This window comes from Clostridium cellulovorans 743B (assembly GCF_000145275.1).
GTDB classification, from domain to species: Bacteria; Bacillota; Clostridia; order Clostridiales; family Clostridiaceae; genus Clostridium_K; species Clostridium_K cellulovorans.
Window position 1 is genome coordinate 3,229,604 of the sequence record NC_014393.1, and the last position, 461,373, is coordinate 3,690,976.

Below are 461,373 nucleotides of genomic sequence, written 5' to 3' on the forward strand. Positions count from 1 at the left end.
AAATTATCTAAATAGTCTCTGTAAAGCTGATAGCAGTCCTTATTTTCGTATGTGCGAATCATCTCTCGATAGGCACTTTCAGAGTCTGTCACAATAAAAACAGTTTTAATTTCCGGATATCCCGTCAACTTAGCGTCGAATTCTGAATAGTAAATTTCATCAATTAAGACTGCCAGCTCGTTTTGAGGCAGAATTAACATACCAGGTAAATCCCCAGTATCCAACACCGGACATTTCCCAACAGCGCCGCCCTTCATCCAGAGAACAGGGATGAGCTCCTTAAATTGTCTACCAAGAGCAATTGATGTTTTATCAAGAAAACTCAGTTTAAAGAATGCTGCATTTGTTAGAAAACCATCGCTCATTTTAACCCCTGTTAATTCTGGATAAACTTGTGTTTTTTTCTTTAAAAATACTGTTTTCATTTTGTTTTTGCCGTTGTCATCAAGTATACTAACTTTTTCACTATAGAACTCTTCCTTAGTTATTTCATAGCTACCTTGGAGTTTCTTGCCATTTACGTCTACACCTTTAATACTACAAACCGTTCTTGGCCATGTAACATATCGCGCTATCCCATATCTTTCCCAAGAATCTTCTCCGGGATGTTTACCTTCTTCCTCCAAGTTTTTTGCTTCTGCTTCCGACACTTCATTGTTTGTTACCATAATACATCTTCGGTGTCCATCGTCCATTTCATTGAGCAAATTTACTGCGTGCAATGTTGTTCCTGATCCTGCAAAAAAATCGACCACTAATGCTTGAGGTTTCCCAGACAAATAAATACGCAGCGCATCTAATACACTATACAAAGATTTTGGGAAAGAAAACCTTTTTTCTCCAAGCATTTTACCAATTAATTTTGTTCCATATGCGTTAGCATCATAGTGCGTTTCCTTCCAAGCTGTCGGCTTCTGATGCTCGCTTCCATTAGGAAGCGTAATTATTTTTGTTCCATCTTCGTTTACTCCTGAAACATTGTATTCGCCAGATAGAGCCTTTTTTATACTCGGCATTGTTACGTATGCGAAATTATAAGGTTGATATTTATTTTTTCCTTTTGAAACTCTAACACATCCATTCTCTATGGCGTATTTTAGACTTTCTCCAGTAAGTCCCCAGTTCATATGTTTCCCATCTTCTCTGATTGGAAATACTGCAACAGCACCATCTATTTTTTTTGCGTCAGATAAGGGTTGCTCTGGAGAAAGCGCCGAACCAATTTCCACAATTCTTTCTGTTTTTATATTTACATATATCGGATAAAACTGCTGTGTACCACCTTTTGTAGTGCCACGTGCCGATTCCACATCACTACGTCTTAAATATGGCCATCTAATTTCTTCTGCTGAATCATTATTTCTATCTGGAATTGTGGTTGCACTTCCCATATAAACAAGAATAAGATATTCATCTACTTGAGACAATCTACCTACTCTTGCTTTTCCTTTGGGGTTAATAAACATATCAACTATTTGTAAATTGCATTCAGAAAATATTGATTCAATCAGAACTCTTAGATGACATAATTCAATATCGTCGATTGTAATCATTAAAATGGAATCATCCGGATTTAATAATTTCTTTGCTAATTTTAAACGTTTTTCCATCATGGAAAGCCACTTACTATGTCGATACGCATCGGAACTATCAACATAATCATTATTGTACTTCCAATCTCTCGCCCCAGTGTTATATGGAGGGTCTATATATACAATCAACTTTCCCGGTATAAAGATATTCAAGAAGTTGAAGGGCGTGGTAATTATCTGCTTCAATCAACGTATGCCACAAGTTACTATCCGGAGCATTTTCAACATAATCCATTAGCTTCAATGTCGGATAAATAGGTTCTCCAAACTCAGCAATTACGACTAACTCATTCAATAAAATGGTTTTCTTTTCATGGGTCTCTCTATGGTCGCACAGGGCTTCTGCGCCATCAATCTTTATCACGACGTAAAAGTCGTTTACCTTGCCGTTCTTCAAAGAGACCTTTGATCCTACACGAATAGGAACATCGTATAGCGTAGTACACTCTGGCAGATGGTCTTCGAATACCAATCCAAATTTCTTCTGCTTTACTAATTTATTCGTTTCCTTCAGAATTCGATCCCTAAGTGCAGGATCTTCAATCTGCTGGATTAAGTCTTGTAATAATGCCACAGCGTTCACCTCATTCTTCAGTAATTGTCTTGTCTTTTATATGATATCGAATACCACGTTCTTCGCAGAAATGTATCACTTCTGCTGCTTGTTGGTTATAGAAAACTTTATGGCCTTTGTAGGCATTGGCTTCCTTACTGTAATTTGTACGACCAAAAATAATCTTATCCACAAAAGCGACAGCCTCCAGTAGACCGTATAAATCCTGCTCTAGCATATTTGGTGTAGGATATGGCTCCATACTTATCCAAGTGTTGCATCCGGCGTCGTGAAGTGCACGCAAAGCAGATAAACGTTCTTTGTAAGGTGCTGCACCAGGCTCCATCTTTTCTCTATACGTTTCATCCAAGGATATCAAAGTAATACCATATTCATTTTCTTTGGGTAACTGCGCTAATTCCATCGGTAGTACACCTTTTGTTAACACAGAACACTTTATGCCTGAATTGTTTAATTTTTGAATTGATGCAATTCCCATACGGCTCACTTCATCATATCCATACATGAATGGATCTGTTGTAAAACAAAGCTGAACAGATTTAATTTTATCCTTTAATCGGGGAATTTCTTTGTCTAACAATTCTAGTGTGTTTTTAACCAGCTTCGGTTTACACCATTCCCCATAGGATTTAACCACGCCAAATCTTTTTTTCATTGTGTACGCATAACAAGGATATTTACATCCATGCGAACATCCCAACACAAAATTAATTGTGTAATCTCCGTACTCTACGCCTGTTTTATAGAGCATAGTCTTTCGTTGTATATATTCCTCTATCTCAGGCATTTTATCCTCTCCTATCTGCGAAAGATACTGTATTCGTTGATACTTTCGCATCGTAGTCTTTCTTTAGTATTCTTTTAATTTCAGTTTTATACCCATATGAAGGGAACACCGGGTGTGCATCAAGAAGGGCCCAAATATCTTCTAATGGAATATCTTCTCGTCCTTTGAAATTCTCTTGAACATAAGACGCGATATTGTGCAGATTGTAGCAATATTCATCAACAATAGTACTACAACACCCTTCATTAAAAAAATCTAATACTAACTGTTCTTCGTTTCCATGCCTATTTTTTGATGATGACTTATCACCAAAAGTTTTCCAGGCTGTTGACTTAAACAGTTTAAATCCCGCCTCATGACTAGTACAATGAACAAGGTCGTAAACCATCGCATTTTTTGTATTAAAAAATGGAAATGTTGCTACGTGATATTTTCTTCTCGAAGACCCTTTCATAAGGTTTATAATTTCCAGTAGTCGTTTTTCGTAGGATGCCTTATCATTTCCATAAGGAACTAATTCTGAGATGTCACTGACCCGGTATGTATTTTCATATTTCTTTTTCTTATTATCACGTTTGACCTGCGGGATAGCACGAATAGAATCTGAAATCATATGATTAATTAACACTTCACCCCAATGTCTAAAAAATGGTAAAAGTGCATCCCAATCAATAGAGGCATCGTATGGATCATATAGCAAAAAGAAATGCATGTGGCTATTTTGATTTAATTGCGGTCCTATCCATTTAAGTAGTTCATTGCCTTCATAAACGGTCGTAACAACTTGAAAATTTCTTTCGTTGGATGGAAGGTGTTTTTTCAGCTCTTCTATTTTTGCCTCGATGTAATCATTTAAATACAATTGCACCTGTTTTTCTGGATATCTCCTAGCTACATCTAACAAAGCCTTTGCTACACGTATAGGTGTACCATAAACAATTTCTTTATTATTATTTTTATATACTCCACTGTTGCACATGCAATCAATAAATACAAGGCCGGTACAACTTTCGGTTAACATTAATTTCTGTGCCCATGATTTTATGTAGGTCTCAATCAATTCAAACTTCTTGACCGTATGTGGATGTGCATCACTGATTATCTTTGAATTATTACTACTAGCCATATCCCCACCTCATCCTTCTGTAGAATCATTCTCTCCCGGAATCAACTCAACAATGTCTCCAATGTCACATTCCAAGGCCTTACATACTTTTATTAATACTTCCATGCTCACATTTTCGCCTTTAGAAAGTTTTGTAACAGAAGCCCAGCTGATTGCTGCATCAGCCTGTAAATCTTTCTTTTTCATCTCTTTATCTATTAGGATTTTCCATAATTTTTTATAACTTACTTCCACATTTGTCACCTCTCTGTTTTATAAAAAGACACAATAATCCAAATTACCGTTACTGTTACCAGTATAGCACAAGAACTCATTAACCTTAATTGTAAAATGAAAATCCATGCTATTAGGCTTGTTTCTAGTAGGATTAATATAGTTTGTATTGATAAAGGGTGTATAGATTTTTCCTTTACAAATAGTAATGCTAGAAGACTAATCAATGTTAATGGTTGGTCTTCTTTTGTTTGATGATTGAAATAGTTTAACATGATTGCTATCCTTGTTATGCTGGTGGCGGATAAGGAGATAATCATGTCTAAATATTTAACTTACGAAGAACGCCTTGATATTCAGGCGTGTTTAAAAGAAAATCTTTCTTTTGGAGCAATTGGCAAGATAGTTAAGAAAGATCGTACTACTATCGCCAAGGAGATAAAAAAGCATGCAACTGAAATAAAAACTGGATACAGTGGGTGGCCATACAATACCTGTAAACGCCGCTCAAGCTGCAAACTAAAACGTATATGCAAAAAAGAAGAGTGTACTCATCCTTCAGCACAGTACTGTAAGATTTGTCGCAACTGCAATGATCTTTGTTCAGAGTTTGAAGAAGAAATCTGTTCAAGTAGTTTTAAACCACCTTATGTTTGTAATGGGTGTGGACAGCTTAACAGATGTACTCTTAAAAAAATGATGTATTATGCAGATGATGCCCAGACCGCCTTTGAAGAAAACATATCAGATGCAAGGAGTGGAATTCTCTCAAGTGAAGCGGAGCTTGCAAGACTGAATACTTTGATTTCACCACTGATTAAACAAGGTCAATCGATACACCAGATATATATCGATCATATAAATGAGCTCATGTGTAGTGAAAAGACACTCTATAACTACATAGATGCATGCCTCTTTGATGTACGAAACATTGACTTACCACGCAAGGTAAAATATCGACCACGCTACAAGAAATCAGAATTCAAAGTTGATAAAGGATGCCGTATAGGCCGGAATTACAAAGATTTTCAAGCCTTTATGGAAAAGAATCCAGAGCTTTCTATTGTACAAATGGATTCCGTTATAGGAAGCAAAGGTGGAAATGTCCTATTAACCATTCACTTTGTGAATACTAGTCTTATGTTGGCGTTCGTGCGTGATTCAAATACCTCACAGTCGGTTATTGATGTTTTTGAACATATTTATCAGGTAATAGGAAAAACAGAGTTTAAGAATTTGTTTCCAGTCATCCTTACGGATAATGGCAGTGAGTTCTCCAATCCGAAAGCCATTGAATTTGGACCTGATGGACTTAGAAGAACTTATGTGTTTTATTGTGATCCAAGCAGCCCTTATCAAAAGGTCTCCATAGAGGTAAATCATGAGTTAGTTCGAAGAATTCTCCCTAAAGGGACTACTTTTGAGCTTTTAGACCAAAAAGACATATGTCTTATGATGAACCATATAAATTCATACAAAAGAAAAAAGCTGAACAACAGGAGTCCATTCCAGGCGTTCAGCTTTTACTATGGAGAAGATTTACTACACAGGTTAGATTGTTTCTCAGTAGCAGCTGAGGAAATCATTCTAAAACCAGCACTTCTCAAAAAATAACATATAAATAAGTAGTGGCTACCGGCAAACCTTACCTTATATATGACTACAGCAGGGGTGGATTTTCCGATTACAAAAAATCGACCGAAGATCGACCTTCTATTTGGCATGCACTTTTTTAAATGTCAGTAAGATAATTATAGCAAAATTCCTGAAAAAACAGTATGTTAACCGGGATTTTGGATTACAAAATTGGATATTTGTTTTCAAAATGGGACTTTCGCTTACAAAAGGAGAACTTCATTTTCAAAATGGGATTCTTGGGCTACAAATGGGAAACTCGTGTTACAATTCACCAAGAACTCATTAAATATAAGAGACATTCTTCACAAATACAAGAATTCACTTTCAAAATGGTTGAAAAAACTTCACCTTCCTGATATAATATGTAATTTTAAACTCAATAGTAATACAAAATCTATTACCATAATATTAGAAACTTAAATTTATTTTTCTAACAAAAAAGATATCAACTACTTAGTCAATATCTTTTCGAGGTTTTCATGGTAGAGACGAGGGAAGTAAAATCTTTCTGTTTCCTCACCCTGTCTTCCGAAACATATACATTTTATCCCAAACTACAACCCCAGTATTCTCAATACTTCTAACTGTGTTTCCTTTGTAGCCTTACTACCGTCTCCACGTGGGGCGTATGAGGGAACATATCCTTAACCCTTACCTTATCAACCCTATAACCAGCAGCCTCAAGTTCCTTCAAGTTAACCACCAAAGACTCAGGATTACAAGAAACATAGACAATATTCTTAGCATCAAAGTCTATAACATATTTCATAGCAGCACTACTTACACCAGCTCTTGGAGGATCTAGAATAATAGTATCAGGCTTTTCTTTTATTGTTTTAATAGTTTCTGCAACATCACCTGCGATAAATTTGCAGTTTGTAAGACCATTAAGCTCAGCATTTATCTCTGCTGCCTTAACAGCTTCTTCTATAAGTTCAAGACCGATAACCTTTTTGGCCTTTGGAGCGACGATTTGGCCAATAGTTCCAGTACCACAATAAAGATCAAAAACAACCTTATCATCACTTTCGCCAATATATTCTTTAACTATTGAATAAAGTTTTTCTGCTCCCTTTGAATTAGTTTGGAAAAATGATAAAGGCGATATTTTAAAGTTTAAACCTAAAAGATTTTCTGTTATATAATCCTGTCCATATAAAACTTTCAACTCGTCTATTTTCACAGCATCAGAAAAACTATCATTTATAGTATGAAGAATTCCTTTGATTTTGTTTTCTAATGGAAGCTTTAAAAGTCTTTCCTTAAGTTCTATAAAATCTTCATTTAGCTGGGAAGTTGTTACTACATTTATCATAAGTTCTCTAGTGTTTTTCCCTTGTCTTATGATAAGATTTCTCATAAAACCTTCTCTGCTCATGACTCTATATTTAGGAAAACCTTTTTCTTTTACATATTCCAAAGTTTCCTTTAGGATCGTTCTATAATCTTCTTCTACAAGGTAACATTGATCAACTGTCAAAATTCCAAAACTCATTCCTCTTGCATGAAGTCCTAAAGTTATTTCTCCACCCTTTTCCATGTCTCCAAAGGTAAATTCCATTTTGTTTCTGTAATGAAACATCTCTGGGCTTCCTTCTATTCCTTCAAATTCAAAGCCCGTTATATTCTTTTTCTCAAATAACTTTAGCACTTGATTCTTCTTGAATTCTAGTTGCTTTTCATAGTCAAGATATTGATGTGTACAGCCTCCACAACCTTGATAAAAATGTGGACATGGTGCTTGTACTTTGTAATTAGCATCCTCGAGGGTTTCTAATATCCTTGCTTCCATGTGTCCTTTTTTTCTTCTATTCTCTATAACAAGTAACTTTTGTCCTGGCAATGCATTCTTTATGTAAACTTCTTCTTCATTTTTAAGTCCTACTCCATAGCCTGGAAAAGCTGTATCTGTTATCTCTATTTCAAATGGTTTCTTTTTTCTTCCCATAAGTATCTCCCTTATCGTTGAATAATTACAAATCTATGATTTAATAGTTTTTTGATGTTTAATAATCTATAATATTATCTTATATGTTGGTATAAATGTAAACCATAAAACGCCTTTTTTCTGATTTTGTCTTGCGGTGGTGGATTTCTAATGATGCTTCAGCAATATAGTAGTGCTATATAACCTTAGTTACAAATAAACAATAGTTTGGATATTCTGTTTATTTCAAAGAAAAATCTTAAGGACATGTTGTCTCATACGCCACATGTTGAGTGTATGAGTAGAAATGAAATATAATTAATTGAAAATTGTTTAACTGTAGTATACAATCAAAGTAAAATCCAAAATGCTCAAAAACAACTGTTGAAAGTATAAAAAATTTATAAGATTATGAACGATCATAGAATATTTCTATAAGTGAATATGCTTATTGTTTTCACAGAAAGACATCATTTATTGAATAGAATTTCTATTTAAATAAACTTGTAAATAGATAAATTCAGGCCGAACAAAAAAATGCTAAGAAGATGAGGACTAGTTATGTATACGAAGCAAGATTTAAAAAATATGATAAAAGAAATGGGTATAGATTCTACAGATACCGTGTTTATTCATTCATCCATGAAATCAATTGGTGAAGTTTTAGGTGGTGCCAATACAGTACTTGATTCATTCATGGAATATTTAGTGAACGGTTTATTAATTATTCCTACACATACTTGGAAGAGTATGTCTGAGTCTCATAATGAGTATGACCCAAGTAAAGAGCCATCTTGCGTTGGGATATTAACCAATTTATTTATGAAAAAAGAGGGCGTTATTCGTTCGTTGCATCCAACACATAGTGTAGCTGCCTATGGTAACGATAGTATAGAATATGTAAAAGGGGAAGAAGATGTAGCAACGCCTTGCGCAGTCGGTGGATGCTATGACCGTTTAAGAGAAAGAAATGCTAAAATCCTTTTATTAGGAGTAAACCATATTCGTAACACATTTATTCATTGTGTGGAAGAGATTTTACAGGTACCAAATCGTTTTACAGAAAAACCTGTACTATTTAAAATTGTAATGCCAGATGGAAGCTTAAAAGAAAGCCATGTATATCGCCATTACAATAAAACTACGGCTCATATATCAGAGGCATATACTAAATTGGAGCAGGCATTCTATGATAATAATGTAGCAAAGCAAGTTAAGTTTGGAGATGCTGTTTGCATTTTATGTGATGCAAATGGTATTTTCGAAGTTACAAAAAAGGTGTTATCTCATCAGATCAATTGCCTGATGGAATTAGATGAAATTCCAAAAGAATGGTGGCTATAGCTAAACCTTCACATAAAATCTATTCTAAAATAATAATTTATGAGGTTTATTGATATGTTTCCGAGAACGGACAAGTTCAAATGACATTCATTCTGTCCTCTCGAGCCATGTGGAAACAATTGCAAAACTAGAGTGTAAATAGCTTTATATCAAAGGCTTTAAAGTAAATATTAAAGTGTATTTCAGCCTCCCTCAAACTAAAAATTTGGGGGATTTTACTTTAATGGGAGATACTTTTACGCAGAACTAGATCTACTTGCCTTAAGATATAGGTTTTGCGTATTTACTTATAGAAAAAGTATAATGAATTTTCTATGAGTTCATTATATAAGTTGGGTTAACTGATATTTATTATCAACTAACTTGATGATATTAAATTATTAACATATAATATATATAAGTTCCAATACTGTTTCTACATTAAATCCTTATACTATTTATGAAATCAATGTAGCTTTTTAATGGGAACTTATATAAATACACTTAATTCTGTTTTTTGAAAAGAAATTATCTTGAAGGAGATGATAATATGTTTGAAAACTTAAGCGCTATACAGCTTGCTCTTTTAGGTGGATTATTCACCTGGGCAATGACTGCTTTAGGCTCAGCAATGGTTTTTTTCTTTAAAGAGATAAAACCTAAAACTTTAAATTTGATGCTTGGTATTGCCAGTGGTATTATGATTGCGGCTTCCTTTTGGTCTTTACTATTACCAGCTCTAGAACTTAGCAACCATTATCGTTTTCCTTGGTTTCCGGTTGTGTTAGGTTTTGGACTAGGCGGTGCCTTTCTGTATTTAACTGATAAAATAGTTCCACATATTCACAGACTTGAAGACAAACCTGAAGGTCCTCCAAGTAGCTTAAAACGTAGTATACTTTTAGTTGTTGCTATAACAATGCATAATATTCCTGAAGGCTTATCCTTCGGTGTAGCATTTGGTAATGCAACATATCAAAATCTTTCTATAGCAAGTGCTGCTGTTTTAGCTCTTGGTATTGGATTACAAAACTTTCCTGAAGGTGCTGCTGTATCCATCCCTTTAAGGCGTGATGGTATGTCTAGATATAAAGCTTTTATGTACGGTCAAGCTTCTGGTATTGTAGAACCTTTAGCAGCTGTTTTCGGAGCTGCTTTGGCTCTTTGGATATCACCACTTTTACCTTATGCTTTAGCTTTTGCTGCTGGTGCTATGATTTATGTAGTAGTTGAAGAATTAATTCCTGAGTCACAAACTGACTCGCATCTATATGGTCATTCTGCCACCTTTGGAGCAATGCTAGGTTTTATGATAATGACTTTCTTAGATATCGCTCTTGGATAAATAAATTAAAAAGCTTAAAGTTTAATTATCAATATGAATTTTGCATAAAAATAAAAAAACCCTAGATATCTTGGGTTTTTTTATTTTTATGTACGTACCAATATAATTATATAGTATAAAAATTTAGGTTTATCGAAACTTTATCACTATATGTAGGTTACCTATAATGAAAATTTCCACAATGCTACTTAAAACTTTATAACTACATTAAGATTCCAGTTAAAAAATCTAAAACTATAGAATAGCTTCTCCTAAAGTCTTGCCGTTTTTAACACATCTGCATATTGTATAGTAGCAAAGTGCTGAAACAACAAGTAAAATAGCAACTACACCGTATTCTTTATTTGCAACTATTTTATATCCAAGCCCTTTTAAAACAGGTTTAGATACAAGGAATATTAACATTGCAATAGCAGTAGTTATTATCGTATCGATTACAGAAACACCTAAAGCACTTATAAATGATCTTGACTTAAAAGAATCTACCTTTTTAACTTCTTCAACCTTTGGTGACTCAGCTTTAACATCTTCAATTGCTTCTGTTTCTTCAACTACTTTAGTTTCTTCAACTTCTACGTTTTCAGCCTCTGATATAATTTCTTCTTTTTCATTATTTTGTTCTAACATATAACAAAAACACCTCCATTTCTACTTACAATATAATTATGCCTTATATCTTGTAACAAGTAAATAGCCTAAAAACAAGAAATTAGCCTAAATGTTGAACTTTTAGGCTAATTTTCTATATATAATTATGTATCTTTTCAAATTTTGTAAATTATCTTCTTAATATTATAATACTGGATTTCAGAATCGTAACTTATTTACAAACTCTTAATTTTTCTAAATAATACTTTTCTAATAATATCCGTTCCTTTATATGTATATTAATTATTTATATGTCAACAATTATTATATAAAGGGGGTGTAACCTTTGATTTTTTATTTCGCAAAAAAATTATTATTAGAAATATTGTTTGGTGGTTTCATCATATTTTTACTTAGTTTTTTAAATAAAAAGCTAGATAAATATATCAATTGCCTTAATGATGATATTTCAAAAGTTAGAACAACACGGCAAATATTACTTTTATATGGAGCCTCTTCATTATATGAATCCAGGTTAGCTACTTTAGATAGGAATAATTTTATTCTCTGGTGTGAAAAATATCTTTCTGCTTTAGGTTATAAAAATATACTTCTTCTTGATGATAATCCTTTAATTGACTTATGCTGTATAAAATCTGGCATAAAATATTATGTAAAGTGCAAAAATTTCAATATAGAAGAAACAGAAAAATCTTTTTCAATAGATCTTGTTCACGAACTTATATGCGAAATGGTCAAAGATAAAATTTCTTGTGGTATTCTATTAACTCCTTATTCAATAGATCCTAAAACAAAAGAATTACTAGATAATTATAATAAAAACCTCTCCATTATTATTGAAGATAAAGAAAGGCTATTGTCTAACTGCTTAGACTATAGGATAAAGGTCTAAGAAAAATGCTTAATTTGATATTTATATCAATAGTAGTACTATTTGTGCTAGTTCTTATAACAAAATTTTATGAAATCTATAAACTATATAAAGAAAAACTCCAAGAAGAATTCAACCTCAAGAATGGCATTATATCTTTAGAAGATATTAAATCACTTAAAGATGAAGAATTTGTAGATTGGGGAAAAAGTGTACTTCTATCCCTTAATTATGAGAAAATAACCTTCATTGATGATAAATATATTTTAGGTTCCTACCTTACAGCTATAAAAGATGATATAAACTATATTGTATTTCTAAATCAAATACTTAGTGTTAATATAATAGCAAAACTTATAAGTTCTTCACTTGTTCTAAATAACAAAAACCTTATATTAATTACCAGTGACAATTTATCAGAACAAATAAGTGATTATATAAATACCATTCCTTTAAATCTTAACTTTCAAATAATTGATGGAGAAAAACTCGTTACACTCCTCTCTACTATAAGAAAAAAAGAATTGAGTCTTCTAGAAGACTTTTCCTCCTAATATTTTTGATATTTATACTAATTAGAATAGTTTTATACGTTAAAAGTAAATAAGAGTCTAATGATTTCTTACATCTATATACCCATAAATAAAAATAAATGAGCCAAACATCAATATGGCTCATTTATCTCTTAATTTGTTTTTAAGAAAGCATCTACAGCGTTTGCTATAGCTACTGCTTTTTTGTTTTGTTCTAGAGGGTTTGCACATTTTGCTGCTTCAGCAGGATTAGAAATAAATCCTAACTCTACTAATACAGAAGTCATATTTGTATTTCTTGTTACATATAAGTTACTATCTGTTATTCCTCTATTTAAATAGCCTGTAGCTGCCATAGCATCAACAATTTTTTGAGCTATAACTTTACTATTTTTTGCTGGCAATGAAGGTGTTGTATCAAAAGTATCATCTCCAATGTCTACAAGTCCAGAAGTATCAATATTCGGTCTCCATGAACTGTAGAATACGTCAACACCGGAAGCTGACGAAGCTATACTAGCATTATGGTGAAGACTTATAAATAAATCAGCATTTATGCTATTAGCTGCATTTACTCTAGCCTTCAAACTATCATATAATGAAAGGGTTGATCTCTCACTGGCTTCTCTTGTAAGAATAACTTTGTATCCTTTCGCTTCAAGGATAGCTTTAAGTTTTACAGAAAAGTCCATGTTTAATTGTGTTTCAGAATAATATATACCATTTAGAGTATACGCTGCTCCATAGTCACCACCATAATTGTGACCTGGATCAAGTACTATAGTCTTCGAGAATCCATTATATACTCTTACTGTATTCACCACACAATCCCAATCATTACCGTATGCCTTTACTTCGATAATATTGCTTCCTCGTGCTAAAGAAGTGGAAGGGATAGTCATTTGATATCCACTGCTATTACCTGCTGGGTAACCTGGATATACCGCATTTACATCTGGTCTACTAATACCAAGAGTTGCGTTTCCTAATAATGCTCCATTTAGGTATACCTCTACTTTTTGAATTCCTGAGGAATTCAACGCCCAACCACCAACTAAAATATTTTGTCCTAAAACGTTGCTATTATTAGTTGGACTGTCAATTGCTAATCTTGCTACTGGCTTTATCATTGTTATTTTTTTTGATGCACTGACGATTGCTCCATTATATGCTACAGCTCTCACAACTATATCGTTGCTTCCTTCTGATATCAAATTTTTTGATAACTTAAGGCTATATCCACTATTATCAATGTTTACTAGTTCTGAATATTCCTTAAAGGCCGCTGCTACATCTGGTCTAGCAACTGATGTTGTTGTTGTTGCAACAACTCTATCATTTACTAAAACTTCTATTTTATCTATTCCATAAGTATGGATTGCCCAACCTCTTACAGTTACATCTGAGTCATTAGAAGTTAAATTATTTATAGGATCATCGATAAATAGTTGCCCTTTACTAATAACAGTATTAGTAACTAGAATTGGAACAGACGCCTGTATGACAGTTCCATCCTTGCTTACACTTTTAACTATAATATCTTTTCTTCCGTTTTGAAGTAAATTACTATCTATAGTAAAAGTAAAACCTGATTTAGCACCATCTATATATCCAGGATATACATTATTTACATCAGTTCTCGTTTGTCCAATTTTAGCATTATAGGTTTTATTATCGATAATTACTTTAACTTCCTTCACACCAGCATTATGGAGACTCCATCCTGCTATTGTGACATTTCTCTTATCATAACTTGTCCCGTTTTTTGGCGTATCAATACATATTCTTGATTCCTTAACATTAAGAACTTTGCTTATAACATCAGTATTTCCAATAGAATCTGTTACTAAAAGAGTAAGGTTGACATTACCTTCATTTAAGTAATTACTATCAATATTATAGGAAAATCCTGAAACAGCTCCGTTACTATAACCCGGGAATGCCGCATCTACATCTGGTCTAATTATATTTGTAGTTGTTTGTCCAATCTGTTTTCCATCGATTAGAACATTTATTTGCTTAACACCAGCATTTTGTAGCGCCCACCCAGTTAACTGAACATCCGATTTTGATATTCTTGCGTCTCCTGTTGGTGTATCAATACTATATTTAAATCCAGTATTTTTTGAAATTACTGAAACGTTTTTTCTGTCAATTAAACCATCGTTACTTACAGCTTCAACAGTTATTTTTCTATTTCCTGCAACTATACTAGTATTTTTAATGGTATATGAAAAACCACTTTTCTCTGATCCAGTATATTGTGGAAAAACTGCATTAACATCTGGTCTTGGTTGCCCAATAATTGCTTGTCCAATTTTCTTGTCATCTACAAGGATATTAACTACCTTTATGCCACTTGAGCTTATAGCCCATCCCCTAACAATAACATCTCCATTTAAAGTACTATCCTGAACAGGCTCATCTACAGTAGTTTTAATACTTTTTCCAGAATAATTCACTTTAACAGATTGATCTGTAACAGTTCCATCATTGCCGACAGCTCTTACTGTTACATTTCTATTCCCTAACTGTAGGACATCAAAACCAATTGTGTAACTGTATCCTGATTTATCTCCATTAGGATATCCAGGAAATGCTTTATTAACATCTGGTCTTAAAATGTTTGTAGCTGTCTTTGCTACATAAATTCCATCAACAAATATATCTACTTCTTTTACCCCTGAGGAATTTAATGCCCAACCAGCAATAGTTATTCCTTGAGAATTAACAGTTTGCCCACTTTGGGGTATATCTATGCAGATTCTCCCAGGAAGTGAAACTAGTGCACTTGTCTTAAAGGTATAACCAAAGGTGAATAGTACCATTAATACACAAAACAATAATACTTTGTATTTTTTGTTTGTTTTCAAAGTTCCTCCTTTCTATGTGCTTACCCCTACAAAACAGATTATAGCATAATTTTATTTATAATTCACCATGAAATTTAAAATTAAATTAAAATTTTATTGGAATAAAAATTTTAATACAACTTTTATCATACTTTTACATTTTTCTTTATATCGACAAATTTCTTTTAGACAATAGGAAAAGGGCCATGATTAAATCATGGCTCCCATAATATCTAAATCTACTTTTTCTGCACATTCGCGGCCTTCTTTAATAGCCCAAACAACAAGGCTTTGGCCTCTTCTAACGTCACCACAGCTATAAACTTTTGGAACGCTAGTTGCAAAATCCATATATTCAGCTTTTACATTTCCACGGTTATCCTTTTCTACATTGAACTTTTCAATAAGGCTTTCTTCTGCCCCAACAAAGCCCATAGCAAGAAGAACTAAATCAGCTTTAATGACTTGTTCACTTCCTGGGATTTCCTTTGGAATTACAGCTCCGTTTTCATTTTTTACCCACTCTACTTTAACAATAAGAGCTTCTTTTACGTTGCCATTTTCATCACCAATAAACTTCTTAACAGATGTACAATACTCTCTTGGATCTTTTCCATAAGCATCGATGAATTCATCTTGGCCATAGTCAGTTTTTAAAACTTTTGGATATTGAGGCCAAGGATTGTTTTCAGCTCTTTTCTCTGGTGCCTTACCCATTATTTCCAGTTGAACCAATGATTTAGCTCCATGTCTTAATGACGTTGCAATACAGTCTGTTCCTGTATCACCACCACCGATAACTACTACATTAAGATCCTTTGCAGATATATAGTTATTATCAGCAAGTTCACTATCTAATAAGCTTTTAGTTGTAGCTTTTAGGAAATCCACTGCAAAATGAATACCTTTAAGATCTCTTCCTTCAACAATTAAATCTCTTGGTTTTGTAGCACCACAAGCTAAAACTACAGCATCATATTCAGACATGAATTTATCTATATCTTCAGTTTTAGTTATATCATGATTTAATGAGAATTTAACACCCTCAGCTTCTAAAAATTCAACTCTTCTTGCTACGATTTGCTTATCAAGCTTCATGTTTGGAATTCCATACATTAATAATCCGCCTGGTCTATCAGCTCTTTCAATAATTGTAACATCGTGACCTTTTCTGTTTAACATATCTCCACAAGCAAGACCTGCAGGACCTGCGCCTATAACGGCAACCCTTTTTCCAGTTCTTTCTTTTGGTGGGTTTGGTTTTATATATCCTTCAGCAAAAGCATTTTCTATTATAGATAATTCATTTTCTTTAATAGTTACTGGCTCTCCATGAAGTCCATCTGTACATGCGCCTTCACAAGGGGCAGGGCAAACCCTGCCTGTGAATTCTGGAAAATTATTTGTCTTAAGCAATCTGTCTACAGCTGTTTTCCACATACCTTTGTATATTAAATCATTCCACTCAGGAATAAGATTATTTACCGGACATCCTGAAGCAGCGTTTGCCATCATTCCCCCATATTGGCAGAATGGAACCCCGCAATCCATACATCTACTTGCTTGGATTTGTTGATCTTCTTTTGAAAGAGGAGTTGTAAATTCTTTATAATTTTTTATTCTTATACTTGGTTTTAACTTAGTACCTGTAATACGTTTGTATTCTAGAAATCCTGTTGCTTTTCCCATTCTATATTCCCCTCTCTTTCAAAGCTTTTTTGTATTCTTTTGGCATGATCTTTATAAACTTACCTTTATAGCTATCAAAGTTTAGAGATATAGCCTTTGCAATTTCAGAATTAGTATTTTCATAGTGTTCTTTTATAAGCCCTAATAATCCAGCTTCATCTTCAGCTTCAACAGTCTCGATAAAAACCATTTCTTCGTTGATTTTTTCCTTAAAGCTATTTTCTTCGTCAAGAATGTACGCGATACCACCTGACATACCAGCACCAAAGTTTCTTCCGATAGTTCCTAAAACCACGACTTTTCCGCCTGTCATGTATTCACAACCGTGGTCGCCAACACCTTCAACTACCGCTTCAACTCCTGAGTTTCTAACAGCAAATCTTTCTCCTGCAATACCCTTTATAAATACCTTACCAGCAGTTGCTCCGTATAATGCTACGTTACCGATTATGATATTTTCTCTTGGGTTAAGAGTAGATTTTTCTCCTTCTCTTATTATTATCTTACCGCCTGATAGCCCCTTACCAACATAGTCGTTTGAGTCTCCTACTAAGCTTAAAGTAACACCCCTTGGTACAAATGCTCCAAAGCTTTGTCCGCCAGTACCATTGACATTGATGGTGATTGTATCTTCTGGAAGTCCTTCTTCTCCGTATTTCTTAGAAATTTTGCTTCCAAGAAGAGTTCCAAGAGTTCTATCTGTATTAATTGTATTTACTGTAATTGTAACCTTTTCCTTGTTCTCAATAGCTTTTTCACAAGCAGGAATTATAGTCTTAGCATCTATAGTTTCATCTATTTTTCCTCTTAAAGGATTTACAGTAGTATCTTCCATATGAAGAGATGATTCTGGCTTATGAAGGATCTTTGAAAGATCTATATTCTTTGTTTTCCATCCATCAAGATTCTTCTTCTTAAGCTTATCAGTTCTTCCAACCATTTCCTCAACAGTTCTGAAGCCTAATTTAGCCATATATTCTCTTAACTCTCTAGCCATAAACATCATGTAGTTAACTACATGTTCTGGATCTCCAGTAAATCTCTTTCTTAACTCTTCATTTTGAGTTGCTATACCAACTGGACATGTATCTAAGTTACATACTCTCATCATTACGCAACCCATTACAACTAGAGGACCAGTTGCAAATCCAAACTCCTCAGCTCCAAGCATAGCTGCTATAGCTATATCTCTTCCTGTTAAAAGCTTACCGTCTGTTTCTATCTTTAATCTATTTCTTAATCCATTTAATACAAGGGTTTGATGAGTTTCTGCAAGCCCTAGTTCCCAAGGAAGTCCAGCATGCTTAATTGAGTTCTTAGGAGATGCTCCTGTACCACCATCATATCCACTTATTAATATAACTTCAGCTCCGCCTTTAGCAACACCAGCAGCGATAGTTCCAACCCCTGCTTCAGAAACTAACTTAACATTGATCTTAGCATCTGGATTAGCATTCTTAAGGTCATAAATAAGTTGAGCTAAGTCTTCGATTGAATATATATCATGGTGTGGTGGTGGTGATATTAGACCAACAAAAGGTGTTGAATTTCTAGCTTTAGCAACCCATGGGTATACTTTATTAGCAGGCAATTGACCACCTTCACCTGGTTTAGCTCCTTGTGCAATTTTGATTTGGATTTCATCTGAATTTACAAGATATTCTGACGTAACACCAAATCTACCTGAAGCAACTTGCTTAATAGCAGATCTTCTTGAATCACTAAATCTATCTCTTTCTTCTCCACCTTCACCAGTGTTTGATTTTGCACCAATTTTGTTCATAGCAATAGCTAAACATTGATGCGCTTCTCTGCTGATTGAACCAAATGACATAGCTCCAGTTTTAAATCTCTTTACTATGCTTTCAACTGATTCAACTTCATCAAGTGGAATTGGATTTTCTACGAAGTCAAAGTCTAATAAGTTTCTTAAACTCATCAATCTGTCTTCTTTATTTATTAAGCTTGAGAACTCTTTGAACTCTTCATAACTTCCATTTCTACAAGAATTTTGTAATTTATGAATTGTAAGAGGATTATATAAATGCTCTTCTTTATTGCTTCTGTATCTATATTCACCATCTGATTCTAAAGTTAAATCAGGATTTCTCTTATCAAAACCTTGAATGTGTCTTAGAACAGCTTCTTTTTCGATTTCTTTAATACCGATACCGTTGATTGGTGAAGAAGTTCCTGTGAAGTATTTATTAATAGTCTCTGATGCTATACCTATAGCTTGGAATATCTGTGCTCCATTGTAAGATTGGATTGTTGAAATACCCATCTTTGATAGAACTTTTACTATTCCTTTAACACTTGCTTTTCTATAGTTATATACTGCCTTAGCATAATCAAGCGTTATAAGTCCATCTTCACAAAGACCTTTTATGCTTTCATAAGCTAAATATGGATAAATAGCATTAACTCCATAGCCTATTAAAGTTGCAAAATGATGAACTTCTCTTGGCTCTCCAGACTCAAGAACAATACTTATTTCTGTTCTATTTCCTAATCTTATAAAGTGATGATGAACAGCTGCAACAGCTAAAAGTGATGGAATAGGAACTAATTTTTCATTAGTAACTCTATCTGATAGAACCAGTAGGCTCTTTCCATCTTTTAAAGCAGCTTCTGCCTTTTCAAACACTCTTTCAAGAGCTTCTTCTAATGTTTCTGAAGTCTTATCAAAAACTATAGAAATAACTTCTGATTTAAATCCAGCCTCTTCTAAAGAAAGAATTTTATCCATTTCCTCTTTTATAACTATTGGCGAAGAAAGCTTAATTCTTCTACAGTTAGCTTCAACATCTGATAAAAGATTACCTTCAGCTCCAAGATAAGTTCTTACTGAAGTAACTATTTCTTCTCTTATAGCATCTATTGGTGGATTTGTAACTTGGGCAAACATTTGCTTAAAGTAGTTAAATAATGGTTGTGGTTTTTCACTTAAAACTGCAAGTGGAGAATCTATACCCATTGCTGATAAAGGTTCTTGTCCACTATCACACATAGGCTTTATGGTACTCATTACATCTTCGAAAGTGAAGCCAAAAGCTTTTTGAAGTCTAGTTCTTTCTTCAACTGATAATTTAACTTCAGTATCAACAGTTGCGTCTACATTATCAAGCTTTATTAAGTTTTCCGATACCCAATCTCCATATGGATGCATATTAGAATATGTTTCCTTTAATTTTGTATCATCGATTATTGTACCTTGTTTTGTATCTACTAGAAGCATTCTACCAGGAGTTAATCTACCTTTTTTAACAACAGTTGCTTCATCTATATCAAGAACACCAACTTCAGAGGATAAAATCATAAAATCATCATTTGTAACATAAAATCTTGATGGTCTTAATCCGTTTCTATCTAAAGTTGCGCCTAAAATTTCTCCATCAGTAAAGGCTAATGCTGCTGGTCCATCCCATGGTTCCATCATTGTTGAATAATATTCGTAGAAGTCCCTCTTATTTTTAGGCATTTGCGTATTCTTGCTCCATGGTTCTGGAACAAGCATCATCATTATTTGTGGAAGTGTTCTTCCATTCATATATAGAAATTCTACTGTATTATCAAGCATAGCAGAGTCTGAATCTTGTTTTCCAACTACAGGAAGTATTTCTTGTAATTGTTCTCCAAAAACTTCAGATTTTAAAGCAGCTTCTCTTGCTTTAACCCAGTTAACATTTCCTCTTATTGTGTTAATTTCTCCATTGTGAATCATGTATCTGTTTGGATGAGCCTTTTCCCAGCTTGGGAATGTATTTGTACTAAATCTTGAATGTACCATAGCTATGGCACTTTCGCAATCCTCATCAAGTAAATCTAAATAAAAAGTTTCCATTTGAGTTGCACTAAGCATACCCTTATAAACTATTGTCTTTGAAGAAAGACTTACGATATAAGAATCTTCTGATGCTTTTTCAAACTTTCTTCTTGCTCTATATAATAGCTTTTCAAATTCCAGCTGACTTTCTATTGTCTTTGGCTTTTCAATAAATATTTGTTCCATATATGGCATAACTACTTTAGCTGCTTCACCAATATCTGAAGCATCAATAGGTACTTGTCTACAACCTATCACTTTTAGACCTTTTTCTTCTAACATTGACACAAAGTTTTTCTTTTCAACTTCTCTTTTATCTGACTCCTTAGGGAAGAAGCACATAGCTACTGCATATTCTGTAGCTTCTGGAAGAGAAAACTCACAAACTTTTTTAAATAATTTATGTGGTATTTGGATTAGTAAACCAGCACCATCTCCAACTTTTTCATCAGCACCAGCTCCACCTCTATGCTCCATTTTTGCTAACATAGAAAGTGAATTTTCTACAACATTATGGGATTTTATACCTTTTATATGCGCTATCGCTCCAATTCCACAAGCATCTTTTTCAAACCTAGGATCATACATTCCTTGAGCTTCTTGTGTATACTTCATTTCAATTGCCCCCTTTGTTAATTATTCGAAACAAATAATTATGGTGAATTAATAATATCATTTTCATTAAAAATTATCAATATTTTAATGAAATTAATTGCAAATATTCGCGAAAAATATATTTTTTTTAATAAAACTCGATATATTTTTGTTTTTAGTAAATATTCACAAATTTTATATCTTCTTTGTTGTGTAATCTTTTTCATATTGTACGATTTTTTGTAGTTTTCCTACAAATGAATTATTTCCTATTTTTCTTAAGTATATTTCTAATATATCCGAATATTTTTAAAATTTTTTCAATAAATATATGTCTCTTTCTTATTTTAATTCTATTGTTCTACAAATGAAAGAGTGTAGAGAAAATTATTTTACAAAACTTTCTCTACACCTTATAATTTTTTATCACTTCATAGTTCTTTTTCTTGTATTTTGAAATTTCCCCTCAAAAAGTTTATTACTCGATTTTAAATTGATGAATTTGCTTATTCAACCCTTCTGCTAGTTGTGCTTGTTCATGAGCAGATTTCGCAATAATTTCTATGGCTTTTGAGGTTTCTCTTATCGTACTACTTATTTCTTGAGAACTTGCTGTAGTTTCCTCAGCTACAGCTGTAACACTACCAACTGAAGAACTAATATTAGATAAAGTTACATTGATGCTGTCAGAAGTATTAGCTGTAGCTTCATAATCATCATTAATATAATTTGCATCTTTTTCATAGTTCTCTGATATATCTAAAAGTACATCATAATCTGGATTTACCTTATTCTCGATGAAGTCTAACATATCTCTAGTATTATCTGCTAAATTGTCAAAAGCATATTGAACACTGTCTATAACCGTTTTAATATTATCAACAGCTATTGAAGATTGTTCAGCAAGTTTCCTCACTTCATCTGCTACAACCGCAAAACCTTTACCAGCTTCCCCAGCCCTAGCTGCTTCTATAGATGCATTCAAAGAAAGTAGGTTCGTCTGTTCGGTTATACTTTTTATACTGTCTGTAATTAATTTTATCTCTTTAATTACTTCTGCATCTTTAAGCGCATTACTGATGCTAACGTGTTTTTGTCTATATAATTCTTTTGCTTCATTAGCTGAATTAATTCCCCTAGTGTTTATTTCTGCAGCACGTACTTTTATGTCTTTAGCAATTAATTTACCTTCATTAGATTGTTTTGCTAAAAGTTCAGACTCAGAAGATAATTCATTTACAGAGAAATTTACATTTTGAATATTTGAACTTAATTCATCTATCCCTAACGTTATTTGGTGAGTAGCTTGACTCACATTTGTAATCTGAATAGATGTGGTCTCTGAAATTTCAGATAATTTTTCACTACCAATGCTTATACTTGATGCACTTGCAATTACTTTTTGTATTAGTTCCTTCATATTTTCCGCTGCCTTACTTAATTCAGAAGCTGCTATACCAAGCTCGTCCTTTGTAGTAGCTTCGAAACTGTAAGTTAAATCACCTTTTCCTAAAGCTTGTGCAAATTTAGAAATACCTCTTACTTGTCTCCCAATTATTCTTGCTACAATATATCCAAGAATTGATGCTACAACAACTGCAATAGTTAAGATTATAGCACTTACAGTGCTTGTAAATCTGTATACCTCGTTAGAATCTTGATAATATTCTTCTGCTTCTTCCTTATCGTCAAGAATGTCGTTATCTATAGCTAAAAAAAGCTTTTGCATAGTCATTTCTAAAGCTGCATTATGTTCTTTTGCACCTTTGTAATCACCTTTTTCAACGAACTGACTCAGTATCATAGTTTTCTCATTAATTTCTTCTATTTGCTTCTTAAAATTTCCGAAATTTTCCACTTCTTCTGAATCCTCAAGAGTCTCTTTTAGTTTTTCCAAACTTTCATCATTTTCTTCAATATAAATGTCTACTGCTCTTTTTAATGTTTCACTTTGTGATTTTTTACTTTCATCAATTAAGCCACTATTGATCGTATTTATCAAAAGTAAATTCTTTTCTATATCAGATTTATATAAAATACCTGCAATTTCTTCATCATATAGACCAACTAAATTTTCTTGGATAGTTTTAGAACTAAAATAAGAGAATGATGAAGAAATAAAAATAAGGATGACCATAGCTGCAAAACATATAAAAAATTTCGTTCTTATCTTTAAATTTTTAAACCAATTCATCTTTTGCCTCCAAATGTAAGAAATATTCTTGCAATAGATATATCGTTTTTTTTACGAACTTCTTAACAATTTTCGGCTTTTTTAGAACCTTACCATCGTTTACTTGCGTATAACAAGTTACTTTATTACTATTCCAAGCAACGATGTCAACGATAAAGCTTGCATTGGAGTAACAATTAAGCCTAATAAATCTTCTATTCCTACAATGATTTTCGATATATCGCAACTGGTTAGATCTATACCCTTAAGCTTTGTTTGAGACAAATTAGCTTCTACAAGATAGCAATCTTCGATATATACCTTGGAAAATTTGCAGCTTCCTAATTCTGAGCCTTTTAGATTGCAATTATCAAATATTACCTCTTTCAAATCCGAAAAACTAAAAGAAATATACTGACAATTGCTATCATTAAAAGAAACATTTCTAAAGGTTCCCTCACTAAGATTAGAACCTACAAGCTTACAATTTTTAAAACTTACTCTATGTAATACTGCCCCACTGAAATCATTATTGGACAAGTCGCAGTTTTCAAAAATTACATCCGTAATGTCTATTCTTCTAAAATCAACATTTTCAAACACTACATTTTTAAATATAACAGCATCAAAAACAATATCTTTTAAAGAAACTTCTTCAACACTACTATCTTCTACAATAGCTTCACTAACCTTATATTCATCTTCTAATAAATCTTTGATATTATTAACTTCTGCAAGTTTCTTTGGTATTTTAGGTGAACCAATCTTTATACTATTTTTATTATTCGTCATCTTTCCATCTCCTCCAAATATATATTGATGAAAATGCTAACCTTATTTTAACCATTTATACTGAAGTATACAACTATTTTTTCCTCATAAACAAAGATATAGCCTTTTTAAATATAAATCCATCAATATCATTAATTGTTATATTAATAAATAAAAAAGATATAGTCCTTTTTAAAGACTATACCTTTTTCTTAAAACCATATATCGATTAGACTCTTCTCTATATTAGCTATTCATGACTATTTTTGATTGTAGATGTCCATTGATTATCTACATCTGTTTTATTTTTCTTACCGGTAAAATCACAAGATTCCTTATCTACCCCAGTCCATTGATTATTTGTATCGCACTTATTTTTTATATTATTCTGCTGTTTCTTTTTCATAGAATTAAAACCTCCTTAAATTTCTATAGCCTTAGTTTTCGCTAAAATAAGATTTTAATTCTAAGAATATATAAGTTTCAATTATATTCTTGTAAAATTATTTATCATTTACGAAAGCAAATTCTTCTATACTGTCAACTAAATAATCAGGATACAACTTTAGTAGTTCTGATTGATCAAGAGCAGTATATTTTACAAGTCCAGTTTTAGCACCGGCATTTTTTCCACATAAAATATCATTATGAGAATCTCCTACCATTATAGCTTCCTCTGGTTTTATTCCTAAAACTTCACAAGCTTTTAAAACTGGCTCCCCATTTGGTTTATGTTCTTTAGTAGCTTCTGGAGTGATTATAACATCGAAACACTCTGTTAATCCGAAAAGATCAAGGCCTCGTCTAGTCATACTCTCTCTTTTTGAAGTTACAATTGCAAGCTTAAAGTTCTTATCTTTTAAAACCTTAAGTCCTTCTTTAACACCTTTAAATAAAGTAACATTACTATCATGATTTTCTTCATTATAGCTTCTATATGTAGAAATTAAATTCTCTAACTTATCCTCACCATATTTTGCTAAAGAATATTGCAATGGCTCTCCAAAAAATTTTACTATTTCTTCTCTTGGCAACTCTAGGTCTAAGTGAGTCTTAAAAGAATGTTTAAAACTATTTAAAATCAGATCATTTGTATCTAAGATTGTCCCATCTAAATCGAATAATATTGCCTTAATCATAAGTACACCCCTTTCTTATCTACCCATAGTATATATGTTATCCTTCTCCTAGTAAAGTTTTTATAGCTTCTTCTATATCCTTATCATTTAATTCAATATTTATCTCTATTCTTCTATTCTGATCTTGTTCTACCATTGATTGCCCATCAACAGAGCCTACTTTAGGCTCAAACTTAGACATACCAGAGGACTTAAAATAAGCTGCATACTCTTCATATTTTGAGCCATTAGGAACCATAGCATTAACAAAACTAGCAGCTCTATTTGTTGATAAAAATCTATTATAATCAGCTAAAAATGTATTATCTGTATGTCCTTTTACCTCTACATACTTAATCTTATCTCTATATACTGGATTACTAAAAAGGGTATAAAACGCTTCTGAAACTTCTTTAGCTATCTTAACTCCTTCACCAGTAAGTTCATATTTATCTACTTGAAACAGCACTTCTGTTTTTATTTCCAATCTCCCATTTTCTTTATCAAAAATTATGTCATCGCCAAGCTTGGGCTTTAAATCATTCTCGAGTCTTTCATATAGTTCAGCCCTTTGCTTCGCAATATCATCTAATTTATCATAAGTTACTTGTACATTCCTATATTTTCCATACACAGAATAAGTAAAAATAAGCATCATAAAAAAAAATACTATTGCAACGGTTGTCATAACATCTACAAAGGAAGGCCAAAAATTTTCTTCATGACTAGTAGATAAAAATCTCCGAGATCTAAATTTCATAATTAGCCTCCCTATCTTTTCTTGTTAAAGAAACCATTGATTTTATCCTTTGTAGTTGCAAACTCCGATTCTGCTCTAGTACTTCCAATAGTTAGTTCAAACTGCTTATAAGACTTATCCATATTTTTAGCCATCTTCTCTATAAAGAGTTTTTGCTCTTCTATAGCCTCTATATTACTTCTAAACATTTGTGATAATTCTTTGTTTACTTCTACTATTGCGTCCTTATTATCCTTAAGAGCATCAGAATTAACCTTAAATTGAAGTGCTAAATTATTGACTACCTTATCTAAGGCTGCTATTTCTGTGCTAACCCCTTCATAATATCCTTCAAACTTATCTACACTATTTTTAAAACTTAAAATCGGCCTATTCAAACTATTTATGGCATTATTAAAGTTAGTAATTACACCCTCTTGCACCTTACTTGTCTTTTCAATAGCCTGAGCAGATTTAGTTAGTTCAACTGCTAGTGGTATTGCTTTTTCTGCAAAACCCTCAAAACTTTTTTCAAAAGCATTTTTAATTCCATCACAGAGATTCTTTGAATTTCTTTCAAGATTCTTTACTAGGCTAACAAGTACTCTTACATAATCAATAGAATGTTCTGCCATCACAACATTATCTAAGTAACTTTCCATTTCGTCTAAATATTGTTCTTTAACTTCTTTATAAGTATAAATGCCAACTATTTTTATGACAATAGAGCTAGCTATACCAAAAATACTTGTATAAAAAGCTGTAGCCATAGAAGAAAGTGGGGTTGATAGCTTTGACAAGAACTCTCCTATTGAAGCATCAACACCTTGAAGCTGCAATAAAACATCCTTAATACTACCTATTGCTAATGCAAGTCCAATAAATGTCCCAAAAAGACCAAGGATTATTACTAAGGATTGTACATATTCTAGAAGCCTTTCCACAGTTATATATTGTCTTGGGATATTTTCTTGTATTATAACTTGAGTATTAACATTTGTTACACCTTTTGAAACAGCACCTTTAAAAGAGTTATATGTAGACTCGAGAAGTTTTGATGAAAACTTATTTGCACTATTTTCTCTTTTATTTTTCAAATCAGTTATTAACTCTTTGTAAAACTCCTTAATCTTTAAAGCATACATTATATTTAAGACCATCAATATCACAATAACTGAGCAGATAAATATACCGGATAAGCCCTGTGAAAAAAACATAAAATCCCTCCTCTATATTCATAGTTAAATCTATTACTAGAGGAAGGACTTTATAACCATTTATTTTTATAATTTAAAATCTAATCTATCTGCATCATGGGCCTTTGGTTCTCCAAAAGCCGCACGAGCACTTTCTGCATTAGGATCGTGATTTATATGTTTTTTCTTAAAATTCTTACTTTCTTGCTTTTTTTCTTTCGCTTTATTCATCTTCGGCATATCAACAATCTCCTTTTTATGCTTGTATTCTTTATCTATAAAAGCATATATGTTTTTTATATCAGATTTATATTAACCAAAGAAAATAAATATATGTATAATAAAAAAAATTACACAAGAATATCTTGTGCTAACGTAAAATTATATTATTATTTTCTATATCTATTTTAACTCCAAACATTCTTCTCAATGTTTCAATTGGAAGCAACACTTCATCATTGCTTACTTTTGCATCCTTTATACTTTTCATATCTCTATATGCTGTATCTCGCACAGCAACAGTATTTTCATTTGTTACATAGATGATTTTACCATAATATCTTATCTTTAGCTTGTTAACATCATCTTTAGAAGTAACACGGGCTCCCACGAGCTTGGCCACAGTTTTTAATGGAAGATATATAGATTCTCCACTCTTAACCGGAGAAGCAATCATTGTAAACTCCTTTTTGCCTTTTAAACTCTTACGATATTTATTGGAGCTGATTGTAAATACCCCTCTTCCGTATTTCTGTATTCTTAAAGTTTCTACAAAATGAACATGCATTGAAAAAACAAAATAGACAAGTGACAATACTATTAATCCTACTAATAGATTCATTATAATCACCCCATGTTTTATAGTAATAATTACTCCTTTTTAAAATTAAATCAAAAGTTTATATTATTATTAAAACACTATTATGAAATTTCATTTTCGTCTTAAAAGGCATTTTAAAACCACTTTTAAAGTTTTTATTTATATTATTATAATAGCACCCCATAATGAATTTGTCAAATGTAAACGTTATATATTGGCGTTTTTTCACATTTTGTTAAAAAAAATTCTATTGACAGATGCAATAGTAAATATTTTTTATCTATATTAGTTTATTGATAATTCTTAAATTTCAATCAATTTTCTATAAAACTGTATATCACCCTTGCAAGATCTACTATTTTGAAGTTAATATTTTTGTCAAAAAAATCCTACTTAATCAGTTAAGTAGGATTTTCATTCTGAATTTGCCTTAGATTTTTCTTCATTCTTTCTTTTTTGTTCCATATCAAGTTTTTCTGCTTTAATCTTTTGAATACAGTTTGGCATAATTTTATTCCAAAGTAAATTTATCTTTACTAAGTTTGCTACATCTTGTTCATTATATATTAAAATTTTCTCCTTCTTTTCAGCCGGCATTCTAGAATAATAGAAAGGATCTTTTACTATCTTACTAAAAGTCTTAGCAAGGTTAGTACCACTTATAACCTCACCTTCTCTATGAATTCCAAAAAGATTCTCTAAATTTTTAAGTCCTATGCATGTATCTGTAGCCTTTTTAAACTCTATTTGAAGGTCTACTTCCTTAAACAATTCTCTAATATTTATATTAACTTTATATTTTAATAACAGTGCATTGATAACACTAAAATCGTTATTTCCGGAGAATGTTACAATATAGCGTTTATTATATTTATTATACATTTTTAAGAAATACTCTTTTGCCATCACTAATATCTCTTTAACATCACTCTTGCCTTCTATCATGTATTGAGTAATTACAACATCATTATTCTTTTCATCGTAGTAGCAACAACCAAATACTCCAACGCATATTGGAACTTTATATACGCAATGTTCTAAATCAAAATATAACGCATCTCTAAAAATTTTATTATTTCCTTCATAATTTAAAGCATATTTAGCATCTACATTATCAAGTTTTATTCTATTTTCTCTAATAATCAAAATATCACTCTTTTCTACTTCCTTTTTGTAGTAGCACAAGATATTATATCACACAATTCAGTATATGCATAATTATCACAGCTGTTACAGCATTCAAAGTCAATTATTCGATTTTAAAAGAAGAAGGCATCTCACCATTTGAGACACCCTCTTCTTATAAATACACTCTACTTAGAAAGCTGGCACAACAGCCCCTTTAAATTCATCATTAATATATTTCTTTATTTCTTCTGAAGTAATTGCTTTGTTAAGAGCTTTAATTTTTTCATCATTTTCATGACCTTTTTTAACTACTATAATATTAGCATATGGTGAATCAGAATTTTCTATAAATAAAGAATCCTTAACTGGGTTTAAGCCTGCTTCTAGTGCATAGTTCGAATTAATAACTGATAAAGCAACGTCAGGAAGAGTTTTTGAAAGTTGCTTAGCTTCTACTTCACTTATCTTGAAATTCTTTGTATTCTTTGTTATGTCCGCAACTGATACAGTCTCTTTATCTGGAACTTCAAATAACCCAGCTTTAGCTAGAAGTTTTAAAGCCCTAGAACCATTAGAAGAATCTAATGGAATTGTAATCTCCACACCTTCTTTTAGATCTTTTAGATCTTTTAGATTTTTCGAATATATTCCTAATGGTTCAATGTGGACCTTTTGAACTGCTACTAAATCTGTACCTTTTTTCTTATTAAAGTCATTTAAATACGGTTCGTGTTGAAAGAAGTTAGCATCTAATTCTCCACCATCTAAAGCTGTATTTGGAAGCACATAGTCATCAAATATTTGAATCTCTAAAGTATATCCTTCTTTTTCCAATATAGGTTTAACCTTTTCTAAAATTAGTGCATGTGGATTAGCTGACGCTCCTACAGTTATAGTTTTATCATTTTTATTTTCAGTAGCTTTTTCTCCCTTTGAAGTTCCTGTACCACAAGCTGTAAGTGATACTGCTAATAATCCTGCTGTTAATAAAGTTTTCCATTTTTTCATAATCAATTCCTCCTAATATCAAATCACTATTTCAATTTCTTATAAAGTAAATCTCCAATTATCTGAATACCTTGTACTAATAAAATCAATATTACGACTGTATAAAAAATTAATGCATTATCAAATCTAGAATAACCTATTTGAATAGCTACATACCCAAGACCTTTTGCGCCTATTGCTCCTGCCATTGCAGCATAACCAATAAGTGAAATTATAGAAAGAGTGATTCCTCTAACAATAGATGGAACTGCTTCCTTTATCATGACTCTAAAAATTATTTGAAAATTGCTTGCGCCAAAAGATTTTGCAGCTTCAATTATCCCCTTATCCACTTCTTTTAAAGAACTTTCAATTATTCTTGCTACAAATGGAGCAGCTCCAATGGTAAGTGGAACAATAGCCGCAGTATTACCTATTGCCTTTCCTACTATAAATCTTGTAACTGGAATAACAGCAACAATCAATATGATAAAAGGAAAAGATCTAAATACATTAATAGTAATATCCAAAAGTCTATATATTATTTTATTTGGTCTTAACCCCTCTTTATCAGTTATAACTAAAATAATAGCTAAAATAAATCCTATTAATACAGCAAAAACAGTAGACCATCCAACCATATATATAGTATCAATTATTCCTTCTAGGAGATACGTATCCCATGCTTTGATAAAATTGTTCATCTTTAAACAACCTCCCAGCCAATGTTTTTACTATCTAAATATTTAGAAACTCTTTCAAACTCAACGTCTTTTATATTGATAACAAGACTTCCTAAAACATCATCTCTAAATCTTTCAAGTCTTCCCCATACAATTGAAAAATCTATGTCAAGTTCTCTTGCCATTGAAGTAATCAAAGTTGTCTCTGAATTTTCCTTAGGGAAATATATTTTTATATTTTTCCCGGTATCAGGAATAAGCTCTTCCTCTGAAATAAGCTTTTTCAAAGCTTTAGGTTGCTTTAAGAAAATATCCTCTACATCACCAGAAACAACTACTGCACCTTTATCTAAAACAGCTACTCTATGACAAACCTCTCTAACTACCTCCATTTGATGAGTTACGATAACTATAGTAATCCCTAAATTTTCATTAATCTCTCTTAACAATGAAAGAATAGATTTTGTAGTGTTTGGGTCTAATGCGGAAGTGGCCTCATCAGATAATAAGATTTTAGGCTCTAATGCTAAAGCTCTTGCAATTGCTACCCTTTGTTTTTGTCCACCACTTAATTCTCTTGGTTTAGCATAAATTTTATCCTCTAAGTGAACTATCTTTAAAAGCTTTTCCACTCTTTTTTTAGTTTCTTTTTTATCATAGCCCCAAACCTCTAAAGGAAGTGCTATATTCTCATATACGTTTTTTCTTTCTAAAAGACTAAAGTGTTGAAAGATCATACCTAAGTCTTTTCTAAATAATCTTAGTTGTCCACTTTTTAAACTTTTAACTTCTTTCCCCATAACTTCGATACTTCCTTTGTCATAGGTTTCTAATCCATTCAGACATCTTAAAAGTGTTGATTTACCAGCACCACTATGCCCAACTAATCCAAATATTTCACCTTTTTTTATCTCAAGATCTATAGATTTTAGTATAGGTTCATTAGAAAAGCGCTTTTCTAGATTTTTAATTTTTATCAAGTGTCCTCCCCCTAACTGATGTATTTTTTACTATCGATAGAAAAAATAAACACCCGAGGATTCTCGGGTGTAAAATGCATTGAATCCTCATCTCTCAGCTTCTTCAGCTGCTGGATTTGGCACCTTATACACAATGTATTGGTTGCCGGGCATCTTTGGGCCAGTCCCTCCGCCACTCTTGATAAGTGAATGTTATTAACTTTTCTATATGTTATCAAATGGTCAAAAGTGTGTCAACAAATTTTTATAAGTTTTTTAAAAATGATAAAAATTCTCTAATGTTATTGCTAAAATATCCATGTATAATAAAAAATAATATAAACTTCATATTTTTTATTCCTCCAATTCCAATAAGAAAACTTTATAATTATATATTTTAAGCTTATTGCAATTTTTGTACTCTTCAGTTCCATTTTTCTAAAATAAGCATACTATGAATAGTAACATGAATATTTTCTAAAGTTCTTACACCTTTTAATTAAGTTTGCCAGGAGGTAATAAAAATGAGTGATGAGGTGGATAAGAGAGAAATTGCTATTCAACGATCTAAAGAATTGAAAGGTAAAATAGAAGATTACATGATAGCTAAAGAAAAGATTCCAAGAGGTTTATCAACTATTCAAGAAAAACTTATTACAGAGAAAAGAGAAAAGATTCTAGATATACTCAACGCTACAGAAGATGATTGGAATAATTGGCATTGGCAAATAAGTAATAGGATAAGTGATATAAAAATACTATCGAAAATAATAAAATTAAGTGAAGAGGAAGCAGAACATATAAAAAAAGTAGAACAAAAATATAGATGGGGTATCTCTCCATATTATGCATCTTTAATTGATGAAAGCAATTCAAACCCAGTAAAGTTGCAATGTGTACCTACACTATTTGAGTTAAACGATGAAGGTACCTTAGACCCTATGGGAGAAGAATATACTAGTCCTGCTGGCACTATAACACGAAGATATCCTGACCGTCTTATAATAAATGTTACTAACATGTGCGCCTCCTTTTGTAGACATTGCCAACGACGAAGAAATATTGGAATTGTCGATAAACATCAAAGTATATCAGATTTAGAAGAATCTATTGAATATATAAGAAACAATCGTGAAATTAGAGATGTTCTCATAACTGGTGGCGAACCCTTATTGTTATCTGATGGGATGATTGATTGGCTTCTTGGTGAATTATTTAAAATAAAAACATTAGAATATGTGAGAATTGGAACTAGAGTACTTGCCACATTGCCACAAAGGATCACTGCCAATTTATTAAGCATCTTAAAGAAATATTCTCCATTATATATTAATACTCAGTTCAATCATCCTCTTGAAATAACTAGAGAAGCAAAGGAAGCTTGCGACAAGCTGGCTAATATAGGTATACCGCTAGGCAATCAAACTGTACTTTTGAACGGAATAAATAATGATAAATATGTAATGAGACTTCTAAATCAGGAACTTTTAAAATGTAGAATCAAGCCTTACTATATATTTCATGGAAAAAAAATTATGGGTACCACACATTTTAACACTTCTATAGATGATGGTATTGAAATAATGGAATATTTAAGAGGTTATACTTCTGGTATGGCTATACCAACTTACATTATAAATGCGCCAAATGGAAATGGGAAAACTCCAATTTTGCCTCAATATATCATTTCACGGGGTAAAAACAACGTGAAAATAAGAACCTGGGAAGGAAAGATTTTTGATTATCCTAACTATCCAACTCAATCATTAGAAGATAAATTGTACAAAGATAATAAATAAAAAAAATAATCAACCTCTAAGTCTTGATAAAACTAAGAGGTTGATTGTTTTTATATATTCTAAAACTTATATATTTTTTATATTGCAATCCATGAGATTATGAGTCTTTTGCCAGCTTTCTAAGCTTAAATAATTCTTTGGAATATCTAATTATATTCGTACAAGCTTTTTCTATTAACGCTAAATCTCCTGAGTGATAAACACAAACCTTAGCAGGTTTTCCGTTTACCTCTATCAGCCACACATTACCAGCTTTATCTATTGCAATATCTATACCTAATTCCCCTAAGCTACCATACTTTTGTTCTAGCTGTCTACATACAGCAATCACCAGTTTATCTACATCATTAGTTATTAAATGTGAGTTAGAAAAAAGGCTAGGAATTACCTCGGTAAACTTCCCTACTTTTCCCCCACTACTTATATTCGTTACTACACTTCCTTGTGCTGCAATACGTAAAGATTTATCTACAACCTCCCAGGTATCAATATCTTTTTTTTGAGCAAGTACTCTTATATCAAATGGGCAATCATTTAATTGAGCAATATCTATACCTTGCTGGATTATAATATTTTTTCCAATAAATTTATTCGCCTCAAGAAAGCTATGAATTTCTTGTACACTAAGATTATCTGAAAATTTTTTTCCCTTTATCTGATAACTTAATATATATAAGTTATGACTAAATTCTTGTACCTTATATATATTTCTACCTCTACTTCCTCCAGAAGCCTTTATATATACAGAACCATACTTATGAATAAAATCTACTATCTGAAAAGGATGCTGGTATCTTGAGGTTTCTGGTAAATGATTTGTAACCTCTAAGTTCTTCGACAAAACCTGATGTGTCTCCAATTTATTAAAATAAGCTTTGCTATTAATAAACGGAATCCTATATTCCTCCTTTAGTCGTTGCCTTACAAATTTTCCGACCTCTTTTTCATTAGTTAAAAAAGTAGCACGATCATAAATTACATTTGGAAATGTACATATGATTTTTTCCCAACTTTTGTTTTCTTTATTAAAGGTTAAACCCCTAATATTCTGAGAGTGCCAATCTAAGCTTAATGGAGAAAAAACTAACAATTGAACTGCTTCTCTAAAAGCAGCTTCTGCAAGAAAGTTCATTTTCCAAGATAATATTCCTTTTGATAAGCGATTAAAGTTATAATTATTAAAATAAATACCTAAAATCATCTTAAGCCTCCCAAACATCTGTACTAGCAGATTGAAAACCTGTTAGAAATACAGCGTATTCTATAGGACGTGTATAACAACGGGACATTAAAGCATTATCCTTTAGCCATTTTAAACTTACTTTTAGTGGCTTACCATTTATCTCAATAATCCATACCTGTCTATCTATATCAATAGTCATATCAAGACCTAATTCAACACAATCACCAAATTCCGCATCTATAGTTTCAGCAGCCTCCCTACCTATAGTCACAATCTTTTCATATAGACCATTTTTTGTAGTAATATCCTCATTAAATTCTTCTTTCAGCACCTGACCAATTTCCGCCACTGCTCCACCACTTCTAGGACTGGTTATTATACTTCCAGGTGCCCCCATTCGAATAGCTATACCAGTAGGCTGCCAAATCCCCTGCCAATCTTTTTGATACAGAAGTCTGAAATCAAAAGGATATCCCCTATAAGACGCTTTTTTAATTTCTTGCTGGATTAAATATCCTCCACCTAGAACAGAATAATGATTAATCATATTATCTATATCCTGTAGATTTGATAAAAAAGCAACTTCATTTTCAGTATCTGTTCTGTGTTCTACCTTATAGATTCCATTGGGTTCTTTGCTAACACGAAAAATGCCCTTTCCCTTATAAAGTGCATCTGGTTTTAAGTAAACACGAGGACTTGTCCTTAATGCTTTTTCTATATCTTCATAAGATTTATAAAGAATTGTTTTAGGAATTGCGGCTATTAATCTAGGATTTTTCTCTAAGGCACATATAGTTTCCCACTTTGCAAGTTTAGGTATAGAATTAATAACTTTATAATCTTTGCCTAGTTTTTTTCTAAATTCCATACCAAATCTACGACCGATAATACCAAAACACCTGTCATATATAACCATAGGCAATGGAAGAATCCGTGGAATCCACTTTGACTTTTCTCTTATCATTCCTTTTACCAGTTTCTTTTCCCAATCAATATCTCCTATAGAAAAAAGACAACATACTCCATTTAACTTCTTGATAGATATAGCGATTTCTTCATAAACATGATCTGTTTTTCCTTCACTCAATGCTGCAATCTTCTTAGAATTTATATAAGTTCCAACTAAGGGACCAAATTCCAACTGATTATTATTTAAATTTAATACCTGTATAAAAGAATTATCTGGGATAAAAATTTGCGATTTTAAGTTCTCAGATAAATATAAAATATTTGAATCAAATTCTACTCTATTTTCAATTACCTTTTTAACCTTAAGACTTATAGAACCAAATTTAATAGTAATATCTTTATTCTTATCACCATTACAATACTCTTGGTTTTGAGCTTCAGTTAAGTAACAAATATCATTTTCAGATTTTTTATAAATAACTTTAATAACGCTATTATCATTTTGGCAATGATTGTTTCTAGTTAGAAACTTAGAATATTTATAAATTCCTAATACTTGAGGTTTTATTTTATTATTACTTTTATCATCTTGGAGATTTTTGAAGACTAAATTTATAAGAGAGACACCATCTATGTCAACGATATCTGGAGTAAGATTATCAACTTGGTCACAATTAGCTTTAATAATCCATATTCGACCATTTATATCGATTCCTATATCAATGTTCATTTCTCCCATAGTACCAAAACTCATTTCTGTATAACTTGCTAACATAGCTGATAAGTCATTAATTTTTTCTGTTCTTGGGATTATTATAGACTGATATTTTTTTTGTAACTGATAGTATATCTTTTCGTAAGTAGAGATTTTTTTTCCAACATCATCTGTAATATTGAAATCTTCTTTTATCATTTTAACTACTCTATATATGGCTTCCCATTTACCACATATATTTTTCATCATAAGTAGATGCAGACTTATAGTATAATCTTTATATTTTAATAGTTTTATCCCCTGCTGCACAATAAATTTACTTTTTGATAAATACTCAGTTATAAAATTTTCAAACTCCCTTAAATTATTTAAAATTATATTTTGGGTAGAGTCTCCAAAATAGTTAAGCTTATATTTGTTATTAATCTTCTCTATAGAGAAAATTACTTTTTCCTTTTTACTATAAGCAGATTTTATAAATATAAATCCATATTTATTTAACATAAGAAGCACATCATCAAAATTCTTATATACAATTGTTTCAGGAAGATATTTTTGTATTTCAGTATAATTGCTAAGTTTTTTATATAGTGTGAAGTTTTTAATCCCTGTACAATCATTTATTAGTTGTATGTTGTACTGTTCTTTAAACCTTTGTATATGTTCATTTATCTGTTTACTGTACGAAAGTTTTTTAACATATATTACTTCTGGGAAAGGGAACCAAGCATAATCACATCTATTTAGTTCAGGATTAAATGTACATCCTTTAATCCTTTCTTCCGCATAATCAATATCATCTGTACAAAAAAAATAACTAAGGCACTTTTCTTCTAAAGCAGCTTCTATATGTCCTTTTGCATAATAAAAGGACTCTTTTTCCATATTCATTATCTTATTTATATAGTTCCTCCCGGTAAATATTCCAATAACAGGACCCATATAAATATCATTATTTATATGAACTTTATTTATAATAACTTCCATGTTTTCACCTCAATATCTCAATATCTGCTAGTACATTTTCTGCTATTGTAGTACCCTATTAATATCATATTCTACTGTTTGGTGGTGGTGATAGTAATTACACTACTCCTAAAAGATTATCTATGTATAACACTGAAAACCTATTTGCATATAACTCTAAAAGCTTATACCTAAAAGCTTTTACTCTATATTAAATCAATAATTAGTAATACAAAAAATAAAAAGGGACTTTGAATGTCCCCTAAAATTTATTAACCTTTTTTAAATTTCTTGTGCAACTCACTTTTCTCTTGCTTTCGTAAGGAACTTAGCATATTTAAATACACCTGATAATTGAGGTAGTATTTTATTATCTTTAATATCACCTTTATAATATTTCAAAATTAAATCAACAAGCTTTTCACCATCTATATCCACTACATCTGAACTGAGATTTTTAACTGGGTCTGAATTAGCTTCAATAATCCATATTTGACCATCAATATCAATGCCTATATCAATCCCCATTTCTCCCATGTTTCCAAAACCTTTTTCCGTATATCTTGCCAACATTGAAACTATCTGATCAAGATTCTCTATTCTAGGTATTTCTACAGATGAATATACTTCTTGCAAATAATCGTATATCTTTTCATATACAGTAATTCTTTTGCCTATAGCCGTAGTAATATTAAAATTTTCTTTTGCCATTCTAACAACTTTATATATTGATTCCCACTTTCCATATTGATCTTTCATCATAAGCATTCGTAAATCTATAGTACGATTTTTATATTTCAACAATCTTATACCTTGCTGCACAATAAATTTAGATTTTCCTACGTATTTAGTAACGAATATTTTAAGTTCCTCTATATTGTCTAAAATATTTTCTTTCGCATTATCGTTGTAATAATTAAGCTTATATTTGTCATTAATCTTTTCTATTGACAAAACTTCTTTTCCTTTTTGTCCATAAAAAGCTTTTATAAATATAAATCCATGTTTATTTAACATAGAAAGTGCATCATCAAAATTCCTATATACAATTGTTTCAGGAACATATTTCCTAGCTTCCGGATATCTATAGAGCACTTCACATAGTTCCCATTTTCCAAGCATATTACAATTATTTATTAATTGAATGTTATAATTCTTCTTAAAACTTTTTATCAATTCTTTTATCTTATTAGTAAAAGATATATTTTTAGCATAAACTACGTCTGGAAGAGGAAACCAACAATAATCATATTTATTTAACTCTGGGATAAATGTAAAACCTTTTATTCTATTTCCTAGGAAATCAACATCATCAATACAGAAAAAATAATTGAGACAATTTTCAGCTAACCCAGCTTCTATATGGTTTTTCGTATATAAATAAGTTGATTCTTTCATCGCCACTGCGTGAGTCATAAAATTACATCCAGCCAATAACCCTACAATAGGACCTATAAAAATATCTTTGTCAGTTTTCCATATGTTAACTGTCGTATCTTGTAGAAGGTTTAATTGTTCAAATATACCATCAGTAAAATATATTCCTCTATTTTCACTATCTAAAAACCCCACTAAAGCTGTTGTAGTTGAAAATCCAAAATGAATTGTATAAGGTATTTCTGTAGAAAGCTTTAAATCTTTAAAAACATTTTTAGGAAGTATACAGATATTAGAGCTTGCACTTAAAGATATTTTTTTTATAATGACTTCCATATTTTCACCTCAATATATGCTAGGATATTTGTGGCATACTAATAGCTAAAAATTTAGCATATTTAAATATACAATGAGCTTGGGGAAGTATACCATCGATGCTATCTATATCTATCTTAAGATAATCACCTGATATTTTATTTTCCTCAAACAGTGTTTCAATCCAATTCTTTTGAAAAATATCCACAAGCGATGAATTCCAATCCTTAGATGGTTTTTCGTTGACCTCTATAAACCACATTTTACCATGCATATCAATTCCCAAATCAATTCCTAATTCCCCTTGTGGACCAAATTCTCTATCAATACAATTAGCTATTTTCATTGCAGCATCTGAAAGTTTATCCTTGTCTGGAATAGTTTCTTTACCCTCTTCATTATTTAAAGATGGATATATGTGCTGATAAAGTGCCGCTTCACCACCTAAAGCATAGTTTGTGATAGTAAAATTACCTTTTGCAACTCTCACATAATGTATGATAGCTTTCCATAATCCACTATCATCTTTCTGCATTTGCATTCGTAAATCAAAATGACGTCCATTATATTTCAAAAGCTTAATTCCCTGTTGTATTATAAACTTTCTGCCACCTTTAAAGTCGCTGATGATTTTTTCAACTTCTAAGATGTCTTTAACCACTATTTCCTTTAGACCACTATCATTAAAGTTTATCCTATAGCCTTCTGGTTCTTGCTTTATTGATAATACACTTGTACCTAAAGAACCAAAAATTGATTTCAAAAAAATAAATTTATGTCTATTTAACATATGAACCACGTCATTAAACTCTTTATAAACAATAGTTTCGGGAATCATATCTTTAATTTCACGGTATTTTGAAAGTCGTCTACATTCCTCCCACTTTCCCCCTAGAGAATTACGGCTATTTATAAACTTTATATTTTTATAATTCCTAAGTTTTGTCCTTATTTCATTCAGCATAGCCTTCCTATCTTTGTTTGGAAAATTTCCATGACGGTCATATATAACATCGGGAATAGGGAACCATCGATTGCCCCATTTCTTAGAGGATACTATATAAGAATATCCTTTAATTTTATTTTGTACCCAGTCAATGTCTTTCAAAGAAAAATAATAACAAAAACACCCTTCCTTGCTGCTTGCTTTAATATATTGTATAGCACTAGAAGGACGTTCTTTTCCTTTCACACTCCAAAAGTGATCTATACTAACAAATATCCCTACTACTGGTCCTAAATAAATATCATCATTTTCTTTCCAAATATTTAGATTTAGATTCTCATCCAATAACAAATTTTTAAATACTTCCATAGGTACATATATATTTTCTTCGGTGGATTCTTGCGGATTAATATATACCTTTTCACTCAATTGGCCAAAATGAATAGTATATAACTGACCTTTGGTAAGTTTTAGATCATCATAAATATCCTTTGATAATAAACAAATTTCTGATGAAAATTTCTTTTCATCTTCCTTAATATGGATTTTCAAAGTTAGCACCACCTGAAAATTAGATACTATATTATATTCTATATAATTTATCTGTGATAAAGACTTATTAAAACATTGACATGCCTAATATAAAGTGATATTATTTAATTGATAATAGTTATCAATTGCTTTTGAAATTGAATATCATTAATTTTACATAATATAAATTTTTATAATTAACGAGGTGATGGTTGATGAGTTTAGCAGATTTAAAAATAGGTCAAACAGCAAAAATCGATAAGATACTTGGGAATGAAAAACTTGCCAAAAGACTTCTAGCACTTGGGGCCCTTGAAGGTACAGAAATCGAACTAAAAAACAAAGCACCCTTTGGCGATCCATTAATTTTTAACATAAGAGGTTTTAACTTAGCCTTAAGAAAAAGCGACGCGAAAAATATTTTTATTAAAGACATAACTGCCATGGCTGCTGCAAAACTGAAGGAGGCTTACTAATGAAAATAGCTGCACTAGTTGGTAACCCCAACGTTGGAAAAACAACTCTTTTTAATCACTTAACTGGCTCAAAACAATATGTAGGGAACTGGGCCGGTGTAACAGTTGAAAGAAAAGAGGGTTTTTTAGATAAAGACATAAAAATTGTTGATTTACCCGGAATCTATGCTTTAGATACCTTTTCAAATGAGGAAAAAGTCTCTAAAAACTTTCTTGAAAATGATAAGGTTGACGTTATAATTAACATAATTGATGCTTCAAATCTTGACAGAAATCTTTATTTAACTACTCAATTAAAACAGTTTAATATACCAATTATACTAGTTTTAAACATGATGGATGTAGTTGAAAAAAAACATATGAAAATTGATATTGATGGTTTGTCAAAAGCGCTTAATTTGACAGTAATACCTATGGTTGCCTCAAAGGACAAAAATACAGATATCATAACTTCAATTATTAAAAATAATAATTTTCTTCAATCGCCTAATGATAATGACTATCATTTTGATTCAGAAAAAGAAGCCTATACTTATATTGAAAAATTATTAGCACCTTTAGTTACAATTGATCAAAACATTGGACTATCCCTTACTGATAAGATAGATAAAATAATTCTTAATAGATTTTTAGCTTATCCTATTTTTATAGGACTTTTGTTCTTAATATTCCAGACAACCTTCTCGTGGGTTGGTGCACCTCTACAAGATTTGTTTGACGTAGCAATTAACGAGCACTTTGCAGGATTTGTAGGAAACTTACTTTCATCTTCCTCTGAGTGGTTCCAATCTCTTGTTCTAGATGGAATCATTGGTGGTGTTGGTGCAATTATAACTTTCATGCCTTTGATCATGGTATTATTCTTTATGGTATCAATTCTTGAAGACAGTGGTTATATGGCTAGAGCAGCCTCAATTATGGACAGGTCTATGAGAAAGATAGGATTATCTGGTAAGGCCTTTATTCCAATGATTTTAGGCTTTGGTTGTTCAGTTCCAGCTATAATGTCCGCAAGAACCTTGGAAAGTGAAAAAGACAGAAAAATTGCAGCCTTAATAGTTCCTTTTATGTCCTGCAACGCTAGACTACCAGTCTATGTATTATTCGCTGGCATATTCTTTCCGGGCAAAGAAGCTTTAGCAATCTCATCTTTATATATTTTTGGAGTAGCTGTAGCTTTAATAATGGGTCTGATTTTTAAGAGTACCATATTCAAGAAGGACGAGGAACCATTTATATTAGAACTTCCGGAGTACAAATTCCCTGACCCTAAAAATCTTTTACTTCACACTTGGGACAAGGGTGCAGGCTTCTTAAAGAAAGCTGGAACATTAATTTTCGCTGTTTCAGTACTAGTATGGTTTTTATCAAACTTTAATTTCAGTGGATATATTGGTGGCGAAGATATTGAAAGCAGTATTTTTGCTTCAATTGGTAAGGTTGTAGCACCAATATTTGCACCATTAGGATTCGGAAACTGGCAAAGTTCTGTGGCATTACTAACGGGTATAATGGCAAAAGAAGTAGTAGTAAGTACTTTAGAAATTATCTTTGGAAACTTAGATTTAGTATTAAATACCTTTTTCAATTCTGTTTCTGCCTATGCATTTCTTGTATTTGTATTACTTTACACTCCATGTGTAACTGTTATAGGTACTATGAAAAAAGAATATGGCGGTAAGTTTGCACTAATTTCTGTTATCTATCAATTTGTTGTTGCTTGGATATTTGCAGCTATTGTTTATAACATCGGATCACTTATCTTTTAGTTTATTACAAAACATTTAAGTATCCTATTAGGAGGTATTGCTTATGGTAGAATTATTATTTACTGGAGTTATAGTTGCAGCTGCATCCTATATACTTTATAAAAAGACACTTTCAAAAAAAGCGAGTTCAAGTGGATGTGGATGTAGTTCTTGCTCATCAACTTGTCCTAAGTATAATGAAAATCCACGCAAATAATCGGTAATTAAATATTTTATATAAACTCACAAAAGGCTGTACTATGATGTGCTTGGCACATCATAGTACAGCCTTTCTTTTATTTATTTAAAAATTCTTCTTTCAAAATTCCCATGACAATTACATCATAGTATTTACCAAACCTATAGATTTCTTGTCTTAGGACTCCTTCTTTTTTAAAACCGACTTTTTCATAACTTTTTATAGCTCTTTCGTTAAAAGAAAATACATTTAGCTTCACCTTATTAACATTTACTTCATTGAAGATAAAGTTAACTAAAGTTTTCATAGCATCAGTTCCGTAACCTTTGCCTTTATATTCTTCATCACCTATAGATATTCCTACTGTAGCAACACTATTTTTTCTATCAATATTGTTTATTCCACAACCACCTATGTACTTAGAGTCTTCTAAGGTTTCAATTGCAAAGGTATAACATTCTCCATCTCTTACCGCGGTCTCAAGCCACTTTTCTTCTTCTCTTAAGCTTATAGGATATGGAATTCCTATATCTATGTTTTTCCTAGTCTCTGGGGTTGTAAAATATTTATGTGCTAACTCTGCATCTTCTTTTTCATATGCTCTTAATCTAATTTTTTCTCCAAAATACATTCTACCACCCACCTCTTTTATTACAGAATCTATTAGAATATATCTTCCAATATTATTTTCTGCATTTCATACGTTACTTTTTCTTTTTCATTCTTAAGAAAGTAACTATAATAACAGCAAAGCTTAATATTATTAAAGCTGAACACACCATTTGAACTGTTTGATTGCCCTGACTAGCATTTAATATAAAAGCACAAAATGCAAGAACAATACTACTAATAAATAAAAACATCTTTTGAATTTCCATAACCTGAATCTCCCCTAAAAGTATTTTAATTAATGGCTTATTGTAACATTTTCTAGGATTATATTCAATATAGAAGGCATAAAAACTCTAATGTATAGCTTTCTTTATATATTTTTTTCCTGACACTTCTACACTTCCTATAGTTACTAAAGCATTTTCATCAAAACCGTGAACTATTTCCTTTATCTTAGCAACTTCTAGACGTGATATAACTACATATAAAACATCTGTTTTAATCCCTTTATATCCACCTTTTCCATCAAGCTTAGTTACTCCTCTACCAAGTCTAGCCATTATAGCGTCTGCTATCTCCTTATGCTCTGCAGAAATAATAATTACACCCTTGGACTCATCTACCCCTTCAACTATGATATCAATAACTTTAAAAGCTATAAAATATGCTATAAGTGAATACATAGCTCTATCCCAACCAAAAACAAATCCTGCACTAGATAATATAAAAAAGTTAAAAAACATTACAATTTCACCAATAGAAAAGCTTAATCTCTTATCTAAAATTATTGCTACTATTTCTGTTCCATCTAAAGAGCCACCATTTCTAATGATTAATCCTACACCAGCTCCAACAGTTATACCACCAAAAACTGTTGCTAAAAGAGTGTCCTGTGTTAAACCTGGAATAGGGTGAAGAAAAGTTACACCTATAGATAAGCATACTACCGCAAACAAAGTCGATAGCGTAAAAGTCTTCCCTATTTGCTTATATCCAATTATAAAAAAAGGTATATTAATAACAAATGTAAATAATCCTAAAGGAAGCTTTGTTAGATGACTTGCCATAATGGAAATTCCAACAACTCCCCCATCAATAATACTGTTAGGAATTAAAAATATTTCAAGACCAACAGAAGTTAATGCTGCTCCTATAATTATAAAAATAATCCTTGTATAAAGCTTGATAAGTTTCTTTTTCATCTCCATCCCTCCGATATACTACAAATATGTATTCTTGATAATCCTTATCTATAATTATAACAGGTTATTCAAATCCTTGTAACACAACCTTAGATTTTCTGAAAACCACCAAAATTTTCGTTATTCTTTTTTATAATATTTATTATTCTGCCCAAATATAACATTTAATCTCAACGTTCTAAATCCCTTTAATTTTTACCTATTTATAAGAAGTACATTTCTTTTATAAGTTTCGTAAGTTCCAAGCTTTTAATAAAAGTTTCACCCCTTCTCTTATTTCCTCAATAGTCAAAGTTGAAAATCCAATTAACACCGTTGACTCTATCTTATTATTGCTTTCATTAATATAATAACTAGATAAATTATAGACCTTTATTCCGTAATCTTCTGCTGAACTTATAAGTTCTTGTTCAGCCATGCCATTTTTTACCTTGAGGAGTAAATGTAAACCTGCATTAGCTCCGATTATTTCAATCTTATCAGTGGTTTCTGTAATAGAAGAAACAAGTACTTCACGCTTTTTCTTATAAATATTTCTCATTCTATTTAAGTGCCTCTCAAAATACCCACCTTGAATAAAGTTATGTAGAACTTTTTGCTCAATAGTAGGCACTGGACAAACATAAAAGGATAAATTCTTTTTATAAATTTTCATCAACGGCTTTGGAAGTACCATATAACTTATTCTTATAGAAGGTGTAAGAGACTTTGAAAAGGCCCCCATATAAATAACCTTTCCACCATCATCAATTCCCTGCAATGCTGGAATAGGCTTACCACTGAACTTAAATTCACTATCATAATCATCCTCAATAATATATCGATTTTCTGCTTCTTTTGCCCAATTTAACAATTGAATTCTTCGATTAATAGGCATAATTATTCCTAAAGGGAATTGATGCGAAGGTGCAACACAAGGAATATTTGCTCCACTTTCACTAAGTTCTTTTATACTCATTCCACTTTCATCAACATTAACAGATCTGTATTTTGCCCCGTTAGTTTTAAATACCATATTTAATTTTTCATAACCGGGATTCTCCAAGGCATAAACATTATCTTTTCCTAAAAGCTGAATTAAAAGCTGAAATAAAAATTCTGTGCCTGCACTTATTATAATCTGCTCTTCATCACAATTTACTCCTCTAGATTGATGCAAATACTCTGCTATACTACTTCTAAGCTTTACATGTCCTTTAGAGTCCCCTAAAGTAAGCAATTCCAAATCTTCTTTATTTATAACTTCCTTTGTGAGCTTCTTCCACGTAGAAAAAGGAAAAAACTCCATGTCCACTCCCTGATGAGAAAAATCATATTTATATGGCGAAGTTTTTGTTTTTTCAAGTTCCTCAGAAACACCTTTTATATCTAAATTAATGATTTCTTCTAACTTAGCAACAAAAAAACCACTTCTAGCTTTAGGTGTAATATACCCTTCTGAAATCAACTGATCATAAGCATTCTGCACAGTATTTTGACTTACTTGAAGATGTGCAGAAAGAATTCTCTTTGATGGAAGCTTGGTATTATAAGGTATAGTCTTTGACTGTATTTCTTTTTTTATATAATCATATAATTGCAAATAAAGAGGCTTTCCCTCATGAGGATTCAAATTTACTGTAATTATGTTCATAATATCTACGCTCCTATTTACCCATATCTGATACCTTTAAATTAATTTAATTTGACACTTTCAATGTGTTCAGAGGTTCCATATAATTATATCATAACTAAAACTAGGAAGGTGAAGAAATGAATAAAAGATACGAATTAAATAAAAACTTAGCTCAAATGTTAAAAGGCGGAGTTATAATGGATGTTACTACTCCTGAACAAGCTAAAATTGCTGAGGAAGCTGGTGCTTGTGCTGTAATGGCATTAGAAAGAATTCCAGCAGATATAAGAAGCGTTGGTGGCGTATCAAGAATGAGCGATCCAAAAATGATAAAAGGCATCCAAGAAGCTGTTTCAATTCCTGTTATGGCTAAGGTTAGAATAGGTCACTTCGTAGAAGCACAAATTTTAGAAGCAATAGAAATCGACTATATAGATGAAAGTGAAGTATTATCTCCAGCTGATGATAAGTTCCATATAGATAAAAATGCATTCTCTGTTCCATTTGTATGTGGTGCTAAAGATTTAGGTGAAGCCTTAAGAAGAATTGAAGAAGGTGCCTCAATGATCAGAACAAAAGGCGAACCAGGCACTGGCGATATTGTACAAGCAGTTAGACACATGAGAATGATTAATAAAGATATAAGAAATATACAAAACATGAGAGACGATGAATTATTCCAAACAGCTAAGGATCTTCAAGTTTCTTATGATTTAGTAAAATTCGTTCACGATAACGGAAAACTTCCAGTAGTAAACTTTGCAGCTGGCGGAGTAGCTACACCAGCTGATGCTGCTTTAATGATGCAACTTGGCGCTGAAGGTGTTTTCGTAGGTTCTGGTATATTTAAATCTGGAGACCCAAGTAAAAGAGCAAGAGCTATTGTTCAAGCTGTTACAAACTATAAGGATGCAAAATTGATAGCAGAATTATCTGAAGATCTTGGTGAAGCAATGGTTGGAATCAACGAAGATGAAATCGCTCTTTTAATGGCAGAGAGAGGAAAATAAAATGAAGATTGGTGTTTTAGCACTTCAAGGAGCTTTCGCTGAACATATTGATTTACTAAAAAAACTTTCAGTGGATACCTTTGAGATCAGAAAAAAAGAGGATCTAATAAATTCAGAATTAGATGGATTGATTATTCCTGGTGGAGAAAGCACTGTAATTGGAAAACTTCTACGAGAACTTGATATATTAGAACCAATACAAAAACTTATAGAAGAGGGCTTACCCGTATTCGGTACCTGCGCTGGGCTAATACTATTAGCAAAGTCTATAGCAAATGATAATAAGTCCTATCTTTCTGCCATAGACATAAACGCTTTGAGAAATGCTTATGGTCGTCAACTTGGCAGTTTTGAAACCATCAGCGAATTCAAGCATATTGGTCCTGTTAAAATGACTTTTATAAGAGCTCCTTATATTGAAGCGGCTGGTGATGAAGTCGAAGTACTAGCAATTGTTAACGAAAAGATAGTTGCAGCAAGACAAGGTAATATTCTAGTTACAGCTTTTCATCCTGAGCTTACAGAAGAAACTCATATTCATAAATTTTTTATAGAAGAAATAGTTAGAAAAAGAATTATTTGATCATCGAATCTCTAATTAGCTTGTACCTGCTAATTAGAGATTTTTTATTTTTAAAAAATTTTAGCAGATATCTTACTTAAATCATAATTTTGCCTATAAACTTATGATATTTGTATACTTTTATTTCTAAAACAATAATGCTTTGATTAAAAAAATATATTATAATAATGATTATTAATTAATAATATTTAGTGTGAAGTGTTTTCCCTGACAGTTATAATTGTTATTTATCAACCTTTATTTCTAACGCAATACCACATAAATAGTTCTGTCAGAGTTAATATATAGTTGAGAAACATTAACATATTATCCAATAAAGGTTCTTCATAGATCACATTGATTTTCCAATGTTTCCCTAGATTCTTGATGTAGTCTAAATAATGTAACTAGTTAATAAAAATTCCGCAGATTTAATTTAAAAAGTTTTTTATTGGAGGTAGTTTATGAAAGGTACAGTAGTTTCTACTTGGGTTAGAACCCTTAGACGATTTTATGGAGATGAGTTAATAGATTCTGCAATGACAAAAGCAGGCTGGGAGAACGGTAAGATATTTTCACCAATCGAAACCGTTGATGATAATAAGCCAAAAATTATGATTGAATATATTGCTAAGGAAAAAAATATTCAAGTGAAGGATTTATGGCGAAAAATTGGTCAAGACAATTTATATTCTTTTGCAAAAGATTATCCAGCATTTTTTAAACATGAAAATCTTTATACTTTTTTAAAATCCTTATTTGATGTCCACGTTACTATGGTGAAAAAATTTTCAGATGCAAGGCCACCACTTTTATCACTTGAACCAATATCAGAAAGAGAAGCTATATTTTCTTATAATTCAAAACGAGGTATGTTTGATTATTTTCTAGGAATGCTTGATGGAAGCTGCACATTTTTTAATGAACAAATCAAAATAGAAGAACTTGAAAGAACATCAACATCATTAAAATTAAAGTTAACCTTTGAAAATGAAATATACTTTAAGAAAACTTATAGATTTAACAAATTCTTATCCTTTGGATTTATAAATAATATTAGTATAAAATTAGCTATAGCCACATTTATAATAAGTACACTCTCAATCATTCCACTTCTTAGTTTTTCACTTAACGGTATCCTACACAGCTTAGTTGAAGGGACAATTATCGGATTTTTAACCTTTATAGTAAGCACCCTTTTGATGAGACCTAAGAAACACCTCTTTAACGCCATAACAGAACTAAATAAAAATAGTTATGTAGAGAATGGTGCAATTATAACAGGTGACTTTTTTGAAGATATGTACGATGAAATTAAAAAATATATGTCTTTAGTTAAAGCTGATTTTGTCGGTTTTAAAGGTGTTACTGATGAGATGGGAACCTTTATAAATAACATCAACGATATATCTGACAAAATGAGTAATACCTCTAAAGAGATATCTGGAGTGGTAGAACAAGTTGCAAACTCTACTTTGAGCCAAGCAGAAAATACTGAGAATGCAGTTTCTATTTTAAATGGCAACATTGAATCATTAAAAACTATCGTTGATAGTGAAAATAAAAATAGAGATGAATTAGAGGTAGCTATAGAGAAGATAAATACTAGTTATCTAAGTGTTGAAAAATCTAGTGAAAACCTAAGCACAACTTTAACACACTTTAATGATGTTAAGGAAAAAGCTATTAATTTAGAAGAAAATGCAAGAAACATCACAAACATTGTTTCAATCGTTTCTCAAATTTCTGGGCAAACAAATCTACTAGCCCTTAATGCTTCTATTGAAGCAGCAAGAGCTGGAGAATCTGGCAAAGGCTTTGCTGTAGTTTCTGAAGAAGTTAGGAAATTAGCAGAAGAAACCAAAGGAGCAGTAGAAGAAATCAACTCAAATCTTATACAATTCGTCAATGATATCAAAGAATTGGTTGGAAATATAGAAACTCAATATACATCGCTAGAAAAAGAAACTAAAAATATTGATGTTGTAAAAGATATTAGCCATGAAGCAAATAATTCAATTGTTGTAGTCTCTCAGTCACTAATAAAAACAGTAGAAATGCTAAATGATGAATCTGCATCAATTTCGCAAGTATTTGAAAGCATAGAAGCTTTAGCTGCCCTTGCAGAAGAAAATTCAGCAGCTTCAGAAGAAGTCAGTGCAAATGTTGCAAGTTATACTAATGAAATACAAAAACTTGTAGGTAGCATTGGTGACTTCCAAAACATTACAAACACCTTTAAAGTTGATTTGGATAAATATAAAATTTAGCGTATATCTCTATACTGATTAAAAAAAACAGCTTAATCTTGTAATACACTGTTATTTTGTATCACTAAAGATTAAGCTGTTCTTTGCTTTTTAGATACTTATATTATAAGTTTAAGCTACTATTCCAATTTATCCTCTTGCTTCTTTGTGGTATTAGCACAAAGATTTTTCTATACTCTCATATCATCAAGAATTATTTTTATAGGTTCTTCTGATATAACCATAGAATATTTACCATCTTCATACTCTCTTATTTTACCAATTCCATCTTGGAATACAAATTTAATTTTTCCGCCTTTTACTTTCTTATCTGTATATAGCTTTTTAACCAATTCATCTCTATCAATGTAATCAGGGATCGATACTGGTAACCCTGCTCTTTTATACAAATCTATAACTCTACTCATCTCACTATCGGTTAAATATCCAAGACTATTAGCTAATTTTACTTGAGCGACCATTCCTATTGATAAGGCTTCTCCATGTAAAAGTTTATAGTCACTTACTACTTCAATTGCTCTTCCTACTGTATGTCCTAAATTAAGTACTTCTCTTAGACCTGTTTCTCTTTCATCTAAACTTACAACTTTGTATTTAACTTCACAGTTTTTATGTGCAATATGCTCACAGGTAGCTGGATCTAAGACAGCTTCTCCCTTTTCATTGATTACTTTATCTATATTCTTCTCAAGGAATTCGAAAAACTCTCCATCTCCAAGACAAGCATGTTTTATAGTTTCTGATAAACCACTGCTTAATTGTCTTATAGGCAGTGTCTTCCAACTTTCTATATCAAGATAAACTTTTACTGGTTGATTAATAAGTCCTATAAGGTTTGTTGCTAGTTCAGTATCTACTGCAGTTTTTCCCCCAATTGAAGCATCTGCAGCTGCTAATAATGTAGTAGCATAATTGATAAACGGAATTCCTCTTCCAAAGGTTCCAGCAATGAAGCCCGCTAAATCAGTAACTACACCGCCACCAACAGCTATAATACAGCTATCTCTACGAAAAGCTTTTTCAAGCATAGCATCTTCAATTATTTCTTTAGTCTTTCTAGTTTTGCTTTTTTCACCTGCTGGGAATACAAATTTCTCAACGTTAAATCCGTTTTCTTTCATCAAGTCAACTATCTTGTTTGCATAAAGTTTTTCTACGTGACTATCTGTTATTATTGCATATTTATGAACCCCTTGAACTAATCCATTCTTTAAATCATTTATTAGGCTCTCAAATAGATTACGTCCTATTTCTATATCATAAGAATCATCTACTACCTTTTTTAAATTAACACGAAAACTAGTCATGTTATTGCCCCCTTACTATTTTCTCAAACTCTATATCTAACTTTAAATAACCTATTGCTTATATTATAGCATATTTGGACATCTAATTTGTAACTTTAAGGCCTTTTTTATCCTTATATGCTTTAATTAGAATAGTAATTTTAGATTTTTAGATATTCTTATTATCGCTATTACAATGCTAATAACCTTTATTTTCATTATTTAAACTATATAAGGAGTCCTTTCCATTATTCAAGAATCACACTATAAGATAGACACTAAAATTAGAATATTCTAGTGCCTACCTTTTTATTCCTTTATATAGTTAACATGATCCTTAACAAATCTTTCAAGTTATATATGTTTCAACTTATTCAGTTTAACAGATCTCTGTTTTATTTTACCCCTTTACAAGAGTATATGTATTACACTCATTTTCTGGTGCAGAATTAAAATAGCTTGTATTATTTAAATCATAATGTACTGCATATGTTATACCACCGCCACCATCTTTTATACCTTTGATTTGTATATCTCCTGTAGTTGGCACTGTGAATTCCTTTGGTTTATTCTTAACCATAAATTGTTCAGAAATTGGCGAACCATTGACAAGAACTTGTACATAATCTCCATCCTCAGCAGCATAATCCCATACCCAAATTTTAGTGTCCTTGCTATCAGATTTATGATTTATAGTATAATCCTTTTGTCCAATGTTTTCATCTTTCTTCATAAGAACAGTTCCTGCTTCTAGGGATGTTGACACCATATTTTTTATGGCGTTCTTAGCCTCAACCCCATTATCAACAGGAGTAACCTTTCTGAATATTAAACAAAATATTAATGGTACAAAACATAAAAGTGCAAAGGCTCTAAGTGATTTTTTGTTTCTATCGCCAGAGTTCCCTTGATTTTTATTCCCATTAGGATAATTATTATCGTATCCTTGTCTATCTTGGTTTCTAAATGTTTCTCCAGTTTCTCCATTAAAATTTCTTTGAGCCTTCAAGTTTTCACCTGATAACTTATTAACAATTTTTCCAAAAAAATTAGCCATTTGATCCTCCTATATGCTTTACAGGTTTTTTATAAAAATAACTGCACATTAAAATACGGCAAACAACTATTTGAACTATAGTCAATATTAAGAACATTATATTTCTTACAGGACTTTTTACCTGATAACCGTAATGTAAAATCATAATAGAAACACCTAAAATTGTTACATCTACAAACAATATCTTTACAAATGGAAAAAACCAAGGCAACTTATAATATATTTTTCTAAATGCAGGAACCAGTAAAGATATACCGATAAATAATCCAAAAACAGCTGCATTTCCCATACCGTTATCTACGCCAGAAAATCCATACTCTACTATCATTTTTAAAGCTGAAAAACTATCCGCAATTGTATAAGGAAGGTAAAGTATCAACATAGGCAATGCTAATATATAGTATAAAATAGCTGCTATATTTCCAATTGTTGATTTAGCGCTCATAAAATCACATCCTTTCAATATCTTCTACTTCAATTACTGTTAATTCTTCTCTAGTTAAGTCCATATCTGTACTTAATCTTAAGGCTTGATTATTTACTGATTTTTCAATGATATTTCTTACATACCTACCATTGCCAAAAGATTCTTCTTTTAAATTTTCACCTAGCATACCAGAAAGTTTGTTTTCTGCCTCTTGGGTAAGTTCATAACCTTTACCTTTATAAAACCCCTTTGCAATCTCCATTAATTCCTGAACATTATAATCTGCGAATTCAATAATGTTAGGGAAACGAGATTTTAGACCCGCATTTGTATTTAGGAAGTCATCCATATCTTTACTATAGCCAGCTAAAATTACAACTAATCGCTCCCTATGATCATCCATAAGTTTTACCAACGTATCAATAGCTTCTCTACCAAAATCATTAGCCCCACCATTAGCTAATGAATATGCTTCATCTATGAATAGAACTCCATCCATAGCTTCCATAACCTTTTCTGTTGTTTTTATAGCAGTTTGTCCTACATATCCTGCAACCAATGAAGCTCTATCTGTTTCTACTAATTTATTAGTTCTAATAACACCTATATTGTAGAGTACATCAGCCACAGTACGAGCAACCATAGTTTTTCCAGTTCCAGGATTTCCTTTGAAAATCATATGTAATGTCTGAGAATTATCAATAATCATTCCCATTTTCTTTCTTTCGCTTTGCAATCTCAGCCTAGCATGTAAGCTTCTTATATAAGATTTCACTTCATCTAAACCAATGATTTTATTTAAAGCTTTGTCTAAATCATAAGCTTCAGTTCTATTTGAATCTACTGTATTTATCATATCTGAAAGTAGTATCTTATTTAATTCGGCAATAGTCACATCTTCTGATGCTATTCTTGCAGATTGATTTCTAATAATTTTTTCAACAAAGTTTCTTGCCATTCTTCCATTACCAGAATGTGCTGTAGATGTTTTTTGCATTTCTTGAATTTCTTCAAACAAACGCTCCTTCACAGTTTCATCTACTTGGAACCCTTTTGAATATATCATTCTTAAAGCTATTTCATATAATTCCTTTGCAGAGTAGTCTGGAAAGTCAATTAGTAAAGGAAATCTTGATTCTAATCCAGAATTAACTTTTATAAAATCAGCCATTTCTTTTTTATAACCTGCTAAGATAACTACAATTTCCCCACGATAATCTTCTATTAACTTAACCAAAGTATCTATAGCTTCTTTTCCATAACTATTTCCATCACTAGTTAGTGAATAAGCTTCATCTATAAATAGCACTCCACCTAATGCACTCTTAAACACTTCTTCTGTTTTAACTGCTGTTTGTCCTTGATATTGAGCTACAAGTCCACCTCTATCAGTTTCAACTAAATGACCTTTTTTTAATAGTCCCATCTCTTTAAACATTGAAGCAACAACTCTTGCAATAGTGGTTTTACCTGTTCCAGGATTACCTGAAAAAATCATATTTAATGATTGAGTTGTATCTAATTCAATACCTGCTTTCCTACGCTTTTCATTTGCAACAAGCAAGTTATATTGAGTCCTTACAAAATCCTTTACACTTTCAAGTCCAATAATCTCTGATAAAGCTTTATCTAAATCAAATTTCTCATAATCTTCAAATTTAAAATCTTCATAAACTAATAAGTCCATCTGTGAGTTTAGATCTTTTATAAGCCTTTTTGATTGTTCCAAAATAGCACTTTCTATATAATTACGAACTAATCGACCATTGCCACTATCATTTCTACCTTTTATCTGACTTTTATCAAATACTCTGATTAATGATTCTTTACAACCTGTTGCAATTTTATAGCCCTTTGACTTTGCAGTAATAAGCGCTATTTCATGCATTTCTTCAGCAGTATAATCTTCAAAGTCTATTATATTTGGAAATCTTGATTTTAATCCGCTATTAGTGTTTAAAAATCCTTCCATTTCATCTTTGTATCCAGCAAGAATTACAACTAAATCATCACGATTATCTTCTATTGCTTTTACCAGTGCATCAATAGCTTCTAGTCCAAAAGTATCATTTTTATCTCTACAAAGGGAATATGCTTCATCAATAAATAAAACTCCACCTATAGCTGATCTCACAACCTCATTAGTTTGCTTTGCAGTATGACCTACATATTGAGCAACTAGATCTGCCCTAGTAACTTCCCTTAGTTGACCGGTAGAAAGAACCCCTATAGCTTTTAAATATTTTGCAACGATCCTTGCAATAGTCGTTTTTCCTGTTCCAGGATTTCCTGTAAAAATCATATGCTTAGAAATTTCTGCAGCCTTATACCCTGAATCTTCACGCATTTTTTGAACTTTAAAATTATTTTCAAGATCTAATACATAATCTTTTACCTTTTTAAGTCCAATAACAGAATTTAATTCTTCTTTTACTTCTTCTAGTTTACTAGCACTATAATCCTTTGGTAATAAATCCATTAAATTTATAACCTTTTTCTCATGGCTTCCAACTATCTGAGCTACAATTTTTTCATGTGAAACAGATAATATAACTTCACTATCTTTTTCCATCGTATTTCTCAATTTGTATTCAGCTAATGCTTTGTAAACACTATCAAATATAAACCTCTCTATAGCTCTGAGTCCCTTGTCATTATTATATTTTTCTGCAAAATAAACAGCTAAAGAGTCGTCATATCTTAATTCAATAGAAAGCTTATCTTTACAAAGGATAACTAGGTCAATAAGAATCTTTCTAGTAATTTGTACTAACTCACCTTTAGTGTAAGAATCCATTTTAATTATGTCACCAACGCTAGTCATAAACTTCGAACCAAATACTTCAGCTATTTTGCTTTCACTTTGATCTGTTACAAAAACAAAAAACTTGCCATTGGCTGAAAGTGCACTAACAGAATTTTGCATCAAAGCACCAGTAGCCTCGATTAGAGTATTATTTTGAACTGCATATCTTGCATTTAACTTATACTCCCCATCAATAACTAAACTAGAAATTGCACTAATAACATTATTGGAACACTTTTCAAAATTATCAATAACAAGAATATCTGAATGTTTATATAATCCTTTATACAAATCCGAAAGAAATATTGGCTGTTCTGATGCAGTTGGATATAGTGATAAATCCAGTCTCGTAGCATTATCATAATTTAGCATTCCTTTTTTATATAGTGCTTTGACAATTTCTTTAAGACATTTGTGTCTTCCTGTACTTTTGTCTCCTATTATAAACATGGAATTCCTTGGTTTCTTTAGATTATATCCCGCTACAAAAGGACGCTTAAAAGCAATAGCTAGATTATTAAGAGAATTTGCTTGTCCAACAATTCTGTTAGCCAATTCATTACTTAAATTAGTAAAAGCTTCATTAACTTCATAGCTTGTAGGATTAACAGTATTATTTCCAGTATAAGTAACTGTATCATTAGGAGTAGCCGCATTATTACTAGGATTTGCATTTCCATAGCTGTTATTTGTAGCTCCACTAGAATAACTTTGAGTTTGGTAGTTTCCATTGGAACTAGGACTTGCATTTACATTGTAATATTGATTTGGTTGATATACTTTTCTTGGTTTCTTGCCTATAAATCCATTTTCCAAAAAACTTTCAACAATTTGATACTCTGGAAACAGGAATTTAAGCACTTTCAATATGTTCATTCTTCATGCTCCTTCAATTTAAGACTAGTAATTTTCTATGTAAATCACTAAATTATTATATATAGTATCATTATTTATCATATTATACAACTTGCATTAATTATTCGAGCTTATTATACACATTTCCAATAAATTTCCTGTTGTATGTACTGGAATTCCTTGGGCTCTTAAATTAATCTTATTGTTTCAAAATGAATAATGACTATACCTAGGGCATATTTGCGTATCCTCAAACTAACGACGATAAAATAAGTTGTATAGTTTATAATACAAAACTACACAACCTATCAATAAAAAAATCTAAATTAGTTAAAATCGAATCTATTGGTTCTGAAAGTAGGCATTGGTAAGCCTTCCTTATTATAAAGTGTTACAGGTCCATAATTAGTCCATGCATATCTAACATATTTAGGTTCTTTAACTTGCTCTGATGAAACAATTATTTTGTTACCATTTATCTGAATATCTGCTTCAAAGAATTCTTTATCTTCTCCAGCAATTTCAAAGCCTTGTGCTTTTTCACCCTTAACTACGATTCCATCTTCCGCATGCTGAAAAGTTAATTCAATTGCATTTTCAAGGTAGCTTAATCCCTTGTATATTGGTCCATATGCTTTCACATCTTTTCCATATACATGATATAAGCTTTGAAGAGCTAGTCTATAACCAACAGGGGCCTTGTCGACTGGATGGATATTATTGAATTCTCCACAATCAAGAATTACAGCTATTCCTGTATTTTTAACAGTCTGATGTACTAACATTTGTTGTTCTCTTACAATAGCCCAATGTTTCTTATCTTCATCACCTCTATTGATAAACATAGGTAATTGTACTAAGATAAATGGAAGTTCATCATCTTGCCAATCTCTTCTCCATTGTTCAATCAATTTAGTTAAAAGTTTTGCGTACATATCTGGCTTATGATCATCACTTTCCCCTTGATAGTATATGAAACCTCTTAAGGTATATGGCATTACTCTTTGAACCATTGTTTCATAAAGACCACCTGGTCTATATGGTGACTTTGGTCCAAGCGGTTCTGGCCAACGGCTTTCCCCCGCGATTTCAAGTACTTCTTCCCAAAGTATTTCTGGGTTCTCCGCATAACATTGATCAACTCTCTTCTGCCATGGGCCATACCAACTATTATAATCTTCAAGCTCTGCAAGATATTCTTCAAAGGTTCTTCCTTCATTAACTTTATCATATTCTTCTAGGTATGTATTTGTATCTTTATCTAAAGCTATACTCTCCTTACTTATCCATGCTGAAGCTGAAGTTCCTCCCCAGTTACATCCAATAATACCCACTGTTACATCAAGCTCTTTTGCTAATTTATCAGCATAATAGTATCCTACTGCAGACCAAATACCAGCTGTCTCAGGAGTACATTCTTGCCATGAAGTATTAGCTTCAGCTTCTAAAAATTCTTCATCCATATAACTTCTTTTATTTGTATAATAAAATCTTACATTTTTATTATCTATTGTTTCAAGTATCTTTTTACCATCTTTACTATTTTGAAGTTCAAGCTCCATGTTTGATTGTCCACCTGCCAACCATACCTCGCCAATCATTACATTATTGAATGTAATTGAAGTATTGCCATCAGAAACCTCTACAGTATGAGGCCCACCAGCAGACATACTTGGTAAAATAGCCATCCACTTATTATCTTTTATTTTAGCAGTTACCTTTGTATCAGCTAAAGTAACTGTTACTACATCACCATTATTACCAGTTCCCCATATATTTATATTTTTTTCTCTTTGTAGAACCATATTATTACTGAAAACTGCTGCTACCTTTAACGATTTCATCTTTACCTCCACAACTTGCCATATTTTTATCCTTATTCTATCACAAGGAAATATAAGTTCCAATTACGTTTCTTAAGAACTTTTATTTTTAGATAAAGTTACAAAAGTATATAGGAAAGAATGTAGCTTTAGTAAATGGAAATATCCTATATACTAAAAACTACATTCTTAATAAAGTAACATAAATTCATTGAGCTATCAGCATTAAAGCTATATCTTAAAGCTTGCTATTACGTCCATTAGATTGCGCGCTAATTCAGCTTGTTTTCTAGCTTCATCACTTAATTTATTGATAATTGTTGAAGATTGCTCAATTGTTTTTTCGATATCACTAGTTTTCTCAGAAGATTCTTGAGTCATTTGAGCCATATGCTGAACTGCATCAGTTACTTCATCTATTGTAGCATTTATCTCTTCTGACATAGCCGCTAACTCCATTGACATAGTGTTTACAAAGTTAGCATCTTCATGATATTGTACTCCGATCTTATTAAAGTTTTCAAAGTGAGAATTAACTCCATTTTGCATAAAATGTATAAGCTCATTACTATTAGAAGATAGATTATCAAAAGCCTTTTTAACTTTTTCAATAGTTACTTTAACACTTTCGACAGCCGATGATGACTGTTCTGCTAATTTTCTTACTTCGTCTGCTACAACCGCAAAGCCTCTTCCATGTTCACCTGCTCTAGCAGCTTCAATGGCAGCATTTAAAGCTAGTAAATTTGTCTGATCTGCTATGCTAGCTATTGTATTAGCCATAATACTTATTTCATCCACAACTTTCCCTGCCTCAATTGCTTTAACAATTTCAACTTCTTTTTCTGAATAAATTTTCTTTGTAGATACTAGCGCATCTTTACTCCTATTTTTAACTATATCTGCTCTATTCATAATTTCAATAGCATTATTAGTTCCATCAGTAGCTTTAGAAGATAACACAACTGTACTAGCATTTACTTCTTCAACTGATGCTGATATCTCCTCTGCAATAGCATTATTTTCTTGCATACTGGTATTTATTTGCTTTGTAGACTCATTAATAACTTCGAAATTTGAAGAAACTACTTTAATAGTTGAGAATACGTTTTCACTTGAATTATTAATATACTCTGAATCTTCAATAATATTTCTTACGAGCTTTCTAACATTATCTTGTGCAGTATTTAAGGTTTTAGCAGTTTGTCCATATTCATCCTTTCTCTGCAAATTTAAATCCACAGAAAAGTCATAATTAGACAATCTCTCCGCAAAATCTTTTATTTTTAACAATGCATTAGTTGAGTCCAAGGCAATCAATGTACCAAATAAAATCGTTAATAGGAACGATATTATCGCTATAGTAACATATTGCACTATAACTTTTCTAGTTTCTGCTTGTGTAAACTCTTGAACAGAACTAGCAGTACCATCAAATATTCTAACAATTCCATCAACACTATCTTGAGCAATTTTGAATGTACTTCCATATTGAATTTTATCTTTAATCCCACCATTGTTTATATCAAAGGTTTTTAACCAAAGATTAAAGTTGTTTTCAAAGTCTGCATAAAGCTCATCAATAGTCTTATTTGAGTATTCATCAGGCATCCTATCATAAATATCTTTATATAAAACTAATTTATCATTAATCATTTTACTTTCATTTTGTATTTTTTCTACACTTGCATTAAAATTTTCTATTTTAGTTTTAGTCTTTTCACTTTTGGAATTCATATCATTACGGATCTCATCTTGCAAAATATAAACTTTAAGAAATTCCTGATTAGTATTGGATATAGAAACACTTGTTTTGTAAATGTTTTCATAATAAGTATCAGTTAACATCTTTGCATTCCTATTGATATTAACTATGCCTATTATAGAAAGAATAAGTACAAATACCAAAGGAATGAAAACCATCAAATATAACTTGGTTCTAATTTTTAAATCCTTAAGCCTACTGAATTTCATTTTAAATTTTGAATTCTTAGGCATATTAAATTTCCTTCTATTCTTTAAATTCTTGAACATTATAACCCGCCTCCTCTTCTATTGTATATATACTTTTTATATTTTCCTTATTATGTTATATACCTACAAATAAATGTCATGTTCCATACTAATTTACGATGTTAAAATAAGTAAATAACCACCTTCCTAAGGTTAACTTATATATCTTTCAATAAATAGTTACGGATATTTACATTAATATACAATTTCTTTATTGTATTTTTCTTCATTAAATTCAGTCTATTTATTGAATAAACTATATCGTTAATCATTTTAAATATTTTTAAACTATAAATAACATAATAGAGGTCTCTATATTATTTTTCGAACTTATTTATGTTTTCTTTAGTTATTTTTAAGAAACTCTAAAACAGTTCATGCTTTATTATAATAAAAAATACATATAAATGCAAACTTTAACTATATGGCTATTTTCTTATTGATAATCTTAAAATAGACATGCTATTTCTTGAGTACTGTAGAATATTATTTGAATCTATATATGAGTTCCAAAGATGATACTACATCTAAGACTTTATCTAACAATGAGAGATTACTACAAGTTATGAAATAACTTTAATAGAACACATTAATCACAAAAAGTTCTATTGAAAATATAAAAACTTCATCCAGTTGTCAGCTTGCCAATATTGTTCTAGAATATAGGTGGACTACCATATAAATTAGCTATATTCATAAAAATAATTAGCATTTTATTGAGGAGATTAAGAAATGAAGATAAATAGGACGCTTTGCACTACGCTAATTTGTGTAACTTTGTCAGTCTCACTTTTAAGTGGATGTAAATCTAGCAAGAGTACTGCTGATAAAACTACTGCCACAATTAGTACAGAAACCCTAAATGAAACCAGTGAAAAAAACTTAAATGAAACGGAGAAGTATATGTTGGATCAATGGACTACCCCAGCAGATTTTGATATTTTAAAACCCAATGTAAATTACGGAGAAATGAATCTCATTCAGTATAATTCAACAACAACAGGCACAACAAGAAAATGTTATGTTATGACACCACCAAACTACTCTAAGGACAAAAAATATCCTGTTCTTTACCTTTTACATGGTATAGGTGGAACTGAAGAAGGCTGGCTAGAAGGTGAGCCTATGAATATCATTGGCAATCTTATTGCTACTGGTGAAGCTTCTGAAATGATTATAGTTATGCCAAACGTAAGGGCTATGGCAAACGATGGTCCACCAACAAATATGTTAAGCCAGGAAAATATCAATGCCTTTGACAACTTCATCAACGATTTAAAAAATGATTTAATGCCCTTTATAGAAGCAAACTATCCAATTTCGACCACACGTGAGGATACTGCAATTGCTGGTCTATCAATGGGTGGACGTGAATCATTATTTATAGGCTTTTCAATGCTTGATAAATTTGCTTATATAGGTGCTTTCTCACCAGCTCCAGGCTTACTTCCATACCCACTGCTAAACTACAAAGGACAATTAACAGAAGAACAATTTACCGTACCTGAAAATTCTCCTGAGCCAAAATTAATATTAATCTGCAATGGTGAATCTGACAGTGTTGTCGGAACAACTCCAGCTTATTACCATGATACATTAACAAAGAATGACGTTAATCATTTATGGTACACAATGCCTGGAAATCATGAATTCTCTGTATGGAAAAATGCACTTTATAATTTTGCTAAGAGAATATTTAAATAACTTTTTGTAGCAACTAACTTACCACCATAATGAAGACTGATAATTCTCTATAAAATATGTAAACTTCAATAAAGAATCTCCTATAGATATATTGATTTCTTAGTATATCTACAGAGTGTTAGTAATGAAGTTTATATAAAAGAAATAGGCAAAGAAATATTTAACATAAATTGTTACATTTCCTTGCCCCTTATTTTTGTAATCTAAATTTTTAACTCCTCTATCTTTTTTATATAGCTTTTTATAAGTGTTGCTGAATCTTTAAATCTTTTTAATTCATTATCAGTCATGTGTATCTCTAATACATCTGTTGCACCATTTCTATTTAGAATCGTTGGCACCCCTGCAAATACTTCTGTTTCACCATATTCGCCCTCTAACAAAGTCGATACAGGAATTATTTTATTTTCATCTTGAAAGATAGTCTTAATTATGCCAGCACAGGTTGAAGCTATTCCATAACAAGTTGTTCCTTTACGATTGTAAATTTCCCAACCTCCTTTTACAGTCTTCATAACAAGTTCGTCAAGACTTACATCTCCTACCAAAGCCTTATTATCCTGAATTACATCATCAAACTGTTTTCCTTCAATAGTAACCGTTGACCAAGGTATCATCTGAGAATCTCCGTGTTCACCCATTGAATAAGCGTGAACACTTCTAGGGTCAACGTTGACGATTTGTGCTATAAAATTCTTTAACCTTGCAGAATCTAGTGCCGTTCCTGTTCCTATAACCTGATTTTTGGGTAGCCCTGATAATTTATAAACGTAATATGCCATTATATCAACAGGATTAGAAATTACCACAAATATACCGTCAAAGCCACTAGACATAATAGGTTCAACAATAGACTTGCATATTTTTATACCCATCTCTAAGGTATCAAGCCTTGATTCTCCTTTTTTAGGAGGTGCTCCTGCAGTGATAACTACAATGTCCGCATCACTACAATCAGCATAAGTTCCTACCTTAACCTTAACATTATGACTTAAATACTGTATACTGTCCCTTAAATCAAGCACCTCACCCAAAGCCTTTTCCTTATTGATATCTATCATCAAAATTTCGTCACAAATCCCCTGTGTGACTAGACTAAAAGCTGTTGAGGAACCTACAAGTCCACAGCCAACAATTACAACCTTTCTTTTACTAATTTTCATCACTATCACCTCATAAATAGCTTTTCTTTAGTTTCTATTAAATATAACCTGTTGTGCTAGCAGATAAGTTTTCATTAAAAGGATATTTATACCATGATTTTAGGCAGTCCTATCCTATTGTCTCATATACTGTTTTTGGAAATTATTATCCGAATACTAATTCTTTAATCTTTGATATTTCTATACCTATATTAAAAAATTTATTTATAAAATAGCAAAGATTATGAGCTAATATTTTATTTGATATTCTTGTGGCAAATCCCCAAGTTGATTTTGTAAGAACCCTCTGCATATTTAATTGCTCGGAGAGCTGAGAAAAAGTAGTTTCTACTCTACGACGAGCCTTGAATATCAACTGCCTAAAAGGTTTTAAAAGTTTAGTTTTACTATTGTTACGATTTATTGTTAAAAGACGAATGTACCTTGTTTCTTTTAATTGCGAAGCAACTTTTTGACCTATATATCCTTTATCACCTATTAGTATATCAATCTCTGAATTAGCTGTGAGTTCCCAGACGACATCTCTGTCATCAATATTTGCTGCTGTTACAGTAAAATCTGTGATATAGCCATCGAGGGCTACTAAAGCATGTAATTTGAATCCATAATATGTTTCTTTTTTCGAAGCGCATCGCCCGTAGGCAGCCTCCGGCTTAAAAGCTTTATGGAAATGAGCTCTCCCAAACTTACACACAGGAATTGGCATACTATCTGCAATTCTCATTCGGTCATATTGATAGTTAAGAAATTTCGTTAACTCTTTACGAATTTCATCAATGACTCGAAATAATGACTTTCTAACTCTATGAAACCTCGGCCTACTACAAAAGTTGGGAAATAAGTCTCGTAGGTTTTTAGAGCAAAATCCAAACCATGCTTTTTCAGAGTCAATGGTTAAGAGTTCACCTACTAAAGAAATCGTAATTATTTCGCTATCAGTCATTACTGATTTAGCGATGTTACGACGATTTTTAATAAATGTTGGAGTTACTTTTTGGTAAAAGTCATCAATTATAACATAAGTGACAACAATAAAATCTTTTAAGTCATTTATTGTTATGGTAGAATCTTTATTAAACTCTGGCATATAGGTTAGCCTCCTATCATTAGATTAGTGGTGTTTTTTAATGATAGGTTAGCAAATATGCTGGAGTTTTTCTATTTGTAAGTATTGCCAGCGTATTTAACTAGCACAACGGGTAAATATAATATTTTTCTATAGTAAATCCTCGTCCTTTTACTTCATTTACCCTATTAATAATCATAAACGCTTTAGGATCTATGGAAAGAACAAGATTATTCAGCTTTGAAAGTTCTCTGTTTGAAATTACAGTAAGCACAACTAGATTATCCTTATGACAGTATCCTGTTTCAGCGTGGATTAAAGTAGATCCTCTATCAAGACGCTGAATAATCATCTGGTTAATCTCCTGATACTTCTCACTGACAATTTTCACTTGAGTTTTAGACTGACCAAGTAGCAACACCTTATCTAGCACTACAGTATAGATAAACACTAATAAAATTCCATATAGCACCTGCTCTTTATTTGCAAAAAGCATTTGAGATAAAAGAATGGTAAAGTCTAATCCATACATCACTACAGAAACTGAAAATCCAAACTTTTTATTTAGTATTAGCGGAGGTATATCCATGCCACCAGTAGATGCCCCTGCTTTTATTACGATTCCAATGCTAAAGCCAATCATGATTCCCGCATAAATTGTCGAAAGCAAATGATCAGAGGTCATATCCCCAAGAAAAGAAGCCTTCTGAAAAATTCCAAGAATAAATGGATAATAAAAAGTACTAATTAATGTGGTAAGTGCAAAAGATCTTCCAAGAAATATTGCACCTAAAATAAACATACTAATGTTGAAAACAGAAACAAACGCCGTAATTGGAAGGTTAGCCTGATGATAGAATAATAATGCTAAGCCAGTGGTTCCCCCTGTGATCAATCCGTTAGGAATGATAAACATAGTAACTGCCAAAGCATAAATCGTATTCCCTAATAAAATTAACAGTATATTTTTTAGTATTGATGTATTTCTTTTAAACATTTTACTTTACTCCTTAGTGCAATGTCTCATCTTATGTTTTTTCATATATAGTTATATAAAGAATTTCAACTTCGAATGTTGATTTGCCATTGTAATATAGTTAGAAAAATAAACTTATAAAACAGGCAATTCATCAGCACTATCAAAATTTATATTGATAGTACACCAACTATTTGTAACGAACTGCATATCTCAAAACTGTTTTTAATTTAGATTTTTCAGTTTTTTTCACATCTCAAAGATAAATTTCTCTATGTTTTAATGTTGTTATCTCAAGATTGTTTTCTTTTATGAAATTTTTCATTTGTTCAAAGCTCTGTGGTTCATCATCGTAAGAGCCAATATGCATCATCTGAACAGATAAACCGTCTTCCATTGGGCCAAAAGTTACATCATCCAATAAAGTGAGGTTCTTTTTCCTTCTGACATTTTCAAAGGCTTTATCAACGATTTCTTGTGTCACAAACTCTGGTTGCCTAATCATTATAGTATATATTAATTCATTCTTATCTAAGGTATCAGACAGCCTTCCACTTTCCGTTAAGTCCCATATCCCTTCCAATGGGTAAACAGTATATTCGTAATACCCATCTGGAATATATCCTTGTTTCGGCATCATTCTAACAGCATAAGCTAAAGAATATAACACAGCTACTTTTTCAGAGAATTCTGCTTCATTGGGATTACCTTTGCCACTTATCATAAAAAAATTATGTTTTGGGACTGTAATTAATTCAGGCTTTTCTTTTGGTAGATACAAATCCTTTTCCTGTTTCCTCCATTCATATTTCAAAATATCCCTTCTTTCTACTAATTCATAAGTAGACTATACCACATTAAATATGACACCATATTGTCATAATAAATTAAATTTATATGTCTGACTAAATTTTAATCTTCCCATTGTTCAGATCTTTTCACAGCCTTTTTCCATCTTTTATAAAGTTTATTTTTCTCCTCTTCATCAAATTTAGGATTATATTTTTCACTTACAGTCCAATTCTTTGCGATTTCTTCTTTAGACTTCCAAAATCCAACTGCAAGGCCTGCCAAATATGCTGCTCCTAGTGCAGTGGTTTCTGTTATAATAGGCCTTAAAACTTCTACACCTGTTATATCTGATTGAAATTGCATAAGGAAATTATTCCTACTTGCTCCACCATCAACCCTTAAATTCTTAATTTTAAAGCCAGCATCTTCTTCCATTGCTACTAATAAATCTTTTGTTTGATATGCTATAGATTCTAAGGCGGCTCGTACTATGTGATTTTTATTAGAACCTCTTGTTAACCCGAAAATACATCCCCTAGCATACATATCCCAGTATGGAGCCCCAAGACCAGTAAAAGCTGGTACTATATATACTCCTCCATTGTCTTTTACTTTACTTGCAAAATATTCTGTGTCTTCTGCACTGCTAACTAAGTTTAGTTCATCTCTAAGCCATTGAACGATTGCTCCTCCAACAAATACTGAACCTTCCAAAGCATATTCAATTTTATTATCTAACCCAATTGCAATTGTAGTGATTAAACCATGCTTACTTTGAACTATCTTATCTCCGATGTTCATAAGTAAAAAACATCCTGTACCATAAGTATTCTTAGCACAACCTTTTTCAAAACACGCTTGCCCAAAAAGTGCAGCTTGTTGATCTCCTGCTATTCCTGCTATAGGAATTCTAGTTTCACCGATTCCGCCTAAATTTATGTAACCATATATCTCTGAAGAATTCCTAACTTCTGGTAACATTGACTTTGGAATTCTGAGCTTTTCTAAAATATTATCGTCCCACTTTAAGTTCTTTATGTTATAAAGCATTGTTCTTGATGCATTTGTATAATCAGTTATATGTACTTTTCCTTTAGTAAGTTTCCATACAAGCCAAGTATCAACTGTTCCAAATAGTAACTTTCCATTGTCAGCTTTTTCTCTTGCACCTTCTACGTTATCTAAAATCCATCTAATCTTTGTTGCAGAAAAATACGCATCTAAAAGTAATCCCGTATTTTTCTTTATGTAATCTGCAAACTCTGTATCCAATTTTAACTCTTCAATTAAAGCAGCTGTTCTTCTACATTGCCATACTATGGCATTATAAACTGGCTCTCCAGTTTCCTTATCCCAAACAATAGTAGTCTCTCTTTGATTTGTTATTCCTAGAGCCGCAATTTCTTCTGGATCTATATTAGTCTTCGCAATAACTTCTTGCATTACACCATACTGACTTGCCCATATCTCTAAAGGATTATGCTCTACCCAACCTTCCTTAGGGTATATTTGAGTGAATTCCTTTTGACTTATCCCTAATATATTCTGTTCTTTATCAAAAACAATTGCTCGTGAACTTGTTGTTCCTTGATCTAGTGCTATCACATATTTTTTCACCATATCAAATCTCCCTATCAATAAAAATAATAATATACATTAGTACAGCCACATAAAACATATCACTTAGTCATATTTCTACTAAGAAACTTTTGTTTTATATGGCTTTATATTTTCATAATCGATTTTGCATATTTGATTATTTCATATTTATATTATGCTGTCAAACATATAGCTTTGATTACCTACCTTACTACCTCTTTTCCTTAAATATGCTAGAGTCTCTAATCAAAAACTTTGGATTTTCATACTGGAACTTTAATAATAATATTATTATCTTATAAAACCTTCTCTTCTATAAGTAATTTGTTTTTGATACTATACTTAGATGTAGATATGCTATAAAATATTAATAGTATATTTATGTTTTATTAACAATATATACATACATTAACGTCAATTATGAGTTACTAAATTAGATTTTAATTTTATAACCTCATTAAACTAGGGAGGGATTTAGGTATCAAAATATAGTGTTCAGTTTACAATACTTTAAACAATCAGTGAAATACATTAGGAGGTAGAAATATTTTGAGAAAAAGATTATTCGGGGTAATAGTTAGTGTTTTTTTTCTAATTAGTTTATTTAGTCTTATACATCCACAATCAGTTTTAGCAGGGGATTCTGTTGAAAAAAAGGTTAATATCGAGAATTTCAATGCTGATAAAGATACCATTATCCAAAATGAAATTGTTGTGAAATATAAAAACAATCAAAGTAATTCAAAAATATTCAGCTATTTTGGAATCTCTAGAAATACTGAGTCAAAAATTGAGAAAATAAAGGTTGATAACAAAGACCAATTAGAGCAACGTATAAATGAATTGCAAAATGACCCAAATGTAGAAAGTATTCAACCAAACTATAAATACGAGAAATTTGACATAGACAATACATCTGCAAATAATACAGTTCACGCCATGACGTCAATTACTGGGGTCAACGATAATCAATGGTATTTGGAAAGACTTCAAATTCCAGAACTATGGTCTCAAAGTACTGGAAAAGGTATCAAAATAGCAGTTCTTGATACAGGTATAGATTCAAACCACGAAGATTTAGTTGGTAAAGTAGTAGGTGGACAAGACTTCACTGGTACAGGCTCATATTTAGACAACAATGGCCACGGAACCTTTGTAGCTGGTATTATTGCTGCAGATAGAGCAAATAATATAGGTATCTCTGGAATTGCATATGATTCAAAATTATTGTCAGTTAAGGTACTTAATAAGGACGGATATGGTGATACAACTACTATATCAAAAGGTATAAAATGGGCAGCCGACAATGGTGCAAAAATTTTAAATCTAAGCTTAGGAACATCAAAAGATGATGCTATATTAAAGGAAGCTGTTAATTATGCTGTTTCAAAAGGTTGCATTATTATCGCATCATCAGGTAACTATGGTTTACAAGGCATAACTTATCCTGCTGCTTACGATAATGTTATAGCAGTTGGAGCAATAAATGAATCTACTCAATGGTGTTATTTTTCAAATTTTGGACAAGAACTCGATTTAGTAGCACCTGGTTCAAAAATATATTCAACTGTTCCACAATCTATAAATGCTTTAAAATATATGACTTATTCAGGAACCTCAGCATCAACGGCAATAGTTTCCGGAGAAGTTTCTCTATTATTGAGCAAACAACCACAATTAACTGTAAAAGATATTTTAAGTAAGATTAAAGAAACATCAATTGGTATAGGATTTTATACTGATGAAGCATTACTTTACGGGAATGGAATCTTGGATTTGAAAAAAATATTTACTGGAGAATATTCCAATTACTCCTTTAACAGAATAGAGAGTAGAGATAATAATACTATTGATAATGCAGAAAGAGTATATAACTCTACAGCATTTCCTTACGTTGAATTAAATCCTCACTCTGATGTTGATTGGTATAGGCTAGATATCCCAGAGGATACTGTAGCAAAGATTACAATCACTACTCCACAAAAGAATATATATGCTAATATATTTTCGGACAACTTCTATTATCCAGATAGGATTTTAAAAGTCGATGGTAAATCTGAATATTATATATCGAACTATTATAGCAATAGAAATTTCTATTTAGAACTATATACTCCAAATTTAGAGCCAAGTAATTGCTCTTTAAATATACAATACTTATCAATAAATGATCCTTCAATTCCAAAGGATCAAACCTTAAAATACTCAATTGATAGTATATCTCAAGGAAAAGTTATCACTGGAAACACCTTAGATATCAGCGGGTGGGCTTTAAGTAAACTTGGTATTACTAAAGTAGAAGCAATAGTAGATAATCAAGGCTTTGAACTGCAATATGGCCTTAGTAGACCAGATGTATATAATGCCTTTAAGGATTATAATGATAAAGAGTCAGGTTTTAGCAGTTCATTAAATATAAGTGATATACCTTACGGAACCCATAGTTTAAAATTAATGTTTACAGATAGTAGAGGAGTTATCTCTTTTTCAAATGCCATTACATTTACTACTATTGATACACTAAAGTACAGCTTAGATACTACAAAATCGGAAATGACTGTAAGTGGTAATTCATTGTTGATAGCAGGTTGGGCTCTAAGTAACGCTAGTATAGCTAAAATAGAAGCAATAATAGATAATGATAATCCTGTGGCACTGAAATATGGATTATCAAGACCAGACGTATATAATGCCTTCAAAGGATATAATAATAAAAATGCAGGTTTTAGTTCATATATAAACATAGCCAAATACGGTTATGGCTCCCATACGCTGCAGGTACGACTTACTTATGTAGGCGGTAGAATCGAAATTTTACAACAAATACAATTTAATATTAGTGGAACTTTAAAATCTAATCTTGATACTTTAAAATCCAATGATATAATCACAGGAAAATACATTAATATAGCCGGATGGGCTATAAGTAAAGCTGGTATCATAAAAGTTGAGGCAGTAATTTATGATAAAGCATATACTCTTAGTTATGGTTCTAACAGACCAGACGTATATAATGCCTTTAAAGATTACAACAATTCAAAAGCAGGGTTTAGTGGTACAATAGATGCTAGTAAACTTCCTATAGGAAACTATCCATTATATATTAGGATTACTGAAGTAGGTGGAAGAGTAACAATTGATAATGGCAGAAGTTTTAGAGTACAAAATGCTTTATACTGCCTAGATACTCCTAAAGCAAAACAACTTGTTTATGGAAATAAGCTTCAAGTAAGCGGATGGGCACTAAGTGATTCAGGAGTAGCAAAAGTTGAAATGTTAGTAAATGATACTGCTAAGACTTTAAATTATGGAATTAGTAGGTCTGATGTTTACAATGCATTCCCAAAATTCAACAACAAGAATGCTGGATTTAGTGCAGACATAGATATTAGCAAGTTACCATATGGTACTATAAAATTAAAATTGAGAATTACTGATAAGTTAGGACGTGTCTGGACACAAGAACAAGTAAATGAACTTGAAGTTGAAATTAAAGATACCGCTATATTTGGAATAGATACTCCAAAGGATACACAATCGGTGACAGGAAACACATTAAATATTAGTGGTTGGGCATTAAGTAAGTCTGGAATAACTAAACTTGAAGTGTTAATAGATGATATACCATATCCTCTAACTTATGGTATTAGCAGACCAGATGTATATAATGCTTATAAAAGTTATAATAATCAAAGTGCTGGTTTTAAAGGAACCGTAGATATAAGTAAGCTTGATTATGGATATCATCATTTGAAGATAAGAGCTACTAATAGAGATGGACGAGTATCAGTGTCACAAATACATGGATTTGGCATGGATAGTACACTACAATACAATCTAGAAACTCCAACCTATTTTGAAAAGATTACAAATGGATCTTTAAACATACGTGGATGGGTATTAAGTAAGTTCGGGATAACAAAAGTAGAAGCACTTATTGGAGATCAATGTTATGAGGTCCAATATAATGTAAGTAGACCTGATATCTATAATATTTATAAAGACTATAAAAACTTGAATTCAGGTTTTAATGAAAGTTTAGATGTAAGTAACATACCAAAAGGTTCTCACTTATTGCTCCTTAGGTTTACTGATGGAAGAGGAATAGTAAACTCCGGACCACTCATATCCGTAGATATTCAATAGAAATAGTATGCATACAATAAAATAAGTTATATTTAAATTAAGTAAGTGGATTTATACGGTCGTATAAATCCACTTACTTTTTTGAGTGGGGGGTGCGGACATTTTCTTGGACCAGCTAAGCTGGAAATCTAAGGCTCTGTCTGTACTCCTTAGGGCTCATATTTCCCAATAATATTTTTATCCGTCTTTCATTATACCCTACAAGATAAACATTAAGTGTATCTATGAATTCCTCAATGCTTACACCTGACCAATCTTGATTATAGAACATTTCGTTTTTCAATCGTCCAAATAAACCTTCGCAAGCAGAATTATCCGGAGAACATCCTTTCTTTGACATTGATCTCGTAAATCTTGCTTTATCCATTCTTTTAATCCAACCAGGCCATCTGTAATGGCAGCCCCTATGAGAATGAACTATTGGATACTCATTATCGTTTAATAGAGCAATGGCACTATCGAGCATAGAGTTTACCAAGTTTGAATCTGGACAAGTGCTGATTGTCCAACATGGCAATAGACCATCAAAGCAATCAACGATCGGAGACAGATATACTTTTCCGGCAGGAATAGCAAACTCTGTTATGTCAGTAAGCCATTTTTGATTGGGTTTATGTGCACGAAAATTTCTTTCTATAATATTTGAAACAGCTTGTGATATTTCTCCTTTATAAGAGTTGTATTTTCGGTTCTTTCGAATTTTTACTACCAGATTTTCTTGTTTCATTATTCGTCTGACAACTTTTTCTAAAACTGTATAACCGTCTTTGGCTAACAGCCTATAAATACGACGGTAACAATAGCGCCCTTTGGTTTCTTTGAACATTTCCTTTATGTGTTTACGTAACTGAGCATATTTATCTGGCTTGGATAAAACCTTCTCTTGATAATAATAACAACTCTTTGCAAGATCTAATTTTTCCAACAATAGTGGCAGTGAGTATTTATTTTTCAGGGCATCGACTATCACTGCCTTCTCCCGATTTTTGAGAGCTGTCTGGTCGACGCCTGGGTCTTTTTTAATACATTTATTGTTTCTTTTAAAATATCTATTTCAAGCTGCATTTGAAGCATTTGATCCTTTAATGCTTCAACCTCAACGTTGTATGCAACTGAACTTTCTTCTAAAGTATCTGGTTGGATATTTTTATCATTCATTAATGCAATCGCACTTTTCTGGAGATACTTTTTTCGCCAGGCATAAATGCTAGCCCTTGTATAACCAATATCCTCTGATACTGATTTTATACTTTCTCCCAATTCAAAGCAACGATGTAATGCATTCATTTTCACTTCAACAGGCGGATTGCGTGGATGCATTTTAGTATTAATGATCTCAAGTATCTTTCTTTGTTTTTGAGGCTTACACTCATCATAAATCCAGTTGTATAAGGCTTTTCTAGTAGATACCCTAATGTTTGAATTGTTTTCGTTACAGAGCCGCATTGATGATATAGTTTCAATGCGATATTAACTTTTTCTTTAGAATACATCTTTTAGAAGTTCCTTTCAGAGCTCTAAGGCAGTCCAAATTTTTGTCCGCACCTCCTAAATTTTATTTCTCGTAATATGAGGAGTTATCTTTTTGCACTTAGGACATATTTTAAATTCTTCATCAGGTATCTCCGAGTCTTTTGCATAATCATCAGTTCAAAACCATAAGATTTCCGATGTTTCTATCTCATTTTTCGTAAATCTATATACTCTCCCAAAAATGTTATACTCAATATTGCTTTCATTCATAAATTCTATTAAATCACTATATTCTTTCGAATCTGTAAACAAATTATATGCTCCTACTTTCCCAAGATTAATGTCTTCTGAATCATAACAGTAAAAGTTTGACCAAGGTTCTAATATGTTCTTATACTTTTCTGATATATTAATCCATACCTTTTCTTTCATTTAAATCACCTGAATTCTTTGCTAAGTTATATTTTGTAACCTTATATAATGTAGTTTCTCTAATCTTTATATCATCTCTGTTTATCTATCCTTGTTCCTAACTTTTTATATTTGTTTCATTTTAAATTCTCATGAATTTCTTCTTTTACACCCAGAAGAAGTGTCAGTTTTTTAGAATAATTTAAAGTAATTACTTTACAATATTTTAAAAGAGACTATCTCAACTTTTTCTGAAAATAGTCTCTTTTTAATGTCCATGTATGATAAATTAACCCGTTGTGCTAGTTAAATACGCTGGCAATACTTACAAATAGAAAAACTCCAGCATATTTGCTAACCTATCATTAAAAAACACCACTAATCTAATGATAGGAGGCTAACCTATATGCCAGAGTTTAATAAAGATTCTACCATAACAATAAATGACTTAAAAGATTTTATTGTTGTCACTTATGTTATAATTGATGACTTTTACCAAAAAGTAACTCCAACATTTATTAAAAATCGTCGTAACATCGCTAAATCAGTAATGACTGATAGCGAAATAATTACGATTTCTTTAGTAGGTGAACTCTTAACCATTGACTCTGAAAAAGCATGGTTTGGATTTTGCTCTAAAAACCTACGAGACTTATTTCCCAACTTTTGTAGTAGGCCGAGGTTTCATAGAGTTAGAAAGTCATTATTTCGAGTCATTGATGAAATTCGTAAAGAGTTAACGAAATTTCTTAACTATCAATATGACCGAATGAGAATTGCAGATAGTATGCCAATTCCTGTGTGTAAGTTTGGGAGAGCTCATTTCCATAAAGCTTTTAAGCCGGAGGCTGCCTACGGGCGATGCGCTTCGAAAAAAGAAACATATTATGGATTCAAATTACATGCTTTAGTAGCCCTCGATGGCTATATCACAGATTTTACTGTAACAGCAGCAAATATTGATGACAGAGATGTCGTCTGGGAACTCACAGCTAATTCAGAGATTGATATACTAATAGGTGATAAAGGATATATAGGTCAAAAAGTTGCTTCGCAATTAAAAGAAACAAGGTACATTCGTCTTTTAACAATAAATCGTAACAATAGTAAAACTAAACTTTTAAAACCTTTTAGGCAGTTGATATTCAAGGCTCGTCGTAGAGTAGAAACTACTTTTTCTCAGCTCTCCGAGCAATTAAATATGCAGAGGGTTCTTACAAAATCAACTTGGGGATTTGCCACAAGAATATCAAATAAAATATTAGCTCATAATCTTTGCTATTTTATAAATAAATTTTTTAATATAGGTATAGAAATATCAAAGATTAAAGAATTAGTATTCGGATAATAATTTCCAAAAACAGTATATGAGACAATAGGATAGGACTGCCTAAAATCATGGTATAAATATCCTTTTAATGAAAACTTATCTGCTAGCACAACAGGTTAAATTAATTCTCTGCTAAAGAATTACGAAATCTTCTTTAAGAACTCCTCTAACAGCTTATGTCTACTTTCATAAAGTTCTTGGCTTTCTTCCTTTAAATAATCTCAATATTCATTATCATTTGCAACATCATTTACTTGTTTTCATATATAATTAATTGAAATATGTATATCCTAATAGATTAATTATAAGATATCGATATTTTCCCATTTAAGATAATTTTCAATTATATACTGTTCAAAGTATTTCCATGAACATAGATGTTTTTCATTCCTCTCATTTATCGCTTTAGAATTTATTTCATCATCTTGAATGTTTCCTAAATGAGTAATATTTTTACTTGGTATTATCCTTTTAGAAGTACTCATTAAAAGGAGTTTATATAAAATTTTATCAGTTTTTAAATCTTTATATGCAACAGGTTCATAAAATTGAGGTATAATTGTAAGTTTGTTAACAATACTTATATCTGGAACCGTATCTCCTATCCACTTATAAACATGTACTATTGGCATAGTATGGCCTGGTGGATAAATATCCTCTCCTATTTTTCTAAAAAGGACGTATTTTTTATTAAACCCTTTATCACAACTATATTCACCAGTAAATTTATAAGCAAAAACATCTCCTATTTTCCATTGACATTTATATAAATTATATCTTGAGATTTTCTTTTCTTGTGGCATTGGTGAAAGTAATTTTATTTTTAATTCATTTAACACCACGATTCTTGCGTTATAGTTCTTCATACTTGATTCTTTCCATATCTCTAGGTGCCCTTCCTGATTAAGCCATTTTAATGCATTTTCCTTCACAGCAGGCAATAGTCTACCATAATTCCATTGAGTATCTGCAAGAGCAAACCAAAACTCAGGTCCTTCTTCTTCATCAGATATTATATCTATATTTTCTTCAATTAGATTATTCGTTATTTCTTCATTGGTTTTACCTCTTCTTAATTGATCTATATATTCACTTTTTACGTCTACTGCTATATCAGACGAATATAATTTTACACCCCATGCTCCCATATTACTCCTCCTTGTTTCCATTAAAAGCAATAAGTTTTTATGATAACATTTAAAACAAAACTAAAAAGATAAAACCTCTCTTAGCTCTAATCTATTTTGGGAACGTTTTTAATCTGTCTATAAAAAATATCATCTTTTTCATCTTTCACATCTCCAAAAGAATCACTTCCCAAATGTTCCTTTGCACTATTTTCTAAATTTTCGTTAAGTACTATGTCACCATATGGTTCATCAGATAAATATGTTATTATACCTACATTTGATAACTTTTCAGTACTTAACCAATTATATGAAAGAACTTTTTCTTCAGTAAAAAAATCGACATACAACTTTCCAAAATAATTGCACCAAAACACTCCTGGAATTCTAGTTTCCAGTGTTCCTACGACATGTTGCCTTGCTTGTGCTCCCTTATCTGTAATATATCCATATATACCATCAACGAGTAATATCAATTCTCTAAATAACAAGTCTATTTCTTTTTTGAATTTTTTATACAATTTTATTGAAATATAAAATTGTATAGTGCTTAATCTCTTTTTTATCCGATAATCCCACCAATCAACACTAAAAAGAAAACTCGACTTATTTATTTTTCCAATAACACTTCCGTAACAACCTTTAGCTTTATTTATTCCTTGACGTTCTTCAGTATATGTCCACATTTCTACTGCTGTATTAAAATCATAATTAATTCTTATTGGCTCATATAATCCAATTTTTTCAGGACATAAGTTGTTTTTTCTAGTAAATTAAAAAATACTTTTGCTGTTTCTTTATCATCAATGACGTTTTGTGTGTAAATTGTAACCATTATTTTATACATTCTATAATACTTCCTGTTTTAATTTTCTTTAAAATTTCTGAAAATTTTAATAACTTCTCTTAACAATAAGTTTAAAAGAGACTATCTCAACTTTTTTTGAAAATAGTCTCTTTCTAGTAGCTATTGTAGTGAATCTATTGTTTATTAAGAGGTTATGAAGTCTTCTTTAAAAACTCCGCTAACAGCTTAAGTTATTTTGCAATAGCCTATACGCTATATTCAGAAAAAAAAATTCGAACCGAAAAAGAAGAGATAAAAGAATTAAATGCTAAACTTCAGATTGCAAATATAAAACTTCAACAATATACTTTACAAGTAGAAAAATTAACTGCTTCTAAAGAGAGAACTTCTATGGCTCAAGAGCTTCATGATTCAGTAGGACACACCCTTGTAGCTCTTATTATGCATCTAGAATTTGCAAGAAAGATTTGTGATACAAACCCTGAAAAGGTAAAACAAGTATTAATCAAGTCTGAACATATTGCAAAATCTAGTATGAGTAACCTTAGAGAAGCTGTTAATATAATTAAAGAAGAAGAAATAAAATCTTTTAATGATTCTATAAAAAATATAATCGATAATTTTCATATGCTTAATAATATAGAAATTAATTATAGGACAAATAGACATCTAGATAATTTAAGTCTCATTATCAAAAACTCTATGTATAAAACTATTAAGGAATTTATCACCAATAGCATAAAGCATGGAAAATCAACGAAAATCAATATAGATATTTCACTAAAGAATAATAGTATAAATCTTATTTTAACTGACAATGGAATTGGATGTAACAAAATCATAAAATCAAATGGATTACTTGGAATTGAAAACAGAATTACTTCACTGAATGGATCAGTGAACTACTTTAGCAATGCTAACTTTGGCTTTAAACTAGATATATCCATTCCAATATCAATGGAGGAACTATGAAGATGATAAATGTTATAATAGCCGATGATCAGAAAATAGTAAGAGAAGGAATAAAGATGATCTTAAGCTTATATGATGAAATTAACGTAATTGGAGAAGCAGAGAATGGTGAAGAACTAATTAATCTTTTACAAAATTTTATGGCTGATGTGATTCTTATGGATGTTAGAATGCCTATAATCGATGGTGTGGAAGCAACTAAAATCATTAAAGAAAGATATATACATACAAAAGTAATAATACTAACAACCTTTAATGAAGATGAATATATATTTAAAGCAATTAAAAATGGAGCGGATGGTTATCTTCTAAAGGATGTTGGCTCTGAATTTATAATCAATGCAATAAGATCAGTTTACAATGGGGCAATGCTACTTGATCCAGAAGTAACGGTAAAAGTAGTTAAAGCCTTTAACTCAATTACTAATGAAAGCAAAAATTCCAATGAATTTGATAATATAAATAATAAGTTAAATTCACTTACACCAAGAGAAATAGATGTTGCAAAGCTAGTTGCTCAAGGTAAAAGTAATAAAGATATTTGTAGATCTCTCTTTTTAACAGAAGGAACTGTAAAGAATTATGTTACAAGAATTCTTGGAAAACTAGAGTTAAACAGTAGGACTGAATTAGCAGTATTCATTAATCAAGCTGGCATAGACTAGTTTTAATAGAGAACTAATGAACTTATTCTTGCAAAACAACTGTTATAGACGTGTTTAAATAATAATAATCTTACTACAAGTTCTCCTAAGATTTCAAATTTTATAATTTCATATAAAAAAGAGATGATATATATCATCTCTTTTTGGTGCAGGTGACAGGAGTTGAACCTGCACGCCGAAGGCGCTAGATCCTAAGTCTAGTGCGTCTGCCAATTCCGCCACACCTGCATACTATAAAGTTTTTTATTAAAACTTTCGCTTAATCATTATAACCTATCTGCAATTTAATTGCAAGGCTTAATAATAAAAATGGCTGGGATAGCAGGATTTGAACCTACGAATACCACAGTCAAAGTGTGGTGCCTTACCGCTTGGCGATATCCCAAGATTACCTTATGCCAAAAAGCTTGATTTTAGACATAAAATGGAGCGGGTGATGGGAATCGAACCCACGTAACTAGCTTGGAAGGCTAGGGCTCTACCATTGAGCTACACCCGCATAAAATGGAGCGGAAGACGAGATTCGAACTCGCGACGTTCACCTTGGCAAGGTGACGCTCTACCACTGAGCCACTCCCGCATATGCACCCGTTGTATATGAAACACAACAGCTATTACGATATTTATTATATCAGCATAGATTTCAAAAATCAATAGTTTTTTCTCCAATTTTATTGCTTTTTTATCATTATCTAAAATTTTTATCAAAAAAGGAAAGAGGCGTAAATATATTTGAATGATACAAAATTTACTTACGCTTCTTTTTGTTTTCTCTTTTCATTTTTAGCCTTCATCAGTTTCTCTAAAACTTTATAACTACATAAGTTTTAATAAAAAACTTCAAAAGCCCTGTCTAATTTTTTCTTCTAACTATGAAGATTGTTCCAATAAGAATATTTATTACTCCTACCATCAATAGGTTAGCAAAATCAAAATATGTTCCTGTTTTTGGTAGGCCTTCAATTGTAGCTTTATCTGTTTTTGTTGATTCTTCCGTTATAGCTTTATCCTTAACATTAGAATTAGTATTTTTACTTGGTGGTATCACTTTTTGATTTTCTACTATTAAATTTCGTGTTTCTGGACTATCAACCTTTATAGGTATTACTTGGTCACTTATTATGTATCCATCATCACCTTTTATTTGTTTAATAGTATAATCCCCATATCCAACATTATCGAACTTCACTACACCCTCATCATCACTCTCAACTTTCCCAATAGGTTTACCATTCTTATCATAAATGACAAATTCCGTATTAGGTAAACTCTTGCCATCCTTATCAACAGCTTTAACTATGATAGAAACTAAAATTTTAGCATTTCTTACCTCTTTAAAATAAGTAGCTCCATCATCCTTAACCAATATCTCTAATATATCCTCTGATATTTGATAACCAGATGGCGCTTTTATTTCTTTTGCTACATAATTTCCATACACTAAATCCTTAAATACTAACTTTCCATTAGTATCACTAACAGCTGTCATCAATGGATTTTCATACTTAGTATCTGTCGCATCATAAATAGCGAATTCTGCTCCTTCCACAGCATTTCCATCATTATCGATTTTATTTATAGCTATTGTACCTTTAATTTTTATATCAACTATCGTGTCAGGATTTGGTTTAACAGTCTTTCCATCTTCAACAATTCTTACTGATATTGTTTGTGTATATAAAGTATATCCTGTAATTGTTTTAGTTTCCTTTATTGTATAGTTTCCATATAGCACATCATTAAATGTAACAATTCCATTGTCACCACTAACTGAAACCATTAAAGGATTTAAGAAATTTAAATCTGTTGCATCATATAAAGTAAATTCTACTCCTTTTAATGGAAGTTTATCTGCTCTGACTTTCAGAAGTTCTATGTTCCCTTTGATTTTTGTATCAGCTAGTACATTTGGATTTGCTTCTATTGTTTTTCCTTCTTCATTTATTTCAGCTGTGCAAATTTGTGTTGATAAATTATATCCTACTGGAGCCTTTGTTTCTTTAATCAAATAGCTTCCAAATGAAACATTTTTAAATTCTACAAGTCCATTAGCATCACTAACTGCGGCCATTAAAGGAGTCGTATATGAAGTATCCTTAACAGAATAAAGTGTAAATTCTGCATTTTCTATACCTTTATTATCTTCTCCGACTTTAAGAAGTTTTATATTTCCTTTAATTTTGTTATTAATAACTGTATCTGGAGTTGCTTTAACTGTCTTTCCATCCTCAGTTATTGTTGCTGTAATAATTTGTGATATGGGATTATATCCTGCTAGTGGCTTAGTTTCTTTTATAACGTAGTTTCCATACTCTACGTTTTCAAATCTAACAATACCATTGCTATCACTTATTAAGCTCTTTAATGGATTTAAAAAATTGATATCCGTAGCATTATATAAAGTAAATTCAACGCCTTGAATTCCAGTTTTATCTTCTCCAGTTTTAAGAAACTCTATACTTCCTTTAATCTTAATGTTCCCTAATGTATCTGGAGTTGTTCTAACAGTTTTTCCTTCTTGAGAGATCTCTGCTGAAAGAATTTCTGAGGATAGAACATAGCCTGTTGGTGCTTTAGTTTCTTTAATTGTATATTGTCCATATGGAACATTATTAAATCTTACAATACCATTACTATCACTAACCGCAATCATTAATGGATGTAAATATGTAGTATCTAAAGCATCATAAAGAGTAAATTCCGCATTTGCTAGAGGCAACCCACTCTCTAAAGTCTTATTGAAATCTATATTACCTTTAATTTTTGTATTTATAATTGGACTAGTACTAGCTTGTACTACTTTTCCATCTTCAGTTATATTAACTGTGAGAACTTGTAATGACATATTATACCCTACTGCTGCTTTTGTTTCTTTAATCACGTATATTCCATATGGAACATTATTGAATAGTACACTGCCATTACTATCACTGATTGCTGTATTCAATGGATTTGTATAACTAGTGTCTGTAGCATCATAAAGGGTGAATTCTGCACCTGGAAGTCCTTTATTATCATCATCTACTTTAGTAAGCTGAATATTACCTTTTATCTTTTCATTTTGAAAAACATATGTTATATCTTTTTGATCTGTAACATTATGAAGTTGAAACTTATATAAATCGCTATTTACATTGTAGCCTACTGGAGCTGTTAACTCTTTAACATAGTAATCTATATCAAATTTTAGCTTATTAAATAAGACAGTTCCGTCACTTCCTGTTGGTGAAGAAGTAGCTTTTACATTACCATATTGATCTAGAAGTTGAAAAACCGCACCTGAAAGTTTCTTACTAGTATCATCCTTATCGACCTTTACTACAGTAATACTTCCAGTTGCTCCTACACCACCTCCACCACCGCTTGAGAACCAAACTCCAACAGAAGAAGATGAGGCATTTTGATTTGTAGTAAAACCATTAAACTGAACAGAATTAGAATATGAACCAACTTTTGTTACATTAGTTCTAAACTTCAATCTATACGCTCCTGTTCCAGAATCTTTAGGGAATGTAAATACAAACTTTCTTGTAGCTGGATCATAAGATACATTATCCTTTGTCAATTGAACTTTTGCCTTATCCGTAAGAGTTCCATTTGGATTGACCGTTAATGTATATAGTTCTACTGTATCTGTATCTAACGAAAGACCATCTTGCAAATTATCTGTTATAGTTGCACCTGATAAATCAATAGAATAATTATTATTTGATTCTACAATCCAATCAATATAATCATTACCGTTTGTATAACTAGATTTCTTAGAAACAACAGAATTTTGTATACTTCTACTAGCTGTACTAAATGTCACACCATCTTTTGGTATTTCATCTCCAGCAATAGTAGCCATATTATATAGATTTTTATATCCAGTAGAATTGAATATACTCAAATCTGTAATTCTAGTTTTAAGCGTTACTGTATAGGTTTTATTAATTGTACCAGTGAAATAATAAACAATCTTATTATTTGCTTTTATATCTGTTTCGCTATTAAACGTTCCTTTACTATTGTCATCTATAGTTGCCGAATTCTCAACATATTCTTGTCCGCTTGGAATTTCATCACTGACTATAGCATTAGTTATTGGCATAGCGTTTTTATTCACTACTATCTTCCAAGTAATTTCTCTTGTGGCATAGTTATAATCAACGCTTGTCTTCTTAATAATCTCACTATTTACAGACTGCGTTCCACTGGCATTTTCATTAACAGCTGTAGCTGTAATATTAGCACTGTTATTGTATATACCATTATAATTTGCTTTATAATGTTTATCATTCATTAACTGAGTTTGAAATTCTATTACATGAATATCAGAAAAACTATTAGAAAAGGTATAACTTAAAGTTCCTGTTTTGGTAACATCACCAGTAGTTGCGGCAGTATATATACTATCATCTAATAAAGTGCCATCTAATTTTACTGAATTAGCAACATAAGTTTGTCCATTAGGAATATCATCTGTAATAACTGCTCCCGCTGGTATATTAGTCTTATTTTTATTAACAGTAATTCTCCAAGTAATTCTACCGGTAGAAGCATCATAACCTATTCCATCCTTCTGAAGAATATTTGATTGAACGCCTACTCCATAGTTTGAAGATGTATTTGCCGGAATACCATCACCAACGATATATGCTATATTGTTAAAAACCTTTAGATTATTTGAATTGTATAAGTTTCCATTTACTTCAGTTGAAAAAGTAAAAGTCTTTACTCCAGATATATTTCCTAAACTATATTCAAGTCTGCTTGTACTAGTATTATCTATATAATTATAATAATATTCTCCATCAATTACAGTAGTATCAGCAGTTGAATCACCAACTTTTATAGTTCCAGGGATAACCTTTAACCCTGCTGGAATATCTTCAATAACTTTAGCATTTGCAATAGTTCTACCAGTTTCATTAACCTTAATTGTCCAATCTATTTGCTTTGTTGCTTCATCATATATACCGACTTTACTAATATATTTGACAGTGACTGGAACAGTCTTTGTATTAGAGGTTATAGCTTTAGAACTTCCATTATCCTGATAGTTTATTTTAGCAGTGTTTGTATAGTTGTAATTACCTTGCGCTTTTGTAGCCAAATCATTATGCACATTTGTTTTAAAAGTTATAACTTGCTCGGAAGTTATATTCCCTAGATCACATGATAATTTACCACTTTTATTATCATAGAAATAAGAAATAGGTATACCTTCAACTTCAACAGAATTATCAATAAATTCTTGCGAAGAGTCTATGATATCTTCAAAGTTTACGTTATCAGCCTTTACCCCTTCCTTATTGACAGTTACCTTCCAAGTGATATCATCAGTTACTGGATCATATGTTCCATTCTTCTCAACAGTTGGATCTGGTTGATCAAAATTTACATCAACAACAACAGGTGTTGCCATTCCTGTAATATTAAACACAATGGGAACAGGATTCAAATTTGATATCTCACTAGCTTTAAAATGACAATCAACAAAGAAATATCCACTAACGTTTGAGTTTTCACTTGCATACTGGGTAAAGGTAATTACTACTTTGTTGTCTGTACCTATACGCATATCTGCAATTTTATTACCCTCTGTATCATTGATTGGCTGATTAATAACAGCTACAATATGAATTTCCTTTGGTAATTGCATAGTGTATATATCACCAGCATTAACACTTTTGTCGTTTGGAATTTCCCAACTATATGTAGCATGAATTTCATCACTCTTACCAACATTATCCCCTAACTCGTTACCATTTGTATCTTTTATTGTGACACCAGTAATAAATGAGAAATCTGATATTTCAGTTGCTTTGACAAATATTAAATTAAAATTACTCATAAATATCTGCATTAGAAATACTATCACTAGTGTCGATGCTAAAAATTTCTTTTTTATCATTTGTTCACTCCTTTTTCCTTTTGTTTTTTAGCATAAAACTTAACTCAACACCACTAATTGCAAGGTTACTAATTTAGTATATTTTAAAATTTCTAACAGTGTCAAACAAAAAGTCTCATGGTATTCGTTTTCTTTTTTGTAAGCCGCAAATCTTTTTTTCTTTAACTTAAAGTTAATTTTATTTAAACTTATAAGCATACTTTCTAAACTCTAATCCCTTTTTATATCTTCTAATCCATATTATTTCATATAACTTTTTCTCATTTTTTCACTTTAGCATCAAGATTTTTTTCTAAAAAACTATATTTAAATTCTCTTTTTAGTTCATAAGTTTCATTATTGAAATTGCATAAAAACTCTATAGATATTTTTACATCATACTTCAACTCTCATTCCACATCTATTTCTTTCCTTAATCTTATCCTATCTTAGAAACATATTTCCCACCGTAGCTTCCATAAATAAAACCTCCAATTTGATCGCTTTATTAAAGTAATCAAATCGGAGGTTAATTTGGATGACAACATCGATTTCACTGCCTACAAACCTAGTGCTTTCATTTGTACAGCTAAGCCTTTAAGTTAAGTTCCATATTATGTCAACACCATAGTATTAAACATATTAATTGGACATATATAGATTATACAAGATTAATAATCAATTCATGTTTATCATCAATATGAAGTTTATCTATATATGTTTTATCAATAACCAAAGAATCTTCAATTAGATTTAATTCAATGGTTTTCCCATCTAAAGTAGCTCTACCAATTCTATAAGAGCCATATTCTAATTTTCTTTCGTTTATAAATACGATATTAATTTTCTTATCTCTAAAGGTTGTAAAAATAGATGCTAAATAATTATTATCAAATTGTTCCATAAGCAATTTAGGTTGAATCTTTAAATCCCCTAGGCTACCTTTTATTCCGTATACTTCATTAACCATTGTAAGTAAAAGCCAACTAGCTGCTCCAGTAAGGTAATTATACATGCCTCTTCCTCTTTCATTTATATACTCAGGTATGCCAGGTAAAATTCTACTTTTTTCAAAGTCGCTACAATGCTTATAAATCATACTTAGAATTTCATAACCTTCCTTTACATAACCTCTTTTGTACAATGCGTTAATGTACATAATAGTCATATGACTGAACATAGCACCATTTTCTTTATGCCCATAAGCAAACCCAAAGCATCTTCCCATGTTTAGTTTCACTTCATTAAAGTTACTATTTAGTCTTATGCCGCCAACCTTTTGATCTTTTAAATACTTATTAATAGATAGAATAACTTTTTCTATTTGTTCTTCATCAGCTATATCACCCATTATCGGGAATACTTGACCAGTTAGAGTCATCCTAATACCTGATTTAAACTGACCTTCCAAAGGCTTTCCATCATTATCGTAGTAGCCGTTAAACCATTCAAAGCCATCAGAGGTTTTTACCCATTCATTTTTTCTTATATGTTCTTTTATCCAATTTGCTTTTCGTTCTAAATCACTTGACAGCTCATCTATACTTATCATAGCCTTTTCCCCAGTGACATTATGAATACACAAATCAAAATATGAATTCAATAAGTTATTCTTTTCAGTTACAGAATCATAGTCTATTCTTCCCCTTAAGGTATCAAATAAAGTAGTCATCTCTAATGCTATTTCTATCTCTTCAATCTTTAATTTTTCTTTTATACTTTTTAACAGTTTACTTAAATCCATCAAGTTACTTCCATAGAAAGCCGTAAAAGTGACACTTTCACCTTTTTCCACTGCCATGTCAAGGCCGTCATTCCAATCAGCACCTTCAAGCCTTATATTATTATTTTCACCTACATTAAAGAAAGCAGTTATTTGTTGAAGCAACATATGTTCAATTATACTTCCCATATAAATCGAACCATCATTATTTTTTTGTTTTCTTCCATATTCATCAGTCCATTTAGTGTCCACTTCTCTTGAACGTCTGCACTGTTTATCCTTAAAATATGCTTGTTTTTCAAGTAAAAATTCTAAATCACCGCTACGGTCTATATATAATTTTGTAGTTAAATATGGCCACGCTCCATGATCCATCCATGTTCTGCTAATATTATTTCTGTCTGCAATAAATTCACCAGGTTTACTACCTATAATAGTAGCGTTACTTCCATCAAACCTAACTCCACCGTAGTTATTATATAATAATTCTCTAACTTGTTTAGGTTCCAGTAACAATAATGCTAAACAATCCTGCCAAAGGTCTCTCCAACCTCTACCACCTCTGCCATAGTCATGGTGTGGTAAAAAAGAACATCCATACATTCTTCTCATAATAGGTTGAACTTCCACCCATTTCATCCACATATCAAAATCCCTACTTGAAGATTTAAAACTTAAACTGGAAAGTTTTGTTTCCCAATACAATTTATTTTTTTCTAATTCATCTTCAAATTTCAAAAGTTCGCCATAACTTGATACATACTCTTCTATAGGAAGTCCAGAATCATTAATGCCCATTATTACTATATATGAATTAGATTCTCTAGGCTCTAAAGAGCAATCCTGAAATCTTATTGCCCCTATAGCTTCAAATCCATCAATAGTTTTATATTTTCCACAAAAACTTATCTTATTATTTACTATTGCTTCAGGCCAATCTAGACTTCCGCCCTCACCTACAAAATCTTCTTCAACTGGGCAGAATCCTATTGGACTAGTTCCGTCTCCCTGTACTGCTTGTACTGAATAAACAATATTATTTACTTTGTGACCTCTCTCATCAAAAGTTAAAGTTGGATTAATCACAACACCATACTCATTTGTAGATATTCTATGAAGCAAAGAAGTAACATGCCTGTGATCTCTAATGTTATCCGCTGACCGTCCGTAGATAGGTACTGCAGCAGTAGGAGTAAACTTTATCTTCTTGTCTCCTATATTTTTTATAGTTACTTTCATTAACTCAACCTTGTCCTGATTTACTGGTACAAAGTTAATTATTTCTGAACTTACTCCTAAAACTTTATTTTCTCTCGTTACTTTATGCCACAGATAACCTGCCTCTAATTCCACTTTTTCTTCACTCTCTGTTTTAAAACCCATAAGTTTTTGATAAGCAGAATTGCCTGTTGCTGACCATATAAATTTCTCATCAATATTCAGCCAAAAGTTTCTTGAGTCTAGTGAATTATGTAAATCACGACTAGACACAGGTTGCATTAAAAAAGTATTTTGACTTGTTTTTATATCTCCAGCTAATAAAGGTGTTATTGAACTCATCATTCCTGCTTCATTTGCTAAAGGAAAATATAATCCACTGGTCTTATGTGGATCTTCTAATATGAATTCTCCTTTATTCCCTTTAAAACTCCACGAAGGTATCTTATATTTTTCATTCATGCTACCACTCCTATCTATATTATAATTTAATTCATCGTTTCTTTCTCAACACCAAGGTCATAAACTTTTACATAATCAACTTCCATAGTTTGTGGGAAGATACTGTCATCAATTCCTTTTTGTCCTCCCCAACTTCCACCTACAGCAATATTTAAGATTAAATAGAAAGGTTTATCGTATGGCCAAGCTTTCCAACCATCTTCTTTATCCTTTATTAAATCCAACTCTGTAGTAAAGTATTTTTTACCATCTACAAAGAAATCTATTTTATGAGGTGTCCATTCCATAGAATACACATGGAATTCACTATCTACATTATCCACTTGAATTTGTGCAGCTTTTTGTGTATTAGCTTTCCAATAATACTTTTGAGAGTGGATAGTAGCATGTACTGTCCCATGATCGAATCCAACATGCTCCATTATGTCCATTTCTCCGCTTTGTGGCCATGATCCATATTCACTATCCTTAGGCATCATCCATATAGCTGGCCAAGTTCCAACACCTTTAGGAAGCTTTGCTTTAATTTCAAATCTACCATAAAGCCATGAATCCTTACTTAAAAGCCTTGCAGAAGTATAATCATTAAATTCATATCTTTCTTTTTTTGCAGTAATAATTAATTTGCCATCTTGAACCTTTGCGTTCTCTTTTGAATCAGTATAATTTTGTTTTTCTTCATTACCCCAACCTGATCCACCAAGGTCATATTTCCATCTTTCTTTATTTGGAAGGCCATCTTCATTAAATTCTTCATTATAAATAAGTTTAACGTTGCTCTCATCATATCTTGGAGCATCTTGTGATGTTAAAAAATACTTTCCATATCTAAATATATTTAAGGTTGCATTTCCATCCTCTTCAACCTTAATCCTATCTACAAAACTATATTGATTGCTCTCCTCATCATATCTGTATACATTAACTAGCTCTCCGCACCATTTACTATCCACTACTATTGTAGCTTGCATCTTATATCCAACTTCTAGTTTTTCATCGCCAATAACAAATCCATAAATTTCGTATTCTTTTTCCGAATTTTTTGATATCAAAGTACTAATTTTTTTATTTTCTGCTTCACTTAACTTTTTTGTCATTATACTCATATTACCTTTTTCCTTCCCTTTTAGATCAGAAGTATTAATTTCATACCTCAATCCCTTACCGTTTATTATTAGGATTTTTTTCTCATCTTCGATTTTATTTAGGAAGTCCTTACTAAGAACTTCCGTATGGCCAACATTAACTGTAAATTTGTTCGAACTATCATTTTTTATGGAATTTACTAAGCTTGTCTCGAGTTTTTTTGATGCTTTAGTATCTGTAAACTGTTTGTAAATCACAATACATATGATTAATATAACAAAAGAGATTACTCCAGTTATAAAATACATTCGGCTCTTTTTCTTCATAGTTAGACTCCTCTTAAGTTATCATTTTATATAAATTGAATTTCTACTGTGTGTTCTTTACCATCTTCAAAATTTTCAATTATATTATCATCAATAAAAACATCATCTACTTTTATAGAATATTTTGAATCTTTTAATCTATAAAACCCTAGATTTTTTGAAATTTTTATCTTATATTTTGCCTTCCCTGTATTAATGAATAGTTCTAGATTTTTTTGTTCTTCTTTAAGTATAGGATTGATTTCAATGCCTTTTGATGTGTATTCAATCCCAAAAGCATCAAACAATGATAATGTAAGCCATGTTGAAGTCCCACTTAATGTAGGCCCTATATTCTCACCTGTTTCACTATTATTATATTGTGTGCAAAATCTTGGGTTTCCACAGGTTTCAAATGGCTTTTCCATAGTCTTATAAGGTACAACTAAATCTATCATCCAATATGCAGTATTAGTTAATCTTTTTGCCAATTCAATATCATCAACTTTTTTAGCTGCCTTAAACATTGCACTGGTTGCCATCATTGTAGCGTGTTTAAATATACCCCCATTTTCTCTATCTCCTGGGAAATATTCTCCAGTTGCTGTATTTCTAGCTACCTTTTCCAAGTCAGCAGGACTGATAAGCTTTATGCCATAAGATGTTTTTAAGTGCAGTTCAATTGAATCAAGCATTTTTTCAATTTGTTCTTCAGTAGCACAGTCTGATAAAATTGACCAGTTAAAGGAATTTAAGAAATATGTTCCATCCTTATTAGAATCTGCGGAAAGTTTATCGCCCTTAGCACCTAGATAGGTGTATTCTCCATTTTCATATCTATTAAACAGAACTCTTGCAAAGAAATCTTCTTTCCATCCATGGTTTTGTATATTTTTATAAAGTTTTTCTGAAAGAGTTTCAAGTTTATCATAGTACTTAAAATCTTCTCTCTCTTTTGCAAATACAAGCATTTCATCCATAGCAGATTTTAATAGGAATGCATTCATTACACTCTCAGAATAATCGCTTTCAAATGGTTCTCCATCTTTTCCTGTACAAGCAATCTGTTCTTTATATCTACGTTCCTTTTCTATCCCGTTTATATAATTTGTATCTAGCTTTAAACAATCATTCCAATCTGCAAAATCAAGAAGTGGCATACCATGCTTTCCTATAGAAATTTCTCCCGAATATCTCAAAATAGCTTTCAGTGTTTCATATACACTTCTTGTCTTAGCTTCATTACATCCTGCTACTTCACATTGTTCATCTAATATTGAAGTTTCCCCTGTTATACTTATATATCTGTAAATAGCAGGTATTAACCATAAGCCATCATCTGACCATTTTCCTGGCTCTTTGCCAACCCAGAAGAAATTATGATAGGTATAACCAAATTCAAAGACTTTCTCAACCCACTCTTTAATTAAGTTTTTAACTAATTGCTGTTGACCCATTCCTATAAAATAATACATTGATGCATATATATCTTGTATTTCTCTAAAGCCTATCTCTCTATATCCCTTTTGGGTTTGATCAAATGATCTAGATACAAAAGTTTGATACAATACCTGGAATGGAAGATTTTTATTAACATAAGTATCAAATTGCTTATCCTCTGAATTAACTTGCAAATATCCTCTATATGAATTTAAAAATTCTCTATTTCTATTTATTGCTTTCTCTATTTCTGTCTCATCTTTATACTTTGAAACTAAGTTTTCAATCTGAACTTTAATTTCATCTTCTGTAAAATTATCATTAGTTTTCTCTGATACTAAACCAGTGAAATTATCAACAACTACTTTATCTTTTGGATTGATTGTTAACTGGCTGCTTACTGCGAAGAACCCTGGTCCTTTTCGATTAAGCTTATTGCTAAGTTTAAATACCCCTTCTGGCTTCTCTAATGAACCATTACCTACAAATTCACTGTAGCTTGTACAAAATTCCTTTGCTAAGAATAACTCTTCTTTAGTGTGAGAAATCATTGTATGAAATCTATAATCACCTTTTGTATACATTGGATAATAATCAGGTAATATAGCAAGTATTGATCCATCTTTATCATTTAAAACCTTTGACTGCATAATTACATTACTATATAATACGTCTTCCATTAATGCGCTAGGAACAGCACTTCCAAACATCCCTGTGTACACTATCTTAAGTTTTCTTGATTTATCTGAATTGTTTATTATTCTTATTTGTTGTACCTCTACTGCTATTGGCATATCTTCTTCCTGTTGAAGTAAAAAGATTGTTCTCTCAATAGTAAGCCCACAATGAGTCTTATATAGAATCTTTGTATGGTTTTGAGAATGTATACATTTGCCTTTCTCTATATTCTCATCAGATACATTTGCTGAATAGAATATTTGCTTTCCATCTTCTACTAAGTAAAATTGTCTATTTGCAGGAAATCCATTTTCCTCCTGAAGCATATCCCATCTAGTTGCTAAAACTTGAGTTGCAGCATGAGAACGAAAACTTCCTCTTCCTAGTTTATCTACTACACTTTTAGGTGTTGTCTGAAGCGGATGTGGAAATCCAACTCTGTTACCTAATAACAAATTGGTATAGAAATGTGGTCCAGGAGTTGGAGCCAATAAATCTATTTCATGTTCTCCTTCTTCATTTAAAAATCCCACCCCATAAGTTATCTTTTGTACTATTCTATTTATTTTAAAACTAATATCAGTAGCTAACTGTTTTTCAGTTATTTTACCATTACTACTAGCTATGATATTTACATTGTCTAAACCTTCCGTTAAGGAAATTAGGACAAATTCACTTTCTTCTAAATTATTATCTAATAACTCTGCGATTTCTCTATCTTTAAACAATGCCAATGTAACTGGAATTTTAATTGGCAGATTAGCAACTCCCACTGCGTTTTCATAGGTGCTATCATAATATATTCCATCTATAATACTTTCTTTTTGAATTTTTTCATTAAATATTTCTCTTAGCTTTTGTTCTGCAGATTGCTGAACTTTTCTTGCAACTATTTCTTTCATTCTTTTCCTCCTATATTTGTTATCCTAAATATAACAAAATCAAATTTGAATAACCTTTCTTCTATTATTTTATGTGCTTTCATCATCACGAAATAGTGTACACAATTACTATTTTGTGATAAAAACTTATCAATATACTTTATTGATTATGACTATACTAAAAGTTAAAGCTTGGTCCCCTGCATATGCACAGCTAATTGTTAACATATTATTTTTGCTATACTGAATAACTTAAGATAAAATTATGGGTATCTATAATAGATACCCATAGTAAAATATAAATTTATTCGTAAACTTTTTATTAGCACTAAAATATCATAAGCTCTCTCTGATTAATAAGTTAAAATTTAGTTATGCGAATCTATATAACTTTGCATTTAATAATAAATTGAAAACATCTGAATTATTAAAATTTATACAACAGATTCATCAATTAAGGAAATGTTATCAAAGTAAACAATATGTTCCCCAATCTCAGAGTTATTTCCTACCTTACCAAGATTGTAAACAAACTGCACCTCTGAATCAGTGTCTTTATCCATAGTGAATTCATACTCATAATGATTACCCGATGGAGAAGCTACTATTCCATTTGTTAAAAAGAACGTTTCATAACTTCCACCATTATGCTGTATCGCTAGTTCAATCTCTCTCTGAATTGAAGCTTTTACATCAAAGGATACCTTATATTTATGTCCCTTGGTCATAGTTAATGGATTTAGTTTAAACTGTACATTCCAATTTTCTGTTCCAACCTTCTTAACATTGATTTTAGCTTGACTATTTTCAACTTCAGCAGTAGCATCTGCACCAGGACCACCATTCCAGTTTGCAACTGATAGTGTCCACGGGTTTATTGTAGAATCAAAGCTATTATTGGATACAAGTTCTTTTTGCGTATTTACATTATTATTTGGGTTATCAGGCTTTGGTAACGCTTCTTCGCTTGCTCCATTTACTTCTAACTTTACATTATCAATAAATACATCATGAGCTTTTCCTGCTCCATTTAGTTTTCCCATAAATAATTTCAATGCTAACTGTTGATCAGAAGGAAGTGTAAATTTAAAGGAATAATTCTGCATTTTATCGGTTAAGTTAACTGTCTGTGCTAAGAAACTTGCGTAACTTGCATTTTCCAATGAAACCTTCATTTCTCTATTAACAGTTGCTCTAGCATCAAAAGATATTAAGTACTGAATACCAGCCTTCATATCAAAGGTTTTCCCTGCTGCAGGCTGTTGAAGAATAACATGCCATATGTCCGTACCTGGATTATTTACTGATATCTTCGCTTCGCCATTTTCTTCTATTATTGAAGCATCAGCTGCAGAATCAATATAATGATCCCATTGATTTAACCCGTCAGAAAAATCACCATTTTGTACAAAGAATAGTTGACCAACTTGTGAATAATCAACGAAATCCTTAGTTTTTATCATTGATATATCATCCATATATATAGTCTTTTTATCACCACCAAAATCAAAGACCATTTTTGAATTACTGTCACTTACAGTTGGTGTAAATTCAAAGCTATATTCTTTCATATCCTTTGAAAGTGTAAAGTCTTTAGCTGTGGAATACTTTATGCTACCATCTATATTAGCAAGATAAACTTGTAATGATTTATTATTGGTTACACTGCTCATCACATTTGCTAAGGTGCCTTGTTCCCCTTCTGCTCTTCCTTTAAAAGACACCTTATAGGTGCACTTTTCTTTTAATTCTAATCCTCTTTGATCCATTGAAATATTACTTACGCCATTATATCCTGGATATACATCTAGCTTTAGTTCCCTAGTATTTTCATTTACAGACGCATTCGCTTGTCCATTGACTGCATTAATATTCCAATAAGTCATTCTACTGGTATTGCCTAAATCAAAAGTTCCGTTATAAATCTCTTGACCATTTGCTAATGGTTTCTTGATATCATTATCGTTTCTTATAAACTCAATTTCTTCTAACTTTACATTTCCAATCCATACACCCTTTAAGTCATCACCCACGTTAAATTCCAGTCTAGCCTTTAAATCTGTTTCCGATGCCATATTAAAGGAATAGGAATATGTTTTTACTTCTGAAGTTAGCGGTACCGTATAGTTTCCTGCATATGCAGTGTAACCTCTAGTTTCATCACCGCCTATTTTTACACTTATATTTCTATCTCCAGTGGACTTCGCATCAAATGTCAACTTATATCCTCTTGCTCTTCCAACGGTTACTCTTTGTATAAGCTGTAAAGAATAATCCTGGTTTCCTTTATTTGAAATGTCTATATGAGCAAAATTTTTGTTATTTATCGGCTCTATTGAAACAGATGCTTGTCCTTCATAGCTAGGTAAATTTAGAAATGACCAATATGCTGTATCAGGTACACCTATTATATTGTCCGCTCCTGTAACATCTTTATCAAAATTGCTATTATACACAAAATTACCATCACCTAAAGGAAGTTTTGCATCACTAGAATAAGCCTCTTTGATGGTTGATCTATCTACAGGTGTATCATATGGCTTAGTTTTTTCATATACTCTTACATAATCTACTGCCATAGATTTCGGAAAAACTGTGGTACTATCTGGATCACCATCCCAAGCTCCTCCAACAGCTAGATTTAATATTAAATAAAAGTTTTTATCAAAAGGTGCAGGAAAAGCATATTTATCCGGTTGATTCACCCCTTGACTATACCAGTTAGTTATAGTCTGATAAATGTCTCCATCAATATACCATCTTATTTCATTTGGTTCCCATTCTACAGAATAAGTATGGTAATCTATTATTTTAAAATTAGGGTGCTTCTTTTTAAACTCTAAATCTTGTGAGGATTCTTTTCCGTTTTGAACGTTATTTGGATATGCTTTACCATAATGTATAGTTCCTCTTACAGAATCCATTTTGCTTCCCCAGGCTTCCATTATGTCAATTTCACCTGAAGCTGCCCATTGACCATATTTTTCGCCTTCTGGAAGCATCCATATAGCAGGCCAAAGTCCTTTACCAGCAGGAAGCTTAGCCTTAATTTCAAACTTTCCGTACTTCTTGCTAAATAAATCTTTAGTTTTTACTTTTGCAGAAGTATAGTCATATGGTCCTCCATATTTATCATAGCTTTGTTCCTTTTTTGCAGTTATAATTAGTTGTCCATCTCGTACTTCTACATTATTATCACCTGCGATATAGTTTTGCTTTTCATTGTTACCCCATCCAGCATATGGAGCACCTTCAGCATTGACACCCCAGTTTCCTTCATCAAAGTTCCACTTAGTTTTGTCTAATGCATTTCCGTTAAATTCATCACTCCATGCTAGTGCCCACAGTGGCTTATCCTGATTGGTTCCATTATTATTACTGGTTCCACCATTATTATCTCCATTATTAATGTCTCCGCTATTATTGTTCCCATTAGAGTTTGAACCATTGTTTACATCATTGTTTTTATTAGGAATTGGATTATCAATTCCAGTTGTAATATCCCCATTTATGATGGGATTATTATTATTGTTGACTACACCCTTGTTTTCACCATACTCTACTGTAATGCCATTATTATTTGCTGTAGTAGATTCAGTAATATTATTTACTAAAACTTCATGGCTCTTTTGATCATTTGATAAACTTTCTTTATTATCTGTCTTTGTCTGTTTATCCTTATTATTTATCTTTGTTTGTGAATCTTTATTATCAGTTTTTTTCTCAGTATCTTTACTATCAGTATTTGTATTTAAGCTTTCATCTCTACTAACATTGTTTTTGGTCGTTAAGTATAAAATTGAACTAATTGACAATAAGAAAGCAACTGCCAATGTAACTACAAGGCCAATCTTCTTAGTCTTCATTATTCATTACCTCCATTAATTTTGTAACAGTAACGATCTTTAACCTTATGAATTTTATTTGCAATATACTATATTGGTATTATTTTCAACATTAACCCTTAACAGCTCCTGCTGTCATACCACTTATAAATTTCTTTTGGAGTGCAAAGAATATTATTAATATAGGAATTGTTGTAACAACGCTTGCTGCCATCATTAAGTCATATCTATTTTGGTAATTACCTACATATAGTCTTATGCCAACTGGAATAGTTTGTGTAGAGATATCAGTAGTAAGTATCCAAGCGAAAAGTAATTCATCCCAAGCCATTAAGAAAATATATATTCCTGTAGCAATTATTCCTGTCACAGAAATTGGTAATATTATTTTTATAAAAGCCTCAAATTTGCTACATCCATCTATTCGAGCAGCTTCTTCCAATTCTTTTGGTATAGTAGCGAAAAAGCCTCTTAAAATCCATATACTGAAGGGAATAAAAAATGCTGCATAAGTAACTATTACCCCCGTATAGGTATTTACTATCTTAATTCCAAGATTTTCTTGTATTTTTATAAACATTATATACAGTGGTAATAAAAACATCATTCCAGGAATCATCTGTGTAGCAAGTACTGTCCCACCGAAAGCTCCTGAACCTGGAAACTTATATTTTGCAACTGCATATCCTGCAAAAACTGCTATAGTTAATGTAAGTAATGTAGTTATGCTACAAATAATAAAACTATTCTTAAAATAAGCAAAGAAATTTATGTTTTGCCACATTTCAATGTAATTTTTCCAGTTATTTGGCGTACCTAAAGTTCCTGTTGCTAAATCACCTTGTGTCATCAAAGAGCTTATAACCATCCATGCAATTGGAAATACACTTATTATAATCATAAAAATTAATATAACATTTGCTGCCCAATGCTTTATTTTCTTTTTTCTTCTAAGGCTTTTTGTATAACTCTTACTCATTATTCATCCACCACCAAACTTTCTTTAAATACTCTATACCAAATACCCACAACTATTAGAACACATACCATTACAACAATTGTTGCAGCAGCTCCAACACCAAAATTCCAAGTTTGGAATGAGTTTCTTTGTATGTTTGTCATTAATAAATCTCCCCATTTACCTGGATATCCTGCACCATGTCCAAACATCATAGAAACTATATTATAAGAGTAAACATAATTAATCATTCCAAATAGTAGTTGAATACCTATTATTGGTTTTAACAACGGCAAAGTAATATGTGAAAATTTTTGAATTCCATTTGCACCGTCAAGTTCTGCTGCTTCATAATAATCTTCAGATATATTTTGAAGTCCTGCAAGAAGCATTATCATTACAAAAGGTACATTTCTCCATATTGTTGGAATTATTATTGCAAAGAGTACATTAGATCCAGTCAACCAAAATGGTTTGCTTGGCAATATATGTAGCCAATCGACTAATATTCTGTTTATTATTCCTGTGTCTTGTTGCCACATGAATCCCCAAAGCATACCAACTACATAAGAAGGAACAACCCAAGGAGTAAGTAATAAAGTTCTTGCTAATCCCCTTAATTTAAATTCTCTATTAACTACCATTGCAGCCATTAATCCAATGGCTAAAACAAACACATTACATAGTACTGAATAAATTGCTGTATTTCTTAGTGCATCTAAGAATCCAGAACGCATATTACTTGTAGTATCAAAAAGAACTGTATAGAAATTATCAAATCCTGCAAATGGTGCATGCAAAAATTGCTTTAAAGTAAATTGATTAAGCTTAAGTAGAGAAAAATATAATCCTTCTGACATTGGAATAAGTTGAACAATTATCATGGCAATTAATGCTGGAGCTACAAGTGCATATGCAAATTTATTTTTTATAATTTTTTCTTTAAGACTATACTTGAACCCTTTCTGAGTATTCTCTTTAATTTTTGTTTTCATTAAGCACCTCTCTAAACTATCTATAAAAATTATACAGGGTTGACCCTGTATAATTTTTCATTTCTTTTTTATTGTTTTAAAACAGCATTTACATCGTTAACTGTCGCATCTAATTCCGTTTGAGTTTTAGCTGGGTCATATGCCCCATTAACTCCCATAACATTGTCCCATACATTAGATAATCCTTTTTGGAATAATCCTTCTGATGGAGCCCAACCTGGAACTGATGGATATGCTTTACCATATTGTAATTGTTGCTTAAATACTGAAAGTAGCGGATCATCAGTTATAAACTTATCATCAAATGACTTAGCATTTGCAGGCAAGTTTCCATGTTTTTTAGCATATGCAACTTGAGAATCTGCTGTAGCTAGGTAAGCTAGTAACTTAGCTGCTTCTGGCTTATTCTTTGATGACTTGTACATAGCTAAAGTACTCCCACCAAACAATGCAAATCTACCCTTAGGACCTTCTGGAACCATAGCAATTCCAACTTTACTAGGATCTAACGCCTTGGTACTATCCTTTTCAAATTCAGTCTTTATTGTTTTAGCTAAATATGCACCAGAGAATATTGTTGCATATTCACCTTGATTAAATAGTGCTTCAACTTCAGCAGAATTCTTTTCTAATGCAGCTTTTGGCATTAATCCGTCTGAAGCTAATTCAGTATAGAACTTTACACCTTCGTAAGCTTCCTTAGAGTTAATTACAGCTTTTCCATCTTGAATATATTGTCCGCCTGCTCCCCAGACCCACCATGCGAAGTTATGGACAACGTTCCAGTCATTCTTTCCAGGCATACCAAGAGCAGACATCTTCTTTCCATCAACCTCTACTCCATTTAATTTCTTTAATGCAGCTTTATAACTATCCCAAGTAGCAAAATCCTTTGTTGGATCTACTCCAGCCTTTTGACAAGCATCTTTTCTGTAGAAAATAGCTCTTGTATCAATGAACCATGGCATTGCATATTTTTCTTTTTGTCCCTCAATTTTAGTTGTATCCAATGTAGCTTTAACGAAGGCATCATCTCCCCCAAAATCATTATAGTACGGAGTAAGATCTTCTAAAGCATTCATCGCACCTACTGCTGCCACCCAAGATGTACCTAACTGAGTAATATCCGGTGCCTCACCACTAGTAGCTGCAGCCGTAATCTTAGTCCAAGCTGATCCCCAATCTAAAACTGTTGGTGTTACCTTTATATTTGGATTCTTGTCTAAGAATGGTTGAATAACTTCCATGAAATCTTGATCTGGAGTTCCACTATTTGGCATTATCCAAACATTTAGATTCACTTCCTTATCAGCGTTACTACCATCAGTTTTTGTTGTCTCATTAGTCTTTGATCCACAGCCAATTAAACTTAAAGTCAACACACTTGCCATTAGAGTTGTTAATAATCTTTTCTTCATCTCAATTCTCCCTTCAATTTCTCTTACAACCTTATAATATATCAAATCCGTTTCGACAAGAATGGTATGAAATTACGATAATGTAACAAAAAATTACTAACTTAAAACCTTTACAATATATGAATTAGTTATTAATCTAATTAAAGCTTTGCGCATAATACTTTTTCAAACTTATTTTTAAGAACTTAAACTAAAAAAGGTATATCCCCTTTTAATCAGAGGTATACCTTCTTTAAAATATATAATTATTAAACTGGATCGTAAGACGTCCAATCATAATATGCCTTTATTGGTGTCACTCCATTGTAAGCACCTAACCAAGAATCTACACCAGTTCCTGGCCATAAGTTCATCATAATCTTTCCAGGATGTGATGGAATATTATTATATGCCCTGTACACTTCTCTTCCATCAACTAACCATGCTATATAAGTTGGTTGCCAATTAAAAGCATAAGTATGGAAACTTGTTGATGCATCAAAGCCTAAATTATAAATATATTCATGACCACCTACACCATTGGTATAATAATTGAATTGTACCTTTGTAGTATCTTTTCCTAAAAATTCTATATCTATTTCATCCCATGGAGTATTCTCACTAGGACCTGTGTAAGTAAAAAATGAAGAAACTGTCCCTACATTTTTTGCAGGTTTCATATTTACTTGATAAAGACCATAACCAAATGTACTATTTGAACGATACTCTCCTGCTGCATAAGGTTTTGTTCCACCTTTTGTATCCCTAGTTATAGAAAGTTCCATTTTTCCATTATTAAAATTTACATTACTAGCTCTCCATGTGCAATTGAACATAGATCCATTTGTCCACCCATCAGCTTTTGACCAAGCACTTGTATTTAAACCATTAAAGGAATCAGCAAAGTGAGTTCTAGTCACTGCAGAAACACTTGTAGGCATTACAGTTGCTGAAAAAAAAGTACTTAATAATAATACAGAACAAGTTATAGATTTCAATTTTTTAATTTTCATATTTTTCCCCCTAATTTTAATTCATTAGAATTTTGGTAGCCGTTTACACATCGATGATTTTGTGATGTTAGTTGTTCTTACTTACAATGTAGCTATAAAAACAATTTGCGTAATAAATCTTTTTTGCTTTAACTCCTCCTCTTTATTCTTATTACACCTTTATGATACACTAATTATTTACTTGAATTAATAGTAGGATTTTACTATTATGTAGTAAAAAATTACTCAGTTAAACCTTTACATAATTTTATGAATACTATTTTAAATAACAAAAACACCCAAGTTAAATAAAAGGAGATGCCTTTTAATGACTTTTTAAATCATCTAAAGACATCTCCTTTTCTAATTACCGCACTTCTTATATTCAGCTGGAGTGTATCCCGTATGTTTTTTAAACAGTTTACTAAAATATGCTGTTTCTTTGTAGCCTAATACATCGCTTACCTCATATACTTTATAATCATGTTTTTTTAACAAGATTTTTGCTCTATCCATTTTAGCTTTAGTTAAATATTCTAAAAAGTTTTCTCCCGTCTGTTTTTTAAATATTGAACAAAAATAATTTTTACTTATATTCAAATAATTTGAGATAGATGTTAAAGTAATATCCTCCTCTAAATGATTAAGTACATACTCACAGGCCTTTTGAACTATGTTGTCTCCTTGATTTAGATTGTATTCTTTTATAGCATTAATAAGTGAAGTTATATTATTTGTAAGCCTGTTCTCAATATCATTTAAAGTTTCAACGCCCAAAAATCCCACTTTCGTAATTTCACTTAAATTATATACATCCTCTAAGGCATTATATTTTTTTAGAACATTACTATAAATATTATTTATAACTTGTGTAATTGTTATATTAATCCTAAAGACATCAAAATTCATCATTTGTGTTATCTCTTTTATTAAACCTTGAAGCATACTAATTGAATTTTCTTTTCCTTCAATTATTGAAGCTATCAACGCCTTTTCTTTTTCAAGTGGATAAATAAATTTTTCGTTTCTTAGCTCTTTTAATTGATTAAAGTGAATAAGCTTATTAGTTCCCAAAATATATTTACAATTCAATGCCTCTTTAGCATTTAAGTAGCTTTTGTGTAAAGAATATAACTGATTATATATATTGCCTATCCCTATATTAATTGCCGTTTCTAACGTCTCACCACTTGTCCTAAGAACACTTTTTAATGTTTCTGTGAATGTGTGGTCAAAAGCTGCTGCATCAATTTCTGAATCAGTCTGTACAATGATAAATTTCTTTCCTAATTCACCGTCTAATATAGAAAAATGTACTATCCCATTCTTTTTTAATTCTTCTTCTATGATACTACTAACTGTTTTTTCTAAGTGATTACGTTCATCATTTTCAATTAATTCTTCACTATTAATAACAATCTCATTTATTTCAACAATGGCTACCTGTACCTTATTTTTAATGAGCGGAAGGTCATATTGTGAAATATATTCATCCATAACCATAAGATTTTTGCCTCTTAATAAATCATATAAAACCTTTTCTCTGGATATTGTTTTATTAATATTGAATTCATGATTTTTTTTATCATTTATAGCTAATTTTTTATAAACATTAGCTAATACAATTTCTAATTTTTCACGATCAAGTGGCTTTAATATATAATCAAAAGCTCCAAGCCTAAGCCCTTCCTGAGCATATGAAAATTCATCATATCCACTTAATAGTAACACAGGAATATCTAATTCCATATCTCTTATAGTCCTTAACAATTCTATTCCGCTGACTTTATGCATTTTAATATCTGTAACTATAAAATCAATTTTTTGTTGTTCAAGTTCTTTTAATGCATCCTCACCATCTCTACATTCGCATACAACTTTAAATCCATGTTCTTCCCATTTAACAGTTTTCTTTAGTCCCATTCTAATAATTGGCTCATCATCTACAATCATTACTGAATACAAGTTTATCCACCTTTCAAATAAGTTTCTATGGTTTATCTTATTATTTTAACAGCATCTCTTTTTATAAATTTTCATCTCATTTATATAACTTAATTATAAACTTGGTATAAGAACCTTTTTCCGATTCGATCTGAACACCACTAGCCTCACCATAAAAAAGTTTAACTCTGTCATTTACATTTTTAATACCTAGTCCAAATTTTTTATTTATATTTCCATCAATGTATTCTCGCAACACTTCTATATCATTACTATCCATGCCTTTACCATCATCCATTACATTTAAATATAAATAAGTTTCATCTGATTCTATAAATATATCAATATTACCATCTTCATCTCTTAGTTTTTCGGAAAGCCCATGTTTAATGGCATTTTCTACCAATGGTTGAATTATTAACTTGAGAATCTGTAAACTTAAAAACTTATCATCAATGTTAATGTGAAGATTTATATGATATTCATACCTCAAAGTCATCAATGAAACATATTTCCTAATATGATTTAATTCTTCATGTAGTGATACAAAATCATTATCCCACCTTATGTTGTATCTCATCATATCTCCTAGTGAAACCAAAGAATCTGCAACCAGATAATTCTCTTCAATTAATGCCATTGCCCTTATGTTCTCCAGTGTATTAAATAAGAAATGTGCGTCTATTTGACTTTTCAATGCTTTTAATTCCGTTTCTTTTCCAATTAACTCCTTTTGAATACTCTCTTGGATTAATCTATCTATTGTCTTCATCATTTCTCGGAAATTATAAGCTAATATGCCGATTTCATCACTACCGTATACTGGTATATCAACAGCTAAATTTCCTGTTCTTACTTGCTTAACTGAATTCAGTATCAAATATAACCTCTTTAAGATAGCTTTTGTAAGAAAATAAATAATGATTGATAATAATATTAATAATAATAAACTCTCAAACAATAAAACTCTTCTTGAATCTTCTATTCCTTGGGTAATATTATTTAAAGGTATAACACAAAGCAAATAGTTACCTGGAATTGATGATTCTCTATAAAGCAAAGTATATTTTTCACTTCCTTGCTTATAATCTATTGCACCTTTACTGTCCTTTAATTTATCCTTAATAAATTCTTTAAACTGCTCTCTATCAAAATTAAAATTATTTAAAAAAGAATTGTTTTCATTTGTATTTAGTTCTAAATTCTCTATATTGAAAAGAAATATTTGTCCACTATTTAAATTATCAACATTAAACATATTGGGGAAAAAATCTTTAGACAACATGTTTATTCTTATTATTCCTAGGTGCTTATTACTAGGGGATTTAAGTTCTTTATAAAAAGAGACTACTAAATTTCCAAATTGTTGATTCGCTATTGAATTAATTTCAATGTCATCATCATATTTGTTTATATTCCAATATGCAGCTCCATTTTTATCAAGAGTTTTCTTATACCAATCATTTTTATAAATTCTATCTTCTCTATATATTAGTGGCCAGATCTCATTAGCTTGTACATTGTTAGTGAATATATTTATTTCTTTTATATTAGGATTACTATTTTGTAGATTTGTTACTTGTTTATATATGGTATCATTAAAATTTATAAGTTCTTTTACATCTATATCTTTTGCACTATCAATATAGTTTAAGACATCCTTATTATTTACTATTGTATTTATCATACTTCGCATAATATATATATTTTTTTCAATAGTATCATACTCAACATTAAGTTCGTAATTATGTTTGTTCAACACATCTTTTTTTGCATTAGCTTCAAGTGATTTAAAGGTATATGCAAAAAACACCATTATCGGAATTGCAATGATTGTTATATAAGAGACTAATAATTTTTTCATTAAACTTCTATTTATTAGTACTTTTCTCAATGGTTTTATAAATGATTCACTATACTTGTTCATATAAATGCTCCTAATCCTACAATCATTTATTTATATTAAGTTTTTTCTTATTTTCCTCAAACTTTTTCTGCTTATAAGCTTGTATCTTTTCATAGCCGTGATTTTTTCTATAGTTCAAAAATTCATTGAATATATCATCAAACTCATTATCATTGTTTGCTATAAGTAAACTTTTCAAAGTGTTTTGCCATTTAAAAGATATTTGAGAATAAGCCACAGCTTCTTCTGTATCTCCATATGGAGTTATCTGATCATATACAGAAAAGTTATAAGTTTTCCCTTTTGTCCAATCTTTTAATAATCGTAAAGGTTCTGGCTCAGTGGAAATCCACTTATCTATATAATTACTATCCATGAGCATCCAATAATTTTCTGTTCCTCCATACTTCTCGTAAAAAGTCTTTCTATCATTATTTAGTAAGTAGGCTATATCTTGTTTAAACTGTTCCTTACCATCAACTTCCTCCCATGAAAAACCTTTTTTTCCTAGATATAAATCCCTATTTCCCTCCTCACTTATCAAATAACTAAGAAACCTTATAGCTCGCTTTGGATCCTTACAACTCTTTGAAACAAGTGTAACAGTCCATCCAGAAATGCTATCAGAAGGTAGTCTTGGTTCATCAAATTTATTGTTTGATGGTCCATTAACCGGTATATAAATCTTATTTTTATCAGCTTCATATATTTTCAATTGCTGTGGTGACATATCACTTCTCTGATAAATCATTGCAAAATATCTTCCTTCAGCAATTTTTTCTTCCATCTGTGCTCTTTTATCAACAAAGACCTCTTTCGAAAGTAATCCAAATTCATTGGCTTTTCTTAAAGTTTTTAACCATGTTATATATTCAGGATCAGTTATGCGATCATAAATTTGACCATCTTTTTCAAAAGGTATTGCCAAAAAATTAGGCAAAATACTATCTAGGGACAAATTGCCTGTGTCATTAAACTCATGTAAACCTAAAGTTATCAATGGCTTTCCATCTACAATAGGAAACTTTTCTTTAGCTTTTTTCAGAGCATTTAAAAATCCTTCAGTAGTCCTCATATCCGGACTTCCTATTGCCTCATATATATCTTTTCTAACCAAAAATGTTTGATTAGAAGGCTTTTCTTCTTTATACTCACTAGTATCTTTTATAGATAAAGAATAATTAGGATAACAATATACGTATCCATCATTTTGTCTATACCATTCTAACTTTTGTTTATCAGTAACCTTAAAAAAATATGCATCATATTTCTCTGCCAATTGATCAAGGGGAAAAACCAACTTATCTTTTATAATAGTTTTATAGTTATCATCCCAAGCGCTTAAAGTTATAAAATCAGGTAACTTACCATTATCTATCATTGCATTTAGCGTTTCTGTCCCATCTCCGCTTGGAGCTATAAAATTTAAACTTACACCTGTTTTTTCTGTAACATACTTTGATACATAATTAGTACCCCACTTAGTTGTAAACCATGGGTAATTAACGTACCAATCAAAAGTTACTGGTGAAGTATCTGACTTCCACCCCTGTTCACTATTTACATTATCTTGTTTACTAGCCCCATCATCTTTTTTCTCAAATGTATTACATGAAATAAAAAACGAATAGACCATAAGAGTTAAAATGGTTATTTTTAAAATTTTTCTGGTTTTCCCTCGCATAAATGATACCTCCGAAGTTAAATCGATTACATTGAATTTAATTGTTATTATAAGATTATAAATTCTAAAACTAACTTATAATAACTTAAATTATTCAGGAAACCTTTTAACTTTATTTCAAGTATATAAAGGTGATCCGCTTAATGAATCCCTTAAATTTCATCTGTAGTTATCTATAATTAATCTAAATTATTAAAATTACTTATTTTGTATAACACATTACTTTATTTTTTAATAAATAATATATTTATTTCGCTACCAAAAGTATATATCTTAACCATGGATTCGGCAAGTGGGTGTAAATAATACAAAAACGTTTTACAAGCTAACTATTTTTCGCACAGTATAACCTTGCAGTAAGACGAACAGCTATAGTTTTAGTAATTATTTTACATTTATTGTTGTTTTTTACATGAGACTATATTATAATAACTTTTGTAAATTTAATTTACACTATGAAAACAAAGAGAGGTTTTTATTTATGAAGAAAAAATTATCAATTTTATTAGCATCAACATTGTTATTTGCATCAATGAATTTTATTAATGCGAGTGCTTACACAACTTCAAACTGGATGGGTTCATTAGATCAAAGCAAGAGTTTATCACAGATATCAATTCCTGGAACGCATGACTCCGCTGCACGTGTTGAAACTATTTCTGGCACTGCAAAATGTCAAAATCTTTCAATAACAGAACAACTAAATTCAGGTGTACGTTACTTAGATATAAGATGTCGCCATATTGAAAATATCTTCGCTATACACCATGGTATGGTATACCAAAAAACAAACTTTGGCGACGTATTAAATGAATGTATAAATTTTTTACATAATAATCCTTCAGAGCGTATTTTAATCAGTATTCAAGAAGAGTATAAATCATCAGATAACACTCGAGGTTTTGATGATACATTAATGATTAATTATATTACCCCAACCAAAAATATGTGGTATACAGAAGATAGAATTCCTACCTTAGAAGAATCTAAAGGAAAAATCGTTTTAATTAAAAAATTCAATAGCAATAAAATAAGTGGAATCACATGGGATAAGCTAAAAATTCAAGATGACTTCGTAGTAAAAGATAACAATGTAAAGTGGAATTCTATTTTAAATGCATATAATTCCGTAAAGAATTCTCAAAATTCAAATTTATTATATATAAACAATACAAGCGGATATAAACCTTTGTTATTTGGAATACCAAGCATCCCTAAAGTTTCTGATGATATCAATTCGAGACTTAGAAATTATTTTAATTCGAATACAAAAGGTAATTTCGGTATCACTGGAATGGATTTTGTTGATCAAGATTTGAGTTCTAAAATTATAGCAACTAATTTCTAATACTTCTATTTACTTTAAGAGAAAGGTTTGTTTTAAAAACATGCCTTTCTTTGGCCTTTTTTTGTATTGCTGATATATTTTCAGCTGCATATGCAAAGGCTTCATTAAAGGAAAGTTAGAGGAAATTAGAAAGATATACGTCACTCTTATTAGAACTTTATGCTTCATCTTACACCTCTTAGTATTTTCACATAAATACCATTATAGTTATAAAATCACAAGTTATCAAATTAAATATCAGCTCGTAGACATTTTTTATGAGGTTTAATATTTTCACTGGAATCAAAATATGTTACGCTAAACTTGTACGGTATTTCATAATAATATATCTTAAAGAAAAACTCTTTATGAGGCTGAGACCTTTCTTAATTTATGATCCTATGATAGCCTTCTAGCAGAATTGGAAAGAAATCATTGATCAGGTGCGACAGATAAAATACATATTTGTTACCACTGATACTACATTTGAAAACTATGGATTAATATTTCAGCTTATTATGAAAATAAAAGATATGTAAGAAGAGGTGCTATTAATATATGAATTATAGTGTAGAATTACTAAGGCAAGAAAATTATAAGCCAACATTTTGGTCTGGAGGCATGGCTACAGAATTGACAACTTATCCTTTAAATTCTGATTATGCCAGTAAAAATTTTTTATGGAGATTGGGAGTTGCTAAGATTGATATACCAGAATCTACTTTTAGCAGTCTACCAAAAATTTCGCGTAAATTGATGGTTATAGAAGGAAGCTTAACTCTTGAACACGAAAATAAGTACAAGAAGCTACTTAGTTCCTTTGAACAAGACGATTTTATGGGCGATTGGACAACTAAAACTTATGGTAAATCTTCTGTTTTCAATTTGATGACAAGAGAAAATTATGATGGTGAATTACTTCATCTTAACATTGGCCCTGGTAAACAACTTAAATTCCAATATAAAACCTCATTAAATAAATCTTTAGTAGCAATTTGCTTTTATACTGTAAATGGTGGATTTAATTCTACTATTGATAATAAAATTTTTGAAACTGTTAAAAATGATTTAGTATTAGTTAACTGTATAAATTCAAGCTATACTCATGAATTCATGCTTTATAACAACTCTTTAGAAACTACTGATATAATAGTAAGCATAATTTATTGTAACTAGCTTGTCTGACTGTAAATTACCTTTACATAAAGATTAACATTATGATTTTTGGGAACTAGCTTTAATCAAAGTAATGTAGCATTTGCTCTATTTAACATCTATACTTCAAGGTTAAAAATCATTTTTACAACTCCTAAATGTATATTTTCAATGGTATAAATATAGAAAAGAAAAAAATAACACACACGTTTACCCTACTTTTTAATATTTCGGCGTGTGTGTTATTTTTTTATTAAATTTTTCGTAAATGTTTAAATGTCTTTTTATTTGGTGCAGGTGACGGGACTTGAACCCGTACGTCATGTGACACACGCCCCTCAAACGTGCCTGTCTGCCGATTCCAGCACACCTGCATATATTTTTCTTACAAAAGCTATTCTATCAGATTTTACTAATAAAATAAAGTGTTTTTTTATTACAAGGGGCGACCTTATTCTACTCTACCGCCACCCCTTAACATACTATATGATTTACCTACAGAACTTTTATGTATATAAGTTTCAGTAAAGAATCTTCATAGGATATATTGGTCTTTCAATATATTCATAGAATTTCGATGATATTTAAATAATGGATCTTTTATAAAATAAAAGAAGACCATTTATTAATTCTTTATTACCCATACCTTTTAAAACAAATAATATCAAAATATAGATTTTTCTTCATAAAAATATCTATAAACCTTTTGATAATGCTTCACCTTTTCTAAATATTTGTCCGTTTCTTCAAAAGGAATATACTTAAGGCTTTTTCCATCATTTGAATATTCCTCATTGCTAAGCCATTTGTTTACATTACCTCTTCCACCATTATAAGCCGCTATAACTAAATCCCAATCTTTAAATTCTAAATACAAATTATTTAGATACCAACATCCAAAGGAAATATTTGTTTCCTCATTAAATAACTCTTCTTCTGTTATATTATTTATCCCTTTTTTCTCAGCAATCCAACTTGCCGTTGATGGAGTAATTTGCATAAGTCCTATAGCCTCTTTATTTGATCTTGCCATAGGTTCAAAATTACTTTCTGTTTTTATTATTGCCACCACTAAGTAAGGGTCTAATTTATATTCTGTTGAATATTTAATTATAACATCATCATATTTTATAGGAAATATCATTCTTCCTATGTTTTTTATATTAACAACAGCTAGTACAACGACTAAAAAAACTATTAATAGCTTATAGGACCTTTTCTTTTTCTTCATTTTTCCCCCTTTAACACCTTTAATAATTTATCAATTTGCTGATATGTCTCTTCCACACTACCAGTATTATCTATAATGTAATCTACATACTTTTTTTTCTCATCTAAAGGAAGTTGAGCATCTATCCTATCATTGACTTGATCTAATGATAACTTATCCCTAGTTGCCACTCTATTCTCTTGTGTTTCTCTATCTACCCAAACTAAGATATTTTTATCCATGGTTTTATGAAGGTTATTTTCAATTAATGTAGGAGCATCTAAAAAAACTATTTTGAGCCCATGTTTCTGATACTTTTCAAATTTTCCATCTATTTCTTTTATTATATATGGAATTATTATATCCTCTAAAAGTTGCTTTTTTTCTTGATCTTTAAAAACAACTTCACCAAGCTTTGCTCTATTTAAACTATTCCCACAAAAATATTCTTCTCCAAAAGTAGTTCTAATATTATTAAGGATCTCAGGATACTTAATCAAAACTTCTCTACTTATAATATCTGCATCAATAATTCTATAGCCTTCTTTTATAAGATATTTTGAAATAGTACTTTTTCCTGAACCTATTCCTCCTGTAATTCCAACCTTTATCATGCTTTCACCTCTACTTTTGATAAATATAAACTATATATGCTTGATCATGAAGCTACACCAAAAGCTTTTCTTTTATCAAAGTATTTGGTCAATTATTTTGACCAAATACTTGTTTTTGAATATCTAACATAAAATCAATTAATTATATCATCTTTATAGATGTTATTTCGCATCATACCAAGTAGTTCCTGTGTTTATATCTACCTCTAAAGGAACAGAAAAATCAATAACTGATTCCATCTCTTTTTTAACAAGTTCTTTTACTGTTTCAAGTTCATCCTTATAGACATTTAGAATTATTTCGTCGTGCACTTGAAGTATTAATGAAGATTTTAATTTTTCTTCTTTTAACCTTTTGGAGACATTTACCATAGCTAATTTTATTATATCTGCAGCACTTCCTTGAATTGGAGCATTCATTGCCAATCTGTCTCCTAATGCTTTAACAATCTTATTTGAGGATGTTATTTCAGGTATAAATCTTCTTCTATTAAAAATCGTATTTACATACAGCTCTTTTTCAGCTTTAGCTATTGTACTACTGATATATTCTTTAACTTTAGGATATCTACTAAAATAAGTATCTATATATTGTTTTGCTTCCTTTTTGGATATTTTTAAATCTTCGCTTAATGCAAAATCACTTATACCATAAACTATTCCAAAGTTAACTGCTTTTGCTGCACTTCTTTTTTCTTTAGTAACTTGGTCTAAAGGAAGGTTAAAAACTTCAGAAGCAGTTTTTGTATGAATATCTATATGCTCTAAATATGCAGTTTTCATATTTTCATCATCAGCCATATGCGCTAATACTCTTAATTCAATTTGAGAATAGTCTGCTGATAATATTAAACTCTCTTCATCATTAGGAACAAAAACCTTTCTAATAGCTCTACCCATCTCATATTTTATAGGTATATTCTGAAGATTCGGTTCTGTACTTGATAATCTACCAGTAGTTGTAACTGTTTGATTAAAACTAGAATGTATCCTTCCATCTTGATCAATTACATGAATAAGCCCTTCAACATAGGTAGAATTAAGTTTAGTCAACTGTCTATAGTATGTAATTTTATCTATTATAGGATGCTTATCCTTAAGCTTTTCAAGTACTTCTGCATTAGTAGAATAACCTGTCTTTGTCTTTTTGATTACAGGTAAATCTAACTTTTCAAAAAGTATCTTACCTAGTTGCTTTGGAGAACTTATGTTGAACTCTTCTCCAGCCATTTCATATATTTCCTTTTGAGATACAGTAATTTCATTGATAAACTTTTCTCTTAATTGGTCGAGTTGCTCTCTGTCAACTTTAAAGCCTACTTTCTCCATATCTGCTAGAACCTTCACTAATGGCAACTCTATTTTATATAAAAGGTCCTCCATTTGAAGTTCTTTGATTTTTTCCTTTAATCTTTGATATAAATTGCTAAGATTTGATATTTCTTGAGAAATATCTTGATATGTTTCATGCAAATAAGTTTCAAAAAGAGTTTTTAGCGTATACTCTTTATCACTGGATTCTATTAAATAAGCAGCGATTTCTGTATCAAAAACAAAATTATTTATATCTATATCCAACTTACTTAAGACTGTAAATAGGTTTTTTGCATTATGAATAATCTTCTCAGAAGTATTTTCAAATAACTTTTTTAGATATTCTTTAGATTTTTCTTCGTTCTCTTCAAAAAGTTTTTGTACTTCTATTTCATAGGATTTTGAATTATGTATATATAGCTTTTCTAATTTCATAAGCGAAAACTTTTCTTTTCCTGATATTTCATGTACTATGAAAAGCTCAGTATCTACGTTTTCTGTAAGTTTTTCAAAGTCAACTAATGTACTTATTTTTTCTATAACTACTTCCACAGCTGGCTTTTGTCCTTGATTTTCTTCTTCTGGCAACTTATTTATAAGACTTTTAAATTGATACTTAAAAAACAATTCTCTAAGTGCCTTCACATCATAGGCTTCTTGAGATTTTATATCATCTAAATCTATATCTATTGGTACATTCGTAATTATTGTCGCTAGCTTTTTACTAAATATCGCATCCTCACAATGACTTTCTAGATTTTCTTTTATCTTTCCTTTTAGTTTATCTAAATTATCTAAAACTCCTTCTATAGATCCATATTCCTTTATTAACTTATACGCTGTTTTTTCACCTATGCCAGGAACTCCCGGAATATTATCAGAAGCATCCCCCATTAATCCTTTTACATCAATAAACTGGGTTGGTGTAACACCATAATCCTCTATCATACGGTTTCTATCGTAAACTTCCCTTTCAGATACGCCTTTTTTCGTAAGTAATACTTTTATGTTATCTGAAGCAAGCTGAAGTGCGTCCCTATCTCCTGTTACTATGTATACTTCTATACCTTCACTCTCAGCCTTTACAGCTAAAGTTCCAATTAAATCATCAGCTTCAAAACCATCGATTTCAAAAATATTGATAGCCATTTTTGATAAAATATCTTTTAAAGGCTCAAATTGCTCATGAAGTTCATCAGGCATCCTTTTTCGTCCAGCTTTATAATCCTGATACTCTTCATGCCTAAATGTCGGCGCCTTTCTATCAAAAGTTGTTACTATATAATCAGGTTTTATATCTTCCCTGATCTTAAAAAGCATATTTATAAAACCAAAAATAGCATTAGTGTGAAGTCCTTCTGCAGTCGTTAGGGGTGGTATTGCATAAAATGCTCTATTCATGAGACTATGACCATCTAAAATAACTAATTTTCCCACCTTATGTCCTCCAAATTATATAAACTATTATAAGACATCTAAAAATCCGATGTCTAAATACATTATTAACATCTTTAATCATTTTATTATAACAAAGATACTCAAATGGGTAAAAGGAAAATAAACTATTTAAAATAAAATAGTTTATTGAAGATACCCTTTTAATAAATTTTCAGTGTTTTCCTTATCTTTTCTTGAAAGCTTATTTTTTGTGGAACTTTTAATATATTTAATCAATACATCTTCGCTATCAGTAACATTACATGCGTCACCACTAAGCCTTACTGTACAATCTTCATTACAAAAGTATACCATTCCATCTACATAGGCTTGTATACCTTTTTTCCTAACAGCTGTACCCAAAGCTGCCATTTGGCTTTTTAATTGTATTAATGGATTATCAATAGGCTTTGAATAATCACCACCATTTTGTCCTCTTTTATTCTGAGTAAGAGTTTTACTTGCCGCATTTCCAGTAATGACACCTTTGTGGTTTTTTACCTCAACAACAAAGATACCATTATCTCCTACCACCACTAAATCTAGCTCACGTCTTCCAGTAGCTGAAGGCACTAAAAGATTATTAAATACAGTATAATTGCTTGGCAAAGACTTTAATAGCCTTCTTACATCATTTTCACCATTAACACCTGAACTTATAATTCTATAGCGTTTTATATTATAGGAACTATATATAAAAGATACTCCTGACACAGAAAGTGCTATATACCATTTTAGATCTATTCTTATAAATAAAAATGTCATGAACCCTATAACTAAAAATCCAAGGATAGCCTTTAATAATTTTATGTTTCTATCCTTCTTAAGCTTACTTTTCCCGTTGTATACTTTACTCACGTCAACACCTTGTATGATGAACACTTAAAAAGCTTCACTATACTGCATCCTCTCTTATCTTATTGTCGTAATTTAATCATATCATAAATTTTTAATTATAGCTTCTCCATCACTGAACTTAAGACTTTTCCTATTGAATCATTAATAACTAAGTCTGCATTATTGTCATATGGTGTTTCTGACTTATTGATTAATACTAACTTATTTCCATTATAATATCTTATAAGTGATGCTGCTGGATAAACAACTAAAGAAGTACCTCCGATTATCAATACGTCAGCTTTTGAAATGGCTTCCACTGCCCCTGTAACTATATCGTCATCTAAACCTTCTTCGTAAAGAACTACATCAGGTTTTACATTACCACCACACTTAGTACAGGTTGGAATACCTTTAGCCTCTAAAATAAATTTTGCATCGTAAGAAGAATGGCACTTTAAACAGTAATTTCTATGAACCGATCCGTGAAGTTCAAAAACGTTTTTAGAGCCTGCCGCTTGATGAAGCCCATCAATATTCTGTGTTACAATAGCTTTTAACTTACCAAGGTCTTCAAGCTTAGCTAAAGCTAAATGAGCTGCATTAGGTTTTGCCTTTGGATAAATGAGTTTATCTTTGTAAAACTTAAAAAATTCCTCAGGATACTTAATATAAAATGTATGTGACACTAATTGCTCTGGAGTGAATGTAATATTTAGCTTTTCATTAAATAAACCATTGGAACTTCTAAAATCTGGAATATTAGACTCAGTACTAACCCCTGCACCACCAAAAAACACTATATTATCACTGTTTCTTATTATTTCTGTTAATCTTTCTATACTCATAAAATGCCTCCATAAAAGCCATAAGTTATATATCTAAATTTAACTAATATATCTTTACACCATATAACTTATCTTATTACTAATAACTATCATATTAAATTTTAACTGCTTAGATTCTTATAGCTTTATTAACTATAATCCACCTTTAGTTATCATACAGCTTATTAAATAACCTCTGAGTTATTTATAAGCTTATAGATATAGTATCCCAAAGTTGAAAAAAGCGCTACTATAAAAATAAGGATAAACCAAAAATTTAGATTTCTCTTTAATAGTATTGCACTTTGAATACTCTGCCAATAAAAATATGAAAGGAATGATAATATTATTGTTTTAATTATCATTAAACATTGTCTAGCTATTCTATATTGATTTTTTGCTGTTTCCTTTGTTATTGGTTTCGGATAATTATATATATGGGGGTACTTTTCTAGAATCGTTATAAAGAAATAAATAATGACCATAGCAATTGGCATCAATAAAAGACTCCCTTTTCCACCCCATTCAGAAATTTGCCCTATTAAATTAAAGTGAGTTGGAACTCTTTCCTGCAATAACCCCCAATATCTATAAGTAATTATTGTGCTAAAAACTAACATCAATATATCAATTATCTCTACGATAGCTTCAAATTCTGAGAGTGGAAGTTTAAAAATAGGTCTTTTCTTATATTTTTTCATTTCCCAACTCATCTCCTTTTCCCACATAATATTTTTTACAAATTACATCCTTATAGTAATTTATTTTCAATATCTTGAAAATAGTGTTACAATTATTATGCACTCATAATAATTATATCCATTTCTAGGATGTATATACCATTGACTACAAGGGAATTTAGATATTAAATAAAAAGTGTATATCTATACAATTTGGAGGTGTTTTTATGAATAAGAAAATAGGATTGATAGGCAGCGGTAATATGGCTCAAGCTATCATTGGTGGAATAATAAATTCAAAGCTTACTAATTCAGAAAACATAGTAGTTAGTGACAAATCTGAAGAAGCTTTAAATACTGTAAAAGAAAAATACAAAGTTGAAACTACAACTGATAATGTATATGTTGCTTCAAAGTCAGAAATATTAATTTTGGCTGTAAAACCAAACATATATCCTGTAGTTATAAAGGAAATTAAAGGAGCGGTTGATGATTCTACAATAATCGTATCTATTGCTGCTGGAAAATCTATAAGTTCAATAGAATCAGCATTTGGAAAACCTATAAAATTAATAAGAGTAATGCCTAATACTCCTGCCATGGTAGGTGAAGGAATGGCTGCCCTTTGCCCTAACACAGAAGTTCCAGAAGATGAAATATCTGATGTCCTTGCTATTTTCAATAGCTTTGGTAAAGGAGAAGTAATAGATGAAAAACTTATCGATGCAGTTACTGCCGTTAGTGGATCATCCCCTGCTTATGTTTATATGTTTATCGAAGCTCTTGCTGATGGTGCTGTACTTCAAGGTATGCCAAGAGACAAAGCATATAAATTTGCTGCTCAAGCAGTTCTTGGTTCTGCAAAAATGGTGTTAGAAACAGGTGAACATCCTGGAAAACTTAAAGACAACGTATGCTCACCAGGAGGTACAACTATTGAAGCTGTAGCAACTTTAGAAAAGCTTGGCTTTAGATCTGCTGTTATAAGTGCTGTAAATACTTGTGCAGAAAAATCACAAAAAATGAGCCAATAATTATCCTTACATAATTTATGATAAAAGTTAGGGGGCTATATATTCTTCAAATTTAATTAACCTAGAAGTTTATTCTATGTTAATGCTAGAATTAACTATGTAAAGTTATCAAATTTTAGAATGCCATTTGACATTCTCATGAATAACAGAAATTTTTAGCAATAATCCATAAGTTATTGAATAATAATAAGATAAAGTAATCTTTATTGTTCATACAAAAGATATCTTATATGAAATACCATATGGATAGTAGCTATCATAAATAATATACATTTAGGTTACAAAAACTTCTAGAAGGATATTGGAGGGGAATGAATATTATGAAGAAATTAGAAATTATAATTAATCCAGGTAGATTAGAAGAACTTAAAGAAGAATTAAATAACCTAGGAATTAAAGGCATGATGATTACAAATATCATGGGGTTTGGTAATCAAAAAGGGACTACTCAATACTATAGAGGAACCGAAATAGAAGTAAACCTTTTACCAAAAATAAAAGTTGAAATAGTAGTATCAGCTGAGGATCTTGAAGGAATAATTGATAGTATTTGTAAGGTAGTTTCTACTGGAAATATTGGTGATGGAAAAATATTTATCTATAATGTAGAAGATGCAGTTCGTATTAGAACTGGCGAAAGAGGCAACTCTGCTATATAAAAACTTTATAAAAAATTAATAGTTAAAACCTCTCTAATTCATGTAAACTATGAATTAAAGAGGTTTTAACTTTCTATGGTAAATCACTCTAATTGTTAGAAGTCAAAGTTATTAAAGAAATTTGCCCCCTAACAAAAAGTCTTATTGGAAACCTTGTAGTACCAACGCCACTGTCAATATATAGTTTAAGATTTCTTATATTAAATAACCCTTTATCATACCTAGAAGAAATCCCATCCTTATCCTTTAAAAATGGTCTTATGAATGGTAATCTTATCTGTCCGCCGTGAGTATGCCCACTTAAAATTAAATCAATTTTTGAAACCCCTTCAAACCTTGTAATCTGTGGCTTATGAGATAATAATATAGTATAAGTATTACTATCTAAATTATTTTTTGCTTCCTCAAAATCGCAATATATAGGGAAACAATCTATTCCACATAAATTAATTTTCATTCCTCTTACTTCCACTATATCCATCTTATTGTTCAAAAGTTTTATCCCTATATTCTCAAGGTGTTCTAGAAACTCAAATAACTTACCACTCTTCCATTCGTGATTTCCATTTACAAAATACACTCGTTTATTTATCTCAACTATTTTTCTTAATAAACTGTATACATTTTTATATGATTTTGTTCGTTTATCTATTATATCTCCAGTAATTACTACTATATCTGGTCTCTCTTCCCTAATCTTCGAAATAATTTGAGAGTTAACCTTTGAATTATGATAATCACTAAGTTGAAATATCTTTATGTAATCACCATTATCGATTTTATCTGTCTTTATTACTAATCTATTAGTCTTTATAAACTTTATTTCAAAAACAATATATAAAATTATTATTATCAGTAAACTAAATATATATTTGGCTTCAAACATAAACTATTCCTTGTTTTCATAAATATTTTTAGCGTCAGGGAATGGTTCTAAGGCTCTATCTAACATTCCATTCAAATAAGCTATTAGTATTCCATAGTTTACTATTGGTACCTGATATACTTTGGCATCATCAATTCGTTTAAGCATTGCCTTTCTATTTATCATGCAGGCTCCACAGTGCACTATCAAAGAATACTTCTTAACATCTTCAGTAAAAGTTCCTCCTGAGCTATGATGAAACTCCAGATTCTTGCCGGTTTTTTCTTTAATCCACTTGGGAATTTTCACCGCTCCAATATCATCTTCCTGCCTATGATGAGTGCAAGCCTCTGAAATAAGAATTTTATCTCCATCCTTTAGTTTCTCTAGTACTTTAACACCTTTGATCAGTTCTGTAAGTTCTCCCTTATATCTTGCAAAAACTATAGAGAACCCTGTTAATTTTATGTCCTTTGGGACTACTTTGGACACCTTTGAAAAAGCTTGAGAATCAGTTATTACAAGTTTTGGGGACTCCTTTAAGCTTTCCAAAGTTTCTTTTAATGTATTTTCTTTTGTAACCATAGCTATAGCATCACTATCTAAAAGTTCCCTTATTACTTGTTGCTGTGGAAGAATCATTCTTCCCTTTGGAGCACCTGTATCAATTGGAGTAACAAGAACTACTACATCTTTTGGTTCTACAAGTCCTTCTAATAATCTAAAATTCTCTTTATCTTGAGGAATTAAAAAACTTATCTTTTCTTTAACCTCATTTATTCCAACTTTCGTAACTGCTGAAACTTTAAGAACCTCACAATCAAACTCTTTTTTTAAATTCTCAATTTCATTAACTTCAAAGTTTCTTTCATCTATTTTATTCATTAGAATCATCAAAGGAATTTTCTTTTTCTTCACTTCTGCTATGATTTCTTTATCATAGCCTGTTATTCCTTTTGTACTATCTGCTACAATTAGAGCAATATCAGTTTTATTTAGAACTTCAAGGGTTTTATTTCTTCTTAAATCTCCAAGTTCCCCAACATCATCAAGTCCTGCTGTATCTATTATAACGCAAGGTCCAATGGGCAATATTTCAATAGACTTATATACAGGATCTGTTGTAGTTCCTTCAATGTCAGATACTATCGATAATTGTTGATTTGTTATGGCATTTATTACACTAGATTTTCCTGCATTTCTTTTCCCAAACAAAGCTATATGTACTCTTTCACTTCTTGGTGTTGCATTTAAACTCATCTTTTCCTCCTAAACACAATAAATTACGTGTATTTACCTATACAAATATTTTTAAAAAGATTTAAATTTATTTATTACATGTTTCTTCTTTATCAACTACTTAAGTTATAAATTTTATATAGTTAATTTATTATAGCTAATTGTATACCACATTTTTTTTTATTTCAACTAATGTCTTCAACGTTCCTAAATTGCATTTTATTTATTTATTTATTTATTTATTTATTTATTTTAAATACCAAACAAATAGGTCTAACTAATAAAAGCCTTGAATTATACATTAGCTGCAGTTTCTATATATCAAACTACATAATAATTCAATATATTATTTGTAACCAATATTCTTAATTCAAAGCTTTTATTATTAACTTTTTCTTTCTATATTTTTTATATATTCATAATAATTTTTCTCATTATATCCTTTAATCATTTCAGTTAAACTTACTTCAGCTGAATCTTGTTTAATCTTTAAGGTATTCATTAGATCCTTAAGATTAGATTTAAGTATTTTGAGATTATCAATTGTATAATTTATGTTTTCTTTTAAAAGCCACTCCACAAAATATCCTTCTGTAAAATAGTTTGCTTTCTTTTGATATTCCTCATATTCTTTGATAACTTTCATATGAATTACAGAAGTTTCAATCTCCCTTTGAAATTTGCTTAAAAGGTATATTACTTCAATAGATTTATCTTTTGTATCATTTAAATGGCTACACTTTATAGATTTAGCTATTACTCCTGAGTTTTTTTCGTTACCGCTGTTCCATCTCTCTATATAAGTCAAATACTCGAGTAATTTCTTTATACTAGAATATGCGGCTTTTCCCAGATTATTTAGTTCTCTTAATTCCTTTATGTCAGTACTAATCCTAGCCACATCCTCATAAACCTCATCAAAATCGATGCTAGTATTATTATCGAAAGGCCCATTCTTATTATTCGTTTCGCTGATTAAAAATAGCTTAGAGTCAACTTCATAGAGCTCATCTTTTAGCTTTCTTGTGAGCAACTTACATTGGTCGAGTTTTAGCTTACAAAGTACGTATTTTTGTTCGTAATTATCTTCTATTAACCTATATATCAATACTCCTAAAGCCTCTATCTGACAGTTATCCATATTTACAAGTATAGTTATTAATTCATTTACAAGACTTGAAAAGATAACCTTTTCTTTTTCCAATCTATTTTCTATGCTGCTGTAAAGCTTCTTAAGCCTCCCATTTTCTCTAAGCTTTTCTTTTGTGATGACCATTTCTAGGTAATTTTTTTCCTTCATAAAATCATCTCCTTATACAAAATCAAAGCTCTATTATCTTTTTCCATAGATACACTTTTGTTCTTAAATGTGCTACATAAGTATATAAATCTTATTTACATCAACAACTTATTATCTTTAAACTACTTCTATTTTTGACATTTGCGTTACTAATCTATTTGTATCTGCAGTTTCCCTATCTTGGAAATAATAGTATCTTATTTCTATTATGTTGATAAATTTTTAAAACTAACCTATTATAGTTAAAGTAAGTATTTATAGATATACAGTATAAAACTATGTTTCCATAGTATCCAAAGGTAAACAATTGATTTATAATCCTAAATAAAAGGTTATATTTATCAATATATGCAACAGGCAATAAAAATGTTATTAAAATTCCCTATTTACTATCCTATTGAAAGGTGGACAATAAAATGCTTGGAACCATAATAAATTTTCTCTCAATTTTATTAGGAGGAATCATTGGTTTATTACTTAAAGGTAAGTTATCTGAAAAAATTAGTACCACAATAGTCAATGGTTTGGCTTTGTGTGTTCTTTATATTGGGATTAGTGGGGTACTTAAGTCAAATAATACACTTTTAGTAGTCATATCTATAGCCTTAGGTGCTTTCATCGGAGAAGTTATAGATATAGATAAACGTATTAACTCTCTAGGTATAAAATTGGAAAAGAGCCTTAAGACTTACAATCAAGGCTCTATATCAGAAGGATTTGTAACTTCAACTCTACTTTTTTGCGTAGGTGCAATGGCTATAGTAGGTTCTCTTGAAAGTGGACTAAAAGGAAATCATTCAATAATTTATACTAAATCTATTTTAGATGGTGTTTCATCTATTATTTTCGCATCATCCTTAGGAATAGGCGTACTTATATCTTCCATATCAGTACTTGTTTATCAAGGTATAATCGTTTTGGGAGCTTCATCTCTTACTAATATACTTAGTCCTGAAGTAGTAACAGAAATCTCAGCTGTAGGAAGTCTTCTTATTTTAGGTTTAGGACTAAATATGCTCGGAATTGTTAAAATAAAGGTTGCTAATCTTTTACCAGCTATGTTAATTCCCATAATTTATTTAGCAATATTTTAGAAAATCTCTATTATAACTCTTGTAACTATTGCACTATTTTTGTCAACTTGTTATTATTTAATGTAGAAAAACTTTTATATTTAGGGGGCAAATACACATGACCAACACTATCGTCGCAAAATTTGGAGGAAGTTCTCTCGCAAGTTCGGAACAATTTAGAAAAGTAAAAGAGATTGTTGACGCAAAACCAGAAAGAAGATATATTGTACCTTCTGCACCTGGTAAACGTAATGGTAAAGACTTTAAAATTACTGACTTATTATATCTATGTCATGCTCACGTTGAAAGTGGCATTGCTTTTGATGACGTATTTAAACTAATCGCAGACAGATATATTAGCATAACGCAAGAATTAGATATTGATCTTGACATACAAGTTCATCTTGAAAAAGTTAAATCAGACCTAATGGACGGTGCTTCAAAGGACTACGCAGCAAGTAGAGGGGAATACTTAAACGGAATAGTTCTTGCTAAATTTTTAGGTTATGAATTTGTTGACGCAGCTGATTTAATAATCTTCGGTGAAAATGGTTGTTACGATCCACTAAAGACTCAAAGCAACATTCAAGAAAAATTAAAAAACATACCTAATGCAGTTATACCTGGTTTCTATGGTGCAACTGAAGAAGGTGAAATACTTACCTTTACAAGAAGCGGGTCAGATGTTACAGGTTCTATAATAGCAGCTGGAGTTAAAGCTAAGCTTTATGAAAATTGGACAGACGTTTCAGGTTTCCTTATGGCTGACCCAAGAATAGTAGAAAATGTACAAACTATAGAAAAAATTACTTATAAGGAACTTAGAGAATTATCGTATATGGGAGCTTCAGTTCTTCATGAAGAAGCTATATTCCCAGTTCGTGATCTTGGTATTCCAATAAATATTAAAAACACTAATTGCCCAGAACATCCTGGAACGCTTATAGTAGACGACAGCTACGAAAATACATCTCACGGTAAAATCACTGGAATAGCAGGAAGAAAAGATTTCTCTGTTATCTCAATAGAAAAGGCACTAATGAACTTAGAACTTGGCTTCTGTAGAAAAATTTTATCTATCCTTGAAATGTACGGAGTATCTTTTGAAAGTATGCCATCTGGAATAGATTCTATGTGTTTTGTTATAGCTGATTCTCAGTTAAAAAATAAAAAGGAAAAAATTGTTGAAGAAATCAAGCGTCAATGTAATCCTGATTCTATAGAGGTTTATCCAAATATGGCTGTTATCGCAACAGTTGGAAAAGGTATGGCTCAATCTCCTGGTATAGCATCAACTATTTTTAGAGCTTTAGCGGAAGCACATATTAATATTAGAATGATAAATCAAGGTTCTAGTGAAATGAACATATTAACTGGAGTTGAAACTGACGATTTTGAAAAAGCAGTTAATGCAATTTATAGAGCTTTTAATGAATAGACTCTAGTATTTCGAGACACTATGGATATTTTTTCATAGTGTCTTTATTAATTTACTTTAACTTACGGTTAACATAAACTTTCTTTTTTTATATTACCATCACAAATATAATTACATATAGATAACACTACTAAAGGGCTCACAAATCACTTCGTCTACTTTCATTCAGATTTGTTTCACATGTCAACTTAGTAAACTTTTCCTTAATATTTTCGATAAAATCCAGTAAACTAAAGTGAGCCCTATTTCTAATATTACTTCTCTACTTTTACCCTCCACATATATATTAAATAAAGACTTTTCATAGCATCGCCAAAGTTTTCAATATCTTTCTTATAGCTTCAGCACCAAAACTTATATATGTTTCAATATGAAGATTGAACAAATTATGTCTAAATTCAATATTTAAGGATTTAGACAAATTAGAGGTTATATTTACAATTATTTATATACATGGTATAATTATAAGTATTTAGTGACATAAAACTTTTTCTGAATACGTTTTCTTATCGTTTATATTCGTTATAAAATGGCGAATAAAATATTTATTAAGTATGGAGGGGTTATTATGAAAAAATTAGGTTCTATCTTAGCTAGCGTGGTTATGTTAGCTTCTATCACAGCACCATTAAAGGCACCAGTAAAAGTGTCAGCTACAGAAAATTACAACTACGGGGAAGCATTACAAAAGGGAATTATGTTCTATGAATTTCAAAGATCAGGAGACTTACCTGAAAACGGTAGAAATAACTGGCGTGGAGATTCTGGATTGACTGATGGTAAAGACAATGGTCTAGATCTTACTGGAGGTTGGTATGATGCTGGAGATCACGTAAAATTCAATTTGCCAATGGCTTACACTGTTTCAATGTTATCATGGAGTGTTTATGAAAGTCGTGGTGCATATGAAAAAAGTGGTCAACTTCCTTACATATTAGACAATATAAAATGGGCTACAGATTACTTGATAAAATGCCATCCAAGTCCAAATGAATACTACTATCAAGTTGGTGATGCTGCAGCGGATCATTCATGGTGGGGATCTGCGGAAGTTATGCCAATGGCAAGACCATCATTTAAAGTTGATACAGCTAATCCCGGATCAGCTGTCGTAGGACAAACTGCCGCTGCGTTAGCAGCAGCTTCAATAATTTTCAAGGATACAGATCCTTCTTATTCTGAGCTTTGCTTAAAGCACGCAAAAGAATTATTCACTTTTGCAGATACTACAAGAAGTGATGCTGGATATAAGGCAGCTCAGGGATGTTATAGTTCATGGAGTGGTTTTTATGATGAATTAACTTGGGCGGCTACATGGCTGAATATGGCAACTGGCGACTCAGCTTATCTTGATAAGGCAGAGTCTTATGTGCCAAACTGGGGAGTAGAGCTTGGAACAAGCACGCCTAAATATACTTGGGCGCATAATTGGGATAACTGTATCTTTGGTTCTTACTTACTACTTGCTAGGTTGACAAATAAACCACTTTATAAAGAATGCGCAGAAAGAAATTTAGATTGGTGGTCAACAGGCGTTGGTACACAAAGAGTACCATATAGCGCAAAAGGGCTAGCAGTTTTAGATATGTGGGGATCTCTTAGATACGCAACAACTCAAGCTTTCCTTGCAAGTGTTTATGCTGATTGGTCTGGTTGTGATGTTACAAAGGCAACTGCTTATGAAAATTTTGCAAAGAGTCAAATTGATTATGCTCTTGGAAGCACTGGAAGAAGTTTTGTAGTAGGCTTTGGGGAAAATTCTCCAACACATCCTCATCATAGAACTGCACACAGTACTTGGATGGGATATTTAACATGTAATATTCCTGATTACAGTAGGCATACGCTTTATGGAGCATTAGTTGGAGGTCCAGATACTAGCGATAAGTACACTGATGACATAAATAACTATCAAAATAATGAGGTTGCTTGTGATTATAATGCAGGCTTTGTTGGGATCCTTGCTAAAATGTACGACAAATACGGTGGTACACCAATTGAAAATTTCAAAGCTATTGAAACGCCAGTTGATGAATACCTAGCTTATGGTAGTTCAAGTGGAACTAGTGGAAATGAACTTCAATTAATGGTTTCTATTCGTAATCAAACTGGTTGGCCAGCAAGAGGTAGTGATAAACTATCTGCTAGATACTTTATGGATATTACAGAAGAAATTAAAGCTGGTATAAAACCAAGTGACTTTACAGCAAAGGCTAGTACCTCAGGAGTTAAACTTTCTGGGCTTATACCTTGGGATGTTGATAAAAACATATACTATATAAATATTGATTTTACAGGAACTAATATCTCTCCTATAAACAACAACACTTACAAAAAAGATGTTTATATGTCGATAGGTATTCCTTATGGAACAGCGATAAACTGTGCAAATGATTTCTCATTCCAAGGGCTTACAGCTACTACTGGTGGACAAGATGGAGTTAAAACAAAATATATTCCTATCTACGATAATGGAGTAAAGGTTGCTGGTGAAGAACCTACTCTAATAGTTAACCCTACTATAAAAAAGGGTGATGTTAATAATGATACAAAGATATCTGCCATGGATCTTGCACTACTGAAGAAACATATTATGGGTACCTCAACCTTAACAGGAGATGCATTTACAGCAGCAGATGTAGATTCAAATGGGAAAGTAAATTCAATAGATTTAGCTTTATTGAAAAAATACATTTTAGGTCAAATAACTAGTTTCTAGTTTTATTAACACTTACATAAGAAAACAGGTCTTTGTAATACTTACAAAGACCTGTTCCCTTATATAATTTTACATTTCTTCACAATACAGAAACTAGATAATAATTAAAGTTTCTTTATCCATCTCAACTTTAACAGCACTGGAAATTATCAATGAAATTTTAAGAAATGAATACCTCTTAAAAGTTAAAAACCTATTCAATCTCAGATATGAGTTTTTCTAACTCTTTCTTAATGAACATATCTTTATCTATCATCATTTCGTCCATAACCTCTGTTACATACCATAAATGAAATTGTTCAGTTTCTGGATGTATAAGCCCCACAAGTTCTCCCTTTCTATCCATTAGCAAATCGCAAATTTCAAGAACGGAATAACTATACTTTAACGTTTCTATTATTTCATCTACATTTTTATTTAACCCTTTAGCACTTAAAACACTTTTATTAATAAAATCTAATGCCTGTTGCCGTTCTTCTCCTTCAATCCTTTCATACATGATTGATTGTTGCAGAGATAATATCAGCCGTTCATCATAAGCTATGCATAACTCATAAGCAGCTTCCATGTGATATCTAAGATAAGGTTGCATTTCTACTAAATCTTCCTCTGTCAAATAGCCTCGATTTATTTTATTTCTTAAGATTTTCTCTTCCATATCAATTTTTTTAGATATCCATCCTATATCTCTTTCATGTACTTTCAGATAATTTCGAATCATCTGTGAAACTTCTTGTTTATTTATTATCTTACTTGAGTTTGGAAAATAAATAACGTCACCCATTTTTCTACCTCGTTGTTGTTTGATTATCTGCTATTATAGACATAAACAATAAATTATAAGCAAATTTGAAATAAAATCTTTACCCTCTAAGTTTTTCTAACAATTCACTCATATCAGCAGGAAGCTCTGCCTCGATATTTATTATCCTTCCATCTCTTGGATGCGGAAAAGAAAGACTAAATGCATGAAGTGCTTGCCTTTTAATATATTGATCTTCCAACTCACCATAAAGTGAATCTCCAAAAATAGGGCAACCTAAATGACTTAGATGTACTCTTATTTGATGTGTTCTACCTGTTTCTAAAGTAAGCTTTAATAATTGTGCATTTGAGTAAGTTTCTATAACTTTATAGTGGGTTATACTCCTTTGTCCTCTATCATCAATAATCCTTTTAATAGGCTCATCCTCTTCTTTATAAATAGGCAAATCTATAGTTCCAAAATCGGCTTCCATTTTCCCATGAACGATTGCTAAATATTGCTTCTTAAACTCCTCTTTATTCATGTCTCTTTGTAATGACATATGACTGAATTGATTTTTAGCTACAATTATAAGACCAGAAGTATTCATATCCAACCTACTGACTAAACGTACAATACAATTTTCCCCTTTTTCTTTAAAGTAGTATAAAAGACCATTCGCAAGAGTTCCATAAGGGTAATTTTTAGTAGGATGAACTACAATAAATGGAGGTTTATTTAGAACTATAATATCAGAATCTTCGTAAGCGACTTTCAGCGGTATATTTTCTGGTTCAATATCTTGACTTTCTTCCTTATTTAATTTTACTTCTATTACATCTCCAGCCTTCAATACATAATTTAATTTTATAACTTTATTATTTGCAAAAATATTTTTTGCCAAAGCTGATGCTCTACAAAACCTTGAAGAGAAATTATTTTTTAGTTTTAAGAACTCTTTTATCTTCATACCTTCATCTTCTTTTGTTATATTAAACGTAATCTTATTTTCCATGATTCACCTCTTAAGTTTTGCACAAAAATGGCTATGCCTTTTGACATAGCCATTCTCAATGTAATAAATTAATAATGCGACTATTCTACTAGTGCAATTACTTCTATTTCAATTGGAGCATTTTTAGGTAATTTTGATACCTGAACACAAGATCTTGCTGGTTGTTTAACTGCAAAATACTTAGCATATACCTCATTAACAGCATCAAAATCTTCCATATCTCTTAAAAAGATCATAGTCTTAATGACTTTATCAAAAGATGTTCCAACTTCATCTAATATCCCTTTAACATTTTCTAGGCATTGAGTTGTTGCTCGCTTGATGTCATATTTTATAAGTTCTCCTGTTGCTGGTACAATCGGTAATTGTCCTGAAGTATATAAAATATTTCCAACCTTAACCGCTTGCGAATAAGGTCCAATAGCTCCTGGTGCATTACTGGTACTTATAATTTCTTTCTCCATTTTTTGTTCCTCCTCATATTTATCAAAATTAGTTTTTATAATCTAACCCATATTTAACAACTATGTCGAACTCCTTAGTGTCACTTTTTAAATAAACAATTTTGTCTATATTTGTTTTCATAAATTCTTTTTTTATTATATCACCAAATGACTCATTTAAGCCATATACTTCTATAACAGATTCATTAATATTTTCATTGGAATTTCCAACTTGTACATTTTGATCCTGAAACCCTTGATTTTGCGTTAACTCTGATTTTAAGTTTCCTGCAAGACCACTTATACCTGTTCCATTAATAATATTTACTTTAAGATTGGCTTTATCAAAATTTTTCACTTGTTCTACTGGTATATTATTTAATCTTGCAATTGCAATTTGGTTTTTCTCATCATAAGGTTTGAATACAAATGGATAAGTTACTCCATCCTGTATTTCTGGTGTATCTCCTTCTAAAGTAGCAAATTCGATATTTGATCTTCCAACTGAAGCCACTGCCACTCCATAATCCATTATATCATCTGCTGACATATTCGTTGCAATATGTTCTATAACAGTACTTAAAATACTAGGAATCTTTGGAACCATAAATAAGCTTGCTGCTTTTTCAGCTACAGCATTTAAAAGAATTCTTTGGTTCTCAATTCTTCCTAGGTCACCACCTGCATCTTTAGTTCCTACTGGAATACCATCATTGTTTTTTCTCCATCTAAAAAAGGTTTCTGCACCTTTACCATCTAAGTGGATAGTTTCTCCTGGTTGATAATCTATATGGTAATCTTGAAGATCATCATCATATTTCATTCTATATTGTGTTGTTACTGTTACGCCTCCAATAGCATCTATAACTGCATTAAAACCCTCATAATCAAGCATCACATAATAATTGATTTTTATTCCTAAAAGATCTTCCACTGTAGGAACCGTTAGCTTAGGTCCCCCTTTTTCATTTATTGAGTTAATTTTTACACTTTCTCCTTGATAATCAACAAGTGTATCTCTAGGAATAGACACTCCAAATATTTTCTTAGTTTGAGGATTGTAATTTACTACCATCATCGTATCAGTTCTTCTTAATGAAAAATCAGTAGTCTCTCCCTCAACATAATCTGCACCAAGTACTAGTATATTCACCTTATCAATTGCTCTTTTTACAGGTTCCACAGGCTTTATATCATTTATTGCGGCTATTTTATCTGATGTACTTATAACTGTAGCTGTAGATCTTATATATCCATATCCTGAAGCACCAATTACTATTAGTACCATAAGTAAAACCAATACAGAGTTTAATATTCTTCTGCCGGTAGAAATCCCCTTAACATCATCATTATTATTTGCCATTACTCTCGTGCTCCCTTTCGACTATTAATAATCTATTTCTCATTAATATAGAATTGGGATGTAGTAGTTGCTTTCTATCAACAACAAATTTGATAGTATTATCAATAGCTGCTATTAAGGCCTTATCTAAATCTTCATAAAAGGCTATTTTTCTTAATTCTTCTACACCCTTAAAGCTTCTGCCTGGTTCTATATAATCTGCAAGGTAAATTATTTTATCTAGAACAGACATATTTTCTCTTCCTATGGTGTGATATTTTGCCGCATCTAATATTTCTCTGTCTTCTATCTTGAAGGTATTCTCAGCAATTATTGCTGAAACCTCACTATGCAATAATCCAGTATTAATTTTCATAACCTCATCTATCACACAATTATTTTCTTCTAATATTTGAAACATTGTTTCCACAGATAAATTTTTAGCACAATCGTGTATTAATGCTGCAATTCTAGTTTTTCTTATATCAACATTATATATTTTAGCAAGCTTCTCTGCAGTCTCTACAACTCCCATAGTATGTATATATCGACTTTCTTTAACGTGATTCTTTAAAAAAGCTATAATCTCATTTTCCGTATACATAATATCACCTTAATAAAACTTATTTTCAATAATATATTTACCTATACCTTCTGGAAGAAGATAATTATATTCTTTATTATTCTTAATTCTATCCCTAATATCTGTTGAAGATATTTCAATCAAAGGTATATCTAAGTATATTATTTCTTTATTATATGTTTGTTCTATATAACTTTTGTATTTCTCTATATCTTTATTTGAAAAGCCACTTCTTTTAAAGACAACAAAAGTACAATTATCAAGTATCCTTTGAACATTCTTCCACTTATCTAAATATGCTAAACAATCAGCACCAGTGATAAAATACCACTTAACATTTTTATATTTCCCATTTAAGTATTCTAAAGTTTCATATGTATAACTCATACCATTTTTATTAATTTCATAATCACTTACCTCAAAATACGGCTGATTTTTTATAGCCTCTTTTATAATAGCATATCTTTCCTTGCCTGAGGTAATTTTTTTATCAGTTTTATGAGGAGGATTTCCTGAAGGCATAAATATAATCTTTTCTAGGTTTAATTTACATATAGCCTCATAAGCTATATGTATATGACCTAAATGTATCGGATCAAAAGTTCCACCTAAAATCCCTTGTCTCTTAAAATCCATCCTTCTTCCTCCCCTACTAAGTAATTATATCATAACTCTATCTTGGTATTTCTATTTTTGGTTTTTTAATACTTTTTCTATATAAAACAAATTTCTTTCCTATTGCCTGAATACCTTCACATTTAAGCTTTTCACAAATTAAATCACTAGCTTCTCTTGCTTCGAAATCGCTGTTATTTAATATTTTAATCTTTATAAGCTCTCTAGCTTCTAAAGCTTCATCTACTTGTATTAAGAAATTCTCCTCGATACCATTTTTGCCTATTTGAAATATTGGTTCTAAGTTATGAGCTAAACTTCTTAAGTAACTTCTTTGTTTTCCTGTAAGCATAGGTTCCTCCTAGAGTAAATATTCGAATTCAAAATCATTAAGTCTTACAACATCGCCATCTTTAATACCATGTTCTTTAAGATCATCCATTACGCCCTTGTTCTTAAGAACTTTATGGAAATATCTTAAAGAATGCGGTTCATTAACATTAACACTATACAATAATCTGTCTACAAAAGAACCTTCAACTATATAAACATCACAATCTTCATCTATAGCTTCTTTTCTTATAGTGTAAGTAAATTTCTTTTCCTCTGGAACATACATGTCTTCCTCTGAAATTTCTAAATCAGTAACAGGAATAGTACTTAGTATTCTTGCAGCTTCTTTCATTAAAGGATCAATACCCATACCAGTTCCAGCACTTATTTTAAAGACTTTATCATATCCCATCTCTTTAACTGCTTTTTCAAACTCTAAATATTTCTCTTCTTCATAAAGCATATCACTCTTATTGGCAGCTACTATTTGTGGTCTATCCCATAACTTAACACTATATTTCTTTAATTCTTCATTTATCTTTTTAAAATCCTCTATCGGATCTCTTCCTTCTATACCTGAGATGTCAACTACATGTATTAGAAGTCTAGTTCTTTCTATATGTCTTAAAAACTGAAGTCCAAGACCAACACCTTCAGAAGCACCTTCAATTATCCCTGGTATATCTGCCATTACAAATGGTTGTATCCCGTTTACACTTACTACACCAAGATTAGGCTTTATAGTTGTAAAATGATAGTTTGCTATCTTTGGTTTAGCCTTTGTAACTCTTGAAAGCAAAGTCGACTTTCCAACATTAGGGAATCCAAGAAGTCCTACGTCTGCTAGAAGTTTAAGTTCTAAATTAATCCATCTTTCTTCTCCTGGCATTCCTGGTTCTGCAAAATTTGGCGCTTGTCTAGTGGAGGTTGTAAAATGAACATTACCTTTTCCACCTTTTCCACCTCTTGCTACAACAAAAAAATCATCTGGATGAGATAAATCCGCCATGATTTTATCTGTTTCAACATCCTTAACAATAGTACCCATAGGAACTTTTACGATTAAATCATCGCCTTTTTTACCAAAGCACTTTGAGGTACCACCATTAACACCATTTTCAGCAATAAACTTCTTTGTATATTTAAAATCTAATAATGTAGTGATATTTGTATCTACTTTTATGATTACATTACCACCATTTCCGCCGTCGCCACCGTCTGGACCGCCTAATGGTACGTATTTTTCTCTTCTAAAAGAAATAGCACCATCACCACCGTTACCAGACTTAATGTATACCTTCGCTGTATCTATGAACATCTATTTCACCACTTTTCTTTTTTCTTATAAGTTTATTATATCCAATTTAGCTATCTAAAAAAATAAAAAGTCAAATACGTAAGATATTTTAAAAAAATATCTATAAATACTTTTCTATTATTAAAAAAGCACCCTTAAAGGGTGCTCCTAATTATTCTGCTAATACTTTTTCCACATCTGCAGGGTAAACACTAGCTCTTTTCTTATCTCTACCAACTCTTTCGTATCTTACGATTCCGTCGATTTTAGCGAAAAGAGTATCGTCTCCGCCTTTACCTACATTTGTTCCTGGGTGGATTTTTGTACCTCTTTGTCTAACTAGTATGTTACCAGCAAGAACAAATTGTCCATCAGCACATTTAGTACCTAATCTCTTAGATTCTGAATCTCTACCATTTTTTGAGCTACCTACTCCTTTTTTGTGAGCAAATAACTGAAGGTTCATTTTAAGCATAGTTGTTACACCTCCTCTATTATAAGGTTAATATATTCTTCATAGCTTGATTTCATCTGTTCAATTCCTAATTTCAAAGTCTCAAGAAGAAGTTGAGCCTTATCTTGATCAGAAGCTTCAGCGCTATCTATGCTTACAGCTAGATAACCATCATCCTTCGTATCACAAAGATTAGGAATCTTTAATATTTCATCAATACCATTATATATGGTTATAGCTAGTGCAGACACTGCCGCACAAACTATATCAGAACCAGGCTCACTATATTCGGCATGACCGTCTATAGAATAACTGACTAATCTTTCATTTTTTCTAAGAAACCTTACTTCAACCATAGCTATATGTATTAAGCTTCGATTTTTTCGATTTGAATCTTAGTGAAAGGTTGTCTGTGACCTTGTTTCTTTCTGTAGTCCTTTTTAGGTTTGTATTTTAATACTAAAACCTTTTTAGCTTTACCTTGAGCAACAACTTTTGCAGTAACTTTAGCACCTTCAACCATTGGTTTTCCGATAACTAGGCCACTTTCCTTGCCTACAGCTAAAACTGTGTCAAATTCAACAGTTGAACCTTCTTCAACATCTAATTTTTCAACGAAAAGAACGTCGCCTTCTTGAACTTTGTATTGTTTTCCACCAGTTTGTAATACAGCGTACATTAAAAACACCTCCTCAATCCAGTCTCGCCAATTAGGGTATATCACAAAAATATGATAATTTAGGAACCCCTTCTGCGCGGCCTACAAAAGCCATTGTAACATATTACGCAATCATTGTAAAGAATAATTTATTTTATTGGACAATTAATGACAAATTCATATGGACACTTATGGCTTTTTAATATATTTTATATTCCTGAAGATTTTTCCTTTGACTATCAAAAATAACAGGCTCTACCTTATAACTATTAAAGTTGTCAAGATATAATAAATATAGTAAACAATCATGTCCTTCAATAAAAGTAATAAATTCTGTAAGTTTCTTTTGAACTTCTGACTTATACTTTGAATCAATTGTTATTACAAATTCCTTAGTGATATGTTGACCTTTTAGCTTTATCAATTGGTTCTTGATAAGAAGCTTTAGATAATCCCACTTTAATCGTGCTCCTTCACCACCACAATGTTTGCAACTTTCCTCTAAAAAGCTTCCTATATCTTTGCCTCTTTTTTTTCTTGTAATTTGAACTAAGTTTACATCAGTAAAAGGATATATAGTAGTTTTGTTATTGTCCTTTTTAAAAGCTGCTTCCAGGATTTTGATTACTTCTGTTTTTTCTTTTTTGTCCTTCATATTTATAAAATCTATAACAATTATGCCACTTAAATTTCTAAGTATAATCTGTCTTGCAATTTCTTCTGCAGCTTCTAAATTAGTTTTAAAAGCAGTTTTACTTATAGCTACTTCCCCTGTACTTTTTCCCGAATTCACATCAATAGAATATAAAGCTTCTGTTTTTTCTATAATTATGTAACCTCCAGATTTTAACACTACCTTTTTATGTCTTAAAGCCAAAATTTCCTTTTCTATAGAATAGCAATCAAAAATCCCTCTAGACTCTTCATGCATAATAAGTTCTGCACTGCTATGAAGTTTTTCTATATTCTCCTTTACTAAATCATAATTTTTTATATCATCAACAATTATCCTCTTAGTACCATCATTGATATAATCTCTTAGAATTCTTCCAAGGGCTCCACCATCATCATAAATTAATTGAGGCTTCAATGAGTATTTCCCTTTAGCTATTATTTTATCAACTACTATATTCAACGCTTGAACTTCTTCTCTTATAATGTTTATATCAACATTTTCAGCACTACTTCTTACAGTGATCCCATAAGTTGACACATCTTTTAGCTGTTCCTTCACTTCATTAATAAACTTACTGTTAGATATTTTTCTTGAAATCTTCAAAGCTTTTTCCATAGGATTGACAACTACATAGGTCCCTGGAATAGTTATTAAACTAGTTACATTGGCACTTTTTAATTCTGTTGCTTCTCTAAGGACCTCTACTAAAAAATAATCGCCCTTTTTAAGGTCTCGATTGTTATCTAAATGCATAAAGGCATCCTTTGCTTTGCCTATGTCTATAAAAGCACCCTTAATTGCAGGAACTATATTTTTTACTATCCCCAAATATATTTGACCTGGTACTGCTTCTTCTGTTTCTTCCTCAATATAGCAGGCTAATAATTTTTCATGATCCTTTATTGCAATCCTTAAGTAAGGCTTATCTTTTTCTATAAATATTTCATTCACAATTTCACTTCCTTACGTAAACAACCACCATCTTTTGATGGTGGCAGAAATTTATTTTGAAAGTGCTTCTATAAGCGGCACTAATTTCTTATTCTTATATGCAAGCATATCAATTCTTTCAATATCTACGAAAGCATCAGTTTTAACATTAGTTGTATTTGCTTTAAGATATTTTGCTAGAAGATCTGGAGAAAGATTTGCTTTTGAACCACAAGAAAGCAATGCATCTATGTAAAGAATGTTGTTATCTATCTCATAGTCAAAGGATAAAACCATAGGTCTTATATCGACCATCTTATCCCCCTTCTTACTCTCCTTTAAAATCTCCCATTGTTGTTTTTTCAAAATTTCTTTAACTTCTTTACCCAAAAATTCTACATCATCATATCTAAGCTTTATTTTATAACTTGCTGCTTCAACTGCCGCCATAGCCTGCGGAACTTTTTTAACGTTTGGTATTTCTTCTATCGCTAAGGCATCTAGAAATCTTATTCCCATTGGAGCTGCTTCATTTAAACGATCTATAAGCTCATCACATTCTAAAGTTTCAACTAAAACCAAATCCATATACTCTCCACTAGAATATACGCCTACTGATAATGGCTGTGCTATTGATAAAGATAAATGAGGATTAAAACCCTTTGAATACTCAGCTGGAAGTTCTGCCCTTCTAACCATTCTACCAATAGTTCTCATTATATCAAGATGAGATATGAACTTTATACTACTATCTTTACTGAACTTTATTAAATAACGCATTTTCAAAGCACGCTCCTTCCATGAACTCACCTTTATTTACGCCACATCCAGTACATGAAATCCTACAATCATGGGTAAGTTCGGCTCTCTTAGCTCTTTCGTTTTCATTTTTCAAGAATGCTTTTGATACTCCAACATCAATAAAGTCCCAAGGTAATACTTCATCATACTCTCTGTTTCTTAGAGCATAAAAATCTGGATCTATATTGCATTCTTTAAAAGCTTCCATCCAAAGATCATATTTAAAATACTGAGCCCAACCATCAAGTTTGGCACCTTTTTCAAAGGCTTTTATAAGTACATCACAAACTCTTCTATCGCCTCTAGCCAATACCGCTTCCATATAACTTACGATAGTTTCATGCCAATTATAAACTATTGCCTTACTCTTAAATTCGCCTCTCAAAGCTGAAATCTTTTCTCTTACATTCTCGATATTTTCCATAGCTGTCCATTGGAATGGAGTAAATGGCTTTGGAACAAAAATAGAAGTACTTACAGTAACCTTAAGCCCCTTCTTACGTTCTTCTTTAGGAACTTTGTAATATTCTCCCACTACTTTTTCTGATACATGAGCTATTCCCTTTACATCATCAATGTTTTCATATGGAAGACCTATCATAAAATATAATTTTATAGTAGACCAGCCAGATTTAAAGGCACTAGATACCGAATCCATTAGATTTTCTTCAGTTACACCTTTATTTATAACATCTCTCATCCTTTGGCTTCCCGCCTCTGGAGCAAAAGTTAAGCCAGTTTTTCTTACCTTTTGTATCTCTTTAATTAAGTCTACAGAAAAAGAATCTATTCTTAAAGAAGGTAATGATATACCTACATTCTTGCCTTTATATTTCTTTATTAAGCTTTTAACTAAATTATCTACATCAGAATAATCACAAATACTTAATGAAGTTAATGAAATCTCATCATAACCAGTAGATTTTACAAGCTTTTCTGTAGTTTCTATAAGCTTTTCTGTAGTCTTTTCTCTTACAGGTCTATATATAACCCCAGCTTGACAGAACCTACAACCTCTTGTACAACCTCTCATAGTTTCAAGCATAATTCTATCATGAACTATTTCTGTATAAGGAACTATCAATTTATCTGGATAATCAACATTATTATAATCACTTATAACTAGACGTTTTACTTTTGCAGGTACATCCTCATAAAGAGGTTTAAATTCTTTAATCGTATTATCTTTATTATAAGTAACTTCATATAAACTAGGAACATAAGTTCCTTCTATATGAGAAGCTTCTCTTAAGAACTCCTTTTTGCTCTTTCCTTCAGCTTTGTACTTTTTATATAAATCTAATATTTTATTTAGATGTTCTTCACCTTCACCTAAAGAGAAAATGTCTGCTATGTCATAAAGTGGCTCTGAATTTGTAGAACAAGGACCTCCCATAAGCACTAAAGGATGGCTGTCATCTCTCTCAGAAGCTCTTAAAGGCACCTTTGCTAAATCAAGCATATTTAAAATATTTGTATAACTCATCTCATATTGAAGAGTAAAAGCTATAAAATCAAAGTTCGTTATAGGATCTTGTGTTTCTAAAGCAAATAATGGAATATTGTGCTTTCTCATTAAAGCTTCCATGTCTACCCATGGCGCATAAACTCTCTCGCAATATGTGTCTTCTCGTTTATTTAAAACATGATAAAGGATTTTTATACCTAGATGCGACATACCTACTTCATATAAATCTGGAAAGCAGAATGCAAATCTAATATCTACTTTATTTGTATCCTTAACCACTGAATTAAATTCTCCACCTATATATCTAGCTGGTTTTTCAACCTGAAATAGTATATCGTCGGAAATTTTATTCATACGTATTCCTCCTCTTAAGCTATTCAATTAATCATTTTATCACATTGAGTATAAATCCACAAATAAAATCCTATATAAGGCTTTTGGGGACATAATATAATACTATAATCCGCTATATACTGGGTTCTTTCTAGGAGTTCATTTCCTTTCCTCCACGGTCTTCACATATGTTCTTTTAAATTATAATATTCCTCAAGGGTTATATTTCCATATTCTTTCACTGCCTCTAAGAGTTCTTCTTCACATATATAATCTATAAGCTTCATATCATCATCTAGCACCCAAAGAATCATATGTTTATTCTTATCAATGCGTCCCATTGCACTTAAAATCGTCTGCTTATGATGAACAGAAAGACTTCTGTTTTCCAAAAATCCCTTCTTTAAAAACTTAACTCTTTTTTTCATTAAATCCCCCATAACCACATAAGCAATAGTCTTGTACTCTGAATAAGCTGTAAATATAAAAAATATGCCCATCATCACAAAATTTAAATTAACCCTTACATTAATTACCTCGTATATAAAGATGATAAAAAAAACTGTCCCAATAATTGCCCCCATAATAACAGAATAATAGGTTGCTTTTCTGTAAGTAAGCTTACATGAAAGGATGTCCCTAAATAGCCTACCTCCATCTAAAGGTAAAGCAGGTAAAAGGTTGAATATTGCTAAAACAAAATTCACCTCGGTAATTCTATACAGTATATCATAGTCGTAATTCTTGAATAGTACATAAAAAAGCACTGCTAATATAATATTTAGCACTGGTCCAGCTATAGAAATGATAATGTCCTCTTCTAAAGAAGCCTCTTCTAGCTCCTTTAAGTTTAGTCTTGTACCAAGTGGCGATACTTCTATATCGTAACCTTTAAACCCTAACACAAAAGCAGTATAGTAGTGAGCTAACTCATGAAGAAATATAAATATTACTGTCAATAGTAGCTGTATTTTAAACCCTAAAAGTACCATAAGCAATATGTAGGGTATGAAATACTTATTTATCTTAAGCAAAGTATCACCCCTTAACATTACTATGTATCATAAAAGTGATCTTATTTCATTCTTAAAATAATTATAATTATTCGTAAAATAGGATTCTATCTCTTGCCAATTAATACTGTTATAACGACTAATAAGATTCTCATATTCTAACTCGTGAGAAGAACAGTATTTTTGAGTATAGCTTTTTACTACATTAAATATAGGGGGTGATATATATGCAGTTCCAACATAAAAAGCCATGACAAAAAAAGTTATTCCCAGCTGAAAAATAAACCTATCTATTTTATTCTTACTTTTCTTTTCTTTTTCTCTTTTATAAATCTTTTCCGATATAGCAAGATCATTATAAGTTTCATCTTCGAAATCCTTGTCTATACAACCTCTCTCTATATATATTTTTTCACTTTCTTCATTTATATCATGTTTTGTATTTTTGCGTTTACTATCTTTATAGTTATAGTTTTCATAATCTTCTTGATTTTTTTTCTTATCATCTTCAATTTGCTTTTGCAGAGAATAATAATATTTTTCATATTCTTTTTGATAAGTATTCATATCACTATTGTTTTCCTCCATGGAAATAACTCTTAATTATTTATATGGAGAAACCTGTGATTTTATAAGTACAAAATTTCCATTTATTCAGTAATATAAATAAAACTATTGAAACTATGTGAAATCAAACCACTCTAATTCTAGAAAAATATTTTTTATTAGAACAATTTAAGTTCATATAAAATAAAAAACTTTTGATGATATAGGAATTTATCTCTATAATCATCAAAAGTTCCTTATTAGTAATTTAAATCTACGATCTAAAAATTTAACTTTTTCCTTCTCATTCCAACATTTAGAATCAATCCTAAGGATATAAAGTTTGTCAGAGTAGAACTACCACCATAACTCATAAATGGCAGTGTGATTCCTGTAATAGGCATTATTCCAACGCACATACCTGCATTTTGGAGAATTGAAAATACCCAACCTGAGGTAAACCCTATAACCATTATATTTCCGAATATGTCTTTTGAGTTTTTGGAGACCTTGATACATCTATAAATAAGAATAGCATAAAGAGTAAATAAAAATGCATACCCTACCAAGCCCCATTCCTCTCCAACTACAGCACTTATAAAGTCTGTATGAGCTTCTGGAATAAATCCACCACTTATCTGAGTTCCCTTTAAAAACCCTTTGCCTAATATTCCCCCAGAACCTATACCTATCAAGGACTGCCAAAGCTGATAACCGGACCCTAAAAGATCTGTCGTTGGATCTAATAAAGCTGTAATTCGCTTTTGTTGATAATCCTTAATTAATCCAGAATTCCAAATAATAATTATAGCTGCAAGTATAGACCCAAGCCCACCTAAAATAACTTTAATATCTAATCCAGCAATAAATACAATTCCTAAGGCAGTAAAAAATATAACCATAGTCATACCCATATCTGGCTGAATAACAATTAATCCTGTAGGGATAATTGTCAAAAATAAAATGATAAAAAAGTTTTTAGGATTGTTTATTTCCCCTTCCATATCATTTAGCTTTCTTGCCAAAAGAATTATAATAGCAATCTTTGCAAATTCTGCTGGTTGAATTGCTCTGTTACCTATCATAATCCAAGCATTAGCACCATTAGTTTCAGCTCCTAATACTTTATTTACAATAAGCATAACTATACTCATACCATAAATAATATAAGCAAAATTTCCAATGTAATTATAATCAAAAAGAAGAATTACATAAGTTACCGCAAGCCCAACTAAGAGCCATAAAAACTGTAACTTCGCATTGTCTCCGCCTGTGGAATAAGTGGCACTATATATGTTTATACAGCTAAATAGCATTATAACTACTGCTGTAAGAATTATTATCCAATCTAAATCTTTTAATAGCTTTTTGTCGATTTTAAAATTCTGAAGCATTGGGTTTTATACCTCCCTTTTGGATTCCCTATAAAATTATAACATAAAAAAAAACCATGTACATACATATGCCATAGTTTATACTTATTTTATATTTAATAATTAAAATTTATTACTCTTTTTATCGAACAAATAGCTCGTTTCAAAATAAGGACGCCTCAATTCGAGACATCCTCTTTCTTTTCTTATTTTAAGCCAAATTGAGATTTTGCAGTTAATTTATCTCCAGTAAATGATAAAGTAGCGTTTGTTCCACCTTTATTTGACCAATTGTACGTAAGATTTTCAATATCCATTATTTTCATTTGAGAAGTAAGCTCACCTTCTCCAAGTATAGCTGAAACTTGTGCATAAGTCATTCCTTCAGTTACTTGATTATATTTGTCTAAAGTAATATCTACATTATCTTTCTTTAGACCAACTTGCATTTTACTTGTTACTACATTGTTTTGAACTGTTGCAGTAATTGAAGTTAATAATCCATCACCATCCCAAGTATAAGTAACGCTCTTTATATCACCAATTTGTGATGAAGATGCTTCTTTTCCTGGTCCAAGTAAAGCATTAACATTATCAATGCTATCTCCCATTGCTATTTTCATAAAGTTATCATATGTAACTTTACTATCAGATTTTGGAGCTTCCTCTTTCTTTTTTGAATCATCAGCAGACGCTGATGTAGATTCTGCACTTCCATTAGTAGAAGATTGTCCTCCACAGCCAGTTGTTACTCCAGCGATTAATCCAACAACAACAAGAAGTGATAACCACCATTTCTTATAAATCTTTTTAGTATTTCCCATTAAATTCTCCTCCTTGCTTTTAAATACTTTCAAAGGATACTATAACATAATAATTTCTATATGTAAACCAAGTTACTTTTTGTTTAAATATTAATGTAAACGTTATTAATTCAAATATATTCAAAAGCTTTATGTGAAATTTTTAATCTATTTTTGGGATATCTGCTTAGAATTCATTGGTCCATAAGGCTTTATTGATATCTTACACCATTATAGGTTTTCTCATAAAACAAACATTCCTAAATAAATCCATTATTTCTTTAAATGCAAAAAGTTTATACTTTCTTTATATTTCAACTTCTTAAGGATACCACTTTTAGTAATCATTGTATTGATGTACCCTAGGATTGAGTATCTATATCTCCTATTTGAATATAATTGCTCATTTTTCTATAACTTGATAAATCTTTATCAAATTTCTTATCGTTTATTGAAACACTTACACTTCCTTCTTCACAATTTTCATCATCTACATTCATACTTAATGATTTTATTGAGAAACCAACATTATTAGAATCATCAACTACCTCAAGTTTTAATATAACTCCTCTATTTTTATCTACTAGAAGGTTAAATTTAGTTCCTTTCAATTTTTGAGAGTAGCTATCAGTTAATTCTCCAGATATATTAAAACATTCTATATTTAAATATGTGTCCACACCATTTATATTCCACTTAGTACTATCTTCTAACAAACCAAATGTAATACTTTGATTAAATAAAACCTCTTCTGCCATTCCCATAAAATTAGGGTCTTGCCTATAAGAATATATTTTATTACCGTCTTCAGCAATAGAGATTTTTTCTTTTAACTTTAATTTCTTGTTCTCTTCTTCATATTCTTTAGATATAGCTGTTGTCTCTGACTCTTTATAGGTTTTATCTTTGTTTATTATATGAATACACTTTCTATCCTTGAAGATATCCTCTATACTAAAATCATTAGTCTCGTCTGCACTTCTAATGTTAGTATAACTCTTACCAGACCTGTTATCTACTACGTATTCAACAAGTAGAGCAGGCGCTCCTTTTGAATAATATTCAAAATTACCAAATGCGTATTCAAATAAATCTATGCTATTTAACATTTTGTATTGTATAGTTTCCTTTTCATCCATTCCCGCTGGTATGCTATCTTCCAATTCTGATGATACACTATCATCAGAATCATTTAAGCTGCTTGTAACTTCCAATGTATTCGTCGTTGCAACAGCTTTTCTATATATACCGATGGCTCCAGCAATTGCAACTGAACAAATCAATAAAAACACTAACTTTCTTTTCATATTTCGTCTCCCTCTTAACACTTATATATTAATCTAATAGTATAAGCCCCTGTGTAATAATTTATCTGTCTTGAAGGTTCTAAGCCTATACCACACTAATATGGAATATCTTAAAACACACCTCCATAACTCCAACCAATTGATAATTACTTGGACAGTACTTCTTTCAACCTGAACTCTAGGCGTTCATTATCAACTTCAATAGCCATCGTCGCAAATGTACTACTACTACTACTACTACTACTACTACTACTACTACTACTACTACTACTAGCTGCTAGCATAACGGCATTAATATTTTGTTCATTTGCTTCACTTTATTTTGAAAACAATATTTATTTGTTCACATTATGAACTCATTAAAAATAATACATTGACTTCACCTTTATGTCAATAATTTCATTATTTTAAATATATTTTTTTATATAGCAATATTATTTTTTAATGTATTTAATTTAAACATTTCCCTATTACATTCAATATCAAACTATTTATCATTAAGACTATAATGGATAAATTCTTTAGAATGCACAAAAAAACAAAGAACTAAGATTTCTCTTAACTCCTTGTTTTCTTTACATTTTACAAAATAATTTATTAAAAGTTACGTATATTTTTTATTGGAATACTTGCAATTAAAGCTGGCGGGAAACCATCCATTTCCTCGGGCTTTGTTAACTTCACATCAGCTTCAGAATCATCTATCTCAACATATTTTGAAATAACTGCTAAAATATCATTCTTCATCATTTCAAGCATTTGTGGAGATAAATCTTGTCTATCATGTATTAAAATTAGCTTTAGTCTTTCCTTTGCAACATCTTTTGAAGAGGTTTTATTGGAAAAAAATTTTAACCAATCCACGTGACTTCCCCCTTAATTCTTTTTGAAAAATTTTTTTATTGCTGCAATAAAGCCTTTATCAGCAATGTCCATATTCATCATTGGAACTTCTAAACCAGTTATACGTTTTGCAATATTTCTAAAGGCTTTTCCTGATATACTAGCATCATCAAGTACTATAGGCTCACCTTTATTAGTTGAAATAGTTATTGATCTATCGTCTGGTACAACTCCTATCAATTTAACTGCAAGAATTTCTACAATGTCATTGATATCAAGCATATCTCCATTCTTAGTCATCTCACTATTTAACCTATTTACTATTAATTGATGGTCTGCAATTCCTTTGGCATCGAGTTTCCCGATAACTCTATCCGCATCTCTTACAGAAGTTACCTCAGGGTTAACCACGATTAACGCTCTATCTGCTGCTACTATAGCATTTTCAAACCCTTGCTCAATACCAGCAGGGCAATCTATTAACACATAGTCAAAATCTCTTTTAAGCTCTGTAACAAGTTCTAACATTTGATTTTGAGTTATATCATCCTTGTCCCTTGTTTGTGCTGTAGGAAGTAGAAATAAATTTTCAAAACGTTTATCCTTTATAAGCGCTTGCTTTAACTTACAATTTCCCTCAATTGCATCTACCAGAGTATATACTATTCTGTTTTCAAGTCCCATTAGTACATCCAGATTTCTTAATCCTGTATCTCCATCTACTACTACTACTCTTTTACCCATAGCTGCTAGAGCAGTTCCTATATTCGCAGTAGTAGTTGTCTTTCCTACTCCACCTTTTCCAGATGTTATTACTATTGCTTCTCCCATTGTCGCTGCCTCCATTAAATGAATTTATTCGGTATATATGGCTCCACTATTATGGAGTGTTCCTTAATCGTAGCTATCTCAGGATATTGTGGCTCATAATCTCCATCTGGTGATAAAGTAGCCAAATTTGCGATTTTTAAGATTTTAGGTTCTAGTTTATAAGCAGCAATTATTGCATTAGTATTGCCACTAACCCCTGCATAAAGATCGCCTTTCACGTGTCCCAAAACTATGATATTTCCATCAGCATATATCTCAGCTCCAGGATTTACATCCCCTATAATAACCAAATTTCCATGATAATTAATCACTTGCCCACTTCTAATAGTAGTAGTAATATACTTTGTTCTTCCTTCAAAAACCCCCTCAAAGGCTTTATTTTCTTCTTGTTCAAGCTCTTGGTAACTACAATCCTTTATGAAAAATTCATCGAATAGCAAATCTTTTAGTTTTCTTCTTTGCCTTTCAGTTATGTATTTAAGTTGAGTCGTAATTATTATAGACGCATCTTTATAAAAGGACTTTGCACCAGACATTTTATCCTTTAGACTATCCAAAACATCATCAAAATCCTTAAACTTGTTCATATCTACAATAATATTTAATACATCCTTGTTACCTTTTAAAACTATCCTATTCGAATTCATCTTTTCCTCCAAAAGCTAGTGAAATACTTCTATATGTGTCATATTCAACGTATTATAAGTTATTTCCTTCTTTTTATTATAACAAATTATTTAAATTAAAGTTATAATTATAATAAATTTTCTTACTAATATTTATTCCAGTATTTATTCCCCCCAAAAACCACATATATTTTTTATAATGCAAATCCATATTAATTTTCTTTTATCATATAAGAACATAAAAATATGCTCCCTTCATAGTAACAGTTTTATTATTTAAACCATCTACCATAATGGGAGCATATCGCCTAACTGGCTAGTACTATTTGTCTTTATTTTGCTACTGGAGTTGCTGTAGCTGCTGCTTGTGCTTCCTTTGCTTCTTTTCCTTTGAAATACGCATCCATAACTGCGGCATTAACTGGTGAGCAAACTCTTCCCCAATGTCCATCAAAGATTACTGTTACTACAACTATTTCTGGATCTTCTATTGGTGCATAAGTCATAAGCCAGGCAAAGGCATTTCTGTCAATTTTTAATTGATCCTCCCTAAAGGTTGCTGATCCTGTTTTACCACCAATCATCAATTGTTGCCCTTTATAAGTTAAATCTTTAAAATAAGGCGCTACACTCTCTTGTTTGTAAATCATATCCTTAGTACCTTCTTTTATAATGTCTACATACTCTTTATTCATATCAAATTTACTAATAACTTCTGGTTCTTGCTTGAAAACAACATTTCCATCTTCATCTATTATTTCATCCAATAAATGTGCTTTGAGTCTCGTTCCATCATTCCAGAAAGTAGCAAAAGAAGATGCTAATTGTAGCGGAGTTGCTACAGTATATCCTTGTCCGATAGATGCATTATATACATTATAGATTGAATGAGCAGCATTATAACCATCAAATCTTGCTACATCATAAATTACGCTTCTTGAAATAGTGTCTAAATCACCATAATTATCTAAAGTTGACTCCTTAAAGGTTACATTTTTATATCTTTCAGGGTCATTTTTAATAACCTCTTTTAATAGCTTGTTTATTTCATCAGGTTTGTTATATTCAGAACCATGAAGGACAATTTGTCTTATATAATCCTTAACAGCTTTTTTAGCATTGTGGAGTTCTAATGAATCCGTTGCTTCTCCATCATTTCCAGTATGATAGTACAAATCTATCGGCTGAAAAGTATAACTATTAGTTATCATTTTAGTTTTAGCATTGATTCTATTAAATACTCCGTTTTTTAATGCGCTCATTATAGTATCTAAGGTACTATAATAAACGCTGTTTTCTAAATCTGTACTATTGAAAACATTACCTGTTACTTCTGGAATTTCAATTCCTGTTTCTGGGCGCCCATTAGGATTATTTGGATCAGCTCCTAAGCCTAGGTTCCAACTATACTTTGCAATAACATCTAAAGGACTTCTAATTCCCAAACTATTTCTAGCAGCCTCATCTTCGTACTTTTTAAATAACCATTGTCCTGTCTGCATAAAGAACGGGTTAGAAGATACTTGTAGAGCTTTTCTTAAATTAACAATTCCATTACTACCTTCATCTTTAAATTCAGTAGAAAAATCATCATCATCCTCAAATACACCTAGGTCATTTACTGTTGTGCTTCCTGTTATAACTCCTTCATGTAATCCAACATACCCAGTAAACACCTTAAAGGTAGAACCCGTTGGTTGCAAAGATTGTGTTGCATAATTAAGCATTTTCTTTGGAAGAAAATCATAAAAATCTTCTCTTTCTCCACTTTCATTGACAGGGAAAATCTTGTCAATCTTTTCTTGACTCCAACCATTAGCTTTTCCATAAGCCTCATAATCACTCTTATAATATTCATTATATTTCTCATTAGACAAGTTTCCTGTGGCAAAATCATTTGGATTAAAGTTTGGCAAACTAGCCATCGACACAACTGCACCGGTTTTTATATTCATGGCTACAGTAGCTCCTCTTGTAGCATTTCCTGAACCAAGCTCATTAACCTGCTTTGGTTCTCGTAAAAATTCCATAGTTTTTTGTAGACTTTCCTCTGCCTTTTTTTGGACCTCTAAATCTAAGGTTAGCTTTACAGTTTTCCCTGCTACTGGTTCTAAGGTTGCTATCGTTGAAAGTGGTACTCCACTACTATTTACTTCTACCACATTGGCTCCTTTAGTACCTCTAAGTTCTTTTTCAAAGGCACTTTCTATTCCGGATCCTCCAATTAAATCAGTACTTAGGTTATATCCTCTTTCCTCATATTTTTTATCAGTTATCTTTGACATATAACCTAGGATGCTTGATGCAGTATTGTTATTTGGATAAATTCTCTTCTGTCTTATTTCCACGGAAATACCCGGTAATTCTACAGCCTTTTGTTGTAATAAAAATTGTGTTTCTCTATCTAGATTTGAAGCTATTACCGTTACGTTATTTCCTAAGAAAGCTTGTATTTTTATTCTGTTTTTTATCATCACTAGCTTTCTTTGTGTTTCTAAATCATATACCGCAGGAACTTCATAAAAATCCACTAAGTAATTAAAAGTATCCTCAGCAGTTTTAGTCTCCAACATTGCATCTACTTCTTTTTGTTCTTCTTCTTTTAATTTGCCATAAGCCAATCCATTATAGTTCTCTTCTGCTAATCTATCATTAAACCCAAAATCCTTTTTAAATCTCATTTCTGAAGCTTTTCTTCCTTTTTCATCAACAGAATTGAATTCGAAAACAAAAGGATTTATCTTTAGAGGCATGTCCTCATCTAATTTAGCATTGTACTTATTAGGTTCTGCAGCATTTTTACTTTGCTGACTCTCTAAAAGCTTAAAAACTTTTATCATTGTATCATTAAAAGTCTTTTGGTTTTCCTTGCTATCTGTGTAAACCAAATTGTAGGTTTGTTCGCTGGTAGCTAGGGTATTTCCATTAACATCTAAGATATCTCCCCTAGCAACAGAAACTTCCGTAACTCTATGAGATTTATTGTTAGCATATTCAACATAATAATCATGAGCTATAACCTGTAAGTAGAAAGCCCTTGCAATTACTCCCAAAAGTATAAGTATACTTATAAATACTAAAACCATATGTCTTGTTATTTTATCCCTAAGACGTTTCTTTTCTTTTTCCATTACTTTATCCCAACCTTTTCTACTAAAATATCTATATAATAAACAATCTTAATTTTCTATCTATTTACTTTTTTATTTTTAAGAGAACTACTTATATTATTATATAACCATAAGCTATTTACAATAGTTTATGATATATTTGTTATTGCCAATTTTCTTATATATATCCAACCCAAAATCTCCAGTTACTGAAAAATCTAACTACAACATTTAAATCCTTAATCCCAATAATCCAACTTTAAATTTAAATCTATTTAGCAACTACACAAAGGTTTTTCTCTATAAAATAACCGTACATAAATATAAATAAATGTACGGTTAATAATTTTTCTTTTTATAAGAATCGAAATAAGCCCTCATTACAGCTGCGTTTACTGGTGAAGTCAATCTTCCCCAATGTCCATCAAAAATCACAGTTACTACTACAATTTCTGGATCATCGAAAGGAGCAAAAGTCATTAACCAAGCAAAAGCATTTCTTCCAAAGTCTGTTTGGTCATTTCTAAAGGTTGCAGAACCTGTCTTTCCACCTACAACTACAGGCAAGTTATTAAAGTAACCTGAAACCAAATACTGATTATTTATCATTTCATAGTTACCCTTTTTAATTACTTCAAGATAATCCTTATTCATCGGATATGTGCTTATAACCTCTGGTTCTTGTTTAAAGACCACTGTACCATCTTGATCTTGTATTTCATCAAGTAAATGAACCTTTAGCCTTGTACCTCCATTATAAAAGGTAGCAAAGGCTGATGCTAATTGCAGAGGAGTAACTTGAGTATAACCTTGACCTATAGATGCATTGTAAACATTATATGGTGCATTAACAGCGCTATATCCATCATGAAGAGCCACATCAATTATAACGTTGTTTACTATAGTGTCAATATCACCAAGAATCTTTCCATCTTCGGAAGTTTCACTAAAGGTTACTCCATTATATCGTGCTTTATCCTCATCTATCATTCTCTGAATCAACTCTCTAAGCTCTTTTGGATCACTGTAACCTTTTACAACTATTTCTTTAATATAATCCTTGATTGCCTTTTTATAGTTATAAAGCTGTGTTGAATCATTGTCTCTATAATATAAATCAATAGGTTTAAAGTTATAAGCAAACTTTTCCTTAGATACATAATCCTCTCTTATGTAATGTCCCTCTGCTAGTGCTTTCATAATAGTATCTAAATTGCTTAAATAGATGCTATTACTTATAGTATCGCTACTAAAGACCTTACTACTTATTTCTGGAATTTCAACTCCAGTATTAGGATACCCCTTTTTATCATTAGGATCTGCTCCCAAACCAAAATTCCAACTATACTTAGCAATAAAATCCAGAGGCTTTTCTATACCAAGACGTTCTCTATGTTCAGCCCTATGAAATTTATAATACAATAACCTAGCCGTATCCATAAAATATGGATTTGAAGAAACCTTAAGGGCTTTAGTTAAATTTACAGAACCATTTTTCATTTCGTCATGAAATTTAGTAAGGAATCCATTTCCATCATCATAAAATCCTTGATCGTTATAAGTAGTTCTAGGTGTTATAATTCCTTCATTCAAACCCATGTAACCAGTAAAAACCTTAAAGGTAGAACCCGGTGGTGCCAAAGATTGAGTTGCATAGTTTAACATAGGTTTTGGAAGATAATCATAAAAATCTTCTCTAACACCTTGAATATTCTTAGGAAAAATCTTATCGATTTTCTCTTGGCTCCATCCCATTGCTTTTCCATAAGCTTCGTAGTCTGTACCATAGTACTTATTCCATTTTTCCGCTGAAAGTCCACCTACCTCAATAAAATCATTTGGATCAAAACCTGGCAGACTTGCCATAGCAACCACTGCACCAGTTTTTATATTTAAAGCAACACAAGCTCCCCTTGTAGCATTTCCTGAGCCATGGATTTCATCTTTACTCTGAAGATCCTTCATAGTATCATTTAAGGCTTTTTCTGCTACAGCCTGAACATCCATATCAATTGTAAGCTTTATATTCTTACCTGGATACGGTTCTAAGGACGCTACTTCATTTACATTAGTTCCCGATCTAATTTCATTTATCCTAAAGCCTTTAGTACCCTTCAACTGACTCTCAAAGGCCTTTTCGATGCCATCAACGCCTATATAATCAACACTCAAATCGTATCCTTTTTCCTCATATCTTTTATCATCTACTTTAGATAGATATCCAATGATAGAAGAAGCTGATTCACCATATGGATAAATTCGCCTCTTCATGCTTTCAACAAAGATCCCTGGCATATCTCTAAGTTTTTGTTTAAAAAGAAAGGCTGTATCCTTATCCATTTCTGAAACTATCGTTATTGTTTTATTACCATTAAAAGATTGAAATTTAACTTTGTTATACACAACTATTAAATCTCTAGTGGTTTCTAAATCATAGATTTGTGGAAGTTTATAAATTGCTATTAGATATTTAAATGTGTCCTCAGCACTATAAGCTAAGGATAATTTATCGATCTTCTCTTTTTCACTAGAATTAAGATTATTATATTCCTTATTTAAAGTTTTCTTTGCAAAGAAATCTCCAAGACCGATATTGTTCTTAAAGATAAGCTCTAATTGACTTTTTCCCACGTCATCTACAGCATTAAATTCAAACCTAAAAGGATAAATCTTTAAAGGCAAGTCATCATCAATAAGCGACTTATATAGGCTTGCTTCTTGAAAATTACCCGATGAAATTTCTCGCATATTTACTTCCATATTCAAATCATTTTCTTCTGAGATTATTGAATATCTATTTTTTAAGATCTTTAAAACTTCTACAATGGTATTAGTAAAAACTTTTTTACTTTCTGCTGTTTCACTATACATTAAAGCATAGCTCCGTTCATTTCCAGCTAAAACTTTATTCTTTGCATCTACTATTTCTCCTCTTGGTGATGAAACTTCTATTACACGCCTTGCCTTACTTTTAGCACTAGCACTATAATAGTCGTGATTTACAACTTGCAAGAAGAAAGCTTTGGCAAAAATCACAAGCAAAATTAAAAAGGAAATTAGCATCAATATCCAATGCCTAGATATTCTTTTTTTTAGTTCTTCATCAGAATCCACATCTTTTTGTATAGTTATATTTTTCAACAGTCCATCTCCTAAAATTTCCATTCTTTGATCATAAAATCTTTTTTACAAAGTTTATATATCCATTTGTATATAAAGAAGGCTAAAATTAGGTTAAATATAGACGGAGCAATTATTGTATAGATATTTGCAGATGCTCCATAAATATAAAGATATCCCATAATAATTATTTGTTTTATCGCTGTAAAAAAACCTACTAATATAGTTGGTACAGCTCTTTTTTGTCTAAATAAGCTTTTGCCAACGTGCCCTGCTAAAAAACAAAGCAACACATTGATAAAACCATTTACCCCAAAAGTATGTATAAAAAACACATCTTGAAAAATTCCCGCAATAGCTCCAACCCATATGCCTTCATAACTTCCATTGATTATTGAATAACTTAATATAAAAATCATAAGTAAACTTGGGGTATATCCATAAATATTAATAAACAATGGAACCCAAGTACTATCCATTATATATAAAAGAATTATTAAAACCGCTATCGTTATTATCTTCTTCATTTTTACTTTCCTTTATACTGAATATTTCCTTCAGTAGGTATCGGATCTTTTGGAATAACCACAAGTAATTGCTGAAGATTATCAAAATCTAAGAAAGGCTTGATATAAATTGTTTTCATTGCTCTTCCTTTATCCTCTTCAACGCTTGTCACTTCGCCAATTCTAAGATCCTTAGGATATACTAAGCCTTGACCTGAGGTTAAAGCCACATCCCCTACCTCTACTGGTGATTTTAATTCAACTTGTTCAATTTTTGCTTTAACTTCTGATAGTTTATTGGTTTTATATCCTTTTAATATTCCACTATATTCAATGGATCCAGTTGCACCTGCAGTATTTTTTGTAGAAATAGTATAAGCTGCTACTGCTATGTTTTCACTACCTATAGTTTGAATTTCACTATAGCTGTCATAAACAGCTGTGATTTGTCCAACTAAATCTTCTCCTGCTATCACTGTAAGACCTTTCATCAGTCCGTCTCTAGACCCTTTATTTATTATGAAAGTTTCTACAGTTCCTGCTGTACCTTTACTTAAAACATCACAACCAATATAATCAAACTCTTGCCTTTTATCCTTATATTGAAGTTGCTGTCTTAAAGTTTCGTTTTCAGTTTTTAAAGTTTGGTATCTTCCAAGCTTTAATTGAAGTTCTAATACTTCTTTCCTTAGTTCTTCATTCTCTTTTTTAGTTTCAGCAAAATTGCTTACGGAACCTACTTTATCCTTTACAGTGGTTCCAGCATTATAAATAAATCCGTTCACATGTCCCAGCATATTACCCACAACATTTAATGCTGATATCTCTTGTTTTTGGCTGGCACTATAGCCAATTGCAGCTAAAAAGGCAACTGACAGTGCTACTGTTGCAACTGCCAGTTTATTTTTAAAGAATTTCATTATCTTGATTGTGCCAACTTATCTATATGAACAAGAGAACTACCAGTGCCAAGAGCAACACAATCTAGTGGGTTATCTGCCACATGAACAGGCATATGAGTCTCTGAAGTTATTAGTTGATCAAGACCTTTAAGCATAGCACCGCCACCTGTTAACATTATTCCTCTTTCCATTATATCGGAAGCAAGTTCTGGTGGTGTTTTTTCAAGAGTAGTCTTGATAGCATCTATAATAGATTCGATAGGCTCTTTTAAAGCTCCTCTTACTTCATTTTCATTTATTTCAAGTATTTTAGGAAGTCCAGTCAATAAATCTCTTCCTTTGATTTCCATTACTACTTCTTCATCTGAAGTTTTGAAGGCTGAACCTAAAGTCATCTTTACATTTTCAGCTGTTCTCTCACCAATCATCAGATTATATTCTTTCTTAATATAATTGATTATTGATTGGTCTAATTCGTCTCCAGCTACTCTTAAAGATTTGCTTGTAACAATTCCACCTAAAGAAATTATAGCAATTTCTGTTGTACCTCCACCAATATCTACAACCATACAACCTCTTGGTTCTTCTACTTCTAATCCTGCACCAATAGCAGCTGCCATTGGCTCTTCTAATAAATATACTTCACTTGCTCCAGCTTGTTTTGTAGCTTCTTCTATGGCTCTTTTTTCAACTTCTGTTACTCCTGATGGGAAGCAAACTACTATTCTTGGACTTGCAAATGCTCTTTTTGGACAAACTTTATTTATGAATTTTTTAAGCATCGCCTCAGTAACATCAAAGTCTGCAATAACACCATCTCTCATAGGTCTTATAGCAACAATATTTCCTGGAGTTCTTCCAATCATTTGCTTTGCTTCATTACCAACTGCGAGCACTGTTTTTGTTGTAGTATTTAAAGCAACAACTGAAGGTTCATTTAAAACAATACCTTTTCCCTTTACATATATTAATGTATTGGCAGTTCCTAAGTCTATGCCCATGTCTTTGCTCATTCCGAATAATCCCATTTTAAAATCTCCTTTCGATTATAAGACGTCCTTTTCTTTTAGACTTACATAAGTTCCATTTCCCACTATAATGTGGTCTAATAAATCAATTCCAATGATTTTCGAAGCTTCCTTAAGCCTCAATGTAATATTTATATCCTCTTTGCTTGGCGTAGGGTCGCCTGAAGGATGATTATGACAAATTATAATTGATGCACTTCCCTCTTTTATTGCGTCCACAAAGACCTCTCTTGGATGAACTATTGAAGAATTTAAACTTCCCATAGACACATCCTTGATTTTTACAACGAAGTTTTTTACATTCAACATTATAATTCTAAGCACCTCTTTACTTAAAAGGCTCATATCTTTTATCATTAAATTTGCAGCATCTTTAGGACAGGTTATTTTATATTTATCACCTGACTTAAATCCATTAAACCTTTTAGCTATCTCAGTTAATGCAATTATTTGAGCACACTTAGCCCTACCTATTCCACGAATTGCTAAAAGTTCTTCAGTTCCTTGCGTTAAAAGGCCGTTGATTCCTCCGCTTTTCTGAATAATTCTACTACTAAGCGAAATTGCATTTTCCTCTCTACTTCCATTTCCAAGTATAACCGCTAAAAGCTCACTATTTGATAAAGTTTCTGCACCGTATAAAAGCAGTCTCTCTCTTGGTCTTTCATTTTCTGGTAAATCCTTAACTTTTACAATTTGAGACATTTATAATTCTCCTTTTGAATTTACCCCCATTGCTCTTAAAGTTTTATAAAGTTTATTTATAGGCAAACCTACAACATTATAGTAGCACCCATTTATAGCTTCAACAAACAAACCACCATAGCCTTGTATTCCATAGGCTCCAGCTTTGTCGAAAGGTTCCTTAGTCTCTATGTAAGACAGTATTTCTTCATCAGTAAGCTCTGAAAATCTAACCTTAGATTCCTCATGAAATCTAACAACATTATTTGTTTTAGAATTGACAATAGCTACTGCTGAAAATACTGAATGTTCAGCGCCACTTAAGGATTTCAACATAGCAAATGCCTCATCCTCATTTTTAGGCTTTTCTAATATTTTCCCATTATTATATACTACAGTATCACAGCCTATAATAATATATTCACCACTGCAATCTTTTAATACATCTAAAGCTTTGTTTAAGGCTAATTCTTGAACATAAGCTACAACATCTCCATTATATTCGATTGAATTTTCATCAAATTTACTAGGTATTATTTCTACATTTTGAAGAACCCTATTAATGAGTTCCTTTCTTCTTGGTGAAGCTGATGCTAAAACAAACTTCATAATCTATCACACCCTATTTATTTCCTAAATAATATTATAACCAATAATATGCCTATTATAGTCATTAAATTAATATTAAAGGAAATACCAAAAGTAAAATTAACAAAGTAAAGATCAAGGTACACTGGTTTCGTAACTCCTATACTAAAATAGGTTTTAAGAAAACTTAAGAAGCTAAATTTGCTACCTAATATTTCTCCTATAATAGTTCCACTAATAGCACCCATAATAATAAGTATAGCATAAACAAGTTTATTTTTTGAATTACTAGCCATTATTTTTTACCCCACTCTACATCACATATCTATTAGTTTAACATTTAATATTTTTGCATACAAGTATTTAAAAAAAAAAGCGCTTTATATTAAGCACTTTTCATTGAGGAATTCATTAACTTATACATTTCCTTATGTATATCCGTTAATTGATCTCTCGAAATATTATCTGGAAGAGTTAATATAAAGTCTTTAAATTCTTTTAGACTTTTTATCCTTTCATCTTCTCCCTGTATTTCTTTAAGTTCTTGAACCCATTTCTTAAATTCTGCAGTATTTACCGATTTAACATCTTTCTTATATAACTTATTTACAACTGTAACCGTCGCCTTTATCACTTCCATAGTTTCGTCACTACAAACGTCTTTAGGCTCTATACTCTTTTTTATCTTAGCTATGGTTATATCATTCCCTTGAAGTGTATCAACTAATGGTTGTTCTTCTCCAGAAACATAGATTCCAGCAAATATTCTATTCTTTCCGTTTTCCTCCACAAGAAAAGGGGTGCAAAAACTTTGTAATCTTTGAAACATTTTATCTGCATTTTCCTTGCTACTAAAAACTCCAGCTTGAACTAAAATAAATTCTTTATTTTCAACGGATTCATTACTTTGGATTGCTTCTTTACCTTCAGTTGCACCACCATTGTCATTAGCTTCGGTATAAGTCGCAATGCTGTCTGCAGACGATTGATTTTGTACATTCCCTGAAGGTTTTAACCACAGATTAAAAATTACAGTCCCAAGGATAACTGCACATATCAAAACCATAAAAGTAGTACCGGTAGCAAGAAAACTATCTTTTTTTCTTTTCCCTAAATCAATCCTTGTATATTTCATAATATATCTTACCCCTCTCCTATTACTTACTTAAATAATATGAAAGAAATCAAGATAAAATTACAAATAGTATAATCTTCCTATTGGAGACTATACTATTCTTCTCATAATCATCATATCATTTTCTTCACCATTGTCTTTAAAATATCCTCTAGATATTCGAGCAACTTCAAAGCCATGGCTTTTTAAAAATTTAATACCTTTTATATTACTGCTAATAACTCCAGTTTCAATTTCCCTAACGGAATAATTTTTTCTGAAATAATCTATTATACTATCCAATATGTATCCTTTATCACTGTTCTTATCAAAAATAAAGAAAGATAGCCATGCTTTATTATATTCGTAGAACTCAATTCTTCCCCTAAAAATTCCTATAATATTATCTTGCTCTTGAATCTTAAAAAAGAATTCTCCTTCGCTTAAGTAGTACTCTAAAAATCTTTCATAAAGTTCTTTTGTATTTATTACCTCTCTTTGATCTATAAGCCAAGCCTCTATATGTTTTAAATCTTCTTCTTTTATACTTTTAATTATAAATAAATTATCTTCAATAGAAACATTCAGCATTTTTAAATCCCCTCTTCTCTATTTAAGATTATTCTACAAATTAAATATATCCCCTTTTATTTTTTATATTTTTTCATACAATATATCATTTATATTTAAAAGTTCTAAAGCATAATCATCTATTCTGTAATCATTTGAATAATATATCTTTTTTATACCAGCTTGTATTAATGCTTTGGTACAATTTAAGCAAGGAAAATGTGTAACATATATAACAGAGTTTTTCACAGGAATGCCTTCTTTTGCACAATAACAAAGACAGTTTATTTCAGCATGTTGAGTTGCTATACAATGATTTTCTCTCATTACATGACCAATATCATCACAATGTGGAGTTTTACTACCTACACTTCCATTATAGCCAGTTGCTACTATTCTATTTTCACTGTTAACTATTACAGCTCCAACATTAGCTCTATCACAAGTAGATCTTTCTGCTGCAAGCTTAGCTAAATTCATAAAATATTCATTCCAACCTTGTCTTTCCTTCTTTGGTTTATCACTTTTTACAATCGTATAGCTTTTTTCTGTCATTAGCTTTTACCTCTCTCTTTTCTCTTTACCTTATATATAATTTCTACAAACTAAAGCTCAAACCTTTATCAATTATAATTTTATCTATTGTGATAAAAGTTAGAAATCCCCTTTAATTTATAAAAACTTAAGTTTCTATAAACTAATTTATCATCACTTTAATAGTTTAGCAACATTATTCGTTATTAGCTAAATACTCTTTAAAACTTTTTGACCAAAATTCATAATCCCAAGGTGATATTTCCTTTACTACTCTTAAAAAATCGTATAAAGCTCCAATAGAGTGCAAATTTTTCATTAGATGTCTTGGATATGGCATAGACTTTGTAAGGCTGTTTTTAGGGTCTATAACTCTTATTGTTTTATCCTTTTGAAGATATAAATCCCTTAGTCTTAAATCAATTTTCTTAAAATTCATTTTTTTTAATTCTTGTAATAATACATATAGGTTTACATACACTTTTTTGTCAAAAGGATTATTTTTAATGTAGATATCTAACCTCTCACCATCAATATACTCTCTAATAATGTAGTATTTTCCTACTCCATATACCTTAGGAAAGGCTTTGTTGCCACTAGCTCTTCTTAATATCGCTAATTCTTTCTCGAAGACATCTGCCTCACAAAAAATTTTAGCAACCTTGTCCTTAGAAACCCTATATACGACTCCATGATTACCATAATCTAAATATGTGCCGTGTTTTAAAATACTCTCTATCCTTTTATCACCTTGCACAGAATAAAAATATTTTCTGCCCATATCTATTCTCCAAAACACAATTGCTTTATTTTCATTATATGTTCTTCATTTATTAGAATTGATTGTTCTTTCTTATCATTTTATCCAATTAAATAACTATGATATAATTTATATATAATGGATACTTATTTTTACATTATGCTTATAATAAAATCTTATATGTAAGTTTTATTATTGAAACTACATCTGAAAGTTTATGAATACATAAAAACCAATTTCTATTACCCTCTATTCTATTTTAAAGGATGCTGATTAACCATGAAAAATAATATTGATGTGATATTATTTGATCTATTTTTTACTCTAGTAACACCACGGTATAATGATTTCAAAAACGAAAATGATATCATAGGCATGTCCGTAGAAGAGTGGGAAGAACATTCTGAAGACTCTGAGCTATATTTAAAAAGAGCAACTGGTAAAGAGATAAATCCTCAACAAATAATCGAAAATATAGTAAGCAAAATAGGTATGCAACTAAGTGAAAATGAGAAACTTGAAATGCTAAATTTGAGAGAACATAGATTTAAGAATTCATTAACTAATATAGATAACAATATCTTAAAGGTTATCTTAGAGCTAAAGAACTCCGGAAAGAAACTTTGCTTAATTAGTAATGCTGATGTAATTGATGTTATGCATTGGGAGTCTTCCCCTTTAGGTCAGATATTTGATAAAGCTATATTTTCGTACAAAGTTGGATTCTTAAAGCCTCAAAGGGAGATATATGAAATTGCACTTAAGAAAATGAATACAACTCCAGATAGATGTATTTTCATAGGTGATGGCGGATTTAACGAATTAAAAGGCGCTAAAAGACTAGGTATAAAAACTATAATGACTTCCTATTTATTAAAAAGAACAGAAGAAGAACTGAATCTATTCAAAGATGATGTAGACTATTTTATAAACGATTTTTATGAAATTTTAGAGATAGTAAATAGGTAGTTCTCTACTATGAATTCTTTAATTCAAAGGTATTCTCCATAAAAAACTACCTATCTTCTATCATTATTTTGCTTTAAAGAAGGGGCTATATTATGCTAACACACACTGGAACTAATGAAATTGAAACTGAGAACCTACTATTAAGAAAGTTTGAGTATTCGGATAGTGATGATATGTTGAAGTATTGGATATCCTATCCTGAACTTCAAGCACTATACGGCGAACCTGCTTATACAACAAAAGATGAAGTTAATGATCTTCTTAATAAATATATAACCTCTTACGAAAAGAAGGATTACTACAGATGGGCTATTATTCTTAAAGAAACAAATGAATGTATAGGCCAGATTGCCTATTTTTTAGTGGATAACAAAAACCACTTTGCAGAAATTGAATATTGTATTGGGCTTCATTTTCAGCGAAAAGGTTTTGCTACTGAGGCTACAAAAGCCATTATTAGCTATGGCTTTGATAAGATAAACTTACATAAAATACAGATAAGTCACAAATCAATAAACATCCCTTCTAAAAAGGTTATTGAAAAGTGTGGATTTGTTTACGAAGGCTCGTTACGCCACTACTTCTATGAGAATGGTATATATGTGGACAGGTTGTATTATTCTATTCTAAGAACGGATTTTATGCCTATTTAAGCTAGTACACTTATTGTAGATTTCTTTTAAAGCCTTATAAAACATAAAAAGGAGTTGAGCACTAGCTAAACTGCTAGCGACAAAACTCCTTTTTCTAAAGTCAAATTTACCGTTTCACATTATATTACATTGGATAATATTTAGTATGCAAAAGAGATCCCTGGTACTTTTTTAAATTATCCATGTAGTAATTTGGTAAGCTTTATTCCATATCTATAGATATCTTATCTCCAGCTTTAACTTTTTTACCTGAAGTAATTGAAAGCTTTTGATCACCTGTTAAATTAGTAAATACTACAGGTGTAACTATTGAAGGAACTTTTTTCTTTATTTCTTCTAAATTAAACTTGATCAACGCTTGTCCCGCTTTTATAGAATCACCTTGAGCAACCATTGCCTCAAAGCCTTCACCATTCAAGCTTACTGTATCCGTACCAACATGGATTAAAATTTCTTGTCCATCATTAGCTGTTATTCCAAGAGCATGCATTGTTGGGAATAGAGTTGTTAGAACACCATCCACTGGTGAAACCACTACGCCATCTACTGGATCAATTGCAAAACCCTCGCCCATCATTTTTCCTGAAAATACTGGATCTTTAACAGCTGATAATTCTACTAATGTCCCATTTAATGGTGAAATAATCTCTATATTCTTCCCAACTGATACTTTTTTAGTTTCTACTGGCTTTGCTGTTGTTGTTACCGCGCCACTTGAAATATACTCTTGAATTTGAGTTTTTAGTGTATCCGATTTTGGCCCAAAAATTGCTTGAATATTATTACCAACTTCAAGAACTCCTGAGGCACCTAATCTCTTAAGCTGAGCTTTATCTACATTCTTAATATCTTTAACTTGTACTCTTAATCTTGTTATACATGCATCAAGGTTTGTTAAGTTTTCTTTTCCACCTAAAGCTGCAAGGATTTCTATAGCAAGTTCAGAACCCGCAAGATCTATTTTTCCTGTTTCTTCTTCTAATTCTCTACCAGGAGTTTTTAAATTAAACTTTCTAATAACAAATCTGAATCCGAAGTAGTAAATAACTGCTAAGAATAATCCTATAACAATTACTAACCACCAATCTGTTTTATTTGGAATTACACCAAATAACATAAAGTCGATAAGTCCTCCTGAGAAAGTCATACCTATCTTAACATTTAAAAGTTGCATTGTCATGAAAGATAAACCTGCAAATATACAGTGAACTCCGAATAATACTGGAGCTACGAATAAGAATGAGAATTCTAATGGTTCTGTAATACCTGTTAAAAATGTTGTTAATGCTGCTGAAACCATAAGACCTTTAACTAATTGTTTCTTTTCTGGCTTAGCTTCTTGATATATTGCAAGCGCTGCAGCTGGAAGACCAAACATCATGAATGGGAATTTACCAGTCATAAAGGTTCCTGCTGTAAATACATCTACATTATCCTTTAATTGAGCAAAGAATATTTTTTGATCTCCTGTAATTAATTCTCCAGCTTGATTTATATATTCTCCAAATTGATACCAGAATGGATTATAGAATATATGATGAAGACCAAAAGGTATAAGTGATCTTTCAATAACACCGAATATAAAGGCTGCTATTGTAGGATTTTTTTGTAACATAAATATTGAAAAACTATTTAATGCATTTTGGATTGGAGGCCAAATTATTGTTAATGCTAATCCTGTTACTATTGCGACTACTGCTGTAACTATTGGTACAAATCTTTTTCCTGCAAAGAAACCAAGATAAGATGGCAATTCAATTTTAAAGAATTTCTTATATAACATTGCTGATATAATACCAATTATTATTCCACCAAAAACCCCTGTTTGTAAAGTTGGAATTCCAAGAATAGAAGCGTAAGCTGGGTTTGTTCCCACCATACTAGAGGTTATACCTGAACCTAGTCCAAGTGATACATTCATAATTAAATATCCAACTATAGCTGCAAGTCCAGCAACGCCTTCACCGCCTGCCATACCTACTGCTACACCTACTGCAAATAATAATGCTAGGTTACCAAATATAATGTCTCCTGATGCTGACATAACCTTTGCTGCTGATTGTATCCATGCTACATCAAAAAATGGTAAGTACTTTAAGAAATATTCCTGTTGAAACATAGTTCCAAATGCTAAGAGCATACCTGCTGCTGGCAAAAGAGCAACTGGTAACATTAATGCTTTACCAACTTGTTGCAAAACGCCAAAAATCTTTTTTCCCATATTTTCTTCTCCTTTTTAAAAAATAAAAGGCATGAGCAAGGAGGACCTAGGTTTTTCAACCTTAGTCATCTTTTCCTTACTCATGCCTGATCGAATCAGTTACACGTGAACGTTTTCTTTTATACATCAGATTATATACTATACTTTTAACTTATGCAATAGCTTTTATTCTATTTCAACTATATTTTTTTGATTCACTTTAACTTTATCACCAATTTTAACGATAATTTTTTCATCATCTTTAAGATTAGTAAATACTATAGGAGTAATCATTGATGGCACTTTTTTCTTCATCTCCTCTAAATCAAATTCTAAGATTTTTTGCCCCTTTGTTACCCTATCACCTTGTTCCATAAAAGCTGTAAACCCTTCCCCTTTTAATGAAACTGTATCCATACCAACATGAATTAAAATCTCATGTCCTGTATCCGCAGTAATACCAATAGCATGTTTTGTATTAAATAAAGTAACTAAAGTTCCATCTACAGGTGATACAACCACATTTGATGAAGGTTCAATAGCAAAGCCATCACCCATTAACCCTTCTGAAAACACTGGATCTTTTGTATCTTGAAGACTTACAATGGTTCCACTAAGTGGGGCAACAAAGTCAATTTCTTTTGATATAACTTCGCAAGGTTCTACATCGCTCTGGTTACTTTTCATAGTAGTTGAAACACTACCACTAGATATATATTCTTGTATTTGAGTTTTTAAGGTATCAGATTTCGGTCCAAAAATTGCCTGAATATTATTTCCTACTTCCAAAACACCAGAAGCACCGAGAGCTTTAAGTCTATTTTTATCTACCTTTCCTTTATCTTTTACTTGAACCCTCAACCTAGTAATACAAGCATCTAAATCTTTTAGATTTTCTTTTCCACCTAAAGCCTCTAATATACCTACTACCAATTCTGACCCTGAAGCATTTGTTACTCTAACAGCTGTTTCTTCATCTTCTCTTCCAGGCGTCTTTAAATTAAATTTTTTTATTGCAAACTTGAAACCAAAATAATATATAACTGCAAAACATAAACCTATTGGGATAACTAACCACCATCTAGTTTTATTAGGTATAACTCCAAATAAGATAAAATCTATTACTCCACCAGAAAAAGTCATACCAATTTTTATATTAAAAAGGTGCATCAATAGAAATGATAAACCTGCAAAGCCTGCATGAATTGCAAAAAGTATTGGCGCCACAAATAAAAATGAAAATTCAAGAGGCTCAGTTATCCCCGTTAAAAATGATGTCAAGGCTGCTGATACCATAAGTCCTTTTACTAATTGCTTTTTCTCTGGCTTTGACTCTTGATATATGGCTAAGGCTGCTGCTGGAAGCCCGAACATCATAAATGGAAACTTACCCGTCATAAAGGTTCCTGCAGTAAAAACATCTACATTATCCTTTAGCTGAGCGAAAAATATTTTTTGATCCCCATTAACTATCTGACCAGCTTTGTTTGTATACTCACCAAATTGATACCAAAATGGATTATAAAATATATGATGAAGTCCAAAAGGAATTAATGATCTTTCTATTACTCCAAAAATAAAAGCTGCTAATGCTCTATTTTTATCTAACATAAAAGTGGAAAAGCTGTTTAATCCAATTTGTATTGGTGGCCAAATTATAGTCAAAATTAGTCCAACAACAATTGCTGTTACAGCAGTTATTATAGGCACAAATCTTTTTCCTGCAAAAAAACCTAAATATGAAGGAAGCTCAATTGTAAAAAATCGCTTATACAGAATAGCAGCTACAACACCTATTATTATCCCACCGAATACTCCTGTTTGTAAGGTTGGAATACCTAAAGTCAATGCATAAGCTGGATTCTTTGAAACAATATCACTAGTTATACCTGCCGCAAGTCCTAAAGTTACATTCATAATTAAAAAACCAACTATCGCTGCAAGACCAGCAACACCTTCACCGCCAGCAAGGCCTACTGCAACACCTACTGCAAATAGTAAGGGTAGGTTACCGAAGATTACGTCACCTGAAGAAGACATAACCTTTGCAATAGATTGAACCCATGTAACATCGAAAATTGGAGCATACTTCAAAAAGTACTCTTGTTGGAACATAGTACCAAAAGCAAGAAGCATACCAGCAGCAGGAAGAAGTGCTACTGGAAGCATTAAAGCTTTCCCAACTTGCTGCAAAACTCCAAATAGCTTTTTACCCATAAATTCATCTCCTTTAGAAGAAAAAAATTATAATTTATCGAATTTATTATTACCTAATATATCATTTAGTATCCTTAATCCTAATAATTTATAAACTATCCAAGGTGATTATTTCGATAATACATATTCTGATTTAACTCTACATTGCTTTTATCAATGTAATACAAATTAAATACAAAAATCTTATTAACACTTATAGAAATAGAAATTTTTTAATGTTCCATCCTCATACTTCTTTTGTTTTGTGGTATAATTTAGATACTTATTATGGAATTTAATATACTTTTTAAGCAAAAGGGGTTTCAAGTAATATGAATAAGATTTTAGTTGTAGAAGATGATGATAGAATAAGAAAACTTATCTGTAACTATCTTTCAAAAGAAGGTTTTGAAATAATTGAAGCAGTTGATGGTGTATCTGCAATTGAAAAATTTAAAAATAACAATATTGATTTGATAGTTCTAGATTTAATGTTACCGAAATTAAACGGTATTACAGTTTGTTCAAAAATAAGAGAAATTTCTGATGTTCACATCATAATGTTAACTGCAAAATCTCAAGAAGAGGATAAGCTAATAGGCTATGAAACTGGAGCTGATGACTACATAACAAAACCATTTAGTCCTAAAGTTTTAGTAGCCAAAATCAAAGCTGTTTTAAAAAGAATAAAAGAAGATGAGAAGGAAGATGGCGTTCTTCAATTCGATGACTTAATAATAAATGAATTATCTAGAGAAGTTATATTGAGTGGAGAAACCTTAGACTTAACGCCGAAGGAGATAGATCTTATTTTGTATCTTGCTAAAAATAAAGGTATCGCTCTTTCAAGAGAACACATCCTTGAAAAGGTTTGGGGCTTTGACTATGAAGGGGACATTAGGACTGTTGACACCAATGTTAAAAGATTAAGGCAAAAACTTAAGGATAAAGCAACCGTTATTTCTACAGTTCGTGGCAGTGGTTATAAATTCGAAGCATAGTAATAAATATTATGGATAAAATACTAATGTAAAAATTATATGGAGGTTTCTTTGTATGAAAAAATATGGTCTTTTATCCATGGTAGGTACTGCAGTAGTAGCTTCAACTCTCACATATTTATATATAGAGAATGAAAGCAATAAAGACAATCATATCAGCGGAGGTAATAGTAAGACCAATAATAACTCTCAAAAAACAACTTACGGTGTCACAACTATTAAAACTCCCGCAATGAATGATAAAACTACTTCTTCAACTATCAGTAATACTACTTCAACTACATCTACCAATAAAACTAGCAGTACCCCAACTTGGGACACTGACGATGATTTAGATGCATTTAAGGTTCATAGAGCTTTTGATTTTTTAACATAAATAATAACCATGCTAATAGGATGTTAGCATGGTTATTTTATTTAGAGAAATATCTTAGATTTATTCCAAAGGATATTTAAGCCCCCATATTTCTCTTATTTTATCTAAAGTTCTAAGAATAGCTAAAGTATCCTTTGGAGGCAAAAAGTCACTTTTCACTTTTCCATTTATTATAGAATCACATACCTCTTGGATCTCATATTCATAACCATTCTTTATATGTTCTTTTCTGAACAATTCTTTCTCTCCATTATTCTTAACAAGTGTGGCTTCTACAGCTCCCCAAAAGCTTGGAATATGTATTCTCCCTTTAGTTCCAAATATATTAAAGTCTGAATCAGAGTCATTATTAAAGGAACAGCTTAAGGTCGCTATAGCCCCACTAGGATATTTAAAAATCATTGCTGCTTGTTCATCTACATTTGTCTCACTGATTAAAGCAGTAGTTAATATCTCTTCTGGCTCTCTTCCAAAAATCATTGACGCAATGGATATAGGATATATCCCTATATCTAAAAGAGAACCTCCCGCTAACTCAGGATTAAATAGTCTAGCTTTCGCATCTCTTATTGTAGCATAGAAACAAAAGTTACCGTTGACCATTGTAACATCACCGATTTCACCATTATCTACCCATTCCTTTGCTTTTTTTATAACTGGTAAAAACTTGGTCCACATTGCTTCCATCAAAAACACTTGCTTCTCTTCTGCAAAGTCAATGACTGCCTTTGCTTCTTTTGCATTAATTGTAAATGGTTTTTCGCACAACACATGCTTCCCGTTATTAATACACAAAATAGCATTTTCCTTATGGAAAGAATGTGGAGTTGCTACATATACTATGTCTATATCCTCACTTTTAGCTAATTCTTCGTAACTACTAAAAGCAAGTTTCATTCCATGTTTATTTTTAAATTCTTCTGCTTTTTCTATTGTTCTAGAAGCTACTGCTACAAGTTCTGCTTCAGGAATAATTTTTATCGCCTCTGTTACAGTATTTGCAATAGCACCTGTACCCATTATTCCCCATTTAACCTTATTCATACCTTCATCTCCTAACTTAGTATGATTACATTTGTTCCACAGCATCTATCCCTAGTAAATTAAGAGCATTTTTTATAACTACGGTGGTAGCTGATACTAATTTTAATCTTGCATTTTTTACTGAATCTTCAGCAGTAGTTATTTGACAAGCATTATAGAATTTATTGAAAGCTTTCGATACTTCTATTACATATCTTGTAACAATTGAAGGTTCCAACTTCTCAATTGCTTGGAATATCGCTGCTTGAAGACCTTCCAATGACTTAGCAAGTTCAAATTCTTCTTTTGAAGATAATAAAGTATAGTCGCATTCTCCACTACCTTCCCCAATTCTTCTTAAGATACTCTTAGCTCTTGCATAAGTATATTGAACATATGGACCTGTTTCTCCTTCGAAGCTTAGCATTTCCTTCCAATCAAAGACAATATCCTTTTCTCTAGAGTTCTTTAGGTATGTAAAGATCATAGCTCCAATACCAACCTTTTTAGAAACATCTTCTTTATTTTCAAGGTTTGGATTCTTTTCATTTATAATCTCTAAAGTTTTAGCTACTGATTCAGCTAAAAGTTCATCTAAGAAGATAACGTCGCCTTTTCTTGTAGATAATTTCTTATCTGCAAATCTTACAAGTCCAAAAGGAACATGGTGACATTCCTTTGCCCAATCATTTCCCATAAGCTCAAGTACTTTAAAAATTTGCTTAAAGTGAAGGCTTTGGTCCTTTCCAACAACATAGATACACTTCTCAAAATCATATGTATTTTTTCTATAATTTGCAGCTGCTAAATCTCTTGTAGCGTAAATTGTAGCTCCATCAGATTTTAGGACTATACAAGGCGGCATATTGTATTCTTCAAGATTAACTACTTGAGCTCCATTACTTTCAACAAGGAGTTTTTTATTTTTTAATTCTTCTACAATTACATCCATCTTATCATTATAAAAACTTTCTCCAGCATAAGAATCAAAATCTACCCCAAGAAGGTCATAAACCTTTTTAAACTCCCTTAAAGATACATCCTTAAATCTTTGCCATAATTCTGTTGCTTCTTTATCTCCATCTTCTAGCTTCTTGAAATATGCTCTTCCTTCATCTTCAAGAGTTTCATCTTTCTCTGCTTCATCATGGAACTTAACATAAATTCTTAAAAGTTCCTTTATTGGGTCTTTTTCTAAATCTTCTTCATTTGACCAATGCTTATATGCATAGATTAGCTTTCCAAATTGAGTACCCCAATCTCCAAGATGATTTATTCCAATAGAATTATAACCTACAAAATTAAACATTTTGTATAGAGAATTACCTATAACAGTGGTGAATAAATGTCCAACATGGAAAGGCTTTGCTATATTAGGAGATGAGTAATCTATACATATATTCTTACCTTGACCAAAATCCGAAGATCCATATGAATCACCTTCTGATAATACTTTTTCCACGATATTCTTTGTGAAAACACCTTTATCTAAGAAAAAGTTAACATATGGTCCTAGTGATTCCACCTTTTCAAAGCCCTCTTTATTTATCTTTTCTGCTATTTCAACAGCTATAGCATTTGGAGCTTTTCTTAAAGTCTTTGCTAATTGAAAACAAGGAAAAGCATAATCCCCCATCTCTGGTTTCGGAGGTACTTCCAAAAGTCCACAGACAAAATTCACTTCTAATTCTACTGTGCTACATATTTTTTCTGATATTAGTTGTTTATAGTCCATTTTCAATCTCCTCTACATTTCATATATATAAGTTTCTTAGTTTCTTATAGGATTCCCACCGTAAATCAATGTCTTCTCAAAATTGAGTCTAATTTTTAGTTGGGTATCTATATTATTAGCATAACAAAAAATAAAAAACCGCCTCTTAAAATACAAGAGACGGATTATCCGCGGTACCACTCTAATTGACTAAGGTATCTTAATAAGCTACCTTAATTGTCCACTTAAAACCATAACGTGGTTAACGGTTATCCTCACGTACAAACGCTTAGACACTTCTTAGAGATTCTCTTCAAAAACATCTACCTATAGAGCTTGCACCAAACCTCTACTCGCTGAAGATATAACATTTTCTACTCTTCTCATCATTGAATTTACAATTATTAATTTTACCTATGTATAAAAACGAAACTAACCCTTAATAAGAATATTTAATATAAACATTAATTTACTTATCAAGTTCCGTTATACAATTATATATATATAAACAAGGTTCTGTCAACCATATTTATCAGATATACTACTTCCCTTATAATATCTGCTAATTTGGATTTATTTCTTGCTCAGCATTTATTTCCATTGCGGGTTTTGCTTCAATTTGTGCAATTTTATTTTTGGCTCTTGTATCTCCTAAGGCTGCAGCCTTTTTAAAATAACGCATAGCTCTTTCATTATTTTTTTGAATACCTTTGCCTATATAATATATTTCGCCAAGCCAGTATAATGCATCAACATTATTATTATCCGCTGCAACCTTATACCATTTTAAGGCTTCATCATAATCTCGTTCTACACCTCTTCCTTTGTAATACATGAACGCTACCTTAAAGGCACTTTTTATATCCCCTCTTTCAGCAGCAATGTAAAACCATTTGAAAGCTTCTTTAAGATTTTTTTCAACACCTATTCCACTAAAGTACATAGATGCAATTTTATATGTAGCAACGTTTTGCCTTAATTCATGTGCTTTTATTAACCATTTCATTGCTTCCTTATTGTCCTTAGAAACATTCTTACCATTTAAATAAAAAGTAGCCACTTTGAATGCTGCTTCACCATAATTCTCATCTACAGCTTTCTTAAAATACTCAAGTGCAGTTAAGGTATTTATTTCAACACCTTTTCCCCTATAATACATATCTCCAACTACATAGGAGCTCCTTCCATGTCCACTTTCTGAAGCTTTTTTATAGTATTTAAGAGCTTCTTCGTAATTACAAACAACACCTTGACCGTTGTAATACATATCTCCTAATTGTACTCTAGAGATTACATCACCAGCTTCAGCCTTAGCTTTCAATTCTACTAAAGTTTCTTTATCATCCTTATGACCTGGTTTTATATCGCCAATATATTTAGAATTTAAAAGGTCAAATTCCAAAATCCTTTTAGAGTTCTTAACTTTCATATATACTCTTGCTACTCTAACTCTATTATCCTCTATTTCAAAATTTCCATAAAGATCATGGTAGGAGCTTATATTATATATCTCTCTTGAAACAAATCTATCTAATTCAAGATATCCATTTTCAAATTTTTCTACATTGTCTAACCACTTATAATAATACAATGCTACAGGAAAAATTTCTGTGTCTATATCATATTTTGACTTGATCAATCTAGCAACACCTATATTTATATCTGGCAAATTGACTATACGTGCATGAAAATCATAAATTGTTTCATCAATATGCATTCTTAATGAAACTGCGTTGACTTTTATCAATTTACCTTCACAATCTAAGTATACTCTTTTTTCATCTATATAAGCAGCATTATCTATCACCTTAAGACGAGCTATTAAATTAGCGGTTATCTGCTGGCTATCCCTAAAAATTCTGTCTATATCTTCTTCCTTTGTATCTATATAAAAAACATCAAAATCACGATTTTTAATAGTTATCTCCTTAGAAATCATAACTTTAAAAGCAAGGAGTCCTGTGGTTTTATCTTCTTTATTTTTCTCTATTATAGCTTTTCCTAAAATAATTTTCCCTATATCCTCAATTCTTTCCTTGAACTCGAAAGAGGTCTCAAACTGATCCTTAACAAATGGATCAGTATTCCCCTTTTCTTCTATGATGTCTTGCTTTTCTAGTCCAAAAGGATCGATAAAATCATCATTTTCTCTTATATCTCCAAAATCACTCTTCTTTTTTCCGAAAAAGACTCTATTATTTATATCCTTTTCCATAAAATTCACCCCGCTTCTCATAAATAGTATATACTACTTTTCTATGAAAATGGAGTACTTCATCATAAAAACACAAGTTTTTCACCTAAAATTTTACTGTGGACAAATTTTATTAAATTTAGTGCTGCCTGTTCCTTTTCTTTTGCCTCTACCATCAAATCCACATCAATATCACCAATCAAATCTATAAAAGCAGTTATATCATCTTCAGCTATATAATCGCTATGCCTTTTGTCATAATCATCTGATTTTCCACTGCTAATGTGCATTTTAGGAATAAGCCCTGTGTCCTTCCAGCCTTCATTGATTTTTATTATATCTTGATGATTAATCTCTCTCTCCATATTACAACGATGGTGATGCACATCCAGAACAATAGGGATACCTGTTTTTTCATTTACATATAAAACATCATCTAAATTAAAGGAAATATCATCATTTTCTAGTCTTAAGGTTCTTTGTATTCCCTCTGGCAATTCTCTAAAGACATTTATAAATCTCTCCAGTGATTTGTTCTTATCACCATAAACACCACCAGTATGAATGATAATATCCACTCCACCAAGAAGAATCAACTGCTGATATTGAGCTATTAAATACTTTATACTATTATCAACTACCTTTTCATTTAAGCTATTTAGCACCATAAATTGGTCTGCATGTAGCGATAATCTTATACGATTTTTTTGTACAATATTTTTAATCTCATCAAATCTTTCTCGTATCTCTTGGTCCTCTTCCCATCGCCAATGAAAATCCCTCAATATTTCTGGATGACCTACTAAAGGCAATAGGTTACTTGTAGCTCTATACATGAATATTTCATTTTCAACATTCCACTCTAATATCTCCTTAGTCAGCTGCAAATTATTAATTATCTTGCTCCTTAAATAATCTATACCCTGCTTATATATGGAGCTTAATCTACATTCCTGAAATCCTCTTGGCTTTAAACTATTGTTTATACAAGCATATCCAACTCTATTAATCATATTTCCACCTTCGATCTATTAAAGAATATAAAGTATTACTTTCAAATTACCTAACAATATTTCTAAAAAATAAAGTAAATAATTCTATTCAAATAGCATTACAATATATTTGTGTTATTCCCCAAACAATAGTCATTATACTTGAAACCTTTTACTAAAGCCTTATAATACTTTTTTTCATCTCTATACATTTTAGCGGTAAATAAGGTATTATCTAGATTATAAAAGACTAATAAAAATGAGGTGGCAATTTTTGATTACCAATAGCTTATATAATCCTAAATTGTTAAATAAAGATTATAGACCAATTATAAATACCTACTACTTTCGTCAATGGATAAATTATAAAATGGATTATCATACCCATGATAGAGTTGAAATTATGTATGTAATAGATGGACAATGTGAAATCGATGTAGCTACCGATAACGTTAATAATCTTAAACTAAAGAAAGGCGATTTTATTTTGTTAGATGCTGGCACTGTACATAGACTTATAGTCTTAGGTGAAAAATCTTGTAGAATGCTTAATATAGAATTTTCTTTTATTGAAGATTCTGATATTCTTACCTCCATAAGGCTACTTATTGAGAAGGTTAAAAGCATTGCATTACTATTCGAAATGAGATGTCCTTTCTTATTGCTTAAAGACAATAATGATATATATCATTCCTTAAAAAATATAGTTATTCAATTGGGAATGGAAAGTGAAGAAAACCAATTTTCTATACAACTTTTATTTTACGAGCTACTGCTTAAAATATCTAAAGTTGCTATGAGCAATGAGAATACATCAACTTCAAATATTTATATCAATAAAGCTAAACATTTTATAAGTATGAATTACGACAAAGACATAACAATCAAAGATATATCCTCCTATGTCAATATAAATGAAGACTATCTAAACAGAATTTTCAAGAAACATACAGGACATACAATTACAGAATATGTAACTCTTTTTAGAATTGAAAAAGCAAAAATGTTACTTTCTAACACCGATATACCAATAATAGATATCTGTAGTTATGTGGGAATAAATAGTCGTCAATATTTTTCTCAAGTATTTAAAAAGTGTACAGGTATATCCCCTTATAAGTATAGGAAATCAATTTACATATCTTCTTGGTCATAAAAAAAGTCGGATTTTCTTACATATTGACTTTATGTAGTCTATATTTTGAAAACTAGCTACTGCTAGAAGAATTATAATAAAATTAATCAATTGATTTGTTCCTATTTAATCGATTGATTAATTCATTGATTGATTTATTAATATATCAAGGGGGTTGTTATATGTCATTTAAGGTTACATTTATAGGTGCTGGAAGTATCGGTTTCACTCGAGGTCTTTTAAGAGACATACTTTCAGTAAAAGAGTTTTCAGATATTAAAGTTTCTTTCACTGATATCAGCGAAGAAAATCTAGATATGGTTACTAAGCTGTGTCAACGAGATATTGATGAAAACGACTTAAATATTAAGATAGAAGCTACTACTAATAGAAGAGAAGCTCTAAAAGAGGCTAAATATGTATTTAATGTGGTTCGAATTGGTGGACTTGACGCATTTAAACTTGATGTAGATATACCATTAAAATATGGAATAGATCAATGTGTCGGAGATACTCTATGTGCTGGTGGAATAATGTATGGCCAAAGAGGGATTGCAGCAATACTTGATTTCTGTAAAGATATTCGTGAGGTAGCTGCACCAGATTGCATTATGCTAAATTATGCTAATCCAAATGCTATGATAACTTGGGCTTGCAACAAATACGGTAAAGTTCATACTATAGGACTTTGCCATGGTGTTCAAGGTGGCCACCATCAAATAGCCGAAGTACTTGGTTTAAAACAAGAAGAAGTAGATATAATTTGTGCTGGTATAAATCATCAAACCTGGTACATACAAGTTACGCATAAGGGCCAGGATATGAAGGCTAAATTGTTAGAAGCTTTCGAGAAGCATCCTGAATACTCTAAAACAGAAAAAGTTAGAATTGATATGTTAAGACGCTTTGGCTATTATAGTACAGAATCTAATGGTCATTTAAGTGAATATGTTCCTTGGTATCGTAAGCGTCTAGATGAAATTAAAGATTGGATAGACTTAGGCTGTTGGATTAATGGTGAAACTGGAGGTTATTTAAGAGTATGTACTGAAGGTAGAAATTGGTTTGAAACAGACTTTCCAAATTGGATGAAAGAGCCATCTTTTGTTTTTGCAGAAGAAAATAGAAGTCACGAGCATGGCTCATATATTATTGAAGGCTTGGAAACTGGAAGAATATATAGAGGCCATTTTAATGTAATAAACAATGGAACAATTACAAATTTGCCAGCTGATGCTATAGTAGAAGTACCAGGTTATGTAGACAAAAACGGAATCAATATACCAAGGGTTGGAGATTTACCATTAGGTTGTGCTGCAGTATGCAATAATAGTATATCTGTTCAAAGAATGGCTGTTGAAGCTGCAGTAAAAGGTGACGATTTATTATTGAGACAATCTATGATGTTAGATCCTTTGGTTGGAGCAGTATGCAATCCGCCTGAGATTTGGCAATTAGTTGATGAAATCCTTGTTGCACAGGAGCAGTGGCTTCCTCAATATTCTTCAGCTATAGAAAAAGCTAAAATTAGACTTGCATCTGGCAACTTAATTAAGACTAAATCCTTCGAAGGAGCTGCACGGCTCCAGGTTAAAACTGTTGAAGAAATGAAATTAGATAGAGAAGCTGCTACAAAAAACGCTTCGGCTGCAGATAAAGCGATGGAAAGACCTGCTGAAAAATAAAATTAATTATAAATAATAAACAAAAGAGGCATAGTTAAAAAGCTTGCCCCTTTTGTTTATTATTTTATATTAGATTTATTTAATCTCCAAATACTGTAGTTCAAATATAAAGCAAATAGTGTCCAAAGAAGATATGGTAGCATTAGAAAAAACGAAATTTTATCTACCATAAAAAATGATAACATAGTAAGTATAATAAAAACAATAAGTACTATAAGTTCTAAAACAGCAAGTCCCCTCTTCTTATATTTGAAAAATATTATAGACCAGATGAAATTAAGTATAATTTGTATTAAAAATAATGATAACGGAAGCCTTACGTCATAACCTTGAGTCCACAGCATCATTATTCTATAGATTGCTGTCGCCATAAGGATGAATAATATATTCCAAACTATCGGAAATATAATTGGTGGCGGAGATATCTTTGGTTTTTTTAAGACTTTATACTGCCTTTGACTACTTGCAGTAATGAACCCAGCAATACTTCCCTGTAACAGCAATATTACTACACATAAAAACCAAAGAATAAAGTCATACTCATCATTAACAATAAAGATTTTCATTTTTAACACCCCATATAAATAATATGATTTGGGGATAATCAAATATGTGCAATAAAAAAAGAAACTCTATCAAAAAAGAATTTCTTTCATACTAAAATAAATTTAAAGAAGCCACGCTCCAAAAGTAACCACAGCTAAAATAATATAAACAATATAAAGAGGAACCAATATTTTTGTTTCACTATATTCAATTCGTTCTATTGTCAATATAATATCTATAAATCCCAGCATAGACAACAGCGTAATCGCAATTGACATAACATAATCTTGCCAAAAGAAAAGAGTTAATACCATTAAAGGAAGCATTGCAACTAGAATAAAATATACAAATTTCATCCTACTTACAGTTAATAACCATAACTCACTATTTTTTAGTATTTTTGAAGCTTCATTTATAGATGTACTTAGATAAATCATGTATATGGCATAAAAAATTACTAATATTACTCCAAAAACCATATCTACACTTCCGTATAATACTTTATATATTATTATATGAAGATAAACTAAAATGGTTATAATTAATCATAACATAAATATATATATTCCAATCTAAAATATATATTGCTCCTATTAAGTGTATATAGATTTAATGTTGAAACCTATATATTAGCTAAATGCATTTATAGCTAAAAATTGTTTATATAATGATTATATGCTACAATATCTTTGTTTTTAAAAATTTTCTAGCTACAATTTTAAGTATTCAAATAAGGAGGGTTTATAATTTGTTAAACCTAGGTAAAATAAATAAAGCGAAAGTCGTTAAGGAAAAAGATTTCGGATACTACATAACCCCAATTGGTGATTCTATAGAAATACTTCTCCCTAAATCCGGTACTCTTGGTAGAACCCTAGAAATTGATGAAGAAATCGATGTTTTTATCTATAGAGATTCTAAAGATAGATTTATATCAACTCTAAAAACTCCACTTGCTCAAGTTGGTGAAGTTGCTTATTTAAAGGTTGTTGCCCAAACACCAATAGGAGCCTTTGTAAACATTGGCCTTGAACGTGATGTATTGGTTCCAATGAAAGAACAAGAAATCAAAATTTATAAGGATTCTTCTTATCTTTTTTATCTTTATGTAGATAAAACTGGTAGAATAGCAGCGACTCCTGATGTCAATGATTATATAGACATAGCCGATAATCTTTATAAAGAAGGTGACCTAGTAACTGGTGTTGTCTATGGTTTTACCTCCGTTGGTAGTGCATTAGTTGCAATTGATAACAAATATAAAGGCTTAATCCTAAAAAATGAATTCTTTAATTTCCTTAAAGTTGGAGAAAAACTTGAGTTAAGAGTAAAAAGAATATATGAAGATGGAACAGTTTCTGTTACCCCAAGAACTAAAGCAATTAAGGATCAAAGACTAGAACTGGAGGACATTATTTTGGACTATTTAAAAACTCATAATGGCTTTATGGTTTATAACGATAAAAGTTCTCCTGAAGATATAAGAAGTATATTCCACGTTTCTAAGAACTATTTTAAAAATGCCCTTGGCGGACTTATGAAAAAAAGATTGATCTCTCAAGATTCAGAGGGAACTAAACTTATATAAACACAGTTGTTAATTTCAGCTGAAGTTTTTACTCCAGCTGTGTAATAAACTCAATAATAGTCGCAATAAGAAGCAGAGGCTAAGTCAAAAATATCTATAAAATTTTGACTCAGCCTTTTCATAATTATAAAGTTATGTGATTAACCATTTTCTTTAACTAATACGATCTTGTTCTTGGTGAAAAATACGCTTAACAATAAGAACAAGATAGACAATAGAATTATTCCACCTACTATTGGTAAAATCGCTGTAACAGCTTCACCTGATTGTAGTCTTTCTACAGCCATGTATATCCATCTTGGCGGAAATGCATCTGCTATCCTCTGTAATTCTTCACTCATAATTTCATATGGCCAAAACGCTCCACTAAGCATAAATATCGGCACTGTAAAGGTTGAATTTATAAGAGTAAATACCGCTTTATTTTTTATTATTGATGCCATCATGACACTAAAGGCAACAGCCAACAAGGACATTAATAATGCGAGAACTAGAAGAAGTATAGTATTATTAAATCCAAATTCATAATCAAATATTTTGCATATAGCATAATACTCTATAGAAGGAATAGCGGTGAAAAGAAAAAATATTGCACATTGCCCAGCATAATATTGCCTTGCACTGATTTTTCCCATTAAGGTTCTTTCTTTTGTCCCTTGCCTTTCGTCTTCTAAAATAAAGCCACAACTAACGCCAGCCGTAAGGAACAATAAATAAAATATCATTCCTAAAGAAGTATTAATACTAGGTTTTATATCTTTTTTATTTATTATCTGATACTCAGGTTGTGAATCCCTAAAGGTCTTTATAACATTATCAATGCCCTCAGCTTTTACATCAATATTGTTACAAAGCTTAGCAAGAGCCGAAACCTCACTCTCTAAAACGCTTTTTACAATATATTCTGTATCATTATTTGATATTGTTTCATAGGTTATTTCACTTTTCTGACCATTTATAATGTCATTAGTAAAATCTTCATCTATAGTAACAACCATTTCAAACTGGTGATATACTAAATCTTGAATGTAATCCTCACTTTCAGTATTTTCGATAGTTATTCCATCAAGGTTTGATAGCTTATCCTTAACAGCTTTACCCAATTCTCCACTATCATTATTAATAACAGCAACTTTAAGTGTTGTAAAACTGTTATTCATAGCAGTAAATGCAAAGATTAACACAATAGGAAGAAGGAATGTAGTGATTAAAAAACTCTTCCTTTGAAATAATATTTTAGTCACATTTTTCATTATTCTAATCATTTACTATTCCTCCTTTATTTCTTAATACTCCAAAGTACATTATTAAACAAACGGTTGACAATCCTAGTGGCACTGCTAAAGCAATTATATATGCATTTGATTCAATTCCACACAATAAACTGCTAATAGCTGTATTTATCCAATATATTGGACTCAAGTACATTAACTTGTTAACTCCTGCCATTCCAACAAGAGTACTAACTGGAGTATATGCACCACCTAAAAAACAAGTTACTATTGTAATAGCATTTAATATACCAGCAGCAGTAGTATCATTCTTTGCTAAAATTCCTGCAATAGCTCCTATTACTGATGCAAATATTCCAAAAGCTAAAAACATACTTATAAACTTTAAGGTATGTTCTCCCCAGTTTACATCTAAAACGAAGGAAGAGTACACGTAGACTAAAGCAGTCTGCAATATCGCTATTATTATTCCAACTAAAACTTTTGCTCCCACAAGGGCAGTTTCTTTAGTCTTGGATAATCTAATTCTATTTATAGTGGTCAGTTGTTTTTCCTTATAAACTGATTCTGATATCATAGTAGCCACATAAAGAATTATCAATGCTAATTCTGCAAAAGTATAGTATTCTGCAGATGTGATATCCCTTACTCCTCCAACATCTTTTTTAACTACATACTCATCATATTTATTTTCAACGAACTTCTCAAAGGCCTTTGGATTATACTGACCTACAGTATCATAAACAGCATATTCATTAAGTAAAGATTCAAAAATACTTCGGAATATTTTAGTCTTCATACTTTCTCCGTTTTTTGATGAATAGATATCAAAACCATCGGATTTTACATCAATATAAACTAAAGCATCATATTGATCTACTTCATCTTTAACTTCATCTAAGGAGGAAGTTTCATCGAACTTAATGTTTACCGAGCCTTCTATAGCTTCTTTGAAGTGAAAAAACCCTTCTTTGTACTTCTCATCATCTATAGTGTAATAAACCTTTGAATACTTTTCTCCAGAACCAAATATATCACCTGATGACATCATATTTTTTAGCCCTAAACTTAAGGTAGTAATCAAAACTATAGGGAAAACAAACATCGTCACAAGGGTTTTTCTTGTTCTTAATAATTGCTTTATTTCTTTTTTTATCATTGCTAAAAACATATAGCTCCCCCTTAATCTCTAAGTTTCTTACCTGTTAATGCTAAGAACACTGTCTCAAGACTAGGTTCTTCGCTTGCTATCGTTTTAACTTCTCCACCACTTTGTGAAATTACTAATATTAAACTTGAAATTAAATTGCTACTCTTTAATGTTGATATCTTATATTCACCATCAACAAATAAAACTTTTTCAACTCCTGTAATTTCCATAAGTTTGTCTTCTAAACCTTGGATTTTTTTATTTACAGTAATATTTATAGTGTTTTTATCTCCAACTAAACTTTTAAGTTCTTCACTGGTTCCTTCTGCAATTATGTGACCTTTATCAATAATAGCAATTCTATCACAGATATCATCAACCTCTTGCATATAATGGGAAGTATATATTATTGTAGCCCCTTCGTCCCTAAGCTTTACTACTGAATCTAATATATGGTTTCTAGATTGAGGGTCTATACCAACAGTTGGTTCATCCATAATTATAAGCTTTGGTGAATGAGCAATAGCACATGCAATATTAAGCCTTCTCTTCATCCCACCAGAAAACTCTGAAGTCTTTTTATTTCTAACCTCTGTAAGCCCAACAAATTCTAAAGTTCTATTAGTTCTATCTTTAAGTTCTTGTCCTTTAAAACCGTATAAAGAACAAAAGAAGCTAATATTTTCTTCTGCTGTAAGATCCCAATAGATTGCAAAATCTTGAGGAACAATTCCTATATTTTCTTTCCACTTTTTGATTTTATTCGTTTCTTCTTCATATATTATTTCACCAGAGGTTTTTTTTAACAAGCCACATATCATAGCTATAGTAGTACTTTTACCAGCACCATTAGGCCCTAGTAGTCCAAAAATCTCACCTTTATGAACTTTTAAATCTATATTATCAACAGCTATATGATTTCCATAATCCTTATAAAGTTTTTTTATCTCTATCATTTTCATGTCTAATCCCTCCTGAATCTTTTAGACTATTCTATACTTTCAAAGCCTTTATAACTCCTTATGGTATTAGTATATAAAAAAAGATGAATTTCCAACAGTTAGAAAACTCACCTTTTCTCCATTACATTTGTCATATCATAAATTACCTTTTAAATAATTAACTGCAATTGCTGTTCTATGTTCAAGTGCAGTCTTATCTAATATAGCAGTAATATAATTTCTTATTGTTCCCTCAGAAATAAAAAGTTTCTTGCTTATTTCCTTATTACTTAATCCTTCACTTACAGCAATAATTATATCCTTTTCCCTTTCAGTAAAATCATATTTACTTATCTTTGGATTAGTTTCCTTGCCATGAAGCTTGTCTAAAATATTATCATTCATAACAATTGTATTATTATATACTGAAACTATAGAATTTACTATTTGGTCTGGTGAATTATTCTTAAGTATATATCCTTTTGCACCATAGTATAAAGCTTCATTAATATAATCTTCCTCATCAAAAGTTGTTAAAATCAAACATTTAGTATTTGTACTTTTAACAATTTCTTTCACTGCTTCTACTCCATTAACTTCTGGCATTCTAATATCAATTAAAGCTACATCAACTTCATTGAGTTTGCAAAATTCAATACATTCCCTTCCATTAGCAGCTTCCCCAATTATCTGTATATCCCCCTTAAGAGGCAATAATATTTTTAAACTTTCTCTAATTAAACTATCATCATCACATATCAGTATTTTTATACTCATGGTAATCCTCCAAATCAGGTGCAATTAAATTTTCACATAAAAATTAGTGATCTAGTTTATTGAGCACTAGTTAATTATATAATTATTATTGCAACTTATATATATATACTTGTTAAGTATTCATACTATATATTAAAAATCATATTAATTACAAAGCCATTATCATTTTCAAACGCTATTCTTCCGCCAGCTCTTATTACCCGCTCCTCTATTCCTCTTAATCCTAAACCTTTATCTAGTTTTTTATATCCGTAGCCATCATCTCTAATTTCTATTCTTGCAATTTTATTATATACAAAAATAGATACTTCTGTTTTTGTGGCCCCTGAATATTTAGCTATATTGGTTAACGCCTCTTTTAGATTATCTTGAATTACAAACCATAAATTCAATGTTAATCTATCAATATCCCCTTCAGTATGAAGAGTTGTTTTTATACCACTACTATATTGGAATTTTAATAACTGTTCTCTTATGTATTCAATTCCCATAACCTTTTCTCGTGGTTTCATATTTCTAAGAATTCCTCTTGTCTCATCCATTCCAACTCTCAAATTTTCCATAGCAGAGATTAGGTACTTATTTGCTAACTCATCATTTTTTCCTAAGGTTTCTTTAGTCACTTCTAATTGCATCAGTGAACTAGTAATTCTATGTCCTAGATGATCATGAAGTTTTTGAGTCATATAATCTCGCTCTTTCAAGGTTGTTACAATATTATTTTGTTCAATATATCTTTCGAGGTTCATAAGTTTCTGCTCCATAAGATGATTTTCATATCTTTGCCCCCTACTTTGAGCACTAACTTCTATATTTTCTTCATATTGTTTTTTTACTTCATATAAATAAAGATTAACAATTACTATGTAAACAGCCATATAAAAAAAATTTTCTCCAGCTAAACTCATAAATATTGTTATTGAAAGCAAACTAGCAGACGCTATTTTTATCCTATGATTAGTTATCTTGTACATCACTATAGGAAGTAAAAATTCCACTCCTTGAAGTCCAAAATACATAAATGCTAAAATAAACAAAAGTTGAAGACAATTGATAGCCACATCCTTGAATTTTAGTACACCACTTAGCAATTCAAGAGTGATAACCACAGAAATACAAATTACTCTGAAAACAGTATGAATATCTTTATAACCTAAAAGTATTACTTCTGCAAATCCGACAATTGACATTATTATCATCAACATTGTTATAGTTTTTTTCATCTTATCACCTGCTATTTTTTCGCTTTTACCTCAGTACTTACCTATATAATAGCCTAAAAGCTTACTCTTATCAAATACCTAATTATGAAACTTATATACCCTTCAATGCTTTGCCTTTGAAACAAAAAAACTGACTCAGAAATTTACATTCTGATATCAGTTTTTAACATTTTAAAAAAATTAATCATATTCATACTCACTACATACCATTAGTGATCCCATTAAAACATAACTAACTCACAAAAACTATATGCAAGTGTTCTTTTCTATTATTATAGGATTATTTTTAGCACCCTCAATATCCTTTGTTTTTGTAATATCACAGTACTTATCAGCTATCGCACACTGAATTCTTACACCTTCTCCTATATGACTTTTAGTCATTAAAATTGAATCTTTTACCACTGCACCCTTATCAACCTTAACCCCTCTAAATACTATACTATTTTCTACGATTCCTTCAATGATAGCTCCATTAGATATATAAGAATTCTTTACTCTTGCTTCTCTTCCATATCTTGTAGGTGGATTATCTGCTGTTCTAGTATGTATAGGCAGTTCTCTTTTAAACAACTCTGACGCTACCTTATCTTCTAAAAGTTCCAAGTTCCCTTTAAAATATGCTGACACTGAGTTTACGCATTGTACATATCCATCATAGCAGAAGCCTTTAATTTTATATGTTTCATTAAGTACAGAAATTATATTATTCAAAGAATATAGTACACCCATATCTCTAGAGTTTTTAATTAAATCAATGAAGAATTCCCTTTCCATTACATAGGCATCAAGAGATATATTTACATTATTGTCTCCACCAACATTCTTTTTCATTCCAAGTAAATTTCCATCGCCATCTAAATCTAAGATTTCGCAATTTAAAAATTCTTCTCTTCCATTAGTAATAGATTTGTATAAAATAGTTACATCATTACCTTCTTTAATATGTTTATCCACAAAACTTTGGAAGTCAAAAGAATATACCATATGACTTGACGTAATAATAACATATTTTTGAGTACTATATTCTAAGTACTGCAAATTTTTTCTAAAACTCTCCATTTGTTCATTGTGAATGATATTTCCTTGATTATGACTTGGATAAAATACAAAAAGACCATCTTTCTTTCTATTTAATCCCCATGGTTCACCAATTCCTAAATGATTCATCAATGAAGGTGTATTGTTGCTCGCAAAGACCCCAACATTTACAATCCCGCTATTAACCATGTTTGATAGTTGAAAATCTATTAATCTGTATCTTCCACCATAAGGCACAGCTCCAAGAGTTCTATTGCTTATAAGTGCCTTCATTCCTTCTTCTTCTTCATACAAATTGATTATTCCCATAGTATTATTCATATATTTCTTCCTCCACTGCAATCTCCTTAGGGCAAATGTAATCGTTTTTAGAATTCACTTCAACATAACTTGAATTTAAAGATAAAAGTTCTACTTCGTCCCCGTACCTATTTACAATTCTATATTCATCTATAATATAATCACTATCAACTATAACTTTATTAACATAAGCCCCTTCTTTAACTACTACATTAGGCATTAACACCGAATCTTTAACGTACGCACCTTTAGCAATCTTTACACCTGGAAATATTACTGAATTATCAACAGTACCATATATTCGGCAACCTTGAGTAACCATTGAATTAATAATAACTGCTTCATCTCCTATATAATGAGGTTCTCTCTCAATATTATCTGAATATATACGCCAGTTTCTTTCATAAAGATCTAATGGACACTCCTCATCTAATAAGTCCATATTTGCTTCCCATAAGCTTTGTATAGTGCCTACATCCTTCCAATATCCTTTGAAGTTATATGCAACTAGTTTCTTTTCTTCTCTTAATAACTTAGGAATTATATCCTTTCCAAAATCCCTAGTAGAAGTCACATCTAAAATATCTTCTTCTAAGGCTTTCTTTAAAACTTTCCAGTTAAAAATATATATCCCCATAGAAGCAAGATTGCTTTTCGGTTCTTTAGGTTTCTCCTCAAAATCTATAATATTTCCAAACTCATCGGCATTCATGATTCCGAACCTAGAAGCTTCTTCTATAGGTACTTCTATAACTGTTATAGTCGCATCTGCATTTTTTTGCTTATGATATTCTAATACCTTTGAATAATTCATCTTGTAAATATGATCACCAGACAATACCAGTAAATATTCTGGATCACTTTCATCAATAAAATCCCTGTTTTGATAGATTGCATCAGCTGTTCCTCGATACCAATTTCTGCCTTCTTCTGTTTCCCTTGGTGGCAATACTGTCATTCCAGACTTACTGTTATTGAATCCCCAATTACTCCCTATTCCAATGTATCTATTTAAAGTAATTGATTCATATTGAGTTAACACAGCCACAGTGTTAATTTGTGAATTTGCACAGTTGCTTAAAGGGAAATCAATTATTCTATATTTACCTCCAAAGTGCACTGCAGGCTTTGCCTGTTTTTTTGTTAAGGCTTCTAATCGCGAGCCCTTCCCGCCAGCTAATATTACAGCTACTATTTCCTTCTCACTCATACAATCCTCCCTAATTAACATATATTGTAAAATTATATTACCATATATTTCCTACCATTTCAACGCAATTACTACTAAAAATAAAATTAATTATTTTTAACACATATTGATTGATTTCTAGCTATATATATTTTATTTAGGGAGAATTTATACTTTGTTTTTGTGATTATAAATACTTATCATTATATTAATTAAAGAATACATTTCGGTGATTAATATCTTTTCTAAGAGAGTACAATACTACTTTTTATAATTAAACTTTTAAAGGTTCAAATATTTATTTAAGAAAATCCTTAGTAGTTTTTAAAGATTTTATATAGCCATTGCTAAATTAAAATATCAAAAAAGTAAAAGACCAAATCTATACGATTTGGTCTTGGTGCGCCATCAGGGGCTCGAACCCTGGGCCCTCTGATTAAGAGTCAGATGCTCTTCCAACTGAGCTAATGGCACATAATTTGCTTAAAAATATATATTATAGGTTTCAATTTATTGAGACTTTTTATAAGTCTCAATAAATATGCAATCTGGTGCGCCATCAGGGGCTCGAACCCTGGGCCCTCTGATTAAGAGTCAGATGCTCTTCCAACTGAGCTAATGGCACATAATTTGCTTAAAAAATATATCATAGATTTCAAGTTTATTGAGACTTTTTATAAGTCTCAATAAACTGTGATCTGGTGCGCCATCAGGGGCTCGAACCCTGGGCCCTCTGATTAAGAGTCAGATGCTCTTCCAACTGAGCTAATGGCACATGCTTTTGACCACGAAGTATATTATACAACCTATCTATGTAAATGTAAAGATATCATATTCTATTATATTATGTATTATTTCGTGGTTTTTGCAGTTTATTCTCTATTTTCTTCATATATTTAGCCATAACTTCTATTTTCTTTTATTTCAATGCATATTGTAGCTTTTTATCAGATTTTTGCCTCATAATCATCTCCTTATGGAAAATTTGCCCACCATTTTAATACTATTTCTCGCTAATAATTGAATTTTTTTGTCTACTATTTTTCTTTTATTAAATAACTTATATTACAAATCAGTAATAATTTACAAATTAAAATTCCCCAAAAAGCCGGCAATACGCATGTATTACCAGCCTTTCACTTTCTTATTTATAGCTTATTTCTGCAAAAGCATTGTGTGCATGTATTGATTCTTCATGTACACTCTTAACATTAAAGCTCACAACATTATCTACTTCACAAAGACCATCAGCAACAATCCTAACTATATCTTCAACAAACCTTGGATTATCATAAGATTTTTCTGTGACATATTTTTCATCTTCTCTCTTCAAAATAGGATATAAATCACAGCTTCCAGCTTGCTCAATTATATTTATAAATTCCTCTATTTCAATATTTTCTGATAACTCTGCTCTAACAGTTACATATCCTCTTTGATTATGCGCTGAACTAATGCTTATTGCTTTAGAACAAGGGCATAATGTAGTTATAGGAACCTCAACTGTTAAAAAGTAAGAATATTTATCTTCCTTTAATTCACCTTCAAAATTGCACTTATAATTCATTAATCCGCTAAATCCTGATACAGGTGCTTTTTTATAGAGAAAATAATCAAAGCATACAGAAATATAACTATCTTCACCTTCAACTTTATTCTTTATCTCATTTAAAAAATATAGTAAATCTTCTCTATAATTTTTGAAGACAAAGTTTTCTTCATATAATTCCGTAAGAACAATAGGAAGTCTGCTCATATTAACTCCTCTTAGTTCTTGGGCAAGAGATACACTAAGAGAGAAGTTTCCAACAGTGTTTTGGATTTCATTATTCTTTCCTTGAATCCTTATTGGATGAATTAAATTATTTATTCCAACTTTATCTATTTTCTTTCCGTAATTTCCTCTAGTGTTTTGTATATCGATCATTTATTCACGTCCTTATTTAAGTTGATTATTATTATTTTATCACGTTTCTCAAAAAAACTCACTTATCTTCCATAACATTAATAACATTAATAGCGATATCACGGACAAAATATATATAAAGAATTTCTGGAGGTGAAAAAATGAAAATACATGATGACACAATGAAACAAGAAGGTAGAATTGATGAAGTTATTAATATTGTTGAAAAGCATACAAGAACTGCTCGTCACCTAGAAAACTATAGTGATATAATTGCTCCTGAAGAAATGGCTCATACAAAGGAAATTCAGAAAAAAAGAGAAGATGATATAAGAGCTATTAAGAATAAAATTGTCTATGGTACTGGTGAATCTATAGATGAGATGAGTAATATCCGCGAAAACTTGAAGTTTAGTGAAGGATATCTTAACAATAACTTTGATACTATGAATCCAGAGGATAGAGAAAACTTAGAAACCCATATAAAAAATAGAAAAGAAAAACTTAATATGAGATAATAATTTCCCATATCAGTTTTAGGATAAAAATTTCTAAAACCGATATGGGATTTCTTCATTTTTAACAAAATATTGTAGGCAATTCTATATTTTGTTATACTTAATTTGACATATTCTGTAGCCCTTCTGCTACATATATGATTTATATTAAATTAAGGAGAAGGAAAAAATGAAAAAGCACAAAGTAAAATGCCTTATTACATCAACTATGGTCTTTGCAAGCTTATTTAGTAGTACTGTGATTACAAAAGCTGAAGTAACTTCAAATACATCTCAGCAAAATGCTACTACAACTACTAATCAATTAACCTTAAATGACATGCCTTCCAACTTGAAATCATCTATTGAATGGGTTTGGAATAACAGAATCCTAAAGGAAGGCTCGACAAAACGTAAAAACTTAATTTTTGATCAGATTTATGCAGGAAAAGGAACACTAAATTATATTGTACGTTGGCAATCAAATAAGAGTGTTACTCTTCAGCAGCGTAAAGATATGGCTACAATGATTAGTCGACAAATAAATAATTGGACAAAATCTCTTAAAGGTTATGATGGTTGGCCATATGGTGATATTACCGTTAAAATCGTTGGGTGGGCATGTGCTGATCCGTCACTAATACTTAATAAACAGTCTGATGAAATCGTCTACACCAGTTATATAACTGATGATTTAAGTACTACAGATTCAAGCATTCCCACAAAATTACCAATAGCACCTAGTTCTATTTCTAGGTTTGACCATTTTCAAGATTCAAATTATTCTTATCCTGGTGGCTTAGACAAACGTTTTGATATGTATTTATGGGGAACTAGTAATTTACGTGGCGGTGCTGGTGGAGATTGGGGACAACGCGTCTCTGATGAATATATACTAAGTAGCTTAGCTTCAAATGAAGCTCATATTATTGAACACGAAATAGGACATGCTTTTTCAATAACTGATTTCTATGAAGATGCCGATCGTCCACCTGGTGGTTTCCCTACTAACACAATTATGTGGGCTGGTGATTCGATGACAATAACTGAATGGGATTCATGGATGTTGCGTTATGTATGGAGCCAGATAAAAAAAGATACTTCTCGCTTTCCAGCAACTATTCCAGTAGAAACTACATATAAATTAGGTGATGTGAACAAAGATGGAAAAATCACCGCTTTAGATTTGGCATTTATGAAAAAACTCATATTAAATGGTACCAATGAAGCAGATTTGACTCTATATGATATGAACAAAGATGGCAAATTCAATGCTTTAGATTTGGCAACTCTAAAAAGATTACTTCTTAGTTAGTAAATTACACTAAAAAAATAAAGTTAGTATAAAAGGGACTACATTTAAAGCAGTCCCTTTTAGTTTCATTATTTTATTTCTTTCAATCTCCACATATAGCTTTGGAAGTCACCTTTTAACTCTGGAATAACAAGTCCAGTATTCATTAATTCATCTCCACCATAAACTTCATCAGTTCCAATTAATAAGTAATCTTTATTTGGATCTAATCCTTTAAGTTTTAGCACACTAAGTTTCTTATGACTTGAAGAAAGAACCTTAAAGAAACTTGCAGCAACATCACTCTTATCTTCTGCTACAAACATCCATGCAGTTTCATTTCCTTCGAATGGGCTAAGTAATCTATAAAAATCTCCAAACTGCACTAGAGTTCGTATTTCCTTATATGTTATTATTTGTTGTCTCACAGTTTCTTTTTCTTCATCTGACATCTTTGTAACATCCAACTCATACCCAAAGGTGCCACTCATTGCAACATTCCCTCTTGTTTCTAATGGAGTTATTCTATTCACCTGATGATTTGGTACTGCTGACACATGAGCTCCCATAGTAATACTTGGATATACTATACTTGTTCCATATTGAATCTTTAATCTTTCAACTGCATCAGTGTCGTCACTAGCCCAAGTCTGAGGCATATAGTAAAGCATTGCCGGATCAAATCTTCCACCACCACTTGCACAACTTTCGAAAAGTATTTCTGGAAACCTAGTTGTTATAGCTTCTAATACACTATAAAACCCTAACATATATCTATGAGCTGTTTCTCTTTGTCTTTCAGCTGGCAATGTCGCTGACCCTACTTCAGTCATATATCTGTTATTATCCCACTTAACATAGGAAATAGGAACTGAATCTAAAATATCTGATACCATTTTAACTATAGCATCACATACGTCTTTTCTTGATAAGTCTAAAACTAACTGTGTTCTAGCTAAAGTTTTCTCTCTATTTTCAACATGTATGCACCAATCTGGATGCTTTCTATATAAATCACTATCTGGAGAAACCATCTCAGGTTCAAACCATAGCCCGAATTTTATTCCTTGTTCATTGATATACTTTGCTAAATTATCAAGTCCATTAGGTAATTTATTTTTATCAACAAACCAATCACCAAGTGAAGTAGTATCGTCATTTCTTTTTCCAAACCATCCATCATCTAATACAAAAAGTTCAACACCAAGTTCCTTAGCTTCTGTAGCGATTTTCTTAATTATTTCTTCATTAAAATTAAAGTAAGTCCCTTCCCAATTATTAATAAGAACTGGTCTTTCTTTATCTCTATGAACTCCTCTACACATTCTATTTCTATATAACTTATGAAAAGTTCTAGACATCTTTCCTAAGCCTTCATCTGAGTAAACAAGTACTGCTTCTGGAGCTTGGAAACTTTCCCCTTCCTTAAGAAGCCAAGTAAAATCAAATGGATTTATGCCAATTTGAACTCTTGTTAAATCAAATTGTTCTAACTCAACATTTGCTAAAAAGTTTCCACTATATACTAAATTAAATCCATAAACATCACCATGATCTTCATCAGCATCACCTTTCATAAGAGCAATAAACGGATTCTGTTGATGGCTACTTACACCTCTTCTACTTTCTATAGATTGAATTCCCATTACCACAGGTCTTTTAACAACATGTCGTTCTCTACTCCAAGATCCTGACAACTGAAGCATTTGAAAGTCCTTGCATCCTAAATCTACATTAGCACTTAATGCTCTTAATATTTTTAATTCTTCTTTCCCTTCATTAATAAGCTGAGCTGACCTTGTTATAACATCATAATCCTTAAATGCAGTATATGTTAACACAACTTTAAGCCCACTAACACTATCCCTTAGTACAACTTCAAGGGAATCTGCTTCCTCATCTTTTTCTACGTAAACTGCTGGTAGTCCTTGAAGCTTTTTCTTACCAGAAAATATATTATGACTCTCATATCTTAAATCTGAAATAGTTGAACCATTTTCTAGCTGAACTTGATATGCAGGTGAACGAAAATCTTGATTACCATAAGCAGGATACTCTGCTGGCATATAGTCTAATGAAAAATTATTTATTACACCTTCTTCAAGAGCTTTACTATTCTGCTCTCCATAAAATCTTGATATGTATTTTAAATTTAAACTTCTAACCTTTTTGCCCCAATAAACATGTTGCAAATAACCCTTTTCTGTTATCTGAATGATATAGCTAGTATCTTTAGCATCTAATTTAAATATGTTGCCCTTTTCTTGAAATATAATACCCATAACTTTCTCCTTAATAATTATCACATTTTCATTATTTTTTCAAACATTTGCACCAATATAATGATATAATTATTACAGAATTGTGTCAATAATTTTACTAAACATAAATTTTTTTTACTTAATAATATAATAAGACCAATAAGATCTGTTCTGTAAAACTTATCTTATTGGTCTTAATCAATATATTATATCCTTACGTATGCAAGTATCATTATAACAAATTTCGAACAATTAATTCAATACTTTTATCGAATTTTTATAAACTTTTTTAATTGTACTCGTTTTCTCAACTTTATATCTAATAATTTACTCTATATAGCATATACACATCAATTATTCTCATCTGTAAGGCATTTACCAAAACAAACTTATAACCTTACAAATATAAAGAAAATTTATATGATTCCAGCTACAATTTGGGCTAGAGTAGATAGATAGTTTAGTTCTTCAAATCCAAATTCTTTTTCTTTCATCGGTACTGTTAGGTATAAAACACCTATAACTTGAGCTTGCCTAATCAACGGACATACAGCTATTGAGTTCCAATTTGGAATATCTGATGAGGCGTTAAGTTCGGTATAGTTTTCCCAATCCACCATTGTCAAAGCTTTGCCATTATCAATTACGCTATTTATAACTGAGTAATTAAAATTTCTTGTAGTTATAAATCCACTTTCTAATCTCTTTCTACTATATATTTCATTGCTGTTTAAGTCCTTCTTAACTATCAATGTACCTTCTTCACTATTAGTCATCCCTATAATCTTGCCAAGAATATCATATATTTTATCTCTAAGAAGCTTGTCATCCTTTATTAACTCAGAAATTTCTATCATAGTAGATACTCTTTTAAAGTTAGCTTGTGCATCGGAAGTAATTATTCCTGTAAGTTTATTAGTTACATTAGCATGTTTTGATAAAGCTGCTTCCCATAAAAAGCTCTTATTCCTTCCAGTCTCCTTTGCCATGTAAAGAGCTTGATCTGCACGCTTTACTAACTTAGATATATCACTTCCATGTATTGGATAAGATGAAATACCTAAGCTTATAGTTACATCCCTTCTATCCCCAAGTATTTTTGCTTCTTCAACCTTAATCCTAAGTCTTTCAGCAATTTCTAAAGCTTCATTTGTCGAAGTATTTGGCAAGAGCACTATAAACTCTTCTCCTCCATACCTACCACAAATATCATGTTTTCTTATACTACTAAGAATCACCTTACAGATACTAGAAAGCACTAAATCACCTGTTTGATGTCCAAAGGTATCATTAATATCTTTAAATTTATCAACATCAAAAATAATAAGTGAGAATTCTTCATCATTATTTTTAGAATGTTCAAGTTGTTGAATCATATAACTTTCTAGTGCTTTTCTAGTGTATGCCTTTGTAAGTTTATCTATAGATGCAATCATAGCTAATTGATGTTTTTCAATAATAAATGTAACTAAAGGTATAATATCTAAAGCACGTTCTAGAGATTCACTATCAAACTTATTTATAAGCTTATTAGAAACTAATAGTATATATCCGATTATCAAAGGCTCATTTTGTTTATTTCGTCTCTCTATGTCACTCTCGGTTTTATTAGCTTTTTTATCACTATATATAGGAATGCACATTACTGCCTTCGCACTATTAGGAAGAAGCCCTTCTCTGATTTTTAGATTTTCTACATCATTAACCGTAACTAATATAGGCTTTTCTTCTGCTCTTACCTTTTCTAAAATATAATTATGAAAACTATAAGATATTGACCCGTTGAAAGAAGCCATGACCTTATTATTTCCCTCGAGTTGCTCGCTTAAAATATAACCTTCAGAAGATAATGTCGTCCTAACAAGATACTTGATAATAATATCTAAACTTACTAAAGGATCACTATTAAGATTTTTTATAATTGCTTCAATATCAACAATAGTATTATGGTTTTCCTGATCAAAGTTTTTTTGAACTAAGGTGAAGAACTTTTCATTGTTAACTATTTCTCTAAAATTAGTAATTTTTATTAGTTTTTCAATATCTTCTTCACTTTTAATCTCTTTAATATCCGATAACGGTTCGATATTAGCTTCTATTTCTAATAATATAGCAATTAAATTATTAAAGGGTTTCATTAATTTATTAAAGTTTATGAAGTCGCTTCTATATGAAACTGGTAAAGCCAAAATCATATCTTTAATCTTATCACAAGCTTCTAAATAATAATTTATAGCATTTATATAATCATTATCATTTTTAAGGCAATTTCCTATATCATTGTATACTTTCCATTCAATGTTCTTTGCATTTCCATTAAACCTCAAATTAACACAATTATTTAGATATTTTATTTTTTCTTTATTATCAGAAACTAATAAACTTTTGAAATAGTTGCTAACAATTCGTATATTTATTTTTTCACTATTAAGCAATGAGTCAAGATTAATTTCCGAAGAAAAATCATCTATCAATTGCCCCTTTCCATAAATATCCAGAAAAGTTCTAGCTTCATAACATTTTACAAGCTTAAACTCATCACTAATTACCTCACTCAACATATCTCTTAATTCTTCTATGTACTTCTCAATGTTTTGTTCTGTATGGTCTTCATGTATTTCAATCCTACTTAAATAAAGCCTACAATTTATACCTCTTAAATTTTTCTTATCGAAAAAGCTTTTGTAATTTAAATTAAAATACTTTTTAGCCCTTTGGATATTACCAGTGAAAAAACTATTGTAGGCAATAGCCCAATAATAATCAAGGGTACTATTTCCCTGGTATGGGTACTTAGTCAAAAATTGTTTTATTAGTTGATAGTAATAGTATGCATTTTCAACATCTCCAGTAGATGTGTATAATTCAGTTAATGATAGGTATCCACTATAAATGTAAGTAGTATAATTACAAAATTCCGCCTTTTCTATTGCCATTTTTAAATAATATTCTGCTTCTTTATATAGATACTCATTATAATAAGTAATTCCAATGTTTAAGTAGCTTAGAATCTCTATATCTTGAAGATTATATTTTTCGCTGAGTTTTTTTATCTCCATTAAATTGTCTAGTGCTATTATATTATCTTGGAAAATATCTTGGTGAACAACAGCAATATTATTTAGAGCAAATATTTGTCCCTTTGGATTATCATCAACTTTGGCATAATCATAGCTTATCTTATAACATTCAATAGCTTTTTGTCCATCACCAGTAAGATAATGATAACTACCTATATTTAAATAGAACCTAGCCTTTAATGCAATATTTTTCTCTTGGCAAAGATTTAACCCCTTTATAGATAGTTCTAAAGAAAGTTGATATTCCTCTTTAATAATTGCAATATAAGCTTCTAAAAGAAGAGTTTTTATATTTCCTTCTTGATAACTTATTCCTTTTAATATCGATTTAGCCATATCAACATGCTCTTCTAGCTTCTCAATATCAACATTAGCGTTATATAAGTCACCAATAAATAAAATCATATCAACTTCTCTTATTTTGTCCTTAAGAGTCCGTGCAATTTTCCTAGCTTTCTCATAATTACTTAAAGATGTTTGTATCTCTCCTTTTAAATTATATAAATAAGCAATTTGAGAATATAACTCCATTTTTTTTCTAGTGGTCTTTTTCTCAAGCTTTATAGCCTTATTCATAAAATCTATAGCTGAGTCATAAAGATATATTTCTTGGAACTTATTTGCGGTTTTTATACAATACTCTATTGCCTTTTCCTTCTCATTTGCCATTTCTAGATGATATATCAATTCCTCAAGACAATTATTTTCCCCGTTGAATACTTTTTCTTCGATAATAGTTGCTGCAAGCTTATGCTTTCTCTCTCTAATCCCCAATTCCATGCGATAATATATTATCTTCTTAAACATCTTATTAGAAAAATCAAACAAATAACCAAGATCACCTATTTTTTCAACCAGAATTCCTCTTGCAATCAAGTTCTCTATATGCTTGTATATGTGCATCTTAGTAGCATTCTCAACCTTTGATAATGTATTAATATCAACAGCACTATCAAATATACATAAGTTCTCTAGAAGTCCTTCTTCCTCCAAATTTAGTGATTGTATTTGAACTTCTATAGCTTGTTTAACATTAGGTGGTATCGGAATTTCATTTACGTCACTATACTTGTTATACCACTGTCCTGTAGCCTCATTTATATATATAGTTTTGTTTAAAACTAAATTTCGTATTGCTTCCTTAATAAATAAAGGATTTCCTAATGTTTCCTTGTACATCTTTTGAGGAAATTTTATTGTATTCTCCGGTAAATACAACAGTTTCCTAACTAAATTAATAGTTTCCATCTCATTCAAAGGAGTTAATTTTATTTCATGATACTCTGGAGTTTTTTTCATCCTATCAACAAGGAATCTTAGATTTTCACACTCATTATCTTGGAGTTCACCATAAGAAAAAATACACAAGATATTTTCAGTATTTGAATTTACAACACTTAAAAATTCAATTACTTTTAGTATGAATCTGCTTAGGTACTGTATATTGTCAATAATTACTACCATAGGTTTAGTTTTTGCAAACTCACATATAAAGTTTGCTATTCTACTTATCAATTTATATTCTTCATGCTTGCTTGGCAATTTAAGTAATTCAAAATATTCTTCACTAAGAAGATTTCTGATGTCATCATAATACTTATATACCAAATTCTTCGGTGCTACACTAATCATATCCTCCATTATTCTAGGAAGCGCTTTATCATAATCACTTTTATTTGATAACTGAACAAAATAGGTTTCTGCATCCTCTAGAAGAAATTTATTATAAAGTTCTTGACACATTTTAGTTTTACCTATACCAACTTGTCCTGTTATTGTGAAAACATTGAACTTACTTTGCTTTTTTTTCATTTCCTCGAAGTGGGAGAAAATCTGTTTTAATTCATAATCTCTTCCGATAAATTCTGAATTATAAGTAAGTTTTTCTAAATCTTCTATATTAAATGCCTGTACTTTAGTATTTAAAGCTTTATTGAAATCCTTTATTATCTGAGTCACATGCTTATATCTTTTCTTCGGATTATCTTGTATCATTTTAGTAATAATTAATGAGATATCCTTATAGTTCTCAAAAGATTTTTCGTTAATCTCTTTTTTGAACATAGTAAAAAATAGCATACCAAGAGAAAAGATATCAGTACTTGCTGTATATTCCTTAGTTCTAAAAAGTTCTGGAGCGTTATATATGTCGTCCTTAACGCTTCTTTCCCAGAAATTATTCTTTTCAAGCTCTATGGTAGCTAAATCCTTTAATTTAAATTCGTTATTATCATCCTTAACGATATTTCTAGGGTGAATGCTTCCATAAATAAAACCTTTTAAATGCAATGTATTGATTACGGAACAAATTTTTAAAAACATTTCACATTTCTCAGCAGTTTTTAATTGTTGAATTTCTTTTTCAAAATCCATATCAAGATCGTAAACAGCTGTTATGTATCCAAACATTTTATTGCTTAATCGTTTACCATCAATATTATATATTACTACAGTATTTTCAAATTCTATAGTCCCATCAATATTTAGTTCAAAAATATATTGTCCTACATGATTTAAATGCTCAATATCATTTTTATAACTTTTGTTCTCCTTTAATATGTGAAGATAGGCTTGTTTTTTGCAAAGATTATTATCCATTATTCGGAACACTTCAATATCAGTATTCTCATAAAGCTTTTCTTCAAGCTTATAATTGTCATTTATAAGTTCCATTGCCATTCCCCCAGCGACTATATATCAATATTTATATTATAGCATAATTTACTTTTTTTATGTAGGATAATGATTTTTAACATCTAATATAAATTCTTGTATATAAATAAAATTACATAAAAAAGAAAAGACTTAGAAAACTCTAGTAATTCTAAGTCTAATCCAATATATTTCTATCTTTTTTTTATTACTCCTACAGCATTACCTAAAATCCTTACATCCTTACTATGAACCATCATTGGTGGATAATTTTGGTTTTCAGATATTAAAGTTACACTATTACCTTTTATTTTAATCCTTTTAAGAGTAGCTTCTTCCCCTATAGCAACAGCAGCTATCTGCATATTATCTACCTGGGCACTTCTTTCGATAATTACATAATCTTCATTATTAAGATTTGCATTTATCATACTATCACCGCTAACTTTTAACATAAAAAATTCTTTATTATTCTTTAGAAAAGCCTTAGGTAAGAAAAATCCATCACTTTCCTCTTCATTTATTAATATTGGACTACCTGCTGCTATATTATTAAACACTGGTATCCTTTTAAGCTCTGACTCTTCTACATCAACATATGAATCTTCAGATTTTATTGATAAATTCTTAGATAAAGTAATATCCTTTATAAGTTCTATTCTTTTATCTCTTGTAAAATCTAAGAAAGTATAATGTTCAAGTCCTTTATCACTATATTGTCTATCATCAATTTTAAATAACTTAGGGCTTACCTCATCTAAAAATATAGAAGGCTTTCCTGAACTAGTGATATATAGTTTCTCTTTAGTTGAAAGTATTTGATCATATAGAAATCTTCTATGTTCTTCTCTATTGTAGCTACTTTCATTTACTCCACAAATAATAGTAATTCTATTTTCTAGTCCACTATAAATATCATAAGTAGATATTCTTACAGCTTCTTTGTTTGATTCAAATTCTTTACCATCTAAAAAAACATATGGTATCTGATTACTATAAAAGAACATTTTTAACCTTTCCAAATAATGGTGTTCTTTAATTAATATAGTTATGTCCTTATACTTATTTTTTCTTGTTAATTCTTCTTTTATTAATCTAGCTATATATAGATATTCTTCCTTTTCCAAACTAAAATTCCTATGAATCGGATATTCTCCTATACCACTTACTAAGGATGACTTAAGTAAAGTATTTCTACTTTTCCCCTTTTCCATTAAGCTTTCTGCAAAATCGCATATACTTTTATTAGTTCTATAACTATCTTTTAACAGAATGGTTTTCCCTTGCAAATCAATAGCCTTAAGAGTTCTACCTTTTCCCAAATAAGAGTATGGTAGTACTGCTTTTCGATTTCGTGATGTAAGCGTTACTGTTGAATGTTGCTTTTCACTAGCTAAAACCTTTATCAATTCTAGTTCTGATCTAGTAAACTTATCTATATCATCTATTATTATATGAGTAAATTTAATATTATTTTCTATAGCAAGACTAATAGCTAAATTTGTTTTAGCTTCTTTCTTAATATAGCCTTGGCTTTTAGTAATCTCATTAAACGCTTCGTTAATTCTATATATAACCTCTCTACCTAGCGAATTCTTCCTAAGAACAAATTTTTTAATATTCTCTGGATATGGAATGTTACGATATCTTTTTACATTCTGATAAACTTCTAAGGAAGATATTCCTTCTGAATTTATAAAATTAATTTCTTCTAAAATAAAATCTATATATTGATAGTCTTTTAAAAGTTTAGATTTCTTGAACTTAAGTTTTATTTCATCTATTGCTTTTTTCAAAAATCCTATTTCTTCTTCCTTGGTTTTAATAACCTTATATCCTGAGGAAAATACCTTTTTAATAATCAGATTTTTTAACCCTTCTAGCGTTAGTATTTCCTTCTCTATATTTAAAAGAGAGAAAAGTGTCAACTGTCCATTGCCAGAAATACCTTCATATATATATCTCGCATATCCTCTCAACAATCTGTTTCTAGTTATTAAAATTGCACTATCTTTATCTTCTTGACAATAGTTGTTAAGAAGGTAGGATAATCTCAATATTGCTAATGTAGTTTTTCCTGTTCCAGATGGTCCTTTTATAATAGTCAACTTTACTGGCTTACTTGTTACAAATCTTTTCATTTTTATCCTCCTCCTTTTCATTGAAACATAACTGGAGCTATCCCATAAAAAATTATTACTAAATATATCTTGTTTTTATTACTGATTAAATAGCTATATTTGTATCTTTCATCAATTAACATTAAGCTTCATATACATTACTTATACCTTATGATAATATCGTTAGTTTTTTAAGTTTATACCTCATACTATTATAATCTAGAAATAAAATATTATAAAGAATTCTTTATAATATAAATAATCTAAAATATATCTTTATCAGAAGTTAATTTCATTATTTGTTTTTCACAACTACAATTAGAAAATAAAAAATAGAGCCCCGTTGGTATTTATAAATCACGAGACTCCATTTTTTAAATTTGGATTTCTATAATACTACAATCATTTTCTTATACTTCTTTAAACTAAACCAAGTTGTTGTTCCTTAGGGAAAGAAGTTATTATCCCCTTGATGTAATTCAATACTAATGTCTTATCTTCAGTATTTATTAATCCATCTCCATTTACATCTCCACCCCAAAGATAATCTTCAATAAGGAAGTTATAGCTTGGATCATTAATATACGTGCTTATTGCAAGTAAGTCCATAGCAGTAACTTTACCATCTGCATTTAAATCACCAATTACTGATTTAACTTTATAAAAGTTACTAGCAACAGAAGATACCTCTCCATCATTTCTTATTGCAATGGCCTTTACAATAACATTTCCAATTATATATATTGGTCCTTTATAATCATCAGAAGTTACCGTAGGGATTGAACCGTAAGTTGTATATTTTATACTTGTATAAGGTTCTAAAGAAGTCATAGTAAGTTTTTTACCTTCTCTATAGCTACCATCACTAAGTGTAAATACTGGTGCTTGTAATATTTCCCCTATCTTATAATCTACAAAATTAACATATGAATTCTCCATGCCAGGTTTTACCGCAATAGTTCTAATTTTTGTATCAGCTGATATAGTTATAGGTTCTTTGTACTCGTTTGAATTAATAGTTGGTGTAGAGCCGTCAGTTGTATATCTGATTGTAGCACCACTTGTAGAACATTTAATCTTTATAGTTTGTTCAGTATCATATTTACCACTTAACAGACTAAAATAAGGTAAACCAACTTTTTCTACATTGTTTGATGTTACTTGAACTGCAGGATCATACTGTAATATATTATTAGACTTCTCAGCGAATGCATATATTTTTCCATTACATTCTTTTATATCTTTTATTGTTTCAATTGTTTGTTCTTCATATTGTTTTGTCCAAGAATTATCTTTCATATTATACTCATAAATTACTGGATTAAAAGTAGAATTATATATTGTAAAATTACTATACATTAAGCAAATTTTTTCATTGTTTGCAGCCATTTTAGTAGTCATTCCGATTGGAACTTCTTTCGGTATATCCTTTACTATAGTAGTTGTGTTATTCATTGGATCATATTCTTCAACAGTATATATATCACCAGATCCATTATTTCCCGTTATATGATATATTTTTCCATCCCCAACTGCAGTTGACGCATTTTGTCTATACATGAGGTTACTTGTTTTGGTTATCCAAGTATTTGATATTGGATCATATTCTAAAATCTCATTTGTGAGTGAAACTCTTCTTCTAGAAGTATTCTCTATAAAAGTGCACACTTTTCCACCAGTTACGTATATCTTTCCGTTACACGCTGAAACTGCTGCTCCAAGTCTATATTGAGGCATGGCCTGTTTTGTTTCCCAAGTCTTGCTTTGTATATCATAAACATCAAGAGAATTTATAGTATCCACTGTATAAATTGAATTAGTTTTAAAAACGTATATTTTTCCATTAATGCAAACCATTTTGGAAATACTAGAAAGTTCTGGCCAAGTTTGATCATATACACTCCATGAACTTGTATCAGTATCATACTGAACTAAGTCATGATTTACCATGTCATATGTATATATTTTATTTCCATAGCTTACAGTATTGCTTGAAAAATTATAATCCTCGTTATTAATACCTTTTTTATAAGCCCACTTAGTTGCTGGATTATTAATTGGGCTTAATTGATAGTTCATACTTAATGTTATTGAATTGCCATCTACTGTAGCTCCTTGAACCGCAAAAGTTTCAGATTTCGTTACTGGATCTATCAATTTAAAAGATATATTTTTACCACTCAATCCATCAACTTTTGTGTCTGTTATCTTCACATACCATTTCTTTTCCCCATTTGTAAAATTCGATAATCTAATAAGATTTGAATAATCTATTAATATCTTACCAGCTACTTCTGTTCCACTTAATCCATTAAATGTACATGATCCATTATCAGCATTTACTGTTTTAGGTTTGTATGTTACTGTTGGTTCTGTTTCATTTATATCAGAATAACCAATCTCATACTGTAATTGATTTCTTTCTTGATGCATAATATCAATAGCCGCAATTAGATATGGTGTATTTGTCGATTTCATTGTCATCCAAGTAAAGCTTCCAAAAACACTTTTTCTTTTATATTCTGACGTAGGTACATTTGGAAGTAATGAAACTGTATTTATTGCATCATAAGACACCCATACGAAACCACTCTTGGTGCTTTCACCATCTAATGGATCAAAATCAGTTCCCCAAGCTTTTCCCCATGAATTAGCTATCTTGAAAGCTCCCATTTCTTGTACATCTCTTACATTATCCCCGTTTATATCAACCCAAATATCATCATTATAGCCAACAACTGTAATGGCATGTCTAGGTTTGTCTGCGGTATCCTCACTTATACCTACAGCTGCTTGTCCAATATATTTATCATCATTAGTTGTAGTATTGTTATCTTTTACTGGCAAATATTTTAAATCAAATATATCAATATCAGTAGTTAAAACATATCCCTTACTTAAGGCTTCTTTTACTTTTGTTAATGTACTATCATTTACACTTTTTACTGGTGTATCTGTTCCATCATTTATAGAAAGAATTCCAAACTTATCAACCTTATTTGAAAAAGCATTTTTCCAAGTATTTTCATTTACTGACCACTCCCTATAACTCTGCTCCGCTCCACTTCCATCGTATGGAAATTCCTTGTTAGTTGGTACTCCTTGCTCCATAAAGCAATCCATTCCATAAGCGCCTCTATTTTGTCCACCATTTGCAAAATTATATGTCCATTTTGTGGAAAGAATATTGGATCCATCAGTACTATTTTTTACATCTAATCCTTTTGCCATGCCATTCATATAGGTAGCTTGGTAATAAGTTTGAGAAAATGTAGAACAAGATCCTAATGCCCCCTGATCACTAATAACAGGGAAAAATGGTAATTCAGAATTATCTACACTTCTTGGTAAAACTTCACCTTCATTAAGAATAAAAGCAGAATTTTCAGCAAAAACCTTTTGTACATTTGGGAAAACCATTGTTACTACCATAGCGCAAGTCAATATAGCTTTCACCATCTTTTTTGTTCTTTTCATTTATGTACCTGCATCTTTCTAGAAATAATTGTTCTTTACAATTTTTTTAATAATTCATGATATAATATAACATTTAATATAGCTTTATGTAAATAAATATAATAAAAAGTTAATTTTTACATACAAGGGGTTACATTAAATCATTTACTATATTTCATTTACCGGTAATAACAATCTAAATTACTGCAATATAAGAAATTTCTATTTTATATAAAAATACATATTGTAATTTATAACGAATAAATATAAAAATTTTAAAAAACTAATATTTTGATATAGTTATATAAATGGTACATAATTTAAAACAAAAAATACTTAATACCTTTAAAGATATTAAGTGTTTTTATAATCTATTAACTTGTTAAATCAACACAATTTACTTAGATAAATAAAGTTATTACTTTCTAGGTTAATATATTGTTTTTAATAACATTGGTTTAATACATTTTAAAGTTAGATTTTATGATAATTTCTTATATCTAGAGCTTTGAATATAATTAATTTTCACCCATCATGTCTTTATAAAGATTCTTAACAACTATCTCACAGTATTGTGCTAGATCCTTCTTATCCTCCTGTGAGAGTTCTTCTATGTATATAGGCTTACCAACCTTCATTTTTACCTTTGTACTTCTGAAACGCTTATTTTCTTCAAAAGCCTTATAGGTTCCTTCAATTGCTACAGGTACAATTGGTATGTGTGGAGTTTTGGTTGCAATCTTAAGACTTCCTTTTTTAAATTCTCCTATTTGTCCATCCTTACTCCTTGTTCCCTCTGGAAATAAAGTCATTGAATAACCTTCTTTTAAATATTCGCTAGCTTTATTTAAAGTCTTAATCGCCTCTCGTGGATTCTCTCTATCTAAAAAAACGCACTTTATTTGTTCCATCCAATAAGGAAAAATCGGTTTACCTAGCATTTCTTTTTTAGCAATAAACCCCATCGTTTTAGGCATCACAGCTATCATTTCGATAATATCATATATACCTTGATGATTTGCTATGAACAAACAATTTCCCTCTGGCAAGTTTTCTATCCCTTCTATATCAGTTGAAACCTTAAAGCTACTATTCATTATATATGTCCATTTTTTTACCCACTTGTTTATAAAGGCTTCTATAGTATCTTTAGATGCGGTCTTCTTTAAAAATTCTAACTTTATCCTAAGCAAATATGAAAAAATGAAAAATGAAATGACTCTTAAATAATTCATAAATAATACCTATCCTTCCTTCGGAAATATCTTCAGGTTCAATTATACTAATAGCCTCTATAAAAAGCAAGTTTAGAAAATGTTATGTATATTTTCTAAACTTATGTTCAATAATATTAGGTAGCGTTTATATACTTGAAAGGAGAATACAATCATTTTTAGGAAAGTATATTATAAGTTTTTAATATTATTCATTTCTTCTATTCTTCTCTTTATATTTTTAACAGGTTGCATAAAAGCAAACCCTGATAAAAATATCGTAATATTTTCTTTTATTGATGTTGATCAAGGAGATAGTATATTAATTAACTATAATGGCACATCAACACTTATTGATTCAGGCTCTGAGGAGTATTCCTCTAATGTAATAAACTATCTAAAAAAAGAAAAAATAAAGTCCATTGATAACCTTATCCTAACTCACCCTCATGAAGATCATTATGGTGGCATGGTTCCAATACTGATGAATTTTAAAGCTAAAAATTTTTATTGTCCCAGAATGGCTTCAAATACAGAAGGATTTAGTGATATTTTATATCAACTAAAAAAAGATCACAGTTCCTTAAAATTTCTTAAGGCTGGAGATACTTTTGTAATCAATCCTGATTTAAAGTTTTTTATTGTTTCTCCTAATAGAACTTGTTATGATGATGGCAATAATTATTCTTTAGTTATAAAAGTTGTATACAAAGATACATCTTTTTTATTAACTGGTGATGCAACGAAAACAAGTGAGGAAGAAATTTTAGCTAAAGGTTTTAATATTAATTCTGACGTTTTAAAAGTAGGTCACCATGGGAGTTCAACTTCAACTTCTGAAGAATTCTTATCTAAAGTGTCTCCTTCTCTGGCAATTATAAGTGTTGGTAAAAGAAATTCCTACGGTCATCCTAGTGTTTCAACAATAAATAGATTAGGTAAATTTAAAATCCCGTATCTCTCTACTTCAAAAGAGGGGAATATAATTCTAATAAGTAATGGAAATACAATATATAGAAAAACTTAAAAACACACTACTTAAGAACTTACAGTAGATTCTGCTTAATCCTATACTTACATAAGAAAATGAATAATGAGAAAAGAGTTAATTTAAAATGATTATAAAAATCACCTTAAATTAACTCTCTACATCTAATACTTCTGAAAAAATAAAAATGGCTCCGCGAAGAGGGCTCGAACCTCCAACCCTTCGGTTAACAGCCGAATGCTCTGCCATTGAGCTATCGCGGAACATTAAACCCAGCGACAACCTACTTTCCCACAAGACCTCTCCTGCAGTATCATCGGCCCTTAGTAGCTTAACCGTCGTGTTCGGAATGGGAACGGGTGTTACCTACCAGGCATAATCACTGGATACACTTTAAAATTTCTTTTAAAGTTCAGAGTGTTCTCTGAAAATTGCATAGATATTAAAAACTTTGTTTAGGTTAAGCCCTCGATCTATTAGTATGAGTCAGCTGAACATGTTACCATGCTTACACCCCTCACCTATCAACCTTGTGTTCTTCAAGGGATCTTACTAGCTTACGCTATGGGAAATCTAATCTTGAGGTGGGCTTCACGCTTAGATGCTTTCAGCGTTTATCCCTTCCCGACATAGCTACCCAGCCATGCTCCTGGCGGAACAACTGGTACACCAGAGGTCAGTCCATCCCGGTCCTCTCGTACTAAGGACAGCTCCTCTCAAATTTCCTACGCCCGCGACGGATAGGGACCGAACTGTCTCACGACGTTCTGAACCCAGCTCGCGTGCCGCTTTAATGGGCGAACAGCCCAACCCTTGGGACCTTCTCCAGCCCCAGGATGCGACGAGCCGACATCGAGGTGCCAAACCTCCCCGTCGATGTGGACTCTTGGGGGAGATCAGCCTGTTATCCCCGAGGTAGCTTTTATCCGTTGAGCGATGGCCCTCCCACGAGGAACCACCGGATCACTAAGCCCGACTTTCGTCCCTGCTCCACTTGTAGGTGTCGCAGTCAGGCTCCCTTCTGCCTTTGCACTCTTCGAACGATTTCCGACCGTTCTGAGGGAACCTTTGGGCGCCTCCGTTACTTTTTTGGAGGCGACCGCCCCAGTCAAACTGCCCATCTAACAATGTCCGGCACCCAGATTCATGGGTTTCCGTTAGAATCCCAATACTGTCAGGGTGGTATCCCAAGGTTGACTCCATAGAACCTGACGGCCCTATTTCCCAGTCTCCCACCTATCCTGTACAGACAATATCGAAACTCAATGCTAAACTACAGTAAAGCTCTACGGGGTCTTTCCGTCCAATCGCGGGTAGCAAGCATCTTCACTTGCACTACAATTTCGCCGGATTTACAGTTGAGACAGTGCCCAAATCATTACGCCATTCGTGCGGGTCGGAACTTACCCGACAAGGAATTTCGCTACCTTAGGACCGTTATAGTTACGGCCGCCGTTTACTGGGGCTTAAGTTCATGCCTTCGCTTGCGCTAAGCAATCCCCTTAACCTTCCAGCACCGGGCAGGCGTCAGCCCCTATACATCAGCTTTCGCTTTAGCAGAGACCTGTGTTTTTGCTAAACAGTTGCTTGGGCCTATTCTCTGCGGCCTAGCTTGCGCTAGGCACCCCTTCTCCCGAAGTTACGGGGTCAATTTGCCGAGTTCCTTAACTGTAATTCTTCCGCTGGTCTTAGGATTCTCTCCTCACCTACCTGTGTCGGTTTGCGGTACGGGTACTATTTTGCTCTCTAGAGACTTTTCTTGGCAGCGTGGAATCAGGTACTTCGCTACTAAATTTCGCTCCCCATCACACCTCAGAGTATTAGCACGCGGATTTGCCTACGTACACCCCTAAATGCTTAGACCAACATCCAATAGTTGGCACACCCTATCCTCCTGCGTCATCCCATCGATAATAACGCTAATAGTAGTATCGGAATATCAACCGATTGTCCATCACCTACGCCTTTCGGCCTCAGCTTAGGTCCCGACTAACCCTGGGCGGACGAGCCTTCCCCAGGAAACCTTAGGTTTTCGACCATTAAGATTCTCACTTAATTCTCGCTACTTATGCCAACATTCTCACTTCTGTACAGTCCACAACTCCTTCCGGTACTGCTTCTGCCCATACAGAAAGCTCCTCTACCACTCCTTACGGAGTCCATAGCTTCGGTGGTAAGTTTGAGCCCCGGACATCTTCGGCGCAGGATCTCTTGACTAGTGAGCTATTACGCACTCTTTAAATGAGTGGCTGCTTCTAAGCCAACATCCTAGTTGTCTTAGAAATCCCACATCCTTTTCCACTTAACTTACACTTGGGGACCTTAGCTGATGGTCTGGGCTTTTTCCCTTTTGACTACGGACCTTATCATTCGCAGTCTGACTGCCGGGGTAAAAGTATATGGCATTCGGAGTTTGATAGAGTTCGGTAACTGTTGTCAGCCCCTAGCTCATTCAGTGCTCTACCTCCATTACTCATTTTACCCGACGCTAGCCCTAAAGCTATTTCGAGGAGAACCAGCTATCTCCGAGTTCGATTGGAATTTCTCCGCTATCCACAGCTCATCCCATGGTTTTTCAACACCAATGTGGTTCGGTCCTCCACGAGGTTTTACCCTCGCTTCAACCTGGCCATGGATAGGTCACCCGGTTTCGGGTCTACGGCATGCAACTAGTCGCGCTGTTCACACTTGGTTTCCCTTCGGCTACGTACCTTAAGTACTTAACCTTGCTGCATACCGTAACTCGTTGGCTCGTTCTACAAAAAGCACGTCGTCACACTCATATGGTGCTTCGACCGGTTGTAGGCATACGGTTTCAGGTTCTATTTCACTCCCCTTCCGGGGTTCTTTTCACCTTTCCCTCACGGTACTTCTTCACTATCGGTCACTAGGTAGTATTTAGCCTTGGGAGGTGGTCCTCCCTGCTTCCCACAAGGTTTCACGTGTCTCGTGGTACTCTGGATATACTCTCGCTATCATTCGCTTTTTCCTACGGGGCTATTACCCTCTATGGCTTAGCTTTCCAGCTATCTTCGAATAACAAACTCTAGCTTTTATGAGTATTCCGCAACCCCAGAGATAAATCTCTGGTTTGGGCTCTTTCCCTTTCGCTCGCCGCTACTTAGGAAATCGAATTTCTTTCTCTTCCTCTGGGTACTTAGATGTTTCAGTTCCCCAGGTGTGGCTTCATGTAGCTATGTATTCACTACAGGATATACATCGTTTGATGCATAGGTTTCCCCATTCGGAAATCTCCGGATCACTGGCTATTTGCGCCTACCCGAAGCTTATCGCAGCTTATCGCGTCCTTCTTCGCCTCCTAGTGCCAAGGCATTCACCATACGCCCTTTGTAGCTTAACCTAAAAATTGCTATAACCTGCGCATTGCTTCGTCACTTTCGCCTCTGCGGTGCTCATTTACATAAGTAAACTCCGCTTCCTCGAGTCTTCAGTTCCTTGCACTGCTTGGTTCTATCAATTTTTTAATTTGGTCTAATTAACACATTATCGGTTAATCTTATCAAATTAAATTAGTCTTAATTATACAAAGTTTATATAAATAACTTTACTTGGTTTTTAATATCTTATGCAATTTTCAAAGAACAAATGGTGGGCTTAAATGGACTCGAACCATCGACCTCACGCTTATCAGGCGTGCGCTCTAACCAGCTGAGCTATAAGCCCTCAATATGGTGGAGAATAAGGGATTCGAACCCTTGACCCCCTGCGTGCAAGGCAGGTGCTCTCCCAACTGAGCTAATCCCCCGGGACCAAAAGATTAAATCTATTAAGATTAATCTCTGGAAATTGAACAGAAGAAAGACCCAGTGGACACAGTGTCTTACAAGTAAAACTACTGTGTCATTTTCCTTAGAAAGGAGGTGATCCAGCCGCAGGTTCTCCTACGGCTACCTTGTTACGACTTCACCCCAATCATCGACCCCACCTTCGGCCGCTGGCTCCTTACGGTTACCTCACGGACTTCGGGTGTTGCCGACTCTCATGGTGTGACGGGCGGTGTGTACAAGGCCCGGGAACGTATTCACCGCGACATGCTGATTCGCGATTACTAGCAACTCCAACTTCATGTAGGCGAGCTTCAGCCTACAATCCGAACTGGGACGAGTTTTATAGATTTGCTCCACCTCACGGTCTTGCGTCTCGTTGTACTCGCCATTGTAGCACGTGTGTAGCCCTAGACATAAGGGGCATGATGATTTGACGTCATCCCCACCTTCCTCCTGGTTAACCCAGGCAGTCTTGCTAGAGTGCTCAACTAAATGGTAGCAACTAACAATAAGGGTTGCGCTCGTTGCGGGACTTAACCCAACATCTCACGACACGAGCTGACGACAACCATGCACCACCTGTCTTCCTGTCACCTCAAAGAGGTAACTTCCCCAGTTACGGGTAATTCAGGAGATGTCAAGTCTAGGTAAGGTTCTTCGCGTTGCTTCGAATTAAACCACATGCTCCGCTGCTTGTGCGGGCCCCCGTCAATTCCTTTGAGTTTTAATCTTGCGACCGTACTCCCCAGGCGGAATACTTAATGCGTTAGCGGCGGCACAGAGGTCATGACAACCCCTACACCTAGTATTCATCGTTTACGGCGTGGACTACCAGGGTATCTAATCCTGTTTGCTCCCCACGCTTTCATGCCTCAGCGTCAGTTACAGTCCAGAAAGTCGCCTTCGCCACTGATGTTCTTCCTAATCTCTACGCATTTCACCGCTACACTAGGAATTCCACTTTCCTCTCCTGCACTCTAGACTTCCAGTTTGAAATGCAGCACCCAAGTTGAGCTCGGGTATTTCACATCTCACTTAAAAATCCGCCTACACATCCTTTACGCCCAGTAAATCCGGACAACGCTTGCCACCTACGTATTACCGCGGCTGCTGGCACGTAGTTAGCCGTGGCTTGTTCTTTAGGTACCGTCATTATCGTCCCTAATCAAAGAGCTTTACAACCCGAAGGCCTTCATCACTCACGCGGCGTTGCTGCATCAGGGTTTCCCCCATTGTGCAATATTCCCCACTGCTGCCTCCCGTAGGAGTCTGGACCGTGTCTCAGTTCCAATGTGGCCGATCACCCTCTCAGGTCGGCTACGCATCGTCGCCTTGGTGAGCCGTTACCTCACCAACTAGCTAATGCGCCGCGGGCCCATCTTATAGCGGATTGCTCCTTTGATACATCTCTCATGCGAGAATTGCATTTTATGCGGTATTAATCTTCCTTTCGGAAGGCTATCCCCCTCTATAAGGCAGGTTGCCCACGTGTTACTCACCCGTCCGCCGCTAATCCACCCCGAAGGGCTTCATCGCTCGACTTGCATGTGTTAAGCACGCCGCCAGCGTTCGTCCTGAGCCAGGATCAAACTCTCAATTTAAATTGTTTGAGTTCTAATCTTGACTTTGGTTTTTATTTTAAAACCTCAGAATTTGTCTGGTCTTGTTCTTCTGTTCAATTTTCAAAGATCAATCATTTTTTCAACTTACTTACTGTCATCCGACAGCTTATTCAGTATATCAACTTCAGAATTACTTGTCAACAACTTTTTTGATATTTTTTAAACAATTTATATTAATAACTGTTATTAGTTGACTTGTTTTTCCTATCTCTGAAGGACAAAAACTATTTTATCACATTTTGTATAACAATCACATCCATATATTATCATTAATTAAATTTATATGTCGAATTCTATGTTTTCCTCTAATTTTCTACGTTTTTTCATTATTGACACACTAGATACAGTTTATTGCGCCTAGCAAAATTTTTACTCAATATTGAAACTAAATAACATTTATATAATCCCTATATATAACTAATTTTATTCATTAAATTCCCCACTAAGAATTTATTTTTATATAAATATATATGTCTCAACAGAACTCACCATAATGTATATTGATTTTTCAATATGTCTATAAATTCTTTATGTAATTTTAATCTTAAATAAATTTTGTAGTGGTAGTGTAAGCCCTAATAGATAGTTGCTACTATAAATAATATAGTAGCAACTCAAATTTAAAAATGATATTTACTCTACAGATTGAAGTTTGTCTAAAATAACTTTTTCGATTATCTTAATTTTTTCTTCTGATTCATTAGCAGTAACAGCTTTTGAATATATATATAACTTAATCTTAGGTTCTGTTCCTGAAGGTCTTACTGCATACCATGAACCATCTTCTAAAATAAACTTAAGAACATTCGATGTTGGAATTCCTGTTTTGTTTTTCTCTCCAGTCGTAAGATCAAATATAGTATCAAATTTATGATCAACAAATTGCTTAACCTTTATTCCATTAATTTCTTTTGGATATTCTACCCTATATACTTCCATCATCCTATTTATTCTTTTACTTCCCTCTATTCCTTCAAGAACAAGAGAAATTTGCTTTTCCCTATAATAGCCAAATTCTTTATATAATCCCTCTAGTACATCTATCAAAGATTTCCCTTGTTTTTTATAATATGCTGCAGCTTCGCAAAGCATCATAGATGATATAACACCATCCTTATCCTTAACAAAGTCACCGGTAACATAACCTATACTTTCTTCATAACCAAAAATAAATTTATGTTTTTTATCTTTCTCAAGTTCATTAGCTTTTCCACAAATATTCTTGAAGCCAGTTAAAGATTCATAGCTCTTTACAGAATATTTTTCTGCTATTACAACCCCTAAATTTCCGGTTACAATTGACTTAACTATGAAACTATCTGTTGGAAGCATACCTAACTCTTGTCTCGCTTCTAATATATAATTTACTAATATAGCTCCTGTTTGGTTTCCATTGAAGGCTATATACCGTCCTTCTTGATTTCTTACCATTATTGCAAGTCTATCACAATCAGGATCTGTGGCTATTAAAAGCTCAGCTCCTAATTTTTCTCCTAGTTTTTCCGCATATTCAAAAGCTCTAGGATCCTCTGGGTTCGGAAATGGCGCCGTAGTAAAATTAGGATCTGGCAATTCTTGTTCTTTAACTACTGATATGTTGTTAAAGCCTCTCTCTTTTAAAACTCTCCTAACCAATATATTTCCAGTACCATTTAGAGGGGTATACACAACATTTATCTTCTTATCTATATCCTCTCTTAAAGCAAGACCTTTTACTTTTTCAATATATAAATCATCTATCTCTTTTCCAATGGTAGTTAAAAGACCTGCTTTTATAGCATCGTCCTCCGCCATCATTTTTATCTCCTCAAAATTTTCTATTTTAAGGATTTTTTCTGTTATGGAATCTGCACACTCTTGACCAATTTGAGCTGCATCTTCCCAATAAACCTTATATCCATTATATTCTTTTGGATTATGACTTGCTGTAACTACAATTCCAGAAATAGTTTTTAAATGCCTAACAGTAAAAGATAAAACTGGAGTAGGTCTTAAACTTTCAAATAGAAAAACCTTAATACCATTACCAGCCAAAACTAAAGCAGCTTTTTTTGCAAATTCCTTTGAAAAATACCTACAATCATATGCAATAGCAACTCCTCTTTTCATATACTCCGATCCATATTCACATATATAGTCTGCAAGACCTTGAGTTGCCCTTGAAACTATGTACAAATTCATTCTATTAGTACCAGCCCCTAGTTTTCCCCTAAGCCCTGCTGTGCCAAATTCTAAATCTCTATAAAATCTATCCTCTATTTCTTTCTCATCATTTTCAATAGAAAGTAACTCGTTTCTAATTTCCTCATCAAAAAAAGTATTTGTCACCCATTTTTTATATGTATTCTTATATTCCATGTAAAACGCTCCTTTTAATTATATTATAACTATTTTTTCTTCATATTATCGCTAATATACATTATATCTTCTATATTAATCCTTAAGTCATGCTGCTTAATTTCTCAATTTCAATATATATTCATCAGTGATTTTTCTAGATTTAATACATATATCATTTATAAAATAAATATAACTTTTTAATCAGAGCTTATATATTTGAAAAAGCTATCTCAAATTGACTTTTGAAATAGCTTTTAGTTATACATTTTTTAGTTTATATTTTTAAAAAAACAGTTGATATATCCCCAAGCAAAGGATAATTACTGAAGATATAAGAGCGGCATACTTACCAAAAACCTTTGATAAATATCCCTCACCAAAATAATATCCTATTATCAGAGTTATTATACTTAAGAAAAAAGTTATAATAGTCGTTAAAATAATATTTAATCCCGTTATACTAGCTCCAAGCCCTAATCCAATATTATTTATTGCTAATGCTATAGCTAGTGTCATAGCTTCCTTCACATCTATATATCCTGATTTATCCTTATCAGCTATATAGGGATCATCTAACAGTTCCTTGTAATTTGTATTTCCTTTATTGTCATGTTTCTTTTTTACTTCATTACCTTTGTCTTTAAAATAAAACTCACCTATAAACCATATACCGATACCTATTAAAATCAGCGCTCCAATAGTCTTGGATATATTAATTGACATAAAGTTACTTAATGCTATTCCAACACTCATGGATAAAAAAGTACCCATGGCAGAAATCAAAGCTATGATAACGTTACTCAACAAGCCAATTCTAATCTTTTTTATTCCATAAGCCACACCTACTGCAAAACAATCTAGGCTAGCAGATATAGCTAATAGAAGAGAAGATACTACTTGCACTTGTACTCCTCCTATGCAGGGTTTCAATAATAGTATATTCTCTTGTAAAACTTGTGGTTACTGTGTCGTATCATAGAAATAGAGCAGCGGACAGAAACCTACTGCCATAGTTCCTATCCACTGCTCTAAACAAATATTTGCCTTAAATTCCTTTTGCTTTAAGAGAAAGGGGCATCTTCCCTTAAAAGCATAGAAGACCTAGGTTTTATAATAAGAACTTATTCAAGTAGCATTTTGATGGTGCTATTGTTTTGAAATCTTATTATAGAAAAAATATATCACCATTCTATTAATAAATCAATAGGTGATGTATATATTTTTTATTAATTTTTTATATTTTTATACTTTTCAGTGATACTTTTAATCTTCATTAATTATTTTGTTGTCACTTTAACATTCCGCATTCCTAAATATAATTTGTAGTTCTATAAACTTAAGCTATTGAATATTGATATTTGTTCTAACTTATCTTCTTTGAAACTAGACATTGATACACCTACCAAACGTATCTTATCTTTTATATCAAGATTCTCTAAAATATTATAAGCCTCTTTAAAAATATCCTCTTCCCCAACTATATAATGATTTAAGGTTTTGCTTTTTGTATGGCTTTTAAAATCAGCCGTCTTGATCTTTATTGTAACATTTTTTGCACTAATATTCTTAGCCTTTAATGTTTTTGAAATTGACTTTGCAAACTCATATATCAGTTCTTTTAATTCCTCTATTTGTTCTACATCCTTAGCCAATGTAGTTTCTCTTCCTATAGACTTTCTTTCCCTTTCTACCACAACTTCTCTATTATCATATCCTCTAATCCTTTCATAAACTTCAATTCCCATCTTCCCCATAAGTTCTCTTAAAAGTTCCTTTGGTAAATTATAAAGCTGTTCTATATTAAAAACGCCTATATCATTAAGTCTTTTTACAGACTTATTCCCTATACCATATACTCTACTAATTTCAAGAGGAAATAAAAGTTCAGGGATCATCTCCTCCGTAATAACTTTTAACCCATTAGGTTTATTCCAATCTGAAGCTAACTTTGCTAAAAACTTATTATATGAAATACCTATGGAAAGATTTAATCCAATTTCCTTTTGCACCTTCTGCTTTATGTACTTAGCACATTCTATAGGATCTTCATTAATATAACTTAAATCTAAATATGCTTCATCTATACTTAAAGGTTCTACATAAGGTGTTAAGCTGCAAAATATCTTAAATATCTCTTTCGAGATTTCTTTATATCTCCAGTACCTAACTGGTAGAAAAATCCCATGTGGACATTTTTTCTTTGCAATATATACTGGCATTGCGCTTTTTACACCATACTTTCTTGCCTCATATGAACAAGTAGATACAACCCCTCTATCACTTATTCCTCCAACTATTATAGGCTTTCCTTTAAGTGATTTGTCATCAAGAACTTCAACAGATGCAAAAAAAGCATCCATATCTACATGCATTATTATTCTTTTTGTCATCCCATCCTCCAAAGCCACCTAAATATATAAGCTAATTCTAACATATTTATTATCTATAATCTTTATAAAAAAGCCATATAAATGCGATAACAATTCTACATTTATATGGCTCTTAACAATTATTCAACTGATATATCTATTTCCACTATTCCAGTATCTTCTATCATCAATGGTACACATATGGTTTGGTTCTTATAATTTCTTTGAGATGCTGCATGTGGCAAGGTGACAATTATATCTGGAGGTGTAATATCAATAGTTAAGCTTTTGGCAGCAAACTGCATTCCAGTATGACCACCAATCATGTTACACAACTCGGAAATAGCGCTTGTACTTATTTCATCTAAGTCATTTACCTCGAACCCCCCCATCATTGTTGAGGCTATACTCATAGCCGTATCCCTAGACATGTTTAAATAAAAGTTTCCCTTAGCATCTCCATTTATCCCAATACAGATTGATACATCATGTAGCGGTATTAATCCTTGCTTAACAAAGGGTTGTTTCTTTGTAAATTCTCGGTTAAGAACTTGCTTGAAAATTTCTGCACAAGCAGCTAAAAATGGTGATATGTATTCTACATTCATTTCCTTACCTCCTAAATAAATTGTTTTTATATCAATTTTATTATAGTTATTACATAATAAAAATATACATACCTTTGATTAAACTTATTTTTTCTAAACTCACATGAGATTAATGATTTTTATAAAACTCCAATAAACAGATTGCAGTAATAAACTTTACTAAACAATTTATATGCTTATTCTATTTGTATTTTTTATATTTGCCATTGAAACTTCTTCAACAATAGTACCACTTATAATAACTCCAATAGTATCAGCCAAACAATGCAATGAAGTTAAAGTTTCAGCTGTAATAAAAATCGTCGTTCCATATTCATAATTTATCCACTTAAAAAGTTCTAGTATATTATCGATTTCTATAATACTAAATCCTTTAAGCGGTTCATCTAAAATTACTAACTCTGGCATAGACACTAAAGATCTCGCTATTGCTAAACGTCTCTTTTCTTTCACCTCTAAGTTCTTTACAATCGTTTTAGAGATATCAATTAGATTTACAGCCTCTAAAATGTTATTTATAATTTTTATGTTCTTGTCACCAATATATTCACAATGTATTTGTAAATTTTCCATTACAGTTAAATTATTATAAAATATTGATTTATCTATCATTATACCTACTTTTTTCAATTTGCGATACTGCAAGTTGAAAATATTTTCTCCTAAAATGTATACTTCCCCCATACTTGGCTTTATTAAATTGCTAAGTAAATTTGAAATTGTAGTTTTACCAGCATTTTGAGGACCTAAAAAACCATATATTTCTCCTTTTTTAACTCGAAGATTTATATTACTAATTATTGATTTTCCGTTAATATTCTTACATAAGTTATTAGTCATTATTGCATATTCCAAATTATCACCTCCAAGTTAATATGTTTTTTTATTCTATATATCGTCGCTCCCTATATCCATACTCGTATTTATGTAATAAACATCAGCTTCAAAATTTTGATTATGTATTTCTTTCAAAGTCATAATTATAGCAACTACTGCAACAATACCTAAGAATACTAATAGTAATAACAACATATTAAATCCTAATTTAAAATATACAATACATAAAATTGCCACTAAAATAAATTCTCTTAATACTATTTGGTTAACTTCTTTTCTTTTTACTGCAAAATAACTAGGAGTTAAAGCTGTAATACAAGAACTTATTATATATACATTTACTTTCCAATTATTTTTATATTCAAATATCTTAGAAGGTATTTTACAAAAATTAGAACATTTCAATTCTAAAAATCTAAAACTCCAATAAAGAGAAAACTTAGCTACTACAATTGATAAAACTGATATTATAATTATTAGCAGTAACTTTACTAACATAACCTTTGTCTTATTCACTGGATACATGAATATTAAATATATTGTTCTATTTTTGTATTCTTCAATAATTATTCTTGAAATCAACACTGCTGTATACATTAAGAATGGGAATGAAATAAGAACATCTACTACTGAATTCTTCATAAAAACAATATAATTCTTACTTGATATATATTGAAAAATGAAAAATAAAATTAACAACATAATATTTATTAAAAATGTTTCAAATATCACATGATAGAAGTTTATTTTTTTCAATTCTAACTTCAATAGTTTAATCATATTTCACCCTTCCTCCAGAAAAGCATATATTAATAATATCCTTTTTACCATAATTTGTAAATTGTTTTAAATAAATTTCATTTACCTTTATAATTCATTCTCTTCTTTTTATCTTATAAATCATTTGTATTTATATTTATATTAGTGTATACTTTATTTATAAAATTACATATTTTGTGCTAGGGGTGCCTTTGGGCTGAGAAGAGTTTTACTCTAACCCTGTGAACCTGATGTGGCCAATACCACCGTAGGGAAGCATGTTTTAGGACTATTTTTTGTATATTAATAATCCATTATAAGGCTTAACTCTACGTTAAGCCTTTTTTAGTGCAAAATATAATTTTTATTAGGATATAGGAAGGGAGAATTTGAGGTTATGAATTATACAACTCAAATGGATGCTGCGAAACGTAATATTATTACCAAAGAAATGGAGGCAGTTGCAAAGAAAGAAAATATAGACGTAGAATTATTACGTTCTTTAGTTGCTGAAGGTAAAATTGCTATTCCTGCTAATAAAAATCATAAAAATCTAGATGCCGAAGGAGTAGGACAAGGATTAAGAACCAAAATCAATGTTAATTTAGGAATTTCTAAAGACTGTTGCGATATGGAAAAAGAACTTGAAAAGGTTAGAGTTGCAATAGACATGAAAGCTGAAGCAATTATGGACCTTTCTAACTACGGAAAAACGGAAGGCATGAGAAAAAAAATTCTTGATATCTGTCCTGCAATGCTTGGTACAGTTCCAATTTATGACGCTGTGGGTTTCTACGATAAAGAGCTTAAAGATATAACAGTAGATGAATTCTTTAAAGTTGTAGAAAAACATGGCGAGGATGGAGTAGACTTTATTACTATCCATGCAGGCTTAAATAGAGAAGCTGTAGAACTACTTAAGCGTAATAGAAGACTTACTCATATCGTTTCAAGAGGTGGCTCTTTATTATTCGCGTGGATGGAGTTAAATAATAAAGAGAATCCATTTTTTGAGCATTTTGACAGGCTATTAGAAATCTGTGAAAAATATGATATGACAATCTCATTGGGAGATGCCTGCAGACCTGGTTCTATAAATGATGCAACGGATCCTTGCCAAATCAAAGAATTAATTACTCTTGGTGAACTTACTAAACGAGCTTGGGAAAGAAATGTACAAGTTATCATTGAAGGTCCTGGCCATATGGCTCTTGATGAAATTCAAGCAAATATGCTTTTAGAAAAAAAATTATGCCATGGAGCTCCTTTCTATGTATTAGGACCTTTAGTTACTGACATAGCTCCCGGCTATGACCATATCACTTCAGCGATAGGGGGAGCTATAGCTGCAACTTATGGAGCAGATTTCCTATGCTATGTTACCCCAGCTGAGCATTTAAAACTTCCAGATCTTGATGATATGAGAGAAGGAATAATCGCTTCAAAGATTGCGGCTCATGCAGCTGATATTGCAAAAGGAGTTAAAGGTGCTAGAGATTGGGATAACGCTATGAGCAAAGCTAGAGCTGACCTTGATTGGGAAACTATGTTCAATCTTGCCCTAGACCCTGTTAAACCAAGAAAATACAGAGAAGCATCAACACCTGAACATAGTGATAGCTGTACAATGTGCGGTAAAATGTGTTCTATGAGGACAATGAAAAAAGTTCTAAACGGAGAAGATTTAAATATACTACGTGATTAACTCCTCATAACATAAAATTTAAGCAGCTAAAGTTTCTTAACTTTAGCTGCTTTTAACATTCTTGAACTTATTTATATTACCACGGGCAATTTGTCCATTATAGCCATAAATATAGGTATGGAGATCATAGAAACAATAGTTGTTACTGTTATCATAACTGCAGCATATTCATAATCTGCATTATATGCCTTAGAAATAATTGATATATTTATCATTCCTGGCATAGCTGCTTGTATGATAAAAACTTCTTTCATAAGCATAGGTCCTTTTATAAATAATCCTAATATTATTACTATAAGTGGTGAAATAACACTCCTACCGATATTTAAGAATATCATTTCCTTATCTATCCTAATTGTTTTTAAATCAACAGCAGCCATAGTTGCTCCTATAAAAAGCATCGACAAAGGCGTTGTTAAATTTCCCAAATACTTACATGTATCCAGAATAAAAAATGGAATTTTAAGATTTATAATAACAAATATGATTCCTATAATAAATCCTAGCATTGGCGGAGAAAAGCATTTTTTTAATGATGCTATACTAAATAATTTCGTATCTTCAGCATCACCATCTTTACTTATTGAATAAACTCCTAATGTCCAAAAGAACGTAGTATTTGCAATATAGTACAAGAATACATATGGTATACTCTGCTCTCCAAATAAAGCTAAATTTACAGGTAGTCCAATAAAAATCGTGTTTGATACAAAGAATAAAGTTACAAAAGTCCCAAATCTTTTTTTGGGTACCTTTATTGCCTTAGCTATAACCACTGCAACTATATAACAAATTCCTATTGATACAAATGGTATTAATAACCCACCTGACATTTCAAAAAGCTTTTCTCTCGTGAAATTTGTTACTATGTTTTGCAGCATATATGCTGGAAGTGAAATATTTACTACAAGCTTTGATAAAAGTTTTTTAGATTCTTCATTAAACCATTTTTTCCTATCTAATATGTAGCCGACAGAAATCATCAAAAGTATAGTCATTATACTTTGGATTGATTGAATTATTACCATGTTTTCTCTCCTTAAATAATAGTTTATCTGGGAAATTCCCTTTCTTAAGCTTATATAAATATTAAAATTACCAAGTTTCGTTAATTACTTTAATATTTTATCCTTTACTAATCCTATTACTTTTTCACTGATTTGTAAACCTTGAGGCTCTAAATTAACCCGTTGTGCTAGTTAAATACGCTGGCAATACTTACAAATAGAAAAACTCCAGCATATTTGCTAACCTATCATTAAAAAACACCACTAATCTAATGATAGGAGGCTAACCTATATGCCAGAGTTTAATAAAGATTCTACCATAACAATAAATGACTTAAAAGATTTTATTGTTGTCACTTATGTTATAATTGATGACTTTTACCAAAAAGTAACTCCAACATTTATTAAAAATCGTCGTAACATCGCTAAATCAGTAATGACTGATAGCGAAATAATTACGATTTCTTTAGTAGGTGAACTCTTAACCATTGACTCTGAAAAAGCATGGTTTGGATTTTGCTCTAAAAACCTACGAGACTTATTTCCCAACTTTTGTAGTAGGCCGAGGTTTCATAGAGTTAGAAAGTCATTATTTCGAGTCATTGATGAAATTCGTAAAGAGTTAACGAAATTTCTTAACTATCAATATGACCGAATGAGAATTGCAGATAGTATGCCAATTCCTGTGTGTAAGTTTGGGAGAGCTCATTTCCATAAAGCTTTTAAGCCGGAGGCTGCCTACGGGCGATGCGCTTCGAAAAAAGAAACATATTATGGATTCAAATTACATGCTTTAGTAGCCCTCGATGGCTATATCACAGATTTTACTGTAACAGCAGCAAATATTGATGACAGAGATGTCGTCTGGGAACTCACAGCTAATTCAGAGATTGATATACTAATAGGTGATAAAGGATATATAGGTCAAAAAGTTGCTTCGCAATTAAAAGAAACAAGGTACATTCGTCTTTTAACAATAAATCGTAACAATAGTAAAACTAAACTTTTAAAACCTTTTAGGCAGTTGATATTCAAGGCTCGTCGTAGAGTAGAAACTACTTTTTCTCAGCTCTCCGAGCAATTAAATATGCAGAGGGTTCTTACAAAATCAACTTGGGGATTTGCCACAAGAATATCAAATAAAATATTAGCTCATAATCTTTGCTATTTTATAAATAAATTTTTTAATATAGGTATAGAAATATCAAAGATTAAAGAATTAGTATTCGGATAATAATTTCCAAAAACAGTATATGAGACAATAGGATAGGACTGCCTAAAATCATGGTATAAATATCCTTTTAATGAAAACTTATCTGCTAGCACAACAGGTTAAATTATGAAGATTCTATCATAAATATACCTAACCTTTATATTTTATTCTTTAATTAAAAAGGTTAGGTAAAATCGCCAAAACATCTTTTATATTAATCCACTATCTAATGCATTATTGTAAAACAGTTTATAATTTTCCATTAAAGCACAATAGAGGAGTACTGCCACATTCTATAGCAATACTCCTCTATTTTATTTTTTTCAGCTTAAACAGTCATTTGCTTCTTTAATATCAAATAGCCAACTTAATTAATTCTTACCGCATTTGCTATTTTGGTTGTATTAGTACTGTATATGGTTTAGATCTGTCAAATAAATATCATCAAATGTAAGTTTATACGGAAAAGTAGCCGCTTGACAATCACCTGCAAGATCAAATACGAATTCAGCTGACCTAGTTGTTGCATTGTTCATTTGAAAAATTTGATCAATTGTTGTTGGAACACCAGCGTTTAATTGTATCTTTTGATATGTGTTATAATTCCAATATTCATTAAAACTTCCACCTTGATCAGCTATTTTTGGATAGATATAGCAATCCTTATCAGCAGTTACTGTAAATCTAACTCTGTATTTATGACCTTGGTCTAAAACTATACCTCTGTGACGCAATTGAATATCCCATCTTCCATCTTCACCATTTTTAAGTATTGTCACATAGCATTTTCCATCCTTAACTTCAATACTAGCTTCTGCTGGAGAAATTTTTGTAAGTTGCCATGGTGTTGCAACATTATAATCAAATGTGTTATTTCTGATTAATTCCCCTAAATTGATCCTTGTGAATGCACTAACAGATTCAGTAGCCACAACAGAAGTAACAACTGTTGGAACACTTAGTAATGTTACGAACGCTGTTGCGTAAGCCATTATTTTTTTCTTGTTCATTTATACTCCCCCTTTAAATAAACCTATAATTGTTGATATATCAACTGCTTTTTCTGCGCTATTTACATTCCATGTAAATATTTCTAATTTGTAAAAATAAACACTCTTATGTAAAATAAACACTTCGCTATAGTTATTCGTTCTCATTTTTAAATTTCGGTGCATTTTTAAACTTATTCATAAATTGTTATAAAAGTTAATCTTATATACTTAAATGTAAACAGCATAAATTCTAACAAAAAATTCTTAAAGCACCTTTGATATCCTAATATATCATTTTTATATAGTATAGAACTTCTATACAAAAACAAAGAAACATCTCCATATTTTATAGAGATGCTTCTTTGTTTTTAAACTTATGCAAGCAGTTGTTTCTTTAATAGTAATAAATCAATAGCATTAATGATACCATCACCGTTGATATCACCATTAATTGCAACGATTGGTATGTCATTGTTTAGAATATATTTCTTTAGCAAAGCTAAATCTATAGCATTAATTTTTGCATCATTATTAATGTCACCTTTTATTGATTCTGGTAACGAATTTAAATTCACATATGAAGAAACCCAAGCCAGTGATGCATTGTAGCTATTTGATAAGTCGTTTGTTGACCAAGACTCTATGTTATCCATGAAGCACTTAGCTGCTGGTCTACTTCCAGGTGTCCAGCCTGAAGCTTTAACCCATGAATCTTGTAAACCTGAATTAGGACCACTGGCCATACAGCCTGCTGGTGCCTTAGGAAATGTATTGTCATATTGGTATGCCCAAAAAACGTTATGTGGATTTTCAACTGGATTTGATCCATATCCTGTAACATAGGATTGTACCATTGGATTACGCCCTAATATATAATCCATTGCACTAACTACACCATTTAAATAATTTCTATTTTTTGTAAAGTCATAAGCATAACCCATGACTATAGCTTCGTTAGTTACATAAGAATTTGATGCATATGGATAACCTTCTATTGGTTTTGTTACATATCCGTTCTGATCCACTACTTGTCCTACAATTCCTTGATCCATTGGAGTACCATAACCTTCTTTTTGTGTATTAGCCACAAAAACATCAGCTGCTGCTGCAATATTAGCTCTTGCAGTAGTCTTTGATGCAACATCTAACTTATCCCCAATAGCAAGAGAAATAGTTCCCAGCCCAGTAACATCCCCCGAGTCGAAACAACCTGATACTCCGTTGGCTTCTCCACCTACTATTTTAGTTGGTATTTTTAAGAATTTATCTTGACAATTATTCTTAAGGTAGTCAAGGTACTGTTGCTTTCCAGTTGTTTCATAAAGCTCAGCTGCTGCCCAATAAAATTCATCTGCTATATTGGTATCACCATAAGTTCCAGAAAAACTACTTTGAAGTGGTGCATATATTGCTGGATTCTTAATGGCTGCAGCCCATGCAGTTTCAGCAGAAACCAAACACTGGTTAGCAAATGTAGAATCATATTTTGCCCATAAGCGAGAAGATTGTGCAGCTGTAGCAGCAAGGTCTAGTGTCGCTGCTGTACTTGGCGGCTCTAAGTAGCGTTTCATTTGGTCCTGATCTGGCCGAGTTGCAAGTGGTATCCACCTCTCATCTTTCGCCCTATGATGAACCATACCAGAGTAAGTTTTACCAGCTGGTATTTGCATCTTCATCATCATTTCCATTTGGAAACGTACTTCATCAAGGATATCTGGATATCCATTACCACTTTCAGGAATATTCATTGTATTATCAGCAAATGGTATAACACTAACCTTATTTGCTTTTAAAGCTCTTTCATATTGATTCATAATTGTCCAAGCAGAGATACTACCATTAATAACAGACTTATTATATCTAGTATCATCATACCATCCACCTGTAACCTCTAAACTATAATTTTCTTTATACCAAGGACTTGGATCAGTTGAACTTGCATCAGTTGCTATCACATCTAATGTATGTCCTGCTACACGAGTTAAATCAGTGCGTTCAGCATAAGGCATCGTTATAGGAATTCCACTTCTATTTAAGTAGAAATATTTCATAGCATCCTTTTGCAATTTATTATACAATTCTTTGCCTATAGCAAAAGGTAAACTTGAAGCTGAATTACAAATTAATGAATCAATATTTGATTGGTCAACTGATAATGTATAGTCTGAGCCTTCGGTTGTATAATTAGAGAAATCTATAATATGCACATTATCACCTGAAGCAGCATCAGCTCCCAAAACTTTTGTTTCACCAGTAGCCACTTGAACACCAGCACTGTTTTTTAGATACCAAGTTATTGGACTAGTTGCTTTAGTAACGACAGTAGCTTTCTTTTGAAGATTTGTAAAATATCCAACTTGATTAACTCTTACCGCATTTGTTGGCTCTTCTGGTGGTGGCGGTGGTGGTATACGATTTGGGTCTGTTAAATAAATATCATCGAATGTGAATGTATAAGGAAAAGTAGCCGCTTTACAGTCACCTGCAAGATGAAATGCAAATTCAGCTGTTTTAGCTGTTGGATCCTTCATTTCAAAAGTTTGATCAACAGTTGTTGGAACACCAGCTTTCAATTGTATCCTTTGATATGAGTTATAGTTCCAGTATTCTCTATATGGTTCACCTTGGTCACCTATTTTGGGATATATGTAACAATCTTTGTCAGCAGTTACTGTGAATCTAACTCTATACTTATGCCCTTGTTCTAAAACTATACCTCTGTGACGTAATTGAACATCCCATCTTCCCTCTACTCCATCATTAAGGACTGTTACAGAGCATTTCCCATCTTTTGCTACCATTTTAGCTATTGCTGGATAATTCTGAACAAGGGTCCATGGTGTCGCATTATTGTTATCGAATGTATTGTTTGCTATTATTTCTCTGTAATCAAAATTCGTTGCTGCACTAACAGATTTGCTAGTCACAACAGAAGTAGCAACTGTCGGAATACTTAGTACTGTTACTATTGCAGTTGCGTATGCTGTTATTTTTTTTCTATTCATTTATACTCCCCCTTTAAATGCACTTATGATTATTTATATATTAATCATCCTTCTCTGTATATTTTACATTTTATTAATTAAATGTTATTATGTAAAAATAAACACTTTTATGTAAAATAAACACTCCACTATAGTTATTCGTTTTCATTTTTAAATTTAGGTGCCTATTTTAAATTTGTTTATAAATTATTTATAATTTTTGAATATATTTACTTACACGTATTTTTAGTTAACTATATTCTAAGACTATACAACAAAAACACTGCCGTATTTCTACAGCAGCGTCTTTTTTATTACTAAGCTAATAGTTTTTTCTTTAATAATGCAAAATCAATTACATTTACTACTTTATCGCCATTCATATCTGTCCAATCATTGTTGTATGTACCAACGGCTATGTATACACGATTAGTTTCAACAGGGTCAGCTGCCATACTTTCACAACCAAGAAGGTTCCAATCCTGAAAATCTACCCAGTCAGTTAATGGTGTCCAAGTTTTTGTTCTCTTTTTTACCAAATAAACTACCTTGGTGTTGTATGATACTTCTTATCTCCAGTAGGTTTATATTTATAAACCCTTTCAAACCCAATATAAAAGAGTTTAAAAATATGCAAAAAACTATACAGATATACCCTAAAGATTACAGCTACTTCATTCTTATATGGGTAAAATCAATATAGATATAAAACTTATATTTGTACTGAGAATTAGCATTAACTTTTTGAAATAGATTTAAAAAGTTGCAAAAAATATTATTTACTCCTACAAGTGTTATAAAGACTTTCCATAACACTCGTAGGAAATATACCATAAAAAAACTTATTAAATAATTTTACCTAACAATATCAGTATGTTGAGCTCCAAAATTAGTGAAATTGCTACCAATAAAGTTTCCACAACTACCATCATTCCATGCCCAAGTCATATATCCTGAATATCCATTAGCCATAATAGCATCCATAACAACTTTATGATCAACTTTCAAAGAAGAACTTAAAGTATCTGACATCATTTCACCTATAATTACTGGCTTATCAAGCTTTAAAGATGACGCTGGTGTTGTCATTGGATTAAACCATGGTGTTGCCCAATCATACCAATGGAAATCATAGAAATCTAATCCTAAACCTGTCCAAAGACTAAATTGTGCTCCACTCCACTTCATACTTGCACTACCTACACTTACAGGTTGTTTTGCATACTGATGAATTAAAGCTGTTGTTGATTGAACATAATTTCTTATATCAGAAAGAGCATATATATCATATCCACTGGCTTTTGGTTCACCATTGTCCTCTTTTTTGATGATCCATTCTGGTTCATTTATACAATCCCAACCCATAACAGCTTCATGATTTCCAAGTGCAGTAACAATTGGTTTAACAGCATTATCAAAGAAACTTTGTCTTACAGCTTCATTTGTGAATATATCTGAATGATGATCTGTTCCATCTTGTCTTGCAGCATCAAAACTAGTTAATGTCCAATAAATTTTAATGTTTTTTGTAAGTGCGTAATCACAAACCGCCTTCATATGGTTTACCCAATTATTTGGAAGACCAGTACATAAGCTTCCTTTTCCAGTACCTGACCAAGTTGGACCAAATGCAAGATCAGGGAATACCCACCATCTAAGAGACTTAACTCCTTTTAAATTCATAGCATCCATATCGCTCTTCATCTTAGCAAAGTTTGTATCCCAATTGCTATCAGAAAACTCATAGCACCAATTGTTCCAACCGTAGTTTACACCTACAGGGAATAATTTATAACCATCCATCCATGTTATTCCAGGTCCTGTAGTAGTTCTATTGTCAACTACACCTTTATCTCCTGGAAACTTAGTTATACTTCCTAATATGTACTGTTTGTACAAAGCTAAATCTATAGCGTTTACTTTGCCGTTTGCATCGACATCTGCCGCCTTCAATTCAGCATCTGAAAAAGTTTTTGTTCCTAATATGTATTGTTTTACAATCGCCATGTCTATGGAATTTACTTTTCCATCAACATTGACATCACCTAAAGTTGTTGCTGCACTGGCACTAAAAGGAATAATAGTAGCTGTTACTAACGCAGCAGTTAAAATTGATAAAATTCTCCTTTTCATTTCTTTACCCTCCACATTTTCATAAATTATTTATTTTAACACTAAATTAAAAGTGTTAAACTCTCCATCCTTATTCGTATCCACTTAATAAATATCAATTCCTTATTTTACAAAATAAGTTTACTATTCAATATATAAACACGTAATAATAAAAGTCTCTCCTCATAAATAGCTAACTTCCTCATCAGAATAACTATCCGCAGACTATAGTGTCCAAACTAAATCTTTATAAAAATTCTTTAAAAGTATTTCTTATTTTAATAAACTTACAGTTTAAAAGCATTCCTCTATAATTCTTATAATATTGAACCCTCGGATAGTTATTTCTAAAGCCTACAACATATGAACTATTCCTAAGCTTTTCTCAATTTCTAGTTCAATATCGCTATTAATACGATGGTAGTTTCTCTGCTATTGATAAGCTTTTTAGAACTCTATTCTAAGTCTCCAATTGCTTTAGTTAATTCTAAAGCAATTGGAAAACTATTGTTAGTTATAGAAATTAGACATTGGAGTCTCTCTTTATATACACCTTATTTTTATCTTCTTAATAAAATTTTAATAATAAATTTAACCAAGAAGTAACTTTTTAAGAAGTGCTAAATCTATTGCATTTACCTTGCCATCCTTATTCATATCAGAAACAGTTAAGTCTCCAGTAATACCATTTAAAAGGTTCTTTTTAAGAATAGCTAAGTCTATGGCATTTACTTTACCATCTTTATTTACATCACCTAGCGCATATGTTATTGGATCTATTATTATTGGTGCAGGATCCAAATACTTTGTAATACCTGCCATTGCACCTACAAAACCAGCACTATAATCTATAGCAACTTCTGTTTGTTGATAATTATTTATATCATCTTTGTATTGATCATTTCCGTCAGGTCCACCAACTAACGCTCCAGTAAGAATATGCTTTTCTGGCATAGTTTTCATTTCACCTGGTTCAAGTCTTCCGCTAGCTCCTCTATGATGTGGGAACTTAGGATAGTTATTTCCAAATCCAACTACATAAGAACTGCTTCTTGGATTATCTCCTAATATGTAATCTATTTGACGTGTTGCAAAGTCTAAATATTTTTGTTCCTTAGTTCTGTTGTACTGTATTAAAGCTAACATGGCTTGAGTTGATGAGTATCTTAACGAACCCCAATCTGTAGCAAACTTTAATCCACCAGCAGTAGTTTTTATATTATTCATCCAATAATTTAAATTGTTTTCAACTGAAGCTTTATAGTTTGCTTTTCCTGTAACCTCTGCCATCTTATAAATTACTCCAGTCCATACATTATCCCAACAATGTGTCCAATATGATGTATAAACTTTGTCACCATCAGCATTTATTTGACTAAGGAATGAATTTGCATCAGTCATATAGCTATTATCGTTTGTTGCTTGATATAGCCAAACAGCACCCCAAGCCAAATCATCATAATAGCTTGTAGATACATAATAGCTTTGGCCGTGACTTAATCCTTTATAATTTTTACCTAATGAATATAGATTCTTTGCAGCTGTTAAACATTTGTTTGCATAGGTAGCATCTACATCCTTATAATTTAAATACATTATTGCAAGTGCTGCAGCAGTATTACCACATACATCTGAAGCTGGATCTGATGGAGTTGCTTTAAATTTTGTAGGTCTTGCTGTTGGTTGAATTTCTGGTGGTCCCCAGTAAGCATGGTCTAAATCTCCATCTCCCACTTGATAATAGAATGTATTATTATCTGGGTAACACTTTAAGAAATAATCTGTAAAATGTTTTAAAATTTTAAGCATATATGCATCTTGTCCATTTGACTTATAAGCATCCTTAAACGCAAAATACCCCCAACCAAGAGTTGAAGCGGCATAAGCTTGTGGTAATCCAAACTTTACATGATCTCCTGCGTCAAAAAAACCTCCTGAAAGGTCAAGTCCAACATCGGCACCATCCTTTAAAAAGGCATCTCCTCTCCAATCAAATCTATTATTTTCTACCTTTCCGCTCCAATTAGCTTCATAGAACATAATTGATTTCCCAAAAGCATCAGAATAGTCAAATTTAGGTGCTGCGGCAGCTTCAGTTGCTGGTAATATTATTCCTGCTGATAAACACAACGACGTTGCCGTTGCTATAATCTTTTTCATAAAAAATCCCCCTATTTATATATTTCTAATTTTTCTCAGAATAGTTTAAATCTCAGAATTATTTTTTCTCCCCGTTATATCCTGATAAATTTCTCCTATACCGTTTACATTCTTAAACATTTCTATTTTCATCTAGATTGATAAGATAATTATTGGGCTCCTTTATACAAAGAGCCTATTATTTATATTTTTTCTAAAGTGATGAATGTCTCAGTAAAGATACTAATTAATATTTACTTTTCCATTTGTAGTTTTTACTTCATGGCTGCTAAGTGCGTTATCGGTGAAAGCTCCAATAGATTTAAACGCTACTTCTTTAGCACCTGTAGCTCCATCCTTAACCTTAAATTTTATATTAGCAAAGACACCATTTTTAGTTATTGCTTCTTTTTCAAAAGTATTATCTAAATATAAAAAACTAGCTATTCCTAAATTTTGATCTGAACTACTACTAAAATTTGCTTCAGGATTTACTAATACATCTCCAGGAGTAATCTCAATTAATTCAAGTGCTGTGGTATCATAATTAACCTTAAAATCACAACTTCCTATTCCTGATTTTGGTGTATCTGTAATAGTAACCGGAACAATAATTTCACTTCCTACAGAACCATTTACTTCACCAATTGCTACTGAAACTGATTCATTAGATGCTTTAACTTCACTTGATTGTCCTGGATTACTAACAGTCTCCCCAGATGGATTATTATTGGTAGCTGGAGTACTATTTTCAGTATTATCAGTATTATTTGTACTATTATCAGTATTTTCACTAGCCTTTGAAGAAGTGTTATTAGTATCAGTACTATTAGTGTCATCAGTCGTAGTTTTATTAGAATCTACTGTTTCTACAACTGCACTACTAGAATCTTTACTGTTTGAATTAATCATTGCAACGCCTGCAACTACTACGCCAATACTCACTACTAATGTAATTATAAGAATGTTTTTTTTCATGTCTGTATCTCCTTTATTAATTAGTCCTTACATCTTTTAATAAAAATCTTTAGAATAAAAACTGTAAAAAGGTGAACTTTCTACAGTTTTTATTTTATTATTTATCTAGTAATCTCTTAGGAAAAACTTAATTCTTAGCTATTTTTATTAAGAAAGAAGTTTCTTCTTTAATAAAGCTAAATCTATAGCATTAATTTTTCCATCATTATTCATATCAGCGTTAGCTGTTTTGATTACAGTTGAATTGTCTAGGATATATTTCTTTAACATAGCTAAATCGATAGCATTTATCTTAGTATCTCCGTTTACATCACCTGATGTAGTAGGTGGAATAGTAATATCTATTGTTTTTGCATCCTTATTTAAATCCATGTATGAAGACATCCATGCAATTGGTGCATTCCAGTTGATTGTGATTTCATTAGTTGACCATGATTCTATATTGTCCATGAAGCATTTAGCAGCTGGCTTAGTACCAACTCCCCAACCTGAGCCTTTAACCCATGGATCTTGTAATCCTGTGTTAGGACCACCTGATAAACATCCTGCTGGAGCTTTAGGGAATGTGTTGTCAGCTTGGTATGCCCAGAAACGGTGATGTGGATTTTCTAGTGGGTTAGAACCATATCCAGTAACGTATGATTGTACCATTGGGTTACGTCCTAATAAATAGTCCATAGCACTTGTTAACCCATTAAAGTACGAATTAGATTTTTTCTTATCTGCATCGCCTTTTGTAAAGTCATAAGCGTAACCCATAACGATAGCTTGGTTAGCTACGAATGAGTTTGAACCCCATGGATAGCCAGTTATTGTTCTTATAACTTTTCCACTTGCATCCTTTTCCTCAAATGCTGGTCCTTGAACCATTGGAGTACCATAACCTTCACTATTTGTATTAGCTACAAATACATCAGCAGCGGCAGCAACATTAGCTCTTACAGTTGCTTTTGATGTAGCATCTAATTTATCACCAATAGCAAGAGAAATTGTTCCTAAACCAGCAACATTACCCCAGTCGAAAGCACCTGATAATCCTTTGTCTTCTCCACCAGTTAATGTAGTTGGCATCTTTAAGAATTTATCTGAAGAATTATTCTTCATGTAGTCAAGATATTCTGATGTTCCAGTTGTTTCATAAAGTTCTGCTGCTGCCCAGTAGAATTCATCTGTTACGTTGTCATCACCGTAAGCTCCACCACCAGGACCATTTTCAAATGGTGCATATATTGCTGGATTAGCCTTAGCTGCTTTCCATGCAGTTTCAGCAGACGCTAAACACTTAGCAGAATATGCATCATCAATACCTTTCCATAAACGTGAAGCTTGTGCAGCTGTAGCAGCAAGGTTTAATGTTGCAGCTGTACTTGGTGCTTTTAAGTAACGTTTCATTGGATCTTGGTCTGGACGGATTGCAAGAGCTGTCCATCTTTCATCATGACCTTTATGGTGAGCCATACCAGCGTAAGTTTTACCAGCTGGAATTTGCATCTTCATCATTAAATCCATTTGGAAACGTGATTCATCAAGAATATCTGGATAGCCGTTTCCGCTTTCTGGGATATTCATTGTATTATCTGCAAATGGAGCTACATTAGCTTGTCCTAATTTCTTAGCTCTTTCATATTGGTTCATCATTGTCCAAACAGAGATACCACCGTTAACAACGTACTTACCGTGGTCTCCAGCGTCATACCATCCACCTGTAACATCTAGACTATAATTTTCTTTATACCAAGGACTTGGATCACTTGAACTTGCATCAGTTGGCATCAAATCCGTTGTATGTCCTGCTGCACGAGTTAAATCAGTACGTTCAGCATATGGCATTGTTATTGGAATAGCACTTCTGTTTAAGTAGAAGTATTTTATTGATTCATGTTTCATTTTAGAATATAAATCTGTTCCTATAGTAAAAGGCATACTTGAAGCAGAATCATTAATTGTTGAATCAACGTTTGTTGAATCAACTGATAATGTGTAGCCAGTTCCTGGAGTTGTGTAATTTGAGAAATCTATAATATGTACATTATCTCCTGAAGCGCTATCTAAGCCTTTAACTGTTGTTGTGCCAGTAGCAACTTGAACACCTGAACTATTCTTTAAGTACCAGTTTATTGGAGTTGTTGCTTTTGTAACAACTGTAGCTTTCTTTGCTACGCCTGGTAAGTAACCTACTTGGTTAACTCTTATTGCGTTTGTTGGTTCTGGAGTTTCAGCTACATATCCTGGGAATTGTGGATCTGATACATACATATCATCAAAAGTAAATGTATAAGGGAATGTTGCTGCCTTACAGTCACCAGCAAGGTGAATTGCAAATTCAGCTGTTCTAGCTGTTGCATCTCTCATTTCAAAAGTTTGATCAATTGTTGTTGGAACACCAGCTCTTAATTGTACTCTTTGATATGAGTTATAGTTCCAATATTCTTTATAAGGTTCACCTTGGTCACCTATTTTTGGATAAACGTAACAATCTTTATCAGCAGTTACAGTAAATTTAACTCTGTATTTATGTCCTTGTTCTATAACAAGACCTCTGTGACGGAATTGAACATCCCATCTTCCTTCTACACCGTCTTGAAGAACTGTTACATAGTATTTTCCATCTTTGATTTCAAAGCTAGATTTTGCTGGGTAAGACTCAACAACTGTCCATGGTAACCCAACACCATTGTCAAATTTATTGTTTCTGATTAATTCTCCAACACTTACCATTGTTGCTGCACTAACAGTTTTAGTAGTAGCAACTGAAGTAGCAACTGTTGAAACACTTAGTACTGTAGCTAATGCTGTTACGCAAGCTATTAATTTTTTACTACGCATTCATAGACCCTCCTAAAATTAAATTCATTGATTGATTAATTGATTGATTGATTTTATTTATATCAAGGATTTTGGATTTTAAAGGAACTTTCTACTGTGATAAAAGTAGTTTCTTTAAAAGAGCGAAATCAATGGCATTAATCTTACCATCTTTATTTAAATCTGAAGCCTCTTTATTCATTTCTACTTCGTATCCAAGTATATATTTCTTTAACATCGCTAAATCCATTGAATTCACGATACCATTATTGTTTACATCACCAGCTATAACAGGTGGCTTAGTAGTTCCTGGTTCATTTCCGAATACCTTAACTCCATTATCATAAACTGGGATGTTTGTAACCTTCACAGGTGTTTCACCTGGAGTTTTTGTAATCCCCTCATAAGAGAAGTCATCAGAATTATCCCAAATATTAACATTTTGAATTCCTGAAATTCTAAATTGAATTTCTTTTTTATAATCTGATTGTCCACCTGGATAAATCTTTACCCCTGTGAAATCAACATTTACATAATAAATATTATTTTCCTTATCCCATGGGATTAGGTTTGATACAGTTCCGCCAGTATTGTAACCAACAGTAACCTTTAAATCATCTGCACTGTAACCAGCATTAACAAATTCACTTACATTTATGAAGTATTTGAATGAAAGTTTATCTCCCATTCTTGCTGGCCATCCTGTTCTATTATTAACTAAAGCTTTAATTTCTACAAAATTTGGACCTGTACAATTTACTCCTGCTTCGACAAAGAACTCATCGTTGGTTGGCTTTTCTATCGCTTTAAAATCAGGTATTGGATCTCCGCCATATTTAGAATATTGTCTAGCTAAAAGTCCTACAAATCCTGCATTATAATCACAAGCCACCTCATTATTAGTAAAATTGTCAATAGCATCAGTATAACCATCACTGGCATCTGGTCCTCCAACTAAAGCACCATATAAAACATGTCTATGGTCTGTTGGATTTACTTGTTGATCTGACCATGAACTATGGGCAGTTCTATGATGTGGTTTCTTTGGAGCATTTTCACCAAATCCTACCACAAAACTTCTTCCAGTACTTCCTAAAGCATAATCAGCTTGACTCTTAGCAAAATTCTTATATGTATCTACCTTAGAAATAGAACAAACATCTGAGCTTGCATAAACATCGGCAAGGAATGCCGTTGTAGTTGCATATCTTAATGAGCCCCAAGAATCCATCCAAGCTAAACCTTTTGGAGTGTACTTTATTTTATTTCCATCATAACCAGTTGTCCAATAATCAAGGTTTCTTTCAACTGATTCTTTGTATATTGATTTTCCTGTTAATCTGGCAAGGAGTAATTGAGCTCCGAAATGTACATCATCCCAACAATGCGCCCATCTATATGCTATAGTGGTTGTTTGCTGTTCAACCTTCCAAAATGGAACATATGATTCCGCTTTTTCTAGATATGATGCATCATTTGTTGCCATGTAAAGCCATGCTGCAGCCCATGATAATTCATCATAGTATCCACTCCATGAATTGTAATATGTATTTGCTGCTGTATAACCAGCATCACTCTTTGTTGTATCAGCAAAGTTATAAAGTTCTTTTGCATGCTGAATACATTGTTCTGAATACGCTTTATCTATGTCTTTTAATGCAAAAGCTGTAGAAGCTAATGCTGCTGCTGTTTCAGCGACAACTGATGATCCTGGTTTTTGCAAATCTACTTTATAAGCCGGTCTTGCCATCTGCATTACTTCTGCAGGTCCCCACCATTTGTGATCAGCTCCACCATCACCAACTTGATAATAGTATTCATTTGGTGCCGTATGGCACTTCATTAGATAATCTGTAGCCCATTTTATTTCCTTAACAAGGTAATCTAATTGGCCGCTTTTTTCGTAAGCTGCTTTGTCTTCACTTAATGACCATGCAAGCATTGCCACAGTATAAGACATTGGCAGATTAAATTTAACGTGGTCTCCAGCATCATACCATCCACCAGTTAAATCAACTCCTACATCAGAGCCATCTTTTGTTCCAGAATCACCACGCCAATTACTACGAATATCCGTTGGTAACTTTCCAGAACGTTGGAATTCATAAAACATTATTGACTTTTGTAATGCTTCTCCATAATTGAATGTTGGAGTCGCTGTTGTTTCACCTTTTACCAATACAGCTGGTGTAAATGAAGTTGCACCCAAGATTCCTGATAAAAGAAGAGCTTGCGCTTTTTTCTTAGATATGTTAAACACTAGTTCCACCCCTTAATTTTTTTGATTAGGGAATTTATTTATTCGCCTTTTACTTAAATTTCATGTTTATGCTCTAATATATTTATTTTAAGTTTGCCATAGCAATGGCATTAATCTTACTATATTTCATATCCATGGTTTAAGTTTACCTTACACAGTGTTTCCCAATATTTTTTAAAGTAGCTGGACAATATACTTGATATTGTCCAGCCTTAAATAACCTTACAATTTCGATCTAAAGTTATTTAATCTTAAGCAAGAAGTGCTTTCTTTAATAAAGCTAAATCCATTGCATTAACTTTTCCATCACCGTTCATATCAGAATTAGCAGTGTTAATTTTAGTTGTTGAATCTAAGATGTATTTCTTTAATATAGCTAAATCTATAGCATTTACTTTAGCATCAGAGTTAACATCACCTTTTAATCCTGGAGTAGGGTCTGTGAATAATGTACCGTATGTTCCAAATGCTATAGCGATATCACTTTGACCCCAGAATCTGTGGTATGTCATATCAACACCAGTACCATTTGCTAAAGCAGCTTCAACTTTTGGCCATGATGGATCTTGTTTGTATTTTGAACGTATGCTTAAGAAAGTAGCTCCACTTTGGATTACATCTCCATTAGGCATTTTTCCTGTCCAACCTGATGGAATATATACAGATTGATTGAAACGTTTGAAATCATTTCTTGTTTCAGTAACTGCTATACCCTTATCATCTTGGTAGCTTGCCCATAAGTAATCAAGTATCTTTCTAGAAGTTTCTTTTGCAGTGTTATATGCTACTTTATCTGCAGCATCTGTGCTAGATTCAAGAGCTTTTGCATAATATGATAATGCATTAGAAAGTGAACCTGCTACTCCAAGATCTTCTCCATAAGCTTCAACTTTAACATGAAGATTTGAATTTCCTGTATATGATCCAGTCCAAGTATCTGGTTGTCCAGTCCATACTAATTTAGCAGGAATCTTAAATTTCTTAGCTGCATCATCGAATTGAACATTTGCACAAGCCCATTTAGCCCATTTATCAAGTAATGATTTAGCTGCTGGATCTTTTGAACTGTAGTAGTATTCAGCCACACGTTGCATTGACCATGCTTGCATACCAAACCATTCGTTACTACCTGGATCTTCGTATACTGGGTGAGGAGTATATCCCATTCCGTAGAATGTTGCAGTACCTGCTGGCCATGCTTGATAGCTTCCTCCATTTGAGTTACTAGCTCCTCCAGCGATACCACCTTCAGCAGATTGTAACCATTGATAGAATTCTATTTGTCTCTTTAAACTGTTATTCCAATCTGTAGCAGCATTTGGTGACTTTGGTTTAAAGTCAGATGTATTTGATAATATCCATGCTGCCATTGGGTTTTGGTATCCGAAATGGTTATGGCTTGATCCAATTCTCCAAGACCAGTTTGAGCTGATTCCACCACCCCAAGCATAGTACCAGTTTAATAGGTATTGAGCTGAATCATATCCAGTTCCTGCTTGTGTTGAATTTCCAACTTTTCTAAAGTATTTATCAAAGAATGAATATCTTAAGAAGTCACCCATCTTAGTAGATTTTGCTACATATGAGCTGATGTCTACTCCCCATTCTTTAGCAGCTAATTGTGCATAGTAAGTAGCTTGAACTGCACGAGCATCTGCGTCTGGAGCGTTAGTATATTTAAATTGAGTTGCGTATTGTGAATCACCAGTGAATAGATCTAAGAAACCGTTTCTTCCACCGTACTTCATTTCGTCTTTACATGGTTGTGGCACAGTTTCCCAACAAGATTCTTGAACACCTCTTTGGAAAGTGTTGATGTATACTGGGCTTGTGCTTGTTGCACCACCAAAACCATACCAGTTATCAACATCTAGTAACCAATGCATACCATATACTTGGCTAGTTCCATAAGTAGATTTTAATTCATTGTATAATGGATCCTTACCTACAGCAGCACCAAATTGTAATTGAGATGGGTACATGCTTGGATCTGGATGTTCAGCTGCATATGTAGCTGGCTTATTTGGATCATAATTGCTCATACTTGCGCTTGGTTGATCAGTCTCACCTGGAATTATGTACTTTTCAGTTACATCCCAAGCTTTTTTGAATCCTGAGAAATCTCCAGTAAGCTTAGCGTTCATAGCTTCAAGCCACATATAGTAACTGAAAGCTTCACTTGTAGTTTCATGACCATAGTCTGGTGCTTCAACCATTAATGTTTCAACTGCGTGATAAGGTATTCCTTCATCACTGAAGTATCCATTGTTTGCATTATGGATCTTAGCGTACATATCCTTAAAGTGTTGAACATACTCATTATTTGGCACTACTGGTGCAGCTGAAACTTGAGCTGTATTAACAGTAGCTGCTACTGATGATATAGTTGTTGCAGTTAAAGCAACAGCAACGATCTTATTTAATCTTTTTCTCATTGATTATCCCTCTCTTTTTTTAAATTTTCCCCGATTGATTTATTGATTTTAAATATTATTTATATATTAGCTAACTTTAACACTTCCGTTAACTGTAGCTACTTTAGTGATTTCAGTTAATGATGCATCAGCGAATGAGCTTATAGTTGCTACTTTAACTTCTGCAGTTGTTCCTGAAGTAGCTGCTGCATTAACTTTGAATTCGATTGTAGCGAATTGACCATCAGCTGTTATTAATTCATTTCCAATTGTATTGTCAAAGAATAATAATGTAATAGTGTTTCCGTTAAGTTGTGATGAGAAGTTAACTGCAGGATTTTTGATTGATGTTCCTGCTGTAGTTCCTACATATGTAAGTACACTTGAGTCAAAGCTGATTTTGTATTCAGCTACACAAACATTTCCAACCTTAGAAACATTAATTAATGATACTGGAACTTTAACTGTAGAACCTGCTGCTGCAGATACTTTGTCAATTTTAACAGCAAAATCAGTTACTACTGGATCTACTACTGCTGGTACTATAGTTAATGCTAATTTTGCACTAGCCCCTTGGTTAAATACAAATTCTAATGTTGCACTTCCATCTGCTAATGTAGCTAGGTAAGCTTTGCTGATTGTTACTGTGCTTCCTGAAATTGTGTAATCAGTTCCTTTTACTAATGTAGTTGTTCCATTCTTTATTGCTGAGAATGTGTTACCATTTAAAGACATTGTTACTACAACATCTGCTTGTTTAGCAGCAGTTTTTTCAAATGTTGCTACTACTGGAGTTATTGTTGAATTTACAATTTGAATTTCTTTTACAGCTACAACAACTTTAGCTGAATTTCCTTTGTCAAATACAAATTCTAATGTAACTGTTCCAGTTTGCTTAGCTAAGTAAGCTTTGCTGATTGTTACTACATTTTCTGAAACTGTGTAATCAGTTCCTTTTACTAATGTAGCTGTTCCATTCTTTATTGCTGAGAATGTGTTTCCGTTTAATGTCATTGTTATTGCAGCATCTGCTTGATTAGCTTTATCAAATGTTACAGCTGTTGGAGCTACTGTTGAGTCAACTATTATTACAGTTGGTAATATAGTTACGCTTCCAGCTGCTGATTCAGATTTTAACTCTGCTAATGTACCATCTGCAAATACAGGTGTTCCTGATACTGTAACTGGTGTTACTGCACTATTTGTTGCAGTTGATTTAACTTTGAAGTTTACTGTTGCGAAAACTCCATCTTTACTGATTAATTGGCTTCCTAATGTATCATCTAGGAATAATATTTTTATTGTGCTTCCATTTACTACAGAAGAGAAGTTTACTGATGGATTTAATACGATATCTCCAGCAGTTATTGATGCTACTTCTAATAATGTTGCATCAAAGCTTAATTGTAGTTCAACTGTTGCTATTCCTGAAACATTTGATAATGTTACTGGTACTGCTACTGTATCCCCAGCTTTACCTGTTGCTGTTCCAACTGTAGCTTTTACAGCTTTGATATCTGCAGCAGCTATTGTAACACTACCTGCTACTGTTTTATATTGTACTTCTGCTAATGTACCATCTGCAAATACAGGTGTTCCTGATATTGCTACTGGTGTTGTTCCTGTGCTTGGTACAGCTTTTATTTTGAAGTTTATTGTTGCGAAAACTCCATCTTTACTGATTAATTGGCTTCCTAATGTATCATCTAGGAATAATATTTTTATTGTGCTTCCATTTACTACAGAAGAGAAGTTTACTGATGGATTTAATACGATATCTCCAGCAGTTATTGATGCTACTTCTAATAATGTTGCATCAAAACCTACTTGTACTTCAGCAGTTGCTATTCCTGGAACATTTGATAATGTTACTGGTACCGCTACTGTTTCCCCAACTTTACCTGTTGCTGTGCCAACTGTAGCTGTTACAGTTTTAACAGGTTGACTTGGTTCTATTGTAACGCTACCTGCTACTGTTTCATATTTTAATTCTGCTAATGTACCATCTGCAAATACAGGTGTTCCTGATACTGCTACTGGTGTTGTTACTTTGCTTGTTACAGTTTTTGCTTTGAAGTTTATTGTTGCTAAAACTCCATCTTTGCTGATTAATTGGCTTCCTAATGTATCATCTAGGAATAATAATTTTATTGTGCTTCCGTTTACTACAGAAGAGAAGTTTACTGATGGGTTTAATACGATATCTCCAACAGTTATTGATGCTACTTCTAATAATGTTGCATCAAAGCCTACTTGTAATTCAGCAGTTGCTATTCCTGGAACATTTGATAATGTTACTGGTACTGCTACTGTTTCTCCTGATTTTACTGTTGCTGTTCCAACTGTAGCTGTTACAGTTTTAACAGGTTGACTTGGTTCTATTGTAACGCTACCTGCTACTGTTTTAGATTGTAATTCTGCTAATGTACCATCTGCAAATACAGGTGTTCCTGATACTGCTACTGGTGTTGTTACTGTGCTTGTTACAGTTTTTGCTTTGAAGTTTATTGTTGCTAAAACTCCATCTTTGCTGATTAATTGGCTTCCTAATGTATCATCTAGGAATAATAATTTTATTGTGCTTCCGTTTACTACAGAAGAGAAGTTTACTGATGGGTTTAATACGATATCTCCAACAGTTATTGATGCTACTTCTAATAATGTTGCATCAAAACTTAATTGTAATTCAGCAGTTGCTATTCCTGGAACATTTGATAATGTTACTGGTACTGCTACTGTTTCTCCTGATTTTACTGTTGCTGTTCCAACTGTAGCTGTTACAGTTTTAACAGGTCCAATTGCATTTATTGTAACGCTACCTGCTACTGTTTCATAGCTTAACTCAGCTAATGTACCATCTGCAAATACAGGTGTTCCTGATACTTTAACTGGTGTTGTTACTGTGCTTGTTACCGATTTTGCTTTGAAGTTTATTGTTGCGAAAACTCCATCTTTACTGATTAATTGGCTTCCTAATGTATCATCTAGGAATAATAATTTTATTGTGCTTCCGTTTACTACAGAAGAGAAGTTTACTGATGGGTTTAATACGATATCTCCAGCAGTTATTGATACTACTTCTAATAATGTTGCATCAAAACTTAATTGTAATTCAGCAGTTGATATTCCTGAAACATTTGATAATGTTACTGGTACTGCTACTGTTTCTCCAGCGTTTACTGTTGCTGTTCCAACTGTAGCTGTTACAGTTTTTGGTGCATCTTTGATTGATACTACTAATTTAGCTGTTGCAGTTTTATTACCATTTGAGAAGTTAAATGTTAATGTAAGATCTCCAACTGGTTGTTTAGCTAAATATGCTTGGCTAATTTTCACTACATTACCTGAAATACTGTAGTCTGATGTTGTTAATCCTGTGATTCCGTTAAATGTATAACCATTTAATGTCATTGTTGTTGCAACGTCTGCTGGTGCTTTTTTATCAAAAGTTGCAGTTACAGGGCTTATTGTTGGTTCTAGTATAGGATCTCCAATATTTATTGTAACGCTACCTGCTGCTGTTTTAGATTGTACTTCTGCTAATGTACCATCTGCAAATACAGGTGTTCCTGATACTGTAACTGGTGTTGTTACTGTGCTTGTTACAGCTTTTGCTTTGAAGTTTATTGTTACAAAAACTCCATCTTTACTAATTAATTGGCTTCCTAATGTATCATCTAGGAATAATAATTTTATTACATTTCCGTTTACTGTATAAGAGAAGTTTACTGTTGGATTTAATACGATATCTCCAGCAGTTACTGATGCTACTTCTAATAATGTTGCATCAAAACTTACTTGTGCTTCAGCAGTTGCTATTCCAGTTGATGGAACACTTGTTAATGTTACTGGCACTGCTGCTATTTCTCCAGCTTTTACTGTTGCTGTTCCAACTGAAATTTGCATTCTATTATCGATTGGATTGATAGTTACTGTTCCTGGGTTAACTGCACAAGGTTTTTCTTGTAATTGCGCATCACCAACTACTGGTGTTCCAGCTAATTTAACTGAAGTTACTTTTGCAGTTGTTCCAGTTATAGCTTTTGCTTTAAATGTTATTGTTGCAAAAACTCCATCCTTAGTGATTAATTGGCTTCCTAATGTATCATCTAAGAATAATAATTTTATTGTGCTTCCACTTACTGTAGAAGAGAAGTTTACTGATGGATTTAATACGATATCTCCAGCAGTTATTGATACTACTTCTAATGATGCAGAATCAAAAGTTAATGGTAATTCAATTGTTGCTAAACCAGCTGCTGGAACTTTTGTTAAGTTAACTGGTACTGCTACCGTTTCTCCAGCATTTACTTGTACTTTTCCAATTGTAGCTGTTACAGCTTCAACTGGTGTGTCAACTACTGTAATTACTAATTTTTGAGGATTTCCTGCACTAAAGTTAAAGTTTAATGTAGTTGTTCCTACTGATTGTTTTGCTAAATAAGCTTTGCTTATTGTTACATCATTTCCAGAAACACTATAATCAGTGCTTGCATTTAGAGCTGTACCGTTTGCATCTGTAATTGTTTTAAATGTGTTACCATTTAAAGTCATAGTAGTTTTAACATCTGCTTGTTTAGTTACATTTTTATCAAATGTTGCAGAAGTAGGATTAATTATTGAAGATGGTACATCTGGACCTGGTGCTGTACCAAGTACTTTAGCTCCACCTATATATCCTGTAACTTTTGGATTTACAACTGGTGTTGAACTACTTGCATCAAATGAATAGTCATTTGTTTGAGTGTAGTTTGACCAGTCTGATTTTGTTATTCTTCCTTGAATAGTTATAAATTGTCCTTTTTTAAGAGTAGCTGCTCCGCTTGCAAATCCAAATTCAACATATGTATCATAGGTTGATGTTGGGCTTGCTGTTTCTTTAACGAAGTTTGCTGTCACTTTGCTAGTGTTATCAACATAGCTATTTCCTAATAATGCACCAGCATGGTCACACCAGAAAGTTTGTCCTTGTGTACCATCACTTGTGTAATAATATCTAACTTTTACGTCATTTAAATTTAAATCACTGTCAGATGTGTTAGTAATTTTGATTATTGGTGTAATTGAGTTTGTTTGTGCTGATTTGTTAGAGTTGTAAAATTCAACTGACATTGATGATGTCGCTGCTAAAGCTGGTATACTTGGTAGTACTAAAGCAAATACCATCATTAATGCTAACAATAAATTCAGCGATTTCTTTTTTTGCATAATTGCTCCCCCTCATTTTTATTTTTTTGTATTCTTTAAGCATCAGTAATAATTCGGTACTTAATTATTACTTCAACCTAAATAATACTTTACAAAGAAAAACTAATAGCATCTAAAAATTTCGCCATCTCAATACAAGAAACTTCTGTACCATACTTTTTTCGAAGCTTGTCCTAAGTTTCTATGAATTAAAACATGGTTCTTTCTTTAGCTACTACTTTTTTTTCATTTGTCATTATAATAATTCGATGATAACGTTTTTTTTAGGTGGGTTTTTTAAAAAAAATTTTTAAAAAAAATATATTTTATATTTTATATTCCTCCAATGTAATATTGTGTCACCAAAAGTAAAAAAACGGATATTTTTATATCCGTTTTTATAAATTCTCTTTTTATTTTTTTCTACTATATATTGTCTTCTTCATTATTCAAATTCATATCTAAACCACTTACTATTTTACCTTTAGCATAAGATGAACCTCGACCTTGATCAATCCTTGCACTATCACCCATGATAGCTAGTACACCTTTGGTTGCCAAATTGTGTATACTTGTAGGTATAAAAAAAACTAACGCTGCTAAACAAGCTGCTATATACGAAAGTCTTAAGGTATCCTTTTTGTGCTTTATTATGTCGTTATCATCAAATTGAATTTGTTGTCCAAGTACCAGTGGTCTATTTCTATGTATATTAATAAATTCACTAGAATTAGTAAAAATTATTGCTTTATTTTTTTTGATTTTTAAAACAACACCTACATTTTCCATCTTCACTCCTCCTCAATATTTTTGACATAATCCTTAACTATAGAAAGATCACTTCTTAAAATTAAACTGACAGCTATAATAAATTTTCTATTTCGTTCTATAGTTCTCTTAGTAACATCTATCGCTTTTAGTAATTCCCCCATAGGAATTCTTTTGTTTCTACATAATTCTTGAAACAAGTTGTCCTGTTCACTCAAAATTTTAGCAACCTTTATAGCTGATTTTTTCGAATCCTTATGTTTTGGTGAACATTCAACTAATGTTTCAAGGGTTATTCCGAACTTAGCTAAATTTTCTCTTAGTGTCAAAATCTCAGCATTTGTTTCAAATTGTTCTAAGTTATTTTCATGTTTCCCACCGAGATATGTTACTTGATATCTTTCTCCTAAAAATTCCTCTTCATTGCCTTCATCGTCTATATCATTAAAATATGTAAAGGGATATACATTTCTATATTTTTTATTTTTTCTAATATAATCAATTAATCTTCTCTTAATAACCTGTTCAGAAAACCTTAAAAAGCTCTTTTGCTTTTCTATATTAAAACAATCAATAGCTTCATTAAAAGCTGATAAACCAATAGAAAATTCATCACTATTTTTTATATCTATATATTTTCCACCAGTTACTTTCGAAACTACCTTTATAATAAAAGGAATATAGTCTTCAATTAGCTGTTCTCTTTGTAATTCATCATCAAATCTTATATCATCAACTTTTTTATTTAACGTAACATCCTGAATATTCAAATCTAACCTCTCCTCCAAAGCAACACCTTCCATACAATTTATCATCATCAATGTTTACTTTAACTTCTTATAAAGCGACATATTTATTAGTCATATTATTTATTTCATAAAAACACTTTGGAGATTCATCATTTTCGTTCTCTGTATACCAGTTTAGTATCATTGTTTTTTCAGGTTCATTTTCACTATTCATCGGTTCATCATTTAATTTTACTTTTGGCTGTTGGCTAGAAACGAACTCTCCACCGAAAGTATCGTTTTGTAAATCGATTACAATTAGTACCGATTTTCTCCAATTATTATTAATAGTTGTCTCATCTCTTGTCATGAAAACCTTTTGATAAGAATCAGTAGAAATATTGTTCTTAATTTCTGTCTCTATAGGACTATTTAATCCAACATTTTTTTTGTGCCATTCAAGTTGGATCTGCCCTTTGTACCATTCTTCATAGCTTTGCTGATTTTGTTCCTTAGGAAATCTAATCTTCGCTCCGCTCCCCTGTGATTCTAATAAACTAACTGTAATTTCTGAGCCATTAAGCCTCATACTCATACCCCCTCTTGACTTCGGAAATCAAAAAACCCTCATCCCCCCTAAAAGGATGAAGGTTATTATCCGTAGTATCACCTATATTTAATCAAATAAAATCTCAAACTTTACGGATTTTCACCGATAATCCTTCTTCTTTAACGGTAAGCACCCGTTTAAAGATACCTTAGTTTAACTAACTTCATAGATTCCTAAATATTATTTTAACTTTAGGAATCTAAATTTGTTGACTTCCTTAAGTTGATATTTTGTATCCTCATCATTGTTTTTAATTTTATTCTTTTGCTCTGATTATATACTCAAAATTGAATAATGTCAATATTTTATTATTAATGTATTATTTTGATGCAATTTCAATGTATTATGTATTTTCAAGTAAATTTAGTTATAATATAATTACAATTTTATTGTTATTTTTTAAATAACATTTTAAACACGCAAAAGCTAGGTTATCTCTCACCTAGCTACTAATACCAAAACACCAATTCATAATCATTCTTTCAGTTTCTTTCAAACTCTTATATTTATCTTTCATTTCTCTTTCTATTAACACAGAATATGAATTCAAAAATTTTATCAAATCACAATTTCCTGCTCTTTCACCAATACCACCAAAGGTACAATCTACAAATTCTGCTCCAGCTTTTATTGCTGCTATAGAATTTGAAATGGCCATACCAAAATCATTATGACTATGTATTTCTATAGCCATATCAGTATTTTTCTTCAAAGAACTTATGATTTCAAAGGTTTTTCTTGGATAAAGAATTCCAACAGTATCTGCATACCTAACAGTCTTAACATCTAAGCAACTTGCATATCTAGAAAGCTCTATAAGGAAATCTATAGAAGCTCTAGAAGCATCCTCAAACCCCAAGTTTACCTCATATCCTTTTTCCTTTGCAAAGTATATAGCTCTAGACATTTGACTTAATACCCACTTTCTGTCTTTATTCAATTTTGAATTAATTTGTATATCTGATGTAGGTACAGAAATATGAATTATATCTACATTACAATCAATAGAATGTCGTATATCTTCAATAGACATTCTATTCCAAGCTGCTATTTTACATGAAAGTCCAAGCTGAGCAATCTTTTCTATACTCCTCTTTTCTTCTCCACCCATAGCCGGAACTCCAACTTCTAATTGGTAAACATCTAAATCGCTTATATATTTGGCTATTTGAACTTTTTCATTTACACCCAATGCAATTCCAGCTTTTTGTTCGCCATCCCTCAATGTAGTATCCACAATTTTAACCTTCATCATTTTGTCCACCTTTCTATATTTCTGTCACTCTTCTCAAACACTACAAAATTCAAAACAAAGCTTAATCCAAAAACTTAAGCATTTTGTAATCTTCTATATATCTTCATTAGCTCCTCATCTTTTAGTCCTCTTCTATGACGTATGCTTGCTTCTCTTACTTCTTCTAACATCCACTTCAAATTCACATCGCTTGATAAAATATTAAGCTGCATAAGCCTATATTCAATAGCCTTAGTACCTGAATGTTTACCTATAATCATACGCCTATTTGTTCCAACAAGTTCAGGTTCATACGGCTCATATGTTAATGGAGACTTTATTATTCCATCGGCATGAATTCCAGATTCAAAGTTAAATATTTCTTCTCCTATTACCGGCTTAATCCTTGATATATTTTCTGAGGTCAGCTCTTGATAATTCTGGGTAAGTTTTTTTATACCACTAATATCTCCAATGATTTTATAATCTTTTATTACCTTTAGTGCAAGTAAAACCTCTTCAATAGAAGCTACTCCATAAACTTCACCGTTAAAAGTACCAATAATCATTTCATTTCCATCTAATAACCCTTCTAAAGTTACAGCCGTAGCCATGTTTAATCTGTTACTAGCACAAAAAGAAATTTCTACATTATATACTTCTTTTATTCCATCTATATATTTTTCTCTAAGAATATAATCATAATAGTCTATGTCTTTTATTATTATGAGCTTAACTTCAAGTTTATTGATTATTTCCGAGATCCACCTTGAATCCGATGTTTCAATGTCATTTAGAGAGATTTCTAAAATAATTTCAGCTTTAGAAATCTGTTTCAAAAAGTTATGAAGATTTAACTTAGGATAATCCTCATATGAAACTATGTATTTTTGAAACTGGTAAATTTCCAATCCAGTTATATCTTCGCCATTACCTATATGATATATATAGTGACCAACCTCTTCTCCTCTTCCTATAAACCCTAATAGTGACTTATTTATTTCGAAATAATCAATGCCTATTGTCCTTGAATTAGAGATAAACTCCTTAATTATGATATTATTTAATTGTTTTTTTCTAGAAGCTTCCTTAGTCAAAGTTCTATCAAATATATACTTTATTTTATGATCAATTCTAATAGACATTGTTATTCCTCCTAATATATTTGCTAGTATTATCAAAAATCCTAGTTATATATAAATCACTTAAGCAAAATACTAACTAGCTGTAACCTTGTATTCTTACTTATTAACCACTTGTTTTTCATTTTCTTTTACAGTCTCCATAGCTTTATTTATACCATTATAAATTCCATCATACATTTGAAAAATTGTTATTCCCTTTTCAGCAAGTCTTTTAACTGGTGATTCTCCCGCTCTAATTGCTAATACACCAACACAATCACTTACAACCTTAATTATTTTAGCTATTTTATCATCATGATCCTCACAATCCTCTATACCGTTACAATATTTAGCCACAACTCTTTTTTCATCAAACTTTATATCTCCATCACAGTATGAATATATATGGAACTCTTCAGCTTGTCCAAAATGTTCATCTATATTTATTCCACTTTTTGTAGCTATAGCAAACCTATAACTTTTTTTATTTTCCTTAGCTTTTTTGTTACTGCAAGAACCTGAACAACTAAAATTTCTAAACTCAATTGATCTATCTTGATTCAAAGTTCCAATTGCATCTGCTCTACATTGTTTACAATGGTACATTTGCTTCATTAACCCTTCACATTTCTTTCTCATATCATTTAATTCTATATTGCTGACTAAAGGTCTATCTTCGAATCCACTACCCTTTACTGGAATATGTTGCATTATATTAGAAATAAACGCTCCACATTCTTTAGCTTTTGCTACAACCTTCTCTATGTGATGATCATTTATCCCTTTAATCATAACGATGTTAACCTTACAGACAACACCTTTTGAAGCAAGGTATTTCAGTCCTGAAAGCTGGTTATTTATCATTATTTCCGCTGCTGCTTCTCCTTCATATCTAGTACCTAAATAATCGATATGTTTATATATCTTAGCTGCAATCTCTTTTTCTACTGCATTTATAGTAACAGTAACATGAGATACGCCTAATTCAACAATGTCATTAGCATAAAAAGGTAACATCAAACCATTAGTAGATAAACACATAGTCATGTCTGGATATTCATTTTTTATCAACTTAATAGATTGTTTTGTTTCTTCAAAATTTGCTAAAGCATCTCCTGGTCCTGCAATTCCCAATACTTTTAAATTGTCAATTTTAGCTTTTACAGCTTTTACTTTTTCTAATGCTCCCTCTGGTGACAAGACATCACTAGTTACCCCTGGTCGACTTTCATTTGTACAATCATATTTTCTTACACAGTAGTTACACTGAATATTACACTTTGGTGCCACAGGTATATGCATCCTGCTAAATTCATGAGCTCCTTGGTTATAACATGGATGAGTTAAAGTTTTCTCCTTATTGGTAATCATAGTGATCTCCCTCCCGACATTTTCGTCTTTTCTATCATCATAGTATTTGTTATAAGCTTCTTCTCTAAAATGCTCCTCTTTGTATTTCAATATAACGTTGGCAGTTTTATCAATGAAAGAACCAGTTCCATTGTATAACGTAAATATTTCTCTCTGTGCTCCAACTCTATCGTGGACTGGAAAACCTATTCGAACTATTTCTAAATTTAATCTCTCTGCCATACGTCTTCCATCTGAATTTCCAATCATCATATTTACATGATTTTCTTTTGCTAAAGCCTCTATAGTTTCAAAATCTGTATCATCTAATACAATAATTTCTTCATCTTTAAAAGATTTTTCTAACACTAGTTCTACTAGTTTTTTATTTTTAGATCCCGTTGCTATAATTTTAGGAATTATTCCATTTTCACTGCATGTGTTCACTATTGCAAAAACTAATTCTGGTTCACCATAAACTACAGCTCTAGCTTCACCATTATATTTGTGATTATCGATCATTCCGTCTAACAATCTTTCTCTATCTTTCGTACACTCTTCTGGTATTGCTTTTCCTGATACTTCTGATAAAACCTCTAGGAAAATATCCGTATTCTTAACTCCAATAGGTATTGGACATTTATATATAGGAATATTGAATTTATCCCTTAGATATACTGCTGTTGAATCTTCTTCACTAACAGTTACCCCCATTTCTATAGTAGCTATAGAATCGCCCATGGAAACTATATCTTCAACCTTTGTACCACCATTTTTCAACCTATTATATTTGCTACTGTGTCCACCATCTAAATTCTCTGATATATCAGGTAAAAGCACATAATCAATTTTCATTTTTTCAAATAAAGCCTTTATATTTCTTATATCACCTGGATTTATATTTCCACATATGACATTAATTTTATTGTTTGAAGTGCCTGTTTTTACAGCTAAAGTTTCAACCATTGCTCTAATAGCTCTATAGTAACCTTCAGCCTGTGTCCCTCCATACCCTGGGGTTCCAAGAGAAATAATTTTAATGTCATCTAAAAGCCCAGTTTCTTTTTCTTCTTCATATAATTCTGTAACTATCCTTTTTACATCTTCTCCTATTGTTTCTGCAAGGCATGTAGTTGCAATACCTATAGTAGTAGGATGATAAAGGTTAATCATATTTCGGATTCCATTTTTTAAATTCTTTGCTCCTCCATAAACTGTTCCATCTTCTGTTAATGAAGAAGAGGCAATGTCAACTGGTTCATTGTAATGTGTAGCCATGTGCCTTCTAATATATGTACTACATCCTTGTGAGCCGTGAAGGATAGTCATATTCCCTTCAATTCCCTTAAAAGCTAACATAGCTCCAAGAGGCATGCACATTTTACAAGGATTCACATTTAAATTAGCATAATTTTTTTCCTTCATCCTCTTACCTCCTATTTAATGAACTCCCACACTGGGCTGTTCACTGTTAAATCTATCTCTTTTGCAAAGTTCACTGCACCTACAAAACCTGCCAATGCATGTTTTCTCTCATGGTTGTGATCACAAAAGGCAACACCTAACTTATAAGCAAGAGGTCTCTCCTTTACACCGCCTACTAAGATATCTGCTCCTTTTTCTAGCATAAACTTTTCAAGTTCCGTTGGATTTGCATCATCTAATATTACAGTTCCTGGATTAGTAAGATTTTTTATCATCTCATATTCTTCTTTTTTACCAGTTTGTGTGCCAACCATAACTGTATCCATACCTAATTCTCTAAATTGCTTTATTAAGGATATTGCCTTAAATCCTCCACCTACATAAATTGCAGCTTTTTTACCCTTTAACCGTTCCTTATAAAATTCAATTTCTTTTATAACTTTTGCTTCTTCAACTTTTATAAGGTCTCGTGTTTTCTTCATAATAATTTCATTGTCAAAATAATCAGCTATCTTAAGTAAGGATAATTTAGTATCTTCTATTCCACAAAAACTAACCTTCAAAAATGGGATATCATATAATTCTTCCATCTTTTTAGCAAGATAGGTCATTGACCCTGCACATTGAACAATATTAACCTTTGCCGTTGGAGCTTTTTTAAGTTCCTCGTAACTGGAATCCCCTGTAACCTTTGTAACAAGCTTTATTCCAATCTTTTCAAGATACCCTTTAACTATCCACATCTCACCAGCTAAATTAAAATCTCCAAGATAATTGAGTCCTTGTACTTTATCTTTTGGTTCCTCTTCACTCATAAGTTTTATAAGAGCATCACAAGCCGCTTTATAGCCCATCTTTTTATGCCCTGCAAAACCTGGCGACTTTACAGAAATAATTCTAATATTATGCCTTTTTTCTGCTGATTTGCAGACTGCATCAACATCGTCTCCTATAACACCAACAATACAAGTTGAATATATAAAAATAAGTTTTGGCGAATGTTTTGCTACAATTTCATCAATAGCTGCTGTTAATTTTTTCTCTCCACCAAAAATTACATCTTTCTCACTTAAGTCCGTAGAAAAGCTATTTCTATAAATCTCTTCTCCACTGGATAAACTTCCTCTAATATCCCAGGTGTAACTGGCACACCCTATAGGTCCATGAACTATATGGTAGGCATCAGTAATTGGATTTAAAACAACTCTAGCTCCGCAATAAACACAAGCTCTTTGACTAACAACTCCAGAAACACTTTCTGAATCGCATTTCATATTTAAGCCTTTCTTGTCGGAATTACGACATATAAAAGCTTCTCTAGCTTCTACAATTTCATATTTTTCATCTAAATCTTTTTGCTTTGCGCTTAATTGGTTCATAAACCCACCTCCATATATATTAAACAGATACTATATATTCAATTTAAGAGGAAGAAAACTTCCTCTTAAATTGAAAGATATATTATTTAAAGATATACTTTTTTTAAAGAAACTTTTTTGATTTTAATTTTTTTAAATAATCATTACTACCTAGTATATTTAAGTGTTTAAGCCTAGTGATAAACTAGGCCTAAACTTTGTAACTATCTAACTAATTCGAAATCTTCATCATTACATTCTCTATCCATGTGATCAAGAATTGCATCACTCATTTCCCTAATTAAATTAATAGCACCTTTGTAACCAACTGTAGTCATAAATTGATGTGCATATCTATCTAAGATTGGAAAACCATACCTAACAAATGGAATATTTTCCGCTCTTGCTATATACTTTCCATGAGTATTGCTGATTAATAAATCAACTGGGTCATTCTTCATCCATTGATGTAGTTCAAAGAAATCACTTGAAGCTTTTACTTTTCCATCTACTCCAGCTTTATCTAAAATTGTTTTTACAGCTTTTTCAAAAGCTTCACCTGGTGTACCGCTGATTACATATGTTGGGATAGCACCAAGACTTAATATCAATTCAACTAAAGGAATAACTGTATCTGGATCTCCAGCAATTGCAACCTTTTTACCATTGAAGTATTGATAGCAGTCTAGCATAAGGTCAACAAGTTGACCTCTTTCTTCTTCAAGTTCATATGGCACTTCCTTGCCAGTAAGTTTTGATAAAGCCATAATAAATTCATCAGTAGCTTCTACACCTACTGGAATTTTTAATTCTGTAAATGGAACTTCACACTTCTTTTCAAGAGCTATAGCAGCAGCTTTTGAAGTAAAGCTTCCTAAAGCTACAGTATGAGTTGAATTACCAGCATCGATTATATCAGAGATTAAAGTTCCACCCTTTGGATACATTACAAATTCTCCAGTCATAGGTGTATCTACAACCCCACTTGTATCTGGTAACATTGTGAAAGGAATTTCCATAAGGTTTAATATTCTCTTCATTTCTCTCATTTCTGCTGGTCCAACATAACCTGGGATTATATTCAACTTACCATTAGAAGTACCATTAGATACTGAAAGGTAATCAACAAAAGCTTTAGTCATACTTGAGAATCCAGTAACATGTGATCCATTGTAACTTGGAGTATTAGCATGAATCATGTACTTTCCTTCTGGAATTTGACATTGAGAAATTATTGTAGCTAAATCGTCTCCTATTGTTTCAGAAAGACAAGTTGTATGAACAGCTATTATTTCTGGATCATATATGCTGAAAATATTTTTACAAGCTGTTTTTAAGTTAGCTCCACCACCGAATACGCTGGCACCTTCTGTAAATGAGCTTGTAGAAGCCATTATTGGATCTTTAAAATGTCTTGTTAATTGCATTCTGTGGAATGAACAACACCCTTGTGAACCATGGCTGTGAGGTAAACAACCATGAACACCTAGAGCTGCATACATTGCACCGATAGGTTGACAAGTTTTTGCTGGATTTATCATTAACGCTTTTCTTTCTTTATATTCCTTTGGTGTATGATCTAACATTACTCGTCACCTCCTACTACTTTTCCTTCTATCATTGGTTCAGTCTTCCATGGAGCTAAAGAATATTTCCAAGCTGGTGTATACACCCCTGCTGATAATTCTCTAGCAAAGTTTAATGCTCCTTTAAAACCTGCATATGGACCAGTGTAATCATATGAGTGTAATTGTTTTGACAATACGCCCATCTTTTGGATTACATATTTATCTTTAATACCTGTTAAGAACATATCCGGCTTTAATAACTTGATGAATTCTTCTGTTTCATAGTGATTTAAATCGTCAACCATAATTCCGCCTTCAGTAACATCCTTGATCATGCCGCCGTAATAGCCTAGTGGAATTTGTTCTTTTAATACTTCATATTTTTCTGGTGAAACAATTATTCTGTATTTTTCTTCATCTTTTTCTACAGATATTTCTGGGATGTTTTTGCTATCTGCATCTTCTTTAATAAACGGAAGTATTTCTCTACCTTGGTAGTCATCTCTATGACCGAATTCATATCCACAAAGAAGTGTTTGAACTCCAAGATCATTTAATAGATATTGATAATGATGAGCTCTTGATCCACCAACGAAAAGACACGCAGTTTTTCCTTCTAACTTTTCTTTGTAGTATTGCATTTCTCCCATTATTGCATCTAACTCTTCTTGGATAACTGCTTCAGTTTTTGCAGTAAGCTCTGGATCATCAAAGAAAGTAGCTAAATCTCTTAAAGTACCTACCATTCCACTTAAACCGATAAAGTTAACCTTCATCCATGGAACACCATATTTAGTTTCAAGCATTTCTGCAATATAATTTATTGATCTGTGACATTGAACAAGATTTATATCAGCTATGTGAGCTGTTTTTATATCATCAAAGGCTGCATCTCCTGTTAATGTAGAAACAACATTGTATCCAATTTTCTCTAATACCCTTTCAATTTCCCAAGCATCTCCACCGATATTGTATTCACCTAGAATGTTGATAGAATATTTCTTGTGTTCTTTTTCTCCAGTACCAACTACTTTTTCTAAAAGTAAGTTGTTCGCAATATGGTGGCCTGCAGATTGACTTACACCTTTGTACCCTTCACAACTAAAAGAAAGAACTGGTACACCATATTCTGCTTCTGCTTCTTTAGCTACGGCATTGATATCATCACCTATTAATCCAACTGGACATGTAGCGTAAATACCAATAGCTCCTGGATTAAATAATTCTACAGCTTCTTTAATAGCTTGTTTTAACTTTGCAACTCCACCGAAAACTACGTCTCTTTCTTGCATGTCAGTGGAGAATACATATTCAATGAAGTTATCTCCGCCTTCATTTGCTTTTGCTTTATTTCTTCTTGTACCCCAAGTATAATAGCTACATCCTATTGGTCCGTGAACGATATGAACCATATCTTTTACTGGACCAAGAACAACACCTTTACAACCAGCGTAACAACACCCTCTATTTGTGATGATACCAGGAATTGTTCTAACGTTAGCTAAAATATCAGGATTTTCATTTTCAGCACTCTTTATAGCTATATGCTCTTTTCTAGCTTTAAAGGTTTTAGCCGGATATTTTTCCATAAACTCAAATTTATCAATGGAACTTGTCATATTCTCACTCTCCTTATGGTTTTCTTGTTATATTGCTTTTTCTGCCGTTTCACCCGTTCTTACTCTTACTGCATCAACAACATTAGTTACAAAAATTTTTCCATCTCCAGCATTCCCCTTACTATTCACTTCCATGATAGTCTTGACTGTCTTATCCAAATCTTCATCGTTAACAACTATTGTAATCATTCTCTTTGATATTAATCTATGATATTCTGAAACTTCTTCTGCTAATGGAGCATCTGCAACACCATTCTCATTTATAAATACGCTTACCATAGAAAAATCTACTTTTTTCTTTCCTCTTCCTAAAACTTCTTTACAAGTTATAGCTGGTATGCCTGCCTTTAAAAGAGCTTCTTTTGTTTTTCCAACCATGTTCATTCTAATTACTGCAACTACTTCTTTCATGGTGATTCCTCCTTTAAAGTCCTTTTGATTGAGAACTAATTGTGTACACTTCCTCTACTGGAGTAACAAATATTTTACCATCACCGAATGCTCCAGCTTCTCCAGTTTTACAACATTTCATAACAATTCTAACAACATCGTCTTTATCTTCGTCGTTTACTACAAACATTAGTACTTCCTTTGGAATCTCATCATAGTAGATATCTCCAACTTTAACGCCTCTTTGTTTACCTCTTCCTACGACACTATATTTTGTAACTGCAGGAAATCCTGCGTCACATAGTTCTGAAAGAACCTCAGTTGTTTTTTCAGGTCTTATAATAGCTTTGATCATTAACATAACATCATTTCCCCTTTTTCTTTAATTAGTTTGCATCTATCTTTTTTATTCGAATAAACCATATTCCATTAATATTTCTTCAAGTCTGTCTTGACTCATTGGAGTTGGTATTACAAACATCTTGTTATTTTCTATAGCAGCTGCTAATTGTCTGTATTCATCAGCTTGTGCTGCTTCTGGATCAAACTCTATAACTGTTTTCTTATTTATTTCTGCTCTTTGAACCATGTTATCACGTGGTACAAAATGAATTAATTGACTTCCAAGTTCCTTAGCAAATGCTGTTAAAAGATCTAACTCTCTATCAACTTTTCTTGAGTTACAGATGATACCACCTAATCTAACCCCACCAGATAAAGCATATTTTTGAATACCTTTTGAAATGTTATTAGCAGCATATAATGCCATCATTTCTCCTGATGCAACTATGTAGATTTCTTGAGCTTTTCCTTCACGGATTGGCATTGCGAAACCTCCACATACAACGTCTCCAAGAACATCGTAGAAAACATAATCTAAATCATCTGTATAAGCTCCTAATTGTTCAAGCATGTTTATTGAAGTAATGATACCTCTACCTGCACATCCAACTCCTGGTTCTGGACCGCCTGATTCAACACATTTAATACCACCAAATCCAGCCTTTAAGATTTCATCTAAATCTACATCCTCGCCTTCTTCTCTTAGGGTATCAAGAACTGACTTTTGAGCTAGTCCACCTAATAGTAATCTTGTAGAGTCTGCTTTAGGGTCACAGCCTACAACCATAATTTTCTTACCCATTGTTGCTAAACCTGCTGTAAGATTTTGTGTTGTGGTAGATTTACCGATACCACCTTTTCCATAAATAGCTACTTGTCTCATAATTTGTTCCTCCTTAAAAATATAGAATTATTTTTTAATCTTAAAGTATCTATTTGGTACTTTAGCACTTATTAGTACTTCAGAACTTATTAATACTTTGACATTATTTATCATGCATTTAGGAATTTGTTAAATTTATGCCTTTATGCTGATAAATTGTTAACTTGTATGAAGTATAACATCTATTTTTTATCAAATCAATACCTTTTTATTGATTTTGTTATTAATTTATTAAAAAACTTAAATTTTCAAAGATAATTTAATATATTTTTGTTCGTTTTACTGATAAATTATTAAAAGTCTAGTAAAGCATGTGTTTTTGCTCCACTAGACTTTTTATAATTATTCTTTTCTTGCAATGATGATCCTGAACTCTCTCTTTTGTTCTTGAAAAACCTCATAACTTCTTCCAAGTCTTTTAGTTTCACTTGAGACCCAATGAGGAATATGATCGCAAATAACTTCAAGTTTTTTTATTCTATCATCATTTAATAAAGGAACTAATACTTCCTTGGATGTTAATCCACAATTACTCTGTTGAAACTTTTTTATATCAATGCTATAAGTGCCATCCTTTTCTATAACAAGTTCTTCTTTCTTAATCTTTTTTATAGGAATTTGTTCAGTACTTTTCTCTGCTACATAATCTAAAAACTCATCAGGTCTATCACTTATTTCCCAAATCTTAAAATCGGCCTTTTCAAGAGCATTATATAAAACACCAGAAACATCACTAGCAACAAAAATTTTGCAAGTATCCAAGCTTTTTATAATCTGGCTTATATCCTGTCTAATCTCATGTATACTTTTTTTCATATCCAAGAAATATACAATCTGACTTTCTTCATTCCACTGCCAATTAATCCTAGTAAAGACTTTTATTATCCCTGATTCTTTTATAGAAGTCGGAGTTCCTTTTTCATCCACTAAAACTGCTACTTTTACCTCCATAAGCTTGACCTCCATTTTAGATTATTAATCTTTTTACAACTTCTCCATTTTCTATGTGTGATTCAACTATTTCTGCAACATCATCTTCTGTTACATTTCCATACCAAACACCTTCAGGATACACTACTACCACTGGTCCTTGAGCGCATATACCAAAGCAACCTGTATTTGTTATCATTACTTCACTACTAAGATCCCTGTCGTTTATTTCCTCTATAAAAGCTTCTACTACTCCAACAGAATCCTTAGAGAAACAAAAACCTTTCTGTTGACCATTAATTCTACAACTAGTACATACAAAAATATGATGCTTTAATGCTACCATCATTAATCCCTCCTAATTTTATAAAAAATAAAAAGGCTATCTTTTAATAGACAGCCTCTTTGCTTCCCTTACATGATTTTCTATTTTTTTATTATTATATAATACATATAGCGAGAAAACAATGAATAAATATTAATTTGTTAATATATACATGCAAATTTTGTTTTTTGATTATTTTTCATCGAATTGTGATAATAATATTATCAAATACTTATAATAACATTAATAATACTAATATTAAGGAGGTATAAAAAAATGTCACAAAATAGATCAAACGAAAAAATTACAACAGTACCTATAGAAAGACATGATACTGCTGCTTGGGCTAACATGGAAAAACAACAAGGAATAACTAATGTTAATATTCCAAGTGACTTTGAAGTTGATAATGCAAAAGATCATGTTGACACTAACGAAAAATAGAATTTTAAAAAAACTATCTATAGTAGATTGAAAATCTACTATAGATAGTTTTTTTACTTTTGTTAACTCATATTATTATAATTCATTTCTGCAAGTCTTCTATATACTTCATATCTTTCTCTTGCATCTTTCTCCGCCTTATCAAACATCGCATCCGCAACTTCTGGGAATAGCTTTCTTAAAGATGTATACCTAATTTCCCCTTCAATAAAGTCTTTATACTTCTCTGTTGGCTCCTTTGAATCTAGAACAAATGGATTCTTACCTTCAGCTTTTAACTCTGGATTATATCTATATAAGTGCCAATAGCCAGTATCTACTGCTTTCTTTTCTTCTTTTATACTGTTTCCCATTCCAGCCTTTATACCATGACTTATACAAGGCGCATAAGCAATAATTAGTGAAGGTCCCTTATATCTTTCAGCTTCTACTATAGCTTTAATAGCATGATTCATATTTGAGCCAAGGGCTATTTGAGCTACATATACATAGCCATAACTTGTCGCCATGAGACCGAGGTCTTTCTTTTTAACTTTTTTACCAGAAGCAGCAAATTTCGCTACAGCCCCTGTATTAGTAGCTTTTGAAGATTGACCTCCAGTATTTGAATATATTTCTGTATCCATAACAAATATGTTAACATCATTTCCCATAGCTAAAACTTGATCTAATCCACCAAATCCAATATCATATGCCCAACCGTCTCCCCCAATAATCCATTGTGATTTTTTCACAAGATAATCTCTTTTACTTATTATTTCTTTTATTACTGAATTATTTTGATCTTGGCTATTTCCTAATAGTTCTAGTATTTTAGCTGAAGCTGTCATTGAACCCGAACCATCGTCAATATTCTCTAACCATTGGTTGCAAGCATTCTTCAATGCTTCTTCAGTATTTTCTGCTTCACTGAGTTCTCTAATTAAAACTGCTAAACGTTCTCTCATCTGCTGAACTGCTAAAAACATTCCATAACCATATTCTGCATTATCTTCGAAAAGTGAATTTCCCCATGAAGGACCTCTACCATCATCAGTTGTTGTATATGCTATTGATGGAGAACTTGCTCCCCAAATACTAGAACAACCAGTAGCATTAGCAATCATCATTCTTTCGCCAAATAATTGAGTCAATAATCTAATATATGGAGTTTCACCGCACCCTGGACAAGCACCATTAAACTCTAATAATGGCTTCATAAGCTGACTACCTTTTAAAGTATTTCGATCTATTAGACCTTCCTTTGGTTTTAAAGTTAATGCGAAATCCCAATTATCAACTTGATCTTCTATCTCTTGTTGAGCTGGTTGCATTATTATTGCTTTACCTGGAGCTGGACATACATCTGCACAATTTCCACATCCTGTGCAATCCATTGGAGCAATTTGAATTCTATACTGATATTCTTCAAGTCCTCTACCCGTTGCTTTTTTAGTTGCAAAAGTAGCTGGTGCTTTTTCTTGCTCTCCCTTATCTAAAACAAATTGTCTAATGGTAGCATGCGGACAAACGAATGCACATTGACCGCATTGTATACATTTATCAATTTGCCATTGTGGCAACATAACTGCAATTCCTCTCTTTTCGTATGCAGTTGTTCCTAGCGGATGGGTTCCGTCCTCTATGCCGTTGAATGCACTTACTGGAAGTTCATCACCTTCATGACGAGCCATTCTTCTTTGTATATTCTTCACAAAGTCTGGTTCGTTCCTTTCAACTACCTTATCATCTTTTTCTTGTTTCCAAATTTCTGGCACATTAACTTTTATCAATGCATCAGCACCCTTGTCAACAGCATCTTTATTCATTTTTACGATATGTTCACCTTTTTTACCATATGACTTTTCAATAGACTTTTTCAAATAGCCGAGAGCCTCATCCACAGGAATCACTTCTGATAACTTAAAGAAGGCTGATTGCATTATCATATTTATCCTTGCGCCTAGTCCTAAATCATAAGCAATCTTCACAGCATCAATTATATAAAAATTAATATTATTTTCTGCAATATATCTTCTAATTGATACAGGCATTTTATCTTCTAATTCATCTTCTGTCCATGGACAATTTAGAACAAATATTCCATTTTTCTTTAAACCCTTTAATAAATCATAATTGTATATAAATGATTTATTATGGCAAGCAATATAATCAGCCTCATATATAAGATATGGTGCCTTAATTGGGTTTTTGCCAAACCTTAAATGTGATACTGTTGTTCCTCCAGATTTCTTACTGTCATAAGAAAAATATGCTTGTGCATATAAGTTGGTATTATCTCCTATTATTTTAACTGCTGATTTATTGGCACCAACAGTTCCGTCAGAGCCTAGACCCCAGAACTTACAGCTTATATTTCCTTGTGGTGTTGTATCAATGATCTCTTCTTCTGGAAGAGATGTATCTGTTACATCATCTACTATTCCAATAGTAAAGTTATCCTTAGGATTATCTTTCTTTAAGTTATTAAATACTGCTAATATTTGAGAAGGTCTTGTATCCTTAGATCCAAGTCCATATCTACCACCAATAATAACTGGTTTCTTTGTTTCACCATAAAATAAATTAGTTATATCTAAATAAAGCGGTTCTGCAAGAGATCCTGGTTCTTTAGTTCTATCAAGAACTGCTATTTTCTCTACAGTTTGAGGCAATATATTAAAGAAGTATTCTTTTGAGAAAGGTCTATATAGATGAACCTCAATTAAACCTACTTTCTCGCCTTTTCCTAATAGATAATCAATAGTTTCTTTTGTTGTGTCACAAATAGATCCAATAGCTACAATTATATATTTAGCATCATTTGCTCCATAATAATCAAATGGTTTATATTCTCTTCCTGTTATCTTTTTAATTTCCTGCATATAGTTATTCACAATATCAGGCACTGCATTAAAGAACTTGTTTGAAGCTTCTCTTCCTTGAAAATATATATCAGGATTTTGTGCTGTTCCTCTTGCAACTGGATGCTCAGGATTTAATGCTCTATCTCTAAACTCTTGTATCGCATTATAATCAACAAGCTTTGCTAAATCACCATAATCTATAACTTCTATTTTTTGATACTCGTGAGATGTTCTAAAACCATCAAAAAAATGTAAAAATGGCACTCTAGATTTAATTGCAGTAAGATGTGCTACTGCAGCCATATCCATAGCTTGCTGAACATTAGATGATGCTAAAAGAGCAAAGCCTGTTTGTCTACAAGCCATTACATCTTGATGGTCTCCAAAAATTGATAACGCATGTGTTGCTATAGCTCTTGCACTAACATGAAATACCCCTGGCAATAATTCTCCTGCTATCTTATACATATTAGGAATCATAAGTAATAATCCTTGTGATGCTGTATATGTAGTAGTAAGAGCTCCTGCCGCTAAAGAACCATGTACTGCACCAGCTGCTCCAGCTTCTGATTGCATTTCAACAACCTTAACTTCTTGCCCAAAAATATTCTTTCTTCCATGGGCAGCCCAATCATCAACGCCTTCAGCCATAGGTGTTGATGGTGTTATAGGAAATATAGCTGCAACATCAGTAAATGCATAAGAGATATATGCAGCTGCTTCGTTTCCATCCATTGTTTTCATAACCTTAGTCATTAATAGACCTCCTTAAACTCTTATAGTACAATTGTATTTTGCTTGTGGTTTAATCTACAATTATATGTTGTTCAATTATTCCGTTGATATTCATAATTTAGTAAACTTAATTCTTCTACCAATGCTCAATATGATATTTATTTTTTGAAATAATTTAATATTTTTGCTTTATTTGAAAGATAATATATTTCTTCAATATTTAAAAATGAATACGAAAACTATCATTCCCGCCTTGCTAAGTTTCCAATTTATTGATATAATTATCAAAATTACATTTTTATTTTTATAGATATATATCTTAATTATTAATGTACATATCATATTAGCTTTAAATTAAAATACAATTCTTATTAGGTTAGAAAAAGATACTTATATGATATTAACTTTCATCATTGAGACTATATATTTATGCAAATCATTTTTAGGAGGTATTTTATGGAATACAATGTTAACTACAATAAAGTCGGCGCAGGTATTATAACAATTTCTGTCCTTAGTATTATTGGGGCTATAATTTTTGCTTTAGGTTCTGTTATTTTAATCCTATCAAAGGATATCGTTAATGAAACTTATGCTTCAATGGGCATTCCTGCCATAAAACAAAGTGATATCATGATTTTGTTAATCTCAGCAATCCTTACGATAATTTTCATTGCTCTTATTTTAGCAAAAAAAAGTATAGGGGTTTTTGGATACTTTGCAACTAAAGCTTTTTACCTAGTATATACAATCATTAGTACTGGTTTTGCTATAGGAGAAATTACGTACTTAATTCTTCCACTTTTAATGCTTCTTTTTATCGTTAAGAAGAAACATATTTATGGTTTTGGAAACAAAAATGAAGATGCAAGCATTTAGTGCAAATAAAAAATTTATATAAAAATAGAGCAAGCTTACGCTTGCTCTATTTTTTCAGTTAAATATAAATATAGTAATTTTATAGTATTTTCTAATGCAGAATAATGTGTTCTTTCCATTCCATGAGACGCATGTACACCAGGTCCAATTAAAGCACCTCTTATATTATTTCCGCCTCTTAAAGCTGCAGAAACATCTGAGCCATACATTGGATAAATATCTACTACATATTTCAAGTCATTCTTCTTAGCTAATTCTACAAGTGTTGTAGTCATATTATAATCATATGGTCCTGAAGAATCCTTTGCACAAATTGAAACATCATATTCTGTGCAGTTTAAATCATCTCCAATGCATCCCATATCTACAGCTAAAAGTTCCGATATATCCTCTGGTATGTATGCTGATCCGTGTCCAACCTCTTCATAATTTGAAATCAATATCTTTGTCTTAAATCTAGGAATGATTTTCTCCCTACTTATAACATCTAACAATCCCATTAAAGCAGCAACACTTCCTTTATCGTCTATAAATCTAGATTTTATGAAACCACTTTCTGTAATAACTGTTTTAGGCTCTATAAATATAAAATCTCCTGAATTTATACCAAGGGAAAGCACATCCTCTTTATTTTTCACAACTTCATCTATTCTTATCTCCATGTTTTCTAAGGATCTCTTTTTTGTAGCACTATCTTCAAAAACATGAGCTGCAGGACTTGTGCTTAAAAAAGTTCCAGTGTATATTTTTCCGTCTCTAGTTCTTATTTTACAATATTCAGAATCTAAAGTTGGAAGAATAGGTCCTCCTAGAAGAGTAAACTTTAAATTTCCATCACTAGTTATAGACCTAACCATTGCACCTAATGTGTCCACATGAGCTGATAAACCGATTACCTTGGAATCATCTTCACCAGGTATAGTTATTATACCCATCCCTTTATTAGTGGTTTGAAAATCAAAACCAAAGTTTTTAACCTTTTCACTTATCATATCCATGATTTCAAAACAAAAACCTGTTGGACTGTTAAATTCCAATAATTCCTTTGCAGTTTGTAAAATATAGTTTTTATCTAATGTTAAATTCATATTTATCCTCCTTACAAAAACTATAAATATCGAGATAAAAATTCACTAATCTATTGATGAAAACTTCACCATTAAACTTTTCCTCTCACTCTGCAAACATTATACTAGATATTCTTTATTGAATCTACCTAAGTTCAAATAATGTTTCTATATTTAATTTATATAACGTTGATAAAAGTAATATAGATTTCTAATTAAAATATACATGTTACACTATTGAAACTTAAAACTCTATAGACATATTGAGCAATTGATATACCTTATGAAGATTATTTATCAAAGTTTATATATTTATAATTCTAATAATGGATTCAGAACTAAAATTAAGCCTCTAAATTTTTTAAAAGATTCGCCATTTCGATAGCACTAACTGCTGCATCATAACCTTTATTGCCGCCTTTAGTTCCAGCTCTTTCTATTGCTTGTTCAATAGAATCTGTTGTAAGTACTCCAAAAATAACTGGTTTCTTAGATTCTAAGGAAGCATGTGCTATACCTTTCGATACTTCTGAGCAAACATAATCATAATGAGATGTTGTACCTCTTATTACTGCTCCTAAACAAATTATCGCATCATATTTATTGGATTCTGCCATTTTACTTGCTATAAGTGGAATCTCAAAGGCTCCTGGAACCCAAGCTATTTGAATATCTTCTTCACAAGCTCCATGCCTCTTTAGTCCATCAATAGCTCCACCTAATAATTTAGCTCCAATAAACTCATTAAATCTACCTACTACAATCCCAAATTTCAATCCCTCTGCTACTAAATTTCCTTCATAAATTTTCATATTTTTTTCCTCCCTACACGGTTTTCAAAATCGTATTTATATTATAAAAAATAAAACCTATTTATTTAAAATATGACCTAACTTTGCTTTCTTTGTTTGCAGATAAAAATCATTAGTTTCATTATGTTCCATCTCTATAGGAACTCTTTCTACGATTTCTATACCAAAACCAGCAAGCCCTGAAATTTTTCTTGGGTTATTAGTCATAAGTCGAAGTTTTTTTACTCCTAAATCCTCCAAAATCTGTGCTCCTATTGAATAATCTCTTAAATCAGCTGGAAACCCAAGGGCTAAATTTGCTTCAACAGTATCCATTCCCTTGTCTTGAAGGGAATAAGCCTTTAATTTATTGATTAAGCCTATACCTCTTCCCTCCTGTCTCATATACAAAAGAACTCCAGCACCTTCTTTTTCTATTCTCTTCATAGCTGCTGCATATTGCTCTCCACAATCACAACGCATAGATCCTAAAGCATCTCCAGTTAAACATTCAGAATGAACCCTAACCAAAACTGCATCTAGATTACTAATATCTCCTTTAACCAACGCTACATGATGTTCTCCATTTATCTTGTTGACAAAACCGATAATATTGAACTCACCATATTTAGTTGGCATTTTTGTTTCTACTACTCTTTCGACTAATTTTTCTTTTTGTCTTCTATATGCGATTAAATCAGCTATAGTTATTATTTTTAAATCATGTTTCTTTGCAAACTCTATAAGTTCAGGAGTTCTTGCCATCGTTCCATCTTCATTCATTATTTCACAGATAACACCTGCTGCTTTTAATCCTGCTAATCTTGCAATATCCACAGCTGCTTCAGTATGACCGGCTCTTTTTAAAACACCACCATCCTTTGCTGCTAAAGGAAATATGTGTCCAGGTCTTCTAAAATCATTAGCCTTAGCATCTTCTTCTAATGTTTTTCTTATTGTGTGTGATCTTTCAAAAGCAGAGATTCCTGTAGTTGTATCTATATGGTCTATAGATACTGTAAAAGCTGTTTCATGATTGTCTGTATTGTTTTTAACCATCTGTTGTATATTAAGTTCTCTAAGCCTCTGTTCTTCCATAGGCATACATATAAGCCCTTTACCATAAGTAGCCATAAAATTTATGGCATTGGCATCAACTTTTTCAGCAGCCATAACAAGATCACCTTCATTTTCCCTGTCTTCATCATCAATTACTATAAGAATTTTACCTTCTTTAATATCCTGTAATGCTTCTTCTATTGTATTAAATGTATCCATACTTACCTCCTATAAAAAACCATTATTTTTTAACAAATCCATAGTTATCCCACTTTCAGTACTACTTGAATCTTCTTTACCATAGGTTAATAATCTTTCAACGTACTTTCCTAAAATATCACATTCAAGATTTACAGTATCTCCTATAACTTTCTCTAGTAAAATTGTTTCATCTTGTGTATGTGGTATTATCGATACTTCGAATCCTTCTTTATTCACCTTAGCCACTGTAAGACTAACACCATCAATGGCTATAGATCCCTTATGAATTATATACTTCATAACCTTTTCAGAAGCACCAATATTAATCCAGATAGCATTATCCTCTTTTTCAAACTTCTTTATGATTCCTACATCATCGATATGTCCAGTAACAATATGTCCACCAAACCTTCTACTTGGTGTCATAGCTCTTTCAAGATTTACTCTACTCCCAATTTTCAGATTACCTAAGTTGCTTTTCCTCAAAGTTTCTGCCATTATATCTGCTTGAAAAGAATCTAAAAATATTTTTGTAGCTGTTAAACATACTCCATTAGTACTAACACTGTCGCCTACAGCTATTCCATCTATAATATTTCCTGCTTGTATTGTAATTTTAGACGATTTCTCACCCTTTTGAATCGCTAATACTCTCCCTATTTTTTCTACTATTCCTGTAAACATAGCAAACTCCTATTCTTTAAAATACTTTATGAATCTTATATTTAAGCTACTTTTCTATATGTACGTTTGCCGTTCTATATCATTTTCTAACCTATAATTCTCATTACTACTTTCTGATATATCCCTCAATTAATATGTCTCCTCCAAAAGTTGAAACCCTTAAATCTTTTACATTTATAGCATCCTTAATTTTGTTAATTCCAACGCCTTCAACTGGAGTTTTAGAATTTTCTCCTCCAATAATCTTTGGTGCTATGTAAAACTGAACTTTGTCAATTATCCCTTCTTCTAAAGCAGAGAAACACAAAGTACCGCCCCCCTCTAAAAGAACACTATCAACTTTTAAGTTTCCCAGTTCCTCCATAAGCTTTTTAAGATTAACTTTTTGCTCTTTTTCTGGAACTATAATAACTTTTACTCCTTGTCTCTCTAAAACTTCTACTTTTGACTCATCAGCCTTTCTTGTAGTAGCTACTATAACTTCTACTTTATCCTTTGCATTTAAAACTTTTGCGTTTAAAGGTATTTTAAGTCCACTATCTACAATAATTCTTTTAGGACTTGCTCCACCTTCAAGTCTACAAGTTAATTCTGGATCATCCTTCAAAACAGTATTTATCCCAACCATTATTCCAGAAACTTTATTTCTCAATTTATGAACATTTATTCTCGATTCTTCATTGGTTATCCATTTTGAATCCCCAGTACTAGTAGCTATTTTTCCATCTAAAGTCATGGCTGCTTTCATAATTACAAAAGGTGTTTTGGTTTTTATGTATTTCATAAAACTTTCGTTGATTTTTAAACATTCCTCTTCTAACACTCCCACAATCACTTCTATACCTTCTGCTCTAAGTATTTCTACACCTTTTCCTGCCACCAAAGGATTTGGGTCTAAAGTACCAATAACTACGGTTTTTATCTTATTGTCTATTATTGCTTTTGTACATGGAGGTGTTTTTCCGTAATGACAACAAGGTTCAAGGGTTACATATATTGTGCTCCCTTCAAGCTCTCCATTATCACTTACACTTGCAATAGCATTAACCTCTGCATGTGGTCCACCATATTGCTTATGATATCCTTCTCCAATAATTTCCCCATTTTTTACAATAACAGCTCCAACCATAGGATTGGGGCTAACTCTTCCTGCTCCTAGCTTCGCTAGTTCTAATGCTCTTCTCATATAACTTTCATTCATACCTATCACTCCAAAAATAAAAGCCTTAAGTTCACGACTCAAGGCTTAAAATAAATACAGCTAGTAAAAAGATTTTATGTAATTAAAAAGCTCTGAAATATAAAATTTCAGAGCTCAAACAAACATAAACAATTTAAATACTAAACTTATCTATTTATCTTCTTTCATCCAGACTTTACTGTCGGCCTTGGAATTTCACCAAATCATGCCATTAATGGCTCGCGGGCTATACCGCCGGTAGGGAATCACACCCCGCCCCGAAGACGTGCTATATTAAATTTATAGTTATATGATATTAGACTTTCAATAATTTGTCAACATACTTTTCACTTTATCTTGAAAAAGTTTTTTCAACTGCATTGTTGAAAGGTTCTAAGAAGAAATCAATAATCCTTCGTTTTCCGCATAATAACTCTACACTTACATTCATACCTGGCATAATCTTAAACTGACTACCACCTGCTTCAATATATTGTTTGTCTAATTTTATATTAACTTTATATACTCCACCTTGTTTTTCATCTTGTATTGCATTATTAGATATATAATCTACAACACCATCTACAGCTCCGTATTTTTGGTATGAATAAGCTTCAAATTTTAAAGCAACCTTCTGACCTTCTGTTATTTCAGAAATATCTCTATTGTTTACATAAGCTTCAACAATCATTTCTGTGTCATCCGGGATTATAGTTGCAACAGATTTATCCATAATTACTGGCACTCCAAGGGTATTATAGTTTAATGTACTTATATATCCAGCAACTGGAGATACTATTTCACTCTTAGTTTTTTGATTTTTAATTTCATTTATTTTAAACTCTATATTTTGTATATCCTTTTCTTTTGTAAGAATTTGTTCTATTGTACTACTTTTCCTTGATGTCTCTTCTGCTTCAATTTGTTTTTGAAGTGAATCAAGTTGCTTTTTATAATCCTCTACACTTGATAACTTGTCATTATATTGAGTCTGAAGATACTGTTTTTGTGTCTCATTATTTGGAGTATTAGCTGCCGCATCAAGTTTATTTTTTGCCTCAGTAGCTTCCTTTTCAGCATCATTAATCTTATCTTGAGCATCATTTATTTTTCTCTGATTGCTTTCATTACGATTTCCATCTACTTGACTTTTAGTCTTCTTATATTCCTCATAAGATGCTTTTATTTTTTCACTTACATTTGTGAAATCTATTCCTTCATCATTCCATACTCCATCACGGTCATTTTCAAGAATTCTTAATTCCACTTTTAAATTAGCAAGTTGTGTTTGATAATTTGCTAACTCTAAATCATTATCACTGGAATCAAGTTGAACTAATACTTTACCTGCTTCAACTCTGTCCCCTTCTTTAACATTAATTTCTTTTATCTTTCCACTTGAGACTGCTTGGATAGTTTTTATATCTCCGTTTGGAATTACTTTTCCATGCCCCTCAATAACCTTATCTACTTTTCCTAAAAAGCAAATTCCTATTACTGCACATATCAAAAATGATATAAAGAAAATAAAGAAATTTCCCAATGGTGAGGCTGGTGTCTCAACAGCTTCTATAGTATCGGGCAAAAATTCGTAATCTATATCGTTCCTTTTAAAAATATTAATCACTTACTTTTCCCCCTTTTTGTTGCATGTATAAATTATAGTATATTTTCTTATTTTGCATTAGTTGTTCATGGGTACCAGTTTCTATTATTACCCCTTTATCAATAGAAATAATTCTTGTTGCTTCACTTAGGGTTGATAACCTGTGGGCTATAATTATCACTGTCCTTCCATGACATATAGCCTTTAAATTATTCTGTATTATCGCTTCTGATTCATAATCAAGTGCTGAAGTAGCTTCATCAAAAATAAGAATTCTTGGGTTAGTAATTAATGCTCTAGCAATGGCCAATCGTTGTTTCTGTCCACCAGATAAACCTATACCATTTTCACCTATTTCTGTATCATACCCTTCAGATAATTTCGATATAAACTCATGTGCTCCAGCGATCTTTGCAACATGAACTATCTGTTCTAAAGTAGCATTAGGCTTGTCTATTGCAATATTATCCCTAACAGTGCCTCTAAACAAGAAATTTTCTTGCAATACTACTCCTATTTGCTTTCTAAGCCAAAATTGATCTATCATATTGATATCAATACCATCTATCAATATTCTCCCTTCTTCAGCTATATACAACCTTTGAATAAGCTTTGAAATTGTACTTTTGCCGGATCCACTTCGACCAACAATTCCGATTATTTCACCTTTATTTATTTGAAATGAAGCATTTTTTATTGCAGGTGCTGATTCCATAGTATATCTAAACACAACATCTTCAAAACGTACATTTCCTTGGAAATTATTTATTCTTAATTTTTTGGATTGATTAAAATCCTCTGATGGAGTATTAAATATATCACCTATTCTATTAAGGGAAATTCCTGTTTGTTGAAAATCATTCCACATTTGAACAAGTCTTAAAATCGGCTGACTTACTCTAGAAGATAACATTCTAAAAGCAACCAGTTCTCCGATTGTCATTTTATTGTTCATGGCCAAGCTTGCGCCGACCCATAAAATTATTAAATCCAATAATTTTTGAATAAATCCAGCAAAATTTGATGCATAACTGCCAAGTATTGTCGTTTTAAAGCTTGTCTTTGCTTGTTTTGTAAGATAGCCTTCCCAACGTTTTTGGAATTCATTCTCTAAAGCAAAAGCTTTAAGTGTTTGCGATCCGTTAACTGATTCTACTAAAAAAGATTGAGCTTCTGCGCCAGCATAAAATCTTTCATCAATTCTACTTCTTAATATAGGTGTTAAAACTAAAGAAAAAATCACAAACACTGGTAATGATAGTAAAACAATGATACTTAAAGTCTTACTATAAACAAACATAATTATGAAATATACAAAAATAAAAGCTATATCTAATACAGATGTAAGAGGAGCTCCTGTTAAGAAGTGTCTTATATTATCAATTTCCCTAACTCTGGCTATTGTATCTCCTACTCTTCTTGATTCGAAGTATTTTAACGGAAGCTTATATAAGTGATTTACCAACCTAGCGCCCAAAACTATATCAATTTTACTAGTTGTATGAGTAAAAACGTATGTACGTGCTAAATTCAGCACTAAATCACAAACTATTACAAAAACAAGTATTCCACATAATATATTTAAAGTAGAATTGGTTCTGTGAACTAAAACTTTATCAATAATTACCTGCATAATCATAGGCATTACTATAGATAAAATTTGAATCATCAGTGATGCTAAAAGGGTAACTATTAGCGGTTTTTTAAACTTTTTAATAGTCGGTATAAACCATTTTATATTAAATACTCCTTCTTTCAATTCATCACTACTCTTTTTAAAAGCTATAACCTCACCATTCCATCTACTAGTTATCTCTTCGACATTTACTTTTTCCGTTTTGTTAATTTTTGTATTTATAAATACTGCTTTATCTTCAATTATTCTTAAAAGTAAATAATAGTCCCCATCCAATTTTATAACTATGGGCATAGTTGCCTTTTTTAATTTTTCTATGGAGTATTTTTTATGTTTTGCTTTAATCCCATTATCTCTTAAAACTCTAATTAGCTTATTATCATTAAAAGACTCTTCTGGTTTTAAGTATCTTTGCCTCAATTCATTTTTTTCTACTTGAATTCCTTGAATAGCAAAAACATACATAATACACTCCATGCCTGTATCGTTATTTTCTACTATTGCGTTCGGATCAATTGTCATATAACTCACCCTCTTATCCTATTTGTTATTATAAATTCCCCTTGTATATTGTTATGTTCTAAAAAACTTCTTATGGCACTTGAAAATTCATGTATATCTTAACTAATTTTCGTATTAATCAATTAGACTACTTATTTCTAGTCCATACATTAATCTTCATCAAAGGTTTTTATAACATTTAATAGATACTACATACTTTTGTAAAAATAATATCCAACATAAAAATCTTATCATTTTTTGTATTTACTTTCAATTTGTTTTTACATATTTTTCTTTATATCGATTAAATTTATAAATAAAATTAGCACTACTTTGGTTGTGTAGTGCTAATTTCATTAATATTTCTAACTATTCAAATTAAATAGTATATCTGTACCAATTTTAGGTTCTATTTGACTACTAACATTGGTCATACCAGCATCTGTCACTTCTCCAATTAATTCAATAGATTTTTCTAAAGTGGTGTCGTAATTTGTTATATGTTTTTCTGGAGGATAGCTCTCTTCTATTATCTTATCAAATACCACATTCCCCAAATTCAAATCTTCAAAAGTTAGTGTTTCTCCACCTTTGAACTGAATTTCTTCTATAGCGTAATCTCCACCATTAAAGTAACCTAGTACTGTTATTGAATCAGTTGTACCCTTAACTTCAATTAATAGATCACTATTCACTTTTGATATAGCAATGTCTGAATAATTAACATCACTAATCAATAACTTATCTGTACCAGTATCAGCACCTGTTGAGCTAGATATTACATCCACTCCACAATTTATACCAAATACGTAAGTATCATCTCCTGCGCCACCTTCTAGTACATCATCCCCTGCTTCTCCATATAATTTGTCATTACCATCTCCACCATATAAGGCGTCATTACCATCACCACCATATAAAGTGTCATTTCCTGCATTTCCTTTTAGCTCGTCTATACCTTCAAATCCATAGATTACATTATTTTGACTATCTCCTTCTATAGTGTCTTTTTCTTTCGTTCCGTTAATATCGAGACTACTTAGAATTTGATTATCTAAAATTGAGTTATCTGCAAATTGTATGACTTCTACTTTATTCGTATTAACATAATAATCAGCAATAGTTAACTTATCTGCATCATTTCCAAATGTTATTTCAAGATTTGAAAGAATCCTCTTATATGATATGTCAGCTTTATTAATACTTTCACCAAACTTGATGGTATCAGTATTACCTTCTATTTCATCGTAGTCAGTTATTGTATCCTTGCCATATCCTTTATCAAAAACATAAGTGTCACTTCCTGATGAATCACTTAAGTTGTCATCTCCGCCATCACCACTTAAAGTATCGTTGCCGTTACCTCCATCTAAACCGTCATTTCCTTCTCCACCATATAAGAAATCATTGTCATCTCCACCATATAAGAAGTCTTCATCTTCGCCACCATATAAATAGTCATTTCCTTCTTCTCCATATAGTTGGTCTACTCCACTTTCTCCGTATATATAGTCATTGCCAGTTTGTCCATTCAGGAAATCTCCATCACTTCCACCATATATTTCATCATCATTTGCTCCACCATTTACGGTATCTGCACCTTCAAGAGCTTTTATAATATTTTTATTGCTATCACCATCTAAAGTATCATCATTAATTGTTCCATAAAAAGTAACATTACTAATAAAGTCAGTTATTTCAGAACCATCTTCAAATATGATTCTTTCTATTCTATTATTTCCATTAGTTGAGTAATGTTGTGATACTGTAATACGGTCTTCAGAACCCTTGATTCTAATTTCTAGGGTAGTATTGGTTCTTACAAGTTCAATATCATCCTTTGTAATTCCATCTACAAAACTAATAGTATCAATATTTCCACGGGTAGCATCATAATCCGTTATAGTGTCTTGACCAAATCCTTTTCTGAATACATAAGTATCATTTCCAGTTCCACCATATAAAGAATCATTACCCTCTTCACCATTTAGTTCATCTTTACCGTCGCCGCCATTTATCTTATCGTCTCCTGCTCCACCATATAAGATGTCATCTCCACCATTTCCGAATAAATTATCTGCACCAATATCACCAAGTATTATATCTCCGTTGCTAGTTCCAGGCTTTCCAATTATCGTCGGTCTACTTTCTATCTGAGCAGCGATTTCTTTTTCACCCCATACAGTTCCATCTTTAAATTTCATAGCATTTATTTTATAGCTATCACTTAAATAATAATTCTTTATATTAAGTCTGTCATTTGTACCTAATATTATTATTTGGAGGTCATTTCCGATTCTCGTAAATGATAATTTATCTTTGCTTATGCGGTCACCAAATTCGATTGTATCAATATCACTAGCAGCATCACTGTAATTGTTTATTGTATCAGTACCTGAACCTATTTCAAATTGATATATATCATTTCCGTTGCCACCAGTTAAGGTATCATTGCCAACTTGGCCATTTAGAATATCATCGCCTTCTTCACCATTTAGTACATCACTTCCAGTACCGCCGTACAATGTATCCTTACCACCAGCAGCGTTAATGGTATCATCTCCTCCGAGACCATAGATAACATCTCCACCTTCAAGTGCCATTACTGTATCCTTGCAATCTCCAGCTTCTAAAACATCATCTCCACTGGTTCCATATAAAGCTAAGGTATCATATTTATCACTGCTTATTACTGTATCATTATCAAGAACAAACTTCTCAATCTTATTGTTTTCATTTTTGAAATAATCCTTAATTACTAATTTATCACTTGTTCCAAGAATAGTAACTTCTAAATTATTATCTACACGACTAAACTCCAAGTTTTGGCTTGTAATACCAGCTCCAAACTTAACCACATCTATATTACCAATAGTCTTGTCGTCTTCTATTATCGTATCTTTACCAGAACCAATTTGGAATATATATGTATCATTTCCTACTCCACCATAAAGAGTATCATTTCCTGCACCACCATCGATAATGTCATTTCCACCTTCTCCATAAACAGTGTCATCTTCAGCTAGCGCCATTATGATATCTGATACATCTCCACCTTTTACAATATCTGGTCCATCTGTTCCATATAGTATTATCGAATCAGGTTTTTCACTACCAATTACTGTTCCATCAAAAAGTTCAAATTTTTCAATCCTATAACCATCATTTTTGTAATATCCAACTATAGTAAGTTTATCATTTTGACCTTCTATCGTTATCTCTAAATCATAATCACTTCTATTGAAAATTATATCTTCTTCTTTTATACCTTCACCAAATCTTAAGGTATCTATGTTTCCTTCCTCAGTATCAAAGTCATTTATTATATCTTCACCGTAACCCAAACCAAATACATAAGTATCATTTCCAACTCCGCCGTAAAGATTGTCATCACCAGCACCACCATCTAAAGTATCAATTCCTTCATCACCATAAAGGTTATCAATTCCATCTCCACCATAGATAGAGTCATTTCCAGCATTACCATGTAAATTATCCTTGCCTTGATTACCATAAATAGAATCATTGCCACCAAGTCCTATGTATGTTTCATTAATGCTATCACCTTGGAAAGTGTCATCTCCTTCAGTTCCATATATCGATAAGTTGTCATTGATCGTTAGTATTTTATCATCAAAGAATTTAATACTTTCAATTTTATAGCCTTCTAAGAAGTAATTTTTTATAGTTAACTTATCTGTAGTTCCAGTTATAGTAATAACTAAATCCTTGTTAACTCTTGAAACTACTATATTTTCTTCAGTTATTCCTTGTCCAAGCTTGATTGTATCAGAATTGTTAGCATTTAAATCATAGTCTGTTATTATATCCTGTCCTGATCCTATTGTGAAGATATACGTATCACTTCCGATATCACCATCTAAGGTATCATTACCTTCTCCACCATCTAGTGTATCATCATCTGATTGTCCATATAATTCATCATTATCAACTCCACCATATAAAGTGTCGTTACCTTCTCCGCCATACAATTTATCTATTCCACCATTTCCATATAGCTGATCTTTTCCAGCCAAGCCAAGAATAGTCTCTGGAGATGATTCACCTTTTATAATATCGTCATTCTCAGTTCCATTAATATCTAATTTATTTATAGCTTCTGAATCAAATATAACTCCATTAGCTAATTCAATCTTTTCAATTCCATTGTTTGCTAAGAAATTATTTTTCACTGTAATTTTGTCAGTTGTTCCGTCTATGGTTATAACTAAATCATTTAAGATTCTCTTTATTATAAGTTTATCTTCAGTTATGCCTTCTAATAACTTAATAGTATCTATATTATTTGATGATGTATCATAGTTATTAATAGTATCTACTCCTGAACCTAAAGAGAATACATATGTGTCGCTACCTGCACCACCGTTTAAAGTATCATTACCTTCTTCACCATATAATACATCATTTCCGTCTCCAGCAATTATAGTATCATTACCTAAGCCAGCAAATATCGTGTCATTACCCCCGTAAGAATTTATACTATCACTTCCTGCTAGAGCTTTAATTACTTCACTTTCATCAGTAGTATTTATTTCATCTACTATCTCTGTTCCATATATATCCAATGTCTTTATTTTTTCATTGTCATATAATTCTCCGTTAGCAAATTTTATATTTTCAATTTTATAGCTATCACTAAAATAGTAATTCGTAATAATTAATTTATCTTCCGTACCTTTAATTGAAAGCTCCAGATTATTTAATACTCTCTTTAATTCTAAATTCTCAACTGATATTCCTTCAGATAAAATTATTGTATCTATGTTATCTTCAGACGCATCAATATCTAAAATAGTATCCTTACCATAACCAATACCAAATATATATGTATCATTTCCTAATCCACCATTTAACGAATCAACACCTAGTCCACCATCTAATCGATCATTTCCTTCTAAACCATTCAATGTGTCATTGCCGTCTTCTCCATATAATTCATCATTACCTTTGCCAGCATTAATAGTGTCAATGCCATTTCCACCATAAATTGTATCTTCTCCATCAAAGGAATTTATCTGATCATCTCCACCATAGCCAAAAATATCCTCTTTGTTATCAGTAGCATTTATTATATCTGCATTCTCAGTTCCATATATAGGTAACTCTCTCAATATACTATTATCTATAGTCTGTCCATTTGCAAATTCGATTTTTTCAACTTTATTTGCATCATTAACATAATAATTTTTAATTATAAACTTATCATCAGTTCCTTCTATAGATATTTGTAAATTATTATTTAGATCTCTTATATATTTTATATTTTTGTCAGTTATTCCTTCGCCTAGTTTTACTGTGTCTATATTATTAACAGTATCATCAATATCGGTAATTGTATCTATTCCAGAACCTATGTTAAATATGTAAGTATCATCCCCTACTCCACCTAAGAGAATATCATTACCTGCTCCACCATCTATAGTATCATTTCCTTGTTGTCCATAAATTGTGTCAACACCATCTTCACCATAGATAATATCAGCATCTTCACCGCCTTCGAAGGTATCATCTCCTAATCCACCTTTTAATGTATCTACTCCAGCTTCACCAAAGATATTATCATTACCGCTACCACCATCAAGTTCATCGTTGCCTGCTCCACCATAAATAAAGTCATTACCTTCATCTCCAAAAACTTGGTCTTTTCCATTGCCAGATTTTATGACGTCATCACCTTCTCGACCATTGATATAGTCGTCACCACCCATTGAATTTATTGTATCTGCACCTTCAAGGGCATCTATAACTTCACCAACATCATCTGTATTTATAACATCAATACCTTCTGTTCCAAATATCGGTAACTTATCTAATTCAGCGTTATCTAATACTGAACCATCAGCAAACTCTATACGCTCTATTTTAACATTAGGCAGGAACTGATTTACAATTTTCACTTGATCAGTGGTATTTTTAATTGTTATCACCAAATCTCTATTCACTCTTCTTAATGAGATATTTTCAGCAGTAATACCTGTTTCAAACTTCAAGATATCTATATTTCCAACTGTATTACCTTTATCATTTATTGTATCTACACCTGAACCTGATCTAAAGATATAGATATCCTCACCTTCTCCACCACTAAGAGTGTCATTGTCTTCTCCGCCATCTAGCGTATCATTTCCAATACCACCATATAAATCATCGACACCACTATTACCATAAATCAAGTCATTTCCTTCTTGACCTTTAATATTATCATTTCCTTCGTCTCCGTAAACAACATCATCACCTGCACCAGCATCAATAACATCATTTCCAGAACCACCATTGATCTTATCTGTTCCACCAAAAGAGTTTATTATATCTGCACCTTCTAATGCTTTTATTACCTCATCAACATTATCACTATTGATCTCATCACCATCAATTGTTCCATATATAATAAGTTTGCTTAGTATTTCATTATCTAGAACAGAACCATCTGCAAATTCTATCTTCTCAATTTTACTTTCTGGTAAGAAATAATTTCTTATAAATACTCTATCTTCAATACCATCTATAGTAATTATAAGATTTCTATTCTCTCTTCTAAAATCTAAACTACTTTGACTGATACCTTCTTCAAATTTTAAAGTATCAATGTTACCACTAGTTGCATCACATTCATTTATAATATCTTTTCCTGATCCTATCCTAAAGATATAGGTGTCATTACCTTCTCCTCCATCTAGATAATCATCACCTTCTTCGCCATCTATGATATCGTTATTATTTCCACCATAAATGTTATCATTACCTTTTCCACCATATATAGTGTCCTCTCCCGCTTGTCCGTATATAGTGTCGTTTCCTCCAAAGCCAAATATGCTTTCTTTGTTAGGGCTACCAATTAATGTTTCACCATCTTCAGTTCCATAAAGTGGAAGATTCCTTAAAGTTTCATTATCTAAACTAGTACCGTCAGCAAACTCTATTCTATCAACCTTATAAAAATCACTTATAAAATAATCTTTAATCGTTACTGTATCGCCACTAGCTACTATCAGTATTTCTAAATCATTATTATTTACTCTCGTTGCTTTTACGTCTTTTAACGTTATTCCATCTTTAAGTTTAATAATATCTGTATAAGCTGAAGTTTCGTCATAATTATTGATGGTATCTTTACCAGAGCCTATTCCAAATACATATACATCATTTCCAGCATTACCATCTAACGTATCATTTCCTAATCCACCGTCTAAATTATCATTACCATTTCCACCCAAAAGATTATCAACACCAGTTCCGCCTTGAATGGTATCATTTCCTTCTTCTCCATAAAGAGAGTCATTTCCATTCCCTCCATCTAAAGAGTCATTTCCATTTCCTCCAAATAGACTATCAATTCCATCTCCACCTAAAATTTCGTCATTTCCATCTTGTCCATATAAAGTATCAGTTCCCTCCTCTCCATCAACATGATCATCTCCAGCACCAGCATATATAGGTTCATCACCATTTCCACCATAAATATAATCAACTTTATCAGTTCCGACCAAAGCTGGCAGATGATTAGGACTTATCCATGAATCTCCGAAGTTGTTTTCAGTATATCCACGTCCAAAAATTCTATTTGCTGTAGCTATTTTATAAACTTCCTCATTTAGAGGTTTAAGTTCTTCTAGAACACTTCTTATCCCTTGTTGCCCTTCTGGATCTGATGCATAACAAGCAAGTAGATCACTCAATAAAAACCCTAAATTATTGTCCTTTATCTTGCTAATACATAACTGTTTAAAATTATCAAAGTTAAACTCCATTTTCATGGTTGCTTCATTAAAATTGCATTCTATAGAAGTAACATACTCTTTCAAATAACTCTGTGCAGCTAAATTTCTAAATATATAGTCTTTTATTATCACAAGACATCTTCTAAGAGGAATTGCAGCTTCTTCTACTACAATAGGATCTTTACTACCTATATACTTACGGCCAACAAACTTTTCAACAACTGCTAAATCTCTGGCATCCATATGACCTCTCCACCAATCGATATTACCAGTTCCTGTCCAACTGTATAGAATTTTATCTAGTAATTCTTGCTTATTAAACTCCTTATTGGAAGTAAATTCAACAACTAAATTTCTTAATTCTTCATTTGTCATCATGCTTTTTCTCAATCCATAGACATTTCCTGTAGTACTTATCTCTGGAAGTAAACGAACTATAGAATTTACCTTATCATCAACACCTGGTAATTCTTGATAGTCAATAGTATCAGATAAATCTACATTAAAGAAAAATTGAGACATATCCATTTTTTCGCCATCAGCATTTTCATAATTTCCGATTTTTTGTTTAATTACTCCTGGATTACTGTCATCAATTATTTCTTTATTCAAATTTAAAGCTTCAATGCCTAATTGAGCTAATGTATATAATTCACCTTTATCAGTAATACCATCAGAATTTTTATCAATCCACATTTTTAGTGTTTTAAAAGCAGCATCCTTATCATCTAGTACGTAGTCATTGTTTACATCTAAATCTCTTAAAGCTTCATATCCATTATGAGAAAACTTCCCATTTGACATAACTACTCGGTCACCAAAAACCTCAGACCCATTGTCTATTTTGCCGTTTCCATTTAAGTCTCTTGCTAATACTCCATCAGCATTATTAACCCATTGAATTTTTTCTGCAAATCCGTTGTTATCAAGGTCAAAATTAACTCCATCTTTTAATGGACTAATCTCTATACCATTACCATCTAAATCTACTATAACAGGGTCATAAGTTGATTTTACTGATATAGCCCTTGCAAATTCATCTTCCAATTCTTTTCTAAATTGTTTAATTCCTTCTATAACTGTGCCATCCCCAAATTGCAATTTTTCTATTTCATAATAATGATTTGGATTAAAGAAATGAGAAACAGTAACTGAATCATTACTTTCTTTTCCCTCAGAATTTTTTATAGTTATTTTAAGATCATCACCAACTTTACTAAAGATAAGATCTTGTCTTGCTAAACCTTTTATAAATTTTATAGTATCTACATTATTCGGAGTATCATCGTAATCTTCTATTACATCAGTTCCATAACCTACACCAAATATGTAAGTATCATTTCCCTTTCCACCATTCATTTTGTCATTTCCAGCAAGGGGATCTATAAAATTCTCACCATTTTGATTGTTTGGAACAATATTATCATCACCTGGCGTTCCAATTGCAACAGTTTTATCTCCGATATCTTCTCCTTGATCTGCATTATTAGAATAATAGGCTTCTTGAATTATTCTCCCCCTATTCCAAGTAATTCCATCAGCAAATTCAATTTTTTCTATCTCATAGCGACTCTCTAAAAAGAAATTTACTACTTTTATTTCGTCAGTACTATTTCCTAGCTTTATTACAAGATCATTACCGCTTTTGCTAACTTTAATGTTTTCTTCTGTAATCCCTGCTCCAAACTTTATAGTGTCCACATTATCAGCTGTTGGATCATTATCTGTTATACGATCTTTTCCATCGCCTAAATTATAAATATAAGTATCATTTCCTCTTCCACCATAAAGCGAGTCATTTCCCTTTTTACCATCTAAAATATCATCATTAATTGAGCCAGTTAGATTATCGTTAGAATCATTACCAACTTTGTACATATCTTTCCTCTCCTTTATTCCCTTATTTTAAACCGTATAATACAATATTTTCTCTTGGATATCTGAAAACATCATATTGTTGAAATATAAATTTAAATATACTCCGCTCTTTTATAAAAAAGCACTGTAGAATTATTACAGTGCTTTTTCAGTTTATACTTGCTTCAAAGTTCTAAAAGAACACTCTTCACTTAATCATTTAATGCAAATATATTATTGTTGTGATATTAAAATCAAATCAGAATTTACTTCTGCACTTGAACTTGTCAATGAACTGTTAGCTGCTCCTGAATCTTGAAGTTCACCTATAACTTCTATAGATTTCTCTATTGTTGCTGCATAATTATTTATATCTACTTCTGTATCTACAATGCTTCCTTTTATATAAGTTACAACATTTCCATCAGTAGTTCCATTAATATTAATTTCTCCAAGTACACCTATAGTTCCATTGGCAAATTCAATTTGTTCTACTTTATATCCTGGATCACTGTAATAACCAACTACTGTTAGTATATCTTTTGTATTTCCAATAGATATTTGTAGATTTTCCCCATCCTTAATGAATTTTAAATCGGACTGTACTATACCTTCTCCTAGCTTAACAGTATCAACAGCTTTTCCAGTGTCATCAAATTCAAAGATAAAATCTTCGCCATAACCTTTCTTGAATATGTAGGTATCACTTCCTTCTGCACCATTTAAGTTATCAGTTCCAATACCTCCATCTAAAATATCATTTCCCTCTGCAGAATATATGTTGTCAGCACCGTCTAAAGCTATAATTACGTCATTTCCACCATAACTATAGATTTCATCATCTACCGCAGATCCAGTTAGAATGTCATTTCCATTAGAACCACTTAAATATTCTTGACCTGAAACATGTATTGGTTGATTTGAAATAATAGTCTCATCCCAAACAATTCCATTAGAGAATTCTATTTTTTCTATTTTGTTATTTAAGCTTATCTCATATTCATTTTCAAAGTAATTTTTTATAATTACCTTATCACTTGAACCCTTGATTGTAACTTCAAGATTATTTTCAATTCTCACAAATTCAATATCTTCTGGAAGTATCTTTGAACCAAATCTAATAGTATCTATATTCCCATCTGTCCCATCATTATCTTCAATAGTCTTTATCCCTGAATTTAATTCAAATAGATAAACATCATTACCTTTGCCACCGCTAAAGTAATCATTTCCTAGTTGTCCATTGAAAATATCTGCTTTATCTGTTCCATTTAATGAGTCATTACCATCTGTACCAAGTATATAGATTACTTGACTTGCTATAGTAGTTGCATCCCAAATTGCACCATCTGCAAATTCTATTTTTTCTATTGTATTGCTTATGTTTACATCATAATCTGCTATAAAGTAATTTTTTATTATTACCTTATCATTTGAACCTTTTATCACAATTTCTAGGTTATTCCCAGCACGTCCAAATAAAATATTTTCCTTTGCTATTCCTTTACCAAATCTAATGGTATCTATATTTCCAACGGTCTCATCACTATCTTCAATAATCTTTACTCCTGAATTTGATTCAAATAAATAAACATCATTTCCATTATTTCCAATGAAGGTATCATTACCTAAGTATCCATTGAAGATATCTGCTTTATCTGTTCCGCTTAATGAGTCATTACCATCTGTACCAAGTATGTAAATCACTTGACTTGCTATAATTGTAGAATCCCAAACAACTCCGCCTTCGAATTCTATTTTTTCTATTGCACTACTTATGTTTATGTCATAATCTACTACAAAGTAATTTTTAACTATTACTTTATCACTTGTTCCTTTTATTACAATCTCAAGATTATTACCAGCACGTCCAAATATGATGTTTTCTTGAGTTATTCCTTCACCAAATTTAATTGTATCTATGTTTCCAACTGTAACATCGGTATCTTCGATAATTTTTATTCCTGTTCCTTTGTTAAAGATGTATGTATCATTTCCTTTGTTACCAACAAAGATATCATTTCCTAATAATCCATCAAAAATATCGTCTTTATCTGTACCTGTCAATGTATCATCTTTATCTGTACCTAATGTATAAATTAATTGTTTTGCAATAACATCAATATCCCAAGTTATTCCGCCAAAGAATTCTATTTTTTCGATTCTATTAGTTATATTAACATTGTAGTCTACATCAAAATAATTTTTGATTATAACCTTATCATTTGAACCTTTTATTATAATTTCTAGGTTGCTTCCAACATGTACAAATAAGATATTTCCTGGAAGTATCCCTTCACCAAATTTAATTGTATCTATGTTTCCAACTGTAATGTCTATATCTTCGATAATTTTTATTCCTGTTCCTTTGTTAAAGATGTATGTATCATTTCCTTTGTTACCAATAAAGATATCATTTCCTAATAATCCATCAAAAATATCGTCTTTATCTGTACCTGTTAATGTATCATCTTTATCTGTACCTAATGTATAAATTAATTGTTTTGCAATAACATCAATATCCCAAGTTATTCCACCAAAAAATTCTATTTTTTCGATTCTATTAGTTATATTTACGTCATAATCAATTACAAAGTAATTCTTAATAATGATCTTGTCAGTTGAACCTTTAATAACTATCTCTAAGTTATTGTCAACACGTACAAATATAACATTTCCAGGTAGAACCCCTTCTCCAAATCTAATTGTATCTATGTTACCTACTGTGATATCAATATCTTCGATAATTTTTATTCCTGTTCCTAAGTTAAAGATATATGTATCATTTCCTTTGTTACCAATAAAGGTATCATTTCCTAAAAGTCCATCGAAAATATCATCTTTAACTGTACCTGTTAGAGTATCATTGCCATTTGTACCTATTGTATATATTACTTGGCTTGCTATTATTGTTTCATCCCAAATTACTCCACCATGGAATATAATTTTTTCTATTTTATTAGTAATATTTATATCTAAATCTATATCAAAGTAATTTTTAATAATCACCTTGTCAGCTGAACCTTTTATTGTTATTTCTAAGTTATTGTCAACACGCACAAATATAATATTTCCTGGAAGTATCCCTTCACCAAATTTAATTGTATCTATGTTTCCAACTGTAATGTCTATATCTTCGATAATTTTTATTCCTGTTCCTTTGTTAAAGATGTATGTATCATTTCCTTTGTTACCAATAAAGATATCATTTCCTAATAATCCATCAAAAATATCGTCTTTATCTGTACCTGTTAATGTATCATCTTTATCTGTACCTAATGTATAAATTAATTGTTTTGCAATAACATCAATATCCCAAGTTATTCCACCAAAGAATTCTATTTTTTCGATTCTATTAGTTATATTTACGTCATAATCAATTACAAAGTAATTCTTAATAATGATCTTGTCAGTTGAACCTTTAATAACTATCTCTAAGTTATTATCAACACGTACAAATATAATATTTCCAGGTAGAACCCCTTCTCCAAATCTAATTGTATCTATGTTACCTACTGTGATATCAATATCTTCGATAATTTTTATTCCTGTTCCTAAATTAAAGATATATGTATCATTTCCTTTTCCACCAACAAAAATATCTTTTCCTAAATGTCCATCGAAAATATCAACACCTATTGTACCAATAAGCTTATCATCATTATCTGAACCTATTAAATGAACTATTTGACTTTGGATTATATCTATATCCCAAACAATTCCACCAACAAATTCTATTCTTTCAATTATATTTGTTATCTTCACATTAAAGTCAATGTCAAAATAATTCTTTATAATTATCTTATCACTTGAACCAATTATTGTTATCTCTAAATTATTGTCAACACGTACAAACACTATATTTTCTGGTTTTATTCCTGTTCCAAATTTAATTGTATCTATATTTCCTATTGTTACATCTATATCTTCAATAATTTTTATTCCTGTTCCTAAGTTAAAAATATATGTGTCATTACCTTTTCCACCGATTAAGATATCATTTCCTAAATGTCCATCAATAATATCATCTTTGCCTGTTCCATGTATTTCATCATTTCCGTCTGTTCCTATTGTATATACTACTTGCTTTGATATAAAATCTTGTTTCCATACAGTTCCATTTGCAAATGTTATTCTTTCTATGATATTAACTATATTTATATCAATATTGGTATCAAAGTAATTTTTAATAATAACTTTATCATCTGTACCTTTTATAATTATCTCCAAATTATTTCCAACATGCACAAAGACAATATTTTCTGGCGATATTCCTTCACCAAATTGAATTGTATCTATATTTCCTTCTGTAATATCTATATCTTCAATTATTTTTATTCCTGTATTTAAATTAATTACATAAATATCATTACCTTTATCACCTATGAAAGTATCATTACCAGTTAATCCATCGAAGCGATCAATTTTATCTGTACCTATTAAAGTGTCGTTACCATCTGTACCTGTAATAACATTGATGACGTCACCGCCACCGTTTACTATTACTTCAATTTGTCCTCCATCTAATGCAGTTCCATCATCAAATATTATTTTTTCTACCTGGCAAGCTGAATCTACAAAATAATCCATTATTATTAATATATCTTCAGTTCCTTTTACCTCTATCCCCAAATCATTGCCATATCTCTTGAGCATTACATCCTTAGCTAATATTCCATCTGTAATCTTAACTGTATCTATATCTTTACCTGAACTATCAAACTCAGAAATAAAATCCATTCCATCGCCTTTTTTAAATATATATGTATCGCTACCTTCATCTCCAGCTAACAAATCGGAACCAGTGCCACCATATAAGATGTCATTACCATCGCCTCCGATTAATTGATCATCTCCACCGTAGCCATATATAGTATCATCTCCGCCAAATCCAAATATAATATCGTCTTGGTCTGAGCCATATATAATGTTGTCTCCTTCCATTCCATGGATTTCACCTTGACCTCTGATAACTACTGGTTGTTTATTTATTCTTTCATCATTCCATATGGTTCCATCAGCAAATTTAATAATTTCAATATGATTTTCTATTCCAATATAGTAGTTTTCTACAATAACTTTCCCAGAGCTTTCCTTAATGCTTATTTCTAAGTTATCACCAACTCTAGTGAAAACAATATTCTTTGGATCTATACCTACTCCAAACTCAATTGTATCCACATTTCCTCCTGTTATATCATTGTCTTTAATTGTTTTAATTCCTGTATTTAGGTTATATATATATATATCATTTCCTTTACCGCCAATAAAGGTATCATTTCCTAATAATCCGTCAAAAATATCAACTTTATCTATACCATTTAAAATGTCATCATCACTAGTACCTATCGTATATACTCTTTGACTTACAATAATAGTACTATCCCAAACAACACCATTTGCAAACTCTATTTTTTCAAATCTAGTATTTACGTTTATATCAAAGTTTACATCAAAGTAATCTTTAATTATTATCTTATCGCTTGAACCCTTAATAGTGATTTCTAAATTCTTATCTACACGCACAAATAAAATATTTTCTGGAAGTATTCCATCACCAAATTTGATTGTATCCATATTTCCTACTGTTGTATCAAAATCATCAATAGTAAGTACTCCATATCCCTTGTTGAATATATATGTATCATTACCTGTTGATCCAGTTACGTAGTCATTTCCACCTTTTCCGTCAATAATATCATTTCCTGAATAAGCATATATGATATCATCTCCTGTTGATCCAGTTATAATATCTACACCTTCAGTTCCATCTAACTTTCCAGAACCTAATATGTATACTGGACGAGCATTGATATCATCTTTATTCCAAATAACTCCACCAAAGAAATCAATCTCTTCTATTCTAAGGCTTAGATCTTTATAATAATCTACAATTACTATTTTATCGGTAGTTCCTTTTATAGTTATTATTAGATTTAAACCTTCTTTATTAAATACTACATCATCAGGATTTATTCCCTTTCCAAACCTAATTTTATCTATATTCCCAATTGTTTCAGCAGTTTCTTCTATTATTAATTCGCCATAACCTTTATTAAATATATAAATATCGCTACCAGTTCCACCTTTTGACAAGTCTCCACCACCTCTACCATCGATGATGTCATTTCCGCCTCTTGCTTCAATATCATCTTTTCCAGTTGATCCTTCTATCCACTCATTGACATCAGTTCCTACAATTTTTCCTGCACCTGATATATACATAGGTTGAGACTCAATGGTTTTTTGATCCCATACAGTACCATCTGCAAACTTTATTTGCTCTATTTTGTACCAATCATAACTCAAATAATAGTTTTTTATTGTGATTGAGTCTGTAGTATTAGCTATTGCTATATTTAAGTCATAGCCTATTCTCGAGAAATGAAGATCAGATCCGACAATATTTTCACCAAAAGTAATGGTATCAATATTACCGTTGGTCTTATCCATATCAGTTATCCTATCTTGTCCATCCCCAAGATTAAATAGATATTCATCATTACCTGTAAATCCCAATATACTATCATTGCCCTTTCCACCTTCAAACCTATCATTTCCTGTTGTGCCAGTTAATCGATTGGTGTTATTTGTATCTTTGATATCGCTCATCTTTACCCCTCACTTTTAATTTATATTTGATTATAATTCAAGTATCTACTTACATTTTACCACCGCATGTATTGACTTACAAATAATACTTCATATTAATTAACATGTAATTTGGAACTTTTTTTTAAATAAAAAGAACTTTTTGTAAACAACATGACATATAATTGATTCATTTTTAGACATAAAAATACAAAAGCACTAATTCACTAATTGTCCAGTGCTTTTGTATTCGTTTATTATATTCTCTAACTCTATAACCTCAAATAAACTTACTTTCTCTCTAAAAAACAATTTCATTATCATCTGTATATAATTATGATCGTATAAGATTATTATTTTCATCTTCATCTTCTGATAGTTGATCAACATTTATAACAGTATTAGTATTAGATGTACTACTATTATTGCCTTGGATAAGGAAGAAAAGCAAAATTATTAATATTGGATTGCTAAAGAGCCCATCATTTGATGTAGATCCAAATCCCTCATAGACGTATACTTCTTCTCTTCGTCTACGCCTTTTAGGAACAATTATTTCATCACAGCAAGGATTGCAGTTATTCCCACAGTTATTTTTGAAACAACTGAAAAGAATAAATAAAATAATTATCGTCGACCAATCACTTCCTTTATTGTTACAGTTATCCTGGGGCTTATGACAATTATTATTTGAGGTATTTGAAAACATATTTAGAAAATTTCCAAGATCCATAATTATTCCTCTACTTTATTACTAATGCATAGTATCTTCTATATTAGAACTTCTTCCAATCTTTAAACCATTTCTACTTCATAGAAATATAACTATGCACTAGTATATTATGAAGGTTACAAATTATTTGCTACATTTTAGATTGATTCCTATGATTTTCTATATTTTTTTTATCTTTTATACAATAAGAATATCTTGGTGCCTTATCTTCTACTTCACATAAAAAATTTTTAAATAATGTTATAAGCATAAGTTTCCTATTATATACAAGAGATTTTCTACACTTTATAGCCAAAATCTATTCCCTCCTAAAATTAATCGTAATATTAATATATTTTTATTAATATTTTCTGTGAAACAATCTAAAATATTGTATATACTATTCTTAGTACTAATTGTTCTTTATTATAGTTTTTATTTTACATATACTGGAGGTGACAATTATTAGTTTTTCTCTAAAAGTATTTCTTAACTATATAATTTATTTCAATGTGCTTATTTCTATACTAATTATCATTCGTGAAAAGAAACAACCTGAAAAAACCTTATCTTGGGCTTTATTTTTAATGGCAATACCAATTGTTGGACTATTTTTTTATATATTCTTTGGTCGCAACTGGAAGATACATAAACTACGAGATGATAATAATTATGAATTAACTAGATTAATTGAACCCATAATACACAAATATAAATTTCAAGAATATGAACCATTAATCCAATTAACAGCTCAAAACAGTGATTCACCAATATTCGTAAATAATCTAGTGACCATTTTACAAAATGGCGAAAAAAAGTTTGAAACCCTAAAAAAAGAATTAAAAAAAGCTAAACACCATATTCATTTAGAATATTATATAGTTCGCTCAGATACTATAGGAACAGAAATTAAAAATATACTAGTTGCTAAGGCAAACTCCGGAGTAAAAGTAAGATTTATCATGGATAGATTTGGGGCTATAACTTGTAAAAAATCCTTTATTGAAGAAATGAAAAATAACGGTATTGAAATTGTTTATTATGACTATTTCCTTGCCCCATTATTTCGACATATAAATACACAGATAAACTACCGTAATCACAGAAAAATAGTAGTAATTGATGGTATTGTTGGCTTTATCGGTGGTATTAATATCGCTGACGAATATCTTGGCAAAGGAAAACTTGGCTTCTGGCGAGATACTCATCTAATGATAAAAGGCTCCTTTGTTTTAGGTTTGCAATCAGTTTTCTTAGACGACTATTTAACCATACAAAGAGCGAATAAATACTATGTATTTTATGACTTCGATTTTGAAAAATATTTTCCAATTCCAACATCGAAAGGTAACGTTCCTATGCAATTAATCCAAAGCGGTCCAGAATCTGAATATCCATCTATACTGCACAGCATAATAAAAATGATAACCTTAGCCAAAGACCATATATATATTACTACTCCTTATTTTGTACCAAACGAAAGCCTCATGGATGTACTAAAAATTGCAGCATTAGGTGGCATAAATATCAAAATAATGTTTCCTCACACCCCTGATCATGCTTTAGTTCATACTGCCTCAGAAACTTATTTGTATGAATTAGTAAACTGTGGTGTAGAAGTATATTATTATAATCCAAAAGGATTTCTCCATTCCAAATCCATAACAGTTGATGGTGAATTATGTACAGTTGGAACTGCTAATATGGATATCCGTAGCTTTTTTCTAAATTATGAAATAAATGCACTAATTTATGATAAAAATATTTCAACGATATTGGAAAAAGATTTTTTAGATGATTTAAGGTACTGTAAACGAATTACTTCAGACTACTATGAAAATATGTCGAACTTAAAAAAACTTAAACAAGCATTTGCAAGAATTTTTTCATCATTATTATAAAGTTAATGTAGAAAGTTTTCTGTCTCCAAGTTATCCATAACAAGTTACTCAAGTTATTTCCTAAAATAAAAAGCCATTGATAAAAAATTTATCAATGGCTTTTAAATTACTACACTTCCAACTTAGTACTATCAAATTTAATAGCATTTAAAAAATATTCTAATAACTTATCTGTAGCTTTATCGAAATCATAAGTTCTTTCGGAATCTTTATCGAGATTTATTATCTCATAAATAGAAACTGAAATAACAGCACCAAAAAATACATGAGCAAGAAAGTATGGGTCGTTATCTTCTATTATACCTCTATCTATTCCTTCTTTTAAAATTCCAGAAATATACTTCAAGTAATCATCTAAAAGTCTTCTAAGTTCATTTTGCCTTTCAGATACTCCCCATAATTGACTAATAAGAACTTTAAAGAAATCCTTGCTATTGTAGAAATGCTCCACATTTACCTTAATCAACATACGTATTTTACTGATGGTATCTTCAGCTGCGGCTAATTCTTGATCAATTCCCTCTTTAAAACTCTTCATCTCTTGCATTATCATATAGTTAAAAAGCTCTTCTTTGCTTTTAAAATGATAATATAAAGTTCCCTTCGCAACCTTTCCTTCTAGCGCTACCTCATCCATTGTAGCTCCTTCAAAGCCTTTTATAGAAAAAGTTTTTATAGCTGCTTCCAAAATTGTTTTTTTTGTTTTTCCCATATATTCCTCCTGTTCCGACCAGCCAATATAACTAATAATAACATTATACCATTTGTGATAGGTCTATTACAGGATATTAAAGTATTTTTATCTAATATTAATTTCTCTTAGCTTTTGTAGTGCTTTTTTATTATCTTCAACCATAGTAGATATAACACTTTTAGTTTTTTTATCTAGTTCCAGATTAATCTCTAGAAACTTATTTCCCATATTATAACCTGTATCAACATTTTTTATTGCCTCTTTCAAAATAGCCTCTTTATTATTAAGTAATAAATAATCTTTAATATCATCAAAAAAGCCTACTATTTCTCCAATAACTCCAGAATTCTTTACTGGCTTTCCTCCTAGCTCCTTAATTATATTCTCTAAAATTGCTTGGTGATTTTTGTACATTTCAAGTATTTCAGTTAATGTCATTGACAGTTCATCAATTCCATTATTTTCACTCTGCTTTTTCAAAGCAGCTATAGCATCTATTCCCATATGTGTACCTTTTAAAAACTTGTTAATATCCTTTATACTATCTCTAGTCATGGTAGCTGTCACAATATCATCTCCTAAATAAATTAATAATTCTAGTATTGATATTATTCCAATAAATATACAATTTTTTTATTTCGTATATTAAATTTTTAAAAATTATTACATAATCTCAACATTATTCATATCCTATTATATAGAAATCTTTCAGGAGAAAAACATGATTAACTTAGCTAACTATGAATTTCTTTCATTAATTCTATTTCCTAATAGACCTGATACTGATAGTGAACTTGCTACTACATTGAAATTTGCATTTATTTATATTAAAGAACTTTTAGATTTTGATTTAACAATCCAAGGTTTCCTCCCTTTTAAATTAATTGTAGAAAAGGAAATTCATTGTATACTTTCTAAAACTCAGAAAATTATACTTCGTGAATGCAATAGCGAAAATAGTTTATTAAGCCCAACTGATCAAATACTTTTTTTACTTATTCAATTTGATATGACTATTCTATTCTTTGTTCTTGCACAATTTGACAGTGTTCAAAATGCTTGCCTAGAAAAGCAAATTTTTTCTTTAATGTCAATGTTGCAAGCTAGACTATATAATAGCTTAGACCAATATATTTTAGATTATGGAGATGAAAGTGAATAATAGTATACGTACAAAAACCTCAACACCATGTATTGAGGTTTTTCATTACTCTATTAATTATCCCTATATAAATCCTATGCTCTTATTTTTAGCTTTAAAGAGTTTAGATAGCTAATGAATTTAAATCCTCTATGAACCCTTGTCCAACTACTTCTTTTACGTCAGCAATTGTCATAAATGCATCTTTATCTACCGCCTTTACTAATTCTCTAAGCAATACAACTTCTTTCTTTGATACAACCACAAAAAGCATTTGCTTTTCTTTTTTAGTATACATTCCTCTAGCATTAATTCCTGTAGCACCTCTTGGTATTTTAACCATTATCTCGTCAGCAATTATATCCACTTTATCAGAAATTATAAAAGCAGCCTTTGCATAATGCATACCCTCTAGTATTTGAGCTATAAACCTTGAAGTTAAGACAACGCAAATTATGGCGTACATAGCTTTCTGAGGTCCAAAAACAAAAAAACCAAATAGAATTATCGATGAATCAATAGTTAATATCAACTTAGAAATAGGAAAATTTTTATGTTTATGTTTAATTATCAACGCAAGGGTATCTGTCCCTCCAGTTGTAGCATTAGCCCTTAAAATTAAACCAACACCTGTTCCTATAAATGCTGCTGCAAACACTGACGACAAAAGTAAATCTTGATATCCTAGGAATGGGTTAGGTATAAATTCAGTTACCCATAAAAAAAACGTTATACATATAACTCCAATAATAGACTTTTTCGCCTGTCCAAATCCCTTTTGGAGAATAAGTATTGTAAATAGTGGAATATTACATACAAGAGTTGTTTGCCATACAGGAATTCTCACTCCTAAAATATTACTACTAAATGAATCAATAATAATCGCTAAACCAGATAATCCTCCAGTAACCATTGAAACTGGGACTAAAAACCAATTTATCCCTAGGGCTACAATTACTGTCCCAATAATGATATACATGTACTCACTCTTTTTCATTCTAAATCTCTCCATATTAACCTTTTCTCCTATAAATTGTTAACTTCATTTGAATATTAGCCCCAAAAATATATTATATTCTATTCTTCACAACAAGAAAAGCCATAATTATTATATTAACTACAATGAAAATTAAATCACTTCTTGATACAATTCTCACAAAACTTTTTGCTTTTTTTCTTTTGTGGCCTCTATCTTCTATTGAGCATATGTAATATAATCAGTATATTGTTTTAATATATATAACAATATACTTAATTGTAATTTGTTCAATTTTAAATACAAAAATCAACAATTATCTTTAGTTTTATATTTAATTCAAATGCCTTGTAATCAGATATAAGAAAGGAAGAAAAATGATAAACTTTAAAGATTTTAATTTAAATGAGTCAATGTTAAAATCACTAAAATTAATGAACTTTGATGTACCTACAGAAGTACAAGAAAAGGTCATTCCTTTAGCCCTGAGTGGTGATGATATAATAGTAAAAGCTCAAACAGGCAGCGGAAAAACTGCAGCTTTTGCTATTCCAATTATTGAAAACTTAATTGCTAATGAAAATGCCGTTCAAGCCTTAGTTCTTACTCCAACAAGAGAGCTAGCAGTTCAAGTTCAAGAGACTTTCTCTACTCTTGGAGTTTACAAGAAGATAAAAACTGTAGCTGTATATGGTAAACAACCTATGAGCATTCAAAAAAATCAATTATCTCAAAGAGTCCATATTGTAGTTGGAACCCCTGGCAGAACCCTAGACCATATTGAAAAAGGTAATCTAGATATTAGTTCTGTTAAGTATTTAATAATTGATGAAGCTGATGAAATGCTGAATATGGGATTTATAGATGAAGTTGAAAATATCATAAAAAAAGTGCCAAAGCTAAGACAAACATTAATGTTTTCAGCAACCTTATCTTATGAAATAAAAGAACTTATAAATAAATATATGTTTTCACCAAAACTTATTGAACTTACACCTGAGACTCTTACTGTAGCAAAGATAAATCAAAAGTATTACGAAATAGATGAAAATTTGAAATATAACCTACTAGAGGATTTAATTAAGACTGAGGATATCACAAAAGCTATTCTATTTTGCAGAACAAAAAAGAATGTTGCTTATTTAGCTTCTCGAATGAGAGTTTCTTCTTATTCGGTAACAGAAATTCACGGTGATATGCTTCAGAATGATAGACTTTCTGCGTTAAAAGCTTTTAAAGAAGATAAGTTTCAGTTTATTGTGGCGACGGATGTTGCTGCTAGGGGCATTGATGTTAATAACGTCAGTCATGTATTTAACTACGATATTCCCCTTGAACTAGAAGCCTATGTACATAGAATCGGCAGAACTGGAAGAGCTGGTTCATCTGGTGAGGCCATTACCTTTGTAACTAGGTATGAAGATAAATTTCTTAAGGCTATAGAAGAATTTATAAATATGAAAATCCCTCAAGGAATACACCCTTCAAAAGAAGAGGTTCTTAATGCTCCAAAAAAAGAATTCAAGCCTTCCGTAGCTAAAATAAATAATAAATCTTCAGATATAATAAAAATTCACATAAACGGTGGAAAAAAGAAAAAGATCCGCCGTGGTGATATTGTAGCTTCTCTTATCCATAGTGGTGGAGTACCAGCAGATGATATTGGAGTTATTGATATTTTTGATACCTACAGCTATGTAGATATATTAAACGGTTCTGGTAAAAAGCTTCTTTCTATGCATCCTGAAATCAATTTAAAAGGAAAGTCTATAAAAATACAAAGAGCTAAAAAATAACCTTAATAAATATTTTATTATGAAAAATCCCTTATATCGCAGAACTCGATATAAGGGATTTTAATTTATTTATCAAAATAATCGTTCAATATTATCTTTTCACCAATATCATAGCTTTTCAATAGGTGCTCTTTTTCTTCCTGGCTATCAGGTTCTCCAAATATCTTGTTACCCTTTGTAATTGTTGCATTCCTCTTTGTATTAACAAGTATTCTTCCCATTACTTTACCTCTGTAGCTCTCATCATTTACCCCAAGAAGATACGATATTGTAGGCATTATATCCACCTGTCCACCATATACATCAAAGGTTTGCCCAGTAATACCTTTTGAATAAATAATTAGAGGAATTCTCTGGTCATATTCCCTCCACCAATCTCCTTCTAAATTTAAATTTTGTATGCTTTCATTATAATATTTATGAACACCAGCATGATCCCCATAAATCACTACTACTGAATTATCCATCAATCCAAGGGTTTCTAATTTATCTAAGAAATTAGCTATTTGCTTATCTGTATAATGAAGACTTTGGAAATAACCACCAAGATAATTTTCATCAATTTCATTTGGAAGTGATAACTCTCTATATTCATCTGCTATATCAAAAGGTCCATGGCTAGATAAGGTTGGAAGTATTGCATAAAAAGGCTCCTGTAACTTTGAAATTTTATCTGCAAATTGACTTAAAAAACTCCTATCAGATAGACCAAACCCTACATATTCATCCATGTTATATTCATGTTTATCCCACTTCTCTTGAAATTTTAATCCTGCATTATGTGCTTCTGACCAATTCCAATCATCTGAATTTTCAGCATGTGTAGATACGGTATAATATCCTTCTTTTTGTAATACTAACGGTAATGAATTATATTTTACCTGTGGCTCATTTATAAAAGTTATCCCTTTTCCTAAAGGAAATACAGAAGTATTTACCATCATATCACAATCTATACTATTTCCACCATTGTTCTGCTGGATTATATTATCAAAGTAATAGGATTTTTTAATGAGTCTATTAAGATTAGGTGTTATCTCCTGACCATAAACTTCTTTTCCTATTACGAAATTTTCAAAAGACTCGATTTGAAGAAATATTAGATTTTTTCCTTTTAAGGTTCCTTTATATTTATTATCTGGAAGCTTTTCATCATTATCTGCTAACCACTCATCAACTTCCTCTATTTCTCCTTGACTTTTGGTCCTATTTACTTTTTTTAATGTATCCACAATTTCAAAACCATGATATCCTATTGGTGTTAAATTTCTCAAAGTAGTACTAGGACTCCAATCATTTTTAAACATATTGTGTCCATTATTAGTTAAGTCACTAACTTCAATATTATTAGCGCCTATCAAAATGATAACAATAGAAATTACTGTTATCGAAATATATTTTACAAAGCTTCTATTGTGATTCTTTTGTTTAATCTCTACGTTCTTTACTTTTCTATAAATCATAAATGCTATAATTAAAATTAAATCTATTATTAATATAAAATCAAACCATCTAGGATTTATTAAAGATCTTTGAAAAGGATTAAACAGATCTTTGAAATATAAGTACTCAATGCCCCAAAAGTTTCCACTAGCTCTATAACACCAAAGATCGCTGATTAATAATATGCTATATAATACATTGACTACAATGCAATATTTTTTTTGTTTTTTGCCCTTAAATAGAAAACTTGGGGCGATTATTAATGCTATAAAAGCTAAATGTACAGCAAACATTGCTCCAAAATTTTCTTCGTAATAAGTAAATACGAAACCAAAAAAAATATTATCCTTTAGAAAAATTGATATTATAGTAACTATAGGAAATACCTGTAGTATATTGTCAATCATAATGATTTTTCTCAATTTAAACTTTTCACTAGATTTTAGACTATTCCACAACCTCATTTTTTTCTCCCCACTTCTTTTCCTCACTTTACCACATACTAACTTTTTAAGTATATACCCTTAAAAAAATTATTTCAATTGTATATTGATATAAGTTATCCATTAATTTTTTCTTGCCAAAATAAAAGAACTATCTTAATAGATAGCTCAATTTATATATAACTATTAGTTTTTTATTATAGATTTCTTCAAAAAGCCTAGCTTTCTTTTTAAGACTCGCATAATCTTTATCTATCAGTGACGCATCCAGTATGATTACTATATTATCCTCTGTAACCTCACAATCCAAAAGTTCTAATCTTTTATTTTCACTTTTCCCTAAAGCATCTGCGATTCTAAGTATTGATACTACCTTTAAAATTGCCTCCTGTTCCTTTTTTTCTAAAGTCCACATCTCTTCTGATATCGTCTTTCTATGACTTTCAACAGCAATACCTATAAGTTTCTTTATTCTTGGCGGTATAATCATCAGCTCTGGACTAGTGAGTATCATTTCCCTAGAATACTTAGGATGCTCTTTTTTATCTAAACATTTGCCTATATCATGAAGTGCTGCACTAGAAAATAAAATAAATTCTTGTTCTTTTGTAAATTCTAAAAGTTCTTGAAGTTCTTCTATTATACGTCTTGAAAACTCCTTGACCCTCATCATATGGTTGTAATTTACTAAAGAACTATTATTTCTAGAAAAAGTCAAAATCTCATGAATATTCTCAAATCTCAACTCATCACCGCTTTTTTATAATGCTAAATATTAAGTATTTTTTATAATCCTTAAAATTCTAATTGTTATTTAATTCGATATAGCCTTGAACTACTTATCTGAAATTATTATAAGTTCCCTACTGAATAATATTTTAAATTCTTCTTTAATCTCATCCATATCGTAAAAATTTATCTCTGTTTTGCTATGACAATTTATTTTTAAATAGATATGTTCTTCATCAAAATCTGAAACAATACTTTTGATGCTTTCATTGTAGCCTCTTGATAACTTTTCTGCTATTCTTAGTACTATTGCTATTCTTTCTGCATCTTTAAGCATATCCTCACTTATTATAGCTTTTTCCTCTAAAGATAACTTTAATGCTTCTTTATGATACAAAGTAGCCGTATACGCTGATAGCAGTAATTCTATATGGCTTAAACCATGTATATCCATATTCATCATCATATAGAAAGTATGTTTATGAAAATTCGTATAAGATATTTCTTTTCCTATATCATGTAAATAAGCAGCAGCCTTCATAATTTTCTTCTTTTCATTGTCAATATAGAAAAGTTCCTTAATCCCACTAAAAATTTGTAAGGATTTTTCATATACCCAAGATCCATTATTGTATATACTCGGATAGTTAGAAATCACTTTATTTAAGGAGTAGTCCAATATATCTTCAAGAATCTTATTACTCTTAAAAATATATTCATATGTGAAACCCTCTCTGACGCCAGTACCACTTATTACAATCTCCTTAATAGAACAATAATCAATCAAATTTCTAATTACAGATAAGGCACCCATAAAAATATCCGCCCTATCTTTTGAAAGACCTTTTATTTTTCTTTTACTCTTCAAATCCATATCAGCTACTTCATTAAAGAGTTCAACTATAACTTTAGATTCTATTTTATAATTATGTATTTTATCAATAGGATATGCTTTTTTCTTTCTATCAATTTTAGCCAGTGTTCTCATGGTTCCACCAATACCAACTAAAGGTAATGATACTGCTTCTTTTAACCAAGAAATTTTATTAAATTCTCTAAAGATAAACTCCTTAAATTCCTCACTGGTTTTCTTACTAACAGTTTCTTGAAGTTGAAATTTTTCAGCTGTATTTATACTTCCAAAAGGAATACTTATAGAGTTAACTAATTCTCTATTTTTAATAAGCACAAATTCTGTACTTGCTCCCCCAATATCCATCATAAGACAATCTTCTATATCTAAAGTATTTACTGTGGCAAAATAATCATAAAAGGCTTCTTCAAGTCCATTTAAAACTCTGATTTCAATACCTGATTCTTGTCTTACATTTTCAATAAACTGTTGTCTATTCTTAGCTTTTCGCACTGCTTCAGTAGCAAAAGCATGAATTTCTTCTACACCTTCTTCATGGCATAAACTTTTAAATTCCTTCATAGCTTCTACTGCCTTTTTCATCCTCGCTGGATTTAGACTTCCGTCTGCTTCTATATCCTTACCTAATCTCGCAGTATTTTTATCTTCATCTAATACTCTAAAGTATTCTCCTTCGATTTGAAAAATAACAAGTCTAATTGTATTGGAACCTATATCAATTATCGCAACTTTTTTCATATTCTGCCCCTCCTATATTAATTATTATTAGAAAGATATCACAATTATACTACATTAATTTTGATTTTAACTACTTAACAAAAACTTAATATAAAAAGCTTATACTATTAATTAAGATTTATAAATATGCTATAATATTTGTTAACAATATATTTATACTATTATTGGTTTAGTAATTTTAAAAATATAGTATTTACAGGTGGTTATGATGAGTAATTTCAATAAACAAAAGTTTTTTAATAGGGAATTAAGTTGGTTACAATTTAATAAAAGGGTTTTCCTCGCGGCGCTAGATTACAATAATCCACTGCTTGAAAGAATTAGCTTTTTATCTATCGTAAGTTCAAACCTAGATGAATTTTTCATGGTGAGAGTTGCTGCACTTTTCGATCAAGTAAATGCTGGCTTTAATGAAAAAGATCAATCAGGCTTTACACCTAAAGAACAATTAGAAGAAATATTAAAGGAAAGTTCTGAGATGATAAAAAGCCAATATTTATGTTACAACTCTAAAATATTCAATGAACTTAAAACTGAAAATATCAATATTCTTAAAGCCGAAGATTTATCATCAAAAGAACTTTCAATTATTGATAGTTTTTTTAGAGATAATATATATCCTGTGCTCACGCCTATAGTAATCGATCAAGGTAGACCTTTTCCATTAATATCAAATAAAAGTATCAACATAGCTTTGCTTATGAAAGATAAAACTCATGGAGAAGAAGCCTTTGGAACAATCCAAGTTCCAACAGTTCTAAAAAGAGTAATTGAAGTTGATTCTAATGAACGAGTTGGAAAAAACTTCATCCTTCTTGAGGATGTAATAAAATTATACATCGGAGAAATATTTAGTGGACACGAAATTATCGACTTAAGTTTATATAGAATAACTAGAAATGGCGATTTAACCCTTGATGAAGAAGGTGCGGAAGATTTACTTGAGTCAATAGAGCAATCCTTAAAGATGAGAAAATGGGGTCGCATAATAAGACTTGAGGTTGAACAAAACTGTAACGAAAAAATTAAAAAATTATTACAGGATGAAATGGAATTATCCTCACCTTGGATATTTGAAATCAACGGTCCTTTAGACTTAACTTTTTTAAGATCTGTCTCATCCTTAAAAGGTTTTGAGCATTTAAAATATCCGCCTCTTAAACAATCTGAACCAATTGAATGTATGGATAAAGATTTATTTAAAGCCATTTCTAATAGCGATATCTTGGTTCACCATCCTTATAACAGTTTTAAACCAATAGTGGACTTGGTACGAACCGCAGCCTCCGATCCTGATGTTCTTGCTATAAAGCAAACCTTATATAGAGTTAGTGGAAACTCTCCAATTGTTGAAGCTTTAGCAGAAGCAGCTGAAAATGGAAAACAAGTTACTGTACTAATGGAACTTAAAGCTAGATTTGATGAAGAAAACAATATACATTGGGCAAAACGCCTTGAAAAATCTGGTTGTCAAGTTATCTACGGATTAGTAGGCTTAAAAACTCATTGTAAAATGCTTATGATTGTGAGAAGAGAAGATTCAGTGATAAATAGATATGTCCATTTAGGAACTGGAAACTATAATGATATAACAGCAAACTTTTATACAGACTTAGGTATATTTACTAAAGATCCAGTATTCGGAGAAGAAGTTGCCATTTTATTTAACATGCTTTCAGGCCATACTCAAATAAAATCTACAAGAAAAGTTTACCCTGCTCCACTTCATTTAAGAAATAAGCTCATCGAATTAATACGAAGAGAAAAAGAAAATGCTTTAGAAGGCAAAACTGCCGCTATAACTGCTAAAATGAATTCTCTTGTTGATGATGAAATTATAAACGAATTATATGAAGCTTCTCAAGCTGGAGTTACTATAAAACTAATAGTTAGGGGTGTTTGTTCTTTAAAACCTAAGGTTAAAGATCTCAGTGATAACATTGAAGTAAGCAGTATAATCGGAAGATTTCTTGAACACAGCCGTATCTTCTATTTTCACAATAATGGAGATGATGAATTATTCTTATCAAGTGCTGATTGGATGCGTAGAAATCTATCAAAACGTGTAGAAACCATGTTTATAATCGACAGTATCTTTATAAAAGAAAAAATAAAAGAGTTACTTAATTTTTACCTTAACGATAACGTAAATCGATGGATTTTAAATTCTGATGGTACTTATATAAAAGTCATAAATGATGAAATTGTCGTTAATTCTCAAGAAAAAACCTTATAATAAATACTTGCATTTTTAAAACATAACTTAAATCAAGAATTTAAAACAAAAAAGTGACTAAAAACATTTTTTAGTCACTTTTTATATAATATGGACTCTTAAAGAAATTAACAGCGATTGCTTAATTTCAAAGTTATTTATCTATTTTTAAGGTCATATAAAAACTATGATTTTATAGTTTAAATTCTACCTTTATACCTCTTCTCAAGTTTCTGAAATCTAAATCTCCTCTCATCAATGCATGCATTAGTAATTCTGCACTTGCCATATTAGTAGCAAGTGGTATTGAATAAACATCACAAAGTCTTAAAAGTGCACTTACATCCGGTTCATGAGGCTGTGCTGTTAATGGATCTCTTAAAAATATAATCATATCCATTTCATTATTTGCTATCATTGCACCAATTTGTTGATCTCCACCTAGAGGACCTGATTGAAACCTATTAACCTTAAGCTCTGTAGCATCCATAATCCTTTGCCCTGTTGTTCCTGTAGCATATAAAGTGTGTTCTCTTAATACATCCTCATAAGCAGTAGTGAACATAACCATATTATCCTTCTTTTTATCATGTGCGATTAAAGCTATATTCATAATTATTCCTCCTAAGTTGTTTAAAATATTTATAATATACTGTCTTTGGTCCTTTTAATTAAAACTACCCTATTGTCTAGTCTATATTAGAAAGCCCCCCTGTTTCTTATATTATACTATAAGAAACAAAGAGGCTCTAACTTATTTTTAAAGTTTCAATATTTTTTTAAAATTTTCATAATATACTGAATATTTCAAGCTATACAAACTTATACGCCAGTCTCATATGCTTCATTACCATGTAGCATTGTATCTAAACCTATATCTTCAACTTCAGTGCTTACTCTTAAGCCAATAGTTTTATCAACTATCTTAACAATTATGAAAGTAACTATACCTGCAAAAGCTATTGTTGCTATTACTGCTATAAATTGAGCACCTAACAATTTAGCTCCACCATAGAATAATCCATCTGCACCTGCTGAGTTTACTTTTGTTGTTGCGAATAATCCTGTTGCTATAGCGCCCCATATACCACCAATTCCATGGCAACCAAAAGCATCTAAGGCATCATCATAACCAAGCTTTTCTTTTACATAATATATAGCTATAAAACATATTATCGCTGCTACTGCACCAATTATAATAGCAGCCATTGGAGTAACAAATCCTGCTCCTGGAGTAATTGCAACAAGTCCAGCTACAGCACCTGTAGCTAATCCTACAGCGGAAGATTTTCCAAATCTAATTCTTTCAAGAATCATCCAAACTGCCGCACAAGCAGCTGCAGCCGTATTAGTTGTAATAAATGCATTTAACGCAACATCATTTATAGCAAGAGCACTTCCTGCATTAAAGCCAAACCAACCTACCCATAATAATCCAGCACCTAATACTGTAATAGTAACATTATGTGGTTTTGCGTGTTTAACATATTTTCTCTTTCCAAGAATTAAAGCAACCACTAACGCTGATATACCTGAACTTATGTGAACTACGTTTCCTCCAGCAAAATCTAGAGCTCCTAAAGTTCTAAGCCATCCGCCAACACCCCAAACCCAATGAGCTATTGGATCATAAACAAAGGTTGTCCAAAGTAAAGTAAATAGCATCATAGCTGAGAATTTCATTCTTTCTGCAAAAGCACCTGAAATAAGTGCTGGTGTTATTACTGCGAACATCATTTGGAATAACATAAATGCTTGATGAGGAATAGTAGCTGCATAATCAGCATTTGCTTCAAAACCAACTCCATCTAATCCTAAAAAGTTAAGTCCTCCTATAATACCACTATTATCTGTTCCAAAAACTAAAGTGTAACCTAGAATAATCCATTGTAAGGATACAAGAACTATTGCACCATAACTATGCATAGTAGTACTCAATACATTTTTTCTTCTTACTAAACCTCCATAGAATAAAGCTAATGCTGGTGTCATTAAAAACACCAATATTGTAGCTATTATTACAAATACCGTATCTGCTCCATTAATTGTCATAAAAATACCTCCCTTAATATTGTTTGATAAAATTCCTATAGTCATTAATTATTTTTTATTAATTCAAAAGGGGATAGCCTTTATATTTATATGAGTCATATAAATATAAGCTATCCCCTTTGATAACTGTCCATATTATTAAATTGCTGATACGCCTCTTTCTCTTGTTCTTATACGCACCGCATCCTCTACATCGTAAACAAAAATCTTTCCATCACCGATATTACCAGTAGAAACCACTTCACAAACTTTTTTAATTATGTCATCAACATTTTCTGCTGCTATTATCACTTCAACTTTTATCTTTGGCAGTAAATTAACCTTAATCTCAGTTCCCCTATAATATTGGGTTGTACCCTTTTGATTTCCAAAGCCCATGATGTTTGTAATCATCATACCTTGTATCCCAAATTTATTTAGCTCCTCCTTTAGTTCTTCTAACTTTTCTGCCTTAATTACAATTTCTAATTTCTTCATTGTTATCGCTCCCCTCCAATATTCTCTTAGATGTCTCTATCATTTTACGTCCATTATTCATACTATTAACTTGAAGATATCTGTGAGCTTGTTGCTCCGTAAAATTTCTTTCTTTTATGAGCAAATCCTTAGCCTTTTGTATTATCAGATTCTCTTCAGTTGAAAGTGATTTTTTAAACTTATTTTTATTTAACAACATATTTATTGTTGCTAAAAAATTACCTTTATTTATTGGTAAGGTCAAAACTGATATTCTGGAATCTATACTTTCACAAAGCGAAGGATTAGCCACTAACATCAGCATTGAATAACCTTCTGGTATCTGATTTATTAACTTTGAAGAAAACATATCTTTTAACCTATAACTACAAATAATTAACCCCTTAGTACTACCTTCTACTAATTCTAAAACTTTTATACCAGAGTCACATATCTGAATATCATTAATTCCGATCTTCTTGAAAATGCTTACAACTCCATTACAATTCTGCTCTCTTGGAAAAGCAATAATAATTCTCTTCATAACAAATCTTCACCACCTTGATAAAAATAAAAATCACACTAAAATAAGATAATTACGCAAATAATGGATATAAATAACTTAATATCCAATTGTTATTTGGATATTATTTATATACTTATAATAACCAGATGCCACATCAATGTCAACTAGTTTTTTTGCAATTTATCAATGATTTTAGTGTTTTTATTTCAATTTATCAATTTTGAAGCGTTATATCAAATAATTTTATTCATAAACAATCTTTTCATAATCAAATTAATATATAACCTATCTTTGTTTCATTGTATATATTTTACAACTAACTATTCTAATATTTCATTTTATCTATCTAAAATCAATTTTCACTTACCTAATAGTTTTATTAACTTCATATAAACGGCAAAAACTAAAGGAGTAAAAAACTACTGTCTAACTTTATCATAGAACTAAAACAAAAAAGGGTACCTAAAAAATAATTCTTTAGAACTATTCTTAGATACCCTCTTTAGCATCATTGTTTTACTTCTGACCAAATCTTATCAAACTCAGAAATTTTACTTCCAATATCTCTTAGATATTCACCATTTTTAACATCTTTCGCATCTGGATATACTGCTTTATCAGAAAGTATTTCTGAATCAATTTGATCCCATGCAGCTTCATTAGGATTTCCATATGGAAACTCCTTAGATATTTCTGCACTAATTTCAGGTCTTAATATGAAATTAATAAATAATTCTGCAGCTTTTTTGTTCTTAGCTCCAGTTGGAATTACAAAATTATCTTGTTGCAAGAATAATCCTTCCTCTGGAACCACATATTTTACATTTGAATTTTCTCTTCTTGCAAGGCTTCCCTCAGCTCCCCAAGCAAAAATAGCTTTAACTTCACCATTTATAAGGCTTGTTTTTGGGCTATCACTATCATAAGATTTTATGTTCTTTTGAAGACTAGTAAGTTCTTCTTTTGCCTTAGCTAAAGCTTCTTCACTAGTATCATTTAATGAATAACCTAGTTTTTTAAGAGTTATTCCAATAATTGCTCTTTCATCATCTAAAACACATAAAGAATTCTCTAGTTCTGGTTTCCATAAGTCAGCATAACTAGTTATAGTACCTTCTGGAACTTTGGAACTATCATAAGCTATTATACCAGCAAGCCACATATATGGAAGACTGTATTTATTATCAGGATCAAAAGGTAAATGCATAAATTGCTTTGATAAATTATCGATGTTTTCTATATTAGATTTATCAATTTCTTCAATTAGATTTTGTTTTTTAAGTATTTCAACCATAAAATCACTTGCTACAGCTAGATCATATTCATTACCTCCAGCCATCAACTTAGCAAGCATTTCTTCATTGGACGAAAAAGTACTATAATTCACCTTTATATTATACGTATTCTCAAATTCTTCTATAACTGATTGAGGTAAATATTCTGACCAGTTAAATACATTCAACACTTGTTGCTCAGTTTCAGAACCTTCTGTGAACTTTGCTACTTTAAAAATCCCATACCACGTTCCTGTTATCGTCACTGCTATAGCAGTTAATACAGCTCCGACCTTTTTCATATTTAAGTTTATATTCTTTAAAACCATAGACAGAGTCAAAATAACAACAGTAACTAGCATGATTATCGTTGATAAAGCATTTATTTCTGGTGTTACACCAAATTTAACCATTGAAAATACTTTTAATGGAAGAGTAACACTACCAGGTCCTGCGGCAAAGAAGCTAATGATTACATCATCTAACGATAATGTAAAAGCTAAAAGTCCACCAGCAATTACACCTGGCATTATTATAGGCAATGTAACTTTAAAGAAAGTGACAAGTGGTGTAGCTCCTAAATCCATAGCAGCTTCTTCCACAGAATTATCAAAACCATCTAACCTAGTTTTCACCGTAGAAATAACATAAGCTATACTAAAAGTTACATGCGCTATTATTAAAGTTATTTTCCCCCTTGGAAGATCAACAAAAGCAAAGAAGGCTAATAATGAAATACCCATTACAATCTCTGGTATCACAAGCGGGATATTTAATATACTATCAAGGATATTTTTTCCCTTAAATTTATATCTATATAATCCTATCGCTGCAAGGGTTCCAATAATTACAGATATGATAGTACTTATTATTGCTATAATAAATGAATTTTTAAAAGCTTCTAAAATCCCTACGTTATTAATCAAACTAGTGTACCACTTAAAGGTAAAACCTGTCCACGTTACATTTAACTTTGATTCATTAAAGGAAAATCCTATAAGCACTAATATTGGTACATATAAAAACATAAACACTAAAAAGGTGTAAAGAGATTTTAAAATAGAACTTTTCTTCTTCATAATCTACAAAACCTCCTTACGTTCAGTACTTCCACCCATCTTATTTGTTATAGCGATCAAAATCACCATAACTATAATTAAAATTACTGATATAGCAGAACCAAAAGGCCAGTCTCTAGCTGTTAAGAATTGATTCTTAATGAGATTACTCATTAAAACAACCTTACTACCTCCAAGTAAATCTGTTATAAAGAATAGTCCAAGGGTAGGTACAAACACCAGTAAACAGCCTGAAACTATTCCACCTTTTGTAAGAGGAAGTGTAATCTTCATAAATTTATTTATTGGAGATGCCCCAAGGTCTGATGCGGCTTCAAGAAGTCTCATATCAAGTTTCTCAATGGAAGAATAAAGTGGCAACACCATAAATGGGAACATCATATATACCATTCCAACCATAACAGCAAAATTATTACTCATCATATGAAGTGGCTCGCTTATGATATTTAAGTTCATTAGTACTGTATTTATTATTCCTTCAGTTCTTAGAAGTATTATCATCGCATAAGTTCTTACCAAGGAATTTGTCCAAAATGGAAGCATTACAAGTAAAAGTAGTATAGGTTTTAACTTTTTATTACTTTTTGCCACGATAAATGCAAAAGGATAACCAAACCCTAAACAAAATATAGTAGTAAACAAAGATACTCCTATAGATTTTATAAATATCGTTAAGTATAAGGAATCAAATAATCTTCCATAATTAAAAAAAGTAAAATCATATACTATATCACCAACTTCTCCTCTGGTAGAAAAACTGTACACAACTACTAAAATTAATGGTACTATAAAAAATGCTAACATCCATGAAACCACAGGTGCTAAAGTAGCTAGAGGACCAAGAATATTTTTTTTCTTTTTAGCCATCCCAATCCCCCCTATGCCTTAATCACAATAGAGTTATTCTTATTCCAGGTTAAATATACCTGTTCATTTTTATTATTAAAATCAAATTTATTATCTATAGGTTCATTGACAATTATCTCTCTACCACTGTTTAAAACCATAACAGTTTTTATATTAGAACCTATGTAAATTCTTTCTTTTAATGTTCCTTTAAGTGAAATTTCATCAGAAGAAGTTTCTGTCTTTAATTTAATTCTTTCTGGTCTAATTGACACTGATAGCTTGTCTCCTATGTTGTAAGAACCTTTTGGAATTATAAATATATCTTCATTACTCTTAACAGTTCCATATTCTTCTTTAACTTCTATTACCTCTCCTTCTAGAAGATTTGTCTCTCCTAAAAAGTCAGCTACAAATTTCGTCGCTGGTGTTTCATAAAGTTCTTCTGGTGTTCCTACTTGTTCTATAACACCTTTGTTCATAACCACTATTCTGTCTGACATAGTCAGTGCCTCTTCTTGGTCATGAGTTACAAAAATAAAAGTTATTCCAAGTTTTTTTTGCAAATGCTTAAGTTCAAGTTGCATTTGTTTTCTAAGTTTTAAATCAAGAGCACCTAGAGGCTCATCTAAAAGCAAAACCTTTGGACTATTTATTATTGCCCTGGCAATTGCAACACGTTGCATCTGTCCCCCACTTAATTGTGACGGCATTCTATTTTCATAGCCCTCTAATTGAACCATTTTAAGCATTTCAGAAACTTTTATTTTAATTTCTTCTTTATTTACCTTTTTCATCTTAAGTCCAAAGGCAATATTATCGAAGATATTCATGTGAGGAAATAATGCATAGTTTTGAAAAACTGTATTAACACTTCTTTCATTAGGTGCTTTAGCAGTTACATTTTCACCATCTATTATAACTTCTCCACTATTTGGAGTTTCAAAACCAGCAATCATTCTTAATGTAGTAGTTTTTCCACAACCACTAGGACCAAGTAAAGTTAAAAATTCACCTTTTTTAATCTCAAGATGCAAATCCTTAATAACTGTTTCCTCATCATCAAAACTTTTAGTGATATTTAACAGTTGAACAAAAAACTTCTCTGTCACACCTTAACAACTCCTTTTTTCTGCATAATAAAACAAAAACCCCCTAATGGTTCAAATCAACCAAAAAAGAAGGTTATTAAATAGGATTATAATTGTCACTTTTTCTGTTACCATTATAACTGAAATGAATATATCATAATTCATAGTAAATAACAATATATTTCTCGTAATATATTCCACAGTTTTTTTATTAAATTTTTATTATTTTTCTTATAAATATATTATAATTTTATTTTTAATATTCATAATTATGTGATGCCTCACACATAGTAATCTTTATAGACTTACCATCTAATACCTTTTTATAAGAAGTGAGAAATTCATTTAATTCATTGTCGTTAATTAAATCGATTTTCTTCACACTGGTGATTATCACATTTTCTCCATCAAGTATTATGTTAATGGTATTTATGTTATTATTTATATAGTATTCTGAAACATTCTTAACCTTTAGCCTATTCTTATATTTTTCTTGAAAGCTAATATTCTTTCTTAAAGTTTCATAACTATCCGCACCTACATTACCATTAACGCTACCTAAATCTATACCCATATTTTTCATTTGAGCTTCTAAATTATTTGGATCAAAACCATATCTCTCCATGATTTTTTTCTGAATATCATAAAACTTCTCTTGTGATATATTATTTTCTTCCATATATTTAAAAATATTTTTTGTGAATTCCCCCATTGTCAAGGTTCCTTCAGCCATTGAATAATATAAATCATATATATACGATTCAAATTTATCTACATCTTTATCTTTAGCTCTGTTCTTCAGCTCATTAAAGTCTATTATTCTGTCGTCCATACTTACCGTTCCTTCCTAAACTATATAAAATATCGCTTACGTTTATACTTAGTATTATACCAAATATTTTTAAAAAAATCTTTCAATATAAAAATCTGAATTTTACAAAAAAAATACTTCCTACAACCCTCCATAACACATATTGGCTTTTGCTACTTATATTCCCTGTATAGTTGTTTCAATTAAGGAATAATATACAATGACTATTCTAGAAATTTATTCTCATGTAATATTTCGTATTATAATGTCTATTTTTATATTTGACTGTCACCGACTATAGGACTAAAATGATTATGGCGGATAAAAAAAACAAGGAGGTTATTAATAAAAATGTCACCTAAACTTATACGTTTATTCAAAAGAAAAGAAATTTCTAAAGAACAGGTAGCAAAAGATATTATTGCAGGTATCATAGTTGCAGTTATAGCCTTACCACTATCTATAGCATTAGGTATATCTTCTGGAGTATCTCCAGAAAAAGGGCTTATCACTGCAATCATAGCTGGCTTTTTTATCTCTTTACTTGGCGGAAGTAGAGTACAAATTGGTGGTCCTACTGGTGCCTTTGTAGTTATTGTTTATGGTATAGTCCAAAACTTTGGAATAAGTGGATTGATTATCGCTACAATAATGGCAGGTATTCTTCTAATCATAATGGGAGTCTTAAAATTAGGTACAGTTATAAAGTATGTACCACACACAATAACTGTAGGTTTTACCAGCGGAATTGCTGTTACTCTTTTATCTACTCAAGTAAAAGATTTTTTAGGACTCAACATAGCATCTGTTCCAGCTGAATTTATAGGGAAATGGGAAAGTTATTTCGCTAATCTTCACACATTTCAATTAACTACTTTTTTAATAGGCGCTTGTTCAGTACTTATAATTGTTCTTTGGCCTAAAATTAATAGAACTATACCTGGTTCCTTAGTAGCCCTTATAGTTGCAACACTAGTAGTATGGATCTTCAAACTTCCAGTGGAAACAATAGGTACTAGATTCACCAACATTTCATCCGCATTACCAACACCAACACTACCAAGTATAAATTTTTCTACAATCCAACAACTAATTAAGCCAGCCTTTACAATAGCTATATTAGCTGCCATCGAATCTCTCCTTTCAGCTGTTGTCGCTGATGGAATGATAGGTGGTAAGCATGATTCAAATGTAGAGCTTGTAGCCCAAGGTGTCGCAAATATTGCTTCTGGAATATTTGGCGGTATCCCTGCAACTGGCGCCATTGCCAGAACTGCAGCCAACGTTAAAAATGGTGGAAGGACTCCAATCTCTGGAATTGTACATGCTGCAACATTATTACTGATCATGCTGGTTTGTATGCCACTAGCAAAATTAATACCTATGACCACTCTTGCAGCAATCTTGATAGTAGTTTCTTATAATATGGGGGAATGGAGAACATTTAAGACATTACTAAAAGCGCCTAAAAGTGATGTTATTGTTCTAATACTTACATTTACTCTAACAGTAGTCTTTGATTTAGTTGTTGCTATTGAAATAGGAATGATCCTTGCAATGTTCTTATTTATGAAAAGAACTGCAGACACTACAAACATTACAGATATCGGTAAGAGCAGAAACTTCTTTGATGATGAAATCTCTAAAGAACTAGATTCAATAGATAGTAAAGTACTCGTTTATCAAATTAATGGACCTTTATTCTTTGGAATTGTCCATAGTTTCATGGATGTTATGAGTGAAGTAAACCCTGATGCTGAAATTCTAATACTTGATATGAAGTATGCAAATGTATTAGATGCTACTGCTATGGAAGCCATTGAAAAACTTTATGAGCGTTGTAATAAAAATAATATTAAATTATTACTTGCTAATGTTAAACCTCAACCTTATAAAGTTCTTAATAATATGGGCTTTATAAAAACCATAGGTGAAAAATATATTTTTAAAGATAAAACAACTGCAATAGCAGCTTCATGTAATTATCTAAAAAACAGAAAAGTTTCTTAAAAAAGACACATTTTATAAATAAAAAGAAAACTAGTATACGCTAGTTTTCTTTTTATCTCTTATTTAATTCAACTTATAAACAAATTCTTCTACCTCTTCAGCAGTAATCGGCTTACTAAAATAATAGCCTTGAACCTCATCACAACCATTTTCCATCAAATACTTCAAATGTTCTTTTGTTTCAACACCTTCTGCAATAACTTTAAAGCTAAGATTTTTTGCCATATCGATAATTGTCTTTGTAATTATAGTACTTTCGAAATCATCACCTAACTCTGTGACAAAGGAACGATCTATTTTAAGTTTATCTATAGAAAACTTTCTTAGATAATTAAGAGAAGAATATCCTGTACCAAAGTCATCTATAGCTATTTTAATTCCCATATTATTTAATTCTCTAAAATTCTCAATAGCTAACTCTATATCCTCCATCATAGCACTCTCCGTCAGTTCAACCTCAAGAACATTGGGATCTAAAGATAATTCCTTTAAAATATCTTTTATTATCTTACATATATTCATCTTTTTTAGTTGTATCGAACTTATATTTACTGCTACTTTAAAAAAAGGCAGTTTCTTATCTCTCCATTCTTTAGCTTGAATGCAACTTGTCCGAATAACCCACTCCCCTATTGAATCAATTAAACCACTTTCCTCAACTATCGGTATAAATTCAAAAGGAGATATTAATCCAAGCTTAGGATGGCTCCACCTAATCAAAGCTTCAACACCTACCATTTTCCCAGTATTAAGGGATACTTGTGGCTGGTAAACTAAAAAAAATTGACCTTTTTCTATGGCTGTCATCAGATCATTTTCAAGTATAGTTCTTCTATTAACCTTCGCACTCAGCTCTTTAGTATAAATAACCTTTTCAAGTCCTTTATCTTTGGCTTCAATTAGTGCTTTTTCCGCATTTGTTAGCAAATCCTTCTTGTTTCCCATTACCTCTTCAAATATGCTGATTCCCATACTACAATTTATAGTTAATTCTTCACCTGCAATACTAAAGTTTTTTGTAAGTGCATCATTTATCCTATCTACAATCATTTCCACTTCTTGGCGCTTTTTAATATTCTCAAGTAACACTCCAAAATGATCTTCTCCTAAATGCGCAATAATAGCACTTTCATCTATGTAATCTTGTATTCTATTGGCAACTTGCTTTAATAATTCATCACCAAATCTAGCACCATATATATCATTAACCTTTTTAAATCTTCTTATGTCCACTATAACCAGCGCAAAAGTTTCATCTTCTGAAAAATTATCATATGATAAAATTTCTATTCTATTTTCTATATACTGTCTATTGGGAAGCCCAGTAACATTACTATATTTACTTATAGCCACTTCATCTACAGAACTTCTCATTTTTGATACAAATCTTTTAATCTGAGATAAGTCTGTAACCAAAACAACTTTATGTTGTCCTTTTTCTTTACTGTCAATAATTACTTCATTGACAATAGCATTGAAAATTCTACCATCTGATTTAACTATTTTTTCGACCTTTACATTTCCTGTCTCTGCTATTCCTAAGCGTCCTGCATAGAAGTAATCATCATTTAATATTTTTTTTCCATGTTCGAAAGTTTTTCCGATTAATTCATCAATATCTTTCTCATACATTTCGCAATAAATATCATTAACTAATTTTACATTGTCACTTTCATCTAAAACTGCTATTCCTATTTTTATATTATTTATTATTAAACATACTATTTTTTCATTAATTTCATCCACAAATTTGTCATTTTCTTGGTCATATCCTTTTTCTTTCTTGCATATTTTGTCAATGGAGTCTACCTTTTTCATCATTCCACCTGCCAAAGCATTTTATTTTGATATTATTTTATTATTTTTTTATATATTTTTGCTATTATCTTATTATTTTTTTCATATATTTATTATTATTTTGCCGATAAAGTGATATAATATAACTATAACACTTATCCGTGTTATATCATATTCATTTTACCAATATTATCTTAAAATCTCAATATTTTTAATGGATTCAATTTATGTCGAACTATTGACATAATAATATTATTGTTATAAAATATTACAAATATAATTATCATTAAATCGTTGAATGGGAAAAGTAGACCTTACCCAGTTATAAGAGAGGAAGATCCTTGGGCTGTAAGATTTTCTTAATATGAAAGGTTGAAAACCACCTATGAGTATAATTCTGAACTAACAGTAAGAATTATCGCTAGCTACGTTACAGCCTTAAGTGGATTTTTATCAATTTGGGTGGAACTGCGGGAAAATATACTCTCGTCCCTTTCTAGGGATGGGAGTTTTTATATTTTTATATTAATTAACATTAAAATTTAAATTAAGGGGGCCTATTTAGTATGGAGTACAAAAGCACTCGAACTAAAACTCAACCTATTTCTTCAAGCGAAGCAATTATTAAAGGTATTTCTCAGGATGGGGGCTTATATGTTCCTGTTGAAATTCCAAAATTAGATATTCCAGTTGCATCATTAAAAGACTTGGAATATAAGGATCTAGCATTTGATATAATGAAGAGATTTTTTACTGATCTTAATCAAGAAGATTTAAAAAATTCTATATATAATGCTTATGATGAAAAATTTGATACCCCAACAATCGTGCCTATCACATATAAAGATGGTGCGCACTTCTTAGAACTTTTTCATGGACCAACTCTTGCTTTTAAAGACATGGCTCTTTCAATACTTCCTGAGCTTATGAACTTATCTTTAAAGAAACAAGAAGTAAAAAAAGAAATTGTAATATTGACTGCAACTTCTGGTGATACTGGTAAAGCCGCATTAGAAGGTTTTGCTAATAAAGAATCCATCAAGATAGTTGTATTCTTCCCTAAGGATGGAGTAAGTGAAATCCAAAAACTTCAAATGATAACTCAAGAAGGAGATAACACTTTTGTTGTTGCTATTGAAGGTAATTTTGATGATGCACAAAGTGGTGTAAAAACTATTTTCAACGATAAAGCATTTGCAGAAAAATTAGAAAGTGAAAACTTCCTATTATCTTCAGCAAATTCAATCAACATCGGAAGACTAGTTCCCCAAATCGTGTACTACTTCTATGGCTATTTAAACCTTCTTAAGAATAACAAAATAGCTGATGGTGAAAAAATCAATGTAGTTGTACCAACTGGTAATTTTGGTAATATCCTAGCAGCATATTATGCAAAAATTATGGGATTACCTATCAATAAATTCATTTGTGCATCAAATGATAACAACGTTTTATATGATTTCTTTACTACAGGAATTTACGATAAAAATAGAGACCTTAAAATTACAACTTCTCCATCAATGGATATCTTACTTTCAAGTAATCTTGAAAGATTATTATATACAATCAGCGGTGAAGATGAAGCTTTAGTTGCTAAAATGATGTCAGATTTAAATTCTACTGGCAAATATGAAATCACTCCTGCTATGAAGGAAGCTCTTACCGACTTCTATGGAGGATTTGCAACAGAAGCTGAAGTTAATGCATCAATCTTAGATATATACAATAAAGAAAAATATGTAATTGATACTCATACTGCTGTTGCAATGCACGTATATAAAAAGTATGTAGCAGAAACAAATGATACAACACAAACTTTAATTGCTTCAACTGCTAGCCCATTCAAGTTTAGCACTAACGTTGCTTCAGCTTTAGGAATCGATGTTGCCAATATAACAGACTTCGAAGCAGTTAATAAACTATCAGAAACCTGTGGTATTGAAATTCCAGATAGAGTTTCAAAGTTATTAAACATGGAAATTAAACATAATAATTCATGTACGAAGACTGAGATGAAATCTATTATAGAAAAATTTTTAAAACTGTAGGTGATTTGATATGATAAAAATTAAAGTTCCAGCTACTAGTGCTAATATGGGTCCTGGCTTTGATACTTTAGGAATAGCCCTTGACCTATATAATGAATTTACTGTTGAAGAAATCGATAATTCTTTAGAATTCGTAGGCTTTGAAGAAGCTTTTATGAATAAAAATAATCTTGTATATACCTCTATGATGAAAACTTTTGATGTCATCGGCTACAAACCTAGAGGATTAAGAATAGGAATAAGTAACAACATTCCAGTATCAAGGGGTCTTGGTAGCAGTGCTGCATGTATACTTGGTGGAGTAATTGGTGCGAACGAATTAGCTGGACAGGTTTTAAGCAAACAACAAATATTAGAGATAGCAACAGAGCTTGATGGTCATCCAGATAATATTGCTCCTGCACTCTTTGGTGGTATGACAACTGCTGTAAAAACTAATAATCAAGTTTTTTGTGATAAAATCAATTTATCAAAAGGCGTTAAATTATGTGCTCTTATACCAAACTTTCACTTAGCAACTAAAAAAGCAAGAGCTGCACTACCAACTACTATTCCTCATGCTGATGGAGTCTTCAATGTTGGAAGAGTTGCCCTTTTAGTCACTGCCTTAGCTAACGGAAATTTCGACCTAGTTAAAGTAGCCTGCGAAGATAAACTTCATGAACCATATAGAGGAAATCTTATTGCAGACTATGAAAATATAATCACAAAAGGAAAGTCCCTTAATCCACTTGGAATATTTTTAAGTGGTGCAGGTCCTACAATCATGGTACTTTTAAAAGAAGATGATGTAAATTTTAATAAAAATATTACATCATACTTAAATACCCTTGAAAATAGTTGGGAAGTTAAAGAGCTTAATGTTGATTATAGTGGCTCTACGATTAGTATTGTTTAGTATTATAAAGGGGTGATTTTTATGGAAAAAGTTAAAATTGCACTACTTGGTTTTGGTAATGTTGGCCAAGGAGTATGGAAAATTCTGAACACAAATAAAAGAGAAATAATGATTAACTGTGGTTATGAAGTAGAAGTAGGAAAAATTCTTGTTAGAGATAAAAATAAACCTAGGGCTGTTGAAGTACCTGATTCTATAGTAACCACTGATATAAATGATATTTTAAGCGATAAAGACATTAAAATCGTTGTTGAATTAATGGGCGGCTCTGAACCTTCAAAGGAGTATATCCTAAGCTCATTAAAAGCAAAAAAACATGTTGTAACTGCAAATAAGTTACTTCTTGCAACTGTCGGAGATGAGCTCATATCAACTGCTGATGCTGAAGGTGTTCAATTTTACTACGAAGCTAGTGTTGGTGGTGGTATCCCTGTTATCCGTGAAATTAACGAAAGTCTTACAGCAAATAAAATCGAAAGCATAGTAGGAATTATTAACGGAACAACAAACTATATTTTAACTAAGATGTCTCAAGAATCTATGGGATTCGAAGAAGCTCTAAAAGAGGCTCAAGCTAAAGGTTATGCAGAAGCAGATCCAACTTCTGATGTTGAAGCATATGACTCTGTATATAAACTAGCTATAATGGCTTCATTAGCTTTCAGCACAAAGGTCGACTCTTCTTCAATTTATAGAGAAGGTATCTGCAAAATAGATTCTATAGATATCGATTATGCTAAGAAATTTGGCTATGTTATAAAGCTATTAGCTATTGGAAAGGAAATCGATAATGAACTTGAACTTAGAGTTCATCCAACAATGATATCTAAGAATCATCCTATAGCTAATATAAACGACTCTTTTAATGCAATATTCATAAAAGGAAATGCTGTTGGAGACCTATTGCTTTCTGGTAGAGGCGCTGGAGACCTTCCAACAGGTAGTGCTGTAGTTGGTGATATAATTTCTATCATAAGAAACAAAGCTGACTTACGCTCAATTGGAGAGATTAAAAGTAACTTACCACTAAAAAAAGTTAAGGATTTCAATGAAGCTACTTCAAGATATTATATAAGACTTCAAGTTGCTGATATTGCTGGAGTTTTAGGTGAAATAGCAGCAGTATTTGGTCAATATGATGTAAGCATACTTTCTGTTAATCAAGAAGTAATAGATAAAGATTCTGTTTCTTTAGTATTTATTACTCACTCTGCTAAGGAAGGAAATGTTAGCAATTCTATGAAGGTTATCGAATCTCTTGATCATGTTAATCAAATTGCTAGTATAATAAGAATAGAAGAATTTTAATATATATATGTTCCAAACATGAGAAACTACCTTTATTTTAAGTACTATATATAAATTTAGTGTAGAATTTCCAAATAGGACTTATATTATAAATGATTGATTTAAAAATTTAAGGAACATACTTTACGTGATAATGATAAAGTATGTTCCTTCTTTTATAGTTTAACTAAAAGCTTATTAATCTCTTCACTTACTACTGCTCTTTGACTTACTATCCATTCTAAATCCATCTCAATCTTAAAAACCTTAGAAAATGAATAATATAAGCTTATCTTTTGATAGAATGTTTCTAGTTCAGTTAATTCTAAGAATTTCAAACTTGGCTTTGTTAGTATTTTATTCTTTAAAACAAACAACTCATCTATATAACTTATAAAAGTTTGCATAATCTCTACATTAGACACATCAAAAGGAATTTTCAATAGCTGCCACTGATCTCTTTCACTAAGTTTATATCCCTTAACAGCATCTAAAACAATTAAATATTCGCTAACGTCCATCTTCCTGTAAAACGGTAACTCTTCCTCTTTCTCTGCCCAAATAGCCAACTTTTCGGCTAAAGGAAGACATTGTATCTTTAGTATTTCCTCACTAGGGCCTAAAACAGCACTTTCTATCTCATCATCCCTTACAGAAAGATATTCACTCAAATAGTTTTGATTCTCTTTATACGAAGCTACATAGCCAATATCATATATACCAAGACGCCCAGCTCTCCCGGCTATTTGCTTCACTTCCTGAGTAGTTAAATACCTTAATTGATTTCCATCAAACTTTCTAACATCCATAAAAATTATCCGTCTTATTGGAAGATTAACTCCCATACCTATAGCATCAGTTGTAATAAGAATTTCAGCCTCATTGCTTATAAATTGATCATATTGTTTTCTCCTCACCTCTGGTGGCAAGTCACCATATATCACACTTACCTTCTTATCAAGTTCTTTATAGTATGCAGCCAACTTCAACACCTTTTTCTTTGAAAAAACTACCAAAGCATCGCCAACTTGAACATCATTGTAATTAAAACTCTTCTCTTCCACTACTAATGGTAAATTCCGCTTATATTCTATGATTTCAAATACTTCATCGCAATCTTCTAAAATTTCCTTTAAGATCTCCTTTGAATTCAATGCACCACATATGTGTATTTCTATAGCTTTTAAACCTAACAACGCTTTTGTCCAAGCTGCACCTCTTTGATCATCATTAATCATTTGAATTTCATCTATTATGGCCACATCGTATTCATTCTTTATATCTAACTTTTCTATAGTGCAAGCTGTATGCTTAGCCCCTTCAATAATAACTTCCTCTTCACCTGTCTCTAGATTGCATAATACTCCTTCTTTATTTAGCTTTTCATAGTTTTCTAACGCTAGAATCCTCAAAGGTGAAAGATAGACTCCCGAACTAGCTGCCTTCAATTTATTCATTGCATTATAAGTTTTTCCTGTATTCGTATCACCCAGATGTAAATAAAACTTTCTTTTTATTCTTCTAGCTTCCTTATATTCATTTTTAGGGTTACTTGGAAACACTTCTTGGAATTCTTTCTTTATTAATTCTGGTATATGATAAGCAGTAAGAACACTAATGATTCCAGACTTTACATAACTATTGTAATTTCCTCTTATTACCTCATTAAAATTAAATTGTGTTTTATTTCTAAAATTATAATCCTGTAATAGCCTTAACGATATGTCATCAAATATTTCTAAGTATTGATTATATACTTTACTATAGTCCCTTATAGCTGCATTCTCATATTCTCTTAGTTCTTTCAACTTTCTTCTTACTGCTGCTTCGTGTTCCCACAAACCGTGGGGCTTACTATGCTTTACAATTGTCTCTATTTGACTTAACTGATTTTTCAATTTTCTAAAGTTTCTTTCAACCGCTGCTTTCTTCATACATTTTCTCCATGATCATTTATATTCCATAAATAACTTCAACATTTTTCATTTTACATTTAACATCTGTAGCATATCTTTATCTTATGCAATTTTACCATATTTTAATATCCCATATATATGAAACTATATAAAAAGCCTACGAATATTTTAAAAATAATATTCATCTCAAAGCTTTTTTAATGAATTATCTTTTCCTATTTAGAACATCCTAAATCTGAAACCCATGATATCCTATAAACAGCAAAAACCCTGCAGAATAAATTCTGCAGGGTTTTTTTAATTATCTTTGGAATCCGCCTCTATTGCTGTTTTGCTTTCTAGCTCTTCTGCAATCTGGGCATCTTTGTGGTTCGTTTTCGAATCCTTTTTCTTTGTAGAAAGCTTGCTCGCCTTCTGTGAATACAAATTCTTTTCCACAATCTTTACATACTATTGTTTTATCTGCCATTTTGAACATTCTCCTTTTTCTGGATAAATTAAGATTTTAACACTGACCTATTCATACCTAAAAAAGGGAATGCATTTAATCGTATTAAATCTTTACTTGTGTAGTCTTTTCTTACAACAATATAATATTAACACATATGAAAAAACCCTTCAAGCTTTTTTTAAAAAACTTTTTAATAATTTAAATAAAAATAATTTAATTTATATTTATAGCCAGGTCTTGCCTGGATTTTTTTCTATCTTATGTTAGTTGTTAATTTTTTTATACATAAGGATCATTTCTTTTACAAGATCCTTCATAACTTCTGTAGTCATTAATTGATCTTCAGCGTGCATAAGAATTAATGAAACTGTTGTAGGCTCCCCTTGTGCCTCTTTTTGAATCAATCCAAAATGCGCGTGATGCGCTTCTGTTAAATAAGTATCTGCTTCTTTCAATTTTGCTTCTGAACCCTCATAATTTGAGTTTCTAGCCTCTACTAACCCTTCCATAATTAAGGACTTTGCCATTCCTACATTACTTATAAGGTTAAAAGCAACTTGTTCTAATTCATCCATTTTCTCGTCCTCTTTTCTTCATTTTTTATAAAATAATAATCTGGGAATTTTATGAACTCCCAGATTAAATTTACTGCATAGTTTTATCGGATGTGCACTGAGTAATATATCGCCATCCCATACTGTGACTTAGATTTAAAAGTATTCTTTATATAGGCCTCTGTAGCCGCTGCATCCATGTCACTTTCGACACTAAGCATTGACTTTATTTTAGTAGTTTCAACCAATTCGCATTTTACATGCTCATCTTGGTAGTCCTTAAAAAAATCATTTAAATGTTTTATTTGTGCTGAGTTCAATTCTACATTATACTTACCCATCTGCTCATCTCCTATACTATAAAATTAATATTTTCTATTCAGTTGCACCTGATTTATTAGCTGCCATAACAAATGGTATGTAAACAACAACTGATATTGCAACAAGTACAAGTGATATTAATAATGCTAATGGCTCTTGTGTTGCAAAGAATGCAGCTAGTGGTCCTGGTGTTGTCCATGGCACGTTAAATGCTAGTGGTGGAATTATTTCAAAATGGATACATAAGTAACCTATAAATACATTTACAACTGGTAATATTACGAATGGTAATATAAATATTGGGTTTAATACTATTGGTAACCCGAATATTATTGGTTCGTTAATGTTAAATATTGCAGGTCCGATAGCTAATTTATTAAGCGATTTGAAATCTTCTCTTTTTGAAACTAATATTATAGCAATGATAAGACCGATAGTCATACCTGAACCACCCATGTTACCAAAGGCGTCAACTAATTGCCATGTAATTTCATTTGGTGCACCCCATGCTGTTCCGTTTGCTGAAGCATAAGCTAAGTTGTCATTTTTTGGTCCTTCAAACATAGCGCTTTGAATAGCGTTAACTGTGTTTGGTCCGTGGATACCGAATATCCATAATAAATTACTAAGAGTAAGTAATATTAATAATGTTCCAATGTTTTGTCCTAGACCTTCTAATGGTTTTTGGATAGCTGAATAAACTATTGGGAAAATACCGTCTGCGTTAACTTTAGTAGCTAAGAAGTTAACTACTGTAACTATAAATATCATTATAAATATTGGAATTAAAACTTTAAATGATCTTGCAACTGCTGGTGGTACTGAATCTGGCATCTTAAATTGAAGTTTTTCAACTTTAGATAATCTTGCGAAACCTTCACCAACTAAGAATCCTATGAACATAGCAACGAAGATACCTTTTGTTCCAAAATATCCGCCTGCTGTTTTAGCTAAATCTGGATAAAGGATGAAGAAAGATGAAAAACCTAATAATCCACCTATTAAATCATCTCCACCTAGTGTTTTAACTAAGTTTCTAGTAATTAAGAAACAAACTAATAAGGATAATATGTTTAATGTTCCGTTGTTAGCTGGCCATAAAACTGGAGCTACTTCTGTTAAACCTGGTATTAATTTACCTAACATTAACTTATCATATACGAAACCATCTGCTGCAAAGAATGCACAGTTAAGCATTACGATAAATGATCCTGCCATTGTTAATGGTAACACTAGGATAAATGCGTCTCTTAGCGCTGCTAAGTGTCTTTGAGCGTTTAGCTTCATAGCTATTGGAAGAAGACTTTTCTCAGCAACAGCTTCAAATCTGTCCATGAAACCTTTTTTGTTTGATTGACTCACTTTGATAACCCCCATTATATATTTTTTTCTGATAGATTTATTAATTAAGTACTTTTAAAGTATCAATTAACCGATTAACTTCATAGCCATTTCAAATACAGCTTTTCCATTCATCATTCCATAATCTTTCATATCGATTATGTCAACTGGAACTCTGCCTTTGATAACAGCATCAACTTGTGGTTTTTGGTATCTTACTTGTGGTCCAAGTAAAACTACATCAACAGAATCTGCTACGCTAGCACATTCAGCAACCGGTAATGCGAAAATTTCGATTTCAATTGATTTCTCAATTGCTGCTTGTTGCATTTTTGTAACTAATAAGCTGGTAGACATTCCAGCAGAACAAACTAATAATATTTTTTTCATAATTAAATACCCCTCCTAAATTTTAAGCTATTGTATATGAATTTTTATAGCTTTTCACCATTGCTTTGGATAACATCTCTATACCAATAAAAACTCTTTTTAGGTATACGAGCTAAATCCTTTTCACTTTCCTCATCTCTGTTTACATAAACAAAACCATAACGTTTTTGGTAACCATTTAACCAACTTAATAAATCTGTAAATGACCACGTGCAGTAACCAATAAGTTCTACTCCGTCTGTTATAGCTTCTTGACAAGCTTCAATGTGAGATCTTAAGTAATCAATTCTGTAATCATCAAATATTTGCTTGTCCTCAGTAAGTTTATCAAACTCACCTAAACCGTTTTCTGTAATTAGTACAGGCAATCCATATCTATTTGTAAGTCTTCTTAAACTGATTCTCAAACCTTCTGGATCGATTTCCCAATCCCAATTTGTTGCTTTAAGATTTGGATTTTTCTTAGTTTTGTATAGTCCTGGTACTCCTGATTCTTCAGTTGTTCCTTTTTTGCCTGAAGTGTTAACCTTTCCAGCACCAACGCCATCTAAAGGATTCATTTCATAAGTTTCTGATCTATAATAATTCATTCCTAAGAAGTCAGGTTTTCCTTGTTTCAAAAGCTCAAAGTCCCCTTCTTCTATAGTTGGGGTAAGTCCTTTTTCTTCAAGATAGTTCCAAATCGCTTTAGGATATTCACCATTACAATAAACTTCAAGCCACCAATGACTATTATACTCTTCTGCATTTTCATAAGCTAAGATATCTTCTGGTTTACATGAGAATGGATATGCTGGTGTATATGCAAAGCTTGGCCCAACTTTTCCATCAGGAACATATTGTTTAAAAGAACAGATAGCTTTAGCATTTGCTAAGTTTGCAATATGATTAGCTTCATACATTCTCTTTAAATCACTTACTCCTGGTGGGTGCATAGCTCCTCTATAACCATGACCTATAAATACGTTTTGTTCATTTAATGTAACCCAATACTTAACTCTGTCACCAAACTTTTTGAATAAGGTTACGCAATAATTATTAAAATCTTCTATAATTTCTCTTGACTCCCATGCACCATATAAATCCATAAGCTTCTGCGGAGCATCCCAGTGATAAATAGTTACAATTGGTTCAATATTATACTTGATAAGTTCATTAATAAGGTTATCATAAAACTCTAAACCTTTTTCGTTTACTTCGCCTCTACCTTCTGGAAAAATTCTTGTCCACGCTATAGAGAATCTGTATGCCTTTAATCCCATTTCTGCCATTAAGGCAACGTCTTCTTTATATCTATGGTAGTGATCTACTGCTACATCACCGTTAGTGTTTTTGTAAGTACGATTCTCTGCTCTAACATATTCATCCCATACAGAAATCCCTTTACCATCTTCGTTATAGGCACCTTCTATTTGGTATGCTGCTGTTGCAGATCCCCAAAGAAAATTTTTCGGGAATGGCTTCAAATGCTTGTGTATCACATTCATCACTCCTTTCATGTTCTTATTGTATTCTTTTCAATAAGTCATGTAAAGGTTTTGATGTTATTAAATAACATTTATTCTGTAATGTAACTATGTACGCATAAAAAACACCTTGTTACATGTAGGATATACGAAAACTGTATATTTTATGAAATTCCCTATAATTCGCGGTTATTCATAAGTTCATGAACCTTCTTAGCTATGGTCTCGACAATAAATATCGATGGTACTTGTGATGTAATATCCCTATATTCTAATCCATTATCAGCAAAACTTTCTTGTTGAATATAGTAAGATATATTGACATCTGCCATCTTTGATAATGGTGAACTCTTCCTATTAGTTACACTTATTATCTTACTTCCTCTTTCTTTAAATATATTTGTGAGTCTTAATATCGAATCACTCTCACCAGAAACTGAAATAGCAATAGTCACACTATTCTTTATAATGTCACCGGTTAATGGATAGTACGGATCATCTATGTACAAAGCAAATTTACCCAAACTTGATAGATATCTTGCTCCATAACCAGAACTATGACCTGAATTACCGATACCTATAAACAACACATTTTCTTGTTCATGAATCAATTTTGCAGCTTTGTTCATAGCATCATCTAAATCGCCATTTACAACTCTTTCTAAAAAGTCCTCAAGGATTCCTGTACTAAGCATTAGTTTAGAATCATTTCTTTTGTACTCCTTTAGGTATAACTTTAGCATTGTCTTAAAATCAGAATATCCTTCACAACCCATTGCTTTACAAAATCTTATGATAGTAGTAGTTGAAACATGAGTTTCCTGGGCTAATTCTCTTATCCTCATATAAACTACTTTCTCCATATTTTCACTTATATACCTATAAAGTTGCAATTCCAAGTCATTAAGGTTATTTACGTTTCCAACATTAAACATATATACCTCCCTATCTGTTATTTAGATGTCTCTTCAAGCTTATGATATCTTTATTAATTAATTAATAATATAGCATATAATTGCAATTAAGTTAAACATTATTATTCTATCACGAATTGTAATCATTTACAACGGTTTCACGCCGCAACACCAAAGGATTCTACTCCTTTTTTATCCCACTATTTACTTTTTTCTTTACGCTTCTCTAAAATCCATAGGGTCTCTATATAAATATTGAGTTATAATTTATTAACCTCTTAGTTTCTTTTAGTTTTTAAGGATTCATAAATCAATTTCTTCAATTAGAAACCCTATATTTTTCTAAAGTATCACACTTAACCTTGTTCTTGTCCGCCTATAAACATAGCAATTAATATTAATACAGCTCCAATTCCAGCTCTTAATGAAAGCATATCTCCTATAAATAAAGAGAAAAAAACACCAAATACTGGTTCACACAAATAAATCACTGCTGCATGAGCTGGATTTATTAATGGTTGCATTTTATTTTGCATAACCATAGCAAATCCACTTCCTAATAATCCCGTTACAAGTATACACAAAATTACACTAGTACTAGTATAGTCTATATGGTATCCCTCTTGCAGAAAAGCTACAGGTGTAGCTAGAATACTCATGGTTATAAGTTCTACCATTGCTAAAGTTATTCCATCAAAGCTACTTCCAAACTTATCTACTAAAAGCATCTGCACTGAAAACACTAAAGCACATAACAAAGTTAATATATCTCCGATATTAATTCCTGCATCACCATTATAGGTCATTAATATGAGTCCAATGATTGAAATAACTATCGACATAACCATTCTTCTTGTTGGCGGTTTTTTATAAATGATAATCATAAATATAGGCACAAAAATAACACTAAAACCTGTAATAAAACTCGATTTACTCGGAGTAGTGTATAACATACCTCCTGTTTGTAAAAAACTCCCTACCATTAGTGCGATAGCAATCAATACCCCTGCTTTTATTGTCTTCCAATTTATAATACTTATTCTCTTTCTAAAAATAATTATTAACATCAATGAAGCAAGTAAGCTTCGAACAGAAACCAGGGTATATGGACCTATTCCGCCTAATGCTAAACTAGTTAACGGAAACCCCAACCCCCATATAGCAGTTAATAGTACTAATATGATTTGAGCCTTTAATTCTTTCCTCATTATTTTCTCCTTTGCTTTTTTCCTTTAAAAGTTCGACTTTTGCATACTACAAGACGTGATATTTATACTATAATAATTCCATTAACTCTTCAGTAAATATTATAACATTTTTCGGCTTCAAAAACATGAATTGAAAATAATTCCATTGCAAAAGTGTATACATTCGAACAATTGATTTATAATAATACAGTTACTAAAAAAACTATTAAAAAAGTAATATTTTTAATAAAAATTTTTTGTTATTTTTTTTATATTGTGATATACTAATATATAAAGAACACGTTTGTGATATAAAAATTTATATATCAGCAATACTGCGTGTTAACTTAGGAGGATATTTCATGAAAACTGGTACAGTAAAATGGTTTAATCAAGAAAAAGGCTTTGGTTTTATCGAAGTAGAAGGAGAAAATGACGTTTTCGTTCACTTTAGCGCTATTCAAAGCGACAGCCCAAGAAAAAATCTTGAAGAAGGCGAAAAAGTTGAATTCGAAGTAGAGCAAGGACCAAAAGGTCTTCAAGCTGCTAACGTTGTAAAGTTAGGCTAATCTAGCTTTTCTAATAGTAAATTTAAAATTTAACTATTAAGTATAATACCACCTTATTTAAGGTGGTTTTTATATTGTTTTTTATCTCTATGAGAACTACATTTTTTGCCAGTTCATGATAACACCTTAATTTTTCACTATAAGAAAACTCATTTTTCACTTTAAAAGAATTTTTAATTTCTACCCATAATAAAAAGAAGTTGCCACAAAATATTTTTGGACAACTTCTTTTTTCTATTTTAAATAGCTTCTTCTACTAAATTTGATCCAGTAAATTGGCTATTATATAAATCAGCGTAGAATCCACCTTTTTCAAGAAGTTCATTATGAGTTCCTTGTTCTATTACAGTTCCATGATTCATAACTAAGATTAAATCCGCATTTTTTATTGTTGATAATCTATGAGCTATTACGAAACTTGTTCTTCCTTCCATCAAGTGGTTCATTGCCTTTTGTATATAAACCTCTGTTCTTGTATCTACACTACTTGTAGCTTCATCAAGGATTAATATCGATGGATTTGCTATAATAGCTCGTGCTATTGTTAACAATTGTTTTTGTCCTTGAGAAATATTTGAAGCCTCTTCGTTCAATATTGTATCGTAACCTTGAGGAAGCGTCTTTATAAAATGATGAGCATGTGCTGCTTTAGCTGCATTTATTATTTGCTCTTCTGTTGCATCCTCACAAGAATATTTAATATTATCTCTTATAGTTCCATTAAACAACCAAGTATCTTGAAGTACCATACCAAACATAGTTCTTAAATCCCCACGATTTAATGATTTTATATCTACTCCATCAATAGTTATCTTTCCATTATTTAATTCATAGAAACGCATAAGAAGGTTAACAAGAGTTGTTTTACCAGCACCAGTTGGTCCTACTATTGCAACAGTTTGACCTGGTTTTGCTGTAATATTCATGTTTTCTATAAGCTTTACATCTTCTTTATAACTAAAATCAACATTTTCAAAGTTAACTAAGCCTTTAGGCTTATCAATTGCTTTGGTAGTGTTTTCATCTGGTATTTGTTCTTCCTCATCAAGCACTTCAAAAACACGCTCTGCAGCAGCCACAGTTGATTGAAGTATATTTGCTATATTAGCTGTTTGAACTATCGGCATTGTAAATTGTCTTGAATATTGTATAAATGCTTGTATATCACCAACTGTTATCTTTCCGTTAACAGCTCTTAAACCACCAACTATACATACAAAAACATAACCTAGATTACCAACAAAGTTTAACAGTGGCATTATTATCCCTGAAATAAATTGTGATTTCCATCCTGAATCATATAGTTCATCATTTAGCTTATCAAATTGTTCTATAGACTTTTTCTCATGTCCAAAAGCTTTAACGATGTTATGACCAGTGTACATTTCTTCAACATGCCCATTGATTTGTCCTAAAGTTTTTTGTTGTGCTTTAAAATATCCTTGAGATTTTTTAGCTATCATTTGCGTTATGATAACACTTACTGGTAAAGTTACTACTGCAATCAATGTCATCACTGGGCTTATAGAAAGCATCATGATAAATATACCAATTATAGTAACTACTGAAGTTATAAGTTGAGTTAAACTTTGTTGAAGTGTACTTCCTACAGTATCTAAATCATTAGTTACACGGCTCAATACTTCCCCATGTGTACGTGCATCAAAATACTTAAGTGGTAGCTTTGTGAATTTTTCATTTACATCTTTACGCATCTCATAAACAGTTTTTTGAGATACTCCAGACATCAAATATTGTTGTATAAACCCAAATATCGCACTTATTACATATAAGCATATTAAAAATAGGATTATATCTGAAATATACTTAAAATCTATACTTGGTTTATTATCATCAAATATTGAATTTAATTTATCAATATCTGCAGAAGCCATAGAATTTTTAACAGATTCAACTTCACTTTCATCCAGATACTTATTTAATATTTCATTGGCTTTATCCACTTTTTCTTGATTTTCAGGAGTATTAGCCGTAGCTGCTGCTTCCTTCATCGCCTTTTGCGATTCTGCTTTTATTATTTCTGCTTGTTCTGGATGTTGACTAATTTTTTCTTGGATAGCTTTATTCTGCTCTTCCATAGCAGTTTTCTGCTGTTCAGTTGCTTCAATTACTCCCTTTGAGACAGCACTGTATTCAAATTTTGCAATTACACCTTCAAAAAGTTTTGTTGTAGCTCTTCCCATTACCTTTGGACTGTAAATACTAAAAATAGTACTCAATATAGCAAAAATTAGTACAACAATTAACGTTCCTTTTCTAGGAGATAAATATTTTAAAAGTCTTCTAAAAGTACCTTTAAAATCCTTTGCTTTTTCAACTGGTCTTCCAATTGTACCTCCTGGACCACCATGACCTGGTCCACCTTGTCTTTTTTCTTTGCTCATCTTTTCTTCACTCATGCCAATTCCTCCTCTGAAAGTTGAGAGGAAACAATCTCTCTATATACCTCGTTTCCTTGTAACAATTCTTTGTGAGTTCCCATTCCTACTATTTTGCCATCTTCTAATACTATTATTCTATCTGCGTCCATAACTGTAGTTACTCTTTGGGCAACTATTATTACTGTAGCGTCCTTTGTTTCACCTTTAAGAGCAGCTCGTAATTTAGCATCTGTTTTAAAATCCAAAGCTGAAAAGCTATCATCAAATACATATATTTCAGGCTTTCTTATTAATGCTCTAGCTATTGAAAGACGTTGTTTCTGTCCTCCAGAAACATTATTTCCACCTTGTGCAATGTATGAATCATAACCTTCGCCAAGTTCTGATATGAAGGACTCCGCTTGAGCAACCTTTGCTGCATGAGCTATTTCAATATCTGTAGCATCTTCTTTTCCATATCTAAGGTTTTCTTTAATAGTGCCACTAAATAGGACTGCTTTTTGTGGAACAAGCCCTATTTTCTTTCTTAATGTTTCTTGAGACATTTCTTTTACACTAACACCATCAACAAGTATATCTCCCTTTTCAACATCATAAAATCTTGGAATAAGGTTTACTAGAGTTGATTTTCCAGAGCCTGTACCACCTATAATAGCAGTAGTTTCCCCTGGCTTAGCACTAAAAGATATATTTTCAAGTACCGATTCCTCAGCACCAGGATATCTAAAGGTTACATCCTTAAATTCAATATACCCTTGCATTGAACTTCCATTCTTAGTTCTATTTATATCTTTTATCTCTAATTCTGTATCAAGAACTTCATTAATTCTTTGTGATGAAGCTTGAGCACGTGGTACTAAAACAAACATCATTGTAAGCATTAATATTGAAAACATCATTTGCATTATATATTGGATAAATGCTAGTAATGACCCTACTTGCATATCTCCAGTATCAATTCTCTTGCCGCCAAACCATAAAATACAAATAGTTGTAAGATTAAATATTAACATTAGAACTGGCATTAATATAGACATAATCTTATTAACCTTAATATTTGTATCTGTAAGATCTTCATTAGCTTTATCAAATCTAACTTTTTCATATTCAACTTTGTTAAATGCTCTTATTACTCTCATCCCTGTAAGATTTTCACGAAGTACTAAATTAAGTTTATCTACTTTTGATTGGATAATCTTAAATAGAGGAAGAGCTTTTACCATAATAAGTCCAATTACCACAGCAATAACGGGAATTACAACCAAAATAACCCAAGACAATCCTGAATCTTCTTTTATTGCCATAATCGCTGCACCTATACTCATAATTGGTGCGTAAAGCATCATTCTAAGTATCATTATTGCAACTTGCTGGATTTGAGTAATGTCATTAGTAGTTCTTGTAATAAGTGATGCTGTTCCAATTTTATCCACTTCATTTAATGAAAATTCTTCAACTTTATGAAAAACCTCTTTTCGTAAAATTGTTCCAAAACCTACGGCACTTTTTGTAGCCAGTAAAGTTGCCAAAATAGCAGCAATTCCACTTAATCCAGACACAAGAATCATTCTTATTCCTGTTTGCCAAATATAAGAATTGTCTCCATCTACAATACCCTTATTAATTATATCTGACATTAGGGTTGGCAGATATAATTCAGCTATTGCTTGTGTAAAAAGCAGTGCCAAGATAGCAACTACATGAAATTTGTACGGCTTTAAATACCTTAATAATTTTATCATCGGCAATCATCTCCTGTTCTATTTTATACTTTATTTTTTGCTTCATTTAGTAATCTTTCTAAAATACCTATGGTTTCAACTATCTTTTCTAATTCTTCTTCAGAAGCTTTATGCAATATATTATCTAAAAAATCCTCCTGAGCTTTAAAGTTGTCACAGGCACTATTTTTAAATTCAGGATGTAGCTTTACGTAAACTACCCTTCTATCTTCCTCACTTCTAATTCTTTCTAGTATATTCTGTTTTTCTAACCTATCTATTATTCCTGACACAGTACTGTTAGATAAACCCAAAGCTTCACTTAACTCACTAACCTTCATTTGATTATTTTTACCCACCATATGTATCATCATACCTTGGGTTGCTGTAATATTCATATGTCCTTTAGGTTTTATAATAGTTTGTTTAACAAGTGCAACTATCTTATACAATAGTTTCCTTACTTCAATAATGTCCTCCATTTCTTCACCTACTAAAATTATTTCGCTTACGTTTATTTCGTTCGCGTTTATTTCGCTTACGTTTATTTCGTACACAAACTAATTTTATTATCACTTTAACCTTCTGTCAATATATTTTACACAAAATACATTTAATATATATCCAAAGAAAAATTAAAAACAGCCTAACTCAAAAGGCTGTTTTACAAATAACTATTCTATTAAGTTTTTTTGAGTTCTCTAGTCTATTTTTTAAATTATGTGACTTGGTAAATATTCTAACCAAAAAACTCCTTTTCACTCCTGAAATTTTTTTGAGCTTTTTTTATACTTTCCTTATCGTTTATATTCAACTTCAAGAGGATATATTGAGCTACAAACCTTTCAAAAGGCAACCAACTACCATGAGTCATAGGTAATATATATCTTTTAGCTCCTTTCATCTCTTTAAAAAGTGTCATTCTACTTCTTAATGGAATAGTTTCATCTAATAATGCATCTATAAAGGTTACCTTCGATTTATCAAGATAATGAGCATAAGCTATGGGATCTATTTTGAATAATGTATGGATATCTTCACTAAGTAAAAGTTCTCTTAGCGGCATTTTTCTAACAAGAGGTAATTGTTGTTTATATGTTTCATATAACTTTTCCCTATCGTAAAGATAATCAGAATCTTTATACCCACTCTTAAATAATTTCCTTGTTACATTAGCAGCTGGAGATTCATGAAGTATTTTAGGCATATAGCCGCCTGTAGTCATAAATATAACTTGATTTATTCTTTTATCTACCGATGCAACTATTGATGTAAGCATTCCCCCTAAACAATAACCCATAATACAATTATTTGAAAACCATTTATTATTCACCTGAAGAAAGTCAATAGTTGATCTAATATCTACAACAGCATGCTCCCAGAATTTAATCATCTGGCGTAAATCTGGATAAACAAAACTTCTTCCACTAACTGATCCATGTTCAACTCTCGTATAATTGCCTGGGAGCACTGGTATAGCACAATGCACTCCAGCTGCTGCAAGATGACATCCCATCCACAATAGAAACTTTATATTTCGGCTTCCTAAGCCATGAAGCAATATCACTGATGCTCTTGTTTTAGTCTTAGGCTCAAAATTATATATCTCTAAAACTTCTGTACCTGGTACTGTTCTTCTATATGGTGAATTAAACCTTGTATAATTGCATCTATAATTTAATCCTTTGTATATATATCCCTCAACTGCTTTGATAGATTCTTTGTTATATCTAAAATCTACTTTCATCTACAGCTTCCTCTTTACAATTATCTCTAAATCCATATTATGTTCTTTCATCCAATAAGTTCATTTAAATAATCTTTTTCATATCAATTCTTCTTGAATTTAAATTTGTACAAGAGTTTTTTATTATATTATCAATATCATTACATCAACTTAACTTACACCTTTTATAATAATCTTCATTAATAGTTTCTTACAATTTATTACTTGTAATCAATATTTTAATAAATTTGACTATATTGTCTTACTTGTATTGTTACATTTTTAATATTGTGGTAAAATTAGGATAATATCACAAGAGGAGGAATTATATGAAACGTAAAGAGATCGTAGCAGTAATCTTAGCTGGCGGAAAAGGTACTAGATTAAATTCACTAACGAAAAAACAAGCAAAGCCAGCCGTGCACTTTGGTGGCAAATATAGAATTATCGATTTTCCATTAAGCAACTGTGCTAATTCGCAAATAAACACTGTTGCAGTTCTTACACAATATGAGTCTGTTACACTAAATAAATATATAGGAATAGGCTCAAACTGGGGATTAAATAATAGCAATTCTGGAGTAACAGTACTTCCACCAAGAGAAACAGAAGAAGGTAGAAACTGGTATCGCGGCACAGCAGATGCTATTTATCAAAATTGTGATTTTATAGATGAATGTGATCCTGAATACTTACTTGTATTGTCCGGGGACCATATATACAAAATGGATTATTCTAAAATGTTGGCACACCATAAAGAAAAATCCGCAGATGCAACAATTGCAGTTCTTGAAGTTCCTTGGGAAGAAGCAAGTCGTTTTGGAATTATGAATACTGATGAAAATGGAGACATAATAGAATTTGATGAAAAACCAGCAAATCCTAAAAGCAACTTAGCTTCAATGGGAATTTACATCTTTAATTGGAAAACATTAAAAAAAGCATTAATAGAAGATGTACAAGATCCCAACTCTAAAAGAGATTTTGGAATGAATATAATTCCAAAACTTTTGAATGAAAACAAAAAACTTGTTGCTTATTCTTTTAAAGGTTATTGGAAAGATGTAGGAACAGTTGAAAGTCTTTGGCAGGCAAATATGGACTTACTCGATGAAAACTGCACTTTAGATCTTTATGAAAGAAACTGGAGAATTTATTCAGATAACGTTGAAAAGGCACCGCAATACATTTCAAAAGATGCAGAAATACGAAATTCTCTTATAAATCAAGGTTGTAGAATCTATGGAACTGTAGAAAATTCAATAATATTTCAAGGAGTACATATTGGTAAAAATGTAGTGATTCATGATTCTGTAATAATGCCTAATGTTTATATAGCTGACGGTGCTTATATTAATAAAGCAATAATAGATTGCGATGTAAAAATTTCGGAAGGAGTTAATATAAATCCTGACGGCAAGGAAGTAGCTCTAATATCTTTAAATGGTAACGAATGCGATTCTGATGGATTTTTTCACCAAGTCGAATCAGCCTCATTTAAAGCTATGGAGGTGACAATAAATGAATGATATTATGGCCATAATTAAGCTATATGAAAATGAAGATGAAATTAAGAGCTTAACAGCAAACAGAAGTCTTGGAGCCCTGCCATATGGAGGAAGATATCGCCTTATAGACTTTCCTCTTTCTAATATGGTTAATAGCGATATTAACAACGTAGGCATTTTCGCTTACAATAACACTCGTTCTTTAGTGAAACATATTGGTTCTGGAGAAGTGTGGGATTTAAATAGAAAAAAGGACGGCTTATTCATCTTCTATCCTAGCAACAGTCGTGGAAACATCTTGAAGAATCAGGAAATGGAAAGTTTTAGAGATAACCTCGAATATCTTCTAGCAAGTTCTCAAGAATACGTTGTTATAACTACTAGTTATATGGTTTTTGCTTATGATTTTTCTAAAACTGTTGAATTCCATAAGAAAAACAATTGTGATGTAACAATTTTATATAAAAATATCGATGACGGAAAAGAAAACTTCGTTAAATGTGATACTTTAATTCTTGATAATGAAGACAATGTCATAACCTTTGGTATAAACGGTGGAGGACAGGATAACCAAACAATTTCTCTTGAAACTTATGTAATGAGAAGAGACTTCTTAATTGATTTGATCAAAGAATCTAGTGTTATAGGCTCTTTTTATTCCTTAAGAGATTTAATAATGATCTTCTGCTCTCAATATAAAGTTAAGGGCCATGAATTTAAAGGTTATGCTCAATGCATAAACTCTGTAAACTCTTATTTCAAAAATAGTTTAGATTTATTAAATGAGAATATATCTTCAAACTTATTTAACGAAGAGTTACCTATTCATACAAGAACTAAGGACAATGCTCCTACTAAATATGGTAAAAATGCTCATGTTAAAAATTCAGTTATAGCTAATGGTGCAATTATAGAAGGCACTGTAGAAAACTGCATTATTTCTCGTGGGGTTAAAGTTGAGAAAGGTGCTGTAGTTAAAAATTCTATTCTACTTACTAAATCCTATGTTGGCGAAAATATTAATGTTGAATATGTTATAGCGGACAAGCGTTCCTCTATGATGGTAACAAAGAATATTCAGGGTTCAGAAGATAGCCCTATAATCATAGAAAAAAATTCTGTAGTATAAAGGAGACCTTAATATGAAAATAGCATTTATCGCCTCTGAGGCGGCTCCATTTATAAAAACTGGTGGTCTTGGCGACGTAGTTGGCTCACTTCCAAAATATTTAAACAAAATTGGTAATGAAACGATAGTAATTCTTCCCAATTACGTTGGAATAAGACATGATCTTAAAGAATCCATGGATTACATAAAAGAATATTATGTTCCTGTTGGTTGGCGAAACATGTATTGTGGAGTTATGCATTATAAACTTGACAATGTTGATTTTTATTTTATAGATAACCAATATTATTTCTATCGTGAAGGTCTCTATGGTTATTACGATGACGGTGAAAGATTTGCATTTTTTGATAGAGCAGCTTTAATGCTTCTAGAACAAATAGATTTTAAGGCTGATGTTGTTCACTGCCATGACTGGCAAACAGGAATGATTCCAGTATTCCTAAAATCCCAGTTCTGGGATAACCCATTTTATCAAGATATGAAAAGCATATTCACTATACATAACCTTCAATTCCAAGGAGTATTCCCCAAAAATATTATATACGAATTATTAGGTCTTCCTGATCATCTATTCAATAATGGTAGCATTGAATACCATGGTAAGGTAAGTTTTTTAAAGAGTGCTTTAGTTTACAGTGATAAGATCTCTACTGTAAGTAATAGTTATGCGCAAGAAATCCAAGGCCAACAATTCGGTGAAGGTCTTCACGGTCTCCTAAGTAGCAGAAGAAATGACTTATGGGGAATAATAAATGGCATAGATTATTCTGTATACAATCCTGAAAATGATGAATGCATCTACTACAAATATGGCGGAATCTACATTAATGACAAGTATGGCAATAAAGCAAGACTTCAAGAAGATTTAAATCTTTGGAGGTCTACAGATGTTCCGATGATAGCAATGGTTACTAGACTTTCAGATCAGAAAGGTCTTGATTTAGTAGTAAGATGTGCTGAAGAAATTCTAAGAAGAAATGTCCAACTTGTTATTCTTGGAACTGGTGATAAATACTACGAAGATTATTTCAAAAATTTGCAGTATAGATATCCTGGTCAAGTTGCAGCATTGATTACTTTTAATGAAGCACTTTCTCACAAAGTTTATGCAGCTTCTGATATATTCCTTATGCCATCAGCCTTTGAACCATGTGGTCTTAGTCAATTAATCGCTCTTAAATACGGCTCACTTCCTCTTGTTAGAGAAACTGGTGGTTTAAGAGATACAGTTATTCCATATAACTATGGAAACCACATGGGGAATGGTTTCATGTTTAAAAACAATGATAATTATGCTTTACTTTCAGTTTTAGATAGAGCTTTGTCAGTTTATTATCACGATACTGAAGAATGGCAAAGAATTATGAGAAACGGAATGTTTGCTGATTATAGTTGGGAAAAATCTTCTTGGATATATAATGATTTATACAATTCAGTAGTTTGGCATTAATCAGGACCACCCGTCAAACGGGTGGTTTGCTTTAGCCCTATAAGGGCATGTTACTGGCCGTGCTACTCGCACATTGAGCGGTTTGCCAACCGCATACCTTTACTGGCTGCACCTAAAAGGTGCTTTATTTTTTGCCTTTGTTTACTGATTCACCCGTAAACGGGTCAATAAATTCTTTCAAGCTCATTTGTTCATATGCTAAATCTTCCTGTATTTGATTCTTTATGTATTCTTCTATTATCTTTTTGTTTCTTCCAACTGTATCAACGTAATAGCCTTTACACCAAAATTGCCTATTCCCATATTTATATTTCAAATTTGCATGTCTGTCAAAAATCATCAATGAACTCTTACCTTTCAAATACCCCATAAACTGAGAGACACTTAACTTCGGAGGTATACTTATAAGCATATGTATATGATCCTTACATGCATTTGCTTCAATAATTTCTACTCCTTTATGTTCACATAACTTTCTAAGTATTACCCCTATATCCGCTTTTATTTTTCCATATATGATTTGTCTCCTATACTTTGGTGCGAAGACTATGTGATATTTACAATTCCATTTACTATGTGCTAAACTACTATTATCCATTACGGATATACCTCCTTTGTACTTTTGGTTGTGGTCGGCAAACCTACTACCATTTTACATTGGAGGTATTCTTTTTTTCTACTCATCGCTAGAAGCTTTTTAGAACCACAGGTAAAACCTGTGGTATTCGTAAAACAATAATTAAGGTGGTATCCTCGTTATGGATACCACTTTTTCTTTTATATAGTATAATTGTTTGCATATTAATTAACTTTATTTATCTTTAACTTCATTTTTTCTTCTATAGTCTTAGGTATTACAAGAATTAATGCTATTGTTGTTAATGAAAGATAAAAATAACCAAAAAAGCTTGTACCAAAAGTTTTTATTGCATATCCACAAATTATATTTAATAATCCTGGTAATATTGTAGCTGCAAGAATTGCTGCTGTTAAAAAAGCAGTAGAAACTTGATGCTTTGGTATCATCTTCCCTACAAGTCCATTATGAATTGGTATAACTAGTCCTGTTGTCATTCCATGGACTAAAGTTAAAATTAAGATAACAATATAGGATTTAGTATTTGCAATAAGAATCCATCTTAAAGATAAAATTATTAAGGCTATGGTTAAAATGGTGTAGGAATTCTTAACTTTAATAAATTTATTTCCAAAGTATAAAATAAGAATTTCAAAAGATACTAAAAATAAGGGCATCATAGTTATTAATCTTTTTGAAGCACCTAAATCTATCATAATAACTTGAGATCCGTAGTTACTCGCCGCAGATAAAGTTCCCCATAAGGCACAATAAATAACTAGATATCTAATAAACTCTTTATTTTTTACTAGCTCTATTATTGTTCCTAAAGAAGGTTTTTCTTTCTCATCGGACTCCTTTTCTCCAACAGCTATTTCATCAGTATCTCTTATCTCTTCATTATCCTTACGCTTTCTTAATGAACCGGTTCCAGAAGGAGTAGTTATTTCTGGTACAAACATCATTATTGAAAAACTTAAAAATACTACAAAGATTCCTGCTAAAAACCCTTTAGATACATCTACTATGCTCAAAATAATAGGTACAAGAATTCCACTAATTCCATAACCAATAGTACTGCATACTCTAATTTTTCCATATTCAACATTTGGTCTTTTGGAAAGAACAAGTATGTACTCTTCATTTAACGCGGAATTTGGCTGCATTATTATACTTCTAATAATGCTTAAGATAAATATACCTACAAAATTATTTACGAAAAAAAATGCTAGTAAAGTAATTATATTTCCTGCACTTACCAGCCTGCTAAAAAATATTAATTTCTTTGTTTTATCAATAATTGCTCCCCAGATAAAAAAAGTTGGAAGTGCAATTATTGGTGATAGCCCCAAAATTAGGCTTATCTGTGATGCAGAAAACCCTTTGTTAGCTGTAAAGAACAAGACAAAACAAGAGTTAAGCATTGTATTTGCCATAGTATTTGCAAGATAACCTAAAGAAAAGTATCTTTTAATAAATTGTGTTTCATTTTCCATCAGTGCTTCCTCCTTAGCAAAATATTTTTTAAAGATTCCCCAAACACTAACTTACCCAGAAAACTTCAAGTTTCCCATAATATCTATGGTTAAAATGTTTAAGTAAACTAATTTTCTCCTTTGAGAAATTTTAGTCTCACTTTTAAAATCTTTAATTTCCAAAACAACTTGTATACAACCCACATTACAGTATAAATTATATATTAGCTTATTTCAATTAAATATAATATAATTATATGGTTCATAAATCACTAGAATAAATTTTTTTCTAAAGTTGTAAACTAACTAACTTGATTCTCCCTTAAGATTAGGACTAAATAAGTTATACAAGATAAGCAGAAATATTATAAGATAAAGGAGCAAAACATATGTCAGAGCACGCTTTTTCTCGCACGGAACTTTTACTTGGCGAAGAAGCTTTAAATAAACTTAAAAATTTTAAAATAGTTGTTTTCGGTATTGGTGGAGTTGGAAGCTTCGTAGTTGAATCACTAACACGAGTTGGAATCGGTAACTTAATTTTAATCGATAATGATACCGTAAGCATAAGCAATTTAAATAGGCAAATTCATGCTAATGTTACTACCGTTAACAAAAGTAAAGTTCAAGTTATGAAGGAAAGAATTCTTTTAATAAACCCAAAATGTAATGTAGCAATTCATGAAACCTTCGTATCCAATGATAATATAAAAGAAATCATACCTAAGGATGCAAACTATGTAGTAGATGCTATCGATACTGTAACCTCAAAACTGGCACTAGTTGAATGGTGTACTCTAAATAACATTAAAATAATTTCTTCTATGGGTACTGGTAATAAACTTAATCCAGCAGAGTTTAAAGTTGCAGATATTTATTCTACGAAAATCTGTCCACTAGCTAAAGTAATGAGACATGAATTAAAAAAGCGTGGAGTAAAAGAACTTAAGGTCGTATATTCTGAAGAAGTACCATTAAAACCTAAAGAACCAAAGCATCAGATTAACAAAGCAGTAACTTCAACTCTTAACGAGGATGAAAATAAATCCTTCACTGTGATCAAACGCCAAACGCCTGGAAGTATATCTTTTGTACCGCCTGTAGCAGGAATGATTATCGCCAGTGAAGTTGTTAAGGACCTCCTACATATAGGAAAATAGTTAAATATAAAAAGTCAAGGGGAATGCTATTTTTAGCCTATCCTTGACTTTTAAATTATTTTTTATACACTATTATATTATTAAACAATCTTTCAGTTTCTTCTATTTTCTTACCACTTCTTGCTGTGTAATCTTCAACCTGATCCTTTGATATTTTGTTAACATCAAAATATTTCGCTTCCTTATTTGCAAAATACAGTCCACAAACGGAAGCCCCTGGAGTCATCATATATCCATCCTCAGTTAAAGAAACCCCTGTATTTTTTTCACCTTCAAGTAGGTCGAACAACTTTGTTTTCTCACTATGATCTCTTAAACAAGGATATCCAAAAGCTGGCCTAATTCCTTGGTATTCACCTTTTAGAATTTCTTTCATAGTTAATTCTTCGTCTTTAGCATAACCCCAGTAATTCTTTCTTACTTCTATGTGTAATAATTCTGCAAAGGCTTCTGCTAACCTATCAGCGAGAACCTTAACCATGATAGCTGAGTAATCGTCTCCCATTCCCTTAAATTTTAAGGAATATTCTTCTGCTCCGATACCTGCTGTAACTATAAATCCCCCTATATAATCTTTGATATTGCTTTCCTTTGGAGCTATATAGTCTGAAAGATTTCTAGCAATATTATCAGGTCTCAACTCTTGATCACGAAGCATATTAAATATTGTTACTCTCTCTCTTTTATCTGATGTATAAACTTCAATATCTTCACCTACTGAATTTGCTTCAAAGAATCCTAAAACACCATTTGCAGTAAATAATTTTTCTTTTTCTATAACATCAAGAATAGCATTTGCATCGTCAAAAAGCTTTTTAGCTTCATCTTTATATTTTGGATGTTCCATAATTGCAGGATAAGTCATTTTCATATCCCATGCTAAGAAAAAGAAAGTCCAATCTATATATTTTCTTATATCACTTAAAGAATAATTCTTTAGAACTTTTGTACCTAAAAATGATGGCTTAACTATCTCAGCTTTGCTCCAATCTATTTTCAAAGTTCTTTCTCTTGACTCATCAAGGGTTAATAGCTTCTTTTCTCCCTCTTCATATTTTCTTCTGATTTCATTATACTCTGCTTTTATTTCATCTAGATAAACTTGCTTCTTCTCTTTATCTACAAGCTTTTTAGCTGCTTCTACTGCTTTTGATGCATCAGATGTATAAACTACTCCCTTTGAATACTCTTTTTCTATTTTTACAGCTGTATGAGTTCTTGAAGTTGTTGCCCCACCAATCATAAGTGGTATATCAAAGCCTTGTGCTTCCATTTCCCTTGCCACATTACACATTTCTTCTAAGGAAGGAGTGATAAGGCCACTTAGTGCTATAATGTCTGCTTTCTTTTCCTTTGCCACTTGCAGTATTGTTTCGCAAGGAACCATTACTCCTAGGTCGATAACTTCAAAGTTATTACACCCAAGAACTATCCCAACGATATTTTTTCCTATATCATGTACGTCCCCTTTGACTGTAGCAAACACTACAGTGCCAGCCTTAGAATTCTCTCCTGCCTCTTTTTCTGCTTCAATATATGGAAGTAAAATACTTACTGCCTTTTTCATAACTCTTGCTGTCTTTACAACTTGAGGCAAGAACATTTTCCCTTCTCCAAAAAGTTCTCCTACAGCACTCATTCCAGCCATAAGTGGGCCCTCAATTACTTGAAGTGACTTATCATAATTCTTTCTTACTTCTTCTAAATCCTCTTCAAGGTATTCTGTTATCCCCTTAACAAGAGAATACTTTAATCTTTCTTCTACTGGATTTTCTCTCCACTTCAATTTATTCTCACTAGAACTAGTTTCTGAATTATTATAACTTTGAGCGAACTCTAACAGCCTCTCTGCCGCATCATTACGCTTGTTTAAAACCACATCTTCAACTCTTTCTAATAATTCTTTATCTATTTCATCGTAGATTTGTATCATTCCTGGATTCACAATCCCCATGTCCATACCTGCTTTTATAGCATGATATAAAAATACTGAATGTATTGCTTCTCTTATAGGGTTATTTCCTCTAAAGGAGAAAGATAGGTTTGATACTCCGCCGCTTACTTTTGCATAAGGAAGATTTTCTTTAATCCATCTAACAGCATTTATGTAATCTACTCCATAGTTATCATGTTCTTCTATTCCTGTAGCAATTGCAAGTATATTAGGATCAAATATAATATTCTCTGGAGGGAAGTTAACTTTGTTCACTAAAATATCATAAGCCCGCTTGCAGATTTCAATTTTTCTCTCATATGTATCTGCTTGACCTTTTTCATCAAAAGCCATAACTACTACACCAGCATTAAATTTATTGATATATGTAGCTTCCTTAATAAATTCTTCTTCACCATTTTTTAGACTGATGGAATTAACTATAGCTTTTCCTTGAATTGCCTTAAGTCCTGTTTCTAGCACCTCCCACTTTGAAGAATCTATCATTACAGGTACCTTTGCAATTTCAGGCTCACTAGCAACTAATTTTAAGAACTTATCCATCTCTTCTTTTGCGTCTAAGAGACCATCGTCAAAGTTTATGTCAATAATCTGTGCACCATTTTCCACTTGATTTTTAGCAATATCAATAGCTTCTTCATATTGCTTTTCTCTGATTAGACGAGCAAACTTAGCAGAACCAGCAACATTTGTTCTTTCACCTATATTTACAAAATTACTTTGGCTATTTACTTTAACTTCCTCTAGACCACAGTAAATTGTTTCTCTTTCAATCTCAGGAACTATTCTTGGTTTATAATTTGCTACAGTTTTTGCTATAGCTGCAATATGAGCAGGTGTTGTACCACAACAACCACCAACAATATTTAAACAACCTTCCTTTGCAAGAATTTCAATAAATGATGCTGTTTTCTCTGGTAATTCATCATACTGTCCTAATGCATTCGGAAGTCCTGCATTTGGATAAAAACTTATATATTTATTTTGAGTTTTTGCAGCTTCCCTTATAAAAGGTATCATATCTTCTGCCCCAAAGGCACAATTTAATCCTATACTAAGAAGATTTTCATTTCTAACCGTTTCATAAAAAGCCTTTAAAGTTTGACCTGATAACAACCTTCCACTTTTATCTATAATAGTACCACTTATCATTATAGGAAGTTTTAAGTTTTTTTCTTCTAAAACTGTATTAACAGCAAATATCGCTGCTCGTGCATTTAATGCATCTATAATGGTTTCGATTAATAATAAATCACAGCCTCCGTCAATCAAACCTTCAGCTTGCTCTTTATAAGCTTCTACTAGCTTGTCAAAAGTAATATTTCTAGCTCCTGGGTTTTCTATATCCGGTGACATAGATGCTGCTCTATTTGTAGGTCCCATAGAACCAGCTACAAATCTAGGTTTATCTGGATTTTCTTTCGTATATTCTTCTGCTATTGCTTTAGCAATTTGAGCACCTTTAAAATTCAATTCATATATTTTATCCTCTAGACCATAGTCACCTTGAGATATTCTATTGGCGTTAAAAGTATTAGTTTCAATTATATCTGCTTCAGCATCTAAATACATTTGATGAACTTTCTTTACTATATCTGGATTAGTTATATTTAATATATCATTATTACCTTTTTGTTTATGGTTACATCCACAACCACAAGAGAAATCTTCTTCAACTAAACCAAAACCTTGAATCGCTGTCCCCATAGCACCATCAAGGACTAATATTTTCTCCTGTAAATATTTCTCTATGCTATACTTCACTATTAGCCACCTTCTTTCAGCATCTTTTACTAAGATTTATTTTACAACATATCTATTACTGTTGAATAGAGGGTTCCAAGAATTTTACTTTATCATCTCTACCCTTACGGTAATGGATGAAATGCTTAATATCACGAAATAATTATCATTATGGTAATTATTAAAGATTTTCTTCTGAAAAAATACAGTTTTCTCAATAAAATATATTATTTTTTGATAAATTAATATATAATATATTAAAAGGTGGTGGAATTATGAATAATTATCAAACAAAATATGGTTTATTAGAAAACATAAAAATTTTATATTCTTTTAACGATGGTTCACCAAGAGTAGTCAATGTTATGGAAGAAAACATATTAGACACAATACATGGACCCCTTGTGCCACAATATTGTGATAAGGATCAAAGACGAAAGCTTAGAAATTCAATATCCTTCTATAAAAACGGAAACATAGAAAGTCTTTCTGTTCAAGATCAAACAGAAATAAAAACCTCTATAGGAATCCTCCCTGCAGAATTTATAACTTTCTATGATAATGGCGCTATTAAAAGAATCTTTCCCCTTAACGGAAAATTATCAGCATTTTGGGAAGAAAAAGAGGAATATGCATTAGCTAAGCCTTTAATGCTTAACTTGCCTATAGGTAACTATTATACAAAGATACTATCTGCTTACTTCTATCCATCTGGTGCTATTAAAAGCATTACCCTATGGCCAGATGATACCTTAACTATTCCCAGTCCGTTAGGTGAAGTAACTACCCGCATAGGTATTTCATTTTATGAAGATGGCAAACTGAAATCCTTTGAACCTAATGAACCTATTGAAATCAATACAAAGATAGGTAAACTAATTTCCTATGATAATTTTGCTCTTACTGTAAATGGAGATATAAATTCTGTTAGTTTTTCAGAAACCTCAGAAATCACTACATTATGTACTATAGATAATACAGTAAAAGTTATAAATCAACATGGGTATGCAGAACTTTATACACCAACGCTTAGAATAAATACTTTAGATGATGAAACAATGGTTAAAGTACCCTTAAAAATAGAGTTTTCTAATGATTTGATTACCTTTAATTCACAACATCAATTCACTCCAAGTATATGCAAGTTCACAATCGATGAATTTCAACCAGATGCACGTATCAGTTCCCCTTCTTGTAGTAGTTCATGTTCCAGTTGCAATGGATGCTGCTAAAATAAATAAAAATAGAGACAAGCACTCTTTTTAAAGATGTCTACTTGTCTCTACTTATAATATGTTTTTATTCTTATATTTCAATTTCTACTTCTAATCCATAATGATCAGAAACAATGCTCTCATTCTCTCCATTGAATATAACCCTAGAATATTTAACCTCTACAGGAGTATTAGTAAGAATTAAATCAATTCTTTTTTGTTCATCATTCTTTTCCCATCCGGCTATTTTTCCACTAACGGTTATTCCCAGGTCCTTTTCCTTAGCCATGTTGTAAGTGTCATATAAGCCTTTTGACATTAAATAATCGTACCCTGTATTTCTTTTTAATGCATCACTATTAAAGTCTCCCATTAAAAATGTCAGTTCATTTTCTTTTACTTGTTCTAAAAGTCTATCTGCTTGTTGTTTAAAAGGCTCTTCAGAATCATCCCAAAATCCAAGATGACAGCAGAAAATAGCTATTTCTTTATTTTTATATTCAATAATATTCTTTACAGATTTTCTAGTTTTCCAGTTACTGTAATCCTCGCTAATAGATAAAAATGAAGTTTCAATCTTTCCAACAGGATGCTTTGTTAAAATAGCAGTTCCTTCTTCATATTTTCCTGAGGAGATGTGATTATATTCCCAAAAAAAGCTATAGTCGTACACTCCAAGCTTTCCAAGTTCTTCAACTAATAAGAAAACATAATTATCTTTCTTTATATCCTTAAACATCTGTTCACTATCTTTACTTTGTGATACTTCCTGAAGTGTAATCACATCATAAGCATTCTTTTTAATAACTCTAGCAAGATTTTTAATCTTTTCAAGTTGATTTTCTTCATGCCAAGCATGACAGTTTAATGTAAGAAATCTCATATCCCCATACTCCTAATTAAATACTTTCGATTTATAAAATTACAAACGCTCATTATGTATATCAGTAGCCCTAAACTTTCTTAATTAAAAGGTGTTCTTTATCAATTTCTATAGCAAAAGATACATTGAGATTATAGCACCGGCATTTTATAGCTTCAAGACATTTAAATTTACCATCATATGTAAATTTAATGATTTATTATTTTTCTACTTTATTTGTATTTATTATTATATTTTTTATGATAATTATTAATCATTCTCTTTATAAATGTCTTTATAAAATATTTGTTTAATGTTAAAGTTGTTTCTCTGATAAAATTACATATATTTGTATTTCTAAATCAATTTGTTATTACTTTGAATTTTAAGAAGTATAATTCCTTCGAAATAAAACTCAAATTGTCTTAAAATAATTTAAACTGTAGTTATTGAGTATATATAATGTAAAACTCTAAATAACCTTTTAAAATTTTTATAAAAAATTGTTGACAAACCCTACTTAGCTTTATATAATAATTAATGTACTTAAGATTTCATGCCGAAGTGGCGGAACTGGCAGACGCACAGGACTTAAAATCCTGCGATGCTAACACATCGTACCGGTTCAATTCCGGTCTTCGGCACCATTAATCTTAAGTATTTTTTTATGCATAATTTTATATTTATTCGATAATTCTATATATTGTTATACAAATTCTTTTACCTATCTAATATATATACATACTTTTTATAAAAATTCTACATATCAGCTTATTGATAATTTATCTTTTTTACTTTGGAGGACATGAAATGAAAACAACAAAGAGTAAAACTAATAAAAAAAGAAATACAAGAACTAGCCTCAATAAAAGCAATGAACTATTATCAAAAAATCCAAAGGCTACAAAGAAGAAGTTCACTATAAAATCATTTTATTTAAATATAGCTATAACTATAATTCTAATTCTATCAATTGCTCCTACAATGAATTTTACTCTTATTTCCGAATGGGTCGGTTTGATATTTGGTTCTTTTCTTTCTTCACTTGTTATAGGATACGTCATTAAGCTCACATATAAAGTAATTAAAACTACAGATGATGGTGGAATATTCTAACACAACTGATTGACTTTAATAGAACTTATTTGCACAATTTTTTTCATATATATAAGTTGCATAATTGAATCTACATCAAAAACTCATATAGTAGCTTGGAAATAAGTACTGTTAATAAGGAAACTTTATTACAACTTATATATTATAATTAATAAAAGGAATGAGGATAACTCTAAGTTATCCTCATTCCTTTTATTAATTATAAGTTTACTTTGTTTATAAATATCATTACCATTCTTAATATCTAAAAACTTCCCCTTCAAATATTTATGATATTATCGTTAATAATTGTTCTTAAGTTCACAAATACTCGAGTATTACAGTAAACTATTTACCCTTTGTTTACTATTAATATACCTCATTATTTGAAACTTTTTACAAATTTATTTCTTATAATGTACAATTAATCTTTGTTAATCGCTAAAAAAATGGCAATATTTCAGATTTTCATATTATTATACTTAATTTTATAGATATATTGACAAAAATTTCATTGTAATATATATTTAAATTGTATTATATTTCTATAAAAGACCATATAGAGAAAAGGGGATATTATTATGAATTTAAGTAAAAGATTATTATCTTGTGTTCTATCTGCTGGTATAGTGGCTTCAGCATTTGCAGTTGCTACACCAGTATATGCTGAAGATGCTCTATTAATAAGTAGCACCTTCGAAGGAGGTACAGATGGTTGGTCAACTATGGGTACAACTACTATTTCACCAAGTACTTTAAGCCATAGCGGTAACGGAAGCCTCTACGTTTCTGGTAGAGCTGCTTCATGGGCTGGACCATGCAATATAAGAACAGACGTATTGAAAGCAGGAAATACATATAACCTTAGTTCCTATGTAATGTACAATGATGCTAGTGCTGCAGATACTCAACCTATTAGCTTCATGTTAAAGTACACAGATTCTACAAATAAAGCTTTCTATGTACCTATCGCAACTGTAACTGTAAACAAAGGTGAATGGACAAAAATCGAAAATACCGCTTATAAAATCCCAGCAGAAGCAACTAGTGCAATGATTTATTGGGAAACTACAGGTACAATGATTAACTACTATGTCGACGACGTTACAGCATATGGTCCAAGCACATTTAATCCTAATGTAACTGCAGCTACACCACTTAAAAACGTATTTGGAAAATACTTTGATATAGGTTGCGCTGCGACACCTTCTGAAGTATCTTTACAAGTTGCTAAAGATCTTGTAAAAACTCACTACAACAACCTTACTATAGGAAATGAGCTTAAACCAGATTATGTATTAGATAAAGCTGCTTGCCAAGCATCCGGTAACAATGTAAACCCTCAAGTTAAATTAGACAGTGCACGTAGTCTTTTAAAATACTGTGCTGAGAACAATATAGAAGTAAGAGGCCACGTTTTAGTATGGCATAGTCAAACTCCTTCTTGGTTCTTTAAAGAAAACTTCAGTGACACTGGAGCTACTGTATCAAAAGACGTCATGAATCAACGTCTTGAAAACTATATAAAGAATCTTTTTGCAGCAATTAACGCAGAGTTCCCTACATTAAAGATTTATGCATGGGACGTTGTAAATGAATGTTACCTAGATGGTGGTAATCTACGTACTGCAGGATTTCCTGAAACTGCTGGGAAAGAAGCATCTGCATGGAATTTAGTCTATGGTGATGACTCATACATAGACAATGCTTTCACATATGCAAGAAAATATGCTCCAGCTGGTGTTAAGTTATTCTACAACGACTTTAACGAATATATACAATCAAAACGTAACGCAATCTACACTATGGCAATGAGATTAAAATCTAAAGGTATTATCGATGGTATCGGTATGCAATCTCACCTAGATATGGGCTTTCCTGATACAAATACTTATAAAGCAGCACTAACTAAATTCGGTTCAACTGGCTTAGAAGTTCAAGTTACAGAACTTGATATAACTACAAGTGATACAAGTGCTACAGGACTAGCAAATCAAGCTACTAAATATGCAGCTATTATGCAAAGTATTTTAGATGCAAAAAAAGCAGGTACTGCTAACATTACAAACGTTGTATTCTGGGGTATTACTGATGGAACAAGCTGGCGTGCAACAAGATTACCATTGCTATTCGATGGAAACTACTATCCAAAACCAGCTTTCGATTCAGTTGTTAAATTAGTTCCTACAAGCGACTACTATACTCCTGGTTATGCCTTAGGTGATGTAAACAATGACGGTAAAATCAATGCTCTAGATCTTGCATTAGTGAAAAAAGGTCTATTAAGTGAATTTACAGATCCAGCTGCAAAAGTAGCTGCAGATGTAAACAAAGATGGTAATACTAATGCTATCGACCTTGCATTATTAAAGAAATATCTTCTAGGACAAATTACTAGTTTCTAAATAATTCTTCTATTATACCATTGAGAAAAAGAAATAAAAAATGATGATAATTAATTTTATCATCATTTTTTATTTATATATATTTTTTAAATTGCTTTAATCACCAAAAGAAACACCTATGCTTCGCGCTGTTTGTATTAATTCACCATCTGGTTCTACAACTCTTGTATGACCAATAACTTTTTCTAAAGCTTCATAAGAAATTTTATCTTCCTTTAAAGTTACCATATTTCCAAACTTACCTTCATGGATTAGCTCAGTTGCTGCAACTCCATATCTTGTAGAAAGTATTCTATCATAAGCTGATGTTATTCCACCTCTTTGAATATGACCTAAGATTGTAGCTCTAATTTCTTGATTTTTTATTATTTTTTCAAGATCTGCAGCAAGCTTATTTGCAATACCACCAAGTCTAATAGGATCTGGACTATCATCTACTACTTTTGCTACAACTACATCGCCATCCTTTGGTTTTGCCCCTTCTGCTACAACAATAATTGTAAACTTTTTACCTTCACGCTGTCTCATTTCTATTTTTTCAGCAACCTTATGTAAATCATATGGAATTTCTGGTATGAGTATTACATCTGCAGAACCTGCTAAACCTGAATGAAGCGCAATCCATCCAGCATTTCTTCCCATAACTTCAAGAAGCATAACTCTATGATGTGATTCAGCAGTTGTATGTAATCTATCAAGTGCTTCAGTTGCAACTTCAACGGCTGTATTAAACCCAAAAGTAACCTCTGTAGCAGGTAAATCATTGTCTATTGTTTTAGGAACTCCTATTACATTTATGCCTTTTCTTGAAAAGTCCCTTGCACTTGTTAAAGTACCATCGCCCCCAATAACAACGATAGCATCAACACCTTCTTTTTTAAGATTTTCTATAGCTACATCTGAAACATCTTTTTTAACAATTTCACCATTTTCCTCTACTTGGTAATCAAATAGATTATCTTTATTTGAACTATAAAGTATTGTGCCGCCTTTATGTCCAATTCCGGATACTTTATCTAAAGTTAAAGGAATAAAGTCATTGTTATACAACCCTCTATATCCAAATATGTATCCGATTACTTCATAACCGTATTTTAAAATTGCTGTTCGTGTAACTGCTCGAATAACAGCATTTAAACCTGGACAATCTCCTCCCCCTGTTAGTAATGCTATTTTTTTTATTTTTTGCTCTTGCATCATATCCCTCCTAACCCATGATAATACCATTATATAACATTTGGTAATTTTTTTAAATATCTTATTTCATACTATTGAGAATATTTAAAAAAATCTTTAATATTTTTAACCTAACTCTAATATTATATGCACTTCTGAAGAATATACTTTCTTTGAAAATCCTATATTTAAAGAGGATATTAGTAGCTTTAATCTCTAAAAAATTTCTTGATATATATGCTCTGATTGAAAATCTACATTAAATATATAAACATAGCTTTAATGTAAAAATCTTATTGTAACTTGTGTTAATTTATAAATTATAATCAAAAAGGATTACCTCAAAATGTATTTACATTCATTCTGAGATAACCCTTTAATAAATTTAAAGATGATACATTTGTTGTATTTCGTTTGATAATTCTTCTGAATACCCTCTTCTCATAAACTCTTCCATAGATTCATGAATTTCTAAAAGGTATCCTTGACCTTCAGCTATCATACCGCGGTTTACTAGTTCATCACTAGGCTTTTTCGAAAAAACAATTTCCCATTCCTCTCTTGATAAATAGTCCTTGTATTCTCCATATTCATCTTTCCCTATACTTGTAAGAAACTGTCCATCATAAAATAGAATAAGCTGATTATTAGCAACCAAAACCTCCTCTATATAAGCTGCAACTGGCTCTTTTAACTCATTAGACGTTATTATAGCCAAAAGTTCTGGCTCGCCATTAGTTCTTACAACCTTAGAACATTGTATTCTTCCCATTGCAATATCGTTCTTTACCCATCTATTGCTTTGTATTATTTTATCAAGAGTATCCTTTTTAACCATGCTATCACCTCTTAGAAATGAATCTTATACTTCGTATTTTATTTTATACAAATATTAATATCTTATTCAGATGAAGCACTTTTCATTAAAGAATAGATAAAAATTTACCTTTATCATTTATTAAACATTAAAAAATCCTAAATATCCTGCTATAAACACAAAGACAGCAAAAACAAATCTATATACTGCAAAAATTCTCATCGGCTTCTTCTTTAAGAAGGCTATAAATCTATCCACCACAATTAAAGCTACAATAAAAGCTACTAAGAAACCTACGCCAAGCGATATTACCTGCGCTGAAGTCATTGCTGCAAAACCACCAATTTTCACTATCTTAAGAAGACTCATACCAGCCATTACTGGTATAGCTAAGAAGAAAGAAAACTCTGCTGCCGCTATAGTAGTAAGTCCTGCTATCCAACCGCCCATGATTGTAGAGGCTGATCTAGACATTCCCGGAAATACTGCCAAACATTGAAATGCTCCGATTATCAACGCTTGTTTTATAGTAACATCCAATTCACTTTTCGTACCATTTCTTCTTTTTCTATATTTATTTTCTATAAGTATCATAAGAATACCACCTACAACCAACGCAATTGAAACTGCTGTAGGATTCATAAGATATTCATCAAAAAAATCACCAAAACCTAATTGCACAATCGCTCCTGGTATGCAAGCAGCTACGATTATAAGCCAAAATCTTAATCCTGATTCTCTATAACTAATATCTCTCTTTTCACTTGGGAAAAGTTTAACTAAAGTATTCATAATTTTTTTCCAAAAGAGCACAATAACTGCTAAAATTGCTCCTAATTGAATAACATATGTATACATATCAATATATTCTTTACTTTGGCCTACATCAAAACCTAAAAAACTTTGAAAAATTATTAAGTGTCCAGTAGAAGATACTGGCAGAAACTCAGTTACCCCTTCTACAATCCCTAAAACCATCGACTTTAAAATAAAAAAAACTGTTTCCATCTTAACTACATCATTTCCCTTCTTTAATTTTAATTATATATCTAACCTTTTGTATTACTAATGACAATTTCTCTTAGAACTGTATTCCCATCTAAAGATAGTTGTATTTTCGTTTTTGACCTTGGGTTTAAAGTGATAGTAAAATAATTATCTATGACTCCCCACTGCCCATCATCAATTCTTATGTAATAATTCTTCACATTTACACTATCTTTAAAAGCAGCTCCATTAATTACTGGTAATTTCTTTTCGCTATTTTTTAAGGTTAATATTAATGTCGGTATTACATCCTTAAAGTTCTGCATCTCCTTAGCTATTTCACCCTCACTAGTAGGCGCATACATAAATGCCTCCCTACGATGGGTATATATTGTTGAATTCAATGGCTTCGTATTAATAATCAATTGCGGCTCATCATCTTCTTTTAAATACATAATATAAGAGTTACTTTTTTTGTTAGTAAAATAGCTGTTATCTAGTTGCATTCTTAAGTTATTAAAATACTTACCATAATCTCTAACATAATTCTTTTCTTCTTTACTAAGATCAACTACAGAAAGACCTTGTTCTATAACTTCAATAGCACTTAAAGGATCTTCTCCCTTCGCAAAAAATAGTTTATTTATAGAATCAAACGCCATCCATTTTGATAAACTTGGTATGTAAATTTCAGTTATTGAGAATATAGTGGTCTCTTTTTTGCTTTCATTTTGATACAATTCTAATACTCGACTCTGAAATCCTAATGCCTTCACAAAATTGGCAAAAATAATATTATAGTCTTTAGCATTAAGTCTTTGTCCACTAAAACTTTTACTTATTAATGTTGAAATATCTTCTGTATTATATGAAGATTTTTTATTAAGTTGAAGCTTTGAAGATAAAAACTCACTTAATGATAGAATTTTATCAAGTTCTGTTCCCTCCATCTTCACATTTTCCTCAAGTTTATAGTCAGTCTTAATTTTTTCTAAATTTATATCACCAAGGTTATCATAATAAAATTTAATATACTTACCATCATAGATATTATCAAAAGTTTCTAAAGTTATTGCTGGTGATTCCTTCTTTTCTTTCAAAAAAGAATTTTTATTATAAAACCAGTAACCACAAATCACTGATACTATAATAAATATGAAAATCATTTTCTTTATGCCATTCATATAACTGTCCCCTTAAAACTATATTCTAGTATCATAAGTAATATTAACCTATTTTACATTTTACCCTATTATCAATTTCACTTCAACTTAGGAAGTTTTTTTTATTCACATATAGGCTCATCACTGCATTTATGTTAAACTGTCCCTAGAGGTGATTTTTATGAATTATAATATATTTGATAAAATTAAATCAGTACTTTTTATTTCCTTTTCTATAGTTCTTCCAGCTGCGATTCTAATAGTTCTTATAGGCTATTTTTATATTCCAAGTGAAATCCCTAAATATAACTACTTCTATGATTTCCAAATCACTGAGTTACGTGACTCTAGATATCAATTAGAAGTTCCAGCGAAAACTTCTGATAAAGAGATCCTTGTTTCTATGGTAGGCGATGTAGTTATAGGTACTGATGATTCATTTAATTACGATTCAAGCCTTATGGAAGCTTTTGACTCAAATAAAAAAGATTATAAATATTTTTTTAAAAACGTATTAGAAGTATTCTCTGAAGATGATATAACAATTGCAAATCTTGAGAACCCATTAACCGACTCTTCAACAAAATCATATAAAGGTGAAGGAACTGTTTTCAATTTCAAGGGTCCAATGGATTTTGTTAAGATATTATCTTCATCAAGTGTTGAAGCAGTTACAATTTCTAACAACCACATATATGATTACGGCAACGAAGGATTTCAAGATACCGTTGATACTCTAAACAATTCAAATATTGACTGTATCGGCGAAAACTTTAAGTTGATAAAAGAAATAGACGGTATAAAATTTGCCTTCTTAGGCTATCAAGGCTGGTATAACTCTTCTGAATTACTTAATTCAATAAAAAATGATATTGAAGATGCAAGATCAGAAGGCTGTACTATAGTAATTCCATATTTCCACTGGGGAGACGAAAATCAATATACACCTAATGATACTCAGATTTATCTTGCACATTACGCTATTGATTCTGGAGCAACTATGGTATGGGGATCACATCCGCATGTTATACAGAGTTTTGAATTATATAAAGACAAGCTTATCGCCTATTCTATGGGAAATTTCTGTTTCGGTGGAAATAATAACCCAAAGGATAAGAAATCAATGATTTTACAAACTAAATTTATTATTTCTAACAATACTCTTGAAGATATAGCAATTAAGGTTATTCCAACTAGAATTTCATCAACGGAAGAATTTAATGACTATGTCCCAACTCCATATAAAGAGCAAGAAGCAAAAGATTTCTTAGAAATTTTAAACAACTACTCACCAACTCTAAATAATAAGATTTCTAACGATTATATAAACCTAAAGTCTTTATCTAAGGCATAAAGCTTTCCATAAGACTTTAGACTAATTAGCAAATTTATCTTTTTTATATTATAATAATATGCAGCTAAAGAGTTAGTCTTGGAACACTCTAGCTACCCATAACTAAAGTTTGAGGTGATTAAAATAGGATTTCGTAGTTTTATTAGTATAATTTCATCAAAGGTTCTCGGAACCATAAGTAAAAAGCTATTTAAAGGAGGCACTAACTTCCCCGGAAGAATAGCTTTAAAAATTAAAAAAGATATTTTAAAGGATATTACTAAGGGGTATAAAATTATCTTAGTTACAGGTACTAATGGTAAAACTACTACCACTAGCATGATTTACAATATGCTTAAGGATTCAGGGTTAGATGTAATAACAAATGCTACTGGTGCCAACCTTATTTCTGGTATAGTTGCTTGTTTTATAAATAACTATAGCTTCAAGAAAAACAAAAGTCAACGATACGCAGTTATTGAAGTAGATGAAGCAAATCTAAAATTTATAACTGATAAAATTTCTCCCGATGTTATTACAATAACAAATCTATTTCGTGATCAGTTAGATAGATATGGTGAAGTATATACAACCTTAAATATTCTTTTATCTGCTATAAAAATGTCACCAGACTCAAAATTGATTTTAAATGGTGATGAATCACTGCTTGGAGATTTAAAACTTCCAAATCCAGTTTCTTATTACGGCTTTAAAGTAGGTATTAACGATAATAAAGAAATTGATATTAATGCCGACGCTAAGTTTTGTAAGGTTTGTAAAAGTCCTTATAAATACAACTTTGTTACATACAATCATCTAGGTAGTTTCTACTGCGAAAACTGTGGTTATTCAAGACCAAGCTTAGATTTTTCAGTAGACGCTGTATTAGAAAGCAGCACGCAAGGCTCTTTGGTTAAACTTAACGATAATGAATTTTTCATAAACCAACCAGGAACTTATAATATTTATAATGCTGTCTGCGCTTACGCTGTAGCAAAAACTGTGGGAATTAGTGATACTGTTATAGAAAAATCCCTTAAACATCAAGCATCAAGTTTTGGACGTCAAGAGATTTTAAATATAGATGGTAAAAAAGTTAAGATTATATTAGTTAAAAATCCTGCTGGTTACGATGAAGCAGTAAACACAGTAACCTTTAGCGAAAACTCTCTTAATATCGCTTTTCTTCTTAACGATAATTATGCTGATGGAACAGATGTTTCTTGGATTTGGGATGTTAATTTTGAAAAGTTAACTTCTAAAACTATTGATGACATAATAATTGGTGGTCTTAGGAAATATGATATGGCTGTAAGACTAAAGGTAGCAGGTCTTAATGTAGATAAATTCACCTTAGTAAACAATTATGAAGATTTAATTGAAAAAATCAAATCTATAGCTGGTGAAGAAATATATATATTAGCAACTTATACTGCTATGACATCCTTTAGAAAATTTCTTCATGGAAAAGGCTACATTAAAAAGTTATGGTAAAGAGGTGTGCAAATGGAATTAAATATATGTCACTTATATCCTGACCTCTTAAATGTTTATGGAGACTTAGGAAATATAAGAATACTAAAATACAGAGCAGAAAAAAGAGGAATTACAATAAACATCCATAACGTTTCTTTAAAGGATAGTTTCAATAAAGATGATTATGATATAGTTTTCTTTGGTGGTGGGCAAGACTACGAGCAATCTATAGTTTCCACTGATTTATCTGAAACCAAAAAGGACGGTTTGTCTCAATATATAGAAGAAGGGAAAGTGCTTTTGGCAATTTGTGGTGGCTATCAACTTTTAGGTAAATATTATACAACTCCTGAAGGCCAAAAACTACAAGGCTTAGGAATTTTAAATCTCTATACAGAAGCTGGAAGCAAACGCTTTATTGGTAATACTGTAATAGTAAACGAAGAAGTAAATGAAACATATGTAGGTTTTGAAAATCATTCTGGCAGAACATATATAAATGATTTGAAACCTCTTGGCAAAGTAATCGAAGGTTATGGTAATAATGGTGAAGATGGATATGAGGGATGTATTTATAAAAACACCTATTGCACTTATTTCCATGGGTCCCTACTTTCAAAAAATCCAGAACTTGCAGACAGGTTAATAAAAACCGCCCTTGCAAATCGCTATGGTGATGAAGTAGCTTTAACCTCACTTGATGATACCTTTGAACACAATGGGAAAAACTTCATAATAGAAAGAAATAAAAAGTAGCTATTTTTGAGAAGAACTGTACTTTGTCAAAAACAAAGTACAGTTCTTCTATAGCTACTTTTCTTATATCCTTATTCTACTTCATATTTATTAATTAGTCTCATCCTTTTTAGTTTTACATATTCATCTTCACTGATGTTACCAAAATCACTAAACTCATAACCCTCATGTTTTAAGAATTTTATTATTACTGGTAGCGCCTCAGCAGTTGTCATATTATAATGAGCATCGTGCATTAAAATGACTATCCTGTCTTGATTTTTGTATTGCTTCTTGAAGGTCCTTAAAAGAGTACTAGAAGGTGTATTCTTATATATTGAGTCCTCTAGGCTCATATTCCAATCTACATAACACAATTCCCTATTAAAAGCTTCCTGCCTTATTTCCTTTAAAGTTGTTTTATTCCCCATTCTATTAGAGGATCCTCCTGGAAACCTAAAATACTTATTTGTACCCCTATACATTTTTTCTTCTAATAATTCACGACACCTTTCATTATCCTTAAAAAAACTCTCTACATCATTATAAATATTCTTATTATGAGTATAAGTATGAATACAAACACTATGTCCTTCATCGATGGTTCTCTTAAAAGTATTTGGATTGCTTTCTATAGAAGTACCTATAACAAAGAAAGTAGCCTTTATATCATATTTTTTTAGGATATCTAAAATTTTGTCCGTGGCTCTACTGGGACCATCATCAAAGGTTAAATAAACAATCTTCTCCCTTTGAGACTCTTCTTCCCTATTTTCAGTTGGTGGATCTATACTAGTAGCTTTAATCTCAAAAGCACTAAGTTCACTCCCACCATAAAAACAAAATCCGAAAATTAGAATTGCAATTAACAGCTTTCTCATAATATCACCAGCTTCTTTTGTTTGTAACGATAATATTATGTCACTAATTAATAAAATTATAGCTTTTGAAGAATTATTTTTTCATTTTCAACGTCTATTCCCACTTCATCTCCATCAAATATATCACCTTTAATAAGTTTTCTAGCAAGTTCCGTTTCTATAGTATTTTGGAGATATCTTTTTAAAGGTCTTGCACCATATATTGGGTCATATCCTTCCACCGCTATTAATTCCTTTGCCTTTGATGTTATCTTTAATGTTATATTTCTTTCCTTTAATCTAAATCTAATTTGATCAAGGAAAATATCTATTATTGAAGCAATTTCATCTAAGGTCAATGGTTTAAATAGAATAGTATCATCAACTCTATTTAAGAATTCTGGTTTAAATCTTGTTTTCAATTCAGCCATTACTTGGTTTCGTACACCTTCTTCAACAGTCTTTGACGAAGAATTTGATAATAGATGGCTACTACCAATATTTGAGGTCATTATTATAATCGTATTTTTAAAATCTACAGTGTTTCCTTTATTATCTGTAAGTCTTCCATCATCAAAAATCTGAAGGAAAATATTAAACACATCTTCATGTGCCTTTTCTATTTCATCAAAAAGAATAACAGAATACGGTTTTCTTCTCACTGCCTCCGTAAGCTGTCCACCCTCTTCATATCCTACATACCCTGGAGGCGCTCCAATAAGCCTTGAAGTTGAATATTTCTCCATATATTCCGACATATCAATTCTTATTATATTTTCCTCACTATCAAAGAGGTTTTTGGCTAAGCTTTTCGCTAATTGAGTCTTACCAACACCAGTAGGTCCTAAAAATATAAAACTACCAATTGGTCTATTCATATCCTTTAGTCCTGCCCTAGCCCTTAAAACTGCATTAGAAACTGCTGTAACTGCTTCTTCCTGTCCAATTACTCTTTCTTTTAATTCTTGCTCAAGTCTTAAAAGCTTTTGTCTTTCGCCTTCAATAAGTCTTGTAACTGGGATTCCTGTCCACTTTGCAACGATTTCTGATATTTCAGATTCCGTCACTTCTTCCTTAAGCATAGCAGTATCATATTCTTTCCTTAAAGCTTCTTCCTTTTCCTTTAACTTCTGCTCTGTTTCTGGAAGTTTACCATACTTCAATGCAGCAGCTTTATTTAAATCATATTCTCTTTCTGCTCTTTCTATTTCTCCTTTTATATCATCAATTTCAGATTTTAATTCTTTAACACTAAGAATTTTATGTTTTTCCTTTTCATACTTAGCTGAAAGTTCTAAATCTTGTTCTTTTAATTCGCTGACTTCCTTCTTTAAAGCTTCATATCTTTGAATAGCAGAACTATCACTTTCTTTTGATAAAGCTTCCATCTCAATTTCTAATTGAAAAATTTTTCGTTTTAATATATCTAACTCCGTAGGCATACTGTCAATCTCTGTTCTAATCATTGCACAAGCTTCATCTATTAAATCTATTGCTTTATCTGGAAGAAATCTTTCAGTGATATATCTGTCTGATAATTTAGCAGCTGCTACAATTGCCGAATCATGAATTCTGATTCCATAATGAATTTCAAAACGTTCTTTAAGTCCTCTTAATATAGAAACAGTGTCCTCTACTGTTGGTTCAGTAGCAATTACTGGTTGGAATCTTCTCTCAAGAGCCTTATCTTTTTCTATGTATTTTCTATATTCATCAAAAGTAGTTGCGCCTATACAATGAAGTTCCCCTCTTGCAAGCATAGGTTTTATAAGATTACCAGCATCCATAGAACCTTCTGTTTTACCAGCACCAACTATTGTATGAATTTCATCAATAAATAAAATTATTTTTCCTTCACTACGCTCAACTTCCTTTAGCACAGCTTTTAATCGTTCCTCGAATTCTCCACGGTATTTAGCACCAGCTATAAGAGCTCCCATATCTAAAGAAAAAATTATCTTTCCTTTTAACCCTTCTGGTACGTCTCCCCTAACAATTCTTTGAGCTAGGCCTTCTATAATCGCAGTTTTTCCCACCCCTGGTTCTCCAATAAGTACAGGGTTATTCTTTGTTCTTCTTGATAAAATTCTAATTACTCTTCGAATTTCTTCATCTCTACCAATAACCGGATCAAGCTTGTGGTTTCTAGCTGCATCTACTAAGTTTCGTCCATATTTTGCTAAAGCCTCATAAGTTCCTTCTGGGTCATTTGATTCAACTCGTTGGTTACCACGGACAACTTTTAAATTATCCATAAAACTTTTCTTATTTATATTGAACTTGTTAAATATCTTACCTATAGCATCACTACTATGATTCTCTAATAGTGCCAACATAACATGTTCTACACTAATATATGAATCCTCAAAACTCTTTCTTATATCATCACTTTTTACAAAAATTTCTTCAAAACGTCTTGTAGCATATACTCTTGCTTCCTGAGCCCCTTGACCAAGTACCTTTGGCATTCTATTTAACTCTGTTGTTGTTTCATCTACAAGAGCCTTCATATTGATATTCATCTTATCAAATATATTTGGCACCAATCCATTTTCCTGCGTTATCAACGCATAGAAAAGATGTATCGCATCAATTTGTTGATGATTAAATCTCACTGCACATCCCTGTGCATTATTTATTGCTTCTTGTACCTTTAATGTAAGTTTTTCAACATCCATTCTCTACCCCTCCAATATAACTAAAAAATTTATATGAAAAAAGCCATATCTCCGTATTAACTCAGAAACATGACTTTTTTCTATAACTTCTTCAGTATCCTTAACATAATATTCAATTTAGATACCCTACTTAAAGTTCTTCCTTAATATTCATAGAAAAATTAAGGTATTTTATAGCATCAACAGTGTTTTTCATTTCATAGTACATGTTTCCTATTTCAAAATATCGCTGACAAATCTCATGTTTAGAACCAGTCTTTAATAGTATATCCAAGGAAAGACTATAATATATCTCTGCACTTCTATACTCTCCACTCTTCTCTAATGCTTTTGCTTTGAAATAATACATCTTTTCAGTAAATATATTATTATCAGCCGCTATCACTTGATCAATGTGACTATTGCAAATATTCAAAATGTCATCATACATTTCATTCTTCATGAAAACTTCAAGAACAAATATAATATAACTTATTTTTTGCTCTTGATTCAATTGTGCTTCTATTTCTAATATCTTATTACAATAAATTAGCGCAAGTTCATTACATCCAACTTTATGGAATAAATTCATATAACAATAAACTATTGTAGCAAATTTTTCTGGTTCCTTTTCTGCTATTTCAATTCCTTGCAAAATGAATGGATACGTTTCTTCGATATTCTTTGTTTGTTTATATTTAACTATACCAAGAATCCCCAAAGCCCTAGCTCTTAAATAGCTATCTGAAACGAAATCCACTCCATTTTCCATTTCGCTTATTAGTTCAAAGGCTTCTTCAAGCCTATTTAAAAAGATTAGGCAATTAGCTTTTTTAAACATTGCAGAGTAATAAACATCTTTATCTTCAATCTTATTATCTTCAATATAACGTAATGTAGTTTCATAATACCCTAACGCTTGTACATATTCATCATTTAAATATATAAAATCGCCTATATCCATAAACATAAGGTATCTCATACCACGTATCTTAGTACCTAATTCATAATATCTTGTAAGATACTTATGACATTCTTTAGAATTCTTTTTATCTATAAACCAACTAAAAATAGAATGAATAATTTCAAAGGCTAAATCATTATAACCGCATTCAATAGCTACTTCTAAATTGTAATTTAGCTCTTCAATATACTTATATCCATCAGCATTTTTTTTGCATTCTTGTATATTTTCTGTTATTTGTTTCTCAATATCTTGGACTAAGTAATCGTAATCAAGACCAAGTCTTTTAGCAATATATAAAAGTACTTCTTCTTCCGCTTGTATCTTATCATTTTCTATACAACTCAATTTCGATACAGATAACTTATCTCCGCAAAGTTCTTTTAAGGTATATCCTTTATATATACGTGCTCTTTTAATCTTTTTTCCTACCGATAAAATCTCCATAACTTACTCCTGTCCTTAAATATCTTGAAGTATGCCTAAGCTTCTAAATAACTCTACCCCTTTATTAAGATACTGGTTGGCCATTTTTTCGTCACCTTTATCTAAATAGAAATTACCAATTTTAAAGGAAAGCTGTGCTGCTTCTTTATAAAGTTCTTTACTTTCAGCATAATTCAAAGCTATTAACAGATTTTTTTCTGCGTACACATCATTGTTCTCCATGTGGAACAGTCTGAAGTTTAAGATATATACTTGTACCATATCAAGGTCAGAAATATATTCAATGTTTTCATTGATTTCTTCTAATACTTTTCTTGCATTTTCAATATCTTTAAGCTTCACATAATTGTTACACATATTTATAAGTGTACCGATGAGTTTATTCTTATCGTATTTGTTTCTAAGCTCCCTTGCTTTCTCATAGTGATCAAATGATTCTTGAATATTTTCGAATTCATAAAATAACTTTCCTAGATTATTTTCTATATCACCCATATATTCTAGGTTTCTAGCTTCATCTAAAGTCTTTAATGCTTTGTTAGAATATCTAATTGCATATTCTAAGTTTTCATTTTTCAAATATTCCTTTGCTAACAAAAGTAAGGTATTGCCATAATCACGCTTATTATCTAGCTGTTTAAATTTTTCTTTTGCCAAATAAGTATAATTAATTGCCTTATCAGTTTGGTCAAATATTTGGTGTATCTTAGCTAAATTATGATAAATCTTCCCTTTCAAGAAATCATTAATGACTTCATTGTCGGTAAATATTCTCTCAGCTTGCTGAAAATAAGTTATAGCAGAATGATATGCTTTTAAATTATAAGAAATATCACCTAGCTTTAAAAATGTATCAACCATTTCTTCAAATAGTTTTTCTTTTGTAAATATTCCATTAGATATTAAGAAATATTCTTGCGCCTTTTGAAGATTCCCTTTTTCAGCTTCGATATCTCCTTTTAAATAGTAAATCTTTGCTTTTCGATATTCTAACTTATACTTTTCAGCATAGTAACTACTCTTTTCAATATTTTCTTCAGCTAAACCCCATTGTTTTTCAATAATGTGGGATTCTGCGATGTTTTCATAGTAAATGCAAATCTTTTCTGCTTGTGTTTCTTCACTTTCCATTAAATATTCAACAGTGCAGTGAAGAGTATTGGCCAGATATTCTAGCAAATCCATGCTAGGATTTGACTTCCCAGATTCCACAAGACTAATTTGTCCTGGCGTTATACGATCTCCAGCTAGATCCTTCAATGTAAAACCTTTTTCTTTTCGTAATCTTTTTATTTTCTCTCCTAGTGAAAGAATCTCCATATTTTTTACCTCTTCAACATAAATTTTCAAAGTTAAATTTAATTTAAAATGTAGTGAAAATTTTATTTTATTATATCACATTTAACTCATTTTTTCTTATCTTTTTTTAAATAAAATATTATTTTTGTCATTATAGTACTCAACATATACCATTAATTCTATTTTTTATACAAATATTTAGAATAAAATTTCAATTTAAAAAAACTTAAGGGAGTTTTCCCTTAAGTTTTATCTCATCCAACAATTTACAGTATCATACATATCTTCAGCTTTATTGCAAATATTCTTACACCCTCTTTTTACTCTTTTCTGAGTTTTCATATCCATATCTGGTATTGAAATAATTGCAAAAACCACTGCTCCAAGCATACCAAAAATCATACCTCTAAGAAAGTTATTCATTAGTTGCTCTCCTTTCAAAATAAACCGATTGTTTATTGTACTATGTTTGTATGATATGCAAATTTTATTATATTAACCTTGGGAATTTTTTCCTTGCATATTTTTTGCTATAAGCTCCATAATTACATAACTTTTTTCTGCATCATTTAACCTACTTACAAGCATCTTGCACTTAGTTTTATCTTCTTTATAAGCTTTAATTAAAAACTCTAAGATATCAAAGTCTTCTTCTTTATTTTCTTCGTCTACTAATTTTTCTACTTGGCCTACTACAATAATATTTCCTTTACCTTTAGGTGCAATAGCTATTATCTCATTTTTTACTTCGCTAGACACAACTTCTAACTTATTAGTTAATAACCATTTTTCAGTAACCTTGGTAGGGGTAATCCTAGCTTTCTCTTTGCATTTTTCATCAACAATTTCATTAAACAAATCCCCTGTATGACTATCTACTTTAACAAATATTATGTCCAAGCCTTGTTTCATTAAGTTATTCATTTTCTCATAATACTCTATAGAAGATGATTCTTTCCTCTCCCAAAAACCTGTTGCATGATGTGAAATTCCTTCATAATCATGAAAAATAACAACTTTTATTTCACCCTTATCAATGGCATATTCCGCAGCCCTAACAGCACCCCTTAGTTCTCCTGCGATTTGCCTTATGTTTTTCTTAGACGGATCTTTTATTCCATCACTTTCTATATATTGTATTACTCCATTTTTCACAGCAACTAATCCATAGGAATAAATTTCTTCCGTTCCATTATAGCTTCCATCAACATAAATATGTAGACAATCCTTTGGATAATTACCTTCCTCTTTCTTTAAAAGCTTATTATTATCGCTTAAAAAAGCTTTAGCTTCTTCCATATTTTCAAAGCTTTTATATTTAGCACCTTTTACACCTTTTACATATTTCAAACATTCTGCCCAAGTAGAAACAATTTTATTTTCAATTTTTATATTTTTTTCAATGTCAAAGCCTTCCTTTATGGCATATACCTTTTTACCCATATATTCTCCTTACTTCTAAGTTAGTCTTTCTTTTTTAATTTTGTCCTCTTTTTTCTTAATAATACACTTGAAATAGTAGTAAATACTGTGCTTATCTTCTTCACACCAAATGTATTAAATATATAATCTGTGCCATCCTTAATTACCATTAATATATCTGCCTCACCAGACCAATTATCTAAAATTACTTCCTCAGGCACCTCTTCCCTAACCATGTTCAATGCATAAAAAATCATATAAATATCATCAAAATCACCAATAGCTGGTATTACATCATTAATAATATCAATTGGTGAAAATTTATATACTACAGATATTCCAAGAATTGCTTTTATCTTGAGTGGAACACGCTTGTCCTTAAATAACCTATAAACGAGAACTATTAAATCCGGTACAAGAGCAACATATGGAACTGCCTCTCTATATTTATCTGGAACATTTTCTATTATTCTAGTTCTTATTTTATTGTATGCATCTTGAACTACTACTCTCTTTTCTAAAAGTATTTTTCTTTCCTCTTTTATCTCTTCTATACTCACAGTTTCCTTCTGCATATTGACATTAATATCTTTGGTTTCAATTTCTATATACCCCTCATTAATTACTAAAGATTCTAAATTGAAAGAGACAATAGGTATAAGCTTTTGAATTCCTTTAAAATTTACAATTAGATGGCCTTTAGCTTGCTTTATACCATATCCATCCAAATCCTTTAGCAATTTCCCCAAAACATAATCTGCTAGTTTTACAGAAACTCTAAGCTTTGCTGCTGACAGTTTAAATATCTTTAATTTTATTTCATCTTCCTTAACAGTTCCAACCCCTACTACTGCTGTAAAAGGTAAGGAAATTCCCAATTTATATGAACCCTGTACATTTATTAACCCATTTGAAATTTTGATTTTCTCTATTTTCAGTTCTTTTACATCAAGATAATCATGAATAATGCTCATAATATCATTCTCAGTAATTCTTAACTTTACATATGAAATGTTCATAATTCTTCCTCCTAAATTTAAAAGTTCCTCTCAAATTAAAAAGCTTATCCTAAATTAAAAAAGTTCCTCATTAAAAAACTCATAAGAACTTATTCATAAGTATCACTTTTAGTTATCTTATCCATATATTCACCTTAAAGTATACACTATATCTCGAAAAGGATAAATATCCAAATACATAAATATCCAAAATAACTAAAAATACATGATTTTTTTAATTTATAGACTGATATACTCCAATAAAATGACTAAATATGTGTAATTTAAGATTTACTAGCTGATAAATTCTTAGCAAAAGTTACTAAGGTAAAGCTTAGTAGAAACATTAGCTTTTTTTTATACTTCTATGTATACTGTTATTCAGTTAATACTCTTTTTATTTCAAAACAATTTAAAGAGCTAGAAATTTTAGGAGGAAGATCAATGAAAAGACCATTTAAAAATATTTTAATAATTCCTGTTATAACTGCAGTAGTATCCGTTGGCCTTTTAATGGTCACAGAAATGAACTTAACTACCAAAAACACTAAATTATATTCTGAATTTAATGAAGATTTAAAAAATAAAAATATAAGTGAAGTTCATCTAACAAAGAGTGATACTATTTCTGTTACTTTAAAAGATGGTACAACTTATAAAACTGATAACCCAGAAAGTCCTTCACTAAAAGCAGATTTATTAAAAGAAGGTGTAACGGTATCTCCTGGAAATTCTACTTCTCTAGGGGTTATCGGAAGGTATATGTTTTTCTTCTCCTTATTAGCTATCGGAGGAATATTAATCAAACGCTCTTATACTGGTACCAAAGGAATTATTAGTGTAGATAGTTTAGAGAATTCCTCAGCTGAAAATTCGCACTTAACATTAAATGATATAGCTGGAAATGAAGAAGCAAAAGAATCTGTAATGGATATAATCGATTTTCTAAAAAATCCTCAAAAATATAGAGAATATGGGGCTAGAATGCCTAAAGGAATAATTCTTTATGGTGATCCTGGTACTGGGAAAACCCTACTAGCAAAAGCTGTAGCTGGTGAAGCTGGTGTACCTTTTTATGCAATGAGCGGTTCTGATTTTATACAGGTTTACGTTGGTGTTGGGGCAAGTAGGATCAGACAATTATTTAAGAAAGCAAGAAGTCATGGAAAAGCTGTTATCTTTATAGATGAAATCGATGCAATAGGAAAAGCAAGAAGTAATTCCGCTTCTGGTGGTTCCGACGAAAGAGATCAAACCTTAAATGCATTGTTAACAGAAATGTCAGGTTTCAATGAAACAGAAGGAATAATCGTTATGGCAGCGACAAACAGACTTGATATTTTAGATAGTGCTTTGTTAAGACCTGGAAGATTTGATAGGCACATAGAGATAACTTTACCAGATATTTCAGCTAGAGAAAAGATTTTAAATTTACATTTACAGAATAAACCCCATGAAAATATCAAAATAAAAGAATGGTCTCAAAAAACCTCATATTTTTCGGGCGCTAAGCTTGAACATTTAGTTAATGAAGCAGCAATCTTAGCTTGCAAAGATAACTCAAAAGACATCCTTGACATTCATATGGACAAGGCATATTCCATTGTTTTAGCTGGATACGATAAAATGAATAGAGACTACATTAAGGATAGTGAAAAAAGAATTACTGGATTCCACGAAATTGGACATGCTCTAGTTTCTCATCTTCTCCTTCCTATGGATAAGGTTTCAAAAGTGACTATAATTCCAACAACAAAAGGAGCTGGTGGATATACTTTGAGCATCCCGGAAGATTCTATGTATCAAAATAAAGATTACCTAAAAAAAAGGATCATGGTTATGCTTGGTGGAAGGGCAGCTGAAGAAATCATCTTTGGTCCTGAAAAAATCACTACTGGAGCTCTTAATGACTTAAAAGAAAGTACTTCCTTGTCATTAAGAATGGTTTCCCAATTTGGAATGGGTGATAGTCTCGGTCTTTTATCTATAGAATCCCTACCAGATAAGTTTTCTTCATCAATGAGTACTGAAGTAATAAAAGAATGTAAGTCCTTAATAGAAAGCCTATATGAAGATACTAAAAAGATTTTAATTGATAATATAGAAATTCTTAATTCATTAACAGAAGAATTATTAGAAAAAGAAACCTTGTACTATGAAGATCTTCTAAAACATTGCTCTTAAAATTACTATAAAAGTGCACAAGTTTCAGTTAGCTAATTTTAAGCTTTAACTAAAATACTATGTGCACTTTTTTCTTTTTTAAATCTATCTTACTATACTTTCAACAACAACATTTTTTACCTTTACAAGATCAATTTCATAGAAAGGTATTGGTGCTTTAGTTATATTGTCATAAAGTACTCTTATCACTGGCCTATCTGGAAAACTTTTGTTCTGCCTTACTACGTATCCTTCAATTCCATCAGATAACCTTAAACAAGATCCTAATGGGAAAATCGAAAAAGTTTCTTTAAACCTTTGTACAAGTTCCATATCAAATCTAGAATCTGCACCGGATAATACATATTCATAAGCATCAGTTAGACTACATCTTTCTTTACTTATCTTACAATTAACTACAGCATCATAAGCATTACTTAAAGTTATAATCTTTGCAAATTTTGAAATTTCATTTCCCTTTAATCCAAATGGATAGCCTAATCCATCAACTCTTTCATGATGTTCTAGTACCCCTCTTATTGTTTTATCAGAAAAACCTCCAATCTCTTCTAAAATCTCTTTTCCATAAATGCAATGATTTTTTATAGCGTCTCTTTCTTCACGAGACCAAGCTTCCACTCTATTTAAAACATACTTTGGAATTTTTGTTTTACCAATATCATGAAGGGAAGAGGCAATTGCAAGTTCCTTAAGTTCCTCACCATCTATATTCATAGACATGCCTAAAAAACATGTTATTATTGTAGTATCTAAGGAATGTATGTATAATTATCATGTGTTTTTATATCATATAAACATTTATTTACATCCCCATTTTCTACAATATGATCAACAAGTTCTTTTACATATCCTAAACGTTTTTTAGTCTCATGTATCTCATTAGCGGATATATTTTTAATAATATTGGAAATATCTTTTATTACATAACCTTTTATTTCATCTAACTTAGAATCAGCGTAACTTATATCCTCTAATCTATCATCATTTATGTATATATAATACACACCTTGTAATTTTAATTTTTCAATGTATCCTGATGTTAGGGTTATTCCTGCCTTTAGAAGTCTATTACCATCCTCAGTATATATGTCGCGTCCCAGGACCTCATTTTCTTTAACCCTATCTATAAACTCTAATCTCATTCCTCACCTCAAAACCCTCAATTTATGACCTACTTCATATTGGGTCTTAGATTAATTATACTTATTAAATTAAATAATAACAATATTTTTATGCATTTATACTTAATTTTAATTTTTTTGATATAATTCCCACAATAATTCAACTATTTTCTTTTAATTAAAATTATGTTAAACTTCTTCAAAAACAATTTACTTTTTTTAATATAAAAAAAAATTTCTACAAAGAGTACTTGCTCTTTGTAGAAATTTTCTATTCTATATTTCTTCTATCATATCCAATAGTTGTCTAAAAGTATCCATTGTATCTTCAATTGGCTTAGCGGTAGTCATATCTACACCAGCTTCTTTTAAAATTTCGATTGGATAATTACTGCCACCACTCTTTAAGAAACCTTTATATTTTTCTAAAGCTCCCTCTTTCTCTTCTAAAATCATTTTAGCAAAAGAGCTTGCTGCAGCATATCCAGTAGCATATTGATATACATAGAAATCAGAATAGAAATGAGGTATTCTAGCCCACTCCATATCAATCTCTTCATCCACTACCATATCTGGCCCAAAATATTTTACATTTAGATTATGCCATATACTACATAAATCGTCAGCTGTTAAGCTATCTCCTTTTTCTAAGGTTTCATGAGTTATCTTTTCAAACTCAGCAAACATCACTTGTCTAAATACAGTAGCTCTTATCTGCTCAAGTTGACTATTTATAAGATATAATTTTTTAGTTTTATCCTTTTCTTTATGAATTAAATGGTTTATAAGCAATATCTCATTCGTAGTTGAAGCAACCTCAGCACAGAAAATAACATAATCTGAATAGATATATGGTTGACTTTTCCTCGAATAATATGAGTGTATTGAGTGTCCCATTTCATGAACAAAGGTAGAAACATCATTTAGTTCATAAGTATAATTTAAAAGCACATAAGGCATAGTATCATAACAACCCCATGAATACGCCCCGCTTCTCTTTCCTTCATTAGGATAAATATCTATCCAAGAATTTTCTATACCACTATTAAATATAGAAAGATATTCGTCACCTAGAGGTTTTAATGCTTCATTAGCAATAGTTACTGCTTCTTTAAATTCTATATGTTCTTTTGGAGTATCTATAACAGGAACATATAAATCGTACATATGTATTTCATCAAGCTTTAGCATTTTTTTCTTTAGCTTGACGTATCTATGTAACAACGGTAAATTCTTATTTATAGCCTCAATAGTATTATCATAAACAGAAACTGGAATATTGTTTGGGGCTAACGCACTTTCTATTGCATTACTATAAGAACGAATCTTAGCATTAAAATTCCAAGTCTTAATAGACGATACAAGAGAAGTTGCTATAGTATTTCTAAACTCTCCATATGTTTTAAATAAACTTCTAAATGCATTCTCTCTCACATTTCTATCTTTTGATTTTATAAATTGAGAATACATAGCCTCTGTAAGCTGCATTTCCTCATTCTCTTCATTTTTAATCTTTGGAAATTTAAGATCTGCGTTTGCAAAAATACTATATATACTATGTGGTGCATCAAAAAGTTCTGAAGCACTAGCTAAAAGTTCCTCTTTCTCTTTAGTTAATATATGAGGTTTTTTTGACATTATCCTTTCTAGATAAAACCTATATAACTCCAATTCCTTATTTTCTTTTATTACTTTTTCTACAAAATCATCTTCAAAAGAAAGAATTTCTGGTACAAAAAATGCTGTGCTACCCTGCAATTCCGCTACATAAGAATTTACTCTTCCTTTAATCCCCTGATAGGTTGTATTCTTTGTATCCTCATCACTTTTTAAAAAAGCATACATCATTATTTTTTCTACATCTCTTGAAATTTTCTCATCTAGTTTTAAAAATTCCAAAAGCATATTTGCTTCTTTTAACTTACCTTGATATTCAGATAGTTTTTTAGCTTCTTCTTTGGCTACTTTAAAAGCTTCCTCCCACTTATCATCTGAAGCAAATATTTTATTTACATCCCATTTTGCTGTATCTGGTATTTCACTTCTCTTTAATAACTTTTTAGAACCTTCCATATAATTCCCTCCTCTATGATTATAGTGATTAAATCCCTATATAATTATCTTGCAGAAGTTATTTTCAAAACTAGGAATTAAGCCTATATTGCAAGATTATATTTAATTTATTTATATTCATCTTCCTTTCCTTGAATATCAAAGAATACTTTTTCCATAGCTTCTTTAATCATCTCACATAAGCTATTTAACTTCTCTTCCATAACCTTATAATTATCCGTATATTCGAAAGTTATCTCCCAAGTTGGATTATATTCATCTTCGTTTTCTATAACCTCATAATCCTTTGATGAAAAAGCCTCTAAATCAAACAAATCAAATATTGCAGAATATTCCCATTCCTCTACATCCTTATTTGTATCGAATTGAAGATGTACTACTTGCCCATCATAATATAATTTCGTTATGTAGATAGCTCCTTCTGAAACATTATAGCTATCCAATTCTCTTATAAATTTATTTTCCTTATCTCTTTCTATAAGTACTAATGAAGAAAAATCCATAGTATCATCTCCTGTTATCAAATTTAATCTTGTGTTTATTATTTTATCACATAACATATATATTTATTTTCCACATTCTGGTATAATCTAATTAAATTTTATAGAATTCAGGAGTTTTAAATGAAAAAAAATAAAATAAATCCTAAATATAAAATCCTTCTGACAAAAGCTTTAATTCCTCTTATACTAATTACATCAATAAAAGCTGTCTTCTTTAGAGAACCAGAACAACAAGTAGATATTTTCGTCAAAACCTATATGACCTCTAGTATTTTTAATAAATATAAAATCAAAGACATATCTAACCTAGAGGTTATCTTTTCTGACGGAAATTACGCTGTTGTAAATATTCAAGGAAGAGATAATAGATCCAATGAAATAGTGCGCTATGATATTTATGTTACTAAAGATGAAAGACACTGGAAAATTAAAAAGATCACCGAAAAGGATGTTCTAAGTAATAAGGTAAAAAAATATTTAAATTAATTTTTCATGTTATCTGGAAATATATAAAAATAGAGAAATACCGTCTTACGCTAGTCTCTAATCTTCTTTTTTGCATTTTTCACAAATAGCTTTAATTTTCAGTTCATGACTGACAACTGTAAAACCTGTTTTGTCCTTTATATTTTCACCAACACTATACATCGGACATTCTATTTCAGTCTTTTCATGACATTGTATACATTCAAGTACATGTTTATGGTCATGGACTTTCATTTTATATCTATATTTACCATCTCCCAGGTCGATTCTATCAATAATATTTTTCTCATAAAATAAATCTATTGTTCTATAAATCGTGGAAAGATCTATAAATAATTTTCTCTCCTTACAAATTTCTAAAATTTTATCAGCACTTAATGGTTCATTAATTTCCTTAAACAATTCTATAATGATAATTCTTGGTTGTGTCGCTTTGATACTCTTACTTTTAAATAGTTCTTTATTTTCCATACAATCACCAATTATATTTTACAACAAATCTATAAATATTTAAATTAATTTGTTTTACAATAAAATCATCTTTAGTCCAAAGAAAATAAGAATGACTCCTGCAATAAATTCAGCATACTGTTCCACTATTGAAATCTTTTTTAAATACTTTGATAAGAAAAATGCTGCTAAAGATAAAATCATTGCAATTAGTCCTATGTATAAAGCGTATTCAAATATTATAAGCATATTTTTCTCATAAAATAACACTGCAAACCCAACAATCATAGCATCAATACTTACTGACGCCCCTAAAATTGCATACATATCCTTCCGAATCCTAAAGTTTCCTTCACCTTTCCTATATCCCTGCCAAAGCATAAGAAAGCCTATTATAATCTGTATAACTCCTCCAATTATTTCTGGAACTGATATAATATAACTGTTAATAAAGTACCCTAATGTGGCTCCAATATAAGCAAAAAGAAACTGAAAAAATCCAAAAGATAAAGCAAGGATTATTTTCTGTTTTTTCACAGCACAACCGGAAATGCCTATGCTAAGAGCCACTCCAAAGGCATCTAAAGCTAATGCTATAGCTATTAATGTTAATGAAAAAAAGTTCATAATTACCTCCCATTCCTTCCTTAAAAATAAGTGGATAGAATTTAATATATGTTTCATTATTGAATTTACGTTAAAAACTTATATGATCATTGAACTATCAATAAGCTATATTCATAATCTTTATTAAAACATATAAAAAGAGAGAGTTATTAGCCCATCTATATAAATTTATGAATTACATTTTCAATTATTCATTTTACTTAAATATGTATCATAAGGATATGGAATTATAATTTCCCCTATCTTACTTATACCAATAAATATATTTCCTATTCTCTTAACTAAACATAAATTTAAAATTAAAATATATAAGTTCTGATAATTACACTACATTGAAATTTAGAACTCATATAGTATAATAAAAAAGAGATGGTAAGCTACACCATCTCATTTTTATTATTCCATTCAAGAAACTGAAAGTTTTCTGCTACTACTTCAGTTACGTATTTACGATTACCATCAACTTCGAAGTTTCTAATCTTAAGTTTTCCTGAAATACTTACCATATTTCCTTTTTTCATATACTTATTAAAGGTTTCTGCTCTTTTTCCCCATAATGCTACAGGGATAAAATCCACTTCTTTTTCACCTTTACTATTTATATGTCCTGTATTTACTGCTAGAGTAAACTTGCACAAGAAATTATCCTCAAAAGCCTTTAATTCTGGTTCCTTAACTAATCTTCCCACTAGCATTACTTTATTCATAAAACATCCTCCTAAAACAAATATCATCTCAATTATTGACAATGAAATAAAAGTTTAATCACAAATCTATCAGATATTTTCTAGTAAGCATTCTAAAAAATAACACTTATGTGGTAATTAGATTTTTACAGATAAACTTTAAGTTTACTCCTCATATTCCCATTCATTTAAAAAGCCATATAAGGCTGGGTAAACATTTAAGGCCGCCATCATAGACATATAATTATCCATTGCTTTATAATCTTCATCCTTAATCTTCACAGCTCTTATCATAAGATTTTTAGGAGTTTCAAGAGGTGAAATATATTCTACTATAGAAACGTCATACCCTTTAGCTTCAAGAAGTGTTCCCCTTAGACCATCTGTTAATACATCTGCCATCCTAGCCTTTAGCACTCCATATTTTAGAATACTTTTTAATGGCTCGTAGCTATACTGAGAAAGCAATTCCTTATGACAACAAGGTACAGCAACAATTGCTTCTGCTTCCTCTTTTATACCATAAGCAAGAGCCATATCTGTTGCAGTGTCACAAGCATGAAGGGATAAAACCACGTTTATCTTTTTTCTTGATTTAAATTCCTTTATATCCATTGCATAAAACTCCATATTTCTATATCCAAGACTTTCAGCCATAGCTTTAGAAGTTTCAATAACGCTCTCTTTTATATCAATACCAATGAAATTACACTTTATTTTCTTAACCTCAGTTAAATAATAATTTAATACAAAAGAAAGATAGGATTTTCCACAACCACAATCTAGAATAGTTAAGTTGCCTTTCTGAGCTAATTTTTCAAACATCGGATCAAGTAATTCTACATAATGATCAATCTGATTATATTTCCTTATCTTATCATTCTTAACTTTGCCATCCTTAGTCATAATATCTATAGCTTTTAAAACTTCATCAGCTTCTCCAACCTTTATGTAATAACTTCTATTTAAAAGAGTAGATGTACCTTCTGTAAAATGAATTTTCTTCGTCTCTTTTTCTTCTTCCTTAACTTTTACATTTTTCATTGTAACATTCTTATTATCAGCTGTAATTAATATATCCGTACCTCTTTCCCTATAAATAAAATTCACAGCTTCATATTTTTCAGCTTCTTCTAATATAGAACTTACAACTTCCTTTATAGTTTTTACTTTAGTTACCCCAGAAAAATTAAATTTAATTTTTCCTTCTTCATAAGCACCTCTCCCTACAAATTCTTTTAGCCCAGCTTTATATGTAACTACTATTTCTTTAAATGTATCATTATTTTCAGCAAATCTGCTTTCTATACCCATCATAAATAATTTTAGCTTACCTATGTTTTTACTATTCATTAATTATCTCCTTATCAACTGCGATTTTTAGACATTATAATACTTTTTAATCTTTATAATTGTAGCATAACAAATGGAACCTGAAAATAAAAGTCTATAATCCTTAATTTAATCCTAGGTGTTCCCCCTATAGCTGCTATAACCAAGACTATACGCAGTTTTAAAATTTTTCTATCCACTAATAAAGAAATGGACACTAAGTTGCACAAAATTCTAAATAAGTTACAAGATAATTACTATAAACAAACCTTATATTTAAACAAATCTAAACTTTAAATTTAAAATCGAAAAAGGCACTTCAAAGGATTAACCTTGAAATGCCTTACTTTATTATCTATATAAAGGATTGTTAATTTGGTAATGACATTTAATTACTATTGATGTCATCTCAAATCCTTGATTTTTAAAAAGAAAGAGTTTCTATAATTATCTATAATTAAGAATTTTGACAGTTTGAGAAAACAAGAGAGAATTTAGATAGATAACCTCAATTAACTAGAAACCCTATATAAAATTAGCATATTTATTTAGTTAAGCTTTATCTCTAAACATAGAGATTAAAAGCTTAACACAAGAACTTTCCCAAGTTTCAACTTAAAGCATGGACACTTCTCACAAACTCATTTAAGAGATAGTGAGTAACATTTGTTTACCCTACTTAGCTGATGTCTTTATTATATATCATTCTTATAATAATCTCAAGAGTTTTTTAGAAAAAAATATTATTTGATTAATTTTTAAATTAAACAACTTTTTTATCCCTATTTTAAGATTACTTCAGCTATCTTTAAACATATAGGTGCAATAATCACAGTAACTATTCCAGCGATGCCAATAGCAAGTCCACTCATAGCTCCCTGTGTTTCACCAAGTTCTACAGCCTTGGATGTTCCAACCGCATGAGCCGAAGTACCAATAGCTATCCCCTGGGCAAGCTCATCGTCAATTTTAGCAAGCTTTAAAACTGTTGGGGCAATTACTGCTCCTATAACACCTGTAATAACAACTACCACTACAGTTATTCCTGAGACACCTCCTAATTCTTTTGATATTTCCATAGCTATAGGAGTTGTAACAGACTTAGGAACTAACGATGCGATTATCGCTGTATCTGTCCCTACTAAATAAGTAAGTAATAAAACAGAAATAACACTAGTCAATGATCCCACCACTATTCCAATAATAATTGGAACTATATTTTTCTTTAAAACATCAAGCTTTCTATATAAAGGAAGAGCTAACGCAACAGTAGCAGGTGTAATGAAAAAGTTTATAAACTTTCCGCCTTGGTTAAAAGCTTCATAATCTATGTTGAAAATTACCAAAACTGCTATTACAATAATTACTGCTATAAGTAACCCATTGAAAATTGGCACCTTGGTCTTTTTATATATATAAATTCCTATCTCATAAGCTATAAAAGATAGAATTATCCCAAACATATAGTTATTAAATATATTCTCCATTACTTATCCCTCCTTTTTCTAACAAATTGAACAGTTCTTCCTGTAACCACCATCACCAAAACTGTTGTTACAAAGGTTATTAAAAGTATTGATATCCAGGTATCCTTTATTAAATGAAATGTAACAATGAGACCTACCGCTGCAGGAATAAAGAAAAATGCTAAATTATCTATTAAAAAATCCGCAACTACATCAATATCTTTTGGTTTTACAATGCCAACTAATAAAGCTATAAATAATAAAACTAATCCAAGAACACTACCTGGAATAGGTAAATTTAACCCCTTTGATAATATCTCCCCCAAGAAACTAAATGACAATATTATGACTAGTTGTCTTAAAATCTTCATATGTTCTCCTCTTTTCTTTCATAATTTTTTGTAAAAACTAATATTGTGATTAAATAGAAAATTTTAGTTTCACTTATACGAAACAGTGTTTTACATATACCTTCTAAGTATAGTATAGCATAATGAAAACCTTACCCAACAAGACTTAAATCACTAATAGTATAATTAATAAAAAGAACCAATGAATCATAGACTTATCTAATAACCCATTGGTTCTACCCTTATTCACTTTGTGCTCTTTCTCTATCCATTAAAAAATTAAAAATTATTCCTTCAAATATTTTATTATGTATTACTAATTTTCCGTCTCTCTCTACTAAAATTCCATGAATAATTGCTTTTTCATATACATAGGGAGTAAAATTTTCTATACCTCCATCAACAAATATCTCTTTTAATATATTTCTTATCTCTGAATTCCTTTCTATAATTCCTATAATATAATCGAAAAGAGGGTTCTTCTCAGAAATTATAATATCAATAGCTTCCTGTAAGCCTTCTATATCCCACTTTTTCTGTAGTTTCTTATCCATGATATAAGCCATTTTACTCACAAGATAAGGATAGCCACTAGTTATCTCATATAGTTTTCTTGACATTTCTTCAACGTTTAACGTAAGCTTCTCCTCATTAACATATTGACTTAACATTGTTTCTATATCTTTATCACTAAAGGATATATCTATATCAAAATCCATGGCAATATTAAATGGACTATTAAACCTTATCTCCTCCTCCTCTTCTTTTATAGTTGTGCTTAAATTTTTTATATCATATACCCCTGCTAAAATAACACTTTTAAAAGTTATATCTTTCCCCATCTGCTTAGAGAGGTATTTCCTTCTTAACAATGATAAAAACTTCAGAAACACACCATTATTACCATTTTTATCTATTTCATCTATTATCAAAACTACCTCTTTCTTTATTTCATCAATAAATTCTGATATAGTAATGGACAGGCCGTCAAAATCCTTAACTCCCTCTTGATGCCTTGAAAGAATTTCGTATACATCTTTCTGAGGAGTCATTCTAAGATTATCAGTAAGCAACTTTAAAATACCCAAGCTGAAATTTTCTTCATTTTCAAATATTTTATTGCTTACAGCTTCAAAACTAACAAATAGCACAACATATCTAGAATTTAACTTCTTAGAAAGTTCATTTAAGATAGTAGTCTTTCCATATTGCCTAGGTTTACTAATCACAAAACAATACCCTTTATCCACCATTTCTTCAATACCCGTTATCTTATCACTGATATCAACCATATAATTTATTTCAGGGACACAAACTCCAGTTATGTTAAATTCCTTTTTCATTTCTGTCACATCCTTAATCATTTGTATTCCTATCTAGTATATCCATATATGCTAAGTTCTAATTTGTATTTAAATTTATCCAGTGTTTTGATAAATGCCCTCAGCTAAAATTTACTTTATTCATATCAATAACTAAATATAAAGCCAACCTACTCCTTACAAAAGAATATTTTGTATGTAATTAATATTAATTAATTACATATTTTTAATATTGTTATTGATTTTTAGAAAAAATAAAGTATAATCGTATTTAAATATTATCATACAATTCATTTAAAGTTATTTATAACCCTTTTTAGTTATTTTTACTGTAATTATAGGGTTTTCAATTTAATCGTTAAGTAATTTAAAAGAAAAGAGGACTACTTATATGTATAAACCTATAAAAAAATTATCAACTTCACTAGCTTTTAGCATATTTTCTGCAATAACTGGATATCTAGCTGCATATTTAACCTCTAATTACACAGGTTGGAATCTTCAAGATGTAATGTTTGTTATCGGTATATCAATCATCTCACTAGCTGCATTTTTTATGGTAGGTGGTAACTCTACAGACTTAGGTCTTCAAGGTCTAGGTCAACAAACTTCCCACTATATTGCTAATGTAAATTTAGAAACAACAAGACAAGAAAGAGAATCAACCAATTATCATAACAGTATAAAAAATCATAGGACCATTAAAGCTAGCTTTAATGGGTTTACTATTATACTTGGAGGAATTTTCATAATATTAACTAGTATCATAATCTAATATCACTATTTATAATCTCTTTTAAATTCAACTTTAACCAAAACCTGCAATCTCAATAAAATCCATAGGTTTCCCAAAAGGAAAGACTTTAACAACACAGTATTCTATTGTTAAAGTCTTTCTTTTTCATTTACATTATGCGTTAAAAATTATTTCTTGGTGTATACTTTCATAACTCTTTCCTTGTGAGGTTGGGGTTGCTTGGATTACTGTAACCATATTCTTATCTGGTATAACATTAAGTTCTTGCCCGCCAAATCCCCTACCTCCATAGTAATCATCAAAAATCCACCATAGAAGCCCATATCCCCTATTACTTGATGATGGTGTAATGGCTTCATTAATATAAGCTTCTGAAAGTATTTGCCTTCCATTAAACTTTCCTTTATTTAAGAAAAGAAGCCCTATTTTAGCTAAATCTCTTGCAGTAAGATCAGAATTTTCTTCTTTTCCATAAATAGTATAAGATATACCACAAGAAGAAGCTGACCACACTCCACTACTTATGTTTAAAGGTTCATATAAATATTTGTTGCAAAAATCATATGCAGACATGGAACTCGCCTTAGTTATAATAGCAGATAATAACATTACATCCCATTCCTTATATTGGTTTTTACTAGAGGGTACATTTGTTACGGCTATATCTGCTATGTGCTGAAGCCAGTTTTGTGAATTAAAAAGCTGAGTTAGCATTGGACAGTGATAATGAATACCTCCATTCCAATATATCCCTGAAGTCATAGTAAGAAGACTTCTAATAGTTATTAGCTTATGATATGGATGTATATTCTTATTAAATTCCTCTAAATAATTTGTAATTGGCTCATCAAGACTTTTTATATATCCTTTATCAATGCAAATCCCGATACAAACAGATAATATACTCTTCCATATAGATTTTATATTATTCTTACTTTCTTCATTAAATTTATTATAATATCTCTCAAAAACTAACTTTTCATTTTTTATTATAAGAATACTATTTACGAGTCTATATCTCTTTTTCTTAAGAAAGTGATCAACAGAATTTAATATTTCTCCATCCAACCCTTCCTGTTCTGGAGTTGAAAATTCCCAATGAAAGTTCATTATAAATACCGTCCTATAATGGAATTTGAATTTTCTCTTAATTCTTGTGGAGTTCCCTTTGCAATAATATTTCCTCCATTATTTCCCCCACCTGGTCCAAGTTCTATTATGTAATCACAATTTGCTAAAACCTTAGGATCATGCTCTGTAACAACAATTGTATTCCCATTGCTAACCAATTCCTCCATTAAAGCAAGAAGTTTTTCTGTATCGTGAAAGGATAGCCCCGTAGTAGGTTCATCAAGAATATAGAGATTATCCTTATTCCTTTGCTTTTTCCCAAGCTCCTTAGCCAGCTTAATCCTTTGACTTTCACCACCAGAAATAGTAGGTATTTTTTGCCCAAGCATTATATACCCCATACCAACCTTTTCTAGAATCATAAGCATATTATGGATTTGTTTATCCTTTTCTTCAAAAAATTCTTTAGCTTCAGAAACTGTCATTTCTAAAATCTCTTTAATATTTTTTCCGTCTAAAGTTACCTCCATAACTTCTGGGAGAAAACCTGTTCCTTCACAAGCCTCACACTCTACTTCAATGAAGTTTCCAAAGCCCACATGGTAATGAATTATTCCATTGCCATGACACGTATTACATCCACCTTCAGAATTTACTGAAAACATCCCTACACTATAATCATTCTCTATTGCAAAAGGTGTCTTAGAAAACAATGTTCTTATTCTATCGTATATTCCTGTATATGTAGCTGGGCAGGAACTTTTGCTTCTTCCTATTGGTTTTTGATCAATTATCAAAGATCTTTTTATATTTTCTGCACCTATAACCTTTACTTTGGGAACAGCAACTTCTTCCTCATCCTCAATAATACATTTTTCTTTTAGGATTTCTTTAAGCTTTGGCACTAAAGTATCTGCTATTAAACTTGATTTGCCACTACCAGAAACACCAGCAATACCAATCATTAATCCTAAAGGAATATCAATAGATACATTATTCAAATTATGAAGATTCGCTCCATGAAGCCCTAAAACTTTTTTTTCATCTATCGGTCTATATTCTGTTTTTTTCTCCATGAGCTTTTCTGCTAAGTAAGGAGCTGTCTTTGATTCCGTACAGGACAAAAATTCATCGAAACTACCTTGAAAAATCCTTTCTCCTCCTAAATAACCTGCCCCTGGCCCTAAATCAATAATATAGTCTGCTTTTCTCATAAAATTCTCATCATGTTCTACAGCCACAACTGTATTCCCACGCTTAACCAATTTCTCAATAATGTCTATCAATTTTTCTTTTTCAACTTCATGTAATCCTATAGTTGGCTCATCAAAAATAAAAATAATTGAATCCATTTCAGCAATAATATATGAAGCCAAAAACAACCTTTGTATTTCTCCTCCTGAAAGAGTTCTTACTTGTCTTGAAAGAGATAAATGATGTAATCCTACATCTATCATGCATTCAAGCTTTAATAAAATTTCTTTTAACAAAGGATTTTCATCGCTAACCCCACATTTTTTTAGAAAACTGCAAAGCTCTGTAATATATAAATCTTCTAGCTCTGTAATAATCTTTCCACCAATTTTAGTAGAAGTTGCTTGTTCACTAAGACCTGTTCCATTACATTTCTTACATACACCACAACACAGCATTCCAGCCTCTTCCATCATTTCCCGAAGTCTGCTACCATCAGCGTTAGTGAACTTAAAAATAAGCGGAACATAACCAGGGAAAGAACAACTTCCACCTCCATACTTTAATGAGTTAAGCTGTTCTTCTGTTAATTCACTAAGCTTAGTATTGGTAGTTACCTTAAAGTGTCTTAAAAACTTATTAATTTCTTGTTTTAAAGTACCTCTCTTTCCTATTCCAAAAAGTACCTCTCTTTCCTATTCCAAAAAGTACCTCTTCGATTCTTTGTTCTTTATTTCCAAAAATTTTATCTTCATCAATTTCTACTGTTAAGCCTTTTCCTAAACATTTTACACACATACCCTTTGGTGAATTCTTTTGAAACATCTCCATAGAAAGCTGAATACCATCATCCTGTTCACATTTTCCATAGGTTGCAAACAATGCTGCTAACATTCCACCTATCTTTGTACGGGTTCCAACAGTACTTCTTGGATTGGATTGTCGTATAATTCTTTGCTCTACTGCCACTGTCGGTGAAAGCCCTGTAATACTATTAAAACTTGGAACACTATCAACCATAAACTGCGTTCCAGAGAACATTAAGTATCGCCTTTTTCCTTCCTCATAAAGAGTATCAAAAGCAAGGCTTGATTTTCCACTTCCTGATACTCCAGTAATAACTGTAAGCTTATTCTTTGGTATTTTAATATCAATATTTTTTAAATTATGTATCCTCGCACCCTTAATTTCAATAAAATTCTTCAACCTTATTTCTCCCATTTCCTACTTTAATGTAAAATTCGCCTTGTAAAATCAACACTTACATATAATTATAATTAACTGTAATTTTATTATCAATTTATTAATTGCTTCCGTAAAATTGAAAAGAATTATATATTAAAGATTTATTATATAAATTCTAAAATTAAATCTGCATTAAAACTATATATTAAAATTTAAAGATCAATATATTTAATGAAGTATAATTATCATAACTTATATACTATAAAACTTCACAGGTGAAACAAAAAAGTTTCATATTGAAAAAGTTGAAAGATATTAATGTTAGTGGTACATTAAATAAAGGCTATAATGAAAGGAGAAAAATTATGGAACAAAAGACGGAAAATAATAATAACCAACAAAAAACGAAATCATTTGCAGAAAATTTTATTTATGAATTAAAAAACTTTCACATTGATAAAGACTTTAAATTATTCCTAATAGTAGGTTTGTGTACAGGCATTGCAGGCGGTATTAATTCAACTGTATTTAATAACTTTTTAAGCGATGTCTATAACTTATCTGCATCTGGCAGAGGTATTGTAGAATTTCCAAGAGAACTTCCAGGCGTACTGATAGTTATAGTTCTTGGAATCCTTTCCTTTTTAGGAGACATTAGAATTGCCGTAATCGGAATGGTTTGTGCTTCCCTTGGTATGATGGGACTTGGAATTTTCTCTCCAACCTTTGCAAGTATGCTTGTTTGGATGATGGTCTTAAGTCTTGGCACTCATATCTTCATGCCACTGTCTGCTGGTATTGGAATGAACCTTTCGCAAAAAGAAAATTACGGCGCTCGTCTTGGTAAATTCAGTGCTTATAACCTTGTTGCAACTATTATAGGTTATGGAATAGTATGGTTCGGATTTAAATACCTTGGTCTTACATACAAAACCGCTTTCTTGATAGCTTCTTTCTTTTACCTAGTAGCTGCTGGTATTCTTACAATGATGAAGGATAAAAAGCCAAAAGGTAAAAAAGTAAGATTTGTATTCAGAAAGAAATATACCCTCTACTATATCCTTAGTATTGTAAATGGTGCAAGAAAACAAATTTTCTTAACCTTCGCTCCTTGGGTTCTAATAAATGTTTATAATCTTGATCCACCTACTTTTGCAATATTAGGTCTTATAATTTCCCTAGTAAGCATATTAACTAGAACCATTGTTGGAAATGCTATAGATATTAAAGGAGAACGCTTTGTTCTTTCCTTAGAGGCCATAGTATTAATAATTATCTGTTTAGGCTATTCCTTCGCGGCAGATATATTCCCAGTAACAATAGCTGTAATAATTATTGCTGCTTGTTATATTATCGACAATTCCCTAAGTGTTGTTGAAATGGCTAGATCAACCTATATAAAGAAGATAGCTGTTTCTCCTGAAGATGTTACTCCAACACTATCCGCTGGTACAAGCTTTGACCATATTATAGCCATGTCTATTCCTTTCTTTGGTGGATTATTGTGGGCCAGTATGGGATATAAATATGTATTCCTTGTGGCAGCCTTTATCGCAGTACTAAACCTAATTCTATCCTTAAAAATTAAAATAGACTGATAATCTATTACAATGTAGATTAATAAATCATTGTAGCAAAGTAAATAAAAGTTCTACTAAGTTAACTGTTGTCAACTTGGTAGAACTTTTAACCCAGTACATAGATTATATTTTCTTTTTAATATTGTTTAAGTGGATAACTGCAGTTATTAAAACTAGAGTAGCATTTACCAAAATAATAATTAGATTAGTATTAGCATCCTTCAAAACTGCTGAAATAATTATTGGTGCTAGAACTACTCCAAACCCCGTAAATAATGTAATCAACATAGAAGGGCTTTGTTTTATAACATTAGTTTCATTGACCCACTGAAAATTGGGAAGCTTTAGGTTTATACAAATGCCCAACTCCGCAATAAAGAAAGCATATACTATCGGTGTTATAAAAATAATTATTGCTTCGATTATATTTGCATGTAGCCCTAAAATCAACAAAATTCCTGAAATAATACTTGCAGGTATAGTTATTAAAAGATTCACAGCAATTTTACTTTGAAATATTGTTTTGCTTTTAATAGGCAACGAAGACAAAATCCATCTATTTTTACCTTCTAATGAAATGGATACTGCCGTTGTACAGCTAGTGACAATCATAAAAGCTTCGGCAAAAGGTATCATTTTCTTAATCCACACTCTCGCACCTGGAACTTCAAACATCGATTCTAACTTATCTATTCCAATATAACTTATAGCTATTGCCATGGCTATAAGCATAATAACGCCAAACAAAGTATTTACTACATACATTGGCGATGAAAAATATCTTCTTAATTCCTTTTTATACAAAGCCATAAACGGTGAAGATTCTTTTATCGGTTTAGCTTTATAATTTCCCTTTGCTCTATTTGTCATCAATGCTGTGTTTATTTGAGAATATCTGAAAGCTATTAATTTAACGAATATTATAAAAACAGCTATGGATATAATCGTAAACAGTACAAAAGACAATATATCTCTATTAATTAATGCATTGTTATAAACATAAGCTACCGGATAAATCTTATAGATAGTATTTGCAACTTCAGTACCTATTTCCGCTACCTTAGTTTCATTCATATTCTTCATATTGAAGGATAAACCAATAGCTGCAATAATTACTCCAAAACTAAGAAGGATTGTTAAAATGTTTTTAAATCTATACTTTGCAGAAGCTATAGTTATCACTGCACCTATTGTAGCACCTATTACCATAGGCAATAATGGGATAATGAATAAAGAAATAGTAAACATAATATAGAATTCTACTGAAGTTACATTAAAAATTGTACATACAATAGCAGTTGGTATCATAACTATACAAGCAAATAAGAGATCAAATATATACATAGAAAGAAATTTACTTTTTATCACTTCTTCACTTTTCACAGGCAAAGACATGATCATATCATAATCCTTATAGGCAAATAAGACTCCATTACTTTTTAAAAAAGTAGCAATCAATACTACCATACTTGTAACAGTGACCATTACAGCTGGCAAAACATTACTTAACCCAAGATAGCCATAGCCATACGCTATACCAAAGCTATAACCGACTCCAACCATAAAAAGAAAAATTAATAGCAATGTAAAAAATATAATTTGAATTTTTTCTTTTAAATCTTTTGAATACCGTAATTTATTTATAGGAAAAAGTTCCAACAACTGAAGTTTAACCAGTATTGCAGTTTTATTTTTCACGGTCCACTACCTCCATAAATATCTCCTCTAAACTGCTATCCCCAAGTAACTGATCAAGTCTTCCACTAGTAATCAGCTTACCACCCTTTATTATTGCTACCTTGTTACAAAGTTTTTCTGCTACATCTAAAACATGAGTTGAAAAGAAAATGGCACTTCCATCATTACATAGTTCATGCATTATTCTTTTCAAATTTATAGCTGCCTTAGGATCGAGACCAACAAAAGGCTCATCTAATACTAAAAGCTTCGGTTTATGTATAAATGCCGATATAAGAGCTAACTTTTGCTTCATTCCATGGGAATAAGAAGATATCAAGTCACCTAAATTAGAAGCGATTTCAAAGGTATCTGAATATTTTTTAATCCTTGCCTCTCTTTCCTCCTTTGGTACAGTAAAAATATCACCTATAAAATTTAGATATTGAATCCCCGTAAGATGCTCATAAATATCTGGGTTATCAGGAATATAAGCAATAACTTCCTTACATGCTACTGGCTCTTTCCTTAAAGACTTCCCATCAATATAAATTTCACCGTCCTCAAAATCTAATACCCCTACAACAGCTCTAATTGTAGTAGTTTTACCTGCACCATTATGGCCGATAAACCCATAAATATCTCCAGCATCAACTTGTAGATTCAAATTATCCACAGCTTTTTTTCCACCTTTATAAATCTTCGTAAAATTCTTAATAGTTAACATTTTTCATTCCCCTCTCTATTGACTGTTTTAAGTTCGCTTACCGAATCATTGTCCTCTATATCCAGAGTTATTTTTTCTTAAACAATCTTTTAAAATCTTTTTAAATTTTATATTTTAATCTTTAGTAGTTATTTTTCGTAAATTTAATTACTTAATTTCGGAAATAATTACCTTCAACAAGAGCTAAAAAACTTTCTAAAAAATACTTACTTAAATTATTGTAATAATTGTATACGAGTTACCCAGTAATTTCAATTATTTTCTTAATTTTTCATAAAAGTTCCTGTTGTTAATATCCTAATCTACTTACGCTGTTTAATTATATTTGTAATAATATCACTTCGATAACTGTATTTATTTTCATCCAATTATATGGACTCTTTATGTAGATTTAATTATCAACTTGTACACTTACATAAAATTATAGTTTGATTGTCAAACATTTCTATTAAAGTTTGTGTTTTTTTTAACCGATATTAAAACCGTGGTCAATATATAATTCCTTTTAAACTGCTCATATCTGTTTCATTATTGAAACTACATCAAAATTCTATCTTATTATTTAGATATCAACACTATATGTAGAATCTTTATTGAGACACATATATTATCGTAATTGACACAGTATTATATCTTAGTATTTGGAGGTTTATTCAACATGGGAAAAATGAATTTTAATAACGTGAAGTTAAGTGTGAAAATGTTTGTATCGATATTAATTCCTATTTTGTCATTAATCTTAGTTACAATCTTTTCTGTAAAGTACATTAATAAAGTGCATCATGATCTTGTACAACAAGTATATGAAGAGGCACATCAAAGCGAATATTGGCTTTTTAATGCTGATAGGGATTTTTATCAAGCTTTAGTTGCTCAAATGGAAATGGAAGATACAAAAGATTCCGAAAGCTTGAAAAATGCAAAAGAAGATTATATAGATAACAAGAACCAAACTCTTGAAAGAGTAGACAAAGCCAAAGAAATATTACTTACAAATAGTTCTCGCTTTGCAGATATGACAAAAAAAGATTCTAATGCAACAATGACTCAATTATTTGATAACTTTTATGAAGATTTTGAGGCTTGGTCAAAACTTTTTGACGAAGACAAAAACGAATTCATAGATAAAGAAAAATACTTAGAAAAGTTTTCTTCTGCTAGAGAAAATATCAATGGAATTGAAGAAATATTAGATGAATATAACCTGATTGTAATAGATGAAAGCGAAAATAGAGTTAATTCTATTACAACAATAATAATATTAATTTCCTTAAGCACAATTCTTTTCTCTACATTTGCAGGACTATATCTAATCTTTAATGTAAAAAAACGTACAGATATTGCAATCGGACTTATGAGAAAAACAGCAGATTTTGATTTGCAGTATGACAGTAGCTATGAAAAGTATACTAAAGAAAAAGATGAATTTGCTGAAATCATTAATAGTGAATCTATTGTAAGGAAAGAATTAAGGACTATAATCGAAAAAGTCGTTGATGAAACATCAACGCTAAAAACTGTTATAAATTCAACAAATAGTAATATGGCTTCTCTTGGTGAAGAAATTGAAGACATTTCAGCAACAACTGAGGAATTATCAGCTGGTATGGAAGAAACAGCAGCATCTACAGAAGAAATTAGCGCTACAACTAGCGAAATAAAAAATGCCCTTGAAGATATTTCTGATAAAGCACTTTTAGGAGCAAAATCTGTTGAAGAAATAAGCCAAAGAGCTTCTGAGTTAAAAAATAACTTTACACTTTCATATCAAAATTCTAATAAGGTATATGTTAATGTAAAAGAAAAACTAGAACAAGCTTTAGCACAATCTAAAACTGTAGAACAGATTAATGCATTAGCAGATTCCATTCTGCAAATAACTTCACAGACAAATCTTCTTGCACTTAATGCAGCTATAGAGGCCGCAAGAGCTGGTGAAGCTGGGAAAGGCTTTGCTGTAGTTGCTGATGAAATTAGAAAACTTGCTGAAACATCAAAAGATACTGCTACACAAATCCAAGAAATCACCAAGGTTGTTACAGATTCAGTTGAAAATCTAAGTGAAAATTCAAATAAACTTCTTAATTTTGTACAAAATGATGTTACAACAGATTATCAAACAATGTTATCAGCTACTGAACAATATCAACTTGATGCAAACCTAGTAAATGAAATAGTAAGTGATTTTAGTGCAACTTCTGAAGAATTATTATCTTCAATTGAAAATATGGTAGAAACAATGCATGGTATAGCCGAGGCCACAAATGAGGGGGCAACAGGTACTACTAGTATCGCCGAAAAAGTTTCTTCTATAGTAAACAGTGCAAATGATGTAAAAGAAAACATTGACGCTACTAAAGAAGGTTCAAATCTTCTTAATGAAATGGTTTCTAAATTCCAAGTTTAACTATAAAGTTATATAAGCCTTTAGGCTATAATTTAAAAGTTATTTTTTCACACTATAAAGGCACCCAATCTTCGGGTGTCTTTATACATTTAATTAACATTATAGTTTTCAGCCTACTTCTGATAATCCTCAATGTTCTTGAAAATAAAATTTAATTTATTTGCTATAAATAAATATATTAAGTTATAATTATATTTAAGTTCAATATAAAAGCACATATATATCTGAGTTTATGTGCTATTTGTTATGAATTAAAATTCTATAAAGGTGGAATGATTTATGAAAATATTAAAGTATATGCTTATTTTTGTACCAATAAGCTTTGTTGCAGAATTTCTTCATGCACCATCATACATAATGTTCATTCTAGCAGCACTCTCCATTATACCTTTGGCAGGACTTATGGGTGAAGGAACAGAAGAGATTTCTCATTACTCAGGACCTAAAATAGGTGGTTTTTTAAATGGTACTTTTGGTAATGCAACTGAACTTATAATATCATTTTTTGCTCTTAAACAAGGTCTCTTTGATGTTGTAAAAGCATCCATAGCGGGTTCTGTAATAGGTAACATCTTACTAGTACTTGGATTAAGTATGCTCGCAGGTGGCTTAAAACATAAAACTCAAACTTTCAACAAAAAAGTTGTTGAAGTTTCATCAAGTATGTTACTATTTGCGGTTGTAGGCTTGTGCGTTCCAGCTCTATTCACTCATACTGTTGATCAAAGCTTACTTAATACTCGCTATGAAGGATTAAGTGTTATTGTAGCAATTATAATGTTTGCTATATACGTATTAAGTCTTGTTTTCTCTTTCTATACACACAAAGATATCTACTCTATTAACGTGGAAGAAGAAGGCACAGCAAAATGGAGTTTAAAGAAAGCAATAACAGTTTTAGTTGTAGCTACTGTATTAATTGCCATTGAAAGTGAATTTTTAGTAGGCGGAATAGAATCCGTTACACATAGCTTAGGTTTAAGCGAATTCTTCGTAGGTATAATATTAATTCCTATAATAGGAAATGCTGCAGAACACAGCACAGCAATTGTAATGGCATTAAAGAATAAAATGGATGTGGCAATGGAAATCGCTATAGGCTCTAGCTTACAAATAATATTATTTGTAGCTCCAGTGTTAGTTTTTATAAGCTTACTATTTACTCCTATGAGTATTGTATTTAATGAATTTGAATTGATAGCGTTGATTGTTGCAATTCTAATAGCCAATAGAGTTTCAAATGATGGTGAATCTAACTGGTTAGAAGGAGTTCAGCTTCTAGCTGTATATGTTATAATTGCAGCATCTTTCTTTATTCTATAACTTATTTTTATAATCATTAAATAAATTAACATATCATATTTAAAAGAAAGGCATATTCTCAAAGGGAGAATATGCCTTTTCCTTAATAATAGATTTAATCAATAGTGCTTTTATTCTCATCACAGATCATCAATGCACTTAACTCTTAACAACTATTTCAAATAATCAAAGATTAAACTTCCACTAGTTTGTTTTCTAGGTTACTTCTTCTATTATCTAAAGGATTAAGATTTATATGATGAACAATCATATTTTCTTTAGGTTTCATAATAAATTTATCCAAGTTAACTCTTCCATTAGGGGTATTTGCTACAACAGAAACTTTACCGTTGCTTTTATAGTACACCCAGCTATATTCATCATTCACCACTGTCTCCAAATCTTCTTTAGAAATTAAAGCATGCCCTTCTTCTTTTCCGTATTTATCCTTTAGTATTATTGCAATTTCATTTTCGTTAATAACCTTATAATCATTTTTTATATTACGTTTTACTATTTCTAGATTGCTCTTTCTATTATCAAGAGTATCTCCATTAATATGTCTAATTGGAGCCTTTGAATTAGTATTCATAATAACAGCATGCAAACTTTGTTTTACAGCTTTGGCTTTTATCTTATCTAAATCTTCACTGATATTTTGTACTATATAGCTATTAAAGTTCTTATTCCATTCTGCAAACCAAGTACCCATGCTTTGCACCTTTGCAACGTCTTCTGCATCTATTTTAACAATAAGCTCAGTTCCATCTTTCTTTAAAACTGTAATTTGAGCAATATTGCCTTGAATTTCATAGTTATTCTTTGAATTTTTGTAATTAATATTTATAATCAGCACTTCTTTCTTTTATATATTTTTGTCGGTCTTTATATTATAACAGACATCAATACTAAATATAATTACTATTTTTTATTGTTATCATTGACAACTACAGCTATTACTTTAAATAATTAAACATAATAACTCATATCAGAATTAGCATGGTAAGTTAACAATAAACATCGTTCCTATGCCCAACTCACTTTTAACCTGAATTTTTCCATCGCACAAATCTATAATCCGCTTTACAAGGGTTAATCCCAAACCGTTACCAGCTTCGTAGTGAGACTTATCCCCTTGATAAAATTTTTCAAATATATGTTTTTGCGTATCCTTTGACATCCCAATCCCATCATCAGAAATAGTAGCTACAATATTATTTTCTACCTTTTGCAAGGCAATAGAAATAGTACCATTCTCACTAGTAAATTTAACAGCGTTTCCTAAAATATTTATCCACACCTGCATAAGCAACTCTTCATTTCCGTAATAATTTACAGAGTCCATTTCGATATCAAGATTAATATTCTTAGCCGTCCACTTTGTCTCTAGACTTAAAAGCGCTTGCCTTATTTGTTCATCTAATCTATAATTTTTCTTTTCAACAACAATCTCTTGATTTTCTAGTCTTGCAATCTTTAATATATTGCCAGCTAAGCTTGATAAATGCCTAGTTTTCATAAGAATTTTACTAACATACTCATCTTTTTCTTCTTTAGTAAGATTATCATCCTGCAAAAGGGTAGCATAACCTTCTATAGCTGCTATGGGAGTTTTAAATTCATGGGATACATTGGCTACAAAATCATTTCGAAAAGTTTCAATATTGCTCAGTTCCTTAACCATAATATTAAAATTACGAGTCATCTCAGTAACCTCATGTATATGAACTTTATCTTCATCAAGATAGATATTGAAATTACCTTTCGCTACCTTCATTGTAGCTCTGCTAAAAATCACAATAGGAGCTAAAATTCGTTTTCCTACTACTGCTGATATAATTGTACCAATGACTACACTAACAAGTAACATAATCAAAATAGCTAAATCTGGATTTGGTTTAGTCCAAACGCCAAAACGAAATGCAATAAATGCTACAGCACAAATAATTATTACTGATGCTAGCATAATCGAGAAAACAATAAATGAGAAAAATAAACCAAGCTTTAAAGGATATTTTTCTCTCATGTCTTTTTCACCACCTTATAACCAAGACCTCTCACTGTCATTATTTCAAAATCTTGATTTTCTTTAAACCTATCACGTAAACGATTAATATGAACATCTACAGTTCTCGCCTCTGTATCTGAATCCATTCCCCAAATCTCATCCATTAATTGTTGCCTTGTAAAGATATGATTAGGGAAAGAAACTAGCTTATATAATAAGTAAAATTCCTTTTGAGGAAGTACTATTGCTTCACCATTCTGGTACACTGTTAAAGAATCATATTCAAGGACTGAATTTCCTACAGTTTGCTTTCTTTCATTAATAATCTGCGCCCTACGAAGCAGAGCTCCAACTCTTAAAACCATCTCATTTACATCAACAGGCTTTACCATATAATCATCAGTACCCACCAAAAATCCCTTTTGTTTATCTGCGAAGGTTTCCTTTGCTGTAATCATTAGAATAGGAAGATTAAAATTAGCTTCTCGCAGAGCTTTTGTCAGTTCAAATCCATCCATATTAGGCATCATAATATCTGAAATAACTAAATCAACATACTCTTTTTCTAAAATTTCAAGGGCTTTTTCTCCATCTTCTGCTGAGATAGCTTTATAACCGTTCTTAGTTAGAATAGTACAAAATAATCCCCTCAAGTCTTTATCATCTTCTACTACTAAAACATTAAACATGCTGAATCCTCCTACCTTTAGTTTTATCTATAATTATAGTCAGCCTTTGTTAACTGAATGTCAACTAAAAATATAATATATAATTTCACTAACTAACCTGTTGTGCTAACAGATAAGTTTTCATTAATAGGATATTTATTCCATATATTTGAGCAGACTTCTCCTAATGAAGATGTCGCCAAATCCTTAGGAATTATTATCCAAATATTAATGTCTTAATCTTTGCTGTATCTATACCTATATTTAAGATTTTATTTATAAAATAACAAAGATTATGAGCTAATATTTTATTTACTATTCTTGTAGCAAAGCCCCAAGTTGACTTTGCAAGAACCCTCTGTATATTCAATTGCTCGGAGAGCTGAGAAAAAGTGGTTTCTATTCTACGACGAGCCTTGAATATGAGTTGCCTAAGTGGTTTTAAAAGTTTAATTTTACTGTTATTACGACTTATGGTTAGAAGATTAATATCCATTATCTCTTTTAATTGCGAAGCAATCTTTTGACCTATATAGCCTTTATCGCCTATTAGTGTATTAACAACTGAATTATCTATAAGTTCCCAGACTGCGTCTCTATCATCAATGTTTGCAGCAGTAATAGAGAAGTCTGTGATATAGCCATCTAAAGCAACTAATGCATGTAATTTGAAGCCGTAATATGTCTCTTTTTTCGAAGCGCATCGCCCGTAGGCAGCCTTCGGCTTAAATGACTTATGAAAGTGAGCTCTACCAAATTTACACACAGGAATAGGCATACTATCTACAATTCTTATTCGATCATATTGATAGTTAAGAAATTTCATAAATTCCTTACGTATTGCATCTGTGACTCGAAATAAGGATTTTCTTACTCTATGAAATCTTGTTCTACTACAAAAATTAGGGAACAGATCTCGTAAGTTTTTAGAACAAAACCCAAACCAAGCTTTTTCAGAGTCAATGGTTAAGAGTTCGCCTACTAAAGATAAAGTAATGATTTCGCTATCAGACATTACTGACTTATCAATATTGCGACGGTTCATAATAAATGCTGGAGTTACCTTTTGGTAAAAATCATCAATTATAACATAAGTGACAACAATAAAATCTTTTAAGTTGTTTATTGTTATGATAAAATCTTTATTAAACTCTGGCATATAAGTTAGCCTCCTATCATTAGATTAGTCGTGTTTTTTAATGATAGGTTAGCAAATATGCTGGAGTTTTTCTATTTGTAAGTATTGCCAACGTATTTAACTAGCACAACGAGTTAACTAGTAACATTTAGCTGATATTTAATTAAAATTTATTAGTTAACATTCAGTTGAACTTCTCAACTTATACTATAGTTATTAAATAAATTATTATCCTAAACACGTTTTTTCTAACTAATTAGACTAATACTATACTTAATTTCTTATTTGAAAGGAGTGTTATTTTAAATGTTGCAGATAAATAAAATAACAAAAACTTATGTTACAGGCGACTTTAAACAAACTGCATTAGATAATGTCAGCCTAAACTTCCGAGAAAGTGAATTTGTTGCCATATTAGGTCAAAGTGGTTCTGGTAAAACTACTTTTCTAAATGTAATCGGAGGACTAGATCAATACGACAATGGAGATTTGATTATCAATGGTAAATCCACAAAACACTTTAAACAAAGCGATTGGGATGCTTATCGTAACAATAGTGTAGGCTTTATTTTTCAAAGTTACAATCTAATCCCACACTTAAGCATTATCGATAATGTTGAAATGGGTATGACCTTAAGTGGAGTATCTATTTCTGAAAAACGTAAAAAGGCCCTAGATGTACTTGAAAAAGTTGGACTTACAAAACATTTGCATAAAAAACCAAATCAATTATCTGGAGGTCAAATGCAACGTGTTGCTATTGCTCGTGCCCTTGCAAACGACCCTGATATTATTCTAGCTGATGAACCAACTGGTGCTCTAGACACTGAAACCAGCGAACAAATTATGCAATTAATAAAAGAAATTGCCCAAGACAAACTAGTAGTTATGGTTACTCATAATCCAGAATTAGCAACCGCTTATGCTGATCGTATTGTCCGTTTCTCTGATGGAAAAGTAGTAGATGATACAAATCCTTTAGCTAACCAAAAAATTAAAGATAACTATAAGTTAAAGAAAACCAGTATGAGTTTCCTTACAGCATTAAAACTATCTGGTAAAAATATAATCACAAAGAAATGGCGTACTGCTATCACAGCTTTTGCTTCAAGTATTGGAATCATAGGTGTTGCATTAGTATTATCTCTATCCAATGGATTTGATAAACAAATTAATAGCTTTGAAACTGGTGCCCTGTCCAACTACCCAATAACAATAAGCCAAAATGCTATGTCAATGGATGCTTTTGGTCCTCCTAAGGAGAATGCTAATGAACTAACTGAATTTACTAAAGACAAAGTAGTATATCCTTATGATGCCAGTAAAAATAGCGTAACCCACAAAAATGTATTAACACAAGAATATATGGATTATCTTGATAAAATAGATTCATCATGGCTTGATGGCGTTTCTTACAGCCGCAGCGTTAAAATGAATCTACTAAAGCTCAGCGATGGAAAAGCTACTCCACTTAACACTGCAGCTGCAGGTTTTTCAATTTATCCAAGCAAAGCTGACCAATCAAGCAATAGCTATTTAGAGCAATATTATGATTTATTAGCAGGTAACTTCCCTACGAACAAAACTGATCTTGTTTTAGTAGTAGATAAATACAACCAATTAGAAAAAAACTCTCTAGAAGCACTAGGTTTTGATGGGAATAGCGAGAATATAGATTTTAATAATTTTATTGGGCATGAATTTAAAATGCTTATGAACGATGATTATTATGTTAAGTCTAATAATTACTACATCGTCAATGGTACAACTACAGATTTAAGTAACCTTTATAATAGTGAAAAAGCTACTACACTAAAAATCAGTGGTATCATCCGTATAAAAGAAGATATATCTATTTCTTCACTTCCTGCTGGTATCGTATATTCTGATAAACTGGCAGAAGATTTTATTGAAAATGCAAAAAACTCAAAAATCGTTCTTGATCAAAAACAATCAGACTTTAGCGTTATGAATGGAGAAGTATTTGTAGAAGAAAGTAGTACAGCATCAAATAGAATGGGAGCTGGCGGCAAAACTGGTCAAACAAAAGATTCTGCACTAGCAGCCCTTGGAGCTTCTTCTATTCCAACTGGAGTTGCCCTTTACCCTGTTAACTTCGAAGCCAAAGAAAACATTACAAATTATCTTGATCAATGGAATAGTGGATTAGACGAGGAAAAGCAAATAAAGTATACAGACATGGCATCAATGATTACAAGCCTTTCTGGTAACATAATGGATGCAATAACCTTAGTCCTAATTGCTTTTGCAGCAATATCCCTAGTAGTTTCTATGCTTATGATTGGTATCATAATCTATGTTTCAGTTTTGGAACGTACAAAAGAAATTGGTGTACTTAGAGCTCTTGGGGCAAGAAAGAAAGATATAACTCGCGTATTCAATGCAGAAACCTTTATCATCGGAACATGCTCAGGTATTTTAGGGATAGCAATTACCTATTTATTAACCATTCCTGTTAATGCTGTTCTGCTCAATTTAACGGATCTAACAAACGTTGCACAATTAAATCCATTGCACGCTTTTGTTCTAGTAGTAGTTAGCGTTATACTTACAATGATTGGTGGCTTAATTCCTGCTAAAATGGCAGCTAAAAAGGATCCAGTAGTTGCTCTTAGAAGTGAATAATTGATTTTTTAACAACTTTGTTTCCTTCTCAATTTAATATATTTATATTTACACAAAGACATATCTAAGATATGTCTTTGTGTATTTTCATGTTAAATCCCCGTTAAATTTATGTTAAATTCACATTGAATTCATGTTAAGTTTATGTTAAAATTATTTTATATTAAAATTGCTTTTTAATCGTTATAAAGCAAAATATACTCATTTCTTAAATTCATGTCAAGATAAATTCCTAACTGTAAAGGAAATAATTGAATGTAAGATATCACTCTTATACCTTTAATTACATTTTCTTTAATATATTCCCTTATATTTTTCAATTACATATATTTCAAATAATTCTATGTTTTAGAGGATGCTATTCCATAATATTTTATTTATTGTATTTAATTCTTCGATTTTTTATAAAAATATAGATTTTTTCTTATTTATAAATAAAAAATCTATTCCAAAGGATGAAATAAAATGATAGTATTGAATAGGAACTTAATTCATAACAATATAACTATTAATAAAAAAGTTTCTTTGTTTAAATTCTACAATGCAAAGTAATAATTGTATGAAAGGCGGTATCCAATCGAGAAAAATTATCTATTAATTTTGAAATGTAACATACTATGAAAATAGACTAATATAATGTTTTTACTATATTAGCTTTCCTTGTCATGCTAATAAGTAAGGATAATACTAAATATCATGGGAATTATTGAAAATAAAGGATCTACAACGGGACTTCACAATTATATGATAAAAAACTACGGCTCATGGAATTTTCCACTACTTTAGTAAATAAAGAAACATCAATACAAGTAAATCATTTTTATTGAGGTTATTTTGTATCGGTCGATAATAGTTATAAATAATAGCGTATGTAATTTTTTCCTTAAATTAGGTGAAACTTCATTTTTAAGTTTTTTTTAATGTTTCTATGTTAAAATGTATATATGCTAATAAGTTATATACATAGTTCTGAATATTCTTATCATAAATATGTATAGACAAAAGTTAGAAATTATATACTATCTTAAAGGTTTAATAAAAAACAAAGGTGCCTAATTTAATCATTTATGTAAGTTAAATTTAAAAACAAAAACTTTATAATATTTAAAAGGAAGTGACCAAATGTTTAATTTTCAACCAAAACAAGATAAGTTCTACGAAATGTTCTCAGAAACAGCTCAAAACGTACATGAAGCTGCGACAATGTTAAGAGCTAATTTGGATTCTTTAAACCAAAAGGAAGCTAATGTAAAAAACACTGAAGCTTTAGAAGAAAAGGGTGACGAAATAGTACGTAACGTAATTAAGGAACTTAATGAAGCGTTTGTAACTCCAATTGACAGAGAAGACATCTATGCTATCGTTAAACAAATGCGCACTATATTGGATTTGATCAACTCATCAATGCACAGATTTATAATGTTCAATATTACTGAAAGTACTAAAGAAGCTAAACTTTTAACAGACATACTAATGGAAGCTACAAAAGAACTTGTTGATATTATGGACGAGCTTAAATTTAAAGGATATAAATCCAAAAAAATCAATGATAAAGTTCATGCAATAAGCAAAATTGAAGATTCAGCCGATATGCTATTTAGAGAAACTGTTGCAGAATTATTTAAAACTGAAACTGATCCTTTAACAGTTATGAAGTGGAAAGAAATATATCAAATTCTTGAAAACACAATTGATACTTGTGAAAAAGTAGCTATTATCGTAGAGGGAGTTGTCATTAAGAATGCATAGTACTTTAGTCATAACAATATTAATTGTAGCATTTACACTAATATTTGATTTTATAAACGGATTCCATGACACCGCTACAGCAGTTGCTACTACAATCTCTACAAAAGCCCTTACGCCAAAACGAGCTATATTAATTTGTTCAATATTCAACTTTGTAGGTGCATTCCTAGGAACCTCAGTTGCTAAAACCGTAGGAAGTAAAATCGTAAGCTACGCCTCAATCCCTCAATGGGTTATTTTGTGTGTACTAATTTCAGCCATAGCTTGGAATTTAATAACTTGGTATTTTGGTATCCCAAGTAGTTCTTCTCACGCTATAATAGGTGCTCTAGTTGGTGGTGGCATAGCATATACACTTAGCTTTAATACTGTTAACTGGGATGAACTATTCCGCACTGTTATACTATGGTTATTCCTTTCACCAGTTATAGGTTTTGGTGTTGGGTATGTATTTATGTTTATCTTAAATAAGCTTTTAAGTCCATTTAAGATAAGTATTGTAAACAGATTATTTTTAAAACTTCAAATATTTGCAGCAGCGTTTATGTCTTTAAATCATGGTACAAATGATGCTCAAAAATCTATGGGTATAATAACTATGGCTCTAGTAAGTGGTGGCTTCATCAGTGGCGGCTTTACAGTGCCAACATGGGTTATATTTTGCTGTGCTTTAGCAATGGCCCTTGGAACATCTTTAGGCGGAAAAAGAATTATTAAAACCATGGGAAACGGCGTTGCAAAATTAACTCCAGTAAGTGGATTTACTGCTCAAACTGGTGCTGCATGCGTAATATTAGCAGCTACATCTTTCCATGCTCCAGTTAGTACTACTCATATAATGACAACAACTATAATGGGTGTTGGAGCTTCTAAAAGATTTAAATCAGTTAAATGGGGCGTAGCTAAGAGTATCGTATGGGCTTGGGTCTTAACTATCCCTATAACAGCAAGCATATCAGGCTTACTAATAATGCTAGTAAAATTATTCATATAATAAATTATATATGTCGTAATCACACTCTACATATTACTCATATATATTAATCGAATAGATTTCCATTTAATTAAGCCTTTCAGCAGATTATTTCCTAGATAATCTCTGAGAGGTTTTATCAATTTAAATCATTGTGTAGTATTACAAAATCATCTTACATCTTAACTACGCCAAGACTAGTTTATCTAACCTATGTTAAATTTGGATTATTGTTTTGTTATCAGAAAGTTATGTTCTTGTTAAATCTCCAAATACAAATTGAAATATACTTTCACTTTTGTCTTCATAGGATTTTAGCCTTTGCTTTGAAATAGCTATTACTATTCATATAATTTAAAATTAAAAGAGAACTGGTTTAATTAAATCCAGTTCTCTTTTTTTATATTTCTCAACTAAACATTAATTACTCTATTTATATAAATTATTTTAATTGCACTTTTCCTTATAAGGATCAATGTGTATATTTACACGAGTATTTTTCAACTCATTGCACATATCTTTTTTTAAATCTCCAATAATGTCATGTGCTTGCACAACTGTAAGTTGTGGATCTACAGTAATGTGGAAATCAATGTGCTTCATATTGCCAGACTTTCTTGTTTTAAGCTTATGATAATCAATAAATTGATCCTTATGATTTCTAATTATGTTTTCTATTTCAGCTTCTTCTTTATCAGAAAGCTTTGAGTCTAAAAGATAATCAAATGCATTCTTAGATAGTTCCCAGGCTTCCTTTATTATAAGTAATGCCACAAGTATTGCAACAATCGGATCTAGTATAAAAAGTCCTGTAGCCTTCATAAGAATAATTCCTACACCAACTCCAAGTGATGTATAAACATCAGTCTTCAAATGAAGTGCATCTGCTTCTAATGCCATAGAATCCTCTTCTTGAGAAACCTTATATAACTTTCTAGATACTAAATAATTTACAAATGATGAAATAAACATTACTGCAATGGCAATTCCAGCTTCTTCAATTCCAACTGGTTCAAATATTTTATTAATAGCTTTATAAATAATCATTGCTGCAGCAACAAAAATCAGAAGTCCTTCTGCTATTCCTGAAATATTTTCTATCTTCCCATGTCCATAAGGATGGGCTTTATCCGCAGGTTTTGAAGATTCCCTTACTGAGAAAAATGCTATCATCGATGCTACAAGATCCATTCCTGAATGTATCGCTTCAGAAATAATACTTACTGACCCACTCAAAAGCCCTGCTATAACCTTAAAAATTATCAAAGTTGTATTTGATAAAATCGATAAGGCAGCAATTTTAACTTTTCTATCAGCTTTAACCATATAAAAATTCCTCCTAAAAATAAACGAGACCTGTAGATGCACAAGATATGCTCCACAGGTAAGACTTTTTTGATGAAAACAGAAACTAGCCTATTATCATTAAAACCTAATGATGTCTATTGTTTTGTAGTTATCTAATAGAACTAAGTATAATATACACCGTTTTCATTGTCAATAATTTGAAAAAGATTATAATTATAATCATTTTCATTTAGAAAATTTATTATTTTGGCGTTTCTTAACCTTTTCTAAATAGTCTTTTTGCTCGACTATATTTTCCTCAAAATTCTCTACAGCCCACCTAGTGAAGTTACCTATTTTTCCTTCATCTGAGAACACTTTTTTATCATTTTCCTCCCGCATAATACACTCCTTCTCTTTGCTAATAAATTATTATAGGGAAACTCTATATAATATTATCCCAAAGGTAAGATTGTTTTATGAATTTATGTGTATTTCGTCAATCTTTTTCTAATTTCACTTTAATCCTGCCCCTAAAATATGAGTAACTTCAATAATCAGACTATACCTCAGTTCATATTCTTAGAAAGAAGTTTCAAATACATTCTCCCCTCCAACTATCGTCACATATACAGTAGCTTTTTCATCAAAAATAGTTATATCTGCATCTTTCCCTTTTTCTAAAGTTCCTTTTGAATTTTCTAAATGCAAAACCTTTGCTGGATTTAAAGTTACCATAGCGATAACTTCACTAATAGTTAGTTTTGTATGTTCTAATATGTTTATAATTGCAATATCTAGACTTAAAATACTTCCTGCTAATGTCCCATCTTTAAGCCTAGCAGAGTTGTTCTTAACATCAACATCTTGACCACCTAAGTCATAGATTCCTTCCTTCATTGCCCCAGCTCTCATAGAATCTGTAATTAAGACTATCTTTTCTTTTCCCTTTATTTTTATTAGTAATTTAAAAATCCCAGGATGTACATGAATGGTATCTGCAATAATTTCACAGCTTACATTACTATTAAATATTGCTCCAACAGCTCCTGGTTTCCGATGATTTAATGGTGACATTGCATTAAAGATATGAGTAGCGTGAGTAACACCTTCACTTATAGCTTCCTCTGCTTCTTCATATTCAGCATTTGTATGTCCCATTGATATGACAATATCACTACTTTCTTTCAGCTGCTTTATAAATTTATGATCCTTATCTTTTTCTGGCGCTAAAGTTACTATCTTAATAACATCTAAATATTCTTCTATAAATTCAAAAGAAGGTTCAACAATAAATTTTTCACTTTGAGCACCTTTATAGGCTTCATTTATAAAAGGCCCTTCTAAATGGGCACCTAATACTCTTGCTCCTCCAATCTCCCTACCCTTTGCATTTTTAATAACTTCTAATGCTTTATAGATTTTTTCTTTTTCCATAGTCATAGTGGTTGGTAAAAAAGAAGTGACACCACTTTTAGAAAGAGTTCTGCTAATAATTGTTAACCCTTCTATCGAGCCATCCATAGTATCACAACCACCAGCTCCATGTATATGTATATCTATAAAACCTGGAGAGACATAATTTCCTTTAGCATCTATTATATCTATATACTTCACAGAATTTTGCCTTTTATACTGTTCTAAGCAGTCTTCATCAATTATATCTATAATCTTCTTTTCAAATAAAATTACTTTTCCCACTAACACATTATCTACTGTGATAATTCTACCATTAACAATTCCCCTCATGTGAACTATTCCTTTCTGTTTCACACTTATAAATAGTTTTAAATTTACTTACTCAAGTCTTACTAATTATCACTACTTGTATACCATCTCTTGATGATTTCAACACTCTCTTTACTTGGATAATATCTTTTCTCTGCACTAGTTTCACCTATAGCAAATATTGAAAATCCCAGGTTCCAAGAACAACTTTCAAATACCTTTCTATATGCTTCAAAACAATTTGCTTGCTCTAGATTATTCATAATATCAGATAAATATGGATCATATGGATGGATTGAGGCTTTATTTGTTTTAGGAAATCCTAACTCTCCAAAGAAAATTAGCTTATCCCATTTATCATAAAATCCTTTGATTTCTTGTACTACATTTTGTTTTCTATCATATATTTGTGTACTATACAGTGAACTAACCAAGTTATCAATTGTATTTGTATCATTATTAGTAAGCTCAAAATAAGCTGCTATAGAAATAAAATCTAACTTTGAAAACACCAGATTATTTAGTTTTTTTTCATATTCCTTAGTTAACTCTGGTTTCCATACTGCTGTAATCCAAAAATTAGTTCTATAAGTCACTAGCCCTTTATAATAAGTTCGTACATAATCAACCAAGTCACACATATCTTCTTCTTGAGACTCCATATTTACAAAACTTGTTCCAATACTTAATGCATCTACATGATATGGCACAGCAACTTCATCAATCAAAACTTTTAACACATTATGCTTCCAATTATAAAAAAAGTTATCTATATTATCAGGATTCCATGCTGTTTCACCAATACTTCCATTCTCTATCCATGGATAAGCTTCTAATATTATATTTACTTTTTTACCTTTTAGCTTCTTAACTAAGTCTATTGCCCTTTTCTTACTATTTTCATCTACTACCATATTACTTGATGTACGACTATCTATATTTATCACTATAGGAACATTTAAAGTGTTAAGCCTCAATTCCTCTATGTCATTAAGAACTTGATCTATATTATAGTCTGTAGATAAATTTCCTGATTTAATCTTTATTTGAAACTCAGCATTCAGTGTTTTTCCCTGAATTTTATTTATTAGTGCATTAACGAATCCTCTTGAATTATAATTAATTCTCACAGCATAGAAAGCAAGTACTGATATAAATAATATAATAAGTATCCCCGCTTTTTTCTTAGCCATTCTCTCTTCCCCCATAAATTCTGATTTTTCCATCTGACAATATCCAAATACCCTATGATAACTTTAAACCAATTAATGTTGCAGCTGTAAATAAATAATATGTATATGATTATACTAAATCCATCCATTAATTTAAAGTTACTTTTGTGTATCATAAATTTCAAAATTCGTTTTATAAGAAAGATTTATTAAATATAAAAAAGACACTACAACTGTACTGTCTTTAAGCTTATCTCTTTTAAGTTTTATTAATTCGTATTTATATTTATCTACAGCTTCAAACAAATACATTCCAACTATAAGGTTTATACAATATCAGTATCTCTCATTTCTATTTCAGTTCCCTCGGGAGCTTTTATCTTAAGTAGACTTTCTCCAAGTACCTTATAAACTACTTGACCATTTTTTAGTTTAAAATCCTCATATCCCAAAGCTTTAATTCTTTCATATTCTTGTTCTACATTATCAACCATAAACGCCATATGTACTGGCCCAGCATTTAAAGAACTCCACTTATTAAAATTATCACCTTCTTTAGGTGTTTGAAGTTCTATCATGAATTTCCCCAATTTTATCCATGTATTAAAATCCCTCCCGTGGAAGTTCGGTGTTTCACTAATTATTTGAAACCCTAATATCCTTGTATAGAAATCTACTGATTCTTCATATTTATCTGTTTGAATGCATATATGATGTATCATTTTTATACTCATAAGTCTTCCCCCAAATTTGTTTATTGAACAATCATTATATTATTTTCATATTATTTTATCAATACCTTTTTATTTCTACCATATTATATAAATTTCATAAAACTTTCAAAATCTATATTTAGTTTAATCTATAAATCACGTTGAAACATTTTCCCCTTTAGTTTTAATAGGTTATTTTTCTTTTCTAAAACTTTATTAATTAAATATATATTTATATCAATGAATATATATTTAATTAATTGTCTATAATCTAAATACATAACTGAAGGTAACTTAATTAATTTTAAGCTACCTTCGCAATCCCCCTAATTATTTTAATGAGGTAACAATAGTAAAAGAATCCTTATAAAAACCTTACTAAGGTAAATCTAAAAAGAATAAAACTTCAAGTAATGGGATTATCCGCTGGAACAAAATTTTCTTGATTAAGTCCGTAACTTTCAAGAATTTTTAGCAGTGTTTTATCCTTTTTCATTCCATCAATTTCTTTATTAATTGCGTTTGCTAATGAAACATCATTTTTCCTTACTGCTGATGCTATTAAACCTGGAAGTTCTGGTTCATAGGGATATAAGGTCTTTAAATACAATTTAGGATTATTTGATATTAAATAAGATACAAGAATAGAGTCCGTTATTCCCGCATCAACTTTAAGGGTATTAATTGCTGACATTAAATTAGCTTGATTATCAAAGACGACAACGTCTTTAATAAGTTTTTGTTCTTTCCATTTATTAGCCAAATCTAAAAAAACAGTTCCTTCTTGTGCACCGACAACTGCATTTTTTAAATCTTCTTTAACAGTTATTTTTGAAAATTTAGGTATAACCACTACTTCCCATTCTTTATATAGTATATCAGTGAACAAAGCTATTTTTTTACGTTCTTCTATTGCATACATTCTATCTGACATTACATCTATCTCTTTATTATTATTCAATTCTGTCAGTAAATCTTCGAAGGGTACTATTTTTTTGACTTCAACCCTCTCTAAACCAAGGCGTCGTGCAATTTCTTTTATGATATCACCATTAATCCCAGTAAGTTCATTAGTTTCTGGATCAATATAGGAGAAAGGATAGTTGTTATCTGATATAACAACATTCATTACTTTTCTTTCTTTTATTAATTCTAATCTATCTTTTGAATCTGTAATGGGCAGATTTTTACCATTAAAAACTTTTGGTTGGTATATAAGGAATATTCCAATGAAAGTTATAGCTATTATATTTAAAATTAATTTTCTTCTAGAAATACATTTTTTCATAAGCTACCTCTTTTCGATTCGTATAAAATAAATCAAACTTATTATTTTTGTTTACAAGTGATATTATTCAATAACATTGTAAGCATCAAAATTCTTACATGGCCAAATTAGATTTATTATGAACTATAAGCATATAAAGTACACGATTACCTTCCTTTTATTTGTTATGATTCATAAACTCTTGAAATAACTTATCTTGTTTTAACTCTGGTGGTTTTGACATCAATTTGGGACATTTCTAAATCACTTCTTGAAGACACTCAATAAACGAAAAAAGTGTCTATGAAATTCTTTTAAAATTGAATTATCATAAACACTTTCTATTTTTCGTAAAATATATTTATTTTAAATGTTGTAAGAAATTTTCATCAGAAGTTATTCCCACTCAATAGTAACTATAATCCTACAACCTGCTTAAGCTCTACCATTATAAAAAACAACACTAATTTGGTGGGGGGCACAGGGGGGATTATTCATTTTTATCTAGAATTCAGCTTTTTTGTTTTTCAAAAAACATTAACTACATTTTCTTGAATTACGAATAAAAAACACCGCATTATTTGTTTGAATAATACGGTACTAACTACTAATTTATTACTATGTCTGAGAAACTATAAAATTTGCAACACCCTTCAATATAAGTTAGCAATTATGTCAATATATAATTGCTAATACTTAACTAAGTTTATAATTATAATAATATTTTAAGAATATCTATAACTCATTACCATGTTTTTGTAACCTTCATTTTTAAGTCCATAGCTCTCTTTAATTTGTCTTGTACACCTTCTGCTTTATATGACACAATACGTTCGAACTTGATAATGAATTTAGATTTATACCGATTAGAAGATATATCTTTATACTCAATAGTCACATTTACTTTCAAATTATCTAACATATATGTCATTTCATGGTTTTCACTTTCTAACTTGAGCATAGCAGCATAAATATATCTGAAACATGTAGGCATTTCAACTTCTACAAGGTTAGAATTCTTAGCAACAGGTAATATGTACTGCACACTTGATATTTCATTTAAAGGGATTCCTAATCCAAATTTCTGTTCTTCATCGTAAAAGAAAATTGTATCTAGGTTTTCATCACCAAATTCAACTTTAAACTGATTCTCTTTATCGAAAGTTTTCAGGACATTTATTAATTCTAAATAATCAATGTCCCATGTAATTTTTATATTTTTTGCTGACTCTTTTCCAATGTTAGCTATACATAAACTAATTACATGTGTTTCGTAAACCGTTTGATCTTTGTCAATAAAAACTTCGGTTTCTTTCAAGTTTTCAGATTTCACACAATATCCTGGTGTAAGGATTTTACCAAACACCGAATAATTCCAAAATAGTGATATCTTGTTTTCTAAAATAATTACTTCTGGTTTTAATGAATCTCTTGTTTGCTTTCGTAATACCAAAATATTAAGTAATCCAGTTAAAGCAGTTACAAGAGTTGCTATACTTACCCAAATTGATAAATCTTTCATATATGCTCCCCCATAAAACTCATACATTATTTTCAAGGTAGGTTAAATTACATGAAGATTATATCATATTCACCATAATATTTCTCACTTTTTACATGTTACATTTCATCCTTTCCTTTTTCATAAAACACCTTAACTACTTTTCCATTATATTTCAATCACTACCTACTTCAAATCTTGTGGTCTTCCTATATACCCTAATATTTCTTCTTCACTATCTTTGAGGATATAACACCAATTAAACTTTTGAATAATGTTACTAGGCCTTGAAATTTTTTTGATTTGACTATCAAGCCAAATACTTAAGTGACCCTTCTCGCCTTCAAATAATATTTGAGTTTCTTCACCTAAAAAGATAACTTTTTCAATTTTCATCTTTATAAATAAATCAAATTTATAAAAGTAATAAAATCCTTCTTCTATATCTTCACATAGTAGCTTTTGTCTATCATTGCAGGGTTTTACCCCTACAGAACATTCTTCACACAATATTCGTCCGTCATATGATGTAAAATGATTTTTCCCTACGCTTGTTTTACATTTATAGCAACTATACATTAGATCACCTTCTCTAAAATCTATTTAATTTTGTTATTAAGCCCCTCACCATATAAATTGTATATACTATGTACCTTTCATTTTTTAATTTATATTGCATAAAACTAAATAATAAAAATCAACACGTTTCTTAAACAGATACTTATATTTAATTTCTTATAAACACTCCATTCCAAATGCCATTGACAGTGAGCCTCTGGGGACATAATTCTTATGAGCCTACCAAGCCTCTTATTTTGAATAATAGGCTCATACCAAACAGGCTATCATGTCCCCTCTCACTGTAAATGGTCCGCTACGCCATTCTCCATTCAGCACATAAGTCTTACATTATTTTTTCAATGTTTGATTCCCATTAAACTTAATTTTTGTTACTTCAGCAGTTTTAATACTTATATTACCAGTTATTTTCCCAACTATTTCAGTATCTGCTCCACTCCACATATGTGCATAATGTTTTAAGGTTATTTCAGGACTAGAATGCCCCATACGTTGAGATAGAACAAGTACTGACACATTAAATTCATTAATAAGATAAGAAGCATGAGAGTGTCGTAATCCTTTTGCTTGTATCTTCTTTACTCCTGCAAACTTAGAATAACGATTAATTATTCTAGCTATCGTTGACTTAATCATTGGAAATCCGTCATAACTAAAAACAAAATCTTCTTCCCCGCCTAATCCTATTTCTTTTTGTCTATTTTTCCACGCTTTTAAAATTTTTATAGTGTCATCATCTAAAGCAATTATTCTCTTTCCATCTTCTGTTTTTGTATATGAGTTCCTTTTCCAATCTGCCCTATTTTTAATAATAAGCATATGATGAACACTTAAACGCTTTTTAATAAAATCAACATTGTTCCAATATAATGCAGTACCTTCATTTACACGAATTCCTGTCATATAATAAACCCATAACATAACAAAATTCAAATGCTCATAAAAATCTTCTATATAAATTTGATTAATAACTTTTTCAAATTCTCGCTTTGTCCAATATGGAACTATTGCTTTTCCTTTTTGAATTGCTTTAACCTTTTTAGATACATTTTGCTCTAAATATTGCATTTCTATCGCTTTATCTAAACTCTTACGTAGCACTCCAAAAATAAGACTAGCATATGATTGAGAATATCCTGCTCCACCATTTTCTTTACTTGTTAACAACCATGTACGGAATTCTTGTACATGCTCTACAGAAATAGAACGAAGTGGGACAGAACTAAATCTATCCCTCATCTTTTCTAATATTCTTTTTTTAACATCAAAAGTACTTTGTTCGACCTCTGTTTTATAATAAGGTATATATACTTCATTCATGAATTGCCCATATGTCATTTTATAATTTGCATAAGAATTAACTTTATGATATTCTCTTTTTAAGCGAGTTAACTCTTTGTTAGCTTCTGAAGCGGAAGAAAAAGGCTTACCATTCCTATCTTTTCTTCCCTTTTTTCTTACTCTTTTACCTGTAATTCTATCTATTCCAAACTCTGTCTGATAAAAATAGTTTCCTTTATCATCAACATATACTCCTTGATATTTTGTTTTTTGTTGTGTTTTATTCATAATTTGCTATTTTCATTTCTAAAACTAAAGAAACTCCTAAAATAGATTCAACTACTTCTCTTGGAACTCTCCCTAATCTCTTGTTATTATAATACGGACAACCTTTTTGCACCATTATAGCTTTCGCTTCCCTAATCAATGAAATAGCTTGATACTTTTTATATCCCATTTCAATTAAATCATCTTTACATATTGTTACGCTCAACTAAATCTGCTCCTTCCATTTTTAATATTCATCTTCACTTACAAGTTCTAATATACGTTGCTCTATTAACGTTTCATCTAATTTAGTAATTTTTTCTTTTCCAATTTCAATTAATTCTTTTAAATAAATTTCTGCATATTCTTCTCCATATACACTTCTAAAAGCTTCGTACACCATACTTATTGATTTAACAGTATTTCTTTCAATCCATTTCTTTTTCTTTTTTAATGTTATTTTTTCACGTTGAACTTTTAAAGGTATAACCTCAATTCCATCAACAAATTTTTCCCACCATCTCATATTAGGTAACCTATTTTTATTATGTAAATCACTAGAACTTTTAGGTTTTGTTTTAAATGAATAATGAGCTGATAAAATTCCTTTTATTATTGCATTAAGAGGTTTACCGCTAGATATTTTAAAAGCTACTAACATAGCTTTCTTACCAGTCAACTCCAATTCCCACCTAACCCACTTTTCTACATTAAAAACTTCTCCTACATTATCCATTCTTTCTTGTTTTTTATCATAAATTCTAAGTATCTGTGGAGAAGAACCTATATAGAGTGTAAATCCAGTTAATTTTCCATCTAAAATTCTTCCACTGTTTATTTCAACAAATTTATGACTTTTTGTACTTAACTGTCCTCGTTTAACATAATCTTGTAGAACTTTTACAGATGGACTTGAATCATCAAATATATCCAAAGCTAAATCGATTCTAGAAAATATTCCTTTGGTTTCTAGTATGAAAGAAATTAACTTGTACCAGTGCCACCCTTCAATTCTGCACATATACTCTTCATACTGCCTACAAGCTTGACCACTCATATCTATAAGAATATTATTATGAGTTTGACTTGAATGAAGATTAATATTAGCAAAACTAATGCAACTATCATAAGTTGGAAACGGTGATCCCTTTAAATTTGAACCTGCAAACTCTGAAAAAGGAATCCCTAGAATATTATTAGCCACAGTAGAAAAATTACTACCCGGAATTGAACAACGTAAGTAATCAATTAAACACTGATTATTTTTCTTTTGATTCATTTGCTTTACCTATAATGTAATTATCTGCTTCTATTTTAATAGCGTCATATAGCCAAGCATCAACCATTGATTTACCTTGTCCTACAAATACTTTTTTATATATCTTTTTAGGTTTAATTTTAAGACCTTTAAAAGATATTGGAATAAATTCTCCTTCTTCGAAATTATCTAAGTTTGGAATGTTAGTCTGCCCTTCCACAACTACTGTTATTGGATTTCCTATTTCTGTAGACCCATTTTGTAGCACTAATTCAATAAAATTTCTATCGTATACCTTAAAAAGTAGAGTATACTTTCCTGTTTCAACTAATTCTCCATTTAAATTTTTTGCTTTTTCTAGTTTAACATTAATACCTTCTTTAGGAACAACCATTGCTACAGGAACTTTAAATTGACAAATATCAAAAAATAAATCTCCTAATTCTATACTTTCTGAGTCATTTAAATTGTGTAATGTTGAACTTTTTAAAATTAATTTTTCCATTTTTAATACCTTCCTTTTTTAAGTTTTGTATTTTTATTCTCTAGATTTTAGTTTTTCACTTTTCCGAAATCTCGGAATTTTATATATGCTCTTAACCCTTATATTTCAAGGCTTCAAGATATCCCATTTGAGTTTAGTTACCCAGTGTTACTCACTGGGTAGTTCGTTTTAACTGAATTTTTAATATTCAGAGCTATCGCTCAATTGTCATTTAAATAGAAGATTTTCGGCCATTCCATTCGGATAGCAGAGCTACCGCCTACAATCATCTATTAAAATAACAATTATCATGATTGCTTTTCATTTTTAGACTTCATTAATTTATCTATCTCTTTAATAAAATCAAAATCTTTATTAATAAAAGGTGTTTCAAAATAAACAGGACAAGTATGCACCCCATCTATTTGAATATATCCTCCACCTTTTTCTGTAACTGTTTTATATTCCACATTATTAGTATCAAATATCATCTTGTATCCAATTGAATCAATGTTTCCTAATCCTGCTTTAAAACCCATTTGAGAACGAATATTTGTAGGCAAATCATCTGCTGATGGTCTTTGCATAAGTATCTCTATCATTACTCCTGCTTGCCTACCTTTCATTACGATTGTAAAAACATAATCCAATACTTCTTTACTAATTTTCTTATCTACAGAATGAAGAAATGCAGAGAACTCGTCAAATACAACAATGACAGGGGATAACCCAAAATCGCTATAAGTCTTCCAAATGCGGATATATCGTTAAAATATTCAGAATAACGTTTTTCCATTAATTCAACTACTTCTCTTAATAACTTAGCTATTTTATTGGGTTCAGTTGCTACCTTATCCTCAAAACCTTCTATAAACCTTAATAAGGATAAATCTGCTTTCTTAGGATCTATAATATATAAATCTGCTTGTGGAGTTAAACTTAGATAGGAAACTATCTTACCTAAGATAAAGAAACTCTTTCCACTTCCTGTTCCACCAACTATTAGTGAGTGTGGTGTTTTACTTAATTGATAAGATATATTTCCTGAAATATTAATAATGTCAAACGTCTTTTGTTTAATACTTGTAGCTAAGTCAAGTCTTCTGTCATTGTATTTCAAAAACACATATTCGACATAGTTAACAGTTGTATTCATTACATCTAAATTCATTCCTAATGCACTTTCTAAATTATTACCTAGTGCAGCAGCTTCTTTTGTAAATCTATCACCATCTTTCGCAATACGAACATAAACCTTCTTGTCGTCATCATTATAAAAAATCCTTATGATTCTAACTATTCTTTTTTCAATTTTTTTCTTTCCATCCTTTTCTATCTCGAATGATTCTTCATCAAAAAGCTTTAAACTATGAATCATGTAGACTAAACTTTTTTCTATCGTAGGATTAGTTTTATTTTTGTCTATTCTCATATATAATTTTATAGCCTCATAGATGGAATACCCCCATAGTAATAGAACTACGATATTTATCAAACCATTAAATCTAATACTCCTATAGATAATGGGTACATTAATATATAATGGTGGAATAACTCTATTTAATCGAATGAAAAAATAAGTTTCTAATATTATAAAAGCAGTAAGTATAATAAAGCTAAATAAACCAGTTTCTATTGTCGTGGGATATATTACTTCCTTCCAATCAGTATCTGAATTATTATTTGGTTGACAAAATGCTGATTCCTTTAAATTAGACATTTGATTTGTTCCTTTGAATTTCTAGTTTTTTTATGATTATTTCAGATTTAATCCCTTCGCCCATATACATCCAAAAACTTTGTGATACCTCTTCGTTGTCATAGCCTTTGTATTTAGGGATATCTATCCCTATACCTTTTAAGTTATCAAGATACTGACTTATTGATGATTCTACATATGGTCTGCTATGAATTTCACTAATTTTCTGCCACCTTATACCGTCATAAATATACTTTATAGTTACCTTATTCCAAATATATGCTGAACTATTCTCATCTAAAAAGCTCACCTCTCCTACAGCAGGCTCTCTTTCTAACTCTATAGAATTTTCTTTACCTTTATATATGTAAAATAAAGAACTAAAAATTAGGATAAATATAAAAATTGGTAAACTAATGAATAAAGTCTTCTTTTTATTCTCTTTTACTTTCATAATAAGGACCTCCTTTTGAGTAATAAAATGATTTAGGATAAAATCTGTAACTTGGGTTATTTTCTATTAGATCATACAAAGATTCATCTGTGGTTCTATGTCTCAAATGTTTAGCCACTATTAAGTTCTCAGCGATTTTAAATAAAGTAGTATCATAAATGTTGTAGGTAACCGGTAATTTATTTCTTAGAGAATTCCATTGAGCTTTAGGAAACTCGAATTCCTCCGAAAAACCTGTTTTTAGTTTCTGTATTCTCCTAATGAAGTCGATACTCAAGTTTTCTAAAATAATGTTCTCTGTTTTAAAAATTATATAGATATTAGTATTTTTCATAAAGTAAATCTCCCTTACAAATTAATAATAAATATACCTAATAGTGCTTAGTTGGTAATCTAATAAACAATACGAACATTTATAACCCCTCCCTTATGGTAAATTTTTTAAATTTTTTAATTTCAAAATTTACTTGCCATATTTTCTCCATAAATTCTCCACAAATTCTCCTTAAAATTATATTACACTTGATTACGATAAATGTCAATTGATTTGAGAAGTTTTATTGACATTAATTCTCCTTTTAAATAAATAAAAAAACTCGATACTTATATCGAGTTTTTTATGATTAATTATTTTTTATTTATTTGAAGTTCATAACTTTCTAATTCAATCAAAATATCAGTTGTAAATTTTTCAATAGCTAATTGTGTTTCTTCACTGTATAACTCTGTTAGATACTTACTTTTATTCTTTTCAATAATATCTTTAATCTTAATATCCGTATCCTTTTGTAGCTGTATCTCAAGTAACGCAAATTTTAAAATGTGCTTAATACACACTCCCAAAGTAACACTACGAAGTTTCAATGTTTGAGATAATATATCCTTAAGCTCATCTAATTTTTCTTCAACATCAAAAGTTACTTGAAGTTTTGGACGTAAAGAACCTTCAGAAATATCATATTTATTAATCTTGATTTTTTTTTCATTAACAAACTTCCAATCTATCTGCTCCCAATTATCATTTGCATCAGAAACCACTTTAATAAGGACATCACTTTTTGAAAAATTTATATCCATTGTTTTTTGATAATAATTCTTTAATTCTTCAAACATTTCAGCAGTTTCTATAGAAATTCTTACTTGCAAATCCATAATTACACCTACTTTCAAATATGTCTAGGTTAATAATATCAAACTTATTTAATAACGTCAAATAAAAGGAGAAACTTTTTCTCCCTTCATTATCACCTTTTTTCATATTTATACCTCTAAAATAGAAAGTACAAAATTAATTATTTAATCTCATTTTTACCCTTGATTTCTTATGGGGGATTTACAGGTGGGAACAAATTTAAAACAAGCCCATCTTATAGATTATTAACTAAAATAAACACTATAGAACAGGCTTTTTTACTTAAATCAGTATTCTATTTGACAGTTACAATAATTTCCTTATATATCCTTTCATTATTCTAATTCTTTACAATAACGAAATTATTAATGTCTCCTAAAACTTTATTATCTTTCATAATCTTTATTCCTAAATCTTCAATGGCTCTGAAATTTTTATTTTCTCTACGGATTTGTAATACTCTGTTATCACTACATCCTCAACTTTTCTTTTTATACTTCGTAAATTATTATGTGTAATTATTTTATCTAATTCATTTTCTATAGAGGTAAACTCTATCTGTATATTTTCATTTTGATAGATTTTTCCTATTAGTTTTTCTGCCACTTCTATAGCAAATTTTTTCTTTTCTTCTGCAGGCAAATCAACAAAGCAATAAACCATATCAAATCTTGACTTTAAAGGATCTGGGACATTATCAATATATCTTTTTCGTGACATATTAGAAGTAAATATGATAATATATCCATCCATGCTATGTTCAACCCCATGCCTATCAGTAAATTTACCATCTTCTAAAAGTTCATAGAAGAAATGAAATACACTTGGAGTTGCTTTCTCAAATTCATCAATTAAGATTATTTTAGAATTTGAAATTTTCATTTTGTTGATAAGTTCTCCTCCATCTTCACTCCCAATATAGCCTAGAGGTGAACCAATCAAGCTATTTAATACACCTTCGTTAGAGTAATTACCAAAGTTAATTTTTATTAAACTTTCAGATGGATACATTATATCTGAAAGCATTTTAGCAAATTCGGTTTTTCCTATTCCAGATTCTCCAGTTAAGAAAATAGAAAATATTTTACGTTCTCCTATTTTATTTAAGAACATATATTTTTCTAAATTAAATTTGAAGTCTTTTTTAAAATCATCATGCCCCTTTAACCTATAATTAATTATATTGAATATTTCTTTAAGATTATGCTTGTTAGTAGTCTCTTGTATAGATTTATGGACTATTTCTTCCTTGTTAAAAAAATCATTATCTATTTTAAACGTAAATGGTAAATAACTCTTTATGTCATCTGACTTTTCATCACAAATTAAAAATTTAATATCATTCTTATAAATAAAAATTTGTCTAAGTATAATTTCAAAAGTTAATATTAAATCTTTTCTCAATTTAAATAAATCAATCACTTGAGTAATATCTATGTATTGTATTTCATTACAATCAAAAAATGATTTTATACTTTCCATATTAAATTTAAAACTCAAGTCCTCTACTCCATTAAAAAGACATCCAATAGATATAATCTTATATTCTACAGTGATATTATCCAACATTGTGTTACTATACATAAATAAAGGCATAGATTCACTATACTTATTGCTCATTTCTATAATATCTTCATTTCTTTTTACATTATCATCTAATTTTACGACATATTTATCATTTATGGAATCAAATATATATGGAAATTTATCAAGAAAAGAATCTTTTTGCAAGTTGTTAACTAAAAATTTAGCATTTTTAAATTCATCTGTAAGTTTATATATGTATCCTTCTATAAATAACTTATAATAGCCATGTTCAAACGCTAACGTTGTAAGATCAATTATATATTCATCAAAATTTTCATCATCAATATTCTCTATATTTGCAAACATATTAAGAATATAACTTATACTAATAATACGACTATGATTAAAATCTTTTTTTAAATCTTCTATCTTTTCACTACTATAAACATATAATATTTTCTCCATGCTACTGAGACTCCTCTATATTTAATTCTTGAATAATTGCTATTATATCAATTAGATGGTATTTTTCATTCAACTTATTGTGTTTAAATTCAAATGGCAATAACTGTTGACTTCCTTGTACAATACTACTTTTCATAACATCATCATTTTGTGTACTTGTAGAATTATTATAGGAATCAGACATCACTTCAAGAAATTTGGATGATACGCTTTCTCTCTTTGAAAAATCAATTTCACCTCTATAAATTCCAATTAAACTAAGCGTTCCAAGTTGTAAATCATTATGTTGATACCCGTTTTCAAAATTTTCATTAGATTTATATGATAATTGAAATATATACTTAGTATTTGACTCGCTATCTCTCAACTTTTCCTCAAACACATAATCTATTGTAAAATCATCTAACATTTTCTCCATCATTTTATTCATATTTATTTCTATGGCATCATCACCTTGATTTTTTATTTTACTATCTTGCAGAACATTTAACATCATAACTGTATCATCAACATTTCTTCTCTGCAAAGCAACTTCCTTAAACATAGTTAGTTGTCCAGTTTTAAGATTTCTATTTTGTTCATTATTATCTTGCTTTACTTTATCATATATTTTTCTAAGCATTATAGATTTCGTTGTCTTAACATCAAAATTTTCATATACTCTTTTTTTGGAGTTTTCTTGTTTTTGGATAGAAGCATCTGATGTTGCTAGACTTGACTTTATACCATATGAATATGATGATTTTAGTAGTTCTTCTGATATTTGTTCTTTTTCTACTTTTTGCATTACTTTATTATCAATTAACATTGCTATTTCATGTACTTTTGATGTATTGACATATAATAAATTGAATAATTCTGATGTATTTTTATTTTCTTCATTATCCTTATTCTCTATTTTATAGTTAGCTGATATAATTCTACTGATTAAAAAAGCTATAATTAATACTGTCAAAATGAAGTTATCATTTTTAGCATAAAAAGTTCTTATAACTGAGTTCGTCTTTGATATGTAAATAACAATTAACGTAGCTAATGATACTATTAAACTCATATTAATAGATAAATTATACTTAAAAACTGACCCTAACTTTGGAACAATAAAACATAATATCAATGGAATCCACATAAAATACTCATCAAATCTAAAATGTTTCATAATAAAATATATGTTTATATTCAAAAAAAGAAAAATACAGACATATCCGATAAACTCTATAGTATTTTTAACCAACAATAACCTTTTATTAAACAAAAAACTCAAAATAATTCTTCACCCTTCCTAAATATATATAATAATTGCTAAATTCATAATATCATAACTGCTAATTTCTAGAAAGTATCTACTCAACATAATATATACTATATTAGTAAACCAATATTTCTAAGTCTTTTGGTAGGTGGGAATTTTGGTGGGAAACAATATTAAAATAAGCCTATTTTACAAGTTATTAATCACAATAAACACTGTAAAATAGGCTTTCTCATCTTTAATTATTTATATATTTTATTCCCACTCAATAGTCGCAGGCGGTTTTGAAGTTATATCGTAAACAATTCTGTTTACGCCCTTAACTTCATTAACAATCCTTCTAGAAACCTTATCAAGAACCTCATAAGGTATTCTAGCAAATTCTGAAGTCATAGCATCAGAGCTTGTTACTGCTCTTAACGCTACAGTATGGCAATAAGTTCTTTCATCACCCATAACACCAACAGATCTTATATTAGGTAGGCAAGCGAAATATTGCCATATGCTGCCTTCAAGATCAGCTAAAGCAATTTCTTCTCTGAAGATTGCATCAGCTTCTCTTGTTATGTGAAGTTTTTCTTCTGTTATTTCTCCAAGAACTCTTATAGCAAGACCTGGTCCTGGAAATGGCTGTCTCCACACTAGGTGATGTGGAATTCCAACTTCTTCTCCAACAGCTCTAACTTCATCCTTGAATAATTCTCTTAATGGCTCGATTAATTCAAATTCCATATCTTCTGGAAGTCCACCAACATTATGGTGTGATTTGATAGTAGCAGAAGTTGCTGTTCCGCTTTCTACTATATCTGGGTAGATTGTTCCTTGAACAAGGAAATCAATTTCTCCAAGCTTATTTGCTTCTTCTTCAAAGACTCTTATAAATTCTTCACCGATGATTTTTCTCTTAGCTTCTGGATCTGAAACTCCAGCTAGCTTTCCTAAAAATCTTTCTTGAGCATTTACTCTGATAAGGTTCATGTCAAACTGACCTCTGAAGATTTGTTCAACTTGATCACCTTCATCTTTTCTAAGTAAACCATGGTCTACGAAAACACATGTTAAGTTTTTGCCTATAGCTTTGTGTACAAGTACCGCTGCAACAGATGAATCTACTCCACCAGATAAAGCACAAAGAACTTTCTTATCTCCTACTATTTCTTTTATCTTTTTAATTTCTTCTTCTGCGAAGGAAGACATTGACCAATCTGCCTTTAAATCACAGATTTCAAATAAGAAGTTTGAAAGCATTTTCTTTCCGAATGGAGTATGTTCAACTTCTGGGTGGAATTGAACTCCATAGAAATTCTTCTCTACATTTTGCATAGCAGCAACAGGACATTGATCTGTTGTTGCAATTATTTCAAAGCCTTGTGGAACTTCTGATACATAATCTGTATGGCTCATCCAACAGATTTCTTTTTCATCTATCCCTTTAAATAACTTACTTGTATTCACTAAGTTGATTTCTGTTTTTCCATATTCACGAGTTATTGCACTTTCAACTTTTCCACCATGTAGATGACAAGTTAATTGATGTCCGTAACATATTCCTAGAACAGGAATTCCAAGTTCAAATACGCCTTTGTCTACCTTTGGTGTATCATCACCATAAACGCTATTTGGTCCACCAGTGAATATTATCGCTTTTGGATTTTTAGCTTTTATTTCATCAAGAGATTTATTGTAAGGTATTATTTCACAATAAACATTGTTTTCTCTAACTCTTCTTGCAATTAGCTGATTGTATTGGCCACCAAAATCTATTACAAGTACTAATTCTCTTCCCATCAATGCTCTCCTTTGGGGAAAGTTCTTTTGTTTAAACTCTTCCCACCTTTTAATTTACTCATATAATTTCTAAACAAATCTTTTATAAAATAATTATAATGCCTACCCCTATTAGTCGAAATAGAAATTTATTAAAGTTGTTTATGCATTTACACTATAGTTTGGTGCTTCTTTTGTTATTGAAATATCATGAGGATGACTTTCTTTTAATCCTGCAGAAGTTTGAACTACAAAAGTAGCTGTTTCGTATATTGTTTGTAAGTCTTTTGAACCTAGATATCCAAAACCTGATTTCATTCCACCTACTAATTGATAAATAGTATCTACTACACTACCCTTAAATGGAACTCTTCCTTCAACACCCTCTGGAACAAACTTTTTATTATCTTCTTGGAAATATCTATCCTTACTTCCGTTCGCCATAGCACTTAACGAACCCATACCTCTATAAACCTTATAGCTTCTTCCTTGATAAATTTCGATTTCTCCTGGTGATTCTTCACAACCAGCAAACATTGACCCAAGCATACATACTTTTGCACCAGCTGCTAAAGCTTTTACCATATCTCCAGAGTATTTTAATCCACCGTCAGCTATAACTGGTATTCCATATTTATTAGCTTCTTCAACACAATCCATAACAGCTGTTAATTGTGGAACTCCAACACCTGCAACTACTCTTGTAGTACAGATTGAACCAGGTCCTATACCAACTTTTACGCAATCTGCACCAGCTTCAATTAAATCCTTTGTAGCTTCTGCTGTTGCTATATTTCCTGCGATTACTTGAAGTTCTGGATATTTTGCTTTTATAGTTCTTACAGCATCTAAAACTCCCTTTGAATGTCCGTGAGCTGTATCTACTGTTATTACGTCAACACTTACAGCTACAAGAGCATCAACTCTTTCCATCATGTCTCCTGTAACACCTACAGCAGCACCACAAAGTAATCTTCCTTGTGAATCCTTTGCTGCATTAGGGAATATTCTTACCTTTTCGATGTCTTTAATAGTTATAAGGCCTTTTAAAACGTTATTTTCATCTACTAAAGGTAATTTTTCAATTTTATTCTTCATAAGAATTTTCTTTGCTTCTTCAATGCTTGTTCCTTCTAAAGCTGTGATAAGATTTTCTCTTGTCATTACATCTCCAACTTTTTGTGATAAATCATCAACAAAAAGCATATCTCTGTTTGTAACGATTCCTACTAATTTTCTATCTTGGTCAACTATAGGAACTCCTGATATTCTGTATTTAGCCATTAATTGGTCTGCTTCTTTTAGAGTATTATCTGCATGAAGATAGAAGGGATTTGTTATAACGCCATTTTCTTGTCTCTTTACTCTGTCAACTTCACTTGCCTGTTGTTCTATAGACATGTTTTTATGAATAATTCCTATTCCGCCTTCTCTTGCTATTGCCATGGCCATTTTACTTTCTGTAACAGTATCCATACCAGCACTGATTACAGGTATTTTTAACTTAATTGTTTTAGTTAAATTCGTTTCTAAGCTTACCTCTCTTGGTAAAATCTCAGATTTGTTTGGTACTAAAAGTACATCATCAAAAGTATAAGCGGTTTTAAGAATTCTTGCCATTATTTTGCCTCCCATATAAAAATATTTCTTTAAAATAGATCTTAAATTTAAATAATAAACCAAAATGTTAGGGATATTTTTAAACATCAAAATTCACAGTTTTCAAAGTATCCACTTCAATGAGTGTATTTTTAAAATTATCCACATTTTTTTAATTTCACAATTTCCTATAGAAAAATAAAATCCTATGGATATATTTGTGTAGATATTCTGTAAATTAAGTACATCAAAACTTTTGTCATTCTAGCTAATTATTTTTTATAAAATCTTTGCAATAAAAAAAAGCTACTACATCGATTATCTACAAGTGAAATCAATATAATAACTATATTATTATAATTATATATTCTCTTTCACTCATAGTCAAAAATTTACGGTTTTTGGTAGAAACTTCCCGCCATATTCGGGGTATATATGAGCTTTTTCGTTAAATTATTATTGATATTATATACTCTGTACCTTTTCTTGTCAATGAATGAACTGTGAAAATTCTACAAGTTCTTTGGAATACACCAAAATATACTTATTAGTAATTACTACATATTCTTAAATTTATTCCTATTGTACAACATTAAATTCTATAATCATGCACTATAAAATATATATTTTCATCTGTATAATTGAATTCATATTTTTAAGAAGTTTTTACTTGTACATTACCACTAGAAATAATAATAGTATATACAGTTGGAGCACTAACTCCTGCACCGGTTACCTCTGTATACTCTCCATCTCCATTTGTGTCCTCGATTGGATTTTTAAATTGAGGCTTCTTTACATCCTTTAATTCTTTAGCCAATAAAGCTTCCGTATTAGTCGAAAGTGTATTATTAGTATCAGTCAAAGTTGGACCACTTGGTAAATAAGTAAAGGTATCTCCATCATTAATACTTCCTTCAACCACTTCTGAAATCATCATTCTTTTTATGGTTTCACAGCTTTGTGCATCTGCTTTACGCTTTGAATTATCTCTTACTGAAACAAAATTTGGTATGGCTATACTTGCTATAATAGCCATAACAGCTAATACGATAATAAGTTCAATAAGCGTAAATCCTTTTCTTTCCTTGCCTGTTTTTCCTTGCATTATATATACTCCTCCTATTATTTTTCTATACCATATGTCTCAATAAAGCTTCTTTATAAGGTTTACTGATATTTAAATAACCATATACCCTTCTAATGTAACCTCAACACTAAAAGATCTATATCTAATTTATTAAATTTAGTTCTACTTACATTACTGTTTTTAAGTAAAAATCAATAATATGCGTTCCGTACAAACAGGATATAATTGAGCCCATTGCCAGATAAGGACCAAAGGCTATCTCATCTTTTAATCCTCTCCTATTGCTAATTACTAATATTATAGAGATAACTGAACCGATAACCAAAGAAAAGAAGATTGTTAGCAACATTAGTTTCCATCCTACAAAAATTCCAATCAATGCAGAAATCTCTATATCTCCAGCTCCCATAGCCTTAGTTACTGCAACTATAGTTCCAATGGTTACAATACCCAAAAGTAATCCAAGTAAATAATCTATTATGCATATCTTATTAAAAGCCTGCAAATAAATATCTAAAATTAATCCTATCCCCATTCCACTATAAGTATTTTTAGAGTAAACATATTTAGTATCGTAATCAATTAACGCTATTACAATTAGGAATTCTATCATTATAATGAACTTTATAGACACAAGATTAAGACCATATCTCCAATATATTAATCCGAATAAGCATCCATTTAACAACTCAATTAAGGGATATCTAATAGAAATTTTCTCACCACAAGTTCTGCATCTTCCTTTCAAGACCAAATAGCTTAATATTGGTATAAGATCAAAGACTTTTATCTTTTCTGAACAACTTCTACAACTTGAAGCTGGATAAACTATAGATTCACCTAATGGAATTCTACATACGCATACGTTCAAAAAACTTCCTATTATAAAACCTAAAACTATTAAAACTATCATATATACTCCCTATTTACTAATTTTACATACATTAATATCATTGACTAATTACCACATAAATAAACCATTCCACAACTTTGTTTGCAATTTATTTCCTTATGGAATTCTTAGCATTTGAAAAGTATAAATATTCTCCAATAGTTTTAATACTGATATTCATATATAGATTATACTGCTGATATTCTTACTAAATGTATAAACAGTTTTAAAACTTATATCAATTAAAGAATAAAAAAACAAGGCTATTTCTAGCCTTGCTTTCATATTTATTTTTAGTACATTCCATCCATTCCCATTCCACCCATTGGAGGTGCTGGAGTTTTTTCTGGAATATCCGCTACTATACCTTCTGTTGTTAAGAAAGATGATGCTACAGATGCTGCATTTTGAAGAGCTGATCTTGTAACCTTAGTTGGATCTACAATTCCACTCTTGATCATATCTACATATTGTTCACGCAATGCATCATAACCAAATCCAGTTTCTTTATTCTTAATGTTTTCTATAATTACTGAACCTTCAAGACCTGCATTTGCAGCAATTTGTCTTACTGGTTCTTCTAAAGATCTTCTTATTATATTTATACCAAGTTGAACTTCATTGTTTTCATCTTTTAAAGTTTCAACAACCTTCATTGCATTTATATAAGCTGTACCACCACCAGGTACTATACCTTCTTCTACAGCTGCTTTTGTAGCTGCAAGAGCATCTTCTATTCTTAGCTTTCTTTCCTTAAGTTCAGTTTCTGTTGCAGCTCCAACCTTAATTACAGCTACACCACCAGATAATTTAGCTAATCTTTCTTGAAGTTTTTCTCTATCAAAATCTGAAGTAGTCTCTTCGATTTGAGCTTTTATTTGGTGAATTCTTTCATCTATGTTTGCTTTTGTACCTTTTCCATTAACTATTGTAGTGTATTCTTTAGTGATTTTAACACTTTCTGCACTACCAAGCATTGAAATTTCAGCATCTTTTAATTCTATGCCTAATTCTTCAGATATTACTTGACCACCGGTTAAGATAGCTATATCTTGAAGCATCTCTTTTCTTCTATCACCAAAGCCTGGAGCTTTTACTCCAACACAAGTGAAAGTTCCTCTTAGTTTATTAACAACTAGAGTAGCTAAAGCTTCACTTTCAATATCTTCAGCAACGATAAGAAGTTTCTTTCCTTGTTGAACAATTTGTTCTAGTATAGGAAGAATTTCTTGAATACTTCCTATTTTCTTGTCTGTAATTAAAATATATGGATTCTCAAGTAATGCTTCCATTTTCTCTGAATCTGTAACCATATATGGACTTAAATAGCCTCTATCAAATTGCATTCCTTCAACTACATCTAATTCAGTTCCCATAGATTTTGATTCTTCTATAGTTATAACACCTTCGTTACCTACTTTATCCATAGCGTCAGCAATTAATTGTCCGACTTCTTCATCAGCTGCAGATATAGACGCAACTCTAGTGATATCTTCTTTTCCGTTTATTGGTTTAGAAATCTTTTGAAGTTCTTCTACAGTAGCATTAACAGCTTTTCTGATTCCTTGTCTTATTAACATAGGATTTGCCCCTGCTGTTACGTTTTTAAGCCCTTCTCTGATTATAGCTTGAGCTAAAAGCGTTGCTGTAGTTGTACCATCTCCTGCTACATCATTAGTCTTTGTAGCAACTTCCTTTACTAGTTGAGCTCCCATATTTTCATATGGATCTTCTAACTCTATTTCTCTTGCTATTGAAACTCCATCATTAGTTATTAATGGTGATCCAAATTTTTTATCTAATACTACATTTCTTCCTTTTGGTCCAAGTGTAACCTTAACCGTATCAGCTAAGATATCTACCCCTCTTTGCATAGCTCTTCTAGCTTCTTCGCCTAATAAAATTTGCTTTGCCATTTATTATTCCTCCTGATCTAACATGTTTTTTATCAACTTACTTTAACATTGTTTCTAACAATTTATTTTTCAACTACTGCTAATATCTCTCTTTGTGATAGAATAATGAATTCTTCACCTTCAAACTTTATTTCATTTCCAGAGTATTTTGAGAACAATACTTTGTCTCCCACTTTTAATTCCATTTTAACTTCGTGTCCGTCAATTACGCCTCCTGGACCAGCTGCTATAACTTCAGCCATCTGAGGTTTTTCCTTCGCTGAAGCCGTTAGTATAATTCCGCCTTTTGTAGTTTCTTCTGCTTCAACTCTCTTGATTACTACTCTGTCGCCTAATGGTCTAAGTTTCATTATAAAACCCCTCCTAAATTTATTATGTATTTTGTTGTTAGCACTCATCTTGATAGAGTGCTAATATTTATACTTTTATAATACTTAATATTCTAATTATTATCAAGATTAATTTCATAAAAAATGTATTTAAATTTGTAAATTATCTGAAAATACTTTAATTTATAAGATATTTACTTGGAATATCTCTATTTTTCTTAAAATTTCGTCTATAATATATTATAGACACTATAAATATAACCATTTATAATTTTTTTAATCATGTACACCATTTATTAATGCTTTAACTCATTTATGATATTTTATCTACTATTACTTCTATGCACAATAAAACCAAATTAATTCAAACATAATAAAAATATAAAGTTTATTAAGAAAAAATTTATATTAATAAGCTTAAACTCTTAAATCAAAGGAGCTGCTAAATGACAAATAAAATATTAGATACAATAATGACTATATCCCTAACCATAGTAATAATAATCTTATCCTCTTTAGCTATACTAAATACAAAATATATTTATTACTATGATATTGTACAATATGATATTGTAAACTCAACAACGCTTTCGATAGATGAAATTAAAGAAAATTATAATTACACCATAAATTTTATAAATAACAATAGTATAAAGGAATTCGATCCCCCTTCCTTAGATTCATCACCATCAGGAAGTCAACACTTTGCCGATGTGCGAAATGTATTTAACTATTGTAAATACACTACAGCTATTTTGATAGCTGTAACTATCACCTTGGCTGTTATGAGGCGACCAAGAAAGCTTAATTTTCTTAAGTATTCTGCTTATAGTATTATAGGCTTTAGTATACTTTTAGTAACTACCTTTATACTGTCTTTTGATAAAATTTTTGTGGTTTTTCACAAATTAGCTTTTAATAATGATAATTGGATATTAGATCCCGTAACTGACCCCATAATTGAAATCCTTCCACAGGAATTTTTTATGGATTGTGCCATTGGTATTTTAGCATTATCCTTAACTTTCTCATTGATAACACTAACAATTCTTAGATTAACGAAAAACAAAAGCTAGCACTATAAATTTTTGAAAAAAGTTAGTTTTATGCATTCTACATAACCAAATTAATTTAACCCTCTATATCAGCATGTATTACACTGATAACTAGAGGGTTGTATATTTTTTATGGGGTACTTTCCTAAAAAATTTCGTTAAAATACTTTCTCACCATTACCTGTTAACATTTTTTATTAGGTCATTACTCTTCCTTTAACTTTATGATATCTTCATTAAATTGATTTCCACATCTTTGTAATTCTCCTAATACCCTATTAATACCAACTTCAGTTTTATACCAACTATTTTTTGATATAAGAATTTCACCTTCATAATAGGGAATAGGCTGAATATAGAACTTCACTTCTGGAAATGCCAACTGATAACACATAAGCACTCTTCTAGCATGGAATGATTTACAACAGAGAATAGCTTTTTTAATTTCCAACTTGCTATCATCAGCTACCTTTCTTGAAAAAGTTGCGTTTTCCTTTGTCCAAGAAGATTTGTCTTCCCATAAAATTGAGTTTTCTGCAACGCCATTTGTAATCAGTACATCCACCAGAAATTCACAATCACTTTTGTAATCCTTATTATACAAATCTTTCTTAGATTTTACTCCAGCAAACTTTCCACTTTTGATACTTACGCCACCTGAAGGCATTATAAGAGACGATAACCCTTGTTTCCATAATTCAGCGGCATATTCACCTAGTTCAGGATGAGACCCTCCTGGAATAAAAATAATATCTGATCTCTCTATTTTGTCTTCTAAAAATATAAAATCAGAAATATCATCTATAAATTTCATTTTAATTTCCTTCATAAAACATAAACCATCCCTTTTTATACATATATCATACAGCTATAGAGCTTTAATTTTTTTCTAATAAAGCATCGTAGTCTAAAAAACATTAAAACGAAAAAACTGGAATCATTTTAAGTTTCTCTCGCTAGGATAACATCTACACCCAACTCCTTAATTCGGTCAATTTCCTCCTGAACAGCTTCCCAATCTGTAATTAAAATATCTATCCCCCTTGTATCGACCACTTTTGCAACTGCTTCCGCCGCTAACTTGGAATTAGGTACAAGACATATGCTCTTTTTCGAAGCTTCTAGTACTGCTCTTTGAAGAGCAGCTACTTCAAAGGAAGTGTTACTTAATCCAAAATTAGCTGAAAAACATGGGCCTGATATAAAAGCTGTATCTATACGTATATTCTTAATAAATTCAAGAGCCATAGCATCTCTCATATTTCCATGATTCCTTACCTTCCCACAGGTAATATAAATATCTATATTATCACAGCATCGAAGTTCATCAGCTGTAATTATCGAGTTCGTTATCACTGTAAAATTAAACTGCTTTGGTAAATACCTTAACATTAAATGATCGATACTTGCCCCACCTAAATATATAACATCACCTTCGTTAATATATGTGATTGCCTCTTTAGCAATAGCATGATAGAAAGGATTTACATGTAAAATATCTCTACCTGTAAAATTTTTAGGTTTATAGACTTTCACTTTAGGTATTGCTCCACCACGGGTTCTTTTAAGCATACCTTGTTCTTCTAAAACCATCAAATCCCTTCTTATAGTATCAATTGATACATTAAGCTTAGCTAAAAGTTCAGTTGCTATTACCTTTTTTTCTTTTTCTAACATATCAAGAATCAACTGATGCCGTTCTTCAGCAAACATTTTATTTCCTCCAATATGGTTTATTTACATTATAATTTTATGCTTCTTCATGCATTCTGTCAATTTATTTTGCATTTTCTTTCTGAGTATTGCACTTTTCATATAACAATAAAAAGATCGTATTATCCATTTCTGAATAATACGATCTTTTACACTATAAATAGTTAAAAGAGTTTTGAGTTCTTAACAATTCTCTCACTTAACAACTTGCTATCCTTGAATACTTTTATTCAAGGATATGATTTTCTCTTGCATAGTAAAATAAATACTGTTGAGCAAAGCCTGAAAGTTCTTTAAACTTATCACGCCCAAAATCCCTAATCTTCTTTAAAGATACATCTGGAGCTAAATAAAAATGTTGCATTGCTCTCTTAACCCAAACATCCACTGGAAAAGCTGAATATTTGCCCATGCTAAAGAGCATTATGCAATCTGCAACCTTAGGGCCTATTCCCATGTATTCCTTAAGCATTTCATGACACTGATCATCAGTCCCACTGATCATCTGGTCTATGTTATTATTATCATTAATCCGAGCTACTGTATCTTTAATGTATTTAGCTCTAAATCCAACTCCACACTTTTCTATTTCTTCCTCTGATGCAGAATTCAAAGCCTCTATTGAAGGAAATGCATAATAATCCTTCCCTTTATAAGTAAGCTTTTGCCCCCACTTTTTACTTATTAAATTAATTTCTTTTTTTATCATAGGAATTCTGTTGTTTGCAGATATAATAAAGGATATCATCATCTCAAAGGGGTCTTGCTTTAAAAGTCTGATTCCTTCCCCAAAAACCACTGCTTTATTTAATAATGGATCCTCAGATAAAACTGCCTTAATATCACTATAATTCCTAGATAAATCAAAATAATTTAACCAGATTCTATTAAAATCCTCTTCACTTGTATTGTGGATTATCAAGTCAGCTTCCTGCTTTTCAACTTCTATAACTTTTCCAAAAGCTACTCCAATATAGGTACCACTTTCTGTTTCATCCCACCTAAAGCATTGTCCACATTTAAATACGTGGTCAAGTTGAAAATTCACTACATCTTTTACTATTACTTTGTCATCTTTTATTTCTATATTCTTAAAATCCATTGCATCACCTCTTAGGGCAGTATGCTCTAAATAGTTTTTAAATATTCATCAATAGCTTTAGCTGCTTTTCTTCCTGCGGACATCGCCTTTATAACTGTTTCTGCACCAGTTACTATATCTCCACCAGCAAATATTTTCTCATTTGAAGTTCTACCAGTTTCTTCATCAATAATGATTGAATTCCACTTTGTTCTTTCTACTCCATTAGTAGCTTCCATAACTTCTGTGCTTGGATCACTACCTAGAGCCATAGCTACTTTATCAACTTCCATTACAAATTCTGAACCTTCTACAACCACTGGTCTTCTTCTACCAGATTCATCAGGCTCTCCTAATGCCATTTTAACACATCTCATTCCTGTAACTTTGCCTTCTTCATCAGTTAATACCTCAATAGGGTTCGTTAAGAAATTAAATTCTGCACCTTCAGCTTTAGTATGTTCAATTTCAACTTCTCTAGCTGGAAGTTCTTCTTCGCTTCTTCTATAAACAACTTGAACCTTCGCACCAAGTCTAATAGCTACTCTAGCTACGTCCATAGCAACATTTCCGCCACCGATAACAGCTAGTCTTTCTCCTGCCTTTAATAATGGACTATGACCTCCATTTGTATTAACTGAAGATAATAAATCTATACCTGGATAAACACCATTAGCGTTTTCACCTGGGATTCTCATCTCTTTAGATATTCCTGCTCCAGCACCTATAAATATGGCATCAAAACCTTTTTCATTTAAAAGACTATCTAATGTAAAGTCTCTACCTATAGTTACACCAGTTTCTATTTTTACACCTACTCTTTGAACTTTTTCAATTTCATGTTTTACAATAGTCTTCTTTGGTAATCTAAATTCAGGGATACCATGCATTAAGATACCTCCTGGAACATCCATTGACTCAAATATCGTAACTTCATAACCAAGCTTTGCAAGATCTCTAGCACAAGTTAATCCAGCTGGACCACTTCCTATTACTGCAACTTTCTTACCATTAGCTTCTTCTTTATCTAAGAACTCACAATTATTTTCTCTTGCCCAGTCTGATACAAATCTTTCAAGGTTACCTATAGATATTGATTCACCTTTTATTCCTAGTACACAGTTTCCTTCACATTGTTTTTCTTGAGGACAAACTCTGCTACAGATAGCTGATAATGCACTGTGTTTATCTATAATTCTTGCCGCTTCTTCATAGTTCTTTTCCTTTATAGAAGCTATAAAATCAGGAATCGACATATTTACAGGGCAATTTGCTTTACATTTAGGATTTTTACAATTTAAACATCTTGATGCTTCAGTTAAAGCACTGTCTTCATCATATCCTGTACAAACTTCATTAAAGTTCGTAATTCTATCTTCTAATTTTTCTTCTCTTGCTGGTGTTCTTTTAAACCTATCCATCTATTCTTCCTCCATAAAAGCTTATTTATTTTTTATCTGATGTCTATCCATTACATTAGTCTCATTATTAGTATTGAAAAACTCTAGTAAGCCCTAAAATGCCTTATACTATTCTTTTCTATCAAATCTGAGATTAATCATTGACAGAACTCTAGATTAAGTTAGTTAAGTTTAAATGGTAGATAAGCCACCTCTAAACAAAATTTCACTTGATGATATTATATCATTCCTTTATCCTTCTGCACAATTACAAAGTATTCTATAAACACTAGAATTCATACTTCAATTATAACTTTACTAGTCACTAGTTCCATTATAAAATTTCGCCAATAATTTAACTGACTAAATCTTAGGATTACTTCTAAATTATTTATTTCTCTATAAAAAAACCGCCACAATTAAGTGGCGGTTTTTAAAGCAAACAATAAATTATCCTTTATTGTTGTTATTATTATTTTGAATAATCGTAGAAACCTCTACCTGATTTTCTTCCTAACCATCCAGCTCTTACGTACTTCTTAAGAAGTGGGCAAGCTCTGTATTTTGGGTCACCAGTTTCAGAGTATAGTGTATCCATGATAGCAAGAACTATATCATTACCGATAAAGTCTGATAATGTTAGTGGTCCCATTGGATGGTTAGCACCAAGCATCATAGCTTTGTCGATATCTTCAACTGAAGCAGTTCCTTCAGCTAAAACAGTGATACCTTCGTTTATCATTGGGATAAGAATTCTGTTAACAACAAATCCTGGAGCTTCAGCAACTTCAACTGGTTCCTTAGCGATAGCTAAAGTTAATTCTTTTATAGCATCGTAAGTTTCTTGAGAAGTTGTGATACCTCTGATGATTTCAACAAGCTTCATAACTGGAGCTGGGTTAAAGAAGTGCATTCCTATAACTTTATCAGCTCTTCCAGTAGCTGTAGCAACTTCAGTGATTGATAATGATGAAGTGTTTGAAGCTAAGATTGTTTCTGGCTTACAAACTTTATCTAATTCAGCGAAAATGTCTTTTTTGATTTTCATATTTTCTACAGCTGCTTCAATAACTAGGTCACAATCAGCAACGTCTTCTATGTTAGTTGAACCTGTGATTCTAGTTAAGATTTCTTCTTTAGCTGCTTCTTCCATCTTACCTTTAGCAACTAATTTTGATAAGTTTTTGTTGATTCCGCTAAGTCCTCTTTCGATGAACTCATCCTTTATATCTCTTAAAACTACTTCGAAGCCTTTACTAGCAAAAGCTTGAGCAATTCCTGATCCCATTGTACCAGCACCGATAACACATATCTTTTTCATGTGAATAAGCCTCCTCTAAATTATATATTTATTATACCCAAAAGTTCCTTAGAAATTATGCTTGCTCTTTAGCAGCCTTTATTTCATTGATTAATTCAGGAATGATTTTGCTATAATCTCCAACTAACGCAAGGTCAGCCATCTTCATGATTGGAGCATCTGCATCTTTGTTGATAGCAATGATGTATTCAGCATCTTGCATACCAGCTGTATGTTGGATAGCACCAGAGATACCAACAGCTATGTAAACTGAAGGTCTAACAGTTTTACCAGTTTGACCAACTTGAACATCTTTGTCGATCCAGCCTTTTTCAATAGCAGCTCTTGAAGCAGCAAGTTCTCCGCCTAAAACAGCAGCTAATTCTTTTAATAAAGCTACTCCTTCGCTTGTTCCTATACCTCTTCCACCAGCAACAAGAATCTTTGATTCACCGATGTCAACAGCTTCTTTTTCATTTTTAACAACTTCTAAAACTTTAGTTCTGATGTCACTAGCTGAAATAATAGCTGAATCTATGTTTTTGATTTCTCCAGCTCTAGCTTCATCATATGATAATTTTCCGAAAACACCTGGTCTTACTGTAGCCATTTGTGGTCTGTGGTCAGCACAAACTATAGTAGCCATTAAGTTACCACCAAATGCTGGTCTTGTAGCTAGTAAGTTTCCGTTTTCTGCATCTATGTCAAGAGCTGTACAGTCAGCTGTTAAGCCTGTGCCTAATCTTGCTGCTATTCTAGGTCCTAAATCTCTACCTACGAAAGTAGCTCCGATAAATAATACTTCTGGTTTGTTTTCATTTACTAAGTCACAGATAACTTTTGTATAACCATCTGTTGTAAAGTTAGCTAATAATTCGCTGTCAACTGCTAAAACTTCATCAGCACCTTGAGCAACTAAATCTTTTGCTAAGTTTCCTAAGTTACTTCCTAATAAAACTGCAACTAATTTTGTATTTAATTTTTCAGCGATATCTTTACCTTTGCCTAAAAGTTCTAGTGAAACCTTTTGAAGTTCCCCGTTTCTTTGCTCAGCAAATACCCAAACGCCGCCTTTATAATCTGCAATATTCATCCTTTATCCCTCCTACTTTATTAAATGTAGTGCTTTTCTTTTAATTTTGAAACTGCATATTGAGCAGCTTCTTTAGCTGGTAAGTTTTGAATTTCTCCAGCTTGTTTAGCTTCTTTAGTTGAAGACTTCTTAACCTTTGTAGGTGATCCTTTTAAACCGATAAGGGATTTGTCAACACCGATATCATCAGCATTCCAAATTGTTACTTCTTTTTTGAATATTTCAAAAATGTTTTTAGCATTCATATATCTTGGGTTATTTAATTCTTTAATAGCTGTTAATAAACATGGAGTTTGAACTTCGATTATTTCGTATCCATCTTCTAATGCTCTCTTAACAGTTAATTTGTTTCCATCAGCTTTAACTTCTTCTACGTAAGTTACTTGTGGAATATCTAAATGTTCAGCTATTTCTGGTCCAACTTGAGCTGTATCTCCGTCAATCGCTTGTCTTCCAGCAAAAACTATATCATAATCTAATTTCTTTATAGCAGCTGCTATTGTATGAGATGTAGCTAATGTATCAGCTCCACCAAACGCTCTATCAGTTATTAATATTGCATCGTCAGCACCCATAGCTAAAGCTTCTCTTAAAGCAACTTCAGCTTGTGGAGGTCCCATTGAAACTACAGTGATTTTAGCACCTAAGTTTTCTTTTAAAACTATTGCTTCTTCTAAAGCATGTTTATCTTCTGGATTTATGATTGATGGAACACCATCTCTAATTAAAGTTCCTGTTACAGGATCTATTTTTACAGCAGTTGTATCTGGAACTTGTTTTAAACAAACAACTATATTCATTCTGCCAGTCCTCCTCTATTATTTAAATATGTTGCCAGCGATAACCATTTGTTGAACTTGTGAAGTACCTTCGTAAATTTCAGTTATCTTAGCATCTCTCATCATTCTTTCAACTGGATATTCAGCAGTGTATCCGTATCCGCCGAATAATTGAACTGCTTTAGTAGTTACATCCATAGCAACGTTAGCAGCATGTAATTTAGCTCTAGCAGCTTCTACTGTGTATGGAAGACCTTGATCTTTCTTCCAAGCAGCTAAGTATACTAAATATCTAGCACTTTCAATAGCAACTTCCATATCAGCCATCATCCATTGTAAGCCTTGGAATTTATCTAAACTTCTTCCGAATTGCTTTCTTTCTTTCATGTAAGCTTTAGCTTCGTTGAATGCACCACCAGCTATTCCTAATGCTTGAGCAGCAATACCTATTCTACCACCATCAAGAGTTTTCATAGCTATACCAAAGCCTTTTCCTACTTGTCCTAATAGGTTTTCTTTTGGAACTACACAATTTTCAAATATAAGCTCAGTAGTTGATGAAGCTCTTATTCCTAATTTTTCTTCAACTTTACCGATTGAGAAACCAGGGAAGCTTTTTTCAACGATAAACGCAGAAATTCCTTTTGTTCCTTTTGATCTATCTGTCATAGCAAATACTATGAAAGTTTCAGCGTATCCACCGTTAGTGATGAATATTTTTGAACCGTTTAGTATGTAGTTATCTCCATCTAAAACAGCTGTAGTTTGTTGTCCAGCTGCATCTGTACCAGCACCTGGTTCAGTTAAACCGAAAGCACCTAATTTTCTTCCTGAAGCTAAGTCTGGAAGGTATTTTTTCTTTTGATCTGGTGTACCAAATTGGTTAACAACAGCAGCACAAAGTGAAGTGTGTGCAGATACGATAACTCCTGTAGTACCGCAAACCTTTGATAATTCTTCAACAGCTATTGTGTAAGATAGATTGTCTCCACCTGCTCCTTCAAATTCTGTTGGAAATGGAATACCTAATAAGTTTAACTTAGCCATTTTTTCTACTGTTTCAACTGGGAATCTGTGGTTTTTATCGATTTCTGCAGCTATTGGCTTAACTTCATTTTCTGCAAATTCTCTAACCATCTTTTGGATAAATTCTTGTTCTCTAGTTAATGCAAAATTCATACTATAAACCTCCTATCTATTTTTGAAGCTTTTATCTCTTTTTTCTACAAAAGCACTCATACCTTCAGTTTGGTCTTCAGTTGAGAAACACTCACCGAACACTTCTGCTTCAAAGGCTAATCCTGTATCTATATCACATTGCATTCCTCTATTTATAGCTTCTTTTGAAAGCTTAACTGCAACAGGTGCTTGAGCTGCAATAGTGTTAGCTAATTTTTTAGCAGTATCTAATAATTCTGCTGGATCATGAAGACTATTTACTAGTCCTATTCTTAAAGCTTCTTCAGCTTTAACAACTTTTCCTGTATAGATTAATTCTTTAGCCATACCCATACCTACTAATCTAGCAAGTCTTTGAGTACCACCAAATCCTGGAGTAATTCCTAGTCCTACTTCTGGTTGACCAAATCTAGCAGTTGTTGATGCTATTCTAATGTCACATGCCATTGAAATTTCGCATCCACCACCTAATGCAAATCCATTGATAGCAGCGATTACTGGTTTGCTTAAAGTTTCAATTTTTCTGAACACTCTGTTTCCAAGTTGACCAAAAGTTCTTCCTTGAATAACTGTCATTTCTTTCATTTCTGTGATATCAGCACCAGCAACAAAAGCCTTTTCACCTGCACCAGTTAATACTACAGCATATATGTCTGCATCGTTTTCGATATCAGTAAATGCTGCGTCTAAATCTTTTAGTGTATCGCTGTTAAGCGCATTTAGGGCTTTTGGTCTGTTGATAGTTACAACAGCAATATGTCCTTCTTTTTCTAAAAGCACATTTGTTAGTTCCATGGATAATCCTCCCACAATCATATTTGTTATTAAATTAACAATTTAGTATAGACTAATCTTTTTTGAAAGAGATAAAAAAATATCCCTTTTGTTATTAAATTAACAATTTAGTGCAGACTAATCTTTTTGAAAAAGATAAAATTCTCCTTTTCTTACATCACTTCTTCCATTATATCTTGTCTTCATAAATATTTCAACAATAATTTACATTGCATAGCCATTGATAAACTTGACTTTTTAAATGATTTCCAGGAGTTTTCTTGTATACAAATCATAAAAACTCCTGGAATATTCATCTCCGTAATAGATGAAGATTCTTTGTTAAAAATTTATACATTACAAAATTATAGTTTCCTATTATTTATAAACTTTTAACTTAGAGTATACTAAAGATATCTTATCCTTTTTATTGTCTCAAAAATCTTCGTTAACTATTCATCAAACAGCTAAGTGTTAATAAACTTTCACTTAAATGAGCATTTTCTATTTTAACGTCCTTTGATGGAACAAGATCAACAGGGGCAAAATTCCAAATTCCTTTTACTCCATTATTGCATAGAATATCACAAATTCTTTGAGCTGCATTTTTAGGTATGCATAATATACCAATATCTATACTATTCTCTTTAAGGAATTCTTCTAGTTGGTCAACATCTTGAACCTTAATATCCCTAAGTTTCAAACCGATAAGTTTTGGATTAACATCAAATATACCAGTTAAATGAAAACCTGACTTTTCAAAATTATAATTAGCAATAGCTTGACCAATGTTTCCTGCACCAACAATTATCGTTTTGTATTCCTTATTGACTCCTAAAATATAACTAATCTGATTGTACAATTCTTTTACATTATAGCCATATCCCTGTTGCCCAAAATCACCAAAATTATTTAAATCTTGTCTAATTTGAGAAGCAGTAAAGCCAATCTTTTCACTTAGTTCTCGAGAAGATATTCTATCTACATCATTTTTAATTAACTCTCTTAAATATCTATGGTATTTGGGAAGCCTTCTGATTACTGCCATGGATATCTGTTTCTTCTTCTCCATTATGGCACCTCCTACAAAGTAACTCGTTTTTGTTAAAATTAAAACAACTTTTATTTTATCAGATATTTTCAATAATTCAAAGTCATAGTTAGTATTATTTTCAAAAGAGTTATTGAGTACTATAAGGTTATTAGTTATAATTTATTTTGGGAAGGTGAACAAAATGATCGTATTAAGCTGCAAAGATATTACAAAGAGCTATGGAATAGATGTTATATTAGAAAATGTTACCTTTGGTATTAATGAAGGAGAAAAAATTGGATTAATTGGTGCTAATGGAGCTGGTAAATCCACTTTATTTAGGATAATCGGTGGAGAACTAGAGTATGATAGCGGCGATGTTTTTATAGATAAAGATAAGAAGATAGGCTATCTTTCACAGCATTTATCTTTAAATACTACTTCTACAATATACGAAGAATTACTTTCAGTGTTTCAAGATCTAGTTGATATGGAAAATAAACTTTCAAAACTTGAAGTATCAATGGCAGAAGCTTATGATCCTTCAAAAGAAGACTATCATAATAAGCTTATCCATGACTATACTTTATTAAATGAATTATATATAAATAGAGGCGGTTATACCTTTAGAGGAGAAATCTCTAGAGTTCTAAAAGGTTTAGGCTTTAATGAGGATGATTTTTCAAAGTCTATTGATATATTAAGTGGTGGCCAGAAAACCCGTGTGGCTTTATGTAAGCTACTTTTAATTAAACCCGAAATATTACTATTAGACGAACCGACAAACCATCTTGATTTAGATGCCATTGAATGGTTAGAAGAATATCTTAAAAATTATAAAGGCACAATGCTTATTATATCCCATGATAGATTTTTCTTAGATGCTATTACTAATAAAACTATGGAAGTTGCCAATGGGACTACTCAGCTGTTCAACGGTAACTACACCCAATCTCTAGAGCAAAAGAAAAAGCTTTATGAAGAACAACTTAAAGCTTACAATTTGCAACAGGATGAAATAAAAAGGCAAGAAGAAATAATAAAAAAATACAAACAATTTAACAGAGAAAAAAGTATTCGTGCCGCTGAAAGTAGGCAAAAAGCTTTAGATAAAATTGACAGAATCTCTGCCCCTACAAAGGAAGGTAAGGCTGCTAGAATTCAATTCTTTACTCAAATAAAAAGTGGTAACGATGTAATTCATGTTGAAGATTTGAGTAAAGCTTATGGTGAAAAGCAATTATTTAGAAACATCTCCTTTGATATGCACCGTGGCGATAGAACTGCCTTAATTGGGGAAAATGGAAGAGGAAAGACAACTTTATTTAGAATACTTTTAAACGACATCAAGGCTGATGCTGGTTCTAAGGTACTAGGAAAAAATGTATTCGTAGGCTACTATGATCAAGAGCAATCAGATTTAGATGAAAGTAAAACAATTATCGATGAAGTTTGGGATGACTTCCCTGAGCTTACAACTACTGAAATCAGAAGTGCTTTAGCTGCGTTTTTATTTAAAGGCGAAGAGGTATTTAAAGTTATCTCAACCTTATCTGGCGGTGAGAAATGTAGAATAAATCTTTTAAAATTAATGCTGTCGCAAAGCAATATGCTTCTACTAGACGAGCCTACAAATCACCTTGACATAGCCTCAAGAGAAGCTTTAGAAGATGCACTTTTAGGTTATGATGGAACAGTTTTAGTTATATCCCATGATAGATATTTCCTTAACAAGGTAATAGATAAAATTTTTGAACTTAAAGAAGAAGAATTAACTGAGTACCTAGGCAACTACAGTTACTACATGGAAAAGAAAACTAACCCTTATCGTTTTGAACTTGAAGAAGAAGCAAAAGGCAAGACAAAAACTCAAATAATTCAAGATAAGAAAAAGCGTAAGGAAAAAGAAAAAGCTGAAAAAGAACTAAAAAACAGAGCTAAAGCTATCGAAAAGGAAATAACAGATTTAGAGGAAAAACTCTCTAAACTTACCGAATATCAATGTCAGGAAGAAGTTTACTCTAATATAGAAAAATCTAGGGAAGTTGACAACGAGATATCTAGTATTAAAGAAACTCTTGAAGCCTTATATGCGGAATGGGAAACATATATGGAATAAATCAACTCCCACCTCACTTCAAAATTAATGTACTCCACTTCTTTGTCTTAGGATATTTTGATACTATAGAAAACCCAAAGGGGATATATAGCTTTAATTAATCAAAGCTATATATCCCCTAATACTTATATAATAAATAATAGTCTCTATATTTAATTTACGTAGCTTATAACATGTGATATATTCTAATCTAATTTACTGAAAACAGTTCTTAACCTTATTAATTGTATATATTTCAATAAAGTTTCTAATCCATTAAGAAAATCTCTTTCTTATTTTCCCTAGTAACATTAATAGTATTTTGTAAATCATCAAGAAGCTCATTATAGCGAATATTATTACCAAAAATTTTTGTAGCTCCTACTCTCATAGATACAGGAATACCTTGTCCATTATAATCAATAAATTCTCCGTTACTTTCAAGAACTGTTTTTGCAAGATTCTCCGCTTCACTAGCTTCCGTTAACCATGTTACAAGAGCAAATTCGTCTCCTCCGATACGAAACAACATCATATCTTCTTTTGCAACTGTATCAATCCTCTTCAAGCATTGGAGAATTACTTTATCTCCAAATTCATAGCTTATTTTATTAATTTCTCCAAAGCCAACAATATCAAAACATAAAACATAAGTATTTTGATTTTCTTTCAAAACCTCATAAAGTTCAGAAATCTCTACTTTCTTTCCCGTCACAACATTACCTCCATTATATTCAAGAATTAACTTAGGAAATATACCGGTAAACTTCCACTGATTTTTAAACTTTGATGGTGATATCCCCCAAAGTTTTGAAAAGGCTCTAGTAAAAACCTCTGGAGAATTATATTGATATTTCATCGCTATTTCTGTTATAGTCATTTGAGAATTAACAATGTCCTTAGCTGCATTTGTTAATCTTCGTTTTGTTATATATTCTTTGATGCTATGATTAAATGCATACCTAAAGAGCTTTTGCAAAGATGACAATGAAAAATAACATTCCCTTGCTATATCTTCTTGTAAGATATAATTGCAGAGGTTCTCTTCAATATAGTTTATTGCCTCTATTAGTACATGAAAATTTTTCAAGGTTCACCACCTTCTTAAAAATAATAGTTTAAATCACTTAATTTCTTCTTAGATTTATACAATAACGTTATCGTAACATTAGTTTACCAAAAGAAAATTTTGTAATCTTGATTTTTTGAGCATAAATACTCTTGCTAACAAAGATTTTGATTATATTTAATGTTAACAAACTTCATGGTTTTATATTTAATCTTCCTTGATCTCCTTAAATAATTCATAGGCCTTTATTCTTGCTTCTTTTAAAACTTCATCCCCTACCTCAGTAATTGAATAATATTTTCTTATCTTTCCCTCCACATTCCTATCTTCGACCTTTAGAACTCCATTCTTCTCTAGGTTATGTAATACAGGATATAAAGTCCCTGCACTTATTTCGTAACCATGGTTTCTAAGCTCTTCTATCATCCAAGCTCCATAAAAAGGTTCTTTTTTGGCATGATGTAGTATATGTATATGTATAAATCCTAAAAATAATTTTCGTATTATTTGTTCTTGCACTGAAAATCCTCCTATGTTATCCTAAAATCATCATATCAAAATACGATATTGACTTTCGATATCTTGTTCCGCTATTAGTACATTATTTTATCAACTCAACGTACTAGAGTCAAGAAATTATACATTTGCTATATATTCTTTTATATGTGAAAGGAAAGGTAATATAATGGACGATATATTATTTCAGGCAAATAATTTAATCTATAAAGAAAACTTGGTCTATGATAATTTAATTGTTAAAAAGGAAAAGATTAATTTTATCACTGGTGAAAGCGGTAGTGGTAAAAGTACCTTTCTAAAATTATTAAATAATACTATAAGTGCAACAGCTGGAGTACTTTTATACAAGAATAAACCAATAGAACAATATGATCCTATAGCCTTAAGACGTGATATAAGCCTAGTTTCTCAAGATCCTTTTTTATTTGACATGAGTATTATAGATAATTTTAAAACTTTCTATTCCTTAAGAGATATGACAGTTCCTGAAAATGATCATGTACGCTTTTTTGCAGATTTATGCTCTGTAAATGTTTCTTTAGATCAAGATGCTGCTACTCTTTCTGGAGGAGAACGTCAAAGAGTGTATATATCCTTATTTTTATCCTTGTATCCTAAAGTTATCTTATTAGACGAGCCAACTTCCGCTTTAGATGAAAAAAATAGTAAAGAAATAATGAAAAATATAACCTCCTTCTGCAAGAAAGAAAATATAGATATAGTAATAGTAAGTCATGATAAAGCCATAGTTGAAGAGTTTTATGAAAATAAAATTGAAATAGTAAAAAAAGTTCAATAGTTAACAAATATCCGTATAAAATTTTCATATCAATCATATAAAATAAATCTATCAGTAGTTAGGTGATTACAATGGATCAAATAGTAAAATTAAACCTTTTTCAATTTTCACTTATTTATTTACTACTTATCGTAGTTTTAGTTATAATGAAAAAATCAAAAGTGAATCAAAGTAAACTTCTCATAATTGCTAGTTTAAGAATGTCAATTCAGCTTATAATTGTAGGTTATATTCTTCAATATATCTTTAGAAATCCTCATCCTTTATTTACAATAAGCTTTCTTACAATTATGATAGTATTCTCAATTCACATTGTAATTAAGAGCCGAAAAGACTTAAATAATGCTTTTAAAATTTCAATAGCCTTTTCATTATCTTTTTCAGGATTATTTGTTCTATTTTTCTTTTTGATAGTAGTAATCAATAAATCCATATTTAATCCACAATATACAATACCTTTAGCTGGAATGATAATTGGTAATTCTATGACAGGAATAAATATTGGGATCAAAAATTTTATGGATTCTATAAAAAAGGAAAAAAATAAAATCAATACCTTGCTTAACCTAGGTATTGAACCGAAGTATATCTTGAAGCCTTTTGCCAATAACGCTTTAGAAAGTGCTTTAATTCCTACTTTAAACTCCATGCTTGGTATGGGAATAATTTTTTTACCAGGAATGATGACTGGGCAAATCTTATCTGGTACATCACCTACTACTTCAATTTTATATCAAATAGCTATAATGATCGCAATTTGTACCTCTGTTTGTTTAACAGTTTTTTTATCATTAAACTTAGGTTATAAATCTCTATACAACAATCGAAAGCAATTTATATAAAAAATAGAGTTGGTTATCTTTATACTACCAACTCCTTTTTGTTATATATCTTAATTATTACTACATTTATACACCAACATCAGCTTCAAACTTATCTAGCTGTAAACATTATATTTAAATAAAATATTCACGATAAAAACATTATTATTAAAATTAGTTCATCCTAAATTTTCTTTCTAAACAATCTAATTCTAGCAAAAACAGCTATTGCAGAAAGTCCTAAAATAGCACTAATAAATATTAAAAGCTTATTATTATGAGAAATATCTTGCTTCTCTGGATCACTTTTCCTATTTGTAGCTTCATCTGATTTTGTGGATGAGGATAAACCATCCGTATCCTTATCACTATCTGCTTCACTATTTCCTTTGTTAATATCTTTATTATCTACTCTATTATCAGTTTTGTTGCTTACTGTAGTTGCACTACTTGCTACTAAGTTATTTTTTCCCACTGGCGATATTGGTGCTATAGCTTGTGGAATCACTGATACTACTGGTACTTTCACAGACGGTTTTTTTGAATCATCTGGGGGAACTACTGGGTCTGGTGGTAGAATTACTGAACTTAGTGTTGTTGCAGTTATTACATCGCTCCAGGTTCCATTCTTTGCCCTTACCTTATAACTATAACTTGTAGCGGATTTTAAACCTGTCACTGTATAACTTGTATTATTTCCGTTATCTAGTATTTTTCCGTTTATATATATTTCATAACCAGTAGCACCTATTTCTTCATCCCAGGTTAGTGTAACACTATTTTCTGTTGTTGTAGCTTTTATATTTTTTAACACTGGTAATATTATTGGGTCTGGTGGTGGAATTACTGGCTTTAAGGTTGTCGCAGTTATTACATCACTCCAGGTTCCGTTCTTTGCCCTTACCTTATAACTATAATTTGTAGCTGATTTTAGCCCTGTCACTGTATAACTTGTGCTATTCCCGTTGTCTATTATTTTTCCTTCCACCTCTATTTCATAACCAGTGGCTCCAACTTCCCCATCCCAGGTTAGTGTAACACTATTTTCTGTCGTTGTAGCTTTTATATTTTTTAACACTGGTAATATTACTGGATTTGGTGGTGGAATTGCTGGACTTAGGGTTGTTGCAGTTATTACATCACTCCAAGTTCCATTCTTTGCCCTTACCTTATAATTATAATTTGTGGCTGGTTTTAACACTGTGACTTTATAACTTGTATTATTCCCGTTATCTAATATTTTCCCATCTATCTCTATTTCATAACCAGTAGCACCTATTTCTTCATCCCATGTTAGTGTAACACTATTTTCTGTTGTTATAGCTTTTATGTTTTTTAACACTGGTAATATTACTGGGTCTGGCGGTGGTGGAATTACTGGACTTAGAGTTTTTGCAATTATTGTATCACTCCAGATTCCATTCTTTGCTCTTACCTTATAATTATAATTTGTAGCTGATTTTAACCCTGTGATTGTATAAGTTGTATTATTTCCGATATCTAGTATTTTCCCATCTACCCCTACTTCATAACCAATAGCACCTATTTCTTCATCCCAGGTTAATGTAACACTATTTTCTGTTGTATTAGCTTTTATATTTTTTAATACTGGTAATATTACTGGATCTGGTGGTGGAACTACTGAACTTAGAGTTTTTGCCGTTATTTCATCACTCCATAATCCATTTTTCGCTCTTACCTTATAGCTATAATTTGTATCTGACTTTAAGCCTGTTATTTTATAACTTGTGTTATTCCCATTATCTATTATTTTTCCGTCTGCTTCGATTTCATATCCAGTGGCACTAATTTCTGGGTCCCAGGTTAATGCTACACTGTCCTCTGTTGTTTCTGCTTTTATATTTTTTAATACTGGAGTCATGGTTATTGCTGTTATTTCATCGCTCCAAATTCCAAGTTTTACCCTTACCTTGAAATTATAGTTTGTTGATGAAGCTAAACCTGTTACTGTATAACTTGTACTATTTCCATTATCTATTATATTTCCATCTTTCTCTATTTCATATCCTATAGCCCCTATTTGAGGATCCCAAGTTAATGTAACTGTACCTATTGTTGAAGTCCATTTTATATTTTCAAGTACTGGTAATAACGACAAATTAATAACATTTCCAAATATATATGTATTCTCTGGAGATGTATCTTTTGCAACTACACCATTTATAAAATATCCACTTATATTATTATAAGTTATTGAATTATTTATATTACTATCATTTGATTGTACCTTTATTCCATGAGGACAACTATTGATACTGTTTATTATTTCATTTGAATCCATAATTGAGTTTGTAACCATATAATCCAATAAAATTCCTGAATTCAAGTTTTTATCCCACGCCCATAACATACCATTAACTAAACATAACCCTGTTTCATATATTTTATTTTGACTTATGAAAAGACTATCTGAATACAAGAGGTATACCCCATTAAAGTCGATATTCTCTATAATATTATTATCAATTGTTGAAGACATTAGATTGCTTATTTCGATCCCAAAATACCTTGAGCCACTGATATTATTGTTGCTAATTGTAAGATTAGTTGCTCTGTAATCGCTAGGAGTAATACCTTTATCATTTCTATCAACTACTATCCCCGATGCTTTAACATCTTGTATAATGTTATTTATTATTTTATTATCATAGGCTGGTACAGTGTATCTAATACCGTTGGTTGATGAATTTTTTATTGTATTATAACTTACTTCCGAATCCCTTGATAAATAAAAAGCAATCCTACTTCCTGAAAGCGTATTACCTTTGACCAATCCATTCTTTTGCTTAACAAATATTACTCCATCCTTATTACTTCCATTTAAAGGAGAATTAATCATATTATTTTCTATTACATTATTAAAATTTAAATTTCCACTTTCAACAGCAGTTATATCATCAACAGTATTATTTCCATAGAAGGCTACAGCAGGATTATTATCTGAGCCATTTATAATACAATTCCTTAAGCTAGTGTTATTTGAATTTATAGAGTAAACTGCTACTTTTCCTAAACTATTATCGATATTTAAATCTAATATTTGCGTTCCACCGGCAGTTATCTCAATCACATTAGACGCAATATTATTTTGTATTATCTTAGTATTTATTTGAGATTGACCTTGCAAAATTATATTATCCTTCTCAATCTTAATTTCACCATCAAGGTAGTAAGTACCATCATTAATGTAAAATTTCGTTTTTCCTGATGATATAAGATTATTAAGTATTGTATTTAAACTCATTCCACCAAGGGATGATTGATCAATGGTTGTCCAAGAAGAATCAAGAGTATAAGCCCTAACTCTACCACCTAGAGTTATTTTTTCATCGCCTTTCCTAATAGCGTAGCTCTCGCCAATATCAACTTTTATTTCACTACTGAAACAAATACTTGCGAAAAAAAGTAATGAAATAATTATGCTAATCCGTTCCTTCCTCTTCACTTTATAAATCCCCCTCACTAATACTAGCCAAAGTATTTCGCCATTTTAAATAACCTTTTCATACTACTGAATATAAATTTATAAACCTGGTCAAAAAACCTATAAGTTAACTGTCAATAATCTTAGATTTTCTTTTAACTAATTTTAGTTTTATACTTGTGTATGTATTAAAATCAAATTATAACTATATAGTATTAATTATCGATTTTTTTCAACATTACTTAACATTTTTTTCGTTTACATCACTATTTTTCAAGACTACCCTTTAATATTTTTATATTCTATAATAAATATTATATATTCTAATTTAACCCGTTGTGCTAGTTAAATACGCTGGCAATACTTACAAATAGAAAAACTCCAGCATATTTGCTAACCTATCATTAAAAAACACCACTAATCTAATGATAGGAGGCTAACCTATATGCCAGAGTTTAATAAAGATTCTACCATAACAATAAATGACTTAAAAGATTTTATTGTTGTCACTTATGTTATAATTGATGACTTTTACCAAAAAGTAACTCCAACATTTATTAAAAATCGTCGTAACATCGCTAAATCAGTAATGACTGATAGCGAAATAATTACGATTTCTTTAGTAGGTGAACTCTTAACCATTGACTCTGAAAAAGCATGGTTTGGATTTTGCTCTAAAAACCTACGAGACTTATTTCCCAACTTTTGTAGTAGGCCGAGGTTTCATAGAGTTAGAAAGTCATTATTTCGAGTCATTGATGAAATTCGTAAAGAGTTAACGAAATTTCTTAACTATCAATATGACCGAATGAGAATTGCAGATAGTATGCCAATTCCTGTGTGTAAGTTTGGGAGAGCTCATTTCCATAAAGCTTTTAAGCCGGAGGCTGCCTACGGGCGATGCGCTTCGAAAAAAGAAACATATTATGGATTCAAATTACATGCTTTAGTAGCCCTCGATGGCTATATCACAGATTTTACTGTAACAGCAGCAAATATTGATGACAGAGATGTCGTCTGGGAACTCACAGCTAATTCAGAGATTGATATACTAATAGGTGATAAAGGATATATAGGTCAAAAAGTTGCTTCGCAATTAAAAGAAACAAGGTACATTCGTCTTTTAACAATAAATCGTAACAATAGTAAAACTAAACTTTTAAAACCTTTTAGGCAGTTGATATTCAAGGCTCGTCGTAGAGTAGAAACTACTTTTTCTCAGCTCTCCGAGCAATTAAATATGCAGAGGGTTCTTACAAAATCAACTTGGGGATTTGCCACAAGAATATCAAATAAAATATTAGCTCATAATCTTTGCTATTTTATAAATAAATTTTTTAATATAGGTATAGAAATATCAAAGATTAAAGAATTAGTATTCGGATAATAATTTCCAAAAACAGTATATGAGGCAATAGGATAGGACTGCCTAAAATCATGGTATAAATATCCTTTTAATGAAAACTTATCTGCTAGCACAACAGGTTAATTTAAATCTTAACAATTACTCATTAACTTTATAACTTAAATTTCCACAATATTTTTTAGAATTCTTTCAGTATTCTACTTGTATGGAAAGAGCTAAATTAAAAATATCTTAAAATAAAAATAATGAAGTTGGCCATATTTTACACTCCCAACTCCATTATTTATCATTAAATTTAGGTTATAAATTTCTATATATTTATAGATCTCAATTTATTTTTAGACAGTAGTAAAATTTAAATACTACCAATAGCATACAGGCATAAATAAATATGAACATTCTCCACACGTAAAAAAGCCAAGTTTGTTATACAGTGATTCAGCAGGATTACCAACCAGTACATTTAACCTCAAAACAGGATATTCATCTTTCAAAATACTCAAAGCTCTCTTAATCATATTTTCAGCAAGACCTGTACCACGATAAGATGGTTTAACTACTAAATTAGATATTTCTGGCCATTCATCCCACAATGATATAAAACACACTCCAATTAACTCATTGTTATTTTTATCATAGACAAGCACTGAAGCATTTTTCAATGTACTATTTAATTCTTTGTTTAGAAATGCTTCAACTTGAGGAAGATGTTCTTCCACAGTCTGTTTTGCATAATCATCAATACCATCTGAATATGCTTCATAAAACAATCTTGATATTTCTAAAGCTTTTTCTTTTGCAACACTTGAGATGTTAAAATTCTCTTCCCAATTTAAATAAAATTCTTCAGTTGGCCTTATCATATATCTTAGCGATAATTTTTCAAAAAAACCTATTCTTTTGTAACATTCAACTTCAGAAGCCGTAACTCCAACTGTATATATGTCTTTATTTCTATCAGACCAATAAGCTAGAAGCTTTTTTAATATTTTTAACATTTCATAGGTATCAGTAAAGGGTGGTTGTAAAAACAAACTCTCAATGTAATTAGGCTCCATCCTGACACCGCCTATTCTTCTATTATCTTTATTTATCCAAAAGCAATTATTAAAATTTCCTATCTCATCGCAACGTTTGTCCCAACTCTTCCCAAAGTTTAAACTCTCATTTCTATATGTGGTGCAGTATATTGCAAACTCTTTTGAATCAGCTCTTTCTAAGTCAACTTCTTCTGTTAGCTGATATTTTTTTATATCTTCATGGAAACTTTTATACTCCAAAATACGCACTTCCTCTAACATATTATTTTCAAAGATAAATTAAAAACTATTTGTTATAATCCATACCAGTGAACTTGACTCCTGAGAAAAATCCCAAGTTATCATATAATCCCTCTGCTGGATTACCAATAGTAACACATAAAATCGTAGCTGGTGATATTTTCTTTAAGTTTGTTAAGGCTGTTTTTATCATTTTTGAAGCAAGTCCTAATCTTCTATAATCTTGTCTCACAACAATCTCCCCTATTTCAGAAAAGTCGTTATCACAAAATCCATTGATACCAGCGATACAAGCTCCCACTAACTGATTTGTATTCTTATCAAATACAAGAGTTGAGCCTTCAAGTGTATTGTTTGAGCTATACATTTTTAGTGTTCTTTCCGCATCTACTATAGCCTCTTCTAGCATTTTAGACCCAAAAGTTTCGTAATCAATTCCTCCACTACAGCATTCAAAGAACAACTTTCCTATAATAGGTGCATCATCTATAGTTGGTACTTTTGTTATAAAGTCATCACTCCAATTAATATCCTTAAATGTCTCTGTTGGCCGAATCATTACTCGTCTTTCACAATTTCTCCTATAGCCAAGTTTCTGAAAATGTTCTACATCCTTAGGAGTCACCCCATATACAGTAACTTTATCATCGTTATCCGACCATTGCTTCAAGCCATCATGAAGTGCGCTGATAACTACAAATCGGTCTACTGTATAAGGAGGTTCCATGAAAAATGCTCCAAAGAAGTTAGAACCTATATGTACCCCTCCAATCCTTTTTCCATCTTTAAATATCCAAAAATGATCATCATAACCTATCTTATCTATCGTTTCTTTTTTCCAACTAAAACTTAATTCTAAATCTACACCTGAATATATTGTCTCATGAATGCCGAACTCTAACTTATCGGCTCTCTTTAGCATAAACCCCTCTTTTAGATTATATTCTTTTTTACCTTCTTGCCATTTATCAACCTTTTGCATACATCATCATATCCTTTTCATAAAATTAATCTAATTTTCTACTAAACACCTGAGCTTTAAACAAGCTTTTATCTTATAAACTATTTCTTTGATTTTTTAAAATGCTATCTTAGATTTTCATCTACAATGCACTTAATTTTCTCTTTCATTCCATAATAATTAAAATCAGAATTATCAACTTTATATTTAGTTAACTCAAGTGAATCATATATATCCTTTTCAAGTTTACTTCTCTCTTCAAGAACTTGTAGAACTCCATCAAACCCTTTCAAATTATTATCTAATCCAAAACCTTGATTAGTATAATAATACATAAAACCTTGAAACCATTCTTCTGGTCTTTCAGCCACAGCTTTCTTAAAAGATTTTTTAATATCCTGTTGGTCTATGTATAGTAAAACAGGATTTAATGGAGCTATTATCTTAGCCAAAGTTTTTATATAATCTGTAGTGACCTCTTTATGACAGTTGTTTTTAACCATAGTAAATGTTACAGGATTTTGTATAAGGCAACATTCAAATATAAACACTTTATCCTCATTGATATGATTATTTACAAAGTCATTCCATCTCTTTATCATTATTGTTTTGTGAAGCTCTATGGGCAATTGATAAACATCACTTTTAGTAATATCCTTAAACAAAGAATCTTGAAATGATATTTTTTGTTCTTCTATAACTTTTCTGTATGGAATCAAGTATCGTTGATGAAAATTCACCTTTATTTTATTCAACAGTTCCTTATGCGATAAATGCTTTTGCTCTAGCACCATAAACTTTTCATTACTAAAGTAAGCTACTCCATCAAAATCTACTGGATGATCGTAGCTAGATTCTGAGTAGAATTCTGCGTTTATACCTCTCTGTCTTAAATATTCATATACCATTTCAGATATAGTAGATTTTCCCGAACCTGGCAGTCCTTCTATAACAATTAACTTTGCTTTCATATATTTATTCCTCACTTCCATTTCATGATTTATTGATAATAACCTCATACTACCTAACCAATTATTTTTTTCGTAATCTCTTAAATTAACCCTATCTTCTATAGATACAAAAATCACGTCTAATATCTATTGATAAATTTTCATATAACAAAAAGACCATAAGAAAGTTCTCGCCCTCTTACAGTCTAAAATTCCAATTTTTTCACACATGCAATTATAGTAAATTATAAACTGAATCCTTAGTCTCGGAATAATATTAGCCCCTTCCAGACTTGGAAATCACTATCCTAAAATATAACAACCGTTAACGAAAGTACTATGGTTGATAGTTACGGATAAAATCTTTAGTTTCAGCAACTCTAAAACTAAGGATAATAAAAAACTATAAATTATGATAACTGAGTAAGTATCAAAATCCTACTTAAGCTCTTTATCTTTTACCATGGAGAAATAAAATTTATATCATAGTCCTATAAAATGACACTTTCTAGTTATTAATTTAAGAGAGGTACACAAAAAAAACCTAATTAATTAGGACTTTTTCACTTCTCTAATGTAATTTTCAATTTTGAAAATTAATTAATAACTAGCAATCAACATCTTATAGTTCTCCTTTACTTCTTTTGGATTTACTTTAATTTTTATACAATACCTATTTATTATACAGCCTAGCACTATATAAAGCAAGAAATTTAAATGGAATTCATTTCATATAAATTTCATTTAAATTTCTACTTTAAATATATAACATAGTTTCATTGAAAATAGCTTCTTTATCGAAACATATATACTATATTTCTCTGTAACCTATTCTTCTTCTATAGCTTCTTCTGTGATGATTTCTTCAGTTTTTTTCTTTCTATCTTTTTCTACTAGAACACTTAAAACAGCTACTGTCATAGCTCCTACAATTCCAAATACCTTAAGTTTCTTCATACATCAATTTCCTCCCTTACATTAAACTTTTTTCTAATCTCTTTCTTTGAATATCTAAAGCGTTTAGTATATACATAAAGACGATACCAACAGCTACAATAATAGCAATAAACAACCATGCTACACGTATAGATGAAGCTGAAATTAAGTGTCCCATAATAAAAGGAGATACTCCTCTTCCCGCTCCTGTTATCAGTGGCAATATAGCGGTAAACCTTCCTCTATGAGAAATTGGTGTATTATTAGCTATATATACTGCTTGGTTTGTATATACTAATATTTCTCCTATACTCCATATTATAGTGGAAATAATATAATAATAAAAGTTATGTACAAAATATAACATTCCAAAACCTATTAAAAAGAATACCCCTCCAAGACAGGAATTAATCGTCGCACTATTTTTTTTAGTTTTTGCAGAAATCACAGTGCTCATTGCAACTATAACTACGGCATTGGTTGCCATTATATATCCATAAAATTGCGTCCCAAAATCTCCAAAATTCTCATTAACCTGCAGTGGCAAAGTAAAAGTATACTGAGAATGTACAAAGGAAAATAGCATAAAAACACTTGCAAAAAGTAATAGTGCTGGCCTTCTTAACAACGCAATTACAAACCCAGCTTCTTCTACTGCTTCATCATGATGTTCTGGTTCCTGTTTCTTAGCCTTAAGTTTTTCATCATTCATAGGTTCACCGATAAATGCCATTACCACAAATGCAAACAATAAAGTTGTAATTGCATCAAAGGAGAAAAACAACCTAATGTGCGTATTGTACAAGAACCCTGCAAGAAGAGGTCCTAGTGCCAAACCAAAATTTGATCCCATGTACATAAATGAATAAATTTCATTTCTATTATCTCTATTAGTAAAATCCATTATCATAGCTGTTGATGCTGGTTCCGCCATTGCACTAAAAAAAGCATAGCAAATTAAAAACATAGCAGAAATTATAGAGTTAGGTTGAATAATACATGGTATGAAAGAAGCTGCCGCAAGAATTTGACCAATACAAAAGGTTAATTTTCGTCCATACTTATCTGATAATTTTCCACCTAAAAGTGAACCTGGTATGTAGAAAAAACCTCCAAAGGTTATAAATAACCCAACTTTATCTGGTGGAAGGTTTAGATTCCTAGTTAGGAATATAGTTAAAAAAGGTAACACAAAATGCCCAAGTTTATTTATAACATTAGCTACAAATAAGATATACACTTCTCTTGGCAAATTTTTATAATAAGTTATTATTTTTTTTAAATCCATATATATACCTCATCTAGCAGTAGTTTTAAATATCTATAATAAAGTATTTATCAATTAATTATATTCTTAACACCTTTACTTTATAGCTAATGTTATAATTTCCAATAAGCTTATAAATTATTTTTCATATATAAGTTCTAATACTCTTCCTACATTAAATCCATACCACATTGATAACCTAATATAGATTTTTAGCCTAAACATATATATTTTATATATTTTTCTTATAAGGTATTTGATAACTTTGTAGGCTTTATGGCTATGCCACAAAGCCTTAAATATACTTTTATTTTCACAACTTATTTTTCAAAACTTATATAATTATTTAGCTAATTCATATATAGCCTTAGCATATATTTTAGCACTTAAGATAAGCTTATCTATTTCTATATACTCATTTGGTTGATGTATTACATCTGGACTACCTGGAAATCTAGGTCCAAAGGCAACAGTATTAGGCATTTCTTTTGCATAAGTTCCCCCACCTATAGAAATAAGCTTTGCTTCCTCTCCAGTTTCTTCTGTATATACTTGCTGAAGTTTCTTTATAAGAACATGATCTTCATTATAATATAATGGTTTATGATGACCCATATTCTCAATTTTCAAATCAATCTCTTTTAATTTTTCTTCTAATGGAACTATCATGTCCTCGTAAGTTTTCGTTACAGGATATCTAAGATTTAAAGTAATAACAGCCTTTTTTTCATTAAAATCTATAACCCCAACATTAAAAGATAAGTTTCCTGAAACTTCATCATACAACCCAACATTCATTGATTCTCCATTAGTCTCCATTCCAATGTTTTCATCTAAATATTCTATTAAATCTCGTTTATCATCAGCTGCTAAATCTAGAGTTGCCACAAAAGCTATTAGCTGCATGATAGCATTCAAACCTAACTCTGGAGTACTTCCATGAGCAGACTTCCCATAAGATTTTATAATTACCATATCTCCACTTTTTACAGCTTCCATGTTGCATTTTCTTCTAGTCTTATAATCTTCCAATGTTTCCATTAACTCGTCCATGTTTCCAGTAATTATAGCTGCTTCACAATAATCTGGAACCATGTTGGCTTTATTTCCACCCTTTATATATTTGATATTGCAAACACCTTCTGCTACTTCTCCAAAATTTTTAACTATATCAAAGGTAGTAAGGCCTTTTTCTCCATTTATTATTGGGAAATCCGCATCTGGCGTAAATCCTAGAACTGGTGGTTTTTCCTTAGCTAAATAATATTTTATTTCATTGCTTCCACTTTCTTCATTAGTTCCGAAGATTATTCTTACTCTTTTCGATAGTGGCAAGTTCAACTCCTTAATTGCAACAAGACCATACAAGGCAGCTATTATAGGTCCTTTATCATCAGCAGTTCCACGACCATAAATTTTACCATCATGTATTTCTGCACCATATGGAGGATGAATCCATCCATCACCTTCTGGCACTACGTCTAAATGTCCTAATATTCCAACATAGTCTTCACCTTCACCAAACTCTGCATAAGCTACACGGTTCTCTACATTTCTAGTTTTAAATCCAAGTTTTTCTGATATCTTAATAGCACATTCTAAAGCTTTCGTTGGCCCTTCACCATAAGGCATACCTTCTTTTGCTTCACCTTCAACACTCTTTATTTTAACTAACTCTTGTACGGATGCAATTAACTGGTCCTTTAACTGATCAATTTTTTCATTTAACTGCATATACTTTCCTCCTTATAGATCAATAAACTTGATTATTTTATTCTTTTGTATGTATTTGATTTCAACGAACTGTAAAAAGTTGTGAAATAAATCATTATTATAGAAATAGTAACAATCCTAATGATTTATGTCAATATAAATTAAATATAAAAAAGCGAATCCAAGGGACTCATCATCCAATGGATTCACTTTTTTTCTATTTCTAAAGCTACTTAATTTTGCTTTCGTAATCTGCTACCATTCTTTTTACCATTTCTCCGCCTACGCTACCACATTCTTTTGAAGTTAGGTCACCATTATAGTCTGTAAAAGGAACTCCTAACTCATTCGCAACTTCTTCCTTAAATCTAGCTAATCCTTCTTTTGCTTCTGGAATTAATTTTTGTGTTGTCATGCGTAATTCCTCCCTTTTTGTAACTAATTTAGTTACCCAAATTATTTGTAGATCGTTTTATCGACCTTACACTATCATTTTGCCCTGCATAGCAAATAATACTCTATAATGTTGATGGGCAATTTGTAAATAAGTTTCAAATTTTTATTAATAACTAACTATGGTTATTAATTTTTTCTAGACTTTACTATTGTGGCAAAACCACTAAAAGTTTCTTCACAGAGTTCTATTATAAAACCAGTAGCTTTTAACAATTCAATATAATATTCTTTGCTCTCAGGGTACAGTTTTACTTTTCTACGCCCATAGTCAAGCCAATTATCGTCTTTACTAATTGATAGTATAAAATATCCTTCTTTCTTAAGAGAAGAATAAATATTTTTTAGTGCCAGAGCTTTATCCTCTATATGTAAAAAAGTTAATACGCTATATATGATATCAAATTGATTCGGTCTAATGAATGTAAGTATATTTTGCTCAATCAACTGAACATTATTATATTTTGATAAGTTTTCTTTTGCTTTTTTTATCGTTTTGGGCGATATATCAATTCCTACAAATTCCTTACATCCTTTATTCAATACTTGAACTGCAACTCTGCCAGTACCAATACCAACTTCCAGTACATTTTTATCTTTATTCAAATCTAAGGAATTAAAGAATAATGGTCCATCCCAATTACTCATATATTCCTTTAGTTTTTCATGGTCATGAACAGGATCATCACCTTCATCAATTAAAAATTCATAATGTGCATATGCATCAACTTCATTTATCATAGCCATAATCTCCTACCTTTGACCTAATTTTAAATTTGGTACTGCATTTAAGGTTATTTCACTGGTTCTTCCATTTATATATTCAAAATAAGCAGCACTACCGATCATAGCTGCGTTATCTGTGCAAAGCTTTAAAGATGGGAATAAAACCTTTATTCCTCGTTTTCCGCATTCTTTTTCCATAGTAGCTCTTAAACATGAATTTGAAGCAACACCACCAGCAATTGCAATTTTATCTACCTTTTTCTTTTTGCATGCCTTAAGAACATTTTCAACTAAAACTTCAACAACAGCCTTTTGAAAGGATGCTGCTACATCTTCAACGATGATTTCTTCATTTTTCATATTGGCATTATTAATATAATTTAAAACTGCTGATTTAACACCACTAAAAGAAAAATCTATAGAATTATCATGGAAGTTTGCCTTAGGAAATTTAATAGCATCATCATTTCCATTCTTTGAAACCTTATCAATCTTTGGTCCACCTGGGTATCCAAGACCGATAGATCTTGCTACCTTATCAAAAGCTTCTCCTGCTGCATCATCACGAGTTTGACCTAGAATCTCAAATTTTCCGAAGTCCTCCATATAAACAATGTATGTATGACCGCCAGAAACCACCAAAGTTATAAACGGAGGCTCTAATTCTTTATGATCTATAAAATTGGCACTAATATGTCCTTCTATATGATTTACTCCGATCAATGGAACATCTATAGCATAAGCAAGAGCCTTTGCATATTGAACTCCTACTAGTAACGCCCCTACTAGTCCTGGACCATAAGTTACTGCAACTGCATCTATATCTTCTAAAGTCAAATTCGCTTCATTTAAAGCTTCTTCTACCACTGGGACTATAACCTCAATATGCTTTCTAGATGCTACTTCTGGTACAACTCCACCAAACTTTGTATGTATATCAATTTGTGATGCTATTATATTTGATAATACCTCTCTGCCATTTACAACAACTGCTGCAGAGGTTTCATCACAACTGGATTCTATAGCTAAAATTTTTATATCCTTTTTTTCCATAACACTTAACCTCTCATTTGTCCTATATTTAAGCTAATATCTAATTAGTTATACTAGATAAATAAACTTATATATTTTACTCATACCTTATAGCCTATACTAAAAAATAATTAAGTTCAATAATTTTTTAAGGATTCCATAAATAATACTTTTATCTTTTGCGCATACTAGATATTATACCTGTAAATATTTTAAGTATATCTAAATTTAAAACTTTTTATCAAGTTAAGATTTAAGTTAAAAACCCTATATGCTATAATAAATACGAACATTAGTTTTATGAAAGGAATTATACATATGATAGCTAACACCTATGCTAAGGTTATAGTTAAAGGCTCTCCTATTTCGAAATCAAATTTTAAGCTTTTCAACGTAAATGGACAAGCGATTCTCCCTGTTAACTCAGGTAAATATCATGATCGTTATGCTATTTACGAAGAAGAAATAGCCTTAGAAGCAAGAATACAAAATCCTGATGTTGTTCTAACAGAAGGACTTATAGCAATATTAAAGGTTTATTATAAAAATAAAAAACGTCATCCTGATACAAATAATATACCAAAGAGTATTTTTGATGGTATCGAAAAAAGTGGCCTTATAGTTAATGATGCTCAAATAAAACATCTAATAATCGAAGAAAATTACGATAAAGAAAACCCTCGCTTTGAGTTAGAACTCTTTTGCGAAAGTGAATATTCCATGAATTATAATATTATAAAAAGAGAAATTCCCATTAAAGCAGAAAATTATAACCCGCCACCTAACAAAAAGAAAACTTTAAAAGATGTATCTAATGAAAATACCCGTGCTAAATCATCCATCTGTGCAACTTCTATCGATGGAGAAACTAACGCTTCAGCTACACTTTATTTATGCCAAGTCTGTGGAAAGAAAATTACTAAAGCAAATTCAATTTCAGCTAATAAAGGAAAAACTCATATTTGTAAAAATTGCTTTAAGGACTTGTTCTAGAATAATATATACCATTTTTAAAGTTTCCTAAATAAGTATCCCTAAAATGGTATATATTTATCTTAACATATATTTATTTTTCATATAGCCCAAAACCGCTCTCACATCTTCCTTATTTGCGGTAGCAATATAAAAAACACTATCTATTTCAACAATAATATTATTATGAGGATTCTTTTTATTGTATGGTATGTATATATTCATATTGTCATAAAAACTTGCTGTGATATACCTACTAGGTTTCCCCTTTCTCGATTCTCCGATAATTGTTAAACCATTCAAAACTTTATCCATCAGTTCTGTTTGTTTAGCATGTGCTTCTTGAGTCCACTCAGCCTTGCAACTATCTGTTTGTAAGTTTGGAGTCTCCCCTATCCTTTCCTTTACAATGTAATTTACTTTTATTTTGCTATCATCACTTATTTTTTTATAACAAGTGTAATTAGAAATAAATCCACAGCCTCCTATACTAAGCAATATTATTAAAGCTATTACAGTTATAAAAGTAATCGATCTTCCTTGGTTTAGCCTCACATTAAATCCTCCTTATTTCATTCCACATATTCCTCTACACCCTTACACTGAATATATATTAAATATGACTAAAAGAACGCTGTCATATAAATAAACTTCGATTTAGGTAAACTTTTTATTTTAATACTTTTTAGAATACTATTATCTGAGAAATATTAACTTTCTTGAAAATCATACTCTGATAATCAAATTAAAATATAACCTTAATCGTTTACGACAAAATAATTATATAACAATCAGCTTTATTTTACTTTTTATTTTATATAATACAATTATATCAATACTTGTATACTAACATATATAATATATTAATTTTTACAAAATATCAAATTAAAACATTTGTCCTAAATTGAACCATATTTCTCGATATTTCATATAAATAAAAAACACGCAAATAATATTTACATAAAAAATACTATCTACGTGCTTATATTTTCTTAATTAATTTCAATGAAAATCTTCTCTGAATCCTTATAATGATTAATTAAATTCTTAGGAATGATAATTGTTTCTTTTATTCCTGGGATAACTTTTCTCAACTCTTTAGTAAGTATTTTTTCACTATTAAAATACACAACTAATTTTTTATTTTCAAATTTATTATCTACTCTATAGGAAAGTTCTAATGTATCCTCCATCTTCCCTACATTTATATATTGAGGAGCGACAAATTGAATTCCACTGCCTTTTACTATTGGTAACGCCATATTAGAAAAACCTTCTCCTTTTAAGGATAAAACAGCATTTTTCCCAGCTATCATAGCTTCTTCTGAGAAATCTTCTAGGAAATCATGGATATAAAGTGCATTACCGCAAGCAAAAATCCCCTCTACATTAGTAGAATAGCTTTCATTTACCTTTGGTCCTCCAGTAGATTCATCTATTGCTATCTTCGCCATTTCAGCAAGGTCTCTGTTAGGTCTTCCTTTTGGAGCAATTATCAAAGTATCACAATTATAATACTCTCTTGTATCTGTTATCATTTTATTATCTTCATCAAGTTTGCATATAGATATGCCAGTTATTCTCTCTCTTCCAGTTAAACTTTCAATAGCATAACCAAGATATAAGGGAATATTGAAATCTCCTAAATATTGCTCAATAGTTGCTTCATCAGTAGGTTCATATGGATTATTATCAATAACCATCTTAACCTTTGCCCCTTCAATAATTAGCCTTCTCGCAAAAATCAAACTTATATCAGAAGCTCCGTATATAATAACACTTTTACCTGGTAAAAAACCCTCCTTATGAACAAAATCTTTAGCGTTTCCTAAAGTATGTACACCAGCATATCTGCTACTTGGAATGTTACTCATCCCTCTAGGAACTTCAGCATATCCATTTGCTAAAACAATAGCTTTAGCTTTGATTGTAAAAATCCCATCTTCCTCATTAACAGCCAAGATTTCCTTTTTATCATTTATCTCAAGTACAGTAGTTTTCAGCTTATATTCAATACCACAATCCACTAGATTTTCTCCTAATATTTGAGCATATTCTGGGGCAGTATAATTTCTTCTCAAATACTTATTACCATATCCTACTGTAATATTTGAATTTAATGCTCCACCTAATTCTTCTTTTCTGTCAATAATCAATACTTTTGTATTTTCATCTGTGTTTTTAGCTGATATAGCCGCAATCATCCCAGCCTCACCAGCACCAATTATAACAATATCATATTCCACAAGAAAGCCCTCCTTTTTAACAACTTTGTAACTTTATAAGCTCTTCATCAGTAAGTACACGCCACTTACCAATATCTATTCCATCAATCTTTATATTTAAAATTCGGATTCGTTCTAATTTTATAACTGTATATCCAAAAGTTTTACTCATTCGCCTAATTTGCTTATTAAGACCTTGAGTAAGAATTATACGAAAAACATTATCACTAATTTTACTTACCTGACACTTTCGAGTTTTAACACCACAGATTTCAACACCTTCAGACATTCCATTAATAAAAGAATCATTAAAAGGTCTATTCAAAGTAACAATATATTCCTTCTCATGTTTATTTTCAGATTCTAAAATTTTATTTGCTAGATCACCGTCATTTGTAAGTATTATTAAACCTTGAGATTCTTTATCTAATCGTCCTACTGGGAAAATATAATCTGAGAAGTTTATATAATCACCGATATTATTTTTCACAGTTTTCTCTAAGGTGCAAGTAATTCCTACAGGCTTATTAAAAGCAATATAGATTTTTTCTTTCAAGGAAATTGGTTCATTATCAATAAGAATAATATCATCTTCCTCTACCCATTGCCCCTTAATACAATTTTGTCCATTTACTGTTATTCTATTTTCTTCTATCATCCTATTAGTTTCTCTTCTGGAACAATAACCGTAGTTACTGAGAAGCTTATTTATTCTCATTAAATATATGTATCCTCCTTCTATGATATATCTATATTATTCATTAGAAAACCCTCTAACTCCTAGTAAACCTTTAATTGATTAATATTTTTTTAAGTTTTAATAAGATTTTGAAGCCTTAAGTGAATAATAAAAGATAAAATTGTCTATAATTTAAACAAACTACTAACCCCTATTGCTCCCTATTATAATAACAGCTTAAATATAGAAATATATTTAAGCTGTTCTATTTTAAGCTTTCTAAAAAAGCAAATTTATCGATGTAAAGAAATTGAGTCTTGCTAATATCTTACTTAAGTATATCATAGAATCATTACTCAAAATTCTGTTTCTCCACTCTCTGATATCCTTCTGAATGAATTTATCTTTTTAAAACCAGCACTCTCATATACATTTATAGCGTGCTTATTAAATGATGCCACAGTTAAGCGAAAGACTTTGCTGACAAGTTATCTTTAGCAAACTCTAAAGCCCCTTTAAAAAATTCCCGTCCTAATCCTAAACCACACAACCTTGGATTCATTACTAATCCAATTTGAAATTTCCTTTGCCCTGTGATAATCAATTAACTTTATCTCTACTTCCACACTTAACTTTACTCCCGCTTACCCCTATGCACTTTTCCACCTCAAACTTACATATATAGATTAATACGTTGATTAAATCAGTTTAGGAAGTAGCTATATCTATTAACGAATCTAATCACATATATATTTAGTTATTGTTTTATAAAATTCCGTTACATTTGCACCTTTTATAAATTCCAAGCTATAATTTTGAAACTTTGTATAGATGTTTATCTTGTTTGTTAATGAGAAGAGCTTACCTTTTCTTATTGATACCGCCTCAACCTTTGAATAAGGTATAGATACAAGTTCTATTTCTTTAGTTCCTATTGCCTTATCAGTAAAAATAATTCTTTTATTTGTTAAGCAAGCGTAATCAAGAACCAAACCATATATCGCTTCTATAAATTCTCCTTCAACAATAAACTCTTGTATTTCTTCTTCATATTTAACATAATAACCTTCACTATTTTTAAAGAACCCCATATATCATTTCCCCCTACTTTTTATACCTATAATACTATTGTAATTGATTTTAAAAGTTTTTTGTATATTTTTTTATTTTTCTGTTGCATTAGGTGTTTTTTTATGTTATTATAGTTCTTGTCGGTGAGCGACACAGGAAAAACAAAACAATATAGGGGTATAGCTCAATTGGTAGAGTAGCGGTCTCCAAAACCGTTGGTTCCGGGTTCAAGTCCTCGTGCCCCTGCCATAAAAACCAGTAACTGAATAAGTTACTGGTTTTTAATTTTTTTCATTATTTTTTAGTTTTCATTTCATGTATTTGGTACCATTTTATATTGAAAGCCCATTTGTTCATTATGTCTACTTCCTAAGGTAATATAATAAAACATTGTTCTATAACATTGAAAATCCACATCTGTTGCTGTTTAATTAAGCTCAGATGTGGATATCACTTATCTATTATATATTTTTTCAAACTCTTCGAAATAACTTGGGAAAGTTTTAGAAACACAATCTGGATCCTTTATTTTAACCCCCGGAATCCTTAACCCAGCTAATGAAAAGCTCATAGCCATTCTATGATCGTCATATGTATCTATTTCTACGTTTTCGTTATATTTAACTGCGGGCTCAATTATCAGACCATCTTCAAGCTCCGTTACCTTAGCTCCAAGCTTCATTAACTCATTATATACTGCCTTTATTCTATCCGTTTCCTTTATTCTCATATTATACACATTTTCTATCTTAGTAACTCCATCAGCAAAAAGTGCTACTACTGAAAGGGTTTGTGCCACATCAGACATATGATGCATATCTACTGTTATTCCACGTAACTTTCCACTACCTTTCACTAACACATGATTCTCTCCATAACTTACTGAGACACCCATCTTTTCCAATACATCTAGGAGTTTTATATCACCTTGCATAGTATTTTTACAAACGTTATTTACTTTAATTTCGCTATTAGTAATAGCTGCAATTCCAAAGAAATATGATGCAGAAGAGCAATCTCCTTCTACTATATACTCTCTACTCTTGTATTTCTGACCTGACTTTATAAAAAACTCTTTATAATCCCTATTTTCTACCTCGACCCCAAAATCCTTCATCATCCTAATTGTTATATCTACATAAGGTATAGATACAAGTTTCCCTTGTATTTTAACAGTAACATCTTCTTTTGCATAAGGTGCTGAAAGAAGGATTGAAGTAAGATACTGTGAACTCTTATCTCCTCGAATAGAAATCTCCCCACCTGGCAGTCCATTGGAATCTATTTCAAAGGGAGGAAATCCGTCCTTTTCCTTATATGTAACCTCTACACCTAATTCTCTAAGTCCATCCACTAAATCTTTAATAGGCCTTTCTTTCATTCTTTCTATGCCAGTAAGACTTACCTTTCCCTTCCCTGCTGATATGTATGTAGGCAAAAATCGCATGGCTGTTCCTGCATTTCCTATAAATAATTCTGTTTCAGGAAACACCTTTTCAGCAGCACTTTTAACTATAACTGTTCTTTTCTGCTCATCTACTTCTACTGTATTGCCAAGCTTTCTAATGGCCTCCATCATATATCGAGTATCATCAGAAAAAAGCATATTTTTAAGAACTGTAGTCCCCTCTGCTAATGCTGCTATAATTAATGCCCTATTAGCAACGGATTTTGAACCTGGCACATCTATCTCTGCAATGAAGTTTTGTCCCACCTTCACCTCATATACTTTTTCAGTCATATTATACCCCCTGTATTGATTTCATCTATTATAATTATATCCCGTAATTTTATAAGGTTCAAATTTATTTATAATAAGTAATATGAATTATAATGTTATACAATGGTTGATTGTTTTTAAAGAAAATAAATAAACAGTAGCATTATGTACAGTAAGTACTATCGATGGACCAATGAGAAAATTGATAATTATGCGTGCAAAGAAAGCTCATTATAACCTTATATTTCACTCTCTAGAAGCCTTTTGATTAATGGATCTACAAGTTCTTTGCCTCGCATATGGTTCAACCATCTTTCTGGAATAGCTTTTATTCCATAGCTCAGTCCAGCAAGTCCTCCAGCTATACAAGCAGTAGTATCAGTGTCATCTCCAAGCAAAATGGCATTTATTATTACCTCTTCATAGGTTTTACTTTTCAATACCATTCTTACGCTTTTTAAGGAATCTACTACATAGCCACTCCCCTTACCAATTGGCTCTTCATCTGGTTTTATTACATACTCTAGTTCATTTCTAAATTCTGAACCCTCTTCATAAA

Annotated in this window: 356 protein-coding genes, 13 tRNA genes, 3 rRNA genes, 4 riboswitches and 2 other annotated features (2 of these 378 only partly in view); of the genes, 75 read left to right on the top strand and 297 right to left on the bottom strand. The window is 31.1% G+C overall.

Going from position 1 to position 461,373, the window contains the following annotated elements; all coding sequences use genetic code 11:
* The 5 genes in view from CLOCEL_RS13250 to CLOCEL_RS13265 are tightly spaced (at most 10 nt apart) and all read right to left on the bottom strand, a layout consistent with a single transcriptional unit that may run on beyond the window.
* On the bottom strand, positions 1-1,778 hold the 5' portion of the coding sequence (locus CLOCEL_RS13250; protein WP_341271449.1) for a DNA methyltransferase. Its footprint begins 22 nt before the window's first position; 1,778 of the gene's 1,800 nt are visible here — the first part of the coding sequence; it begins with the start codon at positions 1,776-1,778; its stop codon lies off the left edge, out of view.
* On the bottom strand, positions 1,693-2,166 hold the full coding sequence (locus tag CLOCEL_RS22845; RefSeq protein ID WP_198283740.1) for a hypothetical protein: 474 nt from the start codon (positions 2,164-2,166) through the stop codon (positions 1,693-1,695). Before CLOCEL_RS22845 ends, CLOCEL_RS13250 begins: the two co-directional genes overlap by 86 nt.
* Before the next feature lie 10 nt (positions 2,167-2,176).
* Positions 2,177-2,953 (bottom strand): radical SAM protein, encoded by a 777-nt coding sequence (locus CLOCEL_RS13255; protein WP_010075632.1) that lies wholly within the window; start codon positions 2,951-2,953, stop codon positions 2,177-2,179.
* A gap of 1 nt (position 2,954) precedes the next feature.
* Positions 2,955-4,079 carry a three-Cys-motif partner protein TcmP gene (gene tcmP / locus CLOCEL_RS13260; RefSeq protein ID WP_010075633.1) on the bottom strand — a complete coding sequence of 375 codons (1,125 nt, stop codon included), beginning with the start codon at positions 4,077-4,079 and terminating at the stop codon, positions 2,955-2,957.
* A 9-nt stretch (positions 4,080-4,088) separates the two neighbouring features.
* Positions 4,089-4,313: a helix-turn-helix domain-containing protein gene (locus CLOCEL_RS13265; protein ID WP_010075634.1), complete on the bottom strand. Its 225-nt coding sequence runs from the start codon at positions 4,311-4,313 to the stop codon at positions 4,089-4,091.
* Between the two features lie 96 nt (positions 4,314-4,409).
* Between CLOCEL_RS13265 and CLOCEL_RS23260 the strand changes: the two genes are divergently transcribed.
* Both CLOCEL_RS23260 and CLOCEL_RS13275 read left to right on the top strand, forming a co-directional pair.
* Positions 4,410-4,547 (top strand): hypothetical protein, encoded by a 138-nt coding sequence (locus CLOCEL_RS23260; RefSeq protein ID WP_198283741.1) that lies wholly within the window; start codon positions 4,410-4,412, stop codon positions 4,545-4,547.
* Between the two features lie 63 nt (positions 4,548-4,610).
* Positions 4,611-5,906, top strand: coding sequence for an IS30 family transposase (locus CLOCEL_RS13275; RefSeq protein WP_013291782.1), 1,296 nt, complete (start codon positions 4,611-4,613; stop codon positions 5,904-5,906).
* Between the two features lie 604 nt (positions 5,907-6,510).
* On the opposite strand, the gene rlmD is transcribed toward CLOCEL_RS13275, so the two are convergent.
* Positions 6,511-7,878, bottom strand: coding sequence for a 23S rRNA (uracil(1939)-C(5))-methyltransferase RlmD (rlmD, locus tag CLOCEL_RS13280; protein ID WP_010074472.1), 1,368 nt, complete (start codon positions 7,876-7,878; stop codon positions 6,511-6,513).
* A gap of 540 nt (positions 7,879-8,418) precedes the next feature.
* Between rlmD and CLOCEL_RS13285 the strand changes: the two genes are divergently transcribed.
* Positions 8,419-9,201, top strand: coding sequence for an AAC(3) family N-acetyltransferase (locus CLOCEL_RS13285; RefSeq protein ID WP_010074473.1), 783 nt, complete (start codon positions 8,419-8,421; stop codon positions 9,199-9,201).
* 529 nt (positions 9,202-9,730) lie between these two features.
* Complete coding sequence (locus tag CLOCEL_RS13290; RefSeq protein ID WP_010074474.1) at positions 9,731-10,525, top strand: ZIP family metal transporter; 795 nt, start codon at positions 9,731-9,733, stop codon at positions 10,523-10,525.
* Positions 10,526-10,759: 234 nt separating this feature from the next.
* On the opposite strand, the gene CLOCEL_RS13295 is transcribed toward CLOCEL_RS13290, so the two are convergent.
* A complete protein-coding gene (locus CLOCEL_RS13295; RefSeq protein WP_010074475.1) occupies positions 10,760-11,152 on the bottom strand; it encodes an RDD family protein in 393 nt (130 codons plus the stop codon).
* Between the two features lie 307 nt (positions 11,153-11,459).
* On the opposite strand from CLOCEL_RS13295, the gene CLOCEL_RS13300 reads away from it, so the two are divergent.
* Positions 11,460-12,026, top strand: coding sequence for a restriction endonuclease (locus tag CLOCEL_RS13300; protein WP_010074476.1), 567 nt, complete (start codon positions 11,460-11,462; stop codon positions 12,024-12,026).
* 5 nt (positions 12,027-12,031) lie between these two features.
* Positions 12,032-12,559: a hypothetical protein gene (locus CLOCEL_RS13305; RefSeq protein WP_010074477.1), complete on the top strand. Its 528-nt coding sequence runs from the start codon at positions 12,032-12,034 to the stop codon at positions 12,557-12,559.
* 131 nt (positions 12,560-12,690) lie between these two features.
* Here the strand turns inward: CLOCEL_RS13305 and CLOCEL_RS13310 are convergent, their stop codons facing one another.
* The 15 genes from CLOCEL_RS13310 to CLOCEL_RS13370 all read right to left on the bottom strand — a co-directional run bounded on the left by CLOCEL_RS13310 (position 12,691) and on the right by CLOCEL_RS13370 (position 32,094).
* Complete coding sequence (locus tag CLOCEL_RS13310; RefSeq protein WP_013291783.1) at positions 12,691-15,411, bottom strand: N-acetylmuramoyl-L-alanine amidase; 2,721 nt, start codon at positions 15,409-15,411, stop codon at positions 12,691-12,693.
* A 189-nt stretch (positions 15,412-15,600) separates the two neighbouring features.
* Positions 15,601-17,079, bottom strand: a complete 1,479-nt coding sequence (locus CLOCEL_RS13315) for a glutamate synthase subunit beta (protein ID WP_010074480.1) — start codon at positions 17,077-17,079, stop codon at positions 15,601-15,603.
* Between the two features lies 1 nt (position 17,080).
* Positions 17,081-21,520, bottom strand: a complete 4,440-nt coding sequence (gene gltB / locus CLOCEL_RS13320; protein WP_013291784.1) for a glutamate synthase large subunit — start codon at positions 21,518-21,520, stop codon at positions 17,081-17,083.
* A gap of 457 nt (positions 21,521-21,977) precedes the next feature.
* Positions 21,978-23,693 (bottom strand): methyl-accepting chemotaxis protein, encoded by a 1,716-nt coding sequence (locus CLOCEL_RS13325; RefSeq protein ID WP_010074483.1) that lies wholly within the window; start codon positions 23,691-23,693, stop codon positions 21,978-21,980.
* A 117-nt stretch (positions 23,694-23,810) separates the two neighbouring features.
* On the bottom strand, positions 23,811-24,464 hold the full coding sequence (locus CLOCEL_RS13330) for a pentapeptide repeat-containing protein (RefSeq protein WP_010074484.1): 654 nt from the start codon (positions 24,462-24,464) through the stop codon (positions 23,811-23,813).
* A gap of 229 nt (positions 24,465-24,693) precedes the next feature.
* Positions 24,694-24,849, bottom strand: coding sequence for a hypothetical protein (locus tag CLOCEL_RS23265; RefSeq protein WP_010074485.1), 156 nt, complete (start codon positions 24,847-24,849; stop codon positions 24,694-24,696).
* 97 nt (positions 24,850-24,946) lie between these two features.
* A complete protein-coding gene (ppaX, locus tag CLOCEL_RS13335; RefSeq protein ID WP_010074486.1) occupies positions 24,947-25,582 on the bottom strand; it encodes a pyrophosphatase PpaX in 636 nt (211 codons plus the stop codon).
* A gap of 37 nt (positions 25,583-25,619) precedes the next feature.
* A complete protein-coding gene (locus CLOCEL_RS13340; protein WP_010074487.1) occupies positions 25,620-26,321 on the bottom strand; it encodes an OmpA/MotB family protein in 702 nt (233 codons plus the stop codon).
* 11 nt (positions 26,322-26,332) lie between these two features.
* The gene (locus CLOCEL_RS13345; RefSeq protein ID WP_010074488.1) at positions 26,333-27,517 is read right to left on the bottom strand and encodes a hypothetical protein; all 1,185 of its coding nucleotides are present in this window, start codon (positions 27,515-27,517) and stop codon (positions 26,333-26,335) included.
* 66 nt (positions 27,518-27,583) lie between these two features.
* The gene (locus tag CLOCEL_RS23270) at positions 27,584-27,736 is read right to left on the bottom strand and encodes a CPC_1213 family protein (protein WP_010074489.1); all 153 of its coding nucleotides are present in this window, start codon (positions 27,734-27,736) and stop codon (positions 27,584-27,586) included.
* Positions 27,737-27,866: 130 nt separating this feature from the next.
* Positions 27,867-28,337: a stalk domain-containing protein gene (locus CLOCEL_RS13350; protein WP_010074490.1), complete on the bottom strand. Its 471-nt coding sequence runs from the start codon at positions 28,335-28,337 to the stop codon at positions 27,867-27,869.
* A gap of 393 nt (positions 28,338-28,730) precedes the next feature.
* Positions 28,731-29,462: a ribonuclease H-like domain-containing protein gene (locus CLOCEL_RS13355; protein WP_013291786.1), complete on the bottom strand. Its 732-nt coding sequence runs from the start codon at positions 29,460-29,462 to the stop codon at positions 28,731-28,733.
* A 171-nt stretch (positions 29,463-29,633) separates the two neighbouring features.
* The gene (locus CLOCEL_RS13360) at positions 29,634-30,452 is read right to left on the bottom strand and encodes a MetQ/NlpA family ABC transporter substrate-binding protein (protein ID WP_010074492.1); all 819 of its coding nucleotides are present in this window, start codon (positions 30,450-30,452) and stop codon (positions 29,634-29,636) included.
* Positions 30,453-30,478: 26 nt separating this feature from the next.
* Positions 30,479-31,135 (bottom strand): methionine ABC transporter permease, encoded by a 657-nt coding sequence (locus CLOCEL_RS13365; protein WP_010074493.1) that lies wholly within the window; start codon positions 31,133-31,135, stop codon positions 30,479-30,481.
* Between the two features lie 2 nt (positions 31,136-31,137).
* Positions 31,138-32,094, bottom strand: a complete 957-nt coding sequence (locus CLOCEL_RS13370; RefSeq protein ID WP_010074494.1) for a methionine ABC transporter ATP-binding protein — start codon at positions 32,092-32,094, stop codon at positions 31,138-31,140.
* An 84-nt stretch (positions 32,095-32,178) separates the two neighbouring features.
* Positions 32,179-32,282, bottom strand: a riboswitch (SAM riboswitch).
* Positions 32,283-32,597: 315 nt separating this feature from the next.
* On the opposite strand from CLOCEL_RS13370, the gene eam reads away from it, so the two are divergent.
* Positions 32,598-33,872, top strand: a complete 1,275-nt coding sequence (eam, locus tag CLOCEL_RS13375) for a glutamate 2,3-aminomutase (protein WP_010074495.1) — start codon at positions 32,598-32,600, stop codon at positions 33,870-33,872.
* A gap of 97 nt (positions 33,873-33,969) precedes the next feature.
* On the opposite strand, the gene CLOCEL_RS13380 is transcribed toward eam, so the two are convergent.
* From CLOCEL_RS13380 to CLOCEL_RS13395, 4 genes are all read right to left on the bottom strand, one after another.
* Positions 33,970-35,073: a YheC/YheD family endospore coat-associated protein gene (locus CLOCEL_RS13380; protein WP_010074496.1), complete on the bottom strand. Its 1,104-nt coding sequence runs from the start codon at positions 35,071-35,073 to the stop codon at positions 33,970-33,972.
* Between the two features lies 1 nt (position 35,074).
* A complete protein-coding gene (locus CLOCEL_RS13385) occupies positions 35,075-37,669 on the bottom strand; it encodes a YheC/YheD family protein (RefSeq protein ID WP_010074497.1) in 2,595 nt (864 codons plus the stop codon).
* A 279-nt stretch (positions 37,670-37,948) separates the two neighbouring features.
* On the bottom strand, positions 37,949-39,361 hold the full coding sequence (locus tag CLOCEL_RS13390) for a YheC/YheD family protein (RefSeq protein ID WP_010074498.1): 1,413 nt from the start codon (positions 39,359-39,361) through the stop codon (positions 37,949-37,951).
* Positions 39,362-39,380: 19 nt separating this feature from the next.
* Positions 39,381-40,838: a YheC/YheD family endospore coat-associated protein gene (locus tag CLOCEL_RS13395; protein ID WP_010074499.1), complete on the bottom strand. Its 1,458-nt coding sequence runs from the start codon at positions 40,836-40,838 to the stop codon at positions 39,381-39,383.
* 194 nt (positions 40,839-41,032) lie between these two features.
* On the opposite strand from CLOCEL_RS13395, the gene CLOCEL_RS13400 reads away from it, so the two are divergent.
* Genes CLOCEL_RS13400 through CLOCEL_RS22360 form a run of 3 tightly spaced genes read left to right on the top strand, consistent with a single transcriptional unit; the run spans position 41,033 to position 43,258 of the window.
* Positions 41,033-41,293, top strand: a complete 261-nt coding sequence (locus tag CLOCEL_RS13400) for a FeoA family protein (protein WP_010074500.1) — start codon at positions 41,033-41,035, stop codon at positions 41,291-41,293.
* Positions 41,293-43,062, top strand: a complete 1,770-nt coding sequence (gene feoB, locus CLOCEL_RS13405) for a ferrous iron transport protein B (protein WP_010074501.1) — start codon at positions 41,293-41,295, stop codon at positions 43,060-43,062. Before CLOCEL_RS13400 ends, feoB begins: the two co-directional genes overlap by 1 nt.
* Before the next feature lie 43 nt (positions 43,063-43,105).
* Complete coding sequence (locus CLOCEL_RS22360) at positions 43,106-43,258, top strand: FeoB-associated Cys-rich membrane protein (RefSeq protein WP_010074502.1); 153 nt, start codon at positions 43,106-43,108, stop codon at positions 43,256-43,258.
* 79 nt (positions 43,259-43,337) lie between these two features.
* Here the strand turns inward: CLOCEL_RS22360 and CLOCEL_RS13410 are convergent, their stop codons facing one another.
* The 4 genes from CLOCEL_RS13410 to pdxR form a co-directional block, all read right to left on the bottom strand.
* Positions 43,338-43,871 (bottom strand): GNAT family N-acetyltransferase, encoded by a 534-nt coding sequence (locus CLOCEL_RS13410; RefSeq protein WP_010074503.1) that lies wholly within the window; start codon positions 43,869-43,871, stop codon positions 43,338-43,340.
* Positions 43,872-43,944: 73 nt separating this feature from the next.
* On the bottom strand, positions 43,945-44,118 hold the full coding sequence (locus CLOCEL_RS23275; protein ID WP_010074504.1) for a hypothetical protein: 174 nt from the start codon (positions 44,116-44,118) through the stop codon (positions 43,945-43,947).
* Positions 44,119-44,205: 87 nt separating this feature from the next.
* On the bottom strand, positions 44,206-45,054 hold the full coding sequence (locus CLOCEL_RS13415; protein WP_010074505.1) for a YitT family protein: 849 nt from the start codon (positions 45,052-45,054) through the stop codon (positions 44,206-44,208).
* A 223-nt stretch (positions 45,055-45,277) separates the two neighbouring features.
* Positions 45,278-46,687: a MocR-like pyridoxine biosynthesis transcription factor PdxR gene (gene pdxR, locus CLOCEL_RS13420; RefSeq protein ID WP_010074506.1), complete on the bottom strand. Its 1,410-nt coding sequence runs from the start codon at positions 46,685-46,687 to the stop codon at positions 45,278-45,280.
* A gap of 119 nt (positions 46,688-46,806) precedes the next feature.
* On the opposite strand from pdxR, the gene pdxS reads away from it, so the two are divergent.
* From pdxS to CLOCEL_RS13435, 3 genes are all read left to right on the top strand, one after another.
* Complete coding sequence (gene pdxS, locus CLOCEL_RS13425; protein WP_010074507.1) at positions 46,807-47,679, top strand: pyridoxal 5'-phosphate synthase lyase subunit PdxS; 873 nt, start codon at positions 46,807-46,809, stop codon at positions 47,677-47,679.
* 1 nt (position 47,680) lies between these two features.
* Positions 47,681-48,262, top strand: a complete 582-nt coding sequence (gene pdxT, locus CLOCEL_RS13430) for a pyridoxal 5'-phosphate synthase glutaminase subunit PdxT (protein ID WP_010074508.1) — start codon at positions 47,681-47,683, stop codon at positions 48,260-48,262.
* A gap of 443 nt (positions 48,263-48,705) precedes the next feature.
* The gene (locus CLOCEL_RS13435) at positions 48,706-50,511 is read left to right on the top strand and encodes a heme NO-binding domain-containing protein (protein ID WP_010074509.1); all 1,806 of its coding nucleotides are present in this window, start codon (positions 48,706-48,708) and stop codon (positions 50,509-50,511) included.
* A gap of 170 nt (positions 50,512-50,681) precedes the next feature.
* On the opposite strand, the gene aroB is transcribed toward CLOCEL_RS13435, so the two are convergent.
* From aroB to CLOCEL_RS13465, 6 genes are all read right to left on the bottom strand, one after another.
* On the bottom strand, positions 50,682-51,818 hold the full coding sequence (gene aroB, locus CLOCEL_RS13440; protein WP_010074510.1) for a 3-dehydroquinate synthase: 1,137 nt from the start codon (positions 51,816-51,818) through the stop codon (positions 50,682-50,684).
* A gap of 379 nt (positions 51,819-52,197) precedes the next feature.
* Positions 52,198-52,854: a hypothetical protein gene (locus CLOCEL_RS13445; RefSeq protein WP_010074511.1), complete on the bottom strand. Its 657-nt coding sequence runs from the start codon at positions 52,852-52,854 to the stop codon at positions 52,198-52,200.
* On the bottom strand, positions 52,847-53,299 hold the full coding sequence (locus CLOCEL_RS13450) for a hypothetical protein (RefSeq protein WP_010074512.1): 453 nt from the start codon (positions 53,297-53,299) through the stop codon (positions 52,847-52,849). The genes CLOCEL_RS13445 and CLOCEL_RS13450 overlap by 8 nt, the downstream gene beginning before the upstream one ends.
* A gap of 4 nt (positions 53,300-53,303) precedes the next feature.
* Entirely contained in the window at positions 53,304-56,963 is a 3,660-nt protein-coding gene (locus CLOCEL_RS13455) for an AAA family ATPase (RefSeq protein WP_010074513.1), read from the bottom strand.
* 305 nt (positions 56,964-57,268) lie between these two features.
* Positions 57,269-58,786 (bottom strand): sialate O-acetylesterase, encoded by a 1,518-nt coding sequence (locus CLOCEL_RS13460; RefSeq protein ID WP_010074514.1) that lies wholly within the window; start codon positions 58,784-58,786, stop codon positions 57,269-57,271.
* Positions 58,787-58,996: 210 nt separating this feature from the next.
* Positions 58,997-60,799, bottom strand: coding sequence for a methyl-accepting chemotaxis protein (locus tag CLOCEL_RS13465; RefSeq protein ID WP_010074515.1), 1,803 nt, complete (start codon positions 60,797-60,799; stop codon positions 58,997-58,999).
* 711 nt (positions 60,800-61,510) lie between these two features.
* Here CLOCEL_RS13465 and CLOCEL_RS13470 point away from each other — a divergent pair.
* A complete protein-coding gene (locus tag CLOCEL_RS13470; RefSeq protein ID WP_010074516.1) occupies positions 61,511-62,482 on the top strand; it encodes an alpha/beta hydrolase in 972 nt (323 codons plus the stop codon).
* Positions 62,483-62,685: 203 nt separating this feature from the next.
* On the opposite strand, the gene CLOCEL_RS13475 is transcribed toward CLOCEL_RS13470, so the two are convergent.
* The 5 genes from CLOCEL_RS13475 to glpK form a co-directional block, all read right to left on the bottom strand.
* Positions 62,686-63,645 carry an L-lactate dehydrogenase gene (locus CLOCEL_RS13475; protein WP_010074517.1) on the bottom strand — a complete coding sequence of 320 codons (960 nt, stop codon included), beginning with the start codon at positions 63,643-63,645 and terminating at the stop codon, positions 62,686-62,688.
* 145 nt (positions 63,646-63,790) lie between these two features.
* Positions 63,791-64,732, bottom strand: a complete 942-nt coding sequence (locus CLOCEL_RS13480) for an IS982 family transposase (protein ID WP_010077629.1) — start codon at positions 64,730-64,732, stop codon at positions 63,791-63,793.
* Between the two features lie 100 nt (positions 64,733-64,832).
* Positions 64,833-65,708, bottom strand: a complete 876-nt coding sequence (locus tag CLOCEL_RS13485; RefSeq protein WP_013291787.1) for a YitT family protein — start codon at positions 65,706-65,708, stop codon at positions 64,833-64,835.
* A gap of 235 nt (positions 65,709-65,943) precedes the next feature.
* Complete coding sequence (locus CLOCEL_RS13490; protein ID WP_010074519.1) at positions 65,944-66,501, bottom strand: GyrI-like domain-containing protein; 558 nt, start codon at positions 66,499-66,501, stop codon at positions 65,944-65,946.
* A 98-nt stretch (positions 66,502-66,599) separates the two neighbouring features.
* Positions 66,600-68,096, bottom strand: coding sequence for a glycerol kinase GlpK (glpK, locus tag CLOCEL_RS13495; protein WP_029169193.1), 1,497 nt, complete (start codon positions 68,094-68,096; stop codon positions 66,600-66,602).
* Positions 68,097-68,627: 531 nt separating this feature from the next.
* Here glpK and CLOCEL_RS13500 point away from each other — a divergent pair.
* Positions 68,628-72,224: a S8 family serine peptidase gene (locus CLOCEL_RS13500; protein WP_010074521.1), complete on the top strand. Its 3,597-nt coding sequence runs from the start codon at positions 68,628-68,630 to the stop codon at positions 72,222-72,224.
* Positions 72,225-72,339: 115 nt separating this feature from the next.
* Here CLOCEL_RS13500 and CLOCEL_RS22365 read toward each other — a convergent pair whose 3' ends face one another.
* The 3 genes from CLOCEL_RS22365 to CLOCEL_RS13515 form a co-directional block, all read right to left on the bottom strand.
* Positions 72,340-73,248: an IS3 family transposase gene (locus CLOCEL_RS22365; RefSeq protein WP_242655276.1), complete on the bottom strand. Its 909-nt coding sequence runs from the start codon at positions 73,246-73,248 to the stop codon at positions 72,340-72,342.
* Positions 73,191-73,670, bottom strand: coding sequence for a transposase (locus CLOCEL_RS23550; protein WP_242655165.1), 480 nt, complete (start codon positions 73,668-73,670; stop codon positions 73,191-73,193). Before CLOCEL_RS23550 ends, CLOCEL_RS22365 begins: the two co-directional genes overlap by 58 nt.
* Before the next feature lie 204 nt (positions 73,671-73,874).
* On the bottom strand, positions 73,875-74,129 hold the full coding sequence (locus tag CLOCEL_RS13515; protein ID WP_010076592.1) for a hypothetical protein: 255 nt from the start codon (positions 74,127-74,129) through the stop codon (positions 73,875-73,877).
* A 385-nt stretch (positions 74,130-74,514) separates the two neighbouring features.
* Between CLOCEL_RS13515 and CLOCEL_RS13520 the strand changes: the two genes are divergently transcribed.
* Positions 74,515-75,456, top strand: a complete 942-nt coding sequence (locus CLOCEL_RS13520; protein WP_010077629.1) for an IS982 family transposase — start codon at positions 74,515-74,517, stop codon at positions 75,454-75,456.
* Between the two features lie 284 nt (positions 75,457-75,740).
* On the opposite strand, the gene CLOCEL_RS13525 is transcribed toward CLOCEL_RS13520, so the two are convergent.
* Both CLOCEL_RS13525 and CLOCEL_RS13530 read right to left on the bottom strand, forming a co-directional pair.
* The gene (locus CLOCEL_RS13525) at positions 75,741-76,586 is read right to left on the bottom strand and encodes a hypothetical protein (protein ID WP_010076593.1); all 846 of its coding nucleotides are present in this window, start codon (positions 76,584-76,586) and stop codon (positions 75,741-75,743) included.
* Positions 76,587-76,672: 86 nt separating this feature from the next.
* Entirely contained in the window at positions 76,673-77,251 is a 579-nt protein-coding gene (locus tag CLOCEL_RS13530; RefSeq protein WP_010076594.1) for a hypothetical protein, read from the bottom strand.
* Positions 77,252-77,763: 512 nt separating this feature from the next.
* Here CLOCEL_RS13530 and CLOCEL_RS13535 point away from each other — a divergent pair.
* Together CLOCEL_RS13535 and CLOCEL_RS13540 are read left to right on the top strand one after the other, a co-directional pair.
* The gene (locus CLOCEL_RS13535; protein WP_010076596.1) at positions 77,764-78,345 is read left to right on the top strand and encodes a sensor histidine kinase; all 582 of its coding nucleotides are present in this window, start codon (positions 77,764-77,766) and stop codon (positions 78,343-78,345) included.
* A gap of 2 nt (positions 78,346-78,347) precedes the next feature.
* Positions 78,348-79,010: a response regulator gene (locus CLOCEL_RS13540; RefSeq protein WP_010076597.1), complete on the top strand. Its 663-nt coding sequence runs from the start codon at positions 78,348-78,350 to the stop codon at positions 79,008-79,010.
* Between the two features lie 144 nt (positions 79,011-79,154).
* Here the strand turns inward: CLOCEL_RS13540 and CLOCEL_RS13545 are convergent.
* The 16 genes from CLOCEL_RS13545 to CLOCEL_RS13620 form a co-directional block, all read right to left on the bottom strand.
* Positions 79,155-79,238: transfer RNA gene (locus CLOCEL_RS13545), tRNA-Leu, on the bottom strand.
* Positions 79,239-79,320: 82 nt separating this feature from the next.
* Positions 79,321-79,395: transfer RNA gene (locus tag CLOCEL_RS13550), tRNA-Gln, on the bottom strand.
* A gap of 40 nt (positions 79,396-79,435) precedes the next feature.
* Positions 79,436-79,509: transfer RNA gene (locus tag CLOCEL_RS13555), tRNA-Gly, on the bottom strand.
* A 6-nt stretch (positions 79,510-79,515) separates the two neighbouring features.
* A tRNA-Gly gene (locus CLOCEL_RS13560) sits at positions 79,516-79,590 on the bottom strand.
* 273 nt (positions 79,591-79,863) lie between these two features.
* Complete coding sequence (locus CLOCEL_RS13565) at positions 79,864-84,909, bottom strand: SpaA isopeptide-forming pilin-related protein (protein WP_013291788.1); 5,046 nt, start codon at positions 84,907-84,909, stop codon at positions 79,864-79,866.
* Positions 84,910-85,549: 640 nt separating this feature from the next.
* Entirely contained in the window at positions 85,550-88,291 is a 2,742-nt protein-coding gene (locus CLOCEL_RS13570; protein ID WP_010076602.1) for a GH36-type glycosyl hydrolase domain-containing protein, read from the bottom strand.
* Between the two features lie 26 nt (positions 88,292-88,317).
* A complete protein-coding gene (locus tag CLOCEL_RS13575) occupies positions 88,318-89,703 on the bottom strand; it encodes a glycoside hydrolase family 16 protein (RefSeq protein WP_010076603.1) in 1,386 nt (461 codons plus the stop codon).
* 26 nt (positions 89,704-89,729) lie between these two features.
* Positions 89,730-92,702, bottom strand: coding sequence for a GH36-type glycosyl hydrolase domain-containing protein (locus CLOCEL_RS13580; RefSeq protein ID WP_010076604.1), 2,973 nt, complete (start codon positions 92,700-92,702; stop codon positions 89,730-89,732).
* Positions 92,703-93,115: 413 nt separating this feature from the next.
* Entirely contained in the window at positions 93,116-96,547 is a 3,432-nt protein-coding gene (locus tag CLOCEL_RS13585; RefSeq protein WP_010076605.1) for a carbohydrate binding domain-containing protein, read from the bottom strand.
* A gap of 91 nt (positions 96,548-96,638) precedes the next feature.
* Complete coding sequence (locus tag CLOCEL_RS13590; RefSeq protein WP_010076606.1) at positions 96,639-97,505, bottom strand: carbohydrate ABC transporter permease; 867 nt, start codon at positions 97,503-97,505, stop codon at positions 96,639-96,641.
* Complete coding sequence (locus CLOCEL_RS13595; RefSeq protein ID WP_010076607.1) at positions 97,505-98,479, bottom strand: carbohydrate ABC transporter permease; 975 nt, start codon at positions 98,477-98,479, stop codon at positions 97,505-97,507. Before CLOCEL_RS13595 ends, CLOCEL_RS13590 begins: the two co-directional genes overlap by 1 nt.
* Positions 98,480-98,547: 68 nt before the next feature.
* Entirely contained in the window at positions 98,548-99,897 is a 1,350-nt protein-coding gene (locus CLOCEL_RS13600) for a sugar ABC transporter substrate-binding protein (protein WP_010076608.1), read from the bottom strand.
* A gap of 248 nt (positions 99,898-100,145) precedes the next feature.
* Positions 100,146-100,889: a beta-glucanase gene (gene bglS, locus CLOCEL_RS13605; RefSeq protein WP_010076609.1), complete on the bottom strand. Its 744-nt coding sequence runs from the start codon at positions 100,887-100,889 to the stop codon at positions 100,146-100,148.
* A gap of 342 nt (positions 100,890-101,231) precedes the next feature.
* Positions 101,232-102,833 (bottom strand): response regulator, encoded by a 1,602-nt coding sequence (locus tag CLOCEL_RS13610; protein WP_010076610.1) that lies wholly within the window; start codon positions 102,831-102,833, stop codon positions 101,232-101,234.
* 76 nt (positions 102,834-102,909) lie between these two features.
* The gene (locus CLOCEL_RS13615) at positions 102,910-104,739 is read right to left on the bottom strand and encodes a sensor histidine kinase (RefSeq protein WP_010076611.1); all 1,830 of its coding nucleotides are present in this window, start codon (positions 104,737-104,739) and stop codon (positions 102,910-102,912) included.
* 22 nt (positions 104,740-104,761) lie between these two features.
* Entirely contained in the window at positions 104,762-106,402 is a 1,641-nt protein-coding gene (locus CLOCEL_RS13620; protein ID WP_010076612.1) for a type 2 periplasmic-binding domain-containing protein, read from the bottom strand.
* A 481-nt stretch (positions 106,403-106,883) separates the two neighbouring features.
* On the opposite strand from CLOCEL_RS13620, the gene CLOCEL_RS13625 reads away from it, so the two are divergent.
* The gene (locus CLOCEL_RS13625; RefSeq protein WP_010076613.1) at positions 106,884-107,750 is read left to right on the top strand and encodes a phosphatidylinositol-specific phospholipase C; all 867 of its coding nucleotides are present in this window, start codon (positions 106,884-106,886) and stop codon (positions 107,748-107,750) included.
* A gap of 537 nt (positions 107,751-108,287) precedes the next feature.
* A complete protein-coding gene (locus CLOCEL_RS13630; protein ID WP_010076614.1) occupies positions 108,288-108,905 on the top strand; it encodes a HutD family protein in 618 nt (205 codons plus the stop codon).
* Between the two features lie 268 nt (positions 108,906-109,173).
* Here the strand turns inward: CLOCEL_RS13630 and CLOCEL_RS13635 are convergent.
* The 7 genes from CLOCEL_RS13635 to CLOCEL_RS13665 all read right to left on the bottom strand — a co-directional run bounded on the left by CLOCEL_RS13635 (position 109,174) and on the right by CLOCEL_RS13665 (position 115,824).
* Positions 109,174-109,258, bottom strand: a tRNA-Leu gene (locus CLOCEL_RS13635).
* Between the two features lie 290 nt (positions 109,259-109,548).
* Positions 109,549-110,115: a lytic transglycosylase domain-containing protein gene (locus CLOCEL_RS13640; RefSeq protein ID WP_010076615.1), complete on the bottom strand. Its 567-nt coding sequence runs from the start codon at positions 110,113-110,115 to the stop codon at positions 109,549-109,551.
* A complete protein-coding gene (gene coaE, locus CLOCEL_RS13645) occupies positions 110,112-110,708 on the bottom strand; it encodes a dephospho-CoA kinase (RefSeq protein ID WP_010076616.1) in 597 nt (198 codons plus the stop codon). The genes CLOCEL_RS13640 and coaE overlap by 4 nt, the downstream gene beginning before the upstream one ends.
* Before the next feature lie 162 nt (positions 110,709-110,870).
* The gene (polA, locus tag CLOCEL_RS13650; RefSeq protein WP_010076617.1) at positions 110,871-113,459 is read right to left on the bottom strand and encodes a DNA polymerase I; all 2,589 of its coding nucleotides are present in this window, start codon (positions 113,457-113,459) and stop codon (positions 110,871-110,873) included.
* Positions 113,460-113,603: 144 nt separating this feature from the next.
* The gene (locus CLOCEL_RS13655; RefSeq protein WP_013291790.1) at positions 113,604-114,317 is read right to left on the bottom strand and encodes a nuclease-related domain-containing protein; all 714 of its coding nucleotides are present in this window, start codon (positions 114,315-114,317) and stop codon (positions 113,604-113,606) included.
* 95 nt (positions 114,318-114,412) lie between these two features.
* Complete coding sequence (locus CLOCEL_RS13660) at positions 114,413-115,144, bottom strand: NAD-dependent protein deacylase (RefSeq protein ID WP_010076619.1); 732 nt, start codon at positions 115,142-115,144, stop codon at positions 114,413-114,415.
* Positions 115,145-115,308: 164 nt separating this feature from the next.
* Positions 115,309-115,824 (bottom strand): DUF1648 domain-containing protein, encoded by a 516-nt coding sequence (locus tag CLOCEL_RS13665; protein ID WP_013291791.1) that lies wholly within the window; start codon positions 115,822-115,824, stop codon positions 115,309-115,311.
* Positions 115,825-116,030: 206 nt separating this feature from the next.
* On the opposite strand from CLOCEL_RS13665, the gene proC reads away from it, so the two are divergent.
* Positions 116,031-116,837: a pyrroline-5-carboxylate reductase gene (proC, locus tag CLOCEL_RS13670; RefSeq protein ID WP_010076621.1), complete on the top strand. Its 807-nt coding sequence runs from the start codon at positions 116,031-116,033 to the stop codon at positions 116,835-116,837.
* A 320-nt stretch (positions 116,838-117,157) separates the two neighbouring features.
* Positions 117,158-117,496, top strand: coding sequence for a P-II family nitrogen regulator (locus tag CLOCEL_RS13675; protein ID WP_010076622.1), 339 nt, complete (start codon positions 117,158-117,160; stop codon positions 117,494-117,496).
* Positions 117,497-117,584: 88 nt separating this feature from the next.
* Here the strand turns inward: CLOCEL_RS13675 and CLOCEL_RS13680 are convergent, their stop codons facing one another.
* The 3 genes from CLOCEL_RS13680 to CLOCEL_RS13690 form a co-directional block, all read right to left on the bottom strand.
* Entirely contained in the window at positions 117,585-118,382 is a 798-nt protein-coding gene (locus CLOCEL_RS13680) for a metallophosphoesterase (RefSeq protein ID WP_010076623.1), read from the bottom strand.
* A gap of 3 nt (positions 118,383-118,385) precedes the next feature.
* Positions 118,386-119,621 carry a [FeFe] hydrogenase H-cluster maturation GTPase HydF gene (hydF, locus tag CLOCEL_RS13685; RefSeq protein WP_010076624.1) on the bottom strand — a complete coding sequence of 412 codons (1,236 nt, stop codon included), beginning with the start codon at positions 119,619-119,621 and terminating at the stop codon, positions 118,386-118,388.
* Between the two features lie 364 nt (positions 119,622-119,985).
* A complete protein-coding gene (locus CLOCEL_RS13690; protein ID WP_010076625.1) occupies positions 119,986-120,900 on the bottom strand; it encodes a hypothetical protein in 915 nt (304 codons plus the stop codon).
* A gap of 416 nt (positions 120,901-121,316) precedes the next feature.
* Between CLOCEL_RS13690 and CLOCEL_RS13695 the strand changes: the two genes are divergently transcribed.
* The 3 genes from CLOCEL_RS13695 to CLOCEL_RS13705 all read left to right on the top strand — a co-directional run bounded on the left by CLOCEL_RS13695 (position 121,317) and on the right by CLOCEL_RS13705 (position 126,130).
* The gene (locus CLOCEL_RS13695) at positions 121,317-121,994 is read left to right on the top strand and encodes a DUF554 domain-containing protein (RefSeq protein WP_010076626.1); all 678 of its coding nucleotides are present in this window, start codon (positions 121,317-121,319) and stop codon (positions 121,992-121,994) included.
* Positions 121,995-122,091: 97 nt separating this feature from the next.
* Positions 122,092-123,411: an aspartate kinase gene (locus CLOCEL_RS13700; protein ID WP_010076627.1), complete on the top strand. Its 1,320-nt coding sequence runs from the start codon at positions 122,092-122,094 to the stop codon at positions 123,409-123,411.
* Between the two features lie 568 nt (positions 123,412-123,979).
* Entirely contained in the window at positions 123,980-126,130 is a 2,151-nt protein-coding gene (locus CLOCEL_RS13705) for a glycoside hydrolase family 9 protein (RefSeq protein WP_010076628.1), read from the top strand.
* A gap of 193 nt (positions 126,131-126,323) precedes the next feature.
* Here CLOCEL_RS13705 and CLOCEL_RS13710 read toward each other — a convergent pair whose 3' ends face one another.
* From CLOCEL_RS13710 to CLOCEL_RS13875, 35 genes are all read right to left on the bottom strand, one after another.
* The gene (locus CLOCEL_RS13710) at positions 126,324-126,914 is read right to left on the bottom strand and encodes a hypothetical protein (RefSeq protein ID WP_010076629.1); all 591 of its coding nucleotides are present in this window, start codon (positions 126,912-126,914) and stop codon (positions 126,324-126,326) included.
* A gap of 79 nt (positions 126,915-126,993) precedes the next feature.
* Positions 126,994-127,890 (bottom strand): RluA family pseudouridine synthase, encoded by an 897-nt coding sequence (locus CLOCEL_RS13715; RefSeq protein ID WP_010076630.1) that lies wholly within the window; start codon positions 127,888-127,890, stop codon positions 126,994-126,996.
* Positions 127,891-127,970: 80 nt separating this feature from the next.
* On the bottom strand, positions 127,971-128,354 hold the full coding sequence (locus CLOCEL_RS13720) for a RidA family protein (RefSeq protein ID WP_010076631.1): 384 nt from the start codon (positions 128,352-128,354) through the stop codon (positions 127,971-127,973).
* A 28-nt stretch (positions 128,355-128,382) separates the two neighbouring features.
* A complete protein-coding gene (locus CLOCEL_RS13725; RefSeq protein WP_010076632.1) occupies positions 128,383-129,696 on the bottom strand; it encodes an LCP family protein in 1,314 nt (437 codons plus the stop codon).
* Positions 129,686-130,279 carry a bis(5'-nucleosyl)-tetraphosphatase (symmetrical) YqeK gene (gene yqeK, locus CLOCEL_RS13730; protein WP_010076633.1) on the bottom strand — a complete coding sequence of 198 codons (594 nt, stop codon included), beginning with the start codon at positions 130,277-130,279 and terminating at the stop codon, positions 129,686-129,688. Before yqeK ends, CLOCEL_RS13725 begins: the two co-directional genes overlap by 11 nt.
* Positions 130,280-130,288: 9 nt before the next feature.
* Positions 130,289-130,894 (bottom strand): nicotinate-nucleotide adenylyltransferase, encoded by a 606-nt coding sequence (gene nadD, locus CLOCEL_RS13735; protein WP_010076634.1) that lies wholly within the window; start codon positions 130,892-130,894, stop codon positions 130,289-130,291.
* Between the two features lie 37 nt (positions 130,895-130,931).
* Positions 130,932-131,225, bottom strand: coding sequence for a ribosome assembly RNA-binding protein YhbY (gene yhbY / locus CLOCEL_RS13740; RefSeq protein ID WP_010076635.1), 294 nt, complete (start codon positions 131,223-131,225; stop codon positions 130,932-130,934).
* 9 nt (positions 131,226-131,234) lie between these two features.
* Positions 131,235-132,524, bottom strand: coding sequence for a GTPase ObgE (gene obgE, locus CLOCEL_RS13745; RefSeq protein ID WP_010076636.1), 1,290 nt, complete (start codon positions 132,522-132,524; stop codon positions 131,235-131,237).
* Positions 132,525-132,675: 151 nt separating this feature from the next.
* A complete protein-coding gene (rpmA, locus tag CLOCEL_RS13750; RefSeq protein WP_010076637.1) occupies positions 132,676-132,978 on the bottom strand; it encodes a 50S ribosomal protein L27 in 303 nt (100 codons plus the stop codon).
* Between the two features lie 5 nt (positions 132,979-132,983).
* Positions 132,984-133,313 (bottom strand): ribosomal-processing cysteine protease Prp, encoded by a 330-nt coding sequence (locus tag CLOCEL_RS13755; RefSeq protein WP_010076638.1) that lies wholly within the window; start codon positions 133,311-133,313, stop codon positions 132,984-132,986.
* 11 nt (positions 133,314-133,324) lie between these two features.
* Positions 133,325-133,636: a 50S ribosomal protein L21 gene (rplU, locus tag CLOCEL_RS13760; RefSeq protein WP_010076639.1), complete on the bottom strand. Its 312-nt coding sequence runs from the start codon at positions 133,634-133,636 to the stop codon at positions 133,325-133,327.
* A 178-nt stretch (positions 133,637-133,814) separates the two neighbouring features.
* Positions 133,815-135,242, bottom strand: coding sequence for a ribonuclease E/G (locus CLOCEL_RS13765; RefSeq protein ID WP_010076640.1), 1,428 nt, complete (start codon positions 135,240-135,242; stop codon positions 133,815-133,817).
* A 51-nt stretch (positions 135,243-135,293) separates the two neighbouring features.
* A complete protein-coding gene (locus CLOCEL_RS13770; RefSeq protein ID WP_010076641.1) occupies positions 135,294-136,001 on the bottom strand; it encodes a TIGR03936 family radical SAM-associated protein in 708 nt (235 codons plus the stop codon).
* Positions 135,976-137,844: a TIGR03960 family B12-binding radical SAM protein gene (locus tag CLOCEL_RS13775; RefSeq protein WP_010076642.1), complete on the bottom strand. Its 1,869-nt coding sequence runs from the start codon at positions 137,842-137,844 to the stop codon at positions 135,976-135,978. The genes CLOCEL_RS13770 and CLOCEL_RS13775 overlap by 26 nt, the downstream gene beginning before the upstream one ends.
* 161 nt (positions 137,845-138,005) lie before the next feature.
* Entirely contained in the window at positions 138,006-138,857 is an 852-nt protein-coding gene (locus CLOCEL_RS13780) for a M50 family metallopeptidase (RefSeq protein ID WP_010076643.1), read from the bottom strand.
* 27 nt (positions 138,858-138,884) lie between these two features.
* Positions 138,885-139,424, bottom strand: coding sequence for a hypothetical protein (locus tag CLOCEL_RS13785; RefSeq protein WP_010076644.1), 540 nt, complete (start codon positions 139,422-139,424; stop codon positions 138,885-138,887).
* 239 nt (positions 139,425-139,663) lie between these two features.
* Positions 139,664-140,776, bottom strand: coding sequence for a rod shape-determining protein RodA (gene rodA / locus CLOCEL_RS13790; protein WP_010076645.1), 1,113 nt, complete (start codon positions 140,774-140,776; stop codon positions 139,664-139,666).
* A 185-nt stretch (positions 140,777-140,961) separates the two neighbouring features.
* The gene (locus CLOCEL_RS13795; protein WP_010076646.1) at positions 140,962-141,579 is read right to left on the bottom strand and encodes a BLIP family protein; all 618 of its coding nucleotides are present in this window, start codon (positions 141,577-141,579) and stop codon (positions 140,962-140,964) included.
* 341 nt (positions 141,580-141,920) lie between these two features.
* Positions 141,921-142,865 (bottom strand): hypothetical protein, encoded by a 945-nt coding sequence (locus CLOCEL_RS13800; RefSeq protein WP_013291793.1) that lies wholly within the window; start codon positions 142,863-142,865, stop codon positions 141,921-141,923.
* A gap of 146 nt (positions 142,866-143,011) precedes the next feature.
* Positions 143,012-143,149: a hypothetical protein gene (locus CLOCEL_RS22850; RefSeq protein ID WP_157629743.1), complete on the bottom strand. Its 138-nt coding sequence runs from the start codon at positions 143,147-143,149 to the stop codon at positions 143,012-143,014.
* Between the two features lie 313 nt (positions 143,150-143,462).
* The gene (gene minE, locus CLOCEL_RS13805) at positions 143,463-143,729 is read right to left on the bottom strand and encodes a cell division topological specificity factor MinE (protein ID WP_010076649.1); all 267 of its coding nucleotides are present in this window, start codon (positions 143,727-143,729) and stop codon (positions 143,463-143,465) included.
* 12 nt (positions 143,730-143,741) lie between these two features.
* Positions 143,742-144,539: a septum site-determining protein MinD gene (minD, locus tag CLOCEL_RS13810; protein WP_010076650.1), complete on the bottom strand. Its 798-nt coding sequence runs from the start codon at positions 144,537-144,539 to the stop codon at positions 143,742-143,744.
* 14 nt (positions 144,540-144,553) lie between these two features.
* Positions 144,554-145,186, bottom strand: a complete 633-nt coding sequence (gene minC / locus CLOCEL_RS13815; RefSeq protein ID WP_010076651.1) for a septum site-determining protein MinC — start codon at positions 145,184-145,186, stop codon at positions 144,554-144,556.
* A gap of 311 nt (positions 145,187-145,497) precedes the next feature.
* Positions 145,498-148,296, bottom strand: a complete 2,799-nt coding sequence (locus tag CLOCEL_RS13820; RefSeq protein ID WP_010076652.1) for a penicillin-binding transpeptidase domain-containing protein — start codon at positions 148,294-148,296, stop codon at positions 145,498-145,500.
* Between the two features lie 318 nt (positions 148,297-148,614).
* Positions 148,615-151,416, bottom strand: coding sequence for a penicillin-binding transpeptidase domain-containing protein (locus tag CLOCEL_RS13825; RefSeq protein WP_010076653.1), 2,802 nt, complete (start codon positions 151,414-151,416; stop codon positions 148,615-148,617).
* Positions 151,417-151,427: 11 nt separating this feature from the next.
* A complete protein-coding gene (gene mreD, locus CLOCEL_RS13830; protein ID WP_010076654.1) occupies positions 151,428-151,922 on the bottom strand; it encodes a rod shape-determining protein MreD in 495 nt (164 codons plus the stop codon).
* Positions 151,923-151,924: 2 nt separating this feature from the next.
* A complete protein-coding gene (gene mreC, locus CLOCEL_RS13835; protein ID WP_010076655.1) occupies positions 151,925-152,821 on the bottom strand; it encodes a rod shape-determining protein MreC in 897 nt (298 codons plus the stop codon).
* Positions 152,821-153,831, bottom strand: a complete 1,011-nt coding sequence (locus CLOCEL_RS13840; protein WP_010076656.1) for a rod shape-determining protein — start codon at positions 153,829-153,831, stop codon at positions 152,821-152,823. The genes mreC and CLOCEL_RS13840 overlap by 1 nt, the downstream gene beginning before the upstream one ends.
* An 18-nt stretch (positions 153,832-153,849) precedes the next feature.
* Positions 153,850-154,536 (bottom strand): RadC family protein, encoded by a 687-nt coding sequence (radC, locus tag CLOCEL_RS13845; RefSeq protein ID WP_010076657.1) that lies wholly within the window; start codon positions 154,534-154,536, stop codon positions 153,850-153,852.
* A complete protein-coding gene (locus CLOCEL_RS13850; RefSeq protein WP_010076658.1) occupies positions 154,537-155,124 on the bottom strand; it encodes a Maf-like protein in 588 nt (195 codons plus the stop codon).
* 17 nt (positions 155,125-155,141) lie between these two features.
* A complete protein-coding gene (locus tag CLOCEL_RS13855; protein ID WP_010076659.1) occupies positions 155,142-155,399 on the bottom strand; it encodes a DUF4321 domain-containing protein in 258 nt (85 codons plus the stop codon).
* Positions 155,400-155,488: 89 nt separating this feature from the next.
* Complete coding sequence (locus CLOCEL_RS13860; RefSeq protein ID WP_010076660.1) at positions 155,489-156,238, bottom strand: SPOR domain-containing protein; 750 nt, start codon at positions 156,236-156,238, stop codon at positions 155,489-155,491.
* A 90-nt stretch (positions 156,239-156,328) separates the two neighbouring features.
* Positions 156,329-156,808 carry a GNAT family N-acetyltransferase gene (locus tag CLOCEL_RS13865; protein ID WP_010076661.1) on the bottom strand — a complete coding sequence of 160 codons (480 nt, stop codon included), beginning with the start codon at positions 156,806-156,808 and terminating at the stop codon, positions 156,329-156,331.
* Between the two features lie 63 nt (positions 156,809-156,871).
* A complete protein-coding gene (locus tag CLOCEL_RS13870; RefSeq protein WP_010076662.1) occupies positions 156,872-157,342 on the bottom strand; it encodes a deoxycytidylate deaminase in 471 nt (156 codons plus the stop codon).
* Between the two features lie 175 nt (positions 157,343-157,517).
* Positions 157,518-158,102 (bottom strand): hypothetical protein, encoded by a 585-nt coding sequence (locus CLOCEL_RS13875; protein ID WP_010076663.1) that lies wholly within the window; start codon positions 158,100-158,102, stop codon positions 157,518-157,520.
* Between the two features lie 258 nt (positions 158,103-158,360).
* Between CLOCEL_RS13875 and CLOCEL_RS13880 the strand changes: the two genes are divergently transcribed.
* Together CLOCEL_RS13880 and CLOCEL_RS13885 are read left to right on the top strand one after the other, a co-directional pair.
* Entirely contained in the window at positions 158,361-159,050 is a 690-nt protein-coding gene (locus tag CLOCEL_RS13880; RefSeq protein ID WP_013291794.1) for an HAD family hydrolase, read from the top strand.
* Between the two features lie 92 nt (positions 159,051-159,142).
* Positions 159,143-159,703, top strand: a complete 561-nt coding sequence (locus CLOCEL_RS13885; protein ID WP_010076666.1) for a GNAT family N-acetyltransferase — start codon at positions 159,143-159,145, stop codon at positions 159,701-159,703.
* 202 nt (positions 159,704-159,905) lie between these two features.
* On the opposite strand, the gene ptsG (CLOCEL_RS13890) is transcribed toward CLOCEL_RS13885, so the two are convergent.
* A complete protein-coding gene (gene ptsG / locus CLOCEL_RS13890) occupies positions 159,906-161,924 on the bottom strand; it encodes a glucose-specific PTS transporter subunit IIBC (protein WP_010076667.1) in 2,019 nt (672 codons plus the stop codon).
* 165 nt (positions 161,925-162,089) lie between these two features.
* Complete coding sequence (gene ptsG, locus CLOCEL_RS13895; protein WP_010076668.1) at positions 162,090-164,120, bottom strand: glucose-specific PTS transporter subunit IIBC; 2,031 nt, start codon at positions 164,118-164,120, stop codon at positions 162,090-162,092.
* Positions 164,121-164,431: 311 nt separating this feature from the next.
* On the opposite strand from ptsG (CLOCEL_RS13895), the gene CLOCEL_RS13900 reads away from it, so the two are divergent.
* Positions 164,432-165,100: a response regulator transcription factor gene (locus tag CLOCEL_RS13900; protein ID WP_010076669.1), complete on the top strand. Its 669-nt coding sequence runs from the start codon at positions 164,432-164,434 to the stop codon at positions 165,098-165,100.
* Between the two features lie 55 nt (positions 165,101-165,155).
* Positions 165,156-165,476 carry a hypothetical protein gene (locus CLOCEL_RS13905; protein WP_010076670.1) on the top strand — a complete coding sequence of 107 codons (321 nt, stop codon included), beginning with the start codon at positions 165,156-165,158 and terminating at the stop codon, positions 165,474-165,476.
* A 60-nt stretch (positions 165,477-165,536) separates the two neighbouring features.
* Here the strand turns inward: CLOCEL_RS13905 and CLOCEL_RS13910 are convergent, their stop codons facing one another.
* From CLOCEL_RS13910 to uvsE, 4 genes are all read right to left on the bottom strand, one after another.
* Positions 165,537-166,520: a Gfo/Idh/MocA family protein gene (locus CLOCEL_RS13910; protein WP_010076671.1), complete on the bottom strand. Its 984-nt coding sequence runs from the start codon at positions 166,518-166,520 to the stop codon at positions 165,537-165,539.
* 25 nt (positions 166,521-166,545) lie between these two features.
* Positions 166,546-168,234: an arginine--tRNA ligase gene (argS, locus tag CLOCEL_RS13915; RefSeq protein ID WP_010076672.1), complete on the bottom strand. Its 1,689-nt coding sequence runs from the start codon at positions 168,232-168,234 to the stop codon at positions 166,546-166,548.
* A 152-nt stretch (positions 168,235-168,386) separates the two neighbouring features.
* Positions 168,387-168,612, bottom strand: a binding site (T-box leader).
* A 163-nt stretch (positions 168,613-168,775) separates the two neighbouring features.
* Complete coding sequence (locus CLOCEL_RS13920; RefSeq protein ID WP_010076673.1) at positions 168,776-170,428, bottom strand: SEL1-like repeat protein; 1,653 nt, start codon at positions 170,426-170,428, stop codon at positions 168,776-168,778.
* Positions 170,429-170,490: 62 nt separating this feature from the next.
* A complete protein-coding gene (gene uvsE / locus CLOCEL_RS13925) occupies positions 170,491-171,420 on the bottom strand; it encodes a UV DNA damage repair endonuclease UvsE (protein WP_010076674.1) in 930 nt (309 codons plus the stop codon).
* A 253-nt stretch (positions 171,421-171,673) separates the two neighbouring features.
* On the opposite strand from uvsE, the gene CLOCEL_RS13930 reads away from it, so the two are divergent.
* Positions 171,674-172,555: an AraC family transcriptional regulator gene (locus tag CLOCEL_RS13930; RefSeq protein ID WP_010076675.1), complete on the top strand. Its 882-nt coding sequence runs from the start codon at positions 171,674-171,676 to the stop codon at positions 172,553-172,555.
* 161 nt (positions 172,556-172,716) lie between these two features.
* Positions 172,717-174,219 carry an alpha-glucosidase/alpha-galactosidase gene (melA, locus tag CLOCEL_RS13935; RefSeq protein ID WP_010076676.1) on the top strand — a complete coding sequence of 501 codons (1,503 nt, stop codon included), beginning with the start codon at positions 172,717-172,719 and terminating at the stop codon, positions 174,217-174,219.
* Positions 174,220-174,278: 59 nt separating this feature from the next.
* On the opposite strand, the gene CLOCEL_RS13940 is transcribed toward melA, so the two are convergent.
* A complete protein-coding gene (locus CLOCEL_RS13940; RefSeq protein WP_010076677.1) occupies positions 174,279-174,785 on the bottom strand; it encodes a TspO/MBR family protein in 507 nt (168 codons plus the stop codon).
* Positions 174,786-174,887: 102 nt separating this feature from the next.
* Complete coding sequence (locus CLOCEL_RS13945) at positions 174,888-175,202, bottom strand: hypothetical protein (protein WP_242655166.1); 315 nt, start codon at positions 175,200-175,202, stop codon at positions 174,888-174,890.
* Between the two features lie 311 nt (positions 175,203-175,513).
* On the opposite strand from CLOCEL_RS13945, the gene CLOCEL_RS13950 reads away from it, so the two are divergent.
* Positions 175,514-176,353, top strand: a complete 840-nt coding sequence (locus CLOCEL_RS13950; protein ID WP_010076679.1) for a CvfB family protein — start codon at positions 175,514-175,516, stop codon at positions 176,351-176,353.
* Between the two features lie 140 nt (positions 176,354-176,493).
* On the opposite strand, the gene CLOCEL_RS13955 is transcribed toward CLOCEL_RS13950, so the two are convergent.
* The 11 genes from CLOCEL_RS13955 to folE2 all read right to left on the bottom strand — a co-directional run bounded on the left by CLOCEL_RS13955 (position 176,494) and on the right by folE2 (position 186,133).
* Positions 176,494-177,618, bottom strand: coding sequence for an ABC transporter permease (locus CLOCEL_RS13955; protein ID WP_010076680.1), 1,125 nt, complete (start codon positions 177,616-177,618; stop codon positions 176,494-176,496).
* A complete protein-coding gene (locus CLOCEL_RS13960; protein WP_010076681.1) occupies positions 177,611-178,756 on the bottom strand; it encodes an ABC transporter permease in 1,146 nt (381 codons plus the stop codon). Before CLOCEL_RS13960 ends, CLOCEL_RS13955 begins: the two co-directional genes overlap by 8 nt.
* Before the next feature lie 11 nt (positions 178,757-178,767).
* Positions 178,768-179,697 carry an ABC transporter ATP-binding protein gene (locus CLOCEL_RS13965; protein WP_010076682.1) on the bottom strand — a complete coding sequence of 310 codons (930 nt, stop codon included), beginning with the start codon at positions 179,695-179,697 and terminating at the stop codon, positions 178,768-178,770.
* Between the two features lie 135 nt (positions 179,698-179,832).
* A complete protein-coding gene (locus tag CLOCEL_RS13970) occupies positions 179,833-180,453 on the bottom strand; it encodes a response regulator transcription factor (RefSeq protein ID WP_010076683.1) in 621 nt (206 codons plus the stop codon).
* Between the two features lie 125 nt (positions 180,454-180,578).
* Positions 180,579-181,676, bottom strand: a complete 1,098-nt coding sequence (locus CLOCEL_RS13975; protein ID WP_010076684.1) for a sensor histidine kinase — start codon at positions 181,674-181,676, stop codon at positions 180,579-180,581.
* 246 nt (positions 181,677-181,922) lie between these two features.
* Complete coding sequence (glgD, locus tag CLOCEL_RS13980; protein ID WP_010076685.1) at positions 181,923-183,038, bottom strand: glucose-1-phosphate adenylyltransferase subunit GlgD; 1,116 nt, start codon at positions 183,036-183,038, stop codon at positions 181,923-181,925.
* Positions 183,031-184,227 (bottom strand): glucose-1-phosphate adenylyltransferase, encoded by a 1,197-nt coding sequence (locus tag CLOCEL_RS13985; protein ID WP_010076686.1) that lies wholly within the window; start codon positions 184,225-184,227, stop codon positions 183,031-183,033. Before CLOCEL_RS13985 ends, glgD (CLOCEL_RS13980) begins: the two co-directional genes overlap by 8 nt.
* A gap of 377 nt (positions 184,228-184,604) precedes the next feature.
* Positions 184,605-184,680: transfer RNA gene (locus tag CLOCEL_RS13990), tRNA-Lys, on the bottom strand.
* Between the two features lie 75 nt (positions 184,681-184,755).
* A tRNA-Lys gene (locus tag CLOCEL_RS13995) sits at positions 184,756-184,831 on the bottom strand.
* A gap of 74 nt (positions 184,832-184,905) precedes the next feature.
* Positions 184,906-184,981 (bottom strand) — tRNA-Lys (locus tag CLOCEL_RS14000).
* A 369-nt stretch (positions 184,982-185,350) separates the two neighbouring features.
* Positions 185,351-186,133 carry a GTP cyclohydrolase FolE2 gene (folE2, locus tag CLOCEL_RS14005; RefSeq protein ID WP_010076687.1) on the bottom strand — a complete coding sequence of 261 codons (783 nt, stop codon included), beginning with the start codon at positions 186,131-186,133 and terminating at the stop codon, positions 185,351-185,353.
* Positions 186,134-186,273: 140 nt separating this feature from the next.
* On the opposite strand from folE2, the gene CLOCEL_RS14010 reads away from it, so the two are divergent.
* Positions 186,274-186,630, top strand: coding sequence for a hypothetical protein (locus CLOCEL_RS14010; RefSeq protein WP_010076688.1), 357 nt, complete (start codon positions 186,274-186,276; stop codon positions 186,628-186,630).
* 169 nt (positions 186,631-186,799) lie between these two features.
* Positions 186,800-187,924, top strand: a complete 1,125-nt coding sequence (locus CLOCEL_RS14015) for a dockerin type I domain-containing protein (RefSeq protein WP_010076689.1) — start codon at positions 186,800-186,802, stop codon at positions 187,922-187,924.
* Positions 187,925-187,992: 68 nt separating this feature from the next.
* On the opposite strand, the gene CLOCEL_RS14020 is transcribed toward CLOCEL_RS14015, so the two are convergent.
* The 5 genes from CLOCEL_RS14020 to CLOCEL_RS14040 all read right to left on the bottom strand — a co-directional run bounded on the left by CLOCEL_RS14020 (position 187,993) and on the right by CLOCEL_RS14040 (position 202,707).
* Positions 187,993-190,185 carry an alpha-galactosidase gene (locus tag CLOCEL_RS14020; protein WP_010076690.1) on the bottom strand — a complete coding sequence of 731 codons (2,193 nt, stop codon included), beginning with the start codon at positions 190,183-190,185 and terminating at the stop codon, positions 187,993-187,995.
* A 395-nt stretch (positions 190,186-190,580) separates the two neighbouring features.
* Entirely contained in the window at positions 190,581-195,917 is a 5,337-nt protein-coding gene (locus tag CLOCEL_RS14025; RefSeq protein WP_013291796.1) for a diguanylate cyclase, read from the bottom strand.
* Positions 195,918-196,090: 173 nt separating this feature from the next.
* On the bottom strand, positions 196,091-198,037 hold the full coding sequence (locus CLOCEL_RS14030) for a S24 family peptidase (protein ID WP_010076693.1): 1,947 nt from the start codon (positions 198,035-198,037) through the stop codon (positions 196,091-196,093).
* 399 nt (positions 198,038-198,436) lie between these two features.
* Positions 198,437-201,493, bottom strand: coding sequence for a chitobiase/beta-hexosaminidase C-terminal domain-containing protein (locus CLOCEL_RS14035; RefSeq protein WP_010076694.1), 3,057 nt, complete (start codon positions 201,491-201,493; stop codon positions 198,437-198,439).
* Between the two features lie 497 nt (positions 201,494-201,990).
* Complete coding sequence (locus tag CLOCEL_RS14040) at positions 201,991-202,707, bottom strand: lysophospholipid acyltransferase family protein (protein WP_010076695.1); 717 nt, start codon at positions 202,705-202,707, stop codon at positions 201,991-201,993.
* A 274-nt stretch (positions 202,708-202,981) separates the two neighbouring features.
* On the opposite strand from CLOCEL_RS14040, the gene CLOCEL_RS22370 reads away from it, so the two are divergent.
* On the top strand, positions 202,982-203,713 hold the full coding sequence (locus CLOCEL_RS22370) for a ComEC/Rec2 family competence protein (RefSeq protein WP_278184417.1): 732 nt from the start codon (positions 202,982-202,984) through the stop codon (positions 203,711-203,713).
* 149 nt (positions 203,714-203,862) lie between these two features.
* On the opposite strand, the gene CLOCEL_RS14050 is transcribed toward CLOCEL_RS22370, so the two are convergent.
* The 12 genes from CLOCEL_RS14050 to CLOCEL_RS14105 all read right to left on the bottom strand — a co-directional run bounded on the left by CLOCEL_RS14050 (position 203,863) and on the right by CLOCEL_RS14105 (position 216,018).
* Positions 203,863-203,937: transfer RNA gene (locus CLOCEL_RS14050), tRNA-Asn, on the bottom strand.
* A 7-nt stretch (positions 203,938-203,944) separates the two neighbouring features.
* Positions 203,945-204,061 (bottom strand): 5S ribosomal RNA (gene rrf, locus CLOCEL_RS14055).
* Positions 204,062-204,130: 69 nt separating this feature from the next.
* A 23S ribosomal RNA gene (locus CLOCEL_RS14060) occupies positions 204,131-207,035 on the bottom strand.
* Between the two features lie 246 nt (positions 207,036-207,281).
* Positions 207,282-207,358, bottom strand: a tRNA-Ile gene (locus CLOCEL_RS14065).
* Between the two features lie 6 nt (positions 207,359-207,364).
* Positions 207,365-207,440, bottom strand: a tRNA-Ala gene (locus CLOCEL_RS14070).
* A 108-nt stretch (positions 207,441-207,548) separates the two neighbouring features.
* Positions 207,549-209,063 (bottom strand): 16S ribosomal RNA (locus tag CLOCEL_RS14075).
* The 16S, 23S and 5S rRNA genes sit together here with 3 tRNA genes alongside, the layout of an rRNA operon.
* A 654-nt stretch (positions 209,064-209,717) precedes the next feature.
* On the bottom strand, positions 209,718-211,442 hold the full coding sequence (locus tag CLOCEL_RS14080; protein WP_010074601.1) for a phospho-sugar mutase: 1,725 nt from the start codon (positions 211,440-211,442) through the stop codon (positions 209,718-209,720).
* Positions 211,443-211,706: 264 nt separating this feature from the next.
* A complete protein-coding gene (gene ytaF / locus CLOCEL_RS14085; protein WP_010074602.1) occupies positions 211,707-212,327 on the bottom strand; it encodes a sporulation membrane protein YtaF in 621 nt (206 codons plus the stop codon).
* A gap of 425 nt (positions 212,328-212,752) precedes the next feature.
* Complete coding sequence (locus CLOCEL_RS14090; RefSeq protein ID WP_010074603.1) at positions 212,753-213,814, bottom strand: DNA polymerase IV; 1,062 nt, start codon at positions 213,812-213,814, stop codon at positions 212,753-212,755.
* A gap of 119 nt (positions 213,815-213,933) precedes the next feature.
* A complete protein-coding gene (locus tag CLOCEL_RS14095; RefSeq protein ID WP_010074604.1) occupies positions 213,934-214,401 on the bottom strand; it encodes a chemotaxis protein CheX in 468 nt (155 codons plus the stop codon).
* A 168-nt stretch (positions 214,402-214,569) separates the two neighbouring features.
* Positions 214,570-215,256 (bottom strand): ATP-binding cassette domain-containing protein, encoded by a 687-nt coding sequence (locus CLOCEL_RS14100; RefSeq protein WP_010074605.1) that lies wholly within the window; start codon positions 215,254-215,256, stop codon positions 214,570-214,572.
* A gap of 33 nt (positions 215,257-215,289) precedes the next feature.
* On the bottom strand, positions 215,290-216,018 hold the full coding sequence (locus CLOCEL_RS14105) for an ABC transporter permease (protein WP_010074606.1): 729 nt from the start codon (positions 216,016-216,018) through the stop codon (positions 215,290-215,292).
* A 171-nt stretch (positions 216,019-216,189) separates the two neighbouring features.
* Positions 216,190-216,289, top strand: a riboswitch (TPP riboswitch).
* A gap of 105 nt (positions 216,290-216,394) precedes the next feature.
* Between CLOCEL_RS14105 and thiC the strand changes: the two genes are divergently transcribed.
* A complete protein-coding gene (gene thiC / locus CLOCEL_RS14110) occupies positions 216,395-217,702 on the top strand; it encodes a phosphomethylpyrimidine synthase ThiC (protein WP_010074607.1) in 1,308 nt (435 codons plus the stop codon).
* A 71-nt stretch (positions 217,703-217,773) separates the two neighbouring features.
* Here thiC and CLOCEL_RS14115 read toward each other — a convergent pair whose 3' ends face one another.
* Positions 217,774-218,730 carry an AEC family transporter gene (locus CLOCEL_RS14115; protein WP_010074608.1) on the bottom strand — a complete coding sequence of 319 codons (957 nt, stop codon included), beginning with the start codon at positions 218,728-218,730 and terminating at the stop codon, positions 217,774-217,776.
* Between the two features lie 271 nt (positions 218,731-219,001).
* On the opposite strand from CLOCEL_RS14115, the gene CLOCEL_RS14120 reads away from it, so the two are divergent.
* Positions 219,002-219,943, top strand: a complete 942-nt coding sequence (locus tag CLOCEL_RS14120; RefSeq protein ID WP_010077629.1) for an IS982 family transposase — start codon at positions 219,002-219,004, stop codon at positions 219,941-219,943.
* A 383-nt stretch (positions 219,944-220,326) separates the two neighbouring features.
* Here the strand turns inward: CLOCEL_RS14120 and CLOCEL_RS14125 are convergent, their stop codons facing one another.
* The 24 genes from CLOCEL_RS14125 to CLOCEL_RS14240 all read right to left on the bottom strand — a co-directional run bounded on the left by CLOCEL_RS14125 (position 220,327) and on the right by CLOCEL_RS14240 (position 256,468).
* On the bottom strand, positions 220,327-220,932 hold the full coding sequence (locus CLOCEL_RS14125) for a carbohydrate binding domain-containing protein (protein ID WP_010074609.1): 606 nt from the start codon (positions 220,930-220,932) through the stop codon (positions 220,327-220,329).
* A gap of 356 nt (positions 220,933-221,288) precedes the next feature.
* Entirely contained in the window at positions 221,289-223,919 is a 2,631-nt protein-coding gene (locus CLOCEL_RS14130) for a glycoside hydrolase family 9 protein (protein ID WP_010074610.1), read from the bottom strand.
* Positions 223,920-224,215: 296 nt separating this feature from the next.
* Complete coding sequence (locus CLOCEL_RS22615; protein ID WP_010074611.1) at positions 224,216-224,437, bottom strand: dockerin type I domain-containing protein; 222 nt, start codon at positions 224,435-224,437, stop codon at positions 224,216-224,218.
* A gap of 316 nt (positions 224,438-224,753) precedes the next feature.
* Positions 224,754-226,031: a dockerin type I domain-containing protein gene (locus tag CLOCEL_RS14140; protein ID WP_010074612.1), complete on the bottom strand. Its 1,278-nt coding sequence runs from the start codon at positions 226,029-226,031 to the stop codon at positions 224,754-224,756.
* Positions 226,032-226,601: 570 nt separating this feature from the next.
* On the bottom strand, positions 226,602-228,170 hold the full coding sequence (locus tag CLOCEL_RS14145; protein WP_010074613.1) for a glycoside hydrolase family 9 protein: 1,569 nt from the start codon (positions 228,168-228,170) through the stop codon (positions 226,602-226,604).
* A gap of 222 nt (positions 228,171-228,392) precedes the next feature.
* On the bottom strand, positions 228,393-229,127 hold the full coding sequence (locus CLOCEL_RS14150; protein WP_010074614.1) for a cohesin domain-containing protein: 735 nt from the start codon (positions 229,125-229,127) through the stop codon (positions 228,393-228,395).
* A 147-nt stretch (positions 229,128-229,274) separates the two neighbouring features.
* Entirely contained in the window at positions 229,275-231,953 is a 2,679-nt protein-coding gene (locus CLOCEL_RS14155; protein WP_010074615.1) for a glycoside hydrolase family 9 protein, read from the bottom strand.
* Positions 231,954-232,044: 91 nt separating this feature from the next.
* Positions 232,045-234,192 (bottom strand): glycoside hydrolase family 9 protein, encoded by a 2,148-nt coding sequence (locus CLOCEL_RS14160; protein ID WP_010074616.1) that lies wholly within the window; start codon positions 234,190-234,192, stop codon positions 232,045-232,047.
* Positions 234,193-234,443: 251 nt separating this feature from the next.
* Entirely contained in the window at positions 234,444-236,627 is a 2,184-nt protein-coding gene (locus CLOCEL_RS14165; RefSeq protein WP_013291798.1) for a glycoside hydrolase family 48 protein, read from the bottom strand.
* Positions 236,628-236,693: 66 nt separating this feature from the next.
* Complete coding sequence (locus CLOCEL_RS22045) at positions 236,694-241,814, bottom strand: cohesin domain-containing protein (protein WP_013291799.1); 5,121 nt, start codon at positions 241,812-241,814, stop codon at positions 236,694-236,696.
* 405 nt (positions 241,815-242,219) lie between these two features.
* A complete protein-coding gene (locus CLOCEL_RS14175) occupies positions 242,220-242,582 on the bottom strand; it encodes an anti-sigma factor domain-containing protein (protein WP_010074621.1) in 363 nt (120 codons plus the stop codon).
* A gap of 2 nt (positions 242,583-242,584) precedes the next feature.
* Positions 242,585-243,349, bottom strand: coding sequence for an RNA polymerase sigma-I factor (gene sigI / locus CLOCEL_RS14180; RefSeq protein ID WP_198283742.1), 765 nt, complete (start codon positions 243,347-243,349; stop codon positions 242,585-242,587).
* A 49-nt stretch (positions 243,350-243,398) separates the two neighbouring features.
* The gene (locus tag CLOCEL_RS14185; protein WP_010074623.1) at positions 243,399-243,878 is read right to left on the bottom strand and encodes a hypothetical protein; all 480 of its coding nucleotides are present in this window, start codon (positions 243,876-243,878) and stop codon (positions 243,399-243,401) included.
* A 463-nt stretch (positions 243,879-244,341) separates the two neighbouring features.
* Positions 244,342-245,151: a beta/alpha barrel domain-containing protein gene (locus tag CLOCEL_RS14190; RefSeq protein WP_010074624.1), complete on the bottom strand. Its 810-nt coding sequence runs from the start codon at positions 245,149-245,151 to the stop codon at positions 244,342-244,344.
* Positions 245,152-245,228: 77 nt separating this feature from the next.
* Positions 245,229-246,278: a homocitrate synthase/isopropylmalate synthase family protein gene (locus CLOCEL_RS14195; protein ID WP_010074625.1), complete on the bottom strand. Its 1,050-nt coding sequence runs from the start codon at positions 246,276-246,278 to the stop codon at positions 245,229-245,231.
* A gap of 96 nt (positions 246,279-246,374) precedes the next feature.
* Positions 246,375-249,032, bottom strand: a complete 2,658-nt coding sequence (gene nifB, locus CLOCEL_RS14200; protein ID WP_010074626.1) for a nitrogenase cofactor biosynthesis protein NifB — start codon at positions 249,030-249,032, stop codon at positions 246,375-246,377.
* A gap of 11 nt (positions 249,033-249,043) precedes the next feature.
* Positions 249,044-250,411, bottom strand: a complete 1,368-nt coding sequence (nifE, locus tag CLOCEL_RS14205) for a nitrogenase iron-molybdenum cofactor biosynthesis protein NifE (RefSeq protein ID WP_010074627.1) — start codon at positions 250,409-250,411, stop codon at positions 249,044-249,046.
* Between the two features lie 203 nt (positions 250,412-250,614).
* Positions 250,615-251,976, bottom strand: coding sequence for a nitrogenase molybdenum-iron protein subunit beta (nifK, locus tag CLOCEL_RS14210; protein WP_010074628.1), 1,362 nt, complete (start codon positions 251,974-251,976; stop codon positions 250,615-250,617).
* Positions 251,976-253,577: a nitrogenase molybdenum-iron protein alpha chain gene (gene nifD / locus CLOCEL_RS14215; protein WP_010074629.1), complete on the bottom strand. Its 1,602-nt coding sequence runs from the start codon at positions 253,575-253,577 to the stop codon at positions 251,976-251,978. Before nifD ends, nifK begins: the two co-directional genes overlap by 1 nt.
* 27 nt (positions 253,578-253,604) lie before the next feature.
* Positions 253,605-253,988, bottom strand: a complete 384-nt coding sequence (locus tag CLOCEL_RS14220) for a P-II family nitrogen regulator (protein WP_010074630.1) — start codon at positions 253,986-253,988, stop codon at positions 253,605-253,607.
* A gap of 13 nt (positions 253,989-254,001) precedes the next feature.
* A complete protein-coding gene (locus CLOCEL_RS14225) occupies positions 254,002-254,328 on the bottom strand; it encodes a P-II family nitrogen regulator (RefSeq protein ID WP_010074631.1) in 327 nt (108 codons plus the stop codon).
* Positions 254,329-254,373: 45 nt separating this feature from the next.
* Positions 254,374-255,192, bottom strand: a complete 819-nt coding sequence (gene nifH / locus CLOCEL_RS14230) for a nitrogenase iron protein (RefSeq protein WP_010074632.1) — start codon at positions 255,190-255,192, stop codon at positions 254,374-254,376.
* A gap of 342 nt (positions 255,193-255,534) precedes the next feature.
* Positions 255,535-256,143 (bottom strand): Fe-only nitrogenase accessory AnfO family protein, encoded by a 609-nt coding sequence (locus tag CLOCEL_RS14235; RefSeq protein WP_010074633.1) that lies wholly within the window; start codon positions 256,141-256,143, stop codon positions 255,535-255,537.
* Between the two features lie 16 nt (positions 256,144-256,159).
* Positions 256,160-256,468 carry a 2Fe-2S ferredoxin gene (locus CLOCEL_RS14240; protein ID WP_010074634.1) on the bottom strand — a complete coding sequence of 103 codons (309 nt, stop codon included), beginning with the start codon at positions 256,466-256,468 and terminating at the stop codon, positions 256,160-256,162.
* A 255-nt stretch (positions 256,469-256,723) separates the two neighbouring features.
* Here CLOCEL_RS14240 and CLOCEL_RS22380 point away from each other — a divergent pair, with 255 nt between their 5' ends.
* Positions 256,724-256,891 carry a CDIF630_02480 family spore surface protein gene (locus CLOCEL_RS22380; RefSeq protein ID WP_010074635.1) on the top strand — a complete coding sequence of 56 codons (168 nt, stop codon included), beginning with the start codon at positions 256,724-256,726 and terminating at the stop codon, positions 256,889-256,891.
* 62 nt (positions 256,892-256,953) lie between these two features.
* Here CLOCEL_RS22380 and nifJ read toward each other — a convergent pair whose 3' ends face one another.
* Positions 256,954-260,493 carry a pyruvate:ferredoxin (flavodoxin) oxidoreductase gene (gene nifJ, locus CLOCEL_RS14245; protein ID WP_010074636.1) on the bottom strand — a complete coding sequence of 1,180 codons (3,540 nt, stop codon included), beginning with the start codon at positions 260,491-260,493 and terminating at the stop codon, positions 256,954-256,956.
* A gap of 435 nt (positions 260,494-260,928) precedes the next feature.
* Here nifJ and CLOCEL_RS14250 point away from each other — a divergent pair, with 435 nt between their 5' ends.
* A complete protein-coding gene (locus CLOCEL_RS14250) occupies positions 260,929-261,351 on the top strand; it encodes a hypothetical protein (protein WP_010074637.1) in 423 nt (140 codons plus the stop codon).
* A gap of 35 nt (positions 261,352-261,386) precedes the next feature.
* Here CLOCEL_RS14250 and CLOCEL_RS14255 read toward each other — a convergent pair whose 3' ends face one another.
* The 11 genes from CLOCEL_RS14255 to CLOCEL_RS23280 form a co-directional block, all read right to left on the bottom strand.
* Positions 261,387-262,439, bottom strand: a complete 1,053-nt coding sequence (locus CLOCEL_RS14255; RefSeq protein WP_010074638.1) for a M42 family metallopeptidase — start codon at positions 262,437-262,439, stop codon at positions 261,387-261,389.
* A 323-nt stretch (positions 262,440-262,762) separates the two neighbouring features.
* Positions 262,763-263,230, bottom strand: a complete 468-nt coding sequence (ribH, locus tag CLOCEL_RS14260; RefSeq protein WP_010074639.1) for a 6,7-dimethyl-8-ribityllumazine synthase — start codon at positions 263,228-263,230, stop codon at positions 262,763-262,765.
* Positions 263,231-263,287: 57 nt separating this feature from the next.
* Complete coding sequence (locus tag CLOCEL_RS14265) at positions 263,288-264,487, bottom strand: bifunctional 3,4-dihydroxy-2-butanone-4-phosphate synthase/GTP cyclohydrolase II (protein WP_010074640.1); 1,200 nt, start codon at positions 264,485-264,487, stop codon at positions 263,288-263,290.
* Positions 264,488-264,496: 9 nt separating this feature from the next.
* A complete protein-coding gene (locus CLOCEL_RS14270; protein WP_010074641.1) occupies positions 264,497-265,153 on the bottom strand; it encodes a riboflavin synthase in 657 nt (218 codons plus the stop codon).
* Positions 265,154-265,259: 106 nt separating this feature from the next.
* Positions 265,260-266,354: a bifunctional diaminohydroxyphosphoribosylaminopyrimidine deaminase/5-amino-6-(5-phosphoribosylamino)uracil reductase RibD gene (gene ribD, locus CLOCEL_RS14275; RefSeq protein WP_010074642.1), complete on the bottom strand. Its 1,095-nt coding sequence runs from the start codon at positions 266,352-266,354 to the stop codon at positions 265,260-265,262.
* Positions 266,355-266,506: 152 nt separating this feature from the next.
* A riboswitch (FMN riboswitch) is annotated at positions 266,507-266,623 on the bottom strand.
* A gap of 62 nt (positions 266,624-266,685) precedes the next feature.
* Positions 266,686-267,960 carry an HlyD family type I secretion periplasmic adaptor subunit gene (locus CLOCEL_RS14280; RefSeq protein WP_010074643.1) on the bottom strand — a complete coding sequence of 425 codons (1,275 nt, stop codon included), beginning with the start codon at positions 267,958-267,960 and terminating at the stop codon, positions 266,686-266,688.
* Complete coding sequence (locus tag CLOCEL_RS14285; protein WP_010074644.1) at positions 267,953-270,097, bottom strand: peptidase domain-containing ABC transporter; 2,145 nt, start codon at positions 270,095-270,097, stop codon at positions 267,953-267,955. Before CLOCEL_RS14285 ends, CLOCEL_RS14280 begins: the two co-directional genes overlap by 8 nt.
* 344 nt (positions 270,098-270,441) lie before the next feature.
* Complete coding sequence (locus tag CLOCEL_RS14290; RefSeq protein WP_010074645.1) at positions 270,442-279,693, bottom strand: calcium-binding protein; 9,252 nt, start codon at positions 279,691-279,693, stop codon at positions 270,442-270,444.
* Between the two features lie 213 nt (positions 279,694-279,906).
* Positions 279,907-286,284, bottom strand: a complete 6,378-nt coding sequence (locus CLOCEL_RS14295; protein WP_013291803.1) for a calcium-binding protein — start codon at positions 286,282-286,284, stop codon at positions 279,907-279,909.
* 313 nt (positions 286,285-286,597) lie between these two features.
* Positions 286,598-286,996 carry a hypothetical protein gene (locus tag CLOCEL_RS14300; protein WP_010075638.1) on the bottom strand — a complete coding sequence of 133 codons (399 nt, stop codon included), beginning with the start codon at positions 286,994-286,996 and terminating at the stop codon, positions 286,598-286,600.
* Positions 286,997-287,126: 130 nt separating this feature from the next.
* Positions 287,127-287,291: a hypothetical protein gene (locus tag CLOCEL_RS23280; RefSeq protein ID WP_010075639.1), complete on the bottom strand. Its 165-nt coding sequence runs from the start codon at positions 287,289-287,291 to the stop codon at positions 287,127-287,129.
* Positions 287,292-287,430: 139 nt separating this feature from the next.
* Here CLOCEL_RS23280 and cls point away from each other — a divergent pair, with 139 nt between their 5' ends.
* Complete coding sequence (gene cls / locus CLOCEL_RS14305; RefSeq protein WP_013291804.1) at positions 287,431-288,876, top strand: cardiolipin synthase; 1,446 nt, start codon at positions 287,431-287,433, stop codon at positions 288,874-288,876.
* Between the two features lie 109 nt (positions 288,877-288,985).
* On the opposite strand, the gene CLOCEL_RS14310 is transcribed toward cls, so the two are convergent.
* A complete protein-coding gene (locus tag CLOCEL_RS14310; RefSeq protein ID WP_010075641.1) occupies positions 288,986-289,588 on the bottom strand; it encodes a TetR/AcrR family transcriptional regulator in 603 nt (200 codons plus the stop codon).
* A gap of 87 nt (positions 289,589-289,675) precedes the next feature.
* The gene (locus CLOCEL_RS14315; RefSeq protein ID WP_010075642.1) at positions 289,676-290,137 is read right to left on the bottom strand and encodes a DUF2383 domain-containing protein; all 462 of its coding nucleotides are present in this window, start codon (positions 290,135-290,137) and stop codon (positions 289,676-289,678) included.
* A gap of 154 nt (positions 290,138-290,291) precedes the next feature.
* On the opposite strand from CLOCEL_RS14315, the gene CLOCEL_RS14320 reads away from it, so the two are divergent.
* Entirely contained in the window at positions 290,292-290,732 is a 441-nt protein-coding gene (locus CLOCEL_RS14320) for a hypothetical protein (protein WP_010075643.1), read from the top strand.
* A 103-nt stretch (positions 290,733-290,835) separates the two neighbouring features.
* Here CLOCEL_RS14320 and CLOCEL_RS14325 read toward each other — a convergent pair whose 3' ends face one another.
* Positions 290,836-291,723: a YitT family protein gene (locus CLOCEL_RS14325; protein ID WP_010075644.1), complete on the bottom strand. Its 888-nt coding sequence runs from the start codon at positions 291,721-291,723 to the stop codon at positions 290,836-290,838.
* Positions 291,724-292,064: 341 nt separating this feature from the next.
* On the opposite strand from CLOCEL_RS14325, the gene CLOCEL_RS14330 reads away from it, so the two are divergent.
* Complete coding sequence (locus CLOCEL_RS14330; protein WP_010075645.1) at positions 292,065-293,483, top strand: DEAD/DEAH box helicase; 1,419 nt, start codon at positions 292,065-292,067, stop codon at positions 293,481-293,483.
* Positions 293,484-293,548: 65 nt separating this feature from the next.
* Here CLOCEL_RS14330 and CLOCEL_RS14335 read toward each other — a convergent pair whose 3' ends face one another.
* From CLOCEL_RS14335 to ppx, 3 genes are all read right to left on the bottom strand, one after another.
* Positions 293,549-295,390 carry an LTA synthase family protein gene (locus tag CLOCEL_RS14335; protein WP_010075646.1) on the bottom strand — a complete coding sequence of 614 codons (1,842 nt, stop codon included), beginning with the start codon at positions 295,388-295,390 and terminating at the stop codon, positions 293,549-293,551.
* Positions 295,391-295,520: 130 nt separating this feature from the next.
* Positions 295,521-296,114: an HD domain-containing protein gene (locus CLOCEL_RS14340; RefSeq protein ID WP_010075647.1), complete on the bottom strand. Its 594-nt coding sequence runs from the start codon at positions 296,112-296,114 to the stop codon at positions 295,521-295,523.
* A 90-nt stretch (positions 296,115-296,204) separates the two neighbouring features.
* A complete protein-coding gene (ppx, locus tag CLOCEL_RS14345) occupies positions 296,205-297,710 on the bottom strand; it encodes an exopolyphosphatase (RefSeq protein WP_010075648.1) in 1,506 nt (501 codons plus the stop codon).
* A 208-nt stretch (positions 297,711-297,918) separates the two neighbouring features.
* On the opposite strand from ppx, the gene ppk1 reads away from it, so the two are divergent.
* Positions 297,919-299,946, top strand: a complete 2,028-nt coding sequence (gene ppk1 / locus CLOCEL_RS14350; protein WP_010075649.1) for a polyphosphate kinase 1 — start codon at positions 297,919-297,921, stop codon at positions 299,944-299,946.
* A 172-nt stretch (positions 299,947-300,118) separates the two neighbouring features.
* Here the strand turns inward: ppk1 and mgsA are convergent, their stop codons facing one another.
* The 8 genes from mgsA to CLOCEL_RS14390 form a co-directional block, all read right to left on the bottom strand.
* A complete protein-coding gene (mgsA, locus tag CLOCEL_RS14355) occupies positions 300,119-300,538 on the bottom strand; it encodes a methylglyoxal synthase (RefSeq protein WP_010075650.1) in 420 nt (139 codons plus the stop codon).
* Between the two features lie 209 nt (positions 300,539-300,747).
* On the bottom strand, positions 300,748-301,977 hold the full coding sequence (locus CLOCEL_RS14360) for an ammonium transporter (protein WP_010075651.1): 1,230 nt from the start codon (positions 301,975-301,977) through the stop codon (positions 300,748-300,750).
* A 138-nt stretch (positions 301,978-302,115) separates the two neighbouring features.
* Positions 302,116-302,454 carry a P-II family nitrogen regulator gene (locus CLOCEL_RS14365; RefSeq protein WP_010075652.1) on the bottom strand — a complete coding sequence of 113 codons (339 nt, stop codon included), beginning with the start codon at positions 302,452-302,454 and terminating at the stop codon, positions 302,116-302,118.
* Positions 302,429-302,977: an ANTAR domain-containing response regulator gene (locus CLOCEL_RS14370; RefSeq protein ID WP_010075653.1), complete on the bottom strand. Its 549-nt coding sequence runs from the start codon at positions 302,975-302,977 to the stop codon at positions 302,429-302,431. The genes CLOCEL_RS14365 and CLOCEL_RS14370 overlap by 26 nt, the downstream gene beginning before the upstream one ends.
* A 490-nt stretch (positions 302,978-303,467) precedes the next feature.
* A complete protein-coding gene (locus CLOCEL_RS14375) occupies positions 303,468-305,312 on the bottom strand; it encodes an extracellular solute-binding protein (protein ID WP_013291806.1) in 1,845 nt (614 codons plus the stop codon).
* A gap of 3 nt (positions 305,313-305,315) precedes the next feature.
* Positions 305,316-306,179: an ABC transporter permease gene (locus CLOCEL_RS14380; protein ID WP_010075656.1), complete on the bottom strand. Its 864-nt coding sequence runs from the start codon at positions 306,177-306,179 to the stop codon at positions 305,316-305,318.
* An 11-nt stretch (positions 306,180-306,190) separates the two neighbouring features.
* A complete protein-coding gene (locus tag CLOCEL_RS14385; protein ID WP_010075657.1) occupies positions 306,191-307,270 on the bottom strand; it encodes an ABC transporter ATP-binding protein in 1,080 nt (359 codons plus the stop codon).
* A gap of 235 nt (positions 307,271-307,505) precedes the next feature.
* The gene (locus CLOCEL_RS14390) at positions 307,506-308,081 is read right to left on the bottom strand and encodes a DUF3867 domain-containing protein (protein ID WP_013291807.1); all 576 of its coding nucleotides are present in this window, start codon (positions 308,079-308,081) and stop codon (positions 307,506-307,508) included.
* 330 nt (positions 308,082-308,411) lie between these two features.
* Between CLOCEL_RS14390 and CLOCEL_RS14395 the strand changes: the two genes are divergently transcribed.
* The gene (locus CLOCEL_RS14395) at positions 308,412-310,070 is read left to right on the top strand and encodes a SulP family inorganic anion transporter (RefSeq protein WP_010075660.1); all 1,659 of its coding nucleotides are present in this window, start codon (positions 308,412-308,414) and stop codon (positions 310,068-310,070) included.
* A gap of 63 nt (positions 310,071-310,133) precedes the next feature.
* Here the strand turns inward: CLOCEL_RS14395 and CLOCEL_RS14400 are convergent, their stop codons facing one another.
* The gene (locus CLOCEL_RS14400) at positions 310,134-311,888 is read right to left on the bottom strand and encodes a bifunctional diguanylate cyclase/phosphodiesterase (protein ID WP_013291808.1); all 1,755 of its coding nucleotides are present in this window, start codon (positions 311,886-311,888) and stop codon (positions 310,134-310,136) included.
* A 264-nt stretch (positions 311,889-312,152) separates the two neighbouring features.
* Positions 312,153-312,364: a binding site (T-box leader), on the top strand.
* A 69-nt stretch (positions 312,365-312,433) separates the two neighbouring features.
* On the opposite strand from CLOCEL_RS14400, the gene thrC reads away from it, so the two are divergent.
* From thrC to CLOCEL_RS14415, 3 genes are read left to right on the top strand one after another with little or no spacing between them, the layout of a single operon-like run.
* Positions 312,434-313,915 carry a threonine synthase gene (gene thrC, locus CLOCEL_RS14405; RefSeq protein WP_010075662.1) on the top strand — a complete coding sequence of 494 codons (1,482 nt, stop codon included), beginning with the start codon at positions 312,434-312,436 and terminating at the stop codon, positions 313,913-313,915.
* A 10-nt stretch (positions 313,916-313,925) separates the two neighbouring features.
* Positions 313,926-314,813, top strand: a complete 888-nt coding sequence (gene thrB, locus CLOCEL_RS14410; protein ID WP_010075663.1) for a homoserine kinase — start codon at positions 313,926-313,928, stop codon at positions 314,811-314,813.
* Between the two features lie 21 nt (positions 314,814-314,834).
* Positions 314,835-316,121 (top strand): homoserine dehydrogenase, encoded by a 1,287-nt coding sequence (locus CLOCEL_RS14415; protein WP_010075664.1) that lies wholly within the window; start codon positions 314,835-314,837, stop codon positions 316,119-316,121.
* 155 nt (positions 316,122-316,276) lie between these two features.
* On the opposite strand, the gene CLOCEL_RS14420 is transcribed toward CLOCEL_RS14415, so the two are convergent.
* The 9 genes from CLOCEL_RS14420 to CLOCEL_RS14460 all read right to left on the bottom strand — a co-directional run bounded on the left by CLOCEL_RS14420 (position 316,277) and on the right by CLOCEL_RS14460 (position 324,661).
* Entirely contained in the window at positions 316,277-318,034 is a 1,758-nt protein-coding gene (locus CLOCEL_RS14420; protein WP_010075665.1) for a helicase-related protein, read from the bottom strand.
* A 283-nt stretch (positions 318,035-318,317) separates the two neighbouring features.
* Positions 318,318-318,485 (bottom strand): zinc-ribbon domain-containing protein, encoded by a 168-nt coding sequence (locus CLOCEL_RS14425; protein WP_010075666.1) that lies wholly within the window; start codon positions 318,483-318,485, stop codon positions 318,318-318,320.
* A gap of 245 nt (positions 318,486-318,730) precedes the next feature.
* Positions 318,731-319,042 carry a PTS sugar transporter subunit IIA gene (locus CLOCEL_RS14430; RefSeq protein ID WP_010075667.1) on the bottom strand — a complete coding sequence of 104 codons (312 nt, stop codon included), beginning with the start codon at positions 319,040-319,042 and terminating at the stop codon, positions 318,731-318,733.
* Between the two features lie 83 nt (positions 319,043-319,125).
* On the bottom strand, positions 319,126-319,362 hold the full coding sequence (locus CLOCEL_RS14435) for a hypothetical protein (protein WP_010075668.1): 237 nt from the start codon (positions 319,360-319,362) through the stop codon (positions 319,126-319,128).
* Positions 319,363-319,396: 34 nt separating this feature from the next.
* Positions 319,397-320,704, bottom strand: a complete 1,308-nt coding sequence (locus tag CLOCEL_RS14440) for a PTS sugar transporter subunit IIC (protein ID WP_010075669.1) — start codon at positions 320,702-320,704, stop codon at positions 319,397-319,399.
* A gap of 66 nt (positions 320,705-320,770) precedes the next feature.
* Complete coding sequence (locus CLOCEL_RS14445; RefSeq protein ID WP_010075670.1) at positions 320,771-321,073, bottom strand: PTS sugar transporter subunit IIB; 303 nt, start codon at positions 321,071-321,073, stop codon at positions 320,771-320,773.
* A gap of 44 nt (positions 321,074-321,117) precedes the next feature.
* Positions 321,118-322,554 carry a glycoside hydrolase family 1 protein gene (locus tag CLOCEL_RS14450; RefSeq protein ID WP_010075671.1) on the bottom strand — a complete coding sequence of 479 codons (1,437 nt, stop codon included), beginning with the start codon at positions 322,552-322,554 and terminating at the stop codon, positions 321,118-321,120.
* A 161-nt stretch (positions 322,555-322,715) separates the two neighbouring features.
* Complete coding sequence (locus CLOCEL_RS14455) at positions 322,716-323,474, bottom strand: MurR/RpiR family transcriptional regulator (RefSeq protein WP_010075672.1); 759 nt, start codon at positions 323,472-323,474, stop codon at positions 322,716-322,718.
* 335 nt (positions 323,475-323,809) lie between these two features.
* On the bottom strand, positions 323,810-324,661 hold the full coding sequence (locus CLOCEL_RS14460) for a DMT family transporter (RefSeq protein WP_010075673.1): 852 nt from the start codon (positions 324,659-324,661) through the stop codon (positions 323,810-323,812).
* Positions 324,662-325,002: 341 nt separating this feature from the next.
* On the opposite strand from CLOCEL_RS14460, the gene CLOCEL_RS14465 reads away from it, so the two are divergent.
* Positions 325,003-325,209 (top strand): cold-shock protein, encoded by a 207-nt coding sequence (locus tag CLOCEL_RS14465; RefSeq protein ID WP_010075674.1) that lies wholly within the window; start codon positions 325,003-325,005, stop codon positions 325,207-325,209.
* Between the two features lie 239 nt (positions 325,210-325,448).
* Here CLOCEL_RS14465 and CLOCEL_RS14470 read toward each other — a convergent pair whose 3' ends face one another.
* The 4 genes from CLOCEL_RS14470 to CLOCEL_RS14485 form a co-directional block, all read right to left on the bottom strand.
* Positions 325,449-327,629: an ABC transporter ATP-binding protein gene (locus CLOCEL_RS14470; RefSeq protein WP_010075675.1), complete on the bottom strand. Its 2,181-nt coding sequence runs from the start codon at positions 327,627-327,629 to the stop codon at positions 325,449-325,451.
* Positions 327,626-329,353 carry an ABC transporter ATP-binding protein gene (locus CLOCEL_RS14475; protein WP_010075676.1) on the bottom strand — a complete coding sequence of 576 codons (1,728 nt, stop codon included), beginning with the start codon at positions 329,351-329,353 and terminating at the stop codon, positions 327,626-327,628. Before CLOCEL_RS14475 ends, CLOCEL_RS14470 begins: the two co-directional genes overlap by 4 nt.
* Before the next feature lie 23 nt (positions 329,354-329,376).
* Positions 329,377-329,889: a MarR family winged helix-turn-helix transcriptional regulator gene (locus CLOCEL_RS14480; protein ID WP_013291809.1), complete on the bottom strand. Its 513-nt coding sequence runs from the start codon at positions 329,887-329,889 to the stop codon at positions 329,377-329,379.
* Positions 329,890-330,071: 182 nt separating this feature from the next.
* A complete protein-coding gene (locus CLOCEL_RS14485) occupies positions 330,072-331,079 on the bottom strand; it encodes an alpha/beta hydrolase (protein ID WP_010075678.1) in 1,008 nt (335 codons plus the stop codon).
* A gap of 308 nt (positions 331,080-331,387) precedes the next feature.
* Here CLOCEL_RS14485 and CLOCEL_RS14490 point away from each other — a divergent pair, with 308 nt between their 5' ends.
* From CLOCEL_RS14490 to glgA, 3 genes are read left to right on the top strand one after another with little or no spacing between them, the layout of a single operon-like run.
* Complete coding sequence (locus tag CLOCEL_RS14490; protein WP_010075679.1) at positions 331,388-332,587, top strand: glucose-1-phosphate adenylyltransferase; 1,200 nt, start codon at positions 331,388-331,390, stop codon at positions 332,585-332,587.
* Positions 332,580-333,695 (top strand): glucose-1-phosphate adenylyltransferase subunit GlgD, encoded by a 1,116-nt coding sequence (glgD, locus tag CLOCEL_RS14495; protein WP_010075680.1) that lies wholly within the window; start codon positions 332,580-332,582, stop codon positions 333,693-333,695. The genes CLOCEL_RS14490 and glgD (CLOCEL_RS14495) overlap by 8 nt, the downstream gene beginning before the upstream one ends.
* Before the next feature lie 13 nt (positions 333,696-333,708).
* Positions 333,709-335,145, top strand: coding sequence for a glycogen synthase GlgA (gene glgA, locus CLOCEL_RS14500; RefSeq protein ID WP_010075681.1), 1,437 nt, complete (start codon positions 333,709-333,711; stop codon positions 335,143-335,145).
* A 124-nt stretch (positions 335,146-335,269) separates the two neighbouring features.
* Here the strand turns inward: glgA and tnpA are convergent, their stop codons facing one another.
* Entirely contained in the window at positions 335,270-335,743 is a 474-nt protein-coding gene (tnpA, locus tag CLOCEL_RS14505; RefSeq protein WP_013291810.1) for an IS200/IS605 family transposase, read from the bottom strand.
* Positions 335,744-335,946: 203 nt separating this feature from the next.
* Positions 335,947-337,218 carry an MFS transporter gene (locus CLOCEL_RS14510; protein ID WP_010075682.1) on the bottom strand — a complete coding sequence of 424 codons (1,272 nt, stop codon included), beginning with the start codon at positions 337,216-337,218 and terminating at the stop codon, positions 335,947-335,949.
* Positions 337,219-337,586: 368 nt separating this feature from the next.
* On the opposite strand from CLOCEL_RS14510, the gene CLOCEL_RS14515 reads away from it, so the two are divergent.
* Positions 337,587-338,357 (top strand): tRNA threonylcarbamoyladenosine dehydratase, encoded by a 771-nt coding sequence (locus CLOCEL_RS14515; protein ID WP_010075683.1) that lies wholly within the window; start codon positions 337,587-337,589, stop codon positions 338,355-338,357.
* Between the two features lie 55 nt (positions 338,358-338,412).
* Here CLOCEL_RS14515 and metH read toward each other — a convergent pair whose 3' ends face one another.
* Positions 338,413-342,075, bottom strand: a complete 3,663-nt coding sequence (metH, locus tag CLOCEL_RS14520) for a methionine synthase (protein WP_010075684.1) — start codon at positions 342,073-342,075, stop codon at positions 338,413-338,415.
* A 254-nt stretch (positions 342,076-342,329) separates the two neighbouring features.
* Here metH and CLOCEL_RS14525 point away from each other — a divergent pair, with 254 nt between their 5' ends.
* A complete protein-coding gene (locus CLOCEL_RS14525) occupies positions 342,330-343,286 on the top strand; it encodes a hypothetical protein (protein ID WP_010075685.1) in 957 nt (318 codons plus the stop codon).
* A gap of 73 nt (positions 343,287-343,359) precedes the next feature.
* Here CLOCEL_RS14525 and CLOCEL_RS14530 read toward each other — a convergent pair whose 3' ends face one another.
* Complete coding sequence (locus tag CLOCEL_RS14530; protein ID WP_010075686.1) at positions 343,360-344,151, bottom strand: endonuclease/exonuclease/phosphatase family protein; 792 nt, start codon at positions 344,149-344,151, stop codon at positions 343,360-343,362.
* 537 nt (positions 344,152-344,688) lie between these two features.
* Between CLOCEL_RS14530 and CLOCEL_RS14535 the strand changes: the two genes are divergently transcribed.
* The 3 genes from CLOCEL_RS14535 to CLOCEL_RS14545 all read left to right on the top strand — a co-directional run bounded on the left by CLOCEL_RS14535 (position 344,689) and on the right by CLOCEL_RS14545 (position 347,630).
* Positions 344,689-344,777 (top strand) — tRNA-Leu (locus CLOCEL_RS14535).
* 163 nt (positions 344,778-344,940) lie between these two features.
* Complete coding sequence (locus CLOCEL_RS14540; RefSeq protein WP_013291811.1) at positions 344,941-345,246, top strand: hypothetical protein; 306 nt, start codon at positions 344,941-344,943, stop codon at positions 345,244-345,246.
* Between the two features lie 560 nt (positions 345,247-345,806).
* A complete protein-coding gene (locus CLOCEL_RS14545; protein WP_010075688.1) occupies positions 345,807-347,630 on the top strand; it encodes an endo-1,4-beta-xylanase in 1,824 nt (607 codons plus the stop codon).
* Positions 347,631-347,726: 96 nt separating this feature from the next.
* On the opposite strand, the gene CLOCEL_RS14550 is transcribed toward CLOCEL_RS14545, so the two are convergent.
* The 4 genes from CLOCEL_RS14550 to CLOCEL_RS14565 form a co-directional block, all read right to left on the bottom strand.
* On the bottom strand, positions 347,727-348,827 hold the full coding sequence (locus tag CLOCEL_RS14550) for a 6-phosphofructokinase (protein WP_010075689.1): 1,101 nt from the start codon (positions 348,825-348,827) through the stop codon (positions 347,727-347,729).
* Positions 348,828-349,191: 364 nt separating this feature from the next.
* Positions 349,192-349,644 carry a hypothetical protein gene (locus CLOCEL_RS14555; RefSeq protein WP_010075690.1) on the bottom strand — a complete coding sequence of 151 codons (453 nt, stop codon included), beginning with the start codon at positions 349,642-349,644 and terminating at the stop codon, positions 349,192-349,194.
* Between the two features lie 120 nt (positions 349,645-349,764).
* The gene (locus CLOCEL_RS14560) at positions 349,765-350,631 is read right to left on the bottom strand and encodes an undecaprenyl-diphosphate phosphatase (RefSeq protein WP_010075691.1); all 867 of its coding nucleotides are present in this window, start codon (positions 350,629-350,631) and stop codon (positions 349,765-349,767) included.
* A 41-nt stretch (positions 350,632-350,672) separates the two neighbouring features.
* Positions 350,673-351,794: a hypothetical protein gene (locus CLOCEL_RS14565; protein WP_010075692.1), complete on the bottom strand. Its 1,122-nt coding sequence runs from the start codon at positions 351,792-351,794 to the stop codon at positions 350,673-350,675.
* Between the two features lie 160 nt (positions 351,795-351,954).
* Between CLOCEL_RS14565 and CLOCEL_RS14570 the strand changes: the two genes are divergently transcribed.
* The 3 genes from CLOCEL_RS14570 to CLOCEL_RS14580 all read left to right on the top strand — a co-directional run bounded on the left by CLOCEL_RS14570 (position 351,955) and on the right by CLOCEL_RS14580 (position 355,338).
* Positions 351,955-353,127, top strand: coding sequence for a CapA family protein (locus CLOCEL_RS14570; protein WP_010075693.1), 1,173 nt, complete (start codon positions 351,955-351,957; stop codon positions 353,125-353,127).
* A gap of 114 nt (positions 353,128-353,241) precedes the next feature.
* Entirely contained in the window at positions 353,242-354,600 is a 1,359-nt protein-coding gene (locus tag CLOCEL_RS14575) for a Mur ligase family protein (RefSeq protein WP_010075694.1), read from the top strand.
* A gap of 12 nt (positions 354,601-354,612) precedes the next feature.
* Positions 354,613-355,338 carry a type 1 glutamine amidotransferase gene (locus tag CLOCEL_RS14580; RefSeq protein ID WP_010075695.1) on the top strand — a complete coding sequence of 242 codons (726 nt, stop codon included), beginning with the start codon at positions 354,613-354,615 and terminating at the stop codon, positions 355,336-355,338.
* 71 nt (positions 355,339-355,409) lie between these two features.
* Here the strand turns inward: CLOCEL_RS14580 and CLOCEL_RS14585 are convergent, their stop codons facing one another.
* From CLOCEL_RS14585 to CLOCEL_RS14610, 7 genes are all read right to left on the bottom strand, one after another.
* The gene (locus CLOCEL_RS14585) at positions 355,410-356,198 is read right to left on the bottom strand and encodes a polysaccharide deacetylase family protein (RefSeq protein ID WP_010075696.1); all 789 of its coding nucleotides are present in this window, start codon (positions 356,196-356,198) and stop codon (positions 355,410-355,412) included.
* 56 nt (positions 356,199-356,254) lie between these two features.
* On the bottom strand, positions 356,255-358,855 hold the full coding sequence (gene clpB, locus CLOCEL_RS14590) for an ATP-dependent chaperone ClpB (protein ID WP_010075697.1): 2,601 nt from the start codon (positions 358,853-358,855) through the stop codon (positions 356,255-356,257).
* A 130-nt stretch (positions 358,856-358,985) separates the two neighbouring features.
* A complete protein-coding gene (locus CLOCEL_RS14595; RefSeq protein WP_010075698.1) occupies positions 358,986-360,245 on the bottom strand; it encodes a helix-turn-helix domain-containing protein in 1,260 nt (419 codons plus the stop codon).
* Positions 360,246-360,260: 15 nt separating this feature from the next.
* Positions 360,261-361,565 (bottom strand): helix-turn-helix domain-containing protein, encoded by a 1,305-nt coding sequence (locus CLOCEL_RS14600; protein WP_010075699.1) that lies wholly within the window; start codon positions 361,563-361,565, stop codon positions 360,261-360,263.
* A 228-nt stretch (positions 361,566-361,793) separates the two neighbouring features.
* Complete coding sequence (locus tag CLOCEL_RS23285) at positions 361,794-361,967, bottom strand: hypothetical protein (RefSeq protein ID WP_010075700.1); 174 nt, start codon at positions 361,965-361,967, stop codon at positions 361,794-361,796.
* A gap of 72 nt (positions 361,968-362,039) precedes the next feature.
* Entirely contained in the window at positions 362,040-362,987 is a 948-nt protein-coding gene (locus CLOCEL_RS14605; protein ID WP_010075701.1) for a ribonuclease H1 domain-containing protein, read from the bottom strand.
* A gap of 20 nt (positions 362,988-363,007) precedes the next feature.
* A complete protein-coding gene (locus CLOCEL_RS14610; RefSeq protein WP_010075702.1) occupies positions 363,008-363,985 on the bottom strand; it encodes a YkvA family protein in 978 nt (325 codons plus the stop codon).
* A gap of 423 nt (positions 363,986-364,408) precedes the next feature.
* On the opposite strand from CLOCEL_RS14610, the gene CLOCEL_RS14615 reads away from it, so the two are divergent.
* Positions 364,409-366,148 (top strand): ATP-dependent metallopeptidase FtsH/Yme1/Tma family protein, encoded by a 1,740-nt coding sequence (locus CLOCEL_RS14615; protein ID WP_010075703.1) that lies wholly within the window; start codon positions 364,409-364,411, stop codon positions 366,146-366,148.
* 84 nt (positions 366,149-366,232) lie between these two features.
* Here CLOCEL_RS14615 and CLOCEL_RS23795 read toward each other — a convergent pair whose 3' ends face one another.
* From CLOCEL_RS23795 to CLOCEL_RS14630, 4 genes are all read right to left on the bottom strand, one after another.
* Positions 366,233-366,868: an HD-GYP domain-containing protein gene (locus tag CLOCEL_RS23795; protein WP_341271450.1), complete on the bottom strand. Its 636-nt coding sequence runs from the start codon at positions 366,866-366,868 to the stop codon at positions 366,233-366,235.
* 29 nt (positions 366,869-366,897) lie between these two features.
* Positions 366,898-367,290, bottom strand: coding sequence for a hypothetical protein (locus CLOCEL_RS23800; RefSeq protein ID WP_341271451.1), 393 nt, complete (start codon positions 367,288-367,290; stop codon positions 366,898-366,900).
* Between the two features lie 255 nt (positions 367,291-367,545).
* The gene (gene pepF, locus CLOCEL_RS14625) at positions 367,546-369,342 is read right to left on the bottom strand and encodes an oligoendopeptidase F (RefSeq protein WP_010075706.1); all 1,797 of its coding nucleotides are present in this window, start codon (positions 369,340-369,342) and stop codon (positions 367,546-367,548) included.
* 107 nt (positions 369,343-369,449) lie between these two features.
* Positions 369,450-369,845, bottom strand: coding sequence for a DUF6762 family protein (locus tag CLOCEL_RS14630; RefSeq protein ID WP_010075707.1), 396 nt, complete (start codon positions 369,843-369,845; stop codon positions 369,450-369,452).
* Between the two features lie 120 nt (positions 369,846-369,965).
* Between CLOCEL_RS14630 and CLOCEL_RS14635 the strand changes: the two genes are divergently transcribed.
* Positions 369,966-370,331 (top strand): hypothetical protein, encoded by a 366-nt coding sequence (locus CLOCEL_RS14635; protein WP_010075708.1) that lies wholly within the window; start codon positions 369,966-369,968, stop codon positions 370,329-370,331.
* A gap of 57 nt (positions 370,332-370,388) precedes the next feature.
* Here the strand turns inward: CLOCEL_RS14635 and CLOCEL_RS14640 are convergent, their stop codons facing one another.
* The 7 genes from CLOCEL_RS14640 to CLOCEL_RS14670 all read right to left on the bottom strand — a co-directional run bounded on the left by CLOCEL_RS14640 (position 370,389) and on the right by CLOCEL_RS14670 (position 376,585).
* Complete coding sequence (locus CLOCEL_RS14640) at positions 370,389-370,802, bottom strand: Fur family transcriptional regulator (protein ID WP_010075709.1); 414 nt, start codon at positions 370,800-370,802, stop codon at positions 370,389-370,391.
* 54 nt (positions 370,803-370,856) lie between these two features.
* Positions 370,857-371,408: a manganese efflux pump MntP gene (locus tag CLOCEL_RS14645; protein ID WP_010075710.1), complete on the bottom strand. Its 552-nt coding sequence runs from the start codon at positions 371,406-371,408 to the stop codon at positions 370,857-370,859.
* Between the two features lie 377 nt (positions 371,409-371,785).
* Positions 371,786-372,115: a single-stranded DNA-binding protein gene (locus CLOCEL_RS14650; RefSeq protein WP_010075711.1), complete on the bottom strand. Its 330-nt coding sequence runs from the start codon at positions 372,113-372,115 to the stop codon at positions 371,786-371,788.
* A 144-nt stretch (positions 372,116-372,259) separates the two neighbouring features.
* A complete protein-coding gene (locus CLOCEL_RS14655; RefSeq protein WP_010075712.1) occupies positions 372,260-373,447 on the bottom strand; it encodes a class I SAM-dependent methyltransferase in 1,188 nt (395 codons plus the stop codon).
* Between the two features lie 761 nt (positions 373,448-374,208).
* Entirely contained in the window at positions 374,209-374,913 is a 705-nt protein-coding gene (locus CLOCEL_RS14660; RefSeq protein WP_010075713.1) for an LrgB family protein, read from the bottom strand.
* Entirely contained in the window at positions 374,913-375,263 is a 351-nt protein-coding gene (locus tag CLOCEL_RS14665; protein ID WP_010075714.1) for a CidA/LrgA family protein, read from the bottom strand. The genes CLOCEL_RS14660 and CLOCEL_RS14665 overlap by 1 nt, the downstream gene beginning before the upstream one ends.
* Positions 375,264-375,484: 221 nt before the next feature.
* The gene (locus CLOCEL_RS14670) at positions 375,485-376,585 is read right to left on the bottom strand and encodes an AAA-like domain-containing protein (RefSeq protein WP_010075715.1); all 1,101 of its coding nucleotides are present in this window, start codon (positions 376,583-376,585) and stop codon (positions 375,485-375,487) included.
* Between the two features lie 370 nt (positions 376,586-376,955).
* On the opposite strand from CLOCEL_RS14670, the gene CLOCEL_RS14675 reads away from it, so the two are divergent.
* Positions 376,956-377,339, top strand: a complete 384-nt coding sequence (locus CLOCEL_RS14675) for a hypothetical protein (protein WP_010075716.1) — start codon at positions 376,956-376,958, stop codon at positions 377,337-377,339.
* Between the two features lie 135 nt (positions 377,340-377,474).
* Here the strand turns inward: CLOCEL_RS14675 and CLOCEL_RS14680 are convergent, their stop codons facing one another.
* The 3 genes from CLOCEL_RS14680 to CLOCEL_RS23805 all read right to left on the bottom strand — a co-directional run bounded on the left by CLOCEL_RS14680 (position 377,475) and on the right by CLOCEL_RS23805 (position 380,792).
* A complete protein-coding gene (locus CLOCEL_RS14680) occupies positions 377,475-378,431 on the bottom strand; it encodes a serine hydrolase domain-containing protein (protein WP_010075717.1) in 957 nt (318 codons plus the stop codon).
* The gene (locus CLOCEL_RS14685) at positions 378,431-380,059 is read right to left on the bottom strand and encodes an excinuclease ABC subunit UvrA (RefSeq protein WP_341271452.1); all 1,629 of its coding nucleotides are present in this window, start codon (positions 380,057-380,059) and stop codon (positions 378,431-378,433) included. Before CLOCEL_RS14685 ends, CLOCEL_RS14680 begins: the two co-directional genes overlap by 1 nt.
* 166 nt (positions 380,060-380,225) lie before the next feature.
* Positions 380,226-380,792, bottom strand: a complete 567-nt coding sequence (locus tag CLOCEL_RS23805; protein ID WP_341271453.1) for a P-loop NTPase family protein — start codon at positions 380,790-380,792, stop codon at positions 380,226-380,228.
* A 344-nt stretch (positions 380,793-381,136) separates the two neighbouring features.
* On the opposite strand from CLOCEL_RS23805, the gene CLOCEL_RS14690 reads away from it, so the two are divergent.
* Positions 381,137-382,369, top strand: coding sequence for an MFS transporter (locus tag CLOCEL_RS14690; RefSeq protein WP_010075719.1), 1,233 nt, complete (start codon positions 381,137-381,139; stop codon positions 382,367-382,369).
* A 105-nt stretch (positions 382,370-382,474) separates the two neighbouring features.
* Here the strand turns inward: CLOCEL_RS14690 and CLOCEL_RS14695 are convergent, their stop codons facing one another.
* Both CLOCEL_RS14695 and CLOCEL_RS14700 read right to left on the bottom strand, forming a co-directional pair.
* Positions 382,475-384,049 (bottom strand): ABC transporter permease, encoded by a 1,575-nt coding sequence (locus CLOCEL_RS14695; protein WP_010075720.1) that lies wholly within the window; start codon positions 384,047-384,049, stop codon positions 382,475-382,477.
* On the bottom strand, positions 384,039-384,755 hold the full coding sequence (locus CLOCEL_RS14700; protein WP_010075721.1) for an ABC transporter ATP-binding protein: 717 nt from the start codon (positions 384,753-384,755) through the stop codon (positions 384,039-384,041). Before CLOCEL_RS14700 ends, CLOCEL_RS14695 begins: the two co-directional genes overlap by 11 nt.
* Positions 384,756-385,413: 658 nt before the next feature.
* On the opposite strand from CLOCEL_RS14700, the gene CLOCEL_RS14705 reads away from it, so the two are divergent.
* Together CLOCEL_RS14705 and cax are read left to right on the top strand one after the other, a co-directional pair.
* Positions 385,414-387,162, top strand: a complete 1,749-nt coding sequence (locus CLOCEL_RS14705) for a methyl-accepting chemotaxis protein (protein WP_010075722.1) — start codon at positions 385,414-385,416, stop codon at positions 387,160-387,162.
* Positions 387,163-387,441: 279 nt separating this feature from the next.
* Complete coding sequence (gene cax / locus CLOCEL_RS14710; protein WP_010075723.1) at positions 387,442-388,485, top strand: calcium/proton exchanger; 1,044 nt, start codon at positions 387,442-387,444, stop codon at positions 388,483-388,485.
* A 172-nt stretch (positions 388,486-388,657) separates the two neighbouring features.
* Here cax and CLOCEL_RS14715 read toward each other — a convergent pair whose 3' ends face one another.
* The 4 genes from CLOCEL_RS14715 to CLOCEL_RS14730 form a co-directional block, all read right to left on the bottom strand.
* Positions 388,658-389,320 (bottom strand): HNH endonuclease, encoded by a 663-nt coding sequence (locus tag CLOCEL_RS14715; protein WP_010075724.1) that lies wholly within the window; start codon positions 389,318-389,320, stop codon positions 388,658-388,660.
* 138 nt (positions 389,321-389,458) lie between these two features.
* On the bottom strand, positions 389,459-390,490 hold the full coding sequence (locus CLOCEL_RS14720; RefSeq protein WP_010075725.1) for a HAMP domain-containing sensor histidine kinase: 1,032 nt from the start codon (positions 390,488-390,490) through the stop codon (positions 389,459-389,461).
* A complete protein-coding gene (locus CLOCEL_RS14725) occupies positions 390,487-391,161 on the bottom strand; it encodes a response regulator transcription factor (protein ID WP_010075726.1) in 675 nt (224 codons plus the stop codon). The genes CLOCEL_RS14720 and CLOCEL_RS14725 overlap by 4 nt, the downstream gene beginning before the upstream one ends.
* 196 nt (positions 391,162-391,357) lie before the next feature.
* Positions 391,358-392,299, bottom strand: a complete 942-nt coding sequence (locus tag CLOCEL_RS14730) for an IS982-like element ISClce1 family transposase (RefSeq protein WP_010076700.1) — start codon at positions 392,297-392,299, stop codon at positions 391,358-391,360.
* 285 nt (positions 392,300-392,584) lie between these two features.
* On the opposite strand from CLOCEL_RS14730, the gene CLOCEL_RS14735 reads away from it, so the two are divergent.
* From CLOCEL_RS14735 to CLOCEL_RS14745, 3 genes are all read left to right on the top strand, one after another.
* A complete protein-coding gene (locus CLOCEL_RS14735) occupies positions 392,585-394,924 on the top strand; it encodes an ABC transporter ATP-binding protein/permease (protein ID WP_010075727.1) in 2,340 nt (779 codons plus the stop codon).
* 1,122 nt (positions 394,925-396,046) lie between these two features.
* Positions 396,047-396,673: a DUF47 domain-containing protein gene (locus CLOCEL_RS14740; RefSeq protein ID WP_010075728.1), complete on the top strand. Its 627-nt coding sequence runs from the start codon at positions 396,047-396,049 to the stop codon at positions 396,671-396,673.
* Positions 396,666-397,667, top strand: a complete 1,002-nt coding sequence (locus CLOCEL_RS14745; RefSeq protein WP_010075729.1) for an inorganic phosphate transporter — start codon at positions 396,666-396,668, stop codon at positions 397,665-397,667. The genes CLOCEL_RS14740 and CLOCEL_RS14745 overlap by 8 nt, the downstream gene beginning before the upstream one ends.
* A gap of 426 nt (positions 397,668-398,093) precedes the next feature.
* On the opposite strand, the gene CLOCEL_RS14750 is transcribed toward CLOCEL_RS14745, so the two are convergent.
* From CLOCEL_RS14750 to groES, 26 genes are all read right to left on the bottom strand, one after another.
* A complete protein-coding gene (locus CLOCEL_RS14750; protein WP_010075730.1) occupies positions 398,094-398,972 on the bottom strand; it encodes a cation diffusion facilitator family transporter in 879 nt (292 codons plus the stop codon).
* Positions 398,973-399,179: 207 nt separating this feature from the next.
* A complete protein-coding gene (locus tag CLOCEL_RS23290) occupies positions 399,180-399,335 on the bottom strand; it encodes a hypothetical protein (RefSeq protein WP_010075731.1) in 156 nt (51 codons plus the stop codon).
* Between the two features lie 180 nt (positions 399,336-399,515).
* Entirely contained in the window at positions 399,516-400,682 is a 1,167-nt protein-coding gene (gene nagA, locus CLOCEL_RS14755; RefSeq protein WP_010075732.1) for an N-acetylglucosamine-6-phosphate deacetylase, read from the bottom strand.
* A 62-nt stretch (positions 400,683-400,744) separates the two neighbouring features.
* A complete protein-coding gene (locus CLOCEL_RS14760; protein ID WP_041707181.1) occupies positions 400,745-401,854 on the bottom strand; it encodes a glycoside hydrolase family 113 in 1,110 nt (369 codons plus the stop codon).
* A gap of 138 nt (positions 401,855-401,992) precedes the next feature.
* Entirely contained in the window at positions 401,993-402,145 is a 153-nt protein-coding gene (locus tag CLOCEL_RS22855; protein WP_157629746.1) for a hypothetical protein, read from the bottom strand.
* A 14-nt stretch (positions 402,146-402,159) separates the two neighbouring features.
* A complete protein-coding gene (locus tag CLOCEL_RS14765) occupies positions 402,160-402,567 on the bottom strand; it encodes a VOC family protein (protein WP_010075736.1) in 408 nt (135 codons plus the stop codon).
* A 385-nt stretch (positions 402,568-402,952) separates the two neighbouring features.
* Positions 402,953-403,834 (bottom strand): ABC transporter substrate-binding protein, encoded by an 882-nt coding sequence (locus tag CLOCEL_RS14770; RefSeq protein ID WP_010075737.1) that lies wholly within the window; start codon positions 403,832-403,834, stop codon positions 402,953-402,955.
* A 724-nt stretch (positions 403,835-404,558) separates the two neighbouring features.
* Positions 404,559-405,335 carry a hypothetical protein gene (locus tag CLOCEL_RS14775; RefSeq protein WP_013291814.1) on the bottom strand — a complete coding sequence of 259 codons (777 nt, stop codon included), beginning with the start codon at positions 405,333-405,335 and terminating at the stop codon, positions 404,559-404,561.
* Positions 405,336-405,500: 165 nt separating this feature from the next.
* A complete protein-coding gene (locus CLOCEL_RS14780; RefSeq protein ID WP_010075740.1) occupies positions 405,501-405,893 on the bottom strand; it encodes a hypothetical protein in 393 nt (130 codons plus the stop codon).
* A gap of 330 nt (positions 405,894-406,223) precedes the next feature.
* Positions 406,224-407,462, bottom strand: a complete 1,239-nt coding sequence (locus tag CLOCEL_RS14785) for a tyrosine-type recombinase/integrase (RefSeq protein ID WP_010075741.1) — start codon at positions 407,460-407,462, stop codon at positions 406,224-406,226.
* Positions 407,455-407,667 (bottom strand): DUF3173 domain-containing protein, encoded by a 213-nt coding sequence (locus CLOCEL_RS14790; protein ID WP_010075742.1) that lies wholly within the window; start codon positions 407,665-407,667, stop codon positions 407,455-407,457. The genes CLOCEL_RS14785 and CLOCEL_RS14790 overlap by 8 nt, the downstream gene beginning before the upstream one ends.
* Positions 407,668-407,688: 21 nt before the next feature.
* Positions 407,689-408,720, bottom strand: a complete 1,032-nt coding sequence (locus CLOCEL_RS14795) for a replication initiation factor domain-containing protein (RefSeq protein WP_010075743.1) — start codon at positions 408,718-408,720, stop codon at positions 407,689-407,691.
* Positions 408,701-409,204 carry a hypothetical protein gene (locus tag CLOCEL_RS14800; RefSeq protein WP_010075744.1) on the bottom strand — a complete coding sequence of 168 codons (504 nt, stop codon included), beginning with the start codon at positions 409,202-409,204 and terminating at the stop codon, positions 408,701-408,703. Before CLOCEL_RS14800 ends, CLOCEL_RS14795 begins: the two co-directional genes overlap by 20 nt.
* A 287-nt stretch (positions 409,205-409,491) precedes the next feature.
* The gene (locus CLOCEL_RS23295) at positions 409,492-409,809 is read right to left on the bottom strand and encodes a hypothetical protein (protein WP_049785863.1); all 318 of its coding nucleotides are present in this window, start codon (positions 409,807-409,809) and stop codon (positions 409,492-409,494) included.
* A 47-nt stretch (positions 409,810-409,856) separates the two neighbouring features.
* Positions 409,857-410,903, bottom strand: a complete 1,047-nt coding sequence (locus CLOCEL_RS14805) for an FtsK/SpoIIIE domain-containing protein (protein WP_049785864.1) — start codon at positions 410,901-410,903, stop codon at positions 409,857-409,859.
* Entirely contained in the window at positions 410,896-411,336 is a 441-nt protein-coding gene (locus CLOCEL_RS14810) for a hypothetical protein (protein WP_010075745.1), read from the bottom strand. Before CLOCEL_RS14810 ends, CLOCEL_RS14805 begins: the two co-directional genes overlap by 8 nt.
* A complete protein-coding gene (locus CLOCEL_RS14815; protein ID WP_010075746.1) occupies positions 411,317-411,670 on the bottom strand; it encodes a hypothetical protein in 354 nt (117 codons plus the stop codon). The genes CLOCEL_RS14810 and CLOCEL_RS14815 overlap by 20 nt, the downstream gene beginning before the upstream one ends.
* Before the next feature lie 293 nt (positions 411,671-411,963).
* On the bottom strand, positions 411,964-412,488 hold the full coding sequence (locus CLOCEL_RS14820) for a hypothetical protein (RefSeq protein ID WP_010075747.1): 525 nt from the start codon (positions 412,486-412,488) through the stop codon (positions 411,964-411,966).
* Positions 412,489-412,876: 388 nt separating this feature from the next.
* On the bottom strand, positions 412,877-414,460 hold the full coding sequence (locus tag CLOCEL_RS14825) for an AAA family ATPase (protein WP_010075748.1): 1,584 nt from the start codon (positions 414,458-414,460) through the stop codon (positions 412,877-412,879).
* Position 414,461: 1 nt separating this feature from the next.
* Entirely contained in the window at positions 414,462-415,514 is a 1,053-nt protein-coding gene (locus CLOCEL_RS14830) for a hypothetical protein (RefSeq protein WP_242655167.1), read from the bottom strand.
* A 453-nt stretch (positions 415,515-415,967) separates the two neighbouring features.
* Entirely contained in the window at positions 415,968-417,500 is a 1,533-nt protein-coding gene (guaA, locus tag CLOCEL_RS14835; protein ID WP_010075750.1) for a glutamine-hydrolyzing GMP synthase, read from the bottom strand.
* 141 nt (positions 417,501-417,641) lie between these two features.
* On the bottom strand, positions 417,642-419,099 hold the full coding sequence (guaB, locus tag CLOCEL_RS14840) for an IMP dehydrogenase (RefSeq protein WP_010075751.1): 1,458 nt from the start codon (positions 419,097-419,099) through the stop codon (positions 417,642-417,644).
* Between the two features lie 340 nt (positions 419,100-419,439).
* A riboswitch (purine riboswitch) is annotated at positions 419,440-419,537 on the bottom strand.
* A 196-nt stretch (positions 419,538-419,733) separates the two neighbouring features.
* Positions 419,734-420,186, bottom strand: a complete 453-nt coding sequence (locus CLOCEL_RS14845) for a type IV pilin protein (protein WP_010075752.1) — start codon at positions 420,184-420,186, stop codon at positions 419,734-419,736.
* 148 nt (positions 420,187-420,334) lie between these two features.
* Positions 420,335-421,081: a prepilin peptidase gene (locus CLOCEL_RS14850; protein WP_010075753.1), complete on the bottom strand. Its 747-nt coding sequence runs from the start codon at positions 421,079-421,081 to the stop codon at positions 420,335-420,337.
* A 272-nt stretch (positions 421,082-421,353) separates the two neighbouring features.
* Positions 421,354-422,976: a chaperonin GroEL gene (groL, locus tag CLOCEL_RS14855; protein WP_010075754.1), complete on the bottom strand. Its 1,623-nt coding sequence runs from the start codon at positions 422,974-422,976 to the stop codon at positions 421,354-421,356.
* A gap of 62 nt (positions 422,977-423,038) precedes the next feature.
* Positions 423,039-423,326, bottom strand: coding sequence for a co-chaperone GroES (gene groES / locus CLOCEL_RS14860; protein WP_010075755.1), 288 nt, complete (start codon positions 423,324-423,326; stop codon positions 423,039-423,041).
* A gap of 425 nt (positions 423,327-423,751) precedes the next feature.
* Between groES and CLOCEL_RS14865 the strand changes: the two genes are divergently transcribed.
* The gene (locus CLOCEL_RS14865; protein ID WP_010075756.1) at positions 423,752-424,381 is read left to right on the top strand and encodes a TIGR01906 family membrane protein; all 630 of its coding nucleotides are present in this window, start codon (positions 423,752-423,754) and stop codon (positions 424,379-424,381) included.
* Between the two features lie 184 nt (positions 424,382-424,565).
* Here the strand turns inward: CLOCEL_RS14865 and CLOCEL_RS14870 are convergent, their stop codons facing one another.
* From CLOCEL_RS14870 to CLOCEL_RS14915, 10 genes are all read right to left on the bottom strand, one after another.
* Positions 424,566-425,189: an ElyC/SanA/YdcF family protein gene (locus CLOCEL_RS14870; RefSeq protein WP_010075757.1), complete on the bottom strand. Its 624-nt coding sequence runs from the start codon at positions 425,187-425,189 to the stop codon at positions 424,566-424,568.
* A gap of 113 nt (positions 425,190-425,302) precedes the next feature.
* A complete protein-coding gene (locus CLOCEL_RS14875) occupies positions 425,303-426,073 on the bottom strand; it encodes a DeoR/GlpR family DNA-binding transcription regulator (protein ID WP_010075758.1) in 771 nt (256 codons plus the stop codon).
* A gap of 226 nt (positions 426,074-426,299) precedes the next feature.
* Positions 426,300-427,175 carry a DNA-3-methyladenine glycosylase family protein gene (locus tag CLOCEL_RS14880; protein ID WP_010075759.1) on the bottom strand — a complete coding sequence of 292 codons (876 nt, stop codon included), beginning with the start codon at positions 427,173-427,175 and terminating at the stop codon, positions 426,300-426,302.
* Positions 427,176-427,201: 26 nt separating this feature from the next.
* Complete coding sequence (gene gltA, locus CLOCEL_RS14885; protein ID WP_010075760.1) at positions 427,202-428,575, bottom strand: NADPH-dependent glutamate synthase; 1,374 nt, start codon at positions 428,573-428,575, stop codon at positions 427,202-427,204.
* A gap of 451 nt (positions 428,576-429,026) precedes the next feature.
* Positions 429,027-429,875: a 3-hydroxybutyryl-CoA dehydrogenase gene (locus tag CLOCEL_RS14890; protein WP_010075761.1), complete on the bottom strand. Its 849-nt coding sequence runs from the start codon at positions 429,873-429,875 to the stop codon at positions 429,027-429,029.
* 55 nt (positions 429,876-429,930) lie between these two features.
* A complete protein-coding gene (locus CLOCEL_RS14895; protein WP_010075762.1) occupies positions 429,931-430,947 on the bottom strand; it encodes an electron transfer flavoprotein subunit alpha/FixB family protein in 1,017 nt (338 codons plus the stop codon).
* 20 nt (positions 430,948-430,967) lie between these two features.
* The gene (locus CLOCEL_RS14900) at positions 430,968-431,747 is read right to left on the bottom strand and encodes an electron transfer flavoprotein subunit beta/FixA family protein (protein ID WP_010075763.1); all 780 of its coding nucleotides are present in this window, start codon (positions 431,745-431,747) and stop codon (positions 430,968-430,970) included.
* A gap of 18 nt (positions 431,748-431,765) precedes the next feature.
* Positions 431,766-432,905 (bottom strand): acyl-CoA dehydrogenase, encoded by a 1,140-nt coding sequence (locus CLOCEL_RS14905; protein ID WP_010075764.1) that lies wholly within the window; start codon positions 432,903-432,905, stop codon positions 431,766-431,768.
* Between the two features lie 12 nt (positions 432,906-432,917).
* Entirely contained in the window at positions 432,918-433,700 is a 783-nt protein-coding gene (locus CLOCEL_RS14910; protein ID WP_010075765.1) for a short-chain-enoyl-CoA hydratase, read from the bottom strand.
* Between the two features lie 427 nt (positions 433,701-434,127).
* Positions 434,128-434,751: a redox-sensing transcriptional repressor Rex gene (locus tag CLOCEL_RS14915; RefSeq protein WP_010075766.1), complete on the bottom strand. Its 624-nt coding sequence runs from the start codon at positions 434,749-434,751 to the stop codon at positions 434,128-434,130.
* Between the two features lie 163 nt (positions 434,752-434,914).
* Here CLOCEL_RS14915 and CLOCEL_RS14920 point away from each other — a divergent pair, with 163 nt between their 5' ends.
* Positions 434,915-436,831, top strand: coding sequence for an ABC-F family ATP-binding cassette domain-containing protein (locus CLOCEL_RS14920; RefSeq protein WP_010075767.1), 1,917 nt, complete (start codon positions 434,915-434,917; stop codon positions 436,829-436,831).
* Positions 436,832-437,078: 247 nt separating this feature from the next.
* Here the strand turns inward: CLOCEL_RS14920 and CLOCEL_RS14925 are convergent, their stop codons facing one another.
* Together CLOCEL_RS14925 and CLOCEL_RS14930 are read right to left on the bottom strand one after the other, a co-directional pair.
* Positions 437,079-437,900, bottom strand: a complete 822-nt coding sequence (locus CLOCEL_RS14925) for a helix-turn-helix domain-containing protein (RefSeq protein ID WP_010075768.1) — start codon at positions 437,898-437,900, stop codon at positions 437,079-437,081.
* 186 nt (positions 437,901-438,086) lie between these two features.
* Positions 438,087-438,398 (bottom strand): PadR family transcriptional regulator, encoded by a 312-nt coding sequence (locus CLOCEL_RS14930; RefSeq protein ID WP_010075769.1) that lies wholly within the window; start codon positions 438,396-438,398, stop codon positions 438,087-438,089.
* A gap of 166 nt (positions 438,399-438,564) precedes the next feature.
* On the opposite strand from CLOCEL_RS14930, the gene CLOCEL_RS14935 reads away from it, so the two are divergent.
* A complete protein-coding gene (locus tag CLOCEL_RS14935) occupies positions 438,565-439,197 on the top strand; it encodes an ABC transporter ATP-binding protein (RefSeq protein WP_010075770.1) in 633 nt (210 codons plus the stop codon).
* 71 nt (positions 439,198-439,268) lie between these two features.
* Positions 439,269-440,039 carry an ABC transporter permease gene (locus CLOCEL_RS14940; protein WP_010075771.1) on the top strand — a complete coding sequence of 257 codons (771 nt, stop codon included), beginning with the start codon at positions 439,269-439,271 and terminating at the stop codon, positions 440,037-440,039.
* Between the two features lie 163 nt (positions 440,040-440,202).
* Here the strand turns inward: CLOCEL_RS14940 and CLOCEL_RS14945 are convergent, their stop codons facing one another.
* The gene (locus tag CLOCEL_RS14945) at positions 440,203-443,484 is read right to left on the bottom strand and encodes a fibronectin type III domain-containing protein (protein WP_010075772.1); all 3,282 of its coding nucleotides are present in this window, start codon (positions 443,482-443,484) and stop codon (positions 440,203-440,205) included.
* 424 nt (positions 443,485-443,908) lie between these two features.
* Between CLOCEL_RS14945 and CLOCEL_RS14950 the strand changes: the two genes are divergently transcribed.
* On the top strand, positions 443,909-444,850 hold the full coding sequence (locus CLOCEL_RS14950; RefSeq protein ID WP_010077629.1) for an IS982 family transposase: 942 nt from the start codon (positions 443,909-443,911) through the stop codon (positions 444,848-444,850).
* Positions 444,851-445,191: 341 nt separating this feature from the next.
* Here the strand turns inward: CLOCEL_RS14950 and CLOCEL_RS14955 are convergent, their stop codons facing one another.
* The 9 genes from CLOCEL_RS14955 to tsaD form a co-directional block, all read right to left on the bottom strand.
* Positions 445,192-446,109, bottom strand: a complete 918-nt coding sequence (locus CLOCEL_RS14955; RefSeq protein WP_010075773.1) for a GNAT family N-acetyltransferase — start codon at positions 446,107-446,109, stop codon at positions 445,192-445,194.
* 46 nt (positions 446,110-446,155) lie between these two features.
* Positions 446,156-447,091 (bottom strand): GNAT family N-acetyltransferase, encoded by a 936-nt coding sequence (locus CLOCEL_RS14960; protein ID WP_010075774.1) that lies wholly within the window; start codon positions 447,089-447,091, stop codon positions 446,156-446,158.
* A 104-nt stretch (positions 447,092-447,195) separates the two neighbouring features.
* Positions 447,196-448,041, bottom strand: a complete 846-nt coding sequence (locus CLOCEL_RS14965) for a P-loop NTPase family protein (RefSeq protein WP_029169238.1) — start codon at positions 448,039-448,041, stop codon at positions 447,196-447,198.
* 807 nt (positions 448,042-448,848) lie between these two features.
* Complete coding sequence (locus tag CLOCEL_RS23705; RefSeq protein ID WP_010075776.1) at positions 448,849-448,977, bottom strand: hypothetical protein; 129 nt, start codon at positions 448,975-448,977, stop codon at positions 448,849-448,851.
* A gap of 16 nt (positions 448,978-448,993) precedes the next feature.
* The gene (locus tag CLOCEL_RS14970; RefSeq protein ID WP_010075777.1) at positions 448,994-450,244 is read right to left on the bottom strand and encodes an MFS transporter; all 1,251 of its coding nucleotides are present in this window, start codon (positions 450,242-450,244) and stop codon (positions 448,994-448,996) included.
* Positions 450,245-450,565: 321 nt separating this feature from the next.
* Complete coding sequence (gene pepV, locus CLOCEL_RS14975) at positions 450,566-451,957, bottom strand: dipeptidase PepV (RefSeq protein ID WP_010075778.1); 1,392 nt, start codon at positions 451,955-451,957, stop codon at positions 450,566-450,568.
* A gap of 208 nt (positions 451,958-452,165) precedes the next feature.
* The gene (locus CLOCEL_RS14980; RefSeq protein WP_010075779.1) at positions 452,166-452,351 is read right to left on the bottom strand and encodes an alpha/beta-type small acid-soluble spore protein; all 186 of its coding nucleotides are present in this window, start codon (positions 452,349-452,351) and stop codon (positions 452,166-452,168) included.
* Positions 452,352-452,518: 167 nt separating this feature from the next.
* Positions 452,519-453,130, bottom strand: a complete 612-nt coding sequence (locus CLOCEL_RS14985) for a class I SAM-dependent DNA methyltransferase (RefSeq protein ID WP_010075780.1) — start codon at positions 453,128-453,130, stop codon at positions 452,519-452,521.
* 12 nt (positions 453,131-453,142) lie between these two features.
* On the bottom strand, positions 453,143-454,168 hold the full coding sequence (gene tsaD / locus CLOCEL_RS14990) for a tRNA (adenosine(37)-N6)-threonylcarbamoyltransferase complex transferase subunit TsaD (protein ID WP_010075781.1): 1,026 nt from the start codon (positions 454,166-454,168) through the stop codon (positions 453,143-453,145).
* A 297-nt stretch (positions 454,169-454,465) separates the two neighbouring features.
* Here tsaD and CLOCEL_RS14995 point away from each other — a divergent pair, with 297 nt between their 5' ends.
* Entirely contained in the window at positions 454,466-455,140 is a 675-nt protein-coding gene (locus tag CLOCEL_RS14995) for a RusA family crossover junction endodeoxyribonuclease (protein ID WP_010075782.1), read from the top strand.
* Positions 455,141-455,197: 57 nt separating this feature from the next.
* On the opposite strand, the gene CLOCEL_RS15000 is transcribed toward CLOCEL_RS14995, so the two are convergent.
* The 4 genes from CLOCEL_RS15000 to CLOCEL_RS15015 all read right to left on the bottom strand — a co-directional run bounded on the left by CLOCEL_RS15000 (position 455,198) and on the right by CLOCEL_RS15015 (position 459,114).
* Positions 455,198-455,674, bottom strand: coding sequence for a hypothetical protein (locus CLOCEL_RS15000; protein WP_010075783.1), 477 nt, complete (start codon positions 455,672-455,674; stop codon positions 455,198-455,200).
* Between the two features lie 437 nt (positions 455,675-456,111).
* Entirely contained in the window at positions 456,112-457,365 is a 1,254-nt protein-coding gene (locus CLOCEL_RS15005) for an NAD(P)/FAD-dependent oxidoreductase (protein ID WP_010075784.1), read from the bottom strand.
* Positions 457,366-457,381: 16 nt separating this feature from the next.
* Positions 457,382-458,062 (bottom strand): pseudouridine synthase, encoded by a 681-nt coding sequence (locus CLOCEL_RS15010; RefSeq protein WP_010075785.1) that lies wholly within the window; start codon positions 458,060-458,062, stop codon positions 457,382-457,384.
* Positions 458,063-458,760: 698 nt separating this feature from the next.
* The gene (locus tag CLOCEL_RS15015; RefSeq protein WP_010075786.1) at positions 458,761-459,114 is read right to left on the bottom strand and encodes a PH domain-containing protein; all 354 of its coding nucleotides are present in this window, start codon (positions 459,112-459,114) and stop codon (positions 458,761-458,763) included.
* A 153-nt stretch (positions 459,115-459,267) separates the two neighbouring features.
* Between CLOCEL_RS15015 and CLOCEL_RS15020 the strand changes: the two genes are divergently transcribed.
* Positions 459,268-459,343 (top strand) — tRNA-Trp (locus tag CLOCEL_RS15020).
* A gap of 205 nt (positions 459,344-459,548) precedes the next feature.
* On the opposite strand, the gene aroA is transcribed toward CLOCEL_RS15020, so the two are convergent.
* Positions 459,549-460,835, bottom strand: a complete 1,287-nt coding sequence (gene aroA, locus CLOCEL_RS15025; protein WP_010075787.1) for a 3-phosphoshikimate 1-carboxyvinyltransferase — start codon at positions 460,833-460,835, stop codon at positions 459,549-459,551.
* Between the two features lie 218 nt (positions 460,836-461,053).
* A protein-coding gene (locus tag CLOCEL_RS15030) for an ADP-ribosylglycohydrolase family protein (RefSeq protein ID WP_242655168.1) crosses the window boundary here: on the bottom strand, positions 461,054-461,373 show its 3' end. The gene runs 652 nt beyond the window's last position; only the last 320 of its 972 coding nucleotides appear in the window; the start codon falls outside the window, past its right edge; its stop codon occupies positions 461,054-461,056.

Coding starts and splice junctions, on each gene's coding strand:
- CLOCEL_RS23295 (WP_049785863.1), bottom strand. CDS start 409,809: ATGAAAGGTAGGCAAGCAGGAGTAATGATAGAGATACTTATGCAAAGA.
- CLOCEL_RS13695 (WP_010076626.1), top strand. CDS start 121,317: ATGCTTGGAACCATAATAAATTTTCTCTCAATTTTATTAGGAGGAATC.
- CLOCEL_RS23285 (WP_010075700.1), bottom strand. CDS start 361,967: ATGAATAACTTTCTTAGAGGTATGATTTTTGGTATGCTTGGAGCAGTG.
- CLOCEL_RS14780 (WP_010075740.1), bottom strand. CDS start 405,893: ATGTATAGTTGCTATAAATGTAAAACAAGCGTAGGGAAAAATCATTTT.
- CLOCEL_RS13480 (WP_010077629.1), bottom strand. CDS start 64,732: ATGCCAGAGTTTAATAAAGATTCTACCATAACAATAAATGACTTAAAA.
- CLOCEL_RS14900 (WP_010075763.1), bottom strand. CDS start 431,747: ATGAATATAGTTGTTTGTTTAAAACAAGTTCCAGATACAACTGCTGTA.
- CLOCEL_RS14545 (WP_010075688.1), top strand. CDS start 345,807: ATGAATTTAAGTAAAAGATTATTATCTTGTGTTCTATCTGCTGGTATA.
- CLOCEL_RS13690 (WP_010076625.1), bottom strand. CDS start 120,900: ATGAAGGAAAAAAATTACCTAGAAATGGTCATCACAAAAGAAAAGCTT.
- CLOCEL_RS13665 (WP_013291791.1), bottom strand. CDS start 115,824: ATGAAAAAATATAAGAAAAGACCTATTTTTAAACTTCCACTCTCAGAA.
- CLOCEL_RS23260 (WP_198283741.1), top strand. CDS start 4,410: ATGAAAATCCATGCTATTAGGCTTGTTTCTAGTAGGATTAATATAGTT.
- CLOCEL_RS14585 (WP_010075696.1), bottom strand. CDS start 356,198: ATGAGAAAGCTGTTAATTGCAATTCTAATTTTCGGATTTTGTTTTTAT.
- thrC (WP_010075662.1), top strand. CDS start 312,434: ATGGAGTACAAAAGCACTCGAACTAAAACTCAACCTATTTCTTCAAGC.
- CLOCEL_RS13880 (WP_013291794.1), top strand. CDS start 158,361: ATGAAAAATAATATTGATGTGATATTATTTGATCTATTTTTTACTCTA.
- CLOCEL_RS13955 (WP_010076680.1), bottom strand. CDS start 177,618: ATGATTAGAATAATGAAAAATGTGACTAAAATATTATTTCAAAGGAAG.
- CLOCEL_RS14460 (WP_010075673.1), bottom strand. CDS start 324,661: ATGAGGAAAGAATTAAAGGCTCAAATCATATTAGTACTATTAACTGCT.
- CLOCEL_RS23795 (WP_341271450.1), bottom strand. CDS start 366,868: ATGTCTATGAATATAGATGGTGAGGAACTTAAGGAACTTGCAATTGCC.
- CLOCEL_RS14255 (WP_010074638.1), bottom strand. CDS start 262,439: ATGAATTTAACATTAGATAAAAACTATATTTTACAAACTGCAAAGGAA.
- CLOCEL_RS14145 (WP_010074613.1), bottom strand. CDS start 228,170: ATGAAAAAGATTATAGCAACGGCAACGTCGTTGTGTTTATCAGCAGGA.
- CLOCEL_RS13625 (WP_010076613.1), top strand. CDS start 106,884: ATGAAGAAAAAATTATCAATTTTATTAGCATCAACATTGTTATTTGCA.
- CLOCEL_RS13435 (WP_010074509.1), top strand. CDS start 48,706: ATGAAAGGTACAGTAGTTTCTACTTGGGTTAGAACCCTTAGACGATTT.
- CLOCEL_RS14455 (WP_010075672.1), bottom strand. CDS start 323,474: ATGTTTAATGTTGGAAACGTAAATAACCTTAATGACTTGGAATTGCAA.
- CLOCEL_RS13485 (WP_013291787.1), bottom strand. CDS start 65,708: ATGTTTAAAAGAAATACATCAATACTAAAAAATATACTGTTAATTTTA.
- CLOCEL_RS13295 (WP_010074475.1), bottom strand. CDS start 11,152: ATGTTAGAACAAAATAATGAAAAAGAAGAAATTATATCAGAGGCTGAA.
- CLOCEL_RS14845 (WP_010075752.1), bottom strand. CDS start 420,186: ATGCAAGGAAAAACAGGCAAGGAAAGAAAAGGATTTACGCTTATTGAA.
- CLOCEL_RS13865 (WP_010076661.1), bottom strand. CDS start 156,808: ATGCTGAATGTTTCTATTGAAGATAATTTATTTATAATTAAAAGTATA.
- CLOCEL_RS13615 (WP_010076611.1), bottom strand. CDS start 104,739: ATGAACAAGTATAGTGAATCATTTATAAAACCATTGAGAAAAGTACTA.
- CLOCEL_RS13960 (WP_010076681.1), bottom strand. CDS start 178,756: ATGTTTTTAGCAATGATAAAAAAAGAAATAAAGCAATTATTAAGAACA.
- CLOCEL_RS13700 (WP_010076627.1), top strand. CDS start 122,092: ATGACCAACACTATCGTCGCAAAATTTGGAGGAAGTTCTCTCGCAAGT.
- rplU (WP_010076639.1), bottom strand. CDS start 133,636: ATGTACGCTGTATTACAAACTGGTGGAAAACAATACAAAGTTCAAGAA.
- CLOCEL_RS14670 (WP_010075715.1), bottom strand. CDS start 376,585: ATGAAAAAGGAATTTAACATAACTGGAGTTTGTGTCCCTGAAATAAAT.
- CLOCEL_RS13315 (WP_010074480.1), bottom strand. CDS start 17,079: ATGGGAAAAGCAACAGGATTTCTAGAATACAAACGTATTACAGGTACT.
- nifB (WP_010074626.1), bottom strand. CDS start 249,032: ATGAAGGAAAAAAATTATGCTAATTTAAATGTGAATCCTTGTAAAATG.
- CLOCEL_RS14735 (WP_010075727.1), top strand. CDS start 392,585: ATGTTGCAGATAAATAAAATAACAAAAACTTATGTTACAGGCGACTTT.
- guaA (WP_010075750.1), bottom strand. CDS start 417,500: ATGGGAAGAGAATTAGTACTTGTAATAGATTTTGGTGGCCAATACAAT.
- tnpA (WP_013291810.1), bottom strand. CDS start 335,743: ATGGATAATAGTAGTTTAGCACATAGTAAATGGAATTGTAAATATCAC.
- CLOCEL_RS14235 (WP_010074633.1), bottom strand. CDS start 256,143: ATGGAGGTAAAAGTAGCAGTTTTAGTGGATGAAAAAGGAACTCCGACT.
- CLOCEL_RS14335 (WP_010075646.1), bottom strand. CDS start 295,390: ATGAGGTTGTGGAATAGTCTAAAATCTAGTGAAAAGTTTAAATTGAGA.
- CLOCEL_RS14295 (WP_013291803.1), bottom strand. CDS start 286,284: ATGAGCGATATCAAAGATACAAATAACACCAATCGATTAACTGGCACA.
- ppx (WP_010075648.1), bottom strand. CDS start 297,710: ATGAAAAAAGTTGCGATAATTGATATAGGTTCCAATACAATTAGACTT.
- CLOCEL_RS13450 (WP_010074512.1), bottom strand. CDS start 53,299: ATGAGCGCTAAATCAACAATTGGAAATATAGCAGCTATTTTATACTAT.
- CLOCEL_RS13600 (WP_010076608.1), bottom strand. CDS start 99,897: ATGAAGAAAAGATTATTAACAACTCTAATGGCAAGTGTGTTGACTTTA.
- CLOCEL_RS13285 (WP_010074473.1), top strand. CDS start 8,419: ATGTATACGAAGCAAGATTTAAAAAATATGATAAAAGAAATGGGTATA.
- CLOCEL_RS13305 (WP_010074477.1), top strand. CDS start 12,032: ATGCTTAATTTGATATTTATATCAATAGTAGTACTATTTGTGCTAGTT.
- CLOCEL_RS13585 (WP_010076605.1), bottom strand. CDS start 96,547: ATGAAGACTAAGAAGATTGGCCTTGTAGTTACATTGGCAGTTGCTTTC.
- CLOCEL_RS13275 (WP_013291782.1), top strand. CDS start 4,611: ATGTCTAAATATTTAACTTACGAAGAACGCCTTGATATTCAGGCGTGT.
- CLOCEL_RS14030 (WP_010076693.1), bottom strand. CDS start 198,037: ATGAAAAGATTTGTAACAAGTAAGCCAGTAAAGTTGACTATTATAAAA.
- groL (WP_010075754.1), bottom strand. CDS start 422,976: ATGGCAAAGCAAATTTTATTAGGCGAAGAAGCTAGAAGAGCTATGCAA.
- glgD (WP_010075680.1), top strand. CDS start 332,580: ATGAATGATATTATGGCCATAATTAAGCTATATGAAAATGAAGATGAA.
- CLOCEL_RS14610 (WP_010075702.1), bottom strand. CDS start 363,985: ATGAACATTTCATATGTAAAGTTAAGAATTACTGAGAATGATATTATG.
- CLOCEL_RS13920 (WP_010076673.1), bottom strand. CDS start 170,428: ATGGAAAAGGATATAAATAATAGAGTCTTTTTCGGAAAAAAGAAGAGT.
- thrB (WP_010075663.1), top strand. CDS start 313,926: ATGATAAAAATTAAAGTTCCAGCTACTAGTGCTAATATGGGTCCTGGC.
- CLOCEL_RS14875 (WP_010075758.1), bottom strand. CDS start 426,073: ATGTTTGCTGAAGAACGGCATCAGTTGATTCTTGATATGTTAGAAAAA.
- CLOCEL_RS14830 (WP_242655167.1), bottom strand. CDS start 415,514: ATGAGTTTAATAGTATCATTAGCTACGTTAATTGTTATTTACATATCA.
- CLOCEL_RS13870 (WP_010076662.1), bottom strand. CDS start 157,342: ATGACAGAAAAAAGCTATACGATTGTAAAAAGTGATAAACCAAAGAAG.
- CLOCEL_RS13340 (WP_010074487.1), bottom strand. CDS start 26,321: ATGAAATTTAGATCTCGGAGATTTTTATCTACTAGTCATGAAGAAAAT.
- gltB (WP_013291784.1), bottom strand. CDS start 21,520: ATGAAGTATACACAAGAAGCTCAAGGAATGTATGATCCTAGGTTTGAA.
- CLOCEL_RS23275 (WP_010074504.1), bottom strand. CDS start 44,118: ATGGAAATTCAAAAGATGTTTTTATTTATTAGTAGTATTGTTCTTGCA.
- CLOCEL_RS13755 (WP_010076638.1), bottom strand. CDS start 133,313: ATGGTTGAAGTAAGGTTTCTTAGAAAAAATGAAAGATTAGTCAGTTAT.
- nifE (WP_010074627.1), bottom strand. CDS start 250,411: ATGAACCAATTAAGCGCAAAGCAAAAAGATTTAGATGAAAAATATGAA.
- pepF (WP_010075706.1), bottom strand. CDS start 369,342: ATGGAAGGTTCTAAAAAGTTATTAAAGAGAAGTGAAATACCAGATACA.
- nagA (WP_010075732.1), bottom strand. CDS start 400,682: ATGAGGGGAATTGTTAATGGTAGAATTATCACAGTAGATAATGTGTTA.
- pepV (WP_010075778.1), bottom strand. CDS start 451,957: ATGCAGTTAAATGAAAAAATTGATCAGTTAAAGGACCAGTTAATTGCA.
- CLOCEL_RS13945 (WP_242655166.1), bottom strand. CDS start 175,202: ATGATTTATCTAAGTACATCTATAAATGAAGCTTCAAAAATACTAAAA.
- CLOCEL_RS14485 (WP_010075678.1), bottom strand. CDS start 331,079: ATGAAAGTAGATTTTAGATATAACAAAGAATCTATCAAAGCAGTTGAG.
- CLOCEL_RS14750 (WP_010075730.1), bottom strand. CDS start 398,972: ATGGTTAAAGCTGATAGAAAAGTTAAAATTGCTGCCTTATCGATTTTA.
- CLOCEL_RS13975 (WP_010076684.1), bottom strand. CDS start 181,676: ATGAAAAAAACTATAACAATGTTGATGATAATAATGTCAATTGTCGGA.
- CLOCEL_RS13390 (WP_010074498.1), bottom strand. CDS start 39,361: ATGGAAGTCATTATAAAAAAAATATCTTTAAGTGCAAGCTCTAATATC.
- CLOCEL_RS14130 (WP_010074610.1), bottom strand. CDS start 223,919: ATGAATAGAAAAAAAATAACAGCATACGCAACTGCAATAGTAACAGTA.
- ppk1 (WP_010075649.1), top strand. CDS start 297,919: ATGAGTAATTTCAATAAACAAAAGTTTTTTAATAGGGAATTAAGTTGG.
- tsaD (WP_010075781.1), bottom strand. CDS start 454,168: ATGGAAAAAAAGGATATAAAAATTTTAGCTATAGAATCCAGTTGTGAT.
- CLOCEL_RS13660 (WP_010076619.1), bottom strand. CDS start 115,144: ATGAGTATAGAAAGATTAACAGAAATAATAAGAAACAGTGATAATATA.
- ribH (WP_010074639.1), bottom strand. CDS start 263,230: ATGAAAATTTATGAAGGAAATTTAGTAGCAGAGGGATTGAAATTTGGG.
- radC (WP_010076657.1), bottom strand. CDS start 154,536: ATGTCTCAAATTGTAAAAGTTAAGGATTTACCAGAAAATGAAAGACCA.
- CLOCEL_RS14540 (WP_013291811.1), top strand. CDS start 344,941: ATGAAAACAACAAAGAGTAAAACTAATAAAAAAAGAAATACAAGAACT.
- glgD (WP_010076685.1), bottom strand. CDS start 183,038: ATGAATAATACTATGGGAATAATCAATTTGTATGAAGAAGAAGAAGGA.
- CLOCEL_RS13460 (WP_010074514.1), bottom strand. CDS start 58,786: ATGAAATCGTTAAAGGTAGCAGCAGTTTTCAGTAATAATATGGTTCTA.
- uvsE (WP_010076674.1), bottom strand. CDS start 171,420: ATGATTAATAGAGTTGGATATGCTTGTATAAACAATAGTTTAAAGCCA.
- CLOCEL_RS23800 (WP_341271451.1), bottom strand. CDS start 367,290: ATGAGATTAGAGTTTATAGATAGGGTTAAAGAAAATGAGGTCCTGGGA.
- CLOCEL_RS13820 (WP_010076652.1), bottom strand. CDS start 148,296: ATGGAAAAAGAAAAGAAACGTCTTAGGGATAAAATAACAAGACATATG.
- CLOCEL_RS13640 (WP_010076615.1), bottom strand. CDS start 110,115: ATGAAGAAAAAGAAAAGGTCCTATAAGCTATTAATAGTTTTTTTAGTC.
- CLOCEL_RS14515 (WP_010075683.1), top strand. CDS start 337,587: ATGTCAGAGCACGCTTTTTCTCGCACGGAACTTTTACTTGGCGAAGAA.
- CLOCEL_RS13675 (WP_010076622.1), top strand. CDS start 117,158: ATGAAGAAATTAGAAATTATAATTAATCCAGGTAGATTAGAAGAACTT.
- CLOCEL_RS14950 (WP_010077629.1), top strand. CDS start 443,909: ATGCCAGAGTTTAATAAAGATTCTACCATAACAATAAATGACTTAAAA.
- CLOCEL_RS14095 (WP_010074604.1), bottom strand. CDS start 214,401: ATGAATGTAGAATACATATCACCATTTTTAGCTGCTTGTGCAGAAATT.
- CLOCEL_RS14550 (WP_010075689.1), bottom strand. CDS start 348,827: ATGCAAGAGCAAAAAATAAAAAAAATAGCATTACTAACAGGGGGAGGA.
- CLOCEL_RS13705 (WP_010076628.1), top strand. CDS start 123,980: ATGAAAAAATTAGGTTCTATCTTAGCTAGCGTGGTTATGTTAGCTTCT.
- CLOCEL_RS14805 (WP_049785864.1), bottom strand. CDS start 410,903: ATGTCTAATTTAAAGGAATCAGCATTTTGTCAACCAAATAATAATTCA.
- CLOCEL_RS22360 (WP_010074502.1), top strand. CDS start 43,106: ATGGTAGAATTATTATTTACTGGAGTTATAGTTGCAGCTGCATCCTAT.
- coaE (WP_010076616.1), bottom strand. CDS start 110,708: ATGATAAAGGTTGGAATTACAGGAGGAATAGGTTCAGGAAAAAGTACT.
- CLOCEL_RS13385 (WP_010074497.1), bottom strand. CDS start 37,669: ATGGAAGTTATTATAAATAAAGTTCATATAAATAATGATATTTATATG.
- CLOCEL_RS13360 (WP_010074492.1), bottom strand. CDS start 30,452: ATGAAAAAATGGAAAACTTTATTAACAGCAGGATTATTAGCAGTATCA.
- CLOCEL_RS14190 (WP_010074624.1), bottom strand. CDS start 245,151: ATGAAGGTTAAAATTGTGGATACTACATTGAGGGATGGCGAACAAAAA.
- CLOCEL_RS14960 (WP_010075774.1), bottom strand. CDS start 447,091: ATGCAAAAGGTTGATAAATGGCAAGAAGGTAAAAAAGAATATAATCTA.
- CLOCEL_RS13455 (WP_010074513.1), bottom strand. CDS start 56,963: ATGAACATATTGAAAGTGCTTAAATTCCTGTTTCCAGAGTATCAAATT.
- CLOCEL_RS13580 (WP_010076604.1), bottom strand. CDS start 92,702: ATGAAAGAAATAGTTGCAAGAAAAGTTCAGCAATCTGCAGAACAAAAG.
- CLOCEL_RS13400 (WP_010074500.1), top strand. CDS start 41,033: ATGAGTTTAGCAGATTTAAAAATAGGTCAAACAGCAAAAATCGATAAG.
- CLOCEL_RS13415 (WP_010074505.1), bottom strand. CDS start 45,054: ATGAAAAAGAAACTTATCAAGCTTTATACAAGGATTATTTTTATAATT.
- CLOCEL_RS14225 (WP_010074631.1), bottom strand. CDS start 254,328: ATGTTAATGATCAAAGCTATTATAAGACCTGAAAAAACAACTGAGGTT.
- nadD (WP_010076634.1), bottom strand. CDS start 130,894: ATGGATTTTAAGAGACAAGGGATTTTAGGTGGAACTTTTGATCCGATA.
- CLOCEL_RS14525 (WP_010075685.1), top strand. CDS start 342,330: ATGAATAATTATCAAACAAAATATGGTTTATTAGAAAACATAAAAATT.
- CLOCEL_RS14580 (WP_010075695.1), top strand. CDS start 354,613: ATGGAATTAAATATATGTCACTTATATCCTGACCTCTTAAATGTTTAT.
- CLOCEL_RS14470 (WP_010075675.1), bottom strand. CDS start 327,629: ATGAGTGAAGAAAAGATGAGCAAAGAAAAAAGACAAGGTGGACCAGGT.
- CLOCEL_RS14600 (WP_010075699.1), bottom strand. CDS start 361,565: ATGGAGATTCTTTCACTAGGAGAGAAAATAAAAAGATTACGAAAAGAA.
- CLOCEL_RS14220 (WP_010074630.1), bottom strand. CDS start 253,988: ATGAAAGAAGTAGTTGCAGTAATTAGAATGAACATGGTTGGAAAAACA.
- CLOCEL_RS13330 (WP_010074484.1), bottom strand. CDS start 24,464: ATGACGAATAATAAAAATAGTATAAAGATTGGTTCACCTAAAATACCA.
- CLOCEL_RS13680 (WP_010076623.1), bottom strand. CDS start 118,382: ATGTTTGAAGCCAAATATATATTTAGTTTACTGATAATAATAATTTTA.
- CLOCEL_RS14320 (WP_010075643.1), top strand. CDS start 290,292: ATGATTAACTTAGCTAACTATGAATTTCTTTCATTAATTCTATTTCCT.
- CLOCEL_RS14555 (WP_010075690.1), bottom strand. CDS start 349,644: ATGGTTAAAAAGGATACTCTTGATAAAATAATACAAAGCAATAGATGG.
- CLOCEL_RS14740 (WP_010075728.1), top strand. CDS start 396,047: ATGTTTAATTTTCAACCAAAACAAGATAAGTTCTACGAAATGTTCTCA.
- cax (WP_010075723.1), top strand. CDS start 387,442: ATGAAAATATTAAAGTATATGCTTATTTTTGTACCAATAAGCTTTGTT.
- CLOCEL_RS14265 (WP_010074640.1), bottom strand. CDS start 264,487: ATGGATACATTTAATACAATAGAAGAAGCATTACAGGATATTAAAGAA.
- CLOCEL_RS13800 (WP_013291793.1), bottom strand. CDS start 142,865: ATGAAAAGAAAGTTAGTGTTTTTATTGATTTGTTCAGTTGCAATTGCT.
- CLOCEL_RS13885 (WP_010076666.1), top strand. CDS start 159,143: ATGCTAACACACACTGGAACTAATGAAATTGAAACTGAGAACCTACTA.
- CLOCEL_RS23705 (WP_010075776.1), bottom strand. CDS start 448,977: ATGAAGAAACTTAAGGTATTTGGAATTGTAGGAGCTATGACAGTAGCT.
- CLOCEL_RS13380 (WP_010074496.1), bottom strand. CDS start 35,073: ATGATTTTAGGTATTTATTTTAATAATTATAACTTTAATCGCTTATCA.
- CLOCEL_RS14565 (WP_010075692.1), bottom strand. CDS start 351,794: ATGAATGGCATAAAGAAAATGATTTTCATATTTATTATAGTATCAGTG.
- feoB (WP_010074501.1), top strand. CDS start 41,293: ATGAAAATAGCTGCACTAGTTGGTAACCCCAACGTTGGAAAAACAACT.
- CLOCEL_RS14865 (WP_010075756.1), top strand. CDS start 423,752: ATGACAAATAAAATATTAGATACAATAATGACTATATCCCTAACCATA.
- CLOCEL_RS13575 (WP_010076603.1), bottom strand. CDS start 89,703: ATGAAGAAAAAGAGCCGAATGTATTTTATAACTGGAGTAATCTCTTTT.
- CLOCEL_RS14360 (WP_010075651.1), bottom strand. CDS start 301,977: ATGACAATTAATGGAGCAGATACGGTATTTGTAATAATAGCTACAATA.
- CLOCEL_RS14770 (WP_010075737.1), bottom strand. CDS start 403,834: ATGAAAAAATGTATTTCTAGAAGAAAATTAATTTTAAATATAATAGCT.
- aroB (WP_010074510.1), bottom strand. CDS start 51,818: ATGACTAGTTTTCGTGTTAATTTAAAAAAGGTAGTAGATGATTCTTAT.
- CLOCEL_RS13710 (WP_010076629.1), bottom strand. CDS start 126,914: ATGGGTGACGTTATTTATTTTCCAAACTCAAGTAAGATAATAAATAAA.
- CLOCEL_RS14985 (WP_010075780.1), bottom strand. CDS start 453,130: ATGATAAATGAAGTTGATGCATATGCACATTATGAATTTTTAATTGAT.
- CLOCEL_RS14720 (WP_010075725.1), bottom strand. CDS start 390,490: ATGAGAGAAAAATATCCTTTAAAGCTTGGTTTATTTTTCTCATTTATT.
- guaB (WP_010075751.1), bottom strand. CDS start 419,099: ATGGCAAGAATTCTTAAAACCGCTTATACTTTTGATGATGTACTTTTA.
- rodA (WP_010076645.1), bottom strand. CDS start 140,776: ATGCTTCAGAATTTTAAAATCGACAAAAAGCTATTAAAAGATTTAGAT.
- CLOCEL_RS14370 (WP_010075653.1), bottom strand. CDS start 302,977: ATGAAGAGAATTATTATTGCTTTTCCAAGAGAGCAGAATTGTAATGGA.
- CLOCEL_RS14675 (WP_010075716.1), top strand. CDS start 376,956: ATGTATAAACCTATAAAAAAATTATCAACTTCACTAGCTTTTAGCATA.
- nifJ (WP_010074636.1), bottom strand. CDS start 260,493: ATGACTAAGGTTATGAAAACAATGGATGGAAACGAAGCAGCTGCATAT.
- CLOCEL_RS14435 (WP_010075668.1), bottom strand. CDS start 319,362: ATGGGTAAGTATAATGTAGAATTGAACTCAGCACAAATAAAACATTTA.
- CLOCEL_RS14475 (WP_010075676.1), bottom strand. CDS start 329,353: ATGATAAAATTATTAAGGTATTTAAAGCCGTACAAATTTCATGTAGTT.
- CLOCEL_RS13725 (WP_010076632.1), bottom strand. CDS start 129,696: ATGGCAAATAATAATGATGATGTTAAGGGGATTTCTACCGGCAGAAGA.
- CLOCEL_RS14655 (WP_010075712.1), bottom strand. CDS start 373,447: ATGAATAGTAAAAACATAGGTAAGCTAAAATTATTTATGATGGGTATA.
- CLOCEL_RS14915 (WP_010075766.1), bottom strand. CDS start 434,751: ATGGAGAAGAAGAAACAGATATCCATGGCAGTAATCAGAAGGCTTCCC.
- CLOCEL_RS14510 (WP_010075682.1), bottom strand. CDS start 337,218: ATGGAAAATGAAACACAATTTATTAAAAGATACTTTTCTTTAGGTTAT.
- CLOCEL_RS14785 (WP_010075741.1), bottom strand. CDS start 407,462: ATGAATAAAACACAACAAAAAACAAAATATCAAGGAGTATATGTTGAT.
- CLOCEL_RS14570 (WP_010075693.1), top strand. CDS start 351,955: ATGAATTATAATATATTTGATAAAATTAAATCAGTACTTTTTATTTCC.
- CLOCEL_RS14155 (WP_010074615.1), bottom strand. CDS start 231,953: ATGCGTAGTAAAAAATTAATAGCTTGCGTAACAGCATTAGCTACAGTA.
- CLOCEL_RS14630 (WP_010075707.1), bottom strand. CDS start 369,845: ATGGATTTTTCTTCATTAGTACTTATAGAAAGAGATAAGGAAAATAAA.
- CLOCEL_RS14705 (WP_010075722.1), top strand. CDS start 385,414: ATGGGAAAAATGAATTTTAATAACGTGAAGTTAAGTGTGAAAATGTTT.
- CLOCEL_RS13855 (WP_010076659.1), bottom strand. CDS start 155,399: ATGGCTAGTAATTCAAAAAATAAACTTGTTTATGCTATACTTATTATT.
- CLOCEL_RS14980 (WP_010075779.1), bottom strand. CDS start 452,351: ATGACAACACAAAAATTAATTCCAGAAGCAAAAGAAGGATTAGCTAGA.
- CLOCEL_RS14415 (WP_010075664.1), top strand. CDS start 314,835: ATGGAAAAAGTTAAAATTGCACTACTTGGTTTTGGTAATGTTGGCCAA.
- CLOCEL_RS13620 (WP_010076612.1), bottom strand. CDS start 106,402: ATGCGAGGGAAAACCAGAAAAATTTTAAAAATAACCATTTTAACTCTT.
- nifD (WP_010074629.1), bottom strand. CDS start 253,577: ATGACAAGTTCCATTGATAAATTTGAGTTTATGGAAAAATATCCGGCT.
- CLOCEL_RS14880 (WP_010075759.1), bottom strand. CDS start 427,175: ATGGATTTTAAGAATATAGAAATAAAAGATGACAAAGTAATAGTAAAA.
- CLOCEL_RS14745 (WP_010075729.1), top strand. CDS start 396,666: ATGCATAGTACTTTAGTCATAACAATATTAATTGTAGCATTTACACTA.
- CLOCEL_RS13350 (WP_010074490.1), bottom strand. CDS start 28,337: ATGAATCTATTAGTAGGATTAATAGTATTGTCACTTGTCTATTTTGTT.
- CLOCEL_RS14530 (WP_010075686.1), bottom strand. CDS start 344,151: ATGAGATTTCTTACATTAAACTGTCATGCTTGGCATGAAGAAAATCAA.
- CLOCEL_RS14120 (WP_010077629.1), top strand. CDS start 219,002: ATGCCAGAGTTTAATAAAGATTCTACCATAACAATAAATGACTTAAAA.
- clpB (WP_010075697.1), bottom strand. CDS start 358,855: ATGGATGTTGAAAAACTTACATTAAAGGTACAAGAAGCAATAAATAAT.
- CLOCEL_RS14650 (WP_010075711.1), bottom strand. CDS start 372,115: ATGAATAAAGTAATGCTAGTGGGAAGATTAGTTAAGGAACCAGAATTA.
- CLOCEL_RS14995 (WP_010075782.1), top strand. CDS start 454,466: ATGATAGCTAACACCTATGCTAAGGTTATAGTTAAAGGCTCTCCTATT.
- CLOCEL_RS13910 (WP_010076671.1), bottom strand. CDS start 166,520: ATGAATAAGGTTAAATGGGGAATAATGGGTACAGGTGCTATTGCAAAT.
- CLOCEL_RS13970 (WP_010076683.1), bottom strand. CDS start 180,453: ATGAGTATAAAAATACTGATATGTGATGATGATAGTTTAATTAGAGAA.
- CLOCEL_RS14240 (WP_010074634.1), bottom strand. CDS start 256,468: ATGGTAGCATTAAAGCATCATATTTTTGTATGTACTAGTTGTAGAATT.
- CLOCEL_RS22380 (WP_010074635.1), top strand. CDS start 256,724: ATGTCACAAAATAGATCAAACGAAAAAATTACAACAGTACCTATAGAA.
- CLOCEL_RS15010 (WP_010075785.1), bottom strand. CDS start 458,062: ATGAGAATAAATAAGCTTCTCAGTAACTACGGTTATTGTTCCAGAAGA.
- CLOCEL_RS14905 (WP_010075764.1), bottom strand. CDS start 432,905: ATGAATTTTGCATTAACTAGAGAACAAGAATTTATCCAAAAGATGGTT.
- CLOCEL_RS14730 (WP_010076700.1), bottom strand. CDS start 392,299: ATGCCAGAGTTTAATAAAGATTTTATCATAACAATAAACAACTTAAAA.
- ribD (WP_010074642.1), bottom strand. CDS start 266,354: ATGAATGAAAGTTATATGAGAAGAGCATTAGAACTAGCGAAGCTAGGA.
- CLOCEL_RS13570 (WP_010076602.1), bottom strand. CDS start 88,291: ATGAATGAAAAATATAAGATACCTTCGTGGAGTTTTAAAGGGAATAAA.
- hydF (WP_010076624.1), bottom strand. CDS start 119,621: ATGAGTTTAAATGCAACACCAAGAAGTGAAAGAGTACATATAGCTTTG.
- nifK (WP_010074628.1), bottom strand. CDS start 251,976: ATGTTAGATCATACACCAAAGGAATATAAAGAAAGAAAAGCGTTAATG.
- CLOCEL_RS14175 (WP_010074621.1), bottom strand. CDS start 242,582: ATGGAAAATGTAGGTGTTGTTTTAAAAATCAAAAAAAATAAAGCAATA.
- CLOCEL_RS14330 (WP_010075645.1), top strand. CDS start 292,065: ATGATAAACTTTAAAGATTTTAATTTAAATGAGTCAATGTTAAAATCA.
- aroA (WP_010075787.1), bottom strand. CDS start 460,835: ATGACTGAAAAAGTATATGAGGTGAAGGTGGGACAAAACTTCATTGCA.
- minD (WP_010076650.1), bottom strand. CDS start 144,539: ATGGGAGAAGCAATAGTAATAACATCTGGAAAAGGTGGAGTAGGAAAG.
- CLOCEL_RS14850 (WP_010075753.1), bottom strand. CDS start 421,081: ATGATAGTTTTAATAGTTTTAGGTTTTATAATAGGAAGTTTTTTGAAC.
- CLOCEL_RS14400 (WP_013291808.1), bottom strand. CDS start 311,888: ATGAAAAAGGTAGACTCCATTGACAAAATATGCAAGAAAGAAAAAGGA.
- CLOCEL_RS14800 (WP_010075744.1), bottom strand. CDS start 409,204: ATGGAAAAATTAATTTTAAAAAGTTCAACATTACACAATTTAAATGAC.
- folE2 (WP_010076687.1), bottom strand. CDS start 186,133: ATGATCGATATACAAAACACTAGAGGAAATTACGGAAAGAAAATAGAT.
- CLOCEL_RS14425 (WP_010075666.1), bottom strand. CDS start 318,485: ATGGCAGATAAAACAATAGTATGTAAAGATTGTGGAAAAGAATTTGTA.
- CLOCEL_RS14395 (WP_010075660.1), top strand. CDS start 308,412: ATGTCACCTAAACTTATACGTTTATTCAAAAGAAAAGAAATTTCTAAA.
- argS (WP_010076672.1), bottom strand. CDS start 168,234: ATGGACTATAAACAACTAATATCAGAAAAAATATGTAGCACAGTAGAA.
- CLOCEL_RS14965 (WP_029169238.1), bottom strand. CDS start 448,041: ATGAAAGCAAAGTTAATTGTTATAGAAGGACTGCCAGGTTCGGGAAAA.
- CLOCEL_RS14185 (WP_010074623.1), bottom strand. CDS start 243,878: ATGAGGCTTAATGGCTCAGAAATTACAGTTAGTTTATTAGAATCACAG.
- CLOCEL_RS13720 (WP_010076631.1), bottom strand. CDS start 128,354: ATGGAGAAAGAAATTATAAGTACCAGTAATGCACCAGGAGCTATTGGA.
- CLOCEL_RS13565 (WP_013291788.1), bottom strand. CDS start 84,909: ATGATAAAAAAGAAATTTTTAGCATCGACACTAGTGATAGTATTTCTA.
- CLOCEL_RS14760 (WP_041707181.1), bottom strand. CDS start 401,854: ATGGCTAAGAAAAAAGCGGGGATACTTATTATATTATTTATATCAGTA.
- proC (WP_010076621.1), top strand. CDS start 116,031: ATGAATAAGAAAATAGGATTGATAGGCAGCGGTAATATGGCTCAAGCT.
- CLOCEL_RS14820 (WP_010075747.1), bottom strand. CDS start 412,488: ATGGATTTGCAAGTAAGAATTTCTATAGAAACTGCTGAAATGTTTGAA.
- CLOCEL_RS23290 (WP_010075731.1), bottom strand. CDS start 399,335: ATGCGGGAGGAAAATGATAAAAAAGTGTTCTCAGATGAAGGAAAAATA.
- CLOCEL_RS14040 (WP_010076695.1), bottom strand. CDS start 202,707: ATGAATTATTTAAGAGTCATTTCATTTTTCATTTTTTCATATTTGCTT.
- CLOCEL_RS13535 (WP_010076596.1), top strand. CDS start 77,764: ATGGCTCAAGAGCTTCATGATTCAGTAGGACACACCCTTGTAGCTCTT.
- CLOCEL_RS14970 (WP_010075777.1), bottom strand. CDS start 450,244: ATGGATTTAAAAAAAATAATAACTTATTATAAAAATTTGCCAAGAGAA.
- CLOCEL_RS14725 (WP_010075726.1), bottom strand. CDS start 391,161: ATGTTTAATGTTTTAGTAGTAGAAGATGATAAAGACTTGAGGGGATTA.
- CLOCEL_RS23270 (WP_010074489.1), bottom strand. CDS start 27,736: ATGCCGAAGATGAATAAAGCGAAAGAAAAAAAGCAAGAAAGTAAGAAT.
- CLOCEL_RS14290 (WP_010074645.1), bottom strand. CDS start 279,693: ATGTACAAAGTTGGTAATGATTCTAACGATAATCTAACTGGCTCAATT.
- CLOCEL_RS14910 (WP_010075765.1), bottom strand. CDS start 433,700: ATGGAACTAACAAATGTGCTTTTAGAAAAAGAAGGACATATTGCTGTT.
- CLOCEL_RS14595 (WP_010075698.1), bottom strand. CDS start 360,245: ATGGAGATTTTATCGGTAGGAAAAAAGATTAAAAGAGCACGTATATAT.
- CLOCEL_RS13840 (WP_010076656.1), bottom strand. CDS start 153,831: ATGGGATTATTCGGAATGAGCAAAGACATGGGCATAGACTTAGGAACT.
- CLOCEL_RS14390 (WP_013291807.1), bottom strand. CDS start 308,081: ATGGACGACAGAATAATAGACTTTAATGAGCTGAAGAACAGAGCTAAA.
- rpmA (WP_010076637.1), bottom strand. CDS start 132,978: ATGCTTAAAATGAACCTTCAGTTATTTGCTCACAAAAAAGGAGTAGGT.
- CLOCEL_RS14445 (WP_010075670.1), bottom strand. CDS start 321,073: ATGAAAAAAATATTATTAGTTTGTTCTGCTGGAATGTCTACCAGCTTA.
- CLOCEL_RS13785 (WP_010076644.1), bottom strand. CDS start 139,424: ATGGAGGAAAACAATAGTGATATGAATACTTATCAAAAAGAATATGAA.
- CLOCEL_RS22045 (WP_013291799.1), bottom strand. CDS start 241,814: ATGCAAAAAAAGAAATCGCTGAATTTATTGTTAGCATTAATGATGGTA.
- CLOCEL_RS14365 (WP_010075652.1), bottom strand. CDS start 302,454: ATGAAGAAATTAGAAATTGTAATTAAGGCAGAAAAGTTAGAAGAACTA.
- glgA (WP_010075681.1), top strand. CDS start 333,709: ATGAAAATAGCATTTATCGCCTCTGAGGCGGCTCCATTTATAAAAACT.
- CLOCEL_RS13365 (WP_010074493.1), bottom strand. CDS start 31,135: ATGAACAATTTTATCAAAGCATGGGATACGTATCTCCTAGAAGGAATA.
- CLOCEL_RS13965 (WP_010076682.1), bottom strand. CDS start 179,697: ATGAAAATGATAGAGATAAAAAAACTTTATAAGGATTATGGAAATCAT.
- pdxR (WP_010074506.1), bottom strand. CDS start 46,687: ATGAACATAATTACAGTAAATTTGAATCCTCATGAGGGAAAGCCTCTT.
- minC (WP_010076651.1), bottom strand. CDS start 145,186: ATGAATTCGAATAGGATAGTTTTAAAAGGTAACAAGGATGTATTAAAT.
- ppaX (WP_010074486.1), bottom strand. CDS start 25,582: ATGATTAAGGCAATATTATTCGATTTAGATGGGACAATCTTAGATACA.
- pdxS (WP_010074507.1), top strand. CDS start 46,807: ATGAATAAAAGATACGAATTAAATAAAAACTTAGCTCAAATGTTAAAA.
- yhbY (WP_010076635.1), bottom strand. CDS start 131,225: ATGCTTACAGGAAAACAAAGAAGTTACTTAAGAAGTTTAGCTCATAAC.
- CLOCEL_RS14765 (WP_010075736.1), bottom strand. CDS start 402,567: ATGAGTATAAAAATGATACATCATATATGCATTCAAACAGATAAATAT.
- CLOCEL_RS23265 (WP_010074485.1), bottom strand. CDS start 24,849: ATGAAAAAGAAACAGCAGAATAATATAAAAAATAAGTGCGATACAAAT.
- CLOCEL_RS13445 (WP_010074511.1), bottom strand. CDS start 52,854: ATGGCTAATTTTTTTGGAAAAATTGTTAATAAGTTATCAGGTGAAAAC.
- CLOCEL_RS14010 (WP_010076688.1), top strand. CDS start 186,274: ATGAAAATACATGATGACACAATGAAACAAGAAGGTAGAATTGATGAA.
- mreC (WP_010076655.1), bottom strand. CDS start 152,821: ATGAAATTCTTTAAAAATAAACTGGCAGTTGCAACAGTAGCACTGTCA.
- CLOCEL_RS14035 (WP_010076694.1), bottom strand. CDS start 201,493: ATGAAAAGAACAAAAAAGATGGTGAAAGCTATATTGACTTGCGCTATG.
- CLOCEL_RS13875 (WP_010076663.1), bottom strand. CDS start 158,102: ATGGGCAGAAAATATTTTTATTCTGTGCAAGGTGATAAAAGGATAGAG.
- gltA (WP_010075760.1), bottom strand. CDS start 428,575: ATGGATAGGTTTAAAAGAACACCAGCAAGAGAAGAAAAATTAGAAGAT.
- CLOCEL_RS13900 (WP_010076669.1), top strand. CDS start 164,432: ATGAATAAGATTTTAGTTGTAGAAGATGATGATAGAATAAGAAAACTT.
- CLOCEL_RS14490 (WP_010075679.1), top strand. CDS start 331,388: ATGAAACGTAAAGAGATCGTAGCAGTAATCTTAGCTGGCGGAAAAGGT.
- CLOCEL_RS14140 (WP_010074612.1), bottom strand. CDS start 226,031: ATGAAAAGGAGAATTTTATCAATTTTAACTGCTGCGTTAGTAACAGCT.
- CLOCEL_RS14560 (WP_010075691.1), bottom strand. CDS start 350,631: ATGGAAACAGTTTTTTTTATTTTAAAGTCGATGGTTTTAGGGATTGTA.
- pdxT (WP_010074508.1), top strand. CDS start 47,681: ATGAAGATTGGTGTTTTAGCACTTCAAGGAGCTTTCGCTGAACATATT.
- CLOCEL_RS13590 (WP_010076606.1), bottom strand. CDS start 97,505: ATGAGTAAGAGTTATACAAAAAGCCTTAGAAGAAAAAAGAAAATAAAG.
- ptsG (WP_010076667.1), bottom strand. CDS start 161,924: ATGGGAAAAAAGATTTTTGGCGTTTTGCAACAAGTTGGTAAAGCATTA.
- eam (WP_010074495.1), top strand. CDS start 32,598: ATGAGTGATGAGGTGGATAAGAGAGAAATTGCTATTCAACGATCTAAA.
- CLOCEL_RS22850 (WP_157629743.1), bottom strand. CDS start 143,149: ATGCTAGCAGCTAGTAGTAGTAGTAGTAGTAGTAGTAGTAGTAGTAGT.
- CLOCEL_RS14125 (WP_010074609.1), bottom strand. CDS start 220,932: ATGAACAAGAAAAAAATAATGGCTTACGCAACAGCGTTCGTAACATTA.
- CLOCEL_RS14690 (WP_010075719.1), top strand. CDS start 381,137: ATGGAACAAAAGACGGAAAATAATAATAACCAACAAAAAACGAAATCA.
- tcmP (WP_010075633.1), bottom strand. CDS start 4,079: ATGGCTAGTAGTAATAATTCAAAGATAATCAGTGATGCACATCCACAT.
- ptsG (WP_010076668.1), bottom strand. CDS start 164,120: ATGGGTAAAAAGCTATTTGGAGTTTTGCAGCAAGTTGGGAAAGCTTTA.
- CLOCEL_RS14310 (WP_010075641.1), bottom strand. CDS start 289,588: ATGGGAAAAACAAAAAAAACAATTTTGGAAGCAGCTATAAAAACTTTT.
- CLOCEL_RS13525 (WP_010076593.1), bottom strand. CDS start 76,586: ATGGGAGCATGGGGTGTAAAATTATATTCGTCTGATATAGCAGTAGAC.
- CLOCEL_RS13850 (WP_010076658.1), bottom strand. CDS start 155,124: ATGAAGTTTGTTTTAGCATCAGCTTCACCAAGAAGAAAGGAACTCATT.
- CLOCEL_RS14685 (WP_341271452.1), bottom strand. CDS start 380,059: ATGGAAGAGGCTGGAATGCTGTGTTGTGGTGTATGTAAGAAATGTAAT.
- CLOCEL_RS13520 (WP_010077629.1), top strand. CDS start 74,515: ATGCCAGAGTTTAATAAAGATTCTACCATAACAATAAATGACTTAAAA.
- CLOCEL_RS14285 (WP_010074644.1), bottom strand. CDS start 270,097: ATGACAATTGATCCGAACGCAATAGTAGAAAATAACGATACAGGCATG.
- thiC (WP_010074607.1), top strand. CDS start 216,395: ATGAATTATACAACTCAAATGGATGCTGCGAAACGTAATATTATTACC.
- CLOCEL_RS14015 (WP_010076689.1), top strand. CDS start 186,800: ATGAAAAAGCACAAAGTAAAATGCCTTATTACATCAACTATGGTCTTT.
- CLOCEL_RS14605 (WP_010075701.1), bottom strand. CDS start 362,987: ATGGGTAAAAAGGTATATGCCATAAAGGAAGGCTTTGACATTGAAAAA.
- CLOCEL_RS13985 (WP_010076686.1), bottom strand. CDS start 184,227: ATGAGTGAGAAGGAAATAGTAGCTGTAATATTAGCTGGCGGGAAGGGC.
- CLOCEL_RS14420 (WP_010075665.1), bottom strand. CDS start 318,034: ATGAAGAAAGCAGCGGTTGAAAGAAACTTTAGAAAATTGAAAAATCAG.
- CLOCEL_RS14870 (WP_010075757.1), bottom strand. CDS start 425,189: ATGAAGGAAATTAAAATGAAATTTATAGATGATATTTCTGATTTTATA.
- CLOCEL_RS14105 (WP_010074606.1), bottom strand. CDS start 216,018: ATGATTAAACTATTGAAGTTAGAATTGAAAAAAATAAACTTCTATCAT.
- CLOCEL_RS14250 (WP_010074637.1), top strand. CDS start 260,929: ATGGAATACAATGTTAACTACAATAAAGTCGGCGCAGGTATTATAACA.
- CLOCEL_RS14895 (WP_010075762.1), bottom strand. CDS start 430,947: ATGAATATTGCAGATTATAAAGGCGGCGTTTGGGTATTTGCTGAGCAA.
- CLOCEL_RS14645 (WP_010075710.1), bottom strand. CDS start 371,408: ATGAACTTTTTTTCATTAACATTAATAGCTATAGCATTAGCTTTAGAT.
- yqeK (WP_010076633.1), bottom strand. CDS start 130,279: ATGTATACGGAAAATGAGATTATAGCTTTTTTAAAGAATCACGTTAAA.
- CLOCEL_RS14825 (WP_010075748.1), bottom strand. CDS start 414,460: ATGGAGAAAATATTATATGTTTATAGTAGTGAAAAGATAGAAGATTTA.
- CLOCEL_RS15015 (WP_010075786.1), bottom strand. CDS start 459,114: ATGGGGTTCTTTAAAAATAGTGAAGGTTATTATGTTAAATATGAAGAA.
- CLOCEL_RS14640 (WP_010075709.1), bottom strand. CDS start 370,802: ATGGAAAATAAAGAACTATTTAAAAGTAAGAGTATCAAAGCGACACAA.
- CLOCEL_RS14795 (WP_010075743.1), bottom strand. CDS start 408,720: ATGAATCAAAAGAAAAATAATCAGTGTTTAATTGATTACTTACGTTGT.
- CLOCEL_RS22855 (WP_157629746.1), bottom strand. CDS start 402,145: ATGTATTTGTTTGAAGCTGTAGATAAATATAAATACGAATTAATAAAA.
- CLOCEL_RS14700 (WP_010075721.1), bottom strand. CDS start 384,755: ATGTTAACTATTAAGAATTTTACGAAGATTTATAAAGGTGGAAAAAAA.
- CLOCEL_RS14380 (WP_010075656.1), bottom strand. CDS start 306,179: ATGGCTAAAAAGAAAAAAAATATTCTTGGTCCTCTAGCTACTTTAGCA.
- CLOCEL_RS14465 (WP_010075674.1), top strand. CDS start 325,003: ATGAAAACTGGTACAGTAAAATGGTTTAATCAAGAAAAAGGCTTTGGT.
- CLOCEL_RS14025 (WP_013291796.1), bottom strand. CDS start 195,917: ATGGAACTTATAAATGACAATTATAAGCTTGAAGAAAAGCTTTATGAG.
- CLOCEL_RS14810 (WP_010075745.1), bottom strand. CDS start 411,336: ATGAAAGTAAAAGAGAATAAAAAGAAGACTTTATTCATTAGTTTACCA.
- CLOCEL_RS13465 (WP_010074515.1), bottom strand. CDS start 60,799: ATGTTCAAGAATTTAAAGAATAGAAGGAAATTTAATATGCCTAAGAAT.
- CLOCEL_RS13770 (WP_010076641.1), bottom strand. CDS start 136,001: ATGCGTTATTTAATAAAGTTCAGTAAAGATAGTAGTATAAAGTTCATA.
- CLOCEL_RS14635 (WP_010075708.1), top strand. CDS start 369,966: ATGAAAAAAAATAAAATAAATCCTAAATATAAAATCCTTCTGACAAAA.
- CLOCEL_RS23550 (WP_242655165.1), bottom strand. CDS start 73,670: ATGCGGCTCTGTAACGAAAACAATTCAAACATTAGGGTATCTACTAGA.
- CLOCEL_RS13290 (WP_010074474.1), top strand. CDS start 9,731: ATGTTTGAAAACTTAAGCGCTATACAGCTTGCTCTTTTAGGTGGATTA.
- CLOCEL_RS14660 (WP_010075713.1), bottom strand. CDS start 374,913: ATGGAGAATATATTTAATAACTATATGTTTGGGATAATTCTATCTTTT.
- CLOCEL_RS14020 (WP_010076690.1), bottom strand. CDS start 190,185: ATGGGTATTATATTTCAAGAAAAGGGCAACATATTTAAATTAGATGCT.
- CLOCEL_RS14090 (WP_010074603.1), bottom strand. CDS start 213,814: ATGACAAAAAGAATAATAATGCATGTAGATATGGATGCTTTTTTTGCA.
- CLOCEL_RS14890 (WP_010075761.1), bottom strand. CDS start 429,875: ATGAAAAAGATATGTGTTATCGGTGCTGGTACAATGGGATCAGGAATT.
- CLOCEL_RS14935 (WP_010075770.1), top strand. CDS start 438,565: ATGGACGATATATTATTTCAGGCAAATAATTTAATCTATAAAGAAAAC.
- CLOCEL_RS14325 (WP_010075644.1), bottom strand. CDS start 291,723: ATGGAGAGATTTAGAATGAAAAAGAGTGAGTACATGTATATCATTATT.
- CLOCEL_RS14615 (WP_010075703.1), top strand. CDS start 364,409: ATGAAAAGACCATTTAAAAATATTTTAATAATTCCTGTTATAACTGCA.
- nifH (WP_010074632.1), bottom strand. CDS start 255,192: ATGAGACAAGTAGCTATTTATGGAAAAGGTGGTATCGGTAAATCTACC.
- CLOCEL_RS14375 (WP_013291806.1), bottom strand. CDS start 305,312: ATGAAGAAGAAAAGTTCTATTTTAAAATCTCTTTACACCTTTTTAGTG.
- obgE (WP_010076636.1), bottom strand. CDS start 132,524: ATGTTCATAGATACAGCGAAGGTATACATTAAGTCTGGTAACGGTGGT.
- CLOCEL_RS13630 (WP_010076614.1), top strand. CDS start 108,288: ATGAATTATAGTGTAGAATTACTAAGGCAAGAAAATTATAAGCCAACA.
- CLOCEL_RS13475 (WP_010074517.1), bottom strand. CDS start 63,645: ATGAAAATTAGTAAAAGAAAGGTTGTAATTGTTGGCTGTGGACTTGTA.
- CLOCEL_RS13905 (WP_010076670.1), top strand. CDS start 165,156: ATGAAAAAATATGGTCTTTTATCCATGGTAGGTACTGCAGTAGTAGCT.
- rlmD (WP_010074472.1), bottom strand. CDS start 7,878: ATGGGAAGAAAAAAGAAACCATTTGAAATAGAGATAACAGATACAGCT.
- mgsA (WP_010075650.1), bottom strand. CDS start 300,538: ATGAATATAGCTTTAATCGCACATGATAAAAAGAAGGATAATATGGTT.
- CLOCEL_RS14300 (WP_010075638.1), bottom strand. CDS start 286,996: ATGGATCTTGGAAATTTTCTAAATATGTTTTCAAATACCTCAAATAAT.
- CLOCEL_RS13940 (WP_010076677.1), bottom strand. CDS start 174,785: ATGAAAATCTTTATTGTTAATGATGAGTATGACTTTATTCTTTGGTTT.
- groES (WP_010075755.1), bottom strand. CDS start 423,326: ATGAAACTTAGACCATTAGGCGACAGAGTAGTAATCAAGAGAGTTGAA.
- CLOCEL_RS14940 (WP_010075771.1), top strand. CDS start 439,269: ATGGATCAAATAGTAAAATTAAACCTTTTTCAATTTTCACTTATTTAT.
- CLOCEL_RS14080 (WP_010074601.1), bottom strand. CDS start 211,442: ATGGAATATAAGAATACATATAAAAAATGGGTGACAAATACTTTTTTT.
- CLOCEL_RS14680 (WP_010075717.1), bottom strand. CDS start 378,431: ATGAACTTTCATTGGGAATTTTCAACTCCAGAACAGGAAGGGTTGGAT.
- CLOCEL_RS13540 (WP_010076597.1), top strand. CDS start 78,348: ATGATAAATGTTATAATAGCCGATGATCAGAAAATAGTAAGAGAAGGA.
- CLOCEL_RS13530 (WP_010076594.1), bottom strand. CDS start 77,251: ATGTGGACATATACTGAAGAACGTCAAGGAATAAATAAAGCTAAAGGT.
- CLOCEL_RS13860 (WP_010076660.1), bottom strand. CDS start 156,238: ATGAAATATACAAGGATTGATTTAGGGAAAAGAAAAAAAGATAGTTTT.
- CLOCEL_RS13345 (WP_010074488.1), bottom strand. CDS start 27,517: ATGTTTTTTTCACAGGGCTTATCCGGTATATTTATCTGCTCAGTTATT.
- CLOCEL_RS13775 (WP_010076642.1), bottom strand. CDS start 137,844: ATGAATAAAATTTCCGACGATATACTATTTCAGGTTGAAAAACCAGCT.
- CLOCEL_RS14815 (WP_010075746.1), bottom strand. CDS start 411,670: ATGAAAAATACTAATATCTATATAATTTTTAAAACAGAGAACATTATT.
- CLOCEL_RS14150 (WP_010074614.1), bottom strand. CDS start 229,127: ATGAAAAAAAACATTCTTATAATTACATTAGTAGTGAGTATTGGCGTA.
- CLOCEL_RS13515 (WP_010076592.1), bottom strand. CDS start 74,129: ATGAAAGAAAAGGTATGGATTAATATATCAGAAAAGTATAAGAACATA.
- CLOCEL_RS13325 (WP_010074483.1), bottom strand. CDS start 23,693: ATGAATTGGTTTAAAAATTTAAAGATAAGAACGAAATTTTTTATATGT.
- CLOCEL_RS14430 (WP_010075667.1), bottom strand. CDS start 319,042: ATGGATGAATTAGAACAAGTTGCTTTTAACCTTATAAGTAATGTAGGA.
- CLOCEL_RS13715 (WP_010076630.1), bottom strand. CDS start 127,890: ATGGAAAATAAGATTACGTTTAATATAACAAAAGAAGATGAAGGTATG.
- mreD (WP_010076654.1), bottom strand. CDS start 151,922: ATGAAGAAGATAATAACGATAGCGGTTTTAATAATTCTTTTATATATA.
- CLOCEL_RS14920 (WP_010075767.1), top strand. CDS start 434,915: ATGATCGTATTAAGCTGCAAAGATATTACAAAGAGCTATGGAATAGAT.
- CLOCEL_RS14270 (WP_010074641.1), bottom strand. CDS start 265,153: ATGTTTACAGGAATAGTAGAAAAAATAGGGAGAGTATTAGCGATTCAA.
- CLOCEL_RS14775 (WP_013291814.1), bottom strand. CDS start 405,335: ATGAAAGATTTATCAATTTGGGTAAGTATAGCAACTCTTGTAACTGCT.
- CLOCEL_RS14665 (WP_010075714.1), bottom strand. CDS start 375,263: ATGAAGATTTTAAGACAACTAGTCATAATATTGTCATTTAGTTTCTTG.
- bglS (WP_010076609.1), bottom strand. CDS start 100,889: ATGAAAATTAAAAAATTGAAATCTATAACTTGTTCTGTATTATTATTA.
- CLOCEL_RS13795 (WP_010076646.1), bottom strand. CDS start 141,579: ATGGGAAATACTAAAAAGATTTATAAGAAATGGTGGTTATCACTTCTT.
- CLOCEL_RS13410 (WP_010074503.1), bottom strand. CDS start 43,871: ATGTATTTTGGAGAAAAAATTAGATTAAGAGCATATGAAAAAGAAGAT.
- CLOCEL_RS13255 (WP_010075632.1), bottom strand. CDS start 2,953: ATGCCTGAGATAGAGGAATATATACAACGAAAGACTATGCTCTATAAA.
- melA (WP_010076676.1), top strand. CDS start 172,717: ATGTCATTTAAGGTTACATTTATAGGTGCTGGAAGTATCGGTTTCACT.
- CLOCEL_RS14165 (WP_013291798.1), bottom strand. CDS start 236,627: ATGAGAAAAAGATTAAATAAGATCGTTGCTGTTGCTTTAACTGCAACA.
- CLOCEL_RS13595 (WP_010076607.1), bottom strand. CDS start 98,479: ATGAAAACAAAAATTAAAGAGAATACTCAGAAAGGGTTCAAGTATAGT.
- CLOCEL_RS13470 (WP_010074516.1), top strand. CDS start 61,511: ATGAAGATAAATAGGACGCTTTGCACTACGCTAATTTGTGTAACTTTG.
- CLOCEL_RS14195 (WP_010074625.1), bottom strand. CDS start 246,278: ATGTCTATTAGAATTGATCATAAAATAAAGTATATATTTGATAGAACT.
- CLOCEL_RS14115 (WP_010074608.1), bottom strand. CDS start 218,730: ATGGTAATAATTCAATCAATCCAAAGTATAATGACTATACTTTTGATG.